The organism is Shewanella avicenniae, assembly GCF_017354945.1.
Classification (GTDB): Bacteria; Pseudomonadota; Gammaproteobacteria; order Enterobacterales; family Shewanellaceae; genus Shewanella; species Shewanella avicenniae.
Window position 1 is genome coordinate 2,017,006 of the sequence record NZ_CP071503.1, and the last position, 461,373, is coordinate 2,478,378.

Consider the following 461,373-nt stretch of genomic DNA (forward strand, 5'->3'; position numbering starts at 1 on the left):
AAGAATCGATTCCACTGCTGCCAAAGATTCTGGTTAATGGTCAGATCCGTGACGGTCTATCGGTACGAGCTGTACGTTATCTAATGCAGGAAGTATTTGATTTTGCGGCGGAGCTGCTATTAAAAGATGCGCAAAAATCACCTGACAGTGAAGAACTCATCGCAGAAGCTCACGGAATGAAGGCCGCTACCGTACATTGGTTGCGTCATAGTGGGATTTCGACCGATTTGGCTGAAGGCCGTAATACCGTACATGTTCGCGATGACGCACGCCATGTGGATCTGTCTACTACCAACATTTATACCCATACTGACCTTCAAGATCGCGCGGCATCTGCAAAGCATAAGCATCGAATGGACAAATAACGATGCAAAGTTAATCCGTCGATTGGCAGATCAATGGCTCGTGGAATCCCGCCACTTGGACGATGGCAATATTGCTGGCTCGCTCTAGACTGATGAGCGCAGATATCTGTTGTACATCTGCTGGGTTATTCCAAGTTAATGTTTCGCCCAAAAGCACCAGATAAGGCGATAGAGTCAGAATTTGACTTTTACCGGCCCAACAACCGCTATACATGCAAATTTGCGTATTGCCTTCATCATTAAAGCTGACATCCGCAGGGGTAAATTGCTCATTGCTATCCATGACGGCATTGCATCCTGCGGCATGGCAAGTTACCTCAATGTCGTTATGGCATTGCCAACTTGTGGCCTGAGTCAAAAACGACACTGATAAGGCCAAGCTAACAATAAATGCTAAAGAACAAATTTTCATGGTAACGATGACTTTATCTGAAAAGTTGCAGCTTTAATTTTGCCAAGCGCTCGACTGCTATCTGCAAATTGTCTAAGGAGTTTGAGGTAGAAAATCGCACAAATCTGTCAGTATCGGCATTGCCAAAATCGCGCCCAGGGGTAATCGCCACATGACAGCGTTGCATAATTTCAAACGCAAACTCCCAACTTGATGGCAGTTTGAGAGCTTCGCTCCATGCTTGGCAATCTACCCAAGCGTAAAAAGCGCCATCTGGCATCACCGGAACGTTTAAACCTAGTTCGTTTAACGCTGGGATCACCCAGTCGCGACGCCGCCGATATTCTGCGCGCCGCTGCTCATATTCCTCGAGGCTCTCTTGCTCAAAACAGGCAATACCCGCATATTGAGAAATGGCACTTGGGCAGATAAAAAAGTTTTGCGCCAACTTCTCAATGGTTCTGACCAGGCGTTCAGGCACGACCATCCACCCCAGTCGCCAGCCAGTCATTGAAAAATACTTCGAAAAGCTATTGATACTGATAATGTCGTCGTCCAATGCCAGTGCCGATTGACCGAACTCTGCGTTATAGCTCAATCCAAGATAGAGCTCATCGACGATGGTGAATCCCTTTTTTGACTTAACAAATTGATGAATAGCCGCCAACTCTTGGGGCACAATTGATGTGCCGGTGGGATTTGATGGCGAAGCGATTAACACCCCTTTGGTATTGTCTTGCCAATGTGCTGCGACTTTTTGTTGCGATAACTGAAAGCGTTCTGCCGCAGTTGTCGGAATTAACGAGGCAATCCCTCCAACACTGGTCACAAAGTGTCGATTACAGGGATAACAAGGATCGGGCATCATCACTTCATCGCCCTCTTCTATTAACGCTGAACAGATGAGCTGCAATGCTGCCGATGCACCCGCAGTGATTACGATGCGTTCCTTCGGTACCTTGAGTTTAAATCTCGTGGTATACCAGTCACTGATACGCTCTCGCAGTTGTTCTAACCCAAGCGCTGCGGTGTATTGCGTTTTGCCTTGGCGAATAGCCGCAATAGCCGCCTGTTGAACTCGCTCTGGTGCCGTGAAATCAGGCTCGCCTAAGGTTAAATGGATCATGGCAGGGTCTGACGCTAACAACGAATGTTCAATTTCTGCTGCGCGCTTGGCAACTTCCATCACATAAAAAGGTTCAATTTGGTGCGTTCGCTGGGCAGGTTTCATCGGCAGTCCTCTTACTTTTATTGGTATCATGTTAACCCCTCACGTGACTCAGGTTAAGTCACGGTGTTCAAACAACACGCCCAAGCGATTGAAACGATAGAAAAGGCATGGTTCGGTTAGTGTTTCTTCAGTTATCGAGTCCATAAATCTGCATGGAAGGCGAATGGCTAACCAACCGAAGTGACACTACGTGTGCTCGAAAGCTAATTAAGCTATTTGGTGACTGGAAATGGTGATGTGTCAGAAGTAATATTCAACCTGTGTCATATAAAGGACGATGTTGCTAATGAGCATGATGTACGTGCTATTACCGCTGATAATGCTAGTGATATTGCTGGCACTTGGCGCGCTATTTTGGTTATCCAAAGCCTCATTAAGCCAAAAGCATGGCGAACAACATCAAGACACTGCCAACAAAGCCACTGATGATGACTCACCTTCCAATCCACCTGCTTAATATTATTCTCACTCAGTCCTTCTAACAGTTAACCCCAACAAATCGCTTTTTTGTACATGAGCTTTTAACCTCAAGTTTTTGCCATAAAATCAAGTGCGATGATACGTTTTGAGGCAAACGACAAGTTTTTTTGATCTGGCTCAAGTCTTTGGTGGTAAGGTAAATGAAACAAAGTTAATATGCTCGAAGTAGTTTTAATCAGGGAAAACTATGACTACCGAAACTAGCAAACTCCGCCGTCCGGTCTCAACAGGTTGTGCAATTCACTGCCATGATTGCAGTATGGGTACGTTATGTATTCCATTTACGCTCAATAATAACGAATTAGATCAGTTAGATAATATTATTGAACGTAAGAAGCCGATCCAAAAAGGTGAGCAAATTTTTAAATCGGGTGATGGCTTAAAATCATTGTTTGCTATCCGTTCTGGTACGATTAAAAGCTACACGATCACCGAGCAAGGTGATGAGCAGATCACTGGTTTCCATTTGGCTGGTGATGTCATTGGTTTTGACGGTATCTACACCTCAAAACACCAAAGCTTCGCGCAAGCGCTGGAAACATCCATGGTCTGTGAAATTCCATTCAATACTCTAGATGAGTTGTCTGGCACCATGCCTAAGCTGCGTCAGCAAATTATGCGTATGATGAGCAGTGAAATTATGACCGACCAGGGCATGATTCTGCTATTGAGCAAGAAAAACGCAGAAGAACGTCTGGCAGCATTCATCAATAACCTCGCAACACGTTACGGCGAACGCGGCTTTTCACCGAAAGAGTTCCGTTTGAGTATGACACGTGGTGATATTGGTAATTACCTAGGCTTAACGGTTGAAACAATCAGCCGGTTGTTGGGGCGTTTTCAAAAAATGAACCTCATCGAAGTTAAAGGGAAATATATCACCGTCCTCGATTTTGACGCGCTGAAAACCCTGGCTGGCACACCAATTAAAGATTGATTTTTAGTAGAATTTTTTTAGATTTATTTGATCTTTAACGAGACAAATATGTCCATATGGCACATGATATAAGTACGTCATCCAGCATACGGAGAACGTCATTATGGACTATAAAAAGATTTTAGTGGTTATCGATCCTACCTCTGATGTCCAACCCGCACTTGCGCGTTCAGCAGAGTTAGCACGGCGCAGCCAAGCAGCTGTTACCGCATTTTTGTCTATATTCGATCTGTCTTATGAGATGACATCAATTTTGTCATCTCAAGAGCGTGAAGCGATGCGATTGGGTGTGGTCAATCAGCGTAAAGCATGGTTGGCAGATCTACTTCAGCCTTATCTTGACCAAGGGATACCTATCGAACATCAGGTGCTTTGGCATAATCGCCCCTACGAAAGCATCATTAAATTTACTCAAGAAGGTGGATTTGACCTGATTGTGAAAGGCACTCATGAACACGATAAGTTGAAGGCCGTTATCTTTACGCCGACGGATTGGCACTTACTGCGTAAATCTCCGGTACCCGTGTTACTCGTGAAAGATAAAGAGTGGCCTGTGACTGGCAATATGCTGTGCGCAGTTAATGTCGCCTGTGAAGATGAAGCACATCTCTCACTCAACGGCAAAATCATTCAACATGCCAATGCCCTCGCCCAACAATTTAATGCCAATGTCCACCTCGTGAACGGTTATCCCGGTACACCTGTCAATTTGGCGATTGAATTACCTGACTTTGATGCACGTACCTACAACGAAGCGATTCAGTCTCAACATGTACATCGGGTGCATGAACTCGCGAATGAATATCAAATTGACAGCAAATTCTGTCATGTACAGCAAGGCTTACCTGAAGATGTTATTCCTGAAGTTGCTGAGCAATTGAATGCCGAACTGGTGGTGTTAGGTACGGTGGGCAGAACGGGATTGTCGGCAGCGTTAATCGGCAATACTGCCGAGCATGTGATTGATTCCATCAATTGCGACTTACTGGCGATAAAACCGGACGGATATAAGTCGCCTGTCAGCTAACGCCCTTTACCCAAGCTATATTAGCTGGAATAATACGCGCCCTGAACTTATTGGTTATTTCACAGGGCGCTATTTTTATGTCTGACGTTAGTGAACTGGACAGAAAACAAGTCACCAGACTTAACAAACTGCAAAAGCGGTTACGCCGCGAAATGGGCAGTGCGATTGCTGATTACAATATGATTGAAGCTGGCGATCGGGTCATGGTGTGTCTGTCGGGTGGCAAAGACAGCTATACCATGCTGGATATTTTGGTCAATCTGCAGCAACGTGCGCCAGTAGATTTTGAAATCGTGGTGGTTAACCTCGATCAAAAACAACCGGGTTTTCCAGAAGATGTGTTGCCAGCATATCTTGATAGTCTCAATGTGCCCTATCATATTCTGGAAAAAGACACTTACTCGATTGTTAAAGACAAAATTCCAGAAGGCAAAACTACCTGCTCTTTGTGTTCGCGCTTGCGCCGCGGCACTCTGTACGGTTTCGCGCATCGTATTGGTGCGACAAAAATTGCACTCGGCCATCACCGTGACGACATCATTGAAACGTTGTTCCTCAATATGTTTTACGGCGGCAAGATGAAAGCCATGCCGCCTAAGTTACTGTCTGATGATGGTGCGAACGTGGTTATTCGTCCACTGGCGTATTGCCGCGAAAAAGATATTAGCGAATATGCCAAACTGAAAGATTTTCCGATCATTCCGTGCAACTTGTGTGGCTCGCAAGAAAACTTGAAGCGCAAAGAAGTAAAAGAGCTGCTCAAAAGCTGGGATAAGCAGTTTCCAGGGCGTATTGAGACCATCTTTACTGCGATGCAAAATACTGCGCCTTCACAGGGTGTTGACCGCGAAGCCTTTGATTTTGTCTCGCTGAAAAAAGATCCTACTGTGACAATGAAAGGCGATGTCGCCGAGGCAGACCTACCCGCTTTTGACTTTATGGACGTGAGTAACAGCGGCCATATTGATTTAGACACTGCCGCAAAACGCATTGATGTGGTTGAAGTATTTCAGCCCTAATTTTTAAATAGTTGAGTTACAACAGACACTAAAAAGCCGCACAATGTGCGGCTTTTCATTACATTCCCAATTGACCGTTTAGTTCGTCTTACGATCTTGGGTAACTACAGATGCAATTGCATCGTAAACAGTTTTCAGTGCTTCAGCATCAATCTTCTCATCAGAAGCGTTATGGAAACGTACTTCAGTTTTACTGGTATCTTCGGCAGCTTTTAACAACAAACGGTAGTTACCGTTTTTGATGTTCATGTTTTTGCCACCAAAGAAAGAATCCCAGAAGCTTGAGTTATCTTTAAACGCGAGATAATACACGCCTTTGGCTGAATCCATATCGACGACTTCTAAGCCAATTTCTGGCAGCGATAAAGCGATACGATCCCATGTGCGTTTAAGCGGTGCATCTGCGACAAAATAACCTTCGCCGTCTTCGTTCGCGGCAGCAACAAAGCTCATCGCAATACCTTTGCTTTCAGCAACTTTGCTTGCGCGAATAATGTTTTCACGCTCAACACTCATAAACGAGATTGTGCGGTTCAACATGCTGATTGCATAACGTTCTTGTTCATCTTTGTTCAAGAACAGCGCTTTGTCTTTCTCTTCGCCGTTAAAGCTTTGTTGGCTTTCAATTACATTGATTTTGAGATAGCCAGTACGACCATGTGGACGTACTTCAATATCAAATTGATAACGTTGGCGAATATCAAATACTTGGTTCTCAGAGAACCAATTGCTATCAATAACTTCTGAGCTATCAATCCAATCGGTTTGAATCACGCCTTTCTGCTTATCTTCAGACGCAATTTTGTATTGATATTTGTTTAAGAAACCTTCAACCACTGACAGCATTTCCTGTTTAAGATCGCTTGAGCCTTTAATGCTCTCAACCACAATCTTAATTTCATCGCTACCTTCTTCAACATGGGTGCCATCAGCGAGCGGCAAGATTTGTTGCGGCGGACGAATATCTAAACGTTCGCCATAAACAGCGTTATCTACTTTGTCACCCACTTTAGGGATTTCATACTCTTTGCTGTATGGCGGAGTATTTAACCCTGTTGGGATGACTAACGGTGATTGCTTTTCGGCTTTCACATAGTCAAAAGTGCCGTTAGGCTGTCTTCTTTCAATTGGCGTACTGCAAGCGGTAACAGACAGGACAGCAATAACGACGCTGAGATGTTTTAGTTTTAGCATTAAATTATTGGACCTCGATTCGGGCTTTTTTCATTGCTTCTAGCAACAGACCATGAAACTCACCAGAAAGTTCAGTCAACGGCAAACGGATTGTGCCATGAGTAATGAGTCCCATTCTGTGAACAGCCCATTTAACAGGGATTGGATTCGACTCACAGAACAATGTGGAATATAAATCGCGAATGTCCGCTTCAGCCGCTTGTGCTGTGGCTTTGTCGCCAGCTAAGGCTGCGGCGCACATCGCTTTAAATTGACGCGGAACAATGTTATTTGCCACTGAAATAACACCATTACCACCCAGTAATAAAAATTCACAAGAAGTGGCATCATCACCGCTGTACAGTTTGAAATCTGCACCACACAGTTCACGTAATTTGCTCACTCGAGATAGGTCACCTGTTGCTTCTTTAACGGCAACAATATTGCTGACAGTGCTTAATTCGGCCACAGTTTCTGGCTTCATATCTACCGCAGTACGGCCTGGCACGTTGTACAGGATCTGTGGAATGTCAGTTGCAGCAGCCACTGCTTTGTAGTGGGCAATCAAGCCTTTTTGTGTAGGTTTGTTGTAATAAGGCGTTACGCCGAGCATTCCAGCGACGTCAAGCTTATTTAACGCTTGGGTCAATTCGATAGCTTCGTTGGTTGCATTTGCACCATTACCGCCAATCACCGGAATACGGCCTGCGGCAAAACGTAGTGTTTCACTGACAACCTTAATATGCTCGCTCATCGGTAGCGTTGCTGATTCGCCGGTCGTGCCGACAGAAACGATGGCGTCAGTGCCTTCGTTGATATGAAATTCGACCAAACGTTCAAGACTTGCGTAGTCAATTGAACCATCTGGATTCATTGGTGTTACTAAGGCAACGATGCTTCCGTCGATCATGAGTTTTCCCCAAAAATAAAGGCTTCGCTATGGTACTTAGGCTGCATTTAGATGACAAGGGCTTGGGAAGCTAACATTTCGAATTAGTTGTGGTAGCATTAACGAAAGCACAAAAATTGTTGCATTACAGCATAGTTATCCCCCTTTGTTTGCTTCAAATAGATAAGGAATTTTCATGACCAACTATCTGGTCGTCACCGCGATGGGTACTGACCGTCCGGGACTGGTCGCAAAGCTTGCCAAGTTGGCTACCGATTGTGACTGCGACATCGTCGATAGCAGAATGGCGGGGTTCGGTAATGAATTCACCATGATCATGATGATGTCTGGCTCTTGGCCAGCAATCACCCAACTCGAAACGCAATTGCCGCAACTGAGTGTTGAGTTAGAGCTGTTAACTGTCATGAAGCGCACCTCAAAACATACACCGTTAAATTATGGTTCACGGCTGGAAGTGACGCTGCAAGGGCAAGATCAACGTGGCACCTTGCGTAAAATCACCGAATTTATCGCCGATCGCTCACTCGATTTGGGCGCGGTAAGATCGTTTGCCACCGACGAAAATCAAAACACACAGCATCTCTTTTTGGCCATTAATATTCCTGAAAATGTTGATCTCGAAGAGCTTGAACAAAGTATTGCTACAGTAGCAGGAAATCTAAACCTTACATGCAGCATCAAGCGCATGTTGGGAGTTCAGGTACCTGATATCAGCTAACCAATAAGTTTAAGGAAGTGTTATGACGCCATTGACAGAGGGACAGGCCGTCCCCGCCTTTGTGTTAAAAAATCAAAACGGCGAAGAGGTATCTTTAGCGGAAACATTAAAGAGCCATCGCGTATTAGTATATTTTTACCCTAAGGCGATGACTCCGGGTTGTACCGTTCAAGCCTGTGGTTTACGCGATACCTACGCTGAACTTGCTGCACGCGGTGTACAGGTGTTTGGTATTAGCCCTGATCCGTACGCTAAGCTGAAAAAATTTGAAGAAAAGTACCAACTCAATTTTGAATTGCTGAGCGATGAAGACCATCAAGTCGCGGAAGGATTTGGGGTTTGGGGCGAAAAGAAATTTATGGGCAAGGTATACGACGGCATCCATCGTTTAAGTTTTCTTATCGGCCAAGATGGCATGGTAGAAAAGTTCTTCGATAAGTTTAAAACCAAAGATCATCACGAAGTCGTGTTAGCGTATCTCGATAAGGCTCAGAAGTAATCACGCTGTCTCTGTATTAGCAATCTCATTAAAAAAGCCGTCGGCTATTACAATAGCGACGGCTTTTTTGCGGTTTTTTAAATGTTTGACTCAGTGAGAGATGAAGAACATCCCTCAGCTTCTTACTGACTACAGCCCAAGCTTTTTAAACAAGCTATCTTTTAACTTGTCTTTCGCTTTATCGGCTTCTTGTTTTACCTTATTTTTTAGCAGTGCATCCATATCCAAGCTGAATTTCGGATCACTAAAACTGCCCTTGATGGCCAACGGGATCTCTACCCCTGCAAGATCATCCACCTCTTTGCCACCTTGGCCTTTCAATGTGTTCACTAATGCTGTGGAGAGTTTGTAATCCAAAGACTCCTCAATAATATTGGCATCCCCTTTTCCTGAAATGCGGATCAGCGGTGATGACATCAGTAAGTCAGGGTTATTTGCTACACCGTTAGCCACTGAAAAACTACCTGTTAAACTGGTAAAGTCAGTTTTCTTCGCTTCATTCTCAGTAGTTGATTCGCCTTTTAATTTTGCCTGTGCCGCACGAATCATTTGCGGAACGTTAACACCATGTACGGCACCATTATTAATGGCGAATTGGCCATTAGCATTGAGTTGTTTCTTAATGTTGTCAGGGATCAGGCTAGTGCCATTGCCTTTTATGCCGATGTCTGCCGTGCCGTCTAAGAGCTCAATCTCAGCCGCATCAGTTAATAGTGCGCGAATATTGATCGACTTAATTTGCGTGTCGAAGCTGTATTTCGCAACGCGGTTGCGACCATCAACCGTGGCATTGGCGTTCAGTGAACCATCGTACAGATCTGCCGACAGTTGCTTCATATTCATCACGCCATTTTTAAGTGCTATCACCATTTTCCAGTTCTTACTGGTCGTGCCGGCGGCTTTTATCTCGGCAATCGTCAACTCGAAATCCGCGTTTACAGCTTTCATGCCGGTTAAATCAGGTTCTGTTGCTGGGGTTGCATTAGCTGTGGTGGTGGCCTGCGGCTGTTCTGCGGTTGCTGTTTCAGCGGCGGGCAGCCACTTATCAACATCAATATCCCCTAACGCGAGTTTGGCGCTGATTGCCGGCACAGTTGCAGCATAATTCACATCTAATTTTCCGCTACCGGAAATATCATTCAGTTTGAGCTGTTTGATACTGGTGCTAGCAATGCTTTTACTGGTATCAACTTCGGCATCCAGGGTGATGCTGTTTTCAATTTTGCCAGTAGGTAATGACTCGCCTTTTGCCACGGTTGATAAAGATAACTCTTTCAACGAAAACAGCTTTAAGTCTTTGGCAATTTTAAGCTGACCATGACCTTCACTTTCAACTGACATCCCGTCTAGCGCTGCAGATAGGCGGTAATCCATGGCCGCAAATTTATCGAGGGTCAATTCGCCCAGCTTAAAGCGCTCGAGCGTGAAAGTGCTTTTAGCCCCTGTGCGCTGATCAATCACACGAATTTTGGCATCGGTAACGCTTACTCCGCCAATGCTGAGGTCATTTAAGCTGACGCTGTCATTAGTCGTTGCGCTTGCTACTTCAGCGGGCGCGGCGGCTTTTGTATCAGATTGACCGGTCAAGCCATCCAAACTGGTTTTTCCTTGCTTGTCGGTAATCAGATTGATGTGCAATCCGTCTAACACCAATTCCGAGATTTTAACTTGCTTACTAAAGAGTGGCATAAGCTCAACGTTGGCAACAATTGCATTAACTGCCGCAAACGTGGGTTCATTAAACGTACTGGGGTTACTCAGCGAAATACCGCCAGCAGTAATACCGATGGAAGGAAAGAAGGTCCAACCGAGGTCTTTGTCGATTTTGAATTGCCGTCCGGTTTGTTTTTCAACGGCGGCGACGATTTGGGGTTTGAAATCATTCGGGTCAAGTAACAGTGTAAGATAACCAACAACTATTACGACAACCGCCACTACCCCGAGGAGTATCCATTTTAATACTTTCATCAACGTATCCTTTTTACGTTATTGATTTATCCAGCTACGAAGACGATGGAATGGCTAAAGGATGAGTGCTGACCGCAACGCCATTCGCATCTGCATAAATCATCATACCTGGTTTAAGCTTAACATTTGCTAACTCAATTGTGACGGAAATCTCACCTAGATCGCGCTTTTCAGTCTTAATCGGCACGGTTCCAAGCGCTTTAACCCCTAATGGTAAGGTTGCAATCGTCCCAACATCGCGTACAGCGCCGTTGATGATGATGCCTTCCCAGCCATTGGCAACAGCAGATGCTGCGATCATGTCACCTAACAACGCTTGACTTAAATCGCCCCCCCCATCCACCACTAACACCTTTCCTTTACCGGGTTGTGCCAAACGCTGTTTCACTTTGGAGTTATCGCGATAGCAGCGAATAGTATCGATCTCGCCCCAAAATATTGCCTTGCCACCATAATTTTGCCATGCCAAAGCAATCAGATTTAATTGGTCAGCATGTTCATCAAACAGATCAGGTAATAAATCGAGCATGAAATATCTCCTTCGAGGTAGCTAATTTAGACCATAAGTTTGACATATCTTTCACATTTCAGTGGCGATAAAAAGTCTAAGTTCACATTGGCGTAAATTTATTGAGCATATATTAAAAAATAATATAAACTTAGGGCGTTACGTCATTCACAAGCTGACGTATTACGTAATTAATCCCCCTCATATTCAGCCAATTTACGTTGGGTTAAGAGAATACAATGAATAATGATCTTGATTTGCAAAGTGCTATTGCTGCACTTGACGAATACGGATATGACAAAAAGCTTTCGACGGATTTAGAGCAAGCGCGTAATAAGCCACAGATGATGCGTTATCTAAAATCTATGGATTACAGTATTCGTCGAATGAAAATATTGCAGGACGCAGTAAACTCTGTCGTTGAAGAGATGGAGCAAGACCTGTTAAAGCAAGAACAGGTACAAACGTTTAAAACCAAAGTGATCAATCTTTCACGAGAACTGAACCTTTCTTACGACGAAGTGTTGAGATTGATGACTGCAACAAAATAATCGCAAAGCGTTAATCAGTGTGTAGATGATTAGCGCCTTTTAATTTTTTGCGCTAACCCTCCATTTTTAATAGCAATTTTTCTTTACCCCATTCAGACAGGATGTCGGATATAAACTATGCTTAAGCATGCTCGTTCAGCGATAGTAAACTGGTGTAGGGAGTTATATGGAGAGATTGTTACTGCTAGTATTTGCCCTGCTGGGGCTAGTGCTGTTGGTGTTGGGCCAAACAAGAACCTCAATCTCTGAGTTTATTCCCGCTGAACGGACCTTCAAAATCGGTGTATCCATGACACCGCTATCTTCGCCGGTCATTATTGCAGACCGCTTAGGCTATTTTGCCGATGAAAAGCTTGAGGTATTGCTTGAGCCTTATAAAGGCGGCAATGCCTGTTTTGAGGCGCTTATACGTTTCGATGTAGATCTCGCCACGAGTTCCGACAGTGTCATGATGTTTAATAGTTTTAAGCGCAATGATTTCGTTGCCTTAGCCAGCATCGCACAATCCGATAATGACGTAAAAATCATGATGCGTGCTGATGGCGACATCGACAGCTTGGAGGATATTGCAGGAAAAAAAATAGCAATTGTGAAAGGAAGTGCGAGCGAGTACTTTTTTGACATGCTGATGATGCTTCATAACCTCCACACCACTACAGTCAACATTGATCTGCCCCCCAATGAACAAGGGGCCGCATTAATGGCGAGAGCTGTTGACGTTATATCGATATGGGAACCATATAGCTATCACCTGCAGCAAAACTATCCGGGACAAGTGAAGACGCTGGATACACAGGGATACTATACCTTGTCATTTAATCTGATTGCGCGAAAGCCAGATAATATGGAGTACCAAAAAGAGCATTTTCGCATCCTTAGAGCGTTGCAGCGTGCCATTGAGTATATACATAGTAACCCCCAACAAGCGCAGGTAATCATTGCTGAATATCTTAACGTTCCGAGGATGCAAGTTGCTGGACTATGGTCAGATTATTTATTTCGGCTATCTTTAGACAACACCTTAGTCAGCACCCTTAACGCGCAAGCAAGATGGGCTATTTATAAAGGATTTACCGAGCAAGAGGAGTTACCTGACTACCGACTCTATATCGACCCTTTGGCCCTCAATGAAGCGCTGTATAAACCTCTGGTGCGGACAAAATGAAACTCTCTAAGCGGCTAAAACTACTCGCCATTTTTTGCTTATTGTTGACGGTATTTCTAACCTTTGCCTTGGTTAGTCAACGAAGCGATATGATGCGCTCATATGAAAAAATCAATCAATTGATAGAGGTACAATTGAGCATCGATTTGGTACGTTCAAATCTGTGGTTATTGCAGCAGTTTCAAGATGCCAAAGCGATCAACGAAACCCGCGATTCACTGGCACGGTTATCTCGCATTACTAACATCACCTCAGAGTTAAAGCTGAATCAATACGAACTCCGGTTGTTACAGAACATTCAGCGTCATGAGCAAAATCTTGATACTCTGCTTGGGCTGACAGAAAGAAATCTTAAAAACATTGCCAATAGCAATGAACCGCTTACCAGTAACGCCACCCTTACCGCTCGCTATAACATGATTATTCAATCACTCAGTGAAGACTCGTTAAGGTTTCAACAGATCACCATTCGCAACTCACAGCAATCTGAAAAGCAACACCTCTATATTAATGCCGCGTTGGTACTCGCGATCGCGATTTTAGTGTCGATTTTCAGTATTCAAACTTTGACCAGTTTTAAACGTAAGTTTTACACGCTGATGCAGGGTATTGACGCATTGGCCAAAGGCGATCTCAGCAGCAAAGTCACTATGAGCCCTGGCGATGAGTTTGCTGAACTCGGCGACGCATTCAACGAAATGAAGAGTGATCTCACCCAAACTATGCAACGTCGAGATGAGCTGCAACAAGAGGTTCAGCGCCAAACTGAACAATTACTTCAGCAACAAGAAAAGTTACGCCAAATGGCGGAATACGATGATTTAACCGGGGTCTACAATCGCGGCGCTGCACAAAACTATATCTCGCTTTCCTTAGAACGCTGTAAACGTGAGGGATTACAAGCTGCCTTACTCTTCATCGACCTTGATAAATTTAAGCCCATCAACGATCAGTATGGCCATAAGGTGGGCGACTTTGTGCTAAAAGCCATAGCCGAACGCTTAAAAGAGAAACTTCGTGCCTCAGATATTATTGCTCGTATTGGTGGCGATGAATTTATTATTTGGCTGGATCCCATTAAAGATCGACAGCAATTAGAAAGCGTTAAATTAAAACTGGATAATATCGGCAATGGCATATTTGTTGATGAAATTAACGGCATGTTGGACGTTGGCTTGAGTATCGGTTTTAGTATATTCCCTAATGATGGCGAAACCATCACTGCACTCATTGGTCACGCCGACCAAAAGATGTATCTCAACAAAAAACAGCGAAAAGACACCCAATTACTTGATGCTGACAGCATACCTGTTCAAGCTATCCCATCAACTCAAACGCCAGAGAAAACGCCATTTGTGTTTGTAGATTTTCGCCCGGATAAGTAGCAAAAAAACGATGAGAGCAAGATAGATACTTGGTTCAATAACCTCTGATTTAACCGACCAATAATAATGCACGCCGGCGAATAAGGTAGCGCAATAAACCAAATTATGCAGTTGTTGCCACCGTTTGCCCATCTTGCGTCTAATTGCGCTGATTGAGGTTATCGCCAGCGCAAACAGCACCAGCCACACTGACATCCCTAGCACCAGATAAGGGCGCTTAACTATCTCATCGAGTACTAAACGCCAAGCAAAGAGTAAATCAAAACTGATATAAGCCAGCAAATGACAACAGGCATAAGTAAAAGCCCATAATCCTAGCGGGCGCCTAAGTTGCAGTAATTGCCCTTGTTTTAAAACTCTAACCAGAGGTGTGACCAACAAACTGAGCAACAATAGATTCAGTGCACCTTTGCCTAAAAAATGAATAATATATTGCACCGGATCGCCACCGGCTTGACCACTCTGCACCCTCAAATAGAGCCAAATCAATGGCAATAACGCACAGATATGCACCACCGCGCGAAACGCACCAGCCATACGCAAGCTAATCCGCATTAAAAATAGGTCCTTAAATCCATACCAGTGTAAAGGTTTGCCACTTGTTCAGCGTAGCCATTAAACAACTGCGTATCGATGCGCTCGGCTGCTAACATGCCGCCTGGACCAATACGGCGTTCAGACGCTTGAGACCATCGAGGATGATCCACTTGTGGATTCACGTTGGCAAAAAAACCATATTCATTCGGTGCCAGTTGATTCCAACTGGTTGGGGGCTGTTTATCAAGCAAACGGATATTCACAATTGATTTAATGCTTTTAAAACCATACTTCCATGGCAACACGATCCTTACAGGTGCGCCACTTTGGGGCGTCAGGGTTTGGTCATATAGTCCAACCGCAACGAATGCCAAGTCATTCATCGCTTCATCTAAGCGTAATCCCTCAACATAAGGGTAATGAATGCCACCGCCCATTAATCGATTACGTTGTCCGGGCATCTGCTCAGGATCAAATAAAGTTTCGAATGCCACATATTTGGCCGATGGCTGCACGCCAGCAAGCTTTAACAATGATGCCAAAGGAAACCCTATCCACGGGATCACCATCGACCAAGCTTCAACGCAGCGAAATCGATAAGTCCGTTGTTCTAGAGGCAATTTACTAAACAGAGCTTGGTAATCGAGTTGCAGTGGTTTATCCACTAAGCCGGAAATGTTTAATTGCCAGGGATTAACTTTAAAGCCTTGCGCGTTGACATAGGGATCTTGTTTGCCAGTGCCAAACTCATAAAAATTATTGTGGCGAATCACCTTGCTGTAAGGTGTCTTTTCATCCGTTGCTTGGAACTGAGTGTTGTTAGCAAACTGCAATGTGCTGGTGACAAAATCCGGCTGACCTTCGCCGCCAAACAAATCAAATATCCCAGCTTGCACATAACCCGGCAAACTGGCGGCGATACTGCCAAGTCCAAGTGATTTGATGATTTTGCGGCGTGAGGAGAATACCGACTGAGGCGTAACCTCATTGTCAGCAATCTCCCAACTAGGACGTTTACTGATCCCCTTGATAAATTTTCCGCGCGTCATAAAGGTTCCCTCGTTAATAAACCGGCTGATATTAGTACGCTGTATGTCTTGGCATAGCTCAACGCTTTACATTTATAACGACAGTTGAACAAGCCTCAGTCAACCAGTGCATTTTTGCTTGTCACAGCTTGCAACCATAAGATCATCATGCCAATCTGACAACGCAATAATTTCAAAGGATCTTCCCATGGACTTGGCCGCTACACTTCCCCTGCCGTATCTCATTATTTCAGTCGCTTCAGTTGCCGTAATTCTTACAGCACTGGTGAGTTATTTTATTTTTCGCGCCAAACTCGCACGTCAGCAACAGCAAGCGCTACAACATGACTCTGAACAACAGGCAGAGTTTCAATCGCGAGCGACGTTGTTGCAAGACAAGCTTGAAGAAAAAGTCAGCCAACTTGGCAAAGCTGAAGCGCAAGCGGAACGGGTGCCACCGCTAGAATTGCAGCTTGCTGAACTACAACGCCGGTTAATGGAAGCGCAGTTAAATCTGTCCAAATCCAATGCGATGCAACAAAGTCTAGCATCGCGCTTTGAGGTTGAGCGTCAAGCGCTCAATGAAAAAGTTGAACTGCTAGAAGACAGCGAACAGCGGCTGCAAACGCAATTTGAGAATCTCGCCAACAAAATTTTTGAAGATAAGACCGCTAAAATGCGCACGGCTAATTCCGAACAGTTAACCGGTATTCTTGGGCCATTCAAACAGCAGTTGGAAGGTTTTCGTCAGCAAGTTAACGAATCTTATGCCAAAGAGCAGCAAGAGCGGTTTTCACTTAAACATCAACTCGAACAACTGCAGCAACTCAATAAACAGATGAGCGAAGATGCGGTAAATCTCACTAAGGCGCTTAAAGGTGATAATAAAGCCCAAGGCAATTGGGGCGAAGTGATTCTTGACCGAGTTCTAAGCGAAAGCGGCCTGCGTCTTGGCCATGAATATGACGTGCAACAAGATTTGCAAAACGATGGTGGCAAACATTTTAAGCCGGATGTCATTGTGCATTTGCCTGACGATAAAGATGTGATTATCGATTCAAAAGTGTCACTGGTGGCCTACGAACAATATTTTAATGCTGATACCGATGAACAACGGATTGAAGCGCTCAAGCAACACATAGCATCGGTACGGCAGCATATTAAAGGGCTTGGCCAAAAAGATTATCAAAAACTTCACGGCGTTAGGAGCCTTGATTATGTGCTGATGTTCGTGCCAGTTGAACCCGCATTTTTACTCGCCCTAGAGCGCGACCCACAATTGGTCAGTTACGCCCTTGAAAACAACATCATGTTGGTTAGCCCAACCAATTTGCTGGTGGCGCTGCGGACGATTAGCAACATCTGGCGTTATGAATATCAAAATCAAAACGCGCAACAGATCGCCCATCAGGCAGGCCGAATCTACGACAAAGTGGTCAATTTTGTTGAGGACATGGAAAAACTTGGCCGCGCGTTGGAAACCGCAGACCGCAGTTACGCCAGCGCCATGAACAAATTAGCCAGCGGCAAAGGTAACCTTATTCGTCAAGCGCATCAACTTCATCAAATGGGTGGTGACAAGAGCAAAAATTTAGATCCCAAACTACTAGATAAAGCGCTAGATGATAGTCATGATGTAAGCGATGACGCTGATGAGAACGAGATCAGCAATGTCAGCAATCTTCGCCAAAATTAACGATAAAGCACGGTTCAAAAGATGGAAATTGTAGTATCTCGTAAACAGACGTTAATCCATTTGGCTATCAGTGGTGTGTTACTCAGCTGCAGTGCTCTTGTAGCCAATGAGGTAAACGCCACTGACTACACAGCGCAGCGAAAACTGTATCTGCAAGCACGTGAAGCGCAACAAAAAAACAAGTCAGAACAATATCAGCAGCTCAGACAGCAGCTGAACGGTTACCCGCTGACGCTTTATCTTGATTTTCACGATGAACAGGATGAGTTACTGAAGCTCAAAGGTGATAAAGCCGTCACCGAACTTGCCAATTACGCTGGGTCGCCTTTGTACGGCACGCTCAAGCATCGCTATTTAGAAAATGCCGCGGATAAACGACGTTGGCAAGATTTCTTAGCCATCAGTCCCACAGCGCCACGCTCGGACAACTTAGAATGCGCCTTTTATGTTGCCAAATTTCAAACAGGACAACTGGATGAAGCATGGAAAGGCGCGCGAGCATTGTGGTTGAGTGGACAATCGCAACCTAAAGCATGCGACCCACTATTTGATGCTTGGTCGAAGGCCGGATTACGCACCGATGAGATGATTTGGCAGCGAATCATTTTAAGTTTCGACAACGGTCAAAGCCGTTTATTAAGCTACCTCGTACAACATGCGGGTAGCTATAAACTCTCGGCAGAGTTGCTTTACAAGGTGTATAGCGACCCTCGCGAACTGCGTCACATTGCCAAATTTGATAAGCCTAATTCAGTTTATGCCGACATAGTGCGCGGTGGCTTAATGCGCTTAGCAGTAAAAGATCTGACATTGGCCACCAATTTGTTCGATCGTTACCGTGACGCGGGACGCTTTAATGCAGCGCAACAAGCCGAACTGCAACATTTCTTACTTTACCGCTCATTGCTAAACCGAGAAGGAAAGCTTGAGCAATATGTTGACGAACGTCTCGCTAAACAACCTGACGATGTGCTGATTGCCATGCGGATTCGCTGGGCTCTGGCGGATAACAATCTTGCAATCGTGAAGCAATTTCTACCGTTGTTAACTGCTGAAGAACAAGCTGACTCACGCTGGTTGTACTGGCGCGTCAAGCTGGGCTTGGCCAAAGACGCAGATGCCAAGCAACTGTTGCAGACTCGCAATTTTTACGGTTTTACCGCGGCCTTTGAGCAAGGTGTGGCGCCACAACTGCAGCCACAGGCGGTTGCCGACATTGAACCCGATTCTCCGCTATTGGCTGATGCGGGATTGCTGCGTGTAATTGAATTAATCGCCATTGATAAAACGATTGATGCCAAACTTGAGTGGCGCGAATTAATGCAACGTCACAGTGCTGAAGAGCAAATTCGCTATGGTGGTTATGCGTTAAAACAAGGTTGGTACGATCTCAGCGTGGATAGCAGTATCAGCGCCAAAGCTTGGGATTATTTGGCATTGCGTTTCCCCGAAGTGCAAACCACCCTGTACGACAAATACTCTAAGCAATTTAATGCCGACAAATATCAATTAATGTCGATCGCTCGGCGTGAAAGTGCATTTTATCCGTATGCTACATCAGGTGCGGGCGCGCGCGGTTTTATGCAGTTGATGCCCGACACCGCCAAACGCACCGCGCAACGTTATAAATTAACCTATAACGGTACTCGCAGCCTGTATGAGCCAGAGATTAATATCCCGCTCGGCAGTGCCTATTTTGGCGGTTTGCTGAAGCAATTTGATGGCAACCGGGTGTTAGCCACAGCGGCCTACAACGCAGGGCCATATCGCATTAAACAATGGCTGAAAAAGAGTGCGGGTAAGTTGGATGTAATGGCGTTTATCGAATCCATCCCCTATCGTGAAACCCGTGAATATGTTCAAGGGGTGTTCTCTTATCGCATGATTTACGAGCAGCAACAGCAACTTAATAAGCCATTCTTTACCGAAAAAGAATATAAAAACACCTATTAATTCGAGGGTTCAATAGCGGCTTGATGGATGCTGGCCGCTATTGATGAATCGATTCGGCAAGCTTACTCAATAACAATAACGATGCGCTGTAATAGTCGTCTTGCGCCGTCAGCTGGCTATTTACCGATTTGCCGTTGACTACCGAGCGGATGGCCAAAATACCCTGCGATGCTGCATACGGTGCAACTTCACTGCTATTGACATCAATCCACGCTGGTGGATTATTGCCGCCTGCTTGCCAAAATAGCTTTATCGAGTTTAACCCAGGATCTTGGGCGAGATTGGCCCAGCTAAAATACAGTGCGATACGAATAGCGTCGAAACTGAAGCGCGCTGGCCAATTGGGTGATGGATGCAGCTCGCCAGAACTACTTATCCTAATCCAATCGGCCGGTAACTGCGCATCACCAAACTTGGCTTTGGCTAATAATTGTTGACCGCTATCAGCCAGCTGCTGCCATTTAACTTGGTTATCTTCGCGGGCGAAATCGATGATCGCTGGCATGACCCAATAAGACAGATTGATATCAATGTAACCATTGCCCGTAAACCCATTCACCCCTGGCAACAATACGCTATAGCCGGCATATTCCAGCACCATATTATCAAGCACGGCATTGCGAATGCGCCGAGACGCATTGAGATAGTTGCTGTTATTCCACTTCTTGCCGCCTTGCAGCAACGCCCATGCTATCAGTATATCGCCGTCCGACGCATTGTTACTGTCTGCAATATGTGGCCGAGCATTAGGATCAAATTTCCATGAAAACAAGGGTAAGTCTTGACGTCCAAGCGTTTTTCGCGCCCAGTGCCACATTGCCTTGAAATGTTCGGCATCATCGTTGGCTACGGCAAGCAACATGCCATAGCCCTGCCCCTCAGAATGGCTAATACCCGCATTACCAGTGTCAATCACACGACCTTCATCGGTAATAAAACGGCTTTTGTATTGTTGCCAATCATCTTGGGCTAACACTTGGGTTGTCAATAACAGTCCAAGCATGATGCCAAACATTCGAATCATGCGTTCTCCTGATTTTTATATTCAAAAATCATTGGGTTGCCTGACTGCATAAATATGACTCTAGCACTGTCTTCGCCACCTTGCTGCGCTAAAATGGTGCTGTAAAAACCTTCCAACACCATGCTCAACGACGCATAAGCATGCGAATCATAACGCCCATAAGGCACGGGGCAATGATGATGCTCAAGATAGAGTCGCTCTTGCTTCAGGCTAATTTCAACGTATCCCCAGTCCAACTGAAACCAGAATTCATTGAGTTGTTTGGTTAACGCCGCCAGTGAGGGCTGCACATCCAAGCTAAACGATTCGGCCATCTGTTGCCCAGTACGATGCAATATCGACTGTTTAAGCGCGGGTTCTAGGGTGGCTAATGCATTGGCCAACGAATCGACAACTAAGCGCCACTGTTTAGTACAATGTTGTTGTTCTAGATAACGCAATGATTGCGCCGAAGCATTACTCACTTTTCACTCCCAATAGATACTTCAAATACAGTGAGGCGGAGGTTTCTTGATAATTACCAAAGTTATCGAAGCCCACTTTACCACCTAAGGTAAACGATGGGGAAAACTCGTACTCACCTTGCGCGTTAAGACTCATACCAAAACCCGTTTTACTGTTGGCTGAGTACACAGACTCTTCAATTAAATTCAATTGCGCCATCAAGTTAGCCAAACCTTGTAACACAGGCTCATTAGGGAAGTAGTCACTGCGTTCTTCGGTAAAGCTTTGGAAACCAGGCGCAAAGTTAATGGCAAAGTTATATTTCTCATGCTTCTCCGAGTACTTGATCGGAAACGCGATTGATACGAAATCTTGCGGACTGAAATAGCCACCATGACCAAAGCTGTAATGGCCTAAGTTTTTATCAAACACTTGAAACGACACATGAACACCGGTTTGCAGTTCACGCTCTTTGTCGTTGATTGGGCGCAAATAGCCACCTAAGGCAATATCAAAGGCGGTATTACTATCGACATGGCTACCTTTATAGAGGTAACCGCCTAAATTGCCGTACATGCCCAGTTCACCGTCGTCAAAGCCAATACCCGCTTTCAAGCCGGTTTTAGTGACGCCGCCCCAAGTTTCACCGCTCATCGGATCCACTGTACCGGCATAACTTAATACGCTGTCTTTCACCGCGCGGCGTTCAATCCCCAATTCCAAGCGTGTGGTGTTGTTTAACTGTGGCGTCCAACTGAATCCACCCACCAAATTGGTTTTCTCAAACCCAAGCGGGGTCACACCAATATCGGCGGCCAGAAAATCGTTACTGTAAGCAAAGTTAAGTTCAATGCCCGCATCACTTTGCGCCGGTGGATTTTGCGCAAGATAGGTCACGCTATTCAGTGCCGACCGCATAGAGCCAACAAGCGATTCGAGTTGTTCGCGGCTCGCTAAAAATGCTTGCAATGAGGTAGACGACAGCGCGTTTTGAGTATCTGCGACATAACCATCGATAAAGTCATCGAAGATTGCCAGTTGATCTGGATTTAACCCGTCAATGTTAAGCCCAATCGCTTGCAGCAAATCCTGTTGTGTTGCTAACGCGAAAGTACGTTGAGCCCGCTCTGCATTGAGCTGATATTGGGCTAACTGCAATGGCGAAATTTCCGGGATCGACAGCGCAGCTTGATACAAGGTCTGCGCTTCATTGTAGTTGTAGGCCGCCGCCTCAATGGCGTCGAGCACTGTTGGCAGACGATCGAGGTCATCGCTCAAGGTTTGAGAACCTTCAGCCACAACACCTGTGCCAAAACGGTTGAAACCAGACGATAAGGTGCCGCCATTCAAATAGGTTGGCGTGACCGTGAATTTCATTCGGCCGTTGCCAACCTGAAAATCCATCGATGATGGCGCGCTGACCATCGCCATTTCACCGAGTCCACTCTCACCATTACGCGTTTTAAACTCCATACCTGTGTTTAAGGTCGCGGCGTTGTCATGTTTGATTTCGGCAATCATGGCATCAATTTGTTGCGCTAATGAAGGCTGCCCAGCAACTGCCTTACCATCCCAATTAGCCAATTCAGTTTCTGGCGAACCACTGCCTGGTAGCCACTGTGGCCGTCGCCATGGATTATCACCTCCGTCTTGTTTCGCTGCTTGAGCAGCGCGAGGTGCAAAAGGATTATCAAAGCCTGGATTGCTACCACTGGCCATTAACCACGGCTGTTGCGGTTCATCTTGGAACAACTGCTGCCGTGATTGATACAACAGATTGATTGCACGACGGCTATTACCATCAGCCCGCGCAACTTTAGCAGCCAACAATAACATTTCTGGCTCTTTAGCTTTATCGCCATTCAAACCACGCAAGATCTCTTCCGCTTGTTTCAGTTCGTTAACGGCAATTGCCGTTTCTACTGCACCTTTAATCGCATCATCACTGTTAGGGTTGTGTTCCATCGTGTAGCGGTAAATCTGCAGTGATTTCTTGCCCTTATCACCGGATAGATAGAGCCGAGCCATAGCCAGCAGTAGGCTTTCATCATTCGGCGCTACACGTAGCCGTTGGGCTAAGAGGTCATAGGCTTCTGCAAAATTGTCTTTCAAGCGCAGCTTGTCAGCTTTTGCCACGGTAATGGCATTGCGGATTTTCTCAATGTCTTGCCAATCTGCTGGCGCAAGATCACGCCGTTGTGTTAATCGTGTCAGCAGTGATTCGGCTTCTTCGTCAGCCCCAGCTTTGATCATCACCAAAATTTGTTGCAGGTAATCACCCACCGCGGCTGTAGGCTCGTGCTGGTTATGTTGACGGATTAACAGCAGTGCCATGCCTGGCTCGCCATTTTCAAACAGCACTGACGCAACCTCACCCACCCCAGCGGCTGTACGCGGTGGATGATTATAGAGGTCCAGCATCAGTTGGCGGCTGCCTTCGCGATCGCCCACCGTCTGACGTCGTTCAATCTCTGCCAGTCGGGCGCGTAAGGTTAAGCTTTCCATCAAGCTTGATTCCGCCTCGTTACGGCTGGCGGCAGGGATCTCTTGCAAATACTTAATGGCTTCATCCCAACGTTGCTGGTCTTTGGCAAACAAGGCTGCAACATAGCGATCATCGTGACTGCCGTATTGGTCTATGCCACGGTTGATGAGTAGTTTTGCCGCCAAACCGCGATTGGTCTTATTCAACAAGCGTGCTAAGTCCAAGCGAACCCAAGGGTTTTCGGGGGCTAACGATGAAGCCTGGCGTAATGTTGCTTCAGCAAGCACGTCCGGTTCAACGGCGGCTCGGTCGCGTAACACCATCGCTTGACTCGAAGCCAAATCACCTAATTGGCTTTGTGCTGATTCGGGAAGATCGCCCGCAAGGCTGGAAGCTTCCGTCCAACGCTGTTGTTGACGCAATACATCAACCAAACCGATCCGTGCCTGCATATCTTTGCTGTTTTGCTGTAACAGTTTGCGATAAACCACTTCGGCATCATCTAAGTGCTTCTGTTGCTGCAAAATGGCACCTTGCAGCAGCTTAGCGTCGTGCGCTTGCTTGTTATTTTGCTGCGCCAGCGGTTCTAACGCGGCTAATGCTTCATCTAACTTTCCGGCTTTTTCCAGTGCGCGGGCATTGGCCAATTCACTATAGAACGCGGCGCTTTGATAAGCATCACGCCACTGTTCTTGTTTGTTTGGTGCCAACTTCATCGCTTGAGAAAGTTGCTCTTCTGCTTCAGTAAATTGATTACGTTTTAAGGAGATAAGCCCAAGGCCAGCAATCGAATCTGCATCTCGCTTATCAATTGCTAACGCCGCCTTAAATGAGGTTGCAGCATTCGAATAGTTGCCCGCGGCGTATTCGCGGTAGCCAACAGCGCGATACCGCGCCGCTTGTTGCGTAGGTGTCAGCGTAGTTTTCTGCTTGTAATAATCCGCAATAGCGCTGTCATTGCTATGACGCGCTAAATAGGCATCGTATAGCGCTTTATCATCGGCTGTCGCCGCAAGCCACAACAGTGCATTACGCAGCGACTTGTCGGCTTCCGCATCTTGGTCAGCGTAATTCGCCAATAACTTAATCCCAGCTCTGCGACTTGGTTCCCGATAGGTCAAAACCTGGGCATAAGCGATCGCAACGCGGCTGTTGCTAGGCTGTGCCTTGGCCAATTTTTCCAGCCCCGACTTGGCCGTCGCCCAACCGTTTTTAGTGGCCGATAATGTTTGGTAATACTCGATTGCAAGACTTACGGGCGGTTCATCACCGCTGAATAAGGTGTTGTATTTGGCGATGGCTTCATCGTATTGGCCGTTGGCGGATAACAGGCGCGCTTCTTTTAACGCGCTATTATCGACGTTTGCCGCCTGTGCAATATTCAACTCTTGTAAGCGGTTATCGTTCGGTGAAATGGTACGAATTTGCTGAGCTAACCGTTGAGCTTCGGTCGCGTCACCTTCTTGCAAGGCGATCAGTGCCAACCGATACAAAGCTTCAGTATTCGCGGGCGAAGAAATCAACACACGGTTCAGTGCGTCTTTTGCTAAATCTTGGCGTTGTTTGCCTTGCCAAAATTCAGCTTGTTGAAATAACGCCTGAATTTCAGGCGTTTCTGCCGTCACAGTCTCTGCTGCGATGGCATATTGAATAGACGCGGCAAGCGTCGATACTGTAAAAGTAAGGAGGACGAGTTTATTCATAATCTTGTTTTTCCGCCTTGTGTTGTAAACGCTGTTGCGCATGACGATGCAAAATCGGGTAAATCAAAGTCGCCGTTAATAAAATGCCACCTAACATCAGCACCAGTAATAACAGCACATGTTGTCCAAAATACCAGCGTAGGCTCATATCCCAGGTCATTTCACCACTACCGTTTAGTGCACCCACACGAAATGCTTTTAACTGATGCGCGTTGAATACTAATAGATCGCCTTTGGCATTCTTTGCGGCTTGCGGCAGCGCGAGATCCCCAACGAGCGTAGGCAAGTTAGCGGTTTCAGTGTCGGTCGCCGCCACCACAACACGCGTTTTGTTTAACGGCGACAAGAAACTCGCGATACCGGAAAACTGCTCTTGACCATCGAGTTGGCGTTTTGCGGATTTTTCTTGGCGGCTCCAATCACCCGACACAATGGTGCGCCAAGTGTTGCTGAGGCTCGATTGCGCCAGCGACAACTTACCGTTGCTAACTTCAAAGGGCGAACTGGCGAATACTGGCGCAATTTTGCCAGTTTCGCCCACCACCAATACATCTTTGTCAACGGCGCTGTTAGTGATGTTAACGCCCTGCTGCACCGTGACTTTGTACGCTGGTAAACCAGTGGACCGTCCCATGCGCGCCATCAGCTCAAGAAACGCTTGTACTTCATTTAAGGTTGGACGGGATGGCAACACCACCAAAGTGTCGGCTAAGTCAGCCATGCGGGTGAACGGGAAACCTGAGCTGACGAAGTAAGAGAGATTCGGCAATGCAGTAAAGTGTTCAGAGCCGGAAAAGTCGATTGTCGATGTCGGCAATACTCGGCTAACAATGTTGCTGCCCAAGGCTTGCTGACAATCGCTATCAGGATGAACTCGCAGATCAAAGTAGAATTCCAGTTTGTTTTCGCCATAGAGCAAGTATGGTGGGATCTCTAACACCGCACGTTGCTGACGAATGTCGTTGCCAAACAAGTGCATAATCGACGCCCACACGCCCACGCTATTGACAGGCAATGAAGTCAAATACTTACCATTTAAGGTGACACTTAACTTGGAGCGGCGTTCATCGAGCCAATCGCCCTCTGGAAACAGATACTGCACTTCCATCTTCATTGGCTTATTGCGCCAGCGAAAGATATCTGGAGGCGCGCGAAAGTTGACTTCGTTAGTCCCGTGATAGATCCCTTTGGCGATTAAGGCCGATTCATGGGTTAAATCGCCCAACCGTACCGGTTTATCAGTCGCCACCCAATTAGGGGCGTCATGGGGTTTGCGCTCGGCTATTTGGATCAGTTTCGCGGGTTGCTGTTCGCCAACCATCGCCGCACCGCTCACCAAGTAATTGGCCGCTTGTTTAACCTCTAAGCCAGAGCGCCCCATGACTAACAACACTTTGTATAACGGCGACAAGGGGTTATTGATGATGCGGATTTCTGGCCCCGTGACCTCAGGCAAACTGATGCCAGCGAGGTTATTGCCGACAACAAACGCAATGGCGTTTTGCTCAGGCAAGCTGCTATTGACCACTGGAAAATCCACCTTTCGAAAGCGCGCTAAACTGCCAAAATAAGAGGCAACCACAGCACTACTCTCGTAAATCTTTTCAGATGCATCATCGGCAATAATCATCGGGATCGACACTTCACGCATCATGCCCGCATCAAAAAAAGGCTCTGGAAAATCGGCTAAATTATTGGGTCGGGATAAACGTAATAACTGCAGTTGAATGCTGGAGTTATTATCAATGATTACCTCGTTACGTTTTTGCGCAGTCACATCTTCTGAGTTACAGGTAAGAAACTCCTGCCCCACAATGCGAAAGGTTAAGTCGTTTTCGCTGACAATTAAGGCAGGCTGTAGCGTAATATCGCTGGTGAAACCATCGGCGCTGAACGTGTCCAGTTCGATGTTTTGCAGATGCTGACCATTGAGGCTTACCTCAAGATAGCTGTCTTTTGGAAACTGTGATTGTGGATAGCTGATCGACAGTTTTAACGATGCCGCGGCAGCAACTTCATCTTTACGAATGGAGAAGTGCACTCCAATATCGTTGCCATTGCCGCTGACGGAAATCGGGCCAAAGAAGCCCGCATCACTAAAACTGATGGTTTGATCGAACTGCCCCTCTTCCGCCCAAGCGCGGTTAGCCACAATCGCCACCCCTAAGCCGATAATGGTGACCAAAACGATCCGGAATTTCCAACTGCCAAACAAGCTGCGTCGCCAACGTAACCAACCAGAGTTGCTGGCCGCTTCAGGTGAAAACAAGCCCATTACGGCGCGTAACACGCCACCAAATGATTTAAACGGATTGTCGGCAGGATGCTCGTGATCCGGTACCCAAGCATCGGCGCGCCCCATCACCACATTGACCAGTTTTTTACGTTGACGGATGGGCAAATCACGGAAATGAAAGCGAAGGTATTGATTGTCTGACGTTACCGTACTGACGGGGAATAACAGTGCTTTCCCATCAAAGTTGATCTCCACCTCTTCTACCATAGTGTCTTGAATCGCTGCGCCCAACGGATTTTTCAGACGCATACCGCCCATCGACAGATCATAGGTTTCTGAACGTAAGGTTCTGCCATTTGATAGATACAACACCGCTGGCAGTGAAATATCGACCCGCACCGTGTTACGGATCTGCTTCGCTTCACGGGCAACTGCCACCGCAGCCAGCAGTATGATGACGTTCAATCCAGCCCATACGAGGTTTAGGCCCAGAACGAATGGTTGAATGGCAAAATCTTCGTTAAATACCATGCGCACTGCGCCCCAAGTGATCCCTGCTATCAGCAAGGCTAAGGTCACCAGATGTGGACGCACGGCTTCGTAGTCAAAGTAGCCATCGCGCAACAGCCCGCCCTTTTCGGTCACGTTAAATTTACCCTTAGACGGGTCCCACAGAGAGGCCAAAGTCGGACGGATCAACGCGAACGCCAGTACTGTTTCATAGATTTCACCCCAGAAACTGTAACGATGCCGGCCTTGTAAAATAGAGTTGGTGTATAGTGCATGGAACAGGTGCGGTAGAGCATATGCCAGCAATAACTCTGGCGATGCGGCAATAATATTGAGGCCAAACAGCAAATATGCCAAAGGCGCAGTGATAAACACAAAGCGCGGTAACGGAAACTGAAAGTGGAGCATCGCGTTTAAATAACACAACCGCTGTCCGAGCTTTAAGCCTTTACCAAAGAGCGGATTATCGACGCGGAAGATCTGACACATGCCCCGCGCCCAGCGTGCACGTTGGCCAATATGCAGTGACAGGCGTTCAGTCGCTAACCCCGCTGCTAGTGGAATAGCTAAAAATGCAGTATCCCAGCCCATGCGTTGCAGTTTAAGCGCGGTATGTGCGTCTTCCGTTACTGTTTCAACCGCGAAGCCATTGGTTTCGTCTAACGCTTTGCGACGGATAACCGCACATGACCCACAGAAAAACGCCGCATTCCAAAAATCGTTCCCCTTTTGTACTGGACCATAAAACAGTTCGCCCTCGCCCGGCATATCGATAGAGGTATGCAAGTTGCGTTCAAACGGATCCGGTGAATAAAAGTGGTGCGGAGTCTGCAACAAGGCCAAATTGGGTTCTTTGATAAAGGCACCTACGGTCGCTTGCAAAAACATGCGAGTAGCTACGTGGTCACAATCGAAAATGCAGATCAGTTCGCCTTTGGTCACCTTCATCGCATTGTTAAGGTTACCGGCCTTTGCGTGTTTGTTATCATTTCGAGTGATATAACCCACGCCAGCGGCAGACGCGAACGCGCCGAATTCAGGTCGGCGACCATCATCAAGCAAATAGACTCGCAATTTGTCTTTCGGATAATCGAGATTAAGTGCCGCAAGCACAGTATCTTGAACAATCGCGAGGCTTTCGTTGTAGGTAGGAACATATACGTCAACCGTTGGCCACAAGCGGGTATCTTCCGGCAATGGCACAATTTTGCGATCCAGCGGCCACACGGTTTGAATAAAACCCAATACCAAGATTATCCAAGCATAAACTTCGGCGAGCAGCAGCCCTATGCCAAGAATTGTCTCTAGCGGCGTGCTATAAACGAGGGTGTCGGTGGCGCGCCATGCCAAATAGCGGGTAGAGATCACCACGCTCATCATCAGCAACACTAAGCGTGCCCAAGGCGTTTGAATGCGGCCAACAATTAGGCTTAAGATGACCCCTGAAACACCAAATAGCACTTGGTTTTCAACATCTAAAGGTGTGGCGATAATAAGCAAAACGATACACGCTAGCGCTAACATCGCGACGACATTCAGCACCTTCATTATGGTAAAGGTGTTCTTTTGTTGTTCCATTGAATTATCTCTATCTCAGGGAGAATTTCATCGAATCGTGGCCGTATGCTTCGGGTAGCATCCTGCTGATACTGCGTGCGATATCTTCCAGATCTTGAATCACGGCTGAGGTAGGGGCGTACTCAAAAACTGACTGTAGCGATGCGGTCGCTTCTGGCACCACTTCATCGCGATGAACACGGCCCAGCAACGCCGACCCAAGCCGGTTTTCAAAAAATTCAACACAATCGCGGTTTAGACGACTGCGGATATAAACTTGGTTAATGATGTAAAGCGCACGCTTGCTGGCCTCTACGCCGAGGTAATGATCTTGTTCCACCAGCGGCATCGTGGCGGCGGAGCAACCATCAGCCATCAACACGACGACGGGCATACCATCCATTCTTTTCACCGCATCAAGCCCTGAGCTTGGGCCTGCCGGTAAGTCCACCAGCGTAATACAGCCAGGTTGATGCAGCAATGAACCTAAACGATGAGCGAGAAAATCGGGCTCTTGGCGTAATAAGGTATTAAAACCTTCGCGTTGCGCTTTAGTGGCTTGGCCATAAGGCAGCAAGCCAACGCCACTCGGGGTTTCAATAATGTGTTCACGCCAATCACTGTTGTGTTGTGCTTGAGCAACCACACCTCGGTGTTCAGCCACAGACAGCCCCATGTGAAGCCGCAGCGAATTTTGTACGTCGAGATCCAACACCACAACTTGGTGACCTAAACGTTGCAGCGCGAATGCTAGATTGGCAGTAAGCGAAGTACGACCGACACCGCCTTTGGGTGAGGTTAAGTAAACGAGGTTCATTTGCTGACCTTCTTCAGAATGCTACTGAGATCTGTCGCCTTGTCTGATGCTACCGATGTTGATTGCGCCTCAGCAAGGGGCTCTGCAATGTCCGCTGCTGGTGACACTTGTGGTGCAACACGGTTAGGCGCAGGTGCAGCGGCAGGCGTTGTCATCGACGCTTGCGAAGCGCGCGCGGAGACTTGGCTTTGATGCAGTGTATCGCGTCGATGTAATAGCTCATTAAGTAATGGCCAAGCCGACGTCACCACAACGCTTTTATCACTAAACGTTTGAAACTCCAGCTCTCCTTGCCCTACTTTCGACTTCAATGCGTCGATATCATCATAGCTATTCATTTGATCAATACACCTCAAACCTACTTACAACACCGAGTCTTACAACTTGATCTAAATCACACAAAAATTTCACAAAACAGAGTGTGTCAAAATTCTGACGCCCAGTAAAGCGAAAGGTATAATATTTGTTTTTGACTGTAAACCTATATTTTAAAACCACTTTTAGGATTGTCATACAAAATGTAAACACGAATAGTTATTAATGCTCGAAAAACAAACAGTTGAGCCGCATTTGTCTACAAATGCATCAAATTTCGGATTAAAACAACAAAATGAACCAAACACGAAAAGACACATAACGCAAAATTCATCGACGTTGATTAAAAAGTGTAGTGCCAATCTACGCCGCTGCACTGTCAGGTTTGCAATTTGGTTTAAGCTTGTTGATATTAAACATTCGCTTAGCCAAAAATGGACGTTGTAATGCAGTCAAACGCTATTGAATCAATCACCCAGCAACTGCAAAAAGTACTGATAGGGAAGCCGCGCGCAGTCAAACTTGCCCTCACCTGTATGCTTGCCAGAGGGCATTTACTCATCGAAGATCTTCCCGGCATGGGTAAAACCAGCTTATCGCAAGCCTTGGCGCAAACATTGGGGTTAAGCCATCAGCGAATTCAGTTCACTAGCGATATGCTCCCCGCCGATATTCTTGGAGTATCGATATTTGATAAACAACAAGCCGAGTTTGTATTTCACCCTGGGCCGATATTTAGACAGATGATTTTGGCCGATGAAATCAACCGCGCCAGCCCTAAAACCCAAAGTGCACTGCTTGAAGCAATGGCCGAGCAGCAAATAACAGTTGATGGTATTACCCACCACCTGCCAAAGCCCTTTTTTGTAATTGCCACCCAAAATCCCAGTGAACAATCCGGCACTTTTCCCCTACCGGAATCGCAATTGGACCGCTTTATGATGCGGATCTCCATCGGTTATCCATCGATGGAAGCCGAGCTTTCTATGCTGAAAGGGGTGACGCAAGATATTCACCAATTAGCGCAATGTATCGACCCCGTTGCCCTTAGAGAGATGCAGCAACAGTGTGATCAGGTTAGCGCGTCTGATGCATTGCTAAGTTATTTATTAGCCTTGGTGGATGCCTCGCGCAATCTTAATGAGGGCTATGGTCTGTCACCTCGCGCCAGCAAAGCGTTGTTGGCTGCGGCCAAAGCGTGGGCATATCTCGAAGGAAGACAATACCTCGTACCAGAAGATGTGCAGGCAGTGTTTACTGCGGTTGCAGAACATCGAATTCGCCAGACCAGTCAGGCACAAGGTGAACAGCTCTCTGCCAAGTTACTGGCAAGTGTCAATCCGATAAGGTAAAGCTATGCCCGCGATTATGCAGCGCTGGTTCAGCGCTTGGCTAAAGAAACGGATCCCAGCCGCTAATCAGCAAACGCTCAGTCATCACAGCATTTTTATTCTGCCAAGTGGCTTCGGTTTAGTTTGGGTCGTATTGATTGTGCTGCTGTTTTTATTCGGTACCAATTATCAAAATAATTTGGTGATTGGCATGGCGCTGCTGCTGGCCAGTGTGTTTGTCAGTACCATTTTGCACAGCTATCGCAATTTGGCGGGGCTAACACTGTTATCGACCGGGTCAACGCATACCTATGCTGGGCAAGAGTTGTCGATTCCGGTTAAGCTCTACGCCACCAAATCGCTGTATCAGTTGCAGTTATCCTATCCCCACAATCCTGAGCTAAAAGTGGATGAAGTTTCCACCGAACCGCAACCCCGAGTGCTGGCTTTCAAAACGCTTAGACGGGGGCGAGTGATACCGGGGCGACTAATGATTGAGTCGCGCTATCCATTAGGTTTATGTCGCGTCTGGTCTTGGCTAGATCTGAATACTGAGCATCTCGCCTTTCCTAAGCCCATCGCTGGTCATCTCGGTTTTACCAGTCAAGAAGGCGATATTGGTGATGGTGGCGTAGCGCCCAAAGGCGTGGATGAATACGCCGGACTGCGCAGTTATATTCCCGGTGAATCACTAAAACAGGTGGCGTGGAAGCAATGGGCACAAGAGCGCGGCATGTTATCCAAGGAATTCACCACACCAGAAGGCGATCCCGTTTGGTTACAACTGCCCAAGCAAATAGATAACGCGCAATTGGAGCATTGGCTCAGTGTGTTGTGTTATCAGATTGACGAACTTGCGAAAAACCCAAATCAGTATTGGGGGCTGCAACTTGGCCATATCAAAATTTCACCAGCTACCGGACAAGCGCATCGCATCGCGTGTTTAAGTGCTCTAGCGTGTTATCAAGCTGAGTTGCAGGGGGGCATTGATGACTGAACTGCATGACAATATCAGTCGTCATACCCTGCTTTGGCTGTTGATGACCAATATCGCGGTAATTCTTCCACTTGCTGATAAAACGTCAATTGCCACCCTTGGGATCTGTGGTATTTGCTTTGTTTGGCGGATCGGTATCTATTTTGGCCGAGTTGCCAAGCCGCCGCGTTGGTTAGTCACTAGCCTTGCTGTCGCCGCAGCAGGCGTACTAGCGCTAGTGAGCCGCGAACTAGGTGTCCTCAATGCATTAATCAACTTGCTGATTTTGGGTTACGCCCTTAAATACATTGAAATGCGGCAACGGCGCGATATTTTGGCGATTGTGCTCGCGGGTTACTTTCTGATTGCGCTGGCGTTTATCGATAAACAAGGGATTGGCGATACGCTACTCAGTTTTGTGGTGTTAGCCATTAATACCACTACGCTACTGAGCGTTTACCGTGGCCAGCAACCGCTTCTCACCCAACTCCGCCAAGCCAGTGTGTTATTGCTGCAAAGCCTGCCGCTGGCGATTGCGCTATTTGTCGTGTTGCCGCGTTTATCGCCACTGTGGTTAGTACCGCAAAGCAAGAGTGCAACCACGGGGTTATCGGATGAAGTCAGCTTTGGCGATATAACCCAACTAACTCGCTCGCAAGCGCTGGCATTTCGAGTGACGTTTGAGGGCAAACCTCCTGCATCACCGCAGCTTTATTGGCGTGCGCTGGTGATGACCGATTACGATGGTCGCCGCTGGCAGCAATCAGCCGAGATGCGCGCAGTTAATTGGTATCGGCCTTATAACATTAATGACCGCCAAGAACCGCCCAATACTAATGGCATTCGTTATAGTGTCATTGCCGAGCGCAGTGGTCAGCACTGGTTATATGGACTTGATCGAGCACAAAGTGCCACGCGCGGGGTTAAGCAGCTGGACGACTACCGTTTAGTATCGATCAAACCCATAGAACAAAAGTTTCAATATCGGGTGAACAGCGCCTTAGACGCCAAGTTAAACAAACCATTGAGCCGCCAAGAAGTGCGCGAAAACTTAGCGGTTGCCGAAAACTTTAACCCGCAAACGATTGCCTTGGGTAAACAGTTTGCCGAGCAATACGCTGACCCCAAACAGCGCTTGTCTGCCATGATGCAGTATTTCAACCAGCAGCCGTTTTTCTACACCCTGAGCCCCGCGCCGACAGGGCGAAATCAACTGGATGATTTTCTGTTTGATACTCGCCAAGGCTTTTGTGTGCACTACGCCAGTGCCATGACCATTATGGCGCGCGCATCTGGCTTGCCGGCACGAATGGTCACAGGTTACCAAGGCGGGATTTACAACGCAGAAGCCGGTTATATGTCGATTTACCAGTATATGGCCCATGCGTGGACGGAAATTTGGTTGCCAAACGAGGGCTGGACGCGTTACGACCCTACCGCCATGATTGCCCCAGAACGAGTTGAGCAAGGTTTTGATAGTCTATTTGCCCCGGAAGAAAGCTATCTGGCAGATGCAAATTTCAGCACCATTCGCGCCAGCCGCTGGTTTAATGCACTGCGAATGCAACTTGCCAACCTCGATTACTACTGGACTGTGTGGGTGTTAGGATTTGACGAACAGCGCCAACAGCAGTTGATGTCAAAGTTGCTGGGTGAAGTTACTCCGCTGCGCATCGCACTGTTTTTGGGCTCGATCATGCTGATCGTACTGATGATTATTGCTTGGCAGACTGGCTTGCTTCGTTTACCGACCAAGCGCTCCGCTATCGACCTCAGTTTTGAACATGTTGAACATACCGCCGCCAAGATGGGGCTACAACGGGCCATATCAACCGGTCCAATTCACTTTAGTGAACAACTTAAAGCACGCTGGCCCATGCTGGCTCATGAGGTAGATAACTGGCTAACGTGTTACAGCAAGCTTAAGTATCAACAAAATAATTCATCACAATTACCAGCGTTGAAAAAGCAATTTATTGCTTTAAGTAAGTCACTTAGCAAACAGTTAAAACAATGTCGTTGATAGTGCAACGAGATTTAATTGATTAATTTGAAAGCATATTTATTGATATTCTGTGCTGTCGCTAACTGGTAGTCACTCAGTTAGCGCATTACAATCGTTCAACTTAGCCAAGTAAGGTGTTCAAAACGGTAGGAATAGAAGCTGCGCTTATGTTCAAACTTATTCAGTCCAACAAAATGGAATTGCTCTCCGCAACTTTGGCAGATCAGATCCGCACGCCACTCGCGGGGCAATCACCGCTAAGTTCTGAGCATATTTTGGTACAAAGCCCGGGGATGTCGACCTGGCTCAGACTAGAAATTGCCAAACACAATGGCATCGCCGCAGGATTAGAATTCCCCTTACCTTCGAGCTTTATTTGGCAGTTATGCCATACGCTACTGCTTGATGTGCCACAAGAAAACGCCTTTACTAAAGAGGCCATGACTTGGAAGCTGCTTTCCTTGCTGCCGACGCTTATCGAGCAACCAATCTATGCGCCGTTAGCTCGCTATCTTCATCAAGCGTCATCGCAGCCGGAACTTAAACGTTATCAATTGGCCGCCCGTATCGCTGACATTTTCGACCAATATTTAGTGTACCGCCCTGATTGGATTGCTGACTGGGAAGCAGAACAACAGCCTATTAACCTGAGCGACGACCAAGCATGGCAGCCACAGCTATGGCGCGAACTGGTTGCTTATAATCATTCACTCGGGTTAAGCCATTATCACCGTGCCAACCTACATCAAGCCTTAGTCGATGTGTTGCAGGACGACAGCAAGCCGTTACCTCAATTGCCCGCGCGGCTGTTTGTGTTTGGAATCTCGTCAATCCCACCGCAAACATTAAGTGTGTTACATGCGCTTGGGCATCGTATTCCGGTCACTGTGTTAAGTCTCAGTCCTTGCCAGCATTATTGGGGCGACATTGTTAATCCTAAGGCCAGGGCGCGGATTAATCTGACCTATGGCGAGAAGCGACAACTGCCCGAAAATTGGCAAGAGAACCTGATTGTTGGCAATCCATTACTGGCCAATAACGGCAAATTGGGGCGTGAATTACTCGATTTGATGTTAGAGCTGCCTGCTGATGCCATTGAACTTGGCGATGACCTGTTTTATCCCGCAGGTGACGACAAGCTGCTGCGCGGTATTCAGCAAGATATTCTCGATATGGAAACCCGTGGCCGTTTGTTAGGCCCTGATAGCGAGCTGTACCTCAGCCTCGATGGGCGGCGTATATTGGCGGATGATGACGATTCGCTACTGCTGCGCAGCTGCCACTCACCGCTGCGTGAAGTGGAAACCTTGCATGATCATCTGCAATTTATGTTGGCAAACAATCCGCAGCTATCTGCCAAAGATATCGTGGTGATGCTGCCAGACGTAGCAGCTTACGCTCCTTACATAGATGCAGTGTTTTCGCGGCGTGAAGGCCGTTTCAATATTCCCTATGCCATTGCTGACCGTGGTGCCAGCCAAGAGTCGCCGTTAATTAACGGTTTTCTTGCGCTGTTGAATATCAATCGCAGTCGCTTTGCCTTAACAGAGGTACTCGCGATTCTTGAAGTGCCCGCCACCTTAAAACGGTTTGGGCTGGACGATGAAGAGTTAGCGCTGATACGCCAATGGCTCGATAAAGCCGGTATACGCTGGGGGCGCAGCGGCAAAAGCCGCACCCAGCAGCAACTACCTGCGTTTGAACAAAACTCATGGGCGGTAGGATTAAAGCGCCTCATCCTTGGGTATGCACTTGAAGATGATGCCGATTTATATGCTAACCATCTCGCTGTCGCTGGGGTTGAAGGTCAAAACGCCCAAGCGTTGGGTAAACTATTCAATTTTATTGAATCATTAGACGAGTTAAGTGTTCAACTCAATCAACCCGTGGATGTTGCCCCGCGTATTCAACAACTTAGTGCAATTTGTGACAGCTTTTATAGCAGCAGCGATGACCGCGACACTCAAGCGTTAATGACTATTAATGCCGCCATCGCCAAATTAGAGTCAGAATTATTCAAAGCAGGTTTTGACGAGCCACTCGACAACAGCATTCTGCAACAGTGGTTTAGCAGTCAGTTAGACGAATCGCGCGTCGGCCAGCGCTATCTGGCAGGAAGCGTCAACTTCTGCACCTTGATGCCGATGCGTTCAATTCCGTTCAAAGTCGTCTGCTTACTCGGGATGAATGACGGTCTGTACCCTCGAGTGCAACATCCTATTGGTTTTGATTTGATGGCACAGCAGCCACCGCGTAAAGGTGACCGCTCACGGCGACTCGATGATCGTTATCTATTTTTGGAAGCGTTGTTATCAGCCAGACAGCAACTCTACATCAGTTATGTAGGGCGTTCGCAGCGGGATAACAGCCCGCGCAATCCATCGATGCTGATTGCCGAACTGTTGGAATACTGCCAGTTAACTTGTATGCCGGCGTCACTGGCCACGCAGTTCGTGGCTGAACCGCTGACTGCTGACCAACTGACGCGACTAGAGCAAACGCTCAATGCACGCTTGATTAAACAACAGCCGTTACAGCCATTTGATGCATCGCTGTATCAAGCTGAGTTATTACAGCAGCACGGCGACTTGCCGTTGACGCCTTCGTTTTCCAGCCAATGGTGTCCAACCCCAATTGAATCAATAACTGCGTTTGCTGACGGTACGCCATTGATCGCTGAACAATTGGACACGCAAGAGACCATGGCGGAACTCCAAATCATCGAGTTACAAGCCTTAGTCCGTTTCTATCGTAACCCTGCACAATATTTCTTTAACCGTAGCCTGAAGCTCGATTTATCCATCGCGTTAGATGCCGATGATAACGACGAGCCATTTAAACCCGATGGTTTGCAACGCTATCAGATGCAGCTTGAGATGATTAACGATGCACTAGCCCATGAGGGTGTGATGCAAGCAGATGTCGCGCAAAAGCTCAAAGCCAGCGGGCGCTTGCCTAATGCCCCGTTTGATGAAATCACCTTGAACCAATATCGGCGCGACACGGCGCCCTTAATCGAGCGATGTCAGTTTTTACGCGGCGATAATCAAGCCAAATTGGACATTGATTTGCCATTCCCAGCACTAAAACTGCGGCTGCAAGGCCACCTTGATAACGTTGCGGGTAAAGGCTTAGTGGATTACCGGCCGGGCAAGGCCAATGGTAAGGATCTGATACGGGTCTATTTGCGCCACTTGGCGATGAACTGCAGCGGTTTACAGCGCCATAGTTATCTGCTCGATATTCATGATTTTCATGCGTTTTCGCCACTTAGCAGCGAGCAAGCACACGTACAACTGAGTGTTTGGCTGCAATATTTTCTCTCGGGTCAAACTACGCCAATAATGCTAATGCCAAAGACTTCACTGGCTTATGTGATGAGTGACGGCGAACATCAAGAACGACTACAAGAATGTCGTAAAACTTGGGAGGCTAGCCAAATTGGTGGCGAGGGTGCAGATCCGCATTATCAGCGCTGTTTTCAATACCCTGATGATTTTACCGAAGATAACTTCGGCGCAATCGCTCTGACGCTGCTGCAACCGCTCCAATCGCTATACAGCAAAGGCAAGCTCGAGCAACTTGGCGACTTTGTTGCCAATGGTGGCATGACGTTACAAGGAGCAGCCCAATGAGTACACCACAACTGCTTAATCCGCTCACGTTACCGCTTCACGGTGCACGCTTGATTGAAGCCAGTGCGGGCACAGGTAAAACCTATACGATTTCGGGGCTGTATTTACGCTTATTGCTGGGGATTGGTGTTGAAAGCGCCCTCACCTGTGAACAAATTTTGGTGGTGACGTTCACCAACGCCGCCACCGAAGAACTGCGCGATCGGATCCGCAGCAGAATCCGCCAAGCTTATCGCGCCTGTTTAGGGCTGCCCGAAGCCGATGATTTTATTCAAACCCTGTTAGCACCTCTGAATGACGAACAGCGTCATCAAGCATTGATACGCTTAGATCTGGCGCTGAAATCCCTTGATGAGGCAGCCATTTTTACCATTCACGGTTTCTGCCAGCGTATTCTCAGCGATTTAGCCTTTGAATCGAGCTTACTGTTTGAAGCCGAATTCACCCTCGATGACAGCGAATTTTTACATCATGCGGTGCGTGATTTTTGGCGGGAACACTGTTACTCACTCTCTGGCGTGTTAGCGCAAACGATTCAGTCGCTATTCGAAGAGCCGCAAAAATTACAAGGCATGTTGCGGCCACTGTTGGGCAATTCTGAGGCCATTGCCTCACCAACACCGTTAGCGTTTGAAAACATCGCTACGGCGTTGTTACCTAAGTTGGCGCGGCTGAAACAACAATGGTCAAGTGCGCGCGAAACACTGCAACAGCAACTGTTTAGTTTGTCGTTGAATGCCAGCCGTTACGGCAGCCAAGCGGCAGGTTATCCAAAACTGGTGGCCGCGTTTGAAGCAATGGATGCTTGGGTTACATCACAACATGCGCTTCCCGTTGAAGACGTGATTGATAAGCTGTCATTAGCTAAGCTCAAGGTAAATAAAACCAGTGCGCCGGCCCCCACAGCTGAGCAAGCGCCACTGATGGCGTTAATTGATGAAATTTCTGAGCTGTTAAGCAACATCAAACCTGCGTTTTTGTACTTGGCCAGGGATAATATTCGCGCGCGCTTTCAAGCTCAAAAGGCGCAGCGTAATGTGCTGACCCCAGATGATTTACTGTCAACCTTAGCCCATGCCCTTGGGCATCAACAGCAAGACCAAACTGCAGGGCAAGTGTTGGCCAAAGAGGTCGCGAAACGCTTCCCAATGGCGCTAATCGACGAGTTTCAAGATACCGACCCGCTGCAATTTGCGATTTTTTCTCGGATCTATCAACAGTACTACTCGTTTGATGATGCTGAACAGCAGATTGGCGAGCAAACCCGCGCCGCATTATTGATGATCGGTGACCCAAAACAGGCAATTTACGCCTTTCGTGGGGGGGATATCCATACTTACATTGCCGCCAAACACACCACCCAAGGGCAATACACCTTAGGCACCAACTATCGCTCCAGTGAATCGATGGTGACCGCGGTTAACACCCTGTTTAGTCGACATCCCGCGCCCTTTGCCGGTGAAGATATTCCGTTTGAAGCGGTTGAAGTGCCACCCTCCGCGACACACAAGCAGCTAGTGAGCGCTGAAGATAATCATGCGATGCAGATCCGCCTATTGGCAGAAGATGCTGAAGCGGGATTGAGCAAAGATCCGGCGCGGGAACTGCTGGCAGAAGATGCCGCTGAACAGATTCTGGCATTGCTGCAGCAAGACAGTCAGCTGCAAAATGGCACAAAATCGCGTCGGCTGATAGCCAGAGATATTGCGGTGCTGGTGCGCGATCACAACGAAGCCTCGGCCATGAAGCTAGCTTTATCGCGGCGTAACATCGGTGCGGTATTTCTCAGTCGAGATAGCGTGTTTGGCACGGTTGAAGCGCGCGAATTAGCACTTATCTTGACTGCACTTATCAATCCGCGTGAAGAATTCGCGCTACGCAGCGCGATGGCCACCCAACTGCTTGGGCAGACGATCGGCCAGATCCACCAATTTAATCTGCAAGAAGATGTACGGGCGTGGTGGTTAGAACAATTTGAACGTTGGCATCAGCTATGGCTCACACGTGGCATTATGCCCGCCATTATTCAGTTAGCGGCTGATACTGAGATGATCCAACGCTTACTGAACAGTGAGAACGGTGAACGCTGCCTCACCGATTTACGCCATCTGTGTGAATTATTGCAACAAAAAGCCGCAGAGGCGGATGGCCCGGCCGCATTGCTTCACTGGTATGAACAACAGCTGGTGGACGCTCAAAACGGTGAAGAGCAACAGCTGCGTTTAGAAAGCGAACAAAACTTAGTGCAAATCGTCACCATTCATAAAAGTAAAGGCTTGGAATATCCCGTATGTTTTGTGCCGTTCGTTAGCCTTGGATACCACAGTCGCACACCAGAGCCACTGCTCTATCATGACAATAATCAGCTTATTTGGGATCTGTCTGGTGATAAAGATGCGATCGATCAGCAGAAGCAGGAGCAACTAGCAGAAGATTTGCGGCTGTTGTACGTGGCATTGACCCGCCCTGTATATCGCTGCTACCTATCAGTAGCCAACTACTCACGCAAGCTTAAGGCTGGCATCAAGAGTTATTTGCCAAATACCGCGATTGGCTATCTGTTAGGGCTGGACAACGAAGATCTCAGCTTTGCGGAGTTAGCAACCCATATCAATCAGCTCAGTTCCGCCGCCATTTCGGTCACTAGCATAGTGCCGCAAGGAGTGAGTGGCAGTCTGCAAGCCAATGACGAAACGCGGCAGAACGTTACACCGTTGCAGCTAGAAATTCCTGCACAGCATTACTGGCGCGTTGGCAGTTACAGTGGCTTGATTAAGGAATCACAGCACCACGGCGTTTCTGAAGTTGATGACCTCAGCAGCGAACTGCCGCCACAATCACCAGGCATGGATGACGAAGTGTTTGATCCTCTACTGGCGCAACTGCCTGCACCGGAACAGGCGCCCGCACCGCGATTTTTGTTTGAAAAAGGAGCCAATGCCGGTTCTTTTATGCACCAAGTGTTAGAAGATCTCGATTTTGACGCAAGCGATAAAGCCGCCGCGCTGGCAGCGGTGCTGCCAAATGCAATGCGCAAATATGGGATAGCGGAGACTGAATACCCAGTGTTACTGGAATGGTATCAGCAGATCCTCGCTGCGCCACTCGGTAGCGAAATGCGTGACAAAGGCTTAAGTCTCGCGGTTCTAAAAGCAAACGATGCAATTGCGGAAATGGAGTTTTATTTACCGGTCGCTGAACTCGATTGCCACGCACTAAACGCGCTGCTGGCACAATACGGCTACCAAGCGGGGCTGAGCTTTGAAACCTTGCGCGGAATGCTCAAAGGCTTTATCGACTTAACCTTTCAGTTCCACAATCGCTGGTATATTGCCGACTATAAATCGAATCACTTGGGCAACAGTTTTACCGATTACCACGGCTCAAATTTGCAGCAAGCCATGTTCGAGCATCGCTACGATTTGCAGTACTTACTGTACACCTTAGCCTTGCATCGCCAGTTGTCCAAACGGATGCAAGATTATCAATATCAACGCGATATCGGTGGTTGCTATTACCTGTTTCTTCGCGGCATGTCCCCCGAACATCCGCAAGCGGGGATTTATTATGATCGGCCACCGCAAGCATTAATCGAAGCGTTAGATGCACTCTTCAGTGGGGAGTCTGCAGCCAACGCAGATAAAGACGTTGATGGCACTAATTCACCGTCACCGTTAACGCCCACTGCGCAGCAGTCACAACTCGATTTGGAGCTGTTTTAATGTCCACGTACAATTTAGACATCGCGCTGCACACCAATCTGCCACTAACTGAGTTGCTCAAAGTGGCCGAACAGCAAGGCGTTATTACTGCGCTCGATCGCCATTTTGCCATCGAATTATGTGAACTGAGCAATGAACCCAATGAATTGCTGCAGCTGTTACTGACTCTGTTGTCAAAACAGTTATCGAGCCAACATAGCTGCTTGCCTTTGCAACACATTGAATTTGCCAATCCGCTGGGGTTACGGCCGCAGGCAACTATCACCGAAGATGCGCCAGCGCCCTATTGCGCTATCGCATGTCAATCTGACGTTGCCACAGCACCGCAGCAATTAGCCACCTTGTTAGCGCAATCTTCATTGGTCTGGTGTCCCAACCTAGGTGAAGAAGAGGATCCGCTCAATCGCCCACTGGTACTTGAGCAGCAACGACTTTACCTGCGGCGATATTGGCGCTACGAAAAATCCGTCGCTGACCGCTTATTATCGCTGGCTACCGATAGCGATATCGCCGTTCAGCTCGATGGTGAACCTCGCTTTATGCAACAAGTCAGTGCCTTGCTTGATGGCTTGTTTCCAAACCATGCTACTGATATCGATTGGCAAAAGATTGCAGCGGCCACCACATTGAGCCGCAATTTGTCTGTCATAACTGGCGGACCCGGCACGGGCAAGACCACCACAGTAACCAAAGTGTTGCTGTTGCTTATGCATTTGCAACCTGCATTACGTCTTCGCTTGGTTGCGCCGACCGGTAAAGCGGCCGCGCGCCTGTCTGAATCCATCAAAGGCTCAAAAGCCCGTCTGCAGGCAGAACTCACGGGTGAACTCGAATCGCTGCTGCCCGCGTTACACGCCATTCCTGAAGAGGCGGCAACGATTCATCGATTATTGGGTGTAATCCCCGATGATTCACGTTTTCGCCATCACCAAAATAATCCACTGGTGTTGGATCTACTGATTGTCGATGAAGCCTCCATGGTCGATTTACCGTTAATGGCGAAATTGCTCGATGCATTACCTGAAAAAGCGCGGCTTATTTTGCTGGGCGATCAGGATCAACTAGCGTCTGTGGAAGCTGGTGCAGTGTTGGCAGATATCTGTCACGGCTTGCGCGATGGCCATCAATGGCGCATGCAATACAGTCATCAACAATCGTCGCGACTCAGCCAACTGTGTGGCGTAAAAATTCCTGCCGGCACTCGTTCAGAGCCTCTCGGTGATAGCCTTTGTATGTTGCGCCATAGTCATAGATTCAAAGATGATGCTGGGATCGGTGTACTCGCAGCGGCAGTCAACAACGGCACAGTCAACAAAGCTAAAGAGGTCTGGGCCAAACAATATCCAGAATTAACCTGGTTTGAACAACAAAGTTCGATCACCGCCGAACGTGCCCTGCTCAAACATTGCGTTGAGCAATATCGGCCATATTTGGCCTTGGCGCAGCAACAGGCAGAGCCGCATCAGGTACTGCGTGCCTACAACCAATTCCGGGTGCTATCTGCGATGCGTACGGGTGAATATGGTGTTGATGGTCTCAATTTGATCATCACGCGCCAGCTTGCTCAGGCTAAACTGATTGTCCCCAGCCAAGAGTTTTATAGCGGCCGGCCGATCATCATTCGCAGTAACGACTACAACTTAGGCCTATTTAACGGTGATATCGGAATCATTCTGCAAGATCCGAGTAATCAGCGGCTAATGGCGTGGTTTGAACGCGCCGATGGCAGCATGATGAAGGTGTTACCCGCACGTTTGCCAAGCCACGATAGCTGCTTTGCGATGACGGTGCACAAAAGCCAAGGCAGCGAGTTTGCCGCAGTGACCATGATATTACCGCCGAACCCTCGTGGTGCGCAGATGCAGCTTTTGTGTCGAGAGCTGCTCTACACGGCAATCACCCGCGCAAAAACTCATTTTAGCTGCAGCGGTACCGAGCCAGTATTTAACTTGGCAGTTAAGCAGTTAACTTTGCGAGCATCAGGTTTGGCGAGTCGCTTGTGGTCTAGTCATTAACGTGGGCTGTTCGGTGTAGAGTCGTAGACCTACGCCAACTCCGCGCATCGGATTTTTAGGCTAGTGCTGAGAATTTCAGCAACGAGGCACAGCGCACCGAATATCCATTAACAGCCACCGCGGATTGCGCCATAATGTTGGCCAACGAAGATAGCCAGTTTTGAGCAAGGGAGCCTCACTTGGATAATCGGATGAACATTTTGCTGTTGTGTGGCGGCGGTGGTGCTGAGCATGATATTTCATTGCTATCAGCGCAATATTTTGAAGCCTGTTTAGCCCAACGTGATGACGTTAACCTGCTGTATTTGACGCTCAACGCGCAGGGCGAATACCACACCAAAGCTGGGCAAAAGTGTGAGCTTACCAATCGCCGCGAAATTCGCTTTGAAGATGACACGCCAGCATGGCAAGTCGATTATGTGATCCCTTGTATTCACGGCTATCCCGGTGAAACCGGTGATATTCAGTCCTACTTCAATCTGATTAACCTGCCCTATTTTGGCTGTGAATCTGAAGCGAGCAGTAACTGCTTTAACAAAATCACCGCCAAAATGTGGTTCAGTGCACTGGATATTCCTAACACCCCATACTTGTTTGTGAATCAATTAGATGAAGAATCAATCAAACGCTGTGAAGCTGCGTTTGATAAATGGGGTTCGCTATTTGTTAAGGCGGCATCACAAGGCTCTTCTGTTGGTTGTTTCAAAGTCGACCAGCGTGACGAGATAGGCAATATTCTTGCGCAGGCGTTTCGCTATTCACCTTATGTGATCGTCGAAAAGACCATTCGCGCCCGCGAACTTGAAGTAGCAGTGTATCAGTACCAAGGCGAAGTAATTGCCACCAAGCCCGGTGAAATTATCTGTGCCGATAACACCTTCTACAGCTTTGAAGAAAAGTACGCCGACAACAGCCACGCAACCACCCAAGTAGAAGCCACGAATCTTAGCGACGAGCAGATTAGCCAAATTCAAGAATATGCGGTGCGTGCGTTTAAAGGCTTAAAACTGCGTCACCTATCGCGCATTGACTTCTTTCTTAGCGACGAAGGCGAAATCTTACTAAACGAAATTAATACCTTCCCAGGGCTCACTAAGATTTCCATGTTCCCGAAAATGCTCGCCCACCACGGCGAAGATTTCACACAATACCTGATGGATAACATCAAGCGTCAGTTAACCCAGTAAATTCACCTAGTAGAGCCAAATCGCTGTGGATTTGGCTCTGTTTCCGCGTTCTATGCGAGTAAACCACCTTATCCGGTTCAAACAAGCCGCCCAATAACCTCTATTGACTACCCAATAGCGCTCGACTTAGACAACTTTTTGTTTTACGAATTAAACGATTACGTTGGACAGTTTACTGAATAATAGGCATAAAAAAAGAGGTCAGCCTGTTAAGCTAACCTCTTAATTTATATCGACAAGTAGGTGGTACCCGAGGCCGGACTTGAACCGGCACGCTGTAACCAGCGAGGGATTTTAAATCCCTTGTGTCTACCGATTCCACCACTCGGGCTCATCGATATTATGGAGGCGCGACCCGGAGTCGAACCGAGATCGACGGATTTGCAATCCGCAGCATAGCCATTCTGCCATCGCGCCATCTTTTGGAGCGACATATCGGGTTCGAACCGATGACCTATACCTTGGCAAGGTATCGCTCTACCAACTGAGCTAATGTCGCATTGCGGTTAACGAGAAGTTCTCGTTGACTGCGGGATGGAATTCTACGGATTTACCGTTGGGTGTCAATCAATGATTTAGGAAATTATGACAATTTCGTTCTGTATGCTGCGAATTTATTCAACTTTAATATTATTTGAGCAATTTCAGCAGCTTGATAGGCTGTAGTGGCTAAATCAGCTCCACTACAGCCCTTTAGGTTTCACTGAGATAGTTTTATCTCAATTGGGTTATTCAGATAACGGCAGACTCATAAAATTGAGTTCCAGCATTTTCTGCATAACACCGACCACCTGACAGCTATAACCGTACTCGTTGTCATACCATACGTAGATATTGGCGCGGTTGTCCTCTGCAATGGTCGCTTGTGAATCAACAACACCTGCGTAACGAGAGCCCACCAAATCGCTTGATACAATTTCGGTTGAATCGGTGTAATCAATCTGGTTTTGTAAGTCAGAATGCAACGCCGCTTCTTTAAGGAACTCGTTGATATCGTCTTTGCTGGTTTGCTTATTCAGATTCAAGCTCAGAATCGCCAACGATACGTTTGGTGTCGGTACACGAATTGCGTTACCAGTCAGCTTACCTGCAAGTACTGGCAAGGCTTTGGCTACTGCTTTCGCCGCACCGGTTTCAGTGATGACCATGTTCAAAGGAGCACTGCGACCACGACGATCCGCTTTATGGTAGTTATCAATTAAGTTTTGGTCGTTGGTGTAGGAGTGAATGGTCTCTACGTGACCACTACTGATACCGTAACCATCATTAATTGCTTTTAATACCGGCGTAATAGCGTTGGTGGTACAACTAGCGGCTGAAACGATAATATCTTCTGGCGTGATATCGCTATCATTAACACCGTAAACGATGTTTTTAATGGCGCCTTTGGCTGGAGCCGTCAACAACACTTTGGCCGCCCCTGGGCATTGCAGATGCTGACCTAAACCAGCTTCGTCTTTCCAAATACCTGTGTTGTCTACAACTAATGCGTTCTCGATACCGTATTTGGTGTAATCCACTTCACTCGGTGAGTTTGCGTAGATCACTTGGATGTAGGTGCCGTTGGCGATAATTGCGTTGTTTTCAACGTCAACTTCTACTGAGCCGTTGAATGGACCATGCACTGAATCGCGGCGCAATAAACTCGCACGCTTTTCTAAATCACCGTCACGACCACCGCGTAAAACAATCGCTTTCAAACACAGTTTGTTGCTTTGACCTGTTTTGGCGATCAACAAACGTGCTAACAAGCGGCCGATACGGCCGAAACCATACAGCACGACATCACGAGGTTGCACTTCATCTTTACAGGCGATGGCAGGAGCCAATTCAGTCTGCATGTAGGCTTCAATGTCATCTGTAGTGGTATGCTCTTTCCAGTATTTTACCGCAAGCTTACCGATATCGACTTTACATTGACGTACTGGCAACTTGCTCAGTGCTTCTAGGAAAGGAAAACTTTCTCTTAGTCGCAGCTTCTCACCGACAAAACGACGAACTAAGCGGTGTGCTTTAATAATTTCGATAGTAGATGCATTGAGCAATGGTCGACCATATACCACTACTTCAACGCCTTGATTACGATACAGCTTACCAAGAATAGGCTGCATCACTTCAGCCAATTCAAAACGTTCTTGCCAACTTTTCAGGTGTTTGTCCGCGCTCATTAACTGATCCTTTACGCTCACTTCCGCATTTTTAAGCGGAATTGATTGAGTAAACAGAAAAAACGACCAATAATCGATGTGTACTCTAACGGTTTTAGCGATTACGGTTGGCACAATTCTAATGAAGATGGCGAGTACTGACCAGTAATTAATTTTTCATAACCATGTAATTTTATTGCATTTTTTTCTCACGGAGATGCATTTTGACAAGGTTTTTCGTAATAATTACGTCATTTTGTTTCATATCACTGTTAGAAGGCTGTGATCGCCTCACTCCTACCGAGAAGATCTGTAAAAATAATCCTGAAATTTGTGAAGATTTGCATACCGATGGTTGGTGTCGAACTGAGCGCGCAACCCTTGTCAGTAACCGTTTAGTCGTAAAAGAAGCCGCCGATAAACCCGACGACAAGCAGTTGTATGATTTAATCGTGAGTCTTGAAGGCTACAACAAGTGCATGTGGCGCGCATCTGGCGTGCAACATATTAATAATCCTGAACGCACCGATGTAAGAGCTCGCGCGTACGCTTTAAGCGCACAATCGCTCACCGAGCTACAAGATTCGGTACGGGATGCAAAGACGCCGTACCTTTCTTATTACCGTTGGACCCGACTTGGTGACGAAAATGCACTTTATCGCCTGATTGAAGCAGAAACAGAGCACCCAATTCAAGACGCCACAATTCTGGCAGCATTAGCAGCTCACTATCTTGAATTTAATGCGCCAAAATCACTGCAACTTTATCTACGCGCGCTATCACTCGATGATGACGCAGCATTCAAAGCGGATTGGTTACTTGGCATGGCACGCGGCTTTGCATTACTAAATAAACCTGAACAGCAATACCTTTTAGAAAAAACCAATCTTGTGCTGACAGAACGCCAGGCAAATGAGCAACAACTAGAGGCCGTTGTCGGCGGTCATCATGCGGTCGTTAAACAGCTTAACGAACAAGCAGAAGCATTTGCTGAAGTGTTAAAAGATAATGAATTTAGCAAGTCTGTGTGGCCAAAACGCCTTGCCGCAGACATTCAAACCTCCCAGTAAAACTAGAGGTAGGTCTAATACCACCTGTCTCTCTTCAAAAAATAACCACAATTAGGTGCTATAGTTAATTGACTAACCATTCATTTTGTCATACAAATAACTTGCCAATCGTGTTACTATTTCTTGGTTATTTTTCAGTTTCGGGAAGAAAGCACAATTATCACACATGACTTGGCCAGAATTCTGCTTTTACAGTCGATTCAGCTTGACTAAATCATGCATTTTTGTAATTTTATTACCAGTTTATCAAGTATATCTGAGGGATATGAAATGACTATCCGCGTAGCAATTAACGGCTATGGCCGTATCGGACGCAATGTTTTGCGCGCGCTTTATGAAAGCGAAAAGAACTACCCAATTCAAATCGTTGCGATCAATGATTTGGGTGATGCCACTACTAATGCTCATCTGACCAAGTATGATTCTGTTCATGGTCGTTTTAACGCATCGGTAGAGCATGATGACGTAGCTATTTATGTTAATGGCGACAAGATCCTGACTTTCTCAGAGCGTGATCCATCAAAGTTGCCTTGGGGCGAACTGAAGGTTGACGTGGTATTTGAATGTACTGGTATCTTCACCTCTAAGGAAACTGCTCAACCACATCTGACTGCAGGCGCGAAGAAAGTTATCATTTCTGCCCCAGGTAAGAACGTTGATGCCACCGTTGTATATGGTGTGAACAACAACGTACTGACTTCAGATATGACAGTTATCTCTAACGCTTCATGCACCACTAACTGTTTGGCACCTATCGCTAAGCCGTTAAACGAAGCGCTCGGTATTGAATCTGGTTTGATGACCACCATTCACGCCTACACCAACGACCAAGTGTTGTCTGATGTTTATCACAAAGACTTACGTCGTGCTCGTGCAGCAGCCTTGTCTATGATCCCAACTAAAACTGGTGCAGCAGCAGCTGTAGGTTTAGTTGTACCAGAACTGCAAGGTAAGTTTGATGGTTTAGCGGTTCGTGTACCTACCGCTAACGTATCTTTGGTTGACCTGTCATTTATCGCTTCTCGCGACACCACTGTTGAAGAAGTAAATGCCATTATCGCCAAAGCAGCTCAATCAGCGCCAATGAGCGAAGTGCTTGGCATCAACGAAGAGCCTTTGGTTTCTATCGACTTTAACCACAACGCCTTCTCATCAAACTTTGATGCTACCCAAACCCGCGTAAACGGCCGTTTGGTAAAAGTAATGTCATGGTACGATAACGAATGGGGTTTCAGTAACCGTATGTTAGACAACGCGGTTGCATTGATGAACGCTAAGTAATTCGTCAGTATCTTGAAAGGCGCTCTCAGGAGCGCTTTTTTTATGCCTTAATTTTTCTCGACTCACTTTCAAAAATCTAGAGGTTAAATCGCAGTTAAACGACGCTAGATACGATAATTACAACTAATCCGAAATTCTGAATAGGAAGCAGTTGTTATACCGTGGTCATTTGACAAGGTTTCAAATTAGGTCGAAAAACCAAAGTTATAGCCAATAAAAAAGGGACCCTAAGGTCCCCTTCTTACAACTCTTGGCACTAAAAAATTAGTTAGCCAGAGCTTCTTTTGCTTTTTCAACCAAAGTTGCAAAAACAACTTTGTCAAATACTGCGATATCAGCCAGGATCTTACGATCGATCTCGATAGAGGCTTTCTTCAGACCGTTGATGAAACGGCTGTAAGACAGACCATTTTGACGAGATGCCGCATTGATACGTGCAATCCACAGTTGACGGAATTGACGTTTTTTCTGGCGACGGTCACGGTAAGCATACTGACCAGCTTTGATTACTGCTTGTACCGCTACACGATAAGTACGTGAACGAGCACCGTAATAACCTTTCGCAAGCTTAAGAACTTTCTTGTGACGAGCACGTGCAGTTACACCACGCTTAACTCTTGGCATTTTTCAATCTCCTATTAAGCGTATGGTAGTTGGCGTGCAATCATCGGCACGTCAGCTTTAGCAACTAGACACTTAGCACGCAGATGACGCTTACGCTTAGTGCTTTTCTTGGTCAGGATGTGACGCAGGTGAGCTTGTTTACGTTTGAAACCATTAGCGGTTTTCTTAAAACGTTTAGCTACACCGCGGTCAGTTTTCATTTTTGGCATTACAAAAACTCCGCATTGGGATAATTAATAAAACGCAAGGCGAGAAGCGAAATACCATGCGGTATTCCGCTAGCTACTTTTTTAGCCTTACTATTTTTTCTTGGGGGCTAGCACCATTACAGCTTGACGACCTTCCATTTTTGGAAAGGCTTCAACAACTGCAACTTCGTCCAAATCAGCTTTGATACGGTTCAAAAGTTCCATACCCAAACCTTGGTGCGCCAGCTCGCGCCCACGGAAACGCAGCGTAACTTTCGCTTTGTCCCCATCTTCTAGAAAACGAATCAGGTTGCGTAGTTTTACCTGATAGTCGTTTTCATCAGTACCAGGGCGGAATTTAATTTCCTTAACCTGGACCTGTTTCTGCTTCTTCTTCTGTTCTTTCTGGGCTTTCGCCTTGTCGAACAGAAATTTACCGTAGTCCATAATACGGCATACAGGCGGCTCGGCATTTGGACTGATTTCTACCAGATCCAAACCTTGTTCATCTGCTTGTTCTTGGGCTTGTCTGATACCCACGATACCAACAGGTTCACCGTCAGCACCAACCAAACGTATTTGTGAAAGGCCGGTGATTTCTTCGTTAATTCTGTTTGCGGCCGCCTGACGGCCCGATGTTTTCTTGATCTTTATGACCTAATCCTCCATCAACTCTAGACTACGGAGCGAAATTCTTTCAGTTATTAATGCAGTGAAATTCTCAACAGGCATTTTGCCTAAATCCACTCCGTCCCTGGTTCGAACCGCTACTTCACGGTTTTCAACTTCTTGGTCACCTACAACCAATAGGAAAGGAACGCGCTTCAGCGTGTGCTCGCGTATTTTAAAGCCTATTTTTTCATTCCTCAAGTCCGTACAGGCTCTAATTCCCTGTTGTTGGAATGAATTTACTATATCTTCGGCATAAGATTGCTGTTTATCGGTGATATTCATCACCACAACCTGCATTGGTGACAACCATGCTGGGAATTTACCCGCATATTCTTCAATCAAAATACCGATGAAACGTTCGAGCGAACCGAGGATCGCTCTGTGGATCATCACTGGTACTTGACGACTGTTATCTTCAGCAACATATGTTGCCCCCAAACGACCAGGCAGTGCGTAGTCGAGCTGCACAGTACCACATTGCCATGCGCGGTCGAGACAATCATGCAAAGTGAATTCAATCTTAGGACCGTAGAACGCGCCCTCACCCGGCAAAATTTCAAATTCGATATTGTTGTTACGCAACGCTTGTTTCAACGCTTCTTCAGCGCGATCCCACATCGCATCGTCACCAATACGTTTTTCTGGGCGAGTTGACAGTTTCACCACAATGTTTTTAAAGCCAAAGGTTGAATAAGTGTCGTATACCATTTGGATACAGCTACTTACTTCAGCTTGTACTTGTTCTTCGGTACAGAAAATGTGTGCATCGTCTTGGGTAAAGCCACGAACGCGCATCAAACCGTGCAGTGCACCTGATGGCTCGTTACGGTGACAGCTACCAAATTCAGCCATACGTAATGGCAAGTCACGGTAAGATTTTAACCCTTGGTTGAAGATCTGTACGTGGCCAGGGCAGTTCATTGGCTTAATGGCATATTCGCGGTTTTCACTTTGGGTAGTGAACATCGCGTCTGCGTATTTATCCCAGTGACCTGAACGTTCCCACAGCACTCGGTCCATCATGAATGGACCTTTCACTTCTTGGTACTTGTACTCTTTCAGCTTGCCACGAATAAAGCGTTCCAGCTCAAGGAAGATGCTCCAACCGTCGTTATGCCAGAACACCATGCCCGGCGCTTCTTCTTGCATATGATAGAGGTCAAGCTGTTTACCGATTTTACGGTGATCACGCTTAGCGGCTTCTTCAAGACGAGTCAGATGTTCTTTAAGCGCCTTCTTGTCACCCCACGCAGTACCATAGATACGTTGCAGCATCTTATTGTCAGAGTTACCACGCCAATAGGCACCTGCAACGTTCATCAATTTGAAGAACTGGCAAAAACGCATGTTGGGCACATGAGGACCACGACACATGTCGGTGTACTCTTGGTGATGATACAACGCTGGCTGGTCATCTTTGCTGATGTTTTCATCCAAAATAGCCATTTTGTATGATTCACCACGCTGTTCAAACGTGTCGCGTGCTTCTTGCCAGCTCACTACTTTCTTAACGACGTCGTAACTGGTTTTTGCCAGTTCCAGCATACGTTCTTCCAGTTTGGCAATGTCGTCCTCAGTCAACTTGTGATCTAAATCGACGTCATAGTAGAAACCGTTATCGATCACTGGACCGATTGCCATTTTGGTTTCTGGCCACAATTGCTTAATTGCATGCCCCAGCAAGTGAGCGCATGAGTGACGAGCAATTTCTAAGCCTTCTTGATCTTTAATGGTGATAATTGAAAGCTCTGAGTCTTCAGTTATCAGATCACAAGCATCTTTAAGTTCACCATTAACACGGCCAGCGATACAGGCTTTCGCCAGACTAGGACCGATATCTGCAGCAACATCGAGAGTGGAAACCGCGTGGGCAAATTCACGTTTGCTCCCGTCAGGGAGAGTAATAACAGGCATGAGTAATCCTTAATCCAGTGGTGACCCACACGTAGGGCCACTTGGTCATCATGTTAAAAAAGAGTCGTAACGCATTGCGGCATCACCATACAGTGGCAATGTGACTCGCAAGCGAAGGCAGAATTTTACGGCAGTTGTTTATAACGAAGCAAGCGTAAATGCCGCTTTATACAAGGGATATCAAGCAAGCCGAGTCAATAACACTCATCGTCAGCATTAAATGAGCCGAAATCTATACCTCGACTAAGGTAGAAACCATCTATACTCAACTTTGATTACGTTGAATTAGGAGATGCCGATATGAAACGCCAAACCATTTGTTGCCCTTACTGCGGACATCATCAGGCTGTCGAATTGGATACTAGCCAAGGTGATCAGGAGTTTTATAACGATTGTCATATCTGCTGCAATCCGATCCACGTAACCATGCACATCGACCATCAGCATCAAACTATTAAGCTGCATGTTGATGCTGATGATGAGCAATATTACTAACAGAAACGGCTAAATGCTGCTTTCAAAGCGCTGTGCAAGCACCCGTTCGACGGTGTCGACGATGGCTTGGGTTTGACTATCGATTTCCAAGTTCAAGGTCATACCCGGCTGATAACTTGCCAAATTGGTCAGTCTTAGTGTTTCAGGGATAAGGTGCAACCAAAAACAGTTCCCATCAACCTCACCGACAGTCAAGCTACAGCCGTTAACCCCTATAAATCCTTTGTAGAAAATGTATTTTTTCCATTCAGGAGCAAATGACAGCTTGAGGTTATAATGGCTTTCCGTCACATCAACCTGTTCAATCCTTGCTAGAGTCTGTACGTGACCCGACAGAATATGCCCGCCGATCTCTTTACCAAAAGTTAGTGATCGTTCGATGTTAACGCGACTTCCCTGTTGCAGATCCGTAAGATTCGTCAGCGCTAATGTTTCTTCCATCACATCGAAAAACACCCTATCATCCGCCAACTCAGTTACAGTTAAACAGACGCCGTTATTGGCGACGCTGGCGCCTAACTGCAATCCGATGCGCAGTTCTTGAGGAATGGCGACACCCAGCGTATGAAGTCCCGACTTTTTATCAATACTAAGGACTTCACAATTTGCCTGCACGATACCTGTAAACATAATTCACTCGCTTTTTTGGAAATATCATGGAACACGCTGGTTTTCACGCCAAACGGATCTTACAACTCGCCCTACCCGTCCTTATCGCTCAGGTGACGCAAACCCTGATGGGATTTATCGACACTGTGATGGCCGGTCGCGTCAGCGCAGCAGACATGGCGGCGGTAGCAGTTGGCACCAGCATTTGGTTACCCGCAATTTTATTTTTTCAAGGGATGTTAATGGCGATTACACCCTTAATGTCTCATCATCACGGCGCCAACGAATCAAACAAAATAGGCCCCTTGGCGATACAAGCCTCGTATATTGCCATAGTCGGAGGCGCACTGGTGATGTTGATCCTGCATTTTTCCAATCTGTTGATTGCGCAAATGCAATTGGAACCAGCTTTGGAGCAAATATCCACCGATTACATTAGCGCAATTCTGTGGGGCGCCCCCGGCATGTTGCTGTATCAGGTGGTGCGCAGTTGCGGTGAAGGCATTTCCTATACCAAACCGGCCATGTTTATCGGCTTTATCGGCTTGGCGATTAACATTCCGGCTAACTTTATCTTTATCTATGGTTATTTTGGCATCCCCGCAATGGGCGGCGCAGGTTGTGGTGTAGCAACGGCGATCGTGTTTTGGGCGATGTTTGTTTCAATGCTGCTCTATATTTTTTTCCATAAACGGTTTGATGAAATTCAGCTGTTCAATCATTTGGCAAAACCCAACTGGAAAAGCATTTTTGGTTTAGTTCGGATTGGGTTGCCGGTTGCACTAGCCTTGTTTTTTGAAGTCAGTATTTTTGCGGTAATTGCCCTGCTGCTTGCGCCCTTAGGGGCGGATGTTGTTGCTAGTCATCAAATTGCCCTGAATTTCTCCTCCATCGTGTTTATGGTGCCGTTATCGATAGGTGTCGCAGTGTCGATCCGCGTTGGTTACTATTTGGGGCGTCACCAACCAGCGCAAAGTGCATTAGTTGCCAAAACAGGTATTGGCTTAGGGTTGGCCTTAGCCGCCTGCACCGCAGTAATTACCGTGGTATTTCGTGAGCAAATCGCCATGCTTTATAACGATTCACCGCAGGTTATCAGCCTCGCTTCTGGCTTAATGTTGATGGCAGCGGTATATCAGCTATCGGACTCGGTACAAGTGATCTCGTCTGGTGCGCTGCGCGGCTTTAAAGATACCAAAAGTGCGTTTTACATCACCCTTATAGCTTATTGGGTCATTGGCATGCCGGTAGGCTATACCTTGGCGAGCACCGATGTCATTGTTGAACCACTTGGGGCATACGGATTTTGGACAGGGCTTATTGCAGGGTTAACCTCAGCTGCGATTATGTTTTCCATTCGATTGCGCATCATTAAACGGCGAGCATTAGCCTTGCGAACATCAATCGGCTAATGAGCTACGGACAAACTATAATTAAGCCGCTATTATCAGCGAGTTGACTAGCAAATCACCATTTAGTCTGGTTTTTAATATTTTCACTTGCCAGTACGTGCTGCTCGACTTTAATATAGCGTCCGTTCCTGCAAGGCACATTGCCTAGCAACGATACACCCGTAGCTCAGTTGGTTAGAGCACTACCTTGACATGGTAGGGGTCGGTGGTTCGAGTCCACTCGGGTGTACCAAATTGAACAACTCTTCTTTACACCCGTAGCTCAGCTGGTTAGAGCACTACCTTGACATGGTAGGGGTCGGTGGTTCGAGTCCACTCGGGTGTACCAAATATCGTAAAATCAATACGTTAAAATTTTATCCATCACGTTAAAGCGCCCTACTTCGACTATTGTCATAGATTTATATTCAATTTTGAGATTTGATTGTTTTTTAATCTAAAATGAGGCGACTCATATCATGATGGCCACAAACAGCCTCGAATGTGACCACTGTGTGACCAATCCCTAAGTAGGAACGTGACAAAAGCGCCGTAGCTAAATCATGAATTTGGACAAAAGCGTGTTAGGACGTTGGCTTTATCAGGTGAATTTCGGATAAAAATTTCTATTGGTTAACGCCAAATTAAGGTGCGACAACGCTATAACAACCAAGCTAAACCATTGCACCGTAGTGACAAATTTCAAACCGGAGTGAAATCGCTAAGCGTTGGGAGTCACTCTTAAATTGTTTGTTAGAACTATTTGCTCATCCAAACTTGATATTCCACCGACTTCTCCGCAGCAACTCCAACATCTGTTCGGCAATACCACATAATTTTAGTTACATTTCCTTTGATAAGCTTGTATGTATTCTTAAATGCCATTTCGGCTAAACTTGCACCTGCATAATAAGCGCTAATACGGCTTTCCAAAGACACTTCGAAATCCACATCATCTACAATATTGGGCAACAATCTTTCCGCCAAATGAATTTGATTTGAAACAGCTATAATACCCCTGTACTCATTCATTTTTTCCCAACCACCGTAACCTACTAACTCACACTGATTAAATAATTCTTGGTAAAAACCTGCGTCAACAGACATCTTTACTGTCGGAGACCATTTCATTGTTTGACGAGCTTGCATATCTTTAGCTAATACACCATGGCTAAATAATGTAAAAACCAAAATTAAGCATTTAAATTTGTACAAGTATCTTTCCTCTATATTTCAAATAGTACTAACGCCTCATTGAGGTGTTACGCACGCTTGGCTAAACTTGAGCGAAGCGAAACTGCCAAGCGGAAGGAATTACTCTTAAATTCTTTGTTAGGCGCGCGCACTCCAATCAATTAACCAGATGCTTATTTATATAGGCTTCTAGATTGTCAACTCTTGCTTTAAACAAACGGCGAAACTCTTCTTGAACCCACATACCAGCAACAGAATAGTAATGCATATCATCATCTGTAACTTCAACATCGTAAAATGTTTTAGGGTGCGTGAGCTTATTTCTGTATGACTTAGCGATAACAAAATCTCTATAGTCCTCACCGTCACTGTTCAACTTGAAGTCTAGTTCCCATACCTTGGCAGCCAGTTTAAAAGTTAATTTTTGTAGTTGCCCCCACTAAAACGGACAGTTTAACTCGCCACTTTGAGAGCTCGATACTCTCTAGGTGACATCATTTTCAATCCACTGTGTGGGTGGTAATTGTTGTAATCGTCAAACCATTCAGCGAGCTTTGCAAGCACCGTGGCTGCGTCTGGACGGTCATTCAGGTATACATAATCTCGTTTAAACGTCTTCACGAAAGCTTCTGCCATGCCATTGCTTTGCGGGCTTCTAACTGGCGTCGTGCACACCTTAAAACCGAGTGACTTCGCGAACTGCCGTGTTTCTTCGGCGATATAACAACTGCCATTATCGGTTAACCATTCCACGGTATGTGGCAACTCTCGGACATCTCCGAAGCGCTGTTCCATGCTTTCAACCAAAATGTCTTGAACCATGTCAGCGCGGATACCCGTCGTTGTGGCTACATAACTCATAATTTCACGATCACAGCAATCTAAGCTAAATGCCACGCGCACTTTTTCTTTGTTCCAGCACGTTATTTCAAAGCCGTCTGAGCACCAGCGAGTGTTTGGGTGCAACGTAATAACCTGACCGTCATGAGCGCGGTGCTCACTTACACGACCGGTATGTTTGCGTAACAGCAAGTTGTTTTGTTGCATCAGGCGATAGACGCGTTTGGGATTCACTCGTGTAATTACATGCTGCTCTGCTTTCAACTGGCGATTTAAATGCGCAGTAATCCGGCGATAGCCGTTGCTTCCACGCTCCTCGCAGAGGTCGATTATTAACGGCAATAACAGCGCATCATCAGCCTTGTTGTAGCGTACTGAGCGGCCTTCTCGGCGCACGGACAAACGTTGGTATAAGTTCGAACGCGACACGCCAAGAGCCGCAGCTACTCGGAGGACAGGGAATCGTCCGGTGGTAGCAATGGCATGCGCGATATCAACTTTTTTGACTGAGCTATCTCCAGCGCCTCTTTTAGAATTTCGGTTTCCATCGTTTTACGGCCGAGCAACTGCTCAAGCTGTTTCACTTTCTTTTGAAGCGCCTTATGGTCTGCAGCACTGACGACTTCGTCACCAGACTGGATAGCAGACATACCACCATCTTGCATGAGCTTTTTCCACTTAAACAATAGACTCGGGGTTATGCCGTTTTGCCTGGCAACCAGCGAAACCGAATAGCCCGGCTGCATAGTCATGGCAACGAACTTTGCTTTTTCTTGCGGAGTATAACGACGGCGACGTTGTTCGCCAGTAATAATTTCAATACGTTCCATAGACACTCCTTAAAGATAGGTCTAAGCCTATCGCTTAACTAATGAGTGTCCGTTTTAATCGGGGGCTATTACAATTTTAGATTCTGCTCAAGCGGAAATTGACGTCCCTTATCTTGAGATATAGGTGAGAGTGAGCCTAACAACTCGCTTTCTTTTTTACTCAACTCAAAATCTGGTCGTTCGATTCTTATACTTGATCGAATCTCTACCTTGATACTTTCAATTAGCGCTTCGATATAGGAGAAAACCGCTCTTACGACACTGCGCCTCAAATATTGATTCTGTTTATCGCGTTCAAGAACTTCAAAAGCCGTATAAACATCATTATTCAAGACTTCTATTAAATCGTAAGTCCGAATAAAGCCCTCTCCTGCTTTAATATTTTGTACTCCGGGCAAATTTACCTCCTAGCCGCCTAACGCCCGCGTTTGCGGCTGGTTTGGAGCGCAGCGGAATACCAGTCCGACAACATGCGCTTGTTAGGCATTTCCCCCCTCGGGTTCTACTGGTAGCAAAATTCTATTCTTGTCTATCCACGACTCGTCTTGGTATTCCCTTCCAGTTCGCTTCGAAAACTCATCTAGATAATATGATCGGAAACACAACCAAAACCCATTCTCATCTTCTGCCTCTCGCCTGATGCAAGAATAATATGGTGATACAGTAGACTTGATATCAAATTCTATTACTGAATCATCGTCTTCTTCCCTAAACTCCATCAGCTCCAAAACTTTCTGTTTTTCAGGCGTCATATCAAGGAAGTAGTCATCCACGTTTTCCTTGATCTCTTGCTCCCATGTGCTCTTTGTTGCCTCAGCAATAACAGGATTAAGCGTAACCAGATAAGTTCTATTTGATATTTGCGAAATTACTTTGATGTATTTATTTTCAAGTAACGCTTTAAATGCCAGATTTGAAAAATCGAGTGTTATATCTCTTAAGGTAAGTTCACGGAGCTTTTCTTTTGACTCCCAGCCTAAATGGGGAAAAGATTCTGTATATTTTTGCAGAAGCCTCTCATTCTCTTTGGCCATCTTAAGTTCATTGGCGGCTTTTTCTTCAATGGCTTGTTTGGCAAGCTTACTTGCCTCTATTCTTCCATTTATAAATTTCCAGGATAATTCACCGACCCAAGTAACGATTTGTCCAACAATTGAACCCAAGCCTACCCCCGCCAACAAGACTACTATGGAGATATTTTCTTCCGGCGTACCAAAGGACTTGGCAAGTTCACTGAAGTATTTCCAAGATACGACTACAAACACAGCAACTGAAATGTATTTCACTGCCGCTTTTGGCGATGTCAATGCCGAAAGGAGCTTTATTATTGTTGTGGCTGTTTCACTCAAAATTATCTCCGTTTATGACTTTGCCTAACAGCTTATTCGTGCGCATGCGCGTTTACCTCGTTGGACCAGTGAAAACGCGCACAGTTAACTATTTGTATGTAATGAACTTATCAGCATTTTACTAAATTCACCATCTGGAAAAACGCGCATGCGCATTTCCTAGACCTATTATCTATCCCATAGGTTTTATAATTATGTGATTTTAATGATATTTATTTATATTGGAATGTGAAAACGCGCACGAAGTTGAGATGAAAATCGCCATGATTTCAATATGACTGTATACCCGTACAGCTTTTAGGCATTTCAAAGAAGGACAACATTTAAGTGAAATGGATCAAAATTTGTAGGCGAGAAAGTCTGCGTTTGACTGTGCCACAGACAACGAGTTAACTCATTTTGGGGCATCGCCGAGCTTGCGACATAACAGCCACCACTGGTGTATAGTGACAGCCTCATTCGTATAAGCTAGAAATTTAAAGGATCTGGCCATAAACGTTGTCTTTCATCTATGACACCAATAGCTGCGATATCATTCGCTATTTAAACGCCCATAACTTGCGTTGTTTTGTAGTGAAAGTAACGGAAAAGCTGTGTAGTGGCAGTGCTTGTTACCTTTCCTGAACGTTGAGCAAGACACTGTCTATTTTAAGTAGATCCAGACGCGATTTCAGTGACACTACCGTTGCCTCTAGAGGCTCGAAGAAACCTTGCTTTCGAAGTTCGATCGAGCTTCGTTCGTGATAATAGTAAAGATTTAACAAATACAATGCTGCAAAGGAATTTAGGACATTGCCTAGATTGGCATCTCTGAAATTGACGTCCCGATTGTGCTTCACACCATTATGTTTTTTCCACCAAACTGGCGTTGTTCGCTGCTCCCATTCGTAAAATGGCGTCATCGAAAGCCCAAATCTCTGGAGATTGACGGTTTCAGAACAAAGACTCTTCTTTGACGAAACTACCACTTCAGCATATTCGTTGATTTTTGAGGCAAAAGAACCAGCGTCGAGAAGCTTGCAGTACGCTTTTAGAAGTACATCGATTTCGGAACATATGGCCAAATACAAGCGTGTAAGCTCTACCGAATAAGCGGAAAAGTTGTGTTCAGAGGGTTCGATATACCGAAAGAGCCGATCAATGTCTTCCTCTAACGAAAGATAATACTGCCAATAGTTAGCTTCCACCATATCTCCTCAGGAAAGGTAATGCCTAAATATTGAATAGCCACTGGTAGAGTAGTCACTCTGTATCATAACTAAAATTTGGTCAACTGGGCTGTGCCAGAAGAATCATTCATCTGAACTCGTAACAAGTTTTGGGGCACAGGCTTTTCAGAAGAGAAGAAAAGCCTGTAGGCGCTTATCAGCAGTCTGTTTTCTCAGAGAGTCTCAGAGCGTCTTCTAGCTCAACGCCAAGGTACCGAATAGTGTTATCTAGCTTCGAATGCCCAAGTAAGAGCTGTACCGCCCTAATGTTTTTCGTTCTGGCATAGATCAAAGTAGCTTTGGTGCGGCGCATGGAATGAGTACCATAGTAGTCCGCATTCAATCCAAGTTTTACAGCACAATTCCTTATAATTGATCGATAGTATGAGTAGCTGATTGGTTGCTCTTTGTGGCGGCCACTCGGAAATAAAAAACTGCTTGCCTCTAGGGATGCTGAAAAGATCCATCGGCTAATGCTTTGTTGCGTTCTCGGCGTAATTTCATAGTGTACGTCGGTGCCCGTTTTCTGCTGAATGCATTGAACCCTTTCATAGATAACTCCTTGCGAAGAAACATCGTATACGTGTAGCCTTAGCAAATCACTCGCTCTTAACTTGCTATCAATAGCTAGGTTCAGTAGCGCAAGCTGCATGAGGTTGTTTTCAATCTCCAATCTAGTTCTGATTCGCCAGATTTCTTCAAGCTTAAATGGCCTTTTGCTGCCACTACATTTTCCAGAAGATAACTTTCTCATGATGACCTCCTCTCAATGTTGTTGGTCAACATGAAGTTTGGCAGTCACATTTAGTTGGGGTCAGGAGCAACTGAAACTTCGGTGGACAAAAGCGTGTTAGGTCGTCGGCTTTATTAGGTGAATTTCAGATAAACATTTCTATGGGTTAACGCCAAGCAAACCAGCACGTTGCTTGCTGCCTCAGCGAACTGATAACTTTAAACCACAAGTGCCCAACACTATTAGTGTCTGCTGATGAGTATTGTTCATGACTACTTCAGACCCGTGGTATGCCTTTCCACTATTGAATTTAGCCATTGCGTTTCTCCTGCTACCCGGTTAGGAATTCTCTATTACCACTTGTAATTATATTTTCTTTTAAAACTTTCTTGGAATATCAATGACTTAAATGGTTGCAATTCCTCAGAATCTTCAGCGTATTGATTTATATCTTCCATCAAAATTCTGGCATGTTCGTGTTCTATGACAAATCTACGATCAACCACATGATAAATAAAAGGATTTAGAACAACTAAAACAAATGAAATAAGAACAAATACAACACTGCTAACATCAAGTGCTGGGTATAACGAAGCTATAATCAATACGCTGAAACTGACAATGACACACAGAAGCGAGTAAAACATAATTATAAGATATACTCTTGATATCATTTTGAAGTCAGGCAACACGCGCTCTACAGCTTTAATTAAGTCATCTTCCTCAACATCAAAAGATGCTTCGTGTACTTTGTGCTCACCAATAAATCGCGACCCCGCCTCAGTGAAGCTATTTATTTCATTAAAGTAACGCGTGAGCATAAATCCAATCACTGCATTTACACCAAATGCTAATTGAGCAATTGTTAGAGTATTTGAAAGTTCCATAAAAGTCCTCTTACGCCTAATGCCCAAATCTGTAGTGGTCAAGTCATTTTGTCACCTAACGTTGTGATGCTGCCATCATAGCAGCTCTAATTAGGTGGCCAAATTCAATATGCTCCTACAATGTGACTACCAATTAATTCTCTGTTGGATAGTAGTAATGTCAGGGTCGTATGTATTTCGACCATAACTTCGTATGACTGCATTTACTTTTATCGCTTCGCCAATGACTTCCCTGATTTTTTCAACTGCCTCGTCAGAGGCAATTACAAGCCATCCATTTGAACAAATATCATCCATTTTAGGTGGTTGTCGAGAAATAGAACCATCTTTCCAATAGATGCTTTCAACCATTGTGTCACCCTTTTGGTCGACCCAGCGAAAAAGCCCTTCCTCTGACATTGACCATCCTAAAGAAAAACCTATAGATGGGTTTAATGCTAACCACTCAATACCTCCGTGATCAATGTATGAACCTGTACCATAAATGACCAGTGATGGTTCATAAGTAGTGGTGATTTCCGGGTACTCAATAGCTGACCAATAAATCATGCTTGGGAAGAAAGCATAAGGAGAGGTAACTTCTACACCGTCATTCCATTCAGGATGACAAACTGTAGATATGCGAACTTCCGTTGGCAAATCCCAATCTAACCAGCTCCAGGTCGTAAGTTCCCCTATAATTTGTTTTTCAGTGTTTATACGGTCAACAAAATGTGTAATACCTCGTTCAATATCTCCCAACCATTCATCGTGATTATGAGGTATATCTCGATCTTTTGCTTTCGGTACAACAATACACTCAGGTCTAATAGAGGGCTCAAGACCCAATAATAATTCATCACTACGTTTGAAAATATCTCGCAGAAGATCAACTCCTTGAGGAGGAATTCGCCCTGCATCCAATAACTCGCATACCACATGAGAGAGTGCTAGCTTTGCCACTTTTGGTCTTAAACGATGATAGGTCAGCTTGAGTCCGATCCCTTCCAACCAGTTTCTATATATTTCCTCAGCTTGCTTATTCCATTCATTCTCTGGAATCAAAGTTTTCATAAATTCACAAACTCTGTAGGCTAAATTCTCTAACGACACGTTTGACATATCAGCTACAAGCTTAGCTTCAGTCATCAAAGGCCTAAGCAACTCAATCGGGTCATCAACATCAGGAAGTGTTTCTCCAGGACGGATAGCTGAAAAAGGAATAGCTTCTTTTTTATTATTTATTTCTGGTAACTCCAATTCGTATATCAAAGGTAACTTTGAGCGTTCACGTGGAGGTAGCCAGCCTTCGATTTCTAGCCTACTAGACAAATCCAAGGCAATCATCCTCACACTAAAGTCTTCCGATGCACAGAGTGAAGATATTTCCCGCTCAAATTGAAGAACAAACTCTTTGAAATCCTTTGCTAAGCTACTTAACAAAGACACTACTTTCACCTGCGTTAACCCAATTTTGTCTATTCTACGAGCTACTTGCCTAAGAATTTCTGGCCAATTTGCTTTAATTTTAGCCAAGCCAACGATTGCCTGATGAGCCATAACCCCTAATTCAGGAATAGCCACATCAAACATATCGAATGCAAACTCAATGAGTAAACTAGCATCCTTCTTCTCGCCAATGTCATCTAACAGTGCCGGAGGTTTCTCAGCCCCTTGTTCAAAAGCGTCTAGCAGGTATGCATGTTCTTTGATTTCCTTCCAAATGGGCAGGATATCTTTATCCTCAAAGAGGATATCGACAATTTCTGGTAAGTTCCAAATTAAACTGCTTGGATACCTATATTCACCAATGTAATCATCAACTAAACAAGCGAGCGCTTTAGGGCGCCACTGTTTAGCATCAATTTCAACAAGGGCTCTAAATATCGACTGTCTAGAACCCCCATCCCAATGCAAATCCCAACCTTTAGCATCTGAGTTATCGAATAAACCTTCTAATAAACTGTTCGCTTTATCCACTTCACCATGTGAAGACAATGCGCCAGCAATACAAGAAACAACATTATTATCAGGCTTAACTGGCTTTAAGAGCTTATAGAGTTCCTCTAATTGAGGGACATTCATACCTTTTAAAAAAGGTTGAATTAAGTTCATCCAGCGGAAATATTCAACGGATTTCACATTTCGAAGAAGCTGAAAAAGGTTTTCAGGAGAATTTATTTTCAGTTGAGTCTCTTCTTCTGTAAGTTTTTCCCCTGTATTTAGTATCAGAGAAGGTTCATGAGTAACATGCTTTTTCTGGGGGGTAGAAATCGCCATTGAGGCATAAAAACTATTGTCCAACCCCGCTTCCCTGACGCCAAGCGCTACCCCTTCTAACCACGAGTAACGATTTGAAGGCAATAAGTGTATATTGATAGATGCAATAAGCTTTCCTATCTCATCCGTCACCCCATCATCAGAGGATTGACAGGTCCGATACACTAATTTTTTAGGCAGATCAGAAGGATTGTACTCTTCGAAAGGGATCAGCAGCTTTCTCGTCATCACTGATATTTCTTTCAATGGCGGACTAGAGCCATCAAGCATTCCAGACAGCAACCCTGTTAGGCCCGGAGCATAATCAAGCCCTTTATGATCGAATAACCACCTCAAGAGCTTTAAACCATATCCCGGATTCCAACGTGTAGTCATAGTGATGAGATCAAGTCCTGCTTCCTGCGTACCACGACCATTTCCCGACTGTTCCAAATCTACTAACGCCAAAGAAAATCGACATATTTCACCGTAGGCTAAATCAGGATATTGACTGATCAACTTACCTAACCACGATACCCAATGGGAAAATTGCCTGTCTTTCCTATGATATATTCCAAAAGAACCCTTGAAGATTTTTGGTAACAGGCTAGCCGCTCGATCTGGTTTACCAATCGTTGACCACATGATAGAAAGTTCATAGTACTCAGACATTTTAGAGTGAATGTCGTCAAAATCGGGGATCTCTTTCTCGATTTGATCCAGTACGTCAACTAAACCATCCCTGCTATATCCTTCCTTATACAAAGTGAAAGCAATCTCTCTGCGCCAGCCAGTCGGCCAATACCGTTTATCCCAATCTTTTCTAAACGCATCGGCTAAAGCCAAAATACAATCATGTCCATGCTGAGCGGCAGCCCTTATTGCGAAGTTAAAGTAATCAACAGCGGCTGATTCAAACTCATACCACCCAATCCAATCCCTTGTTTGATCATAAGGCTTTCGTAACAATTCAAATGATGGCTTTATCTCCTGAACAATAAAACTTGGTAGCAGCTTCTCTCCAGCCCAACCCCGTCCCCAAATGCTTGAAAACCTCACTAAAGCACGTTCAAATAAGACGTTTCCTGTATACTTTTTTTCGCTTTCATTTGGAACCACCTTAACAGGATCAACATCTTGTCCCAGGGCTGCTCGTAGTCTGTTAAGACGAATTCTATCTGTGAATGGACTTAGGTTCTTCCATTGGCCATGAACACCATATTTATAAAGTTTTGGCTGTTCAAAATTTTCAAACCATTCTTTAGTTTTTTCTATATTTCCATTGGATCTGTAATCCAGTTCAGTAACCAACAACTTTTCTGAAAAATCCAAGTCATTATTTTCAGACCAATCAATGACAGCCTCGAATGCGGTGTCTATCAAAGCCAATGGATATTGGTTAATGCATATGGTGACACATAAATCTATAAGACTATCAAAGAGCTTCCTTTTTTCTGACAAGAAATAGAAAAGCTCAGTTATTTTTTCTTCGTCTTTTGTTTCATAGATACCATTGACCAGCCGTCTCATTAAGCGAGCATGTAGGTCTTCATCATTTCCACTCCATGATCCCACACCATCAACTTCACACTTCGTTTGGTGTATAGTTGAGACAAGGTCGCTTAGCGGCATGAAATAATGAGCTACGTCAGCCCATCGTTTCAAATCTTCAGCTCCCCCATGATGCGGATCAATAGCGTCTCCACCTGACAAGTAACTTAGCGGCTCAGCAGCTTCAAAGACCCTTTTAGCCTCATTAAAGAATTTGTTCTCAGCTAGAACTTTAGAAAATTTGAGTGCTTCTGAATCACTTACCCTTAGCAGCTCACCATCGAATATGTAGCTAAGCGCTGAACTTACCCCCTCCGATGAAAATAAAAGATCAAGTATATCAACCTCATTAAGGGCGTCTCTTCGCTCTCTAAGCTCACTTTCAATTAAAAGACATCTCACTACGGCAAGCGGATCATTCAACTCCTTAGCTGACAATAGAACAGCGTCAATATCATCTGTTAAACTCGAAGTATTCCGAAGATTAAAGAACTGGTCTCTAAAGTAACTTTGAGTCCCTGTATCAATTACAGCTTGCATCTGCCGAGCATTAAAAAGGTGGTAAACGGCTTCCCATCGCATTGGATCATTATCCTCAGACGATTGAATACAGTGTTTAGCTAATACCTTGTGATATTCAATATTTTTTGAATCATCAAAATTACCAAATAGGTTTCGGCACGTTTTATCTAAAATAAACTGTCGAAAACTGTTATGAAAAAAGCGCCAACTTACATCACTATCCTTCTTGAAATAGTGGGCTGCACTTGAAATAAAAGCGCGAATAGTTGAATGATCAGACCATTTCTCAAGCACGTGAGTATTTATTGGCACCCTCAATCTTGACAATAACGCAAGCAAGTCAACAAGCTTCTGATTACTCTCTATTTGTCGCCAATAAACTGAATAGCTTTGCTCAATATGCCCTTGGTAAAGAGGAAATTCATCAATAGTTTCATCATAACTCCTACCCGATCCGCCAGTAATAAACTGCAGCAAATAAACCAAAGATAGAGGATGCCCTAATGACTTTTCAAAAATTTTCTTCTTATTATCATCTGTTAGGTCGGAACAGCCTGGCCATTCATTTATGGCTGCATAGACATTTGTCCGAGTAAGAGGAGATATAACAATGGTTCGACTGCCATGGCTGATATGCTCCTTTATCGTATCAGAAAGATCGTTCAACTCTAGCGTTTGACTACCTAGAACAAATATCACTCCATCAGGCACGGTGTTCGGGAGAGGCAAATCTGACAACAAACTCTGTAATGGGTTTTGTTCTCGCTGAATATGATCTAACCCATCAACCATTATGATGGTGGTTACGCCATCATTTTTCCATTTGTCATGGGCTTGTTGAAGCTGCTCTCCTAACAATGATAGGTACTCTTCTCTTGAGCCTGGCTGCCCGGAGCTTTCACCACGAAAGCCGTGATTTCTTAGCGATAATGTGATGTCATGAAGAAAAGTAGTCGCTTCACCACGCCCTTGGTAGGTGCTATCGGGTACATATGCGTAATATCTAACTAGTTTATATCCTGCTTTATACTTTAAAGTATGAGTAAGCGTTGTTGACTTTCCTGAGCCAGGGCTTCCAAGCAATGCAACATAGCCTTGCTTGATTTGTGATAAAACATCAGATATAGAACCAACAGTTTCTTCAATTTCTTGATAAGTTCGATCGATAGGAAATTCATGAACAAACTTATGCTTAAACCTATGACTCCACGCCAACCTATCTAACATATCATCTTTGGACAGCTCAATAATTCGACGTTCACCTCCCGCCATTTTCGTCAAAAGGTTATATATCTTTTCAATATCTTTTTGCTTTCTGGCTTGTCCTTGATTAGTTATAGGGATATCTGCTGGTCGCTTATAGTTGAATTCAAGCTCACAGTTGCGAATGAAATTCAAAAATTGGTCATCATTAAATTTTGACCGTTTCTGTAGATCCAACAGTGCCTTTTGCCAGCACGCGGATACGGTATCTAAGCCTGTTTCACACCATCGTCTATCGAACCAGCATTCTTTTAAGAAAGATTGAAAGTGAGCATGTCGAGGAGCCGTGTCGCCTAAAGGGATTTGAGCTTTAGAGCTTGAACTGGGTACTGATTTATGAAGCAAATGAACTTTTACAATTCTATCTTTATTATTTGTACTTAAGTGCTTCCACCCCTCTGAAAGTTGCCTGAAAAGGCTCAGCTTCTCATCTCCCTGCTTTGTCGAACTATCCCTTACAAAATCTGCATAGCTAATTGTTCCAGTGTATTCCGCCCACTTCACCTGATACGCATCAAGCTTACCAGTAGTCGCAATCAGTATATCATCTAAGCTTCCAGCATCAGGATCGGCGACTCGAAACCGTTCAAGACTTCCATCAAGTAAAGCTTCATATATTAAGCCTGCTGCTATTTCATACTGCGGAACATACCCCAGCATTGCAGTACGTTCACCGTCACCTGAATTAATATTTGACACTCTAATATGCTCCTTAAAAAGACGATGCCACACTTCCTTTTGATATTGGGAAAAATATACTTAACGAATATTAGTAGTCGGAGGGTGAACTGAATCGTCACTGTTCCAGTAGTCACTTTGTCGCATTACTAAAATTTGGTCAATTGGAAGCAAACAAAGTCAGCTGCACAGTACGCTGATAACTTACAATGGGGCATCGTGGAGTTACCGACCTTGGCTTGATACTTTTTATTTATCTCTATCTATGTTCCTTTTCATTAACCAAATCTAAAACAGCCATCATCTCACCGACCACATCAGCATCATACTCCAGTGGCCAGCGCAAAATTCCGGAGTTATCTCTGCTGTTTTCCCAGAAGTCCACCGTCTTTCTTTGCAAAGCTTCCTGAAGATTACGGAACAGGTCTTCTTGTTTGTCCTTCTTAATATAGACCTGCACATACTGGAACTTACCTTCATTTTTAAGACCATTCATAGCTCTCGGTGTGGCAAAAAATATAACCTCAACACTGCTGCCTTCCAGCGAATAAGTAAAAGCTGGCAATGGCTTAAACCAGCTCGATTTGCGATGAGAAAAGGCACTACCGTAACGCTCTTCACACTGACGATAAATCTGGCTGTTAATGTCATTCAGGCTATCCGTTAACAACGTCCATGCCTTGCTGATTTCAACCATGTTTTCCAGAGCAAAGGCATAGTTAGGGTTCTTCCCTACCGTCATCGATAAATTCTCCAGGTGTAGTAAAAAATCTCTTAAAACAAAGACCCACTTATCAAGCGGCTTGAGAATAAAGCAAGAGTGCAGGTTCTCTGATACGGCTGTTTTCAGCTCATCAAATGAAATTCCTGCCCATCTGTGATTGGTCAGCGGATCATCAACTTGCCCGGAAGGTGATAACACCGCATACAACACGTCTTTACCGTTTTCAGCGCCAAGTTTGTCCCCGTAACGTTCGTATTCTTCAAACGGGTTCACCTGACTATGGTTGACCTTTGCTTCAATGATTAACAGGTATTCATCATACTCCAGAACCAGATCAAGACGTTTCCCCTGCTCTGTGGCCACCTCCCTGCTGGCACTGACCGGAAGCGAAGACTGAGAAAGCTCCCGATTCAACTTATTACTGATTAATCCAGCAATACTGTTACCGAAGAGGTTCCCCATACCATGTTGCTCTTCGCTGCTGCAGAAGAATGCCAGAACATCACTGGTAGGATTTTCGAAATGACCACGAGTACCAATGTCAAAAATGGTTTTCTCTTTCTCAGTAACCGGCAGGCTACGAAATTTATCTAACAAAGCTTTGAGCTGTTCTACATCCATTAACGACTCTCCTTCGGACATAGAGAAACATTACTAAAATTTGGCCAACTTGAGACTACTAGACATCACCATCTAGAAAACTTCCAGCTTGAAATGGGGCAAATGACGTTTAGCCTCTTCCGCTGTGTAGGAGGAAATGTAACCAGCAATAGTCTGATTTACAACAACATTACGTCACATAACCAAAAACACGATCTTGGGATTATCTTGGTGCGACTACATACTATTTTGTCGCGCTTGAGCTTTCTTTTGATTATCCACGATCCACTTAAACACATCGTGCTTATTGGTCGGGCTGTAGTAACTGAGGTGAGGAACGGCAGCAACGAATGTCGGATTACCATCAATCTCACAGTGGAACCCGCGGCAATTCCATTTCCCATGTGATGCTGGTTGAGGAGGCAATTCATCCCCCTTCAAAAATAAGGCCTTCAAGAACTCATAGGCCGAAACTTTTTGAACGCCATAAGTAAGGATTAAACTTGGCTGGACGATTTTCAAAATAGCCTCATGAACAGGCCAACATAGCCCCGCTAGCCCAAAGCACAGTTCATCAGAATTACGAGATGTTTTGAATATGATATTGGATGCACAGACAGTTTTGGGGTTAACACCGATTCCCGCTAATAACGTTTTCACCCTCTTTTGGAGGGGAGCTTCACCTTCAGGTTGTCCCGGTTTCCAGCTTTCATCGCAGTATGAGTTCCTGTCACGCCTAAGCATCTGCTTAAGGTGACTTCTAATGGTATACGGAACATGTGTTTCTGGATTTTCTTGACCGCTACCACCGGGATTCAATCCTAAGAGGTAAACATCGCCTTTCTTAAGGGTTTCATGTGAGCTGTAAACAACCTCACCGATATCGTCCAAAATGTGCTTAAGGACGTTTTCAGCGAAGCCAGGCAGTTGTTCCTTTTCAACCATGGGTGAACTAATCCGTAATCAAAGGTTGTTTTGCCTCTTCCACTATTTACAGTAGGAAATGCATTCTGCAATCAACAGATATCACCAACAGTCGTGAATTAGTAAACAGCACTAGCTATGCAATCTGAATTGACTCAGCCTTTATGCAGCCATTTACCGCAATGATTGCACATAAATACCCTAGCCCAGCTATTTCTAGTGAATAGCCCCCAATTCCTTAGACTTTTAGATCCACATTGAGAACAAGATATACCATGCCCAGCTGAACAGTGAGGTTGATTCTTAAGATACTTTCTTACTGATGGTAGTAATATCCAACGAATAAATTTTGATAAATTCCACGCCATAAACAAAAGCCATAGACAAACAAAAACTATAAAAAAATTTTCCAATTCTTGACTCCTTAGGAAAACTTACGTCTAACCTCTTCCAATGTGTAGGAGAAAATGTAACCAGCAACAGACTGATTTACAACAACATTGCGTCACATTCCTAAAAACACGATCTTGGGATTATCTTGGTCATTACTGATCTTAATTGGTCATTTTTGCATGCACCTGATGAAACTGTTCGTTGTGCCCAGATAAAAATTGCATTGTTTCTTCTGGGAGAAAGCTCAGTTTTGCCTCAGGATCTATGCCTAATATCCCGTACAGATTCTCTAGTTCAGCTAAACTATGCAGCATGATCATTCCATGCTGGTTGAAGGATATAAGGTGGCGATCAAATAAATAATCATAGTTAGTGGGTAGCAAGAGTCCGTTGTAACGCGAGACTTTCTGCGAGTCAGATGCTTGCGCCCATGGCTTGATATGAGAAGCGATGAGGTAATTTGCAGCTATCTCTATGCCGTCAATGGAACAACCTTCCCATAATAAGAAAAGATTTGCCTTAAACTCCGCCTGTTTTAGCCTGACTTTGACAATGGCCAATGCTTCAGCTGGTGACAAATTTGATTCAAATGGGAAATCTAAAACCTCAGAAATCTCACTGGCGAGTGGCAGGGCGAACTCATCTGCTAAATCATCGCAGTTGTAATAATGGAAGTTGTCAAATATGTGTTTTAGGACCATAAATGCCGCTGTTTTAGCGGGCGTTTCAGTCCATTCAACACTGCAAAGCTTTCCTGAAGGTCCACAACCTCGGCATTTTTCGTAAGTTGGACAAGATTTCAAACATCCGAATTTTTTAACGTTTTTGACTTTCCAATGCCACTCAACACCACCAGGGAATATTGAATCCATGACAGGATGTACCCTCTCGGGGAAAACATCTTTAATCTTCGTAATCATATATTCACCTTAGTTCGAGCAATGTCTGTATCACTTTAAGCATTGAAAAATTTTCGTGACTTTAACTCTAACACACCCACCATTATATGACTCTGCACAAGACTTCGAGACACCACCAAATGCCTCTGCCGATGAATAGCCCCAACCTCGACACTTCTTGGTCGCAATTAGATTTGCCTCTCTATCATCAGAAGGTACGGGATCTAAGATAGGACGATATTCATAGGCAACCGACACAGTTCCATTAGCATTACTTCCATCCGTTGCTGTCCAATGAACTGGTTTACTGGAACAAGCCAACAAACCAAAGAAAATGACAATATAAAAAACTTTTCTTGTTAATTGAGCCATCCCTAGACCACCTCAAGTACAGCGCTAATTATTACCATTCAGGAATTTCGTATACACCGTGTTGCATTAGAGCCTTTCGCACCAAATGGTTGAAACTGCTCGTTTTGCCTCTTCCCATGTGTAGGAGGAAACATAACCTGCAATAGCTTGACTCACAATGGCTTTATGACACATTGGTAAAATCATCATCTTGGGATTATCTTGGTCGCGAGCATCTCATCAGAACCAAGTATTTCAGTTAAACGCCGCACAGATATAGTCCAGCATTTATCCTCCATAGGCTCAAAACCTAGTCTATGCGCGAATGCTGAAGAATTGGCGTTCGCACTCTCAATACCGATATTCTCATAGTCATAAATTTTTGCTTGTTCACATAAAAAAGCAAGGAGCCTAGTTCCATTGCCGCATCTGGTTTTCTTAAAATGAATGCGGGCAACTACAAATGTTTTTGGCTTCCACTCTCGGCTTGTAACTAGCCAACGGAAGTACAAATCAAACTTAAATTTAAAGGCTGTTATTGTTTGATTTAGTGGTGATTTATGTGCAACTCGATGTTTATATTTGAACTGCGTCTTTAGGTAGACATTTAAATCTTCACAGAAACGCTCAGAATCCAACTCACGCATACGAATCTCTCAATATTATTTCTTATTCGCTAACTCAGATGCGTAGCTCCTCAAGTGGACTAAAGTGGCACTTCTTGGTTTCAACCCTCTTAGTTCCGTTTTTCTAATTTCACCATTTGGTAGATACACAGACAAAGTATCACCAAAGACGCTGTACTCAGCAGTAACAGTTACACCTTCAAATTCAATCGTAATTTCTTCGTTCATCTATGAATCCCCTTATTCTTGTCCAGAGTCTACGGTTTTCTCACGTACTAAACGGACAATATATTTTTGAGCCTTTTCATAGTTTAAGTAGTCAGAATCATACAAGGCGTAAACGCAGGGTGAGAGCATGAATGCTCAAATATCACCCAACGTCTTTAACCCTGCTGTTAGCACCTGTTCCAGATAATCCGTGCTACCGTGTGCACGCTTCTGTTTACGTGGAATACTGATTTTTCGAGTTGTTTCCGCTCGAAGCATATTCAGTGCTATCTTCCTTGCTCCAGATAAGACCTCCGCCGCATTGCCTCTATATATTTGGCATTGGTCTTCTTTCATCGACGCGTCCAACACCCAATGCAGGCTATTTCCCCCCCCCAGTGGCTACTTACTGCATTGGCAAAACGGGCCTTGTTCAGTTCGGCTGAACTGCTGTAATAACGGTACTCAAGGGATTCATTATCGCTTTTCGTTCGACGATAGCTCAGTGCAACACCGATACTTTTAAGCCCTTTCCACTCTGGGAAAGCGTTGGCTAAGCTGCCGGCGTCCATAACACAATAGGCTCTGGCCTCGTTACGTCCATGCTGCTTCTCTAAGCAAAGCACTTCTTCGTTAATCTCACTGGAAAGAGCCTTACGAACGGCATCATGCAGCGCTTTTTGATTACCTTTTACGGCAAGTAAATAATCACCACCGCGCTCAATAATTTGTTCAGTGATATCTGTCTGACATCCCATGGCATCTATTGATATCAGACAACCTTTAATATCCAACAGCGCCAGTAATGCGGGAATGGCGGTAATTTCATTCGACTTACTTTCGGTTTTAACTTGCCCTAGCACAACGTTATTTTCTGTTGCGAAGGCATTTACCATGTGGATGGCTGACAGTCTATCGTCGCGATTATATGAACCACATAACCGTTTACCATCTATCGCAATAAGCTGGCCATCTGATAACTCAACAACAGACTTCATCCAGTCGATAAAGCTATGCTGAAACTGCTCGCTATCTATCCTTGATACGACGCGAGCAATAGTATCGTGAACAGGTAACCCATTCTTAAACAGGCCTTTTTCGGTGAACCAGTTAAAGTGAAGCTCACCAAAATCTTCGATATCTTCCCAGCCTTGAGCTCCAGCTATTGAGGCACAAACCACGAGGAATAAAATATCAGTGAATAGATGCTCGACTTTGGCTGATTGCCGAGGGTCTTCTATGGTACTAAAGAACTGTTGAAATGCACCGGAGTTCATCGGGCTCTCCACAAAAGAGAGCATAAGATCACAGCCCGTATGACCCGTCCAGCTCTTTGAGCGAATGTGACTCTAATAGCTCAAATTATGTTCGTGATCTTGCCCTGAGTGTAAAAGCTACCTTGTGAGTGCGACTTGTTAACTTACCCATACCTAATTCATTCGCATCAATACTATCCGTTTACAACAGCCCTTCAAAGAAAGAATCTCAATCGAATGATAATAGAGCTAAAAAATTTGTGAATTTGACGAATGACTAGAATTTCACTAGTAAACACACCAAAAGTATCCTGTGACAATATTACAAACTGTCCATAAATTACTAGCTAAAGAATTGTTAAATCTACACCAACAGTGTTTAGATTCATGCTCTAAACATATATAAGTTGGCGTAATAAAATGGCAAACTAACCATTTGAATGCACTTCAATTACTGGAACTTTATAATTAAATATAACTCTCAATTCTTTAATTCCATTTTGAATTACTGGCTGAACTTTATATGCAACAGAAAGGGACTTTTCATTATTGAAAGTTTCATTAATAAAAGCATTAATTTGCTCATCATTTTCATAGAACAAATTACCGCCACAAACATTGTCACTACAATTGAAAGTATTAACAACCATATCAAGATTGCCAGAATTAATTGCTTGATCAATCATATCAACATATAACTGTTGAACCTCATATGATTGACTGTTTGTTTTTTCCAAAGAGTTAATAATATCAACGTAGTCACTTCTGACAAAAAGTTGATTGGAAACACCATCTGATAAGCCGTTAGAGGTTAATCTTGTAACTAGTTGGTCATAATTTTCAACTGTATCTATAGGTTCCTTAATTATTGATTTTTGCTGTTGAGTATTTTTCGATGGTTTGAAAATCTGTTCAGTATTCGCTGGTAGGGTTGGAGCATTAATTTTACTATTATTTATGCTGTTAGAGGATTGAAAACTTCCTACAAGCTTCGTATCAGGGTTTAAATTAGAGTTTGGATTATTGTTATTTTCAAAAAACCATTGAAAGAAAGCTATTAACACAATTACAAGACCGCCACCCCAAAAAAATAGTTTTATAGATTTACTCATGGCATTTCCTTATTGAATAGTATTGTTATAGTAAAGAGGGTGTAAACCCTCTTGTTTAATATACTTTTAGGCACCAATAACAATTACTGAACCTGCCTTTAATATATGGCCTACCGTACCTCCACAGCAATCAGAAACAGTAGTTGGAGGCCCTACATTAACGTTACATACATTAGAACATTCATATGTCTCACCATTCACCTTTACACGATCAGCCATGGCAGGAATTGAAGCTAATACGGTAAAAGCCAAAACAATTTTTGTTATTGTTTTTTTCATTGATATTTATCCTTATGATTATTCATAGGACAATAACTGACAGATATACTAAGAAGCGTAATCCGAAGGTATCATCCATGATTTAGAATTTTAAACTCCGTAATCACTACGTAGTTTATTTTAAGAGTTAACATCCAATACAACTCAACAAAAAATTAACACTATAGTTTTGTTATTGTCAAGGTTTAAAGGGAATATATTTGAAAAGCCTTGTGCAACTCCTGAATTTAGGGGGATTGGTGAGTTAACTGGTCTGTTGTTTTAATCTTAAAGTCCTGATTTATTCGGCTGTCAGCATTTTTCAAAAAATTTGATTGGTAAGGCCTGAGATTACTCGCAATGCTCTTCACTTAAGAGGGGCTGCATTGCGATTCACCGGATAGCGAGTCTTTGATATCTTTACCGCCCTAGCTCTCGATGGCCTAGGGCGTTTTTCTATAAACATGTTGCCAACACTTCCTCTGAGTTCATCTAATCGCCTTCCTGTATGCGACGGTGACAATGCGTCGGCCATTATGGCTAAATGGCTCGCGATAAACTGGCATGCAAACTTGAAGCTTACCTCATTAGGTGCGCGTTTATGCGCAACGGCTGCCTGACTGGCTTCTCTTCTCACGAGATTATACCCAAGCATAATCCCCATAACTCTTGGTACACAGGGCAACCGCATGAGTGCTCATTAATCAACCATACTGCTGAACCCCGCTGTTAGTACGGCTTTCAGATAATCGGTTTTCATCCAAGCTCGTTTTTGCTTTGCTGGAATACTGCCTTTTGACGATTCTGCACGTAACATATTCAACGCTAAGTGCCGCAGCATAGACCAGTTTTCCGCTCCGTGATTCTGGCATATCTGGCAATCGTCTTCTCCTAGGCTAACGTCCAAAACCCAGTGCAAGCTGTTCTCTACTGCCCAGTGAGAGCGTACCGCTTCCGCGAGTTGCTTCTCACTTAAAGAGGCTGAACTGATATGGTATCTGTACATCAGTTCGGGCGCTTTCCCCTGCTGTTGGCGGAAACTCATACTCATGCCAAGCGTCTGTAAATTTGGCCACTGTTCAAATGCGTCACCCACGGCTGCCGCACTTAATACATGGTAGGTACGAGCTTCTATGCGCCCATGTTTTTGCTCGAAACTTAAGCCGCCGAGTGGAGCTTGCTGTATCTCAGCAAATGCCTCTTCTACGGCTTTACTGAGCTTTCCTTGGTTGCCTTTTAGCGTAAACAGATAGTTTCCACCTTGCTTGACTATTTGCGTGGCAATGCTGGTTTGGCAGCCCATCGCATCTATCGACACTAGCGCCCCCTGAACATCCAGTAACTGAACAAGCTCAGGGATCGCCGTGATTTCATTTGATTTTTCAGCCGTTTTTACCTGTCCAAGCACGACTTTGTTAGCACAAGCGAAAGCGTTGACCATATGTATGGTGGATTGACGATTGCCACGTTGATAAGAGCTTCGTAATGTTTTACCGTCAATCGCTATCAGTTGCCCTTCAGTGATGTCATGCACGGCTCGCATCCTATGGATAAAGCAAGCTCTGAACTGCTCCGGGTCAATACGTGAGATAGTACGAGCAATAGTATCATCGACAGGTACACCATCGCGCAGGAACCCATGTTGTTGAAACCACGCTAGATGACCATCGGCATAATCGCGGATCTCGCTCCAACCTTCGGCGCCAGCGATAACACCACACAATGTAATAAACAGAATATCAGGTGATTTTTGCTGATTGACGCGTATCAGATAACTCGCCAAAGTGAGCGGTGAAGGCTTCGATGTACATGCTTATACTCCCAAAAGAGAGTATAAGATCACGTCTGACTTGAGGCGTCAAATGAAACGTTTAATGCCAAATTAAGTGGTTAATAAATGTTCATGATCTTGCCCTGGGCGTAAACGGCTCCATGAAAATCAAAATAATTCCCTGTACTTTTCAGTTCCCCACCATGATACCCATGTGATTTTAGAAAGCTGTCACACTCATCATTCCAATACTCAATCATGGTTGAATCTAGACAACTTCCATCTTCATCTGACACGATCCCGTAGCGGTTTAGTATCGCAACCAAATCTTCTACTACATCAGAGTCCAGGTCATGCAAGACATCAATCGTTTTCAAAGCCATGTCTACCTCTTCCTCTAAGTAGGAGGAAATTAAGCTCATGAAAGCCTGCTATCATGCGGCTTTCACGGTCTCACCTTTAAAAGTGCATCTTGGGATTATCTTGGTCAGCAAATACCTGAAAATTGGACATTTTTGTATGATAAACAGGAGCAATATGTTTTCTTCTCAGATCAACAATCACACGGAAAAACTCTATGCTTGATGAACTGCCCGTTGAGATAGAAAAAGTGGATATTTAATCCACTTTTTGTTTAACAATCGGCTTAAAACCTTCTTGAATCGTATTCCGATAGACAGAACCCCCGCTGATTTTGGTATGAATCAAATTCATCAAAATGCTGTTGAATCATATCAATAAGCAACGTTGGTGGAATTTTTATACGCCTTAAATGAGCGTTGATAAGTGTGTTGATAACGGCGGTTGCAAATGGCTCGATGAGTTCGCTTGTAGGCATTTCAGTTGCCAATCTAGCTTTAATCTGACTTACGACCTCGTCCCTAAATGCCAAAATATCCGACTCTGTGTAGCCCCAAAAACTGGGGGAAGACATTACATCTAAACACAAACTTGCACAGTGAATAGTCAATGAATGGTATTTCATAATTTCATCTCCCCCGTTTTTGACAGCAGCATTTCAAATGCAGAACCATCTTGACGAGTTAAGTTAGGAACAAAGCGACTATAAGTTTCAAACAGCATCTTTGTGTTTGAATGGCCCATTTGGTGAGCAATCCATTCTGGAGCTTCACCGGCGGCAAGCCACAGTGTTGCTGCGGTATGTCTTGTTTCATATGGACGCCGATATTTAAGCCCCATTTTTTTTAATGCAGGCTTCCACACCCGATCCCTTATATTTCCTTTATCTAAAGGGTTACCTTCTGCGTTGCAGAACACAAACTCGCCTTTACCTGTCAGTTCGAACTGTTCTTTGAGAACTTTAAACACCACACTAGACATCTTAATATCGCGTGCCGAACCAAGTGTTTTTGTCGTATCCATTTTCCCTTGGACATATGTCTCTCGGATTCGGATAATCCCTAGTCTGAAATCGACATATTGCCATTTCAAACCGTCAATCTCCGAAGTCCTCATGCCAGTGAAAAATCTCACCGCAAAATAATTTCGATAGTCGAATTTTACGGTTTTTAGAAAAGTCATGACCTCTTCTAAGGTAAACGGATTGACATCTCGCCTTTCTACTCTGAGCGGCTTAATGTTTTCAAACTGGCACCTAAACCCATAACGGTCGGCAGCTTCCCGCAAAATCATCCGAAGCGGTGTCATTACGTGATTAACAAACTCAGCAGAAAGACGTGTTCCATCCTCCTTGCGCTGCATCAACTTTGCGCGGTACTTGAGAATATCGGGGCGCGAGATTTGAGCTATGTCAATGTGACCAAACTCAGCAACCAAGTAGTTAAAGACGTAAATCTTCATGCTACTGATATAGCTCGCCTTCCATCTAACTTCGTTTTCTAAAAACCACTCATTGCTGAACGCTGCAAACGAAATTGATGAAACGCCCTGCAATTGCTGCGACGCAGTCTTGTAGCATCCAAGTAGCTCTTCTTTTTTCTGTCGAGCTTGGACATCTTGCGACAGAAATTTATTGTTTAGCTTCGACTCGGGAAAATAGTCACTGTACACAAAGCAGCCAAGCCTAATATCTGCGTCAATCTGATTGAGCAACTTCGTTAGTTTTCGTCGATTTGATGTCGTGTCGCTAAGCAGCGTTTGCTCTCTACAGCGAACATTACAATACCGAAAGTCGATATAAAGCTTGTCCCCTCTTGCATTAACACTACCCATGACAAACCCTCCCAGCGGACATTGGGATATAAGCGGCGTTTCTGGTAGCACTACGGAATAATTCTGCTTCGACCTCTTCCCATATAAACAGAATTTTTTTACCATTGAACGGTCGAATGTAATGCTTACCTTCGATGAATACTGAGTCTCTGAGGTTCGAATGGATATAGTTGGCGCTAAATTTGATTCGAACCGAGAGCTCTTTAGTTGTTAACAGTTGTTGGTCCACTAGACCTCCTTACGACTCATTTCGTCTTCACAGGACAAATATACGAGTCTCTTTTCGTCTTATCAAGACATTTTATCTACCGATTGGTTATATGTAAGTGATTAGATATAAGATTAGGGAATTAGTAGCAGATAAATCTAAGCGGGATGGTCGAAAGATCACGTTGTCTTTTTTGGCAGACCAAGTAGGAATCCAAAGCTCTGCCATGTCAAAAATTGCTAACAACACTGGTTATCATACTAGTGTCACGACAATAGAAGCGCTGTGTAGATACTTTGAGTGCAACATTGAAGACTTACTTGAGTATGTAGCAGACGACGAAATTACAAAGAATTGAGTTGGGTATGAATTGCAATCAGCCTCAAAAAGCTGATGAATGCGCGGGTTCTCTGTGGTGAAAATTTTTGTGCGCCGTTTTCGTAGAAACGTTTTGAAGCAAATTGCCATTGTAGAAACTGTATGTTTATAGTGCCTGGCGACTCGTATTTTAGATACTTACCAGCATCACTTTCGATTACCTTGAACGCATTAGAAGAATTTTGATTCAAACACCCCGCGAGTTGTTTAGGAATGATTAATTCGATAGTCATGTCATCAAACAGGTGTTTGTGGATAGTCTTTGCCCACCACCTTAAGTCCCGTCTGTATTCGTCTAGTTTATCCGGTTCATATTGCGTTTCGCTCGGGAAATACCATTGAATCCGAATATTCTGACTCTTAAATCTCATCACTTGCAAAAGTTTCAACAACAGCAACGCGGGATTGCGATTATGAGTCCTTATTAGACAATCTTTTGCACCAACAAGATCTTCAAGCAACTCCACAAGTAGATTGAACTGAAATTTGTCACCGAGCGCTTTCGATTGGGTAGCATCTTCAAGACGCTTTATAAATTCGTCAATCGCTTTTATATTACCGGAATTGAGTGAGTGGAAATTGACCAGCGGTTTTAGCTTATGTTTAGAGCGTTTCAAACTTCGCTCAGTAAGTGTTTTATCAATATTTATAACTGCTGTGACACACATTGGGTCTAGATTAAGATATCGACATACAGTATCGACGTTGTAGCCTGCTCCAATTTTACAGATTATTTCCCATATCGTTCTCAAAGATAATTTGTGCGTTATAGTCGATGTCTTTGCTGCAGTTAACTCATTCACGACATCATCTACACTTTTAACTTCAAATTCTGGAGTTACAAATGCAGGGAAAGACTCAGCTTTAACTAATCCCGACGGAGGTATTCTCTTCAATCTTCCGAATCCATCTATATGTATCTGTTGACCCCAGAATTTTCTGAGTAACATTGGAGATGGAACATGTGAGGAAAACTTTATTCGTTGAATAAACTCTGATAAATGGAAGTATGAGGAAATTGTTGTGTCGGGTGTGGCATGACCCAGCAACCCCGACAACGCCCACCATTTTTTCCTAGAAACTTGACTTATTCCCAACCGCTTACACAACTGCTCGTGCTTCGTAGAAGAAAAGTAATCATGCTTAAATAAATCTAACCCAGTCAACGTACATGGATTTGGAAAATTTATTCTAAACCAAGTCCAATTACAAAATGAGTGTCTACAGTGATGAAAACGGAGCCGAGGGTCTCCCGTTACCGATCTCATGATTTCTGTGAGAAGTGTAAAAGCACCATCTAATTGCGATTTTTCTCTGAAGATCTTTGATTTAGAAAGCCTTACATCCTTTTTAGTACCGTCTAAGAATTGTTCAAATTCTTCTCGATATTTTGTAGGCCATAGGCATTCTAAAGGGATATTTCTGGAGCTTTCTTTTGATTTAAGCTCACGAAATTTATTAGGCCTCACATGTAAATTCATGTAATTAATACGATTATATGTAAAATCTGACAGCTGAAGGCCTTCTATTTCACCTCTTCGTAGTCCGCTATAAAATCCTAAACAAAAACAGAATTTTGCCAACATTGAAACATGTGTCTTCAAAGAGTTACATACAGAAATAATCGAATCTGCTTCATTATGGGTAACGATGTTAGCGTCAATGCTTTTTTCGTTTATACCTATATCAATGTCAGATAAGTTCAGCCCCGATACAAGGTCACTTTGGACTAAAAACTCGGCAAAATATAAAAAAAATGCCTTCTTTGAGGTAGTAATATGTTCCGCAGCCCGGTTGATCTTATCAGCCCAGTCAAACCCCACCATTTTTTTGGGGGAACACCCAGAAAATTCCCTAATAAAAGGCACAGCAACGTATTGAACGTATGATCTTATCGTAGTTAAACGAAGACGCTTTTTATGTTTTCCCCCTTCCTTAAGTAGATGGTAGCACCAAGATAGGAGTAGCCACACCCAAGGAAATGAGCATGCATTATTGTCATCCTCTAGCCATTTTTTAAGATCAGTTTTGAGCTGAGATCTAATTAGAGCGCTCTTTTTGAAGGACGTCCGAATCAGCCGCCGCGTAAATTTTTCTACATCCTCAATTTGTTGAATTGTTGTCAACTCTTTGTAGTGTGCGACCTTATTCTCGGACGAAATTTTAAGAGAACTTCGATTTTCTGATATCCAAGCGAGTCGCTGTCTTGATGTGACCGAGTGTAACTCTTCTTGCGAAGTTGCAAGACTGATTCGTTTACCCGTGAGTAGACGAATCAAGGATGCTTGAGAAAGCTGCTTACTGGGGATTACCGATTGACAGACGCCGTACTCAATGGCGCTATTTTTAAGTATGAATTCGCTTTTCATCATGGCGCGAATTTGGATGAACTTCAAATTAAACGTGTTGGGAACAATCCGAAAATCATGAAAGAATTTATTAATATCCTTAGTCGTATCAAATTTGTCACTGCTCGAATGACTCCAGAATGCGGTTAGCAGTAGCTCAGCTTTGGAAGAAAGCCAATAGCGTCTCTTGTCCGTTTCAACAAACCAATTCTGATCGATCCTGTAAATTTTACTTGTTCTGCTCAGAATTGAAGTGATTTCTTTCTGACTACTGACCCCCTCTTTTAGAACAAGCCAAAGCGCCATAATCGCTCGGTACTGATATGGGGACGCCAAGTACTTTCCTAAAACAGCTTCGTCTTCAAGTAATTGATAGACTTTCGCTTGTAACCTTGACGTCAGCAAGTCATCTGGCTTGAGGACCGGCTGGTCTTGTTTGATTTGACATGTCGTGGATATCCCTGCTGATCTTATGTTTAGCTGCTTCTCGATTATAGCGAGAAGCAACTCTAATAGTTTTAGTTGGAGATTATGAATTTCGTAGGCGTTGCTAAATAAACTTTGAATTTTTTCTAAAGACTTTGATGAAACCGTTGAACCCGAATACATGCCGTGTTGGCGAAACAGCTCGTACACAGTATCAGTGGCATTTATTTGTACCGATTTATCGAGTTGTGTATTTTCCGTAATCTCGAGATAAGCCTGCATCTGCATCAACGCCTCAGATTTAAAGACGTCGCCAATAGATTTGTTCAAAAGGCGAGACATACGTTCCATGTTAAGCTCTTTTTCGCGTTATCAATGAAGGAATAGCAGACCAGCCTAAATCCGATAACATACCATCGAGAATTGGCTTAAGTTGTTGAATGGCTGCTTCATGACTCAGAGACGAATGTTTTTCTAGCGGCGTTTCTCCAGCGACCCAATGACCTAGCTGAAATTTGATCAGTTCTTGATGTACATTATTAGTCTGCAAGTATCGCCTTACGAAGTGACGCCCGAAGTTGATAGGCAACTCAATAAACTGGCTAAGTAACTTTGGCCCAAGGTTAGTGCTTCTGTAAGTGTCATCCTGACAATCTTTATCGTCGGCGTCATTCTTGACGAAAAGTAAAAATAGGCCATCGTTGGATTTTGAATTTTTAACAGACAAAAACCAGTCAGTTTTTTCGATTTTTCCTTGCAGATTTATCAGTTGATGCTCACAACACTGTAAATATAGGTGAGCAGATTCCCTTGGTAAGAGATGATTTAACAAATTGGCGAGTGTGTTCAGATGCTCTATGTAATAAGCAAGCTGCTCTTTTAAAATACTTGGACATGCGACTATTCGAGTATGAGCAAATGTTAACCTAGAATCCTTATCGGAAATGCACAATCCGTCATAACGTGATAGTAACAAATCAAAGGAAGGTAACGGGTTATTAACAGCCCTGTAGCCTGAGGCATTAAGGAAAAGAATCGCGGTGTAAATCGTATATTTATTATGATAATCAATTAGATGATCTAAATTTTTCACAACATCAAACGCGACATAGCTTTTCAAACTGACTTGATATCGAGTGACCCAATCGATAATCGAGGTCCTTGTGGGTGTAAATTGAGATCCGATTCCACATCGATCGTCATTAGTTTGCAAAATCTCCAGTTCTGGGATCTCAAATTCGGTATCGAAAAACTGAATACGCTCAAAAATGCTAAACCACAATTTTTGAAGTTTTTGATTGATTTCTGATTCTGTGTACCACGCATAATGGCGTGGAGATCTGCTGTAATAGCTAAGTTTGTCAGTAACAATTTCAAGCAGTACGGGGTCTACGGTCTCATCAGCCATGACAACGTTAGGTAAAAAGAACTCCATTCGCTTCAAGCTAATCTGACTATCAAATTTTTGATTAATATTTTTTAAAAATGATTCAATCGCCTTTCGGTAGCTAGAAACGCTATAACCTCCCGATAAATTAACACAACCGTTTAAGTCTGTTTTCATCACCATTGAATGAAAAAATTCAGGCAAACGTAGCGTTGCAGATATTTTTGTTTTCAGTAAATTTTCGTTTATCGAATGACGTCCTTTGGTTGATGTTGGTCGCGGTGCAACTATCAAATTCAACCCTACATCTGTAACCATAAGACCAGTGAAGTCATCTTGTGATTCGAACGCAATGGGTAATCTGCAAGCAGACTCTAAAGTTCTCCCCGTCAGCATGATAAACAACAGTATTAACTTAATATTGCTATGGGGGATTTGCTGTATTTTCCCTTGCTTATCGCTTAGAAGCTCGTTCCATAAGTAACTCAATTCATGCGGTTGTAAAACGTTCCTTCCCATACGTGTGATGTTGTGACTACGTCGTACATCATTTGCTATGTTCCCGTTAACCTGGCGAATTTTAGCGATATCTTTTATAACGGCTATATCAGGTTCTTCGTAATTAGGTTTCGGCGTTGACGGCTGTTCAGTTTTTACAATTGATAGTTCGGGATAGTCCTCTGTCGCGGTAACGCCAGCCCCTTCAAAGTAACTATCCAGCCTTGTGCGATTTAGTGATGCGGTGTAGAGATTTTCAGAACCAATAACACGCTCAATCTTTTTCCTGCTATAGGAGGCGCGAACCTTACGATTGCTAATACGTTGCCGCGGTTCTCGATTTTTCCAATCCAGGCGATAGAAATGTTCCAGTTCGAGCAAATAAGCTAACAGAGTCGACGGAGCTAAACTTTCATCAGATTGCCGCTTGATTTCTTCTCGATATTCCTTAAGGCATTGCCACATGTCAGATGCTGAACGGCTCTCAAAGCAATGCCTAGAAACCATTTTATCAGTGTACAAAAGTCGAAACGCCCTTACTGAAGATTCTTCTCGCCCCGATCCAGCAATCTTTTGTTCATTGGTAAGGTAATGTTCCAAAAAAGTCATCAGTGCAATTGCAGCTTCAGGATTCAAATAGTCAAAAAATATGAAGAGCAATGAGTAGATGGGACGCTTACTCATCCAACCTTTTCCATGACTTTGATTAGCGTACTGCTTTACGTAGTCATCACTGACTTCGGTAAAACACTCCAATAGTTCGCCTGCAACTTGCTCATTCAAATCAATCAGTAAACTGAATTTCTTGGGCTGGACCGAAAACACGTATTCTAGAGTTGATATTACTTTCTGTAATCCTCTGAAGTCATCTGGACAATCTATGAGCTCCAATAAATGCTCAAGATTTGAGTATTGCCCTTCAGTGACTCTGGGAAGACATTTTTGAATGTCTTCAATTATCGGAGTAGGCATAATTAGGCCCTCTGCCTAAGTGTCATAAGTCGGCCTTTGAAATTGATAAATATTCGGCAACTTTCGCAGAGGTGTTCAATGACGGAAAATACGTTAACCACTCTTTCGACTGGTAGATGCTTTTTTTCCCTTCGTCTTTTCGGAACCAAGCTCTGAGAAAAAAGCTAATTTTTTTCGTATCGCTAATGAAGCATTTCGCTAAAAGGTCATTTGTAAGGTCAAACAGTACAATGCTTCGCCGCAGAGCAACTGACGGCTTTTTTCTCAGAACAAAAACCATCACAGCATGATCTGACGGTAGGAGGTGTTGAGCTATTGCCGCTCTAAGCTTTATTAATGTGAAGCAACCAGTAAGTGCTTTAAATCGTTTACGATCACGATAGCAAATGATGGGTGATTGAATTGACAGCAAATTGAATAAGTAAGCCGAGTCACTGACTGACTGCTTAGATGTTCTCAACCCAGAAACAGGGTTAGCGTCCTTAAAAATTTCGTCGATAGCGTCATCGGTTATCAAAGCAGAAATTTTAACCTGAAGTACGTCAATTTGTTCGAAAAGTGAATCATCAAATCTCAAAAGCTCAGTATCAACATTTTCCATCTCACCAACTTTAGTCTGTTTTAGATACTTTGATTTTTGACCATTCTGTGGCCAATTGGTGGCGCATTGATATGATATAGATCAAAGATAGGAGTCCGTGCTTATTGATTTGTAAGAATTAAATTGATTTTACTGGTATTATTTAACTCTGAACAATGTCTTGACATGGTAGGGGTCGGTGGTTCGAGTCCACTCGGGTGTACCAAATTGAACAACTCCTCTTTACACCCGTAGCTCAGTTGGTTAGAGCACTACCTTGACATGGTAGGGGTCGGTGGTTCGAGTCCACTCGGGTGTACCAAATTGAACAACTCCTCTTTACACCCGTAGCTCAGTTGGTTAGAGCACTACCTTGACATGGTAGGGGTCGGTGGTTCGAGTCCACTCGGGTGTACCAAATACCGCAAAATCAATACGTTAAAATTTTATTCGTCACCTCAAAGCGCCTTACTTCGACCATTGTCATAGATTTATATTCAATTTTAAAATTTGATTGTTTTTTAATCCAAAGTGAGGCGACTCATATCATGATGGCCACGAACAGCCACGAATGTGACTACTGTGTGACCAATCCCTAACTAGGAAAGTGAAAAAAGCACCTTAGCTAAATCATGAATTTGGACATTTCCGATTTAGGACTTCTGTTCTAAACATGGCATTTCAGAATGCCCAAAGTATGGATTAGCTCTAAACCTGTGGCCAATTTCTATTGTCCACTACATTTCCACCCAAATAGGCTTTATGGTTTAGCATCGATGCAGTTGCGGATCTGCTCTACCCAAAATTTTGCCTCTTCATCACGAAAGAAGCACCCGATTGTGACTTTAAGGCCATCAGGCATTCTCAGCGTGACAATTGCTGCATCGTAAGTTGGATAGTCAGCCTCTAACTCGACCTTGAATATCTTCAAGTCAGCAAGTGGATATCGAGCTATTTTGTTTCGAAACAGAGATTTCCGCTGAAGGGTTGCCACACGAGATTTGGAATCCAATGTCAGGCTAACTGATGCACCAAACAGAACGAACCATAAAATTAGCCCCGAGAAGCAGATAGGTAAGATCAAAAAACCAAAGGTAGCAAAAATAACCTTAAAAACTGGGGGCTCTACCCAGTTAACTGAACTCGCACTATCAACATAAAGAAAAACAAAAGGAATACAGAGAAAAGCCCAAGGAAATAGGAAAATTCGAAGCCAGAGAGGAAAATGGCGGTCATATTTAATACAGCCTTCATCAGACATAATTAGCTCGCCAGCTTTACCTAATGAGCCACGACTCGCCATTAAAAACCTCCAGCCTGCGCGTGAAAGCTTATTTCACCAACACTGGCAATCACCAGCACGTTTTAACTGCTGAGATTATACTAAACATGATCGTATTGGACATCCATACGCATTCGAACATGCCAGATAGGCAAAACTCCTTGTCACTTGCTTGCCAACTTTCTAACGCGAGGGATTCGCGATCATCATGACCGCTTCGCAGCTTTATAGACCATAGCCTAAAGACTGGCAGAACAGTGATTAGAAAATCGTTTCGACCAAGATAGTGCCTTGTGTGTTGCCTTGTTCCAGCAGCAACCGGAGCGGGGACTATGGTGCGAGACCTATGCAGCAACGCCCATGAAAGGCCAGATTTCTACTCTTCTTTCCACTGCATCTATTCAATAAAGTTTTCTTAATCGGTGACACCCAAGTTATTATCTGTTTGTAATTCATTTTTACACTGAATAAAAAGACGCTGAAATCTCTCATGGAAAAAGTTGCTCTACTCGTTGATGTTCAAAATGTGTATTACACCGCGCGCCAAGCGTATCGCCGTAACTTTGATTACAACCGTTTTTGGGCGCTAGCCACTCATGGACGAGAAGTTGTGGCTGCATTTGCGTATGCGATTGACCGCGGCGATTCCAAACAGCGAGAATTTCAAAATATCCTGCGGGCAATTGGTTTTGAGGTAAAACTTAAGCCGTTTATTCAACGCGCTGATGGTTCGGCCAAAGGCGATTGGGACGTGGGCATCACCATTGATGCATTAGAGCAAACCAAAGACGCTGATGTGGTGGTGTTGGTCTCTGGCGATGGTGATTTTGAGCCGCTGGTACAAACGCTGCGCAAAAACCATCACAAATCAGTCGAGCTATATGGCGTGCCATCGCTGACCGCAGCTGCTGTGGCTCATGCTGCAAACAGTTTTATCGCCATTGATGAACAGCTGTTGCTGTAGTTGCTGCCTACTGCGGAAATGTTGATTTGATGAGGTTATCGCGTCACTTTGTCGATTTTAAAAGCCAACAAGCAAAACGGGAACCTGTGTCCACAAGAGTTGCTAATTAACACTAATTATCCTAACTATAATTCATTCATTTAATAACCATAGAAGATATTACATTTAACTGAATATTGTAAGTGAGTTGCGAACTTAAACCGGTACACTCTAATTTATTAAGAACTGAACAAGTAAAAAGTAACTCACAAAAAATTAACTTTGGTGTTAACCGTTGAAAAATCATTCAAATCATAAAAAAATGAATAATATTTGTGCAATAAATCTAATACGCGCACATTGAAATTGTATAATTATCAGAAAGAAGAGAGAATATTCACGTACACTTTAATATGTACTAAGTAGTAAGTGTTAATTATCAAGGAACACAATCTTGAAAAAATTATTATTATCCATCCCTTTTATAATTCTAGTAACAGGGTGCACATCAGCTAATGTCGTCAGAGTTCCCGGAGAAATTAGCAAAGCAAGCAAGTATGGGCCGATTGATGAAAAAGCTACAGTTAATGATATTGGGATTGTTCAGTATTTAAATGAAGGCATCGATTCTGTTCGCGATGCAAGACGAGAAGACGCATATAAAAAAATGTTCAAGTTGTGTAATGGAAAATACGAAATTGTCGGCGAATCGAATTCTGAAACAGATCCGATGACATTTGTAAACAAAACTTATAATGGTTTAGTCGCAACAACTGTCTCATCAACCTATAAATATATATATTTTAAATGTAGCTAGAGCTTAAAATTAAAAATTAAAAATTAAAAATTAAAAATTAACTTTTAATAAATAATTGGAAGAGTGTTAATCTTTCACTCTTCCACTTTATTAAATTAAAAACTGACCATTTGTATAAAATATAATAGCTATTTCTTGCATGGTTCCTATAGAAATTTTTATTACAAAACTCAGAGGTAGCTGCGTTCAATATAGGGATGCGAGAGACTAATTCTTTTTGAAGCAACCTAAGACTTTCTAACGCCCGCTTTGTTAAAGCCGTTAGACTTAAAAAGATTGTTTGTAAGCTTCCCTAAGACTGTATAACTGGTGTTGCGCACAATCTTTTCATATTCAGCCTTGTAAAACCGAGCTGCAAGAATGGCCACATCAAAGCGAGTTAACTCGTCATATGCGTGTTTATGTTTGCTTGTTTTGGTATTTAAAGTCTGTTGTCTGCGTCTGAAAGCATCAAATTCAGCCATAAACTCAGCGTATTGAATAGCGTGAAGTTTTGCAGCCTTTTTGGGGTCTCGCGTTCTAAGGGAGTGTTTAACTTCTGAGCGGCAAAAAGCATCCTTAATATCTAAAGGAACGCTAACACGCGTGTAGAAAATACCAGACTTTTTATCGCGAATCGGTTGTGCCATAAAACTCATCTGTACGTCCCCACTGTACTAGTGGAGACCACAAGGGAATCTATAACATACTGATTCATATAGTTTTCGAAGAGAATCAAAAACTTAAAGAATTTGGCGGTGAGCAAGAGATTCGAACTCTCGATACGTTGCCGTATACACACTTTCCAGGCGTGCTCCTTCAGCCACTCGGACAACTCACCATATTTTTATTAACGGCAACTGACTTGGCAGAAGCGGTTAACGGAGCGGTACTTTACGCAAAAGCCCTATAGCGGTCAAGCAAAAAAGCCTACGCAAATGTTGAATGGGCGTTTGCTGAGCAAGTGCCTGATTTTAATTGATCGACGTCTTAAATTTTGCGACTTGCTGCCGCAAATGCTCTGCATCTTTTAATAGCTGTTTATTGAGTTCCATGAACTCTTCCGCTACCTGTTTTGTGCTACTGTACGTGTCGCTTATTTTCAGCGCGTTACGGTTTACTTCATCCGAAACCACTGACTGTTGATGCGTTGCTGCCGCAATCTGTTCATTCATACTTTCTATCGACTCTACATGTGCAACAATCTTATACAGTTCCTCGCCTGCCCGATTGGCCTCAACCACACTCGCTTCAGCACGTTGCTGACCTTTGGCTATGGCACTTACCGCATTTTGAGCACCTAATTTAAGCCGATCCGTCATTTTTCGAATATGTTCAGTAGAACTCTGCGACCTCTGTGCCAGGTTACGCACTTCGTCGGCTACCACTGCAAATCCGCGTCCCATTTCGCCTGCTCGCGCCGCTTCGATAGCTGCGTTTAATGCCAGCAGGTTGGTTTGTTCTGCAATCCCATTGATCTCAGCCAGCAGCCCGACAATACCATGGATATCAGTATCAAGCTGTTGGATTGAGTTAGAGGCAAACTCAATCTCTTGCGCCAATTCTCCGATAGCATCGGCAGTTCTGCCAACTTCCAAGTTGCCTGCTTTAGCTTCTTGACTCGCCACTTTTGATGCATCAGTAACCTTTACGGCACTGGTAGCGATCTCTTGCACCGTAGAACTCATTTCCGTCATTGCTGAAGCAACTTGTTCTGCTTCCCCATGACCTATTTCTACGTTACGTGAGAGTTGCGTAGAATAATTATTCATCTGCCCAACCGCGCGATTCAAGGTGTCAGAATTCGTGCGAACTGCGGCAATCACATTGTCAAAATCAGCTAACATACTGTCGATTGCGACAGAGATTTGCCCCAACTCATCAGTCCCTTTTAGCGCCAATCTTGTGGTCATATCAAAATTAGTTTTAGTGTGAATAATCCCGACGTAGAGAATTTTAAGGCGGCTTAAGAGATTTGATATGATCAGGTAACTCACGAATACGATCAGCAACAAGCTACCAACAATGGCACAGCCTTGTGTCCAAGCCTTAGTGATCAACTGGTTGTAAACGCTTTCACTATGGCCTGTGAGTTTTTGCTGCAGTTCTACTTCAAATTTCCGCAGCAGCTCTATCCGAGCCGTTGACGCTGCAAACCATTTTTCCGCTGATTGGGCCGCTATTTGCTCTGCATTTTGAGCTAACGCAATTTTACGAAATGCCTCAACATCTTCGAATTTAGGGTCGAGTAACAGTTGCTGATATTGGCTAACGCTCGCTTCAGCGCCTAATGCTATAAAACGGCTTTGAAAGCTATTTTGCTCAGAGACTAAAGTAACAAATCGAGTAAACATATTCGGTTTAAAACCGTTTTGGCCGAAGGTTGAACTCAATACGGCACGCTCAATCCCTGCGCGTTCTTTCATTTGCAAATAAACTGAAAACGCCGCCGATTCCACTGCAATATCTTTATCCTCACCGGTCTTCGCCACAAGATCTATCACAGATAACAACAGCTGATTTAACTTGGAATAATAGGCTACCTCCTCGGGAACGGAGATTTGCAGCGCCGACACCTGTTGGCGAATCGAGCCCAATTTCTGCAGCTCAGATTTAATCTCAATGATACGAGACTGGATTTGAGGAATGAAAGTATTTGATTGCAAGTATTCGGCAAAATTGGCGGCTTGAACATCTGTTTGATTACGCTGCGTTGGCAACGCGTCTGCGAATGAACTGCCTTTTGAGCCAATAAACCCCGCACTCATGCCACGTTCTTTTTGTAGCTCGTGAACTAAATTACTGTTTACTTTGACCAAGTTAGACAAAGCAATCACCCGCTTTGTGCTCATGGCATGGGTAACATTGCTATTGATATCTAAAATGCCAAACATGGTCGCCAATATGAAGGGAGGAAGAATAACGAGTAGGAATTTACTCTTAATTGATAGATTACCTAACCATTGGAAGTCCATTTACCTGTCTCCAACTCATTCGCATGAAAGTCAAAAACTTGAGTATAGACGGAAGTAGCGGAATATGTGCGATAGATCAAAAAAAGCGCGATTACCTTATCGGCGACCGCGCTTTTCAATTGGAAAAGGATATAGCTTAAGCGTTGCCTTTTACCTGCATTTTCAGCTCTGAAGCAAAATCAAGCATGCGCGTTAATGGCACTAAGGCGCCAGTTCGTTGCTGCTCATCCACATGGATTTCATGCGCTTTAGCTTGCTCAGAGGCCAACGCCGTATATATGGCTTGCAAACCATTCATCGCCATCCACGGACAATGGGCGCAACTGCGACAAGTCGCGCCGTTACCGCCGGTAGGCGCTTCAATCAATGTTTTACCCGGTGCGGCCTGCTGCATTTTATAAAAAATGCCCTTATCGGTGGCCACAATAAAAGTGTCATTAGGTAAGGTTTGTGCCGCCTTAATCAACTGGCTGGTTGAGCCAACTGCATCCGCCACTTCTACCACACTAGCTGGAGATTCTGGATGCACTAACACTGCGGCATTTGGGTATTGCAGTTTTAGCTCACGCAGGGCTTTGGCTTTAAATTCATCATGCACGATGCACTCGCCTTGCCACAGCAACATCTCTGCGCCGGTCTGCTTCTCAATATAACTGCCAAGATGACGGTCTGGGCCCCAAATAATTTTTTTATCTTCGGCGTCTAGATGCTCAACGATTTCAAGTGCGATGCTTGAGGTCACCACCCAATCGGCACGGGCTTTAACCGCAGCAGAGGTATTGGCATACACCACCACAGTGTGGTCTGGATGGGCATCACAGAAGGCACTGAAATCTTCAATGGGACAACCCACATCCAATGAACATGTGGCCTCGAGTGTCGGCATCAAAACTGTCTTTTCGGGCGAAAGGATCTTGGCGGTCTCTCCCATAAACTTCACCCCAGCAACAATCAAGGTCGCTGCAGGATGCTCTTTACCAAAGCGCGCCATTTCCAGCGAATCCGATACACAACCACCTGTTTCCTCAGCCAAGGCTTGGATTTCAGGATCGGTATAGTAATGCGCGACTAAAACGGCGTTTCTTTGTTTTAAAAGCTGTTTAATTTCAGCTTTGTAAAACGCTTTGTCGCTTTCAGACAGCGGGGTCGGCTTTGGCGGAAATGGATAACTAAAAGTCGAGATTGACGGCATTTCTTGCGGCATAAGACAGATGACAGTTAATTATGGTGGCGGAATTATACGAAAACTGTCACGAAAGCGTAACTTGTTTATCAAATTACGGCCAAACAGCAAAAAGCCCCAACAAAGGGGCTTCAAAGCAATAAACAGAAAACCAGCTGAATTACAGCGCGACTATCATCTCTTCTGGCGATTCTAAGTACTGCTTCCACAAATTACAGAATCGCGCCATGGTAGCGCCATCAATCACACGGTGATCGCCAGACCAACTGATCTGCATGAGATCGCGAGCTTCGACATTACCGTTGGCATCAAATCTCGGTAACCGTTGGATTTTTCCGAGCGCAACAATGGCCACTTCAGGCTTATTGATGATCGGCGTTGCAACTGTTCCACCAATCACTCCAATGTTGGAAATGGTAATGGTGCCATCTTTCATATCGTCAGCCGCAAGCCGACCAGAACGCGCGGCATTGGTTAAGCGAGTAATATCGGTTGCCAGCTGTAAAATCGATTTCTGTTGTACATCTTTGATATTGGGCACCAATAAGCCAACTTTAGAGTCCACCGCCATGCCGATATTATGCCGAGATTTATAGGTCAGCTCGGTACATGCGGCATTTACCTGACTATTGATGATCGGGAATTCATTTAACGCCAACGACAAAGATTTCATGATAAATGGCATCAAGGTCAACTTACGTTCATCGTTACTGTATTTTGATTTCAGCCGTTCACGTAACTTCACTAATGCGGTCATGTCGATCTCTTCACAGTAAGTGAAATGCGGAATTGTCGCAACTGATTCACTCATCTGCTTAGCCATTGCTGCTTGCACGCCCTTAATCGGCTGCACGCGATCCGCAGCAGCATTCACCGCTGCTTGAATGGGCGCATCAACAATCGTCTTAGCGACAGTGCTCGTTGCCGCTGGCTTCACAGCCTCGGGCGCAGCGCTTTCGAGGTAGCGAGTAATATCCTCTTTATACACACGACCGTGTTTACCGCTGCCCGCCACTAAGGCGATATCAACATCATAGCTACGCGCCATCCGTCTTACTGCCGGGCTTGCAACCGCTTTACCTGAACGCACAACGTCAGCCGAAGATGATGCAGCCGTTGTTTGCGAAACTTGCGCAGTTTGAGTCGCTGCTGACTCAGACACTACAGCGGCAGAACTCTCTGATTGCGCCAATTGGATTTGATACAGCGGTGCGTGAACTTTGGCAATGTCACCTTTTTGCCAATAAAGCTTGGTAACCACGCCTGCAGACATCGCAGGGATTTGCACCAAGGCTTTGTCAGTCATCACATCGCATACAGGCTGATCTTCTTGAATCGCTTCACCTTCAGTAACCAACCATTCAACCAACTCACATTCAACAATCCCTTCACCAATATCGGGCAGAAGGAAATCTTGCAACGCGCCACCTGATGCTTGGCCGATTACCGATGGGGCGCTTAGCGACTGAGTCGCTGGTTCAACCACTGCTGCAGCAGTAACGACATCACTCAAAGTTTCATCAGCCAATTGCACCGAAAAGAGTGGCTGGTGCACTTTGGCGATTTCACCTTGTTTATAGAAGAGCTTGGTCACTAGCCCAGCATAAGGCGCAGGGATCTGCACCAAGGCTTTATCGGTCATGACTTCGCACACCGGCTGATCTTCCGCAATGCTATCGCCTTCAGCAATCAGCCACTCCATCAGCTCACATTCAACAACACCTTCGCCGATATCAGGAAGAATAAAATCCTTAATCATCAACAACTCCTAATAATTTACTGAGGCTTTGATTGCTTCAAAGGTCTTGAATGCATCAGGCATGTATTCTTTTTCATGCACCAATGGATATGGTGTATCTAAACCACACACCCGCATAATCGGCGATTCCAAATACAAAAAGCATTCTTGTTGAATCGTCGCCGCAATTTCACCGGCAAAACCGCCAGTGAGCGGTGCTTCGTGGTTAATGACCAAGCGGCCAGTTTTAATCACTGATTTCGCCACGGCTTCAACATCCCATGGTGCAAGTGTGCGCAGGTCAATGAGTTCACAACTGATCCCGGCTTCTTTTGCCATATCGCAGGCTTTTTGCACCACTTCGACTTGTGCGCCCCACGCCAATACGGTCACATCAGTACCATCCTGAATGACTTCAGCTTGGCCTAAAGGGATTTCGTAATCTTCTTCAGGTACATCATTTACTGAAGCGCGGTATAGACGTTTCGGTTCAAAAAACACCACGGGGTTGTTATCGCGAATACTGGCTAACAGTAAGCCTTTCGCTTGATAAGCATTACGCGGCACCACCACTTTGAGACCAGCGACCTGAGTAAAATATGCCTCAGGTGATTGCGAGTGATAGTGACCACCGGCAATACCACCGCCGTATGGGGTGCGAATGGTTAAGCCGCCAACGTTAAATTGATTACCAGAGCGGAACCGAAATTTCGCCGCTTCATTCACGATTTGGTCAAATGCGGGAAAGATGTAATCAGCAAACTGAATTTCAGCCACTGGCGTCATGCCGTTGGACGCTAAACCGTTGGCAAACCCCGCAATCCCCTGCTCCGTGAGCGGCGTATTGAAACAGCGGTCCTTACCAAACTTATCTTGCAGCCCAGAAGTTGCACGAAAAACCCCGCCGAAATGGCCAACATCTTCGCCGAAAACAAGCATGCGGTCATTGCGCTCCATCTCCAACGTCAGTGCTTGGTTAATCGCCTGTAACATGTTCATTTTGGCCATGGTTACAGTCTCCCTGCTGTTTTTGGATAGGCTTTTGGATATTTGGCGATGTGCTGTTTCAGCTCCTCAAGTTGCTGTTTCAGTCTTGGGGGCGGTTGGTCATATACATCTTCAATCAACAAATCGATTTTTGGCGAAGGCACTTTTTCAGCCACTTTCACTGCTGCCAGCACTTCATCTCGATACTTGCTGTACAGCGCTTGCTCGTCCGCCTCGGTGGTCCAGCCTTCTTTGATGAGCCAAAGTTTGAAGCGCTTAACCGGATCGTGCTGTTGCCATTTTGCCTCTTCATCTTTGGAACGATAGCCGGATGGATCGTCTGACGATGAATGAGCGCCGAGCCGATAAGTCATGGCTTCAATCAACACGGGTGCAGAGTGCTTCACCGCATACGCGCGTGCCTGCTGTGTGGCAGCCAGCACCGCCAACATATCATTGCCATCAACGCGAATGGTGTGCATGCCATAGCCTAAGCCGCGACTGGCGATGCCATTACCAGCGTATTGCTCTTCAGTAGGCGTAGAGATGGCGTAACCGTTGTTACGACAGAAGAAGATCACCGGCACTTTATGCACCGACGCCATGTTTAACCCCGCGTGAAAATCCCCTTCTGATGCGGCGCCCTCACCAAAATAGCAGATAGCCACATTCGGCTTTTGCTGCAATTTGAGTGAGTAACCCACACCTGAAGCTTGCGGAATTTGCGTCGCTAAAGGCGAAGAAATCGTTTGGAAATTTAACGCGTTAATGCCGTAATGGATCGGCATTTGACGGCCTTTACCCAAATCTTGTTCATTACTAAACAGCTGATCCATATATTGCTGCGTGGAAAACCCGCGATAACGCAATGCGGCGTGTTCACGGTATTGGGCTAGGATCACATCGCCATCATCAAGTGCTGCAACACTGCCAAGTACTGCGGCTTCTTCACCAGTACAGGTCATATAGAAGCTGATGCGGCCTTGACGTTGCGCGGCAAGCATTCGTTCATCCAACACGCGGGTAAAAATGCAGGCGTCGAAAATCCGCTGTGATAATTGTTGATCGATTTGCGGCAGCACGGCATCTTCGTAGGTGGTGCCATCAGCCTGTAGAATTTTTAAAATCGGAATGGTCAGTGAATCACGCTCGATAAAAGTCGCTCGATGTATCACTGCTTCAGAAAAGTTACTTTGACTCATAGAGTGCTCTTCTTCGTTCCACTGGGCCAGTGCCCACGAGGTTTGATAATTGACTGCACACTAAGGGAAGTTTACGCAAACGGCAATAAAGCCGATTCTATTGCCTAAAGTTTAGCGTATCCCCTGCGTATTAATTCCTTTACATACACACTTGCGCTAACGGTACTGGAACTACACAAAGTGCCGCGCGTTGGCCGACGGGTACCTTAGCATTTGGAAACACAATCGCTTCGATTGCTGTGTCACAAAAAATACTTTGCTGTTCGCTGCTTGCAATCAAATCGCCTTGTTTGAAACGGGTAAAGTTGGCGGTATCATCGCTAAAACTAAATCTAAAACTGTCATGATCTTTATTTATCACACGACGTACCTGATAAAAAGCCGTTTTGGCTAAGCGTTCAGCGCCCACATTTATCGATTCAGCAGCAATAAGCTTACGCAGCACGCAGGCCATTTTTTCAAGTTTAGTCAGATCGTTAGCACCAAATGGCGCTACTTTACCTAACTCTACGGTAAATGCATCCGCATTAAATAGATGGGCACTGTGATAGCTGAATGTATGAGCAGCTGCATGATTAAACAGAAATGCTTCAATGCTGGCTTCGGCCAACAAAGCTAACGTTTGTTGCCGATAACCGCGTTCAGGCTGATACGGGCAAACGGCAAATTTTTCGTGCTCGGAACCGCGAATCGCCGTGTGAAGATCCCAATGAATGCGAGCGCGTGTTGCGTCAGCAAAAAAGCCTGCGACAGCGGTTTCAATGATTGCCGCACGCTGACGCTCGATGTTGCAAGGGCCGATTTGATGGGTGCCACAAAACAGCCGATTCAGGTTTTCATCGACAAAGCGAGTTTCTGCCAACATTGCCTCAGGGTTACCCAAAATCAGCAGCAATCTTTGTCTAAGTTGCAGCTCGCCGCGGGCAATTTCAGCCAACAATTGATTACACAGCTCAATTGGGGCGGTTTCATTACCGTGAATACCACAGGAAAGCACAATATCCGTTGAACTTGGTTGTTTTGGCGTAAGTTGCACTATGCCACGTGCGATAAATTCGGCACTAAAATCAGCATATCCCAGTGTGTTAGGCACTGAAGTATTGGCCAGGGTAAAGGCAAGAAAATCAGTTAGAGGGCAAAGCTTGGCAGTCATAAAGATCCTTTTTGACGGCAAAGTAAGAATGCTGCGCGCTATGTTAGCAGTAAACGTTATAGCGGTCATGACTTCAACTTCGGAACATTTTAGTTTAGCCCCTTGCGAACTTATAAAGGCTTTGTCAAAATTATAGCCATCTAGACTTCTATGGTGTTTATTACTATGGCATTAGCCACATTTGGTGCAGGTTGTTTTTGGGGTGTTGAGTATTTTTTCCGTCAGGTACCCGGCGTGATTAACGCTACCAGCGGTTACATGGGCGGCGATAACAACGCCACCACCTATAAAGAGGTGAAAACCGGAACAACAGGTCACGCTGAAGTGGTTCAAGTTGAATACGATGAGTCTCAAGTTAGCTATGACGATCTACTTGAGGTTTTTTGGAAAAACCACAACCCAACCAGTCTAAACAAGCAAGGTGCCGATATGGGCACCCAGTACCGCAGCGTGGTATTTTTCCACGATAAAACCCAGAAGGCACAAGCTGAAGCGTCAAAATTGGCACTGATGCGCAGCGGCAAATGGGGACAACGCCAAATCGTTACCGAAATCGTGCCAGCGCAACAGTTTCATCGCGCGGAAGAATATCATCAGGACTATATTCAAAAGAACGATCTGCCAAGTTGCCACATAGAGTACTAAGGCAATTGTTGTCATAAAGAAAGGCTCCCACTGGAGCCTTTCTTGTATCAAGATTATGGATGAGTGAGATGCTGCCGAGGTTCATCTTCATTGGGCCATACATTAATGACTGCTTTCACCAACGACGCCAACGGAATCGCAAAGAACACGCCCCATACGCCCCACAGGCCACCAAAAACCAACACCGCGGCAATGATAAACACCGGATGAAGGTCAACAGCATCAGAGAACAACAACGGCACCAATAAGTTGCCGTCTAACGCTTGAATTACACCGTAACCCAGCATCAAATAACCAAATTCAGCACTCGCGCCCCATTGGAAGAAGGCCACAGCGGCAATTGGCAAGGTCACCAAGGTCGCTCCCACATAAGGGATCAGCACCGAGATTCCCACAGAAACGCCTAACAATGCAGCATAGTTGAGTCCCATCAAGGCGAAGAAGATATAACTGACCACGCCCACAATCACTAACTCAATGATTTTGCCACGAATATAGTTGAAAATTTGTTGGTCCATCTCTAACCAAACTTTCTTTACTAGCTCACGGTCGCGCGGTAAAAAGCGGCGAGTACCGTGGATTAATTCGTCTTTGTCTTTAAGAAAGAAGAACACCAATAATGGCACCAAAATCGCGTATACCATCAACACCAGTAACGACGCTGAATAGCCCAGCAGTTGCTTGATGATATTGAGCATGTGTTCAGAGTCCATCAACTGCTTCACTTCGCCAATCATGGTATCGATCTGTGCGCTACTGATAAATTGCGGATACTCGTGAGATAAATGCTGCAACATCACCACACCTTTATCGAGCATTTTTGGCAGTTCAGCGATAAACGCAGTGGCCTGACGCCAAACACTCGGGATCACCCCAAAGGTAATCATCAGCATGACCGTCACGAACACCAGCAACACTAACGATGCAGCCATGGTGCGGTTAATGCCTATCTTGGCCATTTTCGCCACCGGCCATTCAAGCAGATAAGCAAATACCAAGGCTAATAAAAGGGGCATCAACAAACTGCCGGCGTAGAGGATAACAACCCCGAGTAACACCAAAATAAACATCAGTGTCAGCGCTTGTGGATCGCTAAAGCGGGCCTGATACCAACGACGTATATATTCAAACATGCAGGATATCCTGTAAATTACAGCGTAGTGTGGCTAAGAACGCAGAACGTATCTTCGCGAATGTAAAGCAGCATCAAAATATGCCATTTTTTTGCAAAGGCGGGAACATCAATACAAATTTTTAGTCTTAAACTCGCAGAGAAGGCCACATTTTAACGATCCAACGCAAGATTAAGGTATTGTTAAAAATCACTGATTGTAAAAAAGATTGTTGCCATATGACAGACTTGCATTAGCCCCGTGTCGATCATTATGCTAGTGCAGTCAATTGCATCCTCGTCTACGCCATAGGTTTAGTTTGAAAAAGCATCTCAGCAGTATCGTCAAAAGATCGCTCCTCTCCGTTGCTATCGCGTTGTCCATCGGCGTCACCTCGCAAAGTTTTGCCGCGCGTAATAATTTGCCTGATTTGGGCACCGCAGCGGTGAATACCCTCAGCATGGATCGTGAAATGCAGTATGGTGACATCTACATGCGAGTCATCCGGGGGCAAGCGCCTGTGTTGTATGACCCATTGCTGGCGCAATATATCTCCGAGCTTGGTAGTAATTTAGTCGCCCACGCCGACGATGTGAACACACCGTTTTACTTCTTTATGCTGCAGAACGACGAGATTAACGCCTTTGCATTTTTCGGTGGGCATGTCGCCGTGCACACCGGATTATTTCTCTATGCAGATAGCGAAAGTGAAATGGCTTCGGTATTAGCGCACGAAATTACCCACGTCACGCAACGTCACTTAGCGCGGTCCATGGAAGCGCAAAGCCGCAATGCGCCATTAACCTTAGCGGGTGTACTCGGAGCGATTCTGCTGACAGTCGCAGCGCCACAAGCAGGCATGGCCGCGCTAATGGGCACGCAAGCGTTAAGCACCCAATCACGGATCAACTTTACGCGACAAAACGAGCAAGAAGCCGACCGCATCGGGATGCGGGTCATGGTGGCATCAGGTTATGACCCAGAAGCAGCATCGTCATTCTTCGGCAAATTAGCTGCTAAATATCGCTATGCGACCAAAATGCCGCCGATGTTATTAACCCACCCTATTCCAGAATCGCGGGTGTCAGAAGCGCGTGACCGCGCGAGTCAGTATCCTAGTCGGCATATTGCCCCTAATATCAACTTTCAATTAGCCAAAGCCCGTATTCAAGTTCGCTTCTCAAGTTATTCGCCCGAAGCCGCCTTAGCATTATTTGACGAGCAGCTGAAGAAGCAAAACTACGCCATCAAAGAAGCAGCGCTCTATGGCCGTGCGTTGGCGTTATTCCGCATGCAGCAATATGCCGAAGCGGAACAAATTATTGATTCATTGCGCAAAACTGATCCCGACAACCTGTTTTATCTGGATACCAAAACCGATTTGCTCACGATGAAGAAAGACTATGACCAAGCAATCGCCTTGCTAACCGAGCAGCGTAAGTATCGGCCAACGTCATTAGTGATTAACACCAACCTTGCCAACTGTTATTTGGAAGCGAAGCAAGCGGATAAAGCAATCCCAATCCTAGAACAGATGATGTACGACGATAAGAACAACCTACTGCCGATAGAGATGTTAAATGACGCTTATCGTCAATTAGGTGACAAAGCCCAAGAGTATTACACCAATGCTCAACTGCGCGCGCTGCGAGCAGATTATCGCGGAGCCATCGACCAGCTGAACTTTTCATATCGTGAAGCCACGGGGCGACCATTGCTGATTGCCCGAATTGAAGCGCAGCTACGCCAATTCCGTGAAGCAGAGGAATTAATGAAGCGCTTTCAGAACTAAGTTAGCATTGGCACCATAGCAACACATTGAAAATCAAATTAAAGGAGACTTGGTGATGACTGACGTGACCTTATTCCACAATCCACGTTGCTCAAAAAGCCGTGAAACCTTGGCACTACTTGAACAACGCGGAGTACAAGTGTCAGTGGTGGAATATCTGAAACAACCACCGAGCGCAGCAAAGATTGAATGGCTGCTAAAACAACTTAATATCAGTGCACGCCAACTAATGCGTACCAAAGAAGCCGAATACCAAGAGCAAAACCTCGCCGATGAACGCCTCACTGAAGCACAACTCATTGAGGCTATGGTTGCCACCCCAAAATTGATTGAACGGCCTATTGCAATCAATGGTGACCAAGTTGCCATTGGACGCCCACCAGAAAACGTACTGGCAATTCTTTAACCACAACTATCGTGTCTATCTTGAGAGCCGCTGAGACTAGTGGCTCTTTTTTTTGCTATTTCAATATCAACTAACGTTTAAAACGTCCGCGAATACGCCTTAACATGGACGTGCCCCTCAACGGGTTTTATCATTCGACAGTCTTCTAAAGAGATTTAAATAACCAGATTTCATGAAGTTATCGACCAATAGCTAATGTGATTCGTGAAACATCTACTACACTCTTAAAAGCAATATTGATAAGAGGTAATCCATAAATGTTTAACTCCCTTCGTTCACGCTTTACCGTGTTGTTTTCGGCGTTAGCAGTAGCGCTTATTTTGTTAGCGGTAGTTGATAGGTTTCGTGCAGGGAAAGAAGAGGACGCGCTCGACCAAGTAGGACAAAAATTTAATCCGGCAATTTCGGCAATTCTGAATGCCGACAGAGATCTTTACCAAGCAAAGGTTGCTGAGTTGCAATTAATTACCACCGCAAAAAGCGAACAACAGCGCCAGAAAGAGATCGATGCCATCAACGAGAATTTAGACCAAGCACACGAACGTATGCTCAAGTTTCGTAGTGCAATGCAAGCATATCCCGCTGTGGTTCAAGCAACCGATGGGTTTGAGGCTTCATTTTCGACCTGGAAACAACAGGTTAACGCTACAATTTCTGCCGTAAATCGCAATAATTTTGATAATGCTCTGAGTAACTACTCGGGTGATTCTAAAAAGGGATTTAGTGAATTACGCAGTATCTACAATCGTGCCGGAGAGGCTGCTGATACTGAAGCGCTAAACGTCAGTCAGCAAGCGAAGGATACCTCGGCCAAATACTCCCTTATGATTAATATCATCACCGCAGTTATGGTGATATTTGCTATGCTGTCTTCCTACTTTGGCCCCAAAGTCGTGTCACAGGTTATTGAAGACATTACTCAGAAAATTCGCGAACTAAGTAAAGGTGATGGCGATCTGACCCGCAGGGTTAACACCTCTAATCTTGCCGAAGTGAATCATTTGATTGTGGCGATTAACGAATTTATCGCCCAATTGCAAAACATGTTCACCAGCGTGGTGAACAACGCGAGTTCGTTGGGCAATCAAGTTGAAGTATTGGAACAGCAATCCGTGCAGACCGTGTCACTGACCCATCAACAAGGACAATCGATCGAGATGATTGTGACTGCCGTGAACGAGATGGCGGCGTCAGTAAAAGAAGTTGCAAGCCTTGCCACCAATACCTCGCATGAAATCGCAGATGTTAACGGCATGACACTTCAAAGCTCAAAAGTACTGCAAAATGCCGTCACCAAGATCAACCAGCTATCAAATTCAATTTCTCACGCAGTTGGCATCATCAAACAGCTGGAGTCGACCTCAACCGAAATCGGCCAAGTACTACATGTGATCAGTGATATTGCCGAACAGACCAACCTGCTGGCACTGAACGCGGCAATTGAAGCGGCCCGCGCTGGTGAACAAGGACGCGGTTTTGCTGTGGTAGCCGATGAAGTACGCACATTGGCTGGCCGAACTGAGAAGTCAACACAAGATATTCAAAAGATGATTGAAGCGCTGCAAACTGGGGTGAATGATGCTGTATCGTCAATTCAAACCGGCGCGAACTTGGTGGCAGAGAGTGTCTCGCTAGGTGAAGAAACACAGGCCTCGCTGCAGCAGATTTTGCAATCGACTGATCGCGTCAGCGATATGTCAGTACAAACGGCATCAGCAACCGATCAGCAAGCCCACGTTACTGAAGATATCAGCCGCAATCTGGTGGAATTAGCCGATAAGAGTAGCCAGACCATCATGACCATCGATAGCAGTAAGCAAGCGATCAGCGCTGCTGCAACGCTCGGGCACGAATTACAACGTGTGGTATCAAAATTCAAAGTTTAATCTGTAGCGCGACCGTTTTTGGTGTTGCGCTAATGTTTTGACTTTTTGTGTATTGTTGATTCTTTCGGCCTGTGAAATGATGTTTCACAGGTCTTTTTATTTCGGAAAAACGCCCATGAGCCAGCGTAGTATTCGAAACCTGTTCACCCCCAAATCTATCGCCGTTATTGGCGCTTCCAACTCTCCTGCCCGCGCAGGTTCAGTAGTGATGAAAAACCTGATGGGGTCAGGGTTTGACGGTCCAATCATGCCAGTGAATCCCAAAGCAACTGCCGTTATGGGCGTATTGGCCTATCCCAATATCGAATCACTACCAATTAAACCCGATTTAGCGATCGTTTGTACCCGAGGTGAACGGGTGCCAACCATCATTGAAAAGCTGGCGCAGTTCGGCTGTAAAACCGCAATTGTGATTGCATCAGGGATGAATCAAAGCATTGACGATGCCCCTTCTTTGATGGCGCAGATGTTAGAAAATGCAAAGCGCTATGGGATGCGTATTTTGGGGCCGAACAGTTTGGGGTTAATGCTGCCGAACTTAAAACTCAATGCCACCTTGGCGCATACTGGCGCAATCACTGGCAAGATCGCCTTTGTGTCTCAATCCGCGGCGGTGTGCACCACAGTGCTCGATTGGGCGAATAATAAAGGCATCGGCTTCTCGGCTTTTATCTCTCTAGGTGATGCCAGCGATATCGATTTTGACGAGTTGTTGGATTATCTCGGTCGGGATTCGCGCACCAACGCCATCATGCTTTATGTGGACTCCATCAGCGATAAGCTGCGTTTTTTATCGGCCGCACGCGCCGCATCGCGTCATAAACCCATCCTCGTGATTAAATCTGGCCGCAGCCAAGAAGGAAGCCTTGCCGCTAAGCAACACACAGGCGGCCAAAATGGTAATGATGCCGTTTATGAAGCAGCCTTTAGACGTGCGGGGATGCTTCGAGTCACCGATCTGGTTGAGCTATTTGCGGCGCTAGAAAGCTTAGCGCATCTTAATCCGCTACATGGTGAGCGCTTATCCATTCTCAGTAATGGTGGCGGTCCCGCGGTTTTAGCGGTGGATGAGCTGATGATCAAAGGCGGTAAACTCGCCCAGCTGAGTGATGACAGCATCAGTAAACTCAACGCAGTGCTGCCATCGACCTGGTCAAAGCATAATCCGGTCGACATCATCGGCGATGCAGCTCCGAAGCGATACTGCGATGCCCTTAAAATCATGATGGACAGTGAAGATCTTGATGCGGTGCTGATTTTACACTCGCCGTCGGCTCTCGGAGATGGCAACGCCATTGCTGACGCCATTATCGACACTGTGAAACAGCATCCACGACGTCATCGGGTCAATATTCTCACCAACTGGAGTGGTGAAGATTCAGCTTATCAAGCACGTAAACGGTTTTCTCAAGCAGGTATTCCCACCTACCGCACGCCAGAAGGCGCCGTACGTGCCTTTATGCATATGGTCGAATTCCGTCGTAACCAGAAATTGCTGCAAGAAGTGCCACAATCATTTGCTTCGACCGCAGATAAAGAAACTGCCCATCGGGTATTACAGCAGGCCCTAGCCGATGGCAAGCATGTGCTTGAAACGCACGACGCCCGAGCAATTCTTAAGGCTTATGGTCTGAAAACCATCGATACTTGGTTTGCCAAAGATGCCGATGAAGCGATTGCACTGGCTGAACAACACGGCTATCCGGTGGCGTTAAAAATCCAGTCACCCGATATTCTGCATAAATCTGACGTGCACGGCGTCATGTTAAACCTCAACAACGCTGACGAAGTTCGTCAGGCAGCGGACGCGATTACCAGCCGGGTAAAATCCGCTAATCCATCCGCCAGAATTGAGGGCATGATTGTGCAACGGATGGCACTTACTGCCGGTGCACAGGAACTAAGAGTCGCTATGCTCAATGACCCAGTGTTTGGCCCCGCCATTATGCTCGGTGAAGGTGGCTCGGAGTGGGAACCAACCCGCGATGCCGCAGTTGCCCTACCGCCACTCAACTTAGCACTGGCGCGTTACATGGTGATTCAGGCGCTGAAAACTGGCAAGGTACATGACCGTCATCTACCTAATGGCTTAGATCTCTGGGCCATCTGCCGAATGTTGACCCAAATTTCTAATCTGATTATCGATTGCCCAGAAATAGACCGCTTAGACTTGAACCCTGTGTTGGCCTCGGGTGAAAACATCACCCTGCTAGACGTCAATATTCGTTTGACTGACAGTGTCAAAGACAACGCCTCACGCTTGGCAATTTTGCCTTATCCAAAACAGTTAGAAGAATATGCCACCCTGCGTAACGGCCTAAAAGTGATGTTGCGCCCTATTCTGCCAGAAGATGAACCTAAGCATCTGGCATTTGATAACTCGCTGTCAGATGAGGACCGCTACAAACGTTATTTCGGGGTACGTTCAGCGATGACCCATGAAGAGATGGCGGTACTGACCCAGATCGATTATGCCCGCGAAATGGCATTCATCGCCTCGGCCAAAGATGACAACGGCGAAGAGATCACATTAGGTGCTGTGCGGGCGTCAATTGACCCGGATAACACTGAAGCAGAGTTTGCTATGGCGGTGCGTGGCTCACACCAAGGCATTGGCATTGGTAAGCTATTGCTGGAAAAATTGATCCGCTATTTTAAAGACGCTGGCACACCGGTATTAACCGGCTTTACCATGTTCGAAAACCGCAATATGGCCAATCTTGCCAAGAACTTAGGCTTTACCGTCACCTTTGATATGGAAGAACGATTGATCCATATGCAGTTAGATTTGAATAGCCAAACGTCTCAGCAATAGATTGAACTGTGACCACGAAAAAGCCGCTCTCAGAGCGGCTTTTGACTTCATTACACCAAGCGGTCTGTCGCTCAGTGCGCACTCACACCGGCTGCAGAGTTACGACAAGTCGCAAAGATATCTTTGTCTTGCTCGTAGACACTGGTTTGTACGTTAAACAGCCCTAGTAAGGAATCAAATAAGTTGTCATGAGTGATGCCTGATTTCGCGCTCAGCGAGGTGATACAATCCGCCTTCATGCCATTCGCGGCGACAAAAGGCTCAGGCATCCACAGCAACCAAGGTACTGTGGTCTGTTCTTTCGGCGCAAAGCTGTAAGGACTGCCGTGCAGATACAAACCTTTCTCACCCAATGATTCGCCGTGATCTGAAAGATACATCATTGCCGGTGAATATTTTGTTTGCTGCTCAAGCGCACCAATCACTTCAGAAACAATGTAATCCGTGTACAAAATGGTGTTGTCATAGGTGTTGAGTAACTCTTCGCGCGAGCAATTTTGAATATCACTGCGCGGGCAATCAGGGGTGAACTTGCGGTATTCATCAGGATAACGCAAATAATAAGTCGGCCCGTGGCTGCCAATAATATGCAGTACAATCAGACGATTGGCATTATTGGTAACTGGTTCAGCCAACACTTGCTTTAATTTATCCACCAATACTTGGTCTTTACAAAATTGGCCATCGCAAAATGGCGATTCCATATGGATATCAATAATCTGATTAGTGACTCGATCACAAACGCCTTTGCAGCCACTGTCGTTGTCATACCAAGCCAGGTTAATGCCAGCATGATTTAACACATCGACGATACTGTCTTGCGCCTTGGCTCGGCGACCATCGTAATCTTGGCGTCCCATTCGTGAAAACATGCACGGCAGTGATACAGCTGTGGCAGTACCGCAGGATTGCACATCGGGTAGTGCCTGCAGATCATATTTCGCAGTATATGGATTGGTCTCGCGTTTATAGCCGTAGTATTGGTAATTCATCGCCCGCGCAGTTTCCCCAACCACCATCACTAACAGTTGCGGCTTAGTTTGTGGCGCGGTTGTCACCACTTTGGCGTCCGTCCCGAGTTGACGATATTGAAGCGGCGCTTGTAAGTAATGCTGGTTGATATATTTGGCAGCAGAGCCAATAAAATAGGTCGGAATAATGTAGCGTTTTGCTTCAACGTTATTGCGTAAAAACGAGGCATAGTTTTGCATAAACACGAATGCAATCACACCAACTACCAGCAAGTTACCGCCGATAAACATCAGTTTACGCAACAACTCTTTACCGATGGGACGGTAATCAATTTTCACTTTGTAAAGCAGTGCCGCCGGTAACAATCCAGACAGCAGGAAATTGAGCACCGACGCCCAGTTAAGATAGGTCAACGCTTCGGCAGAATTGGTCTCGAAAGTGTTTTCAATCATCCCAGTGTCGAACACGACGCCGTATTTAAATGCCGCAAAAAATACGCTGGATGACAACAGAATCAGCAGGATAAAAAACGGTTTGAGCAAGTAGCGGAAGCTAAACAGCGAAAAAATAGCGGAAAACAGCGCTACGAGAAACACTGGGATCGTCGCAACGAATATCGGATCTACGTGCGATTGATGTTCCAAACCGCGTTTAACAACCGAGAAAAACGGCAGGTTAAACACCATAACGAAGAACAGGGCCAACAGAAATGTAACCCGATTGACTGATAAAGATTTAAACACCGCAGATCCTATCGCTAAAATGCTACAGCTAAACTATAGCGAAATGCCCAAGTTAACAAGTTGTTATTATTATCCTTTTGGTCTTAAGGTTTTCTTAAGGGCTGATTTAAGCTAAGTCAAAAATAAGTGTTTAAATACTCAGCAATAACCCGCTAAATCGCGCGATTAATTTTTGTCAGAAAGGTCAAAAATTGTTGGCACTCAGTGTCGGTTAGCACTGCCAGCATCTCTTTGGTGAGCTGTAGATGCAATTTATCGTGCTCCTCAAACATCTGCTGACCTTTAGCGGTCAATAGCACTTCAATAGCACGGCGGTCATCCTCGGCCGGTTGCCGCACCACCAAGCCATTTTTCACGAGGCGATCAACCAGCACCGTTAAGGTACCGGTGGTGACGCCGAGCTTTTCTGCCAGGCTTTTCATCCGCAGTGAGCCATGCGCGCCCAAGATTTCCACGGCATGGACCTGCGCTAATGACACCCCTTGATCGCGCACAACACTCTGCTCCCAAGAGGATAAACGCTCGTAAAATTCAACGATGGCGTGATTAATCTCTTGCTGGATGGGGGTATCGGTCATGCTGTTTCCTTACAACTTAGTGATGGTGATGCTCGTAGTCATGGTCATGGTCATGGTCATGGTCATGGTCATGGTCATGGTCATGCAAGTGTTGATGACATTCCGCAGCGGCACAACTTTGTCGTGGTTGCTCGGCGTCATCGCAATCAGCGCAGCAGTTCACTTCAACAGTGAGATGATCAATCTGATTAAACTCCGCCAGCAATTGATGATAAAAATCCACAGATTTCGGCGCATGGCTCACTAGAGATACCATCGCAGCATGGTTGTTAGCACTGACCGGCCAAATATGAATATCCGTGACTTTGTGATCTTGTTGGGCTTCAATCTTGGCGATCACCTTTGCACTCAACTCTGGCGCGACGGAAGCATCGAGCAATATCGGACTGGTTTGCTTCACTAAGCCCCATGCCCAACGGCTAATAATCACCGCGCCGACCACCCCCATCAGCGGATCTAACCAAGTAAAACCGAAGTACTTCCCGGCTAATAAGGCGCCAATGGCCAACAGCGAAGTAAGCGCATCCGCTAACACGTGGAAGTACGCCGCCTTCAAGTTATGGTCATGGTGATGTCCATGGGCATGATCGTGTGAATGTCCGTGCGCCTGTTCATGTGATTGACCGTGCGCATGAGAATGACCGTGATCATGGTGGTGGTGATCATCTTTAAGTAAAAACACGCTGACGACATTCACCAACAAGCCGATTACCGCCACTAATATCGCGTGGTTGAATTGAATATTCTCAGGGTGAATTAGCCGCATCAGCGACTCAATCAACATCACCACCGCCACTAATCCTAAGGCAATTGCGCTGGTAAAACCGCCCAAAACACTCACTTTGCCCGTGCCAAAAGTAAACTGCGGATTGTGCGCATGCTTTCGAGTGTAAGAATAAGCGAACAAGGTCAACATAAACGCTGCGGCGTGGGTGCCCATATGCCAGCCATCGGCTAACAATGCCATCGAGCCGAAAACAGTACCGGCAACAATTTCGGCCACCATGGTAACTAAGGTTAACGCCAGTACAATCTTGGTGCTGCGTTCACCGCCCGCGTTGACCTTACTAAAATTATGCGGCTGTTGCCAACGTGCTGTGCTGTGGAATTGACTCACCATAACCTGCCCATTTAGTTTGAAAAGCTTTTAGTTTGACTATCAAACTATCTTAAACTCAAACTAAATTCAACCGCGGATTAACCTGATGAGATCGGCTACTCAATTGCAGCAAATTCGCCCAATCAGCATGACAGATTCAGTAGTTGGTAATCTTTTGCCGTACCGCAAGCGCGTTATCATTCGTATAATGGCAGCTGTTTGTAGTCATTAAGGATTTAGCATGTCGATCAGTTTTATTTTGGTTCAACCAGCGCGCGCAGCTAACGTCGGTGCTGCCGCTCGGGCGCTTAAAACCCAAGGATTTGCTGAATTGATCGTCGTTGACTCAGACGCGCACCAACAGGAAGAAGCCAGTTGGGTAGCCTGCGGCGCAGAAGATGTACTCGGCAACATTCGAACTGCGGGTTCCCTTGCCGAACTCAAACCTGAATTTGATCTACTGGTGGCGACCACGGCTAGAGAGCGCAGTAATCCGCGCAGTTATCATTCACCGGAGCAGCTTTATCAAATAATCGCCAGCCAAACGCGAACAGCCAACATAGGTATCGTGTTTGGCTGTGAGGCCAGTGGACTCAGTAACAGTGATATCGCGCTATGCGATTTACTCAGCTATGTACCGCTGGCGGTTGAGTACCCTTCGCTTAACTTGGCGCAAGCGGTGATGGTGTATGCCTATGAACTGGGCGCTAAACGCGATGAGCAGCATGCGGCGCAGATTGGCGTAGTGCAACAGACAGCCGATATTCAACAAACTCAAGCGTTAAAGCACAAAGCGCAACTGATGATGGCACAGTTGGGCGCCAGTCATGATGAAAAACTGAATCAATGGTTGATGGATGGCATTGCCATGTTAGGCGAGCGAGATATGAAATTAGCGCATCAATTGATTGGTGATGTGTTAAAGCATCTGCCGAAGTAGCAATAATTAACTATCACCGATGGGAAAATGAAAAGTTGCAGCGCTCATCAGCGCTGCAATACTTGCTGTTGTAATTCGGCAATCCGTTGTAGCGATGCAGATTTATTCTGAGTGCGGCTCCACAAGGTACACTCAACAAATAAGTTAAACCAACTATCAAGCGCCGCTGCATTGTCAGCTTCGCCCCACGCTTCTAATACTAAGCTGGCGACTTCGGCCGTACCCATTTGAAAATCACGTTTGCCTTTGCGCAACCGATAGTTAGCTAACGCCTCACTGCGAAACGACAGCATCGGCAACTGTTGCAGATAAGGGCTTTTACGGAACATTTTTACCGCTTCGCGCCAGCACCCATCTAACAAGATAAATAACGGCGTTTTGCCACTTGCGGCTAATTGCGGCAGCTCTGAACTAAAATCTTCAACCACCCGCTGCTCTAGCGCATATTCGCCAGGAAACACCAGGTACGCTTGATAGCGACTATCGGCAAGCAAAGCCAACAACTCGGCTGACGGTTCGGTGCGTGACCAAAGAAACGCGTGAGTATCAGGAATAAGATCGGCAATGAGTCGTCCGCTATTACTCGGCTTTAACACCTCAGAATCGTACATCACTAGTGCAAAAGCGGCATTGGATACACAAGGGCGACGCCAAGCGCAAGTACAGACCGCTGCTGGCAATAAACATCGGCGACAACGGCACACCTTATTGCCGCGTGAGGCATAAGGCTTGGTAGAAATTGATTGGCGATAATCAAATAAACGATGCACCGCATGTAGCGATTGCTCAGCAACGGGCATCGTTTTAAATGTCTCTTCTACGGACAAGTAATGTACTCACACAAAAGAAAATGGCGCTACGAATTACAAAATTCGGCGCAGCAGTATATCAGCTTTTAAACGGCGAATACGATTTAGGATTTTGCGTACCGGTGCTGGATATTGTTGCAGTGTTTGCAGCTCACGATAGTGAGACAGACGTTGGCAATGCACGAGTAGCTGCTGTTGTTCATCGGCAAAATGTGCTTGTAGCTGTTGCTGATCATCGTGCACCAGCAACCCGTTTTCTAAATCAAGCGCCCAAGCACGCGGATTGAGGTTACTCCCCGTTAGCAGGTGCTGTTTGCGATCAACGCTTATCCCTTTGAGATGGAATGAATTGTCATTGTGCTTCCACAAATGGACATTAAGCAAACCTTTCTCAACCGCCCATTGCTGCCGCTTCATAAATTTACGCAGTGATTGTTCGTATAAGTACGGCAAGGCACCAATCGTCGAAAATGGCTTTTCTGGCGGGATATAGAAATCATTCGCGGTTTTATCGCCCACGACTATGTCAATTTTAATCCCTTTGCGTAAGCGCCGACTGATCGCCCGTGACAACGAATAAGGCGGGTTAAAATATGGTGTACAGATAAACATCTCTGATTCGGCCGATTTCACCAAATCAAGAATGGTGCTATTTAACTTATTCGATTTACGCCCTAACCCCACTAAAGGTGTCACACGTAATCCTGTTGTAACGCCACGAAAGCGATAATTGGCTCGTGCCAACCGTTGCTTAAACGCACGCAGCTGCATTTTATCGGGGCGCACATCATTCACATCTGTCAGCTTAACTACCGCATCATCTTCCAAAATGTCTTGGTCAATCATATCGACCATGGCACAGGCTAATTCGGCAGACTCAATGAGATGATAACGATCGAGCCGGTAACGACCGAGCTTTTGCAGATAGACATTATTAAGGCTGGCACCGCTAAAAATAACCGCATCATCAATGATGAAGCCCTTCAGATGCAGCACACCTAATAATTCGCGCGACTTAACGGGTATACCATAGATATCAAAGGGAGCCGCTGCTTGCTGCATCAATGAACGATACAGCCGATAATTACCACTATCGCCCTTTTGACCAATCAAACCGCGCCGGGCACGATGGTAATCAACCAGCACTTTGATATTCAGTTTAGGATTGGCTGCTTTGGCCGCTAACAGTGCCTCGAGAATTTCACGTCCAGCTTCATCATCTTCAAGATATAGCGCAGCGATATAGATACATTTTTGCGCTTGGTTGATCCGCTCAATCAGGGTTTCCCTGAATTTGGTTGGTGTGTGCAACCACTTAATCGCCTCGGGGGCGATAGCAATGCCTTCCAAATGGTCGAGCAAGATATCCTCCTGTTGATGTTCTCACCACTGAGAACCTGAAAACCCTAATTAGCAACAACTGCCAGTTAAAATAAGGCAATAGAACTTACCCACTTGTGACCTCATCGGCAACAATTTTATCCCTAAGGTGCTGTTCAAATGCGCTATTTTGCGGCAAAAATTGTCAAAAATGATGTTTTGCTAACATAAATCAGCGTTGATGACTGGCGTCAAGTGATGCTCAACAGGCACAATAACCCAGTTAAATAAAGACTCTGTAGGCGCATGAATGAAGAACAAGCAGTTGTGGATCACCCTGTTAGCAACCCTTGCCGCGGCGTGGGGATTATTCCACTTTAAAGATTGGTTAGGTCCATTGGTGTTTCCGCTGTATATCGGCCTTGTAGTGTATGTCACCCTGAAAATCTACCGTTTAATGGAGTCAGATGATTAACCTCAGGCGCGTCTTAGCAGCAGTACTCGTTATCGGCGTCAACCCACATGTTAACGCCGATAACGCCAATCTATTGCAAGATTGGCAACAGTTACGCCCCGAGCACGGCCAGGTATCGCTTATATTGGCCGATCCCCAAGGCAAACGCTTAATCGATAGCGATAGCCATAAATTATTGTTGCCTGCCAGTACCCAAAAATTATTGACCGCCGTTGCCGCCGCCACCTTATTGGGAGACGAATTTCAGTTTTACACTCGCTTGCTATACCGTGGTGAACTCAAATCAGGTGGGCTCAATGGAGACCTGATTATTCAATTTGATGGCGATCCTCAGCTGAGCGCTGAGCAACTCGGACAACTGCTACAACACCTCACCGACGCCGGAATTAAGCAGATTAACGGCGACATCATTATTGCCAACAACGATCTTGCGCCCCAATGGGCCGCAGGTTGGCTGTGGGATGATTTAGGCGTGTGCTTTGCCGCCCCCGTCGGAAAATTAGTTTTAGATCAAAACTGTGTCAAAGGCTCGCTCACGGCCAATGCCGATAACAGCAGTCGGCTGTATCTGCGTTATCCACTTACCGTGAGTAACAGTGCACAGTATCAACCTGAGACGCCTGCAGCATTGTGTAAACTGCATCTGCAATATCATCGGTCAAATCAATATCAATTGAGTGGCTGTTATCAACAGAAAAACCCGTTACCGCTGGAAGTCGCTATTGTTGATCCGGCCGCTTATATCCAAGCGCAAATCAAACAAAGGTTCCCACGCCATGTAGACCTTCGAGGCAGTATCAAAATTGCTGCAACCGATATCAAAGACACCAAAGCGTTGCTGAGTTTTCCATCAATGCCGCTACGACTATTGATCATCAAGATGCTAACCAAATCAGACAATTTAATTGCCGATGCACTTATGAAAAAACTGGGTGAAGTAAAGTTTGGCCAGTATGGATTTGAGTTTGGCGCCGAGGCAATCAAACAAACCCTAGAGGGCCTCGGGATAGATCTTGAAACGGCCAATATCGTCGATGGCTCAGGCTTATCGCGCTATAACCAGTTAACCGCGGCGCAACTGTTTCAGATATTGTTGCTTATCCAACAGGAGCCCAAGTTAAATTGGCTCATTAGCGCCCTGCCCGTTGCAGGAGAGAGTGGCACGCTAAAGCACAAACGCGGCTATCTTAATCCGCAACTGCGCGGTGGCGTAATGGCCAAAACCGGCAGTATGACCGGCGTTGATAACTTGGCTGGGTTCCTACGGATTGACGAACAGCAGCCACAACTTTATCCGTTTGTGATCATGGAAAATGGACTGTCCGCTGCGGCTTATCGGCCAGCAAAATTTTCACCACCATTTCTTATCTTTGCCCGAAATGCCTTACAACAAGCGCAAAAGCACCAAGTGGCAAAACAGCCAGCCACAAGCAAGTCTCAATCGTCGCCAACAGCTGAAGCCACCAACCGCAGTTTAAACACACCCAAAGCCGCTGATAACTAAGCTCCGAACCGGTGATTAATTTGAAAACAGGGACTCAAAGTCCCTGTTGTTAGTTGAATATTTATGACTTAAAACAGCTCAGCCTCTAGTTGCATGGTGCTATCAGCACCACAGGTAACTGCGGCGAGGTGCATATCAAACCGCCCAACTAATCGGGTGAAATAGTAATCACACAACTTCTGTTTGCTTCGCACCAGTGTAACGGGTAACTTGGCTTGGCATGCTTGAGCCCGTTCACTCATGGTCAACCAATAGTAACCACACAGCATATAGCCAAAGGCATTAAGCGCATCAACCGCAACCGCATTAATCAAGTCAGGCGCTGTCGACTTTTGTTCAGCAATGGCTGCAATCGCATCGCTAAATTGGCGTTGCTGCGCTAATTGATGTTCCACATAAGCCGCAGGCACACGGCTGAAGGATGTTAACGCGTCTGTCATCTCGGCCAACAGTTGGTTTAAGGTTTCAGCACGATCAGCAACTAATTTACGCCCAAGAAAATCAATTGCTTGAATCCCGTTAGTCCCTTCATAAATCTGGGCAATACGTGTATCACGCACCCACTGTTCGATGCCAGTTTCACGGATATAACCATGTCCGCCAAACACTTGCTGTGCATCAATGGTGCAATCTAAGCCACGGTCAGTCAAAAACGCCTTGGTCACAGGGGTTAACAGCGCAGCCAATTTGGTCGCATAGGCTTTTTGATGTGGATCTTCGGCAAACTTGGCCAGATCCAACTGCAACCCGGTCATCACCGCCATGGCTCTGCCCGCTTCGGTCAAACAGCGAATATTGAGCAACATGCGGCGCACATCACCATGGACAATAATCGGTGCTATTTCCGCACTAGCCCCCGGCGCTGAGCCTTGTTTACGTTCTTTAGCATACTCAGCCGCCAAAGAGTAAGCCGCTTGAGCACTGCCGAGCCCTTGAATACCGATAGACAAACGCTCGTAATTCATCATGGTGAACATACACACCAAACCACGGTTAGCGCGGCCGACTAAGTAACCTTGGGCATTGTCGTAATGCATCACGCAGGTGGCTGATGCCTTAAGCCCCATTTTGTGTTCAATCGCGCCCGCGGTGACGCCGTTAGATTCACCGCTATTACCAGCTTCATCAACGGCAAGTTTCGGTACAGCAAACAGTGAAATACCATCACTGCCATCAATTTTAGCCAGCACCAAATGGATGATATTTTCAGTCAAATCATGATCACCGCCGGTAATGAAGATTTTGCTGCCGTTGATGCGATAACTGCCGTCAGCTTGTGGTGTTGCCTTGGTGAGAATATGGCGCAAATCAGAACCGGCCTGCGGCTCGGTCATATCCATGGCACCGGCCCATTCGCCTGAATATAACTTAGGCAAGAAACGTTGCTTCAGCGCTTCATCACCATGGGCGTGAATACACAAGGCAGCCCCGGCGGTCAATGAGGCATAAAGGTTAAAAGCGTTACTGGCGCTATAACCGAGTTCATCAACCAACACGCCGAGCATTTTTGGCATACCCATACCGCCAAATTCTGGCTCGCCACAAAGGCCGATCCAGCCCCCTTCCATATACTGCTGATACGCAGCGGCATAACCGGCTGGCGTTGTGACTTGCCCATTATCAAAGCTCACGCCTTGTTCATCACCCGCACGATTTAACGGCGCGACTACTTCTTCATTAAACTTTGCAGCTTCAGCAAGAATGGCGGCGGCTGTGTCGCTTTCTATTGTCTCGGCAAGCGCTGGAATGGCTTGCCAAACACTGTCGGCATCAAAAACCTGCTGTAAAAGGAACTGCATATCTTGCAGTGGCGCTTGATATGAACTCATGCCGGGCCTCATTAATTTTCAAACGAGTGTTTAATTTATCGATTCCCTAATAGTTTGGCAAACACTCAAACAAAAACAGCAGTACAGATCACTAATTAACGCCCTAATCTAAAAACAAAAAAGCCGGTGCTTATTTAGCAACCGGCTTTAAATCAAACGCGTGAACTACCTAACAGATACTGATGACATCTTCTTCGCTATGCTCTTTCGGCAACCGCTGCATCACATCGAGAAGCAGTGGATTCCCCAGAATATAACTGCGCTCTTTGTTATCTAGAACACTCAACAAACCGGATTGGCTTTGCGCCTCTTGCACTTTGACCCGCGCAATCGCATCAAGCGCTTCAATCTGGCCGCCCGGTACATGGGTCGGCAATTTATCCATAATCGCCATATGCAGCTGCATTAACGCAGGATGTTTCAAAAGATCAGGTAACGCCCAAATCTGTTGTAACGATTGTTCATAGGCCTTTCTGGCTTCCGCCGCAGCAAGCAGAAGTTCGGGTGGTTCAATCTCTTCTGGCGTAGCCAGCAGTTTTTTTGATTTCACCCATTCTCCCAGCTTTTGAGAGGCGGTAGCCATGGATAACGGCACCGCGATCCACAAACCTAACAAGGCAGGCGATAACCACGCCAGCAAAGTCCACGAGTCTAAGTAGGCAAAATAAGTCATCAGAATACCCAACAACATATGCCAACGGTGCCGATAAAACACATCTTTCAGTGGCAAACTGCCATCGTCACGACGCTGCGGAGCCCAGCCGCTGTCTTTACCAGAAATAATCGAAAACACCGCGCCGCAATGGATAAACATCATGATTGGAGCAATCAATGCCGATACGATGATCTCCAGCAGAATACTGCCGATGACCCGAATCCGCCCACCTAAAATACGGCAATGATTTTTGTCGGTTAACAATAACAGCGAACCAAAGATTTTCGGCGCAAACAGAATCGCCATGGTGATGTAAAACAGACGCAGAGCGCGTTCGGAATCCATCACCGGCCATTTTGGGAACAGCGAAAATTGATCGGTAAAATATTCAGGGCGAATATAGTGCGCCTGCAATGCCAGTAACAAACCAGTGAGGATCAACATCAGCCAAAACGGAGACGACAGATAAGACATGATCCCGGTAACGAGATGCAAACGACTGACCCAGTGCAAGCCCTTGGTGGGCAAAATGCGGCTGTGTTGTAGGTTACCTTGACACCAACGACGATCACGAATCGCCATATCAATCATCGACGGTGGACATTCCTCAAATGAACCGGGCAGATCGGCGGCAATTTTAACGCTCCAGCCCGCTCGGCGAATTAGTGCGGCTTCTACAAAGTCATGGCTAAGAATATGACCACCAAACGGCGGTTTCCCCTTTAGAGTGGGCAACCCGGCACATTCAACAAAGGCTTTGACGCGAATGATCGCATTATGGCCCCAGAAGTTACCCTCTTTGTGAACCCACCACGCCAAACCTGTGCCGATTACAGGACCATAAAAACGAGCGGCAAACTGCTGCACCCGCGCCAATACAGTTGTGCCACGCACCAGATACGGAATGGTTTGAATAAGACCCGCGTCTGGATCGGCCTGCATCCTGCGCGCAAGCTCTAAAATACAGTGACTTTGCATCAGGCTGTCGGCATCTAGCACCAACATGCTGTCGTAATGCGCCGCCCAGCGGGTACAAAAATCGGCAACGTTACCCGACTTTCTCGCGGTATTTTTGCGGCGCCGACGATAAAACACTTGAGCACGGCCAGCAACTCGCTTGCGCAACAGCCAAAAGGCTTGCTCTTCAGCGAGGGCAATATCGGGATCAGTGGTATCGGATAAAATAAACCAAGAAAACTGCTTATGCTCTTCAGTATCACGAGTGTACTGCACTAATCGCGTTGCCATGGTTTCCACTGCCGAAAACACCCGGTCAGGTGACTCATTATAGGTAGGCATTAACACCGCGACTTGCTGATTGAGGATCAGATTGGTGGTGTTATTGTGGTTACCATAACGCTGAGCAAACAGTTTAACCACACCGGCAACGCCGCCACAAAAGGCCAAGGCAATCCAACAAAAATTCACCGCGAACAGCAGTAATACGAGGTATTCAAGCGGCGTTACCGCGGCGACACTGAATACCTGCAGCATTTCATTAATCGCGAACAGCGATAGTGCAATGGCCGAGCCGACCACTAATACACGTCGGCTTGGGTTCGATTTTACACCACGGATTCTGACGCTCTCGCGCGGAAACCCCTTGCTCAGTTTTTTCAAATCCTGTGCTGGCATCGGCTGTGGTCGTTCAGGTGGCATCGCTGGACCACCCACCAGTTCTGGCTGTTGTTCGTCGAGCAAACTGCCATAAAGCTGCGAATCCATGTTAGCTCCTGTTACTTCGACCAACGATACAACCAGGTTTCAACTTTGCCCGGCGCAGCGGCATTGGGGTTTTGCTCATCAAACTGCAATTCTGCTCTTAATTCAGCGACATTGGCCTGTAATGGATCAAACTCAAAGGACACGCGGTAGCCACCGTTGTAGCTATTTTCTCGCACCACCACATTGCTAATGGTGCCGACATTCGCCTCAATTTTAGCCATTGGCAACACGGCTGGGCGTTTTGCGCCATTGAGCTGATAGTCGATCACAAACAGACGACGCGCGGTAGGTTTAGAGATATCAGCTCGACCACTTGAGGTGCGCTGAATGGTGACCGTACCCGGTTTAATAGATGGCTCATTACCCCAAGTTAAGCGATAGGCCAAGCGATATTCACCGCCAGCTTTTAGTGCATCTTTCGGCCGCCAAAACATCACGATATTGTCATGAATTTCCGCTTGTGATGGAATTTCAGTCAACACTACGGCGCCTTGTCCCCAATTGCCGAGCGGCTCCACCCATAAGCTTGGCCGTTTTTCAAAGTTAGCGTCCACGTCTTGGTAGGCTTCAAAATTACGTTGCCGTTGGATCAACCCAAACCCTTGTGGAGCATTGTCCATAAAGGCAGAGATCTGCAAATTGGTTGGATTAGCCAGTGGCCGCCACAAACGCTCGCTGCGACCATTGAGCATCAACAACCCGTCTGAGTTGTGTACTTCAGGACGATAGTCATCGATGCCTTGGCGACCATTGAGCGAATGTTTGAACATACTGGTTTCAGGTGCTAAGCCAATATTTTGCAGGTCGACACGAGGATACAACACAGCCTCAACGTCCATCTGAGTGCTATCTCCTGGACGCACGGAAAAACGATAAGCACCACTGACACTTGGGCTATCAAGCAAGGCGTAAATCACCATCAGATTGGAATCTGCTTGCGGCTCTTCAATCCAAAAGGCTTTAAATACTGGGATCTCTTCCCCTGCTGGGTCGGCAGTGCGCAGCGCTAAGCCGCGCGCTGATAATCCGTAACTGTCGTTTTTGCCCAAAGCTCTAAAATAGGTAGCCCCTTGAAACACCAATAATTCGTCATAATAATCAGCGCGATTCAGTGGGTAATGTAAGCGCAAACCACTGTAACCAATGTCGCCTTTCGGCAATTGCTTGGTAAAAGCATTCCCGGTCATAAAATATTCGGGGTTGTAAGCTAAATGGGTGGCTAAATTGCCGTTGACTAACGCCAGCTCGACTTTGTTTTTGTAGTAAAAACCGCGATGAAACATCTGCATTTGGTAAGGCAAGCGAGCCCCTTTCCAAAGCGCTTCATCAGGACGAAATCGAATATCAGAATACTGGCTGTAATCCAAAGCATTGAGCGATTCAGGCAGGGTTTCATCTGGTGCTTGATACGGTTTAGCCGCCAACTGCTTGGCCAACTCCATTACAGTATTTGGGCTAAAAATGCCGCTTTTCGCAAACTGCGCCTTCACTGCATTATCCGGCTTATTGGCTTCAGCGGTGGCGGGTTTTGGCGCCAATACGGACTCAACCTTGTTTTCCAGAACTAACGGCGTTGTTGGATTAGCGCCAGCCACAGCCGCGCCGCAAAGACCTATTGAGACCAATAGGGTTAACGCCTTAAATTTTCTGGTTCGACTTAACATCTATTTACTAACCTTCCGCAATGAAAAAGAGACTTGTTGGATCGAGTTCAGCCACGATCGGCCTAATAATTATGAGTGGTGTCGGTTGACTTCGCTAAGCTACTACCAATTAGATATTAAGAAAAGCTTTGTTAACTTAGGACGTTGTTTTAACACATCTTTCGCTCATTTTTTACAAAATAGATTATCAAGTTGAAAAGTAGCTGAAAAATTTTTGCAACGCCTATGTTGTATCGTTAAATTTATGTCGGCAAAGCTGTTGAAAAATTGAGATGATTAATTAACAAATTGGTGAAGATTTGCTGTCCATTCAATGACTCTCTACTTTAGCGTCCACTAGCTTAATGACAGGTTAATGGATGGCCGGATGCCGACATTGCTCGCATTAGATTTGGCACAATATATTGCGCTAAATAATAAAAAAAACCAGTCAATTGACTGGTTTTTTTTCAACGTTACGTCAGCCAATTATTGGCTATTTTTTCCGGTCCAACGATCCATCCACCCCAATACTTTGGCATACCATTGTTCTAGGTTATCAGGATTCAAAATCCAGTGGTTTTCATCAGGAAATACCAGCAGCTCTGACGGAATGTTATTGCGCTGCATATAAGAAAATGCCGCCAAACCTTGGTCATAAGGAACACGGAAGTCTTTTTCGCCGTGAATAACCAACATAGGGGTTTTCCAGTTCTGTACAAAATTCGCTGGGTTGAATTTCTCATACAGATCTTTCGCTTGTTCGTAACTGCCACCAAACTCATGCTCAGGGAACCACAGCTCCTCAGTCACATGATACATAGAACGCATATCAAACAAGCCAGCATGGTTCACTAAACACTTGAAGCCATCATTCCAGTTACCTTGGATCCAGTTCATCATGTAACCACCATATGAACCGCCTAAGGCACAGGCGTTACTTGCATCGATCCAGTCTTGCTGTGCTGCGGCAGCTGCGAGGCCTTTTTGCAAGTCTTCTAACGGCTTACCACCCCAATCTAAACTGATTGAATCAGTAAAGGCTTGGCCATAACCGGTTGAACCATGGAAATCGACCATAACGACCGCATAGCCAGCGCCCGCCCAGAGTTCAGGGTTCCAACGGGAGCTGAAGCTATTGCCGAATGAACCTTGTGGGCCACCGTGGACTAAGAAAGCAACCGGATACTTTTTGCCCGGCTCAAAATTAGCGGGCTTTAGCCAGTAACCGTAAACTTCTTCGTTATTCCAGCCTTTAAAGCTGAATTGTCCAAAGTCGCCGAATTTGATTTTGTCCAACTTGGCGCGGTTAACATCTGTTAAACGCTGCAAATCTTGGCCATCCATATTCATTGACCATAGATCGCCCGGTTCAACCAGCGAAGAATGACGAATAACTAAACGTTCACCCGCAATACCAATCAGGCTGTTAGCACCATCGTTATACAAGGGACGCACATCGCCAAATTGAGTATTAATAGCAAAAACTGACACCTGCCCCACATCTTGGGCAGTGACGTACAGGGTGTTGTTGTCTTTACCAAAACTCAGTGATGATGGGCTGCGATCCCACAAAGGAGCCACTTCTTTGGTTTGACCGGTCACAGTATCGCGCAGCATGATGCCATAGCGATCGGCTTCAAAACCTGGCTTTTTCATCGCAAGATAGGCCATATAACGCCCATCGGCGGAAAATACTGGTTGGGCATCCCAAGCAATGTTATCCGCGGTTAAATTAATCGTTTCGCCACCACTGACGGGCACTTGCCACAGATCGTAGTTGGTGGTCCACGCTTGGTCTTTTGATGGCGCTTTGGCGCTATATACTACGTATTTACCATCAGGGGTGAAGGTCACCTCTTCCATGCCAGAAAAGGGTTTTGGCGGGGTTTCGGTATCACGACCTTGAGTCACATCAACGGTTGTACCCAACTTGCCATCGACAATCGGAGCCACTACCAAATGGTTACGCGCATGGTCAAACCATGTATCCCAATGGCGTACCATCAATTGGCTATATTCACGACCAGTCGATTTGCGCTCAGATTCCGCTTTGAATTTATCGGCAGAGCATTGCAGTGTGTCGCATTCTGGGAACACACGAATGCTCATCACCACTTGTTTACCATCATCAGACAGTTTGTAGCCGTCGATATCTAATGGCAGCTCTGACACTTGGCGAGCTTCACCGCCGGTTAATGGCAGTTGATACAGCTGGCTGCTACCGTTACGCGCGGCCACAAAATAGATGCTGTTGTCATCACTGCTGAAGCTGACATCGTGTTCAGTGCCTTTAGCACTGGTTAATTGATATGGCTTGGCATCCTTGTTGGTTAAATCAAGCAGATACAAATCTGAATTAGCTTTGCCATCTTCGCTAACGGCTTTGAGGCCGTACACCAGTTTGGTGCCATCGTGCGAAATTGTGGCAGAGTGAACTTTATTTAACTTAACCAGATCTTGAACGGTGAAAGGGTTTTGTTCAGCGGCCACTGCAGCAACAGACACACCTGCCGCCAACATGGCTAACCCAAGTTTGTTGATTTTCATCTATAGCTCTTCTTGTGGAGTTTAATGATTTAGCAAATTAAAAAAGGGGCCGTTTGGCCCCTTTTGGAAAACATCACGCTTTCGCTTCTTGGATTTTAACTTTCCAAATAGCCGGACCAGTATCGTGAGCGTTTACCCCGTTAGAGTCAACCGCTACAGTAACAGGCATATCCTCAACCTCAAACTCATAAATTGCTTCCATTCCTAGATCTTCGAAAGCGATCACTCGCGCCTTCTTAATCGCTTTAGACACAAGGTACGCAGCGCCACCAACCGCCATTAGATAGACAGCTTTATGGTTTTTAATGGATTCAACAGTTGCTGGACCACGCTCGGCTTTACCGATCATGCCCATCAGTCCGGTTTTCGACAGCATCATCTCAGTGAATTTATCCATACGAGTACTGGTGGTTGGGCCCGCAGGACCTACGACTTCATCACCCACAGGATCAACGGGGCCCACGTAATAGATAAACTTACCGGTAAAGTCAACGCCTTCAGGTAAACCTTCACCACTTTCAAGCAGACTTTGGATACGTTTATGCGCCGCGTCACGACCGGTCAACATCTTACCTGACAGCAACAGTGTGTCGCCACTTTGCCAAGTCTCGATATCGGCTTGAGTAACGGTATCAAGATTCACGCGACGCGTATTACCGCCAGCTTCACGGGTGATTTCTGGCCAATCTTCCAATGATGGAACCGGCAGATGCGCAGGACCACTACCATCCAAATGGAAATGGACGTGGCGAGTCGCCGCACAGTTAGGGATCATCACCACAGGTTTTGATGCCGCATGAGTCGGTGCCGTTTTGATTTTCACATCCAGTACTGTGGTTAAGCCGCCCAGACCTTGCGCCCCAATCCCGAGGTTATTAGCACGTTCAAAAATATCTAACCGTAGTTTTTCTTCGGTCGTTTCTGCACCACGCGCTTTAAGTTCATGAATATCGACACTTTCCATCAAGGCTTCTTTGGCCATCACAGCGGCCTTTTCAGCAGTACCACCAATACCGATGCCGATCATGCCTGGCGGGCACCAACCGGCCCCCATTGTTGGCAGCGTTTTTTCCACCCAAGCGGCAATATCATCAGACGGATTAAGCATCACCATCTTGGATTTGTTTTCTGAACCACCGCCCTTGGCGGCAATAGCCACTTCAATATGATCCCCCGGCACTGACACTAAGTGCACAACCGCAGGGCTGTTATCACGGGTGTTTTTACGGCTACCGGCTGGGTCGGCCACAATCGAGGCGCGTAAGGTGTTGTCGCTATTGGTGTAGGCGCGGCGAGTACCTTCGTCAACCATCTCTTGGATGGTCATGTTTGTTTTATCCCACTGCACGCCCATACCAACGTACACAAAACAGGTCACAATACCTGTGTCTTGGCACAATGGGCGATGTCCTTCAGCAGACATGCGCGAGTTAATTAAGATCTGCGCGATGGCATCTTTAGCGGCAGCACTTTGCTCACGCTCATAGGCTTCCGCCATGGCATCGATAAAATCTTTAGGGTGGTAATAAGAGATATACTGCAGTGCATCGGCAATACTGTCGATGAAATCGGCTTGCTTAATAACAGACATGTTTGCGCTCCGTTGGCTATCTGTCGCTTCCATCTTAATGACACCTTGTTTGGCGGTACGCCCCAAAACCCGCCAAACATCGCATCACAGTCAATACTCACGTAAAAACTCACATAATGTATCTTAGTAAACTCGTTTCAAAATACGAGCTTACGGAAGCCAGATTGGTTCTCTTGGTATAGGTTGCCAAGTATAATACCCTCTCACTACAATTTGGGCTATATCACATTTCAGGTTAATTAAAGGATGTCCGACATCTCAAATTCTCAAGCGATTCACCAAATTACACTTGATTGGCGCTATGCAACCACCGACGTTTTCTCCGCCATTAAGACGTTGCCTTATGCAGTGTTGTTAGACTCTGCCGATGCTGACCATGTTGATGCGCGTTACGATATTTTGACGGCAGAACCGCTGTGCCGACTGATCACCAAAGAAACAAGCACCCTGCTGCTGCGCGCCGATAACAGCGTTGAAGCTGAGTTTTCCAGTGCGATCTGTGATCCGCTCACCTTATTACAGCAGCAATTGAAGCAGTTTTTCCCGCAGCCAACGCTCTCCTCTTTGCCGTTCAGTGGCGGCGCTATGATGGCGCTCAGTTACGATTTAGGCCGTAACATTGAAAAGTTACCCAATCGTGCAAGTAACGATATTGCGTTTCCGCGTTTATTAGCCGGGATTTATGGCTGGGCGTTGCTGCGCGATGCTACCCAAGACATTGGCCAACAATGGCAGTTGGTATCAGTGCGCGAAGATATCGATTTACCCGCCTTAGCGCTGCGTTTGTCGGCACTTGTGAGTAAACATCTTGAGCAATCTCCTGCGCATGCGCCTTTGCCATTCAAATTAACGTCAAATTGGCAGACACAGCTTTCAAAAGCGGAATATCTGCAACGGTTTGAACAAATCCAACAGTATTTGCACAGCGGTGATTGTTATCAAATCAACCTCACCCAACGTTTTTCTGCCCATTACCAAGGGGACGAATGGCAAGCCTATCTGAACCTGAGAGAACATAACGTTGCACCATTTTCCGCTTATTGGGATTGGGACGATAAAGTGATTATCTCTATCTCGCCAGAACGGTTTTTGAAAATTGGCGAAAACCGTACGATTGAGACCAAGCCAATCAAGGGCACTGCGCCGCGCTTCGGCGATCTCGCCGAAGATAATCAGGCTGCTGCTGAATTACAGCAGTCAGAGAAGAATCGCGCCGAAAATCTGATGATTGTTGACCTATTACGCAACGATATTGGCAAAGTGGCCCAAGCCGGCACAGTGCAAGTGCCATCGCTGTTTGCCATTGAAAGCTTTCCTGCGGTGCATCATTTAGTCAGTACAGTAACAGCCACCTTGGCGCTAAATCATTCGGCAACTGATCTGTTGCGCGCGGCATTTCCCGGCGGTTCTATTACCGGCGCCCCCAAAGTACGCGCGATGGAGATCATCGACGAATTAGAGCCATCGCGGCGTAGTATCTATTGTGGCTCGATTGGCTATATTAGTCAGGACGGCAAAATGGACAGCAGCATTACTATTCGTACCTTGTTAGCCACTGAGCAACAGCTATATTGCTGGGCGGGCGGCGGCATTGTGGCAGACTCAAATGGCGAAGCCGAATACCAAGAAAGCTTCGACAAAGTCAGTAAGATTTTGCCTGTATTAGCAAATTAGCAGCACAGACACTGGCAATGCGTTGAGGAATAATTGTGAATACCCTGGCTGAATTACGTACCCATTTTTTGTTGTCCAATAATCCGCAGCAACGGGTGGTCAACACCAAGGGGATTTCATTGCGTTCAGCCGCAGTATTGATGGCGTTTTCTGAAACACCCGATGGCGTCGAACTGTTATTAACTCTGCGCCCCGATCATTTAAAAGCGCATCCAGGGCAGATAGCATTTCCCGGCGGTAAGCCAGAGCCACAAGATAGCTCAATGGTGCACACCGCGCTGCGCGAAGCGTGGGAAGAAGTAGCCCTTGCCCCCGAGCAAGTTGAGGTGCTTGGGGTGTTACCACTGCACAATACCCTCACGGGGTTTTCGATTACGCCAGTGGTGGGCATCATAGATAAGCCATTCACACCAAGCTTAGATGCCCAAGAAGTGTCTGAAAGTTTTACGGTGCCTTTATCTTTTTTGATGGCACACGAACACAGGCACACACTGTGGCTACCTCGCAGCAACCATTTGATTCCTATTACTTTTATCCCATACCAACAAAGGCTAATCTGGGGCGCCACTGCAGCAATTATTGATACCCTTTGTCGCCAGCTTTCAAAAAATTAGCTCGCTGTTATCGCCGCAAAAGCTTAGATCAGGAACATCAAGTAAAGGCCTGAGGTAATAGACACCATCAGCAATAGCGGAATGTTAAACCAATAGCCCATACGGCTGTGGCTGGCGCAATACCAATTGACCAACAAGCTTAAAAAACTGATCGCGGCACAGGCCCAAATAATTTGCTCTAGATGGGCAGTCGCCACCGGGTCCCAATTTAGCCGCACCGGTACACCACGACTTAAAAAATATCCCACCTGCCGATCTGGGCGTGCATCGTCAAACAGCAGTAAGGCATAAACCGCTAAGCCCCACCCTGCAATTGATAGGATGGCGAGTAATAATTGCAATATGCGCAATTTGCTCATATCGACCTCCTGCCACTTAATATCCTTGAAGGATATGAAGAATACCTTTTTCAGCTTGAGAAAAGCCACCAGCAAGGTAATATAAACGTCCAAATTTTTTCCTGTGTGATCAATATCGTTGCTTATCGAGGCAAAAGCCAAGAAAACGACGACAAAGCAGGCAGTTATTATTTTAGTGGAGTTCAAAGCAATAATGAGTGTTGCATCTGTCGCATCTGTATTTAAAGGTGAGCATCCGGTGGGAAGCGAAGTCACAGTCCGTGGCTGGGTTCGTACTCGCCGTGATTCAAAAGCTGGAATTTCGTTTCTGGCGATTTATGACGGTTCGTGTTTCGACCCGATCCAAGGCGTAGTCCCAAATAGCTTGCCTAATTACAATGACGAAGTGCTGCACTTAACTGCTGGCTGCTCTGTTGTGGTGACAGGTGAAGTCGTAGAAAGCCCTGGCGCTGGCCAAGATTTCGAGCTGCAAGTCACTCAGGTGGAAGTGGCTGGTTGGGTCGAAGATCCTGACACCTATCCAATGGCCGCTAAGCGCCACAGTGTTGAACACTTGCGCGAACTGGCACACTTGCGTCCACGCACTAACTTGATTGGTGCTGTGATGCGCGTACGTAACTGCCTATCACAAGCGATTCATCGTTTTTACCACGAAAACGGTTTCATCTGGGTTGCGACTCCGTTAATCACCGCATCTGACTGTGAAGGCGCCGGTGAAATGTTCCGTGTATCAACTCTGGACATGGAAAACCTACCTCGCACTGACGCAGGTAAAGTAGATTACGATAAAGACTTCTTCGGTAAAGAAGCCTTCTTGACTGTGTCTGGCCAATTGAACGGCGAAACCTACGCCTGTGCCCTGTCAAAAATCTACACCTTCGGCCCGACCTTCCGTGCTGAAAACTCAAACACCAGCCGCCACTTGGCGGAATTCTGGATGGTTGAGCCAGAAGTTGCGTTTGCTGAACTGAATGACGTAGCCGCACTGGCAGAAGGCATGTTGAAGTACTGCTTCAATGCCGTACTGCAAGAACGTATGGACGATCTGCAATTCTTCGAACAACGCGTAGACAAAACTGTTATCGAGCGTTTGAAAAACTTCGTTGATAGCGACTTTGCTCAGGTGGATTACACTGACGCCGTTGAAATCTTGAAGAACTGCGACAAGCAGTTTGAGTTCCCAGTTGAATGGGGTATCGACCTTCAGTCAGAACACGAACGTTATCTGGCCGAAGAACACTTCAAAGCCCCTGTGGTGGTGAAGAACTATCCAAAAGATATCAAAGCCTTCTACATGCGCCTCAACGAAGATGGCAAAACAGTAGCAGCAATGGACGTGTTGGCACCTGGCATCGGTGAAATCATCGGTGGTTCACAACGTGAAGAACGTTTGGACGTGCTGGATGCCCGTATGGCTGAAATGGATCTGAACCCAGAAGATTACTGGTGGTATCGCGATCTGCGTCGTTACGGCACAGTACCTCACGCAGGTTTCGGTCTAGGCTTTGAGCGCTTAGTGTCTTATGTGACAGGTGTAAACAACATTCGCGATGTGATCCCATTCCCTCGCGCACCACGCACAGCGAACTTCTAATCGCTGCAGAAAACGCGCCGCAAGGCGCGTTTTTGTTTTATAAGCGCGCGATACGTCTCACACATTAGCGTGCTAACACAGTAAAGTGCTCGTCCTAGTTTTTAGCGGAGAATCCCCGTGGCAAACGATGAAATTCAACGGTTTACCGTTTCCCTACCGCAATCGTTATTTGAAGAAATTGAAACCGATATTGCCTCCCGCGGTTATCAATCTCGCTCGGAGTATATTCGCGATCTGTTTCGCGACCGCATTGTTGATAAACAGTGGAATGACAGCGTTGATGATGTGGTGGGCGTGTTGACACTGATTTTTGACCATCATCAACGTGGATTATCTGAACGCCTGATTGAAATCCAACATAACCATTTGGTGCATATTCTGTGCAGTACCCACGTGCATATAGATCATCACCGCTGCTTGGAAACCATCATTTTGAAAGGCCAAGCTAAAGAGGTGAATCATTTGGTGAATCAAATTTCTGCATTGAAAGGGGTCAATCTCGCCCGACTCAGCAGAGCTGGCGTGGTGTAAAGTAACACCTATATAACAGCAACTGCCGCTCAACCGAGCGGCAAAATCACTCTAACGTCCAAACCATGCGGTTGCCCGGGTTTGATATCCAATTGACCGCGATGCAATTCAACAATCTGAGCACAAATCGACAAGCCCAATCCAGAGCCAGCAATATGTTCTCCCGCCACGCGAAAGAAGCGCTCTTTAATTTGGCGGCATGCGGCTTCTTCTAAGCCAGGGCCTGAATCCAACACCTGAATTACCGCCATACCTTGGGCTTCTTCCGCCCAAGTATGGATGGTTATCGGCCCTTGTTCGTTGGCATATTTACAGGCGTTCTCAATAATATTCTTCAATACCAATTTGAGATAAAAGCCATCGCCAAGCACCTTAAGCTGTGGAGCAAATTGCAACTGCCAATCATAATGCTCAATCAGTGGCAGCAAGTCGCTCAGCACGTCGTTGGTGATGGTTTCAACATCGACTGGCGCCACATTTAACGCCGCTAATGAATCTACTCGAGACAGCAGCAGTAACTGTTCAATGGTATGGCTGATCTGCACAATCCCTTTATCTATCGCGGCGTGATGCAGTTGCTTCTCTTGTTCTGAGCTCGATTGTGCCAAACCTTGATGATGCAATTTAATGATGGCTAATGGGGTTTTTAGCTCATGGGCGGCATCACCACTAAATTTACGTTCACGCACCATGGCATCGCCAATCCGCTCGATGTAGCCATTCATCGCATCGCGCACCGGCACAAGTTCAGAAGGGAGTTTCATCTTAATCGGCGTAAGATCTGCCGGCGAACGTTGTTTGAGCTTGCGCGCTAAGGCCTGTACAGGCTCAAATAACCAGTAGGACAGAAATATCATTAGCAACGCAACCAACGGAAAGATAAACGCCGGGCCAATCAAGCTATTGCCCATGATTTGATCGACCAACTCTTGGCGTACGTCATTACGCTGTCCGGTGATAATCCATACATCGTTGCCTTTTGAATAGTAGGTGTACACATGCCAAAGGCGCTGATCCATGGTTAACACACGATAGCCAATGGCAAATTCAGTCATAGGTGTCGTCAGGCTGTTGACCGAACGCATCAGTAAATCGCCGTTGGCACTCCAGATCTGAAACGCGAGCTTTTTCTCATAGGCCAATTGTTCAGCGTTGGCATCTTCATGAAAAGTTTCTACTTTGGCTTGCTTGATATCCAACAACAGCGGATGGCCAATCAGGTTGCGACGATGTTCGAGCGGTTGGGCACCATAAAAAAGCTCCAACATCTTGGCGCTTTGCAGCATCTGCGCATCAAAAATCTCTTCAATCTGGCGCTCTGAATCGTGGGTACTCAGCCACGTCGAAATCCCGATGGAAAGTGAAATACCCAGTAACATCACCCCAATGAGGGTTAAGCGCAATGACATAGCTACTCCACTTCTGCCAAGGTGTAGCCAATGCCGCGGATGGTTTTAATCAACTCGGTACACGTTTTTTTACGCAGGTGATGAATATGCACTTCAATTGAGTTGCTGCCGACTTCGTCCCAGCCATAAGTCAGCTGTTCCAGTTGCGCTCGGGTCAATACCCGACCGCTGGATTGTGCCAGCTCCAGTAATAATTGATATTCCCGCCGTGATAACTGCACAGTTTCGCCGCGAAAGCTGACTTCGTGGGTATTCAGATCCATGGTCAATGCTCCCACCGCGAGTTTGTTTTCAAACATGCCGTGATGACGCCGCACAATGGCTTTAATGCGTGCTACCAGTTCTCGCACATCAAAGGGCTTGGCAAGGTAATCATCGGCACCGATATCTAAACACGCCAGTTTGGTATCAAAGTCGGTGTTAGCGGTTAATACGATGGTAGGGATATCGATCCCGCGCCGCCGCCACTGCTGCAACAAGGTACGGCCATTACCATCCGGTAAGCCTAAATCCAGAATAATCGCGCTAAGCGCTTCGTTATGAATGGCCAGTTCGGCTTGCTTGATGGTGGTGACATGGTCGACTTGAATATCGAGTTTTTCTAAGCTCAACGCCAATCCTTGAGCAAGGAGATCATTATCTTCGATTAACAGTATGCGCATAATTGTTCGCTTTTAAACTCCGCCAAGTATCGCGGACTGATAGCTTACCACGATCTCAACTGCTGATGGTTATCCCTACTATGGAGTCTCAAGCCAGTCGTGAGTTCCCTAAATTAGATTTTTCTCAGCATCAAGATTTTTTATTGATCTAGCTCACTTTTTCATTAGTTACATTACTTACATTTGTTGAGTTAGGTGCAAAATATGATCCGTATCAATTTTCGACACTCATACGCGAATTCTCGCGAAACACAATAATAGAAGTTCTGCAGAACTTCACCTGAAGCAACTAGAAAATAACAAAGGTTAATCCATGGAAACTCATGCAGCACTCTTTGAGCAAGGCAGAAAAAGGCTGGATGCGCTTAGGCAAATGCCGCCTCGTCAGCAAGAATCATTAACAGATAGAATGTTAGAACTCGGCATCACTCGCCGCGATTTTATGAAATGGAGTGCCTCAATTACCGCACTTCTCGCGTTACCTCTTCCCTTCAGTAGCTTAGTGGCAGAAGCCGCCGAACTCGCCGACCGTGTGCCCCTAGTCTGGTTGCATATGGCAGAATGTACTGGTTGCTCTGAATCATTAACCCGTGCAGATACCCCAGATCTCGATACCCTTATTTTCGATCATATTTCACTGGAATATCACGAGACGCTGATGGCTGCGGCCGGTTGGCAAGCAGAAGAAAACCTCGAACACGCCATGGAAAAATACCATGGTAATTACCTACTTGCGGTTGAAGGTGCAGTACCGACTAAAAACGGTGGTACTTTCCTGAAAGTCGGTGCCAAAGGTAAAACTGGGCTCGAAGTGGTAAAAGAAGCTGCAGAAGGCGCAGCCGCCATTATTTCAGTCGGTACCTGCTCATCATTTGGTGGTGTGCAAGCGGCCGCGCCAAACCCTACCGGCGCTAAAGGCGTGCACGCGGTAATCGATCGCACGGTGATCAACTTAGGTGGCTGCCCACCAAGTGAAAAGAACATTGTTGGCACACTGATGTACTTCGTCATGTTCGGTCGTTTGCCGGCACTGGATATGTTTAACCGTCCAAAATGGGCCTATGGCGCTCGGGTGCATGACAACTGTGAACGTCGTGGTCACTTTGACTCAGGCGAATTCGTTGAAGAGTTCAGCGATGACGCCGCCAAAGATGGTTACTGCCTCTATAAGGTGGGTTGTAAAGGCCCTTATACCTACAACAACTGCCCAACCGAACGCTTTAACGCCCACGTGAGCTGGCCAGTATTGGCGGGCCACGGTTGTATCGGTTGCTCAGAACCTAATTTCTGGGACGATATGGCAGATTTTGAAAAACCTCTTGGTCGTCAGTTATTGCATGGCATTGATGCCAGCGCCGATGCAGTGGGTGGTGTCATTCTCGGTGCCGCTGCTGTAGGTATCGCAGCGCATGCTGTTGCTAGTGTTTTTGCAAATTCCAAAGAGGACTAATTAAATGAATCAACGTGTTGTCATTGACCCCATTACGCGTATTGAGGGCCATCTGCGCATTGAAGTTGAAGTAGATGAACAGAATGTGATTCAAAAAGCCTGGGCCTCTTCTACTCTGTGGCGCGGCATTGAAGTGATTTTGAAAGGCCGTACCCCAATGGACGTTGGTCTGCTGGTACAACGTATTTGTGGTGTGTGTACCTTCTCGCATTACCGCTGTGGTACCGAAGCTGTTGAAAATGCACTTGGCTTGGAAATCCCAGTGAATGCTAAATACCTGCGTTCGCTGATGATGAGCGCCCTGCACTACCATGATCACTTGGTGCACTTCTATCATCTGCACGCACTGGATTGGGTTGACGTAGTGTCAGCTTTGAGCGCTGATCCTGCAAAAGCGGCACAAATTGCCACTCGTTACACTGCAGAGCCTATCGCGGCTGGTGAAGGCGATCTGCGTGCAGTTCAAAAACGTGTGCAAGGCTTTGTTGATAAAGGTCGTTTAGGCCCATTCGCTAACGCCTATTGGGGCAACAAAACCTATCGTTTTACCCCTGAGCAAAACTTGATTGCGTTGTCGCACTACATGAAAGGCTTGGAAATCCAACGTGTTGCAGCTGAAATGATGGCGATTTTTGGTGGTAAGCAACCGCATCCACAGTCAGTCGTCGTTGGCGGTATGACCTCGATTCGTGATTTGCTGAGCCCAGCGCGCCTGCAAGAGTGGAAAACCAAACACGACGTCGTGCGTGACTTTATCAAACGCGCTTACCATGCTGACATTCTGATGGCAGCGGAAGCCTTTGGTGATGAAGCCTCAGTGCTAGGCGGCGTGAACGTGCACAACTTTATTTGTACCAATGAATTCTACGGCGCCGATGGCAAGCACTTGTATCACCAAGGGGTGATCCATGATGGCGATTTGAGCAAAGTGGAAGATGTTAACCCAGACTTGGTGGCAGAAGACGTCACTCACTCTTGGTACAGAGCCGATAAACCACAGCATCCATATGAAGGAACGACCATTCCTCAATATACCGATTATGTAGAGCGCGATACCGTTTATGGCAAACTGCCTACCCTCGACAATGAAGGTAAATACAGCTGGGTAAAATCACCACGCTATAACGGTAAACCAATGGAAGTTGGCCCACTGGCGTGTTTGCTGGTGAACTATGCTCGCGGAAACGAGAAAGTGGTTGATGCGATCGACAGCTTCTTAAAAGAAACCGGTTTGCCGTTAGAAGCGCTGTACACCACCTTGGGGCGTACCGCAGCGCGGATGATCGAAACCGAAATTCTGGCAGATGAATGTGACAAGATCTTCGATGCATTGGTGACTAACCTTGGCAGCGACGACACGCTGTACGTCAAACCGAATATCGATCCAAACAAAGAATATATCGGCCACTCATTCATTGAAGCGCCACGCGGCATGCTAAGTCACTGGGTACGGATTAAAAACGGCGTGGTGGAAAACTATCAAGCTGTGGTGCCTACGACTTGGAACGCAGGTCCAAAAGATGCCAACGGCAATATTGGCCCTTACGAAGCTTCACTGCTCGGTCTGAAATTGGAAGATCCGAAAAAACCATTGGAAGTGCTGCGTATTATCCACTCATTTGACCCATGCATGGCATGTTCTGTTCATATGATGGATTACAAAGGTCAATCATTGGGTGAGTTCCGTGTCGGTCCAAGCGCCGCCTAAGGAGGAAATTATGGCAACTACTACACCCGATTATGAACGGGTCAAAGTGTTCAGTGCCGCCATCAGGATATTTCACTGGTTACGGGCGCTGTCTATCGTCATTTTGACCGTAACAGGGTTTTATATTTCATGGCCGTATCTCGTGGGTGCAGATACCACAGATGTACTGCTGCAAGGCTGGATTCGTTATGGCCATTTGGTCTGCGGTTTTACCCTTTGCGCAGTCACCCTAGTGCGCGCCTATCTGTTCTTTTTCAGTAAAAGCGATATTGAACGTCGTTCATTTGCAGACGTGAAAAATTTTCGCAGCTGGATTATTCAAATTAAATCCTATTTCTGGATTGGACACCTCGATCATAAAGGTGTGTATGGCCCGCTGCAGTTTATGACCTATTTGGGCGTAAGTTTAATGGCCGCCTTTATGTGTTTAACCGGGCTGATACTGTATGCCAACGTTTATCACGAAGGTTTGGGCGGCGCGCTATGGAGCAGTGCCGCTTGGTTAACCCAAGTGTTTGGTGGTTTAGCTTGGGTGCGTATTCTGCATCACTATGTGACATGGGGATTCATCATCTTTTTGCTGATCCACATCTACATGGCAGTTTGGATGGGTATCCGCTTTAAGCACAATGCAGTTGATGCGATTGTGTCTGGTTACGATTACCACCCTAAACATTAATCGATAAAACTCGATTAAAAACTGATGTGATCTAAATCATGTCTCATCACGATTTAGATCACATTTTTTTTGGTTTGTTAGCCACTATACCGAACTAAGTTCGGTAACCGCCATAACACCGAATACACCGATTAATGGAGTTGTTATCAAATTGTTTAATTGATTGGTAATTATTCCAACTGATTTATAAATGCGCAAAAGTGGGGCAAAATCGGCAAAAATGACGAAAAATGCGCTAAATTCCAGTCAAAATCACCGTAGTCGCAGACTTGGTCAAAATGTCTCAATTTGGCCATTTATAATTGATCCTCTTCATATTCTAAAAATCTAATTTTTTTTCACGTCGCAATTAAGCGCAAAAATTGATGTATCTCAAACAACTATTGTGGTTCCACCTCTAAGATCGCTTCGATTAGCTGTGTGAGCTATAACGCAAAAAAGCCCGTTCAAAAACACTAAAGGTCAAAACATGGACACACATTCAGCCCTTTTTGAACAAGGTCGGAAGCGATTGGAGGCATTACGCCAACTTCCTCCTCGTCAAGAAACCTCATTACAAGAACGTATGCTTAAGCTTGGGATCACTCGTCGTGATTTCATGAAATGGAGCGCTTCAGTTACTGCATTATTAGCATTGCCTCTGCCCTTCACCAATCTGGTGGCAGAAGCTGCTGAATTAGCTGACCGTGTCCCATTGATCTGGTTGCACCTTGCAGAATGTACTGGTTGTTCTGAGTCATTGGTGCGTACCGATACACCAAACCTCGATTCACTGATCTTCGACCACATTTCGCTGGAATATCATGAAACATTGATGGCAGCAGCTGGTTGGCAAGCAGAAGAAAACCTGGAACATGCGCTGCATGCATATAAAGGTAGCTACCTGTTAGCCGTCGAAGGTGCAGTACCTACTGCAAACAACGGCACCTTCCTGACTGTGGGTTGTAAAGGCCACACAGGTATGGAAATCATCAAAGAAGCTGCTGAAGGCGCTGCTGCGATTATTTCTGTCGGTACTTGTGCATCATTCGGCGGTGTTCAAGCGGCTGCACCAAACCCAACCGGCGCAAAAGGCGTTTATGAAGTGGTTGATAAAGCAGTTGTTAACTTGGGTGGTTGCCCACCAAGTGAGAAAAACATCGTGGGTACATTAATGTACTTCGTGATGTTTGGTCGTCTGCCTGCACTGGACATGTTCAACCGTCCAAAATGGGCCTATGGCGCGCGCGTACACGACAACTGTGAACGTCGTGGTCGTTTCGATGCCGGTGAATTCGTTGAAAAATTCGGCGATGAAGGCGCAAAAGAAGGTTACTGCTTATATAAAGTGGGTTGTAAAGGTCCTTATACCTATAACAACTGCCCAACTGAACGCTTTAACCATCACGTAAGTTGGCCAGTACTGGCCGGTCACGGTTGTATGGGGTGTTCAGAACCTAACTTCTGGGATGACATGGCAGACTTTGAAAAACCGCTTGGCCGTCAATTGATACACGGTCTGGATGCAACTGCTGACACCATCGGTGGTGTAATTCTCGCAGCGACCGTTGTTGGCATCGGCGCGCATGCTGTTGCTAGTGTATTTGCCGGTTCCAAGGAGGACTAATTAAATGAATCAACGCGTCGTTATTGACCCAATTACCCGTATCGAAGGCCACCTGCGTATTGAAGTGGAAGTCGATGAAAACAATGTTGTACAGAAGGCCTGGTCTTCTTCAACGCTGTGGCGCGGTCTGGAAGTTATCCTCAAAGGCCGTACGCCAATGGACGTAGGTCTGTTGGTACAACGTATCTGTGGTGTATGTACCTATTCACACTACCGTTGTGGCACTGAAGCAGTAGAAAACGCTTTAGGTCTGAAAATCCCATTGAATGCGCGTTATCTGCGTTCTTTGATGCAAACGTCACTGTTTATGCATGACCACATTGTGCACTTTTATCACCTGCACGGTTTGGACTGGGTAGACGTTGTGTCTGCATTGAGCGCTGACCCAGTTAAAGCATCACAACTGGCACACGAATACATTCACAACCCAATCGCGACCAGCGATGGTGAACTGCGTGCGGTACAAGAACGTGTCAAAGGCTTTGTGGCAACGGGTAAGTTAGGCCCATTTGCTAACGCCTACTGGGGTAATAAAACTTACAAGTTCTCTCCTGAGCAAAACCTGATTGCTTTATCTCACTACCTGAAAGCGTTGGAAGTACAACGTGTTGCAGCAGAAATGCTGGCTATCTTCGGTGGTAAGCAACCTCACCCACAATCATTGGTTGTTGGTGGTGTGACATCTGTACGTGACATGCTGAGCCCAGCGCGTCTGCAAGAGTGGAAACAAAAACACGCAATCGTTCAAGACTTTATCGAACGCGCTTATAAAGCTGACGTGATCATGGCCGCATCTGCATTCGGTACTGAACCTTCAGTACTCGGCGGAGTAGCAATCAAAAACTTTATGTGTACCAATGAGTTCGTGATTGGCGATCAAGAATACATCTTCCAACAAGGTGTGATCATGAACGGCGATCTGAGCAAAGTGACTGATGTGAATCCAGATCTGATTGCCGAAGACGTCACTCACTCTTGGTATAGCGCTGATAAAGCACAACATCCATATGACGGTACTACCATCCCTAACTACACCGGTTTGGTTGAGCGCGACACAGTGTACGGCAAACTGCCAACACTGGATGGCGACAACAAGTACAGCTGGGTGAAATCACCACGTTATGATGGCGAACCAGTGGAAGTAGGCCCGTTAGCTTGTCTGTTGGTTAACTATGCCAAAGGCAACAAAGTCGTGGTTGATGCCGTAAATGAACTGCTGCAAGTGACTGGTCTGCCTGTTGCAGCACTGTTCACTACCCTGGGCCGTACTGCTGCGCGCATGGTACAAACGTGTATCGTTGCCAAACACGGTTTGGAAACCTTCGATGCACTGTTGAGCAACATGCAATCTGACGAAGCGACTTATATCGAACCACAAATTGATTCAAGCAAAGAGTACGTCGGTCACTCAATGATTGAAGCGCCACGTGGTCTGCTGAGTCACTGGATCCGCATCAAAGGTGGTTTGGTTGAAAACTATCAAGCTGTGGTGCCAACGACTTGGAACGCAGGTCCTGTGGATGCCAACGGCAAAGTAGGTCCATATGAAGCGTCTCTGGTAGGGCTGCAACTGGAAGATCCAACTAAGCCATTGGAAGTTATCCGTGTTATCCACTCGTTCGACCCATGCATGGCATGTGCGGTACACGTGATGGATTACAAAGGTCAATCTCTGGGCGAGTTCCGCATTGACCCAAACGCCTGTTAAGGAGGTGTGACATGGCTAAAGCAGGAGTTCCCTTTGAACAGGTGAAAGTCTTCAGCGCCGCCATCCGTATTTTTCACTGGCTGCGTGCCTTGGCAATTACGGTATTGGTCGCAACAGGCTTTTATATATCATGGCCATTTGTTGTCGGAGCCGCTTCAACTGACGTACTCGTACAAGGTTGGATCCGCTTCTCGCACCTGATTTTTGGCTTTGTTTTGTGTGCAATTACCCTAGCGCGCGCTTATTTGTATTTTTTCAGCAAGAGCGACATCGAACGTCGCTCAATGAAAGACGTGATGAGCGTAAAAAGCTGGATTACCCAACTTAAGTCCTACTTGTGGATGGGAAAATTGCACAAAGCTGGTGTCTATGGCCCACTGCAATATGTGACCTACCTCATGGTTTCGGTGATGGCGTTCCTGATCTGTATCTCAGGTCTGGTACTTTACGCCAACATCTACCACGAAGCCTTGGGTGGTTCATTGTGGGGCATTGCGAGCTGGTGCACTGAGCTGTTGGGTGGTTTAGCTTGGGTGCGCATTTGGCACCACTACATCACCTGGGTATTCGTGATCTTTGTCGTTATTCACGTTTACATGGCAGTTTGGACAGGTATTCGCTTTAAACACAACTCTGTGGACGCGATTGTATCTGGTTACGACTACCACCCAGAAGAGCACTAGGAGCCCAATGAACACATTGCTGTTGGGAATTGGCAATGTCTTGTACGCCGATGAAGGCATCGGCGTACATTTTGTCAATTATATTCATGAAAACTATGAATTTTCTCACCCAGAGCATCAATTAGTGATGCTCGATGGAGGCACACTTGCGCAAGGGTTAACCCCCATTCTGGCGCAATACCAAGCCTTGATTGTGGTCGACACAGTCAATGCCGCTGGCTGTGCCCCAGGAGAAGTTTATTTCTTCGATTTTGATAACGCGCCGCCAGAAATTGACTGGCAAGGCAGCGCCCACGAAGTGGAAATGCTGCAAACCCTGACCATGATGGAGATGATGGGCGACCGTCCGCATACCATGGTGCTTGGGGTGACACCTACCGTGATTGAACCTATGACATTAGGCTTAACCGAGCGCATTGCCGCTGCGGTTCCGCTGATGGAAAAAACACTGATCAACTATCTCACTAAACTCGGCTGGCACTGCAACAAAATCGCTAACGTCGATATTGCCGAGCTGATTCCGCAATCCTACATCCCACGCCTATCAATGGGCGATAGAGAAAGTGGCCATAAACCACAAGGTCAGGACCCGCAGGATATTAACTAATATGAAACTTTTGAGATTTGAGTTTGACTGTTCTCGTCAAGTTCCTTGGTACGGCCACTTATGCAATCAATACCTTAATTATCAGTCGCTAACATTGACAACAGGTATTGAAATCGTCCGTCCTGATCCTGAAGCACAAGCGCTGCAATTACCAATTGTATGGCGCTATTTCATCGAGGCTGAAGGTGAACAAGCGAACTTAGAGGCACTCGCGAATTCTTTGGCACAAGATTTCTTGTTAAGCACCTACCTGCTGGACTCACGGATTATTGCAGTCAAACAACGTCAAGGTACGGATAAGCCTTTAATGGGCGAGCCTGCTTCGTTGCCATTCTGCCAACATTGCCAACCGCAATTTGGTGACAATATGCACCCGCACTTTGGTCAACTGACCTTAGCTTGCGATCATTGCCACGGCGCAGATGCAATCAACGCCCTGCCCGCATTAGCAGCAATGCAACCGGCGGATTTAATCCAATTTGCTCAGCAGCTGTTGAATGGCAATAGCGTCCGTTTAACAGATACAGTCGGCACCATTGAGCTCAGCCGTTCGCCAATTGCAGCAGACGATTGCGCCGTGTTGATTTGTAACCCGAACACTCTGAGTCAGCAGTTTATTCTGGAAAATCGCCAAGTGCTTTCGCTGTCATCAATTGAGAAGCCACTGCTGCTGTTGAAGCCGCATGCAGATCTCAAACTGGCGCAAGCATTATTGCCGGTTGGGTTTGCCGCAACTCGGTTACAACAAGTGTTGTGCGAACTGCTGCGTGTCAAAGGTGTTAACTGGATTTACATCAGCGGCGCTAAGCGCGCGGTATTTGCCAACGTACTGACAGCCGATGTACAGGTCAAAGCCCAGCAAGTGAGTCTCAGCAACGAAAGCTGCGGCGTCAATGTGATTGAACCGCTGCACGATGATGTTCGCTTTGGTGATTATGTCGCCCATGCCAGCGGCAACCGTAAAAAGCCCGTGATTGAAACGGCCATAAGCGCTGACACAAAAGTGTGGGACAGTACCTCGGTAATCAATGCCGCTGAATGTGCAGCGTTAGGATTAGGCGCCGAATACGGTACCGACAAAAACTACGCCGTGCTTTATTTCAGCAATCAGCATGACAGCAAAATTCTGACCCGTGATGGCAAAGGTAATTTCAGTACTTTTATCACCCTGCCACGCTTGCCTAAAACTGGTGCAGAGATTGATGCCATCATGCAGCAAAGTGAATATGCCAAGGTGTGGGGCAAATTCAACGAAACCCATGCTGACATCTATCAACGTCTACTGGCGCTGGATTTAACCAGCGTGACTCAGGTTGCATCGCTTGAAGCGCTGTGGGCCGTGAGTGCGGTGATTGTTGGTTTGCAAGCTGATTCACCACGCGCATTGGCACAAGCCTTTGTGGCCGCCGCTATGAGCAACCGTGCGCCAAATTCGCCACGTATCGACTTTCCGTTGACCAAGTACGCCGAAGGCGTTGAAAGCAGCTTTGATTGGGCACAAACCTTGGGCACCTTAGTGAGCTTCCGCGTTGCTGGCGACGAAGATGAAGCCAACCTCGCCTTTGCCGTTTATGACTCATTGGCCGATTACCTCGCTAATTGGATCGAGCGTTTAGATGTCAATACTGGTATCAGATGCGTTTATCTTGCCGGTGACGAATTTGCCAACCCAGTGTTGGTGAAACGCCTGAGCTTACGCCTAGGGAAAAACTTCCCGATGGCATCAAGCCAACGCCAAGACCTAGATGGTGCTTTGCTTGCAACCGGAGCGCTTTACCTGCGTCAACGCCGAGGCAAATAATGACCATCGCCACTCCCGCCAGAGCCATCCAAACGGTTGCACGTCGCTACCACATGCAAGGCATTGTGCAGGGAGTGGGATTCCGTCCATGGATTTATCAACTGGCGCTGCGCTGGGAGTTAGTAGGATACGTGCTGAATAACGGTGAGGGCGTGACGGTTTTAGTCCAAGGTTCAGCTACTGCCATCAATTATTTTGATCAATCGCTTTACCAACAACGGCCGCCACTTTCCCGTATTGACGCCATTACACATCAAGACATAGAAGTTGATAGCAGCATCAGCGTTTTTGCTATCAATCAAAGTGAAACATCAGAACACGCAGTAACGATAGTCAGCAGTGACAAAAGCAGCTGTCCAGACTGTCTTGCAGAGATGCGTGACCCACACAATCGCCATTTCGGTTATCCGTTTGTCAATTGCACCCACTGTGGTCCACGCTACACCATCATCAACAAGCTGCCTTACGACCGTAGCAACACCTCAATGGCCGCGTTTGAGATGTGTGCCGAATGCCGAGCAGCGTATGAAAACCCGCTCGATAGACGTTATCACGCACAGCCTGTAAGTTGCCCAGCCTGTGGCCCGCAACTGCGTTATTTGAATACAAAAGGTGAACAGCAAGCTGAGCGCGGTGAAGCGTTTGCGCTGACGGTTGCCGCACTAAAGCGCGGCGAAATCCTCGCAATCAAGGGCTTGGGCGGTTTTCATTTAGTGTGTGATGCTACCTCTGATACAGCGGTGAATCTGTTACGGCAACGCAAACAACGCCCGGCCAAGCCTCTAGCTGTTATGGTGGCCAATCTCGACATGGCACAAGCTTATGCGCAAGGTTCAGCCACTGAATGGCAGCTGCTCACCAGTCAAGAGCGCCCGATTGTATTGCTGGCTAAACGCGATGATGGCACTACTAAGCCGTTGAGTGCTGCAGTGGCCCCTGAGATTGACCGTATTGGTTTGTTTTTGCCTTATACGCCGCTGCATACTTTGTTACTTGACGCACTCGAATTTCCGCTGGTTGCCACCAGTGCCAATCTCTCTGGCGAGCCGATTATCACCGATAGCTCTGATATCATTAGCCAATTGGCCAATGAGCCGTTTGCTGTGGTAGATGGTGTGTTAGATCATAACCGCCCTATTCTCAACGGCTGTGATGATTCTGTGGTGCAGGTCTGTGGGGGTGAAATTCAAGTACTGCGGCTTGCCCGTGGCTACGCCCCCCTGATGTTGCCAAGCAAAAGTCTGTCGGCAACCGAGGCATCACTGTTGGCGGTTGGGCCACAGCAAAAAAACACCTTAGCACTCAATATCGGCAACAACCTTTGTTTAAGCCCGCACATCGGCGATCTATTTAGCATTGGCGCTGAAAGCTATTTCAAGCGCACACTGGCCAGTTTTCAGCGGCTGTATCACATCGAACCGCAGCAGATCGTGCGCGATCTTCATCCACAGTACGCTTCTAGCCAGTGGGCGGAACGGCATGAAGCCCCCAAGTTGTTAGTGCAACACCATTACGCCCATGTGCTGGCGACATTGGCCGCAAACGATTACCAAGGGCAAGTGCTGGGCTTTAGCTTTGACGGCACAGGGCTTGGTGATAACGGCGAGCTGTGGGGTGGCGAGTTACTCTTGGCCGATAACCAGCAATATCAGCGTCTAGCGTCTATTGAGCCATTTGCGCTCATCGGAAATGAATTAGCCATTAAACAACCTTGGCGACTTGCCTATTCGCTGCTGTGTGACCACTTCAATCATGAGCAGTTGCTGCAATTACCGTGTTTTGCCGAACACAAAATTAGCCAGTTAAATAACCTTAAGCGGGTGATGCAAAGTGGTAAAATGCCGCTGACCCATTCCATTGGCCGCTTATTTGATGCGTTAGCTGTGTTACTCGGGCTAATGCAGCACACTTTATACGAAGGCCAAGCTGGAATTTTGGTCGAAACTGCGGCAAGGCGCGCATTAGCAAATGATGTTTTACCTTATCCTTTAACGCTTAGACGCCAAGCTGATAGTCAATTAGCATTAGGTATTTGGCAACCGCGAGCGCTATTTGCTGAGATTGTCGCTGCGCGATTGGCCGGTATTGATGTCGACGCCCTAGCCCTTGGCTTTATTCATGCGCTTGGTCGTGCCGTTGTCGCGGCGGCGATAGATGCGCAACAACAGTTTTCAACCGCATTGCCGGTGGTGCTCACCGGCGGTGTATTTCAGAATCGGTGCCTAACCGAATTCTGTCAGCAACAATTTACTGTTCAAGGCATCTCTTGGTTGCCACAGGGACTGGTGCCCGTAAACGATGGCGGTATTGCCCTTGGACAGCTTTGGTATGGTTTGCATCAACTGCAAACTGAGAAAGGATCGCACTAAACCGTCAAGGCGGTTTCACAGGAAATATCGGAGTAGATATGTGTAAAGATTGCGGATGTTCAATCGCAGGTGGTCATAGCCATCTTCATGCCCACGATCATGCCCATGATCAATTGATGACCAACCCACAGTTAAACGATAAGAAAACCTTGTCGGTTATCCACAAAATTCTCGATAAAAATGACATTGAAGCAGCGCATAACCGTGAGCACTTTGAAGCCCATGGCGTGATGGCATTTAACTTAATGAGTAGCCCAGGAAGCGGTAAAACCACCCTGCTGGAACATCTGACCCAATATACCGCTAAGCGTTACTGCGTTATTGAAGGCGATTTGGAAACCTCACGCGATGCTGACCGCCTTAAAGCCAAAGGCATCAACGCCATCCAAATCCAAACCGGTAGCGCTTGCCACCTTGATGCCTTTATGGTGCACGGTGCTCTGCATCAACAGCCGCTAGACGATATGGACATCTGTTTCGTTGAAAACGTCGGTAACTTAGTGTGCCCTGCCAGTTACGATGTCGGTACGCATAAAAACGTGGTGTTAGTGTCAGTGCCTGAAGGCGAAGACAAAATTGAAAAATACCCAGTGATGTTCCGCAAAGCCGACGTGGTGTTTATCACCAAATGTGACCTGCTGCCTTACTTTGACTTCGACCCAGAAGTGGCCAAAGCCGCCGTATTAAAACTCAACCCCAATGCTCAGGTGTTCAACGTCTCTATCAAAGACGCTGACAGCATGAAAGCTGTTGCCGATTGGTTTGAAACCGAACTTGCTGGGTTTTCGACCGTGCAAAACAACACCGAGGAGACCGCCTAATGTGTCTCTCTATTCCATCACAAGTTGTTGAAATTCATGACGATGGCAATGTCACCGTTGATACCATGGGCGTAAAGCGTACCGTGAGTTGCCACCTGCTTGATGAACCATTAGCCATCGGCGATTACGTACTGATCCACATCGGTTTTGTGATGAATAAAATCGACAAAGCGGCCGCACTCGACAGCCTTGAGCTGTACAAAGAGATCGTTGAAAAGTTGGAGGCTGAGGAGAATGCCTGAGCTGCAACTCAAACAGCTTTATGATGGTTTTCGCGATCCAGAAACCATCAATGAGCTGGCGCGGCAGATTAAACAGTGGGCCAGCCAACTGACCGAACCCGTGTACATGATGGAAGTGTGTGGCGGTCATACCCATACGATTATGAAGTACGGCTTGCCGCAGCTATTGCCAGACAATATCCACTTTATTCATGGCCCGGGTTGTCCTGTGTGCATTATGCCGAAAGAGCGCATCGACCAAGCCGCCGCACTCGCCAGCATCGACGATGTGATTTTGGTGACCTTAGGTGACATGATACGCGTGCCTGGTTCACAAGGTTCATTGGCACAATTTCGCGCCAAAGGGTGTGATATACGCCCGGTCTACCAACCATTAGACGCGCTGAAAATTGCGCAAGAGAACCCGACAAAAACCGTCATATTTTTTGCCATCGGCTTTGAAACCTCGACCCCAATGACCGCCGTTCTGCTAGAACAAGCGGAAAAATTAGGGCTCGAAAACCTGCTGTTTCATATTAACCACGTGTTAGTGCCACCGGCGATTGATGCGGTGATGGCCGACCAAGAGACCAAGGTGAATGCCTTTATCGGCCCGTCACATGTGAGTGTGATTACGGGCAGTAAGATCTATCAACCAACCGTCGACAAATACCACACGCCTGTGGTGATTTCTGGCTTTGAACCGGTTGACGTGATGCAATCGATTCTGGCGATCGTGAAGCAAAAAGTAGAAGGTCGCGCCGAGTTAGAAAACCAATATCAGCGTGCGGTAACCGAACAAGGCAACCTCGTTGCACAGCAAAAAGTCGACAAATTCTTTGAAGTCCGAGACAGCTTCCGTTGGCGCGGTTTGGGTCCAATTCCGAGTTCTGCTTTGAAACTACTCAGTGAGTTTGCCCATCGCGATGCAGAAATCCGTTTTGCTGCTCGGTTACCTGTAAAAGAAATTGACGATCATAAAGCCTGCCAATGTGGCGATATTCTGCGCGGTAAAGCCAATCCCAAAGACTGTAAAGTGTTTGGTCGCGGTTGCACCCCGCAAACACCATTAGGCAGCTGCATGGTCAGCTCAGAAGGCGCCTGTAACGCCTATTATCGCTATGCCGGAGTGGAGTAACAAATCATGGCGAAACCTACTCAAATTCAATTAAGCCATGGTGGCGGTGGCCGCGAAATGGCAGAGCTCATTGGTAAAATCTTCTTTGATGCCTTTGATAACCCAATCCTGCGCCGTGAAGAAGACGCTGCTGCGTTAAACCTCAGTGGTCAAACGGCGTTTACCACCGACTCATTTACCGTTGCGCCGCTGTTTTTCCAAGGTGGCGACATTGGTAAGTTAGCCATCGCTGGCACAGTCAATGATCTCGCGATGATGGGCGCCGAGCCACAATACTTGAGCTGTGGCTTTATCATCGAAGAAGGCTTTGAAATTGATAAGCTCAAAACCATCGTAAGCAGCATGGCAAAAGAGCTGGAAAAATCTGGCGCCCATATCGTTTGCGGCGACACCAAAGTGGTACCCAAAGGCTGTGCTGATGGTTTGTTCATCAACACCACTGGTGTTGGTCGTATCGTTCGCCCGGGCATTTCCGTAAGAGCGATTCAGCCCGGCGACGCGGTGATCCTGTCTCGCGATATTGGTCGCCACGGCGCGGCGATCCTTACTGCCCGTGAAGGCTTGGAGCTTGAATCAGAGCTAACCTCGGACTGTGCAACTCTATGGCCTGTAGTGCAGCAACTACTGGCTGCAAATATCGATATTCACGCCATGCGCGATGCCACACGGGGCGGTATTGCTGCCGTACTGAACGAGTGGACCAAAGCTGCGAACGTTGGCATCGATGTTGAAGAAAAGCTAATCCCTGTCTGTGATGAAGTTCGCGGTGTTTGCGAGCTTTATGGGTTTGAACCTTGGGATCTCGCCAACGAAGGCACCTTCGTCATCGCTTTACCAAAACAAGCCGCAGAAGCCGCGGTGGAAATCATGCAACGCCACGGCGGTTGTGATAGTGCGGCGATCATCGGCACTGTTAGCGATGAACATGCAGGCAAAGTGGTATTGCATTCGCCATGGGGCAGTAAACGTTACCTTGAATTACCGCAAGGTGAGCTGCTACCGAGGATCTGTTAATGCACGAGTTTTCGATTGTCAGTGCGCTGATTAATCAATGTGAAGAGTTAGCCGCTGAACACAAAGCCACCGGCATTGCCCGCGTTGCTGTAAAAATCGGCGCTTTAAGCGGTGTTGAACCGCAACTAGTGAAAACGGCGTTTGATACCTTTCGTGAAGACGGCATCTGCCGCGGCGCGGAGTTAGAGATGGACATTGCACCGCTTGAACTCGACTGCCAAGCGTGTGGCACGATTACAAAACCCGATGAAGTTGCGTACATCTGCCCAAACTGCCAGAGCCACGATGTAAAAGTCAGTGGCGGTGAAGAGATGCTATTGATGCAACTTGAACTGATGTTCGATTAGTTCCATTCTGCATCCCTCAAATTTCAATTCAGACACACCTTTGATGGTGTGTCTTTCTTTGCCATGTTTAGCAGTAAAATAAGCCTAAAAACTTAGGATTAACCCGCAAAACACGTATCGGTTGACTATAGTGTTAACAAGGTTGCGCCATTGGCGAAGCAGGTCACGGCGTTGATATGCTTGAGGGGTTAACCATGTTAGCAAAAGGACTTACCAAACTGAGTCAATTGCCACCTGCACTGGGCGCGGTGGTTGCCGCAGTGCCCGTTATTCCAATCCTTATCTATCTCATCATCCAGCAGCAATGGCTGTTGATGCTGCTGTTATTGGTCAATTACCTATTCACCACCTTGGTGTTAACCAATTATAAAGCCATTGTCGTTAATGCCCGCACCGCAGCACTCGAATTAGCCCAAGGCGATCTCCGAGCCAGAATCAGCCAACAGAGCGAACTCGGCGGGGCGCTATTTCGCGCCATTAACCGTATTGGCGAGGACGTGTCCCGCACAGTGCATTTTCTCGGTAAAACCAGTCGTCATATGTTAAAAGTCGCCGATACAGTGCAGCAAGATTCCGAAACCTCAAAACTCGGCGCAATTAAACAAAAACAAGATGTGAGTCATTCGCAGGACTTAGTCGCGCAACTGCTGGAGATCAGCGCCCAAGTGTCGCAGCATTGTGACCAATCCTATCAACAAGCATCCAACGCCTGCGCCCAAGCCAGTAGCGGTATTCAAGTGATGCATACCCTGGAAGAGACCTTAGATTCAGTACGCAGCCAATATGCCCGCTCCAGCGAGCACTTTGCTGAACTCGATCGCGAAAGCGCCCAAATCGGGGCGGTGATTGACACCATCACCAGTATTGCCGAACAAACGAATCTGTTGGCACTCAACGCTGCGATTGAATCGGCTCGAGCAGGCGAGCACGGCCGAGGCTTTGCAGTGGTAGCTGACGAAGTGCGTAAACTCGCCACCAAAACCCAAGAAGCGACCCAAGATATCGACAGCAAGATTTCGAACCTCCAAACCCAAATCAACGCCGTGGTCGAAGCCATGGAGCGCAACAAAGCGCGTATCGATAATGCCTACAGTGCTGCAAATAAAGCAGAAACCAGTTTTGGTGAGCTTAATCAACAGATCAGTGACCTCGACCAACTCAGTAAAAATATTGCCCAGCTTTCTACCCAGCAGCTGGCCGAAACTAACAAACTTAGCAACTATCTGGTTGAAATTGAGCAAGAATCCAATAATAACGTGACAGCAACGGAAGATACCTTACTCGCCAGTATTACCGTGCGTAATATGGCCGGAGAGATTGAATCGCTGCTGCACCGCTTCAAAGTGGATACAGCGCAGATTGAGCAAGAAGATAAACGCCGTGAAAAACTGATGGAATGGAATCCTGGCTTAGATCTGGGCTTATTAGAAATCAACCGTCAGCACCAAACGCTGGTGAATTTGGTGAACGAACTCTATTACTTGCTGCAGCATAACTATGGAGCGGCCTCGATCAAACGGGTCGTACAAGGGTTAATCGATTACACCGCCAACCACTTCAAGTACGAAGAAACCTTGTTTGAGTTGTTCGACTATCGCCACCAACAAGAACACAGCAATATTCATCGGCGCTTGGTGGGGCAAGTGTTGGATTTTCAACGTCGCGTGGAAGCCGGCGAAAATATTGGTGACGAACTGATGAGCTTTTTAAAAAGTTGGTTGATTAATCATATTCAAAAAGAAGATCGTGCCTATTGTGAACACTTTAAATCACGCGGCATGGAATAGCATTATGGCTGCCATTGCACGTAGCAAACGCTGGCAGGATAAAACTGCGCTAAAAAATTGAGCCAATAGCCTTGATGATCGGCCAAGGTATCGCCGGGGCCTTTCACTTCAATAAACTGCGGCGCACCGTCAGATTCAAACAAAATGATATCCGGTTGACCACTGCGGTAATGGGCAGGGTCTTGTAACAAGCGTTGGCACACCGCACAGATAAACCTCGCACTAAAATTGCTGAGCGCTTGCGCCAATACATCTTCGGTTAACACACGCCAATTGACCCAGTCATTAGTTAGCCCTTGCTTTTCAGTAAAATGCTGCTTAATAATGCCAAAGTCACCCGTGGCTAAAGCGGCAAAACGTTGCTCAATCAAGGTTTGGCGCTCTTCAGCAAAACTGGGCTGGTACATATCCCGTGGCGCCCGCTGATAGGGGTTATCAAAAGCGCCAATCACTGGTGCAAAAATGATGTCCCAAAATGCCAAGCCAAAAATGCCACACAATAAGCTATTTTCGCAGAAATAAGCACAAGCGCCCTGCCCACTCAAATACTGCACTAGCTGCTGCTCGACCGAAACACCTGCTACATAGGGCAAACTAAGCTCCATCTTAGATGGCGGCTGATATTGGACAGCTTGCACGCTTAACGATGTTAATTCTTCAGCACACGTTTGCTTGGCCACACGCTTACAGATGCGCTGAACCGACAGGCGTAAAGTTTCATTTGGTGCAGCATGCCATAACTGAGGCAGTAGTGTCGCAGCCGCTGCAACATTAGTTTTTTCATAGACGCGGCTCAATCGTTCTTGCGCTGCCCAACTGTCACATTGCAGGTAACACTGTTGCGCTAATGCCAGCGCTTTTGCGCGCTCCGCTTGACGGCCTATGACAAACAGCATTCGCTGCCGGCGCCGCTCAAGAATTCTATTGTTTTGGGTCGCAGGCAGCTTGGCTAACACATCCTCGCAATTTAGTGGCTGCTTACGCTCAATTGCATCATGCCACGCCTTGCTAAGCTCGCTTAAGCGTAACGCCGCCTCAATGTCTGCCGCCGTTTGATAAGGCCGATCAGCAGGCCGGATTTGATACTGTTCAAACGGCTGCATGCCAATATCACTCAGCACAAACTGACTTAGATCTTGATAATTGTTACCAAAGTAAAGCAGCAACAACAGTTCAAGCAGAGACTGACATTGCAACGATAACCACTGCAGGCCAAGCAGCTCTGAAAAGCGCAGCGCTACGTCGTCAATATTGGTGAGTTCGCCTAACGCCATCAGTAATTGCGCTTTGGTGCTGGCATTGATCCCGACGGTTGCGGCAACGGGTTTTAACTCTGCCAAGGTAAGTAATGAAAACAACTGGTCGGCAGCAGGCGGTGTATCGCTCACCAAGCCACTGAAAATCAGCTCATTCGCGGCGTTATCAAGCTCCGAGATTTCAATGTAATGCAGTTTTTCACGGCGAAAATATAAGCCTTTGCGCGACAGTAAGCGCACCAATAACATGCGCGCGTCACGCGAAAGTTGTTGATATTGATTCAGTGCCGCAAGCGGCTCAGCTGGCAGGATATCGAGATAACGCGCCGCCGCATTGATAAGCCGCTCGAAATTATGCAGGTAATAATCAGCGGCCAAAATGACCGCAGAGGGTGCTGTCATTAGCTACGATAAAGGGTTTGGATCAGATGAAAACCGAAGCGGGTTTTTACTGGCCCGTGAATTTCCAACACCGCCTTTTTGAACACCACATCATCAAACGCTTTGACCATTTGCCCGGGGGCAAATTCACCTAAATCACCGCCGCGTTTCTTTGACGGGCATTGTGAATAGCGTTTGGCTAAAAGGCCAAAATCTTCGCCCTTTGCCAACAGCTGTTTGATTTTTTCCGCTTCTTCACGGGTTTTCACTAATATGTGTCGAGCACTCGCACGCGCCATCATGACCTCTTTAGAACTGTGCGTTCACCAATTAGACTGGAGTTTAGCATAGCCAATAAGCCAACCGAACTAGGATTGAGATCCTTGCTGCTTCACTTTTATAATCAAGCCTCAATTTACTTAGAGCAGTAACTATGTGGCAGCAACAGTTAATCCAATTAGGTGCACGACAACGCGGGTTTCATTTAATTAGCGATGAGATTGAATCAGCATTGGCATCAATGACTAAATTATCGATTGGGCTCTTACATCTTCAGCTGCAACATACCTCGGCGTCACTGACCTTAAATGAAAACGCCGATCCCACCGTACGGCAAGACTTTGAGAGCTGGTTTAACCATGCGGTAAGTGAAGACACTCGCTATTTTCGCCACACCTATGAAGGTGCCGATGATATGCCAGCACATATTAAATCGAGCTTGCTGGGCACCAGTTTAATGTTGCCCATTCGCAATGGCCGCCTTGCACTCGGCACTTGGCAAGGGATCTATCTAGGTGAGCACCGCGATCATGGTGGCAGTCGCAAAGTGCTTTTGACCTTACAAGGCGAATAACAGCGCCTTACAACCGTGCTGTTGTTCGCGCAATAGAGCCAGTAATTACGCCAGCAACCGTTGATAGCCTTGCAACAGCAGCAAAGCCGCAAATACTAACAGCACTACACCACTGAACTTTAAAATCAGCCATTGCCGTCGAATGAGTTGCTGACGAAATCGATTGATGTTCAGTGCCCAGCCGAGAAAACCAAACCAAGCTAATGCCAATAAGAAGAATAACCCGATCAATGCCAGCTTAAAGCCCAGTGGGCTTTGATGAGGTAACATGCCGGCAATCACGCTAAAGAAATAGACATAAGCCTTTGGGTTCAATGCATTGGTAGCAAATCCCGTCCACCAGCCGTTTTTTAAATTCAGTTGGCTTACGCTCGCCGCCGTGGGGGCGCTGGTATCGATTGGCGCGCGCAAACAGCTAATACCTAAATAACCTAACCAAGATGCCGCCAGCCACGGCAACACCAACATCAAACTCGGCAGATACAGTTGCAGCACATCCGCAGCAAACGTGACTGTGAGCGTGTGCAGCATAATGGCGCTCGATAATCCCAACGCCAAAGCGAAAGCATATTTGCGGCCACCACTCACCGCAGCGCGCAGCATTAGCGCAAAATCAGGCCCTGGCGCGACTAACGCTGCCACATGCACTAACCCAAATGTAATCAGTAACGAAATCCACGACATAGCGATGCTAGTACTCTTCTAAAAAAGTTGATAAGGCCACAATATAAGTGTTCAGCACAGAGGTATTGTAAAAAATTGCCGCTGGCGGATCTGCCGTTGGTATTCTGCAGGCGTAAGACTATAGCGGCGCTTAAACGCATGTGTCAGGTGGCTTTGATCATAAAAGCCTGCGGCGCTGGCCACCTCGGCTAACGGCAGATCGGTTTTGATCAGCTGCCGCGCGACATCAACCCGTAATGCCAATAAATAGGCGTGAGGCGTGATACCAAACTCACGCCGAAATTGGCGTAAAAACTGATGTTCGCTTAAGTCAAATAGCTTGGATAAATCCGCCAAACGATGACTATGGCCGATATCCGCCAGCAGATAGTCTTTCAATTGCGCCAATGTACCTTTGTTCAGTTTCGTTAACGCAGCTACGTTGGTTTGCTCAGCATAACGACTGACTAAAGTGGACAATACTGCAATAAGCTGCGTATCCAGCGCCAATGCCGATGTTTGCCCCTGAAGGCTGTAATGCAACGACAACAGTTGCTGGTAAAGCTGCGGGTCGTTAACTTCCGGCCCTTGCAAAAAGGTTTCTTGCGGTTTTCTACCCATGGTTTGGGCAAATGCGTTGAGAGTGGCACTGGGAATTCGTAGCAACTGGACTTGGTAGTCATCATCGTTTGCGCCATGACCATCATGTACTTCGTCGGGGTTGATAATCGACAGTCGTTGCGGCGCAAGTAAATAACCTTGACCTTTGTGCATAAAGCGCTGTACGCCCATATCAACCACGCCGATATGGACATCATCATGCACATGCTTATCAAAACGAAAGCCTTGATACTTGGCCTGCACCAGCTCGATGCCGGGCAGCGTATCTAGTAAACGATGCTGAATGTGACAAGTTGCGGCTGGCAATAACAATGCTCTTTTGGCGAAATTAAGCCAACACTATACACACAACCGCAACCCGAAGGCTTGTAAAAAATTGTCGTCCGCGATTATTCGGCAATGCGCTTAATCTTGGCCCAGTAAAAACCATCAAACCCCGTTTCGGATGGCCACACTGTACTGTCTTCAATCAACTCAAACTGCGGTTTTTCAGTCACAAAGCGTTGTACTTGGGCACGATTTTCACTGGGCATAATTGAACAAGTCGCGTACACCAAAATACCATCAACTTTGAGCATACGACTGTAGCTACCTAAAATATGTGCTTGCAGTTCGGCCAACACTGGCAAGCGCGATTCTGTATCGCCCCACTTGGTATCTGGATGGCGCTTTAATACACCCAGCCCAGAGCACGGTACGTCAAGCAAGACTCTGTCAGCCGACATGGCAATACGTTTAATCGTCTTACTTGAGGTGATTAAGCGGGTTTCAATATTGTGTGCCCCTGCTCGTTTGGCGCGTTTTTTCAGATTATCGAGCTTCCACTGCTCAACATCCATCGCTAACAAACGCCCTTTGCCCTGCATCATTGCGGCAATCGCGAGGGTTTTGCCACCATTACCGGCACAGGCGTCAATCACCCGCATACCGGGTTTAACATCGAGCACTTCAGCCACCATTTGCGAACCTGCGTCTTGCTGCTCAAACCAGCCGTCGTTGTAGCTTTCAGTGCGAAATAGTGAGGCGTTATTAGTGATTTCAAGGGCTGTTGCTACATTGACAACCGCTTGAGAACTGATGCCCTCATTTGCCAAGCGTGAAGCGAGTTTATCGGTGGTGGTTTTTAACAGATTGGCGCGCACATAGCGTTTCGGCTCAGCAGCAAGCGCCGCACGTTCGGCCGGCCAGCGCTCCGCTAATTGTTGTTGCCCTAGGATATCCAACCATTCCGGACAACCATCAACCAGCGCCGGGTACTGCTGCAGCTGAGCGACCCGCTCATTGAGTTGGGAATCTGAGAGTTGAATTCTAATAGCTGGTGAGCGCAGTTGATGCAGCTGAAAATATACCGCAACCAGAGATTGTAGCTGCGCGGGTGCGATAGGTAAGTTCACCTCAGCCACTGCTGCGTAATAATTCAATTTGCGCAGCAGCGCTCCAGCATGGCTGCTTATCAAGGCTTGGTCGCTACTAGCGAGCCGTTTACCAGCAAAGACTTTGGAGTAGGCACGATCCAGTGTTGCCCCATCGATTAATACCTGTTCGGCGACGGCGATAATCAACTCTGCTTGCTCTACTGACAACATGGCGCCTGACATTTTCTTCCCCTACTGACAAAATCGCCGGCGATCATAGGGATTTGCCGCGCGCTTAGCAACTCTTGAGCAGCCCAGCAGTCACATATGCTGCCCACAAAAAAGCGGCTTTACGCCGCTTTCATACCGTCTGAGATACTGACGTTCGAGCTTAAATACCGAGTTCGTCAAACAAGCTATCGTCAATATCAGTTTCTGCTTGTTTAACAACTTTGCCTTTAGCAGCAGATGATTTGCTGTGGGCAGCAATGAGTGTGTCTGGGTCAACATCCTCTTCAGCTTCAAAAGAGGCCAGGCTAATAAACTGAGTATTATCCATGGCGAACTCGAGATAGAACACATGGTTGGCTTCGGTGCGGAATGACACTCGACGCACAATCGGATCATCAAGATTTGCATCAATCGAAAGACGTAACTCTTTATTAATTGTCAGCATTTTTGGCTGACTTTGATTAATAGAAGTCTGCAGGTCTTTGGAAATTCGGGTGATAAAATCGCCAAGAATTTGGTTCATCAATTCGCCCATCACGTTTCCGACTTCATCAGAAGTATGGCTGAACGCTAACTCTTCTTCGGGCATTCCCATTTGCAACATGTAACGGCGGTATATTTCAATCGCTGCAGGTGAAGAGAAATTGATTACCACCAAACCTGAAAAACCACCATCAAAAATCGAAAAACAGCCCAAATCCGGTCTTAAATGTGTTTGGCTAATACGCTGAACCATGCCTGCATGGCCAACATTGCTCGCGGTTGTACTCGAAAGTACCCGAGAAACTGAATTGCACAGTTTCAACAAAATGTCGTCGGAAGTAAGTATGTTTGAAGTCATTTGATCTGGTTGATTCATAAAGTGGCCGTAGATTAATAATTGTCTTGTAATGGAAATCTTGCAATGTTTATTGCGTCATCATGCCGCGATAAGCAAAATTCTTACAAGTAAACAATGCCGTTTATGACGACGTCAGTTCAAAATCCAACCAAATTCGGTGAGGTAATTCCCAATTCATTACAAATGACGAGATTAATTCGGCACAAAGTGAAATACTAATGTGGGTGATTTCAGTAAGTCTAACCGTAAGGGAACGATGACATGGCATTACTGCGACAACTAACCATACTGCAACGTCTAATACTGATGTTAGTTATGGCCGCGATAGGCACTTTTTGTTTTGCTGGCTTTTCAATTAATGAGCAGTATAACAATCTGGTTGAACAAAAAGCCTTCCAAAATAAAGCGCTAATTGAAACTGTCTTATCCTTCAGCACCACTCAAACCCGCGTTTTACAATCGCTGCAACTGTCAAATGATCAGCAACGACAGTCAATCATTGCCAGCATCAACGGCATGGCATATGACAACGCCAACCATTTTATGCTGGTAGACAGCGACGGCACCATTTTAGGCAATGGCAACAATAGCAGTTTAGTCGGCAAAAACGTGGCATCGCTGAGTAACAATGATGGCAAAACGCCGTTTCAAGCCTTGGTCAACCAAGCCAGAAATCAGCAACGCGCTACTGCTGAGTTTATTTGGCAACATCCTGCCCGACATCAAGATGAAAACATGCAAGCGTTAGCAGTGCATGATGACAACATGGGCTGGGTTGTGGTGACGGGTGCTTATGCCAGTGATATCAACCAGATCATGAAAACGGTTATTTGGCATTACATGATTATCATGATGCTCATTGCAGTGCCGATTTTCGTTTTCTTCCTGCTGTTAAATCAATCCATTAATACGCCGCTCAAAGCCGCAATTGATGCAATGAATAACATTGCCAACGGCGATGGCGATTTGCGCAAACGGCTTGATACCGGCGGGAAGGACGAAGTATCTGCGTTAGCCACTGCGTTCAATCAATTTGTAGCTAAAATTGGCGCAGCGTTAGATCAAATGAAGCCGATGGGCATGAGCTTGAATCAAGATTCAAAGCAGTTACTCAACGCAGTGACGGAATCTAACCGCAGCGCTGAGCATGTGCACCGTGAAACAGCCAGTGTGGCAACTGCAGTAAATCAGATGCTGGCAACCACCCGTGATATGGCGAGCAATACCCAACAAGCTGCTGACACGGCAACGAGCGTAAAACAGCAAGCGCTTACCGGTAAGCAAACCGTCGAACAAACCTTAGTTCGTTGCGAAACTTTGGCAAAAGAACTGGCGCTTGCGGCCAAACAAACTCAGTCGCTCGGCCATTCATCCGAGCAGATTGGCAGTATTTTGGATGTGATCCGCACCATTGCCGAACAAACCAATCTATTAGCCTTAAATGCGGCAATTGAGGCAGCCCGCGCTGGTGAGCACGGACGAGGTTTTGCAGTCGTTGCCGATGAAGTGAGAGCACTTGCAACCCGCACCCAACACTCCACTAATGAAATTCAGCAGATTGTTACAGATATTCAAACCGGCGTGAGTGAAGTGATGCGCAGTAACCAAGTGACGCAAGCGGAATCACAAGAACTGCAACAGCAAGCCGGATTGGCCGATGATGCAATGCAGCAAATTTTGAAACATATCGCCGACATCACCGATATGAACCACCAATTGGCCAGTGCCACCGAAGAACAAAGTTTGGTCACTGAAGAGATCAATCGTAATGTCAATAATATCTCTGAACTGACAGAAGTTTCGGTCAAAGCTAATGAAAGTACCGGCAATGCCGCCAGTGATTTGGATAAGATCAGCAAGCAGATGTCCGCGGCCCTCACCCAATTCAAAACCTAATCGTTTGAGCAAAACGTTAAAGGCGAACTCATGTTCGCCTTTTTCTTGGAAAAAGACGCTATTCAGCAGCAGTAAATGCTGTATTAGCACTAAAATTGTGGTCTTTGCGCTAGTTATGGCGGTGCCAAGATTGAATATAACGCGCTTCTGATGCATGCTAATCGGTCATCAGTGCTGAATATCTGTCGTTAATGGCATCTGAATGTTGGCTGGAGTATTCTGTATTATGTATGAAAAAACCGTCACCATTGTTGCACAGCATGGGATCCATACTCGCCCAGCCGCTGTTTTGGTGAAAGAAGCAAAGCAGTTTGATTGTGATGTCATGGTTGAGTGCCAAGGCAAGCAGGCCAGTGCTAAGAGTCTGTTCAAACTGCAAACATTAGGCCTCTATAAAGGCGTAGAAGTTCGCGTATTTGCTGATGGTGATTCCGCTGAAACGGCTGTTGATACCATTGCACAACTATTGGAAACGCTGAGCTAAGGAGTAGCGATGGAGGTTAAAGGTATTGCGGTGTCGACCGGGATCGCAGAAGGTAATACCGTTCTGTTCGAACCGTTTGATAACAGTTTAGATTATCGCCTTCTCCCCCTTTACCTCATTCCCAGCGAGCAACGTAAAGCCTCCGATGCGATTCAGCAGCACTGCGACCAACTTGAACAATCGTTAGGCCAGCTCGATGTTAACAGCGATAACTATGCGCTCATCGAAGCGGATCTACTGCTGCTGCAAGACCCTGAACTCACAGGGCAAATACTCGGGTTTATTCGTGACCTGCAACTTTCGGCAACGGCTGCAGTTGAACGGGTATTTTTACACCATGCCAGTGAATTAGCCGCATTAGATGATCCATTAATGGCGCAACGCGCAGATGACGTTGAAAGCCTATGCCGAAGAATCATCAGTGTGATTAACGGCGCTGGTGGTAAGCTCCTCGGTAACTTGCCAGCCGATTCTATTTTATTGGCTGAGGATTTAACACCGTCCGAGTTCGCTCAACTGCCATTAGACCGTATAAAAGGGATTGTGTTAAAAACCGGCGGGTTAACCAGCCATACCGCAATTCTTGCGCGCGCTGCTGGTATTCCAGCGCTATTGTCTTGTAGCTTTGAATTCAATCAAATTGCCGAAGGAATTCCCGTTGTTATTGATGCCTACAGTGGTCAACTCTATATTGCACCTGATGCAGCGACTTATGCGGAGTTGATGGCAAAAAAACAGCAAGATGATCACCGTCGCCATGCGCTATCGAAATACCGAGATTTTGCCTGTGAAACCCGAGACCATCACCGTATTCAACTGATGGCCAACATTACTTCCATCAACGATGTCGCCCGCCTGACGCAAACCGGCATTGATGGTATCGGCCTGTTTCGAACCGAATTTTTGTTAATGGATGCAACCCGAGTGCCCGATGAAAAGGCGCAATTTACTCAGTATTACGAAGCACTGCATCTGCTTAAAGGCAAAACCATCACCATCCGCACTCTCGATATTGGTGCAGACAAAGAATTTGCCTGTCTGCCCCATGGCACTCACGAAGATAATCCAGCGCTCGGTATGCGCGGAGTGCGTTACTCTTTGCAACATAAAGGATTATTGCGTTCACAGTTACGCGCAGTGTTGCGGGTAGCGGAATTTGGTAAAGTGCGACTGATGTTTCCAATGGTGACTCAACCAGAAGAGCTGGATGAATTATTAACAGAATTGATCTTATGTAAACAGCAATTGCAGCTTGAGGGCAAAAAGTTTGGTGAACTTCAGTTGGGTATTGTCGTCGAAACACCAGCAGCTGTGCTTAACTTACCGAGCATGCTCGGCAAACTTGATTTTATTAGTATCGGTAGCAATGATTTAGCGCAGTACACCTTGGCCGCAGATCGCACCAACCTTGGGCTTGCAGCTAATTATCCGGCATTTTGCCCTGCAGTATTGCAGTTGATAAATATGACAATTCAGGCCGCCAAACATGCCGGGGTAAGTTGTTCTCTCTGTGGTGAAATGGCCAGTGACCGACGGATTGCACCGATCCTCGTGGGGATGGGACTTGATGAGTTAAGCATTAACCCCGCCGCCGTACCCGAGGTAAAAGCATTATTGTGTGAAGGTAACTATCAAGAATTTTGTGATCTAGCTAGACAAGCGCTGGCGTGTTCAAGAATAAATGAGCTCGAATCCTTGCTTGTGAGTTGTAAGTTACCAAGTTAATTCAGTATGCTAACAATGAACACAACAAATAAGTCACACAATTAGTTAGTCTTCGAAATTTAATTACACAAGGACATTATTTCAATGGGACTTCTTAGCCGAATTCGGCGCCTGGTATCAGGTCAACCCAATATTGAAGGTGGCATTAAAGTTTATGCGCCGATTTCGGGTGAAATCGTGCCGATTGAAAAAGTACCCGATGTGGTATTTGCAGAAAAAATTGTGGGCGACGGCATAGCTATCAATCCTAAAGGTTGCTACATGCTCGCACCTATTGATGGCACGATTGGAAAAATTTTTGAAACAAATCATGCCTTTAGTATCGAATCGCCGCATGGTTTAGAGCTGTTCGTGCATTTTGGTGTAGGCACTATCGAGCTCAGAGGCAAAGGTTTTAAACGCTTAGCCCAAGAAGGCCAGCAAGTAAAAGCAGGCGATCATATTCTCGAGTTTGACTTAGCGTTCTTGCAAGACCAAGTGAGCAGTTTATTGACCCCAGTTGTGTTGGCCAATATGGAAGATGTGCGCAATTTGGAAAAACGCCAAGGCACTGTCGAAGCAGGCAAAGACGTTATCTTCGTTGTCGACGTGTAACAACACACATTGGTGAACTAGATCACCTTTGTTATACTGCGTTAATCATTTTGACAGCAGCAGATTTTCCATGTCTTCAACGCTCTACGGCCTCTCTCCTAAGGTTTGTGATACAGTTAAGAAAGCCGTCAATTGGCTCGATAGCCAACAGATCACCTACCAATTTTATGATTACCGCGCGCAAGGTTTGTCTGCCGAACAACTCGATTCATGGCTGGCACTCACCGACTGGGAAGCGTTGTTTAATAAGCGCTCAACCAGCTATCGCGAACTTAGTGACCAACAAAAAAACAGCCTCGACGCCCAAAGTGCGCGCCAATTGATGTTAGCTAATCCGACCCTCATCAAGCGGCCGGTACTGACCGACGGCAGCCGAATTCTGATTGGCTTTAAAGAAGCCGCTTACAAGGAGTGGTTTTGCAAATGACCAATGATGTATTAGACCTTGCTATTGACCTGATTAGTCGTCCATCGGTTACACCGCTTGACGAAGGTTGCCAAGCGCTGATGGCCAGTCGCTTAGCACCGCTCGGGTTTAATTGTGAATCAATGGTGTTTGAAGACACAACCAATATGTGGGCCCGCAAAGGCACAGAAAGCCCAGTATTTTGCTTTGCAGGGCACACCGACGTAGTACCAACCGGCGATCTCAACCGCTGGCATACCCCTCCGTTTACCCCGACGGTGATTGATGGTTATCTGCACGGTCGCGGCGCAGCTGATATGAAAGGCTCGTTGGCAGCGATGGTCGTTGCGGTTGAGCGGTTTGTTGCCCAGCATCCCAATCATAAAGGCTCCATTGCATTTTTGATCACCAGTGATGAAGAAGGACCGTTTATCAATGGTACGCCGCGCGTAGTCGATACCTTAGAGGCTCGCAACGAAAAAATGACTTGGGCGTTGGTGGGTGAACCCTCTAGCACCCATAAACTGGGTGATATCGTCAAAAATGGCCGTCGCGGCAGTTTGACCGGCAACCTCACCGTGAAAGGGATTCAAGGCCATGTGGCTTACCCGCATCTGGCAGAAAACCCAATCCATAAGGCCGCACCTGCGCTTGCTGAACTTGCAGCTACGACGTGGGATAATGGCAATGCGTTTTTCCCACCGACCAGTTTTCAAATCGCCAATATCAATGGCGGTACCGGCGCATCCAATGTGATTCCCGGTGAACTGCAAGTGATGTTTAACTTCCGTTATTCAACCGAAGTTACCGCGGAACTGTTGATTAGCAAAGTGGAGCATATTTTAGATACCCACGGGTTAGATTATGAGATTAATTGGGTATTCAACGGCTTACCGTTTTTAACGGGCGAAGGTCTTTTATTAGATGCAACCCGTGAAGCGATTTTTGAAACAACCGGGGTAAACACCGATGCACAAACCTCAGGGGGTACGTCTGATGGGCGCTTTATTGCCCCGACCGGTGCGCAAGTGATTGAACTTGGTCCCGTCAATGCAACAATCCATAAGGTCAACGAATGTGTGTCTGTGGCCGATCTTGAGCTATTGGCACAGTGCTATCAGCGTATTCTGGAAAAATTGTTGTGCTAATGGCTCAATTTTCGGTGCTAGAGCAACAACTATTGGGACTTGATGAGCCCGCCATGTCGGCCTTTACCGATGACGATGGTAAAGTGTTACTACTTGAGCCGCAAACCCTTGCGGCTTTTGTTCGCATGAAGTCCGCTGCGGCTCAAGATGGTATTCAACTGAATATCTGCTCCGCCTTTCGTGCATTTGAGCATCAATGCCGCATCTGGAACAACAAGGCGACAGGTAAGCGGCCATTGCTGAATGCAGATTCATTGCCAGTTGATGTAAACACGCTCAGTGACGAGAACTTGTTAAACACCCTTCTGCTGTGGTCAGCAATTCCTGGAATGTCCCGTCATCATTGGGGTACCGATCTTGACCTATTTGATGGCAGTGCCATTGGTCGCCAACAATTGCAGTTGCTTAACAGCGAATATCAGCCCAACGGCCCATGCCATCAAAGCTATTTATGGCTCGAAGAAAATGCCGCAACATTTGGCTTTTATCGCCCATTTCGACAAGGGTTGAGCGGCACAACCGAGGAACTTTGGCATTTTAGCTATTTTCCTGTAGCTAATCGCCTACAACAACAGTACTCGTCACCGGCCTTAGCTAAGTTACTGAGCAGCAGTGAGATTGCTTTAAAAGATACAGTGGTGTCTCAGCTAAACTTTCTAGTTCAACGCTATGTACATACAGTCGCGCCCTCACCTACCATTGTCACAACAGATGCTTGATAAATAGAGGCAATTAGCCTCTTAATAGATCACATCCCCCCGCAAAGGTTGTACCAGACACAGAACAGCGTCTGGTATCATCGCCAAAGATTGGGCAATCGCGCCCTGTAGTAAAGGCTTAAAGGACATGAGACTGCTAAAACAACTGTTTGATAATAATCGTCGTTGGGCCGAACGGATTCGCAGCGAAAACCCAGAATTTTTTGGCACGTTAGCCAAACAACAAAATCCAGAATACCTGTGGATTGGTTGTTCTGATAGCCGCGTTCCGTCCAACCAAATTATCGATTTATTGCCCGGCGAAGTATTTGTTCACCGCAACATCGCTAACTTAGTGATCCATACAGATCTAAATTGCCTTTCGGTATTGCAGTACGCTGTCGATGTGCTGAAGGTGAAACACATTATGGTGGTCGGCCACTATGGTTGTGGCGGTGTGAAAGCGGCGCTGTCTAACAGTCGCCATGGCTTAATCGACAACTGGCTCGGTCATCTACGCGACATTCACCGCATTCATAGCGAAGAACTCGAACAACTTGATGAAAAAGCGCGTTTTGATCGTATGTGTGAGTTGAACGTTATCGAGCAAGTTTCCAACGTGGTCAGCACCACCATTGTTCAAGACGCTTGGGAACGTGGTCAAGAACTGGCGATTCATGGTTGGTTGTACAGCATCGAAAACGGCTTATTAACCGATCTTGATGTTGCGGTTGATGGCGAATTGTGGCGCCAACAGCAAGCAGCACTCTAAGTAAATTTGTTTTTAAAGGCCGGTGTTTACCGGCCTTTGTTATTTATAGTTGTCGATAATTTTTCGTTATCACACCCGTGTTTTAGCCAATGGGCATGGTAAGATAGCGCCGAAAAATTTCTCGATTTACTAGGAACGCACAATGAAAGTTATCTTGATCATCCCTGCTCGCTACGGTTCATCTCGCTTTCCCGGAAAGCCTCTGGCAATGATCAAAGGTAAACCGATGATCCAGCGCGTTTACGAACGTGCTCAGTTGGCGCAAGGCATTGATGAGATTTACGTTGCCACCGATGATGATCGAATTGCAGCAGCCGTGACCGGCTTTAACGGGAACGTGGTGATGACCACCTCTGATCTCGCCTCTGGTACCGATCGCATTAACCAAGCGATTGCCCACTTGGGATTAGCTGATGAAGATCTGGTCATCAACTTACAAGGTGATCAACCCTTAGCAGATCCAGACTCCTTGGAGCAGTTGGCTACGCTGTTTAAACAAGCGCCGAATCAATTTGAGATGGCTACACTGGCGTACCAATTCGGTGAGAATGACGACCCACTCGATCCTAACCAAGTGAAAGTAGTATTTGATAACGACATGTTTGCGCTTTATTTTTCTCGTTCGCCAATTCCTTTTGGTCGCGATTGCAGCGAATATCCGATTTATAAGCACTTAGGTGTTTACGCCTATACTTGCCGCTTTCTTAAAACGTTCGCAGCACTGCCAATGGGCCGCCTAGAGCAACTTGAAAAGCTAGAACAGTTGCGCGCGTTAGAGCATGGACATCGGATTAAGTTAGCCTTTAGCAAATTCAACTCAACCGAGGTCGACACGCCTGAAGACGTTGCACGTTGCGAACGTTTAATGGATTAATAAAGTTGTGCTGTGAATAATTTTGATCTGTCATTAACGTTGCCCAACAAGGACTAAGGAAAGCACATGTCAAACGTGGAAGCGATACTTATCATTTTGTTAGTGGTTGGGGTGATTTTCAGTAACTTGGCCGTGCTGAAATACAGTGCAAAGTTCAAAATGCCACAGTTTGGCGATAAGCAAAAAAACGATGAACAGCAAAACGCCAAAGTTAAGCCTAACGACAGTGCGGCCAATAACAGCAAAGCGCAGTCAAGTTATGATGACGATGATGAAGAGCCAAAAGGCTTTTAATTAGCGAGTTAACTAATTGCCGTTAGCAACACAAAAGCCGCCATAGTTGGCGGCTTTTGTTCATTTTAGTGGCGGCGATTACTCGACATCTTTCGACATACGGATCACCACTCGCCGGTTAACCGTACGTTGATCGGACGTAATGTTCGACGCTACATGGCGGTCTTCACCATGACCAGCGGTTTGAATACGCTCAGACGGTATACCTTGTTGTACCAAAATATCTTTTAGCTGTTCTGCGCGTTGGATTGATACCCGCTTATTCACATTTTTTGAGCCATAACTGTCAGCGTAGCCATCTATTAGCACTAGCTCGATATTTTTGTCGTACTGTAGATAGGCCTCAACACGTTTAAGCTGCATCTGAGAATACTTGGTCAACTCCGATGTACCCTCTTTAAAATTCAACACGGTAAATGCAATATCATCAAATCCGTACGGCAACAATCCCGCCATACATTGGCGAAATTGAACGTATTCTTGTTGGAAGTTTACCGCAGATAGGCCAACCGCCACGTTACTGACGCTATCATTCCAATCGCGGTAATAGAAGGTAGGTTCCATTCCCCGCTCTAATTCATTTAACATCGCCCAGGCCGTTTTTTTGGGCACTTCTCCGTTGAAATATCTCTTGTAATGCAGGTTCATCAAGGTGCGTGACATTTCACCTGGGCGCCATGCTGGTGCTTTGCTGAGTAATTTAGCATCGGTTACCGCGTCAGGCTTTTGCCACATGTCTAAGGTAAACTGCAAATTCATCTCTTTACCAGAGGTACTGGTAAATACCGCTTTGCCGTAGGCAGGGATGTCATGTTCGAGCGTACATTGCAGTGGCGAACTGGTACTGATCCGCCATTGAGATTGCTCAAGTGACGCGACATAGTGACGTAACTCAGCATTTGCATGCCAAGGAAGCACGAGCAAAGACAGCAATATCACGTGACGCCACATGCGAAAACTCCAGAAAATATGTTCATTCGAGCTTTTATCGGCCAGTTTTATTGATTCTTTAGCTGTAAAAGTAACCAATCAAACATGACACTGGTGATGGGATTTAGGATAATAGCCGCCGTTAAAAAATCCAGAGGTCGCGAATGAATCCCACTGAAGCTAATCAATTAAAGTATCGCTTTCGCGGTTACTACCCTGTTGTTATTGATGTCGAAACCGCCGGATTCAACGCTCAAACCGATGCGCTATTAGAGATCGCCGCCACCTTATTAAAGATGGATGAAGATGGTAACTTGCAAATTGATCGCACTCTGCATTTTCATATTGAACCGTTTGAAGGCGCTAACCTAGAGCCTGAGGCGTTAGCGTTCAATGGGATTGACCCAAGCAATCCGTTGCGCGGTGCCGTTTCCGAAGAAGAAGCGCTCAAAGAAATCTGTAAAGCGGTTAAGAAAAACTTAAAGCAGTTTGATTGCCACCGCGCCATTATTGTGGCGCACAACGCCGCCTTTGATCATGGTTTTGTCAGTAAAGCGATTGAACGTTGTCATCTAAAGCGTTCGCCCTTTCACCCATTTGCTACGTTTGATACCGCTACCCTCGCTGGCTTAGCGTTAGGACATACCGTACTTGCCAAGGCATGTGCTATCGCTGGCATTCCATTTGATAATCGTGAAGCGCATTCAGCACTCTATGACACTGAACGTACAGCTGAACTGTTTTGCTTGATCGTCAATAAGTGGAAAGTACTCGGTGGCTGGCCTGTTGTTGCTGATATAGAAGAGACTATTGAAGACTAACTCTGCTGCACTGACTAGCCCGCAAATAAAAACACCCGCTTAAAGCGGGTGTTTTCGTTGATGAACTTAGGCAGGTTGCAGCTGCCATAATGCTTCTTGCTCATGCAACTGAAACAAACTCTGAGCACGAGAGATTAAGAGATTGGCAAACTGACGTTGGGTTTCGTCCTTTACCGCACCAGATTGAATCAAATTTTCGGCCTTTAACTGCCAAGCCAATGAAAAATGGCGAATAACATCACGCGCATCTTTTGCGGCATTAACGTTGATCACATCCGTTGGTAAATCACCTGAAATAACCCAGTAAGTTGCTTTTGTTGGATGATTCGCTTCGAGCTTCCACACCGCAACGTAAGGAGCAAGATAACGACTTTCAGCCGTGATCACTTTAGTGGGAATAATGCCCTTCTCAGCTAAGAACTTATTTGCCTTTTGATATTGTTCCCGAACCCACGCTTGTAGTTGGGCTTCGGTAAATGCAGGCGCTTCTGTCGTGGCCGATGCTTCGGTCATATGGCTTCCTTGTTTGTCATTGTTGTTATAGAAATCAGGTCAACGGTTACTGATGTTGCAAAATGGAAAGCAAAATTTCCAGCTTTAGCGACAACTGAATCAGTACAGCGATTGGTTGATGGCAAAACTAGATGCTATCGTTCCGCACATATTAGCTCAAGTCAACAGCCCTATTCCGGGAAAAATTTAACAACAAACGGAGACTTTCTGTGGCGGTATTTAATCATATATCCTTCGACGAACATGAACAGGTGGTATTTTGTCATGATAAACACAGTGGCCTAAAGGCGATCATCGCCATTCATAACACTAATCTCGGCCCTGCGTTTGGCGGATGTCGTATGTGGAACTACCACTCTGACGAAGAAGCATTGAATGATGTATTGCGCCTATCTAAGGGGATGACCTATAAGAATGCCCTCGCAGGGCTGGAAATGGGTGGCGGCAAATCAGTGATTATTGCCGACCCTAAAAATACCACTGACCGCACGGCATTGTTTAAAGCCTTTGGTCGCTTTGTGAACAGTTTAGGTGGACGCTATTATGCCGCTGAAGATGTGGGCACAACGCCAGCCGACATCAGTATTGCTGGTGGTGAAACCGCTTATGTCGCAGGACTGGAAGGCAAAAGTGGTGACCCATCGCCATTTACCGCACTCGGTACCTATTTAGGCATTAAAGCCGCGGCTAAACATAAGTTGGGTGTTGATAGTCTAGAAGGACTTAAAATCGCTGTTCAAGGTGTTGGGCATGTGGGTTACTACCTTTGCCGCTATCTACATCAAGAAGGCGCGCAACTGCTCGTAACAGATATCCATCAGCAATCGCTAGACCGTGCACAGCATGAATTTGGCGCGCAGATCGTTGCGCCACAAGAGATCTATTGCCAAGAGGTAGATGTATATGCACCTTGTGCACTGGGCGCGACCTTGAATGACAGCACCATTCCACAGTTGAAGGCCGGCATTGTTGCAGGTTGTGCAAATAACCAGCTGGCTCAAGCGCATCACGCGGAACAACTGAAGCAGTCTGGGATTTTGTATGCGCCAGATTACGTGATTAATGCTGGCGGCATCATCAATGTTTCTTTTGAGAATCATTACGATAAAGACAAATCCATCGCCAAGGTTGAACAGATATATCACACCTTGACTCAAATTTTCAGCGTTGCCGATGCGCAAAATCGTACGACTTCAGAAGTGGCGGATGAAATGGCCAAAGCCATCATCAATAACGCTAAAAGCTAATGTTTATTAGAGCTAAATAGAGACTTTGTCACAACTGGACTGACCAGAAAAATTGTTAATAGTGATACTGACATGCATTTTTTTAACATAAAATTCACATCATCAAGGTGGCTATTTTAACCTCTGTCTGCTTGACTCTAGAGTATCAGCAGCCGCTATGGACAGATGATATGGTCAGATTCAGTTATGATGTAGCTCACCATAAAGTTGAGTTTTGCGCGAGTGATTGGACTGGATTAGAGCACCTTACCGTGAACGGTAAGACAGTGTCGCGCAAGTTTAATTTTGCGCCGCAGAGCGAACATGAATTTGAGCTTACCAATGGTGATAACTGTAAATTGCAGTTACTAACAGATGCTAATGGGGAGCAAACCATCTGCCGCATCTATCGTCGCAATGAACTCATCACAAGCTTAAAACACTTGAGTAACCATCATCTGCATTTAGGTTTGCAGATGGCGATTATTACTTGCGTGTCATGTTTGGTGCTATTCACTCTTTGAAGCTGTGTGGCAATAATTGCATCATCGAGTGTCTTGTATGCGCAATATAACCACTTGAATTCAGACATAAAAAAGTGAGCTTCTAGCTCACTTTTCTTCTCGGTTTACCTTTTTGAGTAACGCCATAAGTACGCAGCGCTCATCCTCATCCAGTTTGCCAAGATACATCTCGTTGACGCGTTCCGCCTCGCGGATCAAATCGTGTTCCATCGCTTTTGCTTGCGGCGTCAGAAAAATTTGAAAGGTTCGACGGTTATCTTCTTCCTGATGACGCACAATCAACTCTTGAGCCTGCAACTGATCCAGTAAGCGGGTCATAGTGTAGTTGGCAACATCACAACGTTTTGAAAGCTCCGTTTGGCTAATACCCTCTTCTTGCAATAAAGCGAACAATACCGGCCACAGCTTAATGTCAATCTGATAAAGCTGCAGGCGAGCATCCAACTCATTCTGAATCTCTTGGTTTAGGTGAGCGACTAAATAACCCAAACTTTCATCTCGGTTCAACTAATACCTCCCGTCATTCAGGCCTGCTTTACTTATTAATACTACCACTGCTGCAATTTTGCACGAGAAGAACCATTAACTTTCGCTAAAATTTTTCTAGAGCAATGTTTTATCGGGAATTAAATTTTTCGATTGGCCATGAAAAAAGAGACCCGAAGGTCTCTTTTTTGCTGAAGTGTTATTGCTTCGCTTGATGTGACAACGCCAATAGCGCTTCGATAGGATGTTTGGCTCTAAAGCCTTCAAGCCGCTTGACTTGGCTACGACACGAATAACCAGAGATCAAAATTTCCTCGTGTGGAATGGTGTTGATCGCCTGTTCCCACGACATTTGGTACAAGGCCTTGGAACGTTCTAGGTTCTCCACCTCATGGCCATAAGTACCTGCCATACCGCAACAGCCTAAGTTAATGCTGTCGAGTTCCGCGCCGAAACGGGCAAAGATTTTTTGCCAATCTTTCGGTGTACTCGGTTTAGCACTGGATTCAGTACAGTGACTAAACCAGGTGAACTTGCGGCCACTTTGTGGCAGCTCGGGTAGCTTATCAAACTGTTGCAATAGCCATTCGTTAGACAGCATTACATCAAAGTTACCGCGCCCCGCTCCCAAAGCGAACTTATATTCATCGCGATATACCAACACCAACGCAGGGTCAACACCAACCATCGGCATGCCAAGTTCCGCGACCTGATTAAGAAAATCCGATGCATTTTTAGCAATCCGCGCAAACTTATCAAGGAAACCTTTGATATGCGCTGGCTTACCGTTCGGCTTAAACGGCAGCAACACCGGTTTGTAGCCAAGCTGCTCGACTAGACGGATAAAGTGATACACCAACTCGGCATCATAGAAACTGGTAAATGGGTCTTGAACCACCAGCACATATTGATCACGTTCCTGCTGCGGAATCCGCTTCAGTGCTTCTAAGTCATAACCACGGCTATGATGCGCGTCTAACATCTGGCTCAATGTCGGAACGGATAACGCTGGCGCATCTACGTAACCCAAAGCCTTTTTGATCACCCATTTACTTACACCGTTTTGCGCCGCAAAATTCATCAATTTAGGCGCTTTGACCATCAGTTGCACTGAGTCTTCAATCGTACCAACGAGATAGTCTTTTGCTGGGCGCATATAGCGGGTGTAATACATGCTAAAGAACTGTGCGCGGAACTTAGGCACATCAACTTTAACTGGGCACTGGCCTGAACACGCTTTACAGGCCAAACAGCCTTTCATCGACTCCATGACTTCATGGGAGTAGTCATATTCTTTATCTTTGTTCAGGGTGTTTTGAATACGCTGGAATATACTCACCGGCTTCGCTTTCGCGAGCGCGTTAATATCAACGCCTTCAGCTTCTAACAGTCGTAGCCACTCACGCATCAAACCTGAACGCCCCTTAGGCGAATGAATACGGTCGCCGGTCACCTTAAATGATGGGCACATTGGCGAAAAACGGCTGTAGTTAAAGCACAACCCGTTGCCGTTACAATCCATTACATCGGGAAACGCGTCACGGATGTTCACGGGGATCTGCCGATCAAACTTGCCGCGCTTGGTACTGTCGACATTGTAAAGCAACGGACCACTGTTTTTCGGCGCAACCAATTTGCCCGGATTAAGGCGGTTTTGCGGATCGAACAGGGTTTTAATCTCTTCGAGTTCGCTATAGAGTTCCTCGCCAAATACTGCTGGGCCATATTCACCGCGCACGCCTTTGCCGTGTTCACCCCACATCAAGCCACCGTACTTACGAGTTAACGCAGCGACTTCGTCGGAAACTTGCTTGAGTAGCTTTTCATCTTGCGGATCGCACATATCGAGCGCAGGACGTACGTGCAGTACTCCAGCATCTACGTGGCCAAACATACCATACTGTAAGTTATGACTATCGAGTAATGCGCGGAACTCCATGATGTAGTCCGCCAACGATTCAGGTGGCACCGCGGTGTCTTCAGCAAAGGCAATCGGCTTACGGCGGCCTTTAGTCGCACCAAGCAGCCCCACGGCCTTTTTACGCATGGCGTAAATTTTTGAGATCGAGCCATTGTCGCGGGTCAGTTGATAACCAACGACGCCTTTTTCACTGTTCGTGATCTGCTGTTCTAGTACCTTACACAGCAATTCGGCGCGCTGTTCAACGTCTTGTTCTTCGCCAGCGAACTCAACCATGTTGAGGCCGTCAATCTCTTTACCCGGTACGTCTTGGATTAGCGCAGACACTGAATGCCAGATAATGTCTTCACGAGCTAAATTCAATACTTTTGAATCAACGGTTTCTACTACGGTCGCATTAGCTTTCACCAAATCTGGCGCATGACGTAATGCCGATTCAAAACTGTCGTACTTAATGTTGACCATCAAGCGTGTTTTCGGCAGCGGCATAACATGCAACTTAGCTTCGGTAACTACCGCTAACGTTCCTTCTGCGCCGGTGAGAATGCGGCTCAAATTGAACTTAGTCAGATCATCATTCCAAACATGCTTAAGATCGTAACCGGTTAAGAAACGATTCATCTCGGGAAAACGTTCAAGAATTAACTGACGTTTATCGGCACAGCGCTTCGCCACTTCGGCAGTAATTTTATCGCCGAGTGATGCACTGCCATCGGGTAATGCGGCCGCATCGATGTCATCTGACGCTAAGGTACTACCATCCACCAGCACGCTTTTTAACGCCATCACATGATCGGAGGTTTTGCCATACACTAAAGAGCCAGCACCGGACGCATCTGTGGCGATCATGCCACCAAGCGTTGCGCGGTTTGAGGTAGATAAATCTGGGCTAAAAAACAGACCGTGAGGACGCAAGGCATCGTTGAGTTGATCTTTGATCACCCCAGCTTCAACTTTTACCCAGTGCTGTTCAGGGTTGATTTCCAGAATACGATTCATATGGCGGCTCAAGTCGAGCACAATACCGTGAGTCAACGCTTGACCGTTGGTGCCAGTACCACCACCACGGGCGCTGAACACGACTTTTTCAAACTCTGGTCGCGCAGCCACACGCAACGCTAATGCGACATCTTCAGAATTTTTAGGATAAATCACCGCCTGCGGCAAGAATTGATAAATCGAATTATCAGTTGCCTGAGCCAAACGCGCACTGTATCGAGTGTCGATATCGCCGCTAAATCCTGCGGCTTCCAAGGCACTCATGTAATCAAGATAGACAGGTTCTAAGACCTGTTGATGGGATAGCAGGGGTAACATTTATCTCTCACTGTCATGTTCTGTTTTGGCAGCATTATAAACAAAAAGAAGCCGCTAAAAAGCGGCTTCTTTAACAGTGTATTAATATTGTGAAGTGATTAACCGTGCGCTTCTGCTAAATAAAGCCATGTATCAATCACTGTATCAGGGTTCAATGAAACAGTGTCGATGCCTTGCTCTACCAGCCATGCAGCGAAATCAGCGTGGTCTGAAGGGCCTTGGCCACAGATGCCTACATATGCACCTTTCTCTTTACAAGCTTTAATTGCCATGGCTAACAATTTTTTAACTGCAGCGTTACGTTCATCAAACAGATGGCTAATAATGCCACTATCACGGTCAAGACCGAGAGACAGCTGAGTCAAGTCGTTAGAACCGATAGAGAAACCGTCGAAGATTTCCAGGAACTCTTCCGCCAGCAATGCGTTTGACGGTACTTCACACATCATGATCACGCGTAAGCCATCTTTACCGCGCTCCAAGCCTTGCTCTTTGAGCAGCTCGATAACCTTACGGCCTTCGTCCAGTGTACGAACGAATGGGATCATCACTTCAACGTTGGTCAGCCCCATGGTGTTACGCACGCGCTTAATCGCTTCACATTCCAGAGCGAAACAGTCGCGGAATGATTCAGAGATATAACGGCTGGCACCACGGAAGCCCAACATTGGGTTTTCTTCGTCTGGTTCGTAGCGATCACCACCGACCAAGTTAGCGTATTCGTTAGACTTGAAGTCAGACATACGTACGATAACTTTCTTCGGATAGAAGGCTGCAGCGATTGAAGCAATACCTTCTACCAGACGCGCAATGTAGTATTCAACTGGCGATTCATACCCTGCAATCATCTCGGTGATTTCAGCTTGCAGCGCAGCATCTTGTTGGTCGAATTCAAGCAAGGCTTTCGGGTGAATACCGATCATACGGTTGATGATGAACTCAAGACGCGCCAGACCCACACCTGCACTCGGCAGACGAGCGAAGTCAAAGGCGCGGTCTGGGTTACCGACGTTCATCATAATCTTCATCGGCAATTCAGGCATTGAATCCACACGGCTAGACACCATGTCAAATGCCAGTTTGTTTTGGTAGATATAACCAGTATCACCTTCAGCACATGACACGGTAACTTCCTGACCATGTTGGATACGGTCAGTTACATCACCACAACCCACGACTGCTGGCACACCTAGTTCACGAGCGATAATCGCCGCGTGACAGGTACGGCCACCACGGTTGGTCACAATGGCGCTGGCACGCTTCATGATAGGTTCCCAATCTGGGTCGGTCATATCTGTTACTAGTACGTCACCTGGTTGGATCTTATCCATTTCATCCAGAGACTTAAGTACTTTGGCAGTACCTGAACCAATCTTATGGCCAATTGCACGGCCTTCAGCGATCACTTCGCCTTTTTCTCTCAGGTGGTAACGTTCGATGGTTTGCACATCTTCACGTGAACGCACAGTTTCTGGACGTGCTTGTACTATGTACAGCTTGCCGTCGTTACCATCTTTAGCCCATTCGATATCCATCGGACGGCCGTAATGCTTTTCAATGATCAACGCTTGCTTAGCCAGCGCCATCACTTCTTCGTCAGAGATAGAGAATTGACGACGTTTTGCAGGTTCAACGTCTTCAATTTTAACTTGCTTACCGTGAGACTGGTCTGCGGAGTAAACCATCTGGATAAGCTTGCTACCAATGTTGCGGCGAACAACCGCTTGATTGCCAGCATTCAACATTGGCTTGTGTACGTAAAATTCGTCAGGGTTAACAGCGCCCTGAACGACCATTTCACCCAAACCGTATGCAGAGGTGATAAACACAACTTCGTCGTTGCCAGACTCAGTGTCGATACTGAACATTACGCCTGAAGATGCTTTGTCTGAACGCACCATACGTTGCACACCCGCTGACAACGCAACACCGCGATGGTCATAGCCTTGGTGAACACGATAAGAAATTGCACGGTCATTAAACAGTGACGCAAATACGTGTTTGATCGCCACTAACACCGCATCAAAACCTTTCACGTTCAAGAAAGTTTCTTGTTGACCAGCGAATGATGCATCAGGCATGTCTTCTGCAGTAGCAGATGAACGTACCGCAAAAGATGCGTCGGTTGTTTCGCTAGATAATTGTTCGTAGGCTTCTCGAATCGCTATTTCGAGGTCAGCTTGGAATGGGGTGTCGATGATCCATGATCTGATCTGTGCGCCAACTTTTGCCAACTCGTTGACATCGTCCACATCCAGTGTGTCAAGGATTTCATATATCTTCTGGTTAACGCCGCTTTGCTCTAAAAACTCGTTGAAGGCATAAGCAGTAGTCGCAAATCCACCGGGTACTTGAACACCGGCGTTGGCCAGGTTACTAATCATCTCACCAAGGGAAGCGTTTTTACCGCCCACCTTGTTGACATCTTCCATGCCTAATTCCTGATACCAGAGTACATATTGCTGCACAGTTCTATCTCCGCAAGTTTATTTTAAGTAGCCCTTTTAAAAGTGGGCTTAAGCATTTTACACTTCACAAATATGAGCGTAAATGCATAATTTTATTTGTAATTTTATTACTACAAGAGGTCGATATGACACCGAAAGTTTTCTATATTTCTGACGGAACAGCCATTACAGCAGAGGTGTTCGGCCATGCGGTTTTATCACAATTTCCGCTTAAATTTGATTCAGTTACGATTCCTTTCGTCGAAACAATCGCCAGAGCGGAAGCTGTAAAAAAACAAATAAATGATAGTTTTATTACAACAGGTCAGCGGCCTTTAGTGTTCCATTCCATCGTAAAATCCGAGATCCGCGACATTATTTACTCCAGCGAAGGGCTTGATTACGATTTTTTGAACACTTTTGTGACGCCGCTCGAACAACAATTAGGCGTTCAAGCGCTGCCAACCATGCATCGCACACATAGCATGTTAAATGCGAGCTACGATGCGCGGATTGATGCGATAAATTTCGCTATGGAGAACGATGATGGGCAGACCCTAAAACATATGGACAAGGCCGATATTATTCTCATCGGCGTATCACGTTGTGGTAAGACGCCTTCCAGTTTGTACCTTTCAATGCAGTTCGGGATTAAGGCCGCCAACTACCCTTTCATTCAAGAAGATATCGACAACCTCAAACTGCCTGACATCTTAAAGCGCAACAAACATAAATTGTTCGGCTTAACCATTGATCCCGTGCGGTTACATGAGATCCGTGAGAGTCGCTTGGAAAATAGTCGCTATGCTTCGCTACGCCAATGTCGTTTAGAAGTAAAAGAAGTAGAGATGCTTTTTAAGAAAGAACGTATCCCTTATATCGATACTACACATCAATCTGTCGAAGAGATTGCCACCAAAATTTTGGACGTTGCAGGGCTAGAACGGCACATGTTCTAACGGCCCCAATATCGCAGCTATATATAGTAGAAGAACCAGTAATAGCTCAACATTGTTCATAAAATAATACAATTAACGGTAGCGCTCGATTTTTCGCTGCGCTACCGGTCTCAATTCGGTATAATCGAGCCATTATTCCCCATATCGCCTAGATTGAATTCCGGTAGTACAGTACCAATGACTATAAAAACCGATGAGCTACGATCTGATTTGCTGTGTAATGTAATTACACCCTCACAGTTATCCGCCGAATACCCGTTAACCAAAGCAGCAGCCGATTATCTGGTGCAACAGCGTCGCGAAGTAGAAGCCATTATTGAAGGAACAGACAAACGCCTGTTAGTGATTATTGGTCCTTGCTCTATTCACGATACTGACGCAGCTATTGACTACGCCAAACGCCTTACAAAACTGCACCAACAACTCAAACAAGATTTGTGCATTGTGATGCGGGTGTATTTCGAGAAACCACGAACCATTGTCGGTTGGAAAGGCTTGATTTCAGATCCTGATTTAGATGGTAGCTTTAGCCCAAATAAAGGCTTGAGATTAGCGCGTAAGTTACTCCAAGAGATCACCGAGTTAAAACTGCCTATTGCCACTGAGTTTTTAGATATGGTCAACGGTCAGTACATTGCCGACTTAATTACCTGGGGTGCAATTGGTGCACGTACCACAGAAAGCCAGATCCATCGTGAAATGGCATCAGCACTGTCTTGCCCTGTCGGTTTTAAAAATGGTACTGATGGTAATATTCGTATTGCAGTAGATGCTGTGCGTGCTGCCCGCGCCTCGCACATCTTCTATTCGCCCGATAAAGATGGTGTGATGTCGGTATACCGCACCCATGGTAATCCCTACGGCCACATTATTTTACGTGGTGGTAAAGAGCCAAACTATCAAGCAGAACATGTGACTGCTACGAGTGAACATTTAAAGAGCGTGGGTATTCATGCTGGTTTAGTGATCGACTTCAGTCATGGCAATAGCCAAAAGAAACACCGCAATCAATTAGCTGTGGCAGATGATGTGATGCAGCAGATCATCGATGGTTCAAATGATATTGCTGGGGTGATGATTGAGAGCTTTATTGAAGAAGGCAATCAACAAGCGATCCCAGGGCAAGCGTTGCAATATGGTAAAAGTATCACCGATGCCTGTATCAACTGGGCAGACTCAGAAGCATTACTGCATAAGTTAGCCGCTGCATCACGCCAACGGATGCAAAAAAGCTAGTCGAGTGTTTTACTCGCCATCGTCACTTAGGCAGCATATTTCGCTGCCTTTTTGTTAGCTAATTGTTCTATATTCCAATTATCTGCACTCTTTTCGATAGATTTACCCAGCTTTTTGCATCTAATCTTTAGCACATGCCGCATTGAACTTTAGTATGATAGTGACATAGATCACATTGGTTACTATCCGATAAGGAAATCAGCATGTTAGACAGCGCAGTTATCTCCTCAACCCCTTCCGCCGAGCAAACTCTGCACCGCCACCGAGAAGATGTTATTCGTCAGCGAATGGATATGTCTGAATCACGCGTCATTAAGGCTGTGTTTCCCGCCATTCTAAATAACCACAACACCCTCTTTGGCGGCGAAGCGCTGGCGTGGATGGATGAAACTGCCTTTATCGCTGCAACGCGTTTTTGTCGTAAACCAATTGTCACCGTGAGCAGTGATAAAATTGATTTTAAAAAGCCGATCCCTGCTGGCACCATGGCCGAATTGATTGCACGTGTCATTTATGTGGGCAAGACCTCAATGAAAGTTGAAGTAAACATTTATGTTGAAGACATGCACAGAGATCATCGTGAGCATGCCATAAGAGGTGTGTTCACCATGGTAGCTGTCGACAGTGAATTGAAACCAACGAAGGTATTAACTGACAATTTATTTGAATTACCTGAATTAAATTAAATTGCAATAATCGCTTTTAATGGTTGTTAATCTCGACTAAAGTCTTAAAGCTGACAGAGTGAAAGTTGTGCAAATTACTCAAAAGCAATAGGATATAGCTGCATTTTTCTGTTACATTGAAATCCCTTCAATGAGCAGAACAACATACGATAAATGCCATGAAGCCAGAAAACTTAAAAATTATTATTGCTGATGACCATCCATTATTTAGAAATGCGTTGCGACAAGCTTTGTCGCCTGCATTTGCCAATACCGTTTGGTTTGAAGCGGACAGTGCCGATGCACTGCAGCATTTACTCGAGAATGATGGGCAAGCGTGTGATTTAGTATTACTCGATCTGCAAATGCCAGGATCTCACGGGTACTCAACCTTAATCCATTTGCGCTCTCATTTTCCTGAATTACCGGTAATTGTGATTTCTGCCCACGAAGACGCCACTACTATTAGTAAAGCAATTCACTATGGTAGTGCCGGATTTATTCCTAAATCCGCGTCGATGGAAACATTTTCTGAAGCCATTAATGATGTATTGATGGGGGACATTTGGTTACCAGAAGGTGTTGAATTAGTAGATATCGATGAAGACGGTGGTTCTGAAAAAATTGCAGGTAAATTATCTGAGCTAACACCACAACAATACAAGGTGTTACAGATGTTTGCAGAAGGTATGCTCAATAAGCAGATTGCTTACGACCTAGGTGTATCAGAAGCAACCATTAAAGCTCATGCGACTGCAATTTTTAGAAAGTTAGGCGTGCGTAATCGAACTCAGGCCGTTATCGCGCTACAGCAGCTCGACATGGACAAAGTCGAAATCGGTTAACAGCAAAAACGCCCCAGATTGGGGCGTTTTTATTGGACTACAAATATTGGCGATGGAAGCGCAAATGCTCTTCGATAAAACTCGCAATAAAGAAGTAGCTGTGGTCATATCCTGGATGACTTTGATAATCCAACGGGAAATCTGCCAGTGTTGCTGCTGCCACCAACGTTTCTGGCAGCAACTGTTCCGCTAAAAAGTTATCAGCCTCACCTTGATCAACCTTCATCGGCAGCGGGGCTGCTCCTGATTTAATCAACTCGACGGTGTCATACTGTTTCCACTGCTCACGATCCAAGCCTAAATAGCCAGCAAAGGCTTTTTGCCCCCATGGACATTGGCTAGGATGGCAGATCGGCGCAAATGCAGATGCACTGACAAACATTCCCGGATTTTTAAGCGCAATCGTCAGCGCGCCATGCCCGCCCATTGAATGGCCAGCAATCGCCTTTTGCTCAGTCACCGGAAAGTGTTGCGCAATCAGCTTAGGCAATTCATCTACCACATAGTCATACATCTGGTAGTGTTTGGCCCAAGGCTGCTCGGTGGCATTCAGATAAAAGCCTGCACCGAGGCCAAAGTCATAAGCACCGTTTGCATCATCCGCGACACCTTCACCGCGCGGACTAGTGTCAGGGCAGACAATGGCCATACCCAGCTCAGCAGCTACACGTTGTGCACCAGCTTTTTGCATGAAGTTTTCATCAGTACAAGTTAAGCCCGACAACCAATAAAGCACTGGCACTGGCTTATCATTCGCTTGCGGTGGCAAATAAATCGCAAAGCGCATTTGGCAATTCAACACATTTGAAAAATGAGTGTATTGCTTATGCCAGCCACCAAACATCTTATTGCTACTGATATTTTCCATTATCAGTCGCTCCTCTATTAATAGTGGATAACGCTGCGAATGCTCTTACCTTCATGCATCAGCTCAAAGGCTTCGTTGATATCTTCCAGTGGCATAGTGTGGGTGATGAAGTCATTCAATTGGAATTCACCTGCCAAATATTGTTCAACGATGCCAGGCAGTTGTGAACGACCTTTAACACCGCCAAAAGCAGAGCCTTTCCAAACGCGACCTGTGACCAGTTGGAATGGACGAGTTGAGATCTCTTGGCCTGCACCCGCAACACCGATGATCACTGATTCGCCCCAACCTTTGTGACAACATTCTAGTGCAGAACGCATCACGTTTACGTTGCCGATACATTCAAATGAATAATCTACGCCACCGTCAGTCAGCTCAATGATTACATCTTGAATTGGCTTGTCATAGTTTTTCGGATTGATCAGATCGGTCGCGCCCAGCTTTTTCGCCAGTTCAAATTTGCTTTCGTTCAAATCAATACCAATGATGCGACCAGCTTTTGCCATCGTCGCGCCAATAATCGCTGACAGACCGATACCACCCAGACCGAAGATAGCAACAGTAGCGCCTTCTTCTACTTTGGCGGTGTTCATTACCGCCCCCATACCTGTGGTAACCCCACAACCTAACAAGCAGATCTCTTCCAGTGGTGCAGACTTATTCACTTTAGCCAATGAGATCTCTGGTAACACAGTGTATTCAGAGAAGGTAGAGCAGCCCATGTAATGGAAGATTGGTTTACCGTCCTTATAGAAACGGGTTGTACCATCTGGCATCAAACCTTTACCTTGAGTAGCACGTACTGCCGAACACAGATTGGTTTTGCCTGATTTACAGAACTTACACTCACCACATTCTGCGGTATACAGCGGAATAACGTGGTCACCCACAGCAACAGAAGTCACGCCCTCGCCCACAGCTTCCACAATACCGCCGCCTTCATGACCTAGAATTGCAGGGAATACACCCTCTGGGTCATCGCCGCTCAGGGTAAATGCATCAGTGTGGCAAACACCGGTCGCCACAATTTTTACCAGCACTTCGCCGGCCTTTGGCATCATAACGTCCACTTCTTCAATTTTCAGTGGTTCGCCAGCGGCCCACGCGACTGCAGCGCGCGACTTAATAAATTTTTCAGTCATTCTCTGATCCCTTCAGCTTGTGATTAACTCGCAAAACATTGTAATTAGTTACATGCAGGTGATAATCTCACTTTTTAGCAATACACTTTTACACAGATGTAATAATGAACCCTTGGAATGGTCTTCCTGAATTCATTGCCGTTGCAGAATTACAAAGTTTTACTGCAGCGGCATCACGGCTAGGTATCTCTTCAGCCCAAGTGAGCCGGCAAATCGCCGCATTAGAGCAACGGCTTAATAGCAAGCTGTTTTACCGCACCACCAGAAAGGTTAGCTTAACTAACGAAGGTCAGCTTTATTACAGTCACTGCCGTACCTTACAAGATGGGATAGAAGAAGCTGAACGCGCATTGGGCTCGTTACAGCGCGAACCGCAAGGGCAACTGAGGGTTACCGCCCCAGTCACTTATGGCGAACAGTTTTTGGTACCGCTGTTCAACGACTTTCAACTACAGTTTCCCAAACTGAACATCGAGATTGTGCTCACCAATAAAACACTAGATTTGATTGATAGCGGAATCGATCTTGCGGTGCGACTTGGGAAGTTAGATGACTCATCCTTTATTGCCAAGCGCCTCGCCAGCCGTCGCAATTATGTGTGCGCCTCTCCAGCATATTTGGCGCATTATGGTGCGCCGCATACGCTGTCTGAGCTTTCTCAACATAACTGTTTAGTGGGCAATACCCCCTATTGGCGCATGAGTGAAAATGGCAATGAAAAAACGCTCAAAGTAAATGGTAATTACGTCTGTAACTCAGGAATGGGCGTGCTAGATGCAGTACGCAAAGGGTTAGGATTGGCGCTACTGCCTGACTACTATGTGGCGCAAGATTTAGCACAAGGCAAGTTAGTGGAAGTGCTCAGCCAATATCGAGGCCCATCTGAAGGCGTATGGGGCTTATATCCTCACAATCGCCAACTATCTCCAAAAGTCAGCATGTTACTTACCCATTTAGAAAAAGGACTAAAGCACAAAACACTACAAGTGCTCGAATAACACTAAAGTTTAGCCTGATTCTCGAATCCGCTATTGGGCGTTTTTTCAATGACTGACTATATTCAATTAGCAAGCTATTTTAATCTTGATATCAAAGAAATAGCGCTAATTGAACAAGGTGCTCATAAAGCAACCCAAACGAGGTCATTGCTATGTTCTTCGGGCGAAAACAATTACAAGCCACGCAACATGCGGCAAAAGCAGCCGTGTCTATCAGTCGAACCATTTCCAGTAGCGATATTAACGAAGCCAACCTAACCGATTTCAAATTAACGGATGGAACAGCGTTGGTTATCGCTTATATTTCCCCCCACTGCGATTTTCTAAGGATAAGTCACAAGCTTAAGCAAGCAATGCCGTGGGCAGAGCACGTGATTTCGATTATGACCGCTGGTGAGCTTGGTGGTGGTAAGCAGCTTTATCATGATACCCCGACCAGTTGGGATAGCGTGGTATTGCATGCTTTTTCTAAGCGCATCATCCGCCAAACTTCACTGCATTCAGTGCCACTTTACAGTGAAGATATGCGTGCAGGGCGACCAAGTTTATCGCCCAAACAACGTATTGAAAAAATCGCTGCTGATTTAAAACGTATCCAAGTGCCATTCGATATCGGCAGTAAAACTACCCTCACCCTCACCTACTTTGACGGTTTAACTGCGAGCGAAGACTTCTTTACTCAAGCACTTTACAAAACACGGCGCTTCCCCTGTTATTTCATCGGTGGTAGCGCTGGTGGCAAACTGGATTTTAAAGCGGCGGATATTGCGCTTGACGGTGAAATGCTCAGCAACAAAGCGTTATTGTGTTTCTGTAAAATCGCTGATGGTTATCGCTTCGGTATTATGAAAAGCCATAACTTCCAGCCAACCGGTACCAGTTTTGACGTGGCACGTTTTGATCCTTTAACCCGCAAACTTCATAGCGTGTTAGATGCCCAAATGAACCTTGTAACGCCTGTCGAAGCACTCACAAAGCATTTTAAATGCAGTGCTGCACAACTCGGCGAACGGCTTAACAGTCATTCCTTCGGGATTGAAATTGAACAAAACATTTTTATTCGTTCAGTCGCAGCAATTAATGATGATGGCAGTATTAGCTTCTTTAGCGACATGGCATTTGGTGAAAAGCTGCTGCTGGTAAAAGCCAGAGATTTTGCCCAAGCAACCGCTGACGATTATCAAAAATTTATGCAGGGCAAACCAGGCAAACCGGTAGCCATGTTGGCCAATGATTGTATTTTAAGACGGCTAAACAACAGCGGCAGTCTCAGTAAAGTCAGTACCTTTAATGATGTTTGCCTGTCTGGCTTCTCCACCTTTGGCGAATTTCTTGGGCTACACCAAAACCAAACCATCACATCAGTGGCATTTTTTGAAGTTCCCGCAGGCATCAAATTTTTTGATGAATACGCTGACAACTATCCGTTTTATTTGGCGTCGTTTTCGAGTTATCACCTGCATACACGCCAAGTCAGTCTTGAGCGGATTAATCATTTACAGCAAAACCTTATTTCACAGATGGGTAAAGTACATCCGCTACTGCAAGCCTCAACTGAACAACTGAGAGTGATTGCATCACAATCCAATGAGTCGGCTTTACGGCAAGTCGATCTGGGCGAACAATTCACACTGTTTATGAAGCAGATAGCGCAACAACAAGCTCAGCGCCAAAGTCTCACCTCCGGAATGACCGAATTGAAAGGTAGCGCTGATAGAATCGTTAATATTATTCAATCAATCAGCGGCATTGCTGAACAAACCAACTTACTTGCACTGAATGCTGCCATTGAAGCTGCGCGTGCAGGGGAAGCAGGACGCGGATTTGCAGTGGTCGCTGATGAAGTCCGAGCGCTATCACAACGCACTCAAACCAGCGTTAAAGAGACGGGCCAAACGATTGAAAGTGTATCGAGCTCAATTTCTGGTATCTCAGTGGCAATTGATAGCATCAACCAAGTGCTCACAACGATAGAGCACGATTCACAACGACTAAGCGTTGAACTCACACACTTGTCGGACACTTCGCGCGAAGCTGCAGCATTAGCTGAAGAAGACGTTGCCAAGGCCGAACAAATCCACCAGCAGATGCAAGATATTGAAGATGAAACTCAGTTGATTGAAACGCTGACGGAGTTAGCCACTTTTCATGAGACATAGCATTAACGACTCCTTCAATTCAAACTACGCTAAAGCCGCTTAATGCGGCTTTTTATATGCGGCGGAGATGTTGCCACTAAATGCCTGAGACAATGTCGATGGTGCAGAGGATGCAGTGTTGCTCAATGGGTCTTTGGGCAAATTGATCGTAAAACGGCTGCCTAGCGTCAATCGCTCGGCTTTTATGTCACCGTATAGACATTGAGTTACCCATTGATGTACCAAATGTAGCCCCAGTCCTGAGTGTTGCTTACCACGATTACCGGTTACAAATGGATCAAAGATAGTGCTGAGTAAAGCCTCTGGAATACCACAACCGTCGTCAATCACAGTGATGTGGTGATGGTGTTCAGACGCGCTATATTGCAGATGGATGTGACCATTTAGCTTTTCGCCAAACCCATGTTCTAACGCATTGGTTAATAGATTTTGTAGCACCTGCGAGAGAATACCGGACTGAGTTAACAACACTACATCTTTTCCTATGTCATTGACGACCACCACATGGGATTTTTTAATATAAGACATCAGGCCGACGACGATGTCATCAACCAATTGCTGTAAACTGACTTGACTAAATTCATCCTGAACACGCGTGAGAGTTAAACGCTTAAAGCTTTGTATCACATTATTCGCTTGCTCAAGATTGCGCTCCGACAGTTCAATACTATGACCGACTCGCAGCATAAAATCATCAAGCGCCTTACGCGTTAATCCGCTACTCAACGCTCGTTGCAGTTGTTGATATTGATGGCGGATTTCAGACACTGTTAACATTGCACCACCAACGGGGGTATTCATCTCATGGGAAATCCCAGCCACCATAACGCCTAACGACGACAAACGCTTGGCCTCGGCTAAATCATCTTGCAGTAGATTGATTTGATGCAGCTTACTATCGAGCTGCTGGTTAACCTGTTTCAGCGAATCTCGCTCGTGCGCCAGCGAGTTACTCAGCCTAAAAATTGCGATTCGGCCATAATAATCCCTCACGACAAACCCTAGCCCCAATACCAGTATCACTGCACCTACAATCAACGCTGGCATCAAAGTGGCATGTTGTAGCGCAGCTAAAATAGCAGGTGAAGTAGACACCACAATATTGATTTTTCGATCAGGCATCACTACGCCACTACTGGATAGTTGATCACGTTGAAAGCTGACTAAGCGCGAATCAAGGGTCTTACCAAAAGAGAAATCGGTCTCGGCCATCGCGTGCCAAAGTTCGGGAAACTCGAGACTGAGATTGTGTTCGGGTTTATCAAGATCCAGACCCCAGCTTTTGCTGCTTTCTGGATTCACCAGCCAATACCCCTGTTCATTCGTTATTTCAATGACGGTTTCTTCGTTGGACAGTGCTGCCAATCGTCCGAGTAACGGGCCAAGGTTATAGTTAACAATCAGCAAGCCTTCTCTAAGATTATGCTCGTCCTCTGTCTGCAAGGTGATCCGTATCGTTGGCTCAAACGGGACAACAATTTCACCATGCTCAACATTAAGGTCTATCGGACTAAGATAGGCATGAGGCGTGGTGATCTGCATGCCTTCGGTGAAGTAATAACGATCGCCTTTAAACTGCAGTTTATCGTCACTGATAATAAAAGAACGCCCAGATTTTACGTCCACCCGCACTCGTTCATAGCCGGCCTCATCTAACCAACGCAACTGCAATAAATTTTCGAGATGCTCACCTACTTTGGCAAATTCTTTCTGAATAGCGGGTGCATTAATCGGCTTATCTTTTGACAAACTTTGTTCAATGACACCGTTAATTTTCAACATGCGAATAAAGTCTTCAAGCTCACTAAGTTCCTGAACCACCATTAGCCCGACTTTGTGGGTCACTTCGCTGTGCGTGGACAATAATGTCCGCAAGTTGCCAGAATATTGAACTCTATAGATCAGCAAGCTGAATAACAGGGCTAAAATTGCTACCCCAAAGCAGAACACCAAGCTGCTAAATCTTATGCGAGCCTCACTAGTTATTGTTGCAGGCAATCGAATTCCTTATCCTGGGGCATCAGGCAATATTGTTATTTTTTAACCATATAATCAGATCATCTAATACCATGGGTTTAGCAAATAAATAGCCTTGCCCGATGTCACAACCAAGCTGCATGAGCTTTTGCTGCTGAGCCTCTGTTTCAACCCCTTCGGCCACAACCGTAAAATTAAAGCGCTTTCCTAACCGAATAATGACATCGACCACATGTTCACCGGCACAATCAGTGAGCATTGAGTCAACAAAGGAACGATCTATCTTCAAGTGCGTAGCAGTTAAATCGGTGAGATGTTTAAGCGATGAATAACCAGTACCAAAATCATCGATATTCACCCCAATACCAGCGTCGATAAGCTGTTTAAGTAGTGGTGATATCTGTTGATAGTCAGCCATGGCTTGCGATTCTGTCAGTTCGATCTCCAATAGTTGCTTAAGCTCAGAATTGCTGTCTACAAGGCGTTGTAACGCATGAGTAAACACCTCATCTTCTAAGTCTGAAACTGTGACATTGAATGATAAAGGAACCGCCAGCCCAAGATGCTTGAGTGTTTGCAGCGCAACCAAACTCATCTCAAATACCCGAAGATCCACTTTCTTGATAAGCCCAGACATTTCCGCAACCGGGATAAACTCTGCTGGTGAAATAAATTCACCGCTTGCGGTACGCCAGCGCACTAGCGCCTCCAATCCTACGACTGCACGATCGTGTAGACGGACTTTGGGTTGATACATCAAAAACAGATGATTGTGTTCTATGGCCTCATTTAGCCCTTGCAATAATCGATGGCGATTAACAGCCTCAAGCCCAAACTGCGCTGAATATTCGATAAACTGTTTACCAGCGTTACGACCGCGTTGAATCGTCGAACTTAGCAAGTGAAACACCTCTCGAGCATCAACTTTGTCAACAAGCGACAGATCCATCACGGTGACAATCACATCGAGATGCAATTGAATATTATCGACGATAAGCTTGAGATGGCTAAGAGCCGCTAAAGATTGTTGGTGTTGCAGATCCTCTCGATGTAACACGACGGTAAAACAATCTAACTTCATTCTTGCAATGTAACAGTCTTTGCCAGACAACGCGCTAATCTGAGCAATGAACTGTTTTAATATCAGACAGATATACTCACTTGATATTCCCAGTAATAGTTCGTGATAATCACTGATGGTAAAGGTTACCAGTACGGCATCGTTGCGCTCTTTCGCGGTCAAACTATCAATGAAACGAAGTAACCATGCTCTGTTAGGAAGCTTTAACTCATTGTCATAATAAGCCAACTCCGTCAGACGGTCACAAAGCAAAATATTGTTAAAACCATTACTTACGTTTTCGCTAAAAACTTTAAGTAAGTTGATATGATAATCACTGAGAGGTTTTTCCGACTCAACCACCATAATAAAGTGACTAATGCGCTCAGCTTTATCCGTAGCAAAATACAGCACACTGAGATGATTTGAAAATTGATGTTGCCGCTGTAACTGACATTGCTTTATCAGCTCAGTTAACCCCGCGAGGTAGTTTACGGGAATATCATCAAGTGTATTCACTTGCTGTTGGAGTATGTCAGCAAAACGCCCAGAACGGCTGATGACTTTATAGACTCCCGCCCCATCATCAACGTCGTCTAACGCACAAATAATACCACCGGCAGAGGCGTCGATAATCTCGGCGACTTTTTGCAATAACACATTGGAATAGGATGTTACATCGCGTAAGCGCGATAACTCTTTTGATGCTTCCACCACCATACTCAGGCTTTTTCTAGCAGTTTCCAAGGCGTAGTAGGCGTGCCAAGTTCTTAGGTTTGCCGATACAATACTGCGGATTTTATCAACGGATATTTCGGTCTTTTGCCAATATTCATCGATATCGTAATGCTGCATCACATCAACAAATGGCGCCATACCGGGTTGCCCAGTGAGTAATATGACCCGCAACGCAGTATTACCCAGCACATTGCGGATGGTATTGACTAGTCGCAGGCCGGCTTCATCGTCCTCCATAACCACATCAAGCAATGCGACCGCTAAATCGGGCGTAGAGGCGATAATTTCAGCGGCGTCGATTGCATTAGCCGCGGTCAACATTTTGATTGGGCGGCCCTTAACGCAATATCCATGAAGACTATTAACTAAACTGGCCTGATAGTGGGCGTTATCCTCAACTGATAGCACCTTCCAAGTATCAGCGATTAACTCACTTTTGACTATTTCAGCTTCTTGCGCGAATTCAAACAACTCGTCCTTCATATTCCCTCACTCTGAACGTACACAATTTTTCGCTATTAAGTCATTAGCTTGAAACTTTAACGTTAGTTGAGAAATGGATGAATTCAAGCGCTCAACACGCGCTCACGACTAAAGACTAATCCTTGAAATTCAGTGAAAAGCTATGCTGGCTATTTGGCACTTAAAAGCATTGCGTGCTCGATATGTCAGCATTTCGACAAAACGCAAAGGCTTAAGAATATCTTAATTTTTCCCGCACAGACTCTTTGTCGACTATTGAACGAATGCTAAGGCGAACCATGCTAAACCGCGAAGTTTCTGCCACCCAATGGTATGCGCAACAACTGTTACTCCCCTGCTTTGTTGGATTAGTGATCCTGACGTTTATCCATCAGTTGTCGTTAGATCTTTTACTCGCAAACTGGTTGTTCGCGCTGGAAGGTGGAAACGGCTGGAGCTTACGCCATCAGTGGTTTCTCGAAACAGTGATTCATAGTGGTGGCAGACATCTGGTTACCGCGGCTTCAGTATTGGCTATTGTACTGACGGTGTTGAGTCACTTTATCAACACGCTTAAGCCATATCGCAAAGCGCTTTGGATGTTACTGGGCAGCGTCGCCAGCACTATTTTATTGGTGAGATATGGCAAACAGATCACTAACGTGAGCTGTCCTTGGGACCTCACATTATTTGGTGGCACTAAGCCCTATATTGAATTTCCGCAAACCTTGAATTCCAACTTAAGCCTTGGCCAATGTTATCCCGGTGGCCACAGCAGTGGCGCGTTTGCATGGGTAGCACTTTACTATGTTGCCTTAGTCCATCGCCCGCAAAGCCGCAGAATTTGGTTAGCGGTGGCTATGATGATTGGACTTACATTTGGCATCGCACAGGAACTTCGTGGTGCACACTTTCTTAGTCACGATTTGACCAGCCTGTTGATGGCATGGCTAATAGCAACCACATTCTATTGTTTAATTTACCGTCCTTGGCAAAGCACCCAGCGCGCTGAATTAAAAGTAAAGCCACTAGCGGCGCTGGCGAACTAAGCTAGAAATAAGCGCTCTCAAAGCTGCAGGCTTTACCATCTTCGCCATGTAGTGGTAACCACGTTGTTCAACATCATCGATCACCGCTTTATTGGTATTAGCGGTGATCAAAATCCCCGGGAGATACTCGCCATAAGCGGCACGGATGGCGTCCATCGCATCAACCCCGTTTTTACCATCGTCAAGATGGTAATCCGCCAACACGATATCCGGTGCAACCCCCTTCAAGCCCAATTTTATCCGCGCATCATCAATATCGTTAGCGCAAATAACATCGCACTGCCAACGGGTAAGTAAGCTTTCAAGCCCTGCTAAAATGGTTTCTTCGTTATCGATACAGAGCACCTTTACACCCGCCAAGGTTTTCACCGCCGCTTGAATCTTATTAAATTTAGGTGCAGAAGCGACTGAGCCCATAGGCACAGAGACAGAGAACATCGACCCTTTGCCGTGAATTGAATGGACTTTGATATCATGCTCTAGCACCTTGCTGATGCGTTCGGCAATCGCCAAGCCCAGTCCCAACCCATTGGCGCTCTTTGAGTGCGGGTTATCAATGCGTTTAAATTCTTGGAAAATTGATTTCAGTTGAGCCGGTTCGATGCCGCAGCCGGTATCAAGCACTTGAATTTCCAATATGCCTTTTCGATGGCGACACCCAATAAGCACCTTACCGCCCTTAGCGTATCGAAAGGCGTTGGTGAGGAAGTTTTGAATGATACGGCGCAACAACGCCGGATCTGAATTGACAGTGGCTTTACACGGCACCACCTTAAACCGAATGTGGCTATCAGCCGACATCGCTTCAAACTCAACCGCCATGGTGGAGATTATCTCTTCAATAGAGAAATCACGGCGTTTAACATCCACTTTGCCAGAATCCAAGCGCGAAATATCCAGCAGATCAGTAAGCAGTTCACCGGCGTTTTTCAGCGACACGTTGATGTGGTTGAGTGTCAATTGCACATCGGTTGGCACATTAGGATGCTGATTTAGCGATGCGGTGAACAAGCGTGCAGCATTCAATGGCTGCATCAAGTCATGCCCCACCGCGGCTAAAAATCGACTTTTAGAGGCGTTTGCCATCTCCTCTTGCGCTTTAGCTTCAAGCAGTTGGCTATTGAGTAACGCCAATTCGTAGGTACGTTCACGTACCCGCGCCTCCAAGTTTTCATTAGCGGCTTGCAACGCTTTTTGCTGCTCGCGGTATTGGGTAATGTCGGTAAAGGTCATTACAAAACCGCCATCCGGCATTGGGTTACCCTGAATTTTAATGACCTTGCCATCTTTGCGTTGCCGCTCAGAGCTATGAGCAGAACCCGCGCGCATATGATTCAGCCGCTTTTCTACATGCTCATCAATGCTACCTACACCGCAATAGCCGCGCGCGGCGTTAAATCGAATCACTTTCGCAATCGGCATCCCCGGTTGCAAAAAGTCTTTTGGATAACGATATAACTCCTCGTAACGATAGTTCCACGCCACTAGATTAAGATCTTTATCGACCACGCTCATCCCTTCATTGGCGTGTTCAATCGCAGCACGCAGCATATCTTGGCTTAGCAAGACTTGCGATGATGCGTCATCCACCAAGCTAAACACTTCGTCAAGCGCCAAATCACGGCCTTCAAGTACTGAGTCCATCACCACGGCCGCACTTGAAGCCCCTAACACACCGGCGAGCAGGTGCTCAGTATGATTGATCAATCCACGCGAGGCGGACTTATGCCAACTATCACTGCGCACAGCTTCGGGAGAAAAACGTGAAAAGCTTTCATAGGCGCGGGTTGGACTGACGAAGCGACTGGCCAAGATCAGCAAATCTTGCTGACTGATCTGTACCGCGCGGCGGTTACCACTGTTTCTCATCTGCCCCGGAATAACAAAGGCACTGGCTTGAATACGGTCAACAACCCCAGCCCGAAACCAAATCGAACCGAGGATATAAAAGATAAAGTTGGCGATAAGCGAGGTCAAAATATCGTGAATATTGGGCGTAACATCAGTGAACGTTGACATACCGTGAGTAAATAGATCACCTGAAATTGCCGCATCACGAAATAGCAGTACACCCCACAACACAAAACCAACAGCTAAGCCCAGCATCACCCCGGAGCGATTCGCTCGCTTCCAATAAAGCCCACCAACCACTGCAGGCGCTAACTGCGCAAACGAGCCAAACGCCAACATACCGAGGTGAGATAAAGAATCATTAGTTTGAAAACTAAGATAGGCCACGTATCCCATCGCTAAAATCAGCACGATAGAAATGCGCCGCACATACAGCAGTTGCGTCGAGAATTGGCTAAAATTACCGCGCTTAATTTGGCCTGTGCGCAACAATACAGGCACCAACCACTCATTACTGATCATGATACTGATGGTCACCACCGCAACAATCACCATACCGGTTGCCGCCGACATAGTACCCAACAGAGCGACCACAGCTAACCACTCTTTTCCCAATGCCAGCGGCAAATTAATCACATAGGTATCGGGTGAAACAGTATCGCCCAGCAGCAACTTCCCTGCTAACGCCATCGGCCCAACAAAGGCGGCAAATAGCACCAAATACAACGGAAACACCCAGCGCGCTTTACGTAAATTACGCTCATTTTGCGCCTCTACCACCATCACATGAAAGATACGTGGCATACAAAGAAATGCTGCCATTCCCACCACAACATCGGGAATAATCGACTCTAGGCGCATGTTAGGATGTTGAATGATGCCCGCGGTTGATGCTTGCTCCCACAAATTGCCAAAGCCACCAAACACACCGAATACCACCACTACCCCAAGCACGATAAAGGCGGTCAATTTGACCAAAGACTCAAAGGCGATGGCAAACATCATACCGGGGTTATGCTCGGTAGCATCGAGCTTGCGAGTACCAAATAGAATGGCAAACACCGCTAACCACACCGAGAGCATTAACGCGACGAGGGTGCCATTGAGCGGTTCGCCTTTAGGTTGAAACAGGTTAAAGCCAAACACCATGGCTTTAAGTTGCAAAGCGATATACGGCATGATGCCGAACATCGCAATTAAGGTGATGAATACCGCCAGAGGTTGCGATTTGCCATAGCGAGCCGCAATAAAGTCAGCCACTGAGGTGATATTTTGCGCCTTAGACACAATCACCATCTTACGCAGCAGCGTGAAACCCACCAAAAACACCAGAATTGGCCCAATGAAAATTGGCACAAACGACCAAAAATCATTTGCAGATTGCCCCACCGTACCGAGAAAACTCCAAGACGAACAATAAACAGCGAGACTCAGCGCATAGGTCCAGTGTTGCAGTTTTTTGGTCACATTGCTGAACCATCGTTCAGCCCCCCACGCCAGCAAACACAGCAGGCAAACATAAAACAGCGCAAAGGCAGCGACCAACCAAGTTAAATTCATCATCAATTCCGTTACAGCATGAAAGTCAGCTGTTTGTTATTGTTTCTAAAAGTCCAAAGCCCATAAGCTACCGCAAATAGCACAAATGCGAAATATCACTTATGCCACCGATGGTTAGCGCAAAAAGATGCAGTAAATTTACGTCTAAAAATGGCTTATTCAAGACAATTGTAGCACGTCAAACTAGCCGTTATCTTCTTGAAAAATAAACCTAAAGTATAAATCGACCAATGTCTAATAGAATGGCATACGGCATACAAACATACTTTTGCGACATGCATCACTGAAATGGAAAGAGTTTATGTGCTCACAACCAATGACTTATAAAGTGCCGGATTCTGTTGCTTCAAGTGCGTTGATTAATGACGAAAAATACAAACGCATGTATCAAGAATCAATAGTTAATCCAGAAGGATTTTGGCGCGAACATGGCAAGCGCATCGATTGGATGAAGCCATATACCAAAATCAAGCAAACCTCTTTCGATGATCATAACCTCTCGATTCAGTGGTTTTATGATGGAACATTGAATGCCAGCGTTAACTGCTTGGATCGCCATCTGGAAAAGAACGGTGACACGGTTGCTATTCTTTGGGAAGGCGATGATGCCAAAGAACAACGCAAACTGACGTATGCTCAGTTGCATAAAGAAGTATGTAAATTTGCCAACGCGCTGCGCAGTCAAGGCGTACGTCGTGGGGATGTTGTCACCATGTACATGCCAATGGTGCCAGAAGCGGCCATCGCAATGCTGGCTTGTGCTCGCATCGGTGCGGTGCACTCCGTTGTCTTTGGTGGTTTCTCACCCGACTCCATCGCCTCACGTATCATCGACGGCAAATCAAAAGTCGTGTTGACCTCAGATGAAGGTTTACGCGGTGGCCGCGCAATTCCACTGAAGCGCAATATTGATGAAGCGCTATCTAATCCAGATGTCACCACAGTAGAAAAAGTGATCGTGCTTAAACGTACTGGCAATGACATTAACTGGGTGGAAGGACGTGACGTTTGGTGGCATTCACTGACCGAAACAGCTTCAGAATTTTGTGAACCAGAAGAGATGAACGCAGAAGATCCACTGTTTCTGCTGTATACCTCTGGTTCCACCGGTAACCCGAAAGGTGTGTTACACACCACCGGCGGTTACATGGTTTATGCTTCAATGACCCATGAGTACGTTTTTGATTATCGTCCGGGTGAGGTTTACTGGTGTACCGCTGATGTGGGTTGGATTACTGGCCACAGCTATATGGTGTACGGACCGCTGGCGAACTGCGCAACAGTTTTGATCCATGAGGGTGTACCGAACTCACCTAACCCAGGGCGTTTAGGTGAAATGATTGACCGACATAAAGTCAATATTCTCTACACTGCCCCAACCCTTATTCGTGCATTGATGGCCGAAGGTAAAGAGCAGTTCTCCGCTTATAAAGGTGATTCCCTGCGCGTAATGGGCTCCGTGGGTGAACCCATCAACCCAGAAGCATGGCGTTGGTATCATGAAGTCATCGGTCATGAAAACTGTCCGATTGTGGATACTTGGTGGCAAACCGAAACCGGCGGTATTTTGATTACCCCGCTGCCAGGTGCAACTGACACTAAACCAGGCTCGGCAACGCGACCATTCTTTGGGGTTCAACCTGCGTTGGTCGATAACACTGGCGCGATATTGGAAGGGGCAACTGAAGGTAACTTGGTGATTCTGGATTCATGGCCTGGCCAAATGCGCACCGTTTACGGTGACCATGATCGCTTTGCGCTGACCTACTTCAAGACTTTCCGCGGCATGTATTTTACCGGTGACGGTGCTCGTCGTGATGAAGACGGTTACTACTGGATTACCGGCCGTGTGGACGATGTTATTAACGTATCGGGTCACCGGTTAGGTACTGCGGAAATTGAAAGCGCGTTGGTTGCCCACGATTTAGTCGCTGAAGCCGCCGTTGTTGGTTATCCACATGATATTAAGGGTCAAGGTATCTATGCCTACGTCACCCTGAATAAGGATACCGAGCCATCTGAAGCGCTTCGTCAAGAGTTACGTCAATGGGTCCGCAAAGAGATTGGTGCATTGGCAACTCCAGATCTCATTCAGTGGGCCACAGGCTTACCGAAGACACGTTCAGGTAAGATCATGCGTCGCTTCCTGCGTAAGATTGCGGCGAACGAGATCACTAACTTGGGCGACTCTTCTACACTGGCAGATCCAGCGGTTATTGACACTTTGATCGAAACCCGTTTGAACCGTGCAGAATAAAATCATTTAGATACCAAAAAGCCCTGATTATTCAGGGCTTTTTTATTGCGTTCTATCTTCGGAGGAGACATACAGACTCGATTACTTGAGCATATCGCTTACTTCTTGATCAAATAGATTCTTAATCAAACCAGAAAACTCACTAATAAAGTGGATCTGCTCGATGGTGGCCTTTTGGTGCGCAACCTTGCCCAACACCTCTTCTAAGTCATACACCACTGCATCAATTTCGCGGATCACCGTGTTGCGTTGAGCAAACGATAGCTCAGGATTTTGGCCACAAATCATAATAATCTGCGCAGCCAACTGCTCCTCAAACAACTCCAGCACTGAACTTTCGCTGGGATCAGTACCCACGACAGTGAAGAGCGCTAAATTTTCACTCAAATACTGGATTAGATGCGCATATCCATCTTTATCTGTAACCATCATTCCTACTCATCAAGAACGTAATCTTACGAAAATGGGATAAAATTATTGTAACCATTTCATTATTATTTAGTTAATACCATGACACATTGATCCGGCATAAATTTATCGCGCTTTTACTCTGTTCGCTCCAATGACAACACAAAATTTATCGGTACAACGCTGAAAATATCGTCCAGTTGACTGATTTTAGCTAACTTTTTTAGACCACTGCTTAATTCGAAGTCATCTAGTGCCAGTACCACTGGCCGATATGGCACCACCAGCAGCCGCGAAGGTGAAAGTTTGACAATTGTTAAACTTAACCGAAGTCGCTGGGTTATGCCGTGTAGCGACAGCGTTGCATCGACATCCAACACCCGTGGCGATGCTACCTCGAGCGCTGACAGCCATTGTGTGGTAATTGACGCGGTTAAATCGACTTTGGGGTATTTGGAAACTTCAAACAAAACACTACGTAACAAGCCATCGCGCTGTTCAAGGCCTGAGTCAACCGTAGCCAGTGCAATCGACATCGCAAAACGGACGTCATCTTTTAATGTCGCAGTTTCAATCTGAAAATGATGGGCTTCAGCGATATTCTGTGACTTGATGGACACAGCATAAAGAGAGGAACGTTGCGGATTAAGTTGCCAATCTGCCGCATGGACATACGGCAAAACGACACACAATACAGCCGTTAGCCATCTGTACATAACACCCCCTGTGTCAACTGATAGCGCTACGCTAACTAAGTCTATGGAGAATTAACTTAAAGTTAGTTCACCACTCAGGGGGTTGCAACTCGAGCAATTATTAAGGCGCTAAGCGATCAATCGTCCAACTGTTATCGGCTTCACGGCTATATAAAAAGCGATCATGCAGTCGCTTTTCACCGCCTTGCCAAAACTCGACTGATTCAGGCTCCACGCGGTATCCACCCCAAAATTTCGGTAACGGCACTTCCCCAGCGGCAAACTTGTTTTTCATTTCAACAAACTTGGCTTCAAGGACTTGCCGGGCTGAGATTTTTGAGGATTGATTCGATACCCACGCGGCAATTTGGCTGTCTTTCGGACGCGAAAGAAAATACTTCAAAACTTCCGCCGAGGATAACTTAGTGGCAGTGCCATTTACTGCCACTTGTCGCTCCAACGGATGCCATGGAAATAACAGATTAACGGCGCTGTTATGGGCAATATGCTGCGCTTTGCGACTTTCTAAGTTGGTGAAAAACACAAAGCCTTTTTCATCAAAGCGCTTTAGTAACACAATGCGTTGAAATGGACGATGTTGCTCATCAACGGTGGCCACCACCATTGCAGTAGGGTCTGTTAATTTGGCGTCCACCGCCTGCTGCATCCACCGTTCAAACAAGCTAAACGGGCTCGCAGGCAGATCGGAGCGCCGCAAACCGCCTTGGGTATATTCCCGTCGAATATCGCTTAAATCAGACATGTTATTCCCTTTGCATCCTGGCGGATTAAAGTTCGGTCGGCTGCAAATATTGATGTTCGCAGCGTTGATAGTGGCTAAAGTGTAGCGCGTAACCCTGTTCCATCGTTAAGCTGCATTGGCCTAAGCGCACATGAGCCGGATAATCTTGCGTCATCGGTGCAGCGTTAAAGCCAATCACATCCCACGCCCCCGGTGCCAATGCATGTAATAACGTCGCGAAAATATCGACATTCTGCTTGGTCAAATCGAGATTGGTCTCAAAACTAACGTAAGAAGTATCTTCTTGCGGTGTCACGTGAATGGTGAAGTAGTCTTTACCTCTGATCCCATTGACCGAGTAACCAAACGGCTCAAATAGAAAATCATCGATGGCAAAATCCCCCAGCAGCTGATTAAGCTGCAAGCGTTGACGCACGCCGTCGATCGTTTGTCTTGAAGAGGTTAGATACTGCGCGGTCTCTCCGCCAATATGGTACATCAACAACTCATTGGTGATGTCGCCTTGCTCAGCGGCGTAGGGTCTGTCGCTATAAAAAATATAGTGATGATGAGAGTCCAGATGGCCAAAGCGGTACGCTTTACCTGAGATTTTTTCACGCAACAGCTTCAGGTCGTCTTCGAATGAAGAAGCCTGTAGATGCGCCAAATATTCATTTTTACGCTGATAACTAGCAAAGGCGATCGCCTCAACACCAAGCGTATCAATAAACAGCGTCGCCGCATGAACCAAGGTTGTGGTGCCACAAGTGAGCATCAAAAAGTGATCATCCCAGACAAACAGACTGGATTCACTTAACAGATAGGCATCGCAATACTCATTGCTAACCGACGACAGGATCTCTGCGTTAGCTTTGCTCACCATGGATTGCCAAAACGGCCGACCAAGTGAACGCAGCGATGGCGTATCCTGCGTCACAATGATTTCGATTTTTTTCTCTGAACCTTCAAAAAACATGTTCCGTACCTGATATGAGCCGCCAAATCGCGGCTCTAAACCAAATTCACGCTATCAAGCAAAGTCTTCCAAGTAGGTGTAACCCTTAATACCGAGATGTAATTCTTCTAAGATTGAAGCGCGTTCATCTTCTTCAATATGGGTATTCACCAATTCTTCGTATGTGCGCATAAACGACACGGCATCTAAGTTCACGTAACGTAACACGTCAGCTACGGTATCGCCGGCGAATACCGTTTCGATATTTGGCAAACCGTTTTCATCTACGCGCACCACTGCTGAGTTGGTATCGCCAAACAAGTTATGAAGGTCACCCAAAATCTCTTGGTACGCCCCCACCAAGAAGAAGCCCAGCAAATACGGGCTTTCAGCGCTCCATGCAGGCACTGGCAGTGTTGTTTCAATCCCTTGACCATCTACGTACTGATCGATAGTACCGTCGGAGTCACAGGTAATGTCCAGCATCACGGCACGGCGCTCTGGCGCCTTGTCCAAACCACTGAGAGGCAGTACCGGGAAGACTTGATCAATACCCCAAGCATCAGGCAACGACTGGAACAATGAGAAGTTAACGAAGAACTTATCCGCCAGCTTTTCGTTCAGCTCATCAATAATTGGGCGATGGTAGCGATTCTTAGGGCTCATCATCCCTTGCAGCTCATGGCAAACACGCAGGTTGGTCTGTTCCGCCCATGCGCGCTGCTCAAGGCTTAATTGCCCTAAGGCGAACAATGAATGTGCTTCTGCCAAGTCAGACTGCGAGTCGTGGAAGATCTCAATCAATGCACGGCTATCGCCACGTTCACGAATGTCAGTCCAAGATTGCCACATGTTGTGCAGCAGTTGTGGCGCATCTTCTTCTGGCTCAGTGATCACTTCTGGCGCATAAGCTTCAGTACCAATCACGTCGGCAATCAATACGGCGTGGTGGGCGGTTAAGTAACGACCAGATTCGGAAATCAACCGAGGTACAGGCTGTTCGTATTCCGCACACACGTCAGCCAAGGTACTGACGATGTTGTTGGCGTACTCAGTCAAACCATAGTTCATTGAGTTATTACTTTGGCTACGAGTACCGTCGTAATCCACCGCCAAACCACCACCAACGTCAAAGCAGTTAATTTGCGCCCCCAGCTTACGCAGTTCGCAATAGAAACGTGCCGCTTCACCGACACCATGGCGAATATCGCGGATGTTGGCAATTTGCGATCCCAAATGGAAGTGCAGCAGTTGCAGTGATTCGAGCATATCGTTTTCTTTCAGCTCATCGATCACTTTTAACACTTGCGCCGCAGACAGACCGAATTTTGACTTCTCGCCACCGCTGGCTTGCCATTTGCCTTTGCCTTGGAATGCCAAACGCGCACGCAGACCAAGACGAGGGGTCACGCCCAGCTCTTTTGCTTCACGCAGTACAATCTTCAGCTCAGACATCTTCTCGAGCACGATATACACTTTATGGCCGAGCTTTTCGCCAATCAGCGCCAAGCGAATGTATTCTTTATCTTTGTAGCCATTACACACAATCACAGAGCTGGCTTTTTGCGCCATCGCCAGTACCGCCATCAACTCTGGCTTACTGCCGGCTTCTAGGCCTAACTGAGACACCACTTTGCTCTTTTGGCTGGCAATGATCTCTTCAACAACAGACTGCTGCTGGTTCACTTTAATTGGATAAACCAACAGATAGTCTGAGCCATAGTCATAACGCTCAATCGCTTGGTTAAACGCCTGACACAAGTTGTCTACGCGTTGACACAAGATCTGCGGAAAACGCACCAACACTGGCATGCTCACGCCAGCTTTCACCATATCTTTGGCCAGCTCGTTTAAGCTGATCCGGCTGTTGGAATTTGCTGGTTCAGGCGAAACTGTCACTTCACCTTCATCGTTAACCCCATAAAATCCCTGACTCCAGTACGCAACGTTATATCCGGTACGGGCATCATCAATCGACCAATCACTCATTATATTCAGCCTGTGATAGTGGTTATTTGGTAATCGTCAGTGCTGACGCTACCAGTTGTTGAACGTAAGCAGGCAGTGCAAAACTGGCCTGATGTAAAGCTGGCGTATAATAACGGGTCACCAGCCCTGCCCGTTTAAATCGTGTCGTAATCTCAGCTACCGGCAGCTGTTTTGCGTCAACATCATCTGTTGCCCAGACAAAGGTCATACAACCGCCGATATAGGTGGGCACTGCCGCTTGGTAGAAGGTGCAATCGTTGACGTAAGAATGCATGCGCCGCACGGTATTACTGATTTCATCTTGCTGCAGAAACGGCACACCGTTTTGCGCTACAAAAATGCCGTTGTCATTCAGCAAACGTTTACAGTGCTCATAAAATTCTGAACTGAACAGTACCTCGCCTGGTCCCACCGGATCTGTGCAGTCCGAAATAATCACATCAAATTTTTCTGTCGCTGTACGAACGTACTCCAAACCGTCGTTAATCACCAAATTTAGGCGAGGATCGTCGTAGGCTCCATTTGAGTGTGCTGGAAAATAGCTTTTACACATCTCCACTACCGCAGCGTCAATCTCCACCATGGTAATGGCTTCAACACTTGAGTGCTTCACTACTTCGCGCAAAATGCCACCATCACCGCCGCCGATAATCAACACGCGCTTGGCACTGCCATGGGCCAATAACGGCACGTGAGTCAGCATTTCATGATAGATAAACTCATCCCGCTCAGTCGTTTGAATTGCGCCGTTCAGCGCCATCACCTTGCCTAAGGCTTGGGTTTCAAAAATACTCAGATGCCACTGTTCTGTTCGCTGTTCAAACAGTATGTTTTCAACTTCAAAGTACTGACCGTAGCCTTGATGCAGTGTTTCATAATAAAGCGCTTTGTTTTGCATGTACCGGTCCGAAAACGGGATAAAAAAGAAAATGCTCAAACCCCAGTTGCTTTCATCCAGAAAGACCGGGGGCGACCGTCGCAGCGGCGACACTCATCAGTGGGTATTATTGGCCTCTTCACGGCCAGAATTGATGCGGATAAGCGTGAGGTGCTTCAAGCGAATATCATCGTAATGACAGCCGACAGCTACCAGGTCTTCTGGCACTTTACGGTAAAGTGCAACAAATAAATGGTTGTGCATTAGCTAAAGACCCTCTTAACCCCGCGTTGATATATGCGCAACAGCGGTTAATGACTCATAAACCATAAAACCCAATAAGCCCAAGTGTTGGCCAGACACCGACACTCCCATAAAACGGCGCAATTAAACCTTGCTACCGTCCAGATTGCAAGCATCAATCGTCTCGATTATTCCGCTTTTACTTCATCACGCCACAATCTCGAAAAAGCCTGCGCTAATTTCGAGCGAAATAGTACAAAAATTCATTGTGTTAATCAAAAAAAGCTGAGTTGATAACAGTGACGGATCAAATTTAGTAACAAAGGGTTTTAACCGCGTAAAAACTACCCAGATGAGTGCCTGCCCTCGCGGCTGCATTGCTGTATAATCAAGTTCAACTTCTGCAGCAAATTTTGAGATCCTTATGGTCGAACTGGGAAAAACCTGCCACTTACCTGTTGTTAAGCACGTTGAATTTGGGGTTTACCTCAACGCTGATGCCTTTGGTCAGGTGTTGTTACCGCGTAAATACGTGCCAGAACAATGTGAAATCGGCGATGAAATCGAGGTATTTATTTACCTTGATTCTGAAGACACACCAATTGCCACCACCCGCAAGCCTTTGGCTCAGGTCGGTGAGTTTGCCTATCTCAAAACAGTTGCCACAGGACGTTACGGTGCCTTTCTCGATTGGGGCTTAGATAAAGATCTGTTACTGCCTTTTTCTGAACAACGCCAACAAGCAGAGGAAGGCCGCAGCTATTTAGTCTATGTCCATGTGAATCGTGCGGACGAACGTATCGTCGCCTCCGCTAAAATCGACAAATTTATCGATAAAACCCCTGCCAACTACCGTAACGGTGAACAAGTCAACATTATCGTCGCGGGCAAGTCAGACTTGGGCCAAAAAGTGATTGTTAACCAACAGCACTGGGGCGTGATCCACCAAAGCGACCTGTTTAGAAATGTACGTTATGGCCAAGCGCTGACAGCGTTTATCAAGCAGGTACGAGCTGATGGCAAACTTGATATTGTGCTGCAAAAGCATGACCGTGAAGCATTAGACGCCCAATCGCAACAGATTTTGAAACGCTTGAATCAGGCCGCCGGCTTCCTGCCATTTAGTGATAAAACTTCACCAGAGGTTATTTACGCAGAACTTGGTATGAGCAAAAAGGCCTTTAAGAAAGCGATTGGCGGACTTTACAAAGCGGGCAAAATTGAGATTAGTGATGAGGGTATTCGCACTGCCGAATAATCTATGCAGCGGGTGTTGCACGTCATCAGCAACGCCCATTACGCCGATTTAAGGAGAAAACTCAGCGATGAAATTAGATGCACTGGAAGCCCGCGTAATCGGCTGCTTACTAGAAAAAGAAACCACCACCCCAGATCAATATCCGCTATCCGTAAACGCCTTGACACTCGCCTGTAATCAAAAAACCAGCCGAGAACCCGTAATGGATCTCAGTGAAGCTGAGGTGCTTGATACCTTGAGCCGCCTGCAACAGCAGCGTTTAGTGACTGAAGCCAGTGGTTTTGGTAGCCGCGTCAGCAAATATCAACATAGATTCTGCAATACCGAGTTTTCCGACTTACAGTTCAGCGATGCCGAACGCGCCATTGTCTGCGTGTTACTGTTGCGCGGCCCACAAACCGCGGGCGAACTGCGTACCCGCTGTCAGCGCCTATATGAATTTAACGACCTGCTGCGAGTCGAAAGCACGCTACAACAGATGCAACAAAAATCTTGGTTAGTGCAGCTCGCCAAAGAGCCGGGTAAACGTGAGATTCGTTTCGCACAAACCTTTACCGATGTGGATGAGGCGCAAATAGCGAATGAGCCGATCGCCATCAGCAGCCAAAGCCCTCGTAGCTCGTTAGAGCAACGTGTCACCGAACTTGAGCAACAAGTGGAAGCGCTGCAACAACAACTTGCCCAACTACTTGATTAATAACACACTATTTCAGCCATCCATCCACAGGAACCCCATGAACACGACAACGGAAATAAGTAGTTCAGCGGTACGCCAGATTCGCCTGATAGCCGCCGTTGAGGTCCGCCGTTTGTTAAGTCAAACCAAAGGCTTAATGACCTTAGCCGCGTACGTACTACTTTGGTTGCTGTTACTGCTGTTTGTTATCCGCGATGCGGTCAACATGATGCAACAACCGCAAGCGTACGACATGGTAATGGGGCTGTTTGGTGACGGTGCATTCAGTAACTTGTTTAAATGGCCAGTCGCGGAATATGCCGTGTATTGGGTGTTTGCGATTATGTTGCATCCCATGTTCGCAACTATGTTATCTGCAGGGCAATTTGCTGATGATATTCAACGCGGTACTTTTCGGTTTTTGAGTTTGCATTGCAGCCGCACCTCACTTTTTTTTGGCCGCTTTGCTGGCGCCTTACTGGTGATGGCGTTGTTGACTGCAGCCACGGTGCTGATCACTATGGTGATGGCACTAGTCCGAGCTCCGCAATTAGCCTCCGATGCTGTCTTAGGTGGCTTATTGATGTGGTTGGTGATTATGGCGATTATTCTGCCCTACATCGCCTTGATGTCATTGCTGTCGGTGATTGCCGCCAACAGCAAACAAGCCATTATCTACGCTGTATTATATTTTACCCTGCTCACTATCGTAATTTGGGCAGCCAATATGCTGTTCACCCCGCTCACTAACCTTAATTACCTCCTACCGGGTGCATTTTCTGAAGACTTTTATCGCAGCACACCCGCGCAAGCCATTCAGCACCTACTACTGCCACTCGGCCAAAGTGTGCTGTTTTTAGGCTTAGGATATTACGCATTTAGACGGAGTGATGTATGAGTCTAATTAAGTGCCACCAGCTTAGCCGTCGTTACGGCAGCAAACTTGCACTCGATAATATCGAGTTAGATTTAGCCGCTGGCCGGCCCATTGCATTAGTGGGCCCAAATGGCGCGGGCAAAACGACCCTATTTAGTCTGTTGTTGGGCTACATTCATCCCTCTGCAGGTAGCATCGAAATATTGGGAATGCTGCCGGGTGACAAAGAACTGCGCAACCAAATTGGCGCACTGCCGCAAGATGCACAATTGGACCCTGATTTCAGTTTGTTGCAGCAGTTAACCCTATTTGCCGAACTAAGAGGCATGTCTCCCAAAGCGGCAAAACGAGAAGCAGAGCGAGTACTATCGCTGGTACAACTCAGTGATGCTCAGCAATATAAGCCATCCGCTCTCAGTCACGGCATGAGCAAGCGCGTTGCTATTGCCCAAGCCTTTATTGGCAGCCCCAAGCTTATTTTGCTAGATGAACCCACCGCGGGGATTGATCCTGCTAACGCCCGCATCATTCGCGAGATCATTAGTCAACAAGCCAACGACACCACCTTTGTCGTGAGTTCGCATAATCTTGATGAGCTTGAACGTTTGTGTGATCGGGTAGTGTATTTAGAACAGGGACAACTTAAACAACAGGTTTCATTGGGTGAAGTCAACAGTATTAGCCACTATTACACCTTGCAACTGCAACAAGCAGATGATGCGCGCGTGCAGCAGGCGATCGCCAGCCTTGAAGGGGTGCAAAAAGTGAACATTGCCAGCCAACATACCTTTGTAATTGAATATCTTCCGTCTGCAACTGCGTTAGATATCGCCTTGCTCAATTTGTGTAAACAACACGGCTGGCATTACCGCTTATTACTCAACGGTCGTTCACTGGAAAATACCCTCTTCGCCACATCTTAATGCTGCTCTGCTGGCAGTGATTAGCTGCCAGTCTCGTAGGCTCCGCAAGAAAAAAGCTAACAATTTCTTGCTACTACCAAGGTCGCACTTCACCCTCTGTTATAATTCCGTCTAAGCTTTAAAGAGTACGCATTTTGGAGCTTTTGGATGGAACAAACCTCAACAAATAATCCCCCTACACTATTGGTCATCGATGATATTCCAGAAAATCTGACCCTGATGTACCAGCTCTTTAAAGATGAATACAAAGTCAAAGGCGCAAATTGCGGCATTCGGGGGATAGATATTGCAGAGAATAGTCTGCCAGATCTCATTCTTTTAGACATTATGATGCCCGAAATGGATGGTTATGAGGTCTGTCGGCGTTTAAAACAAAACCCACATACCCGCGGTATTCCCATTATTTTTCTGACCGCCAAAGCAGAGAAGATTGATGAATCACGCGGATTGCAATTAGGCGCGGTCGACTACATCACCAAACCAATAAACCCCGATATCGTAAAGTGTCGGGTGAAAACGCATATTGCCCTGAAATTGGCCAATGATCTGCTACGAGGCGAAAATCAATCCTTAGGCAAAGAAGTTGAACGCCGCACTCGAGAGGCACTCAAACAGCGCGAAGAACTACAATCTATTCAAGATATTACTTTTTATGCCATGGTGTCGTTAGCAGAAACCCGCGATAACGAAACTGGTAGTCATATCTGCCGCACCCAACATTATATAAAGTGTCTTGCGCAGCAGTTGCGCTTAAACCCGCTTTATCAGGACGAAATTGATGACACCATGATCGACCTGCTTTTCAAATCTGCGCCACTGCATGACATAGGTAAAATTGGCATCTCAGATACTATCCTGTTAAAAAAAGGCAAACTAACCCCCGAAGAATTTACCATCATGAAAAACCACACCACCATAGGTTATGTAGCGATTCAAAAGGCCGAAGTTGTGACCGGCAAGACGATGGACTTTCTTAAATATGCCAAAGAGATAGCGTATTATCACCATGAACACTGGGACGGAAATGGTTACCCTAAAGGCTTATCGGGGCGAGATATTCCATTATCAGCACGTCTGATGGCCGTTGCCGATGTTTATGATGCACTTATTAATCGCCGCGTTTATAAAGAAGCATTTACCCACCAAGACGCGGTGAATATGATTGTCGATGGAAAAGGAACTCACTTCGACCCAGACATCATTGACGCCTTTTTAGACATTACAGATGAGTTATGGGAAATAGCGCAACGCTATCACAATTGATATGGAATTTAGTTAGCCTGATGGATGTTAGATGACACAAAATATTAGCACCCAAGCATGGGTTTGGCGTTCAATGGTAAAAACCGGCATTGTTCCGCTGATTTTAGTGGAATCGTTGCTGATCGCCATTTATTTGCTGAGTAATCATTTTATTAGCAGCGATAACATGCACTACATCTATCGGCAAGTGAATAAAGAGCTGCAAATATCCTCTGCACGCGAAGCTAAGATCATCGGCGAGCAGCTAGAAAACATCAGTAAAATTACCCAAATCTATCGTGCCGAGGCCACTCGCATACTGCAAAATCCGTTAACCGAAAATGCCGCTGAACAGGCAAATTTAGGGCTCGGGGACAGCGGCGTAGTTTACAGTAAGCAAGATCTTGGCGGTGCCGCTTCATACTACTCAGCGATTACCCGCGATAAAGACCTTCGCAAAGTCTATTCTTTGGCGCAACTCGATCCGCTGATGAAACAGCTGCAACAAAGTAATCCAATGGTTGCCGCCATCTATTTCAATAGTTGGGACTCCTATAACCGCATCTATCCTTGGTTACAGTCAAACGTGCAATTTCCGTCCGACATGAACATTCCCGAGTTCAACTTTTACTATCTCGCGGACGCCAAACACAATCCAACTAAAGAGGTTGTATGGACCGATGTGTATATCGACCCCGCCGGTCAAGGTTGGATGGCATCTGCCATCGCGCCAGTCTATAACGGCGATTTTTTAGAAGGCGTCGTGGGGCTGGATTTAACGGTTAGCTCGATTGTGCAAAACATTCAGCAGTTAAATATCCCGTGGGATGGCTATGCGGTATTGGCCAGTGACAACGGCTCTATCATGGCCTTGCCGCCACAAGGCGAACAAGATTTCGGATTAAAGGAACTAACAGAGTTCAACTATCAACAAGCGATCAGCAAAGAAGTATTTAAGCCCGACGCCTTCAACTTAAACAAACGCGCCGACACCGCCGCCTTAAGTGAAATGCTCAAACAAAGTCCGCAAGGAATTATGCAGACCGTGCTGCATGGCGAAAATAAGCTAGTGGCATGGTCACTGATCCCGCAAACCCAATGGTTACTGCTCAACATCGTGGATGAAAACAAGATGTATGCCGAATCGCGGGCACTGGAAAACAAATACCAGCACATCGGCTATTTATTGATTGGCGGTTTGGTCGGCTTCTATTCGCTATTTTTAGTGTTTATTTGGGTCTCGTCGAAACGAATGAGCCGCGCCATTGCCGAACCACTGTCGCAAATGCGCCACATGGTGGACAAGGTCAGTGACGGCGACTTTGATGTCAGTCATGAACACTTTCAGTTGCAAGAGATTGATGAAACGGCAGAAGCCATTCACCACATGGGCAATAAACTGGATAAACTCACTAGTGCGCTCAAAGACGCCAAACTCCAAGCCGAAAACGCCAACGTGGCTAAAAGTCAGTTTATCTCCAACATCAGCCATGAAATCCGCACTCCGATGAATTCCATCTTGGGGTTAACCCATGTGCTAATGAACTCCAATTTAGACTTTGAGCAGCGCAGTAATCTGCTCAAAATCGACAAATCTGGGCGTCATTTGTTATCGCTAATTAACGACATTTTAGATCTGGCTAAAATTGATGCAGGCAAAGTTGAAATTGAAAAAATTCCGTTCGATATCAATCCAATTGTGCATGACGTGCGAGATTTGTTTGAATATAAAGCCAGCCATCATGGGGTAAGATTGCATCTGCGAATGGATGAACTGCTGCCCAAAGTCGTCGGCGATCCGCTGCGGGTCAAACAAGTACTGCTCAACTTTGTCAGCAATGCAATCAAGTTTACCGAACATGGCGATATCACCATTCGTGTTCGTCAATACGAAACCAGCAATCACCACGTTAAACTGCATTTTAGTGTAGAAGACACGGGCATTGGCTTAACTGAAGAGCAGCAAGCGCGAATTTTTGACTCATTCCAACAGGCAGACAGTTCAATCACCCGCAAATACGGTGGCACAGGCTTAGGCTTAACGATTTCAAAACACATAATTGACTTGATGGACGGCGAGATTGGCGTTCACAGTGAACTCGGAAAAGGCAGCACCTTCTGGTTTGATCTGACGCTCCCCATTGACAATAACGCCATTGCCGAAAACCGAATCAGTGAACTCAACGAGAGGCAACCCCAACTGCGTCATCTGCGCCAATGCAGCGTGGAAGAGTTACAGGATATTAATGAAAAGCTCACCATATTAGCTTCGCTATTACAGGACTACGACTTAGCCTCTGAGTACTATTTTTCACAATACAAGCAGAGCTTTGAATTAGCCAATAGAGAACTCAGCGTGATGCTTGCGGGCAGAGTGAGTAGCTATGAGTTTGACAGTGCGCTGGTACTGGTGGAGCAGATGCGGCGCAGTATTGCAAACCGCATCGCTCACTTAGCAACGACGCCGCCGAACAAAACAGCTGAAAACGATTAATTTGCTAACTGCCACTGCGGCCAATGGTGAATAATTTCGTCAGTTAAGGCGTTGGCCACTCGATAGGCGTTAATCATCGCAGGTTGATAACCGCTGCCGTTCGCCGCTAAGGCATCTGCAGCGGTTTGTCCTGGACCCTCTTGGTCAAAGTCAGACCCCGTCCGCAGCACTAACACACGGCTAAAATTCAATTTCCCAGCATCACTACCACGCTTTAACGCAGCTAAACTGGCGTTATCTTCCATCTGAGTAGTACAGATTTTGGCTTTGCCATCAGTCAGTACCGCTGCATGTTGTTCCATAGCCTTGGCGATAGCACTGCCGACCCAGAAGGTGTCCGCCGAGACAGTGTCACACACCGACACAAACGGCGCGCCTGCTGCAACTGAGCCTTGCGGGTAGATACGGCGATCTGCCGCAGCTTCTTTAGAGTCAAACAACGCTACATTTTTGGTCAATTGATAAGCCTTGTCCACCAATGTTGCGTTCAGCTGAAATACTTCTGTTCCCGCGCGCCATTTTGGCGCTTCACCGGGCTGAGTCGCACCCAAGGCAAACAATCCATGTGGCCAACCTGCGGGCATTTGGCGCGCATCCATTCGATGAACCAAACCACCATCTACCGCATACTGCGCCCAATGGGCAGAACCTAGCGTGCCATATTCAGGATTTACCCCGCCAATGCCAGCGATGATGATATAACTCTGGCGCAGATCAACCTGTGGATTAAACGCTAATGCAGTCAGCGTAGTGGCCGCATTGGCGTAACCCATATCAGTCGTCACCATGCAGACACCTTTGGTATTGCATTTTAATTCAGGATATTTAGCGCTTAAGCCTGCCAATGGATAACGCTGGCTCAAATTTGCCTGCTGTTGCCAAGGCGCAGCTTCTTCACCGAACATAGTGACAATCAACACTTTGGGAGTAATTGCAGGCGCTTCAGTGGCAGCGGATGCCAGATTCAAGCTCATCACAGTACTTGCCAGCACCACACTCACCGCCAACGCGATATTTTTGCTGTTTTTCATTTGCCAACCTTTTGTTTTAATTATTTGTTGTTTCTTTATGGGGGAACTATTTTCTACCGAATCATAATGGACAGCGCAACCCCATCAGCCTTGTAATCGATTCACCAGCCGATACGCAGTAAATACGCCTATCAACGCAAATAACACTGAACCAATCGCCTGCCCCACTAACACGCCAAATACTCCACTGAGCTGCGCCCCCACCAATACAAACGGGATGGTGCCTAAAGTGGCCTTGCCAATATTGAAATACATCGACAATCGCGGTTTACCCAGATTATTAAAGGTGGCATTGGCCACAAATAAGGCGCCGTTGAAGGCAAAAAATACCGCCAACGAGGTACAGAAAAAGTGAATCAGCGCTGCGGCATCGCCCTGCATATCAAACACTTCAACCAGATAATCTTGAATAAGAAATAGCAGTGCAGATACCAACAACACATAGGCGGTGCAAAACTGTAGCGCCTTAGTTAATGACTCACGTAAGCGCCCGATCATGCCTGCACCATAGTTTTGCCCAATAATCGGGCCAACCGCACCCGACAAGGCAAAAATCATCCCAAAGGCGACCGGGGTAATTCGGCCAATAATGGCGAAGCCGGCCACAAAGCTGTCACCAAAATTAGCGATCGACTTGGTCACAAACGCATTGCCAAACGGCGTAGCAAAGTTAGTTAACATCGCTGGGGTCGCAATGGCTAAAATCGGCCGTAAATCTTGTTTGAAATCGACAAAATTAAATGGCATCCATAACTTATGCTTGTAGAAAATTGCATATGCCGACAGGCAAATAGCACCGAAGCGCGCCAAAACCGAGGCTATCGCCGCCCCTTCAATCCCCAGCCCTACGCCAAAGATTAAAAGCGGGTCAAACACCAGATTAACCAAAGCGCCCACCAAGGTGGAATACATTGCCATTTTGGCGTCGCCCACCGCCCGTAAAGCACTGCTAAGCGACATGTTGAGGCAAATAATCGGCATCGACGGCACTAAAATGTGCAGATAGCTGGCGGCATATTCCGCGGTTTGCCCCGAGGCACCAATCAAGGCTAACAAGGGCGTAACGAGACTAAGCACCATTGTGGCCATCACCACAGCAACCACTAGAGTGACTAAGCTGCTGTTGACCAACACCCGCTTGGCCCGCGTCCAGTCATGCGCCCCCACCGCTCGCGACATCAAAGCGCCAAGCGCGATCGACAGCCCGATGCCGATGGAGATTGTAAAAAATGAAATGGTGGTGGCAAATCCAACCCCAGACACGATGCGCACATCATTTAAAAAACTGAGGAAAAACATATCGACAAGGTCAACAAGAAACACCGCCGAAATCCCCATCGCGGCGGTCGAACTCATCACCAAAATGTGGCGTAAAATACTGCCATCAACAAACTTAGCAGTGCGAGTAGGTTGGCTCATGACGACTTGCTCTCTGACAGTGGTGCTTCTAATTCGCTACCACAACGGTCGCAATACAACGCGTTGATCTCATGCCCCTTTTTAAGACAATTTGCACAACGACGTAAATCGCGATGGCGACTGATCTCTTGTCCAATTTCAGCGGTCAAAATGCCGGTTGGAATGGCAATAATCGAGTAACCTAGCAGCATGGTAAGCGCAGCAATTGCCTGCCCTAAACTGGTGTGAGGGGTAATATCGCCGTAGCCCACCGTGGTAATCGTCACAATGGTCCAATACACCGACTTAGGAATCGAGCTAAAACCATTTTCTGGCCCCTCAATCACATACATCACTGCACTTAATACCATGATGATTAAACTGACCGAGAAAAAGAAGATAAACACTTTTCGGGACGACTGCAGCATTGCCCGCAGCAACATATTGCCTTCGCTCAGATAGCGCAGCAATTTCAGTACCCTAAAGATGCGGAACAAACGCAGTACGCGGATTACCAAGGTCATATTGGCACCGGGGAAGAACAGCGCCAGAAAACTAGGCAAGATACTCAGCAAATCGACAATGCCGTAAAAACTCAAGCTATAGCGCAGCGGATTGGTTGAGCAATAAAGTCGCAGGCCATATTCCACGGTAAATATCAGGGTAAAGAGCCATTCCAGCAGATAAATCAACTCGCCATATTGCTGATGGATACTGGCGACAGTATCGACATACACCAAGGCCACACTCAACACGATGCATGCAATTAAGGCTAAATCAAACCAACGTCCAGCGGGCGTTTCGGTGCCAAAGATAACTTCGCGTAGCTTCTTTTTTAGTGGAGAATCATCAGCCTTATCAGCCAACCCTTTGTTCATATTTTTATATCCCTGTTACACCGACATACGCCGTTTTTTGAAGCAACAACTAAATTAAGTCAATTTTTTTTGAAGGCACAATCATACAGCATCACCTGAGGTCTTCTATCCCCAACGCGGATTGGTTATGATGCGCTTTGTTGTGGCAATACTGAAAAATTACTCATCTATGTTGTCGATAAAGTCGCTGATTACCACCGTATTTTTGTTTGGGTTTGCAGGCACCGCCCTCGCAAGTCAACAAGCCGATTTGGTGGTGATAAAAAAATCCAAATCTCTGATGCAAGTTATGTCTCAGGGTAAAATCCTTAAACAATATCGCATTGCTATGGGCGATAACCCCAAAGGTCACAAGTTACGCGAAGGCGACCAACGTACGCCCCAAGGCCGTTATATTCTCGACTATAAAAAAGCCGACAGCGCCTATTACCGCTCAATCCATATCTCTTACCCCAATGACGATGACAAATTCCGTGCCCACGCATTGGGGATAAATCCGGGTGGCCAAATCATGATCCATGGTGAAAATCCGCACTCTGAGTTATCGCCAGAAGAAGCTCAGCAATATAACTGGACCAATGGCTGTATCGCCGTCACCAATAAGCAGATGGACGAAATCTGGCAATTGGTAGACTCAGGCACGCCGATTGAAATCTGGCCATAAGAGATGACCATGCTGAGCTATTCACAATTAATGGCATCATTGGCCAATTTTGCTACCGAGATTCAGGCATTGATTGATGAACTTGGGCTGCAATTGCTCACAGAAGCCGATCACATTGCATTACGAGTGAACAGCAATGAAACGGCCGAGGCGCTGAGCCAAGCCTTTGCCGAACAAGGTACAGTGATTTCAAACAACATCATCAATGGTCGGCCTATTTTGATCATTGCGTTGAATACGCCCATTCAGTTGGGCGCATTTGAGATTGCCTGTGTCGAGCTGCCCTTTCCTAGCAAACCTTATCCGCAAGAAGGCTGGGAGCATATTGAACTGGTCTTGCCGCAAGCTGCGCAAAATTGCGAGCAGTTAACCGCACAGCTGCTACAACTCTCGCCCAAACTGCACAACGTGTTTGCGGATCAAACCGAGATTAAGTTCAAAGCCAGCTCACCATCCTCTGCGGCTGAACGTTTAGCAAACCCAACGATTGCCTTCAAAAAAGGCGATGTCTGCATCAAGGTGCACCCGCATCGCATTGAAACCATTATTGCCAGCGAACAACAAGGCTAACGCTCACGGTGAGACGGTGCCGGTAATAGCACGTTAAGTGATGCCGGCCGTACCCGAATATCGAGCTTTCTGGCGCGGCCAGTTTCACCATCAATCACATAATCGAGTGGTTTTGATGCCTCAATCCGCAAACGCTTCACCCGCAGATGGTGGGCATGTATATCCATGCCAGTGCCAGTCAAACCGTTAAAGGTCAACTCCGCTAGGGTAAACAATCGATCGCCCCAATCATCATGCGGGGTTAGCCAAGTGACATCCAAAAAGCCATCGCGAAGATCGGTAAAACCGCCCCCTTGCGCCAAAATGGTGGTATTCGGTGCGCCATTAGCCACAGTCAATGAGCCCGTAGTCAATTGGATTGGCCGATGATTATCTGCCCTTACCCGCAACCGCAGTTGCTGATTTTGGCAAATGGAGTTCCAAAACCCTTGCAGATAGGCCAATTCCCCATGTTGGTTTTTCTGTTCTCGGTCTGCCTCTTTGATCATTTGCGCCTCAAAGCCGACACCCACCAACAGCAGCGTGGTTTTACCGTTACATTTCGCAGTATCAATCCGCTGCTGCTCCCCACTGATGATGTTATCGAGCGCGGAATTGATCGGATCTAATTTGGCACTAATGCCCCACAACACATGACTCAAGGCATTAGTCGTGCCCAGCGGCAAAATCCCCAATGGCATTTGCGAGCCCACCAGCACTGAAGCCACTTCGGTCACCGTGCCATCACCACCACCAGCAACAATTACGTCAGCACCCTGTTGTAGTGCCTGCTGAGCTAATTTACGGGCAGAAATCTCAGCTGACGTTTCTAACACGCTCACGTCGTAAAATTCAGCTAACCGCTGCTCAATGGTGTCGCGATTTGCTGGCCACTTACCCGCGCCACTGACCGGATTCACAATTAACCATAAGCGCTGTTTGGCTTTAAAATCATCGGAACGCCAAAGGGTTTTTAGCATTCTCAGTTGTCGGCGGTTTAAACGGATACTGCTGCGATGACGTTTAATTTCAGAGATTACCGTGGTAAATGACCGCCTTTGATCTTGGCTTAACAGCCAAGCTGCCAACATTAACACTGAACGACCACGCCCAAGGGCACAGTGCACCAATGTTTTGTGCCCCAATCGTTGTTGCCGTGATAACCACTGCATCGCACGCCGCAAAGCCAAGCGACTGGGGACATCATGATCCAACACCGGCACGTTGAGATAGTTAATCCCCGCGGCGGCAAGTGCTTCTGCCGCAATGGCATCAAACTCCGCCGTCACATCCAAAATGGCACTGATGCCCTGTTGTTTGAGCACGTCTAAATCGCTCGGTAATAATCGGCTGCCAAGATACAGATGGTCGGTGATTTTACTGATCGGCGGCACCGTATCGCGCTTACGGGCGATATTGTTATACAGCGTCACGCTGAGCAGAAACGGCATCAGCAACCAACGCATCCAGCGGTTGATGCGACCATCGCCACGTTTACGGAAAATTGCCGGACGGTGCAGCAGATAAGCGCCCGCCACTAGAGCAAACGCCAAACTGAACCACAGCAATAGTGGCCACAGCCAAAGCAATAAATCAGGTAAATAAATACCTAAAAGCAATGCCAAGGCTGCGATTGCAAAATACCAAATCGTTAACGGCATAACAGGGCATCCTTTTTATGGGTGAACTTGGGAATAAAATCAGCAGGAGTAACACCAGCGAGCGTGTGTCGAATACTTATGCTACCGTCTCGTGGCTTAAGAACAGCCGAAAAAAAACTAAATGTTGCTTTGATGTGAGGCGCGAGAATGCCGTTGATATGTTGAACTTTGAGCAGAATCCATCTGAGCATAAAACCTCCTTGAGCGAGTGTTATCACCTCATGAACGACGTGAAACCGCTATTGGAATGCTTGAGTAAAATCTTAATGATTGTGTTTTTGTCTCTCTCTAAAATTTAGCTAATGCGGTTAAGGGCTTCGCCACAAGCAAAGCCCTTCTTTGACCACATACGAAAATTATTTGCCGTTCGATTGCGCGTTAGCATTACTTTTCTGTACGGCTAATACCGACTCCATACTTGGCACGATAGATTGCGGATTTAGCCGCATCTGATACCAATTTAAGCGCCAATCCAAATGCGGCCCGGTGGCTCGGCCTGTCGCGCCAACTTCAGCAACTTTCTGCCCCTGCTTTACCTGTCTGCCCGGTTTGACATACAGCTTACTCAAATGCAGAAAAGAGGAACTGACGCCAAAGCCATGATCGATAACCATGGTGCCACCCGAATAAAACATATCTGGCACGGCTAAGGTCACCACACCATCAGCTGGAGCAACCACCACAGTACCGGTAGGTCTGGCGATATCCACCCCAAAATGTGGATTACCCGCCACGCCATTATAAATACGCTGGCTGCCATAAACGCCGGAGATCCTGCCAGTTACTGGCCAAATAAACTGACTCATAAAAGCCTTGAGGTCGCTAGAGGTGTCGCGCGCTTCACGCACCATCTGTGAATCAAGTTTGGCGCGCGCCACATCCGCAGGATCTGGCTGCATGATTTCTTTGCTGATGCCTTCAATGCGCGAGATGCGGTAATCCTGTTTGGCCACAGTTAATGCGCGTTGCTCTTGGCTACCATCGGGATAACTGATGCTCAATTGATGTGACTCAGCCGAGTCCCGATCAAAACCAAACACAAAGTTACCGTCCGCCGTGATTTTCAGCGCTTCACCATCCAAACTCACTCGACTACCCGCTAAGGTTTTACCGCGGATCAAGGCGCCTTGTTCTATCACGCCGCTCAAGGTGGTACGTTCAACGGCATAACTTTGGTTCAGACAGATTGAACACAACAGTAAATTTATCATCGCCAACAGGCGGAAATGGCTGCAAAAACGCAAAACAACTCCTTTCAATGATGTTCAATCAACTACAGCATTAGCCGCGTTCAACATAGCCCGATGCAATCGAGCCTTTGCCAATCCCCTCGTAGGCGATCACCCGAAACTGCTTGCCCGGCACCTTGTTCGCTAGAGTTTTGGCCATAAAGTCCGCTAACAGTTCAATAGTGGTGTCATGGGGAATGATGTCGCAACAGGCTTTGGGCATAGCCAACTGAAAATCGCCTTGTGGCGCTTCGTAATGAAACCCATAGTGAGAATCAGCCGTCGCTTTGGTTTGTGGCGACAACTGCAAACTGTCAAGCGCAACCACATCATCTTCACTGCCTAAGTAGATATCACGCCAGCGCTCTGCCCAGTAGCGATCCCATTCTGGCGCCGAGACGCCGTCTTCAAAAACTTGCACCGGACTACGATGACCGTGAGCAATTCGTTGGCAATTGCCATCGTGTTTTTTCAACCCGTGACTGTAATGGTAATACGGTGAATCAAGCAGCTCGTTACGTAACGCTAGGCTGATACCGTCAACGTTTTCAGGTAATGCATCGCGCAATGCTTTAAACAGAAAGTCATTCACGGTTTCGAAATCGATGATTTCGGCGGAGACTAAGGCAAAGGCTTGGGTTGGACAGGCGAGATGAATCGAACCACGTTGACTATCAAAATCCATCCATACCCGTTCGCCTTGCTGTTGCCAGCGAATTTTACTGCAGGCAGTCGGCACTAACAGGCGATGATCAGCCACATCATCAATCACTTGCTTGATGACTTTTTTGACCTTGCCAAAATCTAACACCATATTTTGTTGGTCTAAACCGCCTTCAAGCAGCACATCAACTATCCAACTTTCTCCGACCATGCCCCGAATCGGACACAGATAAGAGAAATCGATAACCGTAAGATCTTTAACGAAAAGTTGCATTAAAACTCCAGAGTAGAGAAACAGTCCACCCGTTGAAAAAAGGCCGCTAACGATACGTCAGCGTTGATAAAACTGGCCGCAGCAATTGACAGTTTCAGCAGAAACAAATTTTTTCTGTGACAGCAATTCCACTTATATTCCGTTATTATACCTATGTCACTGCAAAACTTAACAACCTCAACAGGTACCCTAATGAAAACCCTTATCACAAATGCCAAATTGGTGAATGAAGGCACCATCAGCAGCCAAGATTTGCTGATTGAAAACGGACGTATCGCCCAAATCGCAACCAGCATTACTGCTCCAGCCGACGCCAAAGTGGTCGACGCCAACGGCAAGTATTTGATCCCAGGCATGATTGATGATCAGGTGCATTTTCGTGAACCTGGTTTCCCCAACAAAGGCACCATCGCCAGTGAATCTCGCGCCGCGGTTGCCGGTGGTATCACCAGCTTTATGGAGATGCCCAACGTCAATCCGCAAACCACCAATTTGCAAGCGTTAGAAGATAAGTACGCCCGCGCCCAACAAAGCTCGCTGGCTAACTTTGCTTTCTACTTAGGCGCGACCAATGACAACTTGGAAGAGATCAAACGCCTTGATCCTAACCAAGCTTGTGGCGTGAAAATCTTCATGGGTGCCTCAACCGGCAACATGTTGGTCGATAACCCAGAAACCCTGAACGCCATCTTCGCTAACTCTCCGGTAGTGATTGCTACTCACTGCGAAGACACGCCAACCATCGCGATCAACGAAGCCAAGATGCGTGAAAAGTACGGCGACCATGTGCCAATGTCTCTGCACGGTGAAATCCGCTCCCGTGAAGCCTGCTTGAAATCTTCCAAAATGGCCGCAGAGTTGGCCATCAAGCACAAATCACGGCTGCACATTTTGCACCTCACCACCGCAGATGAACTCTATCTGTTCCAAGCCGGTAAAAAACTGGCGGACTTAAAAGGCGCTAACATCACTGCCGAAGCCTGTGTGCATCATCTGTTCTTCAACGACAGCGATTACCAAAGCTTGGGCAGCTTGATCAAGTGCAATCCAGCGGTCAAAACCCTGCAAGATCAGTTAGCGCTACAGCAAGCGGTCAATGATGACATCATCGATATCATTGCCACCGACCATGCGCCACATACGTGGGATGAGAAGCAAGCTGACAGCTACTTTAAAGCGCCGTCCGGTTTGCCACTGGTACAACATGCGCTGTTAAGCCTGTTGGATCTGCATAAAAAGGGCGTGTTCTCACTGGAGAAGATCGTACAAAAAACCAGTCACGCAGTGGCTGAACGTTTTGAGCTGAAAAATCGTGGTTATCTGCGTGAAGGCTATATCGCTGATCTGACCTTGCTGGATCTTGATACGCCATTTACCGTCACCAAAGAAAACATCCGCTATCACTGTGGTTGGTCACCTTTTACTGGGCATCAATTCGCGGCATCAATTGCGGGTACTTTTGTCAACGGTAAGCATGTGTTTGACGGCTGTAAGTTTATCGATAACAGCTTGGGTGAACGGCTGCAATTTGCTCGCAAATAACAGCTAACTCGAACACAAAAAAAGCGCCTTGCGGCGCTTTTTTATTTAGCTAACAATGGGTTAATCACCTTTTAAACGGCGATCTAACTGATCTTTTAAATTCGCTGGCACGCCTTTAATCAAAATGGTGTCAGAGACAGGGTCGTAAATCACCCGCTCGCCCAGATGAGTGCCATCAAAACTCAGCGATACCCCACCGCCAGTGCCAGAAAACTTTTTCAACTGACGCAGCGTGGCTTTATCGGCAGGGAATTCCTCTTCCAGCTCATAGTCACCCCCCGAGGCAAAATCATAGAAAGAGTCCATGCCGGATTCCGCTAACTCATCGGCCAGATCTTTCAGCATCACTTCGCTGCCGCTATCCATCTGCTCGGTGCAATACTCAAAGACGCGCTCGCGACAGGTTTGACGTTCCTCTTTGGTCATATCGCTTTCGGCGACAAAGTCTTCCACCGCTTGCATCAACTGTTTACTTTGCGCTTTAGGATTTACCCCTTCGACACAGCCCATAAAGTCGAGGAAGAAGTCAGCCACTTTACGGCCAGCACGGCCACGCACAAACGAGATATACTTGCGCGATTCTTCTTCAGATTGCCATTCGCTCAAATCGATGCGCGCTGCAAGTTGCAGATTGGCTAAATCCAAGTGGGTGTTTTGGCTCAACTCCATATCATCGAGCACCGTCATCGACGGTTTGGCATTCAGCAAGGCCACAAACAGGTAATCGCTGGTCAGATAGGTATAGCAAGCCAACAGCAAAAAACCGCCTTGACTGAAATCGTATTTCGACAGCTCTTGTTGCAACAACTTACCGGCAATGGCGGAGAAATCGACAAACCCTTGTTTGCCTAAGGTGTAACCGCGTAGAGCGTCCATAAACGCTGGGTTGGCTTCACCGTCATCACCGCTGATCCCAAAATATCCGAAACCTTTACCGGCTTTCGCTGAGTAAATCTGATGCAATTCAGCCACTATCGCTTCTACCGCAGAGCCGTTTAACAGCGGCTGTGGCCGCAAACGACATGATAGTTGGCCATCTTTGTCCTGAGAAATTGAGTGAATAATCGCTTGTTCGACGTGAATGCTCATGGGCGTTAGTGATAGTCCGTGGTAAATCGAGTATTATATGCCGCTAAGTCGTTTATGAGTGAAAATTTTTCGTTATGGCACTTCAATCTAAATATACCAATGCCCAAGTTGAAGCACTGATCGCTGAGTTGTTAGCAGTGCTCGATAAACACCAAGCCCCAACAGATTTAAGCCTGATGGTGCTAGGTAATACCGTGTCACACCTGTTGAATACACGTGTTAATCCAGAAGTAAAAGAGAAGCTCGGCGAGCAATTCTCGAAAGCATTAGCACAATCTTTGCGCTAATCGATAGCATTTTTTGTCTTAAAAACATTAAGATAAACGGGTAAAAGATCGACATGGGAATCCAAGGTGGAGCGTAAAAAGCAACTCGTCAGGGATCAGGTATCAAGATTGGTAAACTGGGGCCACTGGTTTGCCTTCTTCAACGGTTTACTCGCCATGCTGGTGGGTGTGCGCTATCTCGCCACTGTCGGATTTCCCGATAACCTAATTGGTTGGGGCTATCTTGCCATCTCCACCTTAGGCCATTTCACCTTTTTGGCCTTTATCGTCTATCTGGTGTTGTTGTTTCCGGTCACGCTGATACTGCCCTACTCCCGTATTTTGCGCGGTTACGCCGCAATCGTGGCCACCATAGGTATTTGTGCACTGCTGTATGACACAGTGATCTATGGTGAATACGGCATGCACCTCAGCCCGTTTGCCTTTGACCTTGCCTTTGCCGATCTCAACAGCCTACTGCAAGGCGCCTCGGTGTTTATCACGCCGTTGGTGGTGTTCGTTATCGAACTGATATTGGCCAATGGCCTGTGGAAACGCATCGACCGTATTCAACGCCGCAACGTGGGCAACAAGCTGGTTGCCGCAATTGGGATCTGCTTTGTCAGTAGTCATCTGGTGCACATCTGGGCTGATGCGGCCGATGTCACCGCGGTGACGCGCTTCGATGATGCGTACCCCATCTCTTATCCTGCCACCGCCAAAACCTTTATGGAAAACCATGGGATTGACGGTAGCAGCAGCGTAGTCGAACCATTTCAAAAGCGGCTCAACTACCCACAAAACCCATTGCAATGTCGCCTGCCACAAAACCGCCATCCAAACGTGCTGATTGTAGCAATTGACAGCTTTAGAGCCGATCAAGATGACATGCAAACCATGCCGTTCTTCCATCAATTTGCTGCGCAAAACATGAACTTTACCGAGCACTACAGTGGCGGTAACCAGTTCAATAGCGGCATGTTCTCGCTGCTTTACGGCTTACAAGGCAGCTACATGGATTCGGATGACCTTGATTACACCTCGCCCTTGCTGACCCAAACCTTTAAGCAAGAACACTACGCAATGGCAATGTTTAGCGTGCAGTCCAACCTAGAAACGGCGAAACCCGATGCCATCTTCAAAGATTTTGAGATGCATATTGCCGATGAATCGTTGGGCAGCGCTATGGCCGACATTCGCAACATCGACAGTTTTAACCAGTGGCGCCGTCAACAATCGGGTCAATGGTTCGCACTGCTGAACCTGCGAGCACCAGAAGATTACGACACCCCAGTCGGCTTTTTAGGGGTGCAAACGGTTAAGTCAGATAAGACGCTGAAACCCGCGCAAAAAGTGCTGTTCAATCAATATCGTCAGTCACTCAACTTTATCGATCAACAGTTAAAGCAACTGATTGAAGCACTGCCTAAAGATACCGTAATTGTAGTCGCCGGCGTGAACGGCAAAGTGTTTACCAGCAGCTCAGATGAAGCGCGCCACGACTTGTCGCCGACCAACGTCAAAGTGCCGTTAGTGATCCATTGGCCAGATACGCCAAGCGCCGAAGTGAATTACCGCAGCAGCCATTACGGCATAGTGCCCACATTAATGACGCAAGTGCTTGGCTGCACCAACGCCCCCACCGACTACAGCGCAGGCCGTCATCTGTTGCAACCTGACGACAGCACTTGGTTGTATGTGGGCGATAACAGAGTATTTGCGATTTATCAGCAGCATGAAATCACAGTGATCGATCGCCATGGCAAATACCGTATTTACAACGCAGACTACAGCAAACGTTTACGCAAGAAAATGAGTGCCCCTGAGCTGCTCGATGTAATGCGTGAAGGTCGCCGGTTATACAACCATTAATGGCGAAAAAACAGCGCCGCACATTATCTAAGCAGTTAACATTCAATGAGAAAATTGCTGCTTGCGTGAATGATCTGCGCTTGCTAAAGTCTTGCCTCAGAAATTGCGCTTGTGATGATTCATCACGCATCTCGGTGTGTAGCGCAGCCCGGTAGCGCACTGTCATGGGGTGTCAGGGGTCGGAGGTTCGAATCCTCTCACACCGACCAAATTCATAAATAGAAAAGCCTGTAGGATTAACGTCTTACAGGCTTTTTTGTTTACAATATCAATGTGTAAAATGCAGTTATGATGGCAAACTGAGGTTTCACATATAACGGATAACGTTATCAATAATATGACCACTTGAGCCAAGAGATTTGGCGATGTGCATTTAAAATAATTTAGAGGTCTAATTATTCAATTCCGTTCTAATTCTGCTCATTATCTCTTCAAGATTAACTTTTAATTGTGATGCTTCTCGAGCAGCTAATTTTTTGCCCCCTGTAATTCGGTCAAAAAAATCAGCGGCTTCCTCCTTAAGATCTGCACCTTCTAATTTGCTAAAAATCATCCTGATTACAAATCCTATTGGAGCAAAAAGTAGTATCAATATACAAAAAACTATATTTTGAATCATAGCTTCTCGCCTTTCTTGCTCATGAGTTTTTCCTAAAATACTTAAACGCTTGTCTTTAATCTTATATAGTGTCTCTTGTTTTTGCTGCTCGGAATATTCAGAATCTAAAGTTAAAACATCCTCAATATAGAGCTCTGACTGTCCATTTTTGCAAAGCGGAAAGTCTTTAGATGCGCTGAAGCGCCCAAAAGCTTTTTTACTATCAAGGCAACTATGCAAACTTTGTTCAATGTTAAAGGCGTCCGATAGATTCAAAAACAACAATACTTTGTCAATATACTTCCAATCTTCAGAACCACCGTAACTCATTCGCGCTTCCACAGATTCGAGCGTAGTGAATCCAATTTTGTAAAAAATTCCGCAATCAGTCTTTAACCTTACATAGTAAAGTTTTCCATTTGCGCCTGAACGACAAAACTCACTGTCATAACATGTTCTAGGCATTCTTATTTTCCAAATGTTTCACACCAATCTTTACCCAACGCACACACAAAACTGCGTAAAAGAAAACGCCAAACGAGATAACTCGTAACCTATTATATTTAAAAAACATCTATTAATGTTATGATAAAGACTGATGATATCAATCAACTTTACAATCGAGGGATAAGATTTATTCTTGCAATGTGACTAAATAGTTACAGATATTAAATTGTGTTGTCTTTTGCAGAAACCATGTTCCCGATAGATTACTGCATTGAATTTCGGCTTCTCTATTCAACCAAAAACTTCATTTAAACAACCCCGCCATTTTGCGGGGCTCAAGCATTTTAAACCAATATTCAGCAGCAGTGACTACGGCAGATAAGCGCCGCCGCACACTGGGGTGTAAGTGCCAGTCACATGACCACTCTTTTCACTCACCAGATAACTGACCACGTTGGCCACATCGGCTGGCGTAGCGATTTTTTGCGTTGGTGTGAATTGGCGGATCATCTCTTTAAATTCTGCTGGCGCATCTTTGGTTGCGTCGGTTTCAACCAATCCAGGAGCGATCACGTTTGAGGTGATGCCGATTGGGCCGAGTTCTTGTGCCAAATATTTGTTAAAGCTATCGAGCGCACCTTTGGCGGTGCCGTGCGCGATAAAGCCTGGGGCTGGAGCTTCAGACAGCGTGCTAGAGATGAACACGAGGCGGCCGTATTGCTTCTTCGCCATGCTTTTAGTGGCATGTTTAGCGGTTTCATAGGCGGCGTGCATTTCATCATTGAGCTTTTGGGCAAACTCGTCCCAGGTTTGATCCATAAACGGTTTAGCAACAAAGCTCATATTGGCGTTGTTCACTAAGACATCTACCCCACCATGCTTCGCGTCAATCTCAGCGAACATCGCCGCGATTTGGGCATCATCACGCACGTCTGCTTTAATCGCGTAGGCTTCGCCACCATTTTCACTGATTTCAGCTACTAGTTGCTCGGCAACGCCTGTGCTGTTGACGTAGTTAATGAATACACGAAATCCATCGGCTGCCAGCGCTCTAGCGGTCGCCGCACCAATACGGGGTCTGAAGCCCAATGGAACGAAAACGTACGCTAAGCTGCTAAGCTAACCATACGGGCCTGCATTCTGAACGTTCACCAAATCGGAATCGGGCTTAATTAATTCTCATAATTGGATATTGAGCGATTATTTATTACCACCGTTCTCTTTTAACTCAAGGAACCATCTATCCATAATGTCTTTCTGCGTATTAGCGGCAGATTTCAACGAATGTACTTTAGAGATGAGCGCCACGTTCTTGTCAGCCTGCTCGCCAAGCTCAGTTTTTAACGACTTAATTTCAGCGGTAGCCTGTTGATACCTTTCTTGAACGGAGGTTATCTGCTGCTTAGATGCGTGGTTATCAGTCTCCAACTCTAACTTCACGGCTGTCATTGCAGATAATGAGGTTTCGGCTTTTTGTAGTTGCTCCGATGTTCCTTCAAGCTGTGTTTCTAATTTGGCACATTGTTTCTGGAGCGCAGCATTTTCCAACTGTCTCGCGGTCGACTGCTGGCTTAGCTCTTTGATCTCAAGTTGAAGCCGCTGTACTTGTGAATCATGCCGACCTAGTTCTTGTTCTCGCTGCGCTTTAACTGAATTTCGATAGTGTTCCAGTGCCGAACGTGACTGTGAATGCTTTTCTTCTAATGAGGCTATCAGCTGCTCTTTATCAGCGAGACGTATTAACATCGCCTCTTCATTCGTTGTCAGCCTTTCGATCGTCAGCTTCTGCGTATCAATATTCGCTTGGAGCGCCTTGGATTCATGTGCTCGTTGGTCGAGCTTAGTCATTATTTCATCTCGATGAGACTGAGTTTCTAAGAGCTCTTGGCGAAGTTGCTCATAGCGTTCGTCTCTCTCTCTTAGCGCTTCGTGATGCTGTGCGCGCTCGTTCTCAATAACCTCGTTCGCTTCTTGCTGCAATCGCCCCGACATCTTTTCAATGATAAAAGTGAGCTCTTCGCTTAACGACGTGGTGACCTGTGCTTTTCCCTCAGCCTCTTCCAACTCCTTGAGGTAGCGATGGATCGTGGTTTTTGAACCGGTATTCCCAAGTTCAATGCGTATAGCGTCAATGGATACTGATTCTCTTCGTGACAGTATCGCATTTCTTGCCTGTTCAACCGCTTCTTTAGTTATGCCACCACGTGCCATGTTATCACCATTCATACTGTAGTACGTACCATGTAATTACATATAATACGTAATATTTAAAACACAAATTTTATTCAATTTATAAGAGTATATAATCCTGAGTTATCTATTGTTATCACGAAAATGCTTGATTTGGTGGGCTCTGTTAGTACGTAATGGGTTTTGTTCAAAAAACAGCCTTTGAAAAATGTGCTAGGCTGATTTCCTTGATGTGTACTAAGCGGTGTACTGAAATAAACTAAGATGAATGAAGTTGAACGCTATATTGAAGCGGCCACACGGGACAATACGCGGCGCAGTTACCAAGCGGCGATTGAGCACTTCGAAGTCGATTGGGGCGGTATGCTGCCGACCACATCGGAGCAAGTCGCCCGCTATCTTGCCCATTATGCCGACACACTATCTCATAGTACGTTGCGGCTACGTTTGGCCGCGATAGGACAATGGCATGTGTCACAAGGATTTGTTGATCCCACCAAGTCGCCGTTGGTAAGAAAAGTCTTTAAAGGGATCCGCGAGGTTCACCCTGCAAGAACCAAGCAAGCTAAGCCGCTGGCCATCGATGAGTTGGCTCAAATTTGTGACTATCTTGAGCGAGAACAGCACAGTGACGATCAACTAACCGCCTTAGGCGCAACTCGTGACAAAGCATTGTTACTTATGGGCTTTTGGCGGGGCTTTCGCGGTGATGAGCTGTGTCGCATGATGATTGACCATATTGAGTTCGTCCCGACGCAAGGGATGATCATTTATTTACCTCGCTCTAAGTCTGACCGTACCAATCAAGGGCGAGAATACCGTACGCCTGCCTTACAACGTCTATGCCCTGTCCAAGCTTACCAAGAATGGTTAGCCATCTCGGGATTGAGCACCGGCCCAGTGTTTCGCAGCATTAATCGTTGGGGGCAAATAAGCCACGAGAGCTTACGTCCATCCAGTATTGTGCCGTTGATGCGTAAGCTTATGGCGAAAGCGGGACTCAGCAATGCAGATCTTTATAGCAGTCATTCATTGCGGCGCGGATTTGCTTCATGGGCCACGCAGCATCAATGGTCGCTGAAGCAATTAATGGAGTATGTTGGCTGGTGCGATGCACAATCGGCATTGCGCTACATCGAAGTCAGTGCCCCGTTTACGGCAGAGCAATTACAGTCGTCTGGTTCGCATGTGGCTATCTCTCCACCGATGATCAATTTGGACATCCAACTGAACTTAACGCGCTTTCATGATAAAGCGCCATGTGAAAAAACAGTGCGCCTCAAATTAGAACGCTTTGTATTGAAGGCCTTTGGTGGATTGACGATTATTGATGATCAGCATTACCAACTGCAATTGCCAGTTGCTACCGTTGAGGCAGAGCTGGATGAATTGGCGGATGAACTACTGGATCGGCTACACAGTTTTGCAAGCGATCATCAATGCATGCTTGAGGTGGTGATAAGCCACTCTCAAAGTGGACAGCAATGGGACTAACCGCGGACTGATGACGGAGAGTCATATGAAATAAGCAATGGAAAATGCTTATCTGTGTGCATCTTCACCTGCTTATGTTGAGCAATTGAGGTTCCGTCCGCCAAACGCCAACTGATCTTATTCATCATAAGTGAGTTGGGTAGAGATTTATGATCTCTACCCTTTAAACACTCGAAAACGGACATGAATCACTTTAAAATTCTTCACAGTGGTTAACAAACGACATTGATGTCATGACTGATGCTATTCGGCTGGATTAGGAATTGGATCAATTTTGTTCTTATTACCTGCAGTTCACTCTGAAAGCTTGACATTTAAAGGTATTGATTAATTTCTTAATCAGTAAGATAACGATTGTTTGACGTTTGCAATTGTTTAACGTTTAGTCAGTTCCAATTTTCCTCATTCGTTTGCCTTATATTCATACTTATTTAGTTCCGCAATCGGAAAATGAAGTGATTTGTCCTGCCTGAATGCGGCTAACAGATATTCAACAGTTACCTTTACTCGTGGTGCTATCAGTGCTCTATGGGGATACTGAATGACTAACTCATAGCTACCAGCATCATGTTGTTCTGTGAGTAACGCTTTAAGACTTCCATCTTCAAAATATTTTAGCGCTTGATGGAGTCCAACTTGAGCAATTCCTAGTCCCGCCCGTGCCGATTCAACAAGTGCTTCTGGCGCCGATAACGTTAATACAGGGCTGGCTGGCTCAAAAGATGACAGGCTTCCGTCTTTTGCTTTAAAACCCCAAGGATTAACTTTTCCGCCCAAGAATCTTCGAGCGATTAACTTATGTTGCGCTAAGTCTACTGGAGACTTTGGCGTGCCATATTGAGATAAATATTCTGGAGAAGCGATCAATGCCAAGTTTAAGTGACAAACTGGTCGTGAGATAAGCGATGAATCAACAATTCGTCCCCCTCGTATCGCAATATCGTAGCCATCATTAACAAGGTCTGTTACACGATCATCAAAATCAACTTCAACAGACAAGGCGGGATATCGTGTCAACAAACCAGGCAAAACCGGTAAAAGCTGATTCCGCCCAAAGGCTGCACTTGTAGAAATTCTGACGTGTCCACTCGTTTCCATTTTGCCAACCGCGAGACTATCAACGGCACTTTCTAACGCATCTAAAGCCACTCGGGCCTGCGAGAGAAACGTTGTGCCTTCTTCAGTCAAACTGATCTTTCTCGTTGTGCGATTCATCAATCTGACGCCAAGTACTTGTTCAAGATTGGCAACATTCTTACTCACCGCAGCAGCGCTAACCCCAAGCTTTTTTGCTGCTTGGGAAAAACTTCCAGCTTCAGCGGTTTCTACAAAGGACAAAATTGCACGTAGGTGTTGTGAGATTTCCATCAATCATTTCCAAGCCAATCGAGATGAACAACATTAATTATTAACCTTAAGTTATAAAATGTTCAACCATTACCCCAGTTAATCTTCTCAATAAACACCTGCATACTACACCACATCGAAATGTCGTCATCCGGTCTTCGTTTAAAAACTGGACAGGTCAATGGCAAAGTGAATCTTTGTGGGAGTTAGCATGTTTAGCTTTGAATTTTACAACCCAACACGATTAGTGTTTGGTAAGGACTCAGTAAATAGTCTGGACGACCTACTACCATCCACTGCCAGAATACTGGTTCTATACGGCGGTAGTAGCGCCGAAAGAACAGGTACTCTTGCCGAAGTTCGTCATGCCCTTGGTGACCGAGTGGTATTTGAGTTTGCTGGTGTTGAGCCTAATCCCACTTATGAAACTTTGTCCAAAGCCGTTGAACTTGTTCGCCAAGAGTACATTGACTATCTATTAGCCGTTGGCGGCGGTTCCGTTATTGATGGCAGTAAATTTGTCGCGGCGGCTGCTAAATTCGAAGGCGATAGCTGGAACATTTTAGAAGCTTGGGGCAGTAATGTTGTTGAAGCATTGCCACTCGGCGTCGTATTAACGCTACCAGCAACCGGCTCGGAAATGAATAACGCGGCGGTTATTACTAAAGCCGAATCTAAAACGAAGGCTCTACTTGCTACACCGCATGTATTTCCTCAGTTTGCCATTCTTGATCCCACAAAGACCTATACCTTACCGGCTCGCCAGCTTGCCAATGGCGTAGTAGATGCGTTTGTGCATGTCATTGAGCAATATCTGACTTATCCGGTAGGGGCAAGTGTTCAAGATCGTTTTGCCGAAGGGATATTGCAAACGCTAGTTGAAATTGGTCCTAAGGTAGTGTTTGAACCCGCGGACTTCGATAGTCGCGCCAATTTGATGATGTCGGCAACATTGGCACTCAATGGCCTGATTGGTTCTGGAGTCCCCCATGATTGGGCCACACATTTTATTGGGCATGAATTAACTGCGCTTTACGAAATAGACCATGCGAGAACTCTCGCGGTGATCCTGCCGTCGCTGCTAAACGCTAGACGTGAGCAGAAAAAAGCGAAATTGCTGCAATACGGCGAACGAGTCTGGGGCATTACCACGGGTCATGACGAGCAACGAATCGACTTGGCGATCAGCAAGACCAAAGCATTCTTTGAAAGTCTAGGGGTTAAGACGTCACTTTCGGCATACGGGCTCGGTACTTCGGCAATTGAAGATGTCGTGGCAAATCTCGAAAAACATCGAATGACAGCTCTTGGTGAACAACAAGAAATCACTCCTGTTGTCGCGAGAAAAATTTTAATGGCGAGCTTATAGGCAAGCCTAAAAGAGAGGAATTTATTATGCATCAAGCAACAAATCCTGCGTATGTGATTATCGATATTAGCGTCAACGACCCTGATGGTATGAAACCTTATCAAGAGCGTGTTGAGGCAACATATAAAGCCTTTGGTGGTAAACGCCTCGTTCTCGCTGGCAAGCTAGAAACACTTGAGGGCTCTGTACCTAAAGGCATGATTGTCATGTTGCAATTCGACAGTGTTGAACAGGCTCATGCATGGCATGAGTCACCTGCTTATCAAGAAATCATCAACTATCGGCAATCAGCATCTTCAAGCAACATCTGGTTGGTTGAAGGTGTGATCCCCGAACTACAGTAATCACAGCAAGTTGGAGTTACCAGAATGAAGACATTAGTTATTGTTTCACATCCATATCCAGAAAAATCAGTCGCTATCAGCAAATTGAGCCAGATTGCCGCAACAGTACCCGATGTGACGGTTCGGCATTTGGAGTCATTGTATGGCAATGACCTAAGTAAGTTTGATATTGCTGCTGAGCAATCTGCCGCTGATGAAGTAGACCGCATTGTATTTATGTTCCCTGTGCATTGGTTCAACTTAACGCCTATGTTGAAAGCCTATCTCAACGAGGTTTGGACTTACGGTTGGGCATTCGGCCCGGAAGGCAAGGCACTCAGTGGCAAAGAAATGTTGGTGGTCACAACAGCCGGAGCTTCACAGTTTACATATTCAGCAGAGGGGCTCATCGAAAGCTCTATTGACGCAGTGCTAACACCTATGAAAGCGAGCGCACTGTATGTCGGCATGAATTACAGCCAACCATTAGCGTTTTTTGATGCTATGGGGGCTTCACCAGAAAAGCTTGAAGAAATGCAGTCGGCATTACTTGCAAGACTTGCTGCATAATTTACTTGAACAGAGGTAGCGAAATGACAGTGACACATAAAATTGCTCTGATCACCGGCGCTAACAAAGGTATTGGTTTTGAAATCGCCACTCAACTAGGGTTGGCTGGCATCATCGTTTATGTAGGTGCTCGAAGCGAAGAACGTGGTGCTACTGCCGTCGCCAAGCTTCAGGAAAAAGGTATTGATGCTCGTTTTGTTAAAGTCGATCTACATGATTACTCTTCAATTGCCCAAGCAGCTTCACACATATCGTTGCAATCAGGAAGTTTGGATATTTTGGTGAATAACGCCGGCATTATCGACGCTGAAGATGGTGCACCGAGTGTCACGAGCATCGAAACAGTCAAACGGACTTTTGAGACTAATTTTTACGGTACATTGGCGGTGACACAAGCAATGCTACCGTTACTAAAACAGTCTAACGCAGGTCGGATTGTGAATATTTCCAGTGGATTAGGTTCAATGGCATTGAATGAAGATCCTACTTGGGAATTTGCTGAGACTAAGCTCATCGGATACAACGCTTCCAAAGCTGCAGTGAATATGTTGACGATTCAGTTGGCATGGGAGCTAAAAGATACGGCAATCAAAGTTAACGCTGCAAATCCTAATTTTACTGATACCGAGTTGGTTCCTGGTGCTGTCGGTGGACGACCTATCGCTGAAGGTGCCAAAACGGCAATTGCGTTAGCGCTTATTGATGAACAAGGTCCAAGTGGTAAGTTTTACGAAGACTTTGCAACAGATGAATTAGCTCCTTGGTAATACCACCCGACTTGAACAGTGTAAAAGTGAGAATAAAAGTATGCCAAAAATCTCATATCAATGTTCGATGTCGCTGCTAATGCTGCAAACCGCATCGTCTTCTCGTTTCCAATTCATTGGTTCAATTTAACACCTATGCTTAAAGCTTATTTAAATGAGGTTTGAACTTATGGCTGCGCATTTGGCTCGGTAGGTAATTCGCTAAATGGCAAAAAACGCTGGTTATCACCACTGCGGGTGCTACGGAAATTACTTACTCAAAAGGTGGACTTATTAATAGTTCGATTGAAGAGGTCTTGACTCCGATGAAGTCCTGCGCATTGTACGTCGGTATGACCTATGTGCATCCTATTGCCTTTTATGAAGCAATGAATCCTTCCGAAGAGAAATTACACGAATTCATGAACACTGCATTAAAGCGGCTAGCACAGAAATTTTTAAACAACGTTTTAAATTCAGAGGAGTATTTTTTATGAAACCTAGAAAGACATGGCTGATTACTGGAGCTTCTCAAGGGCTGGGACTGATATTAGTCAAGAAATTATTAGATGCTGGGCATAACGTCGCAGCCACAACGCGCAGTAAAGCCACTTTAGAGAACGAAATAGGTATGGCTTCTAAACAATTTTTACCACTTACTGTTGATCTAGTTGATGAAGCAAGTGTTAGCAAAGCTGTAGACGAAACCATCGCTTATTTTGATGGACTTGATGTCGTTATAAATAACGCGGGATTCGGTCAGATTGGCACCTTAGAAGAGCTTAGTGATGAAGAAGCTCGTAGAAGTTTTGATGTCAATGTCTTTGGTATGCTCAACATTATTCGCTCTGTTATGCCTTATTTTCGAGTGAATAGAAAAGGCCATATTATGAATATTTCTTCTATGGCGGGGATACAGGGGGAGATACCCGGTTGGGGTGTTTATTGTGCATCTAAATTTGCGGTCGCAGGGCTAACCGAAGCACTTGCCGCTGAAGTCAGCGAGTTTGGCGTGAATGTTACCTTGGTGTATCCAGGCCACATGCGGACTAATTTTCTTTCTCAAAACTCCATTATGTCACCGAAACATCCTATTCAAGAGTATGCCTCTGTTCGTCAAGGGGAATCAATGGCCAAAAAAGAGATGAATGGACAACAAATTGGCGACCCAGAAAAAGCCGCTGCGCTGCTTATTCGAATGAGTGAGTTAAAAGAACCACCATTGCATTTATTTATGGGAGAAGATGTCTACCAAGCCGCCAATAAGAAAATAGAAACACTTTCCACTCATTTGCTTGAATGGAAAGATGAGTCGTTATCAATTGGTTTTTAATCACCCAAGCAACAATCCGCGAGTCACAATGATTAGAAAACGCGCGGTGATTGACTAGGATCCTACGATGAAATATACCAAGCTTGGCAATACAGATTTAACTATTTCCCGTATTTGTATGGGATGTATGGGGTTTGGTGATCCAACGACGGGGCAGCATAGCTGGACATTAAATGAAGCGGAGAGCCGCGATATTATTCGTTACGGCCTTGAAAGTGGGATAAATTTCTACGATACCGCTATTGCCTATCAGAATGGTTCTAGTGAACGCTATGTTGGTCGAGCGTTACGCAAAATGGCCAAGCGTGATGAAGTAGTAGTTGCGACCAAGTTTCTTCCTCGTACACAAGAACAAATCTCCAATGGAATCAGCGGAAAGCAAGCCATTGATACGTCACTTGAGCTGAGCCTGCGTAATCTGGGCATGGATTATATCGATCTCTATATCTACCACATTTGGGACTACAACACGCCTATCATTGACGTTCTCGAAGCTCTACATCATGCCAAACAAGCAGGAAAAATTCGTGAAATAGGTATTTCAAATTGCTATGCATGGCAATTAGCAAAAGCAAACGCCCTCGCTGAACGTGAAGGTTTAACTCAATTTGTTTCGGTTCAGAGTCACTATAACTTAATCATGCGCGAAGATGAACGGGAACTCTTTGGTTTATGCGCAGCTGATGATATTGCGATGACGCCATACAGTGCATTAGCAAGCGGACGGCTTGCTCGACCTAGTGATGTGCATACTAAACGAGCAGTTGAAGATGCTTATGCAAAAGGCAAATACGATAAGACCGCTGAGCAGGACCACATCATTATTGAGCGGGTAGCCAATCTTGCAAATCGTCATCAGGTCTCCATGACCGAAATCTCCTTAGCATGGTTGCTAACAAAAGTAGCGTCACCCGTAGTGGGCGCGACCCAAAAACATCATATTGACGGCGCTACAAATGCCGTGAACTTAACACTAGGTGAAACAGATATTCGTTATCTGGAAGAGTGTTATCAACCACATTCTCTCTCAGGGATCATGTTGCAGAACACACCTAAAACCAAGGATAACATTCAAGTCTGGACACGCTGAGCAATGCGGAATCGCCGTCAGTTTTCACCTATTTTTCATAATCATGTAAAGGATAAAGGATACATATGATTAATAAATTAATTTTAGCTTGTTTGATCGGAGTGTCCGTTGCTTCATCCGCACAAGCAGTTACGCCGGCCTATTATGTTGCCGAATTTCAACCCACAGACCGCGAAACAATGAAACCATACAGTGAACAGGTCGAATCGACGTTCAAACCTTTTGGTGGCACCTTTATCGTGCGTGGTGGAGAACCTGATGTAAAAGAAGGTTTTGGAGCACAGGGAAAGTTAGTCATTATTAAATTTGATAGTCTGAAAAATGCTCAAGACTGGTATAACTCACCAGAATATCAGCAACTAATTCCTATACGTCATCGTTCTGGTAATTCACGAACTTACATAGTTGAAGGTTTGCCTCTTCAATAATCAGAACAATAATCACCAGCTATTTTCATTGGTCTCAATAGCAGTAGACAGTCAACTCTAATAGTTTTTCATGGTGCACCAAAAAACATATTGTATTTTATTAAGCTAAGAGAACAACAAAGATGAAAACGGACATGGAACTAACAGAGTTTGTTTACGCTAGTGTTACATTGTTAGACCGTAACGTTGAAACTAAATTGGAGTTATAAATGAAGTTTAAAAATTGGTTTTTGGGTTTATCTGTTTATGCTCTAGGTTGCTTTTCTTGGGGGGCTTCAGTTGCATTTTCACAGTCCAATGTAATAACTGAGAAGCAAAGTACCCAACTAAGCTTGAGGGAACGAGCACTAATACACATTTCTGCTAATACTGCCAGCGGAAATTTAAATGGGCTGGATATTGCTGTACGCAAAGGGCTTGACAATGGACTGACCATCAACCAAATAAAAGCACTTTTAGAGCAACTATATGCGTATTGTGGATTTCCCCGCAGTTTAAACGGCATTAACACATTAATGTCAGTTATTGATAGTCGTACAAAACAGGGAATACAAGACAAACTTGGGCAGTCTTATAAACCTGTGATTGCAGAAGATCGATATGAGAAAGGTCGAACTACCCTTGAAACGTTAACGGGAGTATCGCAATCCAAACCCTCTCCGGGATTTGGCGATTTCAGCCCTGAAATTGACCGCTTTCTAAAAGAGCATCTCTTTGCAGATATTTTTGACAACAAATTACTCTCTTATAGAGAAAGAGAGTTGATAACTATCACCGCACTTGCGTCAATGAATGGTGTTGAGTCGCAGCTGAAGGCTCATATTGGTATTGGTAAAAACACTGGTATTACAGATGGAGAGTTATTGCAGCTAGCAGATATTTTAGACGTGTCTATCAATAGGTCACATGCTAATCAGGTACGTAAAATACTTGGCCAGCCAGAGTTAAAGGAGATTGATAACGACATGCTAGTTAGGATCTCTGCGATAGAGATTAGACCTGAATCACTTGATAAATATCTGGCAATTCTCAATGAAGAGGCTCAGAAGTCGGTAGAATTAGAGCCTGGTGTTATAAGTATTTTCCCAATGTATCGTTCAGATTCGGCTTCAAGTATTCGAATTGTCGAAATATATAGAAATCAGGCGGCTTATGAATCACATATTGCATCGCCACATTTCAAACACTACAAAACTTCTACAATTGAAATGGTTAAATCTTTAGATCTTGTGGATATGCAAGTGACAGATCCTCAAACAATGCTAAAGATTTTTCAAAAATTTAATTACATTAGTTCAGACTAAATTCTATGAGATATTTATGAACAAAGATGGATAGAAACATCGAAACTTTAATGTCAGCTATTCCTAGCAAGAAATATTCAACTGCCTCAGTGTTTGAGTGAGTAGGTTGTCAATATCTTTAGTTGATCTATTCAAGTGCCAATCCCCAAAATAGTCTTGGCTATTTAATTGGGGTTTTCAGGTTGATGGAAGGATTCAAAGCCAAATAAGGAAAACTGATATGCCTGTTGAATTTCTAACCCATGAACAAAAAAACAGCTACGGGCGATTCAGCGTAGAGCCTAACGATGTCCAGCTTTCTCGTTACTTCCATTTAGATGAAGCCGACTTGGCGTTTATCGCTCTACGTCGGGGTGATCACAACCGCTTTGGTGTTGCCCTGCAGTTAGGTTGTGTTCGCTTCCTAGGTACTTTCTTAACTGATTTAAGTCAAGTTCCAACGAATACGCAATGGTTTGTCGCAAGGCTACTTAATATAACCGATATCGATATTTTGTCGGGTTATTCTCAGCGCGAAACCACACGCCGCGAGCATTCTGCTCTGATCCGCAATCAATATGGTTATCGTGAGTTTGCCTGGCCATGGTCTTTCCGGCTATCTCGCCTTCTCTATAGTCGAAGCTGGATCAGTAATGAACGCCCGAGTTTACTGTTTGACTTGGCCACAGGATGGCTTATCCAACATAAAGTTCTTTTGCCAGGCGCATCAACGCTAACGCGTTTGATTTCGCAAATCAGAGAGCGAGCTGAAAACCGATTATGGCAGCGACTATCCAGTATCCCGAGTACAGAACAGAAAATTAAGCTGGATTCGTTACTACAAATTCCAGAAACAGCCAGAACATCGTACTTTGACCGATTTCGTAAGGGCCCTGTCAATATCAGTGGCCCAGCATTTAATGATACCATTGAACGCTACAAAGAACTCAAAACCTATGGGATGAATGAACTGGATTTTACCGGTATTCCTCCCGTACGATTTAAGCATGTTGCCCGTCATGCGGGAATGGTCACTGCGTACAAAATAGCCCGTATGCCGGAGATTAAACGTACCGCGATATTAGTGGCGTTTGTCAAAGCCTATGAAGTTATTGCATTAGATGAAGCTTTGGATGTACTGGATCTTTTGATTACCCACATCGCTGGCCAAGCGAAGAAATTAGGACAGAAAAAGCGTCTGCGTACACTTAAAGATTTGGATAAATCCGCGCTGGCGTTAGCAAAAGCTTGTGCACTGTTGCTAGATGACACCTTAGATGATGAGTCTCTACGTCCGTCAATCTTTGCTAAGTTTTCACGGGAAAAACTGGCGCTATCTATTTCTACCGTACACGAGCTAGCCCGACCTTATGATGATAATTTCCATGAAGAGATGGTTGAACAGTACGGGCGAGTTAGGCGTTTTCTGCCAAAACTACTCCATGATATCGAATTTTCCGCCGCTCCAGCGGGAGAAAATACGCTTGTAGTTCACCGGTACTTAGCGCAACTACTCGATTCAAAAAAGCAAATTCTTGATGACGCGCCAATGGGGATCATATCTAATCCCTGGAAACGACTGGTATTAGATAAAGATGGTCGGGTGACTAAACGAGGTTACACACTGTGCTTTTTGGATAAATTACAGGACAGTTTGCGCCGTCGAGATATCTATGTCGAAAACAGTGATCGCTGGGGTGATCCGAGAGCAAAACTGTTGCAGGGCCAAGAGTGGCAATCAAATCGAATTCAGGTCTGTCGCTCACTGGGACATCCGCTAAATGCGCAAGAAGCCATCGATGCGTTAGTCAGGCAATTAGATACAACCTACCACCAGGTTGCCGCAAATTTTGACGATAATGATTCAGTGGATATTGATATCTCGGGGAAACGACCGACACTGACCATCTCAAACATTGATAGACTGGATAACCCTCCGAGTTTACAAGGATTATCCAAACAAGTTGAGGCGTTACTTCCTGCCGTAGACCTCACAGAACTGCTACTTGAGATCAATGCTCATACTGGCTTTGCTGATGAGTTTACCCATATTAGCGAATCCAACGCTCGTGCTAATGATTTAACGGTAAGTATCTGTGCCGTGTTACTGTCCGAAGCTTGCAATATCGGCTTAGAGCCACTGATAAAATCTCATATCCCTGCCTTGACCAGACACCGACTCAGTTGGGTTAAACAAAACTATTTACGAGCTGAAACGTTAGTAAAAGCCAACGCGAAACTCGTCGATTTTCAGTCTACTCTGGCGTTAGCTAAGCATTGGGGCGGTGGTGAAGTTGCCTCTGCTGACGGGATGCGATTTATCACACCAGTAAGAACCGTCAATTCAGGAGCGAACCGAAAATACTTTGGCTCCAGCCGTGGTATCACATGGTATAACTTCGTCTCCGATCAGTTTTCTGGATTTCACGGAATCGTTATACCAGGAACACTACGAGACTCCATATTCGTACTGGAAGGATTACTGGAACAGCAAACCGGATTAAATCCCACTGAAATTATGACTGATACTGCCGGAGCCAGTGATATGGTATTTGGCTTATTCTGGTTGTTGGGGTATCAATTTTCGCCACGCTTAGCCGATGCGGGTGAATCGGTATTTTGGCGCGTAGATAAAGAAGCGGATTACGGCGTACTCGATGAGTTAGCACGAAGCTGCGTAAATCCTCAAAAAATAGAGCTTCATTGGGATGACATGATGCGTATTGCAGGCTCTCTTAAACTGGGGAAAGTGCAGGCATCAGAACTGATTCTGTCATTACTCAAAAGTGACCGTCCATCAAGTCTGGCCCAAGCCATTATCGAAGCAGGCCGTGTCAATAAGACATTATATTTACTGAATTACATCGATGACGAAGACTATCGACGCCGAATTCTAACCCAACTAAACCGAGGCGAAAGTCGTCATGCCGTTGCCAGAGCGATTTGCCATGGTCAACGCGGAGAAATCCGCAAACGTTACCGAGAAGGGCAAGAGGATCAATTGGGTTCGCTTGGTTTAGTCACTAATGCCGTTGTACTGTGGAATACCATCTATATGCAGGCTGCGTTAGAGCACGTAGAACGGCAAGGTGAAACGCTAAAAGATGAAGACATTGCAAGGCTATCACCACTCAGTCATAAGCATGTAAATATGTTGGGGCATTACTCATTTACATTGGCTGAACAGGTGTTAAATGGCGAGTTAAGGCCACTTAAACAACCGTCAGATCAAGATGATTTTGCTTAGCGTACGTTTTCGTTCCATTGGGCTTCAGACCCCAATACCGCGGGCACCACCGGTAATAAGAGCATTACGCTTTGTCATGATATCTCCTTGTTGGGGGTTAAAGTTGTTGGGGTTTGATTATTCGCTTTGGCTGAATCTTCGCTTGATGCCAATCTGGCGTCAGTGGCAAACGGCGGGATCAGTTGCCGCAAGCTATCAATCACCTGATTCAACTGGTGACAGGTTTGCACCGTGTCTTGCAATGTCAGTTGTTGCTGCGCGTCATTCAGCACCGTTTGGGCAATCTCAAGGCAATTCACCACCTGCGCCTTGGCCTGCGCAGTGAGTTGTAGCAGTTTTTTACGGCTGTCGCTGGCGCTGCGTAATTCAGCCAACCAACCGCGACTGACCAACACACTGATGGCACGGCTAACACTGGATTTATCCAAGTAAAGAATGTCGCAAATCTGCCGATGCGAGAGTGGTGCGCTATGGCTGTGTACGGTCAGGATAATGCCCCACTGCTCTGCGGTCAGCTCGATGCCCGCTTGTTTAAAGCGGGCCGTCAGCAATCGGTTAAACAGCCGACTAGCCAGTCCGGTTAAATGCCCTAACGATTGCCCTTGACCAACACTCTGCATTCGATTCTCAAAATTTGCTTTTTGCCAATATAGTTGCATACACAACGTTACTCAATAGCTATCTTAGCTATCGCCGTATTAGCATTGAAACTTATTGAAATTTCGGTAATAAAAAAGCCACTTATCGATTAAGTGGCTTTGGTTGTAAAAGCATTAGCAGCGATTACAGCGCTAATTCCAAAATGTTTGCAGCGTCTGTTGGGGTGATATCACCGTGTTCACCCAGTTGCACAAACTGGTGTTGTTCCAGTTTAGCCACAACCTTAGGAATGATATCTGCGCCTAAGCCGTAGTCCGCCAAACGGGTTTTAACGCCCATCGCTTCAAAGAACTCACGGGTACGCACAATGGCTTTCTCGGCGGCAATCAAATCATCACCATCAGTCACACCCAATACGCGACGGCCATATTGCGCCAATTTTTCGCGTTTCTGTTCCAGTTTGTAGATCCATAATGCTGGCATCACAATCGCCAGCGTTTGACCGTGGTCTAGGCCGTACAATCCAGTGATCTCTTGACCAATCAAGTGAGTCGCCCAGTCAGCTGGTACACCAGTGGCGATGAGGCCGTTCAGTGCCATTGTTGCTGCCCACATCAGGTTGGCGCGCACTTCATAGTTTTGTGGTTCAGTCAGTGCTTTAGGACCATCTTCCAAAATGGTAGACAGCAGCCCTTCGGCAAAGCGATCTTGTACCTTAGCGTTTACCGGGTATGTAACGTACTGTTCAAGCACATGCACAAATGAATCCACAACACCGTTACCCACTTGGCGTGCAGGCAAAGTGTACGTGGTTTGTGGGTCAAGAATTGAGAAACGTGGACGCACGTAATCAGAGTTGAAGAACAGTTTATCTTGCGTATCAGCGCGGGTGACGACTGAGGTTGGGTTCATTTCTGAACCGGTAGCAGCCAGTGTCAGTACACAACCGACTGGCAATGCGCCTTGAACCGCGCCACCGAATGATTGAATGATTTCCCACGCATCGCCTTGGTGTTTCGCAGCAGCCGCAATAAATTTAGTGGCGTCGATCACCGAACCACCACCGACGGCCAGTAGAAAGTCCACATTGTTGGCGTTAACTTGCTCAACTGCTTTCATGCACGTGTCGTAATGTGGGTTTGGTTCAATGCCACCAAACTCAACCCATTTGATGCCTTGCAGCGCGTTAGTCACTTGCTCAAATACGCCGTTCTTTTTGATACTACCGCCGCCGTAGACGATCATAACGGTTGCATCAGCTGGGACTTCTTGCGCCAATTGGGCAATTTGACCTTCACCAAAAATAATCTTGGTGTTATTGAAAAAACTAAAGTTGTTCATCGGTTTAAGCTTCCAAATAAAGAGGTGCCGTCGATAATTCAACATCACCAGATAAGAAAGGGTGTACAAGCGTGCAACAGCGAAACACTGCTGAATAGTAAGAGTTGCGATCGCTTTGTGAATGATGCCTATTTTTATGCAGTTGCAGGAGCTTTGACAACCGCTGAATACAGCGTTCGCGCGTAGGCGAGGCCTTTTCCAACGCTAAAATTAAAAATAATATCCATATAATCAGTATGTTAAATAATCACACTGCGATTGATGAGTTTTTCTAATTACTATTAGTGTTTTATTGAGCTTGTTTGTTATATTCGCTGTTTTAAACTGCTGAACTAACAAATTTGTATGACTCATTATTGTGGCGTTTTTCCCCTTAGCTCATCGCGTGAAATGCGTTGCTATCATCCATTGCCACAGTCCAAGTGTTCGCTGACAACATTCACTTACAGCGTTATCGGTAAGCCGTTTAAGCTGCTAAAGTTGTGTTGTTTTGCATAAGCAACTTTGAATATTGAGCCGCCGTTTCGCACATTTTTAAAGGAGCTATTAGGTTGGAAAACAAAGCAGATAAAGCCTCATTTTGGGCAGCCGCATTATCGCTTGCAGCCACCTTTGTTGCCTCAGCAACCCCAATTCCACTTTATGGCACCTATCAACGCATTGATGGCGTCAGCTATTTTGAATTGTCGCTCAGTTCTGTGGTGTATTTTGTGGGAGCAGTAACCGCACTGCTGATTTTTGGTCGCTTGTCGAATCATCTTGGTCGTCGCCCTGTGTCATTGATGGCGGTGGTATTGGCCGCGATGGCATCGGTATCATTCTTACAAGTGCATGATGCCTTACCGCTATTAACTGGCCGTTTTTTACAGGGCCTAGCCTGCGGGTTAGCCTCAACCGCTCTCGCCGCTTGGGTGGTCGATTGCGCCCAAGCCGTACCTAAATGGGTGGCACCGGCGGTGATCAGTTGCGGGCCTATGACCGGCTTAACTATCGGCGGCATTATCTCGGGTATTTTGGTGGAATATGGCCCAATACCACGGCAACTGCCCTTCTACGTTGTGCTGGTGTTATTGGTTATCTGCGTTGCATTGGTGATGCGCGCTAAAGAAACCATGCAGCCCTCAGCGGGCGCGTTAGCCTCATTAAAACCGCAAATGGGTTTACCGGTTAAAGCACGCAAGTTCTTCCCGGTTGCTGCAGTGACTTTTGTCAGTACTTGGGCGTTGGGCGGTTTCTTTCAAGCCTTTGGCCCCGCGATGGCGAATGAGCAATTGCACTCATCAAACGCAGTAGCAGCTGCCTTGGTATTTGCCTCGATTATGGCACCCAGCACCATCGGCGCTTCTATTGCAGGCAAGATGAGAGCCACCACATCGCAGTTTTATGGCATGGTGAGCTTTGCGGTTTTCGTTGGCGGTTTATTGCTGGCGTTGCAATGGGGCAGCTTAACCTTGTTCCTTATCACCAGTATCTTGGCCGGTACTTCACAAGGCATGGTCCTCACCGGCAGCATTCAAACCATGGTGTCACATTTACAACCGAAAGAGCGCGCTAATGTGTTGTCGGTAATCTATGTGACGTCCTATGTCGGCGCGGCGATCCCTACATTAATCGCAGGGCGTATGTCTGAAAGCTTCAGTCTGCTGCAAGTGGCCTGTGGCTATGGCGTACTAGCGCTTATCGGGGCTATCACCGTCATTGTTTCAAGAAAATATCAACAGCGGGAGTTTCAACAATGCGAGCTAAATGGCTAACGGGTTATTGGCGCCAAGCATTGCTGATGTTATGCGCGCTAATTTCCGTAAACGCTTATTCTACAAACGCAGTTCAGCAGGAGAACCACGTGAAAATTGCTATCGACATTCAAGGTCAAACCATCACTGCCACATTAAAAGCGAATAGCGAAGCAGTGAACGATTTTGTCGCCCAGTTGCCTTTGTCACTGACACTGACCGACTATGCCGCGACCGAAAAAGTCGCTGATTTGCCAAAACGTTTGTCTACCAAAGGTGAGCCTGCGGGCACCGCCGCCAAAGCCGGTGATATCACCTACTACGCTCCTTGGGGTAACTTGGCAATTTTCCACAAGTCATTTGGCCACGCCAGTGGTTTGGTTAAGTTGGGGTCACTGGATTCAGGCCTTGATCTGATGAAAAAATCTGGCGCCTTTGAAGTGACCATTCGCCTCGCTGACTAATCTTTTAACAGGCACAAGGAGTGAACATATGCCTCATGTAAAAGTAAGTTTCGCCACTCGTGATCTGAGCACCGAACAGCAACAAAGTTTTGCAAATGATCTCGTGGACGTATTGAAAAAACATCTCAGTACCACTGACGATGCAATTTCGGTTGAATTTGAAGAGGTGCCGTCAACCCAGTGGAAATCGTCGGTGTACGACCCGCGCATTAAACCGCAACTCGACAGCTTAGTGAAAAAACCCGGTTACGAAATGTAATCTTTAGGTATCAGCATTCATGAGGTTAAGCGCTTGTGAGTGTTAAGCAATAGACGGTAGCTTGATAACGAAAAACGCACTGGCTCACCGGCGCGTTTTTGTTTAATGGCGGTCGCGGTTTACCGTTCGGCAATACCCAGGTAGTAAGGAGAGATTGATGCAAAAGCGCAAACTCGGACAAGGGCTGGAAGTATCGGCCTTATCGTTGGGTGCGATGGGCTACGGTAAAGACCGTAATATTCCCGATCGCCGCGAGATGATCACCCTGTTACATCAGGCCGTAGAACGCGGCATGAACTTCTTTGATACCGCCGAAGTGTATGGCCCGTGGACCAATGAAGAGATGGTGGGCGATGCCTTTAAAGGCATGCGAGACAAAGTGATTATCGCCACCAAATTTGGTTGGGATATTGACCAAACCACTGGCGAACATCGCGGCGGCGTAAACAGCAAGCCAGAGCAGATCCGTCAATCGGTAGAAGGCAGTTTACGCCGTTTGGGCACGGACTATATCGACCTTTACTATCAGCATAGAGTTGACCCTGAAGTGCCTATGGAAGACGTTGCCGACGTAGTTCAGCAACTGATTAAAGAAGGCAAAGTGCGTTGGTTTGGCCTGTCTGAAGCGGGCGCAGAGTCAATTCGTCGTGCCCACGCGGTACAACCGGTAGCAGCGCTGCAGAGTGAGTACTCATTGTGGACGCGCGATCCCGAAGGCGAAATTCTCGATACGCTGGAGCAACTGGGCATCGGCTTAGTGCCCTTTAGCCCGCTCGGTAAAGGCTTTTTAACCGGCAAACTCAGTGCAGATACCCAATTTGCCGCCAATGATTTTCGCAGCATTTTGCCGCGCTATAGCAAAGAGGCGCTGCAAAATAATCTTAAAGTGGTTGGATTGCTGCAACAGATTGCAGCGAACTATAACGCGACCGCCGGGCAAGTCGCCCTCGCCTGGCTGTTGGCGCAAAAGCCGTGGATTGTGCCGCTGTTTGGTACCCGTAAACTGTCTCGCTTTGAAGAGAATATCGGCGCCCTGGCACTGCAACTCAGCAGTGACGATATCGCCACGCTTAACAGCACCCAGTTTGATATTCAGGGCGCACGTTATCCCGAAGCATTGATGAAACTCTCTGGCCGCTAGGGTTATTTTTGGCTTTAACGATACGAGGTAAACATTGAAGAAGATGTTGTATTGGATTCTCGCAATAATCATGCTGTTGGTAGTGGCTGTTTTTGCTTATTTGCAACTGCCAAAATTTGGTTCAGCTGCGGCGGGTGAACGCCTTGAAGCGATAAAACATGCTGCCAACTACCAAAACGGCGAATTTACCAACGAAATCGCCACCCCGCTGTTTACCACCGATAAGAGCTTTTTACAGATCTTATTTGAAAACATGGGTGATAAACCGCAGCGCTTGCGCCCAGAGAATCCGCTGCCTAGCGTGCATACCGCGATAAAGCAGCTCGACCGCAACCAAGATCTGTTTATTTGGCTCGGCCACTCCTCGTTCTATTTGCAAATTGCAGGTAAAACACTGCTGCTTGATCCTGTTTTTAGTGAAGACGCTGCACCTGTACCCTATGTTAACCGTCCGTTTGGGGGTACCAATATCTTCAATGCTGACGATTTCCCCGCTATCGATGCTTTATTGATTTCACACGACCATTGGGATCACTTAGATTACCCAAGCGTAATGGCACTAAAACCCAAGGTTGACCAAGTAATTACTGGGCTCGGCATTGGTGCTAGTTTTGATGCGTGGGGGTTTGAGAATAGTAAGATCCATAGCGGCAACTGGAATAGCCAGTTTGACCTTGGTGATGGCGTGAAAGTCAATTTAGTACCAGCGCGGCACTACTCAGGTCGTTCACTCAGTCGAAAACAAACGTTATGGGCGGGCTTTATTGTTGAATCACCCAAGTATCGGCTCTATTTTAGTGGCGATAGCGGTTACGGTCCTCACTTTAAAGAGTTACAGCAACGTTTTGGCGAATTTGATTTTGTCGCATTGGATTCAGGTCAATATGATGCGCGCTGGGCCAATATTCATATGACCCCAGAGCAAGCGGTGCAAGCTGCAACCGAGCTCAATACCAAGGCGTTCTTCCCAGAACATATTGGCAAATTTGCCTTGGCAAAACATCCTTGGGATGAACCATTTCAACGGGCAAAAGTTGCCAGCGAAGGTAAACCTTTTACTTTGGTCACACCGTTAATTGGTGAAGCGATTCTTTTGGATGGGATGCTGACGCATAGCTATCGAGATTGGTGGGCTGAAGCGGCAAAACTGCCACAAACGGCAAATACACCAGCGCTGGGATCCAGCAGCAATTAGTGTTTATGCGGTATCAGCAGTTTGGCAGCATCGCTATCATTACTGCTGATACCGAATGAAGTAGGCGAATCAAACAACTTGGCAAATGACTCTTCCGCGCGGTGGCAAGCCAACTCAAGTTGATCAAGCGGCACTGGCTTAGCAAAGTAGTAACCCTGCATTTCATCACAGCCCTGCTCTAGCAAATAATGGGCTTGTTCCGTGGTTTCAATCCCTTCACTACAGGTTTTCAAGCCAATGGCACGCGCCATGGCCAAAATGGCACTGAGTACCGCTCGGTCTTTCTGGGTTTTGATGCTGTTGATAATAAACTGCCGATCAATTTTCAGGGTGTCTAGCTCAATTTCCGTAAGGCAACTCAACGATGAATACCCCGTACCAAAATCGTCCAAGGCAACTGAACCGCCCAAGTCACGGATCTTTTTAAAGAAGCCATTTGCCGAACTTAAATCATCTAGGTAGCTTGACTCGGTCATCTCGAACTGCAAGTTCTTGATTGATTGGCCGTGATGGTCCAGTTGTTCGTTAATTATCTCTTCCAAAAGTGGATTTTTTAAATCTTCGGAAGAGACGTTCAACGACACTAAAATGTCATCACCACAAATCTTCTTTAGCTCGGCCAAATCGGAAATCACCCGTTTAATGACCCAACGGGTAATATCGCCGATTTTACCGCCGCTTTCGGCAATCGGAATAAATTCCGCCGGAGAGACAAAACCTAAGTCAGGGCTATGCCAACGCAACAAACCCTCAATGCCTCGAATTCTGCCATTGCGGCCAATCTTGAGCTGATAGACCATGCTAAATTCGTCATATTCCAAGGCAAAGGGAATCAAGCCGACAATCTGAATCCGACGCATATTGTCATCCAGCATGCTCGGTTCAAAAATCTTATGGGTACCTTTACCTAAGCGCTTCGCCTCGTACATGGCGATATCCGCATAAGAAATAATATTGTCACGGTTATAGTTTGCCGCACTGGCAAATACTACGCCCATACTTAAGCCAGTATGGATGTCCCATTGATCAATTCGCAGCGAATTTTCAAAGGTTTGGTAAATGCGCTCAACTAAGCTGCGAACCTCTTGGGCATTGGTGCCAAGCGCTGTAATCAGCAAAAATTCATCACCACCAAGGCGGCCTAAAATATCACCACGATTTAGATTGCCCAACACAGCTTCAGTCACGCCGATCAATAACTTATCGCCAACATCGTGGCCCATATGGTCGTTGATCGATTTAAAGTCATCGAGGTCAAAAAAGATTACCGCAAAATCACTGCTGTCGTTTTTGGCGATATTGATTCGGCGATCCAACAACTCCATCAGTTGTCGTCGGTTCACCAAGCCAGTTAGCTGGTCATAGTTTGCTAACTGATGCATGGCATCTTTTTGTTCTTTAAGCTGGGCTTGTTGCTGCAAGTTACGCTGAGTCTCGGTGTTAATCGTGTCCATCATATCGTTCATGGCGTGACCGAGCATCGCCACTTCATCGCGGCCCTCAACTTCACATTGCAACGAATAATCATTAGACCGTGATACCTTTTTGGTGAAGTTCACCAACGCCATCAGCGGCTTTAATAGTGACTCAAAAGAAAAGTACGTAGCGAGCAGTGCTAACACTAAAATGAGTACGCTGGTCGGCAAGGCTGATACCACTAATTGCGTTAAACTTTCAGCCACAGGTTTACTGATATTACTTTCGACTGACACATAGCCTATCGGCGCATTGGGCTCACCAATGGCGCGCGTACAGATCACCGAATCACTATTCTTAAAATGTTGAATACGTTCATTTATCGAGAGACGTTCGAAGTGTGGAAGCTGCAACATATCTTCATTATCGAACACCGATGCGGCGATATATTTTTCTTTGATTTCACCGGTGGGGCTATACACCACAACCGAGCGAACGTAGCTAAATTTCTCGAACTTCAATAACTGCGTTCTGATAAAAAAGCTGTCTTCCGATTCACTCATGGTCAATAGCAGATCGTCCGCAAAGTTTTCAGTCGTTGCGACTAACGAGTTTTCCGCTAATTCCGAATAACTGAGCTTATGCTCTCGGGCCGCAATCAATAGCACCATAGCGACGCAGATGCAGATCGACAGCGTACAGATAGCAAAAAACTTTGCTCGAATATTGAGACCTTTACCTAACAAGCGATCTGCCTTTTTATTCACGTATTATTTTTGGTAAACAACGGCCAACTCAGGCGGTAACTTTACATATCCTGGTAAATACGCCACAGAATTAGGGTTATTAAGTAGATAATCGATCACTTCATCAATCGAGTTCAGCTCAATCGGCGGCATTGCCCGTCCGGTAAACTGTAATTGCGTCCAATACGCTTTAACGCGATGTTCCGTGAGTCCTATCACTTCGTTATTGAACGTGGTTCTAATCTCATTGCCTGAAGCAAAAAACACAGGTTCAAACTTGCGGCCTAATGTGCCCCCCATAAAGATCTGCCGAACTTGGCTTTTCGACAGTTGTGGCACATCGTTGTCAGCTCGACTTACGACAATTATTCGGTTTGCGTCTGCATAACTGGCAGAGAAAGGACTCACCAGTACAAACGCCAACATCATTGTGGCGAGCTTTAATGAATGCAATATGCTAGTCCTTGTCATCATTAAAACACCCAATCAATTGCGAATAAAAACAGGGTCGAATTTCGGTCGAAATCCGGCTGTGGATTATCGTAAAAAGCGTTTTCACCTGGGTTACCATTAAGGAAAGTGACTTCCGTTTTAAGCGCAACATTATCAGCGACATCCCAGCGGGCACCAACCGTCCAACTTTTAGCATTATCTTTGTAACGCTGCGCCATTATGGATTCTATCGCGTAATAAACTTGGTCAAGCTCAGGACTGATACCTGGGACAATCTCCTGCTCAAAATTACTGTAGTGCATTTGACTGGCGGCATAGGTTAGATGGAAGGTAAAGTCTCCCCAGTAGACGCCCCCACCCACGTAGTAACCCGTCAATGCCCAAGGCACCATATATTGGATTTCAGACTGAGCCTGCATCCACTCTGCACGGAAAAAGTAATTGAGGTCATCGTAACTAAAACCAAGCTGAGTAATATCGCCCCAACCTTTGGTCTTTAGCGCATCGGCGGTACGGGTTAACCCCGCGCTCTGCAGCATCTGTTGTAACTGAGATAATTGAGGAATTTTTAGATCGGGATAACCGCGATAACGCGAGACGCGAAACTCAACATTCTCGTAGCGCGCCTTGGCAATCAAGCCGCCCATCTTCTTCAACTCATAGTCGGTGGTGCCGCCAAATATATAGATACCACCACCGCCATAGGAACCGGCATAACCTTGTAAGGTGTAGTCGATGGTATCGGTCGAGTAACCCCAAGTGACGTCGATGCCATCATAGGTGGGAAAGATGTAGCCGTTATAGATTTGGAATGGCAGGTTAATCCAAGGATAGGAGTAACCTACATCAATCGAATCACTGTAAAGGAAAAATGGACCACGTTGGCGTCCCGCACGAATGGTCAGGTTATCCGCGGGAGTCCATGTTAAATACAACCACTCTAAATCTGAGTCTCGAGTTTCAGAGGCAGTTAATACGCCTTGAGCGGTCACGCTTAACTTATCTGAAAACTGGTAGTTTGCCTGCAACCCAAGCAGCGATGCAGGTTTAAACGTAACACCGTCGTCGTAGCCTTTAAACTCAGCTTTATCAGTGCCGAGATTACCGACAACAAACCGTCCAAATCCTGAAAAGGTGAGATTGTTCCATGCACTGTCTTCGGCCATCGCGCTCTGCGTAAGATAACTGCCGCAGAGCACCACCGTAGAGACGGCTTGAGCCACGCATTTTTTTAGAATTGGTTTCATTTTATCCTTGCGAAACGCATGGTTAACTGTCGTGTGTTACATTTTAGTAGAAGATTTGCAACTTATCTGACAACTCACAATAAATGTGTGACATTAATTTAAAAAAACATTTAATTTGCATCATAAGGTCATAATTTTCATTAGCTTAAACTAACCTAGCAACGCTAATTCTTTAGATTAACTTCAGTATTAAATCATCGTATTCGGGTTGCTGTCGCCGTTACCGTCACAAACCGAACTTATAGAGGATGCAACGCTTGCGCGATTTGGCTGCAATTAACGGTGAAGATAGGTGACTAAGCGGGAATGATGTTGAGCACACAAGGCGATTAAAAAGCGCTCAATCGAAACGATTGAACGCTTTGAAAATTGAAATTTGCTGAGTGGTTATCGAGCAGCTACATCACCGGCCGCCCATTACCCAGAAGACGTCACAAGCAACAAATCGATACTGCGAAGAATCGTGCCGCATTAACCACAAATATCGTTTACGGCTGCCTTTAAACGCTGCAAGCCTTCAACAATTCGGCCGTGATTGGTGGCCAGATTCATGCGTAAAAAACCATCACCGTCAGCGCCGTAAACAGTGCCATCACTGAGCCACAAATGCTGCTCTTGATAGAGCTTATCTGCCAACACTTTGCTGCTAACTGGCAGAGCTCGGCAATCTAACCACGCTAAGTAAGTGGCTTCGAGCGGTGTCACTTGGATCATCGGCAACTCATGGGCGATAAAATCGCGCACCGTGGCAAAGTTCTGCGCCAAATAACTGCGCAACTCATCTAACCAAGGCGCGCCTTGTTCGTAGGCTGCAATTAATGCCGTGACCGCAAATGGGCTGATTTCACAGACTTCATTAATATTGATCTGTTTATCGATGCGCTTACGAAACTCGGCATCCTCTACCAGTATGTTCGCCACATGCACGCCAGCTAAGTTGAACGACTTACTGGGCGAACTGCAACTGACCGACTTTTGCAAAAACTCATCACCGAGAGAGGCAAACGGAATATGAGTCTGCCCCGGCATCATCAAGTCACAATGAATTTCATCCGACAGCACAGTCACGTTATTGGAAAAGCAGATTTCACCTAATTGACGCAGTTCATCTTCACGCCAACTGCGCCCCACCGGATTATGCGGATTGCATAGCAATAGCAGAGTGTTGTTGGGATCGGCGGCCTTTGCGGCAATGTCAGCAAAATCAAAGCTAAAATGGCCATTGTCGTTCAGTAGCGGGCTGTCGATTTGCTGACATCGTGAGTTACGAATCGATGAAAAGAAGCAGTTGTACGCAGGCATAGGCACAATTACACCCTCGCCCGGTTTCACCAAGGCTTGGATAATCGCCGACAACGCTGGCACTACACCGGTGGTAAACAGCACAGATTGGGGGCTAAAGCGAAAGTTGTGCCGCGTGGCAAACCAATTGGTTACCGCGGTGAAATAGCGCTCAGGCACTTTGGTGTAACCAAAAATGCCATGGTCTACGCGCGCATGTAACGCTTCGATGATCGCTGGCGCGGTACGAAAATCCATATCCGCGACCCACATAGGCAACATCTGCGCATCGTCGGCACTGTCCCATTTATAGGAGTTGCTGCCGCGGCGCTCTACCTGTTCATCAAAGTTAAATTGCATAGTTGATCCTTTACCTACTGCTTAACCGACGCTAATTTCGCATTCACCGGGATTGATGCAGTGTTCATCAATCACAATCTCACCAATCGATTTGGCATGAATACGGCCACCTTGTGGGTTTTTCACGCTGATCACATCACTGATGATGTCAGCATTAACGGTACTGTATTCAAAGCTTAAATCTGTGCCTTCCATGATACAGTTTTCCAGCACCAAATCTTTGCAGTAACACAAGGCTTGGGTACCGCGAATGGTGCAATTAACCAATCGCAGGTTTTTAGAGTGCCAACCCATAAATTCGCCATCGATGACCGAGTCATACACGGTGACGTTTTCTGAGCCCCAAAACGCATCTTTTGAATCCAAGTGCGAATTGCGGATCACCACGTTTTTTGAATCTTGAAAGCTGTAGTTACCTTGCAGATTAAGGTTTTCTACCACCACATCACGGGCATTCATAAAGAAGTAGTCGCCTTTTTTAGCTTCTACATTTCGCAGCTCGATGGTACGGCAGTTCCAACCGGTTTCTTGGGCATCACTGAACTTAACGTTTTCCACATAAATGTTGTCGCATTCTCGAAACATTTTTGGTGCATCAACCTGCGTATTCAATACTTTAACGTTTTTTGTATACCAGAGAGCCGTGCGTCCATAGGGAGTAAATAAGCAGTCATCCACGACCACATTTTCATTATGCCAAAAGACATATTTGCTCAAAAACTCACATTGAAACGCTTCAACATTTTGTGAGTGTTTGACCGCAGATTCGCCGGGGTAAAACTTCACATGTTCAAAACGGGTATCGTGGGCAGCAAAACAAGGACGTTCGCCATCGAAAAAAGTATCTTTAATTACGTTCATAATCCAACAACAGGTTGCTACTGAGATAAGGCATGGCTTGGTTCATCGAGCGCAGCTTACAATTCAGTGGTAAGTGATTAACTTGCGACCCGAAGGCCGCAAGCGATATACATTATTGTGGGTTACAGGAAGGCCCCGTTATCCACTTGAATGACTTGTCCAGTGACGGCTTTACCCATATCACTGGCCAAGAACAGCGCCGCATTCGCTTGATCGATTGGATCGGTCATTGGCACTGTGGTGTTGACATATTTATCTGAGAATTCAAGCATTACCGCACCGCCTTCTTGCTCACCTGCAGCCCAAGCTGCCGCAGCTTCGGTATCGGTTACCCCTGGCGCAATGGCATTACAGCGGATTTTGGTACCTGACAAACGAATTGCGATGTTTTTGGTCATGGTGTTTACCGCACCTTTGGTAGAGGTGTATGCCACCCCACAGATTGGCAGAGTGCCGTTGACCGATGACACGTTGATAATGCGGCCTTCGTTACGCGGTAAGAAGTGGTTTACCGCTTCACGGCAGTAACGGAATACGCCAGCAAGGTTCAGTTCCACGATTTTTGCAAAGTGTTCGTCAGTGGCTTCTTCAATGGCGACCATGTCACCAGAGCCAGCGTTATTGACCATAATGTCCACTTGGCCGAATGCTTCAATTGCTTGGGCAAACACTTTGGCCGGAGCTTTGGGATCACTTGAATCAGCTACCACTGCCAAGGCTTTACCCCCTTGTGCAACCGCGTTAACTTCATCCGTAGCTTTGTTCAAATTGGCTTCGTTACGCGCAGTAAGCACTACGTTGGCGCCTTCTTCGGCAAATAATTTGGCAATTGCATAGCCGATACCTTTACTGGCACCGGTCACAATGGCAGTTTTTCCTTCTAACAGCTTATTCATAACAGCCTCCAAAAATAGATTTTGATTGTTAGGCCTTATCCGTTGATTCGAAACGAATAACGTCTTGCTGAGAATCGAGGAATCGACACAGCCGCAGTAGCGCAGCGAGTGCGGAGTCAACTTAAAAACGCACTCCGGCGCTGCCTGAGATTAGATGCATCGATTGACGGCTGACACTTTCGCGCATCTTAAGCAATGAATAAATCGCAATTTTCTTCTTACAGTTATGAGAAATTTTGATTAATACTAATAACCTTATGATTTGTATGTTAATAGCTGGTTTAGATATCGCTGGCAAAAGCAACCGCCGCGTGCGATTTAACAGTGAGTTTGATAAAATGCGCAGAATTGTTGAGGGAGTTTCATAATTATGGCCAGAGAAAACTACAACGAACTGATTGCTTTTATTGCCGTTGCCAGAGAATGTAGCTTCACCAAAGCCGCAGCCCATTTGGGGATCACCCAGTCGGCACTGAGCCACACAGTGAAAGCGTTAGAGAAGCGTTTAGGGATTCGGCTACTCACCCGCACCACCCGCAACGTGTCACTCACCGAAGCCGGCGAACGGCTGTTAACCCGCATTTCGCCAAAGTTTGAAGAGATTGATACCGAGATTTCGCTGCTCAGTGAACTGCGCGATAAACCGGCAGGCACTATTCGTATTTCGTCGAGTGATCATGCGATTGATACCCTGCTGTGGCCGAAACTCGCCCATGTATTGCCGCAATATCCCGACATCAAATTGGAGTTATGCGTTGATTATGGTTTTACCGATATCGTTGAGCGCCGCTTTGATGCGGGGGTGCGGTTTGGTGAGGCGATCTCCAATGACATGATTGCAATTCGCATTGGGCCAGATCTCAGCATGGCGGCGGTGGCGACGCCTGAGTATTTCAGTCAGCACCCCAAGCCGGTCGTGCCACACGATCTGCTACAGCACAACTGCATCAACCTACGCTTGCCCACCTATGGCGGCTTGTATGCGTGGGAATTTGAAAAGGACGAGCGCCAGATTAACGTTAACGTTGAAGGCCAACTCATCTTCAACAGCGTGCAGCAGATTCTGCAGGCGTGTTTGGCCGGTCATGGCGTGGCCTTTTTACCAGAAGACATTTTTGCAGCGTACGTTGCTGACGGCCGTTTGGTACGGGTGCTGCAAGATTGGTGTCCACAGTTCTCGGGCTATCACCTCTACTTTCCTAACCGAATGCGCTCATCGTCGGCATTTGATGTGATTGTGAACGCATTGCGCGCCTAATTTCGCGCCCAACCCAAACTTTTAGCCAGAGACTTGGCTTAAAAAACAAAAATGCTGACCTCAATGAGTGTCAGCATTTTCGGTTAATGCACTCTTTTTATTAGCGAGCCGCTTATTCAGGCTTAGCGCTCGATTCGCGTTTAATCAGGTACGGCGTAATTACCGTTTCGAGTGGATGATTAAAGAATTCCGGTTGGCAGCGATGCAGCAATTTTTTGGTCGCCAAAATCGCCAGTTCTTCTACCGGACGCTTCATAGTGGTGAGTGACGGGATCACCCGCGAAGCAAATAAGTTATCGTCGAAACCAACTACCGACAGCTGTTCAGGGACGTTAATCCCTTTGGTATGCGCCACCCGCACTACCCCGGCCGCAGTCTCATCGTTATTGGCAAAAATAGCGCTGGGACGCGGCTCAAGCGCCAACAGTTGCTCGGCACATTTCAAACCACTTTCGTAGGTATTTTTACCTTCGACAATATACTGTTCCGCGATTGGCTTACCGGCATTTTTAGCGGCAGTGACAATACCAACCATCCGCTCCTGAGAGGAGTAATAGCTTAATGGCCCGGTGATCATGCCAATACGTTCATGGCCGAGATCCAACAGATGCTGCACAATTTCGTCCATCGCCTCGCGTTCATTGGAAATCACAATGTTTTCATGGTCATCTAAATCCGCTGACGCAATACGCACATAGGGGTGTTCCGCATCCGCCAGCGCTTTGGCAAGCTGTTTACTCTCAGAAACTGGCGGCAGAATCAGTACTCCATCCACATTGGATCGGGCAATAAACTTCAGGCAATTATCCACAAAGTCGGCTTCGCGCCATTTGCAGGGGTGAACCACCAATTCGTACCCCAGCTCAGTGCACACAGACAACACCCCGCGTTGCACTTGGTCGATATAGAGCGCATCGGGGTTATCGTAAATTAACCCCAGCAGGTAGGATCGTCGTGACGCTAGACCGCGGGCTTGTTTATCGGGTTGGAAATTAAGCTCGGCAATCACTTGTTCAATGCGTTTACGGGTTTCCTCACCCACGAGCGGCGAGCGATTGATCACCCGAGACACGGTGCGCTTTGACACCCCAGTAATGCGGGCAACATCGTTAATGGTGACTTTTTTATTATCTGTGGCCATTGGTTTGCTCGGAATGCGTTAATGCCGACAATATACCACAATCGGACTGGGCGTCTTTACCGCCATTTTGAATGGAATGGGCAAGTTTGCCCATTCCATTCACATTATTGAACTAAATGTGTTAATCCTGCTAACTCAGCGAATTGGATTTAGATTTTCATCCAGCGGTGTCATTTTCGGCATCAACAGATGCACGATGCCCAGCAGAATCAAATAGCACGATCCGGCAATCAAAAAGGCGTAAAAATAACCGGAGTTTCCTGCTTCATCCAACACTGTCCCCAGTGTTTTATCCGCAACAATACCAATCAGTGCGCCCATCATACCGCCCAAGCCGACCACCGAAGCCGTCGCCTTCTTCGGCATCACGTCCGACACCAAGGTATAAAGGTTAGCGGACCATGCTTGGTGACCCGCGGCCCCCATCGCAATCAGGCAAACCGCGATCCATTTGTTATCTGTCATCGCCACAAAACAGGTCGGCAGGATAAACAAGGCGCAGAACAGCAGGGTCATCTTGCGCGCTTTATTGGTGCTCCAACCACGATTCATAAAGAACCCCGACAGATAACCACCAAAAATGCTGCCCACATCGGCAAAGGCATAGATGATAAAGAAGGGAATCGCGATGTTTTTGATATCGACCGCAAAGGTATCGGCCAAGAATTTCGCGCCCCAGAACAGATAGAACCACCACACTGCATCGGTCAAACGCGGGATAGCACAAGCCCAAGCCTCACGGGTTCGAACCACTTTTCGCCAAGGCAACTTTTCATCGGATTCCGCAGCGCAGCCTTCGCAATCGCTTTGAATATACGCTAATTCTTCCGGGGTCACTTTTGGGTGATGTTCCGGCTTTCGGTAAACCCGCAACCAGAGGAACACCCAGATGCTACTCAAAGCACCGGTGATCAGGAACGGAATTTGCCAGTTATCACCATCGACCGACACAATGGCGCCAACCACGAAGGGGGCTGCGATTGCGCCGAAGCTTGACGCGGCATTAAAAATACCGGTGGAAAATGCTCGGTCTTTTTTCGGAAACCACTCACCAACGGTTTTAATGGCAGCAGGAAAGTTACCCGATTCACCGAAGCCCAAACCGAAGCGCGCCAAAACAAAACCGATGACACTGAACGCTGGCGTAACGGCGGCATGCAACATGCCGAACACGCTCCAGATCCCAATCGATAGCGTATAGCCTTTGCGGCAACCCAATTTATCGATAATGCTGCCCATGGTGACCATACCGATGGCATAGGCCACTTTAAAGGCGATCATAATGTTGGCGTAATCGCTGTTATCCCAATGGAATAAACGTTCTAAGGTAGGTGCCATCACACCAATAATACTTCGGTCGAAGTAGTTGATAGTGGTGGCAAACATAAGCATTGCTAGAATACGAAATCGATAATTCCCTATCGCATTTTTACTTGTTATATGAATTGCTGTTGTCATTCTTCTCACCATTTTTATGTTGTGTATCGACATCCCCAGAGATAGCACCACCTAACATGGTGTTGCGGTCGATAAAGACTTAGCTTTTCATGCATTAATTAAATAAGCCGTTACTGATGTGTTTCGCGTCGTCAAATTAACGCGCATCGATAAATAACCTATTTGTGCAAATGATTTTACTGAACCCCCACAGCTCAGTTGTTAACAATCTCAATTCCGATTGATTTTATAGCTAACCATGATTTTCATCGTTTGGCATTAACTCATTAATTTTGCTAATAAAAAATGCCAAATACATCATACAAATAAAGAATTAACTATAAAATACAGTGAGTTAATAAATTCACTAACGCAACCATTGAAACTTTTGATTGTGTATTGTTATCTTTTGCTACCGGTGGCAATATGTCAATCAAACTAAAGTACAGGTAGCAAAATTTGCACTTGAAATGCTACCGGCGACACAAATTTGACTATTTTGGGGCAGTCTATGAAGCAATTAAATCGCACGAATTTTCAGTATCCCAATTACCCGAGCAAAATAATGCAATTCGGTGAGGGCAATTTCCTTCGCGCTTTTTTTGATTGGCAAATCGATTTATTAAATCAGCAGTGTGATCTTGGTGCAGGTGTATCGATTATTCGCCCAATTGATTATGACGCCCTGCCCCTGCTGAATACTCAAGATGGTTTATATACCAGCATTGTGCGCGGCATTGATGAAGCGGGCCAAGCCGTTCAACAAACCCGTGTGATCAGTTGCGTTAATGAAGAAATCCCAGTCTATCAGCAATTTGAACGCTATTTGGCGCTCGCGGAAGACCCCAATATTGAACTGGTGGTATCAAATACTACCGAAGCTGGCATTGAGTTTATTGGCGAAGATAAGCTGGACGACAAACCCGCCAAAGCCTTTCCGGCAAAACTGACCCAATGGCTGTACCATCGCTATCAACACTTTGCTGGCGCAGCGGATGCCGGGGTGATTCTGCTACCTTGCGAACTGATTGATTACAACGGCGAAAAACTGAAAGAGATTGTGCTCAAGTACTGCGATTTATGGCAATTAGAAGCGGGCTTTGTGGAATGGTTAAACAGCGCCAATGAGTTCTGCTCTACCCTTGTGGATCGAATTGTGACCGGCTTTCCGCGCGACGAACATGCCGCACTACAATCAGAGTTTGGCTATGCCGACAACTTTATGGTCACCAGCGAATACTTCCATCTGTTTGTGATTCAAGGTTCTGATCGCATTAAGCAATTTCTGAAACTGGCGCAAAGCGATCTCAACATTATCGTAGTGGATGACATCGCCCCGTACAAACAACGCAAAGTGGCCATTTTGAATGGTGCTCATACTGCGATGGTGCCACTGGCATATCTTGCTGGATTAGAGGCAGTCAAAGAAACCGTTGAAGATCCGCTGTTTAGCCGTTACGTACGCCAGTTCATTTTTGATGAAGTCATTCCAACACTGAACTTTGCCGAAGATGAGATCAGTGAATTCGCTGAAGCAGTGATTACCCGTTTCCAAAACCCCTATATCCATCATCTGTTGATCTCAATTTCGCTCAACAGCATGACCAAATACACCACGCGCATTTTACCGCAGCTACTTGCTTATCAAGCGAAAACTGGCGAGCTGCCTAAGTTGATGATCGCTGCATTAGCTGGGCAAATTTTGTTTTATCGCGGCTTACGTGATGGCCAGCAGATCCCGTTAAAAGATGACGAATTCTGGCTAACAAAATTCGCTAGCTTGTGGGCGCAATATCAACAAGATAACTTGCCACTGCGCGCCTTGGTACACAGCGTGTTGGCGGAAAGCGATCATTGGGGCCAAGACCTTAACCAAGTAGCCTGTATGACTGACGCGGTAACTGCAAACCTTGAACAAATGCTGCAGCAAGGTGTGCGGGCCACATTAGCGCCGCTACTGGCTTAGGTTAGGAGCGAACCATGAAACCGATTATTCGTTTACATCCCAGCGATAACGTTGCCATCGCCCTCGCGCCACTCAGCGCTGGCACCGAAGTTGAGGTTGATGAGCTGCAATTACTGCTGCAACAAGATGTTGAAAAAGGCCACAAAATCGCCCTGTACGATATTGAAGCTGGCAGCGATGTCATTAAATATGGCTCACCCATTGGCCACGCCTTGAGTACCATCGGTGTGGGCACCTGGGTGCATACCGATCAGATTAAAACCAACCTCAATGACGAGTTGGAATATCGCTACCAACCGATAGCGAACAGCGTAGCGCCGCAAGTCGATGACTCTCCGGAAGTGATGATCTATCGCCGCGCCGATGGTCAAGTGGGGATTCGTAACGAGCTGTGGGTGATCCCCAGTGTCGGCTGCGTCAACGGCATGGCAGCGCAGATGGTTAAGCAGTTCTTGCAACGCCATCCGCAGTTAGAGATTGATGGCGTGCATGTATTTCCGCATCAGTTTGGTTGTTCGCAGCTCGGTGATGATTTGCAGATGACCAAAAAGCTAATGCAAAACATGATTGAGCATCCCAATGCCGGCGGTGTCTTGGTGGTTGGCTTAGGCTGCGAAAACAACCAAGTGGCAGCACTGAAATTGGGCGTAGAGCATCGTAGCGACGACCGCGTGAAATACCTCATCACCCAGCATGTTGAAGATGAAGTAGCAGCAGGTGTCGAGCAACTTGAAGCACTGTATCAAGTGATGCGTCACGATCAACGCGTGCCCGGCAAACTCACCGAGATTCATTTTGGTTTGGAATGCGGCGGCAGTGATGGGCTCTCCGGCATTACCGCCAACCCCATGTTAGGGCAGCTATCCGACTATTTGATTGCCCGAGGTGGCACCACGGTACTCACTGAAGTGCCAGAGATGTTCGGCGCGGAAACCATTTTAATGTCGCGATGTAAAGATGAAGCCACCTTTGAGCAGCTTGTCGAGATGGTTAACGGCTTTAAACGCTATTACAAAAAGCATGATCAGCCCGTGTATGAAAACCCATCCCCCGGCAACAAAAAAGGTGGGATCACCACGCTGGAAGATAAATCGCTCGGCTGCACCCAAAAAGCCGGCCAAAGCAGTGTTGAGGCGATTTTAGATTACGGTGAACGGTTACAAAAACCAGGGCTGCATCTGCTCAACGCGCCCGGCAATGATGCAATCGCCACTAGCGCCCTCGCCGCCTGCGGTTGTCAAATGGTGCTGTTTACCACAGGCCGTGGCACGCCTTATGGGGGTTTTGTGCCCACCCTGAAAATTGCCACCAACTCCGAATTAGCCAACAAGAAAAAACATTGGATCGATTTTGATGCAGGCCGCTTGATTAATGATGTCTCGATGGCCGAACTGCTGGATGAATTTATCGCACTGCTGGTGCGCGCCTGTAACGGCGAAGCAGTGAAAAACGAGCTAAATGATATTCGTGAGATCGCCATTTGGAAGCAAGGGGTGACCTTGTGAGTAGCCTAATCCCTACCCCCAAAAAAGTCGCCATTATCGGCGAATGCATGGTGGAATTATCTGGCCAATTGATGGGCCAAATGCAGCAAGGTTTTGGTGGTGACACCCTTAACACCGCGGTGTATCTCAAGCGGGTAGCTGGCATTGCAGCGCAAGTCGCTTATGTCACCGCGATGGGGCAAGACTCGCTCAGCCAAGCGATTATTGAGCGTTGGCTACAAGCCGACATCGACTGTCAGTTTGTGCTACGCGATCCAAGCCGGAATGCTGGGTTGTATCTGATTGAAAATGACGCCAATGGCGAGCGCAGTTTTCACTATTGGCGTAACCAAGCCGCTGCGCGTTATCTGCTGCAACACCCAGATATCGAGGCTGTATTAGCAGCGCTAAAAAGTTATGATTTGATTTACCTTTCTGGTATTAGCCTCGCCATTCTGCCCGCAGAGGACCGCGGCAAACTTATCGATTTTCTGATTCAAGCGAAAGCCGCTGGCGTTACCCTCGCCTTTGACGGTAATTACCGCGCCCGTTTGTGGGCATCGACCAGTGAAACCCAAGCCATTTATAAGCAGTTGTATGCGCTTTGTGATATCGCATTGCTCACCTTTGATGATGAGGCCGCTCTATGGGGCGATAGCGACGTTGAAGCCGCGTTTGACCGCTTAGGCGAATATCAAATCAACACCTTGGTGCTGAAAGTGGGCGGCGATGGATGTTATCTGCAACACGCCAACCAACGCCAGCATATTGCCACCACGCCGGTAGCTCACGTGGTAGATACCACCGCTGCAGGTGACTCATTTAATGCTGGATTTTTGGCCGCTTGGCTGATGGGGCACTCACATGAGCAAGCGGCTGGTTGGGGCAATCAACTAGCAGGCCAAGTGATTCAGCAGTCAGGTGCTATTGTGCCAACCGCGCCATTGGTTTGAGCCATATTTGAAGCGCAGCTGTCGCAGCTTGAGTAAAGATGGACTGTGCTCTCTCTTATCTGTGAACAAGCGTGTACGGAAGCGCAATTTTTTGTAGATGAGAGAGTTTTGTAGATGAGCAAGCTTTTGTGGATAAGCGAATTTTAGTCGTAAGTGCGAGTAACACAGAACAGCACAGCGACCACTTAAAAACTATAAATTAAGTTAGGAGCGCATTCATGGCGTCATTTAAAGCTTTACTGGGGGAACAGGTGTTGCTGCCCATTATTCAGGCAGACACCGCAGCGCAAGGGGTGGCTATCGCGGGGGCGATGCAGCAAGCAGGAATTCATTTGGTGGAAGTCGTACTACGCACCGAAGCCTCTATCGCGGCGATGCAAGCAATCAAAGCGGCCTATCCCAACATGGTGGTCGGTGCAGGCACGGTGACCAATGCAGAGATTCTAAAAGTGGCGATTGCCGCAGGTGCTGATTTTATTATCACCCCAGCCGTATCGCCAAATTTGCTTAGCCAATTGTGTGATTGCCCGGTGCCAGTCGTGCCCGGCGTGTCGAACTCTGCTGACGTGCTGTTGGCGATTGAACATGGTTTTACCGAATTAAAACTGTTCCCAGCCACCTTGTCTGGCGGCGCGGCGTTTATCAAAGCGATGGGCGCGGTATTCCCTCAAGTTAGCTTCTGCCCAACAGGCGGGATCAGCGACAAAAACAAAGATGAGTTTTTAACGCTACCTAACTGCTTGGCAGTGGGCGGCTCTTGGGTTGCTCCAAGCGATTGGGTTGAATCCGCCAGCTGGGACAAAATTACCGCCGCCTGTGCTCAGGCGAACCAAGCATTAGCGGGCTAATTGATGGCATACTGTGCACAGATTTTCGGCAGCGATGCTGCGTTACTCACAAAGTTACAATCTCTTGTGCACTGCGATTGCCACCGGTAGCAATAGAATGGTAAAACTAGCCTTAAATTTTTACGCCATCATTTTTAGAGATCGCCTCGAAACATTGGACGTTGATGACGATCTGCTTATTGAGGAACCATCATGACTTCTGCAGTTATTCCATTAGAGATGCATCCAGACCGTCTCTTTTCTAGCGATAAAAACGTGGTTGCCATTGCGCGCGAGCTTTATGAAGCGATAAAAGACCTGCCGATTGTCAGTCCTCACGGCCACACAGATCCCCGTTGGTTTAGTGAGAACCAGAATTTTCAAAACGCGACTGATCTGCTGATAAAGCCAGATCACTATGTGTTCCGTATGCTCTACAGCCAAGGGATTCCATTAGAAGCCTTGGCGATTCCGCAACGTGGTTTACAGGGCGACCGCAGCCAAGATAACGCGGTAGATCCGCTCGAAGTGTGGAAGATTTTTGCCAAACACTACTATCTGTTTGCAGGCACGCCTTCTGGCTACTGGCTCGACTCAACTTTCGCCAATGTGTTTGGTTTTAAAGATAAACTTTGTGAAGCCAATGCCGCCGATTACTACCATGAAATCAACCGCCAGCTGCAATCAGCTGCATTTGCACCGCGAGCTTTGATGGATAAGTTCAATATCGAAGTGATTGCCACTACTGAAGGCGCGCTCGATGAACTGAAACAACATAAAAAGCTCACCGGCACTAATTTCGAAAAACGAGTGGTGACGACCTTCCGCCCAGATGATGTAGTCGATGCCAGCCGTGAAGATTTTATCGCCAACGTGCAAACCCTAGGCGAGATTACAGGCTGTGACACCACAAACTGGCAAGGTTATCTGCAAGCGATTAAAGCGCGTCGGCAATATTTTATTGAACATGGCCGCGCTACCGCCACTGACCACGGACATCCAACTGCACTCACCGCTGACCTTTCGCAGGCAGAATGTGAAACCCTGTTTAAGCAATGTGTTAGCGGCGAAGCCAGCAAAGCGCAACAAGAGCTGTTCCGTGGCCAGATGCTGACCGAACTTGCAGGAATGAGCATTGAAGATGGCTTGGTGATGCAGATCCATCCGGGCGCACATCGCGACCACAACAAACGTATTTTCGATATCTATGGCCGCGATAAAGGCGCCGATATTCCATCACAAACTGAATACGTGAATGCGTTGAAACCACTGCTGAGCAAATACGGCAACAACATGGATCTGCGCATCATTCTGTTTACGCTGGATGAAACCACCTACAGTCGCGAACTAGCGCCACTGGCAGGTCATTATCCGACCTTGAAGCTTGGCCCAGCATGGTGGTTCCACGACAGCCCTGCCGGTATGTTAAGGTTCCGCCAGCAAGTGACTGAAACAGCAGGCTTCTATAACACCGTTGGTTTTAACGATGACACTCGTGCCTTCCTGTCGATCCCAGCACGTCATGACGTGGCACGTCGCGTAGATTGTCGTTATCTGGCGGAGTTGGTGGCTAACCACCAAATTACATTAGCGGATGCGAAAACACTGTCATATCAGTTAACCTACGGGCTAGTAAAACAAGCGTATAACTTCAAATAAGATAGAGGCACTGGTAACTGACCTCGCAATTAACCAATGACAAACGCTTAAATATTGGGGACTTTTTATGATTAGCCATCTGTTTAAGCGCACCAAAACGTGCGCTGTTGTACTCGGCTTAATGTCATGTGTACCGTATCAGCAACTGCAAGCTGCTCAAGTTAATGATTGGGAAAACCCAGCAGTATTTGCGGTAAATTCTCTGCCGGATCGCGCCTTTTTTATCTCCTATCCGACCAAATCGTTAGCGATGGCTGGAGATGAACAGGCCTCAGCTCAATACCATTCGCTCAATGGCCAATGGCACTTCAACTTTGTTGAAACACCTGCGCAGCGCCCGCTCGATTTCTTTGAAAAAGATTTTGATGTATCAAAATGGCCGCTGATCAAAGTGCCATCAAACTGGCAGCTGCAGGGGTACGACTACCCTATCTATGTGAATCACGGTTACGGCTTTCCAAAAAACAAGCCGCTGGCGCCTGAGTACGATCCGGTTGGCTCTTATCGTCGTGACTTTACCGTGGCTGACGACTGGCAAGATAAACGCATCATTCTGCACTTTGGCTCAGTAAAGTCTGCCTTCTATGTGTGGGTCAATGGCAAAAAAGTCGGCTACAGCCAAGATGGCAAACTGCCCGCCGAATTTGACATCACCGATTTCGTCAATAAAGGCAATAACAGCCTGTCTGTGCAAGTATTCCGCTGGAGCGATGGCAGCTATCTTGAAGACCAAGATATGTGGCGCATGAGCGGTATTCAGCGCGATGTATTCCTGCAAGTGGTGCCTAAAGTGCAATTGTGGGATTTCCATGCCGATACATCGCTGCAAAACAGCTTTAAAGACGGTCTGCTCGATCTGAGCGTTAAACTGCAAAACAGTGACAGCAAAGCCCAAGATGTTGCACTGCATGCTGCAGTGTATGATGGCGACAAGTTGCTTTGGCAAAACAAAACCGAACTCAGTATTGCTGCGGGCAATACCGAAATCATTGAAAAGACCCATCAATTTGCCAATGTCGGCGCATGGTCAGCAGAAACACCCAAACTGTACGACTTGGTGCTGACCTTGAGCCGCAAAGGCGAGCAGGACCAAGTGGTGCGTCAAGCACTCGGCTTCCGTAACGTTAAAATTGAAAAAGGTCAGCTGTTGGTGAACGGCCAGCCGATCATCATCAAAGGGGTAAACCGCCACGAGGTTGAAGCGAAGAACGGCCAAGCGATTGGGCGTGAGAGCATGCTGCGCGACATCCAATTGATGAAGCAGTTTAACGTAAACACGGTACGTAACTCGCACTACCCCAATGACCCTTACTGGTATCAACTGTGCGATCAGTACGGCTTGTATGTGGTCGATGAGGCCAACGTGGAATCACATGGCTATGGCTTTACCCCAGAAGGCAATATCGGTAATGATCCGCAATTCAAGGATGCCATTCTTGAACGCATTAAGGGCATGATTGAGCGCGATAAAAACCACCCATCGATTATCTCGTGGTCATTGGGCAATGAAATCGGCCCAGGCCCGAATATGTCTGCCGCCTATCGTTACGTGAAGTCGATTGAAGACAACCGTATCGTGCAGTTTGAAACCCGCGAAACTTGGTTCAAAGAGAAAATGACCGATGTGATTGGCTGGATGTACGCCGACCGCAACGAAATCACCACCAAGTACCTTGATAAGTACCCAGAGCAGCCATTTATTTGGGTGGAATACGCTCATACCATGGGCAACGCCGGCGGTAACCTAAAAGAGTTGTGGGACTATGTCTATGAGCATCCACAAGTGCAAGGCGGCAGTGTATGGGATTGGGTTGACCAAGGCTTAGAGCAAACAGACGCCAACGGCAACATCTACTACGCCTATGGCGGCGACTTTGAACCGAAAGGCACCCGTAACGCCAATAACTATCTGGCCAACGGCTTGATTGGTTCTGATCGCAATCCGCACCCCGATTTGTATGAGCTGAAAAAACTCTACCAAAACATTGTGGTTAAGCCGCAAGCCAATGGTGAATACCTCATTACCAACCGTAACTTCTTTAAAGATTTAAGCGATGTTACCGGTCAATGGGCGCTGTTAGAAAATGGCACAGTAGTAATGCAAGGCGAGCTGCCAACGCTGCACACCCCACCACAAGGCGACAGCACAGTTAAAATCGCTCAATTGAACGGCTACCCATTCAAAGATGGTAAAGAATACCTGCTCGATTTTAAATTTGTGAGCAAGGCGAAACAGGGCGTGATTCCGGCTGGGCATGTAATGGCCGCTGATCAATTTATACTGCAATCGCCAATGGCAGCTCCCGTGGTGAGTAAGGCCGCGAAGCTGAGTTTGAATGACGGCGACAAGCTCATCAGCGTCACCAGCGATGCAGTCAAGCTTGCCTTCAACAAGCAAACAGGCCGTTTGCAAAGCTATCAAGTTGACGGTGTTGAGTTGATTAAAGCAGGTGAAGGCTTGTTCCCTAACTTCTGGCGTGCGCTGACCGATAAGGACTTCGGTAACCGCTTAGGTGAGAAGTCTGCCGTATTTAAAGATGCTGCAGCGACGGCCAACGTCACCGATGTTGAGATTGAGCAAACCCAAGGGCAAGCCAATATCCGCTTTACGTTGGACTTCCCTGCACTGAAGAGCTCGGCCAACATCAGCTATCAAGTGGGTGCTAAAGGTGAAGTACTGGTGGATTACCAAGCAACGCTGAGCAAGGAATTGCCTGAGATGCCACGCTTTGGCTTAAAGATGCAACTGCCAGAAGGCTTCGATAACGCCAGTTGGTATGGCCGTGGTCCTTGGGAAAACTACCAAGACCGTAAATACGCGGCGGATTTAGGTATCTACCACGCCAAAGTGAGCGAGCTATATACGCCATATATTCGTCCGCAAGAAAACGGTAACCGTAGCGACACCCGTTGGCTGACCATCACCAATAAAGATGGCGTGGGTCTGAAAGTGATTGGCGATCCGCAGTTTGATTTCACTGCGCATCACAACACCATTGCTGATTTTGACTATCCAAAAGAAGCACAGCGCCACATCAACGATATTCAACCGCGGCCATTGACCGAGTTGATCCTCGATCTGCGTCAACGTGGTGCCGGTGGTGATAACAGTTGGGGCGCAACCCCTTACGATCAATATCGATTATTGCCGGAAAAACAGCAGACGTATGAGCTCAAGCTGTTGCTGCAACCTATCAGCAAATAGCGGCAACCAATCAGCGAATCATGGCTGAAAATTAACAGCAAACGGCTCCACTAGGAGCCGTTTTTTTTTGGCAAAATCAACTCCACTCTTGGCTGTTCTTAGCCAAATTCACACTCGCTAAATCAGCAGTTAGTCATTGATGATTAACAATATTCTTACAATTGAAAAATATCCAGCAAGCTGATTGCTAATTAATCAATAAACAGGCTAACATTCCGTCTTCATCTCGGTTACCACTCAACTGAGATGACGCAGTCAGGCTGAATTTTCACCGTCGCGCTGCCGTTAATTTTCTTTCCATGAGCGAAATATGATCGATGAAAACTTGGCGATGATCGCCAAACAACGTAAACAGATTTACCTAAGACAAGCGATTGCCGACTACCACTTGGAGTTATTTGGCGACTACCTTGCTGAGCGTAATAAATACAAAGAATTATTGGGTTTTGACGCCATTCGTTTTTACCTTTGTGTGAAGCACAACTATACGCCGATGCAAGTTCAACAGATGTCATCGAGCGAATTGCGTTTTCTGCTCAATGAAGAGATGCGCTACTGGACACCGCCAAAAGAGTTAGCTTGGTCGGTGTAACTCTCTCCATGCTGCGTGTCGGACTCGCGCAGCAAGATTGAATAAGGATGTTTAACTTGAATAATGCCGGTATCTCTTTAGTGACAGCCGCCCTATTCACCCTATTAGTCGGCTGTAATGGCGATGACAGCAAGGCAAACGAACCCGTAGCGGTAGGCGAATGTGGCGCGCATGGCGTACCACGCATTAACGTGCGCTTACATGATTCACTGGATGATGCGCTTGTTATCGACGATGCCACAGTGCTAATCATTGAAGAGAGCGAAACTGCAAGCCAGCAAGACTATGCAGAGTATATTCCTGAAGGCGAAACACATTTAGCAGGTGAACCCGGCGCCTATTTCACCTTAATGACCATCAACGCCATCAGCTACAATATCAATATCGAAGTCACGGCCGAGGGCTACAACGCCGCAGTGGTCAAAAACATCCCCTTTGAACTGGATTCAAGCTGTATGGCAGAAAACAACGTCAGTTACGATGTGTATCTGTGCCCGTTGAATACCAATTGCCTGTGATGCAGTGTTAAGCACGTGCTGGGAGTCGTTATGGTGATCAGTTGCTGCGTGTTAGTACTGGGATTGATGATTGTTTACTCGCAATACACGGGTGGATTGCCGCTGCAATATCGGTGGCGCAATTGTTGTGGTAAAGATTGGAAAAGACGCTTTGCCGATGTCCCCAAACAGGATATTAGAAAGTTTTTAGCTCTGTTCGCAGGCGCATTTGCTTTTGCACCAAAGCAAAAACTGAAGTTTTCACCGGACGACAAAATCCTTGTTATCTACCAAGCACTTTATCCAATAAAAGCGATGCCTGACGCGCTAGAACTGGAAACACTTGCAACGGATTTGGCGCAAGCTTATGGAGTTTTATTGCAAGATATTTGGCATGATGACTTGAGTCTAGGTGAACTGTTTGAAAGCACGTTAAATCACATCACTGCAACGGACTAAGCACCCAGATTTGTCGCTTACATCACTCGCTTAGACCGAAATAAACCAGCCCCGCAATCATTTAATACAAATGATTGCGGGGCTGGTTGTTTAGCTGTCTAAATAGCGCTTAAGAATTACTCACAAAGACTACAGCTGAGACTCAATTTGCGCTAATGCCTCGGCGGTTAAACTGCCACGCCAGCCTTGCAACACTAGGGGCTCAGCAGCGATTTTACCGCCCCACTGCCACTCGAGATACTCGTGAATCAATTTCTTAGATCCCAGCAGTTCAATTGGCACTTGGCGCGTTTCAGAGATATCAGTCAACACCGCTTTGATAATCTTAAACGCGGATTTATATCCAGGCTTTAACGCCAACACATCCAGCGGCTCTGGCAGACTTTGCAGGTCGACGTTGTCCAGCGCCTTCAACAGCTCTTTGCCATAAAAACGTTTTTCATGATCGTTTAAATCCCGTGATTGCAGCAGCTCGTTCATCGATCGCGGTTGCTTCTTCGCTAACGCAATCAGGGTGTGATCTTTCAGCACAAACCCAACTGCCATATCGCGTTTAATCGCCTTGGCAAGCCGCCATGCTGCTAACGAACGCAGCACCGCCAACTCTGTCGGCTCCAACTGAAAGGCATTCTTCACTTTCAGATAGGCTTGCTGCATATCGGCTGCTTGCAAACGCCCTTCGGTCATCCGTTGGCTTTCTTCATAGGCCCATTCCAAGCGGTTTTGCTCAACCAGTTTGTCACGCAGCATGGGATAAAGCTGGTACAGATACTTCACGTCGTTAGCGGCATAAAACAGCTGTGCATCGGTCAATGGGCGCTTAATCCAGTCGGTGCGAGATTCGCCTTTATCCAACTCAATATCCAGCAATTGCTGCACTAACTTGGCGTAACCTAAGCCATGCCCCATTCCGGCAATCGCAGCAGCAATTTGAGAATCAAGCAAGGGCGCAGGCTGGCAGTTGCCATGATGGGCGAATACTTCCAGATCTTCGCTACCTGAATGCAGCAGTTTGAGAATATTCGGATTACTCAACAGTGCCCAGAACGGGGATAAATCTTCAATCGCCACCGGATCGATTAACGCTAAGGTTTCACCATCATACGCTTGAATAAGCCCCAGACGCGCATAATAGGTACGAGTACGCACAAATTCCGTATCAAGCACCAGTAGCGAACAACGCTCATACTGCGCAACTAATGTTTGCAACGCATCAGCAGTATCAACGTATAAAAAATCTTGCAAAACATACTCCTGTAATGAAATGTGGCGGCAATTCGACAATGAAAAAACCGGCATTACATGCCGGCTTTTTGTGGATTAGGCTGACTTCGCTTCGTCCCGAAGTTCCCTTCGCAGGATTTTGCCCACATTACTCTTTGGCAATTCGTCACGGAATTCTACCAGTTTTGGCACCTTATAGCCCGTTAAATACTGACGGCAATGGGCGATGATGTCATCTTTGGTCAAAGATTTATCCTTGGCCACCACAAACACCTTCACAATTTCACCACTGGCTTCATTTGGAATGCCGACCGCCGCGACTTCAACCACTTTGCCGTGCAGCGCAATAACATCTTCCACTTCGTTGGGAAACACGTTAAAGCCGGACACCAGGATCATGTCTTTCTTACGATCGACAATGTAGAAGTAGCCGGTTTCATCCATGTAGCCGATATCCCCCGTGGCAAGCCAGCCGTCTTTATCAATCACTTTGGCCGTTTCTTCTGGGCGATTCCAGTAACCTTTCATGACCTGTGGGCCTTTGGCAAATAACTCGCCGATTTCACCTTGTGGCAAGGAGTTACCGTCATCATCGCGGATCTCAATCCATGTCGATGGCAGTGGGAAGCCGATAGAGCCGTTGTATTCTGCCATGTTGTGCGAACATGCAGCCACTACCGGCGATGCCTCGGTCAAGCCGTAACCTTCTAGCAATTTACTATGGGTGATGCGCTGCCATTTCTCAGCCACCGCGCGCTGTACCGCCATACCGCCGCCCACCGTGAGTTTCAGCCCTGAAAAATCCAATGAAGCAAACTCTTCGTTGGCCACCAGCGCATTAAACAGAGTGTTAACCCCAGTAATCGCGGTGCAGGGGAATTTACGCAACTCAGCGACAAAACCGGGAATATCACGTGGATTAGTGATCAGCAGGTTTTCAGAGCCTTTGTGCAAAAACAGGAAGCAGTTCACCGTTAGCGCAAAGATATGGTACAGCGGCAATGCGGTGACCACATGCTCTTTGCCATCATCCAGCAGTGGCGAAAATGTCGCATCCGCCTGCAGCACGTTAGCAACCACGTTTCTGTGCGTTAGCATTGCCCCTTTGCTCACGCCGGTCGTGCCGCCGGTGTATTGCAAAAAGGCGAGATCCGTTGGTGCAATTTCCGGTTTGACATATTGGCGATGCCGCGCCGTCCGCAGCGCTTTACGCATAGAAATGGCATTAGGCAGCGAATATTTCGGCACCATGCGCTTGATGTACTTGATAACAAAGTTCACCAGTGTACGTTTTGGCACACCCAGCAAATCACCAATGCCGGTGATAATCACATGCTCAACCGGCGTATCATCCACCACCTGTTGCAGCGTATTAGCAAAGTTAGACACCACCACAATCGCTTTGGCCTCAGCATCAATCAGCTGATGCTTGAGTTCACGCGGGGTATAGAGCGGATTAACGTTGACCACCACCAAACCAGCTCGCAACACACCAAACAGCGCGATGGGATATTGCAGCAAGTTAGGCATCATCAGCGCTACGCGGTCACCCTTTTTTAAGCCTAAATCGTTTTGCAGATAGGCGGCAAAAATGCGGCTTTTCTCTTCTAATTTTCGGTAAGTTAGCTTCACGCCCATGTTGACGTAAGCAGGTTGATCGGCAAAACGTTGCACGGCGTTTTCAAATAGCGCCACTAAAGAAGGAAAACGATCCGCATCGATTTCAGCAGGCACCTCGGCAGGTAACTGATTTATCCAGCGTAGATCCACAAATCTCTCCTAAATGTCCGGTAACAGTGCTGCTGGCATGACCCTTTGCTTAATGCAAATGTCAGCATACTGCGCTTATCGTTTTAGTTATCCGGCGGCCGTTATTGGCCACACATCACGGTGTATCAATCACCACGAGCAAAAATCATACGCCCGTTTGAATTTCGGTCATCTTCACATAAAAATGGCAGGAATCCTAGCGCGTGGCATTAGACTTTTGTCCCGTTTAAATACGAATTAATTGCACTCGCAACTGCTGCTGCATTTTCCATATGCAGATGGTGATGCCCGGCTAATTGGCTTAGGGTTAACGCCTGATACCAGGCTTTTGCTAATGCCACATTGTCGTTCAGTGACTTATAACCCTCGGTGCCACTTATCAATAAGGTGGGCGCACGCACTGGGCTCATCAAGGCTTGCACCTGTGCATCGGTCATTCGCACCGGGCTTACCCAACGTAACCTTGGGTCAATCCGCCAAAATCGTCCCTGCGCATCTTGCCCCAAATTTCGATCTAAAATCAGCTCACACCAACCTGGCTCTAACCCGGTTAACTGCTGCCGTTGGCTGACTAAACTGGCTAAATCCACATAATGCTTTTCGCGTTGGCGCGGTTTGCGATGCTGGCGCAAACTCTTTTGCAAGCGACCACGACTATGGCTCGCCTCTTCGCTCAACGGCGCAAAGGCTTCAATCAGTATCAATTGCTGTAGCGTATCGCCGCAGATTGCAGCGTAAGCACCCGCCGATATTGCCCCAAGTGAATGGCCAATCACCGCGAGCGGCTGGCAATCCAACGCAGCTAACAGTCGATCGATATCCAATAGATAATCGGTCCATTGCAGCGGATAACTGCCAGGGCGCCAATCAGATAGTCCATGTCCGGGCCAATCAAAGGCAATCAAGCGATAGGAAGCGCTCAGATATTGCGCTAGCGGCGCAAAACTCATGGCGTTATCCAGCCAACCATGAAAAGCCACCAGCACTGGCGCAGATTTATTACCCCATGCCAGTGCGGCGTATTGCTGACCGTCGATGTCAAAGGTCAGTGATTCAGCGGCGGAAGGTTGCCATAGTTGTTTAGGTTTGTCAGTGCTCAACTCTACTTTTTACTCATTAAATAGAAGAATTTGCTACTTAATTAGGCAGTTGTTTAGTCGCTGCATTAATTCGCCACCAACAACAGAGCAAGGCGAACACGCCACAACCAAACCACAGCAGCACCCAAATAAACGCAGGAAGGAAGGTAATATCTGCCAGCATCGCCGCATCACCGCGATCGCTGATCCCCAGTAATACTGCAGGACTCGCCAAGGCATTGAGCAACACAATCAGTGCCATTAACCGCAGCGCACCGCGCATAATCAGCGTTTTGTAGAACTTCAGTGGCAGTAAAAATAGCACCGCCAGCGACACCATAATCGCGATAGTCAGCACATCGCGGCCCCAGAGCAACATGCTGAGTAACACGCCGATGCCAAACACCAAATAACTGAACTTCACCGCCGTACGGCTACAGGCCAGCAGATACAGCAGTGCGCCCCATGTGGCTGCGCCGGCATAACCGCTAAAGCCAATCAGTACCGGCCAGCCGCCGGCGGAATAACATAAGCCCGCGCCATTGCTGAACAGTTCGATATGGCTCACCTGCCCGCCTGAAATCAACGCCGCTAACGCATGAGACAATTCATGAAAGTAGCTTTCGAGCCATTTAAACGGGATCGAGACGACCGGCAGCTTGGATAACACCAGCGCCAACAGCAACTCCACCACAAATTGACCGTGGCCAGGTGTGGTGGGTTTGAATGAATTCGAAGAATTTAATTGTGGGTGATCAGGCATAAACATCGACGCCAACCATTTTGGAAATGGCTTCGCGCTGATCGGCATGTTGAGTCAATAGATATTGAGAGATGGCTTGGGAGTGCGTGTTGGTATCACTGTCATATTCCATGCGCGCTTGATACTTGGCATTTATCACATCAGCATCAATGCTGATATCGGTAGCGGCAAGTTGAACCGCATCCGGCTGTATCACCTTTTCCTGAGTGGCTTGCGGACGATTGCCCGCCACCGCCTGACTCAGTCGCGGGGTATTGTTAATTGATACTGTCGGAATCGCCATCAAGTTTCAGTCCATTTTGAAGACAACACGATTAAGGTAGGTGTTGCCCACCGATTATTCACGCCCCGGCAGTTTTTTCCACGCAACAGTGTCACGCAAATAAACAGGCTTGAGTTCATCAACCGAGGTCGCTAACCCTTGCTGCCAACCGTGCTGGGCTAAAGCAAGCATAGCATTGGCATCGGGATATTTCACGGCGTCAAGCAAGGTCATTGTTGGTTTAATATGCAGCAATTCTGGGTAAGTTTCAAATCCCGTGCCGCAGCAGTAGACCGGCGCCTCATTATCAAAAGGCACACTCAGCGCTTCAGGGGCAGACACTTGCTCAATCGCCACTTCTTCCGCAAGGCCGTCAACCGCTTGATAAGCCGCCCAATAGATTTCGCCCATACGCGCATCAATGGCACACAGCACTTGGCTGGCGCCGTGTTCAGCAATTGCCTGCTGCGCCATCGCCGCTAAGGTTGAAATGCCAATCACCGGGATTTCACGGGCTAAGGCGAGCCCTTGTGTCATTGAAGTGCAGATGCGAATGCCGGTAAAACTGCCTGGGCCACGACCATACGCCAGCAAGCCGATATTCTCCATGCCGATCTCCGCCTGCGTTAACAAACTTTGCACCATCGGCAACAAACGCTGGCTATGCTCACGTGGCGCGTTGGCACTCTCATGCCAGCTTCCGGCTGCCGTTTGCAACGCAGCAGAGCAAAGTTCGGTACAGGTATCTAACGCCAAAATAGTGGGCGTTGTGGCAGTATTCGACATCGACGATTCCTAAACATTTACCGCCGTCACCGCAGCGGTATGAAAAAAACGCCGCAATGATACCACCAAACGTATTGATTCCAATGGCTAAGATTCGCCCTCGACGCTTTCGGTTGCTGATGATTTGTGCAGCTATCGCACCCTACTGCGGGTAACGGAACAAAACATTTGTGATCGAATTCATAGTTTGCTTAAGTAAAGCCTTTATATTCTCAGCAGTTTCTACTGAACCACACTCTAATAGAGCAATCTCAAGTAAAGTACGCCTTTCGCTTGCTTTACCCGCAACTGCTTTAACTAAGGAAAGCTCATGTCACAAAGCCAAACAAGTTTTGTCGCTCCGTTACGCCGTATGCGCCGTTTGCGCCGCTCTGAGCCACTGCGTGCGATGGTGCGTGAAAACCACATCAATCTGGATGATTTGATCCATTGTATTTTTATCGAAGAAGGCATCACTGAGCCGGTTGAGATCAAAACTCTGCCAGGCATCAGCCGTTTTCCAGAAAGCATGTTGGAAGCAGAAATCAAAGAACTGCAACAACTGGGCGTACGCTACATCATGCCATTTGGTATTTCACACCATAAAGATGCCAATGGTAGCGATACTTGGAACGACGACGGCCTGCTGGCACGCATGATCAAAACCATTAAAGCCACAGCGCCTGAAATGATTGTGATCCCAGATATCTGTTTCTGTGAATACACCGACCACGGTCACTGCGGCATCATCGACGCGCATCATCACGTCTGTAACGATGTCACCGTTGAAAACTTGGTAAAACAAGCGGTATGTGCGGCGAAAGCTGGCGCCGACATGCTCGCACCTTCTGCAATGATGGATGGTCAAATCCGTGCGATGCGCGATGGTTTGGATGCCGCGGGTTATGAAAACGTGGCGATTTTGGCGCACTCAGCCAAATTTGCTTCAGCTTACTATGGCCCATTCCGCGAAGCGGTTGCCAGTGAACTTAAAGGCGATCGTAAAGGTTACCAACTGGATTGTGCTGACGGCCGCCAAGCTTTGGTTGATGCAATGCTCGATGAGCAAGAAGGCGCTGATATTCTGATGGTAAAACCTGGTCTGCCATATCTTGACGTGCTGGCGCGCCTACGTGACCGTACTGACCTGCCGTTGGCGGCGTACCATGTGGGTGGCGAATATGCCGCGGTAAAATTTGCGGCGATGGCCGGTGCAGTTGATGAACGCGCTATCGTGACTGAAAACTTTATCGCCTTCAAACGTGCTGGTGCCAGCGTGATTGTGAGCTACTACACCAAGCAATTCGCGCAATGGTTAGCAGCAGATAAACAAGCCTAAGCGTTAGTTTATTCCGCCCATTAAAAAAGAAGGCTACGGCCTTCTTTTTTATGTGCCATACAGTTAAGCCTACTCGTTCACAACGTGTGTCTTGTTGGTGCCCCGCGACTTAACACAATAATAACTGAATAACACCACAAAAATGCTGGCCGCCACCGCCAGAAAATAATACCAATTGGCATCTTGAACACCATTCAACAGCCCGTAAAGCCAATAGCCAACCACTCCGCCGCAACTGCCTTTCACCGCGTGTTTTACCGCATTAGCTACATCCATTTATCAGTTCCTTACTTCCATAACACACTAATAACTCTCTGGTTTACAGCCGCCCCAAGTGCTTTTCAATCAAATCTGCGATTTTCAGTTCTAACAACTCTTCAAAGCGTTCAATATCAATACCATGTTTATCAAAATAGATGGTCGCTTTTTCAATCGATAAATTCTTTCCACCGAGCTGATATTGAATTTCAGGGAGCTTTTTGTCGTAGCGCGGAATGATGGACCAATCCATCGCCTCGTAGGCCAACGCCTCAAATTCCGTCTGGGCGTAACGGCAAAATTCCTCAATATAATCCACGCCGGTTGGCCCTAAACAGCCCGGCTCAACCCGATAGATTACTGTTACACGAAATTTTTTATCGCAATCACTTGAGCTTGCCATGCTAACTTTCTTTCATCCATAACGTACTGTGAGTACAGCCATAATAACCGATAACTCAATGCAAATGCGCTACGCTTTCACTCGTCTTTCACTCATCGTTTAAATCATGCAAAGTTCATCTAATCGAAGGATGGTGTAGGGAACATCCGAGAATCGTACGACCGTACATAACGCCCATTATAAAACGTTAGTTACAAGGCCAAATAGCCATCATTCATCAGCATGAAGGAAAACACTAACATTGGCTTTTGACAACGCTCATTGTTTACTAGGTGCCATTTATCATTCTCAGCGGAGTCAGCGAGAAGCGAACTCAGCCTATGCGTGTTCACAATGGTCGAAATTGAAGTTAAATGGTGATGAGCACCTTACTCATCACCACGGACAACATCTTATCTCAAAACTGGAAGCGGCTGACTAAGCCTTTTAATTGCTGCGCCAATTGCTGTAGCTCAGTACTGGCGATTGCTGTTTGCTTCGCACCATCAGTAATGGTTGACGATGAACCTTGGATATTGTTGAGGTTTTGATCTACTTCTCTTGATACCGCGGCCTGTTCTTCTGCCGCGCTGGCAATTAACAATGTGCGTTGACTAATGTCTTTAATTTGCGACGCAATCTCTTCAATACTTTGCCGGGTCGCGCGAGCATTTTGCTCCATCGCCTGCGCTTGCTGATGACTTTTTTGCATCGCATCAGCCGCTTGACGTGATTCCTGCTGCACCAGCCTTATTGTCGATTCAATTTCAGCCGTAGAATTCTGAGTACGCTGGGCCAAGGTTCTCACTTCATCCGCAACAACGGCAAAACCGCGGCCTTGATCGCCAGCTCTTGCTGCCTCAATGGCAGCGTTGAGCGCCAATAAATTCGTTTGCTCCGCAATGGCACGGATCACATCAAGCACCTTACTAATATCATCGACGCGTTGCGCTAGATCGCTTGATAGCTGATTAGAACGGGTAATTTCTTTACCTACCGCGACAATTTGCTCAGTGGTCTGTTCAACTTGTGCAAAGCCAAGCTGAACAGAAGACTCTGCTTTTTCTGCTGCATCAGAGGTAGACTGCGCGTTGAGAGCAACCTCCTCTACCGCGCTGGTCATTTCAGTGACGGCAGTAGCAGCTGATTGGATCTCGCCATTTTGAACATTGAGTTCCTGTTGGTTAGATTCGGCTTGCCGATTTAACAACACGGAGGCGCTTGATAGCGCTTCAGAAGCATTGGAGATCTGGCTGATAGTATCTCTCAGCTGCCGCTGCATATTTTGCATTGCACGCATGACGGCAGCAGGCTCATCAGAGCCCCTATTATTAATGACATGGTTAAGATTTCCGCCAGCGACGGCCTCAGCGCTTTCAATGGCCTCGGCGAGCGGTCGCACTATGCTGCGAGTAAACAACACGCTAATCAGCCCCATCAAGGTAAAGCTTACCAATAGCACAACACCAATGGCCGTCATGGCGAATTCGTAGCGTCTATCGCCAGCGTCACTCGCTTCTGTCGCACCTTTGTTATTAAATTCAATCATCTCCTGCAGCGCTTGTTCGAGCTGCTTAGCAGTCGGCTCCATGTCCATTAATTTGGCAAAGGCCTGTTGATTGAGGTTTTGCTTAGAAATGTTCAAAAACTCTTCATGCTGCTTCAGATAATTTTGTTTCGCTTGACGATAGTGCTCAAACAGTTGCTTTTCTTCATTGGATTCGGGATCGATAAGCTGACGATAGCGCTCTTCCGATTTTTCAACATCCTGCATAATGACGCCGAACTGTTGCTCAGTCGCACGCATGTCCTCTTCTCTGGACTGCTGTACATGAGTGAATTCAGAAACACGGAGCTTTTGCGTAAGGTACAACAAGGCGGAGTTTTGTCTGACACTGGGCAGCCAGTTGTTATTGATCTCTGTCGATGCATTATTAAGCTGATTCATCTGCTGCACAGCGAATGCAGCCATCAGTATCATGATTACAGCAATCAAGCCAAAGCTTACGCCAGCTCGCCAAGCAATTTTCATGTCGCGCCAATTCATAATGACTTTTCCATCAGAGAGAAACTAGTTAAAAAAGTGTAGCAAAGCGCAGAAAACCCATTGGCTGAACGGGCAATTCTTTGAAAATATTTCTGATGGTTAATTCACAATGATTTACGCTTAACGAAATAGAACGAGGAGGTAGGCCATGCCAACCAAATCACCAAGTAGTTTAATTACTGACTAGGCAATTTGATGGCATGCCACAAGGTTGCAATGCAAAGACTAGTGAGGGTGTTTAAATTCAACGCTTAGCAGTTCGATGTTGTCGCGGAACGTCAGGGTTTGAATATCACCACGCCCTTCGACGTTGAGCGTGTTGATCTGTGCTGGCCACAAATCACGCAGCGCATTGTGACGAATAGTGAGACCTTCGAGTTTTGGCGGCTGCGCCGTTTCCTGATAGACCCAGAAAAACTTACCCTCGATTTCAAAGCCGACGGTTTTCAGCGCCAGTGGCGCTGAATCCGCATCTAACAACGCAAAACGCTGCGCGACATAGTCGGCAAACGCTTGCTGAGTTGCTTTATCACCAAGAATATCCGCCTTTTTGTCGAACAAGGCTTTTACCGCGTGCTCCGCATCATGCAGGTTAAACCGATGCATAATTTCGATGTTTTGCGTGCGCGGATTAAACAGCACCGTAGTAATCGCCGCTTTGATCTGATGGGCGAACGCAACTTGCGCCGCCATCAATAGCAGCAGCGCAACACTCAGCTGAATAATACGCAGCGGTTTAGTGGTCATGCTTGGTCTCATCTTTCGCGTCTTTTTTCGCGTCTTCGTCGCTCTTCAGCTCAGTTTTGATGTCGTGCATCAAATCCATCTTGACGCGGTCTTCGCTCTTCTTGTCTTTATACGCTTCAATGCGTGACGGAATAATGCGGCGTGGGTAGTAGTTGTTTTCGACATCCACATCGGCAGTTTCCCAACGCGGATCAACTGATACACTCACCAGCTCTTTATTCTTGTCAGTCACAATCAGCTTAGATACCGCTTTCGGGCTCCGACGCCAGATCTCCGCCGGAATACGCACAGACTCTTTGGTACCGTCGGCAAATTCCAGCTCCAAAAGAACTGGCATCACCAAACCACCCAAATTACTAAAGTCCATCACATAGTAATTTTTGTCTTCACGTACGGCGCGCTCCAACGTATCTCGTTCCCATGGTTTGAGCTTTTTCAAGAATTCACGGTACTTGTTGCGGTCTTTGTTGGTCACAGTGTACTGGTCGTTTTCATCGTAGAAGTCTTTGATATCTTCAAAACGATCCACCCACAGTTTGCGACCTTCTTCGCGGTTACGCTGATCGGTCAACGATTGTGGCTTATCTTGCTCGGCCTGCCGTTGACGCTGCAAATCGATGTCTGGATCTTTGGTGTCCAGTCGCAATTTGTAGACGCGGTCAATCGAGATATCGACATGATCGGTAGTGTAAAACCAGCCACGCCAGAACCAATCCAAATCAACCCCAGAGGCTTCTTCCATGGTGCGGAAAAAGTCAGATGGCGTTGGCCGCTTGAACATCCAGCGTTGAGCATATTCTTTAAAGGCAAAATCAAACAGCTCACGGCCAAGAATGGTTTCGCGCAGAATATTCAGCGCCACCGCTGGCTTGGTATAGGCGTTTGGCCCTAAGTGCAGTACGGAGTCAGATTGGGTCATGATTGGCACTTGCGATGAGCCTTTCATGTAACCTACAACATCGCGCGGCTCCACACCCCATGGGATTTTAGGGTCCCATTCACGGCCAGCAACACCATCTAAAAAGCTGTTTAAGCCTTCATCCATCCAAGTCCATTGGCGCTCATCCGAGTTCACCACCATTGGGAAGTAGTTATGGCCAACTTCGTGAATGACCACCCCAACCAGAAAACGCTTCTCAGCCAGTGAATAGGTACGCGAACCATCATCTTGCAGCTCGGTACGCGGGCCGTTGAAGGAGATCATTGGGTATTCCATACCGCCGACAGGGCCATTGACTGACTGCGCAGTTGGGTATGGATAGTTGAAGGTGAAACGGTTATACACGTCCAGCGTATGCACCACGGCTTCAGTGGAGTATTTCTTCCACAAATCGCCGCCCTCTTTCGGGTAGAACGACATTGCCATCACATGCTTTTGCGGGCCGTCTTGCTCAATGCCTTTGGCGTCCCACATAAACTTACGTGAAGATGCCCAAGCAAAATCGCGCACGTTGTCGGCTTTAAAGCGCCAAGTTTTGGTTTCATCAGTGCCCGCTTTCTCGTTTTCGAGCGCTTCTTCCTCGGTCACGATAAACACTGGGCGTTTAGCTGTTTTAGCTTGCTCAAGACGATCGCGTTGTACGCTGGTCAGCACATCTTTCGGGTTTTGCAGCACACCTGTAGCAGATACTACGTGGTCTGCTGGCACCGTCATCGACACATCATAATTGCCAAATTCTAGGGTAAATTCACCACGCCCCAAGAACTCTTTATTGGTCCATGCTTCATAGTCGGTATAAGCCGCTAAACGCGGGAACCACTGCGCCAACAGAAAGATATCGTTGCCGCCTTCGCGTTTGTCATCAGGAAAATGCTCGTAACCAGAACGGGCTGATACCGCATCTTCTTCAACAATGTTATAGCCATAATCGATAGCAAATTTAACTGACTTGCCTGATTTCAGCGGCGACGCCAAATCGACCCGCATCAAGGTGCCAACAATCACATAATGCAATGCCTTTCCGTCAGCGGTGACTGATTTGATTTCATAACCCAACTCATGGTCAGCCACAAACTGCTGCCGACGCAGCGCGTCTAAGCTCAATTTAGCCGGGCTATTGCCATTGGCGGCTTGGGTTGCAGGGCCACGACCACTGTTGCCACCAAAGGTATCGGTCAGCGCTGACATCGAATCCGGGCGGAATTTGTTTTGATCCAACTGGATCCACAAATACTTCAACGTGTCTGGTGAGTTGTTGTGATAAGTAATCTTTTCAGATGCATCAATGCGTTTTTTGTTTTCGTCGAGTTTAGCGTTAATCACATAGTCGACTTGTTGTTGCCAGTATTGATGACCCGCCTCACCTGCAGCGTTGCGGTAAACGTTGGGGGTTGGCAGCACTTCATCTAGTTGTCGAAACTTATCTTCAAAGTCGCCTTTGGTTTGTTGTATTGCTGCATAACTAGTTGGAACAACCAGTAAGCCGAGTACTGGCGCTAACCATAGCAGACGCGTTTGTCGCGCTCTCATTCGATTTCCTTCTAACGTATTGGGGGGCAAAAGAAACAAAAACGCTATGGTATAACATTTTTAACAATTAACGACGGGCGATCGTAACGTTAGACGTCACTAATTTGTAACAAGATGGCAATGGAAAGTCGCAGACGACATTCTAGATGTGGATTTGGAGAGTGCCTTCAGCCAACAGCTAATTTGGTGTTTCTATTGAAAAACAGAAAGTGAAGACCCTCTTCGGCATCAATTCTTAACATCGTGACAATTCATTAAGAGTTAGTCTGTTGTGGAATGGTTGTATTGAATTGTTGAAGCACGTCATAAAAATCATCATAAAACAATGGCTTGGAATACAAATAACCTTGAATATTAAAATAGCCGATACTTCTGAGCGTATTCATTTGTGCGGTTGATTCTACACCTTCGGCAATAGGGATCAGATTAAGCTCTTTGGCCAGACTCATAGTAAACACCACAATATTTCGACTAAATTCATCGGTGTCGATAGCTTGCACAAAACTGCGGTCTACTTTGATTTCATGCGGCTTGAAAGTGCTAAGATACTGCAGCGATGAATAGCCAATGCCGAAGTCGTCAATCGATACCAAATATCCCAACTGCTTAATCTGCTTAAGTAATTCGGTAACTTTACACTTTTCTGTCATCAACGCTGTTTCGGTAATTTCTAAACAGATGGATTGGCGAGCAAGGCGATACTTACTAACGGAGGCTTCAAGAGTTGGTAAAAAATCGTCGTCAGTAAGTTGAACAGGCGAAATGTTTAATGACAGCGTAAAAGGAAAATTAACTGAAGATTGCAAACGTTGGTAATCAGCTAATGCCTGTTCTATAACAAATTTACCTATCAAAGAGATTAATTGTGTTTGTTCGGCCACAGGTATAAAGCGATCGGGCCCAACATTGCCCAACTCAGTGTCATGCCAACGGAGCAATGCTTCTGCGCCAATAATTTGTTCACCGTCCATTGAAAACTGTGGTTGGTAGGCCAGCGCAAGGCCATTCTCAGTCTGATTTAGCGAAAACCTTAAACGGTTTTCAATGACTAAAAAGTCACTTAATGCTTGATCGATTTCCTTGCGATATACCTCAATTCGGTTTTTACCTAGCTTCTTCGCTAGATACATGGCTGCATCGGCGCAACGCAATAGATCGCCAACAAATTTGCTGCTTTCTGGGTAGGTTGCGATACCAATCGTGGCACTGACAAAATGATGAACTCGGTCGACAACAAACGGCAATTTCAACATTGCCAACAAACGCTCACCTAGATTAATTGCCTCCGCCACCGTTGCTCGAGGGAGCAATACCACAAACTCATCTCCTCCCCAGCGAGCTAAGGTAACTTTCTCATCTAAGCAACCATCGAAGCGTTGACACACCAATTTTAAAACCTGATCGCCAGCAGCATGTCCAACCGAATCATTAATATTTTTAAAATTATCCAAATCAACAAGTAACAATGCAAAAACACTATTATCGTCCTCAGCTTGCTGCACCAAGGCGGCTAATTTTTGTTCGAGACCATAACGATTACTAATACCTGTCAAACGATCAAAATTGGCTAACTGCAGCAGCCGCTCTTTCTGTAACAGCTGTTCACTAATGTCTTCAAACAACGCCACAAAATGACTCACGTCACCAGTTTCGCTATGCAACCCAGTCAGGCTTAACATGGCCGGATACTCAAAACCGTCTTTGCGCCGATACCACACTTCGTTGCTCCAAATGCCATTGCGAAACACATCCGCCCAGTTCTGGTCATAGAAATTTTTGCTGTGACGACTCGAATACAACATTCTGAAGCTTTCACCCGCCACTTCTTCTGCTGGGTAACCAGTGATTTGTTCAAAGGATGAATTCACTCGCACCACTTTGCCAGCCGCATCCAGAATAACTATCGCTTGTCTGACATTCTGAAAAACCCTTTCGTTCAGCCTTAGCTCAGTGTTTTGCTGCTGCAGCTCATTGACCAGTTTCGACAACGAGCGTGACAGACGTGCGATTTCACTTTCGCCTGAAAAACTGGGGATTTGCGTGTTTAATTCGCCTTGCCTTAACTGTTCAGCAGCTTGGTCGATAAGTCTAAGCGGAGCCAGCTTAAACCGAATAAATAGACCCAATAGTGCAGCTAATATCAGCGAAAATAGTAAGCCGAGCCATAGGATTCTGTTATGAAGAGCAATGGCGGGAGCAAATGCAACGGCAGCAGGTTTGTACGCAACAACACGCCAGTTTAACGACTCTGTGTTGTTGCTTGCGCTAACAACGGCAGTAGCACTCAAATAGTCCTGTCCGTCTGGCCAACGCATTACTTGTGGTGACAGATTTTGATTAAATTTGAATTGAGTGAACGCCGGTAGCTTCTCATCACTCCATACTTCAGAACTCAGTAACAACTCGCCGCGAGAGTTATAAATAAGTAATTGAACGGCCGTACTCTCTAACTTATCAAGCAGCCGGTTTTTTTCCTCATAGGCCCAATCCAAACTTAAATGGGCGCCGAGCACCCCCAAAAATTGATCCTTATTACTAATAATTGGTACGGAAATATCCACTAAACGTAATAAGCCATCACCATATTTGGGTTTGGGTAAGTGCTGAGCCAGTAGAAACGCATCATGAACATCGACAAAGCTCAGTCCATTCTGACCCTTAATAAACCATTCTCTTTGCGCAACATTTTTGCCAGCAAGTAAGCCAAATATGTCGGTCTGAATCACGCCGTTGGCATCCGTGATTCCAAGGTATGTAAACTGTGGATAGGCATCACGCACCCGTTGCATCAGTAGCTGTTTCTCAGAAAGGGGAACGCTGCTGTCGGTCATTTGAGGAAGATTTGCCAGCAAAACCACCTGTTTGGACACACTTAGCATATGTTGCTGTAAACGACTCGCCATGGTCGATGCCAGTGTGTTTAGCCAAAAACTTTGTTCTTTTTTGATTTGCTCTTGGACAAAGCGTCCCACAACTTCGCCCAAGGATAATACGATTAAAATAACAATCGTCACCACCCACACACCCAACTGCATCGAAATGCTATGCCGAAAACCTAGGTATTGGCTTACAAACATTTTTTTGAAATGAGCCGCACTGTTCGCCGGCTTTTGCTCACCATCTAGCATTGGATCCACCGAGTCCTTAGTGAATGATTTATTGATGTTTTCTTACGTTAGGTATGCGATCAGTCAACTGATGTAATTTTAGCCTAGTCGAGTTGATTCAGAACTCAAGTAAAGCAGAAGACAAGGTTTGGGTTTTATCTAAGCACGTGTTGCGGATTGCAGATGCCAACCTGAATATCCTCAGCATTGATCGTCGTAAAACGTCCCTTCCTCTACCGTATGAATGCATAACTCGCCTACACAAGCAGTAATTTAGCACCACACTAACGCTATCAGGCGTTCAAAAAACAAACAGAAACAAACATCACAAACTAGCAACACCTATGACAGATAACGCCAATAACTCAGTGAGTTTATTTGCTCCCACAAGTCGCTAACACCTGCCAAGTCAAGTCTCCTTGCCAATGGCGGCGGATCTGCGCTGGATAGGTAACTAATTTGGAACAAGATTGGAAACGTGGGATAAGCGGTAACGTTTAATGGTTAGCAACCTGCGGTTGCATTGCTGAATGACTGACGCCATTTCACGCTAACGCGTGGGAAAGATTATGGCTTCGCCATATCAAACTTCGTTTGCAAAAGCGCGAATTAAACAATAAACATACCCAAAATTGTTATTTAACATTTATAGAAAAATTTTCGATAGTGGATGTATGATAAAAATCATTCAAATCTTCAAAATTTTCACTAATATTATTTTAATAATCTACACCTTCATAATTTTTAAATGCTGCATATGTCTTAGGTGTACCAATAATACCAAGTTCAGACCATTCTCTAGGTTTACTCAATACTGAACAGCCTAAATAAACCACTTTATAAAATATATTATAAGTACCAGACCCCAATAAATATGAAACACTCAGATTGTAGTTCTTCTTTATTTTTTCTCTAGGCATTAATACAGCGACTTCCTTCATGGATACATCAGGTAGACGCTTTTCCATGGCAGAAGTGAACAACCATTTAACCTGTTCTCCATCCGTCCTTGCCATATAAAAATCATGTGCTTCATCAACAAAGCCTTTAACATCAGTTTTAGACCAATTTATAAAGCATAAAGGTATCTCGCTGATATTTTCAAAGTTAAGTTCAAAAAAAATATCTTAACTTGAATATGATTATTGTTCGGCATCAATTTTTTAACGGAGATGCATAAGATGAACTATAAAATAGTAACAACAAAACAACCATCAATCTTAATATTTTATTTCCCTATAATTTTTGCATGAATCGATGAAGTTTGAACGTGCGTCATTTTCACTATTATCATTCACATCAGATTCTTCCATAATAGTTTAATTTATATCAGAATATGATGTTACTTCCTAAGATTTTTATCAACCCCAAAATAGCTACTGACATAAATTTTCCATCACCATCCATACATCAGTCCATATCCACTTTCCACTAGAAAAAAGTGATAAGGAGTCATATCGCTAAGTAAACACGATCATTTATCTAACTAAAAGGTATCTCGAAAATATAGCAGCGATCCAACTTACGCATTGTCACTTAGTAGCATTATATTCTTTATCGTATTTCAACACGCAGTAACTTGCATGTTCAAAATGTTCAAATTTTGGACTCCACATTGAATCTAATTCTGCTAAACTGTAGCCAGTATTCAGCATAAAAGCTCGTGGAGACATATTTCCCTTTTCAACTTCAATACTCATCCATAGTGAAAACAATGCTCGAAACAAAATAAAATAAAAAACTATCCCAAATAGTAAAATCAAAATATTTACCAATGACTGTTCTTTTAAACGCATTAAATTAATAAATATAAAAAAACTAAAGAAAATCACATTTAGCGCTAATACCAATAAAAATGGACTGATGAGCGAGAAATGTGTCGGACTCCAGAATTGGTATAAACAAAAGGGCTTAGGAAATCCAACAACAGAAAAAATCACCAACACTTCAAATAAAAATGCCATCAATACTGAGCAAAAGATTGATTGGTACAATACTAAATTACTGTGCTTAATATTAAACATCGCTCAATTCACCATAGATTTTCACTATTGTTCTTACCCTATGCCATTACAAAAAATTGTTCAAAATTAGTCTGGTAGAACTAGCAATGCATCACATAACTGACTCTAAACGGGGAAAATCATTATGCTCAGTACTTTGGGACACTAGAGCTTTTATTTTTTTATCTGACGTCAACCACAAATATCACAGGATAACACTGATAATTCCCACCGCAGGCAATTAACTGCCTAAAAACAATCAGCAAATGAGTTGCTACCAAAGAACTTCTCAACGTTCAGCCAACTCCCACCGCCCCACAAATCAAATAACCCCAGTTATTTGATTTGCTCCAAAAAATGGACAACACGTGCCATATCCCGTGTCCTCGCCATTGGCGGCAATGAGTTTAGAAACGCGGCGCCGTAGTCGCGGTTAACGATGCGGTTGTCACAGAGGATTAATACACCTGCATCTTGCTCATCACGGATGAGGCGGCCAAAACCTTGTTTAAGGGCGATGACAGCTTGTGGCAGGGATATGTCGCGAAAAGGATCACCGCCGCGTTGGCTGAGGGCATTGGCGCGGGCGCGGTAGAGGTTATCGTCAGGGGAAACAAAGGGCAGCTTATCGATAATGACACAAGATAACAGCTTGCCGCGCACATCGACGCCTTCCCAAAAACTGCCTGTGCCGAGCAGCACGGCGTTACCGAGTTGGCGGAATTTTTTCAACAGGCTTTGTTTACTTGCAGTGCCCTGCACTAACATCGGATAGTGACAGCGGCCTTGTAAGGCGAGCGCGGTTTTCTCAAGCATGCGATGGCTGGTAAACAAAATAAAAGTACGCCCTTTGGCGGCGTTAATCGCCTGCAGGCAGATCTCTAACCAGCGCGTAAATTGATAATCGCTGTTGCTGCGCACATCACCGAGTTGCCTTGGTACACAAAACAGTGCGTTTTGCTGGTAGTTAAACGGGCTATCGAGAATGAGCTCATCGCAATCTTTTAAGCCCATGCCTTTACTGAAGTGCGCTAACGAGCGATTGACCTGCAAGGTGGCAGAGGTGAACACCCATTTCTTATCAGCATTAAACAATGCTTGGCACTCTTTGGTCACATCAATCGGTGCCATTCGCAGTAACGGCAAGTCTTTACTTGGCTCAACCGTATAGGCCGCTTGCGGATTATCGCAGGCGAGAAAATGATTGAATTTACCGGTGAGTTCCTGCCACTTTTCAAAGTAATCATCGAGATCGTCATGGCGCCCCACATTCCCGAGTAACACTCGCTCCAAGCTGTGAAATTCATCCAGCAGTTGCCAACTTTGACTAGCAAGGGTTTTATCGGCCAGCACCATGCGCCAATCTTGCAGGTCGCGATTGGTCAGGTTCATGCCCCAATCGCGCAAACGGGTCATCAGGCGGCGAATCAGTTCACCCAATTGCGGCGTATCCCGAAAATCGGCTTCATAGAGTTTTTCCATGCGTTCGAGCATGCGTGTCAAGCTGTTAAGTGATAGCTGCTGGCCAAAATAACTGACGGCAATGTCCGGCAGTTGGTGCGCCTCATCAAACACCAGTGCATCCGCATCGGGCAGGAGTTCAGCAAAGCCGGTGTCTTTTAATACCCAATCGGCAAAAAACAGGTGGTGATTGACCACAATCAGCTTAGCATCGAGGGTTTTCTGCCGTGCTTTGCGAGTGAAGCAGCTGTCGTAATGGGCGCAGCGTTTGCCGGTGCAACTGTCTTTGCTGGAAGCCACCAGCGGCAGTGCGTTGGATTGTTCCGACACGCTGGCAATAGTGCCGAGATCGCCGTCCGACGTTGATGCTGACCACAGCTGGATCCGCAGCAGATCATCTAATACGCGCTCATCCAGCGACTGTGCGCCGTTGAGCTGTTGCTCCAGCCGCAGTTGGCACAGATAGTTATTGCGGCCTTTGAGCAACGCGACTTTGGGGGAGATTTGCAGCAGTTCCAGCAGTGCGGGAATATCTTTATAAAACAACTGCTCTTGCAGGTTTTTACTGCCGGTGGAGATAATCACTTGTTGGCCAGACAGCAGCGCAGGCACCAGATATGCAAAGGTTTTACCGACACCTGTGCCCGCCTCTAACACCAGTGGTTTGATTGGCTTTTCCGTTGCTGTTGGAGTCGCTTTTGCAGTCGCTTGGGCTGCCGAATTCGCCTTCGCTGAGGAATGTTGTGGCTCAGTCTTGGCAAACGTTTTTTTGGCCAGCAAGGCGGCCACAGCATCTGCCATGGTCACTTGTTCATGACGAATTTTATAGCCACGCACACCGCTAGAAAGAGGCCCATTGGCGCTAAAAACTCGACTGACTTCTTGCTGTAAGCGACTGATAAATAACTCCCGAAAAGCTGAGGTAATAGCGACTAACTTGGCGACCAAAGTCGTGTTATCGCAGAATTATCGCTTTTTATAGAGCGACCACAAGCGATAATCCGTAATCAAGCGTGACATTTATTGCGAAAAATTCTTTCACAAGCACAAAAGCTTAAAAAACTATTATTTGTGGTTGCAAAATAAAAATGAACGGATTAAGTTATCTCCACGCTGTTGAGGCCAAGATTGCCCAACACCAACAAATTTCAACTCTGGTGAATGCACGAGAGTTTAGTAAACAGGATTTAAATTCATGTATCAGTTCCAGTTCGGCAACCACCATCACCACCATCATAAGCGGTAGCCTTCGGAGCTGACTGCCGAAGGTGTATTCCTTCTGGCGGTTGATTCAAGATCACTTAAAACCCTCGGAAGGAATTCCGGGGGTTTTTTGTTTATCTGGGCCAAATTTTACGAATCAACAATCAGGGAAAAGCACAATGACTACATCGAAACGCATCAGAATCGCCATCCAGAAATCAGGCCGTTTGTCGAAAGAATCACAACAGCTGCTCAAGCTGTGTGGTGTTAAATTTAACGTGAATGAACAACGTCTTATTGCCCACGCTGACAACATGCCAATCGACCTGCTGCGCGTACGTGATGATGATATTCCTGGCTTAGTGATGGACGGTGTGGTTGACCTCGGTATCGTGGGTGAAAACGTGCTGGAAGAAGAGCAGCTGGATCGTGAAGCGCTGGGTAAAGCCGCTGAAGTGAACAAGCTGCGTCAACTGGATTTTGGTGCTTGCCGCCTTTCATTAGCCGTTCCCAACGAAGTGGAATATAACGGCCCACAAAGCCTTGCAGGCATGCGTTTGGCCACCAGCTACCCTAACCTGCTGCGCCGCTATATGAACCAACAAGGCATTGAATATCGCGACTGTATGCTCAAAGGTTCGGTAGAAGTTGCACCACGCGCGGGCTTAGCAGATGGTATCTGCGACTTGGTGTCTACTGGAGCCACCCTTGAAGCCAACGGTCTGTACGAAACCGATGTAATTTTCCGCTCGATGGCCTGCATGATCCAATCCACCCAAACCCAAGACCCAGCACAGCAAGCCCTGATTGAAAAACTGATGAGCCGTATCAACGGTGTGATTCGCGCCCGTGAAAGCAAATACATTCTGCTGCACGCACCCACCGATAAGCTGGACAAAATTGTGTCGCTGCTGCCAGGTGCCGAAAACCCAACCGTTTTACCATTGAACGATGACACCAACCGCGTTGCAATCCACGCGGTAAGCAGTGAAGACCTGTTCTGGGACACCATGGAAGAGCTGACTGCATTAGGCGCCACCTCAATTCTGGTGATGCCAATTGAAAAAATGATGGGATAATGGCAATGGAATTACTCAATTGGAATCAACTGGACAGCGCAGCGCAAAAAGCCGCGCTGACCCGCTCGCCTTTGGTGGGCGACCAACAGCTTGAAGTCACAGTCAAAGAGATTATCGACACTGTGGTTGCCAACGGCGACAGCGCACTGCGGGAGTATGCTGCCAAGTTTGATAAAGCTGAGGTTGCTAACATTCAGCTGGCGGCTGACGAAATCGAACAAGCCTGTGCTCGCGTCAGCGATGAACTGAAAGCCGCAATTCAGCAAGCGATGCAAAATATCAGCACTTTTCACCAAGCGCAAAAGCCAACACCAATTGCCTTGGACACTCAGCCGGGGATCCGCTGCGAACTGCGCAGTGAAGCGATTGAAGCAGTCGGTTTATATATTCCCGGTGGTAGCGCACCACTGATCTCCACCGTGATGATGTTGGCGCTGCCTGCCAAAATCGCCGGTTGCGAGCGCCGCGTGCTGATCAGCCCACCCCCGATTAACGATGCCATCATCTACGCTGCGGTTGAGTGTGGTGTGAATGAAATCTATCAAGCGGGCGGCGCGCAAGCCGTTGCAGCCTTGGCATTTGGTACAGAATCAATTAAGCCCGTCGATAAAATCTTTGGCCCGGGTAACCGCTTTGTGACTGAAGCGAAACGCCAAGTGTCACAAGATTCGCGTGCTTGCGTCAGCATTGATATGCCCGCTGGGCCATCTGAAGTGCTGGTGATTGCTGATAAAGACGCCTCGCCTGCATTTATTGCCGCAGATCTGTTATCGCAAGCGGAACACGGCCCAGATTCACAAGTGATGCTGGTGACAGACAGTGAAGCGCTCGCCGCAGCGGTTGAAGTGGAACTGGCACAACAGTTGGCCCAACTGCCACGCGCTGAAATTGCCACTCAAGCACTGTCTTGCAGCCGTACTCTGTTAGTAGATGACATGCGCCAAGCGGCAGCGGTGTCAAATCTGTATGGCCCAGAGCACTTGATCATTCAAACTTGCCAGCCACGCGAAGTATTAAAATTCGTCCGCGCAGCAGGTTCAGTGTTCTTAGGTCGATTTACCCCAGAATCAGTCGGCGATTACGCCAGCGGTACCAACCACGTGCTGCCAACTTATGGTTATAGCCGCACCGTATCAAGTCTGAGTTTGGCGGATTTCTCACGTCGCTTTACCGTACAAGAGTTGTCTGCCACCGGCTTACAAAATCTGGGTCAAGCGGTAATGACCTTGGCAGCAGCTGAGCAGTTAGATGCCCACAAAAATGCTGTCGCACTGCGTTTACAAACCATTGAAGCTGAAGCGAACACTTGGTCGGAGCAACTGAAATGAGCAACTTAAATCTGGCTGAACGCCTCGCTCGCCCTGAATTACTAGATCTAGAACCCTATCAAAGTGCGCGCCGCATCGGCGGCCGTGGCGATATCTGGATCAACGCCAATGAAAGTCCGTTTAACCGTACCGAATTGGCGCGTTTGAACCGCTACCCAGAATGCCAACCGCCGGAGCTAATTAACGCATACAGCAAATACAGCAAGGTCCCCGCTGCCAATATCGTCTGTGGTCGTGGTGCTGATGAAGCGATTGAACTGCTGATCCGCGCTTTTTGTATTCCTGGCCGCGACAGTATTGCCATTTTTGGCCCAACCTACGGCATGTATGGCATCAGCGCGAAAACCTTTAATGTGGGTGTGAACGCGTTAAGCCTGACCGAAGATTACCAGTTGCCTGACGACATTGACGGTGTAAAAGGCTGCAAGTTGGTGTTTATCTGTAACCCCAATAACCCAACCGGCACAGTGCTTAGCGTTGAGCGTATCGAGCAAGTGCTGAATCAACTGCCAGATCAGTTGGTCGTAGTCGATGAAGCCTATATCGAGTTTTGCCCAGAATATAGCGTGGCCAAACTGTTAGACAGCTACCCGAATTTGGTGATCCTGCGTACCCTGTCAAAAGCATTCGCGTTGGCAGGCGCTCGCTGTGGTTTCTTAATGGCTAACGTTGATGTGATTTCCATTATCATGTTGGTAATTGCCCCGTATCCCGTACCATTGCCGGTATCAACCTTGGCCGTAAACGCCCTGAGCGATGATGGCATTAGCAATATGTTGGCCGATGTTGAGCTGTTAAAAGCCCAAGGTAAGCGCTTGGCAGATGAGCTTGAAGCGCTCGGAGCAACGGTAGTTCCAACTGGTGCCAACTTTGTATTGGCCTACTTTGAGGATATCGCCAAGGTCAGCCAAGGCTTGAAAGACGCAGGTATTGTGGCGCGCGCCTACCGTGACCCACGTTTGGTCGATGCGATCCGGTTCAGTTTCACCAATGAAGCCGAAACCGATCAGATAATCGCTGCATTAATCGAAATTTTAGCGTAAGCCTTGCGAGCGAATTTCGCTCGCAATTCAGCGCAACCAGAATAATTAAGCCGCAAACAGCGGCCGAATAAAGGTGAATACCCTATGAGTCAGAAAATTCTATTTATCGACCGTGACGGCACTTTGGTAGAAGAGCCACCGGTCGACAAACAGTTAGACCGCCTCGACAAGCTGGCCTTTGAGCCACAAGCCATTCCAGCCCTGCTGAAATTGATGGCCGCCGGTTATCGCTTAGTAATGGTATCCAACCAAGACGGTTTAGGCACAGATTCGTTCCCACAAGCTGATTTTGATGCGCCGCATAATCTGATGATGCAGATTTTTGAAAGCCAAGGCGTTAAGTTTGATGATGTGTTGATTTGCCCACACTTTCCCGGTGACAACTGCAGTTGCCGCAAGCCAAAACTGGGCTTGGTTAAAGATTATTTGACCGCTGGTAAAGTGGATTTCACTACCTCAGCCGTGATTGGCGATCGCATTACCGACGTGCAACTAGCCGATGCTATGGGCTTGAAGAGTTTCCAATACGACCGTGAAAGCTTAGGCTGGGATCAGATCTGCAAACAGCTGCTGAGCCGTGGACGCCAAGCCGAAGTGGTGCGTACCACCAAAGAAACCGATATTCGCGTCAGTGTTGATTTGGATAACGCTGGCGGCAACAAGATTGATACTGGCATCGGCTTCTTTGACCACATGCTGGATCAAATCGCCACCCACGGTAACTTTACTCTGAGCGTACAAGTCAAAGGCGATCTGCACATTGATGATCACCACAGCGTGGAAGACACCGGCTTAGCCTTGGGCGATGCATTGCGCCAAGCCTTGGGTGATAAACGCGGTATTGGCCGTTTTGGGTTTAGCTTACCGATGGATGAAGCCAGCGGCGAGTGTTTGCTGGACTTATCCGGTCGGCCATTTATTAAATTCTCTGGTGAGTTCGAGCGCGATGCAGTCGGCGGCATGGCCACTGAGATGGTGCCGCACTTCTTCCGTTCATTTGCCGATGGCCTGCGCTGCACGCTGCACATTGGCTGCACCGGCGCAAACGAACACCACAAAGTGGAAGCCTTGTTTAAAGCCTTAGGCCGCGCTCTGCGCCAAGCCATCAAAGTGGAAGGTGACGCGCTGCCATCAAGTAAAGGAGTGCTGTAATGACGGCTGAAACGGTAATTATCGATACTGGCTGTGCCAACTTAAGCTCAGTGCGTTTTGCCTTTGAGCGATTAGGCGCCGATGTGTTGGTGACGGACGATGCTGATGCCATTAACGCTGCAACACGGTTAGTCTTGCCGGGCGTGGGTAGCGCACCTGCCGCGATGAGTTCACTCAAGCAAAAGAACTTAATCACGCTAGTACAAGGCCTAACACAACCGGTGCTTGGCGTTTGTTTGGGCATGCAGTTGATGACCGAAAAGTCGACAGAGCAAGGCGCTGTTGCTGAAGACACGCCTTGTTTGGGTTTAATCCCGTCTGAAGTACGTGCATTGGATACACAAGGCCTGCCTACTCCGCACATGGGCTGGAATCAACTCAAACCGGTACTGAAAAATGGCCAACCACATCCGCTGTTTGCAGGCATTGATGCCGGTGATTTTGTTTACTTTGTGCATTCGTTCTGCGCTCCAGTGAGTGATTACAGCATTGCGACCAGCGAATATGGTGAAACTTTTAGTGCCGCAATTGCCGATGGCAACTTTATGGGGGTGCAATTCCACCCAGAAAAGAGTGCCGCGGTGGGCGCAAAAATTCTCGCAAACTTCCTTAAGATCGATACCGCATCGTTAGCCGCCTACAACGCATCACTCGCTGCCGACAAGCAAACAACTTCCACCGGAGGCGCCGCATGATTATTCCCGCAATCGATCTGATTGACGGCCAAGTGGTACGCCTTTATCAAGGCGACTACGGTCAACAAACCACTTTTGATTTAAGCCCGTTAGGCCAGTTGCAATCTTATGAAGCGCAAGGCGCGAAACAGCTGCATTTGGTAGATTTAACCGGCGCAAAAGACCCAGCACAACGCCAAACCAAACTCATCGCTGAGTTAGCTGCGGGATTAAATACCCCACTGCAAGTCGGCGGTGGTATTCGCTCGGTCGAGCAAGTAGAAGAATTATTGGCTTGCGGCGTATCACGGGTGGTGATTGGCTCGTTGGCGGTGCGTGAACCCGAACTGGTAAAAAGCTGGTTTGTGCGTTTCGGCGCAGAAGCCATCTGCCTAGCGCTTGATGTGAACATCAATGAAGAAGGCGAGAAGATTGTCGCGGTTCACGGTTGGCAAAGTGGCGGCGGTAAAACGCTGGAATCACTGGTGGCTGAGTTTGCCCCCGTGGGACTCAAACACGCCTTGGTGACAGACATAAGCCGCGACGGCACTATGACTGGCGCCAATAATTCACTCTATCAGGAGCTGGCGCAAGCCTTCCCAGAAATTCTATGGCAAGCATCGGGCGGTATAGCCACCTTGGACGATGTCGCCGCAGTGCGCGACAGCGGCGCCAGTGGCATCATTATTGGCAAAGCATTGTTAACCAACCAATTCAGCGTGAAGGAGGCAATCGAATGCTGGCCAAACGCATAGTCCCTTGCCTCGACGTAAAAGCAGGCAAAGTTGTTAAAGGCGTCCAGTTTCGCAATCATGAAATTGTCGGTGATATTGTGCCGCTGGCACAACGTTACGCCGAAGAAGGCGCGGATGAGTTAGTATTTTACGATATCACTGCCAGCGCCCATGAGCGCGTGGTCGATAAGTCTTGGGTCAGCCGTGTTGCCGAGCAGATTGATATTCCGTTCTGTGTTGCCGGTGGCATTAAAACCATTGAGCAAGCGCGCGAAATTTTGGCCTTTGGCGCTGATAAGATTTCGGTGAACTCCCCTGCACTGTCGGACCCAAGTTTAATCCGTCGTTTGCACGATGAATTTGGCCGTCAATGTGTGGTGGTGGGTATCGACTCGTTTTACGATGCGGACAGCGACAGCTACAAGGTAAAGCAATTTACCGGTGATGAAGCGGCCACTCGCGACACTCAATGGTACACCCTAGATTGGGTGGAAGAAGCGCAAAAACAAGGCTGTGGCGAAATCGTGCTGAACGTAATGAACTCTGACGGTGTGCGCCAAGGCTACGACTTAGTGCAACTCGGCAAAGTACGTTCAGTGTGCGACGTGCCGTTGATCGCCTCCGGCGGTGCTGGCGCTATGGAGCATTTCCGCGACGTATTTATTCAAGCCAAGGTAGATGCTGCCTTAGCCGCGAGCGTGTTTCACAAAGGGATTATTCCTATTCCAGAATTAAAGCAGTACCTGCGTGAGCAGCAGATCTGCATTCGCGCTGATGATCGCCATCAACGCATCGCTTAACAACAGGATTTGATATGCAAAACGAGACTCTTTTCGCAATGACCACTGAGCAGCAACAAGCCTTGCTGAGGGGCATTGATTGGCAAAAGCAGGACGGTTTAGTACCGGTTGTGGTGCAAAACTACTACTCAGCCAAGGTGTTGATGCTGGGGTATATGAACCCAGAAGCACTGCAAGCGAGCTTTGATAAGCAGTTGGTGACCTTCTTTAGCCGCAGCAAACAACGCTTGTGGACCAAGGGGGAAAGCTCTGGCAACCATCTGCAACTGGTATCGGTGGCAATGGACTGCGATAAAGACTCGCTGCTAGTGCAAGCCGTACCTGTCGGCCCGACCTGTCACAACGGCACTGAAAGCTGCTGGGATGGCGAAGAAGTGCATCCGTTCATTCATGAATTGGAAACCTTAATCCACGGCCGTAAAAACGCGGATCCAAGCAGCAGCTACACGGCATCGCTGTTTGCCCGTGGCACTAAGCGTATTTCGCAAAAAGTGGGTGAAGAAGGCTTAGAAACCGCCTTGGCGGCAGCAACCCACGATAAAGAAGAGTTGGTGAATGAAGCATCAGATCTGATTTATCACTTGCTGGTGCTGCTGGAAGACCAAGAGATGGATTTAGCGAAGATTCACGCCAATCTGGCCAAGCGCCACCGCAATGCCAAATAAGCAAAAGTGATCGTTTCCGCGCTCAACTAGCGAGATCAATAAAGGCGATCATCTGATCGCCTTTTGTATTTCGGCCTGCGCTTGTTAGCCATGAGCATGTTTTAGCAAAATGCCAAACGCTGAGCTCAAAGAGCGATTAAGCCGCCACAATCTGCTGCTGTGCCCGCAGCGGATGCAGTCTATCGTGCATCACTTTGATGGTTTCAAAGCGCTTCAGGGTTTTACTATCGCTCAGCGTACAGCTTTCATCTAACAGCATCACCAATGAGGCTTGCAGGCTCGTCTCAACCACCATCACTAAAGCGCGATCACCGTTGCAGCGCAAATCGAATAGTTTGCCTGGCTCGCTGTAAACGCACACATCGCTCGATTCAAAGAACCAAGACTTAGGCATCTGCGGTTTCAACATAAAGCGCGCCGCCGTAGCGTTTAGCGCCAATTGCACTAAAAAGGCATCAGCTAATGACACGCGGCTGGTGAGCCGCTTTACGATTTCCTCGTAATACTCGGCGTGCTCAACATCAAATTCAGATGAACCAAGCGCATCAGGGATCAACACCTTATTTTTGTAGGGAGTTAAGAACTCCATTTCTTGACCAAGAGAAATACTGAGCACTTCGTACGAGGCGTTATATTTCCATTGCCAAAATTGATCAGGCATTAATAACATAGCGTATCCGTGTGGCCTTATTAATTAATACGAATGCAGATTAGCTTATAATTCACACAACAGCAAAAATTAAATACTATTATTTGAACAAGATTACAACAATTTTATATTAAAACAAAAATCAAATTGATGATCGACAAGATCAAAAAAAGATCGCTTGCGCGATCCTTTTTAGATCATATTCGTGATTTTCGATCGGATCTATCTTTTAGATCGATAAGCGTCAACAATCTCTTTAATTAATTTTGGCCCTTGGTAAATAAAGCCAGAATAAATTTGTACCATCTGCGCACCAGCATCGAGTTTAGCTAACGCATCTTCTGCGCTGTTGATACCGCCACCACCCAGAATTGGCACTTGGCCTTTAAGGCACTTGGCTAAATGTTTAATCACTTTGGTCGACAGCTCTTGCAGTGGCTTACCGCTTAGACCGCCAGTTTCATTTGAGTTGGCAAGGCCACTCACACCGTCACGAGTCAAGGTGGTATTGGTTGCGATAACACCATCAAATTCATTTTGAATCAGCGCATCGGCAATTTTTTCAATTTCTTCTTCAGTTAAGTCTGGAGCAATTTTTAGTGCGACTGGAACATATTTATTATATTTTTCCGCCAATTCTTTTTGACGAATTTTTAAGCTGCGCAATAAATCTTCAAGCAACTCACCGTACTGCATGCTGCGCAATCCTGGTGTGTTAGGTGATGAAATATTCACCGCAATATAATCTGCATATGGATAAACTTTATCCATACAGATTAAATAATCTTCTTTACCTTGTTCAACTGGGGTGTCTTTATTCTTACCGATATTAACACCGACCACTGCGTTTGATTTTTTCGCAATCAGGTTTTTAACCAGATTATCAACGCCCTTATTATTAAAGCCCATGCGATTAATAATCGCTTTGGCAGGCTTAATACGGAACAGACGTGGCTTGTCGTTTCCTGGCTGTGGACGTGGGGTCACTGTACCCACTTCAACATGGCCAAAACCCATTGCGCAAAACGCATCAATACACTCGCCGTCTTTATCCATTCCAGCTGCAAGCCCTACCGGATTAGGGAATGTTACGCCCATAAATGTCACCGGTGCCGGCGGAATTTTTTGACCATAAAAGCAGTTTAGTGGATTGTTGCCTGTCGCTCGTAACCCCTTCATGGCGAGGTTGTGCGCAAGCTCCGGGTCCATCTGAAACATGACCTTTTGTGCGAGTTCGTAAAACATGAGTTCTCCTAAGACCTAAAAAAAGCCCCGGCGAGATGCCAGGGCTTGAAATTTTATAATATTTATCCTTGCCCTTCACAGTGCAAAATGAGCAGATTTAACTCTCTTAGCGCGACCGAGAACTTGGCGAATTCATTTTCACCAGAAGTTTTAAAGTCCGCCAGCATACTGAACCAACGCTCTAACAAGCTTTGGTTGTTCTCTAGCCATTGCGTGATGACTGCTGCGGAGTCACACACTGCCTCACAATTGTGCAGTACCACTGAGGTCAGAGAACGTTGCTGCCAATCTAGCTCTTCGCGGAATGCAGCGCGTGCCAAGGCTTGCCAATGGTTCGATGCTTTTTGAGCAGTAATCTGTTCTAGGAACCAATGCAATTCCACTTTGGCGCCGAGTTGGTAATAAGTTTCGGCTACCAAATTTACTGGTTTTTGCTCTACTTCTGCGATTTGCGCGATATCCAAGCTACAGAACAGTGTGCTCATTTTGGCTACTAAACCAGCCAAGTCACGTGGCACACCTTCACGCTCCAGCGCGCTAATATCAACAGCGATGCCATGCCATTCTTCTTCAACTAAGTAATGGTGAATATTGTCACGCAGGTTTTCGAATACTGGTTTGTAGAAGTTTGCAGTTTCTTCAATGTTCAGTACACGATTGCGATTACGCAGCAACCAACGGCAGACGCGGCGCATATTACGACGCAGCTGATGCAACATTTCACTCTGTACCACGGCAGGTACATCACTACCCAAGCGAGAAATGGCAGAGGTTATATCACCAAACCCAAATATTTCTCTTGCCATAGAGTAACATACAGCGGCTTCTGCAACTGAGGCACCAGTCTCATCCTGCATACGTTGGATGAAGTTAAGTCCGGCCTCGTTAACAATCTGGTTCGCCAGCGAGGTGGCAATAATTTCACCACGCAGTGGGTGCGCTGACATCTTGTCGGCAAAGCGTTGTTGCAGTTTTTGTGGGAAGTAATCCACCAGTAACTGGCTCAGCCAAGGATCGTCGGTCACGGTTGGGGTTACCAACTGTTCTTTCAACACCATCTTGGCGTATGCCACCAACACCGACAGCTCAGGGCGAGTCAAGCCACGATTACTCGCCAGACGTTCGTTCAACTCGTCGTCAGATGGCAAGAATTCCAGCGCGCGGTCGAGTTTGCCCTCTTTCTCCAAATATTGGATAAAGCGGATATGCTCTTTGAGCTGACCGGCAGCATGGGCTTGTGTTACCGAAATGGTACGAGTTTGATCCTTACAATCTTGGATCACGATGTCGGCCACTTCGTGGGTCATCTCTTCCAGCAGTTTGTTACGCTGTTTCACCGTCATTTCGCCTTCAGCCACGAGGCTATTCAGCAAAATCTTGATGTTAACTTCATTGTCTGAGCAGTCCACACCACCCACGTTATCAACGAAGTCGGTGTTCATGCGGCCACCGTTGGCGCAATATTCGATACGACCTAGTTGAGTACAGCCTAAGTTACCACCTTCACCGATGATTTTGGCATTCAACTGATTGCCGTTTACCCGCAGCGCATCGTTGGCACGGTCGCCCACTTCTGCGTTGGTTTCATGGCTAGACTTAACGTAAGTACCGATACCACCGTTCCACAACAGATCGACAGGCATTTTCAGCAGTTCGTGGATCAACTCTGTAGGGTTCATTGACGCTTTGCTGGTGCCAATCATCTTCTTGATTTCAGGAGTCAAGGTGATGGACTTAGCACTACGCAAGAAGATACCACCGCCTTTGGAGATCAACTTCTTGTTGTAGTCTTCCCAACTAGAGCGCGGCAGTTCAAACATGCGTTGACGTTCAGCAAAACTTGCGGCGGCATCCGGCGTTGGGTCGATAAAGATGTGCATGTGGTTGAAAGCCGCTTGCAACAGGGTGTGCTCAGACAGCAGCATTCCGTTACCAAACACGTCACCAGCCATATCACCGATACCCACACAGGTAAATTCGGTGGTTTGACAGTCGATACCCACTTCGCGGAAGTGACGTTTCACTGATTCCCATGCACCACGGGCAGTGATACCCATTTTCTTATGGTCGTAACCGTTAGAACCGCCAGAAGCAAACGCATCGCCTAACCAGAAACCATATTCAATGGCAATGCTGTTGGCCAAGTCAGAGAAGGTTGCAGTACCTTTGTCTGCGGCCACCACCAGATAAGGATCATCTTCATCGTGACGTACGACATCAACCGGTGGCACGATCTCTTTATTGACAATATTGTCGGTGATATCCAGCAGTCCTCGAATAAACAAGCGATAACATTCTTGTCCTTCTTGGAATACCGCTTCACGGCTGCCCTGCTTCGGCATCTGTTTACAAACAAAGCCACCTTTTGCGCCCACCGGCACAATAACTGTGTTCTTCACTTGCTGTGCTTTTACCAACCCAAGCACTTCGGTACGGAAGTCTTCACGACGATCTGACCAACGCAAACCACCGCGAGCCACACGACCACCACGCAGATGCACACCTTCAACTCGTGGGCTGTAAACGAAGATTTCGTACTTCGGCAGCGGTTTTGGCATCTCTGGAATTTGGTCAGGTGCGAACTTGAAGGATACATAGCTCTTCGCTTCGCCAGCCGCATCGTTCTGATAGAAGTTAGTCCGCAGTGTGGCGTTAATCAGATCCAAATAGCGGCGAATGATACGGTCATCATCCAAGCTCGCCACGTCTTCTAGGCGCATGGTGATCTGTTCAACAAACTTTGCCACCGTGCGAGTTTTCAACTTAGGATTGAACTTACGCACGAACATCTTCACTAGCGTATCGGCGATTTGCGGATAACGCGCGAAGGTTTCTTCGATATAGGCTTGGCTGAAAGTCGCGTCAATCTGGCGCATGTACTTAGCGTAAGCACGCAGTACTGACACTTCACGACCGGTCAGGTTAGTGGCCAACACGAGGCGGTTAAAGCCGTCATCTTCGAGCTTCTTATCCCACACCATTGACAGCGCGGTTTGGAAGCGGTCTTGGCTATCGACAATCTCATCTGACACTGCATGTTGCACTGTCATTAAGAAGTCCAAAATCCAGTAGGTTGCGCCGTCTGAGGTAATCACTTCATAAGGACGTTCGTTAATCACCCGCAGGCCAAAGTTTTCCAACATTGGCAACACATCTGACAGATGGATCGGCTCATCTTTGTGGAACAACTTCAAGCGAACTTGGTTGCTGCCTTTAGCAGATTCTTGTGGTTGATAGAACAACATGCCCAAACGATGATTGTCGTTCAGTGCTTCAAGTTGTTGAATATCGACCACGGCCGATGGCGGCAATACGTCATCTTTATAGCTTTGTGGGAACGCCGTTGCATAACGTTTGAAATAGGTGGTGGCTTCCTCTTCACCTGCTGCACTGTGCAGGGCGGCGGAGAGTTTGTCGTTCCACGAGCGTGCTGCTTCAATCAAATTTTGTTCAATCTGTGCCACATCGACGTCCATATTATTGTTGTTGTCTACCTTGACCCGGTAATGGGTACGACAGAGTGAAGATTCAGAAAAATAGGTGGTAAATTCCACTTCTTCAGTCGCGTTAAAACTTTGCGCCAGAATACGTTGTGAATCTTGACGTAAGCGGGTGTTATAGCGGTCTTTAGAAACATACACCAAACAAGAAATAAAGCGGCCATAGCCGTCTTTGCGTACAAATAGCTTCAGCTTGTCACGATCTTGCATCTGCAACACGCCGTGCGCCATTTGGTACAGCTCTTCTACTGACGCTTGAATGATCTCATCACGCGGCAAGTTCTCAAGAATATTCAGCAAGGTTTTGAAATCATGAGAACGTGGGGTCAGCTCAGACATGTCCATCACACGTTGAACTTTTTCAGCGAGCATTGGGATCGCGCGGGGGCTGCGGTTATACAGGTTTGAGGTGTACAAGCCGACGAAACGATCTTCACCAATCACGTTGCCTTTGTCGTCAAAACGCTTGATACCCACGTAATCAACATAAGCGGGGCGATGCACACGACTGCGAGAGCTGCTCTTGGTCAGCACTAACAATTTGCTGTCTAACGCTTGGCGACGGGCGGAATCAGAGAAACTGGATAAGCGCAAACCATGTTCATGCTTATCTTTGCTTGGCTTTTTCATCAAGCCCAAGCTGCTTTCCATGTCAGGCACTAACTCAACGTCACCCTCAACACGGCGCAATTCATAAAAACGATAGCCCAACAGGGTGAAATGATGGTCGCTGAGATATTCGATAAAGCTTATCGCTTCGTCCATCTCTTGTTTGGCGCCAGGGAAAGGTTGGTTAGGAAGGTCTTTAGCGATACTCGCCATTTTGTCCATCATCGGCAGCCAATCATTTACTGCGGCTGCGACATCTGCGAGGGTAGTTTCGAGCTCTTTTTCAATCTGAGTTATATCGTCGTCACTACTTAAGCGGTCAATCTCAATCAAAAATACCGCAATTTTGTCGCTTTGGTCATTGGCGCTTTTCATGGTGGCAACGCGTTCAATACGATCACCGTTGCGGTCAATAGCCAGTGGCGTATGCAGCATCATGTGGGCAGTGACCCCTAACCGACTTAATGCCATGCTGAGCGAATCGACCAAAAACGGCATATCCGGTTGCACAACTTCAATAATGGTGTGGGTTGATTGCCAGCCATGCTTAGATTGACTTGGGTTGAACACCCGCATGTGAGTTTGGCCGATGGCGGTACTATCCAGCGCATTCCAAAGACTGAGAATGGCGCCGTAAAGGTCGCTGTCATTGCGAGCAAGAAGATCATCCCTGGACATTTGCGAGTATAAACATGCGGCAAATTGTTCAACTTGCGTCGCATGTTCTGGCGCGATTTTGTTATGGATGAGGCTAACAACATTTTCCAGCAACACGGAGGGCGTTGAGCTGTTCAAAGCCATAATGATGTTTCCTTAAGCGTCTGTCGAAACGCTTTATAATTAAGGGTTTATTCGATGACCTTGAAACACAAAAAGGATGAGCCCAAGGCCATGGCGCGAAGTTTAGTACCAATAAATTTGCATTTCGAGGAAAATTTTAGTTTGAAATAAAGATGTTATCCAATTGCAGTAAAGAATTTTTTACTCTAGATGAACCGTAAACTGAACAGTTTAAAAAAACAACAAACAATAAATTAGTGAGCGCTGAATAAATAAGCAGTGGTACTGCAAGTTAAGTGGCACTGCGATGCATAAAGATGAAATTTGGTTGAATTTTATACGGTCAAACAATTACAAACAAAATGACGCCATGAAAAAAGCCACTCAACATTGAATGGCTTTGACATATATTGCGTTTACAACAGCTGCAGCGATTTGAAGTGGCCGTTGTCTTCAATCACCAACCGAAACAGCCCATGAATCCCTTCAGCAGTGAGGTATTGGCGAAAGTGACGCCCATGAATGCGTAACACCACGCCATTAACATCGGTCACCTGCACATTTTCAGCGGTACCTTGGTAATAAGGCTTGAACCCATCAAAACTCAGATCAAGCCGAAATACAAACTCACGCATTATACCGCCAACGCCTTGCTGGCCTTTTCATACACATCACGTGACAACTCTGGCAGATCAATCAGTTGCTGCAGGCAACCTTTAATCAGCGCTTGACGTTGTGCATCAAACTTACCGAACTGGATCAGCGGTGTCATAATTCGCGCCGCAACCTGAGGGTTCAGGCTGTTGAGCTTTTTAATCACATCGGTGAGGAATTGATAGCCGCTACCATCGGCACGATGGAACTGCGGTAAATTCACACTGGCAAACGCCCCCAGCAATGAACGCACGCGGTTTGGATTGTTAAAGCTAAATGCAGGATGTTGTTGCAACGCGGTAAGACGATTAATCACATCATCATCACTCACTGACGCTTGTAACATAAACCATTTATCCATCACCAATGGTGTATCTTGCCACTGCGTGCCGAACTGCTGCAGCAATTCATCGCGACAACTGGCGTCACCCGCCACTGCCGCTGAAAGTGCAGCTAATGAGTCAGTCATACCGACTGCACTATCAAACTGGGCTTGGATCAGCGCTTCATTACCATCGGCACTACGGGCTAACAGCAGCAAAATGGCATTTTTAAAGCTACGGCTGGCGGGATTATCTTGGCTTGTGAGGTCACGATAACGCGCCAATAGCTCATCTTCACAACCGTCAGCGATGGTATCCATCACAAAATCACGGGCGCTGAACAGGGCATCCAAATCAACACTATCCAACTGTTCAATCAGCGAATTGGCCGTTGGAAACTTGAGCATTTCAGCTGACAATGCATGGTCTTGGCTTTCATGCAGCAGTACAGCACGGAATGCGTCGATGACGCTCGAATCCAAACTCATGGGCTGATGCTGCTGCAAACGTACCACGTTTTGCCAAACGGCTTGGCTGAACAGCGAGACTGAGGCTTCCCAACGCGCCACTTCACTGCTGGCAAAGCCCATCAACACCAACAGTTGCGCCGTTGAATATTGATAATGCAGTTTTACAGGCGCGGAAAAATCTTGAAGCAATGAGGGCACTGGCACACCGGCGACGGAAAACTCAAAACTCTGTTCTGCTTCGGTCACTTCTAACAGTTGGTTTACCAGGCTGTTGCCTTCGGTATCGAGTAATTCAACACTGAAAGGAATATGCACCGGCAATTTAGCGGCTTCATTGGCGCGTTGCGGAGTCAGCTGTTTAACATCAAGGCGATAGATACCTTTAGCCGCATCAAAACTATCACTAACGGTTAGCTCTGGCGTACCCGCTTGGCTATACCAACGGCGGAATTGGGTTAAATCTTTACCGCTGGCATCTTGCATCGCTTGCACGAAATCATCGCAAGTTACGGCTTGGCCATCGTGACGCTCAAAATAGAGTTTCATGCCGGCTTGGAAGCCCTGCTCACCCAGCAAGGTATGCATCATGCGGATCACTTCCGCGCCCTTGTCGTACACAGTCACTGTGTAGAAGTTATTCATTTCAATAACTTCTTCTGGACGAATTGGGTGTGACATTGGGCCTGCATCTTCAGCAAACTGATGATTTTTCATCACCTTAATGGCGTGGATTCGATTCACCGCTCGAGAGCCAACATCTGAGCTAAATTCTTGGTCACGGAAAACGGTCAGCCCTTCTTTCAAACTGAGTTGGAACCAATCACGACAGGTGACGCGGTTACCGGTCCAGTTATGAAAGTATTCGTGACCAATCACAGATTCAATACCGTGAAAATCATCATCGGTCGCCGTTTGTTCATCCGCCAACACGTATTTGGTGTTAAATACGTTAAGACCTTTGTTCTCCATCGCACCCATGTTGAAGAAATCAACCGCAACAATCATGTAGATATCGAGGTCGTATTCCAAATCAAAGCGACTTTCATCCCACGCCATCGCTTTTTTAAGCGATGCCATCGCATGATGAGCTTTATTCAAGTTGCCTTTATCGACAAAGACTTGCAGCTTAACGTCGCGTTGGGTCTTGGTTGTAAAACTGTCTTCAAGCAGATCAAAATCACCCGCCACCAGCGCAAACAGGTAACACGGTTTTGGGAACGGATCTTGCCAACAGGCATAATGCCAACCATCGGCCAAGCTGCCCTCTTCCACTTTGTTACCATTACTCAGCAGGAATGGAAATTCTTTGGGCGCTTCAATACGGACTTGATAGCAGGTTAATACGTCAGGGCGATCGGGGAAGAAGGTAATACGACGGAAACCTTCCGCCTCACATTGGGTGCAATAGGCACCATCGGACATATATAAACCTTCGAGACTTGAGTTAGCGGCCGGGCTAATCGCAGTCACCACAGTCAATTCAAATTCACTGGGCACATTGTTGATAACCAACTTGCCTTCTGCTTGCTCAAATGCAACATCGTTTCCATTGACCAGCACTTGCTGAATTGTTTGCTGCTCGCCATCCAACACCAGCGGGCGGCTGTGTTCGCCATTACGTGTGATTTTGCTGACAGCGGTTACGCGGGTAGCTTCAGGTTGCAGACGAAAACTCAACGCCAATTCAGGCACCAAATAATCTGGTGGCAAATAATCAGCCAAACGCTTTGCGGTTGGTTGAGTTGTGGCGGTAGACGAAACCTGATTTTCTGACATATCACTGCCTCCGAAAAAACTGACTAACATCACTGCTGGCTTTGCAGTGTAAATCCGAATAAAAAACGCGCCTTAAGCGCGTTTTTCGTGAGCTAAACCTTAGCTACTGTGTTTAGCATTTTTGTCGTAATCGACCATATCGAGCGTGATGAATGCGGCTTCATCTAAGAACACGTCAGGTTTGGCAATCTCTTGCTCTTCTTTGCTCACCCCGTCTTCTTCATCCAGTGTTGCGAGTGGCTTGAGACCATGTTTCACACGGCGTTCATTCAAGCGCAGTAACGCAGTTGCATCTTCGTCATCACGTTCTTTCAAACGTTCACTTTCCACCAGCGATACACTCTTTTCATCGTGGCGAGTACGGAAGGTTTTAATATCTTGCTGCACATAATCAAATTCAACATTCTTGGCGATGCGTTGCTTATGCGCGCTATCAAGCTGTTGAATTTCAGCTTTAGATACTTCATTCAGCGGCAGATATTCTGCTGGCGGCACTTGATCCCACGGCAGTGCATTATCTTGCTCCGCTTCACCATACTCACCCGCAGCCAGTGCTGTTGGGAATAGAATGTCTGGGGTCACACCTTTACGCTGAGTACTACCACCGTTAATGCGATAGAACTTAGCAATGGTGTATTGCACGTGGCCGATAGGCTTATCGTACATATCGTAAATACGACCAAGGCTCTTATGTTGTTGCACAGTGCCTTTACCAAATGTGGATTCTCCCACAATCAACGCACGGCCATAATCTTGCAGTGCTGCAGCAAAAATTTCTGATGCTGATGCTGAGTAGCGATCAACTAACAGGGTCAAAGGACCATCGTAGTAGACCTTACCGTCGTTATCGCGATTTTCGCTGATACGACCGCTGGCATCACGGATCTGCACCACTGGGCCTTGATCGATAAACAGGCCAGTCATTAAAGTTGCTTCCGTTAACGCGCCACCGCCGTTACCACGCAAATCAATGACCAAACCTTCGATGTTGTCCGCTTTAAGCTTTTCAATCTCTTTTGCAACATCGTTCGACAGGTTCATGTAGAACCCAGGCACATCAATCACGCCGACTTTGCGATTGGCATAAGGGCCAGTTTTTGGCTCAATCACTTTGGAAGACGCCGCGCGGTCTTCAAGGCGGATTTTGTCGCGAGTTACGGTGACGGAGAAGGTTTTGGCGGTATTGCCGCCTTTTTTCGGCAAGACTTGCAGGGTTACTTTACTGCCCTTTGGCCCTTTGATGAGATCCACCACGTCGTCTAAACGCCAGCCGATCACATCAACCACATCGCCATTGTCTTGACCCACACCGACAATTTTATCGTCTGGCTCAAGTTTACCGCTGGTTGCAGCAGGGCCACCGGCGACCAAACTTTTGATGACGGTGTAGTCGTCTTCCATTTGTAACACGGCACCAATCCCCTCGAGGCTGAGGTTCATGTCCATTTCAAAACGTTCTGCGTTACGCGGAGAGAGATAGCTGGTGTGCGGTTCAATGCTACGAGCAAACGCGTTCATGACGCCTTGGAACACATCTTCGCTGTTAGTTTGCTTCATGCGCTTGATAGCGTTGTTGTAGCGCTTTTGCAGTACATCAACGATTTCTGGCCAGCTTTTGCCGGTCAGTTTCAAACTCAGTGCGTCGTATTTAACGCGTTCGCGCCACAACTCATCCAACTCGGCTTCGTTTTTTGGCCAAGCCGCATCTTTGCGGTCATATACGTATTTGTCGCCTGCGACATCAAACTTCATCTCGCTATCAAGCAAGGTCAAAGCATGAGCAAAGCGTTCATAGCTTTTTTGCTGAACCAGTTGAAACATGTCATAGGCTGGGGCTAACTCGCCACTTTTGATCATGTCATCAAATTGCGTGGCGTATTTTGCCGTCAGCTGATCAACGTCGCTTTGTAACAGAACATTTTTACGGTAGTCCAACTGTTCTAAAAAGCGTTCGAAGATAGCTTTAGAAAACTCATCATCTAAGGCAATACGGTGATAGTGTGAGCGGGTGAAAAGTCCCGCAACACGCTTACTGGTGACCTGATGTTGAGGTTCTTGGTGTAATTCTGGTAACTCACTGACCGGGATTGTCGGTGATATAGCAAACGCCTGAGAACCTAACAACATACTGGCCATTGACGCAGCTATAATAATCTTTTGCATCAGCAAGTTACTCCTAAATCACTTTTCCTTGTTACAGCAGAATATGCTCTGCTTTTACCTTCACAGTCAACCCACTGTTAAGTTGAACTTGAATGTCTTCTTTGTTGATGTCGCTGATTACGCCCGGCACCGGGGTAGCACCCAACTTAACATTGACCTTTTGGCCTGATGTCAGTTGAGACAACTCAGCTTGCACAAGATTCACTACTGGTGCTTCAACTTTCTTCGGCGCAGGCTTTTTAAAGCTGGCTTTTTTAGCGAAATCGGCTTTGGCACGAGGCTTACGCTTAGCGTTATCACGCGGCTTTTGTTCGCCTTCAGCGGTTTTGCCAGCAGCTTTAGCTGTTTCTTGGCGACGCGCTTTCGCTTTATCTTGGCTATCTTTCAACGCCTGTTGGGCATGTTCAATATGTTCAGCTTCAAGCGCACCACATGGGTTACCGTCGAGATCAACGCGTTGTACGCCTTCTTTCAACGATTTCAGATAGCGCCAGCTATTAGTGTAGCGGCGGATGGCAATACGTAACTGAGTTTTGCTGACTTTGGAATCATCGGCTAACCGTTCAGCCAAGTCTTGAAACAGGCCAATTTTCAGAGGCTTAGTTTCGCCTTCAGCAATAAAACATAACGGGAACGTCTCGTAAAGATAAGCCAGGATGGCGTTGGTATCGGTCAACTTTTCTGTTGATTCCATAATAAATCCACAAATTGCAGGGACGCCAGCACGGTTGTTTTAAGTGCACGCGACTGGGTCATTAATTACTACTATCCGTAAGGACAGCGCTCTCATACGTATGATCCGGCTGCCGACGGTGTCATAATTTACCATAACAACTCTGAACTCGAGTTGCCACATTGATAAACGCCACCATCTGCCAAAGCCGCCTATTATAAGCGGCATTATGACGAAATCGACTACAATCCGCCGAAAATCGTGCGCCTTTTAAGCAAACACACACTTTTCAAAACTAGCAACGAGGGTTTCAAGCCCAATTTGATCCGTTTCATCGAAACGGGCGAACTTTGGACTATCAATATCGAGTACCGCAATTACCTTGCCATCTTGGCGTACTGGCACCACGATTTCGGAGTTACTTGCCGCATCACAGGCGATATGCCCGTCAAATTCATGCACATTTTCTACGCGCTGGGTTTTGTCTTCTGCCACAGCGGTACCACACACGCCTTTACCCACGGCAATACGGCTACAGGCGACTTTGCCTTGAAAGGGGCCGAGCACCAATTGGCCCTCTTTCATCAGGTAGAAACCCACCCAATTAAGATCGGTCAACTGATCATTTAGTAGTGCGGAGAAGTTAGACATGGCACAAATGAGATCGTGCTCGCCTTCGAAGAGTGCTTGTACCTGACGGTCGAGTGATTGGTAAAACTCGGAGATCATTCAACGCTCGCTATTATTGAGTTTCGGATTCTGATTTTTTGCTTCGTTTGGCGGGAGCTTTTTCAGGCACTCCACCCTTGAGCAAATTGGACAGCGTATCTTTATTGGATGCTAAATAAAAAGCAAGCTTTTCAATTACGTTATCTTCGAGCTCAAGTTCACTTTGTTGCAGGAACGGAATTAGGTTATCAGCGACATCTAGCATGCGGTCATACGCATCGGCCTCTTTCTTCGAAGCAAACGTCATTTTCTCTACCCCATCTCTGACAACCACAAATTGTGTAATAACGGCCATGACTGCCCCTTAAACTGTGTATTTATACAGTACAAGCTTCGCACATTTTTTGCCGCTGGTGCAACCATTTATCGGTTTCTGTTAAGATTGCGCTCTCTATCGGCAAGGGTAATGATATTATTTTGGCCTTAAACCAATTGCGCTTTTGGGTGGAGTAGCTTCCTCTATGACCGGTTCTTCAACGACACCGCGCAAACATTGCAATTTAATTGTGTGTCGCGGCTGCGATTTAGTCGTCAGTAAACGTGCGTTGCCCTCAGGGGTTCGCGCGGTCTGCCCGCAATGCAATACTGCCCTTTATGATCAACCATACTGCGCGCTTAATGGCGTGTTGGCGTTATGTATTACCGCCATTTTACTGTACATCCCATCAATGCTATTTCCGGTGTTAGAGATCCATTTTCTCGGCAGTATTCGTAGCAGTACCGTGTTTCAAGGCGCAATGGCGGTGTGGCATCAAGGATATTGGGTGGTCGGCCTTGGGGTGTTACTTGGCGCGGTAATCGCACCGGCGGTATTACTGGGTTCGATCATGGCGCAGTTACTGATTATTCAAACCGGTTGGTATCGCTCCAAGTTTGGTCGGGACACTTTAAATGGATTGTTGCGTTATCATAGTTTTATTAACCAATTGTCGATGCTTGAGATTTACGTGATCAGCTTTTTGGTAACCTCATTTCAGTTATCAGATTTTGCCGATGTTTACTTCGGCCTTGGTACGCTGTGCTTTACCCTGTTATTTGTGATTACACTGTTTTTGCAGCGCGAATATAACCTAGAACATATGTGGGGTTACGTCAGTGAATCACACGACTAAGTCCCGCGGCATTGAGCTGGGGCTCTTCCGCTGCCAAGTGTGTGGTGAATTAAATGACCAACAGCTGAGTCATTGCAGTCGCTGTCATTCAGCGATCCATCCGCGCAATTATCGCAGTTTGCAAAACAGCTGGGCCTTGTTAATCACTGCCGCCATTTTGTTGTTTCCAGCCAATATCTACCCGATCACCACCCTCACCAAAAGTGGTGTAGTCACCCACGAAACGATTTTTTCTGGGATATTGCGCTTAGTTCACGCCGATTTGATGCCGATTGCGGTAATTGTATTCACCGCCAGTATTTTAGTGCCTTGGCTAAAAGTGATCGGCTTGGCGTTTTATCTCTCTGCGATCAGTTTCAACATGCCAATTTCGCGCAAAAAGCTCACCATTGGCTTTCATATTATTGAATGGATTGGGCGCTGGTCGATGCTTGATCTGTTTGTGATTTCGTTATCGGTAGCGTTAGTTAGCATGGGGCAGTTGCTTGACGCACAGCCCGCGCCCGCCGCTACCGCGTTTGCATTAGTGATATTTTTTACTCAGTTAGCCGCTAAGACTCTGGATACAAGGCTACTTTGGGATCAACTGGATAAACATGATGACACACCCTGAGCAACCAAAAGTGGTTCGAAAAAAGTTATTTTCTCCGGTATGGCTGTTACCTATCATCGCCCTCGCCTTGGGCGCATGGTTGGGCATTAAAAGCATTCGAGAATCTGGCGTTGATGTACGGGTACACTTTCCTAGCGCAACCGGGATCGATGTCAGCAAGACCTTAGTGCGTTATAAAGGCTTGAACGTTGGCAAAGTGGTCGATATCTCCATCGATGACAACCTCGAAGGCGTGAACGTTGATCTGGTGCTCGACTATCGTGCCAACAGCCTGCTACGTGAAAACACCAAATTTTGGTTAGTCACCCCAAAAGCCAGTATCACCGGCGTTGAGGGCTTAGATGCGCTGTTTTCCGGTAACTACATTGGTATGTTGCCCGGCGAAGGCGATTTTCAAGATCAGTTTGAAGCCGAGCGTGAAGCCCCCACCGTTATCCCTGCCGGCGATGGTTTAGTCATCGAATTAAGCGCAGACGAACTTGGCTCACTTGATGTTGGTTCGCCCATTTTCTATCGCCAAATTCCAGTGGGAAATATCGTGAGCTACCACCTGGATGAGCACAAAAAAATCCAACTTAAAGGGTTTGTGCAACGCCAGTATGCCCATCTGGTCAAGCAAGATTCACGTTTTTGGAATGTGTCTGGTGTGCGCGTTGATGCATCACTGTCTGGTATCAAAATCGATACTGAAAGCATTGCCTCTATTCTCGCTGGCGGTATCGGCTTTAGTTCACCAGAACTCTCCGCTGCAGCAAACGATGATCAGCTCTTTCAACTGTACGACAGCCAACAAGAAGCCCAAGGTGGTAGCAGCTTTCTGTTAACCGCGGCGAGTGCCGACGGCATCAAAGTCGGTACCGATGTGGTGTTCCGCGAATTGCCGGTTGGCGAAGTTGAAGAACTGAAACTTACAGATGATGGTGTAGCGATCCACATTCGCATGGACCGCCCTTACTCAGCGTTAATTGGCACTGATGCGCAGTTTTGGGTAGAAGGTGCAGAGTTGTCGCTAAGCAAAGTTTCCCATCCTGAGCGCCTGATCAGCGGTAATGTCATTCGCTTTACCCCAGGTTCAGGTTCACCTAAAACCGAATATCCGTTACTGGCTGCGGCACCAGAATCAAACGGCGAACCATTAGCCATTACCCTATTCGCCGCCGAAAACCCCGGTACCAACGTTGGGGCAGATATTCGCTACCGCAACGTTAAAATTGGTGAAGTCACCGCCGTTAACCTCAACAGCGATTTTAATGGGGTTAGTATTCTTGCTGAAATCGATGCACCATTCGCCAAGTTAGTCAATCAAGGCAGCGACTTCATTGTGCAATCACCGCTACAGGTGAAAGCATCGCTTGAGGGGATCGAAGTGAATGGCACCGATGTTGATAACATCACTAAAGGCAGAATCGATTTGCGCCCCGGTAAAGGCAAAAGTCTGAGCACCGATGCCCGCTTACCGATTTTTGCGTCTGCAGAAGCCGCCAGCCACTACTACCAACATCAAAAGCAATTGGTATGGCAACTCCATAGCCCAACGACGGCGGTCAGCAATGGCAGCGATGTTTTTTACAAACAGATGAAAATTGGCAAAGTCAGCGACGTTAAGTGGCAAGCCGCTCATGACAGTTTTGCAATTACGCTGGCAATTGACCCAACCTATCGGTCATTACTTTCCGAACGCAGCGTATTTTGGCCCACAGAAGCGCTGACATTAGATGCCAACCTCAATGGTGTCGAATTATCGGTTGCTCCGTTGTCAGGCATTATCAAAGGCGGCGTTACGCTTGGGCTACTTAGCGAACCTGCGACAGATAACCACCTACTTTACGCCAGCAAAACCTTGGCCGAGCAACAGTCAGTGCCCGTTGCATTAACCTTGCCGCTCAGTGCTGGGCTACATTCTGGTGCGGATATCCGCTATCGCGGCAACACGGTTGGCACCGTTGCCAAGGTACATCTGAGCGATGATATGCAAGCGTTAACCGCAACAGCTTATCTCTACGGTCGTTTTGCCGAGCAGTTGCGCCGTAGCGACAGTCACTATCAGCTTGAAGATGCTGAGCTATCGTTAAACGGCGTTAAAAACGCCAGCGCAGTGATTACGGGCCCGTTTATTTCGGTGACGCCCGGCACGGCTGCCCAGCTCATTGACCAGTTTGCGGTGGCGCCTGCCGCTTCCGCAATCGACACCGGTCATCCATTGGCCATTACCTTAGTGCGCGACGAACTGGGTTCCATCAAGCAAGGCACGGGTATTTTCTACCGTGGTATTCGCATTGGTGAAGTCAGCCACTACCAATTATCAGCAGCAGGCAATCAAGTGGTGATCGACGGCCTAATCGCCGAGCAGTATCAACATCTGGTTAATGCCAGCAGCCACTTTTTTGATTTGTCAGGGATTAAGATTGACGCTGGGATTTTCTCTGGCGTACAAGTCGAAACAGGCTCAATGGAAAATATCATCGCTGGCGGGATTGGGGTCGCGACGGAGTTTAATACTCAAACCGCAGGGAAAGCAGAAGCCCCGTTCATCCTTGAGAACAAACCTCAAGCTGACTGGCTAAAATGGGCTCCAGCGCTGTAACAGCAAGCTGATAAAATACCCAAAGGCGGTCTCAGTTTGAGACCGCCTTTTTTATGCATGCTAAAAAGCTTTTGGACAAAAATGAGTTACCGTAAGTGAGTAACTTACCTGTCTAGAGAAGCGGTTAAAACTTGATAACAATCTATTTCTAATAGCAAATCAGAATCAATCGATGATCCTGCCAATGATAAATATCACCAGCCCGCTAAAGCCTGCTAAAACAGCGAAATGGTTTGAACCTGCAATTGCAGCAACTATTGCACTACAAATGAGAATAAAGCCTCCGAATTCCCATTTCGCACCAGACCTTTTTACCCTAACAGGGTTGGCATTAACTGCGTTAGGTAACGGCCATCCACATCCGGGACACGCCATCGCTTTATCAGATATATCCCTGCCACATTCACTGCACTTGATTAGCGCCACTTCGCCTCCCATGCCTTAAACACCCAACTGGTACGGCCTGATTTCTATAGACACTCTGTAGTATTACTAAAATTTGGTCAATCAGTGTGTATCACACCTAGCCTAAATTTATGACGCCGACTTTCAATGGGGCATACTTAATCTAAAATACAGCGACATTTTGGAAATGCACTGCACCCCCAAAATTCGTGCCCTGCATTACTGCCCGATTTTGCTGTTCTAAGTACCATTGGTTCACCACATTTAGGGCATGTTCTCGATGTGACTTCCTCTGTTTTTTCCACGGTCTGTTTGAGTTGTGCTGTGTATTCCTCATTTGCAGTAGGAACATCACTATATGCCTCTGGCGCAATGATAACCTCTTCATTTGCTGTGCTGCAGGAAGTGCTTATAGCATCTTTAACTAGTTGCCTAAGGTCAGCCAATACATAAGACCTTGCAGCTTTAACCCTAAGTAAAGTGAATCCAGCTGAGGCACACGCTCTATTTACGAACTCATCACGTTGCTGAACCTTTTTGGTGTTATGACTTGCATCATCAAGTTCAACGCCGAGTATAAGTGAGCAATCGTCTTTATTGCATAAAACAAAATCAAAGTGCTTTGATGACACTTTATTAAATGCCCGTTGCCAGTTTGTTCGATTCATTCCTGATATCGGCACCAGCACATCTGCAATGCGCACTTTGGCAAATACCAAGGCGTCATTACCAACTGCTTGGACTAATGCACCATAAAAAGAACGCTCTGCTTTTGTGAGCAAAAATTGAGTCGATTGATATGTGTATTGGGATTGATCCGGTTTACTACCTAAAAGTGCTATAACGATGAGCAGTACGATGCAAGTCAGCAAAAATAGCAGTGCAATATCCATATTTAAATTGTCGATTCCATGTTGTGAGCAACTAATCAAGGTTACTTTGTAGCATTATTAAAATTTGGTCAATTAGCTCAAGATAACGAGTCCTAGCTCCGTAGCTTGGCATGAGGTAATCGGATAACCGTACTTTCACCCCGAAAGTCATCATCCATAAAACCAATAAGCGAGCACAATAGCGGCCAATATCCCTGCAACATCGGCCAGCAAGCCACAAGCAACGGCGTGGCGACCATTTTTAATGCCCACCGCGCCAAAATAAACCGCTAACACGTAAAATGTGGTTTCTGTGCTGCCTTGAAATATCGAGGCGAGTCGCCCAGCAAAAGAATCCACCCCATAATGATTCATGGTTTCTAACATCATGGCGCGGGCACCGGACCCACTGAAAGGCTTCATCAGGGCAGTAGGCAAGGCATCAACAAAACGGTTATCAATACCAACTAACGCCACTAGCCAGCGTAACGCGTCAAGTAGCAGATCGAGCGCACCTGAGCCACGCAACAGTGCAATGGCGAGCAACATGGCTAGCAAATATGGGATCAGTTTTATCGCTTGCTCAAAGCCCTCTTTAGCACCATCAACAAACTCTTCATAAACGGCCACATGGCGCACCAATGCCGTAAGCACGAATGAAAAGATAAGCCCGAGCAGTACTATGTTGCCAGCGAGTGTCGATACATGGCCGATCATATCTGCGCTCAAGGTGCCGAGGTAAGCGATTAAGCTCCCTAAAAATGCAACACCTGCGGCGGCATAGGCCGCTACGGTCAAATTGAGTAACGGCAACCGTTGCCACCATGCAACCGCTAACAGCCCGACTAATGTCGAGCAGGAGGTCGCTAGTAATATCGGCAAAAATACATCTGCCGGAGCAACGGCGCCTTGCTGAGCGCGATAGAGAAAGATAGTCACCGGCACCAGCGTAACCGACGAGGTATTCAGCACTAAAAACATGATTTGCGCATTACTGGCCGTGTCAGGTTGGCCATTATGTCGCTGTAAATCGGCCATGGCTTTTAAGCCCAGTGGCGTGGCTGCAGTATCTAAACCCAACAGGTTTGCAGTGAGGTTCATAGTCACACTACCAAAGGCTCGATCACCTTTAGGGAGTTCGGGCATCAATTTGGCAAGCAATGGCTCAAACAACTTTGCTAACACGCCAATCATTCCCGACAGTTCGCCCAAGCGCATTAACCCCATCCATAAACTCAACACGCCAATTAATCCCAAGGCGATTTTCGCCGCTAAGGTGGCACTATCAAACACGGCGGCCATCGTCGTGCCCACCACGTCTGTATCACCATGGGCTAAACGCCACGCCACAGCCGCCAAGGCCACCGCAAAGAAGTAACTCCAAATCTTATTTAGCAAACTCGCTCTCCAGCTTTTTGACCGACCTAATGCTATAATCGGCGCAATTTGTAATGCTGCTTATCGGTTATGGTTCAATTAAATCAAGATTTTATCAATAGTATCGCGAATGATTTGCCCGCAGAATTATCCCTCGACGATTTTATCGCCTATTGTGATAAACCTCTGCGACCATCATTACGAGTAAATACGCTTAAAATTAGTGCTGAGGTACTGGTTACGCGCTTAACCACCGCTGGTTGGGAATTATCGCCCGTGCCTTGGTGTCACGATGGATTTTGGTTCACTGCGCCAAACGATATTCAACCCGGTAATACCGTTGAGCATCTTCAAGGGTTATTTTATATTCAAGAAGCCAGTTCAATGATGCCGCCTACCGCACTCTTTGACCAATTGCCGATGCCAGACGCGGTATTGGATATGGCATCAGCCCCAGGCTCAAAAACCACGCAAATTGCTGCATTAATGAATAATTGCGGCTTATTGGTGGCAAACGAATATTCCTCAAGCCGCACTAAGATACTGCATGCCAATCTTGGCAGAATGGGAGTCAGCAACACTGCCATGACCCACTTTGATGCGCGGGTGTTTGGTGAATATCTTTATGAAACTTTCGACGCAATTTTATTGGATGCGCCCTGCAGTGGCGAAGGCACGATTCGCAAAGATCCGCTGGCACTTAAAGATTGGCGTCAAAGCGATATCGACGACATTGCCGCGACGCAACGCGATTTGATTATCTCCGCCTTTTTGGCACTCAAACCCGGTGGCACCTTGGTGTATTCCACCTGCACGCTCAATAAACGAGAAAACCATCAGGTGTGCCACTTTCTAAAGCAGCAATATGGTGATGCGGTTGAATTTGTGTCGTTAGCCAATCTTTTTCCCAATGCCGACAAAGCGTTATCAGAAGAAGGTTTCTTGCATATCTGGCCGCAGATCTATGACAGCGAAGGCTTCTTCGTGGCCAAACTGAAAAAGACTGCCTCCGTGCAGCCACTAAGCAGCACCAACAATAAAGCGCGAAATTTCCCGTTCACACCGATCAGCCACAAGCAGTTTCAGGAACTTAAGCAAACGATTGGTGAATTACTGCAATACAACTTTGATCAACAACGCTTGTGGCAGCGGGATGATGAAATCTGGTTATTCCCCGAGGGCATTGCGCCACTATTAGACAAAATGCGTTTCCAGCGCTTAGGGCTTAAGGTAGCAGAAGTCAGTAAACATGGTCTCAAAGTGCAACAGGAAGCAATCTCTGCCCTCGCCTATGCAGCGAGCGCGATTGAGCTAACTGAGCCGCAAGCCATTGAGTACTTGATGGGGCGCGACATTGCCCTTGCTGGCAATGAAAAAGCGCAAGGTGAATGTTTGGTAGCGTGGCAAGGGGTACCGCTGGGAATGGCAAAGCATCTTGGTAACCGCTTGAAGAACCAATTGCCACGGCATCAAGTGCGTGACAAGGTTTCATCTAGCAGCTCAAAATAACATAGAAGTATATTTAATAACCAATTAGTATAAAAAATATACCCAAATGCGCATTGCATTTTAAAATCTCGTCTAGACTTTGATCAGAGATAGCAATCCTGTCACATCTCGACTTAAGCGCACGGCTCTTAATGAGCCATTCCCCTGGGCCCAGAACATTGGAAATAGTTTTGGGCCTTTTTTTATCTGTCGTTTAACCAAAAAACAGCAGCTTCCGGCGGATTTGAATCTTAAACTCAGCCGTGACCTTCACAATACTGCCTTATTATCAACGATATGGCTTGGCTTCTTTAAAGCAGTTAAAGAAGTTGTCTGTGGTATAGGCCGCCAACTCATCGAACGACTCGCCGCGTAACTCCGCCACAAAGCGGGCAACATCTTTTACGAACGCAGGCTGATTTTCTTTGCCACGGTGCGGTACTGGCGCCAAAAATGGTGAATCAGTTTCAACCAACAAGCGTTCTTTCGGGATCTTTTTAACTACATCCCGCAGTGCATCAGCATTACGGAAAGTCACAATCCCCGAAATAGAGATATAGAAACCGATATCCATCGCAGCTTTTGCCATTTCCCAGCTTTCGGTAAAGCAATGTAATACACCGCCGCATTTTTCAGCGTGGCCATTGTTGAGGATATCGAGCGTATCTTGACGGGCATCGCGGGTATGAATAATCAGCGGTTTGTTGAGTTCAACCGCCACCTCAACTTGCGATTCAAAACATTGTTGCTGTAGCGCTTTGTTGTCTGGGCTATAGAAGTAATCCAGCCCCGTTTCCCCAATCGCAACGACTTTGTCGGTTTGCGCAAAACGGCGTAAATCAGCAGCGGATACACCATTTTCAACATCTAGCGGATGCACACCGGCTGATAACAATACGTTAGGGAATGGCATCATACGTTGTTGCATCGCTTCAAACTCTTGAAGGCGTACATTCACGCATAAAAAATGGGAGATACCGAGCGATTGGGCATCGGTTAATACGGCATTTAGCGTCGCTTCATCTGGTGCAATTTTCAGACGGTCCAGATGGCAATGGGAATCAACTAACACAACAACTTCCGAGGAAAAACATGAGGGCGCACAGAATAACTGTGCTACATGGTGCAGGTCAAATCGCCGCTGGCCAATTCTCTTGATAACAAGTTTTCAATGAGTTGTTTGTGTTCGGCAGCTTCAGAGACTATTTTGACGCCAATCCCTGCAGGACGACCGCCGGAAGCACCCATTGGATTAATCCACACAACTACGCCTTGAAACTCATGCATGCCGGTGCTGCCAGGCAAACGATAGCCTACCTTGATATCTTGACCGAGAAAATGAGGCTCTGTCGTTGCCACGAACAATCCTGCCGGGGTAATAAACGGCATATAGGCGCGATAAAGCTGATGTAAAGTGTCGAAATTCGCTATCAAATCAACCATAAGATACGTTCGTTATTTCAGTCTCTTATATTCTATGACATAACTTTGCAAAATTGCCAAATAATTGACAGTTGGCATTTGCATTAGTTGACGGCTGTCTTGCATTACACGCTGTGCTAATTCGGCGATTTTGGCGCAGACAAAAGGTTCTACAGCGGTATTTTTTAACTGCTCCAAGAGCACGTGATAAACCAGTTTCAACACATCGAAAATATTATCTTCTTTAACATCAGATAATTGCTGAACAAGGTGCCCGGTACTAAAGCTTTGTTCTACCCATGTTTTAAATTGCTGTAGCTGGTTAAATCGCTCTGACTGCAGCGCTTCTTTTAACGCTATCGCGCCACCAACAACAGGCAGAGACCATGCCAAGTCTGCAATACTGAGCGTTAATGGTTGTAGCCAAGCAGCAACGTCATTCAGCGAAGGTGGTTGCACATTCACGCGCTGACAACGGCTGGTGATAGTCGGCAACAAGCCACCGGCAATATCAGTCTGCAACAGCAATAAGGTGTTGCGGCCGGGTTCTTCTAAGGTTTTAAGCAGTGCGTTGGCGGCAGCTTGGTTCATTCGCTCGCTCTGTTGAATAACGGCGATGCGATATCCGCCCTGCTGCGCTGTGGCTGCAAGCGACTGACACAGTTCGCGAACCTGCTCTACCTTGATTTGATTACCCTCAGCCTTGAGCCAATACACATCAGGATGGTTACCCGCGGCGAGTAAGCGACAGGCACGGCATTGCCCACAGGCTGGATTGGTGTGGTTATCACACAAACAGTTGGCCACAATTTCATGAGCGAGGAGTAATCCACCATCAGCAACGGCAAGCGGTAACAGCAAGGCATGCGCCAGACGTTGCTGCTGCTGTTGTTGCTGCAATTGCTGCAGGGCTGAATTAATCCAAGGTAACGAGCTCATCAGTCCACCAAGCGCTGTTTTAATACCGCAAGGATATCGGCATGCACTTTTTCAAGCGGTTGTGTCGCATCAATCACTTCAATATTGGCATCCGCCGCAGCCAGTGCTAAATAGGTGTCACGCGCGCGTTCGAAAAATTCTATGGCTTGCTGTTCAATCCGATCCAGTGCGCCACGATTAGCCGCTCTGGCTAACCCTAAACTAGGCGGAATATCTAAATACAAGGTTAAGTCGGGCGCAAAATCACCCAAGGTGGCGCGACTCACGGCTTGAACCAGTGGCAGTAAACCTCGGCCACCGCCTTGATAAGCCAACGATGATAGATTGTGGCGGTCACCCAATACCCAATCCCCCTTGGCCAACGCTGGCTTAATGACATTCGCCACTAATTGCGCCCGTGCCGCATACATCAATAAACATTCTGCTTCGTCACAGAGTGGGTCTTCGTTGCTTACCTGCTTGACCAAATCACGGATCTTTTCTGCCGTTGGGGTGCCACCGGGCTCGCGGGTGCAAACTGGTTCAGCACCGTTCAACTGATGCAAAAAATCCCTAACTAAGGCGATAGCGCTAGACTTGCCAGCGCCCTCAAGACCTTCAATTACAATAAATTTTCCGGCAGTAGTCGGATTAGCCATTATCTATTTCTCTGGTATTTATCAACGGCTCGATTATGTTCAGCCAAGGTTGATGAAAAAATATGGGAACCATCATTACGAGACACAAAATAGAGATAGTTCACATCGGCTGGATGTGCTGCTGCGAGCAAAGATTCTCGTCCCGGTGCCGCAATCGGCGTTGGCGGTAAGCCCTTAATCACATAGGTATTAAATGGTGTTGCTTCTCGTAGATCTTTACGGCGAATATTGCCGTCAAAGCGGTCACCCATGCCATAAATTACCGTTGGATCGGTTTGTAAGCGCATACCTTTACGCAGCCGATTAATAAATACTGCGGCGATCAGTGGCCGCTCAGACTCTTGCCCGGTTTCCTTTTCGATAATCGAGGCTAACGTCAGTAGCTCATAGGGAGATTCCAAGGGCAGATTGCTATCGCGGTTCTGCCAAATCTCCGCTAACTGCTGCTGCATTTTGCCATAACTCTGGCTCAAAATTGTTTCGATGCTGCTGGATGCGCGATATTGGTAAGTATCCGGGAAGAACTTGCCCTCGGGGAGTTCACTACTGTCACCATTGGCAGCTAACACCTTGTTAAATACGTCGTTATCCACACTGAGATGTGGCACCTTTTGCAGATATTGGCGCCACTCTTGAATGGTTTTGCCTTCGATTAAGGTCAACACAAAGCGCTTTTCATCACCACTGGCGATCCGTTGCAGCAATGTGGTCACTGTGTCGCTCGGCGTGATTTCATACAGCCCACTGCGGATCTGTGTCAGTTCAGGGTGTAATTTACCCAGCAGTTTCCAACGCCAGTTGTAAGCGATTAATTTATCTTCCGCTAATATTTTACCTAGCTTGCGAAATGACACTCCGCGTTGCAAGGCGAGTTCTTGCGCTTCGGCAACGACCAGCGGTTGCTGTGCCAGTTGCACTGTTTGTTGGTAAGCCCAAAATCCTGCGACAGCCACTAACGCAGCAAGGCTAAACACTGCCGCTAACAGGCGCACTATCCATTTATTCATTGCGGCACCAACGTTTGCTGCAACGATGCAGTGGCATTCCAGCGTTCAAAATGAACGCCGTCTGCGCAGACTACATCCACCACGCCGATTAAACTATTACACAGCAACAGGTGTTTGGCGCGTTTGAGTTCAGTCAATGACACAGGCCGCAGTTCAACATCGATACCGAGCTCTATAAGTTGCAGGATTAGCTGTTGCCGCATGACCCCAGATACGCCGCTTTGAGCATGACTTGGACTGACGGCGATGAGCTTTTCGGCCATCGAAAATAACAACACGAGGTTAGCCATTGAGGCTTCGATAATCTGCTGTTGTTGATCCAACACCAGCCAATCATCCGTCCCATTCGGTAACGACTGCGACTTGATCAATACCTGCTCTAATCGATTGCAGTGTTTGATACCTGCAAGCAGTGGTTGTGCGGCCAACGTAACGGAAGATAACGCAAGGCTGACACCATGAGCGCGCCAAGCCGCATATTGAGCAGGAAGCTGACTGACACTCAGGACTTCATTCGGTGTTGGCGCAGCAGGTGCAGCATAACCGCGACCACCCACACCACGAGAAACCAATAATTTGAGGCAGTGCAGCGGATGGGCTTGCGCGATTGAATCGATTAACGCCAGTAAATCCGCCGAGGCACGCCAACAAAAACCGAGCCGAGCTGTCGATTCTTGCAAGCGTTGTAGATAGCTTTCAAGGAAACGTACTTGGCCTTGTGAATCAACGGCCATAGTGACAAACACGCCATCACCATAGGCAAAAGCTCGATCGCTTGGGTCGAGCTTCGCATCCATTTTGCCGTTAATCCATGTTTGCGCCACGCGTTAGTCCTGACTGATCCGGCTCGCTACCGCATCTTGCTGATCTTTGTATTTAGCATTTTTACGGGTGTTATAAGGCTTAGCCACTGGACCAGACAAACGCTCAAAGTTCAGCGCACCAATGGTCATCAATGGCCGCAAGGCTAACGGCAATTTACCGCTGTTGTAGAACTCCAACACAATACGTCCTTGCCAACCCGGATCGATACGATGGGCAGTGACGTGCACCATCAAGCCTAAGCGTGCCAATGATGAACGCCCATCTAACCAACCGACGATATCCGCGGGCAGATGCACGCTTTCAAAGGTCACTGCAAGCGCGAGTTCGCCTGGGTGCAAAAAGAACGCATCACCGTCAGCGATGTCAATTTGATCGCTCATCACCCGATCTAACGCCGCCTGCACTTCCGCCTTAGGACCACTTAAATCGATGTAAGGCGCGGTGTGATCTTTAAACACACGAAACGTATGCCCCAAACGCACGTCCACGCTCACACCACTGATGGCATCGCTTTCAGGACGAGGATCAATCGTGATGGTGCCATCATCTAAACAGGCGATAATTTCGTTATCGGTCAAACGCATACGGCACTTCTCCTTACTTGACCAAAAGGTGTTGAATACGTGCTTTTAGAATATCGGTCGCAATACGGTTTTTACCACCGCGAGGCACGATAATATCGGCATATTGCTTAGAGGGTTCAATAAATTGCAGGTACATTGGACGGACGGTTTTTTGATATTGGGTCAACACCGATTCCATAGTACGCCCCCGCTCTTCCACATCGCGGGTTAAGCGGCGCAGCAGACACATATCAAGCGGTGTATCCATAAATACGCTGGCGTCCAACAACTCGCGCAGACGAGGGTCGGTAAGCAACAAAATCCCTTCAAGAATGATGACCTTTTTCGGCATCATCAGCATAAAATCACCCGTGCGGGTATGCTGGGTATAGCTATAGCAAGGGATTTCGACCGGTTTGCCCTCTTTCAGCATGGTCAAATGAGTGCCAAGCAGCTCATGATCTAACGCTTTAGGATGATCGTAATTGGTCAATACTCGCTGCTCCATTTCCAAATGGCTTTGGTCACGGTAGTAGCTGTCTTCACTGATCACCCCGATTTGGTCAGTACCCAAATCGCGGCATAGCTCTTCATAAATAGTGCGTGCAATCAGGCTTTTTCCTGAAGCAGAAGCTCCAGCGATGCCAATCACTACACAAGCAGGCGTACTCATTAAAACTTACTCGTCGTCCGAAATAGCAATAGAAACTTTGGTTTGGGTTTGTTGCTGTGCCAAACCTGCGGCCACTTTTCTGGCCAAATCACGATAGATTGCCGCAATCTCACCATCAGGCTCTGCCACAACGCTTGGCGTACCTTTGTCCATGTTTTCACGGATCTGAATATTCAGCGGCAAAGCACCCAGCATAGGTACACCGTAACGTTCAGCAATACGCTGACCACCGTGGCTACCAAATGGATGATCTTTATGACCACATTCAGGACACAGATAAAAACTCATGTTTTCCACGACGCCAAGCACGGGAATGTTCACTTTTTGGAACATGGTCACGCCCTTCTGCGCATCGGCTAAGGCCACATCTTGCGGCGTTGTCACAATCACAGCACCACTCACGGGCACTTTTTGCGACAGCGTCAGTTGAATGTCACCGGTGCCTGGTGGCAAATCCACCACCAGATAATCAAGGTCTTGCCACAATGACTCATTCACCAGCTGCACCAGTGTGCCTGCCGCCATTGGGCCACGCCACACGGCTGCTTGGTCATCAGTCAAAATGAACCCGATACTTTGTGCGCTGATACCGTGCGCGTTGGCGCAAGTCATGTGTTTGCCATCTGGCGACACTGGGCGAAAATCTTCAACACCGAGCATCATCGGAATTGATGGACCGTAAATATCAGCATCAAGAATCCCTACGTTCGCGCCTTCAGCAGCCAATGCTAAAGCAAGGTTCACTGAAGTGGTGGATTTACCCACGCCGCCTTTACCAGAAGCGACCGCAATCACTTGCTTTACATTGGGAATGGGTGGAATGCTGGCAAGCGCTGAGTACGTGCTAATTTGCAGGTCGATTTCAGCTTCTACTTCAGCGATTTGGTCACACGCAGCAACCAACGCATTGGTAATCGCCATCACGGTATCGCGGTAGAGCGATTGGCATGGATAGGGATACACTAATCCGAGTTGTAAACGATTGCCTTCCAAGGCCAATTTGTTGACCATACCAGCGTCAACTAACCCTTGCTTCAGGTATGGATCCTGATGCGCGTTTAAAACTGCCAATACTTTGCTTAGCAGTGCTTCGTCGAGACGAAAGTCCGGAGTGACAGAAGACAAAACTCAATCCCCAACAAGTAAATTTGGCCAAGTGTACCAGATCTTAATGCCGAATTTGGAATAGATTTAACGCACTTATCCTTACTCATGATGAAAATAAAGCACGGATCGGTTAGTATCTGTGCCACTATTTTTGGGCCTTTAGTTAGAACGAATAAAAGATGTCAGATTCTCAACGTAAAATTCTTGTCACCAGCGCCTTGCCATATGCCAATGGACCGATCCATTTGGGGCACATGCTGGAATATATCCAAACCGACATTTGGCAGCGTTTTCAAAAACTTCGCGGTAACGAATGTCACTACATTTGTGCAGATGATGCTCACGGCACCCCGATTATGCTCAAGGCCCAGCAGCTGGGAATAACGCCGGAAGAGATGATTGCCCAAGTTAACACCGAACACCAAGCTGACTTTGCTGGTTTTAACATCGGTTTTGACAACTATCACAGCACTCACAGCGATGAAAACCGCGAGTTGGCGCAAGGCATCTACCTCAAGCTGCGTGAAAATGGTTACATCAAAACCAAAACCATTTCTCAGTTGTTTGATCCAGAAAAACAGATGTTCCTGCCGGACCGTTTCGTTAAAGGCACCTGCCCGAAATGCAAGTCAGAAGATCAATACGGCGACAACTGTGATGCTTGCGGTGCTACCTATAGCCCCACTGAACTGATTAACCCACGTTCAGCGGTCAGTGGTGCAACCCCCGTATTGAAAGAGTCTGAGCACTTCTTCTTCGATCTGCCTGCCTTTGAAGGCATGTTGAAAGAGTGGACTCACTCAGGTTCATTACAGCCAGAAATCGCCAACAAACTGAACGAATGGTTTGAGCAAGGCCTGCAGATGTGGGATATCAGCCGCGATGCGCCGTATTTCGGCTTTGAAATTCCTGATGCGCAGGGCAAATACTTCTACGTCTGGTTAGATGCTCCCATTGGCTACATGGGCTCATTTAAAAACCTGTGCAACAAGCGTAGTGACTTGAACTTTGACGAGTTCTGGAGTGCCGATTCAAACGCTGAGGTATATCACTTCATCGGTAAAGATATCGTCTACTTCCACAGCTTGTTCTGGCCAGCAATGTTGAAAGGTGCGGGTTATCGCCAACCGACCAACGTTTATGCTCACGGCTATGTGACGGTGAATGGCGCCAAGATGTCAAAATCAAAAGGCACCTTCATTAAAGCGCGTACCTATCTGGACCATTTAGATCCTGAATACCTGCGCTACTACTACGCTGCTAAGTTGTCTGGCCGTATCGATGACCTCGACTTGAATCTGGAAGACTTTACCCAACGAGTAAACTCAGACTTGGTCGGTAAATTGGTGAATTTGGCAAGCCGCACAGCGGGCTTTATCACCAAACGCTTTGACGGCAAGTTAGCGGTAATGAGCGATAGCAGCCTGGCTGAGTCGTTCCTTGCTAAACAAACGCAGATTGCTGAGTTTTACGAAGCCCGTGAATACGGCAAAGCAATTCGTGAAATCATGGCGTTGGCCGATATCGCTAACGGTTATGTGGCAGAACAAGCCCCATGGCAATTAGTCAAGGCTGATGAAACCTTAGCCCAAGCACATCAAGTATGCTCTGTGTCGCTCAACCTGTTCCGCATTCTGGTGACCTATCTGAAGCCAGTATTACCGCGCCTATCTAACGACGTTGAAGCTTTTATGAACCTTCAGCTGACTTGGAATGGCCTGAATAATGCGATTGATGGCCATGCAATCAACCCATTCAAGCCAATGATGCAACGTGTCGAGCTTGATAAAGTCAATGCGGTGATTGAAGCATCTAAAGAAAACCTACAAGCAACCGCTGAGCCTGCGAAAGCTGCAAGCCCGCTGACAGAAGATCCTATCAGCGAGACCATTGAATATGATGACTTCGCTAAAGTTGACTTACGTATTGCGCTGATCAAAAAGGCAGAAGCCGTACCCGAAGCAAACAAACTGTTGAAGCTGCAGTTAGATATTGGCGGTGAAATCCGTCAAGTATTCGCTGGCATCAAGTCAGCATACAATCCAGAAGATCTGGAAGGTAAGCTGACAGTAATGGTCGCTAACCTTGCCCCACGTAAGATGCGTTTTGGTCTGTCTGAAGGCATGGTGTTAGCCGCAGGCCCTGGCGGTAAAGATTTGTGGATTCTTGAGCCACACGAAGGTGCACAACCGGGTATGCGCGTGAAGTAATTCTCTCGCTAATCACAAAAAGGCCGCGTCTATTGCGATAGACGCGGCCTTTTATTTTACCGGTTGCAACAAAGATTACAGATAGCGAGACCAGAGCTGACTCACTTTGGTTTTGCCTGTGTTACCAGTGTTACCCTCACCCTGCTCCACATTGCCGGTTATCACTTCGCCTGGGCGATAACTCGTCGGCAAGTTAGACAAATCAATGGTCGTCGAGCCTCTAAAATCGGAACCATCAGTGCCACCACTTTGGTTAGCCACCGAGAGATAACCATGAATGGTCGTATTACCACCACTGTAGAGTAAGTTGCCCGCCATCACGCTGCCGAACACTTCGCTAGATGCACCTAAATGGATATCACCGCCGTAAAAGGTGTCCTCGACATAACCACCCGCCAGCAAGGCGATGTTGGCGATGGGGCTATAGTGAAGCTCACCAGCCGAACACAGATCAGTCGCATGAAAACTGCCAAAATTGGATGTCGCACAGACATCGTTATAACCGGCAAAATTAAGCGACATGATGGTGTGGCTGCCGCTGGTTGAAATGTCTTTGGTGGCAATAATGGTGTCAACGTAGCGCCCAGTACCGACGTTAACAGAACCATTAAACCACAGCACCGCGGGCACAAATTGCGAGCCATCAAGCTGCCATTCATCATCTTTACTGACATATTTGAAACAGCTATTACTATCGGAATACCCTACACAAATCTTTTTATAGCAACTGCCGGATGCATAACTTGGTGTGTCGCACAGGTAATCTTGGTTCTTACCTTTGCCGGCGAGATAGTAGTTGCCGTTGGCAATGCCGCTCATATTACGCACTTGCACTAAAATATTGCCGTTAAGATCAATATCAAATGCCAAGTTTGCCGCTGACTTTAACGCCCACGCATCAATCCGCAAATCCTGCACATTTACCGGTGTAACTGGCGATATCGCAACTTGCAGCCCTTCCACGTGAGTCACATTTACGCTGTTATTCCAATTGGCGCGACTGATGCTGCCACCTACTTGGCCACTGCCAACAGACCCCGCGCTGGATTCGGTAAAGTTACCTTCTGCCATCAAATTGCCAATACTGGCATTGGTGGCACTCACGTTACCTTGGCTTAGTACGCTGCCTGCAGAGGTACTCGAGTCCATAAACACATCACCTAAAGCCGCTAACGTGCCATGCACATCGGCACTACTATTAAGTGTGATGTTGCCATTGGCTTTCGCAGACAGCGAGTTAACGCCGCCAGACATACTGATGTTTCCCATCGCGGTGACATTAGTATATGCACCACTGCCGGTAAGTGTGACATCGCCTTCGGCCGCAACGGTGGCAATATTTTGATGACCGCCTAACGTAAGGTTGCCGGTCGAATACAGCAAGCTAAAACCTGAAATACTGCCATGGCCCGACACATCACCCTCAACATAGAAAGAGGTGTTGCTGTTATTGCCGTTAAGCACGTTGATATCGCCGCCCAAGGTAAGCCCACCTTTGATCAGTACGGCATCATCGAGGTTATAAGTGGTCAGTGTGGTACCTGCAGCAACGCAAAAAATGCTTTGCACACCGGAGGACGTTTGTGCGGCAGTACCAAAAATATTGACCGTCAGTTGCACTCCATCCACGCAACTCGCCGCTGTGGTAGAGATGGCCACAACTTGACCGGTGACACCAGCTGCAGATGGAAAATCGATCACATCTCCAACGTTTAGCGTGGCTAACTGAGTAGGCCCAGATTGGTAAAAAAACTGCCGCATCGCCTCAACGCCTGTCCACGCACGCACTTGGGCTTGGGTCACTGCATGTACTGTGGTACCCGCTTCTTGCGATGACTGGATGTAACGCATTGCGCCTGTGACCATCAGCACCATCACAATCCCAAAGATGGCCAACATGATGATACCGGCAAAGCCTCGCTGTTTATGATTTAGCATCATCCTATCCTTGCTGTTACTGGCTGAAATTCACTAAACAAGAGCGCCATGGAGTATAGCTCGCCGATTGACTCCAATTTACGTCCACCTGTAATCCCGCTTTGGTGGCAGCGTCACTGTTAACGCCCGCTAATGAACCTACCGAGGAGAGCAAAGCGCTATCAATCTCACTGCCAAATGGAGAACATTTACTGATATTTAACGCTGCATTGAACTGAATTTGCCCCGACAACACATTTGGCTTAATCACTCGGGTTATCTGCCAAGTTTGGCCAGCCCATTGGGTTGCAATCGGATGACAACTGGCAGTCGAGGCCAACTGATAGACAGCAAAGTCATTCGGATCAGACACTAAACCGCGGCAGGTGTAATTGGCTGACACATCAGAAAGTGCTGTGTTTTCTTCCCAAAACAGAGCGTTACCAGTGGCAGCAGTCAAACCAATCGCCACAAGATTGCCAGTTGACGAAAGTTGGCTTTGTCCGGTGGTACTCGATAGCCCGGCACCATTTACCAGAATAATGTGGCTATTGGTCGTCGCAGCAGGGATCCCAAAACCCGCTTTTTGCATCAGTAACTGCATGGTGAGCAGCCCAGTCATGTTTTGCTGATTGCGGATGGAGAATGTTTCGCTGCCTGTTTGCGGGTTATAGATATGAAATACCGCGGATTTGTACAGTGCCATCATTGCCAGCACCGAAATTGACGTTACTACCACACCGACCATCATGCTGATCAGTGAAAATCCTCGCTGACGCCGACTGACAAACCTGTGAGTCGGCCGCTTAGTTTTGAATGACCATGTCATAACGTCCGACCCTACTATCTGATACCGTGATGGTAAATTGCGGGATGGCAACCGTTTGCGTGATGCCGCCGATGGTGACCTCCATCTTGGTGTAGCCACAATGTTTGCTGTAACTGGCATTAGCGGTTGACTGCAAATCATGATTTAGCACCATGACTTCGCCGTTACTGTCTTGCCCAGCGACCGAGCAACTCAGTTGCATACCGCCGCTGGCGAGTTCGCCACGTAGCTCATTTAGCACCAAGTTTTGCACGTTATCCGTCACCTGCGATTTCATCGACACCGACAGGGTATACGCAACACCAAGCCCTGATATCGCTACCAGAAAGATACTGATCATCCCTTCCAGCAACGTAAACCCCGTCTGTCTATTCCAAGTAGCCGTTCGCATTGTTGCTCCCTTTACTGATGGAATACTGGGTTGAAGTGGCGCAATTTTGGCTATTGACCACACCACTGCTCGGCAATCCAGCAGAATTAAACGCAATACAAGCCGTTTGCTGCTGTGCGATGGTTATGCTGTCAACCGCAAGCTGTGCTTGCCAAAGTGCGTCGGTGCAATTCAACGCGGTGTAATCACCGTTTTGCACACATAGCTGTTTGTTAGTTAATAGCAGTAAGCTCGCGCTATTCGACGCCCCATTAGCTCCATGTGTTAATGCCACTGAACGCGCCTTTGCATAACCTTGCTGGAGCACTTCTTGGGTGGCTTGGAGTTGCTGTTTACCCAACCAACTGGCGGTTAACGAGCCGCCATACAATGCGAGAATTCCGGCCACAGCCACAGTGACCATCATTTCTACAAGCGACAAACCACGTTGGCCTATCACCATGATGCAAACCCACAATCGCTGGTTACAGTGCGATTATTACGGCTATCAAGGGTTAACACACAGCCAGCCAAGGTACTGCTACCCGTCGCTTTTAAACTGTATGCGGTACTAGTACTGGTTAATGAGTAGCTAAAATATTGTGCTTCCGATGGTGCCCAACCAGTAAAACTGCTGGTTGTGGCCGCTGTACCTGCAGCATTGGTTGGGTACTGCAGTTGGTTTTTGTAGATCGCTTCCATTTCCATCGCCAACCCCACCAGATCTGTGGTAGCGGCGCGCGCTCGGCTCGATTTGATAAATGATTGATAAGATGGCAACGCGATAGCGGCCAAAATCGCCACCACGGCGACAACGACCATGAGTTCAACCAAAGTGAACCCGTGGTGCTTCACAAAAATGTTGTTCGTCACTGATACCGCCTTATTCCGATCTCAGTTTGTTTGGAAAAATACTACCTTAGCAACTACGCTGGAATCTAGCGTTTTACCGATTAACAATTGTAAATAACGATCATTTTGCATTGATTAATAGATCAACCACACATTTTGAATAACATTCAAACTAATTTCATTTTTAGCACATTAAAAACAGCAGGTTATACATGCGCAAAACCAAACCTAAAAATTAAAATCCAACAGATAAAACCGATTAACCGCTAAAACTCCGTCAATAAACTTGTAATATTAGCCATATTACAGATTATCTGACTTAATGCCGTTATTTTGACAATAATCAGTTATTTGACGCTTATCAGAAGGCTTGTTAAATCAGGTCAAACACGAAAGAATTAAGCACGCAAACAGAGACAATCCGCAGCCAACGCCTGCACCGTGTTCAGCCAGCATGAATGAAAGTATGAGGAATTGTGTTAGAGATAAGCACCTTAAACGGCGGGTCACAAAACATTTTGAGAGTGAAATGGAATGAGTAAGGCCAAGCTAGACTCGGCCCGACAAGATATTTGCTTTGAAGTGCTATACCGGATTATCGATGTCGACAAAGTGATGCAGTAAACCAAACTTAGCGGCCAAATGCTCACCAAGCGCAGCAATACCATAGCGCTCAGTAGCATGATGCCCCGCGGCATAATAATGAACGCCCTGCTCAACGGCACTGTGAAAGGTCCGTTCGGACGCTTCACCGCTAATAAACGCATCAACTCCCAATGCATACGCTTCATCGATATAGTCTTGCGCGCCACCAGTACACCACGCAACCGACTTAATTACGGCTCGATCTGCGGCCAAGTGCAAAGGCTCACGGCCGAGTTTCTTAGCAATATATCTTGAAAATTGTGCTCCCGTGAGTGGTTGGGTCAATTCTCCCCGCCAAAGCAGATTCTGCGGAATATGCTCCACCATTTGAATATTTTCGAGTGCCAGTTGCCGGCCTAAACACGCGTTATTCCCCAGTTCAGCATGACCATCCAAAGGTAGATGGTAACCGAGTAGATTGATATCGTGGGTCAGCAGAGCTTTGATGCGGCGTTGCTTCATACCTACGAGGACGGCGGGTTCACTTTTCCAAAAAAAACCGTGATGCACGAGCAGCGCGTCGGCATTTAAGGCAATGGCCTCTTCGATAAGCGCTTGGCAAGCGGTAACACCGGTGACGATAGTCGAGATCTGCTCACGCCCCTCAACTTGCAGGCCATTCGGCGCGTAATCTTTATAGCGGTCAACTTGCAAAAATTCACTAAGATATGCTTCTAGTTCGCGTCGTTTCACCTTAATGCTCCGATCAATAAATATTGGCGCAAGCATAACACAACTGGCGATTTGATTGGCTCGGCGACTCAATCCGCTACCCAGATAACATTTCTGAGGTTAATGCCCGCTGCAAATTGGACATAGCGCGCTTTTGCTTTATAAAATCGCCCGACCTTTGAGAATTTACAATTAGATAACAGGCCTAATTCAATGACCAAACTGACTAAAGAAGATGTCATCAGCCAATTGGAAGCTGCACTTTCAAAGCGTGAGGGCAGCGCTGTCAGCATCGAACAAAGCGGAAGCTGGTATAAAATTGATGGCGGAAAATCAGTGCGCTTTGCTGAATTGGAAACAATGTTGCCAGAGTTGTCAGTTAGCGATGCTAACCCGGTAACTAAAACAGCAACACCACAAAGCAAACCTGTGGCCAAAGGTGCTGCAATCGCTGCGACAGGTAAAACACCTAAGCAATTGTGGCGCGAAAAGCTCGCTAAAAAACCCGGTAGCCAATTACCTCGCGGTTTTTAAGCAGTTAGCGATGTGGACGGCGAAAGGCGCTCACATCGCTTTATCAACTCTTACACCGGTTTTAAAATAAACCACTCTCACTTCATCCCCTGATTGCAATGGCATATTACTGGCGGGTTGCTGAATCACCATCACCTGTTCACCATCGTTTTGACGAATAATCAGCTCTTGTAACGCAATCACCCGAGCATGCGCTTGAGCAGTATGTTGGCTGCCAACGCCCGCGCCGATAATTGCGCCAAGCACTGTTGCAACATCACGCCCATGACCATCACCAAACTGGTGCCCAATAACACCACCGAGCAACGCCCCGCCGAAGGTATGCCAACCGTTATTTCGGTCTTGCTCTAGCTCTGTTCGGCTCACATCTCTCACCGAATTTAACGTACCATAGACCACTTTAACGACCGGCATGGCTTGGTTGCGAGGAAACTCCTCAGCATTGACCTCATTTGCGTAGGGCAAGGCTACTGAAAGCCCAAATAACAGCAATAGTAATTTCCACATAGGTAAAATTCCGTTAAGTTATTAAACCAAGTTGCACTCAACGCTATACAACTGTGAATACACTCTCTTTTCTACAAGATGCGTCAGATCCCTTTCCTGCGCCGGAGTTTGCACTAACAGAACCCAACGGCTTACTGGCAGTGGGTGGAGACTTACATCCTGAAAGGCTATTGAGTGCCTATTATCAAGGGATCTTTCCTTGGTTTAACCACAATGATCCCATTCTCTGGTGGTCACCTGATCCTAGAGCCATTTTCCTCCCTGGTAGCGTTAATGTCAGCCGTAGTTTGCGTAAATATATGAAAAAAATGGGCTGGCGCTACACCATTAACCATGCCTTCGCCGATGTCGTTGCTGGCTGTGCCATGACTCGACAACAGCAGCCCGGCACTTGGATAACGGGAGAAATGCGGCTTGCTTACCAACAATTACATGAACTCGGTAGAGCCCACTCAATTGAAGTATGGCAAGAAGAACGCCTGATTGGCGGTTTATATGGCTTGAATGTTGGACTAATATTTTGTGGTGAATCGATGTTTCATCGCGAAACTAACGCATCGAAAGCGGCCTTTGTTGTGCTCCATCATCATCTGTTGTGTCATGGCTTTAAATTGATCGACGCACAAGTGATGAATCCGCATCTTGCATCGCTGGGGGCACGTTCGCTAGACCGCCGTAGTTTCATTGAATTGGTCCACCGCTTTCGAGATGGCCAAGCCATTGCCGGATGTTGGGCACCACAAGAGGTAGAAATTGCACTCTGAGCATCAAACCGTTGCAGTTGGATTAACCCAAACATTTCCTTGCAGCTATCTCGCTGATCAGCAAGAACAATTATTAGTCATTAAAGAGCAAATGATGCAACCCGCATTATTTGAACAGCTACTTTCAATGGGCTTTCGTCGCAGCGGCAGCATGGTTTATAAGCCGCGTTGTCCTCATTGCCAAGCCTGCCAACCAATTAGAGTGCCGTTAGCCGAGTTCACACCTTCTAAGCGTCAAAAACGGACACTTGCTCAAAATCGCGATATTCGCATCGAAGTCAGCAAACAGTTTCGCGATGCTCACTACCAACTTTACCAACGTTATATCAACGCTCGCCACCATGATGGGCCTATGTTTCCTCCCACGCTTGAGCAATATGTTGGCTTTATCGGCTGTGATTGGATGCAGCCCGGCTTTGTTGAGTTGTATTTAGATGAGCAGTTAGTGGGGGTCGCCGTTACAGATTTATTAGCGGATAGCCTGTCCGCAGTTTACAGCTTTTTCGACCCAGATCTCAGTCATCGCTCACTTGGGAGTTTGATGATTTTGCAACAGTGCAAACTCGGCGCTTCGATGAACAAGTCTTTTCTTTATCTTGGATATCAGATAGATGATAACAAGAAAATGAACTACAAAAGACTTTATCGCCCCTACCAAGTATTGACCTCTACAGGCTGGCTAAATGACTGCCGCTTACCGCAAACTCCTTTACACCGTGGGTAATTTGCGGCATGATACGGCGGTTTTTATTTCCTAGAGGCTAACAGGACAGAAATTTAATGGCGAAAGAAGACAGTATTGAGATGCAAGGGACGATCCTTGAAACCTTGCCAAATACGATGTTTCGAGTTGAACTGGAAAATGGTCACGTTGTGATTGCTCATATTTCCGGCAAAATGCGTAAAAACTACATCCGTATCCTGACTGGTGATAAAGTCACCGTTCAACTTACCCCGTACGATTTGAGCAAAGGCCGCATCGTCTTCCGCGCACGCTAATCTATTCTCCACATGCTTGCATTCTTGCCCCATTGTTGATGGCGGCTTGGTGGATTATTTTTAACGCCTGTTAAGATGCCAATAAAAAATGGCTGCATCGCGCAGCCATTTTTTTGTGAGCTCAACTCAGATTATGAAACTTTTTCCGGTGATTCGACCGAAATATCCAGCTCACCGTTGATCACATCAACCTTAGCTACGCCACCGAATTCCAACTTACCGAATAATATTTCATCGGCTAATGGACGTTTCAACATATCGGTCACCACTCGAGCCATTGGACGTGCGCCCATCGTCTTATCGTAGCCCTTCTCTGCCAGATAGGTTCGCGCTTCATCACTGACATCCAAGGTTACACCCTTAGCATCCAACTGCGCTTGCAGTTCGACCAAGAATTTATCAACGACCTTAGCGATAATTGTCATATCCAAACTGTTAAACCAAATGATGCTGTCGAGGCGGTTACGGAATTCTGGCGAGAATACGCGATTAATCTCACTCATTGCATCATGACTATGGTCTTGCTGTTTGAAGCCGATTGATTTTCTCACGGTTTCCTGAACACCCGCGTTGGTGGTCATGACTAACGTCACATGACGGAAATCCGCTTTTCGACCATTGTTATCGGTCAAGGTACCGTGATCCATCACCTGCAGCAGCAAGTTATAGATGTCAGGATGCGCTTTTTCGATTTCATCTAACAGCACCACACAATGTGGATTCTTAATCACCGCATCGGTGAGTAAACCACCTTGGTCAAAGCCAACATATCCTGGTGGCGCACCAATCAAGCGTGAAACAGTATGGCTTTCCATGTATTCCGACATATCAAAGCGCACCAATTTCATGCCTAAACAATTGGCCAATTGATTAGTAACTTCGGTTTTACCCACCCCTGTAGGCCCCGCAAACAGGAAACTACCAACAGGTTTGTTTTCGTTGGCCAAACCACTTCGCGCTAAGCGAATGGCAGCACTCAAGCTTTCAATAGCCTTATCCTGACCGAAGACCGTCATCTTCAGATTCCGCTCAAGATTCTTCAATGTATCTCGTTCAGTTGAAGACACTGTTTTTTCAGGAATGCGCGCCATCTTGGCAATCACAGCTTCAATTTCAGCTTCACCAATCGTTTTCTTGCGTTTGCTCAACGGCAACATAGCCATCCGCGCACCAGCCTCGTCAATGACGTCAATCGCCTTATCGGGCAAATGACGATCATTAATGTGGCGGTCGGACAAACGCGCCGCGGTTGCCAACGCCGCTTTGGTGTAACGGATATTGTGATGTTCTTCGTAGCGAGATTTCAGCCCTTCCAAAATCTTGGTGGTTTCCTCTACGCTCGGCTCATTGATATCAATTTTTTGGAAACGACGAGCAAGCGCACGATCTTTCTCAAAAATGCTTTGATACTCTTGGAACGTCGTTGAGCCCATACAACGCAATTTGCCACTGGATAGCAGCGGCTTCAACAGGTTGGACGCATCCATAACGCCGCCAGAAGCTGCGCCAGCGCCAATAATGGTATGGATTTCATCGATGAACAGAATGGCATTTTTATCCGCAGTCAGCTCTTTAAGAATATTCTTCAGCCGCTTTTCAAAATCACCACGATATTTCGTGCCCGCCAACAGTGCACCCATATCCAATGAGTAAACGGTGGCATCGCGAATAACGTCGGGCACTTCGTCAGAGACAATCCGGTACGCGAGACCTTCTGCAATCGCAGTTTTACCGACACCGGCTTCGCCGACTAACAACGGATTGTTTTTACGACGGCGACACAGAATTTGAATACTGCGCTCGATTTCGTCATGACGTCCAATCAATGGATCAATCTTGCCCTGCGCTGCTTGCTCATTAAGATTACTGGCGAACTGAGACAGCATGTTGCGCTCTTCAATCGCTTCAGTTTGTTCTTCTGACGCGTTCTCTTGCGAAGCATTATTTTCTGGCTCTTCGTTGTTACGCGCAAACCCATGGGAGATGTAGTTCACCACATCAAGGCGAGTTACATCATAACGACGCAACAAATAGACGGCTTGAGATTCCTGCTCACTGAAAATGGCCACCAGCACGTTAGCACCGGTCACTTCATTACGGCCAGAGGATTGAACGTGGAACACCGCACGCTGCAATACACGTTGGAAACCAAGCGTTGGCTGAGTTTCTCGTTCATCTTCAGGGTCGGCGATCAATGGCGTAGTTTGCGTAATGAAACTCGATATATCATCACGCAACTTCTCGATGTTGGCACCACAGGCTAACAACGCATCACGCGCGGCGGGGTTATCGATCAACGCTAACAGCAGATGCTCAACGGTCATATATTCATGACGAGCATCTCTGGCTTGTTGAAAAGCCAGATTCAACGTGACTTCAAGATCTTTATTCAGCATGTGCACCCCCTAACTTCAGTGATCGCTAAATTTACGCCTTCTCTAAGGAACACAGCAAAGGATGCTGATGTTGCCGAGCGAATTGATTTACCTGCGCGACTTTGGTTTCTGCTATCCCAAACGGGTACAGACCACAAACCGCTTTTCCTTGGTGATGTACCAACAACATAATGTCGGTCGCTTCCTCGTGGTTCTTATTGAAAAACAACTGCAACACCTCAACCACAAACTCCATAGGGGTATAGTCATCGTTGTTCAAAATCACCTTATACATCGGCGGTGGCTGCAGTTCTTGCTCAACACCGCTCTCCAGTTGCTCAATTTGACCGATTTTTCCCATAACTCAATACTAGTATCTGTATCACACTTCAACCAACCGAACCAATGTGATGAATCGATTAATTCGTGCGATTTTTCCGACTGATGTTGATTTCACTATACGATCAAGTTAACGAAATTGTCTAAAGCAATTAGCAGAACAAACCTGATAATTTTTCTGAATGGTCGTAAAAGCGCCCGAATTTCGTAGGTTTTGATTTACTTAAGGTTTTACTCAATTAAATTTATGCGAAGTTGTGCAGCCAACTATTATCCTTTAGTCTTAAGAATGTTGTGATTTTGTTAAACCCATCTTGACATCACCTAGCAAGGCTCGCATTCTGTACCCGATCAGTTGATATTTCGACCAACTAATAAACGAAGTATCGATGTATTGGGAGCAACAGTAGAAGGAAGTAGATGTATGGCAAGCGGAACTGTAAAGTGGTTCAACAACGCCAAAGGTTTTGGGTTTATCTGCCCAGATCAAGGTGGTGAAGACGTTTTTGCACACTATTCAACCATTGAGATGGATGGCTACAGAACTCTAAAAGCAGGTCAACCTGTTGAATTTGAAGTGGAGAAAGGTCCAAAAGGCATGCATGCCTCACAGATCTCTCCAGCCAAGTAAAGCACCAAGCAAATTTCTACTTGAAAGGCGGGTATTCCGCCTTTTTTTATGACTTATCGTTAACACGTCAACACAAGCACACCGCAGTTAACACTGCGATGTGCCGCATTCACACTTAATAAGCCATTAATTTATTTAATGTTGCACTCGGACGCATCGCCGCTGACGCTTTACCGCTTTCTGGACGATAATAGCCGCCCATATCCACTGCAGCGCCTTGAACACCATTGAGTTCAGCGACAATCTTGTCTTCTTGGGCAACTAGGGCGTCAGCCAATTCAACAAATGCCGCTTGCAGTTCGCTATCGGCACTCTGCTCAGCCAAGGCTTTTGCCCAGTACTGTGCCAAATAGTAGTGGCTGCCACGGTTATCAATCTGCCCCACTTTACGCGATGGCGACTTGTTATTGTCGAGGAATTCACCAATCGCTTTGTCCAAACAATCGGCCAACACTTGTGCTTTAGCATTACCCGTGGTTTGACTCAGATGCTCCAACGAAGCGCCTAACGCGAGAAACTCACCCAGCGAATCCCAACGCAGATGGTTTTCTTCTTCAAACTGTTGCACGTGCTTAGGTGCACTACCACCAGCGCCAGTTTCAAACAAACCACCGCCATTCATCAAGGGTACAATCGACAACATCTTCGCGCTTGTGCCCAATTCAAGAATTGGGAACAAGTCAGTCAGATAGTCACGCAATACGTTACCGGTGACCGAAATAGTATCTTGCCCAGCTTTCATACGCGTCAATGAGAAACGCGCAGCGTCTTCTGGTGACATAATATGAATTTCTAAGCCAGTGGTGTCTTCTTCTGGCAGATACGCTTTTACTTTGGCAATCACTTGCGCATCGTGGGCACGCTTTTCATCCAACCAGAATACGGCAGGAGTTGCTGACAAACGGGCACGGCGAACAGCCAATTTTACCCAATCACGTATCGGTGCATCTTTTGCCTGACACATACGCCAGATATCACCAGCAGCCACTTCATGTTGCATCAGCACTTCACCAGCGCTGTTCACCACTTTCACCATGCCTGCGGTTGGAATTTCGAAGGTTTTGTCGTGACTACCGTACTCTTCTGCTTTTTGTGCCATGAGGCCAACGTTAGGCACTGTGCCCATGGTAGCTGGATCAAACGCACCATGCTCTTTACAGAAGTTGATGGTTTCTTCGTAAACCCCTGCGTAGCAACGATCAGGAATCATTGCTTTCATGTCTTTCAACTGGCCATCTGGGCCCCACATCTGACCACCAGCACGAATTGCAGCAGGCATAGATGCATCGATAATGACATCGCTTGGTACGTGTAGGTTGGTGATACCTTTGTCGGAGTTAACCATCGCCAACGGCGGTTGGCTTTCGTATACCGCTGCAATATCAGCCTCGATTGCTGCTTTCTCTTCTGCAGGTAATTGCGCAATTTTGGCAACAACGTCACCAAAACCGTTCTTAACATCCACACCAAGCGCTTTAAATTTATCCGCATATTTCGCGAATAACGCTTTGTAGTAAGCTTTTACTGCCAGACCAAACATGATGGGATCAGAAACTTTCATCATGGTGGCTTTTAAGTGCAGCGACACCAATACATCTTGTGATTTCGCCGCCTCAATTTCACGCTCAAAAAATGCCTGCAATTGCGCAGCACTCATTACTGCCGAATCAATGATTTCACCGGCTTGGAGTTTCAGTCCAGCTTTCAATGTCACGACATCTCCAGCAGTAGGTTCAAGCACGATGTCAACGCTGTCAGCTGCGGCCAATGTCACAGACAACTCGCTGCCATAAAAATCGCCACTGTCCATATGTGCGACATGCGTCAGACTGTCTTTGCTCCAAGCACCCATTGAATGAGGATGTTTGCGCGCATAGTTTTTAACTGACAAAGGTGCGCGACGGTCTGAATTACCTTCACGTAGCACTGGGTTAACCGCACTGCCCTTAATTTTGTCGTAACGTGCTTTAGCATCTTTTTCTTCAGCAGTTACCGCATCGTCTGGATAATCAGGTAGGTCGTAACCTTTTGCTTGCAGCTCTTTGATGCAAGCCTTCAATTGCGGAATCGATGCACTGATATTCGGCAGTTTGATGATGTTAGCTTCTGGCTTAGTGGCAAGTTCGCCCAACTCAGCCAGATGATCACCAATACGTTGTGCGTCAGTTAAACGCTCAGGAAATGCGGCGATAACACGACCAGACAACGAGATATCACGGGTTTCGACCGCGATACCTGCTGGTTTTACGAAGGTTTGGATGATCGGCAACAATGACAAGGTAGCGAGCGCTGGAGCTTCATCTGTTTCCGTGTAGATGATAGTTGGGGTTTTCTCAGTCATTTTCAGTCCTATGCGTACTTGCAAGAAAGGAAGGTGGACCGCCCCCGCTCGAAATCCTTCGAATAATGTTAAATAATTTTTATATTCAATCAGTTAAACAAAGAATACCACTTTTCGCTAACGGGTTGCAGATCACATTTTGGCAAACATCATAGTGCATTCTTTGAAAGATTCAAATTCCGTACATTGCATTATCAGGGTAGACTATTGTCCGATTGATCCAGAATTTTTCTTAAAAGGCACTCGAATAGATTTAATGAGTAGCGCTCCTAAAAAGTTTAAACAGAACAAAGCAATGGCATTTCGAAAGCCAAATGCAGTCAATGCGGGTCGACAACCTCCTCGAACGGTCAAGTCAGCCAAGCCTAAGGTCAGCATGGCGGAAACCCGCGTCATTCTGTTAAACAAGCCATTTGATGTGTTGTGCCAGTTTACCGATGAACAAGGCCGAAAAACGTTAAAAGACTTTGTCTCAATCCCCAATATCTATGCTGCAGGCCGACTTGATCGTGACAGCGAAGGCTTATTGCTACTTACCAATAATGGGCAACTGCAGGCAAAACTCACCGAGCCGAAAAAGCATACCTACAAAACCTATTGGGTGCAGGTCGAAGGCGCAATTACAGCAGAAGCGATCAACGCATTGGAAAATGGCGTTGAGTTAAAAGATGGCATGACGCTACCGGCTAAAGTCGAGCAAATCGCTGAACCTGAGCTGTGGCAGCGCCATCCACCGATTCGTGAAAGGGCGAATATTCCCACCAGTTGGCTGGCAATTTCGATTCGTGAAGGACGTAACCGTCAAGTGCGCCGAATGACGGCCCATGTGGGTTTCCCAACCCTGCGGCTGGTGCGCTATGCCATCGGGTCGTTGACGTTGCAGCAATATGGTCAATGGATTAATAACGGGGAATACTGTGAGCTGTCAGCGCAAGAGATTGCGGCATTGCTGGCGGACTAAAGCCGATCATTAAGGAGTATTTCAGTGGAAGAGAAACTTCGTTATCGTCCCAACGTCACGGTGGCTTGTGTGATTGAAGCCAATCAACGCTATTTGATGGTGGAGGAGTTGATTGATGGACAACAAAAATTCAACCAACCCGCCGGCCATTTAGAAGCCCATGAAAGTCTGCTCATGGCCTGCGAACGGGAAATTTTAGAGGAAACGGGGCTTCGTCTGTCACCGGATGCACTCATCCGCATTGATCAGTTTTCGGCATCTACCGAACTCGCTTTTTTGCGGTTTACCTTTTGTTGTTCGCTACCAAGCACAATCGCAGCAAAGCCTGTTGACCCCGATATCACGGCAGCCCATTGGTTCAGTTATGAAGAAATTGTTGATCGTAGCGCCGCGTTACGCAGCCCGCTGGTGCTTGATACGATTGACGCGTATCGCCGTGGCCAACGCTTGCCGTTAGAAACACTAAATTCACGCTTTCTGACATTAGCCCCGTAGGCTGATGCGTGCTAGAATACGCGCCCTAATTAACGAAGGGATTGGTCGTCGCTGCAAACAGCGGCTGTTTTGACCATCTCTTATGTGTTTGCTGTTCAATGGTTGTTAGCATCTATGAATTTTACTGATCCCAATCCATCCACCAAAAAAGTCATCGTCGGTATGTCCGGTGGTGTTGATTCCTCCGTTTCAGCCTATCTGTTGAAGCAGCAGGGATACCAAGTGGAAGGCCTGTTCATGAAGAACTGGGAAGAAGACGATGACACCGAATATTGCTCAGCCGCAGAAGATCTTAAAGATGCGCAAGCTGTGTGCGATCGTTTAGGCATAAAACTGCATACTGTGAACTTTGCCGCCGAGTACTGGGATAACGTATTCGAATATTTTCTCGCCGAATACAAAGCGGGTCGCACTCCTAACCCAGACATTATGTGCAACAAAGAGATTAAGTTTAAAGCGTTTCTCGATTTTGCAGATGACATTCTTGATGCCGATTACATTGCCATGGGTCACTACGTTCGTCGTGGCGAACACAATGGCAAGCCTACCCTGCTGCGCGGGATCGACGGCAACAAAGACCAAAGCTACTTCTTATATACGTTGAGCCATGAACAGATTGGCCGTAGCTTGTTCCCCGTGGGCGATTTAGAAAAGCCGCGCGTGCGTGAAATCGCGCTGGAGCAAGGCTTAGTCACCGCTGCCAAAAAAGACAGCACTGGCATCTGCTTTATCGGCGAACGCAAGTTCACTGAATTCTTAAGCCGCTATCTGCCGGCGCAACCGGGCAACATTGAAACCGTGGATGGCGATGTAATTGGCGAACACCAAGGACTGATGTATCACACGCTCGGGCAACGTAAAGGCCTTGGCATTGGTGGCATGAAAGATAGCAACGATGATCCTTGGTATGTGGTTGATAAAGACGTTAAGCGCAACGTGTTGATTGTGGCTCAGGGCGGTCGTCATCCACGTTTGATGTCCAATGGTCTTATTGCCAATCAACTGCATTGGGTAGATCGTCAAGGGCCGGCGGATGGCAGTCGTATTACCCTGAAAACCCGCTATCGCCAAACCGACGTGGCTTGCCAGATTCACTATAATGCAGCTAACGAGATTGAAGTCATCTTCGATGAAGCAGTTGCGGCAGTGACACCCGGCCAATCTGCAGTATTTTACGATGGCGAAATCTGTCTTGGCGGTGGCATTATCGACCGTCTGATTAAAGAGTAAATTCTCGGATGGATACACTAGAAAACAGAACCATGGCATTGGCGGCGACCCTGCAGGCTATCGCGCAGGTGCAGTATATTGCCCGTCATGGTGAAACCGACGAAGCGCAATTAGCCGCAGCGCTAAAGAGCGTATTAGTGACCGAGCCTGACAGCATTGATGATATCTATCCCAACAAACAGGTAATGGCGAACGGTTTTCGTTGGGTGATCAATCAACTCGGTGACAATCATCAAAAAGATGTTGAAATTACCCGCTATTTGGTTGGTCTGCTGTCGTTAGAGCGCAAATTAAGCCGCAATAATGGCGCGTTAAACGTGTTATCCGAGCGCATCAATCAACTGCAGCGCCAACTGCAACATTTTCAAATTACTGACGACCAGATGATCAGTAACTTTGCCAGCATTTACAGTGATGTGATCAGTAATCTTGGGCCGAAAATCCAGATTTCAGGTAACCCTCACATGCTGAAACAAACATTAGTACAAAATAAAATCCGCGCCTTGCTGTTAGCTGCGATGCGCAGTGCCGTATTGTGGCGCCAACTCGGGGGCAAACGCCGCCAGCTGGTGTTTTCGCGTAAAGCGATTGTCGATACAGCCAAACAATTTCTTACCCTACACTAAAAACAAGTTCATCAAGGAGCTTACAATGGAACTTTCCGCACTGACTGCTATCTCCCCGGTTGACGGGCGCTATGGTAGTAAAGCCGCCGAGCTTCGGGGGATATTCAGCGAGTACGGTCTTACCAAATATCGCGTACAAGTAGAAATCAACTGGTTGAAGCTGTTATCAAGCTGCCCAGAAATTGAAGAAGTACCGCCATTCAGCGAACAAGCGCTGGCATTACTGGATAGCATTCGCGATAACTTCAGCGAAGCTGACGCTCAACGTGTGAAAACCATTGAAGCGACCACCAACCACGACGTTAAAGCGGTTGAATACTTCATCAAAGAAAAAATTGCTGATAATGCTGAACTGAGCGCAGTCGGTGAATTTGTTCACTTTGCTTGTACTTCAGAAGACATCAACAACCTGTCGCACGGCTTGATGCTGACTGAAGCGCGCGATCAAGTATTGCTGCCTTACCTGAACAAAATCCTTGATAGCGTTAAAGGGCTCGCACACAGCTACAAATCTGTGCCTTTGATGTCACGTACTCACGGCCAACCAGCGTCTCCATCTACCTTGGGTAAAGAGATGGCCAACGTTGCCGTGCGTTTAGAACGTCAAATCAAGCAAATCGCAGCTGTTGAAATCATGGGTAAAATCAATGGCGCCGTAGGTAACTACAATGCCCACTTGTCTGCCTACCCAGAAGTTGACTGGCACGCGCTGTCACAACGTTTTGTGACCAGCCTTGGTTTGAACTGGAACCCATACACTACCCAAATTGAGCCACACGACTACATCGCTGAACTGTTTGATGCCGTAGCGCGTTTCAACACCATTTTGATCGACTTTGACCGTGACATCTGGGGTTATATCGCGCTGGGTCACTTCAAACAAAAAACCATTGCCGGCGAAATCGGTTCATCCACTATGCCGCACAAAGTTAACCCAATCGACTTCGAAAACTCCGAAGGTAACTTGGGTATCGCAAACGCACTGATGCAACATCTGGCCAGCAAACTGCCGGTATCTCGTTGGCAGCGCGATCTGACCGACTCAACCGTATTGCGTAACTTGGGCGTTGGTTTTGCGCACTCACTGATCGCTTATCAAGCGACATTGAAAGGCATCAGCAAGCTGGAAGTGAACGAACAGCACCTGCGTGATGAATTGGACCACAACTGGGAAGTATTGGCTGAGCCAGTGCAAACCGTTATGCGTCGTTATGGCATCGAAAAGCCATACGAAAAACTGAAAGAATTGACTCGCGGTAAGCGTATTGATGGCCAGCAACTCGCGGTATTTATCGACAATCTGGAACTGCCAGAAGCGGTAAAAGCCGAGCTGAAACAGCTGACACCAGCCACTTACATCGGCCGCGCAGAAGCCTTTGTTGACGACTTAAAATAAGCGTCACATTCTATAATGAGGCGGTCACTGTTGGTGGCCGCCTTTTTCATTGCAGGAACCGTTATGTATCAACTCAACATCGATATTCAGGATTTTCTGAGCAACATCTGGCAAAAAAAACCGATGGTGTTCCGTCAAGCCTTTAAAGACTTTGCCGACCCGATTGCGGCAGACGAACTCGCTGGGCTTGCTTGCGAAGAAGAAGTCTCTTCTCGTATCGTCGTGACCCAAAATGAAGGTAAAGATTGGCAAGTCATCAATGGTCCATTTGAAGACTACGACCAATACGGCGAAGAAAATTGGCAGCTACTGGTACAGGCGGTGAACCACTGGTATCCAGACAGCCAACCGTTAGTTGAAGCATTTAGATTTCTGTCTGACTGGCGCTTTGATGATCTGATGGTGTCATTTGCCACCCCAGGTGGTGGCGTTGGCCCGCACATCGACCAATACGATGTGTTTATCATTCAAGGTGAAGGTCGTCGTCGTTGGACAGTGGGTGATATTGGCCAATACGAGCAACGTAACGGTAACCTCACCTCACCGTTGATTGAGAACTTCGTGCCTATCATCGACGAGATTCTTGAGCCGGGCGATATGCTCTATATTCCACCGGGCTTTCCGCATCAAGGGTTCACGCTCAGCTTGGCATTGTCTTATTCCATCGGGTTTAGAGCACCAAGTCAGCAAGAGTTGTTAACGCAGTTGGCCGACTATCTGATTGATGAAAACTTGGGCCATAAGCGCTTCACCTCATCGGAAGACAGGGTTGGCGCGGGTGTTGTCAGCGCTAATCAGCAGCAAGAGATGATGGCGCTGCTCAAGCAACTCGCTGAAGAGCCACAACATTATCAAACCATGTTGGGTAAGTTGCTCAGTCAAAACCGCTTTGAATTAGATATTTGCGAAAGTGAGCCCGTCACCGCAGAAGAACTTGCTGAGGCGATTGAAGAAGGTGCAGTGCTGCGCCGTATCGGTGGTCTAAAAGTATTGCGCTTAGAAAATGATAACCAACATCGCCTGTTCATTAACGGTAATGTTTTTAACTATGACGCAGCAGATGACAACCATGCACAGCGATTGGCCGATGACACTGAACTCAGTGGCGACACGCTAACCGCAATGACGCAATCAAGCCTGCAACCTATGCTGCTTACCTTGCTTGAACAAGGGATGTTCTATCTGGCAGAAGCTGAGTAACACCGCACATAGCGCAGCTACAAAAAAACCGCTCAATGGAGCGGTTTTTCATTTAAACGCAACGTCTAATTACAGGTCGTCAGCGTTTTCAGCCAGGTATGAAGCTACGCCGTCTGGGCTACCTTGCATACCTTTATCACCTTTCTTCCAACCTGCTGGACAAACTTCGCCGTGCTCTTCGTGGAATTGCAGTGCGTCGATCATACGCAGCATTTCATCGATGTTACGACCCAATGGCAGATCGTTAACCACTTGATGACGTACTACGCCTTCTTTGTCGATCAGGAATGAACCACGGAACGCAACACCCGCTTCTGGATGTTCAACGTCGTAGGCTTTACAGATGTCGTGACGAGTATCAGCCACCAAAGTGTATTTCACTTGGCCAATACCACCCTTGTCGACTGGGGTGTTACGCCATGCGTTATGGGTAAACTGAGAGTCGATAGAAACACCGATAACTTCAACACCGCGCTTTGTGAATTCTTCTAAACGGTGATCAAAGGCGATCAGTTCAGAAGGACATACAAAGGTGAAGTCCAGTGGGTAGAAAAATACAACCGCTGGTTTACCTTTAATAGCGGTAGCCAGGTTAAAGCTGTCTACGATTTCGCCTGAACCCAGCACAGCTGCCGCTGTAAAATCGGGAGCCGGACGGCCTACTAATACGCCCATTTTCTTTCCTCCATCTATGGATTGAGCAGTGATAAAAAGATTCCGTTTTAACTACTCAAGCATTATAGGCTGTGCTTGCATAGAGACAACCTATTTTATGATCTACATCACTCTTTTAGCTGAATATTCAAACGATTGATTAATCACCAGCGTGCTAATAGAGCAATTGCAGCATCGTCACTCCCAACGCTTTTTTGCTACAGAATGTTAACTTAGTGCTAGACAGCGCTAGCCGGCTTGCAGACAATGTCGTTTCTTAAAAATAACGATAAAATTCAATATGAATGCAGTAGTCATTGCCGTGTGCCTTATGCTGGCGCTCAGTATCGCCCGTATTAACGTGGTTATTGCGCTGACCATCAGCGCTGTTGTTGCAGGTTTAGTCGGCGGCTTAGATATCGATCAAACCGTGGCCGCCTTTAACGATGGACTTGGTGGCGGTGCGCAAATTGCCTTGAGTTATGCGCTACTCGGTGCCTTTGCCGTGGCGCTATCTCATTCAGGGCTGACCAATGCCATCTCCTCGTCGGTACTTAAACTCCTCGGCAAAGAGCAACAGCAAAGCAACCTCAAGCTTGTTCGCTTTACCTTGGTGGCCGCGCTGGTAGCCATGTCGATGAGTTCACAAAATATCTTGCCGATCCACATCGCCTTTATTCCGATTTTAATCCCGCCGCTGCTGCAGCTAATGACGCGACTCAAAATGGATCGCCGTTTGGTTGCCTGTGCCCTAACCTTTGGTTTGGTCACCACCTACATGGTGTTACCGGTCGGCTTCGGTGGAATCTTCTTGAATGATATATTGCTGACGAATCTCAATAAAAATGGTTTGTCGATTAGCTCCGCCGATGTGCCAGGTGCCATGCTCATTCCTGCGGTGGGGATGATATTAGGTTTACTGATTGCGGTGTTTATTAGCTATCGTAAACCGCGGGAATATCGCGAACATACCGAGTTTTCGCCAACGGAAGTCAGTAAAGTCGGCAAAAAAGATATGCTGATCGCCATAGTGGCGATTGTGGCGACATTAGCAGTGCAGCTGCGCACAGATTCAATGATCTTTGGTGCGCTTATTGGCTTTATCATTTTTAGTTTTTCTGGGGCTCTGAAACAGGTCGATAAAGACGATGTGTTTACCCGTGGCACCAAAATGATGGCCAGTATCGGCTTTATTATGATTGCCGCCAGTGGCTTCGCGGCGGTAGTGAACGCCACAGGTGAAGTGGCCACGTTGGTCAATACGCTGGGCGATTTGATTGGTGACAACAAAGGCTTAGCGGCATTTTTAATGTTGTTAGTGGGCTTATTAATCACCATGGGAATTGGCTCATCCTTTTCCACTATACCAATTATTGCCACTATCTATGTGCCACTGGCACTGCATTTTGGCTTTTCGCCAATTGCCGTTGTGGCATTGGTGGGGACAGCAGCAGCGCTGGGCGATGCAGGTTCGCCAGCATCAGACTCCACCCTCGGCCCAACGGCAGGGTTGAATGCTGATGGTCAGCATGATCATATTCGTGACAGCGTGATCCCAACCTTTATTCACTACAACATTCCGTTGCTGATTTTCGGCTGGATTGCCGCCATGGTGTTGTAAACTCCGTTATTAGTTTATGCGGCTTGTTAAGCGTGCGAGTTCATTATGCCAGTCAGTGACCCTGACTGGCTTTTTCTTAGAGGCTTAGTTTTTTCATCTCGCGGCAGCGTGCTGATGAATCATATGTGCGCGGCAAAGCTCAACCTGTATCGCTTCGCCGCTTATCGCTGAACTGAATAGCCAAATCACAACAGAATGTTGCTAAAAAACGTGCAACATTGTCACTTTGTTATTGAGGCGCTACCCATGATGGCACCTACTGCCAAGGGAATCCGCACACTACACGCTGGTTAGTGCGCTATCTCTGTAACTGAACCGATTTTGCGCGGTTTCATGTCACCGAAAAATCACGCTATAGTTGAGCAATTTGCAGGGTTATCACTCCTTGACTACAGTTTAGAAATTCAGCCCCCACTAGCTTCACTTATGACTCCGTTGCTACGCACCTTTTATGCAGCTTCATTGTCAGTAATGACCTCTGTTTGTTTTGCCGATGACACAGAAAACGGCTTTGTTCCGTTTGCGGCGATCGTTATCGATAACTCGCAAGTCGTTAGCGGTGGGCTGGAACGCGGTTTTACATCACGCTTTTTGGTTGATGGCGGCTTTGAGTTCAATCACGGCCAACATTTTATTTTTGCCGATCTACAACTTCAGCGCGGTGATGATGGGTCGGCAATGACTGGCGATGCTCAAGCCTATTCCAATATTGATGAAGCCGATTTTACCAAGCTATATCAACTCAATTATTACGTCAGTTTTTCGCGGGGGTTCTTGCGCGTAGGTCGACATGATGCCAACGAAGAGTTTGCTAACACCCTTGCAAGTGACGGCTTTATTAATGCTTCAATGGGGTTTAGCCCAACCATTGCAGCCCTTCCCACCTACCCTTATCCAGCACTGACGCTGCATGGCGGCATTAACATTTCAGAACAATTTGAGTTGGTGGGTGGTGTGTATGCATCCGGCTCTTCCAGCCGATTTGACGAGCAGTTTTATATTGCAGAATTACGTACTGCAATCACATCAAGTTTACTGCTTAAAACCGGTGTCTGGTTGGACACGAATTCAGTGGTGGATGATACCGAACAGCGCGTTGCTAATAGCAGTCACGGTGTTTATAGCACACTCGATACCGACGTTGGCAAGCTGAGTTGGTTGGGAGGAACGCAAGCAGACCACTTCATTCAACTGGGGTACACCCACCACCACTACAGCGAGATTGATTTCCATGCAGGCATGGGAATTAGGCTGACCGAACTCTTCGGCAGAGAAGATCAAAATGCCGGAGTTGGCATTACGGCGGTGCGGATGCGGCAGCAAACTGGCGAGTTTATCGGATGGGAGTCCACACTGGAACTGTACTGGCAAGTGATGATCCATGATCAGGTTATGTTGCAGCCAGACGTACAATTTATTCAACACCCGTCAGGCGTAACCGATATTGATGATGCGTGGGTAATAACATTACGCATTGAAGTAAGTGCTTTTTAAGGAGTACAAACATGACGTTATCAAATAAAGCGTCGTTGGGTTTAGCGTTAATGGCAGTCACCATCATCTTGATCGCCGCCGTCGGCTATTATGGCATTAATCGTCTTAGCAATACGCTGGAGTATGTCGTCGGTCCAGCATGGAACTCGGCGGACGGCGCCATGGAAACCACCATTGAAATACAAAAGCAGGTTCTTCAGATAGAAAAGATGTTAGCAGGCAAGCCATTAGACAACGCATCACATCAAGAGAGCAAAAAAGCAGCCGCTGACGCGGTTGGCCGCCTTGAAAAAAGCGGTCTGGTGCCCTCCGATATAGTGGCAAAGTTAACCGAGGCACGCAGAGATTGGCATACGCACGAAAACCGTTTAATCACCCAATATCAGCAGTTTGCCAGCTCACGAAATGAATTTAGGAATGTGACCGCAAGTTTGGTGACGCTGCTTGAAGAGATTGAAGCGCAAGGCGATGCCGCCGTAGAAACGCTGGAAAAGAATCCGGATACCATGATCAGTTGGAACAGTGGTCTAAGCGCAAAATGGCAGGCTGCCGATGGCGGCATGGAAGCAACCATCGGATTATTACAGCAATTGTATCTGCTTGAGCGACTGCTCAGAGTAGAAGATCCCAGCACCGCGGAAGCGGAATTATCCCAAGCGGCTACCTTTATGGATGAGGCGATCGACGGGATGTTGCAGACAAATTCCTTTGCTATTCCATCGACTACAATCCCCGGCAAATCCCAAGCCGAAGCGCTCAATCAGCAAGTCAGTCATTTTAAACAACTATTGGCACAAGTCGTTGCAGAGTTTAAAACCTACATGCAATCCAATATTGAGTATCAAGCGTCAACCAATGCGCTGCTAACGCTGATGGAACACGTTGAAGGAACGGCTGATAGCAAGGTCGACGAGCAAGTTAAGCTGAGTGAAGGGACAATCAACTCGGTGTACAGCTTAATGACCGCCGTATTTATCGCAGGGCTCATTATGGCGGGCTTTCTTGCGCTCATGACCCGCAAAATGATTATGTCACCGTTAATTGCCATTACCGAGCGTATTCACAATATTGCTATGGGTGATGGTGATTTAACCAAACGTACAGGGCTTAATCGTGAAGATGAAATTGGAGATTTATCTCGCTATGTAGACCAATTTATTGAACGGCTACAAAGCATGATTTCAAAAATTAAGCATAACGGCTTGACCATTCGCGAGCTGGTAAGTCGCACCGGTAGCAGCGCTGACGTAATTAATGGCAGCTCAGAAAAAACCGCACATCAGGCGGATGAAGTCGCCGTTGCCAGCGAACAGATGTCCCAAGTTTCTAGCGAAATTGCCTCCAGTTGTGTGCGAGCAGCAGACAGTGCGGAGCAAGCCAGTCAACTGGCAAACATTGGCCAACAGCGTGTTGAGGATACCGTTAGCAGTATGCGGGCCATCACCGAGCGAGTCACGGCCAGTTCGGAGTCAATTGGCTCTTTAAAATCACAGGCTGGTAAAATTGGTGAAATTGTATCAGTGATTGCAGGCATCTCTGAGCAAACCAATTTGCTGGCATTAAACGCCGCGATTGAAGCCGCTAGAGCCGGAGATCAAGGCCGTGGATTTGCGGTAGTGGCCGATGAAGTCCGTACGTTGGCACAACGTACAGCAGAATCGACCAAAGAGATTACCGACGTGATTAGAGCGATCCAAGAACAGACCAATCAATGTTTTACCCTAATGGAAAGCTGTGTGGGTGAAGTTCAGGATGGGATGACCAAATCTGCAGACGCCGGCAAATCACTGGCAGAAATTCGGCATCAGATGGCGGAGTTATCAATGATGATCACTCAAATCTCAACCGCAACTGAACAGCAAACCGTGACGATTGCGGAAATATCATCCAAAGTGCAAACCATTGCGACACTGGCACAACAATCCAATATTGACGCGCGCCAAAGCAGAGATTTTGTACATAAGTTGAATGACAGCAGTGATGAACTGGACGGCGAACTGGCACAATTTACCGTTTAGCAGGAATGAAGCGGTTGGTTGTTAGGCGTGTTAAGCGGCATTGCGGCAGCATAGCACCCTTGCATATCGCTGCAAAATTCAACGCTTGTGTCTGTCACATAAGCGAGATCTCTCGTTTCAACAAACCGCATCGTCCGAACCGGTAGCTTTTGGATGCCAATAAAAATGCCAGTCAGTTAAGCTGACTGGCATAACGCTACTGCGGCACTTATTCGAATACGTTTGAAAATTTATTTGGTACCGAAAATCTTGTCACCAGCATCACCGAGGCCTGGCAGAATATAGCCGTGTTCATTCAAACAACGGTCTACTGAGGCACAGTACAGTTCAACATCAGGATGAGCGGCTTCTAACGCTTTAATCCCTTCTGGCGCAGCAACCAACACTAAGGCTTTGATATTGCAACAACCACGTTGCTTCAACAGGTCGATGGTCGCAATCATTGAACCACCGGTTGCCAGCATTGGATCAACCACCAATGCCAAACGCTCTTCCAATCCGCTGGCAAACTTTTCAAAGTAAGGCACCGGCTCAAGCGTTTCTTCATCACGATACATGCCAACAACAGAAATGCGAGCACTTGGAATATTTTCTAACACACCATCCATCATACCAAGGCCGGCACGTAGGATAGGAACGACGGTGACCTTCTTCCCTTTGATCTGCTCAACTTCCACAGGACCATTCCAACCTTCAATGGTCACTTTTTCTGTCATTAAATCCGCTGTTGCTTCGTAGGTTAAAAGACTGCCCACCTCAGAAGCCAGTTCACGAAAACGTTTGGTGCTGATATCGCCTTCACGCATCAAACCGATTTTGTGACGAACTAACGGGTGTTTAACCTCAACAACTTTCATGGTAACTCTCCTGAACTATCTCGCGGGTTTGGGCGTAAACGAACTCTAAAGCCCGCCTTCGACCAGCAAATTTGTGAAAGTTTAGTAGATTTGCCTTAACTGGAAAACATAAAGTTTCGTGTATGAGTCAATTCGTGAGCGCTATCCGGTTAGCGAAGCGCCACGTTTCGCTTTCGACCCCTAGCCCAAACTGATAGAATACGCCCGCATAATATTCATAACCCTGTACCCGAGAGGATCAAGTGAGTACTCCTACCCCACTGAGCTACAAAGATGCTGGTGTCGATATCGATGCGGGCAACGCCTTGGTTGACAACATTAAGTCTGTTGTTAAACGCACCCACCGTCCAGAAGTGATGGGCAATTTGGGTGGCTTCGGAGCCCTGTGTGCGCTGCCAACCAAATATAAGCAGCCTGTTCTGGTGTCTGGCACTGACGGTGTTGGTACTAAGCTGCGTTTAGCCATCGATTTCAAAAAGCATGACAGCGTAGGTGTAGACTTAGTTGCAATGTGTGTGAACGACTTGATTGTTCAAGGTGCTGAGCCGCTGTTTTTCCTCGACTATTACGCAACAGGCAAATTGGACGTTGAAGCAGCAACAGCGGTTGTGACGGGTATCGGTGAAGGCTGTTACCAATCAGGCTGTGCGCTGATCGGCGGTGAAACGGCTGAAATGCCAGGCATGTACGAAGGTGCCGATTATGACTTAGCCGGTTTCTGCGTTGGTGTAGTAGAAAAAGAAGCCATTATCGACGGTAGCAAAGTGGCTGCTGGCGACGCGCTGATTGCGCTGGCGTCTTCTGGTCCGCACTCAAACGGTTACTCACTGATCCGTAAAGTATTAGAAGTGAGCCAAGCTGACCCACAGCAAGATTTAGCAGGCAAGCCGCTGATTGAACATCTGCTGGAACCAACAAAAATCTACGTTAAATCTGTTTTGGATTTGATTGAGAAGCAAGAAGTACACGCGCTGGCACATATCACTGGCGGCGGCTTTTGGGAAAACATCCCACGCGTATTGCCTGACAATGCTAAAGCGGTCATCAAAGGTGACTCATGGCAGTGGCCTGTTGTATTTGACTGGTTGATGTCAGCCGGCAATATCGAAAAATATGAAATGTACCGTACCTTTAACTGTGGTGTAGGTATGGTGATTGCTCTGCCGGCTAATCAAGTTGATGCCGCTATTGCCCTGCTGAAGAGCCATGGCGAACACGCATGGCATATCGGTGAAATCGCTGCTCGCGCTGAAGGCGATAAAGCGGTGGAGATCATTTAATGCCGCAGTTGTGTCGCGTATTGGCGCTGATTTCCGGTAATGGCAGTAATTTACAAGCGATTATCGACCACAGTCAGCCTAAAGCGAATTATCAAGTCGTTGGCGTTATCTCTAATAAAGAGGACGCTTACGGCTTAACACGTGCAACAGATGCAGGTATTGCCACCCAATGTGTCAACAGTATTAGCGGCGAGACTCGCGAAGCCTATGACCAACGGTTGATCGCCGCGATAGACAGCTATCAGCCCGATCTCATTGTACTCGCAGGTTTCATGCGCATTCTCACCAACGAATTGGTTGAGAAGTACGCAGGCAAAATGCTGAACGTGCATCCCTCGTTGTTGCCGCGACACACAGGTTTGCATACACACCAAAAGGCAATTGACGCTGGTGACAGCGAACATGGTGCCAGTGTCCATTTTGTAATTCCTGAATTGGATGCTGGGCCGGTTGTGCTGCAAGCTAAAGTCCCCGTGTTTGAAGATGACTCTGCTGCACTGTTAGCCGCCCGTGTGCACGAGCAAGAACACGCAATCTACCCTTTGGTAGTCAAGTGGTTCGCGCTAGGACGTCTGGTTATGCGTCAACGCCAAGCATATCTTGATGGTGAGCTACTGCCAGCCTCAGGTTATGCTGCTGATTGATTTCAATGTGAAATTTTTATGAATAGGAGTCTTCGGACTCCTTTTTTATGCGTGCTTTCATAGTTTAAGAAAATTATCGCAATCACCATTGAAATTGTATGATAATTAGCTTTGAATAGTAGCAGTTATTTTGAAACGATGAGATGGGCATGAAAAATATTATCTGTGATATTGATGGCGTGCTAATGCACGACAACAAGTTAATTCCTGGCAGTGAGAAATTCATTGCTCGTGTACTTGATCAGGGAAACCCATTAGTGGTGTTAACCAATAACCCTGCTCAAACCGGTAAAGATCTGCAAAACCGCTTAGCCTCTGCTGGCTACCCAATGATCCCTGAAGAATGTTTTTATAGTTCAGCCATGGCGACCGCAGCATTTTTAAAGCAGCAAGCGGGCACAAATGGGGCAAAAGCCTATGTGATTGGCGAAGGCGCGCTCACCCATGAACTCTATAATGCAGGCTTCACCATTACCGATATCAACCCTGACTTTGTGATCGTTGGTGAAACTAAAACCTTCAACTGGGACATGATCCATAAAGCAGCCCGCTTTGTGGCCAACGGCGCCCGGTTTATTGGGACGAACCCAGACACTCACGGCCCTAACTACTCTCCTGGCTGTGGCGCACTTTGCGCACCGATTGAAGTGATTTCTGGTCGTAAGCCATTTTACGTGGGCAAGCCAAGCTCGCTGATCATACGTTCAGCCTTGAATCATATGGGCGCACATTCAGAAGATACCGTGATTATTGGCGACAACATGCGCACGGATATTCTGGCAGGTTTCCAATCTGGACTTGAAACCATTTTGGTACTGAGCGGTGTGACCAAACCTGAAGATATTGAACGTGAACCATTCCGACCGAACCATGTGTTTCGTTGTGCTGGCGAAATCGACATCGTCTAAGGTTTATGCAGGTTTTAGCAGCGCCCACGCCCAGCCGTGGGCGCTTCTTTTTTGGGCAAACAGACATAAAACGTAACATTCTAGTTACATCTGTGCGAAATTTTGCTGCTAACATGCCTCGCAACAAAAATGACAAAAAGCAGGACATGTTTATGCGCTTAATCGTGCCACTCTGCTCTGCAGCGCTGTTAATCGGCTGCACACAGCAAAGCCATGAGACTCAGTACCAGGCAAAGTTTGACGAACAACTGTTTCGTCAAGATTTTAAAACACTTGCATCCGATGAGTTTGAAGGGCGAGCCCCCACCACTCACGGCGAAAAGCTGACGATTGACTATCTGAGCAATGCATTTGCACAAATTGGCTTTGCTCCCGCCGCAAATGGAAGCTATCTGCAAAAAGTGCCCATGGTGAGCTTCACGCCCAGTGAAGATCAGCAGGTAACCCTTGCAGGTTTGCCACTGCAATATCGCAAAGATGTGGTGCTGACCAGTCGCCATGATGTCCCTGAAGTCGCCATTGAGAATGCACCACTTGTATTCGTAGGTTACGGCATTAATGCGCCAGAATACGATTGGAATGACTATCAAGGCCTTGATATGAAAGGCAAAATAGCGGTGATTTTGGTTAATGATCCAGGGTTTGCCGCACCAGACTCAGGCAAATTTGGTGGCAAGGCAATGACCTACTATGGTCGTTGGAGCTACAAATATGAAGAAGCCAGCCGTCAAGGAGCGCTGGGCGCCATTATCATTCACGATACCGCACCAGCATCTTATCCTTGGTCTGTGGTCGAAAACAGCTGGACAGGTCCGATGCAGGAGTTAGCTGATAATGGCGCCGACTATCGCATTGCAGTAGAAGGCTGGATGACCAAAGACGCTGCGGAACAGGTCTTTAAAGCCTCAGGTTTAGATCTGCAGGCAGCCAGTGAGCGCGCTGTACATGGGCCGATTCAACTACCGCTGGAACAAACCGCGGCAATCCACTTTAACAATCATGCTGAATATGCCGACAGCTATAACGTTGTCGCCACCCTCAAAGGGACCGATGCTGCTGCAGAGCAAATCCTGCTGACCAGCCATTGGGATCACATTGGTAAAGATGACAGCCTCGACGGCGACCAGATTTTTAACGGCGCAATGGACAACGCTGCCGGTGTTTCTGGCTTGCTGGCGTTGGCACGACAAATGGTCGCCGCCCAAAAAGCCGGCCAACCGCTGAAACGTTCCATCACTATCGTAGTCACCACCGGTGAGGAACAAGGCTTACTGGGTTCACGCTACTATGCTGCGCATCCACTGTATCCGCTGCAAGACACTGTTGCTGTGTTTAACATGGATACCACCAACGTTTTCGGCCGCACCAAAGACTATACCATCATAGGTAAAGGCCAATCGGAATTGGAATTGTACTTGGAAAAAGCCGCAGGTGAGATGCAGCGCACTGCGACTGCAGAAGCGCATCCCGAATCAGGGGGCTACTTCCGCTCAGATCACTTCAGCTTTGCAAAATACGGTGTGCCCGCAGTGTTTGCCGGTGGCGGAAGTGAGCCGGTTGATCAAGCCACCGCTGATTACCGAGAAAAAATGGAGCAACTCGGACAGGGTTGTTACCACAACACCTGTGACGAATACCATGAAGAATGGAATCTCGCTGGCACCTTTGAAGATCTCACCGTTTACTTCAACGCTATTCGTCAGTTAGGCAATAGCCAAGACCGCCCGGGCTATTACCCTGGCTCTGAGTTTTATCAACTTCGACCAGCAACCGGTATCAAACTCAAATAACCATCACGAGAAAGGGGCATAACGCCCCTTTTTGTTCGACCTTTGTCTATGATTTTGCCGAATTAATAATGAATGAAATTCAGTAAGTTACCCAATCTTTCGATCGTTCAATATTTCATCATTACTGTTTTCCTAAACAAAGAATGTTTTTTCTCGTAAAAAATCAGCAAACACAACAAACTTGCACTCATTTTTAATAATTCATCATTCATTAATGCCATTCTTTGAATTTGATCCACATAATTTGAAAAATTAATAAATTATTCATCAGTTTTCCGCTTGATTTTTACATTATTAATGGCAAAGTATCACTCAAGATATTTTTGTGAAGGCCCGGAGTTTTTATGTGTTCGATTTTTGCCATTCTTGATATTCAGTCTGATGCGGCTTCACTGCGCCAAGTTGCCCTAGAAATGTCCAAATTGTTGCGCCATCGTGGCCCAGATTGGTCAGGCATTTATGCATCCGACAAAGTTGTGATTGCCCATGAACGTTTAGCGATTGTCGATATTGAACATGGTGCCCAACCGCTGTTCAGCGAAGACGGCAGCATAGTGTTAGCGGTTAACGGCGAAATCTATAACCACAAAGAGCTTAAAGCCAAACTGGGTGACAAATACACCTACCAAACCAATTCTGACTGCGAAGTAATTCTGGCGTTATACCAAGAGTACGGCTGTGAGTTCCTCGACATGCTGAACGGTATTTTTGCCTTCGTACTTTACGATCAGAACACAGATACCTATTTGATTGGCCGTGACCACATCGGCATCATTCCGTTATACACAGGTCACGATGCAGCAGGTAACTTCTACATCGCTTCAGAAATGAAAGCGCTAGTGCCTGTGTGTAAAACCGTTGAAACCTTCAAACCAGGTCACTATTTAGTGAGCGGTGCTGAGTCACCGGTACAATATTACCAACGTGATTGGCGCGAATATGATGCGGTAAAAGATAACCCTGCAAGCATTGAAGAGCTGCGCGCTGCACTCGAAGCCGCCGTTAAACGTCAGCTGATGTCAGACGTGCCTTACGGTGTACTGCTTTCTGGTGGATTGGATTCTTCGGTAATTTCAGCTATTACCCAGACCTTTGCCAAACGCCGTATCGAAGACAACGACGAGTCAGATGCGTGGTGGCCACAACTGCACTCATTTGCAGTGGGTCTGAAAGGCGCACCGGATCTGATTGCCGCGAAGAAAGTGGCTGACGCCATTGGCACGATTCATCACGAAATTAACTTCACCTTTCAAGAAGGTTTGGATGCGATTAAAGATGTTATCTACCATCTGGAAACCTATGACGTCACCACCATTCGCGCAGCAACGCCAATGTACTTGATGGCCCGCAAGATTAAAGCAATGGGAATCAAGATGGTGCTGTCAGGTGAAGGTTCTGATGAACTGTTTGGTGGTTACCTCTACTTCCATAAAGCACCTAACGCACAAGCGTTCCATGAAGAGCTGATCCGTAAACTGGATAAACTGCATCTGTACGATTGTTTGCGTGCCAACAAGGCGATGGCCTCTTGGGGATTGGAAGCTCGGGTTCCTTTCCTTGATAAAGAGTTTATGGATGTGGCGATGCGTCTTAACCCAGAAGCAAAAATGTCGATCAATGGTCGTATTGAGAAACATATTCTGCGTCAGGCATTTGAACACATGCTGCCAGCAGAAGTGGCATGGCGCCAAAAAGAACAGTTCAGTGATGGTGTGGGTTACTCATGGATTGACGGCTTGAAAGCTCATGCCGCTGCTGTGATTGATGATAAAGAGTTGGCTAACGCCCACTTCCGTTTCCCATACAACACGCCAGATACTAAAGAAGCGTACTTCTATCGCACCTTCTTTGAAGAGCTGTTCCCACTGGAATCAGCCGCGCACACCGTGCCAGGGGGCAAGTCAGTTGCCTGCTCTACCCCTGAAGCCTTGGCATGGGATGCAAGCTTCCAAACCATGGCGGATCCATCAGGCCGTGCGGTGCGCTCAGTGCATGCTGATGCCTACAAAGATGCTTAATCCCGCGGTTTAAACACATAAAAGGCGCTGATTCAGCGCCTTTTGTTTTTGCTACAATGCTTATCCAGTTTCAGCAGCAGTGCTCACTAACGCTACTTAGTGTCATCAATAGCATCGCCGTTCTGCATCGTGAGCTGTTGCCGTTTTAGCAACTGGAACAATCGGCCAATCCCAATTAACGCACCGCCCAAGCCTAAGAAACTGACCACGCGCCATACGCCATCCAAATGACCGATATCGGATAAGAACACTTTAAGTGCGGCGCAACCTAATATGACCAATCCCAATTTCTGTAATACCGGCAATTGCTTGCGCACACCAGCGAAAATAAACCCGCAACCCGCGACAATAAATGTCACCGAATAGCTCAACCATTCCGCCATGGTGGTGCCAACAAACAGCGCCATTGAGCCGGGTTGCCAAAACTGCCTTAACGACAACAGCCACCACACGCTCAACAGTGCCCCAGCAATGGCATAGCCACTATGTTTAACCCGAGTCGCTGATATTGTCGGCAATTCGGGTAACCCATCAACATAGCTAATGCCAAATAGCAGTAGCGCCGGAAGCAACCAGCCCAAGGCCAGCGGGTTGAACAATGGCGTCAGTTCACCGCTAACTGTGTCATCCCACAGAGGCATAAATTGTAAATTGATCAACAGCGTGACCAATGCCACCACCAATAACAAGGCATAACGATAGTAGCGATAGAACCGTTGCAACCACTGATGCTGACAACGTTGCTGACGAATGCCATACACAGCGCAAAGCACGAGCGCCTCCATCAACCAAAAGCTACAGCTAATCAAATCTAACTGTTCAAACAGTGCGTAGCTGCCAGTGACGAGATAGTGACTTTCGACAAAGCAGAACAGTGCCACGAGGTGAATAAGGCCGCCCTCTAACCAATCAACAAACGCGAGTTTGGCGGCTGTGGCCAGCCTGTATGCTAAATACAGCAGCAACAGTACCGGCATAAAGTGCAGTAAGGTTAAGCTCCAGTCCGGCAAATCAGTGTTGTACCAGCTGCTCATAAAGGGTAAAACGCTGAGTCGTAAAATCACAATAGACACCAACACCTTAGCCACAATATCCGTCAACGCTGGCCATTGTTTTACCATCTGAACAACAACGATGAGTACCTGCACAGCTAACAAGCCACTCAACAAAGGCCCGTCAAACCACAGCACAAGATTTAACCAAACCAAGCCGTGAACAGCACCGACAAGCGCAAGCCGCATATCCGCCAACTTGTATGCCAACCATGCCAATACTGCGGCCACGGCAATACTGAGCAATGAGCTCAACCAAAATAATGATGGCCAATCTGCATCGCTATACAACATTAAACTGGCGATGAATACTTGTGGCCCGACAATAAACCAGTAGCGGTTCACCTGCTCTGCTCGCTGCCGATACGCCAGATAACCTTGTGCAGACAATGCCATCCACCAAACAGCCGCTAACACCACTAACCACTGAAAGCCGGAGCTGTTATCCAGCGTGAGTTGATACTGCGTCAGTACAAAGGTGACGCTTAGTACGGTGCTTAGTAATGGAATATGTCGCGCTGTTCTCACTGCGTTTAATAATGGCTGCCACAATAGACACGCCATGATCGCCAGCAACACCGTACGATGTTCCATACTGTAGAGATAGAATCTTAATTCGCTAGTTAGCAGCAACATCAGGCTCAATATCAGCGCCGGATAAAGACTGTGATAGCCGCGGCAAGCAATCCGCTCGGTTCTCAGCCCTGAAGAGCGAAGCGCAAACCATAACCGCCAGCCGCGTTCGGGCACAGTAATGAGTAGATAGGCCGTCAGCGGATAGAACAACGCCATCCACCAAAGCGGTTCTGGCATATCAAGGTTGATGAGCACCATCCACAACAGCTGCCCAACAATGATTCCCCATAGCAGCCAAGCCAGTTGGCGGCGTCGAATAACATATAATCCGACCGCTGAAATCGCGGAAATATATCCCGCCAATAGATAATAATTAGGGCTCGTTGAGCTGAGCCATAACGGCGCAATGTAACCGCCGATTAAACCGAGTACCGCCATCAAACTGCCATATCGCAGTGACGCCAACATTGAGCCGATGGATGTCAGCGCCATCAATAACATCGCTAACATCGGGCTTAACAAATGGTAACTGACGACTGCAAACACATAAGCGGCGTAGATGCCAGTCGTCCCTGCGGCCACAATCGCGGCAGGAATATAATCAGCCCCCAAGAGTCCGCTGAGCGCTGCGCCCGCACGAAATCTGCGATGTAGCCATTCACCGAACGCCACCGTAGCAACAGAGATCAGTAAGGCGACCACAATGCGAGTGGTCGGTGTTGTGTGGACATGGGTACTGATAAATTGCACCAAATACCCCATCCCAAACACCAATGCGAGGCCGCCACACCAGACCAACCAGTTGTCTTTAAAATGTGCCACTAGCTTGCGTTGCCATTCGGGAAATTCAGTATCAAGTTTTCGGTGATCAGTAACCTTGGTCGCAGATACTGCGGTAGGGTTTGCTGACCACGCCGCTGAATGATGGTTGACCGACACAGGCGTGGTCGGCGTTGACGCCAGTTGCGCATCGGCTTCAGTTGGCACTGGTGAAAGAGTATCTGATACTGGTGTAACAGTTGGAGATTGCGGCGGCGTAGAAGTTGGCGCACGGGCATCTTGCGCGCGATTTAATAGCTCTAGTTGCAAGCGCAGCTGTTTAAGATTGGCCGCCATGCTATTGACCCGTTTGGTCAAGCGCTGCACTTCAACAAACGCCAAAATGGCCAGCACTGCCAATAGCAGTACTAACAACACTAACAGAACTTCCATAGACATCCTTGTTGCTTTAGCAACCTGTGTATGGCGAGAGCATAGCACTGCCCTCAGCTGATGCAAAATCAGCCAGTTACTTTAGTTGGCGTACGTGGTGGGCGAGAATAGTTGAAGTGAATAACGGGCGCACATAACTGCACTGACGGTGTGATTCACCGCCAGCACAGCAAGATAATTAGGCAGCAAAGCGCTGTTGCAAATAGCGTTTAATCTCTTCAGATTCGTACATCCACTGTTCGCTACCGTCTGTGTCTACGATTTTTAAGCACGGCACTTTGACCTGACCACCTTTGGTTTCCAATTCCGTGCGCGCCGTTTCATCTCGCAATACGTTCGCCATGGTGATCGGCAATGCCAAACGGTGGATCTCCTTTTTCACCTTAATACAGAATGGACAAGTGCTGTATTGGTACAAGGTAAGTTGCCGGCACTGCTCATTCACTTGTGCTTGTGCATCGGCTTCACGCTGAATAGGTTTTGGCTTTGATAACGCCGCATAAATCAACATAAACGGCATTAAAATACGACGTAATAATTTGAAAAATAAACGAATAACTATGCGCATAGGATTCCTTTAACCGCCCAACACTACATTAGCAACAACAAATGTGCGCTAGTCTATCAGGCTAGAGAGGCTGTTAGCGAGCGCAATTTTTAGCTGCTTTATCGGCTGTTGTCGAGTTATCTTCGCTATCCCTTACGATTTTTATGGCTTAACTCAGCGATATCTAATTTATGGCTATATAGGTGTAATTGATAATCACTATTAATTCTTATTGAGATTTTTAAGCTGACTAAACTTTAGGAGTAGTGTTCGTTTCCACTAACGAGCGTTAATGCGAGGTCAGCTATGAGTAATCACATCATTGGATTGATATTACATCCGGGTAAAGAGTGGCAGCAGATTAACTCGGAACATGAAAGTGTGTCGCACCTGTATTACCACCATATTTTAGGCATGGCGGCAATTCCAGTCGTGGCATCGTTTATTGGTACAACGCAATTTGGCTGGAGCTTTGGGGGAGACGAGTCCTACAAAGTCTCGATTGAAAATGGCATTGCCTTAGGGTTGGCTTTTTATGCCCTGATGCTCGCCGCAGTATGGATTGTTGGCAGTTTGATCCACTGGCTTGCCCGAGAATATCCTGAACGGCCATCACGGGGGGAATGTGTAGTGTTTGCCGGATACACTGCAACGCCGATGTTTTTAGCCGGTGCGGTAGCCATCTACCCTGTATTTTGGGTGTGCTTACTAGCACTCAGTGCAGCCCTAGGTTACACCGCCTACCTCCTTTATAAAGGTACGCCGCGTTTCTTAGGTATCAGTCACGACAACGGGTTTATTATTTCGGGCATGACGCTCGGTTGGGGCATATTACTGTTAGAAGTGATGCTCACCGTCGTGGTGATGCTGTGGAGTATGAGCTCTGAGACCAGCATTATGTGGAGCGTGTTCAAATAGTTAATTTGACGAACGCCAGCCACGGATGGCCTATTCACCCTTTTTCCCCTTTAAGTTGCCTAGCCGCTACATCTCGAAATCAACAGCACTTCCCTGTGCCTATATAATGATTACAGTTCGATTGTCGCGATCACTGGGCGATGATCAGGACGATCAGCATCATCGTGACAGTATTCAGCTTCAGGGAACAAAATATCAGACGTTGCAGCCGCATATTTGCCATGGATAAACACGAAATCAAGAATGCTATTGTACTGCGCGTCGCAATTAGACTTGATCAGTGTTTTGGGTTTTACCCAGTACCACTCACCGCTGTCCATCAATAGCTCAAACGCTTTATTCCCTTTCGCAGTGGGTAAATCATAATCATAGTTATAATCGCCCAGCGCGATAACTGTGGCGCTTTGTTGTTTTGCCCAATCAACCAACATGCGCGTTTGCTGTTGACGCTGTTCCGCTTTACCGCGCATCAAGTGATTGCCCATCACAATCACCTTCTTGCCCGTTGTGTTATCTTTCAATGTGACAATCAATGCTGGTCGTTCGAATTTGTTTACGCCAAACACTAACTCATGAGAGTCCAGCAGACTAAACCGCTTAGGGTTGAAAAAGATACCAAGCGCATCCGTCGTTTCGACCGCATTGGCGGAGGTCACCACTTGATAACCGCCCATGGTGTTTGCCAATGGCTTCGCCCACGAGATCGTCAGTTCGCTCAACATATAGACATCTGCGTTTGGTGCTTGCTGAATATAGCTGGCAACCGTTGGCTCGGTGGCATCTGGCTTGTAACCGCCTTCAACGTTATAGCCCATTACCGTAATGGGGGCGGCAAACGCAGGCGCTACAACCGCAGCTGCCGACAATGCGGCAATGGCCAACAGACGTGAAAGATATTGTGGGATCATGAAAAATATCCAAAAAAAAGAAGACGCGACATCTTACCGAAAATAAGCGTCAACTGTTACTCCAACAAGCTGATTGCCCGCGCTGGAAGCAAAAATTTGTTCAACAAATTGTGTCCAAATTTGGCGTGCCATGTTACATCGCAACAGCAGCCAACCTCAGTACCCTTGCCGACTATGGCTAATAGCGGCGTTTCAATCGAAGCGCTACATTGACTAAGGCGATCAATACTGGCACTTCAACCAATGGGCCAATTACCCCTGCAAAAGCTTGAGGAGAACTCAAACCAAATACCGCCACCGCCACGGCAATCGCCAACTCAAAGTTGTTACCTGTGGCAGTAAAGGCAATCGAGGCGTTTTTGTCGTAGGCAATTCCCAGTCGTTTACCGATAAAGAAACTGGCGAAAAACATCAGTAGAAAATAGATCACTAGCGGAATCGCAACGCGCAATACGTCAAATGGCAAATCCACAATCATCTCGCCCTTTAAACTGAACATCAGCACAATGGTGGCTAACAAGGCAATCAGCGTAATCGGCGAAATACGCGGTAAGTACACCTCGTTATACCATTGCTCGCCTTTGCTGCGGATGAGCACAATGCGACCTAAAAAGCCTGCGACGAACGGCACGCCAAGATAGAGTGCGACCGTTTTAGCGATCTCGGCCATGGTGATGTCAACCGCAACGCCTTCGAGGCCAAAATACGGCGGTAACACTGTAATAAACAACCACGCCAGCACGCTGTAGGTAAGAATTTGGAACAAGCTATTGAGCGCCACCAACATGGCGCCATACTCTTTATTACCAGCGCCGATGTCATTCCACACCAACACCATGGCGATACAGCGCGCTAAACCAATCAGAATCACCCCTACCATATAGCCAGGCGAGTCATGCAAAAAAATCAGCGCTAAGCTGAACATCAATAGCGGCCCAACCAGCCAGTTCATCAGCAATGACAACGCAATAGCCTTTCCATCGCGACTCGCCTCACCCAGCAACTGATAATTCACCTTGGCCAGCGGTGGATACATCATCAAAATCAACCCGATGGCTAACGGCACATTGGTGGTGCCCACTGACAAGCTATCGGTCCATGCCGCCACTTGCGGGAACAACACGCCAATTGCCACCCCCAGTGCCATCGCCAGAAAAATCCACAGCGTTAAATAACGATCGATAAAACGCATTTTCTGTATGGCGGGTGTATCCACGCCCAAATCACCTTGACTCATTCAAACCTCAAATCGCTGGCGTGATTACGGAGTCACTCGACGACTGCATCAAGTGACTTCAACAGCCAATATATGGAAATACGTATATGATACGCCGAATCCGCCAAATTGCATTTTACAACATTCCAAAACCTAAGTTTTCTCATATAAGAACGCTTAACCACTTGTAATTGTTTGCCTTTAGGTAGTTTTACCTAGGTGCATTTTGACGGTTTTCACACTTCTTTATCTTCAGCGAAATTTAACGAGACAGAGTTCTATTACGCTCATATAATGCGCCGCCCAACCAATTTATGTAAGAAAATCAGCATATTGATTTTCTTTTTCCATTTGCCGTTTCAACAGGCCATTGCCGTTGTTTGCCAGGAGCGACAAAATGCAGCACGTCGAACTTAAACGTACCCTTATCATCTCTATCGCGTTACTCGTTGCGTTATCGGTGACAATCTCAAGTTACATCCTTTATTTACAAGAAAAAGAAGCACTTACTCAATCAATTTCGACCCAGAGTAACCTCTATGTCGAAGGCCAAGGTGAGCAGATTGAATCGCTCATCAATGAAAAACTGCGCGGAATTGGCAATCTCGCCAATCTGCTCAACCAACAAAAACTGGAAACCACGCCAGCCAATTTAATCCTGCTAACACAGCAGATTGCCAGCGCGCTTAATACGCCTTCCGCAATGTTGGCACTTGATAATGGTGACGGTTATTGGAACCAAGAAGATGCGCAATTTCCTAACCATAAATATCAAGGCGATATTAGCCAACGCCCGTGGTTTATTCAGGCAAAACAGGCCTCAGGCGCACTGATCACCGACCCATACAAAGGCACTGACGGCCAGATTTGGGTAACGTTCGCAAGCAAATTTAACGGTGGGGTGGTGTCTGCGGATATGACCTTGGGTTTCCTCAGTAAAATGATCAACACTGAAAAGCTGTCCCCTACCGCGATAGCAATGATTTTTGACGACCAATTCAATGTGGTCGCCTCATCCTCAAAAGTCGTAAAACCCGGCAGTAATCTGAAAAGCTTTAATTGGCTAGCTTCAGCACTGCACAATATCGGCACCACAGAAAATACTCTGTCGTATTACACCTTGGATAATGACAATAAGTTATTGTTTTCTCATCGAATGCAGATTGGCAGCAACACCGTCTATTACGCCGTCGGCTTGCGGCAAGATGAGGCCTTTGCTTCGTTGGAACAATCACGCAATATCGCTTTAGCCATCGTAATTATCGCTTCGATCGTGAGCATGTTAGTGGCGATCACCTTAATCCAATATCTGTATCGCCCGATTGTATTGCTGCGTAGTACGATTGAAGGCTTAGCAAGCGGTAACGGCGATTTAACCCAACGCTTAGCGGTAAATACCCAAGACGATATTGGTAGAATTTCGGGGGGCGTCAACGCCTTCATGGCCTCGCTGCAAAAAATGATGTTAGAGGTGAAAGGCGCAACCGAAGAACTCACCAGCAATGCCTTCAACCTCAAGCAGCAGAGCTATCAAAACCGCACCATTTTGCAAAATCACGTCAAAGAGACTGAGCAGATCGCCACGGCGATTGAAGAGATGGATGCCACCGCAAACGCGATGGCAAAAGATGCAGCCAATACCGCGAGCCTGACCGAACGTGCCAACGAAGTCAGTAATGAATCACGCGCGGTGGTATCACGCGCAGAAACCTCGATCAACGCCTTAGTGCATGATGTTGCCATCGCAGCAACCGACGTGCAGCAGATGAATCAACAGGCGCAAAGTATTAGCCAAGTTCTGTCAATGATTGAAGCGATTGCTGAGCAAACCAATCTGTTAGCACTCAACGCCGCAATTGAAGCCGCGCGTGCTGGTGAACATGGTCGAGGCTTTGCGGTGGTTGCCGATGAAGTGCGTGCTCTTGCCAGCCGCACCAAAGAGAGCACCCAAGAGATTGAAGCGGCGATCAAGCAATTAACCATTGGTTGCAACAAAGTTGTGCAATCGATGACTGATACCAAAGAGCGCTGTGAAACTACCGCCACCCAATCTGCAGAAGTGTCTGAGAGTCTCGACAAGTTGATTAACTTTGTAAATGAGATCAACCAATTAAGCGAGCAGATTGCAACTGCGGCAGAAGAGCAGAGCTGTGTTACCAAAGAAGTTAGCGCCAACATGACCGCAATCAGCGATATCGTCAGCAAGTTAGATGACAGCGGCGCAAAAGTACTCAATGACACCGAAAGCTTAGAAAACATTAACCACAAACTGAGTCAGATTGTCGGTCAATTTAAGCTGTAATCCAGTCTGAACTGTTCGCGTTTTCTGCCTAAACAGTGCGTGTTCATGACGTCGAAATGCTCGGCTAAGGCAACACGCACTGCTTATTCCCCCCCATCATTATCAACACTATGTTGCTAGTATTTCTATTTGTGGCCTGTTAATCATATTCCATGAAAAGAGTAAGCTGGATGCTATTACAGCATCTGAAGGAACGAGCATGAACAAGCAGGTCGTAGTATTACTGCATGGCGTTGGCAGTAATGGCGCTAATATGGCATCGCTGGCACAACAGTGGCAGACCAAATTTCCCGATGTTATCTGGCTTTCGCCTAACGCACCGTTCGCCTCAGATATGGGCAACGGTTATCAATGGTTCAGTCTAAAAGGGGTTACCGATGCCAACCGCCCAGAGCGAATTCAAGCGGCACGCGCGGCACTAGATAGCTTGTTGGCGCAACTGTTCCACGCTCATGATATTGATCCAAACCGCGACAACGTAATATTCGTGGGCTTCTCGCAAGGCTCAATGATGTCGCTCGATATGTTGGTGAGCGCCAGAATGAAGCTCGCGGGTGTGATTGCCTTTTCTGGCCGATTGGCATCACCGCAACCCTATCAATTTACCCAAAATGTGCCGGTATTACTGGTCCATGGCTTAAGTGATCCGGCCATCCATTACAGTGAATCAGAAAAATCAGCCAGTGCACTCAGTGCGTTAGGACACTCGGTACAAACGCAATTTGAAGCTGGTCTCAATCACGCTATTTCAGCACAAGGCGCGGCAGCAGCTGCCGAATTCATCAAAGCGCAGCTGAGCTGATAAGGGTTACTGGCCAACACTGGCACTAACTAATTAGATGACGATTGCAAAAAAGCCCAATTGCACGCGAGAGTGCCATGGGGCTTTTTATGCTTGGTGAGCAACAATCTTTGATAAGCCTGCTATGGCACAGGCTATTTTAGTGCCGCTGCGACTTGCGCTTTGAAAGCCGCTAAGCGCTCAGCATCAACGTCCATCGAGTCAAACAAGACTAACGGCTCAGCGTATTTCATGCCCACATAAAGCGCGTTGGCCTTCATTGGCGTCATCACTTCCGCCATGGTGCTTTGTATCAAGCCCTCCGCCGAGTACATATGTTGATTGGCACCAGCGCTGGTCATCGCCAACAGAGTTTTGCCTTTTAATGCATCGCCACCGGGGCCAAACGCCCAGCCATAACTCCATACTGCGTTAAAGTAGGCTTTGAGCATCGGGGTGATATTGAACCAATGAGTAGGATACAGGTACACCACGCGTTGCTTATCAGCATAGGCTTGTTGCTCTGCAGCCACATCAATGGCGTTGATATCGGTGCCATACAAAGTTTCAAGATTGCGCACTTCAACATTTTCGAGCGTTGCCAAATACTGCGCGACTGCTTTGATGACCTTCGATTGTTCTGGGTATGGATGAGATACCACCACTAATGTGTTCATTTTCTACCTCTTAATTCTGATAAATATTTAATCAATTCAATGCGCTATGCTGCGCGAGATGATGCTGCCGCCGAGGGTTGTTCTAGCGGCAGGCGTAGCAATGAGCCAAGTGTCAGTACTATAGTCAGCAGCATGATCAGCGCGGTGAGCCACATATTGGCGCTGATGCCGAATAAATCGATAGCGCCGCCGCTTAGTGAGGCGCCAATAATGGCTGCAATTTGCAGTGCCGCTGAATACAGTCCACCCGCACTGTCTGCTGCATCTGGCAAGGCGCGGGTGATCCAGGTCGACCAAATGATTGGCAGCACAGCACCAAAGAAGCCCCACGCGGCAATCAGTACGAACGCTAATAGATGCAGCTTAGGCCCCATCAACATGGCCAAAGCAACAATTACCATCGCGAGCGGCATACCAAGCAAAATCTGCTTTAAAAAACGTTGAACCAGCACACCGGCAAAGGTCACGCCCATAAAACTGGCAACACCGAAACACACCCACGACAAGGAGATCTGCTCGATATTAAAGCTCAGGTACTGCTCCATATAGGGACGCATGTAGATATACAGCATTTGGTTGCCGGTAAAACTCAACAGCATGGCGAAAAACGCAATCGCAACCCCATGACGTTTCAGAAGTTTGAGCATTCCGCCGCTATGTTTCTGCTCGTTGGAGTGAACACTCGGGACGGCAAACCACTGCAGCAGCAACACCAATAACGACATCAGCGCAACCGCGACAAACACCGCACGCCAACCGTAAATATCACCTAAGTAACTCCCCAACGGTGCTGCAACAACCAAAGCTAACGACACCCCAGAGAAAATAATCGAGAACGCCGAGGCGACCTTCTCTGCTGGCACAAGTTGCATGGTAAGCGGTGTCAAAATTGCCCAAAAGCCACCAATCGCCACTCCAAGCAGCACCCTCGCACTTAGCAGCAACCAGATATTGCTGGCAACTGAGGTGAGTATTGATGACACCACTAACAGGGAAGTAAATGACAAAATAAGATGGCGCCGGTCTTGCGACTTAAACAATGACGGCAATATTAAGCCACTGAGCATCGCCAAGGTTGCGGTGGTGGAGATCATCTGCCCTGCCATACCGGTAGAAATAGCTAACTCTTGCGCCATATCGGTCAATAAACTCACCGGCAACAACTCAGCGGAGATCAGCGCTGCGACACCTAGCATCAGTGAAATAATGGCAGTCCAGGTTGCACGCGTGCTGCGCGTTTGGGGCTGCTGTGCAGAATGAATGGAATCATGCATAAACTTATTACTACTCCGTTTATTTTGATTCGCGACGAAGGAAGGAATAACACTGGCCGCAAATTTAATTGTTGAATAGTGTAACCTTGTTCACAAAATTGCCTTTGCCTAAGCCTCCGGCTTATTTGCCTAATTTTACAATTTCCCAGTTCAGGTTCTGATGAGTCAACGAGCTAAAGCGAATTCTCTATGCGGCGTTATGCTGCAATACTTCGCAGGACTTCAAAGGATATGGCAGGATTTAGCGATCCTGAGAGTTTAGCTGTGCGTGTTATCAGACAATTGAGCAGCAATTCGGATTGCCCAATTTCTCAAATGAGTTGACCAATAGATGAGGCTAACACTCGCAGTTTTCACCGCGGTAAAAATCTAAAATCTTAGGATTGGCTACAAAAATGAATGAAAAAGAGCTGCCCACATGACAGCTCAGGATTCAAGCAACTGTAAGACGCGATTTAGTCTGCGCTTTACAGGTATTTCACCCACGCAAGTTGGCTGCGGCGCTTAAAGGCTGCGAAGCTTTTGGTGGGCCAATACAACAGCACGATCAACCCCAGCGTAATTAGCCAAATCTGACGGACATCATCAACACCAAACAGTGCGCCGTGGTTTGTTCCCCAGATCATGAGCGCGATTTGATACAAGGCCAGCAATAGATAAAGATGCAGCAGATAAAAGAACATTGGCGCGCCACCAAAATGTGCCAATACCGCCCCTGCCCGTTGTGCCCACGGCTGACGTAAACGCTCCATTGCCCATAAGCCAATAAACATCAGTCCCAAGGTAAACAGTAAAAACGCCAATGATGGTGGGTACTTAGTCAAATTGAGCAGCGACATCAGGCTAATTAAACTGTTATCGCCCACTGACCACGGCAAGGTCTCACCATAAACATTGCCGCCTCTGAGTAACGCAAACAGTGCTAAACAGCCTGTGGCGAGCCCGACGAGCCAGCGCTGTCGTAACTTAGCCGCCGTCAATTTGTGATACAGCGGCCCCGCCAAATAGCCAAACACAATCACCCCAATCCAAGGAAGCAGTGGATAACTCACTTTGACATTGATGACACTGTCGCTGATCAGGTAGCCACGGTCGTGCAGTATGGTCCAAAGGCTGTAGCCCCACTCATCGACATTGAAATGGATGGGGGTTAACGTGTTATGGCCAAACACCAGCAAACTCGCCAGCACCAGCAGCATCCAACGTGGTAGCTGATGTAATGCCGCCAAGGCCAGCATGCTAAGGCCAATCGCCCACATCACTTGCAGATAAATGGTTGCGAAGCTGCCCATCCAACTAAAGGTGATCAAACTGACTTCCAACCCGATTAAAAACAGCCCGCGTTTTGCTAAAAAACCTGTTAATGGGCGGTTTCCAGTTGAACCACTGTGCTGATATAACCACGCGGATAACCCAGTCAAAAACACAAAGGTCGGTGCGCACAGATGCGCCGCCAAGCGGCTGAAATACAACGCTGGCGGCGTTGCATTGATGTCCATCGGGTCACTCACCTGCAGATGCAGGAAAAAACGCTCGCGCACGTGATCGAGCAGCATGATCAACATCACCAAGCCGCGCATAATGTCGATGCTGTTAATCCGCTGATGAATAACCGCTTGATTGGTATTAGAAACCATAACTTACACTCAGTTTAAAATTGCGGGGCGCGCCCGGGTATGCCCATAACGCGTTGTAGCTGCTGTCGATATAGGTTTTGTCGAACAAATTGTTGGCATTCAACGCCAACGTTAGTTGCTCGTTGAGTTGCCAGCGCAGGAACGCGCCGTACACTTGATATGCCGGTAAACGGAAGCTCAAATCGGCCGCATCTCCTAACCTATCGTCAACCAAGCGATAGCTAAAGCCAGCCCGAAGATAGATGTCATCGAGATAAAAATCACGACTCAACAACAGCGCCAAGGTGTGACGGGGCACGTTAACTAACGGGCTACCTTTCGGGATCGGAACACCCCAATCGGCGTTCACGCTGTCGCTATCGGTTTCGGTATTTAGCAAACTGTAAGACAACTGCAGATCGAACCAAGGCGCTTGGTAGCTGGCGTCTAACTCTAGTCCACGGCTGCGGGCACTGCCCAATGGCGCTGAAAAGCCAACGTTGACCGGATCTGACACCAAAATATTGCTCTTATGTGCATCAAACAACGCCAAGGTAGCTTGTAATGAGTCGGTCTGCCATTTGGCCCCCACCTCAAATGAGCGACTTTCTTCTGAACCAAACGGCTGCCCTTGAGCGTCAGTGCCACTCAGCGGCAAAAAGCCTTCCGAATAACTGCCGTAAAAACTTAACTCATCATCCAACTGATAGACCAAGCCTAAGCGCGGGCTAAGGCGCTTATCGTGACGGGTTGAATCTGATTGGCTAGCAATCTCAAAGATCTCTTGATTGGTCACATCAAAGCGCAACCCTAACAACGCCTGCCAGTGTTCGCTGATATCGATTTGATCTTGCAAATAAACGCCCACTGCGCGTTGATGCTCGCGGTTGTCATACAGCAGGCTCACATCAGGTAACGCTTGGCTGCCGTAATCAGGCGCGAATATGTCGATGTCATAACTACCCTTGCCACCGCGATAACGGTACAGCCCAGTTTGTAGTTCATAACGATAACCATCAGCGCCCAACAGCAAATGATGGGTTAAGCCGCTAGTCTCAAGTTGGCCGTTAAGCTCGACACGCACGGAGCTATCTTCCGAAGCATAGTCACGATAACGGCGCTGACGCGTCAGCGTATGACCGTCATCATAGAGTGACTGTCGCGATGCCGATAATTCGGTATCGGATGAGTAACCGCGCAGGGTTGAGTGACGATGATTAAAGCCGCCCGTCAGTTGCCAATCATCATTGATAAAATGCTCAAAGGTAATCTGATGACCGGCGGCATAAATATCCGTGGCGCCATCACCGGGCTCACCTAAATAGCGCGAGCTAGGCACAGTATTCAGATCATCATTCAGCACCACAATGCCGCGATCAAACAACTGCTGCCGTTTAATCCATTCAAATTCATACAGCAGCGAGGTGTCGTCAGTCAGTTGCCAGCGCAATGATGGCGTCACGGTGACTGAACGTTTACCGACAAAATCTCGATAGCTATCACTGTCACTAAAGCTGCCGATAAATCGCGCCGCGATATCGTCGGTAATGCCGCCCGTGATGTCCCCTTCTAACCTTTGCAGAGCGAAACTGCCCCACTCGGTTTTCAAGTAGCCTTGGGTCAGGTTTTGTGGCTTTTTAGTAATGATATTGACCGCACCGCCAGGCTCTGAACGGCCATAAAGTGCGGAGCCGGGGCCTTTTAGCACTTCAATGTAATCAATTGAGGCTGGATCGCGTGGACCACTATAGCCACGCCCGCCACTAAAACCATTGATTAAGTAACCCGCAGGCATGTTCTCGTTGCCGGGAAAGCCCCTTAACGAAAAGCTATCCCACATGCCGCCACTGTTATTTTGTCGTGCAGCTGAGGCACTAAAATCCATTGCATCCTGCAACGAGCCAGCGCCAATATCCTGCAACAGTTGATGATCTAACGTGGTGATCGCTTGTGGTAAGGCCGATGCAGGCACGTCGCCGCGATAAGCCTGACGATACTGAATGGTGATCCGCTCAACTTCGTCATGACTCCTAGTGACGGGAGTTGGCGTAGTGGCCGTATTGACTGATGTTGGGTTGGCGTGAACCGCACTGGCAGTGAATTGCGCGCAGCCAAGTAGCAGCGCGGTTGAAAAATAACCGTACTTCATCGAAACTTTTCCTAATGATAAGCCAATAATAAAAAATTATTTAAAACAGAGGATTATCAAGAGGCTGGTGGAGCACGAGCTTGCTGTTGACGCTGCACAACCACCCAAGGTGCCAGCAGCAATTCGATGGAAAGGGTTATAACACGCTGCGCCACAAAGTGCAGGGTTATCGCAGCAGTTGGCGCCGCGCCGCTGAGATGACCAGCATGACAAAGTAAACAGCTGCCATGGTGGTGGCTAACGATTCCCTCTTCTATGGAATGGGCAGCAACAGCCGTCTGGAATAGGGTCAGCCACAGGCCTAGCACTATCCAGAGCCAACGATGGCGACTGTTTGTTAAATGCTGCATAGCGAGAATCAAATCATTAGTTCAATAACGCCATGCACCCTACTTTGCTAACCCGCATTAGTCCAGTGAAAGTTAAATGAAAACCGTTCGTAATTAAGGTTTGGCAATTATTTGCTAAATTTTTATCCATCTTTAGCTTGAAATGGGCCAATCCTGCCCCACGTTAATCTGTAGGCAAGCAAGTTTGCCTGATGTTGAATGAAGTATGGATAACGACATTTGAGGAGGTCATTATGAAATTACGTCCTTGGAATCCTGCCGATGAATTCGACAGCCTTTTCAACCGCTTTGGTTCATTGATGGATTGGTCTAGCCCAATCTTTTCTGGGCAACGGAGTTGGTTACCAGCAACGGATATCAGTGAAGACAAAGACAATTATCTGCTAAAGGTCGAATTGCCTGAGATCAGTAAAGACGATATTACTCTGAATGTAGATAATGGTTATCTGGTGCTGACCGGTGAACGTAAACACGAACATACCGATGACAAACAGCATCTGTCTGAACGGTTTTACGGTACCTTTGTACGCCGTTTTGCATTGCCAGATAATGTAAAAGAAGACGCCATTGACGCCAAATTTGACAACGGCATGCTGTATTTGAGGCTGCCGAAAACTGCAGCGATTAAAGACAACCGCCAAAAAATAGAAATTCATTAATGCGGTCAGTCACCGAGTTCCAACCATTACGCCACCTGGAAACAGGTGGCTTTTTTTATCGCTAGAATACAAATTGATTATCAATAACTTGCAGCAGAAATTTAACAAGCTAACAACCTAACTGAATGTTTGCGGAAATTTTAAAAAGTTATTTCGATCACATCTTTTCTAAACGCCAAAATATGATAGATTTCTCTGCATATTTCGCGGCTGCCTTGTCTCACCTTGAGCATTGATAGTCAGCAACCAGTCGCTAATTGCTGTCCATGACCACGTTTGAGCTGAGTGTAATGACTACACTGTAGCTGTACACCTCAAACCCAAATTTCAGAGCACACCTATGCCAATACATATATTGAAGTCTCACAGTGAAATGACTGTTACACCTCAATCAGTTTTAAGAATGTCACTGATAACCTTAGCCACTGCGGGCATGTTATTGGCGAGCCAAATCGCGCAGGCGGCGGGAATTCAAGTTGCGCCACCAGAAGGTGAAAAGTTTAGCTACGCTTGGCTTAAAGGTTTTGCCAGCAACATGGCGCAAACACCCTATCAAGATCATAAAGGTGAACTGCCAGACAGCTTAAAAAATCTCGATTGGGATGAGTATCAACAGATCCACTTTCGCAAAGATAAAGCGCTATGGAAGGATGAAGATGGTGATTTTCGTGCAGAGCTGTTTCATTTAGGTCTGTATTTTGACACGCCAATCCAAATGTATGAGTTACATGATGGCGAAGTAACACCGATCAACTACAACCCGAAAATGTTTGATTACGGTAAATCGAAGTTAAAAAACAAAAAATTACCGCAAGATCTTGGCTTTGCCGGTTTTAGAATGCAGTTCCATACCGATTGGGAACGCGACGTGATTGCGTTCCTTGGCGCCAGCTATTTCCGCGCGGTTGGTAAAGAGATGCAATATGGGCTTTCTGCGCGTGGTCTGGCGATCGATACCGCAATGCCAAAACCAGAAGAGTTTCCTGTGTTTACCGATTTCTGGATGGAAGCCCCGAAAAAAGGTGCCAATACCACCACCATTTATGCCTTGATGGATTCGCCAAGTGTGACCGGAGCCTACCGCTTTGATATCACTCCGGGTGAACGTTTAAAAATGCATGTTGATGCAGCCATCTACCCTCGTCAAAAAATCGAGCGTTTGGGTGTCGCACCACTGACCAGTATGTACATGGTCGGTGAAAACGATCGCCGTACCAGCTACGACTGGCGATCAGAAATCCATGATTCTGATGGTTTAGCCATGCACACTGGCAACGGTGAGTGGATTTGGCGTCCGCTGGGTAACCCAGAAAACTTACGTTTTAACGCTTACAGCGACGAAAATCCGCAAGGTTTCGGTTTGATGCAGCGTGATCGTAACTTTGACCACTACCAAGACGACGGCGTGTTCTATGAAAAACGTCCGCATCTGTGGATTGAACCAACTAGCAATTGGGGTAAAGGTTCTGTGCAATTGGTGGAGATCCCAACCCTTGATGAAACCTTCGACAACATTGTTGCATTCTGGAACCCTGCACAAGCGATAGAACCAGGCCAAGAGCTGCTGTTTAGTTACAACATGTATTGGGGCGGCACAGTACCATTCGACAGCGAACGCGCTGAAGTGGTAAACACCTTCACCGGCTTGGGTGGCGTGATTGGTAAAAAACGCCCTTACTATAGCAAACGCTTTGTGGTCGATTTTAAAGGTGGCTTATTAGACAGTTTGGGCAAAGATGTGGAAGTAAAACCGGTGATTACCACTTCGGCAGGACGTGTAGAAATTACCTCTGCACGACCACTGGCGTCAATTAACGGTTATCGCGCTATGTTTGACTTGGTACCGGCTGACGACAGCTCAACCGATCCAATCAACCTGCGCCTGTACCTTGAAGCCAACGGTCAGCCATTGACTGAAACATGGATCTACCAATGGAATCCGCCAAAAGCGGAAGACCGCGAACTGCATAATGCTGGCCATCTAAAGTAAGCTAATAACCAATACGATAACGCCGCTAATGTTAGCGGCGTTATTATTTTTGAGCTGGTATAGCTAGTACTTTGGCAATCTCAGCTCATCCCCAACGCAACATCGCCATGGGCGCTTTTCTTTCCCCTTTGCGCAATCAGCAATCAGCAATCAGCAATCAGCAATCCATTGTGAATTTCTCACATATCATTCACCTTGCGGCAACATATGATTTTCATTTAATCACTTTCACCAACAACTTTGGCTAACTATATAAGAACATAATGAATAAAACATGTGAAGTATGCGCTAGATCAATAAATAGTTAATGATAATCGTTACCATTTCTGTTAACTTTCGCCATCGACGATATCTCCTCTTCTTTTCTTAAGTGGTAACGATAGCAATGAAAAAATTTTCTTACTCTCCCCTCGCCTTGGCCATTGTTACAGGCATCATTGCAACACCCGTACTTGCTGATACTCCCGCACCAAAGATTGATGAAGTCATCGTGGTGACGGCCAGTGGCATGGAACAAAAAGTGGTTGATGCACCGGCATCTATCTCAGTGATCAGCAACGAAGACTTAGCACAGAAAAATTATCATGACCTCGCCGAAGCGCTCAGTGGTGTAGAAGGTGTTGATATTCGTAGCGGTACAGGTAAAACCGGTGGTCTTGATATCAGTATTCGCGGCATGCCGAGTAACTACACCCTAGTGTTGGTTGATGGCGTGCGCCAATCAGCAAGTTCAGACACAACACCCAACGGCTTTGGCAGTATGAACACCGGCTTTATGCCACCGTTAAATGCGATTGATCATATTGAAGTGATTCGCGGCCCAATGTCGACCCTCTACGGTTCTGATGCTATTGGTGGGGTGGTGAATATCATCACCAAAAAGTACGCCGATCAATGGGGTGGCAGTTTAAACATTGCCCACGCGGTTCAAGAAGATGATAAATGGGGTGATAGCTCAACTGTCGGTTTCTATGCCGCCGGACCGTTGATCAAAGACAGCTTAAATTTGACCCTGCGCGGCAATATGCGCCACCGTCAGGGCACCAGCATGGAATCATTAAGTGAAACTAGCGCCACTCGCACCCCATTTCCGACCGAAAGCGACAACTATACCGTGGGTGGCAGACTGAATTACAAACTCAACGACCAGCATCATCTGTGGTTGGATGCCGAAGTAGCCCAGCAACAGTTTGATAATGCTAATGATCAATTGGGTCCAGTAGGCACCGCAGGCGGTGGCTACGAGAGTCAGCTGCAATATGAGCAAGCAAAACTGGTACTGGGTTATGATGCGGAGTTGAGTTTTGCCACTTGGAAATCTGACCTGCTGTATTCCACCACGGAAAACAAAGGCCGTTTGATCACCGCCAGAAGTTTACCGATTGAGTTTGCACCCATTGACGGTGAAAAACGCGAGCTGAAAAACCGCAACATCATCCTCAACAGTAAACTCATTGCTGCCATTGGCGATGCGCACCAACTCACCGCCGGCTTTGAATACTGGAATGCGCAAATGAAAGACGGCATCGTGTTAGCGGTGAGCGGCGAAACCTTTGAGCAAGACAGCTATTCCGTCTATGCAGAAGATCAATGGATGCCGCTGGAGCCGTTAACAGTTACCCTCGGCGCCCGATATGAAAAGCATGACGATTTTAATGGCCATGTAAGCCCTCGAGCGTACGCTGTGTATACGCTCGCCGATGATTGGACCGTAAAAGGCGGCGTCAGCACAGGTTACAACACGCCAGCGCTTAGCCAGTTGCACGATGGCGTCAGTGGTGTAACCGGCCAAGGCAGCATCAACACTGTCGGCAATCCATCACTAAACCCAGAAAAATCAACCAACTATGAAGCTGGGGTTTATTACGAAAACATTCACGACTTCAATGCCAACATCACAGTGTTTTACAACAAGTATGAAGACGCAATTGAGTCGTACGCAGTAAATGATGACACCAACTCATATCGCAACGTAGGAAAGGCGAAGGTTGAAGGCGTTGAATTTGCGACTTCGTTCCCGGTGCTGATCGATGCGTTGAATTTCAATCTCAACTACACCTATAACCACAGCGAACAGCTAAACGGCGACAACGCTGGTGCGCCATTGAATGCCACCGCCAAACACATGTTAAATGCGCGGCTGCAATGGCAAGTCAATGACGATTTAACCGCCCGAATCTCGGCGGAATATCATGGCAAGTTGCCTCGCTATACCAGTGTTTATGACAATCTGACCGCAACCCAGCAGCAAGTGGTGACCGGGCTTGGCAATGACATGAAAGCGTGGGCAGTGATTGATTTAGGTGCTGCTTACAAGCTAACCGATAGCATTACGGTTAATGCCAATATCAACAACTTATTGGATAAAGATTTTTCTGCAGTTGAGCTGTTTGGCTCAGGACGTAACACCGAATACGCCGGTGATTACTTTAGCACGTCGCGATCAACCACAGGTTACGTCAATCCAGGCCGCAACTACTGGGTATCAATGACCTTTAATTTTTAACGGTTAAACACCTTAGCCAACTTTGGGTCGGCAACGAAAAGGCGAGTCTTCACTCGCCTTTTCTCTTGCTGCTGCGTCATAACATAGCACGTGGCGTCAGTTGAACTTAATCGCCATCAATCATGCGGCCAATACCACCGAGCACCGAGCCTTCACCACGATCGCTCCCTCCAGCAGATGGCGCATGGGCAATAATACGATCGGCCATCCGAGAGAATGGCAAACTTTGCAACCATACCGTGCCATGGCCTTGTAACGTGGCAAGGAATAAACCTTCGCCGCCAAACAACATCGATTTCAGCGAGCCAGACCGCTGAATGTCGTAATCAATACCTGCAGTAAAGCCTACCAAACAACCGGTATCAACCCGCAGAGTTTCACCCTGAAGATCCTTGCGGATCAAGGTACCACCGGCATGGATAAACGCCATGCCATCGCCTTTTAAGCTCTGCAGAATAAAGCCTTCACCACCAAAGAACCCTGCGCCAAGCTTCTTGTTAAACTTCATGCTCACCCGCGTTCCTAGCGCTGCCGCTAAAAAGCTGTCCTTTTGCAAAATGAGCTCACCACCCACTTCATCCAAATCTATCGCCAAAATGGTGCCGGGATAAGGCGCGGCAAACGCCACGCGTTGCTTACCATAGCCTTCATTGGTGAAGTGGGTCATAAACAAACTTTCACCGGTCAACATCCGTTTACCAGCACCCATCAGCTTGCCAAAAAAGCCTGATTCCACCTCGGAACCATCGCCCATGCGAGCCTCAAAAGCGATACCCTGCTCCATGTAGGTCATTGCTCCCGCTTCGGCGATCACCGTTTCGCCGGGGTCGAGTTCAACTTCAACCAACTGCATACTTGAGCCGATAATTTCATAGTCGACTTCGTGACACTTTCTGTTCATGGCAATTCCTCTTGCACTCACTCTCGTTGATTTATAGGTCATGCGGCACAACGTTAATGTGCATTTTCTAACAATAGCAGGTATGACCCCACAGTCCCGAAGGGGATCGGCACAGGCTCAACGCTAACAACGCGCCAACCTTCAGCGTTATATTGGGCAATCTGTTCATTCAACGCGGCAACATGAATTCTACCGCTCCAAAAATTCCGTCTTTTAAATTCTACAACCCGCTGCATAACCTAGATCCGTGACGCAGACAACGTCGAATACAGACATATTATGTCACTAAGTTATGACATAAATGATGGTAACTCTCAATTGCTATTTTTAATCTCTGGTTCATATAGCCCGCTAAATAACAGGAAAATTCATTCACTCAGTACAAAAGTGCCAACAAGCATAAAACAATGTTGCAGCATTGGCGCGCTTTTGATTATGCTCGATTTCCTCTATCACCTGTAAACCATGCTGTTGTCTGTCCATGTTGAATCTGTCGTTACTTAGCGTGTTTATTCCTACCTTTTTATTGGTGTCGGCCACGCCCGGCATGTGTATGACATTGGCCATGACCCTCGGCATGCAAGTAGGACTACGCCGCACACTGTGGATGATGCTCGGTGAAGTTGTCGGTGTGGCATTAGTTGCGATTGCCGCCGCCGTCGGTGTTGCTGCGGTAATGGTGCAACATCCAACGCTATTTCAACTGCTTAAATGGTTAGGCGGCGCCTATCTGATTTGGGTGGGTATTGGTATGTGGCGTTCCCCCGCGACCTTAGGGTTGACTGAACAACCGCAAGATGTCCGTCGTAGCGCGTTAATTTCACAAGGCTTTATTACTGCGATTGCCAACCCGAAAGGCTGGGCTTTTATGATCTCCCTGCTGCCGCCATTTATTGATAGCAGTATGCCAATGACGCCACAGCTCAGCAGTTTGATTGTGATTATTATGCTGTCAGAGTTACTGTGTATGACCGCCTACGCCACCGGCGGCAAAGGCTTACGCGCGGCGTTACTTAAAGGCAATAAGGTGCAATGGTTAAACCGCAGCTCAGGCGCATTGATGATGCTAGTGGGTGTTTGGCTGGCGTTGGATTAATCCGCCGCAAAGGAGTTATGCAGATGGAATTTTCTCAGTTCAACTACCAAGCCATTGGTGTCGTAAGAAGCCCATTTACTCAGCAAGCCGGTACGCCAGTGCAGCCCTCGCACGATAATGCGACCCAAGGGATAATTGAACTCGCGCCGCAATTTGTGCCCGCATTACAAGATCTTGAAGGTTTTTCGCATATCTGGATATTGTGCCATATGCACCAAGCCAACAGCGCGAATTTAACCGTCACGCCCTACCTTGATAATAAACCGCACGGTTTATTTGCCACCCGAGCACCAAGTCGCCCTAACCCGATTGGCATGTCACTGCTGCGGCTTAGCAAAATAGAGGGCAACTTACTGCATGTGTTTGAATTGGATTTGCTCGATGGTACGCCAGTACTGGATATCAAACCATTTGTGGCGCAATTTGATCAGCGCACAGAGACTAAAAACGGCTGGTTTGATACAGCAAGCACGCAAGTCTCTCACGCCGATGATCGCTTTGCCCAATGATCAGCTTTTGTCATCAACGCGTCAGTTACGGGCGTGCTAACTTCACCGCAGTGCCGTAAGCCAGCATCTCTGACATACCTTGCATAATCGCACTGGTTGTAAAGCGCACGTTCACTACCGCATCGGCACCCAACGCTTCGGCATTTTCCAGCATACGCTCAATCGCGATTTGGCGCGCTTCGGTCAGCATCTCGGTATAACCCACAATTTCACCACCGATAATGGTTTTCAGTCCCGCCATGATATCGCGACCAATATGTTTACTGCGTACCACATTGCCGGTGACCACACCTAAGGTTTGGCTCACTTGGTATCCGGCAATATCTTCTGTTGTTGATACTTTCATCCTTGCTCCTTGTCACTAAAGCCCCGTAGCTTATCAAGCCACAACTTAGCGATTCGTAGGCATTCAGTAATTAATGCTCAACATCACATTCGGCTTGATATCATCGGACAGCTTGATCGTTGGGTCTAATGCCAATAAGGCTTGGTAAACCTCTGGGCGATATTGCTTGAGTCGCGCCATCCGTCGCAGATGACTGGGTTCAAGCGACAAACACGCTTGCAAAATCTGCGCGGTACCTGCAAACAGTTGATTATCGATATAACTCTTATCCAGCGCGTAGTCTAGGCCATCTGGGCCATAGCGGTTACTAAACGGGTCAATATGTTCCGCTAATAACCATTGCACACTGTCAGGTGCATTATTGAAGAATACGCTGTAAAGATTGTCTCCATGGGCATCTTGCACGGTGAGATCAAACCCCTGCTCAACGAGATACTGCAAATTGTCGGATCGAGTATAGGACAGTGCCGACAAGCTTTCAGGTGCAACTGGTTGCAGACGGCTATTCCATGCCTCTAGCAGCTCAGGCGATCGCACTAACTGCATCAACACAATTGAGGTGTCGACTGAGTCCAATGGCGTTGTTTGCAACAACTCCGTTAACGCCACTACAGGATCTTGGCTTAACAATGCCTCACGCAATTGCTGCTCGTGAGCGCCTCGTGCACGAGTGGTATTATGATCTTCATAAAGTGCCGCCAGTACTGGGTCTTCGGCTTGCAGTGCATCTAACAACGCCTCGCCCTGATATTTTTCAGCCAGTTGTCCCATCAGCTCATTAATTTGGGTAAATGGCATCAGGCCTTCAGCATCCAGTTGTTGCTCGGCTAATTCTGTGCAGCGCTGCCGTTGCTCGGACACATTGGCAATCTGCAGCGTTTTTTTGGAGATTGCCGCTTTAATCTCTGGATTGGTCACAGGTGGGGTACTAACCCCGGGCACGGTCGCTTGATGTGACATCAGATAGTTTTTTACCTCATCCGCCACAGTGACCCACTGCATATTCAACAAACTGGAGCCAAGATATTCCTTATCTTCAGCGCTGCTGACTGCGACCTTGTAGCCATTTTCGACCAAATATTGCACCGCAGCCAACACGTTTTGATCATCATCTTGCCCCATGCGTCGATGCAGCAAGGCACGATCAATTGGACCAATGACGCCGTCAACTTGACTTGGATAAACACCTCGCTCTGCCAGTTTTTGTAACAAAGGCACGTCTAGCGCATAGGCGGCATAATCAGCAATATTAAGGAACGGAATAGAACTGGTGAAATTAATCACTAATGGCTGGGCGGTTAATTCCTGCGGCGCGACACGGTCAAGCAACAACGCCAACTTTTCAGGTGCCAATCCTTGCAGCATAAAACCAACAAATTGGCCGCTACTGAGGGTTAAATCGCTGGTTTGTTCTGCAAATGCCGCATCATTTAAATTAAGCAATGGCTTCACTTGCTCTGTCAACGTATAAAAATCCTGACTGGCTTTCTCTTCAACCACCATGATTTTACGCTGCTGCTCACTCAGCGAATTAAGATATTCATTGTCAGAGCTCGAATGCCCTGATTCATCATCGGTATACCCCTGCGCCAGCAGCTGTTGGTAGCGCCACGCACGCATCAACTGCATTTGATAGTTTGAGGTATTGTCCGTTGGCGCTTGCTGCATCAGCAATTCATAAGGAGTGCCATTGGCAAGCGCATTGAACAGGGCATCAGATAAATCATCGTCAGCATAATCGCTCGATTGCGGCATCGTATCGTCCCAGCACTGACGCACCAGTTCACGTTTTTCATCAATGGTAGCCTTTGCCATGGATGCAGACGATGGCTCGTTCACCAACGTAGTGCTAACCTCCTGACTCTGACCCTGCTCGTTCTGCCGTACTGTTTGTGCTTGCGCATCTTGGTCTGGGGCGCTGTCCATCAGCCACCAACTACCAATCATCAGGCCAACAATTACAACTCCACAGCTAATCCATAGCGTTGATTTCACGGTTAACTCCTCACCATTAGTCTGACGATCATTGCGTCCACTGGTGATAAAAAATTGATGATTTAAATCTTTAACATCATTATCTTACCGCTATCTGACAAGCTTCAGCTAGCAACAAATATATTGTCACATAGACGAAATAAATTTGTCATAAAAATCGCTGTTGTCATATCGCCTTCACAATCCACTGCTAGCCTTAGGCCACTTTCAAGAGGTCTGCGGTCCTTGTTAGATTTTCTTGTTTTGCGGCAATGCCTTATTGCTTTTTATGCGCGTGAGTGCTTTGCTGACATCAGGCCGGATCCTGACCATTTATCGCATTTACTCAGTCTTCAAGGAATTAATCTGTGTCTCCATCTTCCGAAAAGTTTTCTATTGATAAAGAGCTTTCCTGGTTGTCTTTCAATGAGCGGGTACTGCAAGAAGCTGCCGATAGTACCGTGCCATTAGTGGAACGCGTGCGATTTTTGGGTATCTATTCCAGTAACATGGATGAATTTTTTCGGGTAAGGGTTGCCGCCGTTCGTCGCTCTATGTTGTTGTCTAGCCTGCAGGAAGGCCGCAATTACAGCAAACATTTGATGGCCAAAATTCAAACCAAAGTGGTGCTACTGCAAGAACGGTTTGACGCCATCTACAGTGATTTGATGCGAGAACTGGCGCGGCAAAACATCTTTTTGATTAACGAAACCCAACTAAGCGAGTTTCACAGCCTTTGGTTGAAGCGCTATTTTCAAGATCACCTAAAACGTCATATCGCGCCGTTGATCATCCATAACACCACCGACCTCGTAAAGCATATAAACGACAATTCCACCTACTTGGTGGTGTGTTTACATACACCGGAAAAACGCCACTATGCGCTGGTCGAAGTGCCCACCAAAAATGTTGAGCGTTTTGTACAGTTGCCACCGGAAAAGTCTAAGCTCAAAAAACATTTGATCCTGTTGGATAACATCATCCGCCACTGTGTGGATGAACTGTTCGCGCCGTTTTTTGAATATGAGCGCATAGAAGCGTTTTCAATGAAGTTCACCCGTGATGCAGAATTTAATCTCACCGATGAACTCGAACAAAGTCAGCTGGAAAAGCTGACCAAAGGGCTAAAACAACGTTTAACTGCTGAGCCAGTACGTTTGGTTTTCGACCGTGAAATGCCGGAGCATATGCTGGCAATGCTCACCACCCATCTGAATATCTCCAATACTGAGTGCATCATTCCCGGGGGGCGCTACCACAGCTTTAAAGATTTTATGGGCTTTCCAAATCCTGGCCGTAAGCATTTGGTAAACCATAAGATTGAGGCACTAGACTCTTCCAGCTTTAAGAATTTTCAAAACAAGTTTGATGCCATCAAGCATAACGACATCATGCTGTATTACCCGTACCATAAGTTTTCGCACTTCACTGAATTGGTGCGCCAAGCGGCATACGATCCGAAAGTGCGTTTTATTAAACTTAACATTTACCGTGTTGCTAAAAAGTCGCGCATTATTCAGTCACTCATCGATGCGGTAAAAAATGGCAAGCAGGTCACGGCCATTATTGAACTGCGCGCCCGCTTTGACGAGATGAACAATATTGAATGGAGCCGCGAACTCGCCGAAGCCGGGGTAACCGTGCACCATGGTATTCCCAGCCTCAAAGTACATTCAAAGCTGTGCTTGATCGGCCGCGAAGAGGAAGGCGAAATTAACCTTTATGGCCATATTGGCTCAGGTAACTTCAACGAAAGTACCGCCAAAATCTACACGGACGTTTCTCTGTTCACCGCCAAACAAGAAATTTGCCGCGAAATCTCACAAGTATTTGAATTTATTCAACACCCATACAAACGATTTGATTTTAAAGAGCTGATTGTATCGCCCGTGAACGTGCGGCGTGAGCTAGAATCGCTGATCGACAATGAAATCCGCGCCGCCCACGCTGGCCAAAAAGCGGCGATCACGCTGAAGCTCAACAACCTAGTGGATGAAATCCTGATCCAAAAATTGTACGAAGCCTCAAGTGCTGGTGTGAAAATCAAATTGATGATCCGCGGCATGTGCTGTTTGCTACCGGAAATTCCCGGCATCAGTGATAATATTCAAGTATTTAGTATCGTAGACCGCTTCCTGGAACATTCGCGTATAATGTTATTTTATGCTGGCGGCGAAAATAAATTATTCATCTGCTCAGCGGATTGGATGAGTCGCAATATCGACAGCCGTGTTGAAGTCAGCGCGCCGATTTATGATCCTGTGATAAAAGGTATGCTGATGGACATCCTCGCACTGCAGTTTAGTGACAACACTAAAGCGCGGATCATCAACAAAGAGCAATCCAACGGCTATAAATTACGTGGTAATAAACGCAAAGTTCGCTCACAACAGGCGATATACCAATACTTACACGCCGTTGAAAAGAAGTTTCAGCAACAACTTAACGCCCCGCATAAGGACGCAATTGCAGGAGAATAACCTTGACTGAATCGTCAAAACATTTTGTCGCTGTTGATATGGGTTCAAACAGTTTCCATCTCGTTATTGCTCGCGAGCAAGATGGCAGTATTCAAATCCTGCATAAAGAGAAGCAGTTAGTGCAACTTGCTGATGGTTTGAATGACCAAAATCAACTGAATGATGAAGCGATTCAGCGCGGTTTGGCCTGTTTACGCGACTTCAAACAGCGCTTTTCTGATATTCCATTACCGCGTGTGCGACTGGTTGCTACCCATACGCTACGTGTTGCACGTAACCGTGAACAATTTATTAAACCGGCCTACCAAATCTTGCCCTATCCCATTGAGGTGGTGTCAGGGCACGAAGAAGCTCGATTGATTTATAACGGCATTGTGCATAGCCAAGTGCTGTCGGCCAAAAATTTAGTGATTGATATTGGCGGTGGTTCAACGGAAGTGGTGCTGGGCAATCGTACCCAATCAACGCAACTGTCGAGCTTACGCTGTGGCTGTGTTAGCTACAATCAACGCTTTTTTGCAGATGGCAAGCTTACCGTGGATGCCTTTAAACAGGCGATGAGTGCTGCAGATAAGCAATTTGCCTCACTGTCGAAAGAATATTTTAGCGGCGATTGGGATTTAGCGCTGGGCGCATCGGGCAGTGTCAAAGCGATTTGTGAAGCGATGCTACAGTTTCATGGTGATGAACTCATCACCCTCACCCGTCTCAAACAGCTACGTCAGCAACTGATTAATTGGGGTCATGTCGACAATATTGTGCTCGATAACGTCGAAAAGAAACGTACCCATCTGCTCGCGGCTGGCCTTGCCATTCTGACCAGTTTCTTCCGCCGTTTACCGGTAGATTCTATGCATTTTGCCACGGGTGCGCTGCGTGAAGGTGTGCTGTATGAATTAGCTGGCATTGAAGCCTATAGCGACATTCGCCAACGTACCATTGATAGCATGGCGCAACTCTATCATATCGATCGAGCGCATGCTGATAAGGTACGCGCCACCGCGATGACCCTGTTTAATGCAGTAGCGGAATCGTGGCAACTGCTGCACTGGCGGCGCACCTTAGAATATGCAGCCACGCTGCACGAGACTGGTATTCATATTAATTCGCGCGCACACCATAAGCATGGCGCCTATATCATTGCCAACAGTGATATGCCTGGCTTCGGTGAAGAACAACAAATGATGCTGTCGCTGTTGATTGGTAATCAGCGCAAGAAATTGGATTTTGAACGTTTAAACGAGTTAGAAGCACCACTTAAACTTGCGGCTGAACGGCTAATCTGTATTTTACGGATTGCGGTATTGCTGAACTTAGGCCGCATCTCCAGTCGCCTAGCCATTGCCAATATCCGTGCCGAAGAAAACGCCCTGAAACTGACATTCTCAGAACCGCGCCATCGCGTCAGTCTGTTCGTGAAAGATCTACAGCGCGAACAACGACAGATGGAGACCCTCAATATCGCGTTGAACTTCAGTTTTATCTGACCCTCCTCTACGTCGTATGACTACCATTGATGAATACCTGCGGTGTTTTGATTCAAGCAGGTATTCGCTAGTTTACTCAAAAAGCCATCAGTCATCAGTCATCAGTCATCAGTCATCAGTCATCAGTCATCAGTCATCAAACATGTATCAAAAAGTGTATACGTGATGTTAATTTTTTGAATATTTTGAGTTACATCAAAACATTAGTGATTAGAATAATTAGACTAAAACGATTGTCGTACGGTAATTAGCGTTTACCGCAGCGGAAAAATCAATATAAGACATGGATGGCATATGTTTGATATCGCAATATTAGCGGGCGCAACAACCTTAGTGTTACTGCATCTGTTGTTTTTTTGGAAAGCCCTCATGTCGCGTTCCGACATCAGCAAAATGAGTCGTTCAACGTGGATGATGCTCAGTTTGTTACTGGGTCCAACAGGCTATTACGTCTATTTAGGCGTCATGCCCTGTGATTTAGTTGCTGATGAGTAGCCGCGGGCAAGTTCGACTTGGCACAACAACTCAAAGCCACAAACACACATGTTTAAATACAAAGACTCAAGTTTATCAAGATGAAAACAAAATGGTGTTTTTAGGTGTTTGTTGGATAATTCATGATTGAAAGTTGGCCAGCCTAAGCGTAAAAGACTAGTTTTAAAGTGTTCTTCGGAAGATATCTGACAAGGAATCGTCATTTCATGAATAACCGTAATGGATTTTACAACCGCTCTCTTGCCACCATCCAAATCGGCGTTGCCCGTGCTGACGGATTATTATCACTTTACGGTGATGACATCAGCTTCGAACCGTTAAACAAACAAGTCGGTTTAGGCCCTTTTCATCTACAACGGCATGATATCAAAAAAGTTCGCCGCAACATCAGTCGTGGTGAACACATTAGCAGTGAAGATATCGATCAACTAGAACTAGAGTTTACTAGCGGTGAAGTCTACCGCTTTATCGTCAACGACAGCGATAAATGGTTTACATTGCTGCAACCCGATAGTTGCAACCGCACTCACTCGCTTGACGATAATTCAGGGTCGTTGCTGACGAAATAAAGCCGTGACAATCCCTCGGATGATTAGCTAACTTAGTCATTTCGCATCTTTGCGCATGGAGTATTGCGAGTGAAAACGATTGGCCTTCTGGGTGGCATGAGTTGGGAAAGTACCCAACATTACTATCGCTTAATCAATCAAGGCGTTAAACAGCAACTTGGCGGTTTGCACTCAGCACCCATCGCCATGTTCAGTGTCGACTTTGCGCCGATTGAAACACTCCAACACCTAGGTGATTGGGATAGCTTAGCGCGCATACTTATCGACGCGGCGAGGCGTGTGCAAGCGGCAGGCGCTGATGGGCTGATGATCTGCACCAACACCATGCATAAGTTAGCACCGCAGATTGAAGCGGCGATCGATATCCCCTTGCTGCACATTGCCGATGCGACGGGCAAACATATTCAACAGTTGGGTTATCAGCAAGTAGCACTGCTCGGTACGGCCTTCACCATGGAGCATGCCTTCTATAAACAGCGTCTTGTAGACAACTTTGGCCTGTCGGTAATGGTGCCCGATACGTTAAAACGCGCGCTGGTACATAAAGTGATTTACGACGAATTGTGTCAGGGGCAGATAAACCCCAAATCTAAGCAACAATATCTGCAGATTATTGATCAGCTCGCCGCGGATGGCGCTGAAGCGGTGATTTTAGGCTGCACTGAGATAGGTTTATTGGTACAACAACAAGACCGCTCAACGCCACTGCTGGATACCACCGCTATCCATGCTGCAAGTGCGGTTGACTTTATCTTGAGTTAACGGCATTTAGCCGGTTGATATATTAGGAAATACACCATGTTCGGTATCCATGATCTTGCGTTATTTATTCTGTCAGGCTTTCTATTGAATCTGACGCCAGGACCAGATTCGCTGTTGATTATGGGAAAAACCGGCGCACAGGGTTGGCGTGCGGGCAGTATGGCGACCTTGGGTGTTTGTAATGGTATGTTGGTACACATTGTCGCAGCAGCTTTAGGGCTATCGGCCATTCTAGCCAGCTCAGCGGTCGCCTTTACCATTATTAAGGTGTTGGGCGGCGCTTATCTTATCTATTTAGGCGTGAGAGCTCTGCTGACCAAAGCCTCAACCGTATCCAATGCAGAGGAAAACGCGCTAACCCCTCGCCATGAGAGTTACCGTCAGCTGTTCGCTCAAGGTTTTTTATCGAATGCGCTCAATCCCAAAGTTGCGCTGTTCTTTCTAGCCTTCGTGCCGCAGTTTATCGACCACGACGCACCGAACAAGGCCGTCGCATTCTTAATACTGGGGGCTGTTTTCTATATCAACAGCATGATTTACTGTCATATTTTAATCGCGCTAACCGCCGTTGCGCGTCACAAACTCAAAGGCAACGCTAAAATCAGCGCGGTATTAAACAAGGTTTTGGGTACGCTGTTTATTTCTTTAGGAATAAAACTGGCACTCGCTAGCCGTGGTTAGTCATAATAGCCAGCATCTTTGGGTTGAAGCGCTGCGTTAAGCGCAAATTTCTCCTGCGTTTCAACCACATCATCTGATTTAGAGGACGTTATGAAGCTTCGTCATTGGCTATTGGCGCTATGCGCCATGGTGCAATTTAATGCTATCGCCGCAACCGGCCCTATCGTACAAACCCAATCCGGCCGTATCGAAGGTTTACGACAAGGTAATGTCGACAGTTTTCTTGGAATTCCCTACGCGCGCCCCCCAGTAGGCGAGCTTCGTTGGCAGCGTCCGTTGTCAGCCAAGCCTTGGCGCGGAGTGAAAAAGACCACCGAGTTTGGCCCCTCTTGTATGCAAGCACCGATGGAAGGCTTTATTCGCGAGTTCAGCGAAGATTGCCTAACGATGAACATCTGGCGGCCAAACAACGCACGAGGGCCGTTGCCGGTGATGGTGTGGATCCACGGCGGCGGTTTTGTGATGGACAGTGCTGCAACGGATGTCTATCACGGGCAAGAGTTTGCTAACGCTGGAGTTATTCTCGTCAGCTTTGACTATCGGATGGGGCGATTAGGTTTCTTCGCCCATTCAGCCTTGGAAGGAAACCTGTTCAAGGGCAACTATGGGCTGATGGATCAGATTAAAGCGCTGCGTTGGGTACAAGACAACATCATGCAGTTTGGTGGCGACCCTAAAAATGTCACCGTGTTTGGAGAGTCAGCGGGCGGGATGTCGGTTAATATTCTACTGACCAGCCGTTTTGGACGCGATCTGTTCAACCGCGCGATCATTCAATCTGGTGGTGGCCGCGATGTAATGTTGGGCTTAGAAGATTGGACGACGGCAAAACAGCAAGGTGAAAATTTTGCGAAGTCGGTAGGCATAGAAGGCAGCGATGAAAAGGCCTTAGCACAACTACGCGCATTACCGACCGATACACTGGTGGGTAATTTAGGGCTGTTTAATCTGCCTGAAAACGCTACCACTTACAGCGGCCCGATGATTGATGGCCAAGTAATTGAACAACCACTCACTACCGCGTATGAAACGGGAGCTTTTGCCCGTATGCCACTGATGGTAGGCGCCACTGATGCCGATATCGGTTTTGTTTATCGCAAGGTTGAAACACGTGACGATGCGTTGTCTATTTTCGGTGACCATGCGGCTCAAGCAAACAATGTTTATCCAACATATTCACCGAAAGCGCTCGCCGCCTATATCGCCACTCAGCAAGCCATGATTGAACCCGCCCGTTATGTGGCCAAGGCATTTGCCAAAAATGAGGTACCTGTGTGGCATTTCCGCTTTGGTTATGTGGCCAGTGCCAACCAAGGCAAATGGCCGGGTGCCTTTCACGCGAGCGATATCCCCTTTGTGTTTAACACCATTACGGCGGCCTATGGTGACAAGGTGAGCGAACAAGATCAGCAAGTAGCGAACACCCTGCTGCAATATTGGGTTAACTTTGCCAAGACAGGCAATCCCAATAGCAGCGGCTTGCCAGAGTGGTCAAACTTTGATGCGAACAAAGAATTAATGTTATGGGTTGCGCCTGAAGGTGCGGCGAAGATCGGCAGCATTAAAGATCCACAATCTACCCAGCTAGATTTGGTAGAAAAGTTGGCGCAACAAACAAAATAACCCACGCAATGGCGCTTACAGCACAAACGGCAGCCTATTCGCTGCCGTTTTTATTTCTCCTCATTCGCCGAGCGACGAACCCATCGTGTATTTGTGCGCGTAGCTAAGGGCATAATACCCCAGCCGATAACCAAGCAGGATTAATCTTTAGGGTGTTGCAGTTATTGGTGTGGGTTGCCATGCAGGCGTCCCCCATAAAGGCACAGTCGACAACGAATGCTTGTGGCTTCCGTTGGTTTCTTTGGTGGAATATGAAAGATAGATAAGCGTCTGATGCTCGGCATCATAAATACGCCTCACTTTGAGGCTCTTAAACAAGATACTAAGCGATTCTTTAAACACCACCTCACCCGCTTTGCTCTTGTCTATGGTGGCAATTTCAGCAGCGGTAATCGCCCCAGTTTGACGGCAAGCGATGCTCATATCAGAAGGGTCGGCTAAGTCCAAATTCGCTTCAACACGGCTAATATGGCAGGTCACCCCGCTGACTTTCGGATCGGTGACTGCATCAATCACCACATCTTTGGTGGTAAACCAACCTAGGCTTACCTTGCCGACATCATCACCACAGCCGCTCAATAATGCACTCAGCACTACCACAACAAGCGGCATACTCAGCCATTTCAATTTACAGTCCATATCCATCCAATCACTCAAGTTGCTTCTCTGTATTTACTGACCGAACGCTCAGTACAAGCTTTTGCTCAACCTTGCTGGCGATAAGGCAGCGCAGCGCTAAGCCCGTCCATATATTGCTGATTATGTTTAATTTCCTCTTGGCAAAAATCCGCTATTGCTTGTTCAAACGCTGGCTCAGCAATCATATGCAACGAGTAGGTTTTCACCGGCTCAAAGCCGCGCAACACTTTATGTTCACCCTGCGCGCCAGCATTAAAACACGCCAATTTTTGTGCAATACAATAATCAATGCCTTGATAATAACAGGCCTCGAAATGCAATCCATCATGTTGCTCAAGACACCCCCAATAGCGGCCATAGAGGGTATCACTGTTGGGCGTATGGAAATAAAGCGCCGCTGCAACGGCCTGTTCGTCACTATCACCATGCGCACAGACCAATAGCAATTTCACGCTGTCGCCCATGCTGGCCGTTAGTGATTGAAAGAAGGCTTGGTTTAAATAACCACCGTGACCAGAACGTTTCAGATAGGTCATCCGGTAGCAGAGAAAAAAGCGCTGCCACAATGCTGGAGAAATCTCAGCGCCACTGCGCCAGCGATAATCCCACTCTGCCACCTGACGTCGCTCTTTACGAATATTCTTTCTTTTGGATGAGCTCAGTTCAGCAAGAAAATCGTCAAAGCTGCTGTAACCGCGATTATACCAATGGTACTGGCAGCCTTCGCGGCGAATAAGTTTGGCGTGGTGTGCGGGCGCTTCCACAAACGCTGATAACTGTATTTCAGTCTCTGCGGCGTCATGCCATACGGCAGTTTCGGTGCTTGAAAGAAATAGCCCGTGCCAACTTGAGTGTTCTTGTAGCTCTCGTTGCAATACCTGCTGTACCATCGCGGTGACAGCTTGACGATCAACGCCAGCTTTTATCGCCAATCGCGCCCCAGTGGCAGGCGTAAATGGAATCGCGCTGACCAACTTAGGATAGTAACTCAGTTGATACTTGTCGTAGGCATCTGCCCACGACCAATCAAACACATACTCACCGTAAGAATGAAACTTGCGATAGAGCGGCATCACCGCCATCAACTGCGTATCTTGGTATAGCACGAGATGCATCGGCAACCAGCCAGACTCAGCACCAACACAGCCGCTTTGCTCCAACGCCAGTAAAAAACTGTGGCAATTAAACGGGGTATCCGGCTGCATAAGCTCATCCCACTGTGTAGCGGGAATTTGGCTAATATCATCGAGCAACTGCCACTTCCATGCTCCTTTTAGCACCCTGACTCCTTCAACGTGACGACAACAGGAAATTTAAGCTACTCGTTTCGACAATCACAGTCCAGCCGCGGGCTAAAAACAAAAAAGCTTCGAGCAAAACCCGAAGCTTTTCGCTAACAACTTTCGATTAATAGATGCGATAGATACTGGTAGTGCCGCTAACTTCGTTACCCACCACAAGCATTGGCACACCAAAAGGGCTTTTTTCAGCCGGTACAAATTTCATCCCTTCAGGACCTAAATCACCTGCCATCTGCATATTGCCTTCATACTCACCGGTATCAGTATCAACTTCAAAATCAGTATCAAAATCACGGTTAACAATGTAGTCGACAAAATGCACATCAAACGGATTAGTGATGTTGTACACCATAATACCGCCAGTTCGCTCAAGGCCGATAAAGGCATAAGTCTTGTCGCCAACCTTGCCCACGGCCAATGCTTCTGGCTCTGGACCTTTGTCATCACTGCGACTATCGCCTTTGTTTTCCTCGTTATTGTTGTTGAAGTTGAGCCCCAATAACGATGCAGTGATCCGCTCAAAATCGCTACCCGAATCAAACACCATGCGACCATCGCCATCCAAGATGGAGAATGAACGTGCGCCATAAGCGTAGATTTTTTCATAGTTGCCGTCGCCGTCAGCGTCGCCCATCGAGGTTGTCACTTTAAGGCGCCCTAACAAACTCTTGTCTTGCGCGGCGGCCACTTGCGGGTGGTTAGCGGCTAACACTAAATCTTCGGCACGAGCTTCTTCCGAGAAACCATCATAATCGCGCGAATCCCCTTCGTTGGCCATCACTACAAAATCACTGCCATGCCACTGGTAGCTTGCCACAGTGTCTGGCATATACAGGCCATAAACACCTTCATACGGACGGATGTTGACCATGTCGTCTTTATCACTGGCATCAAGTGCGTTTTCAGCTAAGCCAAAATCCTTTTCGCCCAATGCGATAAGTGTATCAACAGTAGCTGAACCGATATTAATCTTAGCAATGGCGTTGTTTTCCTGCAGGCTCACCCACGCGGTACTGGAGTCAGCGCTAATGGTGATGTATTCCGGCTCAAGATCTTGCGCCACTGAAGCGCCCGGGCCGTTAATTTTAATCATGCTACTGACTTCAGCCGCTCGACTGCCGCCAACATTAAAGTCAGTAAAACGCACTAAATTGGCATTATCGGCTGGCTCACCGTCAACGACCGCGATAATCGCAACTGAACCTTCAGGGTCAACGTCATAAGCGTTGTTGGGCTCACCTTCATTGGCCACTAAAACCGATTGGCCATTGGGGCTAAATACCACGTTGTCAGGTAATGCACCGACTTCCACCGCTTTTAGGTATTGATAGCCGCTTGCTATCCGGCGGTAAAACGCCACAAAACCATTGCCCTGTTTGCTGTTACCGGCTTCGTCGGCACGTTCAATCGCCACCGCGAGCAAATCATCATGGACCGCTAAGCTGTTCACCCCGCCCAAACGCTCAAGACCGATATCTGCAGCCACATCGAGTTCATTTAGCAACGGCAGATTATTTAACGCCAGTGCAGCTGCACCAGACACAGCTTCCGTCGATGCAAGACCACTCGCATCCAGCACATCGACTTTGCCGCTACGCGCATTCACCACTAATACTTTTGCGGCAACCGCATCAAAGTCGACGATTTCAGCCGCACTTAGTCCATACACGCCACTTTCATGCCGCGCCATTAACTCCATGTTGAAACCACTTGCACTGTCATAACATAAGGTTTGTGACTGCTGAACTTCTGCGTCTTCCAGAGTGCCGTTGCCGTTCAAATCTAGACCTGTGGCCACTAATTGGCCACCAAAGCTACAGCTGCTGCCAATGGCTAATTCGCTCAAATGCAATAGGCTGCTCAATCCGTTACTACCATCGACACCATCTTTACCATCATCGCCACACGCTGCTAACAACAAGGCGCTGGACACCAGCAGTGCAAGTTGATTGAGTTTCATTTTTCGTCCCTAGTACGTTACAAGTTTGCAACAAGCTACTCGAGACAAGTGACAAAAATTAGACAATTAGATGACAGACAGATGGCATTTCGTCGCCACAGCAAAAAGTGACAAAGATCACAGTTGGCATTACACCAGACTCAGGCTACTATTCACCCACAACAATAAAAATTATTTAAATTTTCACCTTGGTTTTCATGAGGTTATTTTGACCGATAATTTATCAGCGCCCCCAAACGCTTTTTCGCTACCTTTATATCTGTTACTGCCCATGTTGGCCGCAATTATGGCGATTACGCCATTAACCATCGATATGTACCTGCCGGCAATGTCAACTATTGCGGCAAGCTTTCATGCCAGCGTTACCGATGTGCAGCAATCACTCAGCATTTATCTCGCCGGTTATGCAATGGGCATGCTGACCTTTGGCCCATTAGCCGATCGTGTAGGTCGCCGTCCACTTGTCATCATAGGCCTAAGCGGGTTTATGCTCACCACCTTAGGGCTGGCGCTAACTGAAGAGCTGTCTGTATTTCTGGTGCTACGGTTTGTGCAGGCCTTTTTAGGCTCTGCGGCGACCGTGGTGATTCCGGGTTATGTCAAAGAGATCTACGGTGATAACACTGCCAAAGGCATGTCTTATGTTGGACTGATCATGCTGATTGCACCGTTAGCGGCGCCAACCATTGGCAGTGTCATTTTAGGCCTCGGTAACTGGCGGCTAATCTTCTACGTATTAACCCTATACTCGTTGCTACTGCTGCTGTTGGTCACGCTCAAGTTACGCATGCCTTCAGATAAGGCTACGAGTGAACGCAGCCACCAATCAATGTTACGTAATTATGCAGTCGTGTTTTCTCGCCCCGGCGTAAAACCCTACCTTTGTAGTTGCTTGCTGTGTTCGCTGGCATTTTTCAGCTACCTCACAGCATCGCCGTTTGTATACATGGAAGTATTTGGCCTGAGTGACCATACATTTGCGTTACTGTTTGCACTCAATGTAGGCGCATTGGCGATTGCAAACCTCGTTAACTCTCGCATTGTGGTCAAGCACGGCTCGCGCAAGATGTTGGCGTTAGCCACGGCAACCGCCACCGTCGCCGCCTTCGCGCTGCTGCTGGTCAATTACTTTACCCTGCCGTATTGGTACACGGTGATTGTGCTAGTGCCGCTATTGGGCTCGATGGGGATTATGTCGGTGAACAGTGATGCGATTGTATTGATGAAATTCAAACAAGAAACCGGCACTGCTACTGCGGTAATTGGCACCTTACGCTTTGGCGTGGGGGCGCTGGCGGGGCCAATCCTTGCGCTATTTTATACCGGCACAGCCATGCCATTCTGTGCCTTGATGGCAGCCGCTGTGGTGTTAGTGGGTATTTGTCAGCTGTTTACCTTTCCAGGGACATTTGTACGCCAAGCAAGCTAATTTTTGCTTGGCAAATCCGCCTTTTTGAGCCATTTACTCTTGTGTCAGATCATACTTTAGTTGAAAAAATCAGCATTTAAACGAAAAGTCGCTCGCTAACTGCTTGCAAAGCCGTCGAATTTTCATAAGATGGCTTTCTGTTCATTTGTAACAGAAAAACTCACAGTCTTACAGGATTGTTAACCAATATGGTTTGAGTTTTAGGGTGGTGAAACAAACCCGTTTCACTATTGTTATAAGCGATTACCGTCGCTGTAAAAGTTACTGTTTACCGTAACGGTATCTATTGAGGAATGACAAATGGAGATGCTTTCTGGCGCCAGCATGATCGTCCGCTCGTTGATTGACGAAGGCGTTAAACATATTTTCGGCTACCCCGGTGGCTCTGTTCTAGACATCTACGATGCTCTGCACGAAATATCCCAAGACGAAAAATTCAAAATCGAACACATTCTAGTGCGCCATGAGCAAGCAGCCGTGCATATGGCTGACGGCTATGCGCGTGCCACCGGTGAAGTGGGTGTGGTTTTGGTGACCTCAGGGCCTGGCGCAACCAACGCGATTACCGGTATTGCGACGGCATACATGGATTCTGTCCCGCTAGTGGTGCTATCTGGTCAGGTAGCTAGTAACTTGATTGGTAATGACGCATTCCAAGAATGCGACATGATCGGTATCTCTCGCCCAGTGGTGAAGCACAGTTTCTTAGTCACTGATCCGCGCGAGATTCCTAACACCATTAAGAAGGCGTTTTTTATCGCGGCGTCTGGCCGTCCAGGCCCCGTCGTTGTTGATTTACCAAAAGACTGCCTGAACCCAGCGCTGCTGTATGAATACCAATATCCAGAAAGTGTAAAAATGCGCTCTTATAACCCAACGGTATCAGGCCATAAAGGGCAAATCCGTCGAGGTTTACAAGCACTGGTTGAAGCGAAAAAACCTGTTCTGTATGTCGGTGGTGGCGCAGTTATTTCTGAGAGCAATCAGAAACTCACTCAACTGGCGGAAAAACTGAACTTGCCGGTGGTCAGTACCTTGATGGGCTTAGGCGCATTTCCCGGCAACCACACTAACCATTTAGGCATGTTGGGCATGCACGGTTTGTATGAAGCCAACATGGCCATGCATAACTGTGACCTTATTTTTGGTATTGGTGTGCGTTTCGACGACCGCACCACCAACAACCTAGCGAAATACTGCCCTAACGCCAGCGTTGTTCATATCGATATCGATCCTTCTTCAATTTCAAAAACCGTCCATGCCGATATCCCGATCGTTGGCTCAGCTGACGCCGTGTTAAGCGACATGCTGGAACTGTTAGAAGAAGGTATTGATAGCAATCAAGACGCAAGTGCGATTGAACAGTGGTGGCATCAGATTAACCATTGGCGTGACCGTCAATGCCTGAACTATGAAAAGTCAGCTGAGCGTATCAAGCCACAACAAGTGATTGAAACGCTATACAAACTGACCAAAGGCGAAGCCTATGTGGCCTCAGACGTAGGTCAGCACCAAATGTTCGCTGCGCTGTATTATCCGTTTAATAAGCCACGCCGTTGGATCAACTCAGGTGGTCTTGGCACTATGGGCTTTGGCTTACCTGCTGCAATGGGCGTGAAGATGGCGCTGCCTGATGAAACCGTTGTTTGTGTTACCGGTGACGGTTCAATCCAGATGAACATTCAAGAGCTTTCAACTGCACTGCAATACGGCGTTCCCGTTAAGATCATCAACCTCAACAACCGCTTCCTAGGTATGGTGAAGCAGTGGCAAGACATTATTTATGCTGGTCGCCACTCGCAATCCTACATGGATTCCGTACCGAATTTTGCCAAGATTGCAGAAGCCTATGGCCATGTAGGCATGACGGTGAGTCATCCTGATGAGCTAGAAGGCAAACTCGCAGAAGCGCTGGCAATGGAAGATCGGCTGGTATTTGTCGATATCAGCGTAGATGAAACAGAACACGTCTACCCGATGCAGATCCGTGGCGGTTCTATGAGTGACATGTGGTTGAGCAAAACGGAGAAATGCTGATGAAACGCCGAATTATTTCTGTATTGATGGAAAACCAACCTGGTGCTTTGTCTCGCGTAGTTGGCTTGTTTTCTCAACGTGGTTACAACATTGATACCTTGAACGTGGCGCCTACCGAAGATGCCACCCTGTCTCGTCTGACGGTATCTGTCTTTGCCGATGAGTCGATTCTTGAGCAAATCGAGAAGCAGCTACACAAGTTGATCGATGTACTCAAAGTATCCAACATCACCGAAACCGCTTATGTTGAGCGGGAACTGGCGTTGATTAAAGTCAGAGCAGTTGGCGAGATGCGCGATGAAGTCAAACGCATGGCCGATATCTTCCGCGGCCAAATCATTGATGTCACATCGAATCTCTACACCATCCAACTGGCGGGTACATCAGAGAAACTGGACTCCTTTATCAGTGCGATGACAGAAACAACAAAAGTCATAGAAGTGTCACGTTCAGGCGTTGTTGGCCTTGCTCGTGGCGATAAAGCGATGAAAGTGTAACTGTCACAAACATGTCATATTTATAAGGCGCCCCTAGGCGCCTTATTTGTTTTTACTTTTAAATCATTACTATAAGTAAAAATCAATATTTCACAAAACGCTAAACAACTCGCCATCTGCTATTTTTTGCGCAATTTTTTCATCATATTTTATCACTGTCACATAGCTGTCATTTAACGGTGACAAACTGCTCCCCGTCAACTAACCAACGACTGGAATGTCAAATTTTAGGATTGATATATGAAAAACTTGCTTAAGGGCGCGCTGTTTGGATGTGCTATCGTTTGTTCAACTTCAGCATTCGCTGACACAGTAATCAACGGTGCTGGTGCTACTTTCCCTTACCCAGTATATGCAAAATGGGCTGAGCAGTATAACAAAGAAACCGGCGTAAAACTGAACTACCAAGCTATCGGTTCAGGCGGCGGTATCAAGCAAATCGTTGCTAAGACAGTAGATTTCGGTGCATCAGATGCGCCATTGAATAAAGAAGCTTTGGATAAAGACGGTCTGGTGCAATTTCCAGCAGTTATGGGTTCTATCGTTGCTGTAGTTAACCTGCCAGGTTTGAAAGCAGGTGAACTGAAGTTGTCTGGTGAACTGTTAGCAGACATTTATTTGGGTAAAGTAAAAAGCTGGGATGACGCAGCAATTGCTGAACTGAACAGCGGCGTTAAACTGCCAAAAACCCCAATCTATACCGTTCACCGTTCAGACGGTTCAGGTACTACTTATAACTTCACTGACTACCTGAGCCGCGTAAGCGGTGACTGGAAATCAAGCACAGGTGTAGGTAAAGAAGTAGCGTGGCCAAAAGAAGCCAACCAACTGGGTGGTAAAGGTAACGCTGGTGTAGCTAACTTCGTAAAACGCACTAAAGGCGCTATCGGCTACGTTGAGTTTGCTTATGCTAAGACCAACGGTCTGGCTTACACCCAACTGAAAAACAAAGACGGCAAGTTTGTTCTGCCAACAATGGGCGCTTTCCAAGCTGCTGCAGCTAACGCTGACTGGGCAAACGCTCCTGGCTTCAAACTGATCCTGAACGACCAACCAGGTGCTGAGTCATGGCCAATGACTGCTGCGACTTTCATCCTGATGCACAAAGAGCAAGCTAACGAAGCAACTGCTAAAGAAGTGCTGAAGTTCTTCGAATGGTCTTACGCAAACGGTGATGACCTGGCTGCTGAGCTGGAATATATCCCAATGCCAGACAACGTTGTGAAAATGGTTGAAACCATGTGGCACAACGATATCAAAGCAGATGGTAAAGCAGTTTACTAAGCCACTGTAATGACCCTAGCCCTCGCGATTAATTTGCGAGGGCTAAGCCATTTCTAAAAAGTTGAGATTTATGAGAGCAATTTCAATCGTGGATTTTCCTTGGCAAGGTGACAACCTATTCCGTCGCGCCTGTTTCGTCAGTGCTGGACTGATATCGGTATTGATGTTCTGCATTATGCTATCGCTGATATTTGGTGCTTGGCCAGCGATGGAAAAATTTGGTCTGTCTTTTTTCACTAGTACTGAGTGGAACCCAGTAACCGAAGAGTTTGGCGCCCTAAACGCCCTGTACGGTACTGTGGTTTCTTCCGTTATCGCGGTAATGCTGGCCTTACCAATTGGCTTAGGCGTGGCAATCTTCCTGTCGGAACTCTGCCCTGCAGCGATTTCAAAACCTTTGTTTATCGCTATCGAATTGTTAGCTGCTGTGCCATCTATCATCTATGGCATGTGGGGTTTGTTTGTGTTTGCCCCGTGGTTTGCAGACGGCTTTCAAATTTGGGCCAGCGATAACCTTTCTGAAATTCCGGTCATCGGCACCCTGTTTAGTGGTCCACCGATGGGTGTTGGCTTGTTAACCTCAGGCATTATTCTCGCTTTTATGATTTTGCCGATCCTAACATCACTGATTAAAGAAGCCTTGTCGACAGTTCCTAAGGTATTACGTGAAGCCACCTATGGTATTGGCGCAACGCAATTTGAAGTGATTGTGAAGGTGTTACTGCCAGCGATTAAAGGGCCAATCTTTGGTGCGTTGATTCTGGCGTTGGGTCGCGCGCTGGGCGAAACCATGGCAATTACCTTCGTCATCGGTGGTGCGCAAAGCATCGACACCAGCTTGTTTATGCCTGCGACGTCAATCTCGGCCTCAATTGCCAACCAATTCAACGAAGCCACTGGCGACATGCATATTTCAGCGCTGATTGGCCTTGGTTTGGTACTGTTTATGATCACCTTTATGGTGATGGGTACTGCACGAGTGCTGTTGCGGAGGAAAGCGAAATGATCCGCAAGTTTAAAAACGAGCTGTTTAAATTTCTGTGCTTAGCCTCTACCGCAATCGGCTTGGGCATTTTGGTACTGATCCTGTTCACCCTGTTCCAAAAAGGCTTTGCCGGGATGAACTGGGCACTGTTCACTCAAGTAACTCCGGGCCCTGGCGGCGAAGGTGGCTTGCTCAATGCGATTATCGGTAGCGTGATTATGACCGGTATCGGCATATTAGTGGCAACCCCTATCGGCGTGTTAGCGGGGACGTGGTTGGCTGAATATGGTCAGAACTCGAAAACTGCAGATACCATTCGCTTTTTGAACGGTATGCTGATGAGCGCACCGTCAATTTTGATTGGTCTGTTCGTCTATGAAATTGTGGTGGTGACTTCAGGTCACTTCTCAGGTTGGGCAGGTTCAATCGCATTGGCCATCATCGCCCTGCCAGTGATCATCAGCACCACTGAAGAGATGCTCAAACTGGTCCCCACTCAGCTTCGTGAAGCAGGTGCAGGCTTAGGTACGCCAAAATGGCGCGTCACCCTGCAATTGAGCTACCGCGCGGTGGGAACAGGCATTGTCACTGGGATTTTGCTGTCGATTGCCCGTATCAGTGGCGAGACAGCACCGCTACTATTTACAGCACTAAATTCCAGCTTTATGTCTGTTAACCCGAATGAGCCTATGGCAAACTTGCCGGTGACAATCTATCAATACGCAATGAGCCCGTACGAATCGTGGAACCAACTGGCCTGGTCCGGCGCATTGTTAATTACCATGGCCATTTTGTTCCTCAATGTTCTTTCAAGAGCATTACCACAACTTAAAAAGCGGAGGTCCTGATGAATCAGGTAGCCCAATTGAAAGATTACCAACAACCTAATGTAAACCCGTTGGTTAAACGTATGGACATCAAAGACTTGAACTTCTTCTACGGAAAAGACAAGCGTGTGTTATTCGATGTCACCATGCCAATCTACGAGAATCACGTGACTGCGATGATCGGTCCGTCTGGTTGTGGTAAATCAACGCTATTACGTTGTTTAAACCGTATTTATGAACTGTATCCAGGCCAATATGCTGAAGGTGATGTGACCCTTGGCAGCGATATCAAAGTGCTGGATAAGAAAGTTGATTTAAACGACCTGCGTGCCAAAATCGGCATGGTATTCCAAAAGCCAACGCCGTTCCCAATGAGCATTTACGACAACATCGCTTTTGGTATCAAGTTGTACGAAAGCCTGTCACGTAAGCAGATGGATGCGCGCGTTCAAGAAGCGTTAGAAAAAGCGCAACTGTGGAACGAAGTGAAAGAAAAGCTGCATACAGATGCTTCAGGTTTATCTGGTGGTCAACAGCAACGTTTGTGTATCGCCCGCACTATCGCATTAAAACCAGATGTGATTTTGATGGACGAGCCAACCTCAGCACTCGACCCAATTGCGACTCAAGGTATCGAAAAGCTGATCACTGAACTGCGCAAGGATTACACCATCGTAATCGTGACTCACAATATGCAGCAAGCGGCGCGTATCTCTGACTACACCGCCTTTATGTATTTAGGTGAGTTGATTGAATTTGGTGAAACCCAACAGGTGTTTAACCAGCCAAAGAATCAACGTACTCAAGATTACGTTAAGGGCACATTCGGCTAAGCCACATTGCGTTCAGCACAAATTAGAAAAGGGGCACAATCGCCCCTTTTTGTTTTTTATCAATTACTTACACATATCACAGATAGCCATCATAATGGGCGATTTTGGCGGCCAACCGTTGGGCAAGAAATGGATTCGCATCGCCAAGCTGCAGCAAAATCAACCGCGCCTCTGCCTGATACGCCTTAATTTTTGTATTATCCCAATGCGCTGGCGGCGCTTGAAGATTGGTGATACGGTCGCACAATTTCACCATCCACACGGCTTTTGGCTGCAGTTTAATTCGCGCTAGACTGTCCTGCATCTGCGCCTCTTTACTGCCAAGCTTTGTATCTTTAGTTAACGCCGAGACACCGTCTGCAATCTCTTGGCCGAACTCAGCCAAAATTTGCTCGTAAGTGGTTGGCGTATCTTCAATAGCATCATGCAATAATGCGCACATCACCAGTAAGTTAGGCTGTTCTATACCGCCATGTGCTACAGCGGCCATCGCTTCCATTGCCACCAATCCCAGATGATTGATATAGGAAATATCACTGGCGGGCAATGTCTGTCCGTTGTGGATTCTGGAGGCAAAATTCCACGCTCGCTGATAGCTATCTTGATCCCAAAGACTCATTGACTCCCCCTTTGATTAAGCACCCTAAATTAAGTGCCCTTGCTTTAGCAGCCGTGCTTCATCTCTCATTGCAAAGCAGCTAATTAAGGTGCTGCACAGCGTATTTGCTGACAAAGTTTATCGAAATATAACGGCCCAGCTTTAAGCCACGCATCAGCATGGATTCCGCCCTTGATAGCGTTCAAATCCAGTTGTGGATGGCTTGTGACCGCCAACAGTAATGCGGTTAGCGGCGTACGTTGATCTTGGTCACCTTGGAATATCACCACAGCCACGTCATGCAACTGAGAGAGTTGCTGAGTGAGCTCAAGCTCGAATTGCAGCAGTGATTCAACAGGTAGCAGTTGCAGCGGTTTTAATAACATGTTGGCACTGAATTTCTGGCGTATAGCACCCGCTAATGAGGCTGCCACCCCATCGAGTAGCAACGCTTTGGGCGGTTGAACTAAGGCATTCTCCAACGCGATTGCCGCGCCTAACGAGCGTCCAATAAACACTGACTCCGCAATTCGGCAAGAGGACATTTGTTCAATAAACGCTACGGCGGATTGCGTTAGCGTCAGCACATTGGCAAAACTGGCGCTGCCTTTAGCCCCTTCATACCCCGGATAAGAAATGGCATATACCGAAATACCTCGGGCATTCAGTGGGGTAAATAATGGGGTTTCGTAGCCGTCGATCCCGCCATGCTGACCGGGGAAAAACAGCGCGCAACCGCTTTCATGTGCTGAAATGTAGGCACGAATAACCGCACTGGCGCCAGCATGTTCAACCTGATAGCGCTGGGTTTCATGGGTGGTACTGACTGGCACCTTAACAAAAATCAGTGCCGACAAAAAACAGTGCAGCGCAACTGCCGCCATCAGGTAATAGATGGCGGCGATGACAAAGGTTGCGAAAACCACTTTGTTAATCACGTTGTGTCTGCAATGTTCCTTTTTACGTGTCTTTTACGTGTGAGACGTTAACGAAATCCTCCGCGAACCTCTCGAATTAACGCCCGGAAAGGCAATTAAGATTCAAACAACTTGTCCGCCACAAATGGGTTATGTTTGCGCTCTTCTGCAATGGTCGACATCGGGCCATGCCCCGGCACAAACTTCATCTCATCCCCTAATGGCCAAAGCTTTTTACGAATGGAATCCAGCAGTACTTGATGATTCGAACCGGGGAAATCGGTACGGCCAATAGAACCCCGGAACAGCACATCGCCCACAAAAGCAATATGATCCTGTGCAGAATAGAACACCACATGGCCTGGGGTGTGACCGGGACAATGCAACACATTCAGAGTGATATTGCCGACCGTCACAGTGTCACCATCATTCAGGTATTGGCTTGGGGCAAATTTATCCATCGTAGGAAAACCGAATTTCTGGCTCTGCATCGGCAGATTATCTAACCAAAAGGCATCCGCTTCTTGTGGCCCAATAATCTCTACACCGGTTGCGGCTGCTAACGCCGTTGCGCCACCCACATGATCAATATGGCCGTGGGTTAACAAGATTTTCTCTAAGGTTAAGCCGTGTTCAGTCATGGCAGCTTGAATGCGCTCAATATCACCGCCCGGATCGACAACCGCCGCTTTATTGGTCTCTTCACACCAGATGACACTGCAGTTTTGTTGGAAAGGCGTCACAGGAACTATTTGATATTTCATCTTGTTAACTACTCATCTGTTTTAGCTTATGCAGTAACAGCTTATCTGCCACCGCGAACAGTGCAAGCAGTCTAACGTCTTTCGCTATAAATATCTGCCCTACTCGCCCTATCGGCACTGCATTGGCTCACAAAATTGCGGTAACATGCTGCCCTATTGTGTTATCGCTAAGGTCTGTAGATGGACGCTCAAATCCACATTGCGGGAGCTGTTGCTTACAAGCACTTCTTTGATTTACCGCTAGATTATCAATCACCTGAAAAATGTATTCGTATCTTTGCCCGCGAAGTCCGCGGTCTGCAAGCAGGTGCTGAGAACCTGCCATTTTTGGTATTTTTTCAGGGCGGCCCCGGCTTTGGCGCCATGCGTCCGGGCGCCAATAGTGGTTGGCTAAAGCGGGCGTTAACTGAGTTTCGCGTGCTATTGCTCGATCAACGTGGCACAGGGCTGTCTTCGCCGATTAGCTACGCCAGTCTGCAGCAACTCACACCGGCACAACAAGCCGAGTACTTGCAGCATTTTCGCGCCGACAACATAGTGCGCGACGCCGAAGCGATTAGGCAACAGCTATCACCAGATCAACCATGGTCAGCGCTCGGCCAAAGTTTTGGTGGCTTTTGTATTCTGCACTATTTGAGCGTTGCACCAGAGGGCTTGAAACAAGCTTTTATCACTGGCGGCATACCATCTCTCACCCGCAGCGCCGCAGAAGTGTATCAAGCAACGTTTAAGCGCGTATTGCAAAAAAATCGCGACTTCTTTAACCGATTTTCTGACGCAAGAGCGCTAACCCAACAGCTGGTGAGTTACCTTCGCCAGCATCAAGTACTGCTCCCCAATGGCGATACCCTAAGTGTCGAAATGCTACAACTGCTCGGCATCCATCTTGGCATGGAGCAAGGCGCAGAAACGCTTTACTACCTGCTTGAGCAAGCCTTAATTGATACGCCATCCGGGCAACAGCTTAACCCGCTGTTTTTAGCTCAAGTGAATGAATTACTGAGTTATCACACCAATCCTATCTATGCGATTTTGCATGAAGCCATCTATTGCCAAACCGATGCATCGCAATGGGCTGCCCACCAAGTGCGGCAGTCCTTGCCCGAATTTGCTACTGATGCCGAAGAACTATTGTTTACTGGCGAAATGGTGTTCCCGTGGATGTTTAAGCAGATTAACTGGTTAACGCCCTTAGCCGAAGCTGCTGAGCTGCTCGCCCACAAAGCGGATTGGCCAACACTCTATGACCTCGATCAGCTTGCGCAAAATAAGGTACCCGTCGCGGCGGCGATTTACAGCAATGATATGTATGTCGAGCGCCAATTCAGTGAAGAAACTGCTGCCTTGGTAGCTAACATGCACACTTGGGTGACCTCAGAATATGAACATAACGGCATTCGTATGGACGGAGAACATATTCTCAATAAGCTCATCGCCCTAGTGCGTGGTGAACAGCTACGCTAAGCCACCATTTATCCACTTCTGTGTGACGCTGACGGCGGTAATTTACGCCGAGCGTCACTCAGTTATTTTGTAACAATGGTTTTCTCTGACAGTTGCCAGCCACTGCGAAACTTGCTTAGAAAGTCATTTTTATTGATTAGATATTTTTATCCTTCTTTTTGTATTGTCACGTCCTTCAACCACCTTCTCCGCCAAAATGTCAGACATTTCGCTGCAGTTTGATTAGATAAGCTATTAGCACAGCCTTAGATAATCTATTAAATAGCGAAAAATCAACCATAGCAAACTGCTGCCAATTTAAACAAATGCTAATAAATCCAAACACTTTGTAAAATTATTGCCAGTTGACGTAGCGAGTTTGTTAAGGCTTTATGTCGCGTCGATGATCAACATCGAATGATTTAGCTAAATCACTCATCAAATAAAAATAAAGCGACAAAGCTGTCCAAAGGAAGAATAACTATTATGGAATTCTCTCGTCGTAAGAGATTTAATTACAACCTGATCCAACTGTCGTTGTTGAGCACCTTAGGCCTAGGCCAACTCGCCTTTGCTCAAGATGCCAATACTCCCCCCGCAGATGATCAAAGCAGCATCGAACGCGCCGCAGTAAAAGGCTCTTCAGGTGATATTGAAAAAATCACTGTGACTGCACGCCATAAAGCAGAAACCCTATTAGAAATTCCAATGTCAGTGTCTGCAGTATCTGCAGCTGAGCTGGCTGATCGTGATATCAGTTACGCCGAAGATCTGTACCGCACCTTGGCAGGCGCAGCGATGCCCGGCGACCAGTTAGTGTTACGTGGTTTAAGTGGCGGTAATGATGCATCGCCTGATACAACCTCAACCTTCGTGGATGACGTGCCGTTTAACTACACCAACCTGACCGACATCGATCGCATTGAAGTACTGCGCGGCCCACAAGGTACGCTTTATGGTTCAAATGCCATCGGCGGTACAGTGCGTATCATCACCAAGCAGCCACAACTGCAAGATTTTGAACTGTTTGGCTCGTTGCAAGCTAGTCAAGAGGCAGATGTTGCTGGCACAAGCGATAACTATTCCGTCGGCATGAACATTCCATTGGTGTCAGACAAACTGGCGCTGCGGGTGAACTTCAACCATGCCAATAGCCAAGGTAAGTTCGTCAATATGAATACCGGCCTGCAAGCCAATAGCAACGATATGTTGCTTCGCGGCAAGTTACGCTGGCAAGCAACGCCTGAGCTGAACATAGTCGCGGGCTACATGTACACCGAAGAGAAAAGTCATGGCCCGACTCGCGGCGATTTGGCTACACCCGGCTACTTCTATGACTATTCTGCCACGCAAAACCCTGATGCCGCCTACGGCTACGACATCGGCATTTTTACCGTAGATTGCGACCCAACGGCTAACCGCGCAGTTTGTCGTGAGGGCACTAACGCATTGAAAGCGCAGCGTGGTGTACCAAGCCGCTATCAAATTTGGCAACGTATTGATGATTGGTCAAAAGATGCCACCAATCTCTATACCCTGAGTTTAGATCATGATGACATTCTCGGCTTCGCGACCCTAAGTTATGCCGGTTCTTATCGCACAACTAAGCACGACGCACTGCGTGACTTTGCCCGTCTCGACTTCGTGAACTTGATGGATGACTGGCTCACCGAAGATCAGAAAGATACTCGTCAGACCCATCAGTTACGTCTGCAAAACTTAGATACCACCAGCCCTTGGTCTTGGACAATCGGCGCCTACTACGACAAATCGAATACCCCTTATTCACCACACGCACAGGATGAGTTCTTCAGTGCCACTGACATCGATTCAGCATTGTTTATCGCTGCTATGGGTGTTGATGGTCGTCAAGTGGGCGTAGATAACTGGAACAACCCGAACCTGATGTGGAACCTCACCTACTTTGATGACAGTAGTCGTGAGTTAGCGTTCTTTGCCGATACCTCTTATCTGTTTGATCTGGGCGACTACGGTGACTTGGAATTGAACGCAGGGATTCGTCGTTATGATTTGCGTGACCACAGCTCATACGCACAGTTGGGCGTTTGGGCCACAGATGCCAGCGAAACAGGCGGTAAAGAGTCTGGTAACCGTTATAAGTTGAGCGCCTCTTGGCGTCCAACCAATGATTTCTCGGTCTACAGCTTGTACTCTGAAGGTTATCGTCCAGGCGGCAACAACGGCCCATTGCCTGGTTTGTGTATTGACGATCCTAACGCGGTTAACCGCAAAGACCGCTACACCTCTGATGCAATTAAAAACTATGAAGTGGGCGTAAAATCTCGCATGTTTGGCGGCAAAGTTGATTTAGCGGCAGCGGCCTATCAGATTGATTGGACCGACATGAAAACTGATGTGTTCATGGAAACCTGTAGCTTCACCTACACAGCCAACGGCGGCAAAGCGCGCTCTCGTGGCTTGGAGTTAGAATCAACCGCATGGTTGACCGATGATCTGAAAATGATCGTTAACGCGTCTTATACCAATGCGGAAGTGACCGAAGACAACGCCACTATTTCTGCCAAGAAAGGCGATGACATGACCATGGTGCCTAAGTACAACGGTTATCTCGCGCTGGACCAAGGTTTAGATCTGTTTAGTCACAACGCGAACGTGCGCTTAGACTACTCGGTTTATGGCAGCTTCAAGAGCCACTTCAATACCCGCGATGAAGATATTTCACCGGCTTATGGCTATATGAATCTTTCTGGCCGTATGGAAGTGAATGACAACATCAACCTGAGCCTGCATATCAACAACCTGTTTGATCGTGAAGTCACCACCTACCGCCGTGCTGACTCTCGCTCACCAGGCGACACTTATGCACCTCAGTATGTCAACTACTTGGATGGTCGTACCGTCACCCTGAGAGTCGACTACATGTTCTATTAAGCGGACCCATTCTCCAACCGCCAGCCCTTAACCGAGAGCGCTGGTGATATGGGATGAGGCATGACAATCAAAAGGGCTTACTGCGTTAAACCGCGTAAGCCCTTTTGTTTAGATAAAGTCTTTCGTCAGCAGCACAAGCGGACCTATTCCAAGCGCTTATTAAACCGTTTCGCCGCCACAAATACCCCAAGGCAGGTAAAACCTACTAGCCACAAGGCGTCTTTGCTGAGTGACCACAGTTCGGCATCCCGCAGCACAATTCCCCGCACCATCCGCATAAAATGAGTCGCTGGCAGTACTTCGGCAATCCACTGCGCAGGCACGGGCATAGCATCGTAGGGAAACATAAAGCCTGACAGCAAAATGGATGGCATCAGGATAAACACCGTCATCTGCATCGCTTGTAACTGGTTTTTGGTCAGCGTACTGATCACTAACCCCAACGTGAGACTGGCAAAGATAAACAGCAAGGATGCCGCCAATAACGAATCTAAACCACCTCGAACAGGAACGTTAAACACCCAATGGCCGACGGCCAAAATGATGCTGACCTGCACTAAACCAACAAACACATAGGGAATAATCTTGCCGACCATCAGCTCCACCGGTTTGACCGGGGTAGCGATTAAAAACTCCATATTGCCCTGCTCGCGCTCTCGCACAATCGCCGCAGACGTAAACATCACCATTGTCATGGTCAAAATAATCGCTAATAACCCTGGCACAATGTTAACCACCGAACGCTGCTCTGGATTGAAATACTGCACCACCTCAAAACTGGGCGTGGCAACTGGCACACTGTTACCGTGCAGTTCCGCCAACGGCATATTCCGTAACGCCCGAATTGCGGCCGCCACCATGGTGTCAGCACCATCCACTATCCATTGCGCTATCGGCCTTGTCGCTTGTGAATCTTCTCGATTTGGGTCGAAAGCTGGATGCAACACCAACCGACTCGATAGATCAGCAGGGATCAGCAATACCGCTTTCACTTCGCCACGGGTGATTGCCTCGTCAGCGGCTTGCGCCGAAAAATATTGCGTTTTAAAACTGACCACTTGGGTTGCGGCAACCAGCTGCACCAGCTGGCGGCTATAACTGCTTTGGCTTAAATCCACTATTCCAGCGGGCACTTGCCGCACATCGGTATTAATCGCATAGCCGAATAACATTAACTGCATCAGAGGCAACATCACGATCATGCCAAAGGTCATGCGGTCACGCCGTAGCTGCTTGAGTTCCTTGGTGACAATCGCCCATAACCTAGCCCACATGGCGACCTCCAGTACAACTCACAAACACATCTTCAAGGCTTGGGCGCACTAAACCTATGTCGTGATTATCGCAAAATGGCACTAACAGGCTCACGGCATCAGCCACTGATTTGGTCACTAGCACCCGCAGATGATTACCAACTTGTGCAGCAGAAATCACTTGCGGCAACGCCGAGACTTGCTGCTTCACTTGGCGCAGGGATTCACCGGAAATTTCGACCACATAGGCGGACATTGACTGCATCAATTCACGCGGTGCGCCATCAGCACGTTTAATACCATGTTCAAGAATCGCCAAGCTGTGACAACGTTCGGCTTCGTCCATGTAATGGGTTGAAACAAGAATGGTAGTGCCAGCGGCACTGAGGTCAAAAAGTCGCTCCCAAAAATCACGTCGATTTTCAGGATCAACCGCCGAGGTGGGCTCATCTAAAAACAATAATTCTGGCTGATGTATGGTGGCACAGGCCAATGCCAAGCGCTGCTTTTGGCCGCCACTCATGGTACCCGCAAGCTGATGTTGACGATGCGCTAATCCGTACAGCACCAGTAATTGCTCAATGCGCTGCTTAGCCTGAGCCCCTTTAACACAATAAATCGCCGCTACAAAGCGCAGATTTTCTAACACAGTTAAATTTTCAAACAGCGAAAATTTTTGTGTCATATAACCGATGCGACTTTTTAGCGCTTCTTCGTGACCAGCCAAAGATTGCCCAAGCACAGTGACACCGCCTTCATCGGCGATTAACAAGCCCGTCAGCAAACGAATTGCGGTCGATTTACCGCTGCCGTTCGGTCCAAGAAACCCATAGATGGCGCCACGAGGAATCGACAATGACAAATTATCAACTGCGGTGAGCTTGCCAAAGCGTTTGGTGAGCCCCTGAGCTTGAAGCGCAATCGCCGCCTGACTCATGGCAACCGCACCTCAACCGCTGCGCCAACCGCTAATGGCAATTGTGGGGGGAATTCTATCTCGGTGAGATACATCAAGCGTGCTCGGTCACGTTCATTCAGCGCATAAAATGGCGTAAATGACGGCTGACTGCGAATATGACCTATCACGCCTTGCACGCTATCCGCGAGACCGTCAACCTTGACCATGACAGCATCGCCTTGATGTAATTTCGTTAAGGCGGTTTGCGGCACATAGACTCGCGCGTAAAGCCGCTCCGAGGCCAGCAGTACGGCCAGTTGTGCCCCAGCTGGCACACGGTCCCCCGTCTTCCACGGCAAAATATCTACCACGCCCTCTTTCGGTGCGGTAATGCTCAGATCTGCCAGTGACTTCTCAGCGACTTGTAAAGCGGCTGCAGCAGCATTGACTTGTTGCTTAGCTTGTTCAATCTCTTCGGGGCGATTGCCGTTTAGCAGCTGTTGCCATTGCTGGTATAGCTGTTGTTGATACGCCGCCGTTTGGTCACGATTTGCCAACGCATTATCTACATCAGCCTGGCCAACCATCTGTTGTTTAACCAGTTGTTGGCTGCGTTGGTATTGACGCTCAGCATCAACTGCGGCGGCTTTTGCTGCAATATAGGCCGACTGCGCCGCAGCAATGCTTTCTTGCCGAGCACCCTTTTCAAATAACCTCAGCTGTGCAGTGGCTTGTTCCAATTCAGCTTGACGCTGTGCCCGCAACGCTGCGGCAGTCACCGTATCTAACTGAACCAATATCTCGCCCTGCTTCACGTGTTGTCCTTCTTCTACAGGCAATTGGACGATTTTAGCGTTGACCGGCGCGGTCAGTAACATCCTATCTCGTTCAAGGGTTCCCATCGCAACTGAGGTAGATTGTTCGCAGGCAGTAAGCGCCTGCAACAATACGAGGGCCAACAATCGACGCATCATGATTCTGTCTCCTTTGCCATAGCTAACCTATTGCCACTAAATAATCCAGCGTACATAACCCGATAGTTATGCTGTAGCAAAAAACTGCATGCTAGGGCAATTAACACTTATCGTGTTTGAACGCGTTGGGTTAGCCAGCTTGACTAAGTGCCGTCTAAATTTCCAAGCAATTCCTCTACTAATGAATATAACCAATAGTGACTGAAACATCAGGGTGAATCATGCTGCAAAGTGCACATTTACGTAGAAATTACTGCTGAGTTGGCAAAAAAATCCCCGCGAAATGGCGGGGAAATTTCTTGACCGAAGAACGTTGCACTAACTGTGCGCAGATTGACGCCCTGAGTGAGCAAAGCCTCTCTTCCATGAGCGCTAAACTAAGGTCTCACTTCGGCCTTAGTTATTGCTTGATTTGAGTGTTGTTATTGCTGCGCTGTTGTGTCCGCAGTGCCGCAGTTATTGAGCAAGCACTCTTACTAAGAAAAGGGGCAACTCAGCATTAGAGTCGTTACTCAACTTCAAGAGTGTAGCAACAACTCGTCTCAAAAGTTACCAATAACTTTCAGTTTTGAATGTTGAATCTCATTAAAGTCGCCATTAACCATTAAAATCACGAAAGTCTTACAGCACTCACTACAGTCTCAATCTGTTTTTGGCATTAAAAGCTGCATTCGCAATTTACAAATATTCACTTGGTTTATTTTTAGCGGAATCTATTGCTTATCTCACTGATATTCCATATAAAAGCCACTAATATTAACAAAATCATCACACCTATGATGGCCACCGCCAGCAAGGAGCAACTCAGCACCATGGCTAAACTACTGCAAGGGCTCGCCTGTACTTTGATGTTGATGGGTACAGCACACGCCAATGAAACGACCCAGCTGGATGGCAGCATCGATTTTCGCGCTGTGTATTGGCATGGCAATCAAGTGTGGGCATCGGGCACTGCGGGCAGTATTTTCATGTCGGTTGATAATGGAAAACATTGGCAACCCGTGACCGCACCACAAAATACTGAGCAGTTTGAGTTTCGCGATATTCAGCCGTTAGGCGATGGCAAAGTGTTACTGATGAGTGCCGGTAGCGGCGAAGCGTCACGACTCTATATGACCGAAAACGAGGGTATCGATTGGCGCCAAGTGAGCAGCGGGCAGAACCCCAAACAGTTCTACGATTGTTTGCAGATGATAGATAACGATGCCGGTTGGCTTTATGGCGACTCAGATGACGCAGGGCTATTCATCCTGCAAACGCAAGATGGCGGCGCCAACTGGCAACGTGAACAATTGCCCATCAGCGTCCAAGCCAACGAAGGCGGTTTTGCCTCCAGCGGTACTTGTGTTAACCGCGGTGACAGCAACATAAAGGTGGTTATCGGTACCGGAAACGCAGCAACACCAAGACTGTTACTACGAGACGCAGGCGGTTGGATGTCGATAGACAGCCCGTTCCCCGGCGGCGAAGCGAGCGGAATTTTTTCGGTCCAACTCAATGGTGATGATATTTACGCGTTCGGAGGCTCGCTTAACCCGAGCAATCAAACCGCGATTGTGTATCGCTTCAACCTCATCGACAAACAATGGCAGCCGCTACCGCCTGTGCCACTCAAAGGCGCTATTTACGGCTCGGCCATACTGCGAGCAAACGGACGCGAGCAAATTTGGATTGCTAACCCTAACGGTGTAGCCTCACTCGACATTACGCCAGTGACGAACTCGTCATCAACGGACTCGTCGTTAACAGACTCGTTATTAACAAAGACGGCAGTAACCGATACCCAAGAAACGGATACAACAGCGTGGCAGCGACGCGGAAAATTAAATATGTGGAGCATTGCCTGCCGTGACGAAGTGGGCTGTATCAGTGTCGGTCAACAAGGCACTGTACAACGCTTTATGCAAAAGCCTCTCGTTAGCAACTGATAAAATGCAAAAAAAAAAGCGCGGTTGCTGCAACGAATACAGCAACCGCGCTTTTTTATTCATTCGGTCCAATGGCCTAAGCTGCAGAGCTCCCTGCTTCAGCTTGCACGTCTGTGTCGGCGTCAGCGGCAACCACAGCATCGGCGTGATAACGGTACAGCAGCACTTTTAATGCCCGATCAGCATCAACATCAGCAAACACTGGCGGATTTTCAATCTGTTCAATAAAACGCAGCTGCGGCAGTGTGTCGGCCACTTGCTGCATCAAAAAATCTCGGCCTAACTCTGGCGCATTTAAGCAAAGCAATACGTCAGCGCCGTCATTTAATAGCTCAGGCAAACGGCGTAACAGACGCACATAATCCTTGGTGGCGACAAAACTGCCTTTTTGATTGCTGGGCGGATCGGCAATCAACAGATCATAGGGTCCAAGTTTTTTCAGTTTGCCCCAAGATTTAAAAATATCGTGGCCGAGGAAACGCGCCCCTGAGGGCATCTCATTCAGCACATGGTTTTGCTTGCCCGTTGACAGCGCCCCTTTCGCCATATCGATATTGACCACTTCGTCAGCGCCACCGCTAAGCGCAGCCACTGAAAATGCACAGGTATAGGAGAACAGATTCAGTACTTTTTTGAATTTGGCGTTCTCAGCCACCCATTGACGGCCATTGCGCATATCAAGAAATAAGCCGTGGTTTTGCCCTCGCAGCAAGTGCACATAAAACTGTCGGCCATTTTCGGTCACAACATGCGGTTCTGGCAGTTCACCTTGCAGCAACACAGTTTGCGTTTGACCACCCGCGCGATGCTGATAGACCAAATTCAGCGGCAGATTAAGCTCTGCAAAACGCTGCACCAATGCCTGCTGCAACTTATGTAATTCGTCGGTGGTTAATTCTCGAAACGAGGTCAACAGCAGCGCTGGCGGAAACCAATCAACACACAGGTGTTCTCCCCCAGGCAACATACCGCCACGGCCATGAATTAAACGTTCAGCATCGGTACTCGGCGTAATCGCCGCAATTGCATCAACAAAAGCTTGCATCAAACTCTCTATTTTGGGTTATTTTGAATCAGTATCATCGTCTGCTGGCGAGCGCGGTTGGCTTAGCATTGCCTCGGCACTGCTATCATCAGCCAACAAAATCGCCAGCTTACGCGAACCTTCGTTGGCTTCCATGGCGATTTTGACAATCATGGTCAGCGGCACAGATAACAACATACCTACAGAGCCCAGCAACCAGCCCCAGAAAATCAACGACAGGAACACCACGAGGGTAGATAGCCCCAAACCACGCCCCATAAAGCGCGGTTCAACTAGGTTGCCCATCACCATGTTGATGGCCACATAAAGCACCGCAACGCCACCGGCACCCGATGGGCCAAACTGCACAAAGGCCAACAACACCGGCGGCAACGCGGCAATCACCGAGCCGATATTGGGAATGTAGTTAAACAGGAACGCAACTACGCCCCACAGCAGCGGGTAATCAACCCCCATCAGCCACAGTCCCAAGCCAGCGATGGCACCAGTTGCCAAACTCACCAAAGTTTTGATCACCATGTAACGATTAACCGACTTCATAAAACGGTCAATTTGCGACAAACGCATATCCGGATCATCGAGCGCCAAATGCAATTTGCGGGGCAGTGATTCCGCCTCAAACAGCATGAACACTATGGTGAGCACGATCAGAAACAGGTTCGCCATCACATTGCCCACGCCAGAAAGCGTGTTGGTGGTCATCGACAACGCCATGCCAGGGTCAAAATAGGCCAGCACTTTGTCTTTAGAAATTTGAATGTTGAATTCGCGCAGCTTATCGAGGATCCACGAAAACTGATCCACCAATTGCGCCCGATAAGTCGGCAAATGTTTGGTGAAATCATTGATCGAACTGCCCACTACCGAGGCTAACCAAAGCCCAGCCAGCAAAATCAATCCCATCAGCAAAAACACTGCCAACCAGCGCGGGACGCGATAACGCACAAACAGGCTAATTGCTGGGCTGCAGATCATCGCAATAAAAACCGACAATACAAATGGCACCACAATGGCGCTGGCCGCTTTGATCCCCGCGAGCACAATCACCAAACATGCCATCACTGCAAACCCGCGTACTGTCATCGAGGGACGATAGCTTTGCTGCATCGACAAATTTCCTTCTTGTTCTGTGACAAAGTTGCTAATCTTTAAGAATAAATTTCCAGCTCAAACAATAAGTAAGCTTATGATTCATCCAGAACTGGCTATTATACGCATTAAAAATCTCAGATTGCGCACTTTTATCGGGATTAAAGAGGAAGAAATCAACAATCGGCAGGACGTGATAATCAACGTTGTGATGCACTATGCTGCTGAAAAAGCCTATCAAACCGATGCGATGGAGCATGCACTCAATTATCGCACTATTACCAAAGCGATTATCGCCTTGGTTGAAGATAATCGTTTCTCATTGCTGGAGCACCTGACCGGCAAAATTCTAGAAATCGCCACTGAACATCCGTGGGTAGAATTTGCTTCCGTTGAGGTAGATAAACCCCATGCGTTGCGCTTTGCGGATTCGGTGTCACTGCAATTAAGTTGGCAAAAACCGCAATGATCGATTAACCCAGTACATTACGTATAAGCTGTTATCTTCTATAGTTAAATTTATTCTCAACTGACAACGGTTGCCTATATGAAAATTCTGCTTACCGGTGCAACAGGCTTTGTAGGTAGCGCTTTAGTGACGCTGCTGGCGCCTCAACATGAGTTAATGATTGTCAGCCGCGACCCGAGTAAAGCGCGGCAAAAATTGGGGCACGAACATCAATATCTGGCGTCACTTGATCAATTGCATCACCTCAATGAAATCGATGCAGTGATTAACCTTGCTGGTGAACCGATTGTGGCCAAGCGTTGGAGCGAAAATCAAAAGCAGAAGATCTGTTACAGCCGTTGGGATATCACTGAAAAACTCAGTGAACTGATTGCCGCCTCTACAACACCTCCCCATACGTTTTTAAGCGCTTCTGCGGTGGGCTACTACGGTCGTCAATCTCAGCTCGCCATCGATGAACAAGGCATTCCTCACCCAGAGTTTAGCCATGAAGTGTGTCGCGTCTGGGAAGAGAAAGCCCTAGCAGTCGCAGATAAAACCCGCGTGTGCATTTTCCGCATTGGCATTGTGCTGGCTGCGCATGGTGGTGCATTGGCCAAAATGCTGCCAGCATTCAAATTTGGTCTCGGCGGCCCCATCAGCGATGGTCAACAAGGCATGAGTTGGATTCACCTGCAGGACCTACTGCGGCTGCTGCAATTTTTACTCAGTCATGATGAATGTCGCGGCATTTACAACGCCACCGCGCCCCATCCGGTAAGTAATGCAGAATTTAGCAAAGCACTCGGCAAAGCGCTGCATCGCCCCTCCTGCCTACCCGCACCAGCCTTTGCCTTAAAAGTGGCGTTAGGCGAAATGGCAGAACTACTGACAGAAGGGCAATACGTGCTCCCCAAACATGCCCTCGCTGACGGATTCGAGTTCAGGTTCAATCAGATTGATGAAGCGATGACTGATCTATTTCAACGCTAGGATTGACCACTAAGGCGCAGCAACTGCTCACGATAAAAACAACAACGCCTGCATTAAGCAGGCGTTATATTTTCAACCGTAAGCGATTACATCTTAGCCATAATCCAATAGTTGAGTCTGGCTTGCGGATCACTTAACAGTTGCTGGCACGGCTCTTTGAATTGCCGCATTAACGCGCCCATGCCCTGTCCGCCGGTCGATGCCATCATCTGCTCTTTGGTTTTTTCAATGGTCGCCGCATTATTGCTATCATACTTTGCCGCCAACTCAGCCGCCTGTTTGCCTTGCTGCTTTAGTCTGTCGCCCACCGCGGCCATTTGCGGCGCATTCATGGCCGCCACCATTTGCGCGCCTAAATCATAGTAAGCTGCACATTGTTGCAGTTCGGCGGTAAAGGCTGACTCCGCTTCACCTGCCAGCGCATTTGCAGTTGTTAGTAAATTTGCAGTTGTTAGTAGCGCACCTGCCACAAGCCAATGTTTGATCAATTTCATTGGTCACGTATTCCCCTGTGATTGAATGAAACAAAGCTACTTTAGCTATCGCTTAATATCAAGAAGTTAGCACAACAAAAAAGGCAGCCTGCGCTGCCTTCATTCATCGTTCACCATAGGGGAATTATGCAATGGCCTTCTGTTGTAACATTTGCTTGAGGTTAGCTTTCACCTCGGGCCATTCACTATTAATAATGGAGTACACCACGGTATCGCGCACTGTGCCATCTTTCAAAATACGGTGGTTACGCAAAATCCCGTCTTGAGTTGCCCCAAGGCGCATAATCGCTTGGCGGCTCGCTTCATTGTTGAAATGGGTGCGAAACTCAACCGCAATCACGTCTAGCGTTTCAAAGGCGTAGGTTAACAGCAGTAATTTGCTTTCGGTATTCACCGCCGTGCGCTGTACGCTTTTACTGTACCAAGTATAACCGATTTCGATATGGCGATTGGGTTGATCCCAATGGCAAAGACGAGTACAGCCGACAATCGCACCGCTTTCACGATGCCGTACCGCAAAAGCAAGACTTTCACCGCGTTGCTCTTCAGCGATCGCCTTTAAGATGTAATCCTTCATCTCATCAGGGCTTGGCACCGTGGTGTACCACAACTTCCACAATTCACCGTCAGCAACCGCTAACGACAGCGCTGCCAAATGGTCGAGGGTAAGGGGTTCGAGAATGACGTATTCTCCGGACAAACTACCATCCAATTGCACGCAGCATCTCCTTTTCAACGTTCAGATCTTATCAACCCCAACAACAACTTATCGGTTGATTAAAACCGCAAGGGTCTTTTGAACTATCGCGAAATTAGCGTCAAAGCGCAAGCGACTGCGACGATTTATTTCGTCTGAAAAGGAGAAATTCTGGCAACGATGGCGCCAACAACCGCCATCGCTAACAATATCAAGCTCGAAATTGTGGGTAATAAACCGTTCGCGAGAAACCGTTTACTCGCACCAAAAGATTAGCCACCCAAGATGAGAAACCAAGGTTCAAAACCCGTAGTGACTATTGCTGACGCGAAACCAACCCGCAATGCTGCCGCGGCCACGTTGAGTCGGCCGAACTTCATGAGGAAAGCGTTCACTGAGAAAAATCACTAAGGTGCCAAACTCAGGTAATACGGTTTCGATAGGGTTATCCGCTTCATCATAGATGATCAGCTCGCCACCCTGCGCGGCTTGCCAATCGTGATTCAAAAAGAACACTGTGGTTAAAATGCGGTTTTGGCTACCACGTAACGCGTCCAGATGTTTTTGATAAAAGGCACCTGGACGATACCAAGCGTAATGGCTTTCGTAATCAAACAACCCCATAAACAGCCGTTGATTAAGTCCTTCGCGCAATGATTCCATATAACGCTGATAACTGGCATCTGGCTCACAATCAGCGGCCAGCCAACGGATTCGGTCTGAGCGGATCTCTTTATTCAGCTGTTGCTCGGTACCGCGACCAATCGCCGCAAACCGGAACTCTTCGACCGGTGCTTCTTCAACCCGAACCCGTAACGCTTCGGTCAGTGCTGCGGGCAATACGTCACGCAGAATAAGATAGCCATTTTCAACCAACTGATCAGCGATGGCGTCCAGTATCTCAGCGGAAAAAGAGGTAGGGACACACTGTTCCGCTAAAACCGCAGCAGATGCGGCATCAATCGGGGATAGTGTTTCAGTTATTGATGAAGCAGGAAAAGTTGCAACAGAGGTGTTCAATAAAGTCAGCTCAAAAAGCTCAACTGCCAAAGCAGTGTGAGAACAGTCCACTAAAAAACCCTCACATAGACTGCGAGGGTTATGATTAGCGTCTTATCGACGATAGCGCGGATTGTCAGTGGAGTTTAGAGCGTGTGCAACTAGTTTAAATTCGTGTACGAATCATTCGTATACTAATGATATCTAGGAAAAAGTCAGATTGAGATGCACTAGCCTTTCTTAATACGTACCACCTTCATATATTCAAAGCTAAGCCCTGCCAAAACCTCTTTCGCTGGATAGTAGGTTAGATTGACGCGTGCACCTTTTAAACTTTGATATTGGCCTTTGCGTTTAAATTTAAACGGTGCGCTACAGCCTTCCACCATCAAAGAATGCAATATCCACTCGCCCTGCTCTCTCTGCGTGTGCGAGACCACTTTCATCAACTCGGAATGAATCAACTGCTGATTTTTCTCGAGTAATTTTTTGGGGTCAGATTGCATTTTTATCATTGCTGTTACAGATATCTGGCGAACTGACTGCCATCTTTTTGTGGCTTTAACGGCATGTCGATGGCTGGCGTACCGATGTAAAGGAAACCGACGATTTGGTCATCGATTTCAAGCCCGAGCTCTTTGTTAACAGTTTCATCAAAGGCAAAACTGCCGGTGCGCCAAATAGCGCCAAGACCTTGAGCAAAGGCGGCTTGTTGCATAGCCATCACAGCACAGCCCGCCGCAAGTTGCTGTTCAAACTCGGGCACTTTTGTCACATCACTGCGTGTTTTGGCAACTACGGTAATAATCATAGGTGCACGCTTAGGCATATTGGCGGCTTTTTCAATAAAGTCGTCATCGGCACCTTGTTGGCTGGCGGCCGCTTCAAAGATATCGGCCAGTTTACTTAAGCCATCCCCTTCAGCGATGATGAATTCCCACGGCGCGAGACCGCCATGATCGGGTACCCGCGCGGCAGCATCTAAGATCACTTTTAGCTGATCCGCATTTGGTGCTGGCTTAGTTAACCGAGGGCAGGATTGACGAGTAAGTAACAGGGTTAATGCATCCACAATGTTGTCCTTAATCAAATGGTCACGGGCACGCCAATCAAAGCGGCGACCCGTCGAGATACGCAAGTTCGCTAATAGGTTAATTAATCACTTTCCGCTGCAAGTTCGTCAAGATCTTCAATCAAATCATCTAATTTTTTCAGTAAATGATAACGTTGCTTGGCAGTCAACGTGCTGCGCAGTTGCACCAAAAACTCGCCAAATTTTTCGGTATTTTGGTTGAGTTTTTGCTGGTAATCGTCACTTCGTAGCTGTTGTGGCGAGGTAAGTAACATGTGCAATTGCTGTTTGAGCTGGGGTGTTTTGTCACGCTGCTCAAGCGTTTGTTTAAACTGTTGATACCAAGCATGACGATATTCGAGCCACATGTCAGTGGTAAATTCTCGCTCGCGATTGTATTGCTGCGCAAGCAGCTTTTGTTCTTTGGTGACACTGCCGAGCCAATCATCGAGCGTATCTTGCAGGCGTTCGTCGGCGTCTTGTTGCAGCTGCTCAGCGGTTTTATCTTGATATTCTTGGTCAAGCGCTCGCTGCTCTTCGCTAAGTTTTTGGTTGATGTTCACCACTTGCTCATCGGTCAGCGACAAAATGAGCGGCCACATCTCATCAAAATATTGCTCAAAAATATGAAACCAGTGCCCACGCAATTGCTCAACAAACGTTTGCCAGCTATGCGGCGATAAACTGCCATCGTCTATTTGGTTACGGAATTGGCGCAGATCGGCGCTGTATTTGGGGAGTTCACTTTGGCGATGCCAGCTCAGAAAACTTTCCAGTAAGTTATCAAACTCAGTTTCCTGCTGTTGATTCAGGCTGACGTAATCATCTAAGCCCCATTCAATCGCCCAATCCATAAAGTGATAACTCATCTTAGTGGAACAGGCTGTTAGGCCGAACAGCAACATCGTCATCACTAGCAGTCGTTTCATTGGCTGAGGCTTCCTTGTCGAATTAAGCACATTCAATGAGAATTTGAGCCCATCAATGTGGCAAAAGTTCTCGAACAGAGAATGAGATATAACTCACGAAAACATCACTTTCCAACAAGTTGTAGATAGTTGTCAAACCAACTGAATAGTGTGGCGGCGTCTTTACATTGACGATCCACCATCTGTAACGCCCAAGCGCAGGAATATAACCAGAAGATGGCAAATGCCGCTGGCATCGCCTTAATGGCGTCAGCGGTGAGGTTTGGGTGCTCAAATAAATAGCGGTGTAGCAGTTGTTGCTGCGCGGCTGGCGACAGTTGATGGGTCGCGATGACGCCAGCCAATTCAAACAGCGGATGGGAGCTGCAGCAATATTCAAAATCGATGCAGTAGAGTTGGTTGTCACGAAACAGCAGATTAGCGGCGCTTAAATCGCGATGACAATATTGATGCCGGTGCAATACATTCGCCAATGCATCGAAAATCGGCGCAACCGCGAACTGCTGCAATAGCGTCAATCGCGCCAACCACGCTGCGGCTACAGGTGGCGGAAAGTTTTGCTCGGCCGCCATCTTAGCGAGGCGCGTTAGATAGATATCCCATTGCTGCGCCACACTGATATCCAGCGCGGGTGCTGGTAGTTGCCTTAATCCCAGCAGCAGTTGCAGCAGTTTATCGACAACTCGCTGTTCAGTGGGCATAAGCGCTTTAGCGTTATCAAAGTGTGCCACAAGCTCGCGTCGAGTATTTGCAGCAAACTGGCGCCATGGCAGTAGCTCTGGCAACTCAGTGCTGGATTCATCAATCCATTCAGCGAGGTAAAAACGTTTACCGGCATCAATCCACACCAATGTTGGCGCCAAGCCCGCTTGCTCAGCAGCACGCCAACAGGCGATTTCATTATCGCGACTGCAGATAGCATCTGTCACCGGTGAGTTGATCCGCAGCAGTAAATCTTGCGGCACTTTATTGGATGTGTTTGCCACAGCCAATTTGAAACTGTGGTTACTCAGCCCTTGCTCAATTTGCGTCAGCAGCAGCGGAGTGAATTGCAATTCGTCCAATGCCGCTTGCAACCGTGCTAACTCCGCTGCCTCACAAAAATCCAATAGCACACTCAACATTACCGGCTCTCAACCTCTGCCAGTTGTTGCGCGCGCCAATCGGAGCGCCATAACAGATAACCACCAATCGCCATACCAACGTAAAGTGCTGATAGCAAAGAGGTTAACATCAGCCCTTTACTGAAATAGAGATAGATAGAGACAAGATCAATCACCACCCAATACAACCAATTTTCCAACACTTTTTGCGCGACTAAATAGGTAGTGAGCACTGCAAAACAGGTGGTGGCGGCATCAAGATAAGGGAACGATGCTTGAGTGTAGTTAGCCATCACATAACCCACCAGCAATGAGGCCACACTGGTCAAGCCAATCACCCACAGATGCTTGGCTAACGGCCAAGTGCAAACAGCTAAACCTTGCTGATCCTCACCGCCCCGCCGCCACATCCAATAACCGTACACCGCCATCGCCATGTAGTAGACGTTGAGCACCGATTCCATCAGCAAGGAGACTTTCCAAAACAGCACGGTATAAATGGCCGTACTCGCGAGCGCTGCGCCCCAGCACCACGCATTGGCTTTCATGGCCAATAAAAGATAAGCCAAGGCGAGCAACACTGCCACGCCTTCCCACAGGTTCATGCCCTGCATTTCGAAGGAAGCTTGGGTCAGCACTTGCCAGAGTTCAGTCATATTCCGAGTCTCAATAGTCAGCGTTGTGGTTAGGTTCTACGATTGAGATCGAGTTCGCCTTCAACGAACTTGCAAACAAACATTGCCTTGCCCCACTTTTCATCGGTCGCTTTCATTTCAGATGCTAGGATCTGCATAATTTCGTCACAGTCGCCGCTGATTTGCGTGCCTAACGAATGGGTCACGCGTTGAATATTCGGATAGCTATCGAGGCGCTTAATCAACCAACGAATGGGCTCTTTATAATCGCTTTCAGTCAGCGGATACATGCTGATTTCAGCTGTTAATTTCATGATGAATCTCCTAATTAAGCCCCGCCGTGGCAGGGCTATTCAATACAAATTTCTTTCGAAGCCGTTACATAAACCGCAATTGCAACGTTATCCCTAACTGGCGCGGATCACCGTAGCGAATATATTGTTTATCGGCCCAGCCTTGGTCTGGCTCGTTACCGAAATAGAAACCTCGAACGCCGTATTGTTTATCGGTCAGATTGCGGCCCCACAGATAGAGCGCCCATGATTCCGCATCATAGCCCAGTTTTGCATTGATGATGCTATACGGCTTTGATTGGGAGTCGTTGCTATCTGAATAATAGAACTTACTCTTACCACTGGCATTGAGGTTAGCAAACCAACCCAGATCACTGTGCCAGCTGGCGCCGAGGCTGTATGTCCAGTGCGGTGAATGGGCTAACTCACGGCCGGTTAAATCCACATTCGCGCCGTATTTATCTTGGTATTGATAATCACCATACTCGGCACGCAGATAGCCAACACTGCCATAGAGCTCAAGACTATCGCTGGCAGCCCAATTGCCCTCAAACTCAGCACCATAGTTTTTCGAGCTGCCGGCATTTTCGGTGAACAAAATAAAGCGTTGTGGATCATCAGGATTTTGCAGTGATGCAGCCACTTGCTGATCTTGACGATCCATATAAAACACTGACAAGCGGGTGTTTGCTGCGCCTTCTAACCAATAGGATTTAAGGCCAACTTCGTAGTTGTAGAGAATTTCTGTGTCGAACTCTTTTTTGTTCGATAGCGTGGCAGGAAGTGTCATATTAAACCCGCCCGCTTTATAACCGCGCGCGAGGCGGATATAGGCGTCTTGGGTGTCGCTCAACTGTTTGGTGAGCGCAATATGGCCGCCCCACATAGTTTCGCTAGGGTCAAAATTATCATTATTGGTATCGCTGTAATCGCTGCTGCGACGCTCGACTCGTGCCCCCAATGATAGACTGTATCCAGCGGAGAATGCAGTGTCTAACTGACCAAAAACGGCATAGTTGTCAGCATCATACTGAGAGACTAACACTTCGTCAGGCCAGCCGTTGTACTCTGAGTAAAGATCGTTATCTTCACTCAAATTCATCAAATATGCCCCCAGCAACCAATCGGTTGAGCCGCCAAAAATCTTGCCCGCTTCTTTGGAGCTTAACCGCAGTTCTTGCGACAAAGTTTTACGCTCGCCCTGCTGATCCCAAAAATAGTCGTATTCGCAAGCCTCACCGTCACAATCAAGGCTGGCCCAATACTCAGGATTCGCCCAATCGCCATCAAAGCTATAACCGTGATCCGAGTTAGTGAAACTTGTCAGCGAAACAAACTTAGCGGCCGCAAAGCCGTCATAGGTGATTTTAATGCTGGCGCCGGTGGTCTTTTGGTTGTCTTTCCCAGGTTGGTCGCTCAGGCTAGTGTCGCCGTTGTTATCGAGCGTCCACGCGTCATAGCCGTTATCAAAGTCGGCGAACATTAGCGTGGTATCAACTTGAAGATTATCACTGGCAAACCAACGCAGTTTTAAGCGTGCGCTCAGTTCATCCCGTTGATTGGTATCGTCACGATTGAGGTAGCTATTGTCCATGTAGCCATTTTGCTGATGCTGTTGCACCGCGAGGCGATAAAGCAATTTATCACTTAACGGCCCAGAGCTGAAACCACTCAAGGTACGCAGCTCATCATCCCCGACCGAGAATTCAAGCCCATGCTCGGGCGTGTCAGTCGGGTCATTACTTTTCAGATAAATCAGCCCCGCCAACGCATTAGCACCATAACGCGTGCCTTGTGGCCCGCGCAGCACTTCAAACTGCTGCAAATCGTACATGCTTGACACCATGCCAAGCCCTGATAAATCGATGTCATCGATAATAAAACCAACAGAGGAGTTTGGTGCGCCTTTGTATTCCTCTTGCTCACCTACGCCGCGAATTTGGAAATAACGCGGCCGAGAGCTACCGCCAGACCAGTTGAAGTTGGCAATATTGTTGATCATATCTTCAAAATGCTCAGCGCCTTGATCTTCAATGCGTTGCTGCCCAATCACGGTCACGCTGGCAGGCAACTGGTCAACGCGGGTTTCACGAAAGTCGGAGCTGACCACCATGTGCTCAATCACGCCAGTATCGGGCAGATTATTTTGCCCATCGGCAGCAACATCATTGGCAAAAACAGGGATGGCAAAAGCCTGCACTATGGCGCTGGCAAGCAATGTGGGAATAAAGACTTTGTTCATTTGGACCTCAAATTTATACGTTTGAGATCCGGCATGCTGATTAGCGGTTGGATAATGTGCGAATTGTGGCCCATTCCTACGCCGGTACTAGCCGGATCAGGTTCTAAGGGTTCGCAGTATCTGCGTCTCAGTCTGCCGATAAAATCGACAAACACCCCTTGGCGCGGTCAAGTATACATAAAATTAGCGCGAAGAAAATAGCCCTGATGCAAATTTGTATGACAAATCACTCCAGCCACCAAACGAGCAAATTGACGGTATCACTCAAAATGAGTGACCAGCTAACGCAGCATATTTACCCAAATCCATTGCGTTTGGGCGCAGTAACTCCGCTTTTGTGCCACTCGAGCTGCTCTTCACAAAATATCTGGGCGTCTACCGTTTTGGATGGCTCGTCATGCAAACTGCCTGCGGGCACAATCAGGTATTTTTGGTTTTTAATCAAAAATGGTAAGCCAGAACCACACTCGCTGCAGAACACTTTGGAAAATGCGCGAGTGGGATGGTCATAACGCTTGAGCTTGTCTTGGCCACTTAACCAGGTGATATTATCGGGCGCAGTAAACAGATTGGCCGCATGCGCCGAGCCAGTTAACTTGCGGCATTGCTCGCAGTAACAGAAATAAAAGCGACGAAAATCATCCATCACACTGAAACTTACGCTGCCACAGCAGCATCCACCCAAAAGCACTTTCGCCATCATCATTCCCTGTCGAAGATAGTTTTAGCCTTAGGGTAAAGAGCCAACCGCGATAACTCAATGATGCAAAAGTGTTACTTGACACCATTTTTTAACAATCTCTACAGCGATTAAATTGTGGCAACAAACGCACATAGCTAGATGTTTAAATAAAACACAACTTATTGATTAATATGATTTTAAATGTGATTAGCAACCGTGTTTTTACTACAGCGACCATTGAGTTTGGCAGTCAATTTCAGCGCTATACTTGAACTTACACATTCCGGCCTCATACCGATTAGAAAGGTATTGAGCTCACGCTTAATGCCGCCACTAACTCATAAAGTTAGCTTGGACAACTAAACAAGGAAGAGGAGAATCTTATGATTTTGGAACAAAACTATACGCTTGCTAATGGTGTGCAAATCCCTAAATTGGCACTCGGCACCTGGATGATCAGCGACGAAGATGTTGGCGCCGCCGTGACGGCAGCACTGAAACTTGGCTATCGCCATATCGATACCGCCCAAGCATATGGCAACGAAGCGGGTGTCGGTGCGGCGATTAACGCCTCCAATATCAAACGTGAAGCAATCTTCCTCACCACCAAATTAGCCGCTGAAGTAAAAAGCTACGATGAAGCGGTAGCCTCAATTGATGGCTCTTTGGCACGTTTAGGGCTGGATTACATCGATTTGATGATTATTCACAGCCCACAACCTTGGGCAAAATTCGGTGGTGAAGACCGCTACTTTAAAGGCAACCGCGAAGCGTGGCGCGCGCTGGAAGATGCACAAAAAGCCGGTAAAATCCGCGCCATTGGCCTGTCTAATTTCCAACAACAAGATATCGATAATATTCTTGAAGCTTGCAAGGTGAAACCGGTTATCAACCAAATTCTGGCGCATATCACTAACGTACCGACTGAGCTAATCAAGTACTCACAAGATAAAGGCATGGTGGTTGAAGCTTACTCCCCAGTGGGCCATGGCGAGCTGTTTAAAAACGAGCAAATTAAAGCGATGGCAGACAAATACCAAGTGTCGATCCCACAATTGGCGATCCGCTATCTGCTGCAATTAGGCTTGTTACCACTGCCAAAAACGGCCAACCCTGCGCACATGCAAAAAAACGCTGACGTGAATTTTGAAATCAGCGCCGATGATATGGCAACCCTTACTAGCATGGAACGAATTAAAGATTACGGTGCAGCAAGCGGCTTCCCTGTGTATCGCCAAGAGTAATCATTGTCTGTGATTTAAGCCGATTAACAAGCCTCGTTTTGTACGCCAACAGCAATCAAAACGAGGCGTTTTCTGCACTAAATCTCATCAACATATCAATCGGTTACAAAGATATTTCCATTGCTCAGCAGAATTGCTAGGATGCGCCCTTCTCTTGTCATAGAGAACAATCGTTCCGCCAACTTTCAAGGTAATGACAACTGGTCATGGATGGCGGAATTGCAGATATGTTAGATAAGGACATTGATATGAAACGGCAATTCTCAGCGCTGCTCGTTGCAGCCGCCGCATTAATCTCTCAGCAAGCTTTAGCCACCACAGCTGAAAAACCCCAATCCGATTTTTACCTCGGTGCCAACATTGGTTACGGCATCAATCTTCTGCCTGGTTACGATGGCAACAAAGGGGTTTATGGCATAACCGCAGGCTGGCAACTCGATGATATTTGGGCAATCGAATCAGATTTTCACTATTGGCATGGTAGCCAAGAGTTTCCGCAAGTTGAACCAGTTGGCGTGAGCGATGGTTCTACCGTTTACAACGTTGCCAACTTCAACGTGGACACCAATACCTACGCGTTAGATATTGCAGCCAAAGCGCGTTACGTTTTTACACCAACGTTTCAAGCCTTTGTAAAACTCGGCTATAGCTACATTCATTCCAAAACCGACGCTGATATTTCATATGCAGACAACGTCAGTAGCGCAGTGCTGCACGCATCGTTTTCAGATAGCAGCTTTCGACCAGTGATGAGCGTTGGATTGCAGTCCGATTATGGACGCTACTTCAGCACACTTACCGTCAATAAGTTCGTTGCCGATGATGAGTTTGACCTCAGCGCCGTATCCGTGGGTTTTGGTTACCGCTTCTAATCGAGGTTCGGTGGGTCGCTAGATTGCCGCCCACCATTTATTGGCTGGACTTAAGCACATGAAGTTGACTGATGGCGGCATTGATCCGCGCCATATCAGCGTCAGAGACAGATTTAGAGCAGATCACATGTCGCGTGGTCGGCTTAAGATTGACCGATGGGTATCGAATGATGGTGACCTTATCTGCCAATGCTGGAAATTGCACCACGAAACGTTCTAGCTCTTGCTGCTCAAAAAAACCGATATCGGCGCGTTGTTCCGCTAACAGTTGAAAATTACGTTGTTGATCGCCACGCATGTCAATTTTCTGGGCGGCCATGCTGGCAAATTTCTTTTCCAATGCAGAACTGTAGGCATAGCCCGCCTTAATCAATACGATAAGGGTGTCATCGGCGAGAATTCCGTCAATATCTTTGTGGTAAAAGCGGTCAAAATTGGCGTTTGGAAAAACGGCGAGATAATCGCGCTCAACGTAGGTAGGCAATGAAATTTTGCCCAACTGGTCCCGCTCCTCGGTGTAAATCCAATTCACTAAACACAATGGATGATTATCGGTACTAAAGTAATGCTGTACGCGAGCAGAAGGCGCTTGCTCCCAGTGGTAAGGGATCTTGGCAGAGCGAAATACTTTTTCGCCGATCTCAAAGCTAATCCCATGCATCAGCCCTTGTTCATCTTGCCAAATAAAGGGAGGACGACCAGTAAAATAAAGCGCGATGTCCTTGGCTAACGCAGTATTCACGGCACTTAGGGTAGTGCAAATCAAAGCTGCTAAACCTATTAAGGAGCAATTTTGCATATCCCCTCCCTTGAACGACACTGTCACTGCTAGAAATATCAAACGCTTTTGAAATTATTAATGAAAAGGTAGCACTGCGTATTTTTACAACTACGCAAGCATGGTTAAAGGATAGTCTATTCTACTGTGAATTGACGCTTATTGACGCGCATAAATCTCATTGATCTCGCCACGTAAAATCATCATTTCAAATTGATGCTGCAACTTAGCGATAAACTCTTGATCACCTGCCACTTTCGAAAACCCGTAATAGATTGGCATCTTGTTGGGATAATAGAAGGTGGCATATTGATAGTCGCTGTAGTTGATATCTCTGAAGGCTTTTTCAATGCTTAATTTATCGATAACAGCAATAAAATCAAAACGTTTTGCGGCAAACATTTTCACTAGATTGGCATCGTCGGCGGCAGTTGTGCGCGATAGGCGATCATCGTGATTTATAAATTCAGAGTAATAGGTACCGAGTTTCACACCCAATTGACTTTTAAATAACTGTTGTTCATTCAACAGGTCATTATTTTTATGGGTAACAAATAGGATCGGTTTAGGCTCAACCGCAACAGGGCCAATAAACGAGGTAAATTCTTCACGCTCTTTGTTGTAAATCAGCCGCGGCACAATATGCGTCTGACCAATGCGAATATCCCGCATGGTGCGCGGAAACGGCTTGTCTTGCCATTCGATTTTGCAACCAGCCCGCTCACAAGCGGTTTCAAGCAGTTCCACTAATGGCCCTTCAAAACTGCCAGGGGTATTGCCGTAACGCATTTCAGGCGGACGCGGACGGAAGTCGGCTTTTAACACCACTAGCTCTGTGGCTAACACCGCAAACGGTAGCAACATTAACCAGAGTAATAAGCGAGTAAAACAACGCATAATTAGGCCAAAATATCAATGCAATGCTTAGAAAATAGTCAAGCCTCACATTATGTGCCACTCACCTTTGGTATTAAATTTTGATGACAACTAAGCCGTTATTTTCACAGCGTTAATAATGATAACTCACACTTAAACGTAGCTTTCTCGGCTCTACAGGATGAAAGTGTGAATCTTCAACACCATCGTTCGCTTCATTCGGCAATAGTGATTCATACCAGTAGTCAATGTCATGCTCGGCCCGATCGAATAGATTGAGCACTTCCGCTTTCAGATCCCACTATTGCCAACGATAGCCCAGCGATAGGTTTACCAGCGTAGTCGCATCCGCTTCGTGCTGTTTAAAACTGTCTAACACGCGTTTCCCCAAAGGTCGGTTGGAGCGAATAATTCGAGCCAATAAACCAAGCGAATAGACCAAGCGTTCACCGGCAGACGCTGGGATTAACAGGACAGATCATGACGAATCGGCGCGTACTTCTGCAACTTGCGCTGCAGGGTGCGACGATGCAGCCCTAACGCCTTGGCTGTGGCGGAGATATTGCCATCATGGGCTAACAACACCCGTTGGATATGTTCCCATTCCACTTGTGAAGGTGTCATTGGCAGTGGTTCAGCAATGGGCTGTGGCGTATTTTGTAGCCGCTGCACCAGCTCGATTAAGCCTACTGGCTTGGCAAGATAATCGGTTGCGCCACGCTTCATGGCTTCAACCGTGGTCGCCACACTGGCGTAGCCGGTTAACATGATTAAGTGCTGCGGATGAAAGCGCTGTTTTAACGCCTGAATTCCATCCAAACCGGATTCATGATCCAACATCATATCTAACAAAATGGCGTAAACGCTGTCATGGCTTAGAGCGAGCGCTTGTTTAATCGAACTGCAAATATCAACTTCAAACGCAGTGGCATTGAGCAAGCGCCGTTTTAAAACAGCCAAATAAGTTTCATCATCATCGATAATCAAAATCCGCTCAGACATTGGCCACCACCGGAATGGAAATCACCGTCAACACTTCCAGTGCATGCTGTTGCCAATGCACTGTGCCGCCAAATTTTTCGATAGTGGCATTGCTCAGTGCCGCGCCAATCCCATGACCATTGCCGCTTTCCACAAAGCTCAGGCCTAAGTTTTTCAACGCCTGTGGCGATAACGGCTGCGCCATATTGGTAATTTGCAGTTGCCATTCACCTTGATGCAGTTGGCTACGAATCGTCACTTTCGGTTGATTTGTTTGCTCCGCCGCTTCGCAGGCATTGATGATCATATTGGTCAGTGCCGGTAATAAGGTGCCATCGGCTTTCACTAACGCGGTTTGCTCGCCACTGAGCCAATGCCAGTGGATTAACGCCTCCGGTCTGGCCACCAGCAACAGATGTTGTAGCGAACGCCACATTTTACGCACATCCATCACCACAGTGCGTTGCTCGCGCACATCATCGGCCACAGTGCGCCATTGCGCCAGTTGCTGTTCAATCCGTTTAAATTGCTCGGAAATTTCGGCCAGTTGTGGCGAAGTTTGCGGTTGCTCTAATGCTTCTTCAAGCAATAAGTGAATGGATTGCACTGGGGTGGCAACATCGTGGGTTAACTGCGCCGCGGCAGTGCCGATCGCTAACAGCTGTTCATTACGCAGTTGCCGTTCACGCAGGGTGCGAATGGCATTTTCGCGCTGCTGAATTTGCTGCCGGAAATAGGTGATCACAGCGGCAATCACCAGACTGGTCAGCACAAAGCCGAACACCATACCGTAATAGTGATGCAGCATCTGACCATGCTGAGATAACTGTAGTAGCAAGAGTTGGATCAATTGCGCGCTAACGCTAATGGCCAAAATCGACACCGCAACCCACCACGGCAGCAGCATAAATGCCAAGACGACAGGAACGAGCAGCACCGCACTGAAGGGGTTACTGGCGGCACCATTGGCCGCCATCACGCTGTTAAGTGCGATGACCTCAATCACTAACAACAACGCCATCCACCCCGGCGCGGGGCGACGACCTTGACGTAATGCGAGTAACAGCAGCAGTAACATAAAAATTCCCTGACTCTGTAGCTGTGACTAGCTTACGCTAAATTGACCTCGATTGAGCACAACAATAGCGTCAAAATTGATAACTCACCCCGAGATTGAATGAGCGCCCTTGCCCAGCCAGCTGCTGAAAACCTTGGCTGTTATCGGCACGATACTCGGCCAAGCTCACGCCACCGAGCGGCATTTGGTAATACTCATCCAACAGATTATCCACCGCCAAGCGAATACTCAGGTTGGCCAAGTTCAGCTCAGAGCTGAAATTTAACAGATGGTAACTGGCGGTTGGATTTTCCAAGCGGTTGCTATCGAGGCGCTTTTTACTGCCAACAAACTGCCAACCGAGGCGACTTTTCACGCTGCCTAGCTGATGTTCAAGCGCTAACTCAGTTTGCACTGGGCTGATTTGATACAAAGGCTGGTTATCATCATCTCGCTCACCCACAGTACTGCTGAGTTTGCCCGCTAACGAAAATTCGCCGAATTCGCCCTCAGTCAACATCACCACCGCATTCAGAGTCGAGCCGTAAAGCACAGCATCGAGATTACTGAACTGCAGTAAATTACGCTCGCCACCCGCTAACCCACTGCGGTTAAAGCTGCCAATCACCTCGGCGTCGATATAGTCCTGCACGCGGCTATACCAAAACGAGCTGCTGAATTGCCAGTGGCTGTGGTTTACGCTGTACTGAACACTGGCGGTGTAGGCGGTTTCAGGGCTGAGGTTGATATCGCCTACATAGCCGTTCCCATCACCAAACCAACCAATCATGGTGGATGCCATCACCCCGCGGCCCCAGCTATAGCGCTCATATAAATTTGGTGCTCGATTTTTGCGCGCCAGCCCCAACTCCAGCTGTTGCATCTCATCCAGTTGATAGCGCAGTTGCAGCACCGCATCCCACAGATTATCGGTCACCTTGCGCTCTGCTGCGTTAAACGCTTGTGATGCTTGATAGTCAACATTTGGCATCCCCATCATGCCCATGCTGCTGTAGGACTGCACTTTATCGGTATCCGTCGTGACTTGCTCATAGCGCACGCCTGCCGATGCCCACAATCGTTGCGACAGCGGTTTTTCCAATTCGGCAAACAGTGCAACGCGTTGACGCTGACCATTATTGATATTGATGTAGTCGTTCGGCCCCATCATCATTGAGCCTGCAACAGCGGGCCAAATATCATCAATGGTAAACTGGTGATACTCATGACCGACCAGCAATGTGCCATCCTGCAACAGCGGCTGGCGCCAACGCAGATCATAGCTGTAATCATCTGCATCGGTTTTCATCGGCATCATGCCAGTCTTTTCGGAACTGAAAAAGCCCATCTCATGGCTAACGCCATGCCAATTCAGTTTTGCCTGCAGCTCGCCCACACTGAAGTCGCGCTGATAGTCGAGATTAACGCCGTAGCTGCGGTTGTTGGTCATGTCCATGTATTGATTGGCAAAACCTTGAAATGGAATGTATTGATGGGTCAACTTAACGCTGATGACTTGCTGCTCGTCGCGCCAAGCGCCGTTCAGGGTATGGTTTTGACGGCGATACAGAGTGTCGATGACCTTATCGCCATTTCCATCTTGGTAGCTGTTGGCATCTTCAAAGCTGCCGCGATAATCCAATAACCATTGTTTACTGGCAACACGCGCGCCAGCACCAATCGCCATAGCATCATTTACGCTGCGATATTGGCTCGACAGATAGCCTTGCTGCCAACTCAATGTTTCATCTTCAGCGAACAGCGGTTGGCTCGCCGCCACACTGATCACCCCAGCAGTGTTATCGCCACCCGCACTGACAGGCGACACCCCAGCAATAACTTGCGCCATGCTGATCTGGTTGGCTGAAATATAACTCAGTGGTGGATTCATCTGGTTGGCACACGCAGCGGTAATATCGTTACCATCGATGAGCACCTTAATCCGATCGCCCATCATGCCATTGATAATCGGCAATGCAGACACTCCACCTGCTGCCGAAAAATCAACGCCCATCTGCTTTAATAACTGCTCAACGGATTGCGCACTATGATGTTGGACCGCCTGATCACCCATCACTTCGAAGCGTTCGATGCTGTCATCAGCCGCGGCGGGAAAACTAAAGGCGATCAACAGGGCAAGATAACGTGGAGTGCTGCCGCACATACTAGGAAATGTTATATGATTCAAGACGAACGCTCGTTAACTCCGTGAAATTTGGCGCTAATTATAGAGAGACTGCTGCACGCAATAACTGCGGCAAATTGTCGCAGCCACGCCGAACAGCGCCAAAACCCCCGTTAATTCACAGAATTATCCTGTCGCGTTTGCTAGTACGGTGAACGCCCAATCGACAGCAAACAGAGCAAGCCGTTTGACTTGCCTGCTGTTATCCCGCTGCGGTTATTTAACACGCCGTTTTATTACTGGTAGGCTATTGATGCCAAAGCAATCGATCAGGATAAAGTCAGCATGGCCAGCAATCACAACTCTGACTTGCTCAATCAGCTCTACAACCGCATTACCGGTGAACAAGATGCACGGGTATGTAAAGATATTCCCGCTGCGGCCTGCGACGACCAACCCCGTAATTTTTTCGCCTATCTGGCGGCCAATAGTTTAGGCAAAATCGCCGATGAGATCGGCTCGGCAAAACTGCTGTTGCCATGGCTGTTTGGCTCCCTCGGCGTTCCCGCACTGTTGATCGGCTTTTTAGTCCCCATTCGTGAAGCGGGCGTGTTAATCCCGCAATTAATGGTCGCGGCACTCGTCAGACGCATGCCGATCCGCAAATATGTGTGGCTCGTAGGTGCGATGTTATCGGCATTGAGCCTTTTTGGGATGGCGTGGGCGGCGCTGAATTATGAAGGTGCTACCGCCGGGATCATGATGCTGTCGCTGCTGGTGATTTTCAGCATTGCCCGCGGCTTTTGCTCAGTATCCGCCAAAGATGTGCTCGGCAAGACCATCTCTAAAAGCCGCCGAGGCCGGCTGATGGGGTTAAGCAGCGCCATTTCGGGCATTGCCGTGCTGATGATTGGCTTAAGCCTTGGGTCACTGAACTTGGCTAATGCGGAGCTCAGTATCTTTGCTTGGCTGTTAACAGGCGGTGGCAGCTTATGGTTAGTCGCTTGCCTGCTGTTTTATCAAATCAGAGAGCAACCCGGTGTTACCGAAGCAGGCGGCAATGCGCTGAGTGTTGCCATCCAACAGATTGCTTTACTCAAAACGGATCAGATGTTGCGCCAGTTTGTGATTGCACGAGCAATGCTACTGTCGGTGGCACTAGTCTCCCCTTTTTATGTGTTGTTGGCACAACAGCATGTAGACAGTGCACTGATGGGCTTAGGGGCGTTGATTGTTGCCAACGGACTTGGTACCAGTATTTCAGCGCCGTTTTGGGGTTATTTAGGCGACAGAGCCAGTAAGCAAGTGATGATCTTAGGCGCAATAGGCGCGGGCTGTTTAGGGCTATTTACCTTTATTGGGGTGCGCGCCCAATGGCCGTGGCTACTGAATGAATATGGTTTTGCCCTGTTGTTTATGCTGCTTAATATCATGCACAGTGGTGTGCGCTTAGGCCGCAAAGTTTTCTTGGTCGATATGGCCACCAGCGATACCCGCGCTGCCTATGTTGCGGTGTCAAACACGAGCATCGGCATCCTGATGCTATTCGGGGGCTTAATCGGCTTATTGGGAGATTGGTTCGGTGCCAACGCGATTGTGCTATTGCTGAGCATGAGCGCCTTGCTATCGGTGTGCTATCTCAAACGCTTGCCGAATGTGAGTGAACCTTAGCCTAATGTGATGTGTGATGTGTGATGTGTGATGTGTGATGTGTGATGTGCGATGTGCGATGTGCGATGTGCGATGTGCGATGTGCGATGTGCGATGTGCGATGTGCGAGATATCTTCCGCACAAGTGAAGATGCAGTTACATTATTTGCATTGGAACTCAAGGTGTAACTGTTAGTATGTGTATGTTGACTCAACGTGACTAAAGCCACATTCAACCAACCTAGCGACACAAAATGGATCAAGCGCCTGTCAGATTTAATCAAAGCCGCTCGCGTGCAGTGAAATATCGGCTGCGTTATCCGCTGTTAACCCTCCTTGGGGCTGCCCCCGTCATCGCCTATCACTATTTTCAAGCGGGCACAGAGGAGCTGGCGACAGAATTACTGACGGCAGCCATACCACTGCTTGTATGTTTCGCCGTGTCAGTCTGGTTACTTTGCTTTAATGCAGGTGTTGGTCGAATTGATGAATTTGCCATAGAAATCAGCGCAGATGCGATAAAAACCTTCAAGTTTGGCGAGTTACATCAATCATTTTCGCGCGAGGAAATCAGCCAACTGACCCTCCTCAAACGCGGTAATGTGCTGATGAAAAGCAATCAGCAACCACTGCCAGTACTGCTCAACCTCAAGCCGTTTTCTCCATCACAACGCGACCAGATCCGCCATCAACTTCAGCGGTTCTATCCCTGTGCCAAGCAAAGTTAACACAAACACCATTAAGCCAGCCCCGCACTTGTTAACCCATAATTTCTCCATGGGTATGAATCATGCCAAAGTTAACTTATCCCTAAAATACCCCTGAAAAATTACACATTTCTCAAAATAAATGTCAAATAATTAAGCATTATTTATAGCCAAACATCATACCAATGTTAATGAGAAGTTAGCTATTTTCAAACAAATGTAAATCAAAGTAGAGTAACTGAGCGATTTCTCAGTTTTAGCACCAACAGTCACCTTGGTCGAAGTGTTGAAGAAGTCGGCAGCATGTACTGATAACAATAGTGGTGACATATAAATATAAAAATTTTTTAGCCATAAATAACAACAACATTGATAACGAATTGCGATGGCAAAGGGTCCCCTACTTGGCGTAACTAACGTAATTCACGCTTAATTGCGCCACCCAGCGACGTGCACCGTTATCTTAAGAAGTTGGCTGTTGAGTACTTTTTAAGGTTTCTGATGATAAACACAATAAGCACTGGCCCACGTGGCCCAAAGCCCCCCACGCGCTTTAAGCCCCATCTGATTTGTCGTGCGGTGACCACAGCCTTGTGGCTGCTGGCGTTACCCAGTTTGCCAACGCTTGCGGCAACTGCCACCAAGTCAGGCGAAGATGCCACCAACCAAAGTTCCCGTGAACGGGACCGCATTCTCCTGAAGCGTAACCCTATCGCTTCAGAGTATCAGTTACTAGAAGCACCTGGCGATGTTTACGGCGCTACCTTTGACGCGGAAGGGGTCGATTTTCGCGCCCATTTCAGTATGCCAACTGGGCGCGCAGACACTGAATCGATGCGGCTTGAAGGCAATCTCAATTATCAGCAGTATGCCGAAGAAGTGGTACCCGGTGGCAGCCTGAACCTAGGTAAAAGTTTTGGTGCACTGACGCTGCAATTTAGCGCGCAACGTAACGCCTCTGAGCGCAATGTGGATCTCTACCAAGCCCGTTGGTTGGCGATGTCCGAGCCGACATTATCGGACAATGAAGTGTTTTTGCTGGGGTTCCCGCGGTACAGCCAAGACACCTTTGATACCACCAGCATCAATACCAGCTGGCGTGCAGACTATCAGTTACAAGAGGATATGCTGCTGACCTACGAAGGTCTGTCGGTCAATTACGACGATCTTGCAACCCGTAACCGTTTGGAGTTTCAGCACGGGGTCGGCACCCTGTCGGATCTGCAATTAGCCAGTGATGGCAGCACTATCAGTTCCGCCAGTATCGATAACAGCCGTATTCGGCGCTATTTTCACGAAACCAAAACCGCACGGGATATTAACCGGCATCGTTTGGGCTTTAGTCTCGATCAAGACAAAGGCTCAACTGAAGTCGGCGCCTATTACAGCCGTTGGCGCAATAGCTCAGCTTGGCTGCCATGGAACTTCTTTGATCGCGGTTTAGCGGCCAGTTACAACATCGAAGATCGTTATCTGCCTGAATCCAATGTCAGCGAACTAGACCTGTTTGATGTCAGTGGTGCGACCTTTGCCAACTATCGGCCATCCTACACCACCACAACCGATACTGATTACGCATTGCTGCTGGATTGGGATAGAAAAATCACCCTCAGTGGCAATGATATTTGGTTGGGTGCAGGCGTTGCTTGGCGTAATAAAACCCGCGATAACAGCAACGAAACACGCGTATATAACGCCACAGACGATCAGTTCACCTTAGATCAACTCACCGGCAACAATCAGGCTGAAACGATCATCGATGGCCAGTATCCGTTGCCCGTTGGCATGGACACCGCCCTTGGTGAAGGCTATTTTAGCGCTAATAGAGAGCAACAATTTGGCATCGATTTAGGTCAGTCCTTCTTAGAATCCACTCAAAACCTGTATACCAGTGAAGAAACCGTCACATCGGCCTACTTCAACGCCTATCAGCAACTCAGTCGTTGGTTTTGGCGCGCAGGTTTACGTTTAGAAAAAACCAAAACCGATACCCGCGGAGCCATTAGTGGTCCACCAGAAGCAGAGATCTGGGCGCAAGGCGAGCCGATCACCGAGTTGGAAATTGAGGGCGTTCAAGTCGCAGAAACCTTTGATAGCTTTGATGCCGCATTTGTCGAAGGCCATAACAGCTATCAGCATCTGCTGCCGTCAATGGAGTTACGCTACAAACTCAGTTCCGATTTGCGGGTTAAAGTGGCCTATTTTGAACAACTAATGCGACCACAGTATTTTGATACCGTTCGCTATCGTCGTATCAATCCACCAATGCGCACAGTGTCGGAAGGCTCACCTGATCTTGAGCCAACCTCAATCCAGAATTACTACGCTGGTCTGGATTATCAGTATGCAGACAATGGCCAACTGTCAGCCGGACTGTACTACAACAAAGTGGAAAATTTCTTCTATGACTCCGTGACCACTGAGCCACTGGATGGGGTTATCTACGATGTGAGCCGAGTAGAAAACGGTAAAGATGGTTACATTCAAGGGCTTCAGGCCTATTGGCGTCAAGGCTTTAGCCTGCCGGCGATTAGTAGCGCGAATTTGCAACTGGCATATATCTATTCGGATTCAGAAGCCAACTTGCAAGATCGTAAGATTTGGATGCCAGAGCGCGCCGAACATCGACTGGCTCTCAATCTAACCTTAGCTGACGAATATTGGCAGTACGCCTCGCAATTCAGTTGGCAAAGCAAGGCATTAGATGACGTAGGCCAATCTGCAGCGCAGGATACCATTAGGGAAGCGGTGTTAAGCTGGGATCAATCCTTCACGTGGAAGTTTGATAAACGTTGGAGCACCAAACTCAGCGTCAGCAATCTGCTCAATCATCCCGATCGCTCCTATCAAGGCGAAAAGAGCCGCGTGGTCAACAATCTGTACAGCGGTAGCACTGCGCGGCTGTCGGTGATTTTTAACTACTAAGCGAACCTCGCGTAAAAATGACGCCACAAGGCATCATCTGTTAAGGCAAACTCAGCCGAGTTTGCCTTATTTTTTCACCCAATTGCGGCAGCAAGGCTGACATATTTCGATGCAAATTTGGGGCGATAGACTCCTTAAAAACCTGCAGTTTAAGCCGTATGATGACCCCTTGAACATCGCAACAAAATAACAACATGCTGGCACCCCAAGGTGACATTCAGCATACTCAGGACCTCACCATGAAGAAACTCTTGCTTATTAGCTGCTTACTTAGCGGCTTTCCCGCGTTGGCAGCAACCGACGCCGTGCCTAACACCGCGCAAACAGGCTTGGAAGTGCCACAAATCGAATCCTTTGTGACCCAACACAAAGGCAAATTTCACGGCGAAACCATTAGCTATAGCGCCACCGTCAGCAATATGCACCTGTATAACGCGAAAGGTGATGTTATTGGTGATGCGGTGACCACGGCTTATGTTGCCGACACTAATCAGAATCGCCCGGTGACATTTGTATTTAATGGTGGCCCTGGATCAGCGTCAATCTGGTTACATATGGGCTTGTTTGGTCCGAAAATTGTGTCAGTGCCAAGTGATGCGAAGGACGCAGGCAATGCCCCTTTTCAATTGCTTGATAACCCGTTAAGCCCGCTCGACAAAACCGATCTGGTATTTATCGATCCGATTGGTACTGGCTTTAGTAAGTTGGCGGGCAAAGGCAGTGCCGCAGATGTGTGGGGCATGGCCGAGGATGCCAAAACGGTCAGTCAAATAGTGAAAACTTGGATTGCCAAAAATAACCGTTGGAATTCAGCAAAATATATTGCGGGTGAAAGTTACGGCACCACCCGTGCCGCGGCTATGCAACCGTTTTTGGATGACAGCAGCAATCCAGTAAGAATGAATGGCCTGATTTTAATCAGCCAAGCGCTGGATTACGAAGGCAGCACGCCAGCGCCAGACAATATGATCTCTTTTGTGACCTATCTGCCGACCATGGCGGCAACAGCGTGGTATCACCACAAAATCGATCAAAATAGCATTGGCTTAGAGGCACTGGTTGCTGACGCAAAAGCCTTTGCCGTCGACACTTACCTTCCCGCGCTGTTTAAAGGTAGCCAACTGCCTAAAGCAGAGTTTAACGCGGTGGCAGACAAATTGGCCTATTTCACTGGCTTACCGGTGGAGATGGTCAAACGTGCCAATCTGCGCATTCAGGGCAGCCGCCATTTGAAGTTTTTGTTAGCGGATGAAGGCCTTAGCGTAGGGCGCTTAGACTCGCGTTACACCAACGATGAGCTGGATGATTTCGACGTTAAAACTCGCTATGACGCTGCAAGTGTAGCTGTATCTTCCGCCTACAACGCCGCGCTTAACCACTATTTTGCCAGCGATCTGCAAGTCAAATGGTCGCGTAACTATGTAGTGAGTTCTCGCGAAGTAAGCGACAACTGGGTTTATGATCGCCGCATTGGCAAAGAGCCAATGTACGTCAACAGTGCCCGCGCCCTATCAGAAGAGATGCGCAAAAACCCAAGCATGAAAATTATGTTGGCCAGTGGCTACTTCGATTATTCAACGCCGTTTTTTGATGGCGAATATACCTTTGGTCGCTATGGTATTGATCTTTCTCGGGTAACGCGCAGCTACTATCAAGCTGGGCATATGATGTATCTACATCAACCTGATTTAAAACAACTTGCCGACGATATCCATCAGTTCTATTCGCACTAATCGATTAGCATTGACGCAATGCATCTCGGTCCAATTCAGCTGAGGCTGAATTGGACTGTGCTGCCCAGCAAAGATTAGCGAATGCTGTTAATTCGCTGAGTTTTTCGGTCAAGATCAAAGTTTTCAATAAGATTTAGGCCGAAAATGCTCGCTTTCAAGCGCAGATGTCGCCCCCATCCATTGGGAGCAGGCTCAAAAAGTACTTAGCAATTACGCAATACTCTTCGCATACGCAGGTTAAGTTGTCGCTGCACACTACAGGCAAACGATTCTCGTTTGCACTGCGCATTTCGCGCTGAAAGGTCAACTCTCGGAAAACCGCCCGCTGATAGCACTCAACGTCTGAGTGTTAGGGCTTTTTATTCGGCTGTTAATTAGGGCTTAAGGTGTTATTGATCAAATTGACACCTCAGATGTAGAAAAGGAAGTTTCATGAAACGTATTTCACGCCACCATTTAGCTAACAAAATAACACTATTTATCATTGGGTTATTTATTATGGCAATTGGTGTTGCGCTGTCGATAAAAGCAGACTTAGGCGTGTCACCTATCTCCTGTGTGCCTTATGTTTTAAGCATGCACTATTCACTGACCGTAGGCGAACTGACCATTATTTTTAATGCCTTTATCGTGCTGCTGCAAATCATTCTGCTGAAGCGCCGCTATCGTCCGCTGCAGCTGTTACAACTCGTCGCGGCCTCATTTTTTGGCTACTTCATCGATATTTCGCTCGGGCTGATGCAGACGCTTTCCCTTGAAAGCTATCTGGGTCAATTGCTGACCTGTATTGCAAGCTGCGCCGTCATCGCCTTTGGCGTGTTCTTGATTGTGAAAGCTAACCTCACTTATCTTCCCGGTGAAGGCCTATCAGTGACTATTGCCGATTTGCTGCAGAGCGAGTTTGGCCGAGTAAAAATCAGCGTCGATAGCGGTATGGTGATTTGTGGGCTTATCGCTTCCGTTATTATTTTTGGCGAGTTAGTCGGGATCCGTGAAGGCACCATCGTCGCGGCGTTACTGGTAGGTTACCTCGTCAAACAATTTGTGATTCGATTTAGCTTTATAGACCGTTACTTTCCGGCCAGTGATGAACCTGAACCGCACCAAGTACAACAGACTGCGTTATCCGAATCGACTGAGCGATAACCCACAACGAGCAATAACAAAAAACGCCCTTCAAAGGGCGTTTTTTAATTGCAGAAGAGATTAAATTAATCCTTCTTCCTTCATAGCGGCTTGTACCGCAGGCCGCGCAGCAACACGGCCACAATAGGCTTGTAAACTTGGCCATGGCGACAAATCAAATTTAACCAGCCCCGCCCAACCGAGTACGGTAAACAGGTAAGCATCGGCAATAGTGAAGTTGTCACCTTGCAGATAAGCGTTGGCGCCTAACTGTTCAGTCACAATCCAATCTAAGCGTTTGCTCAGCAAGGCTTGGGTCGACTCACGTGTCGCTTCAACCATGTTAGGGTTGAACATGGCGCCCATCGGTTTATGAATTTCAGTTGAAATATACACCAACAAACTTTGCAGCAGGTAACGTCCCATACCCGCTGTTGGCATCAAGCGTGATTCTGGTTTAAGGTCAGCTAAAAATTGCGAAATTACAATACCTTCAGTAAGCACGGTACCATCTTGCGCAACCAACGCTGGAATATAACCTTTAGAGTTAACTTGCAGATAATCTTCACCACTTTCAGTTTTACGTGTTGCCAGATCAACTCGCTCTAAACTGTAGGGTAAGCCAAGTTCTTTCAGCACAATGTGAGGGGCCATCGAGCAGGCACCAGGGGTATAGTAAAGTTTCATCTCGCGTACTTCTTTGGTTATGAGAAATCTCAGTCTATTCATCTCGTATTGCAAAGGAAGTACTTACCTCAAAGTAAGTATGCCGTTTACAACATTATTTGCTTAATTATGCTGCGGCCAATAATTGCCACCAGCTAATGTTCAACTAAAACAAGGTATACTCGTAAAAAATCGCGTTTAAATTCAAGGAGCCTCACATGAAGCAATGGAAAATGTTAGCCCTGATAGTTGCCGGTAATAGTGTTGCCCTGCCCGCTTTGGCGCAATCGCAACTTGGCGTGGGTGGTGCTATAGGGTTATCGCAATATGTGTATAAAGACTATGACAATCTGGTGTTGCCAATCCCAATGATCAGTTACGAAAGTGACGATTTCTATTTCAGAGGGCTTTCTGCTGGCTATTACCTGTTCAAAGACAAACAACAACGTGTGTCATTAGATATTACCTACTCTCCACGCAACTTTGACCCAGACGATACCGATAATACGCAGCTCAAATTGCTCGATAAGCGCCACAGCACTGTACTGTTTGGCGCGCGCTATCAACTGCGTAATGAATACGGTCAAGTTAATGCTTCATTCCACATGGATGCCGCTGATGAAACTGACGGTGGTTTGCAAGCCAATCTGAGCTATGGCTATCCACTCACGCTCACCTCGCAAATCAGCGTGACCCCGAGTGTGGGCATCGACTGGCAAAACAGCAAATTCAATCAGTACTACTATGGCGTTAGTCAGCGTGAGGCTCTAACGGCGAATTTGAGCCAATATGAAGCCAGTGCCAGCGTTTCACCATACCTGAATCTGAGCATGAACTATCGTGTCACTAAGTCATTAATGACCAACGCCGCCGTACGTTATACTTGGCTGGACAGTGAAATTAGCGATAGCCCTATGGCAGGCCGCGATGGTTTGTTCTCGACCTTTTTCAGCGTGGTATATCAGTTTTAACTGAGTTATGTGCAAAATCGGCTAATGAAAATGTGATGGCTTTGATCTGGCTCACTTTTGCGTTTTCAATCAATGTGCTTCTATAAGCCATTAATTGAAAACGGAGTCAGCTCATGAAAGATGAAACCCTCGCAATTCACTACGGTTACGAAACAGATCCCACCACAAAATCGGTCGCGGTTCCGATTTTTCAAACGGTTGCCTACGAATTCGATAGTGCCCAACATGGTGCGGATCTGTTCAACCTTGAAGTGCCGGGTAACATCTATACCCGCATTATGAACCCCACCAATGATGTGCTTGAAAAGCGCCTTGCTGCGCTTGAAGGTGGCATTGGAGCTGTCGTCGTAAGTGCGGGTAGTGCCGCCATCAATTACGCCATGCTAACGCTCGCCAAAGCAGGCGATAATATTGTTTCTACGCCGCAGCTTTACGGTGGCACTTACACCCTGTTTGCCCACATGTTGCCAAGCCAAGGCATTGCGGTGAAGTTTGCCAAAGATGACAAACCTGAAAGTCTGGCGGCGCTGATTGATGACAAAACCAAAGCGGTTTATTGCGAATCGATTGGTAACCCTGCAGGCAATATTGTCGATTTAGCGAAAATTGCTGAACTGGCTCACGCCAAAGGCGTTCCGGTGGTAGTCGATAATACCGTGGCAAGCCCCATCTTATGTAAGCCGATTCAATTTGGCGCCGATATCGTGGTGCACTCCATTACCAAATATGTCGGCGGCCATGGCACCACGCTTGGCGGAGTGATCGTTGATAGCGGTAAATTCCCATGGGCAGAAAATGCGGCGAGATTCCCGCAATTTAGCCAACCTGAACCTTCCTATCATGGCGTGGTGTACAACGACACCTTCGGCCCAGCCGCCTTTATCGCGCGGGCGCGCACTGTACCACTGCGAAATACTGGCTCAGCCCTGTCGCCCATGGCGGCCTTTATGTTGCTGCAAGGCATTGAAACCTTGCCGCTACGAATGGAGCGCCACTGTGAAAACGCGATGAAAGTGGCGAAATTCCTGCGTAACCACGACAAAGTGAGTTGGGTCAGCTACGGTGGTTTAGCCGATTCACCCTACTATGCGTTGGCGCAAAAATATATGAATGGTAAACCATCGGCCATTTTGTCGTTCGGCCTTAAAGATGGCTATGAAGCAGGTGTACGTTTCTATGATGCACTGCAGATGATTAAACGCTTGGTCAACATCGGCGATGCGAAATCATTAGCGTGTCATCCGGCTTCAACCACTCACCGTCAGATGGAGCCGCATGAGCAAGCGCAAGCTGGAGTCAAACCTGAGATGATCCGCCTCTCTATCGGCATCGAGCATATCGATGATATTTTAGCGGACCTAGACAAAGCACTGCATGCCTAACCCGTTGAGTTAACTCAGGCCGAACACAAAACAAAATAGCAAAAAGCGCGTTTATTAACGCGCTTTTTTCATTGGATGAGCGAACAAAGGCTCGGGCTAATTGACCGAGTTAAGTAGCGGCTTAAAGCCACTCTTATCCATCTCGATGCGATCTTTACCCGCGCCCTTAGCGCGATACAAGGCTTCATCGGCATGACGAATCAACACATCTTCTTGCGATACGTTAAGTTCTGGATGCGACACGCCCCCAAGACTGATGGTTACGTGAATCGACTGCGAGCCTTCAACCAATTGCATGTCTTTTACCGCATGGCGAATCCGTTCGCCCATTTGGGCGACATCCACTGAAGACGCACCAGGCAACACCACCAAAAACTCTTCGCCACCGTAGCGCGTGAGAATATCCCCTTCACGCAGCACACTGCGAACGCTCTTCACTACGCCTATCAACACGCGATCGCCAATTAGGTGGCCATAAGTGTCGTTAATCACTTTAAAATCATCGATATCAAACAGAATGACCCCGAGAGGCGAATCGCCACGTACCGCGCGTTGGAACTCTTCATTCAAACGCTTAGCACCGAAACCACGATTATAAACACCAGTTAACGGGTCTTGAGTGGCCAGCAGTCGCATCCGGCCATGCGTCAATGAGTTATTGAGCGCTAGTCCTAATCCGATACGCAGAATGCTAATTCGGTGAATGACCTCTTCGTCGTAATCCTTCTCCGCGGCTAACACAATCACACCAAGTGACACCCCTTTATAAACAATCGGGTCCACAATGACATACTTAGTATTGTGTTCACCAATTACATGATTCAGCACGATTTCAGCATTTTTGGGTAAACGAATAATCTGGGTTTCACCACTATTGATTGCTTCTTTGACGTAGTCACTTCGCAACACACTGTGCACATCACTGATCACGTGACAGGCAACCGTTTCTAATTCGCCATGCTCAACCACGGCGAGTAAGCCCCCAACCGAATTGGTATAGAGCATGAGTTTACGGATCGCTTTATCGGCTAATGGCTCAATATCGAGCTGGGTCGCCAACATATTAGAAAAGGAGTGCGCGGCGCGTTCAGTAATAATGGTACGGCTGAGGGTTTGCGCTAACAGGTTAAATGCGGTGGCACTCTCACCAAACTCGTCGTCTGAATCGACTTCAATTTGGCAACCCATTTTACCGCATAACTCTTCGGTGCTGAGCATAACGGTGAGTTCTTCTTCATCTGCTTGATGAATGCCGCGGCGCATAGTTTCAGCCAATGAGCGCATATGCCGCCCAACATTACTCAAGATAATCAGCCGAGACCCCACAACTTTACGCGCCAAATAATAGTTCACTCCCCCTGCGATAAGCCCCGCAGAAATACAGGCAATAAAAAATGGCAACGTCAGTACATAGTCGGACGGCACGCCGAGTAGTGTGACAAAAAATGGAAATACCGTGCCGATCATGAAGCCAAAGATGCCCATAAATATGGCCAAATCGCTAAAGACCTTTCGCGTTAGTCTCAAAGTGAGATCCTCTGTTAACCGTCTGCAAGCTGCAAACGCCTACAAAAATCACCAACCTACGAAGATCAGTGAACCTTGTTAAGTATATAACCTTTTCAAATTTCACTTAGTCTTTACCCAATAAATTGGTTTTTCTGATTTTCATCCCAGTTGTTGCGGGCAATACTCCCCATCACCCAGGCCACAGAATGCTCGCATCCATCTAATGATTAGCCGCTGCTGTCATCAAAGGAATGTGGGTGATTCGAGATGATGTTGTGAAACGCGAGTTTAACTAACCGCCGCAGTACAATGTTTGAAGCACAGCAAATTATCGCGCTCAGCGCTGGCAAAATAGCCGCAGAATTTCAGTAAGTTATTTGAATAAAAAAACAGGATGAACAAGCTACAATTAGCCTCCGCAATGCGTAAAAAAATACCGCTTCATCGAGAAGCGGTATTTCAAACAATCTTGAGTGGAATTAACCGTTAATCGACGGAGGCTGCTGTCACTTGCGATGCGTCATCATCATTGAGGTCAGTGGCATGGCTGACATCACTTTGCGCGCCAGACAATTTTTCAACACCCAGCAATCCTAACCCGATAAAGAATGCGCCACCGGCAATATTGCCTAAGGTGACTGGAATAATATTCGCCATAATCACATGACTGATATTCAGCGCTTCGAGCGTTTCTGCGGTGTAACCATGCGCTAACAGAAATTCCATCGGAATCGCATCTTTAAACACCAATCCGAGCGGCAACATAAACATGTTAGCGATGCTGTGCTCAAAACCGGTCGAAACAAACAGCGCTACTGGCATAATCATCAACAACGCCTTAGTCCCTGGTTGTTTTGACATATAAGATAGCCATACACCGAGACACACCATGATGTTACACAACATGCCTAAGAAAAATGCTTGGCTCCAGGTGTGATGTAACTTGTGCAGTGATACGCCAATGACGTTCATTCCCCAGTCACCGCCAGCGACTAGATTTAAGCCGGCGCCTGAGACTAATCCAACCAGAATTAACGCCCCAATCGCGTTACCAACGTACACTTCAGCCCAGCATACTAACATGCGAGATACGCTCACCCGCCCTTGAACACAGGCCACTGCGGTCAGTACGGTGCTGGTAAACAGCTCCATACCAAATAACACCACTAAAATCAGCCCAAGGCTGAACACAGTACCACCGAGCAGATGAATAACGCCCCAATGTGCTTCCTTAGTGCCTGTGGTCACCGTGATATAGAAAACAAAGGCTAAGCCAATAAAAAATCCGGCATACACAGACTGTGCTATGCGATGTAGCGAATTTTTATTCACTTTAGCTTCACCACTTTGGATGACATTTTGCAAATGGTCAGAAAACGGCTTCATTTTTACTACCTCTTGGGAGCGTCTACAGGCACTGAGAACAACTGTTTTTTGTTCAACAACTTGCCTCTGCTACTGGCGTTTATTCGACAGCACTAAAGTATAATTGCAACATTTTTGAAACATCTGATTTACATACAGAAATTGCAAAACTACATCACAGCTGGTGCTATATTTGGCGCTGTCACAATTGGAAAATCAATTTTACCAATAAAAAGATGTTAGCTAGATCTCAGTTCCATCATCTTTTTGAGGAATGCACAAAGCACGATCATCTATCGGGCAGTTTTTGATCACTCGCAAATTGTATGAAGATTTCAGTTTTGATACCTAAAAAAGCGATTGAGAAGACCACGAATATTAGACTAAAGTCTAAACACCCTTATTCCACTTGCGCTGAACGATATATTAGCACTTTGCATAACTTCTGTTTTAATGGCCCCCAAAATACACGCGGCTCATCAAAAAGACTCACTGGTACAACCAGACAATCGCATTACTCAGAATGGTGCAGAACGTTTGAAAATTGTACAAATAATCTCGTAACTCACGATAAACGTGACGTTTTAGGCCATTAAATCCGCCAACTGACCAATATTCAGACTAGCTATCGCCTGTTTTTAATTTCGTAATTTAACTACATTTTGTAAGAAAAATATCGTGTCATTTTGGGGCGACCAAGCTCTTAATTGCGTCAAAATTGATACGCCTGTAACAATTTCAGCATTAAGTAGTACTTATCAGTGTTTAATCTGTGGGGCGGCAAAAAAGATTGTGTTAATATCTCTATGGACAATTGGTCTTACCAATTCTGATTAAGGTGTTTACCAAGGCATATAATCAGGATTATGCAGATTGAACGGCAATAATATCCCGGTCAAAACAATCCATAGTACCGGGGTTCTGCTAAATAAAAGGGGTTAACGGCCCGTGGAATCAGACAGGCCCATAATCCCGCCAACTTTATCAACGAAAAGGTGAAGTAAGATGACCGAAACAACTGATCTGTTCCAAAAGGCATGGGAAGGGTTTGTTCCTGGTGACTGGAAATCTGAAGTTAACGTTCGTGATTTTATCCAGAAAAACTACACTCCTTACGAGGGTGACGAAGCGTTCTTAGCAGGTCCTACCGCAGCTACCATCACTTTGTGGGACAAAGTGATGGAAGGCATCAAGCTGGAAAACAGCACTCACGCGCCTGTCGACTTTGATACTGACAAAGTATCTACCATCGATTCTCATGACGCGGGTTACATTGTAAAAGATTTAGAAACTATCGTTGGCTTGCAAACTGAAGCGCCACTGAAACGCGCACTGTTGCCTAACGGTGGTATTCGCATGATCGAAGGTTCATGCAAAGCGTATGACCGCGAATTAGACCCACAACTGAACTACATCTACTCAGATCTGCGTAAGACACACAACGCTGGGGTATTTGACGTTTACACACCAGAAATTCTGGCTTGCCGTAAATCAGGTGTATTGACCGGTCTGCCTGACGCTTATGGCCGTGGTCGTATTATCGGTGACTACCGTCGCGTTGCACTGTACGGTATCAATTACTTGATGAAAGATAAGTATGCCCAGTTCGGTTCACTGCAAGCTCAAATGGAAGCGGGTGAAGATCTGCAAAACGTTATCCAATTGCGTGAAGAGATTGCTGAACAACATCGCGCATTGGGTCAAATGAAAAAAATGGCGGCTAAATATGGTCTAGATATCTCTGGCCCAGCCACCAATGCTAAAGAAGCGATTCAGTGGACTTACTTCGGTTACCTCGCTGCAGTAAAGAGCCAAAACGGCGCTGCAATGTCTTTAGGCCGCACCTCTTCTTTCTTAGATGCTTATATCGAACGCGATCTGAAAAAAGGCGTGATCACTGAAGAACAAGCACAAGAGATGATCGACCATTTCGTCATGAAACTGCGTATGGTGCGTTTCCTGCGCACACCAGAGTACGACGAACTGTTCTCTGGCGACCCAATCTGGGCAACTGAATCTATCGGTGGTATGGGCTTAGATGGCCGTACGCTGGTGACAAAAAACAGCTTCCGCTTCCTGCACACCCTGTACAACATGGGTCCTAGCCCAGAGCCAAACATCACTGTTTTGTGGTCAGATGCATTGCCAGAAGGCTTTAAAAAGTACTGTGCCAAAGTGTCTATCGACACCAGCTCAATCCAGTACGAAAACGATGATCTGATGCGTCCTGATTTCGAATCAGACGACTACGGTATCGCTTGCTGCGTGAGTCCAATGATTATTGGTAAACAAATGCAGTTCTTCGGTGCTCGTGCCAACTTAGCAAAAACCCTGTTGTATACAATCAACGGCGGTGTTGACGAAAAACTGAAAACGCAAATCGGTCCAAAACTGGGTGCAATCACTGCTGAAGTGTTGGATTACGACGAAGTACTGTCTCGCTTAGACACCATGATGGGCTGGTTGGCTGACCAATATGTCACCGCGCTGAACGTGATTCACTACATGCACGACAAGTACAGCTATGAAGCTGCGCTGATGGCACTGCATGACCGTGACGTACGCCGTACCATGGCTTGTGGTATCGCAGGTCTGTCTATCGCGGCTGACTCTCTATCTGCTATCAAGTACGCCAAAGTTAAGCCTGTACGTGATGAAGACGGTATCGCTGTAGACTTCGAAATCGAAGGCGATTATCCAAAATTTGGTAACAACGATGCACGCGTTGACGATATTGCATGTGACTTGGTTGAGCGCTTTATGGCCAAGATCCGCGATAAGAAAATGTACCGCAACGCGATTCCAACTCAGTCAATCCTAACCATCACTTCTAACGTTGTGTACGGTAAGAAGACTGGTAACACCCCAGACGGTCGTCGTGCAGGTGCACCATTTGCACCAGGTGCAAACCCAATGCACGGTCGTGATGAGAAAGGTGCGGTTGCATCTTTGACATCAGTCGCTAAACTGCCGTTTGCTCACGCTCAAGATGGTATCTCTTACACCTTCTCTATCGTGCCAAATGCACTGGGTAAAGATGACTCCGCTCGCCGCAGTAACCTTGCTGCGTTGATGGATGGTTATTTTGCCCATAAGCCAGGCCATGAAGGCGGTCAGCACCTCAACGTGAACGTGATGAATCGTGAAATGTTGGAAGATGCGGTAGCTAACCCTGATAAATATCCACAGTTAACTATCCGTGTATCTGGTTACGCAGTGCGCTTTAACTCACTGACCCCAGAACAACAACGGGACGTAATCACCCGTACTTTCACCCAGTCTATTTAATCCCGAAGGCTGCAGTGACCACACTGCAGCCTTTATTCAGGAGAGTTGATGACAGTAGGTAGAATTCACTCGATAGAGTCTTTCGGAACCGTTGATGGCCCAGGCATACGCTTTATTGCCTTTATGCAGGGATGTTTGATGCGGTGTAAATACTGTCACAACCGTGACACCTGGGATTTAGACGACGGTAAAGAAACCACGGTAGCTGACCTGATGGAACAAATCATCAGCTACCGTTCTTTTTACGAAGCCAGCAACGGCGGTGTTACGGCCAGTGGTGGCGAAGCAGTGTTACAGGCGGAGTTTGTTGCCGAGTGGTTTAAAGCTTGCCAACAAGAAGGATTTCATACCTGTCTCGATACCAATGGGTTTGTCCGCAAATACACCCCGGTTATCGATGAATTACTCGACCATACCTCGTTGGTAATGCTCGACATCAAACAGATGGATGATGCCAAGCATATTGACCTGACCAAAGTCAGTAATCACCGCACCCTGCAATTTGCAGAATATTTAGCAAAACGCGGACAAAAAACCTGGATTCGCTATGTTGTTGTGGGTGGTTACACCGATGATGAAGCCTCAGCGATTAAGTTGGCCGATTTTATCGCACCGATGAAAAACGTTGAGAAGGTAGAACTTCTGCCCTATCACGAGCTAGGCAAACATAAGTGGGAAGCGTTGGGTGAGCAATATGAACTCGATGGCGTTAAACCGCCCTCTCGCGAAACCATGGAACAGATTAAAGCGGTATTTACCGCACGCGGCATTAATGCAACGTACTAAGCCTTAAAGTTCATCCCAGAACTTTTTGTCCAATCGTTCAAATGCCAATTTAAGCAATACCGCGATGTCCATATAGCAGGCATTACCGCCTAAAGGACGCGCACTGATCCCTAAGCCTGCAAGCTTAGCGTTCAGTTCATTTCCCCAACCGAGTAGTGACACCGGCAGCGGATGGCGCGAACGCCAACCCAACCACAACACTCCTTGCAGGGGTAAGCTGATAAAAAACAGTGTGGTTGCCAGTGCCTGCGGCAGAAATGTCCAGCCAAGAAACAACAACTGACCACCACCGGCTACCAGTGCCAGCAGGGGCAGTAGGGATTTTGCCAGTTGTGTCGCTTTAATCACGCGATACTCTGGGAAAAAATACCCAAGCTGCGGTACTAGCGGCCAGGTCCGCATATAACGCTGACCATCCCGCAGAGTAATGAAAATATCAGGACTCAAATGGGTAAACCTGCATAAAGAGTTATTGCTTTTTACCATAGCACATATCACTGCGAGCGCCCAAGATAGGACGCCGAAGATAGTGTGCCAATACAGGTTCCGTCGCTAGCTCGGGATCGGCAGTTTACGGCAAAAGGTTAAATAAGATGTCAAATAAATTCGTGTTGGTTTTGAACTGTGGCAGCTCATCATTGAAGTTCGCCGTGATGGATGCACTCACTGGGGAAGAACAGGTTTCTGGTCTTGCTGAGTGCTTCGGTTTAGAAGATTCCAGAATTAAATGGAAATATGATGGCAAGAAGCAAGAAGTTGCGCTTGGTGCCTATACAGCTCACCGCGAAGCTGTTGAATTCATTGTAAAAGACATTCTTGGCCCACTTCCAGAATTAGCATCGCAAATTTTGGCGGTTGGCCATCGTATCGTACACGGCGGCGAAAAATTCACCCGTTCAGTCATCATCGACGACAGCGTCATTGATGGCATTGAAGAATGTGCCTCATTGGCTCCGCTGCATAACCCAGCACACCTGATTGGTATTCGTGCCGCGATTGCCTCATTCCCGAAACTGCCTCAGGTTGCCGTATTTGATACTGCATTCCACCAATCCATGCCAGAGCACGCCTATATCTATGCGCTGCCTTACAAACTGTACCGCGAACACAGCATTCGTCGTTACGGGATGCATGGTACTAGTCACCTGTTTGTTAGCCGCGAAGCAGCAAAACTGCTCGACAAGCCAATTGAAGAAACTGCGATTATCTGTGCTCACTTAGGTAACGGCGCATCAGTGACTGCGGTTAAAGGCGGTAAGAGCGTTGATACCTCGATGGGCTTGACACCACTAGAAGGCTTAGTGATGGGAACCCGTTCGGGCGATCTCGACCCATCGATCATCTATCATTTGGTGCATCAACTGGGTTACACCATCGATGAAGTCAACAACATGCTCAACAAGCAAAGTGGTTTGCTCGGCATCTCTGAAAAAACCAACGATTGCCGCGGCATTGAAGAAGGTTACGCCGATGGCCATAAAGGCTGTACTTTGGCACTGGAAATCTTCTGCTATCGCTTAGCCAAATACATCGCCTCTTACACTGTACCGTTGGGCAAACTGGACGCTGTTGTGTTCACTGGTGGTATTGGTGAAAACTCTTCTCTGATCCGTGAAAAAGTGCTGCAACACCTGCAAATCTTCAACTTTAAAGTGGATGAAGAACGCAACTTGGCCGCGCGCTTTGGTCACGAAGGCATTATCACCAGCGACGACAGTACCGTTGCAATGGTAATTCCAACCAACGAAGAGTGGGTAATTGCTGAAGACGCACTGCGTCTGATCCAGTAAGTAATGCTTGAGTAAGTAACTAACCACTAATTAGTTACTAATGATGTACTGCCGTTTCGGCTAGATGTCGAACGGCAGTATAATGACGCAATCAACAACGAGTTAACAAAGGACTGATTAACAAGGTTCAGTTCATTAAAGAGGTTGATATGTCCCGTAATATCATGTTGATCCCCATTGGTACAGGCGTTGGCCTGACCTCAATTAGTTTGGGGATGGTGCGAGCGCTTGAACGCCACGGCGTAAAAGTTCAATTCTTCAAGCCAATCGCCCAAATGCGACCTACTGATAAAGGTCCAGAACGCTCTACCACTATTCTTAGCAAGTCACCGACCGTTAACCCTCTCGAACCCTTCGATATGTCCCATGCAGAATCGTTGATCCGTGCAGATCAAACCGATGTACTGATGGAACAGATTGTGGCGCGCGCGTCAGAGATTGCCCCAAACACTGAAACCCTGATCATTGAGGGCTTGGTTCACACCCGCAATCACCATTTTGCAGATGACGTGAACTACGCGATTGCCAAAGCATTGGACGCCGATGTTATTTTTGTCGCGACACCAGGCAACGACACGCCTAACGGCTTGATGAACCGTCTTGAAATCGCCTTCAACTCATGGGGCGGTACCAAAAATCGCCGTCTGATTGGTGCCATTGTGAATAAGATTGGCGCACCAGTGGATGAAGATGGTCGCACTCGCCCGGATCTGTCAGAAGTATTCGATTCAGATCATATGCAACGCGCTGATACCTCTGGCATGTTCCAACTGCCAGGCAAGAGCCCGCTGCGTATTCTCGGTAGCGTGCCATACAACTTAGATTTGGTATCACCACGTGCATCAGATCTGGCCAAACACCTGCGTGCTCGCATCATCAACGCCGGTGAGATGAATACTCGCCGTCTGCGTAAAGTGACCTTCTGCGCCCGTTCATTGCCAAACATGGTGCAACACCTGCAAACAGACTCACTGTTGGTGACCTCTGGTGACCGTTCTGACGTTATCGTATCTGCCTGCTTAGCAGCAATGAATGGCGTTAAAGTTGGTGCCTTGCTGTTGACCGGAAGTTATGAGCCAGAGCCTGCGATTATGGCGCTGTGTGAGCAAGCTTTTGAAACGGGTCTACCGGTATTTTTGATCGATAGCAACACATGGCAAACATCGCTCAACATTCAACGTTTTGACCACGAAGTACCGGTTGACGACGCTGTCCGCATCGAGCTGGTACAAGATTACGTGGCGGGTCATATCGACCAAAGCTGGATTGAAAGCGTGACTGAAAATGCTGTGCGTGAAAACCGCCTATCGCCACCTGCATTCCGCTACAAGCTGACCCAACTCGCACGCGCTGCTAATAAACGTGTGGTGCTGCCAGAAGGCGATGAGCCACGTACAATCAAAGCAGCATCAATCTGTGCTGAACGTGGTATTGCTCACTGCGTGTTATTGGGTAAGAAAGACGAAATCCTGCGTATCGCCTCGCAACAAGGGGTGACCTTAGGAGAAGGCATCGAAATCGTTGACCCAGATGAAGTCCGTGAACGTTATGTTGCACCTATGGTGGAATTGCGCCGCGGCAAAGGCATGACCGAAGTTGTAGCACGCGAGCAACTGGAAGATAACATGGTGCTGGGCACTATGATGCTGGCAGAAGATGAAGTGGACGGTATCGTATCTGGTGCAGTACACACCACCGCGAACACCATTCGCCCACCATTGCAGCTGATCAAAACTGCGCCGGGCTCTAGCTTGGTGTCGTCTATCTTCTTTATGCTGATGCCAGACCAAGTATTAGTCTACGGTGACTGTGCGATTAATCCAGATCCAACTGCCGACCAATTAGCAGATATCGCGATTCAGTCAGCAGAATCTGCCAAAGCCTTTGGTATTGAACCTCGCGTAGCAATGATCAGTTACTCAACCGGTACTTCAGGTACAGGTTCTGACGTAGACAAAGTGCGTGAAGCGACCCAAATCGCTAAAGAAAAACGCCC

General features: G+C 47.0%; 387 protein-coding genes, 9 tRNA genes, 3 pseudogenes, 1 riboswitch and 1 other annotated feature (2 of these 401 cut by a window edge). Of the genes and pseudogenes, 191 read left to right on the top strand and 208 right to left on the bottom strand.

What is annotated here, in order from left to right:
• On the top strand, nucleotides 1–365 hold the 3' end of the coding sequence (locus tag JYB87_RS08920) for a tyrosine-type recombinase/integrase (protein WP_207356487.1). The gene continues 898 nt to the left of window position 1, outside the view; 365 of the gene's 1,263 nt are visible here — the last part of the coding sequence; its start codon lies off the left edge, out of view; it ends in the stop codon at nucleotides 363–365.
• Nucleotides 366–375: 10 nt separating this feature from the next.
• Here the strand turns inward: JYB87_RS08920 and JYB87_RS08925 are convergent, their stop codons facing one another.
• Both JYB87_RS08925 and JYB87_RS08930 read right to left on the bottom strand, forming a co-directional pair.
• Nucleotides 376–777, bottom strand: coding sequence for a hypothetical protein (locus JYB87_RS08925; RefSeq protein WP_207356488.1), 402 nt, complete (start codon nucleotides 775–777; stop codon nucleotides 376–378).
• 13 nt (nucleotides 778–790) lie between these two features.
• Nucleotides 791–1,987 (bottom strand): pyridoxal phosphate-dependent aminotransferase, encoded by a 1,197-nt coding sequence (locus JYB87_RS08930; RefSeq protein ID WP_207356489.1) that lies wholly within the window; start codon nucleotides 1,985–1,987, stop codon nucleotides 791–793.
• A 286-nt stretch (nucleotides 1,988–2,273) separates the two neighbouring features.
• On the opposite strand from JYB87_RS08930, the gene JYB87_RS08935 reads away from it, so the two are divergent.
• The 4 genes from JYB87_RS08935 to ttcA all read left to right on the top strand — a co-directional run bounded on the left by JYB87_RS08935 (nucleotide 2,274) and on the right by ttcA (nucleotide 5,450).
• Entirely contained in the window at nucleotides 2,274–2,444 is a 171-nt protein-coding gene (locus JYB87_RS08935; protein WP_207356490.1) for a hypothetical protein, read from the top strand.
• A gap of 210 nt (nucleotides 2,445–2,654) precedes the next feature.
• Nucleotides 2,655–3,404 carry an electron transport transcriptional regulator EtrA gene (etrA, locus tag JYB87_RS08940; protein ID WP_207356491.1) on the top strand — a complete coding sequence of 250 codons (750 nt, stop codon included), beginning with the start codon at nucleotides 2,655–2,657 and terminating at the stop codon, nucleotides 3,402–3,404.
• Nucleotides 3,405–3,504: 100 nt separating this feature from the next.
• Nucleotides 3,505–4,431 (top strand): universal stress protein UspE, encoded by a 927-nt coding sequence (uspE, locus tag JYB87_RS08945; RefSeq protein ID WP_207356646.1) that lies wholly within the window; start codon nucleotides 3,505–3,507, stop codon nucleotides 4,429–4,431.
• 77 nt (nucleotides 4,432–4,508) lie between these two features.
• Nucleotides 4,509–5,450, top strand: a complete 942-nt coding sequence (ttcA, locus tag JYB87_RS08950; protein WP_207356492.1) for a tRNA 2-thiocytidine(32) synthetase TtcA — start codon at nucleotides 4,509–4,511, stop codon at nucleotides 5,448–5,450.
• 78 nt (nucleotides 5,451–5,528) lie between these two features.
• Here ttcA and bamC read toward each other — a convergent pair whose 3' ends face one another.
• A complete protein-coding gene (gene bamC / locus JYB87_RS08955; protein ID WP_207356493.1) occupies nucleotides 5,529–6,644 on the bottom strand; it encodes an outer membrane protein assembly factor BamC in 1,116 nt (371 codons plus the stop codon).
• 4 nt (nucleotides 6,645–6,648) lie between these two features.
• Nucleotides 6,649–7,533 carry a 4-hydroxy-tetrahydrodipicolinate synthase gene (gene dapA, locus JYB87_RS08960; RefSeq protein ID WP_207356494.1) on the bottom strand — a complete coding sequence of 295 codons (885 nt, stop codon included), beginning with the start codon at nucleotides 7,531–7,533 and terminating at the stop codon, nucleotides 6,649–6,651.
• A gap of 175 nt (nucleotides 7,534–7,708) precedes the next feature.
• On the opposite strand from dapA, the gene JYB87_RS08965 reads away from it, so the two are divergent.
• Entirely contained in the window at nucleotides 7,709–8,251 is a 543-nt protein-coding gene (locus JYB87_RS08965) for a glycine cleavage system protein R (RefSeq protein WP_207356495.1), read from the top strand.
• A gap of 22 nt (nucleotides 8,252–8,273) precedes the next feature.
• Entirely contained in the window at nucleotides 8,274–8,750 is a 477-nt protein-coding gene (bcp, locus tag JYB87_RS08970) for a thioredoxin-dependent thiol peroxidase (protein WP_207356496.1), read from the top strand.
• A 129-nt stretch (nucleotides 8,751–8,879) separates the two neighbouring features.
• On the opposite strand, the gene JYB87_RS08975 is transcribed toward bcp, so the two are convergent.
• Entirely contained in the window at nucleotides 8,880–10,718 is a 1,839-nt protein-coding gene (locus JYB87_RS08975) for an AsmA family protein (protein WP_207356497.1), read from the bottom strand.
• 34 nt (nucleotides 10,719–10,752) lie between these two features.
• A complete protein-coding gene (locus JYB87_RS08980; protein ID WP_207356498.1) occupies nucleotides 10,753–11,247 on the bottom strand; it encodes a putative 4-hydroxy-4-methyl-2-oxoglutarate aldolase in 495 nt (164 codons plus the stop codon).
• A gap of 218 nt (nucleotides 11,248–11,465) precedes the next feature.
• Between JYB87_RS08980 and JYB87_RS08985 the strand changes: the two genes are divergently transcribed.
• The 3 genes from JYB87_RS08985 (at nucleotide 11,466) to JYB87_RS08995 (ending at nucleotide 14,327) form a co-directional block, all read left to right on the top strand.
• Complete coding sequence (locus JYB87_RS08985) at nucleotides 11,466–11,777, top strand: hypothetical protein (protein ID WP_207356499.1); 312 nt, start codon at nucleotides 11,466–11,468, stop codon at nucleotides 11,775–11,777.
• 166 nt (nucleotides 11,778–11,943) lie between these two features.
• Nucleotides 11,944–12,942 carry an ABC transporter substrate-binding protein gene (locus JYB87_RS08990; RefSeq protein WP_207356500.1) on the top strand — a complete coding sequence of 333 codons (999 nt, stop codon included), beginning with the start codon at nucleotides 11,944–11,946 and terminating at the stop codon, nucleotides 12,940–12,942.
• Nucleotides 12,943–13,031: 89 nt separating this feature from the next.
• Nucleotides 13,032–14,327 (top strand): diguanylate cyclase, encoded by a 1,296-nt coding sequence (locus JYB87_RS08995; RefSeq protein WP_207356501.1) that lies wholly within the window; start codon nucleotides 13,032–13,034, stop codon nucleotides 14,325–14,327.
• Here JYB87_RS08995 and msrQ read toward each other — a convergent pair.
• The gene (gene msrQ, locus JYB87_RS09000) at nucleotides 14,268–14,882 is read right to left on the bottom strand and encodes a protein-methionine-sulfoxide reductase heme-binding subunit MsrQ (RefSeq protein WP_207356502.1); all 615 of its coding nucleotides are present in this window, start codon (nucleotides 14,880–14,882) and stop codon (nucleotides 14,268–14,270) included. The two genes, JYB87_RS08995 and msrQ, sit on opposite strands and share 60 nt — an antisense overlap.
• A complete protein-coding gene (gene msrP, locus JYB87_RS09005; RefSeq protein WP_207356503.1) occupies nucleotides 14,882–15,913 on the bottom strand; it encodes a protein-methionine-sulfoxide reductase catalytic subunit MsrP in 1,032 nt (343 codons plus the stop codon). Before msrP ends, msrQ begins: the two co-directional genes overlap by 1 nt.
• A gap of 187 nt (nucleotides 15,914–16,100) precedes the next feature.
• Here msrP and rmuC point away from each other — a divergent pair, with 187 nt between their 5' ends.
• Together rmuC and JYB87_RS09015 are read left to right on the top strand one after the other, a co-directional pair.
• The gene (gene rmuC, locus JYB87_RS09010) at nucleotides 16,101–17,588 is read left to right on the top strand and encodes a DNA recombination protein RmuC (protein WP_207356504.1); all 1,488 of its coding nucleotides are present in this window, start codon (nucleotides 16,101–16,103) and stop codon (nucleotides 17,586–17,588) included.
• A gap of 21 nt (nucleotides 17,589–17,609) precedes the next feature.
• On the top strand, nucleotides 17,610–19,541 hold the full coding sequence (locus tag JYB87_RS09015; protein WP_207356505.1) for a transglycosylase SLT domain-containing protein: 1,932 nt from the start codon (nucleotides 17,610–17,612) through the stop codon (nucleotides 19,539–19,541).
• Nucleotides 19,542–19,578: 37 nt separating this feature from the next.
• On the opposite strand, the gene JYB87_RS09020 is transcribed toward JYB87_RS09015, so the two are convergent.
• Genes JYB87_RS09020 through JYB87_RS09045 form a run of 6 tightly spaced genes read right to left on the bottom strand, consistent with a single transcriptional unit; the run spans nucleotide 19,579 to nucleotide 30,655 of the window.
• Nucleotides 19,579–20,565 (bottom strand): glycosyl hydrolase family 8, encoded by a 987-nt coding sequence (locus tag JYB87_RS09020; RefSeq protein WP_207356506.1) that lies wholly within the window; start codon nucleotides 20,563–20,565, stop codon nucleotides 19,579–19,581.
• Nucleotides 20,562–21,029 (bottom strand): cellulose biosynthesis protein BcsD, encoded by a 468-nt coding sequence (bcsD, locus tag JYB87_RS09025; RefSeq protein WP_207356507.1) that lies wholly within the window; start codon nucleotides 21,027–21,029, stop codon nucleotides 20,562–20,564. The genes JYB87_RS09020 and bcsD overlap by 4 nt, the downstream gene beginning before the upstream one ends.
• Complete coding sequence (locus JYB87_RS09030; RefSeq protein ID WP_207356508.1) at nucleotides 21,022–25,197, bottom strand: cellulose biosynthesis protein BcsC; 4,176 nt, start codon at nucleotides 25,195–25,197, stop codon at nucleotides 21,022–21,024. The genes bcsD and JYB87_RS09030 overlap by 8 nt, the downstream gene beginning before the upstream one ends.
• Entirely contained in the window at nucleotides 25,190–29,521 is a 4,332-nt protein-coding gene (gene bcsA / locus JYB87_RS09035; RefSeq protein WP_207356509.1) for a UDP-forming cellulose synthase catalytic subunit, read from the bottom strand. Before bcsA ends, JYB87_RS09030 begins: the two co-directional genes overlap by 8 nt.
• Before the next feature lie 10 nt (nucleotides 29,522–29,531).
• Entirely contained in the window at nucleotides 29,532–30,317 is a 786-nt protein-coding gene (bcsQ, locus tag JYB87_RS09040) for a cellulose biosynthesis protein BcsQ (protein WP_207356510.1), read from the bottom strand.
• On the bottom strand, nucleotides 30,314–30,655 hold the full coding sequence (locus JYB87_RS09045) for a hypothetical protein (RefSeq protein WP_207356511.1): 342 nt from the start codon (nucleotides 30,653–30,655) through the stop codon (nucleotides 30,314–30,316). The genes bcsQ and JYB87_RS09045 overlap by 4 nt, the downstream gene beginning before the upstream one ends.
• 423 nt (nucleotides 30,656–31,078) lie before the next feature.
• Between JYB87_RS09045 and JYB87_RS09050 the strand changes: the two genes are divergently transcribed.
• The 7 genes from JYB87_RS09050 (at nucleotide 31,079) to JYB87_RS09080 (ending at nucleotide 45,503) form a co-directional block, all read left to right on the top strand.
• A complete protein-coding gene (locus JYB87_RS09050; RefSeq protein ID WP_207356512.1) occupies nucleotides 31,079–31,984 on the top strand; it encodes an AAA family ATPase in 906 nt (301 codons plus the stop codon).
• A gap of 4 nt (nucleotides 31,985–31,988) precedes the next feature.
• A complete protein-coding gene (locus JYB87_RS09055; protein WP_207356513.1) occupies nucleotides 31,989–32,960 on the top strand; it encodes a DUF58 domain-containing protein in 972 nt (323 codons plus the stop codon).
• Nucleotides 32,953–34,962 carry a transglutaminase family protein gene (locus JYB87_RS09060; protein ID WP_207356514.1) on the top strand — a complete coding sequence of 670 codons (2,010 nt, stop codon included), beginning with the start codon at nucleotides 32,953–32,955 and terminating at the stop codon, nucleotides 34,960–34,962. The genes JYB87_RS09055 and JYB87_RS09060 overlap by 8 nt, the downstream gene beginning before the upstream one ends.
• 149 nt (nucleotides 34,963–35,111) lie before the next feature.
• Nucleotides 35,112–38,579: an exodeoxyribonuclease V subunit gamma gene (gene recC / locus JYB87_RS09065; protein WP_207356515.1), complete on the top strand. Its 3,468-nt coding sequence runs from the start codon at nucleotides 35,112–35,114 to the stop codon at nucleotides 38,577–38,579.
• Nucleotides 38,576–42,301, top strand: a complete 3,726-nt coding sequence (recB, locus tag JYB87_RS09070) for an exodeoxyribonuclease V subunit beta (RefSeq protein WP_207356516.1) — start codon at nucleotides 38,576–38,578, stop codon at nucleotides 42,299–42,301. The genes recC and recB overlap by 4 nt, the downstream gene beginning before the upstream one ends.
• On the top strand, nucleotides 42,301–44,316 hold the full coding sequence (recD, locus tag JYB87_RS09075) for an exodeoxyribonuclease V subunit alpha (RefSeq protein WP_207356517.1): 2,016 nt from the start codon (nucleotides 42,301–42,303) through the stop codon (nucleotides 44,314–44,316). The genes recB and recD overlap by 1 nt, the downstream gene beginning before the upstream one ends.
• Before the next feature lie 191 nt (nucleotides 44,317–44,507).
• Nucleotides 44,508–45,503: a D-alanine--D-alanine ligase gene (locus JYB87_RS09080; RefSeq protein WP_207356647.1), complete on the top strand. Its 996-nt coding sequence runs from the start codon at nucleotides 44,508–44,510 to the stop codon at nucleotides 45,501–45,503.
• A 244-nt stretch (nucleotides 45,504–45,747) separates the two neighbouring features.
• On the opposite strand, the gene JYB87_RS09085 is transcribed toward JYB87_RS09080, so the two are convergent.
• From JYB87_RS09085 to JYB87_RS09100, 4 genes are all read right to left on the bottom strand, one after another.
• A tRNA-Leu gene (locus tag JYB87_RS09085) sits at nucleotides 45,748–45,834 on the bottom strand.
• A 12-nt stretch (nucleotides 45,835–45,846) separates the two neighbouring features.
• A tRNA-Cys gene (locus JYB87_RS09090) sits at nucleotides 45,847–45,920 on the bottom strand.
• A gap of 6 nt (nucleotides 45,921–45,926) precedes the next feature.
• A tRNA-Gly gene (locus JYB87_RS09095) sits at nucleotides 45,927–46,002 on the bottom strand.
• A gap of 229 nt (nucleotides 46,003–46,231) precedes the next feature.
• Nucleotides 46,232–47,671 carry a glyceraldehyde-3-phosphate dehydrogenase gene (locus JYB87_RS09100; RefSeq protein WP_207356518.1) on the bottom strand — a complete coding sequence of 480 codons (1,440 nt, stop codon included), beginning with the start codon at nucleotides 47,669–47,671 and terminating at the stop codon, nucleotides 46,232–46,234.
• Nucleotides 47,672–47,874: 203 nt separating this feature from the next.
• Here JYB87_RS09100 and JYB87_RS09105 point away from each other — a divergent pair, with 203 nt between their 5' ends.
• Nucleotides 47,875–48,720: a DUF2989 domain-containing protein gene (locus JYB87_RS09105; protein WP_207356519.1), complete on the top strand. Its 846-nt coding sequence runs from the start codon at nucleotides 47,875–47,877 to the stop codon at nucleotides 48,718–48,720.
• A 270-nt stretch (nucleotides 48,721–48,990) separates the two neighbouring features.
• Nucleotides 48,991–50,001 (top strand): type I glyceraldehyde-3-phosphate dehydrogenase, encoded by a 1,011-nt coding sequence (gene gap / locus JYB87_RS09110; protein WP_207356520.1) that lies wholly within the window; start codon nucleotides 48,991–48,993, stop codon nucleotides 49,999–50,001.
• 264 nt (nucleotides 50,002–50,265) lie between these two features.
• Here the strand turns inward: gap and rplT are convergent, their stop codons facing one another.
• The 4 genes from rplT to thrS form a co-directional block, all read right to left on the bottom strand.
• Nucleotides 50,266–50,625 (bottom strand): 50S ribosomal protein L20, encoded by a 360-nt coding sequence (rplT, locus tag JYB87_RS09115; protein WP_037439620.1) that lies wholly within the window; start codon nucleotides 50,623–50,625, stop codon nucleotides 50,266–50,268.
• Between the two features lie 14 nt (nucleotides 50,626–50,639).
• Nucleotides 50,640–50,834, bottom strand: coding sequence for a 50S ribosomal protein L35 (gene rpmI / locus JYB87_RS09120; RefSeq protein WP_037439621.1), 195 nt, complete (start codon nucleotides 50,832–50,834; stop codon nucleotides 50,640–50,642).
• A 90-nt stretch (nucleotides 50,835–50,924) separates the two neighbouring features.
• Nucleotides 50,925–51,467 carry a translation initiation factor IF-3 gene (gene infC / locus JYB87_RS09125; protein ID WP_207356648.1) on the bottom strand — a complete coding sequence of 181 codons (543 nt, stop codon included), beginning with the start codon at nucleotides 51,465–51,467 and terminating at the stop codon, nucleotides 50,925–50,927.
• A 3-nt stretch (nucleotides 51,468–51,470) separates the two neighbouring features.
• Entirely contained in the window at nucleotides 51,471–53,399 is a 1,929-nt protein-coding gene (gene thrS, locus JYB87_RS09130) for a threonine--tRNA ligase (protein ID WP_207356521.1), read from the bottom strand.
• A gap of 300 nt (nucleotides 53,400–53,699) precedes the next feature.
• Here thrS and JYB87_RS09135 point away from each other — a divergent pair, with 300 nt between their 5' ends.
• Complete coding sequence (locus JYB87_RS09135; RefSeq protein ID WP_207356522.1) at nucleotides 53,700–53,894, top strand: CPXCG motif-containing cysteine-rich protein; 195 nt, start codon at nucleotides 53,700–53,702, stop codon at nucleotides 53,892–53,894.
• A 9-nt stretch (nucleotides 53,895–53,903) separates the two neighbouring features.
• Here the strand turns inward: JYB87_RS09135 and JYB87_RS09140 are convergent, their stop codons facing one another.
• Nucleotides 53,904–54,524: a riboflavin synthase subunit alpha gene (locus JYB87_RS09140; protein WP_207356523.1), complete on the bottom strand. Its 621-nt coding sequence runs from the start codon at nucleotides 54,522–54,524 to the stop codon at nucleotides 53,904–53,906.
• A 26-nt stretch (nucleotides 54,525–54,550) separates the two neighbouring features.
• Here JYB87_RS09140 and JYB87_RS09145 point away from each other — a divergent pair, with 26 nt between their 5' ends.
• The 3 genes from JYB87_RS09145 (at nucleotide 54,551) to JYB87_RS09155 (ending at nucleotide 56,243) form a co-directional block, all read left to right on the top strand.
• Nucleotides 54,551–55,915, top strand: coding sequence for an MATE family efflux transporter (locus JYB87_RS09145; RefSeq protein WP_207356524.1), 1,365 nt, complete (start codon nucleotides 54,551–54,553; stop codon nucleotides 55,913–55,915).
• Between the two features lie 155 nt (nucleotides 55,916–56,070).
• Nucleotides 56,071–56,147: transfer RNA gene (locus JYB87_RS09150), tRNA-Val, on the top strand.
• Between the two features lie 19 nt (nucleotides 56,148–56,166).
• Nucleotides 56,167–56,243, top strand: a tRNA-Val gene (locus JYB87_RS09155).
• 410 nt (nucleotides 56,244–56,653) lie between these two features.
• Here JYB87_RS09155 and JYB87_RS09160 read toward each other — a convergent pair.
• From JYB87_RS09160 to JYB87_RS09270, 23 genes and pseudogenes are all read right to left on the bottom strand, one after another.
• Entirely contained in the window at nucleotides 56,654–57,109 is a 456-nt protein-coding gene (locus JYB87_RS09160) for a hypothetical protein (RefSeq protein WP_207356525.1), read from the bottom strand.
• Between the two features lie 136 nt (nucleotides 57,110–57,245).
• Nucleotides 57,246–57,464, bottom strand: coding sequence for a hypothetical protein (locus tag JYB87_RS09165; RefSeq protein WP_207356526.1), 219 nt, complete (start codon nucleotides 57,462–57,464; stop codon nucleotides 57,246–57,248).
• A 77-nt stretch (nucleotides 57,465–57,541) separates the two neighbouring features.
• Nucleotides 57,542–58,758 (bottom strand): IS3 family transposase gene (locus JYB87_RS09170; protein WP_407695816.1). Its coding sequence is split into 2 segments (ribosomal slippage): nucleotides 57,542–58,443 and nucleotides 58,443–58,758, totalling 1,218 coding nucleotides; the frame shifts between segments, so codons are not numbered across the junction.
• 68 nt (nucleotides 58,759–58,826) lie between these two features.
• Nucleotides 58,827–59,156 carry a hypothetical protein gene (locus JYB87_RS09175; RefSeq protein ID WP_207356527.1) on the bottom strand — a complete coding sequence of 110 codons (330 nt, stop codon included), beginning with the start codon at nucleotides 59,154–59,156 and terminating at the stop codon, nucleotides 58,827–58,829.
• Nucleotides 59,157–59,237: 81 nt separating this feature from the next.
• Complete coding sequence (locus JYB87_RS09180; protein WP_207356528.1) at nucleotides 59,238–60,107, bottom strand: hypothetical protein; 870 nt, start codon at nucleotides 60,105–60,107, stop codon at nucleotides 59,238–59,240.
• A gap of 611 nt (nucleotides 60,108–60,718) precedes the next feature.
• Nucleotides 60,719–61,297, bottom strand: coding sequence for a hypothetical protein (locus JYB87_RS09185; protein ID WP_207356529.1), 579 nt, complete (start codon nucleotides 61,295–61,297; stop codon nucleotides 60,719–60,721).
• Between the two features lie 175 nt (nucleotides 61,298–61,472).
• Nucleotides 61,473–62,069 carry a tyrosine-type recombinase/integrase gene (locus tag JYB87_RS09190; protein WP_207356530.1) on the bottom strand — a complete coding sequence of 199 codons (597 nt, stop codon included), beginning with the start codon at nucleotides 62,067–62,069 and terminating at the stop codon, nucleotides 61,473–61,475.
• 332 nt (nucleotides 62,070–62,401) lie between these two features.
• Nucleotides 62,402–62,935, bottom strand: a complete 534-nt coding sequence (locus tag JYB87_RS09195; RefSeq protein WP_207356531.1) for a hypothetical protein — start codon at nucleotides 62,933–62,935, stop codon at nucleotides 62,402–62,404.
• A 126-nt stretch (nucleotides 62,936–63,061) separates the two neighbouring features.
• The gene (locus tag JYB87_RS09200) at nucleotides 63,062–69,208 is read right to left on the bottom strand and encodes an NACHT domain-containing protein (RefSeq protein ID WP_207356532.1); all 6,147 of its coding nucleotides are present in this window, start codon (nucleotides 69,206–69,208) and stop codon (nucleotides 63,062–63,064) included.
• A gap of 238 nt (nucleotides 69,209–69,446) precedes the next feature.
• Nucleotides 69,447–70,532, bottom strand: coding sequence for a PD-(D/E)XK nuclease family protein (locus JYB87_RS09205; RefSeq protein WP_207356533.1), 1,086 nt, complete (start codon nucleotides 70,530–70,532; stop codon nucleotides 69,447–69,449).
• Nucleotides 70,533–70,748: 216 nt separating this feature from the next.
• Nucleotides 70,749–71,456 carry a hypothetical protein gene (locus tag JYB87_RS09210; RefSeq protein WP_207356534.1) on the bottom strand — a complete coding sequence of 236 codons (708 nt, stop codon included), beginning with the start codon at nucleotides 71,454–71,456 and terminating at the stop codon, nucleotides 70,749–70,751.
• Nucleotides 71,457–71,989: 533 nt separating this feature from the next.
• Nucleotides 71,990–72,748 (bottom strand): HNH endonuclease, encoded by a 759-nt coding sequence (locus JYB87_RS09215; RefSeq protein WP_207356535.1) that lies wholly within the window; start codon nucleotides 72,746–72,748, stop codon nucleotides 71,990–71,992.
• 30 nt (nucleotides 72,749–72,778) lie between these two features.
• Nucleotides 72,779–73,099, bottom strand: coding sequence for a YecR family lipoprotein (gene yecR / locus JYB87_RS09220; protein ID WP_207356536.1), 321 nt, complete (start codon nucleotides 73,097–73,099; stop codon nucleotides 72,779–72,781).
• Between the two features lie 185 nt (nucleotides 73,100–73,284).
• Nucleotides 73,285–73,725, bottom strand: a complete 441-nt coding sequence (locus JYB87_RS09225) for a GNAT family N-acetyltransferase (protein ID WP_207356537.1) — start codon at nucleotides 73,723–73,725, stop codon at nucleotides 73,285–73,287.
• A gap of 15 nt (nucleotides 73,726–73,740) precedes the next feature.
• Nucleotides 73,741–73,932 (bottom strand): hypothetical protein, encoded by a 192-nt coding sequence (locus tag JYB87_RS09230; protein ID WP_207356538.1) that lies wholly within the window; start codon nucleotides 73,930–73,932, stop codon nucleotides 73,741–73,743.
• 135 nt (nucleotides 73,933–74,067) lie between these two features.
• Nucleotides 74,068–75,188, bottom strand: a pseudogene (locus JYB87_RS09235) (ISAs1 family transposase).
• A 407-nt stretch (nucleotides 75,189–75,595) separates the two neighbouring features.
• Nucleotides 75,596–76,279, bottom strand: a complete 684-nt coding sequence (locus JYB87_RS09240; RefSeq protein WP_207356539.1) for a hypothetical protein — start codon at nucleotides 76,277–76,279, stop codon at nucleotides 75,596–75,598.
• A gap of 66 nt (nucleotides 76,280–76,345) precedes the next feature.
• Nucleotides 76,346–76,558 (bottom strand): hypothetical protein, encoded by a 213-nt coding sequence (locus JYB87_RS09245; protein ID WP_207356540.1) that lies wholly within the window; start codon nucleotides 76,556–76,558, stop codon nucleotides 76,346–76,348.
• 346 nt (nucleotides 76,559–76,904) lie between these two features.
• Nucleotides 76,905–77,215, bottom strand: a pseudogene (locus JYB87_RS09250) (IS4 family transposase); the annotation flags it as partial.
• A 22-nt stretch (nucleotides 77,216–77,237) separates the two neighbouring features.
• Nucleotides 77,238–78,348, bottom strand: a pseudogene (locus JYB87_RS09255) (ISAs1 family transposase).
• A gap of 79 nt (nucleotides 78,349–78,427) precedes the next feature.
• Nucleotides 78,428–78,730: a hypothetical protein gene (locus JYB87_RS09260; RefSeq protein WP_207356541.1), complete on the bottom strand. Its 303-nt coding sequence runs from the start codon at nucleotides 78,728–78,730 to the stop codon at nucleotides 78,428–78,430.
• Between the two features lie 224 nt (nucleotides 78,731–78,954).
• The gene (locus JYB87_RS09265) at nucleotides 78,955–79,293 is read right to left on the bottom strand and encodes a hypothetical protein (protein ID WP_207356542.1); all 339 of its coding nucleotides are present in this window, start codon (nucleotides 79,291–79,293) and stop codon (nucleotides 78,955–78,957) included.
• Nucleotides 79,290–80,501, bottom strand: coding sequence for an Arm DNA-binding domain-containing protein (locus tag JYB87_RS09270; protein WP_207356543.1), 1,212 nt, complete (start codon nucleotides 80,499–80,501; stop codon nucleotides 79,290–79,292). Before JYB87_RS09270 ends, JYB87_RS09265 begins: the two co-directional genes overlap by 4 nt.
• Nucleotides 80,502–80,827: 326 nt before the next feature.
• Between JYB87_RS09270 and JYB87_RS09275 the strand changes: the two genes are divergently transcribed.
• The gene (locus JYB87_RS09275; RefSeq protein WP_207356544.1) at nucleotides 80,828–81,067 is read left to right on the top strand and encodes a helix-turn-helix domain-containing protein; all 240 of its coding nucleotides are present in this window, start codon (nucleotides 80,828–80,830) and stop codon (nucleotides 81,065–81,067) included.
• Here the strand turns inward: JYB87_RS09275 and JYB87_RS09280 are convergent.
• From JYB87_RS09280 to JYB87_RS09290, 3 genes are read right to left on the bottom strand one after another with little or no spacing between them, the layout of a single operon-like run.
• On the bottom strand, nucleotides 81,054–84,212 hold the full coding sequence (locus tag JYB87_RS09280; protein ID WP_207356545.1) for a site-specific integrase: 3,159 nt from the start codon (nucleotides 84,210–84,212) through the stop codon (nucleotides 81,054–81,056). The genes JYB87_RS09275 and JYB87_RS09280 overlap by 14 nt on opposite strands.
• 1 nt (nucleotide 84,213) lies before the next feature.
• Complete coding sequence (locus JYB87_RS09285; RefSeq protein WP_207353234.1) at nucleotides 84,214–86,718, bottom strand: hypothetical protein; 2,505 nt, start codon at nucleotides 86,716–86,718, stop codon at nucleotides 84,214–84,216.
• Between the two features lie 22 nt (nucleotides 86,719–86,740).
• Nucleotides 86,741–87,319, bottom strand: a complete 579-nt coding sequence (locus tag JYB87_RS09290) for a hypothetical protein (RefSeq protein ID WP_207353235.1) — start codon at nucleotides 87,317–87,319, stop codon at nucleotides 86,741–86,743.
• Nucleotides 87,320–87,543: 224 nt separating this feature from the next.
• Here JYB87_RS09290 and JYB87_RS09295 point away from each other — a divergent pair.
• Together JYB87_RS09295 and JYB87_RS09300 are read left to right on the top strand one after the other, a co-directional pair.
• Nucleotides 87,544–87,620, top strand: a tRNA-Val gene (locus tag JYB87_RS09295).
• 19 nt (nucleotides 87,621–87,639) lie between these two features.
• Nucleotides 87,640–87,716 (top strand) — tRNA-Val (locus JYB87_RS09300).
• 342 nt (nucleotides 87,717–88,058) lie between these two features.
• Here the strand turns inward: JYB87_RS09300 and JYB87_RS09305 are convergent.
• Complete coding sequence (locus JYB87_RS09305) at nucleotides 88,059–88,601, bottom strand: hypothetical protein (RefSeq protein ID WP_207353236.1); 543 nt, start codon at nucleotides 88,599–88,601, stop codon at nucleotides 88,059–88,061.
• 469 nt (nucleotides 88,602–89,070) lie between these two features.
• On the opposite strand from JYB87_RS09305, the gene JYB87_RS09310 reads away from it, so the two are divergent.
• On the top strand, nucleotides 89,071–89,544 hold the full coding sequence (locus JYB87_RS09310) for a LabA-like NYN domain-containing protein (RefSeq protein WP_207353237.1): 474 nt from the start codon (nucleotides 89,071–89,073) through the stop codon (nucleotides 89,542–89,544).
• A gap of 433 nt (nucleotides 89,545–89,977) precedes the next feature.
• A complete protein-coding gene (locus JYB87_RS09315) occupies nucleotides 89,978–90,340 on the top strand; it encodes a hypothetical protein (RefSeq protein ID WP_207353238.1) in 363 nt (120 codons plus the stop codon).
• 227 nt (nucleotides 90,341–90,567) lie between these two features.
• On the opposite strand, the gene JYB87_RS09320 is transcribed toward JYB87_RS09315, so the two are convergent.
• The 8 genes from JYB87_RS09320 to astE all read right to left on the bottom strand — a co-directional run bounded on the left by JYB87_RS09320 (nucleotide 90,568) and on the right by astE (nucleotide 99,557).
• Nucleotides 90,568–90,978 (bottom strand): DUF6538 domain-containing protein, encoded by a 411-nt coding sequence (locus tag JYB87_RS09320; protein ID WP_207353239.1) that lies wholly within the window; start codon nucleotides 90,976–90,978, stop codon nucleotides 90,568–90,570.
• A gap of 94 nt (nucleotides 90,979–91,072) precedes the next feature.
• Nucleotides 91,073–91,160, bottom strand: a tRNA-Ser gene (locus JYB87_RS09325).
• A 133-nt stretch (nucleotides 91,161–91,293) separates the two neighbouring features.
• Nucleotides 91,294–93,294 carry a methyl-accepting chemotaxis protein gene (locus JYB87_RS09330; RefSeq protein ID WP_207353240.1) on the bottom strand — a complete coding sequence of 667 codons (2,001 nt, stop codon included), beginning with the start codon at nucleotides 93,292–93,294 and terminating at the stop codon, nucleotides 91,294–91,296.
• 136 nt (nucleotides 93,295–93,430) lie between these two features.
• On the bottom strand, nucleotides 93,431–94,486 hold the full coding sequence (nadA, locus tag JYB87_RS09335) for a quinolinate synthase NadA (protein WP_228729830.1): 1,056 nt from the start codon (nucleotides 94,484–94,486) through the stop codon (nucleotides 93,431–93,433).
• 151 nt (nucleotides 94,487–94,637) lie between these two features.
• Nucleotides 94,638–96,236 carry a dihydrolipoyllysine-residue acetyltransferase gene (locus JYB87_RS09340; protein WP_207353242.1) on the bottom strand — a complete coding sequence of 533 codons (1,599 nt, stop codon included), beginning with the start codon at nucleotides 96,234–96,236 and terminating at the stop codon, nucleotides 94,638–94,640.
• 9 nt (nucleotides 96,237–96,245) lie between these two features.
• Nucleotides 96,246–97,223: an alpha-ketoacid dehydrogenase subunit beta gene (locus JYB87_RS09345; protein ID WP_207353243.1), complete on the bottom strand. Its 978-nt coding sequence runs from the start codon at nucleotides 97,221–97,223 to the stop codon at nucleotides 96,246–96,248.
• A gap of 2 nt (nucleotides 97,224–97,225) precedes the next feature.
• Nucleotides 97,226–98,404, bottom strand: a complete 1,179-nt coding sequence (locus JYB87_RS09350; RefSeq protein WP_207353244.1) for a thiamine pyrophosphate-dependent dehydrogenase E1 component subunit alpha — start codon at nucleotides 98,402–98,404, stop codon at nucleotides 97,226–97,228.
• Nucleotides 98,405–98,543: 139 nt separating this feature from the next.
• A complete protein-coding gene (astE, locus tag JYB87_RS09355) occupies nucleotides 98,544–99,557 on the bottom strand; it encodes a succinylglutamate desuccinylase (RefSeq protein WP_207353245.1) in 1,014 nt (337 codons plus the stop codon).
• A 165-nt stretch (nucleotides 99,558–99,722) separates the two neighbouring features.
• Between astE and msrA the strand changes: the two genes are divergently transcribed.
• Entirely contained in the window at nucleotides 99,723–100,202 is a 480-nt protein-coding gene (gene msrA, locus JYB87_RS09360; protein WP_207353246.1) for a peptide-methionine (S)-S-oxide reductase MsrA, read from the top strand.
• Between the two features lie 53 nt (nucleotides 100,203–100,255).
• Here the strand turns inward: msrA and JYB87_RS09365 are convergent, their stop codons facing one another.
• Complete coding sequence (locus JYB87_RS09365) at nucleotides 100,256–101,335, bottom strand: AI-2E family transporter (protein ID WP_207353247.1); 1,080 nt, start codon at nucleotides 101,333–101,335, stop codon at nucleotides 100,256–100,258.
• Nucleotides 101,336–101,633: 298 nt separating this feature from the next.
• Between JYB87_RS09365 and bepA the strand changes: the two genes are divergently transcribed.
• The 4 genes from bepA to JYB87_RS09385 all read left to right on the top strand — a co-directional run bounded on the left by bepA (nucleotide 101,634) and on the right by JYB87_RS09385 (nucleotide 108,213).
• On the top strand, nucleotides 101,634–103,106 hold the full coding sequence (gene bepA / locus JYB87_RS09370) for a beta-barrel assembly-enhancing protease (protein WP_207353248.1): 1,473 nt from the start codon (nucleotides 101,634–101,636) through the stop codon (nucleotides 103,104–103,106).
• Nucleotides 103,107–103,161: 55 nt separating this feature from the next.
• On the top strand, nucleotides 103,162–103,512 hold the full coding sequence (arsC, locus tag JYB87_RS09375) for an arsenate reductase (glutaredoxin) (RefSeq protein WP_207353249.1): 351 nt from the start codon (nucleotides 103,162–103,164) through the stop codon (nucleotides 103,510–103,512).
• 257 nt (nucleotides 103,513–103,769) lie between these two features.
• Entirely contained in the window at nucleotides 103,770–105,398 is a 1,629-nt protein-coding gene (locus JYB87_RS09380) for a methyl-accepting chemotaxis protein (RefSeq protein ID WP_207353250.1), read from the top strand.
• Between the two features lie 115 nt (nucleotides 105,399–105,513).
• Nucleotides 105,514–108,213, top strand: a complete 2,700-nt coding sequence (locus JYB87_RS09385; RefSeq protein WP_207353251.1) for a bifunctional acetate--CoA ligase family protein/GNAT family N-acetyltransferase — start codon at nucleotides 105,514–105,516, stop codon at nucleotides 108,211–108,213.
• A gap of 71 nt (nucleotides 108,214–108,284) precedes the next feature.
• On the opposite strand, the gene JYB87_RS09390 is transcribed toward JYB87_RS09385, so the two are convergent.
• The 3 genes from JYB87_RS09390 to dmeF all read right to left on the bottom strand — a co-directional run bounded on the left by JYB87_RS09390 (nucleotide 108,285) and on the right by dmeF (nucleotide 111,626).
• Complete coding sequence (locus JYB87_RS09390; RefSeq protein ID WP_228729831.1) at nucleotides 108,285–109,928, bottom strand: phosphoethanolamine transferase; 1,644 nt, start codon at nucleotides 109,926–109,928, stop codon at nucleotides 108,285–108,287.
• A gap of 152 nt (nucleotides 109,929–110,080) precedes the next feature.
• Nucleotides 110,081–110,506, bottom strand: coding sequence for a MarR family winged helix-turn-helix transcriptional regulator (locus JYB87_RS09395; RefSeq protein ID WP_207353252.1), 426 nt, complete (start codon nucleotides 110,504–110,506; stop codon nucleotides 110,081–110,083).
• Nucleotides 110,507–110,522: 16 nt separating this feature from the next.
• Entirely contained in the window at nucleotides 110,523–111,626 is a 1,104-nt protein-coding gene (gene dmeF, locus JYB87_RS09400; protein ID WP_207353253.1) for a CDF family Co(II)/Ni(II) efflux transporter DmeF, read from the bottom strand.
• A 220-nt stretch (nucleotides 111,627–111,846) separates the two neighbouring features.
• On the opposite strand from dmeF, the gene JYB87_RS09405 reads away from it, so the two are divergent.
• Entirely contained in the window at nucleotides 111,847–112,545 is a 699-nt protein-coding gene (locus JYB87_RS09405) for a tRNA/rRNA methyltransferase (protein WP_207353254.1), read from the top strand.
• Nucleotides 112,546–112,592: 47 nt separating this feature from the next.
• On the opposite strand, the gene JYB87_RS09410 is transcribed toward JYB87_RS09405, so the two are convergent.
• Nucleotides 112,593–113,345 (bottom strand): tRNA-uridine aminocarboxypropyltransferase, encoded by a 753-nt coding sequence (locus JYB87_RS09410; protein ID WP_207353255.1) that lies wholly within the window; start codon nucleotides 113,343–113,345, stop codon nucleotides 112,593–112,595.
• 63 nt (nucleotides 113,346–113,408) lie between these two features.
• On the bottom strand, nucleotides 113,409–114,716 hold the full coding sequence (gene pssA, locus JYB87_RS09415) for a CDP-diacylglycerol--serine O-phosphatidyltransferase (RefSeq protein WP_207353256.1): 1,308 nt from the start codon (nucleotides 114,714–114,716) through the stop codon (nucleotides 113,409–113,411).
• Nucleotides 114,717–114,984: 268 nt separating this feature from the next.
• Here pssA and JYB87_RS09420 point away from each other — a divergent pair, with 268 nt between their 5' ends.
• Together JYB87_RS09420 and dacB are read left to right on the top strand one after the other, a co-directional pair.
• The gene (locus JYB87_RS09420) at nucleotides 114,985–115,149 is read left to right on the top strand and encodes a hypothetical protein (protein WP_207353257.1); all 165 of its coding nucleotides are present in this window, start codon (nucleotides 114,985–114,987) and stop codon (nucleotides 115,147–115,149) included.
• Entirely contained in the window at nucleotides 115,142–116,653 is a 1,512-nt protein-coding gene (gene dacB, locus JYB87_RS09425) for a D-alanyl-D-alanine carboxypeptidase/D-alanyl-D-alanine endopeptidase (RefSeq protein ID WP_207353258.1), read from the top strand. The genes JYB87_RS09420 and dacB overlap by 8 nt, the downstream gene beginning before the upstream one ends.
• Before the next feature lie 68 nt (nucleotides 116,654–116,721).
• Here the strand turns inward: dacB and JYB87_RS09430 are convergent, their stop codons facing one another.
• From JYB87_RS09430 to JYB87_RS09450, 5 genes are all read right to left on the bottom strand, one after another.
• Entirely contained in the window at nucleotides 116,722–118,482 is a 1,761-nt protein-coding gene (locus tag JYB87_RS09430) for an acyl-CoA dehydrogenase (protein WP_207353259.1), read from the bottom strand.
• 169 nt (nucleotides 118,483–118,651) lie between these two features.
• Entirely contained in the window at nucleotides 118,652–120,862 is a 2,211-nt protein-coding gene (gene mdoH, locus JYB87_RS09435) for a glucans biosynthesis glucosyltransferase MdoH (protein ID WP_207353260.1), read from the bottom strand.
• A gap of 11 nt (nucleotides 120,863–120,873) precedes the next feature.
• Entirely contained in the window at nucleotides 120,874–122,526 is a 1,653-nt protein-coding gene (locus JYB87_RS09440) for a glucan biosynthesis protein G (protein WP_207353261.1), read from the bottom strand.
• Nucleotides 122,527–122,994: 468 nt separating this feature from the next.
• Entirely contained in the window at nucleotides 122,995–125,055 is a 2,061-nt protein-coding gene (locus JYB87_RS09445; RefSeq protein WP_207353262.1) for a dipeptidyl-peptidase 5, read from the bottom strand.
• Nucleotides 125,056–125,128: 73 nt separating this feature from the next.
• Nucleotides 125,129–126,646, bottom strand: a complete 1,518-nt coding sequence (locus tag JYB87_RS09450) for a fumarate hydratase (protein WP_207353263.1) — start codon at nucleotides 126,644–126,646, stop codon at nucleotides 125,129–125,131.
• A gap of 246 nt (nucleotides 126,647–126,892) precedes the next feature.
• Between JYB87_RS09450 and pabB the strand changes: the two genes are divergently transcribed.
• Nucleotides 126,893–128,320 carry an aminodeoxychorismate synthase component I gene (gene pabB, locus JYB87_RS09455; protein WP_207353264.1) on the top strand — a complete coding sequence of 476 codons (1,428 nt, stop codon included), beginning with the start codon at nucleotides 126,893–126,895 and terminating at the stop codon, nucleotides 128,318–128,320.
• A gap of 35 nt (nucleotides 128,321–128,355) precedes the next feature.
• Nucleotides 128,356–128,934 carry a CoA pyrophosphatase gene (locus JYB87_RS09460; protein WP_228729832.1) on the top strand — a complete coding sequence of 193 codons (579 nt, stop codon included), beginning with the start codon at nucleotides 128,356–128,358 and terminating at the stop codon, nucleotides 128,932–128,934.
• Nucleotides 128,935–128,957: 23 nt separating this feature from the next.
• Here JYB87_RS09460 and JYB87_RS09465 read toward each other — a convergent pair whose 3' ends face one another.
• Nucleotides 128,958–129,293, bottom strand: a complete 336-nt coding sequence (locus tag JYB87_RS09465) for a hypothetical protein (protein WP_207353265.1) — start codon at nucleotides 129,291–129,293, stop codon at nucleotides 128,958–128,960.
• 193 nt (nucleotides 129,294–129,486) lie between these two features.
• On the opposite strand from JYB87_RS09465, the gene asnS reads away from it, so the two are divergent.
• Nucleotides 129,487–130,887: an asparagine--tRNA ligase gene (gene asnS / locus JYB87_RS09470; RefSeq protein ID WP_207353266.1), complete on the top strand. Its 1,401-nt coding sequence runs from the start codon at nucleotides 129,487–129,489 to the stop codon at nucleotides 130,885–130,887.
• 117 nt (nucleotides 130,888–131,004) lie between these two features.
• Nucleotides 131,005–131,418, top strand: a complete 414-nt coding sequence (gene nikR, locus JYB87_RS09475) for a nickel-responsive transcriptional regulator NikR (protein WP_207353267.1) — start codon at nucleotides 131,005–131,007, stop codon at nucleotides 131,416–131,418.
• Between the two features lie 29 nt (nucleotides 131,419–131,447).
• On the opposite strand, the gene JYB87_RS09480 is transcribed toward nikR, so the two are convergent.
• The gene (locus JYB87_RS09480) at nucleotides 131,448–132,827 is read right to left on the bottom strand and encodes an ATP-binding protein (RefSeq protein WP_207353268.1); all 1,380 of its coding nucleotides are present in this window, start codon (nucleotides 132,825–132,827) and stop codon (nucleotides 131,448–131,450) included.
• Nucleotides 132,828–132,829: 2 nt separating this feature from the next.
• Nucleotides 132,830–133,489, bottom strand: coding sequence for a response regulator (locus JYB87_RS09485; RefSeq protein ID WP_207353269.1), 660 nt, complete (start codon nucleotides 133,487–133,489; stop codon nucleotides 132,830–132,832).
• 313 nt (nucleotides 133,490–133,802) lie between these two features.
• On the opposite strand from JYB87_RS09485, the gene hyaA (JYB87_RS09490) reads away from it, so the two are divergent.
• The 15 genes from hyaA (JYB87_RS09490) (at nucleotide 133,803) to JYB87_RS09560 (ending at nucleotide 151,428) form a co-directional block, all read left to right on the top strand.
• Nucleotides 133,803–134,939 (top strand): nickel-dependent hydrogenase small subunit, encoded by a 1,137-nt coding sequence (gene hyaA / locus JYB87_RS09490; RefSeq protein ID WP_207353270.1) that lies wholly within the window; start codon nucleotides 133,803–133,805, stop codon nucleotides 134,937–134,939.
• A 4-nt stretch (nucleotides 134,940–134,943) separates the two neighbouring features.
• The gene (locus JYB87_RS09495) at nucleotides 134,944–136,647 is read left to right on the top strand and encodes a nickel-dependent hydrogenase large subunit (RefSeq protein WP_207353271.1); all 1,704 of its coding nucleotides are present in this window, start codon (nucleotides 134,944–134,946) and stop codon (nucleotides 136,645–136,647) included.
• A gap of 10 nt (nucleotides 136,648–136,657) precedes the next feature.
• Nucleotides 136,658–137,326: a Ni/Fe-hydrogenase, b-type cytochrome subunit gene (gene cybH, locus JYB87_RS09500; protein WP_207353272.1), complete on the top strand. Its 669-nt coding sequence runs from the start codon at nucleotides 136,658–136,660 to the stop codon at nucleotides 137,324–137,326.
• Between the two features lie 469 nt (nucleotides 137,327–137,795).
• Entirely contained in the window at nucleotides 137,796–138,932 is a 1,137-nt protein-coding gene (hyaA, locus tag JYB87_RS09505) for a nickel-dependent hydrogenase small subunit (RefSeq protein ID WP_207353273.1), read from the top strand.
• Nucleotides 138,933–138,936: 4 nt separating this feature from the next.
• A complete protein-coding gene (hyaB, locus tag JYB87_RS09510) occupies nucleotides 138,937–140,640 on the top strand; it encodes a nickel-dependent hydrogenase large subunit (RefSeq protein ID WP_207353274.1) in 1,704 nt (567 codons plus the stop codon).
• 11 nt (nucleotides 140,641–140,651) lie between these two features.
• Nucleotides 140,652–141,323 (top strand): Ni/Fe-hydrogenase, b-type cytochrome subunit, encoded by a 672-nt coding sequence (gene cybH, locus JYB87_RS09515; RefSeq protein ID WP_207353275.1) that lies wholly within the window; start codon nucleotides 140,652–140,654, stop codon nucleotides 141,321–141,323.
• Nucleotides 141,324–141,330: 7 nt separating this feature from the next.
• Complete coding sequence (locus JYB87_RS09520) at nucleotides 141,331–141,930, top strand: HyaD/HybD family hydrogenase maturation endopeptidase (RefSeq protein ID WP_207353276.1); 600 nt, start codon at nucleotides 141,331–141,333, stop codon at nucleotides 141,928–141,930.
• Nucleotides 141,931–142,024: 94 nt separating this feature from the next.
• The gene (locus JYB87_RS09525; protein WP_207353277.1) at nucleotides 142,025–143,731 is read left to right on the top strand and encodes a NiFe hydrogenase; all 1,707 of its coding nucleotides are present in this window, start codon (nucleotides 142,025–142,027) and stop codon (nucleotides 143,729–143,731) included.
• Complete coding sequence (gene hypF / locus JYB87_RS09530; protein ID WP_207353278.1) at nucleotides 143,731–146,100, top strand: carbamoyltransferase HypF; 2,370 nt, start codon at nucleotides 143,731–143,733, stop codon at nucleotides 146,098–146,100. Before JYB87_RS09525 ends, hypF begins: the two co-directional genes overlap by 1 nt.
• A 38-nt stretch (nucleotides 146,101–146,138) precedes the next feature.
• On the top strand, nucleotides 146,139–146,921 hold the full coding sequence (gene hypB / locus JYB87_RS09535; protein WP_207353279.1) for a hydrogenase nickel incorporation protein HypB: 783 nt from the start codon (nucleotides 146,139–146,141) through the stop codon (nucleotides 146,919–146,921).
• The gene (locus tag JYB87_RS09540; protein ID WP_207353280.1) at nucleotides 146,921–147,163 is read left to right on the top strand and encodes a HypC/HybG/HupF family hydrogenase formation chaperone; all 243 of its coding nucleotides are present in this window, start codon (nucleotides 146,921–146,923) and stop codon (nucleotides 147,161–147,163) included. The genes hypB and JYB87_RS09540 overlap by 1 nt, the downstream gene beginning before the upstream one ends.
• Nucleotides 147,156–148,280: a hydrogenase formation protein HypD gene (gene hypD, locus JYB87_RS09545; protein WP_207353281.1), complete on the top strand. Its 1,125-nt coding sequence runs from the start codon at nucleotides 147,156–147,158 to the stop codon at nucleotides 148,278–148,280. The genes JYB87_RS09540 and hypD overlap by 8 nt, the downstream gene beginning before the upstream one ends.
• Before the next feature lie 6 nt (nucleotides 148,281–148,286).
• Complete coding sequence (hypE, locus tag JYB87_RS09550; RefSeq protein ID WP_207353282.1) at nucleotides 148,287–149,294, top strand: hydrogenase expression/formation protein HypE; 1,008 nt, start codon at nucleotides 148,287–148,289, stop codon at nucleotides 149,292–149,294.
• Nucleotides 149,294–149,641, top strand: coding sequence for a hydrogenase/urease nickel incorporation protein HypA (hypA, locus tag JYB87_RS09555; protein WP_207353283.1), 348 nt, complete (start codon nucleotides 149,294–149,296; stop codon nucleotides 149,639–149,641). Before hypE ends, hypA begins: the two co-directional genes overlap by 1 nt.
• 194 nt (nucleotides 149,642–149,835) lie before the next feature.
• A complete protein-coding gene (locus JYB87_RS09560; RefSeq protein ID WP_207353284.1) occupies nucleotides 149,836–151,428 on the top strand; it encodes a bacteriohemerythrin in 1,593 nt (530 codons plus the stop codon).
• Between the two features lie 2 nt (nucleotides 151,429–151,430).
• Here JYB87_RS09560 and JYB87_RS09565 read toward each other — a convergent pair whose 3' ends face one another.
• Nucleotides 151,431–153,086 carry a VRR-NUC domain-containing protein gene (locus tag JYB87_RS09565; protein ID WP_207353285.1) on the bottom strand — a complete coding sequence of 552 codons (1,656 nt, stop codon included), beginning with the start codon at nucleotides 153,084–153,086 and terminating at the stop codon, nucleotides 151,431–151,433.
• The gene (locus JYB87_RS09570) at nucleotides 153,086–153,364 is read right to left on the bottom strand and encodes a peptidylprolyl isomerase (RefSeq protein ID WP_324032645.1); all 279 of its coding nucleotides are present in this window, start codon (nucleotides 153,362–153,364) and stop codon (nucleotides 153,086–153,088) included. Before JYB87_RS09570 ends, JYB87_RS09565 begins: the two co-directional genes overlap by 1 nt.
• Before the next feature lie 134 nt (nucleotides 153,365–153,498).
• Between JYB87_RS09570 and JYB87_RS09575 the strand changes: the two genes are divergently transcribed.
• Nucleotides 153,499–153,918: a secondary thiamine-phosphate synthase enzyme YjbQ gene (locus tag JYB87_RS09575; RefSeq protein WP_207353287.1), complete on the top strand. Its 420-nt coding sequence runs from the start codon at nucleotides 153,499–153,501 to the stop codon at nucleotides 153,916–153,918.
• A gap of 45 nt (nucleotides 153,919–153,963) precedes the next feature.
• Here the strand turns inward: JYB87_RS09575 and JYB87_RS09580 are convergent, their stop codons facing one another.
• The 4 genes from JYB87_RS09580 to JYB87_RS09595 all read right to left on the bottom strand — a co-directional run bounded on the left by JYB87_RS09580 (nucleotide 153,964) and on the right by JYB87_RS09595 (nucleotide 157,629).
• Entirely contained in the window at nucleotides 153,964–154,602 is a 639-nt protein-coding gene (locus JYB87_RS09580; RefSeq protein WP_207353288.1) for a LysE family translocator, read from the bottom strand.
• A 51-nt stretch (nucleotides 154,603–154,653) separates the two neighbouring features.
• Nucleotides 154,654–155,508, bottom strand: a complete 855-nt coding sequence (locus JYB87_RS09585; RefSeq protein WP_207353289.1) for an AraC family transcriptional regulator — start codon at nucleotides 155,506–155,508, stop codon at nucleotides 154,654–154,656.
• A gap of 83 nt (nucleotides 155,509–155,591) precedes the next feature.
• The gene (locus JYB87_RS09590) at nucleotides 155,592–156,800 is read right to left on the bottom strand and encodes an RsmB/NOP family class I SAM-dependent RNA methyltransferase (protein ID WP_207353290.1); all 1,209 of its coding nucleotides are present in this window, start codon (nucleotides 156,798–156,800) and stop codon (nucleotides 155,592–155,594) included.
• A gap of 148 nt (nucleotides 156,801–156,948) precedes the next feature.
• Nucleotides 156,949–157,629, bottom strand: coding sequence for a DUF3334 family protein (locus JYB87_RS09595; protein WP_207353291.1), 681 nt, complete (start codon nucleotides 157,627–157,629; stop codon nucleotides 156,949–156,951).
• A gap of 261 nt (nucleotides 157,630–157,890) precedes the next feature.
• On the opposite strand from JYB87_RS09595, the gene JYB87_RS09600 reads away from it, so the two are divergent.
• The 10 genes from JYB87_RS09600 to JYB87_RS09645 all read left to right on the top strand — a co-directional run bounded on the left by JYB87_RS09600 (nucleotide 157,891) and on the right by JYB87_RS09645 (nucleotide 166,520).
• Entirely contained in the window at nucleotides 157,891–159,525 is a 1,635-nt protein-coding gene (locus JYB87_RS09600; RefSeq protein WP_207353292.1) for a methyl-accepting chemotaxis protein, read from the top strand.
• Between the two features lie 226 nt (nucleotides 159,526–159,751).
• Nucleotides 159,752–160,009 carry an HPr family phosphocarrier protein gene (locus tag JYB87_RS09605; RefSeq protein WP_207353293.1) on the top strand — a complete coding sequence of 86 codons (258 nt, stop codon included), beginning with the start codon at nucleotides 159,752–159,754 and terminating at the stop codon, nucleotides 160,007–160,009.
• A 9-nt stretch (nucleotides 160,010–160,018) separates the two neighbouring features.
• A complete protein-coding gene (ptsP, locus tag JYB87_RS09610) occupies nucleotides 160,019–161,734 on the top strand; it encodes a phosphoenolpyruvate--protein phosphotransferase (RefSeq protein WP_207353294.1) in 1,716 nt (571 codons plus the stop codon).
• A gap of 84 nt (nucleotides 161,735–161,818) precedes the next feature.
• Nucleotides 161,819–162,328, top strand: a complete 510-nt coding sequence (gene crr / locus JYB87_RS09615) for a PTS glucose transporter subunit IIA (RefSeq protein ID WP_207353295.1) — start codon at nucleotides 161,819–161,821, stop codon at nucleotides 162,326–162,328.
• 70 nt (nucleotides 162,329–162,398) lie between these two features.
• Entirely contained in the window at nucleotides 162,399–162,755 is a 357-nt protein-coding gene (locus JYB87_RS09620) for an ArsC family reductase (RefSeq protein WP_207353296.1), read from the top strand.
• Nucleotides 162,752–163,882 (top strand): succinyl-diaminopimelate desuccinylase, encoded by a 1,131-nt coding sequence (gene dapE / locus JYB87_RS09625; RefSeq protein ID WP_207353297.1) that lies wholly within the window; start codon nucleotides 162,752–162,754, stop codon nucleotides 163,880–163,882. The genes JYB87_RS09620 and dapE overlap by 4 nt, the downstream gene beginning before the upstream one ends.
• Nucleotides 163,882–164,601 carry a M15 family metallopeptidase gene (locus JYB87_RS09630; protein ID WP_207353298.1) on the top strand — a complete coding sequence of 240 codons (720 nt, stop codon included), beginning with the start codon at nucleotides 163,882–163,884 and terminating at the stop codon, nucleotides 164,599–164,601. Before dapE ends, JYB87_RS09630 begins: the two co-directional genes overlap by 1 nt.
• Before the next feature lie 127 nt (nucleotides 164,602–164,728).
• On the top strand, nucleotides 164,729–165,352 hold the full coding sequence (can, locus tag JYB87_RS09635) for a carbonate dehydratase (RefSeq protein WP_207353299.1): 624 nt from the start codon (nucleotides 164,729–164,731) through the stop codon (nucleotides 165,350–165,352).
• 142 nt (nucleotides 165,353–165,494) lie between these two features.
• Entirely contained in the window at nucleotides 165,495–166,226 is a 732-nt protein-coding gene (gene kdsB / locus JYB87_RS09640; RefSeq protein WP_207353300.1) for a 3-deoxy-manno-octulosonate cytidylyltransferase, read from the top strand.
• A 66-nt stretch (nucleotides 166,227–166,292) separates the two neighbouring features.
• A complete protein-coding gene (locus JYB87_RS09645; protein WP_207353301.1) occupies nucleotides 166,293–166,520 on the top strand; it encodes a DUF2897 family protein in 228 nt (75 codons plus the stop codon).
• Nucleotides 166,521–166,598: 78 nt separating this feature from the next.
• Here the strand turns inward: JYB87_RS09645 and JYB87_RS09650 are convergent, their stop codons facing one another.
• Nucleotides 166,599–167,471, bottom strand: a complete 873-nt coding sequence (locus JYB87_RS09650; protein WP_207353302.1) for a flagellar protein MotY — start codon at nucleotides 167,469–167,471, stop codon at nucleotides 166,599–166,601.
• A 143-nt stretch (nucleotides 167,472–167,614) separates the two neighbouring features.
• Between JYB87_RS09650 and rnt the strand changes: the two genes are divergently transcribed.
• Complete coding sequence (gene rnt / locus JYB87_RS09655; protein WP_207353303.1) at nucleotides 167,615–168,271, top strand: ribonuclease T; 657 nt, start codon at nucleotides 167,615–167,617, stop codon at nucleotides 168,269–168,271.
• Nucleotides 168,272–168,337: 66 nt separating this feature from the next.
• Here rnt and JYB87_RS09660 read toward each other — a convergent pair whose 3' ends face one another.
• A complete protein-coding gene (locus JYB87_RS09660) occupies nucleotides 168,338–168,784 on the bottom strand; it encodes a DUF4826 family protein (protein WP_207353304.1) in 447 nt (148 codons plus the stop codon).
• Nucleotides 168,785–168,993: 209 nt separating this feature from the next.
• Between JYB87_RS09660 and JYB87_RS09665 the strand changes: the two genes are divergently transcribed.
• Both JYB87_RS09665 and JYB87_RS09670 read left to right on the top strand, forming a co-directional pair.
• Entirely contained in the window at nucleotides 168,994–170,031 is a 1,038-nt protein-coding gene (locus JYB87_RS09665) for a Glu/Leu/Phe/Val dehydrogenase dimerization domain-containing protein (RefSeq protein WP_207353305.1), read from the top strand.
• 170 nt (nucleotides 170,032–170,201) lie between these two features.
• Nucleotides 170,202–170,534 (top strand): hypothetical protein, encoded by a 333-nt coding sequence (locus JYB87_RS09670; RefSeq protein ID WP_207353306.1) that lies wholly within the window; start codon nucleotides 170,202–170,204, stop codon nucleotides 170,532–170,534.
• Nucleotides 170,535–170,621: 87 nt separating this feature from the next.
• Here JYB87_RS09670 and JYB87_RS09675 read toward each other — a convergent pair whose 3' ends face one another.
• The 3 genes from JYB87_RS09675 to ppsA form a co-directional block, all read right to left on the bottom strand.
• Nucleotides 170,622–171,041 (bottom strand): MarR family winged helix-turn-helix transcriptional regulator, encoded by a 420-nt coding sequence (locus JYB87_RS09675; protein WP_207353307.1) that lies wholly within the window; start codon nucleotides 171,039–171,041, stop codon nucleotides 170,622–170,624.
• Between the two features lie 178 nt (nucleotides 171,042–171,219).
• Nucleotides 171,220–174,258, bottom strand: a complete 3,039-nt coding sequence (gene ydiJ / locus JYB87_RS09680) for a D-2-hydroxyglutarate dehydrogenase YdiJ (protein WP_207353308.1) — start codon at nucleotides 174,256–174,258, stop codon at nucleotides 171,220–171,222.
• A 98-nt stretch (nucleotides 174,259–174,356) separates the two neighbouring features.
• Nucleotides 174,357–176,726 (bottom strand): phosphoenolpyruvate synthase, encoded by a 2,370-nt coding sequence (gene ppsA / locus JYB87_RS09685; protein WP_207353309.1) that lies wholly within the window; start codon nucleotides 176,724–176,726, stop codon nucleotides 174,357–174,359.
• Between the two features lie 125 nt (nucleotides 176,727–176,851).
• Here ppsA and ppsR point away from each other — a divergent pair, with 125 nt between their 5' ends.
• The 4 genes from ppsR to JYB87_RS09705 all read left to right on the top strand — a co-directional run bounded on the left by ppsR (nucleotide 176,852) and on the right by JYB87_RS09705 (nucleotide 180,410).
• The gene (ppsR, locus tag JYB87_RS09690; RefSeq protein ID WP_207353310.1) at nucleotides 176,852–177,664 is read left to right on the top strand and encodes a posphoenolpyruvate synthetase regulatory kinase/phosphorylase PpsR; all 813 of its coding nucleotides are present in this window, start codon (nucleotides 176,852–176,854) and stop codon (nucleotides 177,662–177,664) included.
• Between the two features lie 177 nt (nucleotides 177,665–177,841).
• On the top strand, nucleotides 177,842–178,900 hold the full coding sequence (locus JYB87_RS09695; protein WP_207353311.1) for a 3-deoxy-7-phosphoheptulonate synthase: 1,059 nt from the start codon (nucleotides 177,842–177,844) through the stop codon (nucleotides 178,898–178,900).
• 221 nt (nucleotides 178,901–179,121) lie between these two features.
• The gene (locus JYB87_RS09700; protein WP_407695844.1) at nucleotides 179,122–179,586 is read left to right on the top strand and encodes an acyl-CoA thioesterase; all 465 of its coding nucleotides are present in this window, start codon (nucleotides 179,122–179,124) and stop codon (nucleotides 179,584–179,586) included.
• A gap of 158 nt (nucleotides 179,587–179,744) precedes the next feature.
• Nucleotides 179,745–180,410 carry a response regulator transcription factor gene (locus tag JYB87_RS09705; RefSeq protein ID WP_207353313.1) on the top strand — a complete coding sequence of 222 codons (666 nt, stop codon included), beginning with the start codon at nucleotides 179,745–179,747 and terminating at the stop codon, nucleotides 180,408–180,410.
• Between the two features lie 37 nt (nucleotides 180,411–180,447).
• Here the strand turns inward: JYB87_RS09705 and fghA are convergent, their stop codons facing one another.
• Both fghA and JYB87_RS09715 read right to left on the bottom strand, forming a co-directional pair.
• On the bottom strand, nucleotides 180,448–181,284 hold the full coding sequence (fghA, locus tag JYB87_RS09710; RefSeq protein WP_324032647.1) for an S-formylglutathione hydrolase: 837 nt from the start codon (nucleotides 181,282–181,284) through the stop codon (nucleotides 180,448–180,450).
• Nucleotides 181,285–181,295: 11 nt separating this feature from the next.
• Nucleotides 181,296–182,420: an S-(hydroxymethyl)glutathione dehydrogenase/class III alcohol dehydrogenase gene (locus JYB87_RS09715; protein ID WP_324032158.1), complete on the bottom strand. Its 1,125-nt coding sequence runs from the start codon at nucleotides 182,418–182,420 to the stop codon at nucleotides 181,296–181,298.
• A 104-nt stretch (nucleotides 182,421–182,524) separates the two neighbouring features.
• Here JYB87_RS09715 and JYB87_RS09720 point away from each other — a divergent pair, with 104 nt between their 5' ends.
• Nucleotides 182,525–183,418 (top strand): LysR family transcriptional regulator, encoded by an 894-nt coding sequence (locus tag JYB87_RS09720; RefSeq protein ID WP_207353315.1) that lies wholly within the window; start codon nucleotides 182,525–182,527, stop codon nucleotides 183,416–183,418.
• Between the two features lie 152 nt (nucleotides 183,419–183,570).
• Nucleotides 183,571–185,577 carry a methyl-accepting chemotaxis protein gene (locus JYB87_RS18925; RefSeq protein WP_207353316.1) on the top strand — a complete coding sequence of 669 codons (2,007 nt, stop codon included), beginning with the start codon at nucleotides 183,571–183,573 and terminating at the stop codon, nucleotides 185,575–185,577.
• A 39-nt stretch (nucleotides 185,578–185,616) separates the two neighbouring features.
• On the opposite strand, the gene JYB87_RS09730 is transcribed toward JYB87_RS18925, so the two are convergent.
• Together JYB87_RS09730 and JYB87_RS09735 are read right to left on the bottom strand one after the other, a co-directional pair.
• Nucleotides 185,617–187,440 carry a sensor histidine kinase gene (locus JYB87_RS09730; protein WP_207353317.1) on the bottom strand — a complete coding sequence of 608 codons (1,824 nt, stop codon included), beginning with the start codon at nucleotides 187,438–187,440 and terminating at the stop codon, nucleotides 185,617–185,619.
• Between the two features lie 157 nt (nucleotides 187,441–187,597).
• A complete protein-coding gene (locus JYB87_RS09735; protein ID WP_207353318.1) occupies nucleotides 187,598–189,835 on the bottom strand; it encodes an EAL domain-containing protein in 2,238 nt (745 codons plus the stop codon).
• 278 nt (nucleotides 189,836–190,113) lie between these two features.
• On the opposite strand from JYB87_RS09735, the gene JYB87_RS09740 reads away from it, so the two are divergent.
• On the top strand, nucleotides 190,114–190,863 hold the full coding sequence (locus JYB87_RS09740; RefSeq protein WP_207353319.1) for a phosphatase PAP2 family protein: 750 nt from the start codon (nucleotides 190,114–190,116) through the stop codon (nucleotides 190,861–190,863).
• On the opposite strand, the gene JYB87_RS09745 is transcribed toward JYB87_RS09740, so the two are convergent.
• Nucleotides 190,843–194,274, bottom strand: a complete 3,432-nt coding sequence (locus JYB87_RS09745) for a hybrid sensor histidine kinase/response regulator (RefSeq protein ID WP_207356652.1) — start codon at nucleotides 194,272–194,274, stop codon at nucleotides 190,843–190,845. The two genes, JYB87_RS09740 and JYB87_RS09745, sit on opposite strands and share 21 nt — an antisense overlap.
• Before the next feature lie 301 nt (nucleotides 194,275–194,575).
• Here JYB87_RS09745 and acs point away from each other — a divergent pair, with 301 nt between their 5' ends.
• Nucleotides 194,576–196,531: an acetate--CoA ligase gene (acs, locus tag JYB87_RS09750; protein WP_207353320.1), complete on the top strand. Its 1,956-nt coding sequence runs from the start codon at nucleotides 194,576–194,578 to the stop codon at nucleotides 196,529–196,531.
• Nucleotides 196,532–196,612: 81 nt separating this feature from the next.
• Here acs and JYB87_RS09755 read toward each other — a convergent pair whose 3' ends face one another.
• The 7 genes from JYB87_RS09755 to JYB87_RS09785 form a co-directional block, all read right to left on the bottom strand.
• A complete protein-coding gene (locus JYB87_RS09755; protein WP_207356653.1) occupies nucleotides 196,613–196,960 on the bottom strand; it encodes a DUF3802 family protein in 348 nt (115 codons plus the stop codon).
• A gap of 116 nt (nucleotides 196,961–197,076) precedes the next feature.
• On the bottom strand, nucleotides 197,077–197,655 hold the full coding sequence (locus JYB87_RS09760) for a YceI family protein (RefSeq protein ID WP_207353321.1): 579 nt from the start codon (nucleotides 197,653–197,655) through the stop codon (nucleotides 197,077–197,079).
• A 100-nt stretch (nucleotides 197,656–197,755) separates the two neighbouring features.
• Nucleotides 197,756–198,397 carry a pyridoxamine 5'-phosphate oxidase gene (gene pdxH, locus JYB87_RS09765; protein WP_207353322.1) on the bottom strand — a complete coding sequence of 214 codons (642 nt, stop codon included), beginning with the start codon at nucleotides 198,395–198,397 and terminating at the stop codon, nucleotides 197,756–197,758.
• Between the two features lie 25 nt (nucleotides 198,398–198,422).
• Nucleotides 198,423–199,352, bottom strand: a complete 930-nt coding sequence (locus tag JYB87_RS09770) for an adenosylmethionine decarboxylase (RefSeq protein ID WP_207353323.1) — start codon at nucleotides 199,350–199,352, stop codon at nucleotides 198,423–198,425.
• A gap of 54 nt (nucleotides 199,353–199,406) precedes the next feature.
• Nucleotides 199,407–201,320, bottom strand: coding sequence for a biosynthetic arginine decarboxylase (gene speA, locus JYB87_RS09775; protein ID WP_207353324.1), 1,914 nt, complete (start codon nucleotides 201,318–201,320; stop codon nucleotides 199,407–199,409).
• A gap of 22 nt (nucleotides 201,321–201,342) precedes the next feature.
• Nucleotides 201,343–202,218, bottom strand: a complete 876-nt coding sequence (gene speE / locus JYB87_RS09780) for a polyamine aminopropyltransferase (RefSeq protein WP_207353325.1) — start codon at nucleotides 202,216–202,218, stop codon at nucleotides 201,343–201,345.
• A gap of 96 nt (nucleotides 202,219–202,314) precedes the next feature.
• The gene (locus JYB87_RS09785) at nucleotides 202,315–202,461 is read right to left on the bottom strand and encodes a hypothetical protein (RefSeq protein ID WP_207353326.1); all 147 of its coding nucleotides are present in this window, start codon (nucleotides 202,459–202,461) and stop codon (nucleotides 202,315–202,317) included.
• A gap of 403 nt (nucleotides 202,462–202,864) precedes the next feature.
• On the opposite strand from JYB87_RS09785, the gene JYB87_RS09790 reads away from it, so the two are divergent.
• The 6 genes from JYB87_RS09790 to JYB87_RS09815 all read left to right on the top strand — a co-directional run bounded on the left by JYB87_RS09790 (nucleotide 202,865) and on the right by JYB87_RS09815 (nucleotide 209,910).
• Nucleotides 202,865–203,698, top strand: a complete 834-nt coding sequence (locus tag JYB87_RS09790) for a CvfB family protein (RefSeq protein WP_207353327.1) — start codon at nucleotides 202,865–202,867, stop codon at nucleotides 203,696–203,698.
• Nucleotides 203,699–203,765: 67 nt separating this feature from the next.
• Entirely contained in the window at nucleotides 203,766–204,395 is a 630-nt protein-coding gene (locus JYB87_RS09795; protein ID WP_207353328.1) for a YceH family protein, read from the top strand.
• Nucleotides 204,396–204,432: 37 nt separating this feature from the next.
• Entirely contained in the window at nucleotides 204,433–205,272 is an 840-nt protein-coding gene (locus JYB87_RS09800) for an ABC transporter permease subunit (protein WP_207353329.1), read from the top strand.
• A complete protein-coding gene (locus JYB87_RS09805; RefSeq protein WP_207353330.1) occupies nucleotides 205,269–206,174 on the top strand; it encodes an ABC transporter ATP-binding protein in 906 nt (301 codons plus the stop codon). Before JYB87_RS09800 ends, JYB87_RS09805 begins: the two co-directional genes overlap by 4 nt.
• Before the next feature lie 147 nt (nucleotides 206,175–206,321).
• The gene (locus tag JYB87_RS09810; protein WP_207353331.1) at nucleotides 206,322–207,437 is read left to right on the top strand and encodes a response regulator; all 1,116 of its coding nucleotides are present in this window, start codon (nucleotides 206,322–206,324) and stop codon (nucleotides 207,435–207,437) included.
• A 31-nt stretch (nucleotides 207,438–207,468) separates the two neighbouring features.
• Nucleotides 207,469–209,910, top strand: coding sequence for an ATP-binding protein (locus JYB87_RS09815; RefSeq protein ID WP_207353332.1), 2,442 nt, complete (start codon nucleotides 207,469–207,471; stop codon nucleotides 209,908–209,910).
• Here the strand turns inward: JYB87_RS09815 and JYB87_RS09820 are convergent.
• From JYB87_RS09820 to JYB87_RS09830, 3 genes are all read right to left on the bottom strand, one after another.
• On the bottom strand, nucleotides 209,907–210,941 hold the full coding sequence (locus tag JYB87_RS09820) for a purine-nucleoside phosphorylase (protein WP_207353333.1): 1,035 nt from the start codon (nucleotides 210,939–210,941) through the stop codon (nucleotides 209,907–209,909). The genes JYB87_RS09815 and JYB87_RS09820 overlap by 4 nt on opposite strands.
• Before the next feature lie 84 nt (nucleotides 210,942–211,025).
• Nucleotides 211,026–212,360 carry an MATE family efflux transporter gene (locus tag JYB87_RS09825; RefSeq protein WP_207353334.1) on the bottom strand — a complete coding sequence of 445 codons (1,335 nt, stop codon included), beginning with the start codon at nucleotides 212,358–212,360 and terminating at the stop codon, nucleotides 211,026–211,028.
• A complete protein-coding gene (locus tag JYB87_RS09830; RefSeq protein ID WP_207353335.1) occupies nucleotides 212,357–213,217 on the bottom strand; it encodes an ion transporter in 861 nt (286 codons plus the stop codon). The genes JYB87_RS09825 and JYB87_RS09830 overlap by 4 nt, the downstream gene beginning before the upstream one ends.
• Nucleotides 213,218–213,347: 130 nt before the next feature.
• On the opposite strand from JYB87_RS09830, the gene JYB87_RS09835 reads away from it, so the two are divergent.
• Together JYB87_RS09835 and JYB87_RS09840 are read left to right on the top strand one after the other, a co-directional pair.
• On the top strand, nucleotides 213,348–213,881 hold the full coding sequence (locus JYB87_RS09835) for a L,D-transpeptidase family protein (protein ID WP_207356654.1): 534 nt from the start codon (nucleotides 213,348–213,350) through the stop codon (nucleotides 213,879–213,881).
• Between the two features lie 9 nt (nucleotides 213,882–213,890).
• On the top strand, nucleotides 213,891–214,451 hold the full coding sequence (locus JYB87_RS09840; RefSeq protein ID WP_407695810.1) for a VOC family protein: 561 nt from the start codon (nucleotides 213,891–213,893) through the stop codon (nucleotides 214,449–214,451).
• Here the strand turns inward: JYB87_RS09840 and JYB87_RS09845 are convergent.
• From JYB87_RS09845 to JYB87_RS09860, 4 genes are all read right to left on the bottom strand, one after another.
• The gene (locus JYB87_RS09845) at nucleotides 214,448–216,091 is read right to left on the bottom strand and encodes a diacylglycerol kinase family protein (RefSeq protein ID WP_207353337.1); all 1,644 of its coding nucleotides are present in this window, start codon (nucleotides 216,089–216,091) and stop codon (nucleotides 214,448–214,450) included. The genes JYB87_RS09840 and JYB87_RS09845 overlap by 4 nt on opposite strands.
• On the bottom strand, nucleotides 216,082–216,282 hold the full coding sequence (locus JYB87_RS09850) for a hypothetical protein (RefSeq protein WP_207353338.1): 201 nt from the start codon (nucleotides 216,280–216,282) through the stop codon (nucleotides 216,082–216,084). Before JYB87_RS09850 ends, JYB87_RS09845 begins: the two co-directional genes overlap by 10 nt.
• A gap of 165 nt (nucleotides 216,283–216,447) precedes the next feature.
• The gene (locus JYB87_RS09855; RefSeq protein ID WP_207356655.1) at nucleotides 216,448–217,302 is read right to left on the bottom strand and encodes a M23 family metallopeptidase; all 855 of its coding nucleotides are present in this window, start codon (nucleotides 217,300–217,302) and stop codon (nucleotides 216,448–216,450) included.
• Between the two features lie 70 nt (nucleotides 217,303–217,372).
• Nucleotides 217,373–218,257, bottom strand: a complete 885-nt coding sequence (locus JYB87_RS09860; RefSeq protein ID WP_207353339.1) for a 6-pyruvoyl trahydropterin synthase family protein — start codon at nucleotides 218,255–218,257, stop codon at nucleotides 217,373–217,375.
• Between the two features lie 192 nt (nucleotides 218,258–218,449).
• On the opposite strand from JYB87_RS09860, the gene JYB87_RS09865 reads away from it, so the two are divergent.
• Complete coding sequence (locus JYB87_RS09865) at nucleotides 218,450–219,799, top strand: dihydroorotase (protein ID WP_207353340.1); 1,350 nt, start codon at nucleotides 218,450–218,452, stop codon at nucleotides 219,797–219,799.
• 60 nt (nucleotides 219,800–219,859) lie between these two features.
• Here JYB87_RS09865 and yejK read toward each other — a convergent pair whose 3' ends face one another.
• Nucleotides 219,860–220,888 (bottom strand): nucleoid-associated protein YejK, encoded by a 1,029-nt coding sequence (gene yejK / locus JYB87_RS09870; protein WP_207353341.1) that lies wholly within the window; start codon nucleotides 220,886–220,888, stop codon nucleotides 219,860–219,862.
• A gap of 74 nt (nucleotides 220,889–220,962) precedes the next feature.
• Here yejK and JYB87_RS09875 point away from each other — a divergent pair, with 74 nt between their 5' ends.
• From JYB87_RS09875 to JYB87_RS09885, 3 genes are all read left to right on the top strand, one after another.
• Nucleotides 220,963–221,175, top strand: a complete 213-nt coding sequence (locus tag JYB87_RS09875) for a YejL family protein (RefSeq protein WP_207353342.1) — start codon at nucleotides 220,963–220,965, stop codon at nucleotides 221,173–221,175.
• A 66-nt stretch (nucleotides 221,176–221,241) separates the two neighbouring features.
• A complete protein-coding gene (locus JYB87_RS09880) occupies nucleotides 221,242–223,026 on the top strand; it encodes a DUF3413 domain-containing protein (protein WP_207353343.1) in 1,785 nt (594 codons plus the stop codon).
• A 132-nt stretch (nucleotides 223,027–223,158) separates the two neighbouring features.
• Nucleotides 223,159–223,235: transfer RNA gene (locus JYB87_RS09885), tRNA-Pro, on the top strand.
• Nucleotides 223,236–223,417: 182 nt separating this feature from the next.
• Here the strand turns inward: JYB87_RS09885 and JYB87_RS09890 are convergent.
• The 3 genes from JYB87_RS09890 to JYB87_RS09900 form a co-directional block, all read right to left on the bottom strand.
• The gene (locus JYB87_RS09890; RefSeq protein WP_207353344.1) at nucleotides 223,418–223,954 is read right to left on the bottom strand and encodes a hypothetical protein; all 537 of its coding nucleotides are present in this window, start codon (nucleotides 223,952–223,954) and stop codon (nucleotides 223,418–223,420) included.
• Between the two features lie 486 nt (nucleotides 223,955–224,440).
• Nucleotides 224,441–225,160 carry an SDR family oxidoreductase gene (locus JYB87_RS09895; RefSeq protein ID WP_207353345.1) on the bottom strand — a complete coding sequence of 240 codons (720 nt, stop codon included), beginning with the start codon at nucleotides 225,158–225,160 and terminating at the stop codon, nucleotides 224,441–224,443.
• Nucleotides 225,161–225,271: 111 nt separating this feature from the next.
• A complete protein-coding gene (locus JYB87_RS09900) occupies nucleotides 225,272–226,282 on the bottom strand; it encodes a DNA-binding protein (RefSeq protein ID WP_207353346.1) in 1,011 nt (336 codons plus the stop codon).
• Between the two features lie 243 nt (nucleotides 226,283–226,525).
• Here JYB87_RS09900 and JYB87_RS09905 point away from each other — a divergent pair, with 243 nt between their 5' ends.
• Complete coding sequence (locus JYB87_RS09905) at nucleotides 226,526–227,755, top strand: site-specific integrase (RefSeq protein ID WP_207353347.1); 1,230 nt, start codon at nucleotides 226,526–226,528, stop codon at nucleotides 227,753–227,755.
• A gap of 402 nt (nucleotides 227,756–228,157) precedes the next feature.
• On the opposite strand, the gene JYB87_RS09910 is transcribed toward JYB87_RS09905, so the two are convergent.
• Nucleotides 228,158–229,123, bottom strand: coding sequence for a LysR family transcriptional regulator (locus JYB87_RS09910; protein WP_207353348.1), 966 nt, complete (start codon nucleotides 229,121–229,123; stop codon nucleotides 228,158–228,160).
• A 190-nt stretch (nucleotides 229,124–229,313) separates the two neighbouring features.
• Here JYB87_RS09910 and JYB87_RS09915 point away from each other — a divergent pair, with 190 nt between their 5' ends.
• From JYB87_RS09915 to JYB87_RS09965, 11 genes are all read left to right on the top strand, one after another.
• Nucleotides 229,314–230,471, top strand: a complete 1,158-nt coding sequence (locus JYB87_RS09915; RefSeq protein WP_207353349.1) for an iron-containing alcohol dehydrogenase — start codon at nucleotides 229,314–229,316, stop codon at nucleotides 230,469–230,471.
• 26 nt (nucleotides 230,472–230,497) lie between these two features.
• On the top strand, nucleotides 230,498–230,815 hold the full coding sequence (locus tag JYB87_RS09920; protein ID WP_207353350.1) for a DUF1330 domain-containing protein: 318 nt from the start codon (nucleotides 230,498–230,500) through the stop codon (nucleotides 230,813–230,815).
• Nucleotides 230,816–230,839: 24 nt separating this feature from the next.
• Nucleotides 230,840–231,364, top strand: coding sequence for an NAD(P)H-dependent oxidoreductase (locus JYB87_RS09925; RefSeq protein ID WP_207353351.1), 525 nt, complete (start codon nucleotides 230,840–230,842; stop codon nucleotides 231,362–231,364).
• A gap of 23 nt (nucleotides 231,365–231,387) precedes the next feature.
• Nucleotides 231,388–232,131: an SDR family oxidoreductase gene (locus JYB87_RS09930; RefSeq protein WP_207353352.1), complete on the top strand. Its 744-nt coding sequence runs from the start codon at nucleotides 231,388–231,390 to the stop codon at nucleotides 232,129–232,131.
• A gap of 60 nt (nucleotides 232,132–232,191) precedes the next feature.
• Nucleotides 232,192–232,296, top strand: coding sequence for an NAD(P)H-dependent oxidoreductase (locus JYB87_RS18900; protein ID WP_207353353.1), 105 nt, complete (start codon nucleotides 232,192–232,194; stop codon nucleotides 232,294–232,296).
• 59 nt (nucleotides 232,297–232,355) lie between these two features.
• A complete protein-coding gene (locus JYB87_RS18905; RefSeq protein ID WP_407695846.1) occupies nucleotides 232,356–232,607 on the top strand; it encodes an NAD(P)H-dependent oxidoreductase in 252 nt (83 codons plus the stop codon).
• Nucleotides 232,604–233,443 (top strand): SDR family oxidoreductase, encoded by an 840-nt coding sequence (locus JYB87_RS09945; RefSeq protein WP_207353354.1) that lies wholly within the window; start codon nucleotides 232,604–232,606, stop codon nucleotides 233,441–233,443. The genes JYB87_RS18905 and JYB87_RS09945 overlap by 4 nt, the downstream gene beginning before the upstream one ends.
• A gap of 67 nt (nucleotides 233,444–233,510) precedes the next feature.
• On the top strand, nucleotides 233,511–234,533 hold the full coding sequence (locus tag JYB87_RS09950) for an aldo/keto reductase (RefSeq protein ID WP_207353355.1): 1,023 nt from the start codon (nucleotides 233,511–233,513) through the stop codon (nucleotides 234,531–234,533).
• A 65-nt stretch (nucleotides 234,534–234,598) separates the two neighbouring features.
• Nucleotides 234,599–234,961, top strand: a complete 363-nt coding sequence (locus JYB87_RS09955) for a DUF1330 domain-containing protein (RefSeq protein ID WP_207353356.1) — start codon at nucleotides 234,599–234,601, stop codon at nucleotides 234,959–234,961.
• Between the two features lie 209 nt (nucleotides 234,962–235,170).
• Nucleotides 235,171–236,265, top strand: coding sequence for a carboxymuconolactone decarboxylase family protein (locus JYB87_RS09960; protein ID WP_207353357.1), 1,095 nt, complete (start codon nucleotides 235,171–235,173; stop codon nucleotides 236,263–236,265).
• 220 nt (nucleotides 236,266–236,485) lie between these two features.
• Complete coding sequence (locus JYB87_RS09965) at nucleotides 236,486–239,491, top strand: Tn3 family transposase (RefSeq protein ID WP_207353358.1); 3,006 nt, start codon at nucleotides 236,486–236,488, stop codon at nucleotides 239,489–239,491.
• Between the two features lie 74 nt (nucleotides 239,492–239,565).
• On the opposite strand, the gene JYB87_RS09970 is transcribed toward JYB87_RS09965, so the two are convergent.
• Entirely contained in the window at nucleotides 239,566–240,111 is a 546-nt protein-coding gene (locus tag JYB87_RS09970; protein ID WP_207353359.1) for a MarR family winged helix-turn-helix transcriptional regulator, read from the bottom strand.
• 163 nt (nucleotides 240,112–240,274) lie between these two features.
• Nucleotides 240,275–241,432 (bottom strand): iron-containing alcohol dehydrogenase, encoded by a 1,158-nt coding sequence (locus JYB87_RS09975; protein WP_207353360.1) that lies wholly within the window; start codon nucleotides 241,430–241,432, stop codon nucleotides 240,275–240,277.
• Nucleotides 241,433–241,983: 551 nt separating this feature from the next.
• Here JYB87_RS09975 and JYB87_RS09980 point away from each other — a divergent pair.
• The 5 genes from JYB87_RS09980 to JYB87_RS10000 all read left to right on the top strand — a co-directional run bounded on the left by JYB87_RS09980 (nucleotide 241,984) and on the right by JYB87_RS10000 (nucleotide 246,224).
• Nucleotides 241,984–243,186 carry an MFS transporter gene (locus JYB87_RS09980; protein WP_207353361.1) on the top strand — a complete coding sequence of 401 codons (1,203 nt, stop codon included), beginning with the start codon at nucleotides 241,984–241,986 and terminating at the stop codon, nucleotides 243,184–243,186.
• Between the two features lie 89 nt (nucleotides 243,187–243,275).
• Nucleotides 243,276–243,629, top strand: coding sequence for a cyclophilin-like fold protein (locus JYB87_RS09985; RefSeq protein ID WP_228729833.1), 354 nt, complete (start codon nucleotides 243,276–243,278; stop codon nucleotides 243,627–243,629).
• Between the two features lie 28 nt (nucleotides 243,630–243,657).
• The gene (pptA, locus tag JYB87_RS09990; RefSeq protein ID WP_207353362.1) at nucleotides 243,658–243,888 is read left to right on the top strand and encodes a tautomerase PptA; all 231 of its coding nucleotides are present in this window, start codon (nucleotides 243,658–243,660) and stop codon (nucleotides 243,886–243,888) included.
• A gap of 157 nt (nucleotides 243,889–244,045) precedes the next feature.
• A complete protein-coding gene (locus JYB87_RS09995; protein ID WP_207353363.1) occupies nucleotides 244,046–245,029 on the top strand; it encodes an aldo/keto reductase in 984 nt (327 codons plus the stop codon).
• Between the two features lie 43 nt (nucleotides 245,030–245,072).
• A complete protein-coding gene (locus JYB87_RS10000) occupies nucleotides 245,073–246,224 on the top strand; it encodes an MBL fold metallo-hydrolase (protein ID WP_207353364.1) in 1,152 nt (383 codons plus the stop codon).
• On the opposite strand, the gene JYB87_RS10005 is transcribed toward JYB87_RS10000, so the two are convergent.
• The 6 genes from JYB87_RS10005 to JYB87_RS10030 all read right to left on the bottom strand — a co-directional run bounded on the left by JYB87_RS10005 (nucleotide 246,221) and on the right by JYB87_RS10030 (nucleotide 253,484).
• Nucleotides 246,221–248,386: a bifunctional diguanylate cyclase/phosphodiesterase gene (locus tag JYB87_RS10005; protein ID WP_207353365.1), complete on the bottom strand. Its 2,166-nt coding sequence runs from the start codon at nucleotides 248,384–248,386 to the stop codon at nucleotides 246,221–246,223. The two genes, JYB87_RS10000 and JYB87_RS10005, sit on opposite strands and share 4 nt — an antisense overlap.
• A 24-nt stretch (nucleotides 248,387–248,410) precedes the next feature.
• Nucleotides 248,411–248,839, bottom strand: coding sequence for a hypothetical protein (locus JYB87_RS10010; protein ID WP_207353366.1), 429 nt, complete (start codon nucleotides 248,837–248,839; stop codon nucleotides 248,411–248,413).
• Nucleotides 248,840–248,859: 20 nt separating this feature from the next.
• Entirely contained in the window at nucleotides 248,860–250,086 is a 1,227-nt protein-coding gene (locus JYB87_RS10015) for a hypothetical protein (RefSeq protein WP_207353367.1), read from the bottom strand.
• A 471-nt stretch (nucleotides 250,087–250,557) separates the two neighbouring features.
• A complete protein-coding gene (locus JYB87_RS10020; protein WP_207353368.1) occupies nucleotides 250,558–251,727 on the bottom strand; it encodes a MalY/PatB family protein in 1,170 nt (389 codons plus the stop codon).
• A gap of 21 nt (nucleotides 251,728–251,748) precedes the next feature.
• Nucleotides 251,749–252,588 carry a DUF3737 family protein gene (locus JYB87_RS10025; protein WP_207353369.1) on the bottom strand — a complete coding sequence of 280 codons (840 nt, stop codon included), beginning with the start codon at nucleotides 252,586–252,588 and terminating at the stop codon, nucleotides 251,749–251,751.
• A gap of 122 nt (nucleotides 252,589–252,710) precedes the next feature.
• Nucleotides 252,711–253,484, bottom strand: coding sequence for an SDR family NAD(P)-dependent oxidoreductase (locus JYB87_RS10030; RefSeq protein ID WP_207353370.1), 774 nt, complete (start codon nucleotides 253,482–253,484; stop codon nucleotides 252,711–252,713).
• A gap of 370 nt (nucleotides 253,485–253,854) precedes the next feature.
• Here JYB87_RS10030 and JYB87_RS10035 point away from each other — a divergent pair, with 370 nt between their 5' ends.
• Nucleotides 253,855–254,742: a LysR family transcriptional regulator gene (locus tag JYB87_RS10035; protein ID WP_207353371.1), complete on the top strand. Its 888-nt coding sequence runs from the start codon at nucleotides 253,855–253,857 to the stop codon at nucleotides 254,740–254,742.
• Nucleotides 254,743–254,854: 112 nt separating this feature from the next.
• Here the strand turns inward: JYB87_RS10035 and JYB87_RS10040 are convergent, their stop codons facing one another.
• Nucleotides 254,855–255,883 carry a LacI family DNA-binding transcriptional regulator gene (locus JYB87_RS10040; protein ID WP_207353372.1) on the bottom strand — a complete coding sequence of 343 codons (1,029 nt, stop codon included), beginning with the start codon at nucleotides 255,881–255,883 and terminating at the stop codon, nucleotides 254,855–254,857.
• A gap of 135 nt (nucleotides 255,884–256,018) precedes the next feature.
• Entirely contained in the window at nucleotides 256,019–257,269 is a 1,251-nt protein-coding gene (locus JYB87_RS10045) for an MFS transporter (RefSeq protein WP_207353373.1), read from the bottom strand.
• A 562-nt stretch (nucleotides 257,270–257,831) separates the two neighbouring features.
• On the opposite strand from JYB87_RS10045, the gene JYB87_RS10050 reads away from it, so the two are divergent.
• From JYB87_RS10050 to JYB87_RS10090, 9 genes are all read left to right on the top strand, one after another.
• Nucleotides 257,832–259,286: a tagaturonate reductase gene (locus tag JYB87_RS10050; protein ID WP_207353374.1), complete on the top strand. Its 1,455-nt coding sequence runs from the start codon at nucleotides 257,832–257,834 to the stop codon at nucleotides 259,284–259,286.
• Nucleotides 259,287–259,300: 14 nt separating this feature from the next.
• Nucleotides 259,301–260,791: a UxaA family hydrolase gene (locus JYB87_RS10055; protein WP_207353375.1), complete on the top strand. Its 1,491-nt coding sequence runs from the start codon at nucleotides 259,301–259,303 to the stop codon at nucleotides 260,789–260,791.
• Complete coding sequence (locus JYB87_RS10060) at nucleotides 260,788–261,723, top strand: sugar kinase (protein WP_228729834.1); 936 nt, start codon at nucleotides 260,788–260,790, stop codon at nucleotides 261,721–261,723. Before JYB87_RS10055 ends, JYB87_RS10060 begins: the two co-directional genes overlap by 4 nt.
• A 218-nt stretch (nucleotides 261,724–261,941) precedes the next feature.
• Nucleotides 261,942–262,571: a bifunctional 4-hydroxy-2-oxoglutarate aldolase/2-dehydro-3-deoxy-phosphogluconate aldolase gene (gene eda / locus JYB87_RS10065; RefSeq protein ID WP_207353376.1), complete on the top strand. Its 630-nt coding sequence runs from the start codon at nucleotides 261,942–261,944 to the stop codon at nucleotides 262,569–262,571.
• Between the two features lie 192 nt (nucleotides 262,572–262,763).
• On the top strand, nucleotides 262,764–264,209 hold the full coding sequence (gene uxaC / locus JYB87_RS10070) for a glucuronate isomerase (protein WP_207353377.1): 1,446 nt from the start codon (nucleotides 262,764–262,766) through the stop codon (nucleotides 264,207–264,209).
• A gap of 67 nt (nucleotides 264,210–264,276) precedes the next feature.
• Nucleotides 264,277–267,414, top strand: coding sequence for a glycoside hydrolase family 2 TIM barrel-domain containing protein (locus JYB87_RS10075; RefSeq protein ID WP_207353378.1), 3,138 nt, complete (start codon nucleotides 264,277–264,279; stop codon nucleotides 267,412–267,414).
• 310 nt (nucleotides 267,415–267,724) lie between these two features.
• A complete protein-coding gene (locus tag JYB87_RS10080) occupies nucleotides 267,725–268,006 on the top strand; it encodes a hypothetical protein (protein WP_207353379.1) in 282 nt (93 codons plus the stop codon).
• 47 nt (nucleotides 268,007–268,053) lie between these two features.
• Nucleotides 268,054–268,524, top strand: a complete 471-nt coding sequence (locus tag JYB87_RS10085) for a hypothetical protein (protein WP_207353380.1) — start codon at nucleotides 268,054–268,056, stop codon at nucleotides 268,522–268,524.
• 63 nt (nucleotides 268,525–268,587) lie between these two features.
• Nucleotides 268,588–268,962 (top strand): hypothetical protein, encoded by a 375-nt coding sequence (locus JYB87_RS10090; protein WP_207353381.1) that lies wholly within the window; start codon nucleotides 268,588–268,590, stop codon nucleotides 268,960–268,962.
• Nucleotides 268,963–269,091: 129 nt separating this feature from the next.
• Here JYB87_RS10090 and rnd read toward each other — a convergent pair whose 3' ends face one another.
• The 6 genes from rnd to tsaB all read right to left on the bottom strand — a co-directional run bounded on the left by rnd (nucleotide 269,092) and on the right by tsaB (nucleotide 274,846).
• The gene (gene rnd, locus JYB87_RS10095) at nucleotides 269,092–270,207 is read right to left on the bottom strand and encodes a ribonuclease D (RefSeq protein ID WP_228729835.1); all 1,116 of its coding nucleotides are present in this window, start codon (nucleotides 270,205–270,207) and stop codon (nucleotides 269,092–269,094) included.
• A 75-nt stretch (nucleotides 270,208–270,282) separates the two neighbouring features.
• Entirely contained in the window at nucleotides 270,283–271,956 is a 1,674-nt protein-coding gene (gene fadD, locus JYB87_RS10100) for a long-chain-fatty-acid--CoA ligase FadD (RefSeq protein ID WP_207353383.1), read from the bottom strand.
• A 209-nt stretch (nucleotides 271,957–272,165) separates the two neighbouring features.
• Nucleotides 272,166–273,056, bottom strand: coding sequence for an alpha/beta fold hydrolase (locus JYB87_RS10105; RefSeq protein ID WP_207353384.1), 891 nt, complete (start codon nucleotides 273,054–273,056; stop codon nucleotides 272,166–272,168).
• Between the two features lie 37 nt (nucleotides 273,057–273,093).
• Nucleotides 273,094–273,846 (bottom strand): M50 family metallopeptidase, encoded by a 753-nt coding sequence (locus tag JYB87_RS10110; RefSeq protein WP_228729836.1) that lies wholly within the window; start codon nucleotides 273,844–273,846, stop codon nucleotides 273,094–273,096.
• Nucleotides 273,791–274,081: a hypothetical protein gene (locus JYB87_RS10115; protein ID WP_207353385.1), complete on the bottom strand. Its 291-nt coding sequence runs from the start codon at nucleotides 274,079–274,081 to the stop codon at nucleotides 273,791–273,793. Before JYB87_RS10115 ends, JYB87_RS10110 begins: the two co-directional genes overlap by 56 nt.
• A gap of 54 nt (nucleotides 274,082–274,135) precedes the next feature.
• On the bottom strand, nucleotides 274,136–274,846 hold the full coding sequence (gene tsaB / locus JYB87_RS10120) for a tRNA (adenosine(37)-N6)-threonylcarbamoyltransferase complex dimerization subunit type 1 TsaB (RefSeq protein WP_207353386.1): 711 nt from the start codon (nucleotides 274,844–274,846) through the stop codon (nucleotides 274,136–274,138).
• A 310-nt stretch (nucleotides 274,847–275,156) separates the two neighbouring features.
• Here tsaB and hemB point away from each other — a divergent pair, with 310 nt between their 5' ends.
• On the top strand, nucleotides 275,157–276,164 hold the full coding sequence (gene hemB, locus JYB87_RS10125) for a porphobilinogen synthase (protein WP_207353387.1): 1,008 nt from the start codon (nucleotides 275,157–275,159) through the stop codon (nucleotides 276,162–276,164).
• Between the two features lie 69 nt (nucleotides 276,165–276,233).
• Here hemB and JYB87_RS10130 read toward each other — a convergent pair whose 3' ends face one another.
• From JYB87_RS10130 to JYB87_RS10170, 9 genes are all read right to left on the bottom strand, one after another.
• Nucleotides 276,234–276,440, bottom strand: coding sequence for a hypothetical protein (locus JYB87_RS10130; protein WP_207353388.1), 207 nt, complete (start codon nucleotides 276,438–276,440; stop codon nucleotides 276,234–276,236).
• 43 nt (nucleotides 276,441–276,483) lie between these two features.
• A complete protein-coding gene (locus JYB87_RS10135; protein ID WP_207353389.1) occupies nucleotides 276,484–276,825 on the bottom strand; it encodes a hypothetical protein in 342 nt (113 codons plus the stop codon).
• Nucleotides 276,826–277,222: 397 nt separating this feature from the next.
• Nucleotides 277,223–278,851, bottom strand: a complete 1,629-nt coding sequence (locus tag JYB87_RS10140) for a methyl-accepting chemotaxis protein (protein ID WP_207353390.1) — start codon at nucleotides 278,849–278,851, stop codon at nucleotides 277,223–277,225.
• A gap of 225 nt (nucleotides 278,852–279,076) precedes the next feature.
• Nucleotides 279,077–279,598 carry a DUF6702 family protein gene (locus JYB87_RS10145; protein WP_407695811.1) on the bottom strand — a complete coding sequence of 174 codons (522 nt, stop codon included), beginning with the start codon at nucleotides 279,596–279,598 and terminating at the stop codon, nucleotides 279,077–279,079.
• Nucleotides 279,588–282,068: a M1 family metallopeptidase gene (locus tag JYB87_RS10150; RefSeq protein ID WP_207353391.1), complete on the bottom strand. Its 2,481-nt coding sequence runs from the start codon at nucleotides 282,066–282,068 to the stop codon at nucleotides 279,588–279,590. Before JYB87_RS10150 ends, JYB87_RS10145 begins: the two co-directional genes overlap by 11 nt.
• A 254-nt stretch (nucleotides 282,069–282,322) precedes the next feature.
• The gene (locus JYB87_RS10155; protein ID WP_228730006.1) at nucleotides 282,323–285,196 is read right to left on the bottom strand and encodes a bifunctional diguanylate cyclase/phosphodiesterase; all 2,874 of its coding nucleotides are present in this window, start codon (nucleotides 285,194–285,196) and stop codon (nucleotides 282,323–282,325) included.
• A 698-nt stretch (nucleotides 285,197–285,894) separates the two neighbouring features.
• On the bottom strand, nucleotides 285,895–286,191 hold the full coding sequence (locus JYB87_RS10160) for a hypothetical protein (protein WP_207353393.1): 297 nt from the start codon (nucleotides 286,189–286,191) through the stop codon (nucleotides 285,895–285,897).
• 516 nt (nucleotides 286,192–286,707) lie between these two features.
• Nucleotides 286,708–287,199 carry a hypothetical protein gene (locus JYB87_RS10165; protein WP_207353394.1) on the bottom strand — a complete coding sequence of 164 codons (492 nt, stop codon included), beginning with the start codon at nucleotides 287,197–287,199 and terminating at the stop codon, nucleotides 286,708–286,710.
• 315 nt (nucleotides 287,200–287,514) lie between these two features.
• Entirely contained in the window at nucleotides 287,515–289,587 is a 2,073-nt protein-coding gene (locus JYB87_RS10170) for an ATP-dependent DNA helicase (RefSeq protein ID WP_407695812.1), read from the bottom strand.
• Between the two features lie 273 nt (nucleotides 289,588–289,860).
• Nucleotides 289,861–289,977 (top strand) — a sequence feature (His leader region).
• A gap of 44 nt (nucleotides 289,978–290,021) precedes the next feature.
• Between JYB87_RS10170 and hisG the strand changes: the two genes are divergently transcribed.
• The 8 genes from hisG to hisIE all read left to right on the top strand — a co-directional run bounded on the left by hisG (nucleotide 290,022) and on the right by hisIE (nucleotide 297,317).
• Nucleotides 290,022–290,921, top strand: a complete 900-nt coding sequence (gene hisG / locus JYB87_RS10175) for an ATP phosphoribosyltransferase (RefSeq protein ID WP_207353395.1) — start codon at nucleotides 290,022–290,024, stop codon at nucleotides 290,919–290,921.
• A 5-nt stretch (nucleotides 290,922–290,926) separates the two neighbouring features.
• Nucleotides 290,927–292,249, top strand: a complete 1,323-nt coding sequence (hisD, locus tag JYB87_RS10180) for a histidinol dehydrogenase (RefSeq protein ID WP_207353396.1) — start codon at nucleotides 290,927–290,929, stop codon at nucleotides 292,247–292,249.
• A complete protein-coding gene (gene hisC / locus JYB87_RS10185) occupies nucleotides 292,246–293,292 on the top strand; it encodes a histidinol-phosphate transaminase (RefSeq protein ID WP_207353397.1) in 1,047 nt (348 codons plus the stop codon). Before hisD ends, hisC begins: the two co-directional genes overlap by 4 nt.
• 84 nt (nucleotides 293,293–293,376) lie before the next feature.
• Nucleotides 293,377–294,444, top strand: a complete 1,068-nt coding sequence (gene hisB / locus JYB87_RS10190; protein WP_207353398.1) for a bifunctional histidinol-phosphatase/imidazoleglycerol-phosphate dehydratase HisB — start codon at nucleotides 293,377–293,379, stop codon at nucleotides 294,442–294,444.
• Nucleotides 294,444–295,139: an imidazole glycerol phosphate synthase subunit HisH gene (hisH, locus tag JYB87_RS10195; protein ID WP_207353399.1), complete on the top strand. Its 696-nt coding sequence runs from the start codon at nucleotides 294,444–294,446 to the stop codon at nucleotides 295,137–295,139. The genes hisB and hisH overlap by 1 nt, the downstream gene beginning before the upstream one ends.
• Entirely contained in the window at nucleotides 295,136–295,873 is a 738-nt protein-coding gene (hisA, locus tag JYB87_RS10200) for a 1-(5-phosphoribosyl)-5-[(5-phosphoribosylamino)methylideneamino]imidazole-4-carboxamide isomerase (RefSeq protein ID WP_207353400.1), read from the top strand. The genes hisH and hisA overlap by 4 nt, the downstream gene beginning before the upstream one ends.
• Nucleotides 295,855–296,652: an imidazole glycerol phosphate synthase subunit HisF gene (gene hisF / locus JYB87_RS10205; RefSeq protein ID WP_207353401.1), complete on the top strand. Its 798-nt coding sequence runs from the start codon at nucleotides 295,855–295,857 to the stop codon at nucleotides 296,650–296,652. Before hisA ends, hisF begins: the two co-directional genes overlap by 19 nt.
• A gap of 14 nt (nucleotides 296,653–296,666) precedes the next feature.
• Nucleotides 296,667–297,317 carry a bifunctional phosphoribosyl-AMP cyclohydrolase/phosphoribosyl-ATP diphosphatase HisIE gene (gene hisIE / locus JYB87_RS10210; RefSeq protein WP_407695813.1) on the top strand — a complete coding sequence of 217 codons (651 nt, stop codon included), beginning with the start codon at nucleotides 296,667–296,669 and terminating at the stop codon, nucleotides 297,315–297,317.
• Between the two features lie 136 nt (nucleotides 297,318–297,453).
• Here the strand turns inward: hisIE and JYB87_RS10215 are convergent, their stop codons facing one another.
• The 9 genes from JYB87_RS10215 to JYB87_RS10255 all read right to left on the bottom strand — a co-directional run bounded on the left by JYB87_RS10215 (nucleotide 297,454) and on the right by JYB87_RS10255 (nucleotide 311,183).
• Nucleotides 297,454–297,987: a cell division protein ZapC gene (locus JYB87_RS10215; RefSeq protein WP_207353402.1), complete on the bottom strand. Its 534-nt coding sequence runs from the start codon at nucleotides 297,985–297,987 to the stop codon at nucleotides 297,454–297,456.
• Nucleotides 297,988–298,188: 201 nt separating this feature from the next.
• Nucleotides 298,189–299,211: a quinone-dependent dihydroorotate dehydrogenase gene (pyrD, locus tag JYB87_RS10220; RefSeq protein WP_207353403.1), complete on the bottom strand. Its 1,023-nt coding sequence runs from the start codon at nucleotides 299,209–299,211 to the stop codon at nucleotides 298,189–298,191.
• 62 nt (nucleotides 299,212–299,273) lie between these two features.
• The gene (locus JYB87_RS10225; RefSeq protein ID WP_207353404.1) at nucleotides 299,274–304,121 is read right to left on the bottom strand and encodes an NAD-glutamate dehydrogenase; all 4,848 of its coding nucleotides are present in this window, start codon (nucleotides 304,119–304,121) and stop codon (nucleotides 299,274–299,276) included.
• A gap of 395 nt (nucleotides 304,122–304,516) precedes the next feature.
• Entirely contained in the window at nucleotides 304,517–304,735 is a 219-nt protein-coding gene (locus JYB87_RS10230; protein WP_207353405.1) for a DUF2835 family protein, read from the bottom strand.
• Complete coding sequence (pepN, locus tag JYB87_RS10235; protein WP_207353406.1) at nucleotides 304,735–307,323, bottom strand: aminopeptidase N; 2,589 nt, start codon at nucleotides 307,321–307,323, stop codon at nucleotides 304,735–304,737. Before pepN ends, JYB87_RS10230 begins: the two co-directional genes overlap by 1 nt.
• A 99-nt stretch (nucleotides 307,324–307,422) precedes the next feature.
• A complete protein-coding gene (prc, locus tag JYB87_RS10240) occupies nucleotides 307,423–309,486 on the bottom strand; it encodes a carboxy terminal-processing peptidase (protein WP_207353407.1) in 2,064 nt (687 codons plus the stop codon).
• A gap of 31 nt (nucleotides 309,487–309,517) precedes the next feature.
• Nucleotides 309,518–310,180 carry an RNA chaperone ProQ gene (proQ, locus tag JYB87_RS10245; protein WP_207353408.1) on the bottom strand — a complete coding sequence of 221 codons (663 nt, stop codon included), beginning with the start codon at nucleotides 310,178–310,180 and terminating at the stop codon, nucleotides 309,518–309,520.
• 249 nt (nucleotides 310,181–310,429) lie between these two features.
• A complete protein-coding gene (locus JYB87_RS10250; protein ID WP_207353409.1) occupies nucleotides 310,430–310,888 on the bottom strand; it encodes a GAF domain-containing protein in 459 nt (152 codons plus the stop codon).
• A 13-nt stretch (nucleotides 310,889–310,901) separates the two neighbouring features.
• Nucleotides 310,902–311,183 (bottom strand): YebG family protein, encoded by a 282-nt coding sequence (locus JYB87_RS10255; protein ID WP_207353410.1) that lies wholly within the window; start codon nucleotides 311,181–311,183, stop codon nucleotides 310,902–310,904.
• 166 nt (nucleotides 311,184–311,349) lie between these two features.
• Between JYB87_RS10255 and JYB87_RS10260 the strand changes: the two genes are divergently transcribed.
• From JYB87_RS10260 to JYB87_RS10270, 3 genes are read left to right on the top strand one after another with little or no spacing between them, the layout of a single operon-like run.
• Complete coding sequence (locus tag JYB87_RS10260; RefSeq protein ID WP_207353411.1) at nucleotides 311,350–312,000, top strand: paraquat-inducible protein A; 651 nt, start codon at nucleotides 311,350–311,352, stop codon at nucleotides 311,998–312,000.
• Nucleotides 311,984–312,613 carry a paraquat-inducible protein A gene (locus tag JYB87_RS10265; RefSeq protein ID WP_207353412.1) on the top strand — a complete coding sequence of 210 codons (630 nt, stop codon included), beginning with the start codon at nucleotides 311,984–311,986 and terminating at the stop codon, nucleotides 312,611–312,613. The genes JYB87_RS10260 and JYB87_RS10265 overlap by 17 nt, the downstream gene beginning before the upstream one ends.
• Complete coding sequence (locus JYB87_RS10270; RefSeq protein ID WP_207356663.1) at nucleotides 312,600–315,197, top strand: PqiB family protein; 2,598 nt, start codon at nucleotides 312,600–312,602, stop codon at nucleotides 315,195–315,197. Before JYB87_RS10265 ends, JYB87_RS10270 begins: the two co-directional genes overlap by 14 nt.
• Nucleotides 315,198–315,760: 563 nt before the next feature.
• On the opposite strand, the gene JYB87_RS10280 is transcribed toward JYB87_RS10270, so the two are convergent.
• Together JYB87_RS10280 and JYB87_RS10285 are read right to left on the bottom strand one after the other, a co-directional pair.
• Nucleotides 315,761–316,495: a DUF2726 domain-containing protein gene (locus JYB87_RS10280; protein WP_207353414.1), complete on the bottom strand. Its 735-nt coding sequence runs from the start codon at nucleotides 316,493–316,495 to the stop codon at nucleotides 315,761–315,763.
• A gap of 150 nt (nucleotides 316,496–316,645) precedes the next feature.
• Entirely contained in the window at nucleotides 316,646–317,872 is a 1,227-nt protein-coding gene (locus tag JYB87_RS10285) for a nucleoside recognition domain-containing protein (RefSeq protein ID WP_207353415.1), read from the bottom strand.
• Nucleotides 317,873–317,941: 69 nt separating this feature from the next.
• Here JYB87_RS10285 and rsmF point away from each other — a divergent pair, with 69 nt between their 5' ends.
• A complete protein-coding gene (gene rsmF, locus JYB87_RS10290) occupies nucleotides 317,942–319,360 on the top strand; it encodes a 16S rRNA (cytosine(1407)-C(5))-methyltransferase RsmF (protein WP_207353416.1) in 1,419 nt (472 codons plus the stop codon).
• A gap of 268 nt (nucleotides 319,361–319,628) precedes the next feature.
• On the opposite strand, the gene JYB87_RS10295 is transcribed toward rsmF, so the two are convergent.
• The 9 genes from JYB87_RS10295 to apbC are packed head-to-tail and all read right to left on the bottom strand — an operon-like array spanning nucleotide 319,629 to nucleotide 326,531.
• Nucleotides 319,629–320,411: a TatD family hydrolase gene (locus tag JYB87_RS10295; protein WP_207353417.1), complete on the bottom strand. Its 783-nt coding sequence runs from the start codon at nucleotides 320,409–320,411 to the stop codon at nucleotides 319,629–319,631.
• Nucleotides 320,412–320,455: 44 nt separating this feature from the next.
• On the bottom strand, nucleotides 320,456–320,782 hold the full coding sequence (locus JYB87_RS10300) for a PilZ domain-containing protein (protein ID WP_207353418.1): 327 nt from the start codon (nucleotides 320,780–320,782) through the stop codon (nucleotides 320,456–320,458).
• Nucleotides 320,783–320,794: 12 nt separating this feature from the next.
• Entirely contained in the window at nucleotides 320,795–321,700 is a 906-nt protein-coding gene (holB, locus tag JYB87_RS10305) for a DNA polymerase III subunit delta' (RefSeq protein WP_207353419.1), read from the bottom strand.
• Entirely contained in the window at nucleotides 321,700–322,338 is a 639-nt protein-coding gene (gene tmk / locus JYB87_RS10310; RefSeq protein WP_207353420.1) for a dTMP kinase, read from the bottom strand. The genes holB and tmk overlap by 1 nt, the downstream gene beginning before the upstream one ends.
• Nucleotides 322,338–323,345 carry an endolytic transglycosylase MltG gene (mltG, locus tag JYB87_RS10315; protein ID WP_207353421.1) on the bottom strand — a complete coding sequence of 336 codons (1,008 nt, stop codon included), beginning with the start codon at nucleotides 323,343–323,345 and terminating at the stop codon, nucleotides 322,338–322,340. Before mltG ends, tmk begins: the two co-directional genes overlap by 1 nt.
• Nucleotides 323,342–324,169 (bottom strand): aminodeoxychorismate lyase, encoded by an 828-nt coding sequence (gene pabC, locus JYB87_RS10320; protein ID WP_207353422.1) that lies wholly within the window; start codon nucleotides 324,167–324,169, stop codon nucleotides 323,342–323,344. The genes mltG and pabC overlap by 4 nt, the downstream gene beginning before the upstream one ends.
• Nucleotides 324,170–324,172: 3 nt before the next feature.
• Complete coding sequence (dcd, locus tag JYB87_RS10325; protein WP_207353423.1) at nucleotides 324,173–324,754, bottom strand: dCTP deaminase; 582 nt, start codon at nucleotides 324,752–324,754, stop codon at nucleotides 324,173–324,175.
• A gap of 13 nt (nucleotides 324,755–324,767) precedes the next feature.
• Nucleotides 324,768–325,406, bottom strand: a complete 639-nt coding sequence (gene udk / locus JYB87_RS10330; protein WP_207353424.1) for a uridine kinase — start codon at nucleotides 325,404–325,406, stop codon at nucleotides 324,768–324,770.
• Nucleotides 325,407–325,412: 6 nt separating this feature from the next.
• Nucleotides 325,413–326,531, bottom strand: a complete 1,119-nt coding sequence (apbC, locus tag JYB87_RS10335; RefSeq protein WP_207353425.1) for an iron-sulfur cluster carrier protein ApbC — start codon at nucleotides 326,529–326,531, stop codon at nucleotides 325,413–325,415.
• A 161-nt stretch (nucleotides 326,532–326,692) separates the two neighbouring features.
• Between apbC and metG the strand changes: the two genes are divergently transcribed.
• Complete coding sequence (gene metG, locus JYB87_RS10340) at nucleotides 326,693–328,723, top strand: methionine--tRNA ligase (protein ID WP_207353426.1); 2,031 nt, start codon at nucleotides 326,693–326,695, stop codon at nucleotides 328,721–328,723.
• A gap of 75 nt (nucleotides 328,724–328,798) precedes the next feature.
• On the opposite strand, the gene JYB87_RS10345 is transcribed toward metG, so the two are convergent.
• The 6 genes from JYB87_RS10345 to JYB87_RS10370 all read right to left on the bottom strand — a co-directional run bounded on the left by JYB87_RS10345 (nucleotide 328,799) and on the right by JYB87_RS10370 (nucleotide 334,029).
• Complete coding sequence (locus JYB87_RS10345; RefSeq protein WP_207353427.1) at nucleotides 328,799–330,661, bottom strand: hypothetical protein; 1,863 nt, start codon at nucleotides 330,659–330,661, stop codon at nucleotides 328,799–328,801.
• Between the two features lie 16 nt (nucleotides 330,662–330,677).
• Nucleotides 330,678–331,469, bottom strand: coding sequence for a PilW family protein (locus JYB87_RS10350; RefSeq protein WP_207353428.1), 792 nt, complete (start codon nucleotides 331,467–331,469; stop codon nucleotides 330,678–330,680).
• Nucleotides 331,447–331,860, bottom strand: coding sequence for a PulJ/GspJ family protein (locus JYB87_RS10355; RefSeq protein WP_207353429.1), 414 nt, complete (start codon nucleotides 331,858–331,860; stop codon nucleotides 331,447–331,449). The genes JYB87_RS10350 and JYB87_RS10355 overlap by 23 nt, the downstream gene beginning before the upstream one ends.
• Nucleotides 331,838–332,302: a pilus assembly FimT family protein gene (locus JYB87_RS10360; RefSeq protein ID WP_207353430.1), complete on the bottom strand. Its 465-nt coding sequence runs from the start codon at nucleotides 332,300–332,302 to the stop codon at nucleotides 331,838–331,840. The genes JYB87_RS10355 and JYB87_RS10360 overlap by 23 nt, the downstream gene beginning before the upstream one ends.
• On the bottom strand, nucleotides 332,296–332,712 hold the full coding sequence (locus tag JYB87_RS10365; protein WP_324032174.1) for a type IV pilin protein: 417 nt from the start codon (nucleotides 332,710–332,712) through the stop codon (nucleotides 332,296–332,298). Before JYB87_RS10365 ends, JYB87_RS10360 begins: the two co-directional genes overlap by 7 nt.
• A 564-nt stretch (nucleotides 332,713–333,276) precedes the next feature.
• Nucleotides 333,277–334,029, bottom strand: coding sequence for a Nif3-like dinuclear metal center hexameric protein (locus tag JYB87_RS10370; RefSeq protein ID WP_207353431.1), 753 nt, complete (start codon nucleotides 334,027–334,029; stop codon nucleotides 333,277–333,279).
• A gap of 192 nt (nucleotides 334,030–334,221) precedes the next feature.
• Here JYB87_RS10370 and JYB87_RS10375 point away from each other — a divergent pair, with 192 nt between their 5' ends.
• Nucleotides 334,222–334,542: a hypothetical protein gene (locus JYB87_RS10375; RefSeq protein WP_207353432.1), complete on the top strand. Its 321-nt coding sequence runs from the start codon at nucleotides 334,222–334,224 to the stop codon at nucleotides 334,540–334,542.
• Nucleotides 334,543–334,572: 30 nt separating this feature from the next.
• On the opposite strand, the gene JYB87_RS10380 is transcribed toward JYB87_RS10375, so the two are convergent.
• Entirely contained in the window at nucleotides 334,573–335,049 is a 477-nt protein-coding gene (locus JYB87_RS10380; protein ID WP_207353433.1) for an outer membrane lipoprotein, read from the bottom strand.
• A 53-nt stretch (nucleotides 335,050–335,102) separates the two neighbouring features.
• Here JYB87_RS10380 and aat point away from each other — a divergent pair, with 53 nt between their 5' ends.
• Genes aat through infA form a run of 3 tightly spaced genes read left to right on the top strand, consistent with a single transcriptional unit; the run spans nucleotide 335,103 to nucleotide 336,812 of the window.
• Entirely contained in the window at nucleotides 335,103–335,813 is a 711-nt protein-coding gene (gene aat, locus JYB87_RS10385; RefSeq protein WP_207353434.1) for a leucyl/phenylalanyl-tRNA--protein transferase, read from the top strand.
• On the top strand, nucleotides 335,803–336,537 hold the full coding sequence (locus tag JYB87_RS10390) for an arginyltransferase (protein ID WP_207353435.1): 735 nt from the start codon (nucleotides 335,803–335,805) through the stop codon (nucleotides 336,535–336,537). Before aat ends, JYB87_RS10390 begins: the two co-directional genes overlap by 11 nt.
• 56 nt (nucleotides 336,538–336,593) lie before the next feature.
• On the top strand, nucleotides 336,594–336,812 hold the full coding sequence (gene infA / locus JYB87_RS10395) for a translation initiation factor IF-1 (RefSeq protein ID WP_207353436.1): 219 nt from the start codon (nucleotides 336,594–336,596) through the stop codon (nucleotides 336,810–336,812).
• Nucleotides 336,813–336,943: 131 nt separating this feature from the next.
• On the opposite strand, the gene clpA is transcribed toward infA, so the two are convergent.
• Both clpA and clpS read right to left on the bottom strand, forming a co-directional pair.
• Nucleotides 336,944–339,208 (bottom strand): ATP-dependent Clp protease ATP-binding subunit ClpA, encoded by a 2,265-nt coding sequence (gene clpA, locus JYB87_RS10400; protein ID WP_207353437.1) that lies wholly within the window; start codon nucleotides 339,206–339,208, stop codon nucleotides 336,944–336,946.
• A gap of 31 nt (nucleotides 339,209–339,239) precedes the next feature.
• On the bottom strand, nucleotides 339,240–339,548 hold the full coding sequence (gene clpS, locus JYB87_RS10405; protein ID WP_207353438.1) for an ATP-dependent Clp protease adapter ClpS: 309 nt from the start codon (nucleotides 339,546–339,548) through the stop codon (nucleotides 339,240–339,242).
• A 402-nt stretch (nucleotides 339,549–339,950) separates the two neighbouring features.
• On the opposite strand from clpS, the gene cspD reads away from it, so the two are divergent.
• Complete coding sequence (gene cspD, locus JYB87_RS10410) at nucleotides 339,951–340,157, top strand: cold shock domain-containing protein CspD (RefSeq protein WP_207353439.1); 207 nt, start codon at nucleotides 339,951–339,953, stop codon at nucleotides 340,155–340,157.
• A 115-nt stretch (nucleotides 340,158–340,272) separates the two neighbouring features.
• Here the strand turns inward: cspD and JYB87_RS10415 are convergent, their stop codons facing one another.
• Complete coding sequence (locus JYB87_RS10415; protein WP_207353440.1) at nucleotides 340,273–342,498, bottom strand: NADP-dependent isocitrate dehydrogenase; 2,226 nt, start codon at nucleotides 342,496–342,498, stop codon at nucleotides 340,273–340,275.
• A gap of 295 nt (nucleotides 342,499–342,793) precedes the next feature.
• On the opposite strand from JYB87_RS10415, the gene JYB87_RS10420 reads away from it, so the two are divergent.
• The 6 genes from JYB87_RS10420 to JYB87_RS10445 all read left to right on the top strand — a co-directional run bounded on the left by JYB87_RS10420 (nucleotide 342,794) and on the right by JYB87_RS10445 (nucleotide 348,406).
• The gene (locus JYB87_RS10420; protein ID WP_228729838.1) at nucleotides 342,794–343,459 is read left to right on the top strand and encodes an rRNA large subunit pseudouridine synthase E; all 666 of its coding nucleotides are present in this window, start codon (nucleotides 342,794–342,796) and stop codon (nucleotides 343,457–343,459) included.
• 24 nt (nucleotides 343,460–343,483) lie between these two features.
• Nucleotides 343,484–343,954 carry an NUDIX hydrolase gene (locus JYB87_RS10425; RefSeq protein ID WP_207353442.1) on the top strand — a complete coding sequence of 157 codons (471 nt, stop codon included), beginning with the start codon at nucleotides 343,484–343,486 and terminating at the stop codon, nucleotides 343,952–343,954.
• Between the two features lie 114 nt (nucleotides 343,955–344,068).
• Nucleotides 344,069–345,184 (top strand): tRNA 2-thiouridine(34) synthase MnmA, encoded by a 1,116-nt coding sequence (gene mnmA, locus JYB87_RS10430; RefSeq protein WP_207353443.1) that lies wholly within the window; start codon nucleotides 344,069–344,071, stop codon nucleotides 345,182–345,184.
• A gap of 8 nt (nucleotides 345,185–345,192) precedes the next feature.
• Nucleotides 345,193–345,810 carry a high frequency lysogenization protein HflD gene (gene hflD / locus JYB87_RS10435; RefSeq protein ID WP_207353444.1) on the top strand — a complete coding sequence of 206 codons (618 nt, stop codon included), beginning with the start codon at nucleotides 345,193–345,195 and terminating at the stop codon, nucleotides 345,808–345,810.
• A gap of 25 nt (nucleotides 345,811–345,835) precedes the next feature.
• Nucleotides 345,836–347,206, top strand: a complete 1,371-nt coding sequence (gene purB, locus JYB87_RS10440) for an adenylosuccinate lyase (protein ID WP_207353445.1) — start codon at nucleotides 345,836–345,838, stop codon at nucleotides 347,204–347,206.
• A 63-nt stretch (nucleotides 347,207–347,269) separates the two neighbouring features.
• Nucleotides 347,270–348,406: a cupin domain-containing protein gene (locus JYB87_RS10445; RefSeq protein ID WP_207353446.1), complete on the top strand. Its 1,137-nt coding sequence runs from the start codon at nucleotides 347,270–347,272 to the stop codon at nucleotides 348,404–348,406.
• Between the two features lie 69 nt (nucleotides 348,407–348,475).
• Here the strand turns inward: JYB87_RS10445 and JYB87_RS10450 are convergent, their stop codons facing one another.
• Nucleotides 348,476–349,081, bottom strand: coding sequence for a peroxiredoxin (locus JYB87_RS10450; RefSeq protein WP_207353447.1), 606 nt, complete (start codon nucleotides 349,079–349,081; stop codon nucleotides 348,476–348,478).
• 280 nt (nucleotides 349,082–349,361) lie between these two features.
• On the opposite strand from JYB87_RS10450, the gene JYB87_RS10455 reads away from it, so the two are divergent.
• From JYB87_RS10455 to JYB87_RS10465, 3 genes are all read left to right on the top strand, one after another.
• Nucleotides 349,362–350,681 carry a Na+/H+ antiporter family protein gene (locus JYB87_RS10455; RefSeq protein ID WP_207353448.1) on the top strand — a complete coding sequence of 440 codons (1,320 nt, stop codon included), beginning with the start codon at nucleotides 349,362–349,364 and terminating at the stop codon, nucleotides 350,679–350,681.
• 426 nt (nucleotides 350,682–351,107) lie between these two features.
• Nucleotides 351,108–352,175: a carbohydrate porin gene (locus JYB87_RS10460; protein ID WP_207353449.1), complete on the top strand. Its 1,068-nt coding sequence runs from the start codon at nucleotides 351,108–351,110 to the stop codon at nucleotides 352,173–352,175.
• Nucleotides 352,176–352,186: 11 nt separating this feature from the next.
• Complete coding sequence (locus JYB87_RS10465) at nucleotides 352,187–354,193, top strand: methyl-accepting chemotaxis protein (RefSeq protein WP_207353450.1); 2,007 nt, start codon at nucleotides 352,187–352,189, stop codon at nucleotides 354,191–354,193.
• A 230-nt stretch (nucleotides 354,194–354,423) separates the two neighbouring features.
• Here JYB87_RS10465 and upp read toward each other — a convergent pair whose 3' ends face one another.
• Nucleotides 354,424–355,050 carry a uracil phosphoribosyltransferase gene (gene upp / locus JYB87_RS10470; protein ID WP_207353451.1) on the bottom strand — a complete coding sequence of 209 codons (627 nt, stop codon included), beginning with the start codon at nucleotides 355,048–355,050 and terminating at the stop codon, nucleotides 354,424–354,426.
• Between the two features lie 242 nt (nucleotides 355,051–355,292).
• On the opposite strand from upp, the gene purM reads away from it, so the two are divergent.
• The 5 genes from purM (at nucleotide 355,293) to asnB (ending at nucleotide 361,690) form a co-directional block, all read left to right on the top strand.
• Nucleotides 355,293–356,330 carry a phosphoribosylformylglycinamidine cyclo-ligase gene (purM, locus tag JYB87_RS10475; protein ID WP_207353452.1) on the top strand — a complete coding sequence of 346 codons (1,038 nt, stop codon included), beginning with the start codon at nucleotides 355,293–355,295 and terminating at the stop codon, nucleotides 356,328–356,330.
• Complete coding sequence (gene purN / locus JYB87_RS10480) at nucleotides 356,330–356,974, top strand: phosphoribosylglycinamide formyltransferase (RefSeq protein WP_207353453.1); 645 nt, start codon at nucleotides 356,330–356,332, stop codon at nucleotides 356,972–356,974. Before purM ends, purN begins: the two co-directional genes overlap by 1 nt.
• Before the next feature lie 149 nt (nucleotides 356,975–357,123).
• On the top strand, nucleotides 357,124–357,882 hold the full coding sequence (locus JYB87_RS10485) for an HAD-IIA family hydrolase (RefSeq protein WP_324032177.1): 759 nt from the start codon (nucleotides 357,124–357,126) through the stop codon (nucleotides 357,880–357,882).
• Nucleotides 357,883–358,034: 152 nt separating this feature from the next.
• Nucleotides 358,035–359,672, top strand: coding sequence for a M28 family metallopeptidase (locus JYB87_RS10490; RefSeq protein ID WP_207353455.1), 1,638 nt, complete (start codon nucleotides 358,035–358,037; stop codon nucleotides 359,670–359,672).
• A gap of 344 nt (nucleotides 359,673–360,016) precedes the next feature.
• Nucleotides 360,017–361,690: an asparagine synthase B gene (gene asnB, locus JYB87_RS10495; RefSeq protein WP_207353456.1), complete on the top strand. Its 1,674-nt coding sequence runs from the start codon at nucleotides 360,017–360,019 to the stop codon at nucleotides 361,688–361,690.
• A gap of 92 nt (nucleotides 361,691–361,782) precedes the next feature.
• On the opposite strand, the gene JYB87_RS10500 is transcribed toward asnB, so the two are convergent.
• Nucleotides 361,783–364,530 carry a DUF2339 domain-containing protein gene (locus tag JYB87_RS10500; protein ID WP_207353457.1) on the bottom strand — a complete coding sequence of 916 codons (2,748 nt, stop codon included), beginning with the start codon at nucleotides 364,528–364,530 and terminating at the stop codon, nucleotides 361,783–361,785.
• Nucleotides 364,531–364,708: 178 nt separating this feature from the next.
• Nucleotides 364,709–365,098 (bottom strand): glutaredoxin family protein, encoded by a 390-nt coding sequence (locus tag JYB87_RS10505; protein ID WP_207353458.1) that lies wholly within the window; start codon nucleotides 365,096–365,098, stop codon nucleotides 364,709–364,711.
• Between the two features lie 285 nt (nucleotides 365,099–365,383).
• On the opposite strand from JYB87_RS10505, the gene JYB87_RS10510 reads away from it, so the two are divergent.
• Nucleotides 365,384–365,995 (top strand): Yip1 family protein, encoded by a 612-nt coding sequence (locus JYB87_RS10510; protein ID WP_207353459.1) that lies wholly within the window; start codon nucleotides 365,384–365,386, stop codon nucleotides 365,993–365,995.
• 110 nt (nucleotides 365,996–366,105) lie between these two features.
• Here JYB87_RS10510 and JYB87_RS10515 read toward each other — a convergent pair whose 3' ends face one another.
• On the bottom strand, nucleotides 366,106–366,903 hold the full coding sequence (locus tag JYB87_RS10515; protein WP_207353460.1) for an endonuclease/exonuclease/phosphatase family protein: 798 nt from the start codon (nucleotides 366,901–366,903) through the stop codon (nucleotides 366,106–366,108).
• Between the two features lie 178 nt (nucleotides 366,904–367,081).
• On the bottom strand, nucleotides 367,082–368,140 hold the full coding sequence (gene arsB, locus JYB87_RS10520; protein WP_228729839.1) for an ACR3 family arsenite efflux transporter: 1,059 nt from the start codon (nucleotides 368,138–368,140) through the stop codon (nucleotides 367,082–367,084).
• A 376-nt stretch (nucleotides 368,141–368,516) separates the two neighbouring features.
• Between arsB and JYB87_RS10525 the strand changes: the two genes are divergently transcribed.
• Together JYB87_RS10525 and JYB87_RS10530 are read left to right on the top strand one after the other, a co-directional pair.
• A complete protein-coding gene (locus tag JYB87_RS10525) occupies nucleotides 368,517–370,421 on the top strand; it encodes a methyl-accepting chemotaxis protein (protein ID WP_207353461.1) in 1,905 nt (634 codons plus the stop codon).
• A gap of 199 nt (nucleotides 370,422–370,620) precedes the next feature.
• The gene (locus tag JYB87_RS10530) at nucleotides 370,621–371,223 is read left to right on the top strand and encodes an alpha/beta hydrolase (protein ID WP_207353462.1); all 603 of its coding nucleotides are present in this window, start codon (nucleotides 370,621–370,623) and stop codon (nucleotides 371,221–371,223) included.
• 134 nt (nucleotides 371,224–371,357) lie between these two features.
• Here JYB87_RS10530 and JYB87_RS10535 read toward each other — a convergent pair whose 3' ends face one another.
• The 5 genes from JYB87_RS10535 to JYB87_RS10555 all read right to left on the bottom strand — a co-directional run bounded on the left by JYB87_RS10535 (nucleotide 371,358) and on the right by JYB87_RS10555 (nucleotide 377,268).
• Complete coding sequence (locus JYB87_RS10535) at nucleotides 371,358–371,879, bottom strand: NAD(P)H-dependent oxidoreductase (protein WP_207353463.1); 522 nt, start codon at nucleotides 371,877–371,879, stop codon at nucleotides 371,358–371,360.
• 44 nt (nucleotides 371,880–371,923) lie between these two features.
• Nucleotides 371,924–373,153 (bottom strand): MFS transporter, encoded by a 1,230-nt coding sequence (locus JYB87_RS10540; RefSeq protein WP_207353464.1) that lies wholly within the window; start codon nucleotides 373,151–373,153, stop codon nucleotides 371,924–371,926.
• A gap of 467 nt (nucleotides 373,154–373,620) precedes the next feature.
• On the bottom strand, nucleotides 373,621–374,790 hold the full coding sequence (locus JYB87_RS10545) for a DUF1624 domain-containing protein (RefSeq protein WP_207353465.1): 1,170 nt from the start codon (nucleotides 374,788–374,790) through the stop codon (nucleotides 373,621–373,623).
• On the bottom strand, nucleotides 374,780–376,918 hold the full coding sequence (locus JYB87_RS10550) for a TonB-dependent siderophore receptor (RefSeq protein ID WP_207353466.1): 2,139 nt from the start codon (nucleotides 376,916–376,918) through the stop codon (nucleotides 374,780–374,782). The genes JYB87_RS10545 and JYB87_RS10550 overlap by 11 nt, the downstream gene beginning before the upstream one ends.
• A gap of 56 nt (nucleotides 376,919–376,974) precedes the next feature.
• The gene (locus tag JYB87_RS10555; protein WP_207353467.1) at nucleotides 376,975–377,268 is read right to left on the bottom strand and encodes a hypothetical protein; all 294 of its coding nucleotides are present in this window, start codon (nucleotides 377,266–377,268) and stop codon (nucleotides 376,975–376,977) included.
• 233 nt (nucleotides 377,269–377,501) lie between these two features.
• On the opposite strand from JYB87_RS10555, the gene JYB87_RS10560 reads away from it, so the two are divergent.
• The 3 genes from JYB87_RS10560 to JYB87_RS10570 all read left to right on the top strand — a co-directional run bounded on the left by JYB87_RS10560 (nucleotide 377,502) and on the right by JYB87_RS10570 (nucleotide 382,423).
• Entirely contained in the window at nucleotides 377,502–377,927 is a 426-nt protein-coding gene (locus JYB87_RS10560) for an Hsp20/alpha crystallin family protein (RefSeq protein WP_207353468.1), read from the top strand.
• A gap of 403 nt (nucleotides 377,928–378,330) precedes the next feature.
• The gene (locus JYB87_RS10565; protein ID WP_228729840.1) at nucleotides 378,331–379,917 is read left to right on the top strand and encodes a glucan biosynthesis protein; all 1,587 of its coding nucleotides are present in this window, start codon (nucleotides 378,331–378,333) and stop codon (nucleotides 379,915–379,917) included.
• Nucleotides 379,918–380,302: 385 nt separating this feature from the next.
• Entirely contained in the window at nucleotides 380,303–382,423 is a 2,121-nt protein-coding gene (locus tag JYB87_RS10570; RefSeq protein ID WP_207353469.1) for a TonB-dependent receptor, read from the top strand.
• 106 nt (nucleotides 382,424–382,529) lie between these two features.
• Here the strand turns inward: JYB87_RS10570 and JYB87_RS10575 are convergent, their stop codons facing one another.
• Both JYB87_RS10575 and JYB87_RS18910 read right to left on the bottom strand, forming a co-directional pair.
• Complete coding sequence (locus tag JYB87_RS10575) at nucleotides 382,530–383,324, bottom strand: TIGR00266 family protein (protein ID WP_207353470.1); 795 nt, start codon at nucleotides 383,322–383,324, stop codon at nucleotides 382,530–382,532.
• 53 nt (nucleotides 383,325–383,377) lie between these two features.
• Complete coding sequence (locus JYB87_RS18910; RefSeq protein ID WP_207353471.1) at nucleotides 383,378–383,560, bottom strand: DUF4177 domain-containing protein; 183 nt, start codon at nucleotides 383,558–383,560, stop codon at nucleotides 383,378–383,380.
• A 245-nt stretch (nucleotides 383,561–383,805) separates the two neighbouring features.
• Between JYB87_RS18910 and JYB87_RS10585 the strand changes: the two genes are divergently transcribed.
• Nucleotides 383,806–384,420, top strand: coding sequence for a LysE family translocator (locus tag JYB87_RS10585; protein WP_207353472.1), 615 nt, complete (start codon nucleotides 383,806–383,808; stop codon nucleotides 384,418–384,420).
• Between the two features lie 23 nt (nucleotides 384,421–384,443).
• Entirely contained in the window at nucleotides 384,444–384,929 is a 486-nt protein-coding gene (gene tsaA, locus JYB87_RS10590; RefSeq protein ID WP_207353473.1) for a tRNA (N6-threonylcarbamoyladenosine(37)-N6)-methyltransferase TrmO, read from the top strand.
• 25 nt (nucleotides 384,930–384,954) lie between these two features.
• On the opposite strand, the gene JYB87_RS10595 is transcribed toward tsaA, so the two are convergent.
• Together JYB87_RS10595 and JYB87_RS10600 are read right to left on the bottom strand one after the other, a co-directional pair.
• Nucleotides 384,955–385,275: a heavy metal-binding domain-containing protein gene (locus tag JYB87_RS10595; RefSeq protein WP_207353474.1), complete on the bottom strand. Its 321-nt coding sequence runs from the start codon at nucleotides 385,273–385,275 to the stop codon at nucleotides 384,955–384,957.
• Between the two features lie 63 nt (nucleotides 385,276–385,338).
• On the bottom strand, nucleotides 385,339–387,270 hold the full coding sequence (locus JYB87_RS10600) for a hypothetical protein (RefSeq protein WP_207353475.1): 1,932 nt from the start codon (nucleotides 387,268–387,270) through the stop codon (nucleotides 385,339–385,341).
• 347 nt (nucleotides 387,271–387,617) lie between these two features.
• Between JYB87_RS10600 and ppk1 the strand changes: the two genes are divergently transcribed.
• From ppk1 to JYB87_RS10635, 7 genes are all read left to right on the top strand, one after another.
• Nucleotides 387,618–389,729 (top strand): polyphosphate kinase 1, encoded by a 2,112-nt coding sequence (gene ppk1 / locus JYB87_RS10605; RefSeq protein ID WP_207353476.1) that lies wholly within the window; start codon nucleotides 387,618–387,620, stop codon nucleotides 389,727–389,729.
• Between the two features lie 38 nt (nucleotides 389,730–389,767).
• Nucleotides 389,768–391,216, top strand: a complete 1,449-nt coding sequence (locus JYB87_RS10610) for a Ppx/GppA phosphatase family protein (protein WP_207356667.1) — start codon at nucleotides 389,768–389,770, stop codon at nucleotides 391,214–391,216.
• Between the two features lie 294 nt (nucleotides 391,217–391,510).
• Nucleotides 391,511–391,711, top strand: a complete 201-nt coding sequence (locus JYB87_RS10615; RefSeq protein WP_207353477.1) for a hypothetical protein — start codon at nucleotides 391,511–391,513, stop codon at nucleotides 391,709–391,711.
• Nucleotides 391,712–391,917: 206 nt separating this feature from the next.
• The gene (locus tag JYB87_RS10620) at nucleotides 391,918–392,280 is read left to right on the top strand and encodes a hypothetical protein (protein ID WP_207353478.1); all 363 of its coding nucleotides are present in this window, start codon (nucleotides 391,918–391,920) and stop codon (nucleotides 392,278–392,280) included.
• Nucleotides 392,281–392,349: 69 nt separating this feature from the next.
• Nucleotides 392,350–393,042 (top strand): aspartate/glutamate racemase family protein, encoded by a 693-nt coding sequence (locus JYB87_RS10625; protein ID WP_207353479.1) that lies wholly within the window; start codon nucleotides 392,350–392,352, stop codon nucleotides 393,040–393,042.
• A 36-nt stretch (nucleotides 393,043–393,078) separates the two neighbouring features.
• On the top strand, nucleotides 393,079–393,723 hold the full coding sequence (locus JYB87_RS10630; RefSeq protein ID WP_207353480.1) for a LysE family translocator: 645 nt from the start codon (nucleotides 393,079–393,081) through the stop codon (nucleotides 393,721–393,723).
• Nucleotides 393,724–393,813: 90 nt separating this feature from the next.
• Nucleotides 393,814–395,346, top strand: coding sequence for a carboxylesterase/lipase family protein (locus JYB87_RS10635; RefSeq protein WP_207353481.1), 1,533 nt, complete (start codon nucleotides 393,814–393,816; stop codon nucleotides 395,344–395,346).
• Nucleotides 395,347–395,493: 147 nt separating this feature from the next.
• Here JYB87_RS10635 and JYB87_RS10640 read toward each other — a convergent pair whose 3' ends face one another.
• The 3 genes from JYB87_RS10640 to JYB87_RS10650 all read right to left on the bottom strand — a co-directional run bounded on the left by JYB87_RS10640 (nucleotide 395,494) and on the right by JYB87_RS10650 (nucleotide 399,246).
• Nucleotides 395,494–395,958: a CreA family protein gene (locus JYB87_RS10640; RefSeq protein WP_228730008.1), complete on the bottom strand. Its 465-nt coding sequence runs from the start codon at nucleotides 395,956–395,958 to the stop codon at nucleotides 395,494–395,496.
• A 92-nt stretch (nucleotides 395,959–396,050) separates the two neighbouring features.
• On the bottom strand, nucleotides 396,051–397,265 hold the full coding sequence (locus JYB87_RS10645; RefSeq protein ID WP_228729841.1) for a GNAT family N-acetyltransferase: 1,215 nt from the start codon (nucleotides 397,263–397,265) through the stop codon (nucleotides 396,051–396,053).
• Nucleotides 397,266–397,392: 127 nt separating this feature from the next.
• Entirely contained in the window at nucleotides 397,393–399,246 is a 1,854-nt protein-coding gene (locus JYB87_RS10650) for a choice-of-anchor I family protein (RefSeq protein ID WP_207353482.1), read from the bottom strand.
• A gap of 205 nt (nucleotides 399,247–399,451) precedes the next feature.
• Here JYB87_RS10650 and JYB87_RS10655 point away from each other — a divergent pair, with 205 nt between their 5' ends.
• From JYB87_RS10655 to pstB, 7 genes are all read left to right on the top strand, one after another.
• Nucleotides 399,452–400,675, top strand: coding sequence for a multidrug effflux MFS transporter (locus JYB87_RS10655; RefSeq protein ID WP_407695847.1), 1,224 nt, complete (start codon nucleotides 399,452–399,454; stop codon nucleotides 400,673–400,675).
• 300 nt (nucleotides 400,676–400,975) lie between these two features.
• Nucleotides 400,976–402,712, top strand: a complete 1,737-nt coding sequence (locus tag JYB87_RS10660; protein WP_207353483.1) for an acetolactate synthase 3 large subunit — start codon at nucleotides 400,976–400,978, stop codon at nucleotides 402,710–402,712.
• Complete coding sequence (gene ilvN, locus JYB87_RS10665; protein ID WP_207353484.1) at nucleotides 402,712–403,209, top strand: acetolactate synthase small subunit; 498 nt, start codon at nucleotides 402,712–402,714, stop codon at nucleotides 403,207–403,209. The genes JYB87_RS10660 and ilvN overlap by 1 nt, the downstream gene beginning before the upstream one ends.
• Before the next feature lie 240 nt (nucleotides 403,210–403,449).
• Nucleotides 403,450–404,493 (top strand): phosphate ABC transporter substrate-binding protein PstS, encoded by a 1,044-nt coding sequence (pstS, locus tag JYB87_RS10670; RefSeq protein ID WP_207353485.1) that lies wholly within the window; start codon nucleotides 403,450–403,452, stop codon nucleotides 404,491–404,493.
• A gap of 70 nt (nucleotides 404,494–404,563) precedes the next feature.
• Nucleotides 404,564–405,499: a phosphate ABC transporter permease subunit PstC gene (gene pstC, locus JYB87_RS10675; protein ID WP_207353486.1), complete on the top strand. Its 936-nt coding sequence runs from the start codon at nucleotides 404,564–404,566 to the stop codon at nucleotides 405,497–405,499.
• Nucleotides 405,496–406,326, top strand: a complete 831-nt coding sequence (pstA, locus tag JYB87_RS10680) for a phosphate ABC transporter permease PstA (RefSeq protein ID WP_207353487.1) — start codon at nucleotides 405,496–405,498, stop codon at nucleotides 406,324–406,326. Before pstC ends, pstA begins: the two co-directional genes overlap by 4 nt.
• A complete protein-coding gene (gene pstB / locus JYB87_RS10685; RefSeq protein WP_207353488.1) occupies nucleotides 406,326–407,138 on the top strand; it encodes a phosphate ABC transporter ATP-binding protein PstB in 813 nt (270 codons plus the stop codon). The genes pstA and pstB overlap by 1 nt, the downstream gene beginning before the upstream one ends.
• 76 nt (nucleotides 407,139–407,214) lie before the next feature.
• On the opposite strand, the gene JYB87_RS10690 is transcribed toward pstB, so the two are convergent.
• The 3 genes from JYB87_RS10690 to JYB87_RS10700 form a co-directional block, all read right to left on the bottom strand.
• Complete coding sequence (locus tag JYB87_RS10690; RefSeq protein ID WP_207353489.1) at nucleotides 407,215–407,757, bottom strand: HD domain-containing protein; 543 nt, start codon at nucleotides 407,755–407,757, stop codon at nucleotides 407,215–407,217.
• Nucleotides 407,758–407,840: 83 nt separating this feature from the next.
• Nucleotides 407,841–408,674, bottom strand: a complete 834-nt coding sequence (locus tag JYB87_RS10695) for an alpha/beta fold hydrolase (protein ID WP_207353490.1) — start codon at nucleotides 408,672–408,674, stop codon at nucleotides 407,841–407,843.
• A 95-nt stretch (nucleotides 408,675–408,769) separates the two neighbouring features.
• Nucleotides 408,770–409,417, bottom strand: coding sequence for an MBL fold metallo-hydrolase (locus tag JYB87_RS10700; RefSeq protein ID WP_207353491.1), 648 nt, complete (start codon nucleotides 409,415–409,417; stop codon nucleotides 408,770–408,772).
• 180 nt (nucleotides 409,418–409,597) lie between these two features.
• Here JYB87_RS10700 and JYB87_RS10705 point away from each other — a divergent pair, with 180 nt between their 5' ends.
• Complete coding sequence (locus JYB87_RS10705) at nucleotides 409,598–410,881, top strand: alpha/beta fold hydrolase (RefSeq protein ID WP_207353492.1); 1,284 nt, start codon at nucleotides 409,598–409,600, stop codon at nucleotides 410,879–410,881.
• A gap of 465 nt (nucleotides 410,882–411,346) precedes the next feature.
• Nucleotides 411,347–413,773, top strand: a complete 2,427-nt coding sequence (locus tag JYB87_RS10710; RefSeq protein WP_207353493.1) for a TonB-dependent receptor — start codon at nucleotides 411,347–411,349, stop codon at nucleotides 413,771–413,773.
• A 143-nt stretch (nucleotides 413,774–413,916) separates the two neighbouring features.
• On the opposite strand, the gene JYB87_RS10715 is transcribed toward JYB87_RS10710, so the two are convergent.
• From JYB87_RS10715 to JYB87_RS10725, 3 genes are read right to left on the bottom strand one after another with little or no spacing between them, the layout of a single operon-like run.
• Entirely contained in the window at nucleotides 413,917–415,047 is a 1,131-nt protein-coding gene (locus JYB87_RS10715) for an ABC transporter permease (protein WP_207353494.1), read from the bottom strand.
• On the bottom strand, nucleotides 415,037–415,963 hold the full coding sequence (locus JYB87_RS10720; RefSeq protein WP_207353495.1) for an ABC transporter ATP-binding protein: 927 nt from the start codon (nucleotides 415,961–415,963) through the stop codon (nucleotides 415,037–415,039). Before JYB87_RS10720 ends, JYB87_RS10715 begins: the two co-directional genes overlap by 11 nt.
• Nucleotides 415,960–416,898 (bottom strand): HlyD family secretion protein, encoded by a 939-nt coding sequence (locus JYB87_RS10725; protein WP_207353496.1) that lies wholly within the window; start codon nucleotides 416,896–416,898, stop codon nucleotides 415,960–415,962. The genes JYB87_RS10720 and JYB87_RS10725 overlap by 4 nt, the downstream gene beginning before the upstream one ends.
• Before the next feature lie 812 nt (nucleotides 416,899–417,710).
• Here JYB87_RS10725 and JYB87_RS10730 point away from each other — a divergent pair.
• The gene (locus JYB87_RS10730) at nucleotides 417,711–418,826 is read left to right on the top strand and encodes a kelch repeat-containing protein (RefSeq protein ID WP_207353497.1); all 1,116 of its coding nucleotides are present in this window, start codon (nucleotides 417,711–417,713) and stop codon (nucleotides 418,824–418,826) included.
• A gap of 76 nt (nucleotides 418,827–418,902) precedes the next feature.
• Here JYB87_RS10730 and JYB87_RS10735 read toward each other — a convergent pair whose 3' ends face one another.
• Both JYB87_RS10735 and JYB87_RS10740 read right to left on the bottom strand, forming a co-directional pair.
• A complete protein-coding gene (locus tag JYB87_RS10735; RefSeq protein ID WP_207353498.1) occupies nucleotides 418,903–419,871 on the bottom strand; it encodes a class I SAM-dependent methyltransferase in 969 nt (322 codons plus the stop codon).
• 18 nt (nucleotides 419,872–419,889) lie between these two features.
• Nucleotides 419,890–420,978, bottom strand: coding sequence for an AI-2E family transporter (locus tag JYB87_RS10740; protein ID WP_207353499.1), 1,089 nt, complete (start codon nucleotides 420,976–420,978; stop codon nucleotides 419,890–419,892).
• An 82-nt stretch (nucleotides 420,979–421,060) separates the two neighbouring features.
• Between JYB87_RS10740 and folX the strand changes: the two genes are divergently transcribed.
• Both folX and JYB87_RS10750 read left to right on the top strand, forming a co-directional pair.
• Nucleotides 421,061–421,429, top strand: a complete 369-nt coding sequence (gene folX, locus JYB87_RS10745; protein WP_207356671.1) for a dihydroneopterin triphosphate 2'-epimerase — start codon at nucleotides 421,061–421,063, stop codon at nucleotides 421,427–421,429.
• Between the two features lie 78 nt (nucleotides 421,430–421,507).
• Nucleotides 421,508–422,401 (top strand): TIGR01777 family oxidoreductase, encoded by an 894-nt coding sequence (locus JYB87_RS10750; RefSeq protein ID WP_207353500.1) that lies wholly within the window; start codon nucleotides 421,508–421,510, stop codon nucleotides 422,399–422,401.
• An 86-nt stretch (nucleotides 422,402–422,487) separates the two neighbouring features.
• On the opposite strand, the gene JYB87_RS10755 is transcribed toward JYB87_RS10750, so the two are convergent.
• The 11 genes from JYB87_RS10755 to JYB87_RS10805 all read right to left on the bottom strand — a co-directional run bounded on the left by JYB87_RS10755 (nucleotide 422,488) and on the right by JYB87_RS10805 (nucleotide 431,565).
• Complete coding sequence (locus JYB87_RS10755; protein ID WP_207353501.1) at nucleotides 422,488–422,895, bottom strand: hypothetical protein; 408 nt, start codon at nucleotides 422,893–422,895, stop codon at nucleotides 422,488–422,490.
• Nucleotides 422,896–423,019: 124 nt separating this feature from the next.
• Nucleotides 423,020–423,613 (bottom strand): GNAT family N-acetyltransferase, encoded by a 594-nt coding sequence (locus JYB87_RS10760; protein WP_207353502.1) that lies wholly within the window; start codon nucleotides 423,611–423,613, stop codon nucleotides 423,020–423,022.
• 279 nt (nucleotides 423,614–423,892) lie between these two features.
• Nucleotides 423,893–424,492 carry a 2OG-Fe(II) oxygenase gene (locus tag JYB87_RS10765; RefSeq protein ID WP_207356672.1) on the bottom strand — a complete coding sequence of 200 codons (600 nt, stop codon included), beginning with the start codon at nucleotides 424,490–424,492 and terminating at the stop codon, nucleotides 423,893–423,895.
• Nucleotides 424,493–424,821: 329 nt separating this feature from the next.
• Entirely contained in the window at nucleotides 424,822–425,097 is a 276-nt protein-coding gene (locus JYB87_RS10770) for a hypothetical protein (RefSeq protein ID WP_207353503.1), read from the bottom strand.
• A 14-nt stretch (nucleotides 425,098–425,111) separates the two neighbouring features.
• Nucleotides 425,112–425,663, bottom strand: coding sequence for an NAD(P)H nitroreductase (locus tag JYB87_RS10775; RefSeq protein ID WP_207356673.1), 552 nt, complete (start codon nucleotides 425,661–425,663; stop codon nucleotides 425,112–425,114).
• A gap of 83 nt (nucleotides 425,664–425,746) precedes the next feature.
• Entirely contained in the window at nucleotides 425,747–426,592 is an 846-nt protein-coding gene (locus JYB87_RS10780; RefSeq protein ID WP_207353504.1) for a DUF6279 family lipoprotein, read from the bottom strand.
• Nucleotides 426,593–426,696: 104 nt separating this feature from the next.
• The gene (locus tag JYB87_RS10785; protein WP_207353505.1) at nucleotides 426,697–427,716 is read right to left on the bottom strand and encodes a phosphotransferase; all 1,020 of its coding nucleotides are present in this window, start codon (nucleotides 427,714–427,716) and stop codon (nucleotides 426,697–426,699) included.
• The gene (gene pnuC / locus JYB87_RS10790; RefSeq protein ID WP_207353506.1) at nucleotides 427,716–428,351 is read right to left on the bottom strand and encodes a nicotinamide riboside transporter PnuC; all 636 of its coding nucleotides are present in this window, start codon (nucleotides 428,349–428,351) and stop codon (nucleotides 427,716–427,718) included. Before pnuC ends, JYB87_RS10785 begins: the two co-directional genes overlap by 1 nt.
• Before the next feature lie 29 nt (nucleotides 428,352–428,380).
• The gene (locus JYB87_RS10795) at nucleotides 428,381–428,644 is read right to left on the bottom strand and encodes a YkoF family thiamine/hydroxymethylpyrimidine-binding protein (RefSeq protein WP_207353507.1); all 264 of its coding nucleotides are present in this window, start codon (nucleotides 428,642–428,644) and stop codon (nucleotides 428,381–428,383) included.
• A gap of 64 nt (nucleotides 428,645–428,708) precedes the next feature.
• Entirely contained in the window at nucleotides 428,709–430,865 is a 2,157-nt protein-coding gene (locus tag JYB87_RS10800) for a TonB-dependent receptor (protein WP_207353508.1), read from the bottom strand.
• Nucleotides 430,866–430,921: 56 nt separating this feature from the next.
• Nucleotides 430,922–431,034, bottom strand: a riboswitch (TPP riboswitch).
• Between the two features lie 126 nt (nucleotides 431,035–431,160).
• Complete coding sequence (locus tag JYB87_RS10805) at nucleotides 431,161–431,565, bottom strand: GFA family protein (RefSeq protein ID WP_207353509.1); 405 nt, start codon at nucleotides 431,563–431,565, stop codon at nucleotides 431,161–431,163.
• 365 nt (nucleotides 431,566–431,930) lie between these two features.
• Here JYB87_RS10805 and JYB87_RS10810 point away from each other — a divergent pair, with 365 nt between their 5' ends.
• Nucleotides 431,931–432,791, top strand: a complete 861-nt coding sequence (locus JYB87_RS10810) for an aldo/keto reductase (protein WP_207353510.1) — start codon at nucleotides 431,931–431,933, stop codon at nucleotides 432,789–432,791.
• Nucleotides 432,792–433,039: 248 nt separating this feature from the next.
• On the top strand, nucleotides 433,040–433,663 hold the full coding sequence (locus JYB87_RS10815; RefSeq protein ID WP_207353511.1) for an outer membrane beta-barrel protein: 624 nt from the start codon (nucleotides 433,040–433,042) through the stop codon (nucleotides 433,661–433,663).
• Nucleotides 433,664–433,700: 37 nt separating this feature from the next.
• Here the strand turns inward: JYB87_RS10815 and JYB87_RS10820 are convergent, their stop codons facing one another.
• The 5 genes from JYB87_RS10820 to JYB87_RS10840 all read right to left on the bottom strand — a co-directional run bounded on the left by JYB87_RS10820 (nucleotide 433,701) and on the right by JYB87_RS10840 (nucleotide 439,519).
• Nucleotides 433,701–434,462 (bottom strand): substrate-binding periplasmic protein, encoded by a 762-nt coding sequence (locus JYB87_RS10820; protein ID WP_207353512.1) that lies wholly within the window; start codon nucleotides 434,460–434,462, stop codon nucleotides 433,701–433,703.
• A 138-nt stretch (nucleotides 434,463–434,600) separates the two neighbouring features.
• Nucleotides 434,601–435,338 carry a substrate-binding periplasmic protein gene (locus JYB87_RS10825; RefSeq protein ID WP_207353513.1) on the bottom strand — a complete coding sequence of 246 codons (738 nt, stop codon included), beginning with the start codon at nucleotides 435,336–435,338 and terminating at the stop codon, nucleotides 434,601–434,603.
• 444 nt (nucleotides 435,339–435,782) lie between these two features.
• A complete protein-coding gene (locus JYB87_RS10830) occupies nucleotides 435,783–436,319 on the bottom strand; it encodes a response regulator transcription factor (protein ID WP_207353514.1) in 537 nt (178 codons plus the stop codon).
• Nucleotides 436,312–437,376, bottom strand: a complete 1,065-nt coding sequence (locus tag JYB87_RS10835) for an ATP-binding protein (RefSeq protein WP_207353515.1) — start codon at nucleotides 437,374–437,376, stop codon at nucleotides 436,312–436,314. The genes JYB87_RS10830 and JYB87_RS10835 overlap by 8 nt, the downstream gene beginning before the upstream one ends.
• A 70-nt stretch (nucleotides 437,377–437,446) precedes the next feature.
• Nucleotides 437,447–439,519 carry a TonB-dependent receptor gene (locus JYB87_RS10840; protein WP_207356674.1) on the bottom strand — a complete coding sequence of 691 codons (2,073 nt, stop codon included), beginning with the start codon at nucleotides 439,517–439,519 and terminating at the stop codon, nucleotides 437,447–437,449.
• 306 nt (nucleotides 439,520–439,825) lie between these two features.
• Between JYB87_RS10840 and JYB87_RS10845 the strand changes: the two genes are divergently transcribed.
• The 5 genes from JYB87_RS10845 to JYB87_RS10865 all read left to right on the top strand — a co-directional run bounded on the left by JYB87_RS10845 (nucleotide 439,826) and on the right by JYB87_RS10865 (nucleotide 447,641).
• Nucleotides 439,826–441,151 carry an MFS transporter gene (locus JYB87_RS10845; protein ID WP_207353516.1) on the top strand — a complete coding sequence of 442 codons (1,326 nt, stop codon included), beginning with the start codon at nucleotides 439,826–439,828 and terminating at the stop codon, nucleotides 441,149–441,151.
• Between the two features lie 233 nt (nucleotides 441,152–441,384).
• Complete coding sequence (locus JYB87_RS10850) at nucleotides 441,385–441,858, top strand: hypothetical protein (RefSeq protein WP_207353517.1); 474 nt, start codon at nucleotides 441,385–441,387, stop codon at nucleotides 441,856–441,858.
• Between the two features lie 480 nt (nucleotides 441,859–442,338).
• Nucleotides 442,339–444,762 (top strand): outer membrane beta-barrel protein, encoded by a 2,424-nt coding sequence (locus JYB87_RS10855; RefSeq protein WP_207353518.1) that lies wholly within the window; start codon nucleotides 442,339–442,341, stop codon nucleotides 444,760–444,762.
• Between the two features lie 239 nt (nucleotides 444,763–445,001).
• The gene (locus tag JYB87_RS10860) at nucleotides 445,002–446,495 is read left to right on the top strand and encodes a S10 family peptidase (RefSeq protein ID WP_207353519.1); all 1,494 of its coding nucleotides are present in this window, start codon (nucleotides 445,002–445,004) and stop codon (nucleotides 446,493–446,495) included.
• 432 nt (nucleotides 446,496–446,927) lie between these two features.
• The gene (locus tag JYB87_RS10865; protein WP_207353520.1) at nucleotides 446,928–447,641 is read left to right on the top strand and encodes a YczE/YyaS/YitT family protein; all 714 of its coding nucleotides are present in this window, start codon (nucleotides 446,928–446,930) and stop codon (nucleotides 447,639–447,641) included.
• 60 nt (nucleotides 447,642–447,701) lie between these two features.
• On the opposite strand, the gene gstA is transcribed toward JYB87_RS10865, so the two are convergent.
• The gene (gstA, locus tag JYB87_RS10870) at nucleotides 447,702–448,307 is read right to left on the bottom strand and encodes a glutathione transferase GstA (protein WP_207353521.1); all 606 of its coding nucleotides are present in this window, start codon (nucleotides 448,305–448,307) and stop codon (nucleotides 447,702–447,704) included.
• Nucleotides 448,308–448,504: 197 nt separating this feature from the next.
• Between gstA and JYB87_RS10875 the strand changes: the two genes are divergently transcribed.
• On the top strand, nucleotides 448,505–449,257 hold the full coding sequence (locus JYB87_RS10875; RefSeq protein ID WP_207353522.1) for a MipA/OmpV family protein: 753 nt from the start codon (nucleotides 448,505–448,507) through the stop codon (nucleotides 449,255–449,257).
• Between the two features lie 113 nt (nucleotides 449,258–449,370).
• Entirely contained in the window at nucleotides 449,371–450,639 is a 1,269-nt protein-coding gene (locus tag JYB87_RS10880) for an O-acetylhomoserine aminocarboxypropyltransferase/cysteine synthase family protein (protein WP_207353523.1), read from the top strand.
• A gap of 96 nt (nucleotides 450,640–450,735) precedes the next feature.
• On the opposite strand, the gene JYB87_RS10885 is transcribed toward JYB87_RS10880, so the two are convergent.
• Nucleotides 450,736–452,166: a GGDEF domain-containing protein gene (locus JYB87_RS10885; protein WP_207353524.1), complete on the bottom strand. Its 1,431-nt coding sequence runs from the start codon at nucleotides 452,164–452,166 to the stop codon at nucleotides 450,736–450,738.
• Nucleotides 452,167–452,634: 468 nt separating this feature from the next.
• On the bottom strand, nucleotides 452,635–453,534 hold the full coding sequence (gene focA, locus JYB87_RS10890; protein WP_207353525.1) for a formate transporter FocA: 900 nt from the start codon (nucleotides 453,532–453,534) through the stop codon (nucleotides 452,635–452,637).
• 984 nt (nucleotides 453,535–454,518) lie between these two features.
• Here focA and pflB point away from each other — a divergent pair.
• Both pflB and pflA read left to right on the top strand, forming a co-directional pair.
• Complete coding sequence (gene pflB, locus JYB87_RS10895) at nucleotides 454,519–456,801, top strand: formate C-acetyltransferase (protein WP_207353526.1); 2,283 nt, start codon at nucleotides 454,519–454,521, stop codon at nucleotides 456,799–456,801.
• Between the two features lie 45 nt (nucleotides 456,802–456,846).
• A complete protein-coding gene (gene pflA / locus JYB87_RS10900) occupies nucleotides 456,847–457,587 on the top strand; it encodes a pyruvate formate lyase 1-activating protein (protein ID WP_207353527.1) in 741 nt (246 codons plus the stop codon).
• Nucleotides 457,588–457,590: 3 nt separating this feature from the next.
• Here the strand turns inward: pflA and yfbV are convergent, their stop codons facing one another.
• Nucleotides 457,591–458,034, bottom strand: coding sequence for a terminus macrodomain insulation protein YfbV (gene yfbV, locus JYB87_RS10905; RefSeq protein WP_228729842.1), 444 nt, complete (start codon nucleotides 458,032–458,034; stop codon nucleotides 457,591–457,593).
• Nucleotides 458,035–458,180: 146 nt separating this feature from the next.
• On the opposite strand from yfbV, the gene ackA reads away from it, so the two are divergent.
• Both ackA and pta read left to right on the top strand, forming a co-directional pair.
• Complete coding sequence (ackA, locus tag JYB87_RS10910) at nucleotides 458,181–459,377, top strand: acetate kinase (RefSeq protein ID WP_207353529.1); 1,197 nt, start codon at nucleotides 458,181–458,183, stop codon at nucleotides 459,375–459,377.
• Between the two features lie 149 nt (nucleotides 459,378–459,526).
• Nucleotides 459,527–461,373, top strand: the 5' portion of a protein-coding gene (pta, locus tag JYB87_RS10915; protein ID WP_207353530.1) for a phosphate acetyltransferase. 292 nt of this gene lie beyond the right edge of the window; only the first 1,847 of its 2,139 coding nucleotides appear in the window; the start codon lies at nucleotides 459,527–459,529; its stop codon lies off the right edge, out of view.

Coding starts and splice junctions, on each gene's coding strand:
- JYB87_RS08925 (WP_207356488.1), bottom strand. CDS start 777: ATGAAAATTTGTTCTTTAGCATTTATTGTTAGCTTGGCCTTATCAGTG.
- JYB87_RS08930 (WP_207356489.1), bottom strand. CDS start 1,987: ATGAAACCTGCCCAGCGAACGCACCAAATTGAACCTTTTTATGTGATG.
- JYB87_RS08935 (WP_207356490.1), top strand. CDS start 2,274: ATGAGCATGATGTACGTGCTATTACCGCTGATAATGCTAGTGATATTG.
- etrA (WP_207356491.1), top strand. CDS start 2,655: ATGACTACCGAAACTAGCAAACTCCGCCGTCCGGTCTCAACAGGTTGT.
- ttcA (WP_207356492.1), top strand. CDS start 4,509: ATGTCTGACGTTAGTGAACTGGACAGAAAACAAGTCACCAGACTTAAC.
- bamC (WP_207356493.1), bottom strand. CDS start 6,644: ATGCTAAAACTAAAACATCTCAGCGTCGTTATTGCTGTCCTGTCTGTT.
- dapA (WP_207356494.1), bottom strand. CDS start 7,533: ATGATCGACGGAAGCATCGTTGCCTTAGTAACACCAATGAATCCAGAT.
- JYB87_RS08965 (WP_207356495.1), top strand. CDS start 7,709: ATGACCAACTATCTGGTCGTCACCGCGATGGGTACTGACCGTCCGGGA.
- bcp (WP_207356496.1), top strand. CDS start 8,274: ATGACGCCATTGACAGAGGGACAGGCCGTCCCCGCCTTTGTGTTAAAA.
- JYB87_RS08975 (WP_207356497.1), bottom strand. CDS start 10,718: ATGAAAGTATTAAAATGGATACTCCTCGGGGTAGTGGCGGTTGTCGTA.
- JYB87_RS08980 (WP_207356498.1), bottom strand. CDS start 11,247: ATGCTCGATTTATTACCTGATCTGTTTGATGAACATGCTGACCAATTA.
- JYB87_RS08985 (WP_207356499.1), top strand. CDS start 11,466: ATGAATAATGATCTTGATTTGCAAAGTGCTATTGCTGCACTTGACGAA.
- JYB87_RS08990 (WP_207356500.1), top strand. CDS start 11,944: ATGGAGAGATTGTTACTGCTAGTATTTGCCCTGCTGGGGCTAGTGCTG.
- JYB87_RS08995 (WP_207356501.1), top strand. CDS start 13,032: ATGATGCGCTCATATGAAAAAATCAATCAATTGATAGAGGTACAATTG.
- msrQ (WP_207356502.1), bottom strand. CDS start 14,882: ATGCGGATTAGCTTGCGTATGGCTGGTGCGTTTCGCGCGGTGGTGCAT.
- msrP (WP_207356503.1), bottom strand. CDS start 15,913: ATGACGCGCGGAAAATTTATCAAGGGGATCAGTAAACGTCCTAGTTGG.
- rmuC (WP_207356504.1), top strand. CDS start 16,101: ATGGACTTGGCCGCTACACTTCCCCTGCCGTATCTCATTATTTCAGTC.
- JYB87_RS09015 (WP_207356505.1), top strand. CDS start 17,610: ATGGAAATTGTAGTATCTCGTAAACAGACGTTAATCCATTTGGCTATC.
- JYB87_RS09020 (WP_207356506.1), bottom strand. CDS start 20,565: ATGATTCGAATGTTTGGCATCATGCTTGGACTGTTATTGACAACCCAA.
- JYB87_RS09030 (WP_207356508.1), bottom strand. CDS start 25,197: ATGAATAAACTCGTCCTCCTTACTTTTACAGTATCGACGCTTGCCGCG.
- bcsA (WP_207356509.1), bottom strand. CDS start 29,521: ATGGAACAACAAAAGAACACCTTTACCATAATGAAGGTGCTGAATGTC.
- bcsQ (WP_207356510.1), bottom strand. CDS start 30,317: ATGAACCTCGTTTACTTAACCTCACCCAAAGGCGGTGTCGGTCGTACT.
- JYB87_RS09045 (WP_207356511.1), bottom strand. CDS start 30,655: ATGAATAGCTATGATGATATCGACGCATTGAAGTCGAAAGTAGGGCAA.
- JYB87_RS09050 (WP_207356512.1), top strand. CDS start 31,079: ATGCAGTCAAACGCTATTGAATCAATCACCCAGCAACTGCAAAAAGTA.
- JYB87_RS09055 (WP_207356513.1), top strand. CDS start 31,989: ATGCCCGCGATTATGCAGCGCTGGTTCAGCGCTTGGCTAAAGAAACGG.
- JYB87_RS09060 (WP_207356514.1), top strand. CDS start 32,953: ATGACTGAACTGCATGACAATATCAGTCGTCATACCCTGCTTTGGCTG.
- recC (WP_207356515.1), top strand. CDS start 35,112: ATGTTCAAACTTATTCAGTCCAACAAAATGGAATTGCTCTCCGCAACT.
- recB (WP_207356516.1), top strand. CDS start 38,576: ATGAGTACACCACAACTGCTTAATCCGCTCACGTTACCGCTTCACGGT.
- recD (WP_207356517.1), top strand. CDS start 42,301: ATGTCCACGTACAATTTAGACATCGCGCTGCACACCAATCTGCCACTA.
- JYB87_RS09080 (WP_207356647.1), top strand. CDS start 44,508: ATGAACATTTTGCTGTTGTGTGGCGGCGGTGGTGCTGAGCATGATATT.
- JYB87_RS09100 (WP_207356518.1), bottom strand. CDS start 47,671: ATGAGCGCGGACAAACACCTGAAAAGTTGGCAAGAACGTTTTGAATTG.
- gap (WP_207356520.1), top strand. CDS start 48,991: ATGACTATCCGCGTAGCAATTAACGGCTATGGCCGTATCGGACGCAAT.
- rplT (WP_037439620.1), bottom strand. CDS start 50,625: ATGCCAAGAGTTAAGCGTGGTGTAACTGCACGTGCTCGTCACAAGAAA.
- rpmI (WP_037439621.1), bottom strand. CDS start 50,834: ATGCCAAAAATGAAAACTGACCGCGGTGTAGCTAAACGTTTTAAGAAA.
- thrS (WP_207356521.1), bottom strand. CDS start 53,399: ATGCCTGTTATTACTCTCCCTGACGGGAGCAAACGTGAATTTGCCCAC.
- JYB87_RS09135 (WP_207356522.1), top strand. CDS start 53,700: ATGAAACGCCAAACCATTTGTTGCCCTTACTGCGGACATCATCAGGCT.
- JYB87_RS09140 (WP_207356523.1), bottom strand. CDS start 54,524: ATGTTTACAGGTATCGTGCAGGCAAATTGTGAAGTCCTTAGTATTGAT.
- JYB87_RS09145 (WP_207356524.1), top strand. CDS start 54,551: ATGGAACACGCTGGTTTTCACGCCAAACGGATCTTACAACTCGCCCTA.
- JYB87_RS09185 (WP_207356529.1), bottom strand. CDS start 61,297: ATGGTGGAAGCTAACTATTGGCAGTATTATCTTTCGTTAGAGGAAGAC.
- JYB87_RS09190 (WP_207356530.1), bottom strand. CDS start 62,069: ATGAGAAAGTTATCTTCTGGAAAATGTAGTGGCAGCAAAAGGCCATTT.
- JYB87_RS09195 (WP_207356531.1), bottom strand. CDS start 62,935: ATGGAACTTTCAAATACTCTAACAATTGCTCAATTAGCATTTGGTGTA.
- JYB87_RS09205 (WP_207356533.1), bottom strand. CDS start 70,532: ATGGATGTAGAACAGCTCAAAGCTTTGTTAGATAAATTTCGTAGCCTG.
- JYB87_RS09210 (WP_207356534.1), bottom strand. CDS start 71,456: ATGGTTGAAAAGGAACAACTGCCTGGCTTCGCTGAAAACGTCCTTAAG.
- JYB87_RS09215 (WP_207356535.1), bottom strand. CDS start 72,748: ATGATTACGAAGATTAAAGATGTTTTCCCCGAGAGGGTACATCCTGTC.
- yecR (WP_207356536.1), bottom strand. CDS start 73,099: ATGGCTCAATTAACAAGAAAAGTTTTTTATATTGTCATTTTCTTTGGT.
- JYB87_RS09225 (WP_207356537.1), bottom strand. CDS start 73,725: ATGCGTGAGTTGGATTCTGAGCGTTTCTGTGAAGATTTAAATGTCTAC.
- JYB87_RS09230 (WP_207356538.1), bottom strand. CDS start 73,932: ATGAACGAAGAAATTACGATTGAATTTGAAGGTGTAACTGTTACTGCT.
- JYB87_RS09240 (WP_207356539.1), bottom strand. CDS start 76,279: ATGAGTAAATCTATAAAACTATTTTTTTGGGGTGGCGGTCTTGTAATT.
- JYB87_RS09245 (WP_207356540.1), bottom strand. CDS start 76,558: ATGAAAAAAACAATAACAAAAATTGTTTTGGCTTTTACCGTATTAGCT.
- JYB87_RS09260 (WP_207356541.1), bottom strand. CDS start 78,730: ATGAGCTTAATTTCCTCCTACTTAGAGGAAGAGGTAGACATGGCTTTG.
- JYB87_RS09265 (WP_207356542.1), bottom strand. CDS start 79,293: ATGAAATACCATTCATTGACTATTCACTGTGCAAGTTTGTGTTTAGAT.
- JYB87_RS09270 (WP_207356543.1), bottom strand. CDS start 80,501: ATGGGTAGTGTTAATGCAAGAGGGGACAAGCTTTATATCGACTTTCGG.
- JYB87_RS09280 (WP_207356545.1), bottom strand. CDS start 84,212: ATGGAACGTATGTCTCGCCTTTTGAACAAATCTATTGGCGACGTCTTT.
- JYB87_RS09285 (WP_207353234.1), bottom strand. CDS start 86,718: ATGCCTACTCCGATAATTGAAGACATTCAAAAATGTCTTCCCAGAGTC.
- JYB87_RS09290 (WP_207353235.1), bottom strand. CDS start 87,319: ATGGAAAATGTTGATACTGAGCTTTTGAGATTTGATGATTCACTTTTC.
- JYB87_RS09305 (WP_207353236.1), bottom strand. CDS start 88,601: ATGGCGAGTCGTGGCTCATTAGGTAAAGCTGGCGAGCTAATTATGTCT.
- JYB87_RS09310 (WP_207353237.1), top strand. CDS start 89,071: ATGGAAAAAGTTGCTCTACTCGTTGATGTTCAAAATGTGTATTACACC.
- JYB87_RS09320 (WP_207353239.1), bottom strand. CDS start 90,978: ATGAGTTTTATGGCACAACCGATTCGCGATAAAAAGTCTGGTATTTTC.
- JYB87_RS09330 (WP_207353240.1), bottom strand. CDS start 93,294: ATGGACTTCCAATGGTTAGGTAATCTATCAATTAAGAGTAAATTCCTA.
- nadA (WP_228729830.1), bottom strand. CDS start 94,486: ATGCCGTCAATCTCGACTTTTAGTTATCCATTTCCGCCAAAGCCGACC.
- JYB87_RS09340 (WP_207353242.1), bottom strand. CDS start 96,236: ATGATTAAGGATTTTATTCTTCCTGATATCGGCGAAGGTGTTGTTGAA.
- JYB87_RS09345 (WP_207353243.1), bottom strand. CDS start 97,223: ATGGCCAAAATGAACATGTTACAGGCGATTAACCAAGCACTGACGTTG.
- JYB87_RS09350 (WP_207353244.1), bottom strand. CDS start 98,404: ATGAGTCAAAGTAACTTTTCTGAAGCAGTGATACATCGAGCGACTTTT.
- astE (WP_207353245.1), bottom strand. CDS start 99,557: ATGACTGCCAAGCTTTGCCCTCTAACTGATTTTCTTGCCTTTACCCTG.
- msrA (WP_207353246.1), top strand. CDS start 99,723: ATGGCATTAGCCACATTTGGTGCAGGTTGTTTTTGGGGTGTTGAGTAT.
- JYB87_RS09365 (WP_207353247.1), bottom strand. CDS start 101,335: ATGTTTGAATATATACGTCGTTGGTATCAGGCCCGCTTTAGCGATCCA.
- arsC (WP_207353249.1), top strand. CDS start 103,162: ATGACTGACGTGACCTTATTCCACAATCCACGTTGCTCAAAAAGCCGT.
- JYB87_RS09380 (WP_207353250.1), top strand. CDS start 103,770: ATGTTTAACTCCCTTCGTTCACGCTTTACCGTGTTGTTTTCGGCGTTA.
- JYB87_RS09385 (WP_207353251.1), top strand. CDS start 105,514: ATGAGCCAGCGTAGTATTCGAAACCTGTTCACCCCCAAATCTATCGCC.
- JYB87_RS09395 (WP_207353252.1), bottom strand. CDS start 110,506: ATGACCGATACCCCCATCCAGCAAGAGATTAATCACGCCATCGTTGAA.
- dmeF (WP_207353253.1), bottom strand. CDS start 111,626: ATGGTGAGTCAATTCCACAGCACAGCACGTTGGCAACAGCCGCATAAT.
- JYB87_RS09405 (WP_207353254.1), top strand. CDS start 111,847: ATGTCGATCAGTTTTATTTTGGTTCAACCAGCGCGCGCAGCTAACGTC.
- JYB87_RS09410 (WP_207353255.1), bottom strand. CDS start 113,345: ATGCCCGTTGCTGAGCAATCGCTACATGCGGTGCATCGTTTATTTGAT.
- JYB87_RS09420 (WP_207353257.1), top strand. CDS start 114,985: ATGAAGAACAAGCAGTTGTGGATCACCCTGTTAGCAACCCTTGCCGCG.
- dacB (WP_207353258.1), top strand. CDS start 115,142: ATGATTAACCTCAGGCGCGTCTTAGCAGCAGTACTCGTTATCGGCGTC.
- JYB87_RS09430 (WP_207353259.1), bottom strand. CDS start 118,482: ATGAGTTCATATCAAGCGCCACTGCAAGATATGCAGTTCCTTTTACAG.
- mdoH (WP_207353260.1), bottom strand. CDS start 120,862: ATGGATTCGCAGCTTTATGGCAGTTTGCTCGACGAACAACAGCCAGAA.
- JYB87_RS09440 (WP_207353261.1), bottom strand. CDS start 122,526: ATGTTAAGTCGAACCAGAAAATTTAAGGCGTTAACCCTATTGGTCTCA.
- JYB87_RS09445 (WP_207353262.1), bottom strand. CDS start 125,055: ATGAAAATCAACAAACTTGGGTTAGCCATGTTGGCGGCAGGTGTGTCT.
- JYB87_RS09450 (WP_207353263.1), bottom strand. CDS start 126,646: ATGTCTGTTATTAAGCAAGCCGATTTCATCGACAGTATTGCCGATGCA.
- pabB (WP_207353264.1), top strand. CDS start 126,893: ATGTCCGACATCTCAAATTCTCAAGCGATTCACCAAATTACACTTGAT.
- JYB87_RS09465 (WP_207353265.1), bottom strand. CDS start 129,293: ATGAGCAAATTGCGCATATTGCAATTATTACTCGCCATCCTATCAATT.
- asnS (WP_207353266.1), top strand. CDS start 129,487: ATGAGTGTTGCATCTGTCGCATCTGTATTTAAAGGTGAGCATCCGGTG.
- JYB87_RS09480 (WP_207353268.1), bottom strand. CDS start 132,827: ATGTCATTGCGCTTAACCCTCATTGGGGTGATGTTACTGGGTATTTCA.
- JYB87_RS09485 (WP_207353269.1), bottom strand. CDS start 133,489: ATGCGCATACTGTTAATCGAAGATAATGATCTCCTTGCTCAAGGATTG.
- hyaA (WP_207353270.1), top strand. CDS start 133,803: ATGGAAACTCATGCAGCACTCTTTGAGCAAGGCAGAAAAAGGCTGGAT.
- JYB87_RS09495 (WP_207353271.1), top strand. CDS start 134,944: ATGAATCAACGTGTTGTCATTGACCCCATTACGCGTATTGAGGGCCAT.
- cybH (WP_207353272.1), top strand. CDS start 136,658: ATGGCAACTACTACACCCGATTATGAACGGGTCAAAGTGTTCAGTGCC.
- hyaA (WP_207353273.1), top strand. CDS start 137,796: ATGGACACACATTCAGCCCTTTTTGAACAAGGTCGGAAGCGATTGGAG.
- hyaB (WP_207353274.1), top strand. CDS start 138,937: ATGAATCAACGCGTCGTTATTGACCCAATTACCCGTATCGAAGGCCAC.
- cybH (WP_207353275.1), top strand. CDS start 140,652: ATGGCTAAAGCAGGAGTTCCCTTTGAACAGGTGAAAGTCTTCAGCGCC.
- JYB87_RS09520 (WP_207353276.1), top strand. CDS start 141,331: ATGAACACATTGCTGTTGGGAATTGGCAATGTCTTGTACGCCGATGAA.
- hypF (WP_207353278.1), top strand. CDS start 143,731: ATGACCATCGCCACTCCCGCCAGAGCCATCCAAACGGTTGCACGTCGC.
- hypB (WP_207353279.1), top strand. CDS start 146,139: ATGTGTAAAGATTGCGGATGTTCAATCGCAGGTGGTCATAGCCATCTT.
- JYB87_RS09540 (WP_207353280.1), top strand. CDS start 146,921: ATGTGTCTCTCTATTCCATCACAAGTTGTTGAAATTCATGACGATGGC.
- hypD (WP_207353281.1), top strand. CDS start 147,156: ATGCCTGAGCTGCAACTCAAACAGCTTTATGATGGTTTTCGCGATCCA.
- hypE (WP_207353282.1), top strand. CDS start 148,287: ATGGCGAAACCTACTCAAATTCAATTAAGCCATGGTGGCGGTGGCCGC.
- hypA (WP_207353283.1), top strand. CDS start 149,294: ATGCACGAGTTTTCGATTGTCAGTGCGCTGATTAATCAATGTGAAGAG.
- JYB87_RS09560 (WP_207353284.1), top strand. CDS start 149,836: ATGTTAGCAAAAGGACTTACCAAACTGAGTCAATTGCCACCTGCACTG.
- JYB87_RS09565 (WP_207353285.1), bottom strand. CDS start 153,086: ATGACAGCACCCTCTGCGGTCATTTTGGCCGCTGATTATTACCTGCAT.
- JYB87_RS09570 (WP_324032645.1), bottom strand. CDS start 153,364: ATGGCGCGTGCGAGTGCTCGACACATATTAGTGAAAACCCGTGAAGAA.
- JYB87_RS09575 (WP_207353287.1), top strand. CDS start 153,499: ATGTGGCAGCAACAGTTAATCCAATTAGGTGCACGACAACGCGGGTTT.
- JYB87_RS09580 (WP_207353288.1), bottom strand. CDS start 154,602: ATGTCGTGGATTTCGTTACTGATTACATTTGGGTTAGTGCATGTGGCA.
- JYB87_RS09590 (WP_207353290.1), bottom strand. CDS start 156,800: ATGTCAGGCGCCATGTTGTCAGTAGAGCAAGCAGAGTTGATTATCGCC.
- JYB87_RS09595 (WP_207353291.1), bottom strand. CDS start 157,629: ATGACTTCAAACATACTTACTTCCGACGACATTTTGTTGAAACTGTGC.
- JYB87_RS09600 (WP_207353292.1), top strand. CDS start 157,891: ATGGCATTACTGCGACAACTAACCATACTGCAACGTCTAATACTGATG.
- JYB87_RS09605 (WP_207353293.1), top strand. CDS start 159,752: ATGTATGAAAAAACCGTCACCATTGTTGCACAGCATGGGATCCATACT.
- ptsP (WP_207353294.1), top strand. CDS start 160,019: ATGGAGGTTAAAGGTATTGCGGTGTCGACCGGGATCGCAGAAGGTAAT.
- crr (WP_207353295.1), top strand. CDS start 161,819: ATGGGACTTCTTAGCCGAATTCGGCGCCTGGTATCAGGTCAACCCAAT.
- JYB87_RS09620 (WP_207353296.1), top strand. CDS start 162,399: ATGTCTTCAACGCTCTACGGCCTCTCTCCTAAGGTTTGTGATACAGTT.
- dapE (WP_207353297.1), top strand. CDS start 162,752: ATGACCAATGATGTATTAGACCTTGCTATTGACCTGATTAGTCGTCCA.
- JYB87_RS09630 (WP_207353298.1), top strand. CDS start 163,882: ATGGCTCAATTTTCGGTGCTAGAGCAACAACTATTGGGACTTGATGAG.
- can (WP_207353299.1), top strand. CDS start 164,729: ATGAGACTGCTAAAACAACTGTTTGATAATAATCGTCGTTGGGCCGAA.
- kdsB (WP_207353300.1), top strand. CDS start 165,495: ATGAAAGTTATCTTGATCATCCCTGCTCGCTACGGTTCATCTCGCTTT.
- JYB87_RS09645 (WP_207353301.1), top strand. CDS start 166,293: ATGTCAAACGTGGAAGCGATACTTATCATTTTGTTAGTGGTTGGGGTG.
- JYB87_RS09650 (WP_207353302.1), bottom strand. CDS start 167,471: ATGTGGCGTCACGTGATATTGCTGTCTTTGCTCGTGCTTCCTTGGCAT.
- rnt (WP_207353303.1), top strand. CDS start 167,615: ATGAATCCCACTGAAGCTAATCAATTAAAGTATCGCTTTCGCGGTTAC.
- JYB87_RS09660 (WP_207353304.1), bottom strand. CDS start 168,784: ATGACCGAAGCATCGGCCACGACAGAAGCGCCTGCATTTACCGAAGCC.
- JYB87_RS09670 (WP_207353306.1), top strand. CDS start 170,202: ATGGTCAGATTCAGTTATGATGTAGCTCACCATAAAGTTGAGTTTTGC.
- ydiJ (WP_207353308.1), bottom strand. CDS start 174,258: ATGTTACCCCTGCTATCCCATCAACAGGTCTTAGAACCTGTCTATCTT.
- ppsR (WP_207353310.1), top strand. CDS start 176,852: ATGACACCGAAAGTTTTCTATATTTCTGACGGAACAGCCATTACAGCA.
- JYB87_RS09695 (WP_207353311.1), top strand. CDS start 177,842: ATGACTATAAAAACCGATGAGCTACGATCTGATTTGCTGTGTAATGTA.
- JYB87_RS09705 (WP_207353313.1), top strand. CDS start 179,745: ATGAAGCCAGAAAACTTAAAAATTATTATTGCTGATGACCATCCATTA.
- JYB87_RS09715 (WP_324032158.1), bottom strand. CDS start 182,420: ATGACTGAAAAATTTATTAAGTCGCGCGCTGCAGTCGCGTGGGCCGCT.
- JYB87_RS09720 (WP_207353315.1), top strand. CDS start 182,525: ATGAACCCTTGGAATGGTCTTCCTGAATTCATTGCCGTTGCAGAATTA.
- JYB87_RS18925 (WP_207353316.1), top strand. CDS start 183,571: ATGTTCTTCGGGCGAAAACAATTACAAGCCACGCAACATGCGGCAAAA.
- JYB87_RS09735 (WP_207353318.1), bottom strand. CDS start 189,835: ATGAAGGACGAGTTGTTTGAATTCGCGCAAGAAGCTGAAATAGTCAAA.
- JYB87_RS09740 (WP_207353319.1), top strand. CDS start 190,114: ATGCTAAACCGCGAAGTTTCTGCCACCCAATGGTATGCGCAACAACTG.
- JYB87_RS09745 (WP_207356652.1), bottom strand. CDS start 194,274: ATGAATTTAACTTGGTTGGTCGCTGCCTTTGCGCTGTTTTATGTTTGC.
- acs (WP_207353320.1), top strand. CDS start 194,576: ATGTGCTCACAACCAATGACTTATAAAGTGCCGGATTCTGTTGCTTCA.
- JYB87_RS09755 (WP_207356653.1), bottom strand. CDS start 196,960: ATGGTTACAGATAAAGATGGATATGCGCATCTAATCCAGTATTTGAGT.
- JYB87_RS09760 (WP_207353321.1), bottom strand. CDS start 197,655: ATGTACAGATGGCTAACGGCTGTATTGTGTGTCGTTTTGCCGTATGTC.
- pdxH (WP_207353322.1), bottom strand. CDS start 198,397: ATGTCTGATTTAAGCGATATTCGACGGGAATATACCCAAGGCGGTTTG.
- JYB87_RS09770 (WP_207353323.1), bottom strand. CDS start 199,352: ATGTTTTTTGAAGGTTCAGAGAAAAAAATCGAAATCATTGTGACGCAG.
- speA (WP_207353324.1), bottom strand. CDS start 201,320: ATGAGTGATTGGTCGATTGATGATGCCCGTACCGGATATAACGTTGCG.
- speE (WP_207353325.1), bottom strand. CDS start 202,218: ATGCAAAACAAAGCGCTTTATTATGAAACACTGCATCAAGGCTACGGT.
- JYB87_RS09785 (WP_207353326.1), bottom strand. CDS start 202,461: ATGCACAACCATTTATTTGTTGCACTTTACCGTAAAGTGCCAGAAGAC.
- JYB87_RS09790 (WP_207353327.1), top strand. CDS start 202,865: ATGGTCGAACTGGGAAAAACCTGCCACTTACCTGTTGTTAAGCACGTT.
- JYB87_RS09795 (WP_207353328.1), top strand. CDS start 203,766: ATGAAATTAGATGCACTGGAAGCCCGCGTAATCGGCTGCTTACTAGAA.
- JYB87_RS09800 (WP_207353329.1), top strand. CDS start 204,433: ATGAACACGACAACGGAAATAAGTAGTTCAGCGGTACGCCAGATTCGC.
- JYB87_RS09805 (WP_207353330.1), top strand. CDS start 205,269: ATGAGTCTAATTAAGTGCCACCAGCTTAGCCGTCGTTACGGCAGCAAA.
- JYB87_RS09810 (WP_207353331.1), top strand. CDS start 206,322: ATGGAACAAACCTCAACAAATAATCCCCCTACACTATTGGTCATCGAT.
- JYB87_RS09815 (WP_207353332.1), top strand. CDS start 207,469: ATGACACAAAATATTAGCACCCAAGCATGGGTTTGGCGTTCAATGGTA.
- JYB87_RS09820 (WP_207353333.1), bottom strand. CDS start 210,941: ATGAAAAACAGCAAAAATATCGCGTTGGCGGTGAGTGTGGTGCTGGCA.
- JYB87_RS09825 (WP_207353334.1), bottom strand. CDS start 212,360: ATGAGCCAACCTACTCGCACTGCTAAGTTTGTTGATGGCAGTATTTTA.
- JYB87_RS09830 (WP_207353335.1), bottom strand. CDS start 213,217: ATGAACAAAGGGTTGGCTGATAAGGCTGATGATTCTCCACTAAAAAAG.
- JYB87_RS09835 (WP_207356654.1), top strand. CDS start 213,348: ATGCGCTTTGTTGTGGCAATACTGAAAAATTACTCATCTATGTTGTCG.
- JYB87_RS09840 (WP_407695810.1), top strand. CDS start 213,891: ATGCTGAGCTATTCACAATTAATGGCATCATTGGCCAATTTTGCTACC.
- JYB87_RS09845 (WP_207353337.1), bottom strand. CDS start 216,091: ATGCCGTTAACGATTTGGTATTTTGCAATCGCAGCCTTGGCATTGCTT.
- JYB87_RS09850 (WP_207353338.1), bottom strand. CDS start 216,282: ATGCTCAGATGGATTCTGCTCAAAGTTCAACATATCAACGGCATTCTC.
- JYB87_RS09855 (WP_207356655.1), bottom strand. CDS start 217,302: ATGATAAATTTACTGTTGTGTTCAATCTGTCTGAACCAAAGTTATGCC.
- JYB87_RS09860 (WP_207353339.1), bottom strand. CDS start 218,257: ATGCAACTTTTCGTTAAAGATCTTACGGTTATCGATTTCTCTTATCTG.
- JYB87_RS09865 (WP_207353340.1), top strand. CDS start 218,450: ATGAAAACCCTTATCACAAATGCCAAATTGGTGAATGAAGGCACCATC.
- yejK (WP_207353341.1), bottom strand. CDS start 220,888: ATGAGCATTCACGTCGAACAAGCGATTATTCACTCAATTTCTCAGGAC.
- JYB87_RS09875 (WP_207353342.1), top strand. CDS start 220,963: ATGGCACTTCAATCTAAATATACCAATGCCCAAGTTGAAGCACTGATC.
- JYB87_RS09890 (WP_207353344.1), bottom strand. CDS start 223,954: ATGAGTTACGGTGGTTCTGAAGATTGGAAGTATATTGACAAAGTATTG.
- JYB87_RS09900 (WP_207353346.1), bottom strand. CDS start 226,282: ATGGCACGTGGTGGCATAACTAAAGAAGCGGTTGAACAGGCAAGAAAT.
- JYB87_RS09905 (WP_207353347.1), top strand. CDS start 226,526: ATGAATGAAGTTGAACGCTATATTGAAGCGGCCACACGGGACAATACG.
- JYB87_RS09910 (WP_207353348.1), bottom strand. CDS start 229,123: ATGGAAATCTCACAACACCTACGTGCAATTTTGTCCTTTGTAGAAACC.
- JYB87_RS09915 (WP_207353349.1), top strand. CDS start 229,314: ATGTTTAGCTTTGAATTTTACAACCCAACACGATTAGTGTTTGGTAAG.
- JYB87_RS09920 (WP_207353350.1), top strand. CDS start 230,498: ATGCATCAAGCAACAAATCCTGCGTATGTGATTATCGATATTAGCGTC.
- JYB87_RS09925 (WP_207353351.1), top strand. CDS start 230,840: ATGAAGACATTAGTTATTGTTTCACATCCATATCCAGAAAAATCAGTC.
- JYB87_RS09930 (WP_207353352.1), top strand. CDS start 231,388: ATGACAGTGACACATAAAATTGCTCTGATCACCGGCGCTAACAAAGGT.
- JYB87_RS18900 (WP_207353353.1), top strand. CDS start 232,192: ATGTTCGATGTCGCTGCTAATGCTGCAAACCGCATCGTCTTCTCGTTT.
- JYB87_RS09945 (WP_207353354.1), top strand. CDS start 232,604: ATGAAACCTAGAAAGACATGGCTGATTACTGGAGCTTCTCAAGGGCTG.
- JYB87_RS09950 (WP_207353355.1), top strand. CDS start 233,511: ATGAAATATACCAAGCTTGGCAATACAGATTTAACTATTTCCCGTATT.
- JYB87_RS09955 (WP_207353356.1), top strand. CDS start 234,599: ATGATTAATAAATTAATTTTAGCTTGTTTGATCGGAGTGTCCGTTGCT.
- JYB87_RS09960 (WP_207353357.1), top strand. CDS start 235,171: ATGAAGTTTAAAAATTGGTTTTTGGGTTTATCTGTTTATGCTCTAGGT.
- JYB87_RS09965 (WP_207353358.1), top strand. CDS start 236,486: ATGCCTGTTGAATTTCTAACCCATGAACAAAAAAACAGCTACGGGCGA.
- JYB87_RS09970 (WP_207353359.1), bottom strand. CDS start 240,111: ATGCAGAGTGTTGGTCAAGGGCAATCGTTAGGGCATTTAACCGGACTG.
- JYB87_RS09975 (WP_207353360.1), bottom strand. CDS start 241,432: ATGAACAACTTTAGTTTTTTCAATAACACCAAGATTATTTTTGGTGAA.
- pptA (WP_207353362.1), top strand. CDS start 243,658: ATGCCTCATGTAAAAGTAAGTTTCGCCACTCGTGATCTGAGCACCGAA.
- JYB87_RS09995 (WP_207353363.1), top strand. CDS start 244,046: ATGCAAAAGCGCAAACTCGGACAAGGGCTGGAAGTATCGGCCTTATCG.
- JYB87_RS10000 (WP_207353364.1), top strand. CDS start 245,073: ATGTTGTATTGGATTCTCGCAATAATCATGCTGTTGGTAGTGGCTGTT.
- JYB87_RS10015 (WP_207353367.1), bottom strand. CDS start 250,086: ATGAAACCAATTCTAAAAAAATGCGTGGCTCAAGCCGTCTCTACGGTG.
- JYB87_RS10020 (WP_207353368.1), bottom strand. CDS start 251,727: ATGCAATTTAACTTTGATGAACAGGTAGAGCGCCGCGGCAGCAACTCC.
- JYB87_RS10025 (WP_207353369.1), bottom strand. CDS start 252,588: ATGAACGTAATTAAAGATACTTTTTTCGATGGCGAACGTCCTTGTTTT.
- JYB87_RS10030 (WP_207353370.1), bottom strand. CDS start 253,484: ATGAATAAGCTGTTAGAAGGAAAAACTGCCATTGTGACCGGTGCCAGT.
- JYB87_RS10035 (WP_207353371.1), top strand. CDS start 253,855: ATGGCCAGAGAAAACTACAACGAACTGATTGCTTTTATTGCCGTTGCC.
- JYB87_RS10040 (WP_207353372.1), bottom strand. CDS start 255,883: ATGGCCACAGATAATAAAAAAGTCACCATTAACGATGTTGCCCGCATT.
- JYB87_RS10045 (WP_207353373.1), bottom strand. CDS start 257,269: ATGTTTGCCACCACTATCAACTACTTCGACCGAAGTATTATTGGTGTG.
- JYB87_RS10050 (WP_207353374.1), top strand. CDS start 257,832: ATGAAGCAATTAAATCGCACGAATTTTCAGTATCCCAATTACCCGAGC.
- JYB87_RS10055 (WP_207353375.1), top strand. CDS start 259,301: ATGAAACCGATTATTCGTTTACATCCCAGCGATAACGTTGCCATCGCC.
- eda (WP_207353376.1), top strand. CDS start 261,942: ATGGCGTCATTTAAAGCTTTACTGGGGGAACAGGTGTTGCTGCCCATT.
- uxaC (WP_207353377.1), top strand. CDS start 262,764: ATGACTTCTGCAGTTATTCCATTAGAGATGCATCCAGACCGTCTCTTT.
- JYB87_RS10075 (WP_207353378.1), top strand. CDS start 264,277: ATGATTAGCCATCTGTTTAAGCGCACCAAAACGTGCGCTGTTGTACTC.
- JYB87_RS10080 (WP_207353379.1), top strand. CDS start 267,725: ATGATCGATGAAAACTTGGCGATGATCGCCAAACAACGTAAACAGATT.
- JYB87_RS10085 (WP_207353380.1), top strand. CDS start 268,054: ATGTTTAACTTGAATAATGCCGGTATCTCTTTAGTGACAGCCGCCCTA.
- JYB87_RS10110 (WP_228729836.1), bottom strand. CDS start 273,846: ATGCCGATCAGCGCGAAGCCATTTCCAAAATGGTTGGCGTCGATGTTT.
- JYB87_RS10115 (WP_207353385.1), bottom strand. CDS start 274,081: ATGGCGATTCCGACAGTATCAATTAACAATACCCCGCGACTGAGTCAG.
- tsaB (WP_207353386.1), bottom strand. CDS start 274,846: ATGTCGAATACTGCCACAACGCCCACTATTTTGGCGTTAGATACCTGT.
- hemB (WP_207353387.1), top strand. CDS start 275,157: ATGTCACAAAGCCAAACAAGTTTTGTCGCTCCGTTACGCCGTATGCGC.
- JYB87_RS10130 (WP_207353388.1), bottom strand. CDS start 276,440: ATGGATGTAGCTAATGCGGTAAAACACGCGGTGAAAGGCAGTTGCGGC.
- JYB87_RS10135 (WP_207353389.1), bottom strand. CDS start 276,825: ATGGCAAGCTCAAGTGATTGCGATAAAAAATTTCGTGTAACAGTAATC.
- JYB87_RS10140 (WP_207353390.1), bottom strand. CDS start 278,851: ATGAATTGGCGCGACATGAAAATTGCTTGGCGAGCTGGCGTAAGCTTT.
- JYB87_RS10145 (WP_407695811.1), bottom strand. CDS start 279,598: ATGACCACTAAACCGCTGCGTATTATTCAGCTGAGTGTTGCGCTGCTG.
- JYB87_RS10150 (WP_207353391.1), bottom strand. CDS start 282,068: ATGAGAGCGCGACAAACGCGTCTGCTATGGTTAGCGCCAGTACTCGGC.
- JYB87_RS10155 (WP_228730006.1), bottom strand. CDS start 285,196: ATGCTAGATGGTGAGCAAAAGCCGGCGAACAGTGCGGCTCATTTCAAA.
- JYB87_RS10160 (WP_207353393.1), bottom strand. CDS start 286,191: ATGGCAAGGACGGATGGAGAACAGGTTAAATGGTTGTTCACTTCTGCC.
- JYB87_RS10165 (WP_207353394.1), bottom strand. CDS start 287,199: ATGTTTAATATTAAGCACAGTAATTTAGTATTGTACCAATCAATCTTT.
- hisG (WP_207353395.1), top strand. CDS start 290,022: ATGACTACATCGAAACGCATCAGAATCGCCATCCAGAAATCAGGCCGT.
- hisD (WP_207353396.1), top strand. CDS start 290,927: ATGGAATTACTCAATTGGAATCAACTGGACAGCGCAGCGCAAAAAGCC.
- hisC (WP_207353397.1), top strand. CDS start 292,246: ATGAGCAACTTAAATCTGGCTGAACGCCTCGCTCGCCCTGAATTACTA.
- hisB (WP_207353398.1), top strand. CDS start 293,377: ATGAGTCAGAAAATTCTATTTATCGACCGTGACGGCACTTTGGTAGAA.
- hisH (WP_207353399.1), top strand. CDS start 294,444: ATGACGGCTGAAACGGTAATTATCGATACTGGCTGTGCCAACTTAAGC.
- hisA (WP_207353400.1), top strand. CDS start 295,136: ATGATTATTCCCGCAATCGATCTGATTGACGGCCAAGTGGTACGCCTT.
- hisF (WP_207353401.1), top strand. CDS start 295,855: ATGCTGGCCAAACGCATAGTCCCTTGCCTCGACGTAAAAGCAGGCAAA.
- hisIE (WP_407695813.1), top strand. CDS start 296,667: ATGCAAAACGAGACTCTTTTCGCAATGACCACTGAGCAGCAACAAGCC.
- JYB87_RS10215 (WP_207353402.1), bottom strand. CDS start 297,987: ATGTTATTAATGCCTGATCAATTTTGGCAATGGAAATATAACGCCTCG.
- pyrD (WP_207353403.1), bottom strand. CDS start 299,211: ATGTTTTACGAACTCGCACAAAAGGTCATGTTTCAGATGGACCCGGAG.
- JYB87_RS10225 (WP_207353404.1), bottom strand. CDS start 304,121: ATGGCTTTGAACAGCTCAACGCCCTCCGTGTTGCTGGAAAATGTTGTT.
- JYB87_RS10230 (WP_207353405.1), bottom strand. CDS start 304,735: ATGCGTGAGTTTGTATTTCGGCTTGATCTGAGTTTTGATGGGTTCAAG.
- pepN (WP_207353406.1), bottom strand. CDS start 307,323: ATGTCAGAAAATCAGGTTTCGTCTACCGCCACAACTCAACCAACCGCA.
- prc (WP_207353407.1), bottom strand. CDS start 309,486: ATGCAAAAGATTATTATAGCTGCGTCAATGGCCAGTATGTTGTTAGGT.
- proQ (WP_207353408.1), bottom strand. CDS start 310,180: ATGGAATCAACAGAAAAGTTGACCGATACCAACGCCATCCTGGCTTAT.
- JYB87_RS10250 (WP_207353409.1), bottom strand. CDS start 310,888: ATGATCTCCGAGTTTTACCAATCACTCGACCGTCAGGTACAAGCACTC.
- JYB87_RS10255 (WP_207353410.1), bottom strand. CDS start 311,183: ATGGCCGTTATTACACAATTTGTGGTTGTCAGAGATGGGGTAGAGAAA.
- JYB87_RS10260 (WP_207353411.1), top strand. CDS start 311,350: ATGACCGGTTCTTCAACGACACCGCGCAAACATTGCAATTTAATTGTG.
- JYB87_RS10270 (WP_207356663.1), top strand. CDS start 312,600: ATGACACACCCTGAGCAACCAAAAGTGGTTCGAAAAAAGTTATTTTCT.
- JYB87_RS10280 (WP_207353414.1), bottom strand. CDS start 316,495: ATGGATATTGCACTGCTATTTTTGCTGACTTGCATCGTACTGCTCATC.
- rsmF (WP_207353416.1), top strand. CDS start 317,942: ATGGTTCAATTAAATCAAGATTTTATCAATAGTATCGCGAATGATTTG.
- JYB87_RS10300 (WP_207353418.1), bottom strand. CDS start 320,782: ATGGTTGATTTGATAGCGAATTTCGACACTTTACATCAGCTTTATCGC.
- holB (WP_207353419.1), bottom strand. CDS start 321,700: ATGAGCTCGTTACCTTGGATTAATTCAGCCCTGCAGCAATTGCAGCAA.
- tmk (WP_207353420.1), bottom strand. CDS start 322,338: ATGGCTAATCCGACTACTGCCGGAAAATTTATTGTAATTGAAGGTCTT.
- mltG (WP_207353421.1), bottom strand. CDS start 323,345: ATGAATAAATGGATAGTGCGCCTGTTAGCGGCAGTGTTTAGCCTTGCT.
- dcd (WP_207353423.1), bottom strand. CDS start 324,754: ATGCGTTTGACCGATAACGAAATTATCGCCTGTTTAGATGATGGCACC.
- udk (WP_207353424.1), bottom strand. CDS start 325,406: ATGAGTACGCCTGCTTGTGTAGTGATTGGCATCGCTGGAGCTTCTGCT.
- metG (WP_207353426.1), top strand. CDS start 326,693: ATGTCAGATTCTCAACGTAAAATTCTTGTCACCAGCGCCTTGCCATAT.
- JYB87_RS10345 (WP_207353427.1), bottom strand. CDS start 330,661: ATGCTAAATCATAAACAGCGAGGCTTTGCCGGTATCATCATGTTGGCC.
- JYB87_RS10350 (WP_207353428.1), bottom strand. CDS start 331,469: ATGACATGGTCATTCAAAACTAAGCGGCCGACTCACAGGTTTGTCAGT.
- JYB87_RS10355 (WP_207353429.1), bottom strand. CDS start 331,860: ATGCGAACGGCTACTTGGAATAGACAGACGGGGTTTACGTTGCTGGAA.
- JYB87_RS10360 (WP_207353430.1), bottom strand. CDS start 332,302: ATGGTGATAGGCCAACGTGGTTTGTCGCTTGTAGAAATGATGGTCACT.
- JYB87_RS10375 (WP_207353432.1), top strand. CDS start 334,222: ATGACCAAACTGACTAAAGAAGATGTCATCAGCCAATTGGAAGCTGCA.
- JYB87_RS10380 (WP_207353433.1), bottom strand. CDS start 335,049: ATGTGGAAATTACTATTGCTGTTATTTGGGCTTTCAGTAGCCTTGCCC.
- infA (WP_207353436.1), top strand. CDS start 336,594: ATGGCGAAAGAAGACAGTATTGAGATGCAAGGGACGATCCTTGAAACC.
- clpA (WP_207353437.1), bottom strand. CDS start 339,208: ATGCTGAATAAAGATCTTGAAGTCACGTTGAATCTGGCTTTTCAACAA.
- clpS (WP_207353438.1), bottom strand. CDS start 339,548: ATGGGAAAAATCGGTCAAATTGAGCAACTGGAGAGCGGTGTTGAGCAA.
- cspD (WP_207353439.1), top strand. CDS start 339,951: ATGGCAAGCGGAACTGTAAAGTGGTTCAACAACGCCAAAGGTTTTGGG.
- JYB87_RS10415 (WP_207353440.1), bottom strand. CDS start 342,498: ATGACTGAGAAAACCCCAACTATCATCTACACGGAAACAGATGAAGCT.
- JYB87_RS10420 (WP_228729838.1), top strand. CDS start 342,794: ATGGCATTTCGAAAGCCAAATGCAGTCAATGCGGGTCGACAACCTCCT.
- mnmA (WP_207353443.1), top strand. CDS start 344,069: ATGAATTTTACTGATCCCAATCCATCCACCAAAAAAGTCATCGTCGGT.
- hflD (WP_207353444.1), top strand. CDS start 345,193: ATGGATACACTAGAAAACAGAACCATGGCATTGGCGGCGACCCTGCAG.
- purB (WP_207353445.1), top strand. CDS start 345,836: ATGGAACTTTCCGCACTGACTGCTATCTCCCCGGTTGACGGGCGCTAT.
- JYB87_RS10445 (WP_207353446.1), top strand. CDS start 347,270: ATGTATCAACTCAACATCGATATTCAGGATTTTCTGAGCAACATCTGG.
- JYB87_RS10450 (WP_207353447.1), bottom strand. CDS start 349,081: ATGGGCGTATTAGTAGGCCGTCCGGCTCCCGATTTTACAGCGGCAGCT.
- JYB87_RS10455 (WP_207353448.1), top strand. CDS start 349,362: ATGAATGCAGTAGTCATTGCCGTGTGCCTTATGCTGGCGCTCAGTATC.
- JYB87_RS10460 (WP_207353449.1), top strand. CDS start 351,108: ATGACTCCGTTGCTACGCACCTTTTATGCAGCTTCATTGTCAGTAATG.
- JYB87_RS10465 (WP_207353450.1), top strand. CDS start 352,187: ATGACGTTATCAAATAAAGCGTCGTTGGGTTTAGCGTTAATGGCAGTC.
- upp (WP_207353451.1), bottom strand. CDS start 355,050: ATGAAAGTTGTTGAGGTTAAACACCCGTTAGTTCGTCACAAAATCGGT.
- purN (WP_207353453.1), top strand. CDS start 356,330: ATGCCGCAGTTGTGTCGCGTATTGGCGCTGATTTCCGGTAATGGCAGT.
- JYB87_RS10485 (WP_324032177.1), top strand. CDS start 357,124: ATGAAAAATATTATCTGTGATATTGATGGCGTGCTAATGCACGACAAC.
- JYB87_RS10490 (WP_207353455.1), top strand. CDS start 358,035: ATGCGCTTAATCGTGCCACTCTGCTCTGCAGCGCTGTTAATCGGCTGC.
- asnB (WP_207353456.1), top strand. CDS start 360,017: ATGTGTTCGATTTTTGCCATTCTTGATATTCAGTCTGATGCGGCTTCA.
- JYB87_RS10500 (WP_207353457.1), bottom strand. CDS start 364,530: ATGGAAGTTCTGTTAGTGTTGTTAGTACTGCTATTGGCAGTGCTGGCC.
- JYB87_RS10505 (WP_207353458.1), bottom strand. CDS start 365,098: ATGCGCATAGTTATTCGTTTATTTTTCAAATTATTACGTCGTATTTTA.
- JYB87_RS10510 (WP_207353459.1), top strand. CDS start 365,384: ATGAGTAATCACATCATTGGATTGATATTACATCCGGGTAAAGAGTGG.
- JYB87_RS10515 (WP_207353460.1), bottom strand. CDS start 366,903: ATGATCCCACAATATCTTTCACGTCTGTTGGCCATTGCCGCATTGTCG.
- arsB (WP_228729839.1), bottom strand. CDS start 368,140: ATGAGTCAAGGTGATTTGGGCGTGGATACACCCGCCATACAGAAAATG.
- JYB87_RS10525 (WP_207353461.1), top strand. CDS start 368,517: ATGCAGCACGTCGAACTTAAACGTACCCTTATCATCTCTATCGCGTTA.
- JYB87_RS10530 (WP_207353462.1), top strand. CDS start 370,621: ATGAACAAGCAGGTCGTAGTATTACTGCATGGCGTTGGCAGTAATGGC.
- JYB87_RS10535 (WP_207353463.1), bottom strand. CDS start 371,879: ATGAACACATTAGTGGTGGTATCTCATCCATACCCAGAACAATCGAAG.
- JYB87_RS10540 (WP_207353464.1), bottom strand. CDS start 373,153: ATGCATGATTCCATTCATTCTGCACAGCAGCCCCAAACGCGCAGCACG.
- JYB87_RS10545 (WP_207353465.1), bottom strand. CDS start 374,790: ATGGTTTCTAATACCAATCAAGCGGTTATTCATCAGCGGATTAACAGC.
- JYB87_RS10550 (WP_207353466.1), bottom strand. CDS start 376,918: ATGAAGTACGGTTATTTTTCAACCGCGCTGCTACTTGGCTGCGCGCAA.
- JYB87_RS10555 (WP_207353467.1), bottom strand. CDS start 377,268: ATGCAGCATTTAACAAACAGTCGCCATCGTTGGCTCTGGATAGTGCTA.
- JYB87_RS10560 (WP_207353468.1), top strand. CDS start 377,502: ATGAAATTACGTCCTTGGAATCCTGCCGATGAATTCGACAGCCTTTTC.
- JYB87_RS10565 (WP_228729840.1), top strand. CDS start 378,331: ATGTCACTGATAACCTTAGCCACTGCGGGCATGTTATTGGCGAGCCAA.
- JYB87_RS10570 (WP_207353469.1), top strand. CDS start 380,303: ATGAAAAAATTTTCTTACTCTCCCCTCGCCTTGGCCATTGTTACAGGC.
- JYB87_RS10575 (WP_207353470.1), bottom strand. CDS start 383,324: ATGAACAGAAAGTGTCACGAAGTCGACTATGAAATTATCGGCTCAAGT.
- JYB87_RS18910 (WP_207353471.1), bottom strand. CDS start 383,560: ATGCAGCGGGTTGTAGAATTTAAAAGACGGAATTTTTGGAGCGGTAGA.
- JYB87_RS10585 (WP_207353472.1), top strand. CDS start 383,806: ATGTTGAATCTGTCGTTACTTAGCGTGTTTATTCCTACCTTTTTATTG.
- tsaA (WP_207353473.1), top strand. CDS start 384,444: ATGGAATTTTCTCAGTTCAACTACCAAGCCATTGGTGTCGTAAGAAGC.
- JYB87_RS10595 (WP_207353474.1), bottom strand. CDS start 385,275: ATGAAAGTATCAACAACAGAAGATATTGCCGGATACCAAGTGAGCCAA.
- JYB87_RS10610 (WP_207356667.1), top strand. CDS start 389,768: ATGGGTTCAAACAGTTTCCATCTCGTTATTGCTCGCGAGCAAGATGGC.
- JYB87_RS10615 (WP_207353477.1), top strand. CDS start 391,511: ATGTTTGATATCGCAATATTAGCGGGCGCAACAACCTTAGTGTTACTG.
- JYB87_RS10620 (WP_207353478.1), top strand. CDS start 391,918: ATGAATAACCGTAATGGATTTTACAACCGCTCTCTTGCCACCATCCAA.
- JYB87_RS10630 (WP_207353480.1), top strand. CDS start 393,079: ATGTTCGGTATCCATGATCTTGCGTTATTTATTCTGTCAGGCTTTCTA.
- JYB87_RS10635 (WP_207353481.1), top strand. CDS start 393,814: ATGAAGCTTCGTCATTGGCTATTGGCGCTATGCGCCATGGTGCAATTT.
- JYB87_RS10640 (WP_228730008.1), bottom strand. CDS start 395,958: ATGCCGCTTGTTGTGGTAGTGCTGAGTGCATTATTGAGCGGCTGTGGT.
- JYB87_RS10650 (WP_207353482.1), bottom strand. CDS start 399,246: ATGAAACTCAATCAACTTGCACTGCTGGTGTCCAGCGCCTTGTTGTTA.
- JYB87_RS10660 (WP_207353483.1), top strand. CDS start 400,976: ATGGAGATGCTTTCTGGCGCCAGCATGATCGTCCGCTCGTTGATTGAC.
- ilvN (WP_207353484.1), top strand. CDS start 402,712: ATGAAACGCCGAATTATTTCTGTATTGATGGAAAACCAACCTGGTGCT.
- pstS (WP_207353485.1), top strand. CDS start 403,450: ATGAAAAACTTGCTTAAGGGCGCGCTGTTTGGATGTGCTATCGTTTGT.
- pstC (WP_207353486.1), top strand. CDS start 404,564: ATGAGAGCAATTTCAATCGTGGATTTTCCTTGGCAAGGTGACAACCTA.
- pstA (WP_207353487.1), top strand. CDS start 405,496: ATGATCCGCAAGTTTAAAAACGAGCTGTTTAAATTTCTGTGCTTAGCC.
- pstB (WP_207353488.1), top strand. CDS start 406,326: ATGAATCAGGTAGCCCAATTGAAAGATTACCAACAACCTAATGTAAAC.
- JYB87_RS10690 (WP_207353489.1), bottom strand. CDS start 407,757: ATGAGTCTTTGGGATCAAGATAGCTATCAGCGAGCGTGGAATTTTGCC.
- JYB87_RS10700 (WP_207353491.1), bottom strand. CDS start 409,417: ATGAAATATCAAATAGTTCCTGTGACGCCTTTCCAACAAAACTGCAGT.
- JYB87_RS10705 (WP_207353492.1), top strand. CDS start 409,598: ATGGACGCTCAAATCCACATTGCGGGAGCTGTTGCTTACAAGCACTTC.
- JYB87_RS10710 (WP_207353493.1), top strand. CDS start 411,347: ATGGAATTCTCTCGTCGTAAGAGATTTAATTACAACCTGATCCAACTG.
- JYB87_RS10715 (WP_207353494.1), bottom strand. CDS start 415,047: ATGTGGGCTAGGTTATGGGCGATTGTCACCAAGGAACTCAAGCAGCTA.
- JYB87_RS10720 (WP_207353495.1), bottom strand. CDS start 415,963: ATGAGTCAGGCGGCGATTGCGCTTCAAGCTCAGGGGCTCACCAAACGC.
- JYB87_RS10725 (WP_207353496.1), bottom strand. CDS start 416,898: ATGATGCGTCGATTGTTGGCCCTCGTATTGTTGCAGGCGCTTACTGCC.
- JYB87_RS10730 (WP_207353497.1), top strand. CDS start 417,711: ATGGCTAAACTACTGCAAGGGCTCGCCTGTACTTTGATGTTGATGGGT.
- JYB87_RS10735 (WP_207353498.1), bottom strand. CDS start 419,871: ATGCAAGCTTTTGTTGATGCAATTGCGGCGATTACGCCGAGTACCGAT.
- JYB87_RS10740 (WP_207353499.1), bottom strand. CDS start 420,978: ATGCAGCAAAGCTATCGTCCCTCGATGACAGTACGCGGGTTTGCAGTG.
- JYB87_RS10750 (WP_207353500.1), top strand. CDS start 421,508: ATGAAAATTCTGCTTACCGGTGCAACAGGCTTTGTAGGTAGCGCTTTA.
- JYB87_RS10755 (WP_207353501.1), bottom strand. CDS start 422,895: ATGAAATTGATCAAACATTGGCTTGTGGCAGGTGCGCTACTAACAACT.
- JYB87_RS10770 (WP_207353503.1), bottom strand. CDS start 425,097: ATGCAATCTGACCCCAAAAAATTACTCGAGAAAAATCAGCAGTTGATT.
- JYB87_RS10780 (WP_207353504.1), bottom strand. CDS start 426,592: ATGAAACGACTGCTAGTGATGACGATGTTGCTGTTCGGCCTAACAGCC.
- JYB87_RS10785 (WP_207353505.1), bottom strand. CDS start 427,716: ATGTTGAGTGTGCTATTGGATTTTTGTGAGGCAGCGGAGTTAGCACGG.
- pnuC (WP_207353506.1), bottom strand. CDS start 428,351: ATGACTGAACTCTGGCAAGTGCTGACCCAAGCTTCCTTCGAAATGCAG.
- JYB87_RS10795 (WP_207353507.1), bottom strand. CDS start 428,644: ATGAAATTAACAGCTGAAATCAGCATGTATCCGCTGACTGAAAGCGAT.
- JYB87_RS10800 (WP_207353508.1), bottom strand. CDS start 430,865: ATGAACAAAGTCTTTATTCCCACATTGCTTGCCAGCGCCATAGTGCAG.
- JYB87_RS10805 (WP_207353509.1), bottom strand. CDS start 431,565: ATGGCGAAAGTGCTTTTGGGTGGATGCTGCTGTGGCAGCGTAAGTTTC.
- JYB87_RS10810 (WP_207353510.1), top strand. CDS start 431,931: ATGATTTTGGAACAAAACTATACGCTTGCTAATGGTGTGCAAATCCCT.
- JYB87_RS10815 (WP_207353511.1), top strand. CDS start 433,040: ATGAAACGGCAATTCTCAGCGCTGCTCGTTGCAGCCGCCGCATTAATC.
- JYB87_RS10820 (WP_207353512.1), bottom strand. CDS start 434,462: ATGCAAAATTGCTCCTTAATAGGTTTAGCAGCTTTGATTTGCACTACC.
- JYB87_RS10825 (WP_207353513.1), bottom strand. CDS start 435,338: ATGCGTTGTTTTACTCGCTTATTACTCTGGTTAATGTTGCTACCGTTT.
- JYB87_RS10830 (WP_207353514.1), bottom strand. CDS start 436,319: ATGTCTGAGCGGATTTTGATTATCGATGATGATGAAACTTATTTGGCT.
- JYB87_RS10835 (WP_207353515.1), bottom strand. CDS start 437,376: ATGTTACTGCTGCTGTTACTCGCATTACGTCAAGGTCGTCGCCCCGCG.
- JYB87_RS10840 (WP_207356674.1), bottom strand. CDS start 439,519: ATGTGCGGCAGCACTCCACGTTATCTTGCCCTGTTGATCGCCTTTAGT.
- JYB87_RS10845 (WP_207353516.1), top strand. CDS start 439,826: ATGGCCAGCAATCACAACTCTGACTTGCTCAATCAGCTCTACAACCGC.
- JYB87_RS10850 (WP_207353517.1), top strand. CDS start 441,385: ATGGATCAAGCGCCTGTCAGATTTAATCAAAGCCGCTCGCGTGCAGTG.
- JYB87_RS10855 (WP_207353518.1), top strand. CDS start 442,339: ATGATAAACACAATAAGCACTGGCCCACGTGGCCCAAAGCCCCCCACG.
- JYB87_RS10860 (WP_207353519.1), top strand. CDS start 445,002: ATGAAGAAACTCTTGCTTATTAGCTGCTTACTTAGCGGCTTTCCCGCG.
- JYB87_RS10865 (WP_207353520.1), top strand. CDS start 446,928: ATGAAACGTATTTCACGCCACCATTTAGCTAACAAAATAACACTATTT.
- gstA (WP_207353521.1), bottom strand. CDS start 448,307: ATGAAACTTTACTATACCCCTGGTGCCTGCTCGATGGCCCCTCACATT.
- JYB87_RS10875 (WP_207353522.1), top strand. CDS start 448,505: ATGAAGCAATGGAAAATGTTAGCCCTGATAGTTGCCGGTAATAGTGTT.
- JYB87_RS10880 (WP_207353523.1), top strand. CDS start 449,371: ATGAAAGATGAAACCCTCGCAATTCACTACGGTTACGAAACAGATCCC.
- focA (WP_207353525.1), bottom strand. CDS start 453,534: ATGAAGCCGTTTTCTGACCATTTGCAAAATGTCATCCAAAGTGGTGAA.
- pflB (WP_207353526.1), top strand. CDS start 454,519: ATGACCGAAACAACTGATCTGTTCCAAAAGGCATGGGAAGGGTTTGTT.
- ackA (WP_207353529.1), top strand. CDS start 458,181: ATGTCAAATAAATTCGTGTTGGTTTTGAACTGTGGCAGCTCATCATTG.